Origin of the sequence: Mycolicibacterium insubricum (assembly GCF_010731615.1) — a bacterium.
GTDB classification, from domain to species: Bacteria; Actinomycetota; Actinomycetes; order Mycobacteriales; family Mycobacteriaceae; genus Mycobacterium; species Mycobacterium insubricum.
Map to the genome: position 1 here is coordinate 4118983 of NZ_AP022618.1, position 458063 is coordinate 4577045.

The 458063-nt window shown below is 69.2% G+C and carries 422 protein-coding genes, 9 tRNA genes, 15 pseudogenes and 1 riboswitch (1 of these 447 running past the window's edge); of the genes and pseudogenes, 210 read left to right on the forward strand and 236 right to left on the reverse strand.

The window, feature by feature from the left end; genetic code table 11:
• On the forward strand, positions 1 to 598 hold the 3' portion of the coding sequence (locus G6N16_RS19300) for a patatin-like phospholipase family protein (RefSeq protein WP_083029329.1). 368 nt of this gene lie to the left of the window's left edge; only the last 598 of its 966 coding nucleotides appear in the window; its start codon lies beyond the left edge, outside the window; its stop codon occupies positions 596 to 598.
• Positions 599 to 611: 13 nt separating this feature from the next.
• Here G6N16_RS19300 and G6N16_RS19305 read toward each other — a convergent pair whose 3' ends face one another.
• The 4 genes from G6N16_RS19305 to G6N16_RS19320 form a co-directional block, all read right to left on the reverse strand.
• Positions 612 to 1682 (reverse strand): NAD(P)H-dependent amine dehydrogenase family protein, encoded by a 1071-nt coding sequence (locus G6N16_RS19305; protein ID WP_083029330.1) that lies wholly within the window; start codon positions 1680 to 1682, stop codon positions 612 to 614.
• A 10-nt stretch (positions 1683 to 1692) separates the two neighbouring features.
• Positions 1693 to 2883 (reverse strand): lipid-transfer protein, encoded by a 1191-nt coding sequence (locus G6N16_RS19310; protein ID WP_083029331.1) that lies wholly within the window; start codon positions 2881 to 2883, stop codon positions 1693 to 1695.
• A 75-nt stretch (positions 2884 to 2958) separates the two neighbouring features.
• Positions 2959 to 4578, reverse strand: a complete 1620-nt coding sequence (locus G6N16_RS19315) for a long-chain fatty acid--CoA ligase (protein ID WP_163787928.1) — start codon at positions 4576 to 4578, stop codon at positions 2959 to 2961.
• A 69-nt stretch (positions 4579 to 4647) separates the two neighbouring features.
• A complete protein-coding gene (locus tag G6N16_RS19320; RefSeq protein WP_163787929.1) occupies positions 4648 to 5292 on the reverse strand; it encodes a YncE family protein in 645 nt (214 codons plus the stop codon).
• A 626-nt stretch (positions 5293 to 5918) separates the two neighbouring features.
• Between G6N16_RS19320 and G6N16_RS19325 the strand changes: the two genes are divergently transcribed.
• From G6N16_RS19325 to G6N16_RS19335, 3 genes are read left to right on the forward strand one after another with little or no spacing between them, the layout of a single operon-like run.
• Entirely contained in the window at positions 5919 to 6791 is an 873-nt protein-coding gene (locus tag G6N16_RS19325; protein ID WP_083029334.1) for a hypothetical protein, read from the forward strand.
• A gap of 45 nt (positions 6792 to 6836) precedes the next feature.
• Complete coding sequence (locus tag G6N16_RS19330; protein ID WP_083029335.1) at positions 6837 to 7478, forward strand: response regulator; 642 nt, start codon at positions 6837 to 6839, stop codon at positions 7476 to 7478.
• Positions 7475 to 8659 carry a sensor histidine kinase gene (locus G6N16_RS19335; RefSeq protein ID WP_083029336.1) on the forward strand — a complete coding sequence of 395 codons (1185 nt, stop codon included), beginning with the start codon at positions 7475 to 7477 and terminating at the stop codon, positions 8657 to 8659. Before G6N16_RS19330 ends, G6N16_RS19335 begins: the two co-directional genes overlap by 4 nt.
• 37 nt (positions 8660 to 8696) lie before the next feature.
• On the opposite strand, the gene G6N16_RS19340 is transcribed toward G6N16_RS19335, so the two are convergent.
• A complete protein-coding gene (locus tag G6N16_RS19340; RefSeq protein ID WP_083029337.1) occupies positions 8697 to 8918 on the reverse strand; it encodes a hypothetical protein in 222 nt (73 codons plus the stop codon).
• Between the two features lie 307 nt (positions 8919 to 9225).
• Between G6N16_RS19340 and G6N16_RS19345 the strand changes: the two genes are divergently transcribed.
• From G6N16_RS19345 to G6N16_RS19355, 3 genes are all read left to right on the forward strand, one after another.
• Positions 9226 to 10203 carry an alpha/beta hydrolase gene (locus tag G6N16_RS19345; protein ID WP_163787930.1) on the forward strand — a complete coding sequence of 326 codons (978 nt, stop codon included), beginning with the start codon at positions 9226 to 9228 and terminating at the stop codon, positions 10201 to 10203.
• Between the two features lie 131 nt (positions 10204 to 10334).
• Positions 10335 to 11195 (forward strand): patatin-like phospholipase family protein, encoded by an 861-nt coding sequence (locus G6N16_RS19350; protein WP_083029339.1) that lies wholly within the window; start codon positions 10335 to 10337, stop codon positions 11193 to 11195.
• Positions 11196 to 11272: 77 nt separating this feature from the next.
• Positions 11273 to 11653 (forward strand): VOC family protein, encoded by a 381-nt coding sequence (locus G6N16_RS19355; RefSeq protein WP_083029428.1) that lies wholly within the window; start codon positions 11273 to 11275, stop codon positions 11651 to 11653.
• A 5-nt stretch (positions 11654 to 11658) separates the two neighbouring features.
• On the opposite strand, the gene G6N16_RS19360 is transcribed toward G6N16_RS19355, so the two are convergent.
• Complete coding sequence (locus tag G6N16_RS19360) at positions 11659 to 12312, reverse strand: LysE family translocator (protein ID WP_083029340.1); 654 nt, start codon at positions 12310 to 12312, stop codon at positions 11659 to 11661.
• A gap of 83 nt (positions 12313 to 12395) precedes the next feature.
• Here G6N16_RS19360 and G6N16_RS19365 point away from each other — a divergent pair, with 83 nt between their 5' ends.
• From G6N16_RS19365 to G6N16_RS19375, 3 genes are all read left to right on the forward strand, one after another.
• Positions 12396 to 12851, forward strand: coding sequence for an Lrp/AsnC family transcriptional regulator (locus G6N16_RS19365; protein WP_083029341.1), 456 nt, complete (start codon positions 12396 to 12398; stop codon positions 12849 to 12851).
• A 157-nt stretch (positions 12852 to 13008) separates the two neighbouring features.
• Positions 13009 to 13869 carry a CDP-diacylglycerol diphosphatase gene (locus tag G6N16_RS19370; RefSeq protein WP_083029342.1) on the forward strand — a complete coding sequence of 287 codons (861 nt, stop codon included), beginning with the start codon at positions 13009 to 13011 and terminating at the stop codon, positions 13867 to 13869.
• A 156-nt stretch (positions 13870 to 14025) separates the two neighbouring features.
• Positions 14026 to 14853 carry a glycoside hydrolase family 16 protein gene (locus tag G6N16_RS19375; protein ID WP_083029343.1) on the forward strand — a complete coding sequence of 276 codons (828 nt, stop codon included), beginning with the start codon at positions 14026 to 14028 and terminating at the stop codon, positions 14851 to 14853.
• A gap of 36 nt (positions 14854 to 14889) precedes the next feature.
• On the opposite strand, the gene G6N16_RS19380 is transcribed toward G6N16_RS19375, so the two are convergent.
• Together G6N16_RS19380 and G6N16_RS19385 are read right to left on the reverse strand one after the other, a co-directional pair.
• Positions 14890 to 15492, reverse strand: coding sequence for a hypothetical protein (locus G6N16_RS19380; RefSeq protein ID WP_133052872.1), 603 nt, complete (start codon positions 15490 to 15492; stop codon positions 14890 to 14892).
• 102 nt (positions 15493 to 15594) lie between these two features.
• Positions 15595 to 15668: transfer RNA gene (locus G6N16_RS19385), tRNA-Leu, on the reverse strand.
• A gap of 144 nt (positions 15669 to 15812) precedes the next feature.
• On the opposite strand from G6N16_RS19385, the gene G6N16_RS22005 reads away from it, so the two are divergent.
• The 7 genes from G6N16_RS22005 (at position 15813) to G6N16_RS19420 (ending at position 23928) form a co-directional block, all read left to right on the forward strand.
• Positions 15813 to 15941, forward strand: coding sequence for a hypothetical protein (locus G6N16_RS22005; protein ID WP_264027464.1), 129 nt, complete (start codon positions 15813 to 15815; stop codon positions 15939 to 15941).
• A complete protein-coding gene (gene kdpF, locus G6N16_RS19395) occupies positions 15923 to 16021 on the forward strand; it encodes a K(+)-transporting ATPase subunit F (protein ID WP_110810719.1) in 99 nt (32 codons plus the stop codon). The genes G6N16_RS22005 and kdpF overlap by 19 nt, the downstream gene beginning before the upstream one ends.
• The gene (gene kdpA, locus G6N16_RS19400; protein ID WP_083029345.1) at positions 16022 to 17698 is read left to right on the forward strand and encodes a potassium-transporting ATPase subunit KdpA; all 1677 of its coding nucleotides are present in this window, start codon (positions 16022 to 16024) and stop codon (positions 17696 to 17698) included. It abuts the gene before it with no gap.
• Between the two features lie 62 nt (positions 17699 to 17760).
• The gene (kdpB, locus tag G6N16_RS19405; protein WP_083029429.1) at positions 17761 to 19818 is read left to right on the forward strand and encodes a potassium-transporting ATPase subunit KdpB; all 2058 of its coding nucleotides are present in this window, start codon (positions 17761 to 17763) and stop codon (positions 19816 to 19818) included.
• Between the two features lies 1 nt (position 19819).
• A complete protein-coding gene (locus G6N16_RS19410; RefSeq protein WP_083029346.1) occupies positions 19820 to 20692 on the forward strand; it encodes a potassium-transporting ATPase subunit C in 873 nt (290 codons plus the stop codon).
• Positions 20693 to 20702: 10 nt separating this feature from the next.
• A complete protein-coding gene (locus G6N16_RS19415; protein WP_083029347.1) occupies positions 20703 to 23249 on the forward strand; it encodes an ATP-binding protein in 2547 nt (848 codons plus the stop codon).
• Positions 23242 to 23928, forward strand: a complete 687-nt coding sequence (locus G6N16_RS19420; protein ID WP_083029348.1) for a response regulator — start codon at positions 23242 to 23244, stop codon at positions 23926 to 23928. Before G6N16_RS19415 ends, G6N16_RS19420 begins: the two co-directional genes overlap by 8 nt.
• A 27-nt stretch (positions 23929 to 23955) precedes the next feature.
• On the opposite strand, the gene G6N16_RS19425 is transcribed toward G6N16_RS19420, so the two are convergent.
• The 5 genes from G6N16_RS19425 to G6N16_RS19445 all read right to left on the reverse strand — a co-directional run bounded on the left by G6N16_RS19425 (position 23956) and on the right by G6N16_RS19445 (position 28322).
• On the reverse strand, positions 23956 to 24915 hold the full coding sequence (locus G6N16_RS19425) for a Ppx/GppA phosphatase family protein (RefSeq protein ID WP_083029349.1): 960 nt from the start codon (positions 24913 to 24915) through the stop codon (positions 23956 to 23958).
• Entirely contained in the window at positions 24912 to 25433 is a 522-nt protein-coding gene (locus G6N16_RS19430; RefSeq protein WP_083029350.1) for a DUF501 domain-containing protein, read from the reverse strand. The genes G6N16_RS19425 and G6N16_RS19430 overlap by 4 nt, the downstream gene beginning before the upstream one ends.
• Positions 25426 to 26142 carry an FtsB family cell division protein gene (locus tag G6N16_RS19435; RefSeq protein ID WP_083029351.1) on the reverse strand — a complete coding sequence of 239 codons (717 nt, stop codon included), beginning with the start codon at positions 26140 to 26142 and terminating at the stop codon, positions 25426 to 25428. The genes G6N16_RS19430 and G6N16_RS19435 overlap by 8 nt, the downstream gene beginning before the upstream one ends.
• 16 nt (positions 26143 to 26158) lie before the next feature.
• On the reverse strand, positions 26159 to 27442 hold the full coding sequence (gene eno, locus G6N16_RS19440; protein ID WP_083029352.1) for a phosphopyruvate hydratase: 1284 nt from the start codon (positions 27440 to 27442) through the stop codon (positions 26159 to 26161).
• A gap of 109 nt (positions 27443 to 27551) precedes the next feature.
• A complete protein-coding gene (locus G6N16_RS19445) occupies positions 27552 to 28322 on the reverse strand; it encodes a lytic transglycosylase domain-containing protein (RefSeq protein WP_234805722.1) in 771 nt (256 codons plus the stop codon).
• Between the two features lie 169 nt (positions 28323 to 28491).
• Here G6N16_RS19445 and efeU point away from each other — a divergent pair, with 169 nt between their 5' ends.
• The 3 genes from efeU to G6N16_RS19460 are packed head-to-tail and all read left to right on the forward strand — an operon-like array spanning position 28492 to position 32588.
• On the forward strand, positions 28492 to 30102 hold the full coding sequence (gene efeU, locus G6N16_RS19450) for an iron uptake transporter permease EfeU (RefSeq protein ID WP_083029354.1): 1611 nt from the start codon (positions 28492 to 28494) through the stop codon (positions 30100 to 30102).
• Positions 30062 to 31288, forward strand: coding sequence for an iron uptake system protein EfeO (efeO, locus tag G6N16_RS19455; protein WP_083029355.1), 1227 nt, complete (start codon positions 30062 to 30064; stop codon positions 31286 to 31288). The genes efeU and efeO overlap by 41 nt, the downstream gene beginning before the upstream one ends.
• A 1-nt stretch (position 31289) precedes the next feature.
• A complete protein-coding gene (locus G6N16_RS19460) occupies positions 31290 to 32588 on the forward strand; it encodes a Dyp-type peroxidase (RefSeq protein ID WP_083029356.1) in 1299 nt (432 codons plus the stop codon).
• A gap of 30 nt (positions 32589 to 32618) precedes the next feature.
• Here G6N16_RS19460 and G6N16_RS19465 read toward each other — a convergent pair whose 3' ends face one another.
• Genes G6N16_RS19465 through G6N16_RS19475 form a run of 3 tightly spaced genes read right to left on the reverse strand, consistent with a single transcriptional unit; the run spans position 32619 to position 37919 of the window.
• Positions 32619 to 33599 carry a nucleoside triphosphate pyrophosphohydrolase gene (locus G6N16_RS19465; protein WP_083029357.1) on the reverse strand — a complete coding sequence of 327 codons (981 nt, stop codon included), beginning with the start codon at positions 33597 to 33599 and terminating at the stop codon, positions 32619 to 32621.
• Positions 33596 to 37273: a transcription-repair coupling factor gene (gene mfd, locus G6N16_RS19470; RefSeq protein ID WP_083029358.1), complete on the reverse strand. Its 3678-nt coding sequence runs from the start codon at positions 37271 to 37273 to the stop codon at positions 33596 to 33598. Before mfd ends, G6N16_RS19465 begins: the two co-directional genes overlap by 4 nt.
• A 52-nt stretch (positions 37274 to 37325) precedes the next feature.
• On the reverse strand, positions 37326 to 37919 hold the full coding sequence (locus G6N16_RS19475; protein WP_110810725.1) for a TetR/AcrR family transcriptional regulator: 594 nt from the start codon (positions 37917 to 37919) through the stop codon (positions 37326 to 37328).
• Positions 37920 to 38004: 85 nt separating this feature from the next.
• Between G6N16_RS19475 and G6N16_RS19480 the strand changes: the two genes are divergently transcribed.
• From G6N16_RS19480 to pth, 7 genes are all read left to right on the forward strand, one after another.
• Positions 38005 to 38076: transfer RNA gene (locus G6N16_RS19480), tRNA-Gln, on the forward strand.
• A 55-nt stretch (positions 38077 to 38131) separates the two neighbouring features.
• Positions 38132 to 39574 (forward strand): bifunctional UDP-N-acetylglucosamine diphosphorylase/glucosamine-1-phosphate N-acetyltransferase GlmU, encoded by a 1443-nt coding sequence (glmU, locus tag G6N16_RS19485; RefSeq protein WP_083029360.1) that lies wholly within the window; start codon positions 38132 to 38134, stop codon positions 39572 to 39574.
• 216 nt (positions 39575 to 39790) lie between these two features.
• Positions 39791 to 40771, forward strand: coding sequence for a ribose-phosphate diphosphokinase (locus tag G6N16_RS19490; RefSeq protein WP_083029361.1), 981 nt, complete (start codon positions 39791 to 39793; stop codon positions 40769 to 40771).
• Positions 40771 to 41109, forward strand: coding sequence for an arsenate reductase (glutaredoxin) (gene arsC / locus G6N16_RS19495; protein ID WP_083029362.1), 339 nt, complete (start codon positions 40771 to 40773; stop codon positions 41107 to 41109). Before G6N16_RS19490 ends, arsC begins: the two co-directional genes overlap by 1 nt.
• A complete protein-coding gene (locus G6N16_RS19500; RefSeq protein WP_083029363.1) occupies positions 41109 to 41975 on the forward strand; it encodes an oxidoreductase in 867 nt (288 codons plus the stop codon). Before arsC ends, G6N16_RS19500 begins: the two co-directional genes overlap by 1 nt.
• A gap of 159 nt (positions 41976 to 42134) precedes the next feature.
• Positions 42135 to 42788, forward strand: coding sequence for a 50S ribosomal protein L25/general stress protein Ctc (locus G6N16_RS19505; protein WP_083029364.1), 654 nt, complete (start codon positions 42135 to 42137; stop codon positions 42786 to 42788).
• 26 nt (positions 42789 to 42814) lie between these two features.
• Complete coding sequence (gene pth, locus G6N16_RS19510; RefSeq protein ID WP_083029365.1) at positions 42815 to 43393, forward strand: aminoacyl-tRNA hydrolase; 579 nt, start codon at positions 42815 to 42817, stop codon at positions 43391 to 43393.
• A 21-nt stretch (positions 43394 to 43414) separates the two neighbouring features.
• Here pth and G6N16_RS19515 read toward each other — a convergent pair whose 3' ends face one another.
• The 3 genes from G6N16_RS19515 to G6N16_RS19525 are packed head-to-tail and all read right to left on the reverse strand — an operon-like array spanning position 43415 to position 45136.
• Positions 43415 to 43900, reverse strand: coding sequence for a hemerythrin domain-containing protein (locus tag G6N16_RS19515; protein WP_083029366.1), 486 nt, complete (start codon positions 43898 to 43900; stop codon positions 43415 to 43417).
• Positions 43897 to 44877 (reverse strand): Rieske (2Fe-2S) protein, encoded by a 981-nt coding sequence (locus tag G6N16_RS19520; RefSeq protein ID WP_083029367.1) that lies wholly within the window; start codon positions 44875 to 44877, stop codon positions 43897 to 43899. Before G6N16_RS19520 ends, G6N16_RS19515 begins: the two co-directional genes overlap by 4 nt.
• Before the next feature lie 28 nt (positions 44878 to 44905).
• Entirely contained in the window at positions 44906 to 45136 is a 231-nt protein-coding gene (locus G6N16_RS19525) for a hypothetical protein (protein ID WP_133052873.1), read from the reverse strand.
• A gap of 177 nt (positions 45137 to 45313) precedes the next feature.
• Between G6N16_RS19525 and G6N16_RS19530 the strand changes: the two genes are divergently transcribed.
• Positions 45314 to 46645 carry an aminotransferase class I/II-fold pyridoxal phosphate-dependent enzyme gene (locus tag G6N16_RS19530; protein ID WP_083029369.1) on the forward strand — a complete coding sequence of 444 codons (1332 nt, stop codon included), beginning with the start codon at positions 45314 to 45316 and terminating at the stop codon, positions 46643 to 46645.
• A 5-nt stretch (positions 46646 to 46650) separates the two neighbouring features.
• On the opposite strand, the gene G6N16_RS19535 is transcribed toward G6N16_RS19530, so the two are convergent.
• From G6N16_RS19535 to G6N16_RS19575, 9 genes are all read right to left on the reverse strand, one after another.
• Positions 46651 to 46869, reverse strand: coding sequence for a hypothetical protein (locus G6N16_RS19535; RefSeq protein ID WP_083029370.1), 219 nt, complete (start codon positions 46867 to 46869; stop codon positions 46651 to 46653).
• An 83-nt stretch (positions 46870 to 46952) separates the two neighbouring features.
• A complete protein-coding gene (locus tag G6N16_RS19540; protein ID WP_083029371.1) occupies positions 46953 to 47387 on the reverse strand; it encodes a hypothetical protein in 435 nt (144 codons plus the stop codon).
• Between the two features lie 77 nt (positions 47388 to 47464).
• Entirely contained in the window at positions 47465 to 47701 is a 237-nt protein-coding gene (locus G6N16_RS19545; RefSeq protein ID WP_083029372.1) for a hypothetical protein, read from the reverse strand.
• A gap of 34 nt (positions 47702 to 47735) precedes the next feature.
• Positions 47736 to 48158 (reverse strand): DUF4189 domain-containing protein, encoded by a 423-nt coding sequence (locus G6N16_RS19550; protein WP_083029373.1) that lies wholly within the window; start codon positions 48156 to 48158, stop codon positions 47736 to 47738.
• 160 nt (positions 48159 to 48318) lie between these two features.
• Positions 48319 to 49956 (reverse strand): fatty acyl-AMP ligase, encoded by a 1638-nt coding sequence (locus tag G6N16_RS19555; RefSeq protein WP_083029374.1) that lies wholly within the window; start codon positions 49954 to 49956, stop codon positions 48319 to 48321.
• Positions 49957 to 50288: 332 nt separating this feature from the next.
• Positions 50289 to 51245 (reverse strand): 4-(cytidine 5'-diphospho)-2-C-methyl-D-erythritol kinase, encoded by a 957-nt coding sequence (locus tag G6N16_RS19560; RefSeq protein WP_083029375.1) that lies wholly within the window; start codon positions 51243 to 51245, stop codon positions 50289 to 50291.
• Positions 51246 to 51279: 34 nt separating this feature from the next.
• Positions 51280 to 52197, reverse strand: a complete 918-nt coding sequence (rsmA, locus tag G6N16_RS19565) for a 16S rRNA (adenine(1518)-N(6)/adenine(1519)-N(6))-dimethyltransferase RsmA (protein ID WP_083029430.1) — start codon at positions 52195 to 52197, stop codon at positions 51280 to 51282.
• The gene (locus G6N16_RS19570; protein ID WP_083029376.1) at positions 52161 to 53288 is read right to left on the reverse strand and encodes a resuscitation-promoting factor; all 1128 of its coding nucleotides are present in this window, start codon (positions 53286 to 53288) and stop codon (positions 52161 to 52163) included. The genes rsmA and G6N16_RS19570 overlap by 37 nt, the downstream gene beginning before the upstream one ends.
• Positions 53289 to 53448: 160 nt before the next feature.
• On the reverse strand, positions 53449 to 54291 hold the full coding sequence (locus G6N16_RS19575) for a TatD family hydrolase (RefSeq protein WP_234805723.1): 843 nt from the start codon (positions 54289 to 54291) through the stop codon (positions 53449 to 53451).
• A gap of 15 nt (positions 54292 to 54306) precedes the next feature.
• Between G6N16_RS19575 and metG the strand changes: the two genes are divergently transcribed.
• The 5 genes from metG to G6N16_RS19600 all read left to right on the forward strand — a co-directional run bounded on the left by metG (position 54307) and on the right by G6N16_RS19600 (position 61055).
• A complete protein-coding gene (metG, locus tag G6N16_RS19580; RefSeq protein ID WP_234805724.1) occupies positions 54307 to 55854 on the forward strand; it encodes a methionine--tRNA ligase in 1548 nt (515 codons plus the stop codon).
• A 114-nt stretch (positions 55855 to 55968) separates the two neighbouring features.
• On the forward strand, positions 55969 to 57321 hold the full coding sequence (gdhA, locus tag G6N16_RS19585) for an NADP-specific glutamate dehydrogenase (protein WP_083029379.1): 1353 nt from the start codon (positions 55969 to 55971) through the stop codon (positions 57319 to 57321).
• A 220-nt stretch (positions 57322 to 57541) separates the two neighbouring features.
• Positions 57542 to 58720 carry an NAD(P)/FAD-dependent oxidoreductase gene (locus G6N16_RS19590; protein WP_083029380.1) on the forward strand — a complete coding sequence of 393 codons (1179 nt, stop codon included), beginning with the start codon at positions 57542 to 57544 and terminating at the stop codon, positions 58718 to 58720.
• On the forward strand, positions 58717 to 59649 hold the full coding sequence (locus G6N16_RS19595) for an RNA polymerase sigma-70 factor (RefSeq protein ID WP_083029381.1): 933 nt from the start codon (positions 58717 to 58719) through the stop codon (positions 59647 to 59649). Before G6N16_RS19590 ends, G6N16_RS19595 begins: the two co-directional genes overlap by 4 nt.
• 134 nt (positions 59650 to 59783) lie before the next feature.
• Positions 59784 to 61055, forward strand: a complete 1272-nt coding sequence (locus G6N16_RS19600; RefSeq protein ID WP_083029382.1) for an aminodeoxychorismate synthase component I — start codon at positions 59784 to 59786, stop codon at positions 61053 to 61055.
• Here G6N16_RS19600 and G6N16_RS19605 read toward each other — a convergent pair.
• Together G6N16_RS19605 and rsmI are read right to left on the reverse strand one after the other, a co-directional pair.
• Complete coding sequence (locus G6N16_RS19605; RefSeq protein ID WP_234805725.1) at positions 60997 to 61803, reverse strand: alpha/beta fold hydrolase; 807 nt, start codon at positions 61801 to 61803, stop codon at positions 60997 to 60999. The genes G6N16_RS19600 and G6N16_RS19605 overlap by 59 nt on opposite strands.
• Positions 61751 to 62587: a 16S rRNA (cytidine(1402)-2'-O)-methyltransferase gene (rsmI, locus tag G6N16_RS19610; RefSeq protein WP_083029431.1), complete on the reverse strand. Its 837-nt coding sequence runs from the start codon at positions 62585 to 62587 to the stop codon at positions 61751 to 61753. The genes G6N16_RS19605 and rsmI overlap by 53 nt, the downstream gene beginning before the upstream one ends.
• Before the next feature lie 25 nt (positions 62588 to 62612).
• Between rsmI and G6N16_RS19615 the strand changes: the two genes are divergently transcribed.
• The 3 genes from G6N16_RS19615 (at position 62613) to G6N16_RS19625 (ending at position 64995) form a co-directional block, all read left to right on the forward strand.
• Entirely contained in the window at positions 62613 to 64178 is a 1566-nt protein-coding gene (locus G6N16_RS19615; RefSeq protein ID WP_083029384.1) for a dolichyl-phosphate-mannose--protein mannosyltransferase, read from the forward strand.
• Between the two features lie 146 nt (positions 64179 to 64324).
• Entirely contained in the window at positions 64325 to 64684 is a 360-nt protein-coding gene (locus G6N16_RS19620; RefSeq protein WP_179961281.1) for a heme-binding protein, read from the forward strand.
• A gap of 2 nt (positions 64685 to 64686) precedes the next feature.
• Entirely contained in the window at positions 64687 to 64995 is a 309-nt protein-coding gene (locus tag G6N16_RS19625) for a hypothetical protein (RefSeq protein WP_083029386.1), read from the forward strand.
• A gap of 26 nt (positions 64996 to 65021) precedes the next feature.
• Here the strand turns inward: G6N16_RS19625 and G6N16_RS19630 are convergent, their stop codons facing one another.
• Positions 65022 to 66170, reverse strand: coding sequence for an arginine deiminase (locus G6N16_RS19630; protein ID WP_234805730.1), 1149 nt, complete (start codon positions 66168 to 66170; stop codon positions 65022 to 65024).
• A 149-nt stretch (positions 66171 to 66319) separates the two neighbouring features.
• On the opposite strand from G6N16_RS19630, the gene G6N16_RS19635 reads away from it, so the two are divergent.
• Entirely contained in the window at positions 66320 to 66916 is a 597-nt protein-coding gene (locus G6N16_RS19635) for an alpha-ketoglutarate-dependent dioxygenase AlkB (RefSeq protein WP_083029388.1), read from the forward strand.
• A gap of 3 nt (positions 66917 to 66919) precedes the next feature.
• On the opposite strand, the gene G6N16_RS19640 is transcribed toward G6N16_RS19635, so the two are convergent.
• Together G6N16_RS19640 and G6N16_RS19645 are read right to left on the reverse strand one after the other, a co-directional pair.
• Positions 66920 to 67570: a DUF5642 family protein gene (locus G6N16_RS19640; protein ID WP_083029389.1), complete on the reverse strand. Its 651-nt coding sequence runs from the start codon at positions 67568 to 67570 to the stop codon at positions 66920 to 66922.
• 11 nt (positions 67571 to 67581) lie between these two features.
• On the reverse strand, positions 67582 to 68289 hold the full coding sequence (locus tag G6N16_RS19645; RefSeq protein ID WP_083029390.1) for a DUF5642 family protein: 708 nt from the start codon (positions 68287 to 68289) through the stop codon (positions 67582 to 67584).
• A 73-nt stretch (positions 68290 to 68362) separates the two neighbouring features.
• On the opposite strand from G6N16_RS19645, the gene G6N16_RS19650 reads away from it, so the two are divergent.
• Both G6N16_RS19650 and G6N16_RS19655 read left to right on the forward strand, forming a co-directional pair.
• Positions 68363 to 68593, forward strand: coding sequence for a hypothetical protein (locus tag G6N16_RS19650; RefSeq protein ID WP_083029391.1), 231 nt, complete (start codon positions 68363 to 68365; stop codon positions 68591 to 68593).
• A gap of 10 nt (positions 68594 to 68603) precedes the next feature.
• Entirely contained in the window at positions 68604 to 69296 is a 693-nt protein-coding gene (locus G6N16_RS19655) for an LpqN/LpqT family lipoprotein (RefSeq protein ID WP_110810720.1), read from the forward strand.
• 5 nt (positions 69297 to 69301) lie between these two features.
• Here the strand turns inward: G6N16_RS19655 and G6N16_RS19660 are convergent, their stop codons facing one another.
• The 12 genes and pseudogenes from G6N16_RS19660 to G6N16_RS19715 all read right to left on the reverse strand — a co-directional run bounded on the left by G6N16_RS19660 (position 69302) and on the right by G6N16_RS19715 (position 80176).
• Positions 69302 to 70135, reverse strand: a complete 834-nt coding sequence (locus G6N16_RS19660; protein WP_110810728.1) for a shikimate 5-dehydrogenase — start codon at positions 70133 to 70135, stop codon at positions 69302 to 69304.
• 10 nt (positions 70136 to 70145) lie between these two features.
• Positions 70146 to 71132 (reverse strand): acetyltransferase Pat, encoded by a 987-nt coding sequence (locus G6N16_RS19665; RefSeq protein ID WP_083029394.1) that lies wholly within the window; start codon positions 71130 to 71132, stop codon positions 70146 to 70148.
• Positions 71133 to 71183: 51 nt separating this feature from the next.
• Entirely contained in the window at positions 71184 to 72119 is a 936-nt protein-coding gene (locus G6N16_RS19670) for a hypothetical protein (protein WP_133052874.1), read from the reverse strand.
• Between the two features lie 3 nt (positions 72120 to 72122).
• Positions 72123 to 73124, reverse strand: coding sequence for an Rv2253/PknI dimerization domain-containing protein (locus G6N16_RS19675; RefSeq protein WP_133052875.1), 1002 nt, complete (start codon positions 73122 to 73124; stop codon positions 72123 to 72125).
• 73 nt (positions 73125 to 73197) lie between these two features.
• Complete coding sequence (locus G6N16_RS19680) at positions 73198 to 73848, reverse strand: bile acid:sodium symporter (protein WP_308205357.1); 651 nt, start codon at positions 73846 to 73848, stop codon at positions 73198 to 73200.
• A 90-nt stretch (positions 73849 to 73938) separates the two neighbouring features.
• On the reverse strand, positions 73939 to 75516 hold the full coding sequence (locus G6N16_RS19685) for an alkaline phosphatase family protein (protein ID WP_133052876.1): 1578 nt from the start codon (positions 75514 to 75516) through the stop codon (positions 73939 to 73941).
• Positions 75517 to 75708: 192 nt separating this feature from the next.
• Positions 75709 to 75885 (reverse strand): annotated as a pseudogene (locus G6N16_RS19690) (hypothetical protein); the annotation flags it as partial.
• Between the two features lie 92 nt (positions 75886 to 75977).
• Positions 75978 to 76050: transfer RNA gene (locus G6N16_RS19695), tRNA-Ala, on the reverse strand.
• A gap of 47 nt (positions 76051 to 76097) precedes the next feature.
• Positions 76098 to 77132 carry a divisome protein SepX/GlpR gene (sepX, locus tag G6N16_RS19700; RefSeq protein ID WP_083029398.1) on the reverse strand — a complete coding sequence of 345 codons (1035 nt, stop codon included), beginning with the start codon at positions 77130 to 77132 and terminating at the stop codon, positions 76098 to 76100.
• Positions 77133 to 77283: 151 nt separating this feature from the next.
• The gene (locus G6N16_RS19705) at positions 77284 to 77943 is read right to left on the reverse strand and encodes a GNAT family N-acetyltransferase (protein ID WP_083029399.1); all 660 of its coding nucleotides are present in this window, start codon (positions 77941 to 77943) and stop codon (positions 77284 to 77286) included.
• On the reverse strand, positions 77940 to 79190 hold the full coding sequence (gene glp, locus G6N16_RS19710) for a molybdotransferase-like divisome protein Glp (RefSeq protein ID WP_083029400.1): 1251 nt from the start codon (positions 79188 to 79190) through the stop codon (positions 77940 to 77942). The genes G6N16_RS19705 and glp overlap by 4 nt, the downstream gene beginning before the upstream one ends.
• Positions 79191 to 79273: 83 nt before the next feature.
• Positions 79274 to 80176, reverse strand: a complete 903-nt coding sequence (locus G6N16_RS19715; RefSeq protein ID WP_083029432.1) for a UTP--glucose-1-phosphate uridylyltransferase — start codon at positions 80174 to 80176, stop codon at positions 79274 to 79276.
• 101 nt (positions 80177 to 80277) lie between these two features.
• On the opposite strand from G6N16_RS19715, the gene G6N16_RS19720 reads away from it, so the two are divergent.
• On the forward strand, positions 80278 to 80874 hold the full coding sequence (locus tag G6N16_RS19720; protein ID WP_083029433.1) for a 5-formyltetrahydrofolate cyclo-ligase: 597 nt from the start codon (positions 80278 to 80280) through the stop codon (positions 80872 to 80874).
• 71 nt (positions 80875 to 80945) lie between these two features.
• On the opposite strand, the gene G6N16_RS19725 is transcribed toward G6N16_RS19720, so the two are convergent.
• A complete protein-coding gene (locus tag G6N16_RS19725; protein ID WP_083029401.1) occupies positions 80946 to 81287 on the reverse strand; it encodes a hypothetical protein in 342 nt (113 codons plus the stop codon).
• A gap of 172 nt (positions 81288 to 81459) precedes the next feature.
• Between G6N16_RS19725 and G6N16_RS19730 the strand changes: the two genes are divergently transcribed.
• Complete coding sequence (locus G6N16_RS19730; protein ID WP_083029402.1) at positions 81460 to 81786, forward strand: FmdB family zinc ribbon protein; 327 nt, start codon at positions 81460 to 81462, stop codon at positions 81784 to 81786.
• Between the two features lie 69 nt (positions 81787 to 81855).
• Here G6N16_RS19730 and G6N16_RS19735 read toward each other — a convergent pair whose 3' ends face one another.
• Entirely contained in the window at positions 81856 to 82224 is a 369-nt protein-coding gene (locus tag G6N16_RS19735; RefSeq protein WP_083029403.1) for a hypothetical protein, read from the reverse strand.
• Positions 82225 to 82380: 156 nt separating this feature from the next.
• On the opposite strand from G6N16_RS19735, the gene G6N16_RS19740 reads away from it, so the two are divergent.
• Positions 82381 to 83058, forward strand: coding sequence for an SAF domain-containing protein (locus tag G6N16_RS19740; protein ID WP_083029404.1), 678 nt, complete (start codon positions 82381 to 82383; stop codon positions 83056 to 83058).
• 144 nt (positions 83059 to 83202) lie between these two features.
• Positions 83203 to 83685 (forward strand): large-conductance mechanosensitive channel protein MscL, encoded by a 483-nt coding sequence (mscL, locus tag G6N16_RS19745; protein WP_083029405.1) that lies wholly within the window; start codon positions 83203 to 83205, stop codon positions 83683 to 83685.
• Positions 83686 to 83754: 69 nt separating this feature from the next.
• On the opposite strand, the gene G6N16_RS19750 is transcribed toward mscL, so the two are convergent.
• The 7 genes from G6N16_RS19750 to rpmF form a co-directional block, all read right to left on the reverse strand.
• Positions 83755 to 84408 (reverse strand): porin MspA, encoded by a 654-nt coding sequence (locus G6N16_RS19750; protein WP_163787932.1) that lies wholly within the window; start codon positions 84406 to 84408, stop codon positions 83755 to 83757.
• A gap of 49 nt (positions 84409 to 84457) precedes the next feature.
• Positions 84458 to 85111: a porin MspA gene (locus tag G6N16_RS19755; protein WP_083029406.1), complete on the reverse strand. Its 654-nt coding sequence runs from the start codon at positions 85109 to 85111 to the stop codon at positions 84458 to 84460.
• 672 nt (positions 85112 to 85783) lie between these two features.
• Positions 85784 to 86278, reverse strand: coding sequence for a MogA/MoaB family molybdenum cofactor biosynthesis protein (locus G6N16_RS19760; RefSeq protein ID WP_083029407.1), 495 nt, complete (start codon positions 86276 to 86278; stop codon positions 85784 to 85786).
• A 50-nt stretch (positions 86279 to 86328) separates the two neighbouring features.
• Complete coding sequence (locus G6N16_RS19765) at positions 86329 to 87675, reverse strand: S1C family serine protease (protein ID WP_083029434.1); 1347 nt, start codon at positions 87673 to 87675, stop codon at positions 86329 to 86331.
• Between the two features lie 76 nt (positions 87676 to 87751).
• On the reverse strand, positions 87752 to 89203 hold the full coding sequence (locus G6N16_RS19770; RefSeq protein WP_083029435.1) for a HAMP domain-containing sensor histidine kinase: 1452 nt from the start codon (positions 89201 to 89203) through the stop codon (positions 87752 to 87754).
• Positions 89204 to 89280: 77 nt separating this feature from the next.
• Entirely contained in the window at positions 89281 to 89967 is a 687-nt protein-coding gene (locus G6N16_RS19775) for a response regulator transcription factor (RefSeq protein ID WP_163787983.1), read from the reverse strand.
• Between the two features lie 91 nt (positions 89968 to 90058).
• On the reverse strand, positions 90059 to 90232 hold the full coding sequence (gene rpmF / locus G6N16_RS19780) for a 50S ribosomal protein L32 (protein WP_083029436.1): 174 nt from the start codon (positions 90230 to 90232) through the stop codon (positions 90059 to 90061).
• A 222-nt stretch (positions 90233 to 90454) separates the two neighbouring features.
• On the opposite strand from rpmF, the gene G6N16_RS19785 reads away from it, so the two are divergent.
• From G6N16_RS19785 to G6N16_RS19815, 7 genes are all read left to right on the forward strand, one after another.
• Positions 90455 to 92137, forward strand: coding sequence for an acyclic terpene utilization AtuA family protein (locus tag G6N16_RS19785; RefSeq protein WP_083029437.1), 1683 nt, complete (start codon positions 90455 to 90457; stop codon positions 92135 to 92137).
• Positions 92138 to 92153: 16 nt separating this feature from the next.
• Entirely contained in the window at positions 92154 to 93302 is a 1149-nt protein-coding gene (locus tag G6N16_RS19790; protein WP_083029409.1) for an acyl-CoA dehydrogenase family protein, read from the forward strand.
• A 36-nt stretch (positions 93303 to 93338) separates the two neighbouring features.
• Entirely contained in the window at positions 93339 to 94934 is a 1596-nt protein-coding gene (locus G6N16_RS19795; protein ID WP_083029410.1) for an acyl-CoA carboxylase subunit beta, read from the forward strand.
• Positions 94935 to 94944: 10 nt separating this feature from the next.
• A complete protein-coding gene (locus G6N16_RS19800) occupies positions 94945 to 96924 on the forward strand; it encodes an acetyl/propionyl/methylcrotonyl-CoA carboxylase subunit alpha (protein WP_083029411.1) in 1980 nt (659 codons plus the stop codon).
• Positions 96925 to 96952: 28 nt separating this feature from the next.
• Complete coding sequence (locus G6N16_RS19805) at positions 96953 to 98119, forward strand: acyl-CoA dehydrogenase family protein (protein WP_083029412.1); 1167 nt, start codon at positions 96953 to 96955, stop codon at positions 98117 to 98119.
• Positions 98119 to 98907 (forward strand): enoyl-CoA hydratase family protein, encoded by a 789-nt coding sequence (locus G6N16_RS19810; protein ID WP_083029413.1) that lies wholly within the window; start codon positions 98119 to 98121, stop codon positions 98905 to 98907. Before G6N16_RS19805 ends, G6N16_RS19810 begins: the two co-directional genes overlap by 1 nt.
• A 94-nt stretch (positions 98908 to 99001) precedes the next feature.
• Complete coding sequence (locus tag G6N16_RS19815; protein ID WP_083029414.1) at positions 99002 to 99595, forward strand: DUF1707 SHOCT-like domain-containing protein; 594 nt, start codon at positions 99002 to 99004, stop codon at positions 99593 to 99595.
• Here the strand turns inward: G6N16_RS19815 and G6N16_RS19820 are convergent, their stop codons facing one another.
• Positions 99596 to 101026 (reverse strand): metallophosphoesterase family protein, encoded by a 1431-nt coding sequence (locus G6N16_RS19820; RefSeq protein ID WP_083029415.1) that lies wholly within the window; start codon positions 101024 to 101026, stop codon positions 99596 to 99598. It lies immediately after the preceding gene.
• 205 nt (positions 101027 to 101231) lie between these two features.
• Here G6N16_RS19820 and G6N16_RS19825 point away from each other — a divergent pair, with 205 nt between their 5' ends.
• The gene (locus G6N16_RS19825; protein WP_083029416.1) at positions 101232 to 102086 is read left to right on the forward strand and encodes a 3-hydroxyacyl-CoA dehydrogenase; all 855 of its coding nucleotides are present in this window, start codon (positions 101232 to 101234) and stop codon (positions 102084 to 102086) included.
• A 12-nt stretch (positions 102087 to 102098) separates the two neighbouring features.
• On the opposite strand, the gene G6N16_RS19830 is transcribed toward G6N16_RS19825, so the two are convergent.
• From G6N16_RS19830 to G6N16_RS19870, 9 genes are all read right to left on the reverse strand, one after another.
• Complete coding sequence (locus G6N16_RS19830; protein WP_083029417.1) at positions 102099 to 104069, reverse strand: vWA domain-containing protein; 1971 nt, start codon at positions 104067 to 104069, stop codon at positions 102099 to 102101.
• Between the two features lie 60 nt (positions 104070 to 104129).
• On the reverse strand, positions 104130 to 105521 hold the full coding sequence (locus G6N16_RS19835; RefSeq protein ID WP_083029418.1) for a sigma 54-interacting transcriptional regulator: 1392 nt from the start codon (positions 105519 to 105521) through the stop codon (positions 104130 to 104132).
• A 295-nt stretch (positions 105522 to 105816) separates the two neighbouring features.
• Complete coding sequence (locus tag G6N16_RS19840; protein WP_234806042.1) at positions 105817 to 106719, reverse strand: bestrophin family protein; 903 nt, start codon at positions 106717 to 106719, stop codon at positions 105817 to 105819.
• On the reverse strand, positions 106719 to 108284 hold the full coding sequence (gene purH / locus G6N16_RS19845; RefSeq protein ID WP_083033795.1) for a bifunctional phosphoribosylaminoimidazolecarboxamide formyltransferase/IMP cyclohydrolase: 1566 nt from the start codon (positions 108282 to 108284) through the stop codon (positions 106719 to 106721). The genes G6N16_RS19840 and purH overlap by 1 nt, the downstream gene beginning before the upstream one ends.
• Positions 108285 to 108293: 9 nt before the next feature.
• Positions 108294 to 108965 (reverse strand): phosphoribosylglycinamide formyltransferase, encoded by a 672-nt coding sequence (purN, locus tag G6N16_RS19850; RefSeq protein ID WP_179961221.1) that lies wholly within the window; start codon positions 108963 to 108965, stop codon positions 108294 to 108296.
• Positions 108966 to 109031: 66 nt separating this feature from the next.
• Entirely contained in the window at positions 109032 to 110735 is a 1704-nt protein-coding gene (locus G6N16_RS19855; RefSeq protein ID WP_179961222.1) for a cell division protein PerM, read from the reverse strand.
• A 23-nt stretch (positions 110736 to 110758) separates the two neighbouring features.
• On the reverse strand, positions 110759 to 111565 hold the full coding sequence (locus tag G6N16_RS19860) for a DUF5336 domain-containing protein (protein WP_083033797.1): 807 nt from the start codon (positions 111563 to 111565) through the stop codon (positions 110759 to 110761).
• Between the two features lie 143 nt (positions 111566 to 111708).
• Positions 111709 to 112554: a sensor domain-containing protein gene (locus tag G6N16_RS19865; RefSeq protein ID WP_133053030.1), complete on the reverse strand. Its 846-nt coding sequence runs from the start codon at positions 112552 to 112554 to the stop codon at positions 111709 to 111711.
• A 26-nt stretch (positions 112555 to 112580) separates the two neighbouring features.
• A complete protein-coding gene (locus tag G6N16_RS19870; RefSeq protein ID WP_083033806.1) occupies positions 112581 to 114110 on the reverse strand; it encodes an acetyl-CoA acetyltransferase in 1530 nt (509 codons plus the stop codon).
• A 172-nt stretch (positions 114111 to 114282) separates the two neighbouring features.
• Between G6N16_RS19870 and G6N16_RS19875 the strand changes: the two genes are divergently transcribed.
• Positions 114283 to 114618 carry a hypothetical protein gene (locus tag G6N16_RS19875; protein WP_133053031.1) on the forward strand — a complete coding sequence of 112 codons (336 nt, stop codon included), beginning with the start codon at positions 114283 to 114285 and terminating at the stop codon, positions 114616 to 114618.
• 85 nt (positions 114619 to 114703) lie between these two features.
• Here G6N16_RS19875 and sucD read toward each other — a convergent pair whose 3' ends face one another.
• The gene (sucD, locus tag G6N16_RS19880) at positions 114704 to 115606 is read right to left on the reverse strand and encodes a succinate--CoA ligase subunit alpha (protein ID WP_083031208.1); all 903 of its coding nucleotides are present in this window, start codon (positions 115604 to 115606) and stop codon (positions 114704 to 114706) included.
• Between the two features lie 12 nt (positions 115607 to 115618).
• On the reverse strand, positions 115619 to 116782 hold the full coding sequence (gene sucC, locus G6N16_RS19885; RefSeq protein ID WP_083031210.1) for an ADP-forming succinate--CoA ligase subunit beta: 1164 nt from the start codon (positions 116780 to 116782) through the stop codon (positions 115619 to 115621).
• A 248-nt stretch (positions 116783 to 117030) separates the two neighbouring features.
• On the opposite strand from sucC, the gene G6N16_RS19890 reads away from it, so the two are divergent.
• Positions 117031 to 118029 carry a M23 family metallopeptidase gene (locus G6N16_RS19890; RefSeq protein ID WP_083031211.1) on the forward strand — a complete coding sequence of 333 codons (999 nt, stop codon included), beginning with the start codon at positions 117031 to 117033 and terminating at the stop codon, positions 118027 to 118029.
• A 59-nt stretch (positions 118030 to 118088) separates the two neighbouring features.
• Entirely contained in the window at positions 118089 to 118724 is a 636-nt protein-coding gene (locus G6N16_RS19895) for a hypothetical protein (protein WP_083031213.1), read from the forward strand.
• Positions 118725 to 118751: 27 nt separating this feature from the next.
• On the opposite strand, the gene pcrA is transcribed toward G6N16_RS19895, so the two are convergent.
• Complete coding sequence (pcrA, locus tag G6N16_RS19900; protein ID WP_083031214.1) at positions 118752 to 121064, reverse strand: DNA helicase PcrA; 2313 nt, start codon at positions 121062 to 121064, stop codon at positions 118752 to 118754.
• A 374-nt stretch (positions 121065 to 121438) separates the two neighbouring features.
• Here pcrA and G6N16_RS19905 point away from each other — a divergent pair, with 374 nt between their 5' ends.
• Both G6N16_RS19905 and pgi read left to right on the forward strand, forming a co-directional pair.
• Entirely contained in the window at positions 121439 to 121702 is a 264-nt protein-coding gene (locus G6N16_RS19905; protein ID WP_083031216.1) for a chorismate mutase, read from the forward strand.
• Between the two features lie 162 nt (positions 121703 to 121864).
• Positions 121865 to 123523 (forward strand): glucose-6-phosphate isomerase, encoded by a 1659-nt coding sequence (pgi, locus tag G6N16_RS19910; RefSeq protein WP_083031218.1) that lies wholly within the window; start codon positions 121865 to 121867, stop codon positions 123521 to 123523.
• 6 nt (positions 123524 to 123529) lie between these two features.
• Here the strand turns inward: pgi and G6N16_RS19915 are convergent, their stop codons facing one another.
• Genes G6N16_RS19915 through cobF form a run of 3 tightly spaced genes read right to left on the reverse strand, consistent with a single transcriptional unit; the run spans position 123530 to position 125928 of the window.
• Entirely contained in the window at positions 123530 to 124279 is a 750-nt protein-coding gene (locus G6N16_RS19915; protein WP_083031219.1) for an SDR family oxidoreductase, read from the reverse strand.
• Positions 124280 to 124299: 20 nt separating this feature from the next.
• Complete coding sequence (locus tag G6N16_RS19920; RefSeq protein ID WP_083031221.1) at positions 124300 to 125163, reverse strand: DNA-formamidopyrimidine glycosylase family protein; 864 nt, start codon at positions 125161 to 125163, stop codon at positions 124300 to 124302.
• An 18-nt stretch (positions 125164 to 125181) separates the two neighbouring features.
• The gene (cobF, locus tag G6N16_RS19925) at positions 125182 to 125928 is read right to left on the reverse strand and encodes a precorrin-6A synthase (deacetylating) (protein ID WP_083031223.1); all 747 of its coding nucleotides are present in this window, start codon (positions 125926 to 125928) and stop codon (positions 125182 to 125184) included.
• Positions 125929 to 126082: 154 nt separating this feature from the next.
• Here cobF and G6N16_RS19930 point away from each other — a divergent pair, with 154 nt between their 5' ends.
• The 3 genes from G6N16_RS19930 (at position 126083) to G6N16_RS19940 (ending at position 128616) form a co-directional block, all read left to right on the forward strand.
• A complete protein-coding gene (locus G6N16_RS19930; protein ID WP_083031224.1) occupies positions 126083 to 127006 on the forward strand; it encodes an AurF N-oxygenase family protein in 924 nt (307 codons plus the stop codon).
• Positions 127003 to 127683: a DUF4873 domain-containing protein gene (locus tag G6N16_RS19935; protein ID WP_163787933.1), complete on the forward strand. Its 681-nt coding sequence runs from the start codon at positions 127003 to 127005 to the stop codon at positions 127681 to 127683. Before G6N16_RS19930 ends, G6N16_RS19935 begins: the two co-directional genes overlap by 4 nt.
• Positions 127684 to 127749: 66 nt before the next feature.
• Entirely contained in the window at positions 127750 to 128616 is an 867-nt protein-coding gene (locus tag G6N16_RS19940; RefSeq protein WP_083031227.1) for a TIGR03619 family F420-dependent LLM class oxidoreductase, read from the forward strand.
• 91 nt (positions 128617 to 128707) lie between these two features.
• On the opposite strand, the gene G6N16_RS19945 is transcribed toward G6N16_RS19940, so the two are convergent.
• Positions 128708 to 130996 (reverse strand): ATP-dependent DNA ligase, encoded by a 2289-nt coding sequence (locus G6N16_RS19945; RefSeq protein ID WP_083031229.1) that lies wholly within the window; start codon positions 130994 to 130996, stop codon positions 128708 to 128710.
• Positions 130997 to 131034: 38 nt separating this feature from the next.
• Between G6N16_RS19945 and ku the strand changes: the two are divergent.
• The 7 genes and pseudogenes from ku to G6N16_RS19980 form a co-directional block, all read left to right on the forward strand.
• Positions 131035 to 131832 (forward strand): annotated as a pseudogene (gene ku / locus G6N16_RS19950) (non-homologous end joining protein Ku); the annotation flags it as partial.
• 5 nt (positions 131833 to 131837) lie between these two features.
• Positions 131838 to 132629: an SDR family oxidoreductase gene (locus tag G6N16_RS19955; protein WP_083031231.1), complete on the forward strand. Its 792-nt coding sequence runs from the start codon at positions 131838 to 131840 to the stop codon at positions 132627 to 132629.
• 14 nt (positions 132630 to 132643) lie between these two features.
• Positions 132644 to 133720, forward strand: a complete 1077-nt coding sequence (locus G6N16_RS19960) for an NAD(P)H-dependent amine dehydrogenase family protein (protein WP_083031233.1) — start codon at positions 132644 to 132646, stop codon at positions 133718 to 133720.
• 31 nt (positions 133721 to 133751) lie between these two features.
• Positions 133752 to 134000, forward strand: a complete 249-nt coding sequence (locus tag G6N16_RS19965; RefSeq protein WP_083031235.1) for a hypothetical protein — start codon at positions 133752 to 133754, stop codon at positions 133998 to 134000.
• 61 nt (positions 134001 to 134061) lie between these two features.
• A complete protein-coding gene (locus G6N16_RS19970) occupies positions 134062 to 135306 on the forward strand; it encodes an Nramp family divalent metal transporter (protein WP_234805860.1) in 1245 nt (414 codons plus the stop codon).
• Between the two features lie 21 nt (positions 135307 to 135327).
• Complete coding sequence (locus G6N16_RS19975; RefSeq protein ID WP_083031236.1) at positions 135328 to 136137, forward strand: TIGR03621 family F420-dependent LLM class oxidoreductase; 810 nt, start codon at positions 135328 to 135330, stop codon at positions 136135 to 136137.
• A gap of 124 nt (positions 136138 to 136261) precedes the next feature.
• Positions 136262 to 136384 carry a DUF3349 domain-containing protein gene (locus G6N16_RS19980; protein WP_083031238.1) on the forward strand — a complete coding sequence of 41 codons (123 nt, stop codon included), beginning with the start codon at positions 136262 to 136264 and terminating at the stop codon, positions 136382 to 136384.
• 31 nt (positions 136385 to 136415) lie between these two features.
• Here the strand turns inward: G6N16_RS19980 and G6N16_RS19985 are convergent, their stop codons facing one another.
• Positions 136416 to 137423 (reverse strand): NADPH:quinone oxidoreductase family protein, encoded by a 1008-nt coding sequence (locus G6N16_RS19985; protein WP_110810857.1) that lies wholly within the window; start codon positions 137421 to 137423, stop codon positions 136416 to 136418.
• 250 nt (positions 137424 to 137673) lie between these two features.
• Between G6N16_RS19985 and G6N16_RS19990 the strand changes: the two genes are divergently transcribed.
• Both G6N16_RS19990 and G6N16_RS19995 read left to right on the forward strand, forming a co-directional pair.
• Positions 137674 to 138648: an LLM class flavin-dependent oxidoreductase gene (locus tag G6N16_RS19990; protein ID WP_083031239.1), complete on the forward strand. Its 975-nt coding sequence runs from the start codon at positions 137674 to 137676 to the stop codon at positions 138646 to 138648.
• 189 nt (positions 138649 to 138837) lie between these two features.
• A tRNA-Arg gene (locus G6N16_RS19995) sits at positions 138838 to 138910 on the forward strand.
• Positions 138911 to 138994: 84 nt separating this feature from the next.
• On the opposite strand, the gene G6N16_RS20000 is transcribed toward G6N16_RS19995, so the two are convergent.
• Genes G6N16_RS20000 through G6N16_RS20010 form a run of 3 tightly spaced genes read right to left on the reverse strand, consistent with a single transcriptional unit; the run spans position 138995 to position 143730 of the window.
• Positions 138995 to 140155: an acyl-CoA dehydrogenase family protein gene (locus G6N16_RS20000; protein WP_083031241.1), complete on the reverse strand. Its 1161-nt coding sequence runs from the start codon at positions 140153 to 140155 to the stop codon at positions 138995 to 138997.
• Complete coding sequence (locus tag G6N16_RS20005; protein WP_083031243.1) at positions 140148 to 142172, reverse strand: acetyl/propionyl/methylcrotonyl-CoA carboxylase subunit alpha; 2025 nt, start codon at positions 142170 to 142172, stop codon at positions 140148 to 140150. Before G6N16_RS20005 ends, G6N16_RS20000 begins: the two co-directional genes overlap by 8 nt.
• Positions 142173 to 142179: 7 nt before the next feature.
• Positions 142180 to 143730: a carboxyl transferase domain-containing protein gene (locus tag G6N16_RS20010; protein WP_083031245.1), complete on the reverse strand. Its 1551-nt coding sequence runs from the start codon at positions 143728 to 143730 to the stop codon at positions 142180 to 142182.
• A gap of 93 nt (positions 143731 to 143823) precedes the next feature.
• On the opposite strand from G6N16_RS20010, the gene G6N16_RS20015 reads away from it, so the two are divergent.
• A complete protein-coding gene (locus G6N16_RS20015) occupies positions 143824 to 144444 on the forward strand; it encodes an SACE_7040 family transcriptional regulator (protein ID WP_083031279.1) in 621 nt (206 codons plus the stop codon).
• A gap of 27 nt (positions 144445 to 144471) precedes the next feature.
• Here the strand turns inward: G6N16_RS20015 and G6N16_RS20020 are convergent, their stop codons facing one another.
• Together G6N16_RS20020 and G6N16_RS20025 are read right to left on the reverse strand one after the other, a co-directional pair.
• A complete protein-coding gene (locus G6N16_RS20020) occupies positions 144472 to 144723 on the reverse strand; it encodes a hypothetical protein (RefSeq protein WP_083031246.1) in 252 nt (83 codons plus the stop codon).
• A 97-nt stretch (positions 144724 to 144820) separates the two neighbouring features.
• Positions 144821 to 145777, reverse strand: a complete 957-nt coding sequence (locus G6N16_RS20025; RefSeq protein ID WP_234805861.1) for an ATP-binding protein — start codon at positions 145775 to 145777, stop codon at positions 144821 to 144823.
• 306 nt (positions 145778 to 146083) lie between these two features.
• Here G6N16_RS20025 and G6N16_RS20030 point away from each other — a divergent pair, with 306 nt between their 5' ends.
• Positions 146084 to 146752, forward strand: coding sequence for a response regulator transcription factor (locus tag G6N16_RS20030; RefSeq protein WP_083031248.1), 669 nt, complete (start codon positions 146084 to 146086; stop codon positions 146750 to 146752).
• Here the strand turns inward: G6N16_RS20030 and G6N16_RS20035 are convergent.
• Genes G6N16_RS20035 through G6N16_RS20050 form a run of 4 tightly spaced genes read right to left on the reverse strand, consistent with a single transcriptional unit; the run spans position 146742 to position 149814 of the window.
• Positions 146742 to 147083: a response regulator gene (locus tag G6N16_RS20035; protein ID WP_234805862.1), complete on the reverse strand. Its 342-nt coding sequence runs from the start codon at positions 147081 to 147083 to the stop codon at positions 146742 to 146744. The genes G6N16_RS20030 and G6N16_RS20035 overlap by 11 nt on opposite strands.
• A gap of 55 nt (positions 147084 to 147138) precedes the next feature.
• Positions 147139 to 148188 carry a sulfate/molybdate ABC transporter ATP-binding protein gene (locus tag G6N16_RS20040; RefSeq protein WP_083031251.1) on the reverse strand — a complete coding sequence of 350 codons (1050 nt, stop codon included), beginning with the start codon at positions 148186 to 148188 and terminating at the stop codon, positions 147139 to 147141.
• Positions 148145 to 149035, reverse strand: coding sequence for a sulfate ABC transporter permease subunit (locus tag G6N16_RS20045; RefSeq protein ID WP_083031252.1), 891 nt, complete (start codon positions 149033 to 149035; stop codon positions 148145 to 148147). The genes G6N16_RS20040 and G6N16_RS20045 overlap by 44 nt, the downstream gene beginning before the upstream one ends.
• On the reverse strand, positions 149032 to 149814 hold the full coding sequence (locus G6N16_RS20050; RefSeq protein WP_234805863.1) for an ABC transporter permease: 783 nt from the start codon (positions 149812 to 149814) through the stop codon (positions 149032 to 149034). The genes G6N16_RS20045 and G6N16_RS20050 overlap by 4 nt, the downstream gene beginning before the upstream one ends.
• 192 nt (positions 149815 to 150006) lie before the next feature.
• Here G6N16_RS20050 and G6N16_RS20055 point away from each other — a divergent pair, with 192 nt between their 5' ends.
• Complete coding sequence (locus G6N16_RS20055) at positions 150007 to 150279, forward strand: hypothetical protein (RefSeq protein ID WP_083031254.1); 273 nt, start codon at positions 150007 to 150009, stop codon at positions 150277 to 150279.
• A 23-nt stretch (positions 150280 to 150302) separates the two neighbouring features.
• Positions 150303 to 150650 (forward strand): hypothetical protein, encoded by a 348-nt coding sequence (locus G6N16_RS20060; protein ID WP_083031255.1) that lies wholly within the window; start codon positions 150303 to 150305, stop codon positions 150648 to 150650.
• On the opposite strand, the gene G6N16_RS20065 is transcribed toward G6N16_RS20060, so the two are convergent.
• Together G6N16_RS20065 and G6N16_RS20070 are read right to left on the reverse strand one after the other, a co-directional pair.
• A complete protein-coding gene (locus G6N16_RS20065; RefSeq protein WP_083031257.1) occupies positions 150628 to 152049 on the reverse strand; it encodes an amino acid permease in 1422 nt (473 codons plus the stop codon). The two genes, G6N16_RS20060 and G6N16_RS20065, sit on opposite strands and share 23 nt — an antisense overlap.
• Before the next feature lie 108 nt (positions 152050 to 152157).
• Complete coding sequence (locus G6N16_RS20070) at positions 152158 to 152874, reverse strand: MgtC/SapB family protein (RefSeq protein WP_083031258.1); 717 nt, start codon at positions 152872 to 152874, stop codon at positions 152158 to 152160.
• Positions 152875 to 153221: 347 nt separating this feature from the next.
• Here G6N16_RS20070 and G6N16_RS20075 point away from each other — a divergent pair, with 347 nt between their 5' ends.
• Positions 153222 to 153512 (forward strand): hypothetical protein, encoded by a 291-nt coding sequence (locus G6N16_RS20075; protein WP_083031260.1) that lies wholly within the window; start codon positions 153222 to 153224, stop codon positions 153510 to 153512.
• Positions 153513 to 153538: 26 nt separating this feature from the next.
• Here G6N16_RS20075 and nagA read toward each other — a convergent pair whose 3' ends face one another.
• Both nagA and G6N16_RS20085 read right to left on the reverse strand, forming a co-directional pair.
• Positions 153539 to 154687 carry an N-acetylglucosamine-6-phosphate deacetylase gene (gene nagA / locus G6N16_RS20080; RefSeq protein ID WP_083031261.1) on the reverse strand — a complete coding sequence of 383 codons (1149 nt, stop codon included), beginning with the start codon at positions 154685 to 154687 and terminating at the stop codon, positions 153539 to 153541.
• Positions 154680 to 155138, reverse strand: coding sequence for a PTS sugar transporter subunit IIA (locus G6N16_RS20085; RefSeq protein WP_083031281.1), 459 nt, complete (start codon positions 155136 to 155138; stop codon positions 154680 to 154682). Before G6N16_RS20085 ends, nagA begins: the two co-directional genes overlap by 8 nt.
• A 46-nt stretch (positions 155139 to 155184) precedes the next feature.
• On the opposite strand from G6N16_RS20085, the gene G6N16_RS20090 reads away from it, so the two are divergent.
• The gene (locus tag G6N16_RS20090; RefSeq protein ID WP_083031263.1) at positions 155185 to 156687 is read left to right on the forward strand and encodes a PTS transporter subunit EIIC; all 1503 of its coding nucleotides are present in this window, start codon (positions 155185 to 155187) and stop codon (positions 156685 to 156687) included.
• A 4-nt stretch (positions 156688 to 156691) separates the two neighbouring features.
• On the opposite strand, the gene G6N16_RS20095 is transcribed toward G6N16_RS20090, so the two are convergent.
• Entirely contained in the window at positions 156692 to 157174 is a 483-nt protein-coding gene (locus G6N16_RS20095) for a hypothetical protein (RefSeq protein ID WP_083031265.1), read from the reverse strand.
• A 7-nt stretch (positions 157175 to 157181) separates the two neighbouring features.
• Positions 157182 to 157568, reverse strand: coding sequence for a phage holin family protein (locus G6N16_RS20100; RefSeq protein ID WP_083031267.1), 387 nt, complete (start codon positions 157566 to 157568; stop codon positions 157182 to 157184).
• 554 nt (positions 157569 to 158122) lie between these two features.
• Between G6N16_RS20100 and G6N16_RS20105 the strand changes: the two genes are divergently transcribed.
• The gene (locus tag G6N16_RS20105) at positions 158123 to 158773 is read left to right on the forward strand and encodes a response regulator transcription factor (protein ID WP_083031282.1); all 651 of its coding nucleotides are present in this window, start codon (positions 158123 to 158125) and stop codon (positions 158771 to 158773) included.
• Entirely contained in the window at positions 158766 to 159890 is a 1125-nt protein-coding gene (locus G6N16_RS20110; protein ID WP_083031269.1) for a GAF domain-containing sensor histidine kinase, read from the forward strand. Before G6N16_RS20105 ends, G6N16_RS20110 begins: the two co-directional genes overlap by 8 nt.
• A 124-nt stretch (positions 159891 to 160014) precedes the next feature.
• Here the strand turns inward: G6N16_RS20110 and G6N16_RS20115 are convergent, their stop codons facing one another.
• From G6N16_RS20115 to G6N16_RS20135, 5 genes are read right to left on the reverse strand one after another with little or no spacing between them, the layout of a single operon-like run.
• Positions 160015 to 160452: a type II toxin-antitoxin system Rv0910 family toxin gene (locus G6N16_RS20115; RefSeq protein WP_083031270.1), complete on the reverse strand. Its 438-nt coding sequence runs from the start codon at positions 160450 to 160452 to the stop codon at positions 160015 to 160017.
• 13 nt (positions 160453 to 160465) lie between these two features.
• Entirely contained in the window at positions 160466 to 160657 is a 192-nt protein-coding gene (locus G6N16_RS20120; RefSeq protein ID WP_083031272.1) for an antitoxin, read from the reverse strand.
• Between the two features lie 18 nt (positions 160658 to 160675).
• Positions 160676 to 163210: an HAD-IC family P-type ATPase gene (locus G6N16_RS20125; RefSeq protein WP_083031273.1), complete on the reverse strand. Its 2535-nt coding sequence runs from the start codon at positions 163208 to 163210 to the stop codon at positions 160676 to 160678.
• The gene (locus G6N16_RS20130; protein WP_083031275.1) at positions 163198 to 164304 is read right to left on the reverse strand and encodes an MBL fold metallo-hydrolase; all 1107 of its coding nucleotides are present in this window, start codon (positions 164302 to 164304) and stop codon (positions 163198 to 163200) included. The genes G6N16_RS20125 and G6N16_RS20130 overlap by 13 nt, the downstream gene beginning before the upstream one ends.
• Position 164305: 1 nt before the next feature.
• Entirely contained in the window at positions 164306 to 165040 is a 735-nt protein-coding gene (locus tag G6N16_RS20135) for an enoyl-CoA hydratase (protein ID WP_083031283.1), read from the reverse strand.
• Between the two features lie 291 nt (positions 165041 to 165331).
• On the opposite strand from G6N16_RS20135, the gene G6N16_RS20140 reads away from it, so the two are divergent.
• The 3 genes from G6N16_RS20140 (at position 165332) to G6N16_RS20150 (ending at position 169084) form a co-directional block, all read left to right on the forward strand.
• Positions 165332 to 166798, forward strand: coding sequence for a carboxyl transferase domain-containing protein (locus G6N16_RS20140; RefSeq protein WP_083031276.1), 1467 nt, complete (start codon positions 165332 to 165334; stop codon positions 166796 to 166798).
• A 199-nt stretch (positions 166799 to 166997) separates the two neighbouring features.
• Entirely contained in the window at positions 166998 to 167699 is a 702-nt protein-coding gene (locus G6N16_RS20145) for a response regulator transcription factor (protein ID WP_083034017.1), read from the forward strand.
• 47 nt (positions 167700 to 167746) lie between these two features.
• Complete coding sequence (locus G6N16_RS20150; RefSeq protein WP_163787984.1) at positions 167747 to 169084, forward strand: sensor histidine kinase; 1338 nt, start codon at positions 167747 to 167749, stop codon at positions 169082 to 169084.
• Between the two features lie 3 nt (positions 169085 to 169087).
• Here the strand turns inward: G6N16_RS20150 and G6N16_RS20155 are convergent, their stop codons facing one another.
• On the reverse strand, positions 169088 to 169450 hold the full coding sequence (locus G6N16_RS20155) for an FKBP-type peptidyl-prolyl cis-trans isomerase (RefSeq protein ID WP_083031150.1): 363 nt from the start codon (positions 169448 to 169450) through the stop codon (positions 169088 to 169090).
• Here G6N16_RS20155 and G6N16_RS20160 point away from each other — a divergent pair.
• Positions 169449 to 171041, forward strand: coding sequence for a phytoene desaturase family protein (locus G6N16_RS20160; protein WP_083031151.1), 1593 nt, complete (start codon positions 169449 to 169451; stop codon positions 171039 to 171041). The genes G6N16_RS20155 and G6N16_RS20160 overlap by 2 nt on opposite strands.
• 140 nt (positions 171042 to 171181) lie before the next feature.
• On the opposite strand, the gene G6N16_RS20165 is transcribed toward G6N16_RS20160, so the two are convergent.
• The 4 genes from G6N16_RS20165 to G6N16_RS20180 form a co-directional block, all read right to left on the reverse strand.
• Positions 171182 to 172480: a citrate synthase gene (locus G6N16_RS20165; protein ID WP_083031153.1), complete on the reverse strand. Its 1299-nt coding sequence runs from the start codon at positions 172478 to 172480 to the stop codon at positions 171182 to 171184.
• Between the two features lie 307 nt (positions 172481 to 172787).
• Entirely contained in the window at positions 172788 to 174053 is a 1266-nt protein-coding gene (locus tag G6N16_RS20170) for an MFS transporter (protein ID WP_083031154.1), read from the reverse strand.
• Entirely contained in the window at positions 174050 to 174685 is a 636-nt protein-coding gene (pdxH, locus tag G6N16_RS20175; protein ID WP_083031156.1) for a pyridoxamine 5'-phosphate oxidase, read from the reverse strand. The genes G6N16_RS20170 and pdxH overlap by 4 nt, the downstream gene beginning before the upstream one ends.
• 53 nt (positions 174686 to 174738) lie before the next feature.
• Positions 174739 to 176556, reverse strand: coding sequence for a serine/threonine-protein kinase PknD (locus G6N16_RS20180; protein ID WP_083031157.1), 1818 nt, complete (start codon positions 176554 to 176556; stop codon positions 174739 to 174741).
• Positions 176557 to 176739: 183 nt separating this feature from the next.
• On the opposite strand from G6N16_RS20180, the gene G6N16_RS20185 reads away from it, so the two are divergent.
• On the forward strand, positions 176740 to 177774 hold the full coding sequence (locus G6N16_RS20185) for an NHL repeat-containing protein (protein ID WP_133052935.1): 1035 nt from the start codon (positions 176740 to 176742) through the stop codon (positions 177772 to 177774).
• Between the two features lie 754 nt (positions 177775 to 178528).
• On the opposite strand, the gene G6N16_RS20190 is transcribed toward G6N16_RS20185, so the two are convergent.
• Together G6N16_RS20190 and G6N16_RS20195 are read right to left on the reverse strand one after the other, a co-directional pair.
• On the reverse strand, positions 178529 to 180169 hold the full coding sequence (locus G6N16_RS20190) for a 4Fe-4S binding protein (protein WP_083031160.1): 1641 nt from the start codon (positions 180167 to 180169) through the stop codon (positions 178529 to 178531).
• A 7-nt stretch (positions 180170 to 180176) separates the two neighbouring features.
• Complete coding sequence (locus tag G6N16_RS20195; protein WP_083031161.1) at positions 180177 to 181235, reverse strand: AurF N-oxygenase family protein; 1059 nt, start codon at positions 181233 to 181235, stop codon at positions 180177 to 180179.
• A gap of 222 nt (positions 181236 to 181457) precedes the next feature.
• On the opposite strand from G6N16_RS20195, the gene serC reads away from it, so the two are divergent.
• The 6 genes from serC (at position 181458) to G6N16_RS20225 (ending at position 185597) form a co-directional block, all read left to right on the forward strand.
• Complete coding sequence (gene serC, locus G6N16_RS20200; protein WP_083031162.1) at positions 181458 to 182576, forward strand: phosphoserine transaminase; 1119 nt, start codon at positions 181458 to 181460, stop codon at positions 182574 to 182576.
• Between the two features lie 76 nt (positions 182577 to 182652).
• Positions 182653 to 183516, forward strand: coding sequence for a septation protein SepH (gene sepH, locus G6N16_RS20205; RefSeq protein WP_083031200.1), 864 nt, complete (start codon positions 182653 to 182655; stop codon positions 183514 to 183516).
• Positions 183517 to 183667: 151 nt separating this feature from the next.
• The gene (locus G6N16_RS20210; RefSeq protein WP_110810854.1) at positions 183668 to 184489 is read left to right on the forward strand and encodes a TrmH family RNA methyltransferase; all 822 of its coding nucleotides are present in this window, start codon (positions 183668 to 183670) and stop codon (positions 184487 to 184489) included.
• Entirely contained in the window at positions 184486 to 184779 is a 294-nt protein-coding gene (locus tag G6N16_RS20215; RefSeq protein ID WP_083031164.1) for a DUF2537 domain-containing protein, read from the forward strand. The genes G6N16_RS20210 and G6N16_RS20215 overlap by 4 nt, the downstream gene beginning before the upstream one ends.
• A 62-nt stretch (positions 184780 to 184841) precedes the next feature.
• Positions 184842 to 185099: a DUF2530 domain-containing protein gene (locus tag G6N16_RS20220; RefSeq protein ID WP_083031165.1), complete on the forward strand. Its 258-nt coding sequence runs from the start codon at positions 184842 to 184844 to the stop codon at positions 185097 to 185099.
• A gap of 42 nt (positions 185100 to 185141) precedes the next feature.
• Positions 185142 to 185597, forward strand: coding sequence for an SRPBCC family protein (locus G6N16_RS20225; protein WP_083031166.1), 456 nt, complete (start codon positions 185142 to 185144; stop codon positions 185595 to 185597).
• On the opposite strand, the gene G6N16_RS20230 is transcribed toward G6N16_RS20225, so the two are convergent.
• Positions 185575 to 186375, reverse strand: a complete 801-nt coding sequence (locus G6N16_RS20230) for a DUF3027 domain-containing protein (protein WP_083031201.1) — start codon at positions 186373 to 186375, stop codon at positions 185575 to 185577. The two genes, G6N16_RS20225 and G6N16_RS20230, sit on opposite strands and share 23 nt — an antisense overlap.
• Before the next feature lie 85 nt (positions 186376 to 186460).
• Here G6N16_RS20230 and G6N16_RS20235 point away from each other — a divergent pair, with 85 nt between their 5' ends.
• Positions 186461 to 188197, forward strand: a complete 1737-nt coding sequence (locus G6N16_RS20235; protein WP_083031167.1) for an MFS transporter — start codon at positions 186461 to 186463, stop codon at positions 188195 to 188197.
• Positions 188194 to 188703, forward strand: a complete 510-nt coding sequence (locus tag G6N16_RS20240) for a DUF2771 family protein (RefSeq protein ID WP_083031168.1) — start codon at positions 188194 to 188196, stop codon at positions 188701 to 188703. The genes G6N16_RS20235 and G6N16_RS20240 overlap by 4 nt, the downstream gene beginning before the upstream one ends.
• Positions 188704 to 188901: 198 nt before the next feature.
• Here G6N16_RS20240 and G6N16_RS20245 read toward each other — a convergent pair whose 3' ends face one another.
• Positions 188902 to 189327 (reverse strand): cold-shock protein, encoded by a 426-nt coding sequence (locus G6N16_RS20245; RefSeq protein WP_083031169.1) that lies wholly within the window; start codon positions 189325 to 189327, stop codon positions 188902 to 188904.
• Between the two features lie 436 nt (positions 189328 to 189763).
• Positions 189764 to 189961, forward strand: a riboswitch (cyclic di-AMP (ydaO/yuaA leader).
• A gap of 8 nt (positions 189962 to 189969) precedes the next feature.
• Between G6N16_RS20245 and G6N16_RS20250 the strand changes: the two genes are divergently transcribed.
• Positions 189970 to 191115, forward strand: a complete 1146-nt coding sequence (locus tag G6N16_RS20250) for a transglycosylase family protein (protein WP_083031170.1) — start codon at positions 189970 to 189972, stop codon at positions 191113 to 191115.
• Between the two features lie 141 nt (positions 191116 to 191256).
• On the opposite strand, the gene G6N16_RS20255 is transcribed toward G6N16_RS20250, so the two are convergent.
• Positions 191257 to 191457, reverse strand: coding sequence for a hypothetical protein (locus tag G6N16_RS20255; protein ID WP_083031171.1), 201 nt, complete (start codon positions 191455 to 191457; stop codon positions 191257 to 191259).
• A 72-nt stretch (positions 191458 to 191529) separates the two neighbouring features.
• Between G6N16_RS20255 and G6N16_RS20260 the strand changes: the two genes are divergently transcribed.
• From G6N16_RS20260 to G6N16_RS20280, 5 genes are all read left to right on the forward strand, one after another.
• Entirely contained in the window at positions 191530 to 193782 is a 2253-nt protein-coding gene (locus G6N16_RS20260) for a helicase-associated domain-containing protein (protein WP_083031173.1), read from the forward strand.
• Between the two features lie 7 nt (positions 193783 to 193789).
• Complete coding sequence (locus G6N16_RS20265; RefSeq protein ID WP_083031174.1) at positions 193790 to 195439, forward strand: DNA repair helicase XPB; 1650 nt, start codon at positions 193790 to 193792, stop codon at positions 195437 to 195439.
• Positions 195440 to 195655: 216 nt separating this feature from the next.
• Positions 195656 to 196303 carry an MspA family porin gene (locus G6N16_RS20270; RefSeq protein ID WP_083031175.1) on the forward strand — a complete coding sequence of 216 codons (648 nt, stop codon included), beginning with the start codon at positions 195656 to 195658 and terminating at the stop codon, positions 196301 to 196303.
• 6 nt (positions 196304 to 196309) lie between these two features.
• A complete protein-coding gene (locus G6N16_RS20275; protein ID WP_083031176.1) occupies positions 196310 to 196864 on the forward strand; it encodes a hypothetical protein in 555 nt (184 codons plus the stop codon).
• Positions 196865 to 196874: 10 nt separating this feature from the next.
• Complete coding sequence (locus G6N16_RS20280) at positions 196875 to 197474, forward strand: hypothetical protein (RefSeq protein ID WP_083031177.1); 600 nt, start codon at positions 196875 to 196877, stop codon at positions 197472 to 197474.
• Between the two features lie 11 nt (positions 197475 to 197485).
• Here G6N16_RS20280 and G6N16_RS20285 read toward each other — a convergent pair whose 3' ends face one another.
• Positions 197486 to 198472 (reverse strand): LLM class F420-dependent oxidoreductase, encoded by a 987-nt coding sequence (locus G6N16_RS20285; protein WP_083031178.1) that lies wholly within the window; start codon positions 198470 to 198472, stop codon positions 197486 to 197488.
• A 224-nt stretch (positions 198473 to 198696) separates the two neighbouring features.
• Between G6N16_RS20285 and G6N16_RS20290 the strand changes: the two genes are divergently transcribed.
• Complete coding sequence (locus G6N16_RS20290) at positions 198697 to 200511, forward strand: HNH endonuclease signature motif containing protein (RefSeq protein ID WP_083031179.1); 1815 nt, start codon at positions 198697 to 198699, stop codon at positions 200509 to 200511.
• Between the two features lie 14 nt (positions 200512 to 200525).
• On the opposite strand, the gene G6N16_RS20295 is transcribed toward G6N16_RS20290, so the two are convergent.
• The 3 genes from G6N16_RS20295 to G6N16_RS20305 all read right to left on the reverse strand — a co-directional run bounded on the left by G6N16_RS20295 (position 200526) and on the right by G6N16_RS20305 (position 205085).
• Positions 200526 to 201527: a DUF8017 domain-containing protein gene (locus G6N16_RS20295; protein ID WP_110810852.1), complete on the reverse strand. Its 1002-nt coding sequence runs from the start codon at positions 201525 to 201527 to the stop codon at positions 200526 to 200528.
• A gap of 158 nt (positions 201528 to 201685) precedes the next feature.
• Positions 201686 to 203845, reverse strand: a complete 2160-nt coding sequence (locus G6N16_RS20300; RefSeq protein ID WP_083031180.1) for a 3-hydroxyacyl-CoA dehydrogenase NAD-binding domain-containing protein — start codon at positions 203843 to 203845, stop codon at positions 201686 to 201688.
• Between the two features lie 28 nt (positions 203846 to 203873).
• Positions 203874 to 205085 (reverse strand): acetyl-CoA C-acetyltransferase, encoded by a 1212-nt coding sequence (locus tag G6N16_RS20305; protein ID WP_083031181.1) that lies wholly within the window; start codon positions 205083 to 205085, stop codon positions 203874 to 203876.
• Positions 205086 to 205235: 150 nt separating this feature from the next.
• Here G6N16_RS20305 and G6N16_RS20310 point away from each other — a divergent pair, with 150 nt between their 5' ends.
• Complete coding sequence (locus G6N16_RS20310) at positions 205236 to 206408, forward strand: pyridoxal phosphate-dependent aminotransferase (RefSeq protein ID WP_083031182.1); 1173 nt, start codon at positions 205236 to 205238, stop codon at positions 206406 to 206408.
• Here G6N16_RS20310 and G6N16_RS20315 read toward each other — a convergent pair.
• Entirely contained in the window at positions 206405 to 206845 is a 441-nt protein-coding gene (locus G6N16_RS20315; protein ID WP_083031183.1) for an SRPBCC family protein, read from the reverse strand. The genes G6N16_RS20310 and G6N16_RS20315 overlap by 4 nt on opposite strands.
• Positions 206846 to 206937: 92 nt before the next feature.
• On the opposite strand from G6N16_RS20315, the gene G6N16_RS20320 reads away from it, so the two are divergent.
• A complete protein-coding gene (locus tag G6N16_RS20320; RefSeq protein ID WP_083031203.1) occupies positions 206938 to 207294 on the forward strand; it encodes a carboxymuconolactone decarboxylase family protein in 357 nt (118 codons plus the stop codon).
• 42 nt (positions 207295 to 207336) lie between these two features.
• On the opposite strand, the gene G6N16_RS20325 is transcribed toward G6N16_RS20320, so the two are convergent.
• Both G6N16_RS20325 and G6N16_RS20330 read right to left on the reverse strand, forming a co-directional pair.
• Positions 207337 to 207789 carry a hypothetical protein gene (locus G6N16_RS20325; protein WP_083031184.1) on the reverse strand — a complete coding sequence of 151 codons (453 nt, stop codon included), beginning with the start codon at positions 207787 to 207789 and terminating at the stop codon, positions 207337 to 207339.
• 77 nt (positions 207790 to 207866) lie between these two features.
• Positions 207867 to 208385 carry a hypothetical protein gene (locus G6N16_RS20330; RefSeq protein WP_083031185.1) on the reverse strand — a complete coding sequence of 173 codons (519 nt, stop codon included), beginning with the start codon at positions 208383 to 208385 and terminating at the stop codon, positions 207867 to 207869.
• 164 nt (positions 208386 to 208549) lie between these two features.
• On the opposite strand from G6N16_RS20330, the gene G6N16_RS20335 reads away from it, so the two are divergent.
• Positions 208550 to 209500 (forward strand): alpha/beta hydrolase, encoded by a 951-nt coding sequence (locus G6N16_RS20335; protein WP_083031187.1) that lies wholly within the window; start codon positions 208550 to 208552, stop codon positions 209498 to 209500.
• 25 nt (positions 209501 to 209525) lie between these two features.
• On the opposite strand, the gene G6N16_RS20340 is transcribed toward G6N16_RS20335, so the two are convergent.
• Positions 209526 to 210455, reverse strand: coding sequence for a patatin-like phospholipase family protein (locus tag G6N16_RS20340; RefSeq protein ID WP_083031188.1), 930 nt, complete (start codon positions 210453 to 210455; stop codon positions 209526 to 209528).
• A 179-nt stretch (positions 210456 to 210634) separates the two neighbouring features.
• Between G6N16_RS20340 and G6N16_RS20345 the strand changes: the two genes are divergently transcribed.
• Both G6N16_RS20345 and G6N16_RS20350 read left to right on the forward strand, forming a co-directional pair.
• Entirely contained in the window at positions 210635 to 210883 is a 249-nt protein-coding gene (locus tag G6N16_RS20345; RefSeq protein ID WP_083031205.1) for a hypothetical protein, read from the forward strand.
• Positions 210884 to 210915: 32 nt separating this feature from the next.
• Positions 210916 to 212592, forward strand: a complete 1677-nt coding sequence (locus G6N16_RS20350) for a redoxin domain-containing protein (RefSeq protein WP_083031189.1) — start codon at positions 210916 to 210918, stop codon at positions 212590 to 212592.
• Here G6N16_RS20350 and G6N16_RS20355 read toward each other — a convergent pair.
• Positions 212571 to 213617, reverse strand: a complete 1047-nt coding sequence (locus G6N16_RS20355) for a hypothetical protein (RefSeq protein ID WP_083031191.1) — start codon at positions 213615 to 213617, stop codon at positions 212571 to 212573. The genes G6N16_RS20350 and G6N16_RS20355 overlap by 22 nt on opposite strands.
• 279 nt (positions 213618 to 213896) lie before the next feature.
• Positions 213897 to 214388, reverse strand: a complete 492-nt coding sequence (locus G6N16_RS20360) for an Hsp20/alpha crystallin family protein (RefSeq protein ID WP_083031192.1) — start codon at positions 214386 to 214388, stop codon at positions 213897 to 213899.
• A gap of 205 nt (positions 214389 to 214593) precedes the next feature.
• Here G6N16_RS20360 and G6N16_RS20365 point away from each other — a divergent pair, with 205 nt between their 5' ends.
• From G6N16_RS20365 to G6N16_RS20395, 7 genes are read left to right on the forward strand one after another with little or no spacing between them, the layout of a single operon-like run.
• On the forward strand, positions 214594 to 214851 hold the full coding sequence (locus G6N16_RS20365) for a MerR family transcriptional regulator (protein ID WP_083031193.1): 258 nt from the start codon (positions 214594 to 214596) through the stop codon (positions 214849 to 214851).
• A 60-nt stretch (positions 214852 to 214911) separates the two neighbouring features.
• On the forward strand, positions 214912 to 215904 hold the full coding sequence (locus tag G6N16_RS20370) for an alpha/beta hydrolase fold domain-containing protein (RefSeq protein WP_083031194.1): 993 nt from the start codon (positions 214912 to 214914) through the stop codon (positions 215902 to 215904).
• The gene (locus G6N16_RS20375; protein WP_110810853.1) at positions 215904 to 216761 is read left to right on the forward strand and encodes an SDR family NAD(P)-dependent oxidoreductase; all 858 of its coding nucleotides are present in this window, start codon (positions 215904 to 215906) and stop codon (positions 216759 to 216761) included. Before G6N16_RS20370 ends, G6N16_RS20375 begins: the two co-directional genes overlap by 1 nt.
• Positions 216762 to 216790: 29 nt before the next feature.
• Positions 216791 to 217711 (forward strand): ferritin family protein, encoded by a 921-nt coding sequence (locus tag G6N16_RS20380; protein WP_083031195.1) that lies wholly within the window; start codon positions 216791 to 216793, stop codon positions 217709 to 217711.
• A 14-nt stretch (positions 217712 to 217725) separates the two neighbouring features.
• A complete protein-coding gene (locus tag G6N16_RS20385; protein ID WP_083031196.1) occupies positions 217726 to 219210 on the forward strand; it encodes a flavin-containing monooxygenase in 1485 nt (494 codons plus the stop codon).
• 9 nt (positions 219211 to 219219) lie between these two features.
• Complete coding sequence (locus G6N16_RS20390) at positions 219220 to 219996, forward strand: MerR family transcriptional regulator (RefSeq protein ID WP_083031197.1); 777 nt, start codon at positions 219220 to 219222, stop codon at positions 219994 to 219996.
• Between the two features lie 19 nt (positions 219997 to 220015).
• On the forward strand, positions 220016 to 223033 hold the full coding sequence (locus G6N16_RS20395; protein WP_163787934.1) for an alpha-mannosidase: 3018 nt from the start codon (positions 220016 to 220018) through the stop codon (positions 223031 to 223033).
• Here the strand turns inward: G6N16_RS20395 and G6N16_RS20400 are convergent, their stop codons facing one another.
• Complete coding sequence (locus tag G6N16_RS20400; RefSeq protein ID WP_110810977.1) at positions 223034 to 224068, reverse strand: DUF6670 family protein; 1035 nt, start codon at positions 224066 to 224068, stop codon at positions 223034 to 223036.
• A 41-nt stretch (positions 224069 to 224109) separates the two neighbouring features.
• On the opposite strand from G6N16_RS20400, the gene G6N16_RS20405 reads away from it, so the two are divergent.
• Positions 224110 to 225699, forward strand: coding sequence for an acyl-CoA carboxylase subunit beta (locus G6N16_RS20405; protein ID WP_083033615.1), 1590 nt, complete (start codon positions 224110 to 224112; stop codon positions 225697 to 225699).
• A 319-nt stretch (positions 225700 to 226018) separates the two neighbouring features.
• Complete coding sequence (locus G6N16_RS20410) at positions 226019 to 228067, forward strand: alpha/beta hydrolase family protein (protein WP_083033616.1); 2049 nt, start codon at positions 226019 to 226021, stop codon at positions 228065 to 228067.
• 132 nt (positions 228068 to 228199) lie between these two features.
• Here the strand turns inward: G6N16_RS20410 and G6N16_RS20415 are convergent.
• The 3 genes from G6N16_RS20415 to G6N16_RS20425 all read right to left on the reverse strand — a co-directional run bounded on the left by G6N16_RS20415 (position 228200) and on the right by G6N16_RS20425 (position 228484).
• Positions 228200 to 228273 (reverse strand) — tRNA-Phe (locus tag G6N16_RS20415).
• A 24-nt stretch (positions 228274 to 228297) separates the two neighbouring features.
• Positions 228298 to 228374 (reverse strand) — tRNA-Asp (locus G6N16_RS20420).
• A gap of 37 nt (positions 228375 to 228411) precedes the next feature.
• Positions 228412 to 228484 (reverse strand) — tRNA-Glu (locus G6N16_RS20425).
• 185 nt (positions 228485 to 228669) lie between these two features.
• Between G6N16_RS20425 and G6N16_RS20430 the strand changes: the two genes are divergently transcribed.
• The 3 genes from G6N16_RS20430 (at position 228670) to G6N16_RS20440 (ending at position 229788) form a co-directional block, all read left to right on the forward strand.
• A tRNA-Lys gene (locus G6N16_RS20430) sits at positions 228670 to 228742 on the forward strand.
• Between the two features lie 387 nt (positions 228743 to 229129).
• Positions 229130 to 229279 (forward strand): excalibur calcium-binding domain-containing protein, encoded by a 150-nt coding sequence (locus G6N16_RS20435; protein WP_234806032.1) that lies wholly within the window; start codon positions 229130 to 229132, stop codon positions 229277 to 229279.
• Between the two features lie 23 nt (positions 229280 to 229302).
• Complete coding sequence (locus G6N16_RS20440; RefSeq protein ID WP_083033619.1) at positions 229303 to 229788, forward strand: DUF732 domain-containing protein; 486 nt, start codon at positions 229303 to 229305, stop codon at positions 229786 to 229788.
• Positions 229789 to 229889: 101 nt separating this feature from the next.
• On the opposite strand, the gene G6N16_RS20445 is transcribed toward G6N16_RS20440, so the two are convergent.
• From G6N16_RS20445 to G6N16_RS20455, 3 genes are all read right to left on the reverse strand, one after another.
• Complete coding sequence (locus G6N16_RS20445) at positions 229890 to 230591, reverse strand: hypothetical protein (protein WP_083033621.1); 702 nt, start codon at positions 230589 to 230591, stop codon at positions 229890 to 229892.
• Between the two features lie 65 nt (positions 230592 to 230656).
• Positions 230657 to 231787 (reverse strand): serine/threonine-protein kinase, encoded by a 1131-nt coding sequence (locus tag G6N16_RS22010; RefSeq protein ID WP_083033632.1) that lies wholly within the window; start codon positions 231785 to 231787, stop codon positions 230657 to 230659.
• A 44-nt stretch (positions 231788 to 231831) separates the two neighbouring features.
• Positions 231832 to 232773, reverse strand: a complete 942-nt coding sequence (locus G6N16_RS20455; protein WP_407663671.1) for an oxygenase MpaB family protein — start codon at positions 232771 to 232773, stop codon at positions 231832 to 231834.
• Positions 232774 to 232858: 85 nt separating this feature from the next.
• Between G6N16_RS20455 and G6N16_RS20460 the strand changes: the two genes are divergently transcribed.
• The 5 genes from G6N16_RS20460 to phoU all read left to right on the forward strand — a co-directional run bounded on the left by G6N16_RS20460 (position 232859) and on the right by phoU (position 238624).
• Entirely contained in the window at positions 232859 to 233440 is a 582-nt protein-coding gene (locus tag G6N16_RS20460) for a TetR/AcrR family transcriptional regulator (RefSeq protein WP_083033625.1), read from the forward strand.
• 128 nt (positions 233441 to 233568) lie between these two features.
• A complete protein-coding gene (locus G6N16_RS20465; RefSeq protein WP_083033627.1) occupies positions 233569 to 234567 on the forward strand; it encodes an acyl-ACP desaturase in 999 nt (332 codons plus the stop codon).
• Positions 234568 to 234617: 50 nt separating this feature from the next.
• A complete protein-coding gene (gene dusB / locus G6N16_RS20470) occupies positions 234618 to 235751 on the forward strand; it encodes a tRNA dihydrouridine synthase DusB (protein ID WP_163787985.1) in 1134 nt (377 codons plus the stop codon).
• A 143-nt stretch (positions 235752 to 235894) separates the two neighbouring features.
• Positions 235895 to 237892, forward strand: coding sequence for an LCP family protein (locus G6N16_RS20475; RefSeq protein ID WP_163787935.1), 1998 nt, complete (start codon positions 235895 to 235897; stop codon positions 237890 to 237892).
• 66 nt (positions 237893 to 237958) lie between these two features.
• The gene (gene phoU / locus G6N16_RS20480) at positions 237959 to 238624 is read left to right on the forward strand and encodes a phosphate signaling complex protein PhoU (protein ID WP_083031642.1); all 666 of its coding nucleotides are present in this window, start codon (positions 237959 to 237961) and stop codon (positions 238622 to 238624) included.
• A 27-nt stretch (positions 238625 to 238651) separates the two neighbouring features.
• Here the strand turns inward: phoU and pstB are convergent, their stop codons facing one another.
• From pstB to G6N16_RS20510, 6 genes are all read right to left on the reverse strand, one after another.
• Positions 238652 to 239428, reverse strand: a complete 777-nt coding sequence (gene pstB / locus G6N16_RS20485) for a phosphate ABC transporter ATP-binding protein PstB (RefSeq protein ID WP_083031643.1) — start codon at positions 239426 to 239428, stop codon at positions 238652 to 238654.
• Positions 239429 to 239438: 10 nt separating this feature from the next.
• Positions 239439 to 240353, reverse strand: coding sequence for a phosphate ABC transporter permease PstA (pstA, locus tag G6N16_RS20490; RefSeq protein WP_083031645.1), 915 nt, complete (start codon positions 240351 to 240353; stop codon positions 239439 to 239441).
• Positions 240350 to 241429 carry a phosphate ABC transporter permease subunit PstC gene (gene pstC / locus G6N16_RS20495; protein ID WP_083031646.1) on the reverse strand — a complete coding sequence of 360 codons (1080 nt, stop codon included), beginning with the start codon at positions 241427 to 241429 and terminating at the stop codon, positions 240350 to 240352. Before pstC ends, pstA begins: the two co-directional genes overlap by 4 nt.
• A gap of 37 nt (positions 241430 to 241466) precedes the next feature.
• On the reverse strand, positions 241467 to 242567 hold the full coding sequence (pstS, locus tag G6N16_RS20500) for a phosphate ABC transporter substrate-binding protein PstS (RefSeq protein ID WP_083031648.1): 1101 nt from the start codon (positions 242565 to 242567) through the stop codon (positions 241467 to 241469).
• A 77-nt stretch (positions 242568 to 242644) separates the two neighbouring features.
• Entirely contained in the window at positions 242645 to 243514 is an 870-nt protein-coding gene (gene mshD, locus G6N16_RS20505; RefSeq protein WP_083031649.1) for a mycothiol synthase, read from the reverse strand.
• A complete protein-coding gene (locus G6N16_RS20510) occupies positions 243511 to 244191 on the reverse strand; it encodes a winged helix-turn-helix transcriptional regulator (RefSeq protein WP_083031651.1) in 681 nt (226 codons plus the stop codon). The genes mshD and G6N16_RS20510 overlap by 4 nt, the downstream gene beginning before the upstream one ends.
• Before the next feature lie 111 nt (positions 244192 to 244302).
• Here G6N16_RS20510 and lmeA point away from each other — a divergent pair, with 111 nt between their 5' ends.
• From lmeA to G6N16_RS20535, 6 genes are all read left to right on the forward strand, one after another.
• A complete protein-coding gene (gene lmeA, locus G6N16_RS20515) occupies positions 244303 to 245100 on the forward strand; it encodes a mannan chain length control protein LmeA (RefSeq protein WP_234805891.1) in 798 nt (265 codons plus the stop codon).
• Positions 245101 to 245116: 16 nt separating this feature from the next.
• Positions 245117 to 245539, forward strand: a complete 423-nt coding sequence (locus G6N16_RS20520; protein WP_083031654.1) for a thioredoxin family protein — start codon at positions 245117 to 245119, stop codon at positions 245537 to 245539.
• A 9-nt stretch (positions 245540 to 245548) separates the two neighbouring features.
• Positions 245549 to 245632 carry a putative leader peptide gene (locus G6N16_RS22175; protein ID WP_407663703.1) on the forward strand — a complete coding sequence of 28 codons (84 nt, stop codon included), beginning with the start codon at positions 245549 to 245551 and terminating at the stop codon, positions 245630 to 245632.
• Between the two features lie 87 nt (positions 245633 to 245719).
• Positions 245720 to 246193 carry a DUF4395 domain-containing protein gene (locus G6N16_RS20525; RefSeq protein ID WP_083031655.1) on the forward strand — a complete coding sequence of 158 codons (474 nt, stop codon included), beginning with the start codon at positions 245720 to 245722 and terminating at the stop codon, positions 246191 to 246193.
• Between the two features lie 10 nt (positions 246194 to 246203).
• Complete coding sequence (locus G6N16_RS20530) at positions 246204 to 246494, forward strand: DUF1416 domain-containing protein (RefSeq protein ID WP_083031657.1); 291 nt, start codon at positions 246204 to 246206, stop codon at positions 246492 to 246494.
• A gap of 117 nt (positions 246495 to 246611) precedes the next feature.
• On the forward strand, positions 246612 to 247205 hold the full coding sequence (locus tag G6N16_RS20535; protein ID WP_234805892.1) for a heme-binding beta-barrel domain-containing protein: 594 nt from the start codon (positions 246612 to 246614) through the stop codon (positions 247203 to 247205).
• On the opposite strand, the gene G6N16_RS20540 is transcribed toward G6N16_RS20535, so the two are convergent.
• Positions 247202 to 248035, reverse strand: a complete 834-nt coding sequence (locus G6N16_RS20540) for an ABC transporter substrate-binding protein (protein WP_110810884.1) — start codon at positions 248033 to 248035, stop codon at positions 247202 to 247204. The two genes, G6N16_RS20535 and G6N16_RS20540, sit on opposite strands and share 4 nt — an antisense overlap.
• 45 nt (positions 248036 to 248080) lie before the next feature.
• Positions 248081 to 248935 carry an aminodeoxychorismate lyase gene (locus tag G6N16_RS20545; RefSeq protein ID WP_083031661.1) on the reverse strand — a complete coding sequence of 285 codons (855 nt, stop codon included), beginning with the start codon at positions 248933 to 248935 and terminating at the stop codon, positions 248081 to 248083.
• 36 nt (positions 248936 to 248971) lie between these two features.
• Between G6N16_RS20545 and ygfZ the strand changes: the two genes are divergently transcribed.
• Positions 248972 to 250096, forward strand: coding sequence for a CAF17-like 4Fe-4S cluster assembly/insertion protein YgfZ (gene ygfZ / locus G6N16_RS20550; RefSeq protein ID WP_083031663.1), 1125 nt, complete (start codon positions 248972 to 248974; stop codon positions 250094 to 250096).
• A 64-nt stretch (positions 250097 to 250160) separates the two neighbouring features.
• Positions 250161 to 250337: a DUF3073 domain-containing protein gene (locus G6N16_RS20555; RefSeq protein WP_083031664.1), complete on the forward strand. Its 177-nt coding sequence runs from the start codon at positions 250161 to 250163 to the stop codon at positions 250335 to 250337.
• Positions 250338 to 250381: 44 nt separating this feature from the next.
• On the opposite strand, the gene purM is transcribed toward G6N16_RS20555, so the two are convergent.
• Entirely contained in the window at positions 250382 to 251455 is a 1074-nt protein-coding gene (gene purM, locus G6N16_RS20560; RefSeq protein WP_083031666.1) for a phosphoribosylformylglycinamidine cyclo-ligase, read from the reverse strand.
• Between the two features lie 25 nt (positions 251456 to 251480).
• Positions 251481 to 252998, reverse strand: a complete 1518-nt coding sequence (gene purF / locus G6N16_RS20565) for an amidophosphoribosyltransferase (RefSeq protein WP_407663672.1) — start codon at positions 252996 to 252998, stop codon at positions 251481 to 251483.
• Between the two features lie 191 nt (positions 252999 to 253189).
• Between purF and G6N16_RS20570 the strand changes: the two genes are divergently transcribed.
• A complete protein-coding gene (locus G6N16_RS20570; protein WP_133052952.1) occupies positions 253190 to 253705 on the forward strand; it encodes a hypothetical protein in 516 nt (171 codons plus the stop codon).
• A gap of 13 nt (positions 253706 to 253718) precedes the next feature.
• On the opposite strand, the gene G6N16_RS20575 is transcribed toward G6N16_RS20570, so the two are convergent.
• Positions 253719 to 254102 carry a sterol carrier family protein gene (locus G6N16_RS20575; protein ID WP_083031670.1) on the reverse strand — a complete coding sequence of 128 codons (384 nt, stop codon included), beginning with the start codon at positions 254100 to 254102 and terminating at the stop codon, positions 253719 to 253721.
• A 26-nt stretch (positions 254103 to 254128) separates the two neighbouring features.
• Here G6N16_RS20575 and G6N16_RS20580 point away from each other — a divergent pair, with 26 nt between their 5' ends.
• Positions 254129 to 255592 (forward strand): alpha/beta hydrolase, encoded by a 1464-nt coding sequence (locus G6N16_RS20580; RefSeq protein ID WP_234805893.1) that lies wholly within the window; start codon positions 254129 to 254131, stop codon positions 255590 to 255592.
• Here the strand turns inward: G6N16_RS20580 and G6N16_RS20585 are convergent.
• Complete coding sequence (locus G6N16_RS20585) at positions 255538 to 256131, reverse strand: Rv0804 family intramembrane glutamic endopeptidase (protein ID WP_234805894.1); 594 nt, start codon at positions 256129 to 256131, stop codon at positions 255538 to 255540. The two genes, G6N16_RS20580 and G6N16_RS20585, sit on opposite strands and share 55 nt — an antisense overlap.
• 277 nt (positions 256132 to 256408) lie before the next feature.
• On the opposite strand from G6N16_RS20585, the gene G6N16_RS20590 reads away from it, so the two are divergent.
• Entirely contained in the window at positions 256409 to 257440 is a 1032-nt protein-coding gene (locus G6N16_RS20590) for a BamB-related PQQ repeat family beta-propellar protein (protein ID WP_083031672.1), read from the forward strand.
• Here G6N16_RS20590 and G6N16_RS20595 read toward each other — a convergent pair.
• From G6N16_RS20595 to G6N16_RS20605, 3 genes are all read right to left on the reverse strand, one after another.
• Complete coding sequence (locus G6N16_RS20595) at positions 257437 to 257580, reverse strand: hypothetical protein (protein WP_163787936.1); 144 nt, start codon at positions 257578 to 257580, stop codon at positions 257437 to 257439. The two genes, G6N16_RS20590 and G6N16_RS20595, sit on opposite strands and share 4 nt — an antisense overlap.
• A 111-nt stretch (positions 257581 to 257691) precedes the next feature.
• Positions 257692 to 258003 carry a DUF732 domain-containing protein gene (locus G6N16_RS20600; protein WP_083031673.1) on the reverse strand — a complete coding sequence of 104 codons (312 nt, stop codon included), beginning with the start codon at positions 258001 to 258003 and terminating at the stop codon, positions 257692 to 257694.
• Positions 258004 to 258047: 44 nt separating this feature from the next.
• Positions 258048 to 258884, reverse strand: coding sequence for a hypothetical protein (locus G6N16_RS20605; protein WP_133052953.1), 837 nt, complete (start codon positions 258882 to 258884; stop codon positions 258048 to 258050).
• Between the two features lie 286 nt (positions 258885 to 259170).
• On the opposite strand from G6N16_RS20605, the gene G6N16_RS20610 reads away from it, so the two are divergent.
• Together G6N16_RS20610 and G6N16_RS20615 are read left to right on the forward strand one after the other, a co-directional pair.
• Positions 259171 to 262026, forward strand: coding sequence for a helix-turn-helix transcriptional regulator (locus tag G6N16_RS20610; protein WP_083031676.1), 2856 nt, complete (start codon positions 259171 to 259173; stop codon positions 262024 to 262026).
• A 74-nt stretch (positions 262027 to 262100) separates the two neighbouring features.
• Positions 262101 to 262424: a hypothetical protein gene (locus G6N16_RS20615; RefSeq protein ID WP_133052955.1), complete on the forward strand. Its 324-nt coding sequence runs from the start codon at positions 262101 to 262103 to the stop codon at positions 262422 to 262424.
• A gap of 204 nt (positions 262425 to 262628) precedes the next feature.
• On the opposite strand, the gene purL is transcribed toward G6N16_RS20615, so the two are convergent.
• Positions 262629 to 264956, reverse strand: coding sequence for a phosphoribosylformylglycinamidine synthase subunit PurL (gene purL / locus G6N16_RS20620; RefSeq protein WP_083031679.1), 2328 nt, complete (start codon positions 264954 to 264956; stop codon positions 262629 to 262631).
• Positions 264957 to 265089: 133 nt separating this feature from the next.
• On the opposite strand from purL, the gene G6N16_RS21630 reads away from it, so the two are divergent.
• Positions 265090 to 265674: an LGFP repeat-containing protein gene (locus G6N16_RS21630; protein ID WP_179961223.1), complete on the forward strand. Its 585-nt coding sequence runs from the start codon at positions 265090 to 265092 to the stop codon at positions 265672 to 265674.
• On the opposite strand, the gene G6N16_RS21895 is transcribed toward G6N16_RS21630, so the two are convergent.
• Positions 265671 to 267125 (reverse strand): M18 family aminopeptidase, encoded by a 1455-nt coding sequence (locus G6N16_RS21895; protein ID WP_234805895.1) that lies wholly within the window; start codon positions 267123 to 267125, stop codon positions 265671 to 265673. The two genes, G6N16_RS21630 and G6N16_RS21895, sit on opposite strands and share 4 nt — an antisense overlap.
• A gap of 52 nt (positions 267126 to 267177) precedes the next feature.
• Between G6N16_RS21895 and G6N16_RS20640 the strand changes: the two genes are divergently transcribed.
• Together G6N16_RS20640 and G6N16_RS20645 are read left to right on the forward strand one after the other, a co-directional pair.
• Positions 267178 to 268167 carry a Dyp-type peroxidase gene (locus G6N16_RS20640; protein WP_234805896.1) on the forward strand — a complete coding sequence of 330 codons (990 nt, stop codon included), beginning with the start codon at positions 267178 to 267180 and terminating at the stop codon, positions 268165 to 268167.
• Positions 268164 to 268961 carry a family 1 encapsulin nanocompartment shell protein gene (locus G6N16_RS20645; RefSeq protein ID WP_083031681.1) on the forward strand — a complete coding sequence of 266 codons (798 nt, stop codon included), beginning with the start codon at positions 268164 to 268166 and terminating at the stop codon, positions 268959 to 268961. Before G6N16_RS20640 ends, G6N16_RS20645 begins: the two co-directional genes overlap by 4 nt.
• 8 nt (positions 268962 to 268969) lie before the next feature.
• Here G6N16_RS20645 and purQ read toward each other — a convergent pair whose 3' ends face one another.
• Together purQ and purS are read right to left on the reverse strand one after the other, a co-directional pair.
• Positions 268970 to 269647, reverse strand: a complete 678-nt coding sequence (gene purQ, locus G6N16_RS20650; protein WP_083031682.1) for a phosphoribosylformylglycinamidine synthase subunit PurQ — start codon at positions 269645 to 269647, stop codon at positions 268970 to 268972.
• Positions 269644 to 269883, reverse strand: coding sequence for a phosphoribosylformylglycinamidine synthase subunit PurS (gene purS, locus G6N16_RS20655; RefSeq protein WP_083031684.1), 240 nt, complete (start codon positions 269881 to 269883; stop codon positions 269644 to 269646). Before purS ends, purQ begins: the two co-directional genes overlap by 4 nt.
• A gap of 76 nt (positions 269884 to 269959) precedes the next feature.
• On the opposite strand from purS, the gene G6N16_RS20660 reads away from it, so the two are divergent.
• A complete protein-coding gene (locus tag G6N16_RS20660) occupies positions 269960 to 270610 on the forward strand; it encodes an MBL fold metallo-hydrolase (protein WP_083031685.1) in 651 nt (216 codons plus the stop codon).
• A 14-nt stretch (positions 270611 to 270624) separates the two neighbouring features.
• Here the strand turns inward: G6N16_RS20660 and phaZ are convergent, their stop codons facing one another.
• The 7 genes from phaZ to G6N16_RS20695 form a co-directional block, all read right to left on the reverse strand.
• A complete protein-coding gene (gene phaZ / locus G6N16_RS20665; RefSeq protein ID WP_083031687.1) occupies positions 270625 to 271440 on the reverse strand; it encodes a poly(3-hydroxyalkanoate) depolymerase in 816 nt (271 codons plus the stop codon).
• A complete protein-coding gene (locus G6N16_RS20670; RefSeq protein WP_083031704.1) occupies positions 271424 to 273064 on the reverse strand; it encodes a PHA/PHB synthase family protein in 1641 nt (546 codons plus the stop codon). Before G6N16_RS20670 ends, phaZ begins: the two co-directional genes overlap by 17 nt.
• 94 nt (positions 273065 to 273158) lie before the next feature.
• The gene (locus G6N16_RS20675; RefSeq protein WP_083031689.1) at positions 273159 to 273965 is read right to left on the reverse strand and encodes a 3-oxoacyl-ACP reductase family protein; all 807 of its coding nucleotides are present in this window, start codon (positions 273963 to 273965) and stop codon (positions 273159 to 273161) included.
• Complete coding sequence (locus G6N16_RS20680; protein ID WP_083031690.1) at positions 273962 to 275377, reverse strand: phytoene desaturase family protein; 1416 nt, start codon at positions 275375 to 275377, stop codon at positions 273962 to 273964. Before G6N16_RS20680 ends, G6N16_RS20675 begins: the two co-directional genes overlap by 4 nt.
• Positions 275374 to 277164 (reverse strand): DUF3556 domain-containing protein, encoded by a 1791-nt coding sequence (locus G6N16_RS20685; protein WP_083031692.1) that lies wholly within the window; start codon positions 277162 to 277164, stop codon positions 275374 to 275376. The genes G6N16_RS20680 and G6N16_RS20685 overlap by 4 nt, the downstream gene beginning before the upstream one ends.
• Before the next feature lie 53 nt (positions 277165 to 277217).
• Positions 277218 to 278681, reverse strand: coding sequence for a class I adenylate-forming enzyme family protein (locus tag G6N16_RS20690; protein ID WP_083031693.1), 1464 nt, complete (start codon positions 278679 to 278681; stop codon positions 277218 to 277220).
• A gap of 129 nt (positions 278682 to 278810) precedes the next feature.
• Positions 278811 to 280160 carry a lipase family protein gene (locus tag G6N16_RS20695; RefSeq protein ID WP_083031695.1) on the reverse strand — a complete coding sequence of 450 codons (1350 nt, stop codon included), beginning with the start codon at positions 280158 to 280160 and terminating at the stop codon, positions 278811 to 278813.
• A 168-nt stretch (positions 280161 to 280328) separates the two neighbouring features.
• Here G6N16_RS20695 and G6N16_RS20700 point away from each other — a divergent pair, with 168 nt between their 5' ends.
• Both G6N16_RS20700 and G6N16_RS20705 read left to right on the forward strand, forming a co-directional pair.
• The gene (locus G6N16_RS20700; RefSeq protein WP_083031706.1) at positions 280329 to 281603 is read left to right on the forward strand and encodes a PucR family transcriptional regulator; all 1275 of its coding nucleotides are present in this window, start codon (positions 280329 to 280331) and stop codon (positions 281601 to 281603) included.
• Between the two features lie 130 nt (positions 281604 to 281733).
• Positions 281734 to 282903: an acyl-CoA dehydrogenase gene (locus tag G6N16_RS20705; RefSeq protein WP_163787937.1), complete on the forward strand. Its 1170-nt coding sequence runs from the start codon at positions 281734 to 281736 to the stop codon at positions 282901 to 282903.
• Here G6N16_RS20705 and G6N16_RS20710 read toward each other — a convergent pair.
• From G6N16_RS20710 to G6N16_RS20725, 4 genes are read right to left on the reverse strand one after another with little or no spacing between them, the layout of a single operon-like run.
• Entirely contained in the window at positions 282896 to 284536 is a 1641-nt protein-coding gene (locus G6N16_RS20710; RefSeq protein WP_083030372.1) for an FAD-binding dehydrogenase, read from the reverse strand. The two genes, G6N16_RS20705 and G6N16_RS20710, sit on opposite strands and share 8 nt — an antisense overlap.
• A gap of 36 nt (positions 284537 to 284572) precedes the next feature.
• Positions 284573 to 285271 (reverse strand): DUF2334 domain-containing protein, encoded by a 699-nt coding sequence (locus G6N16_RS20715; protein WP_083030373.1) that lies wholly within the window; start codon positions 285269 to 285271, stop codon positions 284573 to 284575.
• The gene (locus G6N16_RS20720) at positions 285268 to 287421 is read right to left on the reverse strand and encodes a S9 family peptidase (RefSeq protein ID WP_234805804.1); all 2154 of its coding nucleotides are present in this window, start codon (positions 287419 to 287421) and stop codon (positions 285268 to 285270) included. Before G6N16_RS20720 ends, G6N16_RS20715 begins: the two co-directional genes overlap by 4 nt.
• A complete protein-coding gene (locus tag G6N16_RS20725) occupies positions 287418 to 288311 on the reverse strand; it encodes a phosphoribosylaminoimidazolesuccinocarboxamide synthase (RefSeq protein ID WP_083030374.1) in 894 nt (297 codons plus the stop codon). Before G6N16_RS20725 ends, G6N16_RS20720 begins: the two co-directional genes overlap by 4 nt.
• Positions 288312 to 288363: 52 nt before the next feature.
• On the opposite strand from G6N16_RS20725, the gene G6N16_RS20730 reads away from it, so the two are divergent.
• A complete protein-coding gene (locus G6N16_RS20730) occupies positions 288364 to 289011 on the forward strand; it encodes a hypothetical protein (RefSeq protein ID WP_083030375.1) in 648 nt (215 codons plus the stop codon).
• On the opposite strand, the gene purB is transcribed toward G6N16_RS20730, so the two are convergent.
• Positions 288987 to 290405 (reverse strand): adenylosuccinate lyase, encoded by a 1419-nt coding sequence (purB, locus tag G6N16_RS20735; RefSeq protein ID WP_083030441.1) that lies wholly within the window; start codon positions 290403 to 290405, stop codon positions 288987 to 288989. The genes G6N16_RS20730 and purB overlap by 25 nt on opposite strands.
• Positions 290406 to 290416: 11 nt before the next feature.
• On the reverse strand, positions 290417 to 291031 hold the full coding sequence (locus tag G6N16_RS20740; RefSeq protein WP_110810809.1) for a TetR/AcrR family transcriptional regulator: 615 nt from the start codon (positions 291029 to 291031) through the stop codon (positions 290417 to 290419).
• Positions 291032 to 291106: 75 nt separating this feature from the next.
• On the opposite strand from G6N16_RS20740, the gene G6N16_RS20745 reads away from it, so the two are divergent.
• The gene (locus tag G6N16_RS20745) at positions 291107 to 292000 is read left to right on the forward strand and encodes an alpha/beta hydrolase (protein WP_083030377.1); all 894 of its coding nucleotides are present in this window, start codon (positions 291107 to 291109) and stop codon (positions 291998 to 292000) included.
• Here the strand turns inward: G6N16_RS20745 and G6N16_RS20750 are convergent.
• Genes G6N16_RS20750 through G6N16_RS20760 form a run of 3 tightly spaced genes read right to left on the reverse strand, consistent with a single transcriptional unit; the run spans position 291969 to position 295166 of the window.
• Positions 291969 to 293228, reverse strand: a complete 1260-nt coding sequence (locus tag G6N16_RS20750; protein ID WP_083030378.1) for a cytochrome P450 — start codon at positions 293226 to 293228, stop codon at positions 291969 to 291971. The genes G6N16_RS20745 and G6N16_RS20750 overlap by 32 nt on opposite strands.
• Positions 293221 to 294117, reverse strand: a complete 897-nt coding sequence (locus G6N16_RS20755) for an SDR family oxidoreductase (protein WP_083030442.1) — start codon at positions 294115 to 294117, stop codon at positions 293221 to 293223. Before G6N16_RS20755 ends, G6N16_RS20750 begins: the two co-directional genes overlap by 8 nt.
• Before the next feature lie 8 nt (positions 294118 to 294125).
• Positions 294126 to 295166, reverse strand: coding sequence for a TIGR03617 family F420-dependent LLM class oxidoreductase (locus G6N16_RS20760; RefSeq protein WP_083030379.1), 1041 nt, complete (start codon positions 295164 to 295166; stop codon positions 294126 to 294128).
• A gap of 53 nt (positions 295167 to 295219) precedes the next feature.
• Between G6N16_RS20760 and G6N16_RS20765 the strand changes: the two genes are divergently transcribed.
• Together G6N16_RS20765 and G6N16_RS20770 are read left to right on the forward strand one after the other, a co-directional pair.
• Positions 295220 to 296698, forward strand: a complete 1479-nt coding sequence (locus G6N16_RS20765) for an acyl-CoA carboxylase subunit beta (RefSeq protein ID WP_083030380.1) — start codon at positions 295220 to 295222, stop codon at positions 296696 to 296698.
• A 26-nt stretch (positions 296699 to 296724) separates the two neighbouring features.
• Entirely contained in the window at positions 296725 to 297582 is an 858-nt protein-coding gene (locus tag G6N16_RS20770) for a hypothetical protein (RefSeq protein WP_083030381.1), read from the forward strand.
• 8 nt (positions 297583 to 297590) lie between these two features.
• Here the strand turns inward: G6N16_RS20770 and G6N16_RS22015 are convergent, their stop codons facing one another.
• Both G6N16_RS22015 and G6N16_RS20780 read right to left on the reverse strand, forming a co-directional pair.
• Positions 297591 to 298388, reverse strand: a complete 798-nt coding sequence (locus tag G6N16_RS22015) for an HNH endonuclease signature motif containing protein (RefSeq protein ID WP_083030382.1) — start codon at positions 298386 to 298388, stop codon at positions 297591 to 297593.
• A gap of 71 nt (positions 298389 to 298459) precedes the next feature.
• Positions 298460 to 299137: a DUF222 domain-containing protein gene (locus G6N16_RS20780; RefSeq protein WP_083030383.1), complete on the reverse strand. Its 678-nt coding sequence runs from the start codon at positions 299135 to 299137 to the stop codon at positions 298460 to 298462.
• Between the two features lie 201 nt (positions 299138 to 299338).
• Between G6N16_RS20780 and G6N16_RS20785 the strand changes: the two genes are divergently transcribed.
• Positions 299339 to 300061: an HAD family hydrolase gene (locus G6N16_RS20785; protein WP_083030384.1), complete on the forward strand. Its 723-nt coding sequence runs from the start codon at positions 299339 to 299341 to the stop codon at positions 300059 to 300061.
• Here the strand turns inward: G6N16_RS20785 and G6N16_RS20790 are convergent.
• From G6N16_RS20790 to G6N16_RS20825, 8 genes are all read right to left on the reverse strand, one after another.
• Complete coding sequence (locus G6N16_RS20790; protein WP_083030385.1) at positions 300045 to 300575, reverse strand: Rv2253/PknI dimerization domain-containing protein; 531 nt, start codon at positions 300573 to 300575, stop codon at positions 300045 to 300047. The genes G6N16_RS20785 and G6N16_RS20790 overlap by 17 nt on opposite strands.
• Entirely contained in the window at positions 300572 to 302056 is a 1485-nt protein-coding gene (locus tag G6N16_RS20795; RefSeq protein ID WP_083030386.1) for an MCE family protein, read from the reverse strand. The genes G6N16_RS20790 and G6N16_RS20795 overlap by 4 nt, the downstream gene beginning before the upstream one ends.
• The gene (locus G6N16_RS20800) at positions 302057 to 303289 is read right to left on the reverse strand and encodes an MCE family protein (protein WP_234805805.1); all 1233 of its coding nucleotides are present in this window, start codon (positions 303287 to 303289) and stop codon (positions 302057 to 302059) included. It lies immediately after the preceding gene.
• Entirely contained in the window at positions 303286 to 304716 is a 1431-nt protein-coding gene (locus tag G6N16_RS20805; protein WP_083030387.1) for an MCE family protein, read from the reverse strand. Before G6N16_RS20805 ends, G6N16_RS20800 begins: the two co-directional genes overlap by 4 nt.
• Entirely contained in the window at positions 304716 to 305807 is a 1092-nt protein-coding gene (locus G6N16_RS20810) for an MCE family protein (protein WP_083030388.1), read from the reverse strand. The genes G6N16_RS20805 and G6N16_RS20810 overlap by 1 nt, the downstream gene beginning before the upstream one ends.
• Positions 305807 to 306832: an MCE family protein gene (locus tag G6N16_RS20815; RefSeq protein ID WP_083030389.1), complete on the reverse strand. Its 1026-nt coding sequence runs from the start codon at positions 306830 to 306832 to the stop codon at positions 305807 to 305809. The genes G6N16_RS20810 and G6N16_RS20815 overlap by 1 nt, the downstream gene beginning before the upstream one ends.
• Positions 306829 to 308019 (reverse strand): MCE family protein, encoded by a 1191-nt coding sequence (locus G6N16_RS20820; protein ID WP_083030390.1) that lies wholly within the window; start codon positions 308017 to 308019, stop codon positions 306829 to 306831. Before G6N16_RS20820 ends, G6N16_RS20815 begins: the two co-directional genes overlap by 4 nt.
• A 124-nt stretch (positions 308020 to 308143) precedes the next feature.
• Complete coding sequence (locus tag G6N16_RS20825; protein WP_083030444.1) at positions 308144 to 309271, reverse strand: ABC transporter substrate-binding protein; 1128 nt, start codon at positions 309269 to 309271, stop codon at positions 308144 to 308146.
• A 72-nt stretch (positions 309272 to 309343) separates the two neighbouring features.
• Here G6N16_RS20825 and G6N16_RS20830 point away from each other — a divergent pair, with 72 nt between their 5' ends.
• Entirely contained in the window at positions 309344 to 310354 is a 1011-nt protein-coding gene (locus tag G6N16_RS20830; RefSeq protein ID WP_083030391.1) for a hypothetical protein, read from the forward strand.
• Positions 310355 to 310428: 74 nt separating this feature from the next.
• On the opposite strand, the gene G6N16_RS20835 is transcribed toward G6N16_RS20830, so the two are convergent.
• The gene (locus G6N16_RS20835; RefSeq protein WP_083030392.1) at positions 310429 to 310905 is read right to left on the reverse strand and encodes a MarR family winged helix-turn-helix transcriptional regulator; all 477 of its coding nucleotides are present in this window, start codon (positions 310903 to 310905) and stop codon (positions 310429 to 310431) included.
• Between the two features lie 107 nt (positions 310906 to 311012).
• On the opposite strand from G6N16_RS20835, the gene G6N16_RS20840 reads away from it, so the two are divergent.
• Entirely contained in the window at positions 311013 to 312092 is a 1080-nt protein-coding gene (locus G6N16_RS20840; protein ID WP_083030393.1) for a spirocyclase AveC family protein, read from the forward strand.
• Between the two features lie 6 nt (positions 312093 to 312098).
• On the opposite strand, the gene G6N16_RS20845 is transcribed toward G6N16_RS20840, so the two are convergent.
• A complete protein-coding gene (locus tag G6N16_RS20845) occupies positions 312099 to 313733 on the reverse strand; it encodes a GMC family oxidoreductase (protein WP_083030394.1) in 1635 nt (544 codons plus the stop codon).
• 114 nt (positions 313734 to 313847) lie between these two features.
• Between G6N16_RS20845 and G6N16_RS20850 the strand changes: the two genes are divergently transcribed.
• Together G6N16_RS20850 and G6N16_RS20855 are read left to right on the forward strand one after the other, a co-directional pair.
• A complete protein-coding gene (locus G6N16_RS20850) occupies positions 313848 to 314348 on the forward strand; it encodes a MarR family winged helix-turn-helix transcriptional regulator (RefSeq protein WP_083030395.1) in 501 nt (166 codons plus the stop codon).
• Positions 314349 to 314417: 69 nt separating this feature from the next.
• On the forward strand, positions 314418 to 315284 hold the full coding sequence (locus tag G6N16_RS20855; RefSeq protein WP_234805806.1) for a hypothetical protein: 867 nt from the start codon (positions 314418 to 314420) through the stop codon (positions 315282 to 315284).
• A 13-nt stretch (positions 315285 to 315297) separates the two neighbouring features.
• On the opposite strand, the gene G6N16_RS20860 is transcribed toward G6N16_RS20855, so the two are convergent.
• The 6 genes from G6N16_RS20860 to G6N16_RS20885 are packed head-to-tail and all read right to left on the reverse strand — an operon-like array spanning position 315298 to position 320316.
• A complete protein-coding gene (locus tag G6N16_RS20860) occupies positions 315298 to 316275 on the reverse strand; it encodes an NAD-dependent epimerase/dehydratase family protein (protein ID WP_083030445.1) in 978 nt (325 codons plus the stop codon).
• Positions 316276 to 316292: 17 nt separating this feature from the next.
• Positions 316293 to 317336: a TIGR03857 family LLM class F420-dependent oxidoreductase gene (locus G6N16_RS20865; RefSeq protein WP_083030397.1), complete on the reverse strand. Its 1044-nt coding sequence runs from the start codon at positions 317334 to 317336 to the stop codon at positions 316293 to 316295.
• Positions 317333 to 317713 carry a nuclear transport factor 2 family protein gene (locus tag G6N16_RS20870; protein WP_083030398.1) on the reverse strand — a complete coding sequence of 127 codons (381 nt, stop codon included), beginning with the start codon at positions 317711 to 317713 and terminating at the stop codon, positions 317333 to 317335. Before G6N16_RS20870 ends, G6N16_RS20865 begins: the two co-directional genes overlap by 4 nt.
• Complete coding sequence (locus G6N16_RS20875) at positions 317710 to 318762, reverse strand: phosphotransferase (protein WP_179961224.1); 1053 nt, start codon at positions 318760 to 318762, stop codon at positions 317710 to 317712. Before G6N16_RS20875 ends, G6N16_RS20870 begins: the two co-directional genes overlap by 4 nt.
• A gap of 17 nt (positions 318763 to 318779) precedes the next feature.
• Positions 318780 to 319874 carry an alpha/beta hydrolase family protein gene (locus G6N16_RS20880; protein ID WP_083030399.1) on the reverse strand — a complete coding sequence of 365 codons (1095 nt, stop codon included), beginning with the start codon at positions 319872 to 319874 and terminating at the stop codon, positions 318780 to 318782.
• A gap of 4 nt (positions 319875 to 319878) precedes the next feature.
• The gene (locus G6N16_RS20885) at positions 319879 to 320316 is read right to left on the reverse strand and encodes a nuclear transport factor 2 family protein (RefSeq protein WP_083030400.1); all 438 of its coding nucleotides are present in this window, start codon (positions 320314 to 320316) and stop codon (positions 319879 to 319881) included.
• A 92-nt stretch (positions 320317 to 320408) separates the two neighbouring features.
• On the opposite strand from G6N16_RS20885, the gene G6N16_RS20890 reads away from it, so the two are divergent.
• Together G6N16_RS20890 and G6N16_RS20895 are read left to right on the forward strand one after the other, a co-directional pair.
• Entirely contained in the window at positions 320409 to 321419 is a 1011-nt protein-coding gene (locus G6N16_RS20890) for an aromatic ring-hydroxylating oxygenase subunit alpha (protein ID WP_083030447.1), read from the forward strand.
• Positions 321416 to 322057, forward strand: coding sequence for a cysteine hydrolase family protein (locus G6N16_RS20895; RefSeq protein ID WP_083030401.1), 642 nt, complete (start codon positions 321416 to 321418; stop codon positions 322055 to 322057). The genes G6N16_RS20890 and G6N16_RS20895 overlap by 4 nt, the downstream gene beginning before the upstream one ends.
• Positions 322058 to 322074: 17 nt before the next feature.
• On the opposite strand, the gene G6N16_RS20900 is transcribed toward G6N16_RS20895, so the two are convergent.
• The 3 genes from G6N16_RS20900 to G6N16_RS20910 all read right to left on the reverse strand — a co-directional run bounded on the left by G6N16_RS20900 (position 322075) and on the right by G6N16_RS20910 (position 327086).
• A complete protein-coding gene (locus G6N16_RS20900; RefSeq protein ID WP_083030402.1) occupies positions 322075 to 323280 on the reverse strand; it encodes a cytochrome P450 in 1206 nt (401 codons plus the stop codon).
• Positions 323277 to 324743, reverse strand: a complete 1467-nt coding sequence (locus G6N16_RS20905) for an aldehyde dehydrogenase family protein (protein WP_083030448.1) — start codon at positions 324741 to 324743, stop codon at positions 323277 to 323279. The genes G6N16_RS20900 and G6N16_RS20905 overlap by 4 nt, the downstream gene beginning before the upstream one ends.
• Before the next feature lie 153 nt (positions 324744 to 324896).
• Positions 324897 to 327086, reverse strand: a complete 2190-nt coding sequence (locus tag G6N16_RS20910) for a molybdopterin-containing oxidoreductase family protein (RefSeq protein ID WP_083030403.1) — start codon at positions 327084 to 327086, stop codon at positions 324897 to 324899.
• 57 nt (positions 327087 to 327143) lie between these two features.
• Here G6N16_RS20910 and G6N16_RS20915 point away from each other — a divergent pair, with 57 nt between their 5' ends.
• Together G6N16_RS20915 and G6N16_RS20920 are read left to right on the forward strand one after the other, a co-directional pair.
• Positions 327144 to 328289, forward strand: coding sequence for a thiolase family protein (locus G6N16_RS20915; protein ID WP_083030404.1), 1146 nt, complete (start codon positions 327144 to 327146; stop codon positions 328287 to 328289).
• A gap of 60 nt (positions 328290 to 328349) precedes the next feature.
• Positions 328350 to 329021: a nitroreductase gene (locus G6N16_RS20920; protein WP_197913114.1), complete on the forward strand. Its 672-nt coding sequence runs from the start codon at positions 328350 to 328352 to the stop codon at positions 329019 to 329021.
• A 10-nt stretch (positions 329022 to 329031) separates the two neighbouring features.
• Here G6N16_RS20920 and G6N16_RS20925 read toward each other — a convergent pair whose 3' ends face one another.
• Positions 329032 to 329886, reverse strand: a complete 855-nt coding sequence (locus G6N16_RS20925; protein ID WP_083030405.1) for an SDR family oxidoreductase — start codon at positions 329884 to 329886, stop codon at positions 329032 to 329034.
• Positions 329887 to 329946: 60 nt separating this feature from the next.
• Here G6N16_RS20925 and G6N16_RS20930 point away from each other — a divergent pair, with 60 nt between their 5' ends.
• The 3 genes from G6N16_RS20930 to G6N16_RS20940 are packed head-to-tail and all read left to right on the forward strand — an operon-like array spanning position 329947 to position 333941.
• Entirely contained in the window at positions 329947 to 331194 is a 1248-nt protein-coding gene (locus tag G6N16_RS20930; protein ID WP_083030406.1) for an amidohydrolase family protein, read from the forward strand.
• Between the two features lie 6 nt (positions 331195 to 331200).
• A complete protein-coding gene (locus tag G6N16_RS20935) occupies positions 331201 to 332685 on the forward strand; it encodes an aldehyde dehydrogenase family protein (protein ID WP_083030407.1) in 1485 nt (494 codons plus the stop codon).
• A gap of 44 nt (positions 332686 to 332729) precedes the next feature.
• A complete protein-coding gene (locus G6N16_RS20940) occupies positions 332730 to 333941 on the forward strand; it encodes a CaiB/BaiF CoA transferase family protein (RefSeq protein ID WP_083030450.1) in 1212 nt (403 codons plus the stop codon).
• A gap of 68 nt (positions 333942 to 334009) precedes the next feature.
• Here the strand turns inward: G6N16_RS20940 and G6N16_RS20945 are convergent, their stop codons facing one another.
• The 8 genes from G6N16_RS20945 to G6N16_RS20980 form a co-directional block, all read right to left on the reverse strand.
• Positions 334010 to 335491, reverse strand: coding sequence for a PPE family protein (locus G6N16_RS20945; protein ID WP_083030408.1), 1482 nt, complete (start codon positions 335489 to 335491; stop codon positions 334010 to 334012).
• 26 nt (positions 335492 to 335517) lie between these two features.
• Entirely contained in the window at positions 335518 to 336678 is a 1161-nt protein-coding gene (locus tag G6N16_RS20950) for an acyl-CoA dehydrogenase family protein (protein WP_083030409.1), read from the reverse strand.
• Between the two features lie 10 nt (positions 336679 to 336688).
• The gene (locus G6N16_RS20955; RefSeq protein ID WP_083030410.1) at positions 336689 to 337747 is read right to left on the reverse strand and encodes an acyl-CoA dehydrogenase family protein; all 1059 of its coding nucleotides are present in this window, start codon (positions 337745 to 337747) and stop codon (positions 336689 to 336691) included.
• 4 nt (positions 337748 to 337751) lie between these two features.
• Positions 337752 to 338591 carry an amidohydrolase family protein gene (locus G6N16_RS20960; protein ID WP_083030411.1) on the reverse strand — a complete coding sequence of 280 codons (840 nt, stop codon included), beginning with the start codon at positions 338589 to 338591 and terminating at the stop codon, positions 337752 to 337754.
• Positions 338570 to 340198: an AMP-binding protein gene (locus G6N16_RS20965; RefSeq protein ID WP_083030412.1), complete on the reverse strand. Its 1629-nt coding sequence runs from the start codon at positions 340196 to 340198 to the stop codon at positions 338570 to 338572. Before G6N16_RS20965 ends, G6N16_RS20960 begins: the two co-directional genes overlap by 22 nt.
• A gap of 8 nt (positions 340199 to 340206) precedes the next feature.
• The gene (locus tag G6N16_RS20970; protein ID WP_083030413.1) at positions 340207 to 341445 is read right to left on the reverse strand and encodes an amidohydrolase family protein; all 1239 of its coding nucleotides are present in this window, start codon (positions 341443 to 341445) and stop codon (positions 340207 to 340209) included.
• Positions 341446 to 341467: 22 nt separating this feature from the next.
• The gene (locus G6N16_RS20975; protein ID WP_083030414.1) at positions 341468 to 342310 is read right to left on the reverse strand and encodes an enoyl-CoA hydratase; all 843 of its coding nucleotides are present in this window, start codon (positions 342308 to 342310) and stop codon (positions 341468 to 341470) included.
• 138 nt (positions 342311 to 342448) lie between these two features.
• The gene (locus tag G6N16_RS20980; protein WP_083030451.1) at positions 342449 to 343450 is read right to left on the reverse strand and encodes a dihydrodipicolinate synthase family protein; all 1002 of its coding nucleotides are present in this window, start codon (positions 343448 to 343450) and stop codon (positions 342449 to 342451) included.
• A 95-nt stretch (positions 343451 to 343545) separates the two neighbouring features.
• Here G6N16_RS20980 and G6N16_RS20985 point away from each other — a divergent pair, with 95 nt between their 5' ends.
• Positions 343546 to 344238 carry a TetR/AcrR family transcriptional regulator gene (locus tag G6N16_RS20985; protein ID WP_083030415.1) on the forward strand — a complete coding sequence of 231 codons (693 nt, stop codon included), beginning with the start codon at positions 343546 to 343548 and terminating at the stop codon, positions 344236 to 344238.
• An 88-nt stretch (positions 344239 to 344326) separates the two neighbouring features.
• Here the strand turns inward: G6N16_RS20985 and G6N16_RS20990 are convergent, their stop codons facing one another.
• Positions 344327 to 345229 (reverse strand): enoyl-CoA hydratase/isomerase family protein, encoded by a 903-nt coding sequence (locus tag G6N16_RS20990; RefSeq protein ID WP_083030416.1) that lies wholly within the window; start codon positions 345227 to 345229, stop codon positions 344327 to 344329.
• 55 nt (positions 345230 to 345284) lie between these two features.
• On the opposite strand from G6N16_RS20990, the gene G6N16_RS20995 reads away from it, so the two are divergent.
• Genes G6N16_RS20995 through G6N16_RS21015 form a run of 5 tightly spaced genes read left to right on the forward strand, consistent with a single transcriptional unit; the run spans position 345285 to position 350846 of the window.
• Positions 345285 to 346133: an enoyl-CoA hydratase/isomerase family protein gene (locus G6N16_RS20995; RefSeq protein WP_083030417.1), complete on the forward strand. Its 849-nt coding sequence runs from the start codon at positions 345285 to 345287 to the stop codon at positions 346131 to 346133.
• 34 nt (positions 346134 to 346167) lie between these two features.
• Positions 346168 to 346998 (forward strand): enoyl-CoA hydratase/isomerase family protein, encoded by an 831-nt coding sequence (locus tag G6N16_RS21000; RefSeq protein ID WP_083030418.1) that lies wholly within the window; start codon positions 346168 to 346170, stop codon positions 346996 to 346998.
• 10 nt (positions 346999 to 347008) lie between these two features.
• Positions 347009 to 347809 (forward strand): enoyl-CoA hydratase/isomerase family protein, encoded by an 801-nt coding sequence (locus tag G6N16_RS21005; protein WP_083030419.1) that lies wholly within the window; start codon positions 347009 to 347011, stop codon positions 347807 to 347809.
• Between the two features lie 2 nt (positions 347810 to 347811).
• Positions 347812 to 349296 (forward strand): class I adenylate-forming enzyme family protein, encoded by a 1485-nt coding sequence (locus G6N16_RS21010; protein WP_083030420.1) that lies wholly within the window; start codon positions 347812 to 347814, stop codon positions 349294 to 349296.
• Entirely contained in the window at positions 349296 to 350846 is a 1551-nt protein-coding gene (locus G6N16_RS21015) for a class I adenylate-forming enzyme family protein (protein WP_083030421.1), read from the forward strand. The genes G6N16_RS21010 and G6N16_RS21015 overlap by 1 nt, the downstream gene beginning before the upstream one ends.
• A 1-nt stretch (position 350847) precedes the next feature.
• On the opposite strand, the gene G6N16_RS21020 is transcribed toward G6N16_RS21015, so the two are convergent.
• Genes G6N16_RS21020 through G6N16_RS21035 form a run of 4 tightly spaced genes read right to left on the reverse strand, consistent with a single transcriptional unit; the run spans position 350848 to position 355156 of the window.
• Entirely contained in the window at positions 350848 to 352032 is a 1185-nt protein-coding gene (locus G6N16_RS21020; protein ID WP_083030422.1) for a CaiB/BaiF CoA transferase family protein, read from the reverse strand.
• A 7-nt stretch (positions 352033 to 352039) separates the two neighbouring features.
• Positions 352040 to 352717, reverse strand: coding sequence for a GntR family transcriptional regulator (locus G6N16_RS21025; protein ID WP_083030423.1), 678 nt, complete (start codon positions 352715 to 352717; stop codon positions 352040 to 352042).
• Between the two features lies 1 nt (position 352718).
• Entirely contained in the window at positions 352719 to 353912 is a 1194-nt protein-coding gene (locus G6N16_RS21030; protein WP_083030424.1) for an acyl-CoA dehydrogenase family protein, read from the reverse strand.
• Between the two features lie 8 nt (positions 353913 to 353920).
• The gene (locus G6N16_RS21035) at positions 353921 to 355156 is read right to left on the reverse strand and encodes an acetyl-CoA C-acetyltransferase (RefSeq protein ID WP_083030425.1); all 1236 of its coding nucleotides are present in this window, start codon (positions 355154 to 355156) and stop codon (positions 353921 to 353923) included.
• A gap of 59 nt (positions 355157 to 355215) precedes the next feature.
• Between G6N16_RS21035 and G6N16_RS21040 the strand changes: the two genes are divergently transcribed.
• From G6N16_RS21040 to G6N16_RS21050, 3 genes are read left to right on the forward strand one after another with little or no spacing between them, the layout of a single operon-like run.
• Positions 355216 to 356400: an acyl-CoA dehydrogenase family protein gene (locus G6N16_RS21040; protein ID WP_083030426.1), complete on the forward strand. Its 1185-nt coding sequence runs from the start codon at positions 355216 to 355218 to the stop codon at positions 356398 to 356400.
• Positions 356401 to 356446: 46 nt separating this feature from the next.
• Positions 356447 to 357268 carry a mycofactocin-coupled SDR family oxidoreductase gene (locus tag G6N16_RS21045; protein ID WP_083030427.1) on the forward strand — a complete coding sequence of 274 codons (822 nt, stop codon included), beginning with the start codon at positions 356447 to 356449 and terminating at the stop codon, positions 357266 to 357268.
• A 6-nt stretch (positions 357269 to 357274) separates the two neighbouring features.
• Positions 357275 to 358747 (forward strand): ANL family adenylate-forming protein, encoded by a 1473-nt coding sequence (locus G6N16_RS21050; protein ID WP_083030428.1) that lies wholly within the window; start codon positions 357275 to 357277, stop codon positions 358745 to 358747.
• On the opposite strand, the gene G6N16_RS21055 is transcribed toward G6N16_RS21050, so the two are convergent.
• The 4 genes from G6N16_RS21055 to purD all read right to left on the reverse strand — a co-directional run bounded on the left by G6N16_RS21055 (position 358677) and on the right by purD (position 363316).
• Positions 358677 to 359573, reverse strand: coding sequence for an alpha/beta hydrolase (locus tag G6N16_RS21055; protein ID WP_234805809.1), 897 nt, complete (start codon positions 359571 to 359573; stop codon positions 358677 to 358679). The genes G6N16_RS21050 and G6N16_RS21055 overlap by 71 nt on opposite strands.
• Positions 359574 to 359686: 113 nt before the next feature.
• A complete protein-coding gene (locus G6N16_RS21060) occupies positions 359687 to 361006 on the reverse strand; it encodes a flavin-containing monooxygenase (RefSeq protein WP_083030430.1) in 1320 nt (439 codons plus the stop codon).
• Entirely contained in the window at positions 361003 to 361845 is an 843-nt protein-coding gene (locus G6N16_RS21065) for an SDR family NAD(P)-dependent oxidoreductase (protein WP_083030431.1), read from the reverse strand. The genes G6N16_RS21060 and G6N16_RS21065 overlap by 4 nt, the downstream gene beginning before the upstream one ends.
• Before the next feature lie 202 nt (positions 361846 to 362047).
• Positions 362048 to 363316 (reverse strand): phosphoribosylamine--glycine ligase, encoded by a 1269-nt coding sequence (gene purD / locus G6N16_RS21070; RefSeq protein WP_083030432.1) that lies wholly within the window; start codon positions 363314 to 363316, stop codon positions 362048 to 362050.
• A gap of 352 nt (positions 363317 to 363668) precedes the next feature.
• On the opposite strand from purD, the gene G6N16_RS21075 reads away from it, so the two are divergent.
• From G6N16_RS21075 to G6N16_RS21125, 11 genes are read left to right on the forward strand one after another with little or no spacing between them, the layout of a single operon-like run.
• Positions 363669 to 364535: an MlaE family ABC transporter permease gene (locus tag G6N16_RS21075; protein WP_083030433.1), complete on the forward strand. Its 867-nt coding sequence runs from the start codon at positions 363669 to 363671 to the stop codon at positions 364533 to 364535.
• A 2-nt stretch (positions 364536 to 364537) separates the two neighbouring features.
• Positions 364538 to 365398, forward strand: a complete 861-nt coding sequence (locus G6N16_RS21080) for an MlaE family ABC transporter permease (protein ID WP_083030434.1) — start codon at positions 364538 to 364540, stop codon at positions 365396 to 365398.
• Positions 365399 to 366883, forward strand: coding sequence for an MlaD family protein (locus G6N16_RS21085; RefSeq protein ID WP_083030435.1), 1485 nt, complete (start codon positions 365399 to 365401; stop codon positions 366881 to 366883). It abuts the gene before it with no gap.
• Positions 366880 to 367923 (forward strand): MlaD family protein, encoded by a 1044-nt coding sequence (locus G6N16_RS21090; protein ID WP_083030436.1) that lies wholly within the window; start codon positions 366880 to 366882, stop codon positions 367921 to 367923. Before G6N16_RS21085 ends, G6N16_RS21090 begins: the two co-directional genes overlap by 4 nt.
• Before the next feature lie 8 nt (positions 367924 to 367931).
• Positions 367932 to 369014, forward strand: a complete 1083-nt coding sequence (locus G6N16_RS21095) for an MCE family protein (protein ID WP_083030437.1) — start codon at positions 367932 to 367934, stop codon at positions 369012 to 369014.
• Positions 369015 to 369031: 17 nt separating this feature from the next.
• On the forward strand, positions 369032 to 370177 hold the full coding sequence (locus G6N16_RS21100) for an MCE family protein (RefSeq protein ID WP_083030438.1): 1146 nt from the start codon (positions 369032 to 369034) through the stop codon (positions 370175 to 370177).
• Positions 370174 to 371301 carry an MlaD family protein gene (locus tag G6N16_RS21105; protein ID WP_163787939.1) on the forward strand — a complete coding sequence of 376 codons (1128 nt, stop codon included), beginning with the start codon at positions 370174 to 370176 and terminating at the stop codon, positions 371299 to 371301. Before G6N16_RS21100 ends, G6N16_RS21105 begins: the two co-directional genes overlap by 4 nt.
• On the forward strand, positions 371298 to 372689 hold the full coding sequence (locus G6N16_RS21110; RefSeq protein WP_083033733.1) for an MlaD family protein: 1392 nt from the start codon (positions 371298 to 371300) through the stop codon (positions 372687 to 372689). The genes G6N16_RS21105 and G6N16_RS21110 overlap by 4 nt, the downstream gene beginning before the upstream one ends.
• A 13-nt stretch (positions 372690 to 372702) precedes the next feature.
• Positions 372703 to 373368 (forward strand): Rv1363c family protein, encoded by a 666-nt coding sequence (locus tag G6N16_RS21115; RefSeq protein ID WP_083033731.1) that lies wholly within the window; start codon positions 372703 to 372705, stop codon positions 373366 to 373368.
• A gap of 10 nt (positions 373369 to 373378) precedes the next feature.
• The gene (locus G6N16_RS21120) at positions 373379 to 374092 is read left to right on the forward strand and encodes a hypothetical protein (protein WP_083033729.1); all 714 of its coding nucleotides are present in this window, start codon (positions 373379 to 373381) and stop codon (positions 374090 to 374092) included.
• Positions 374093 to 374142: 50 nt separating this feature from the next.
• A complete protein-coding gene (locus G6N16_RS21125) occupies positions 374143 to 374754 on the forward strand; it encodes a TetR/AcrR family transcriptional regulator (protein WP_083033728.1) in 612 nt (203 codons plus the stop codon).
• A gap of 14 nt (positions 374755 to 374768) precedes the next feature.
• Here G6N16_RS21125 and G6N16_RS21130 read toward each other — a convergent pair whose 3' ends face one another.
• From G6N16_RS21130 to G6N16_RS21145, 4 genes are read right to left on the reverse strand one after another with little or no spacing between them, the layout of a single operon-like run.
• Positions 374769 to 375212 (reverse strand): carboxymuconolactone decarboxylase family protein, encoded by a 444-nt coding sequence (locus G6N16_RS21130; RefSeq protein WP_083033726.1) that lies wholly within the window; start codon positions 375210 to 375212, stop codon positions 374769 to 374771.
• 3 nt (positions 375213 to 375215) lie between these two features.
• A complete protein-coding gene (locus tag G6N16_RS21135; RefSeq protein ID WP_083033725.1) occupies positions 375216 to 376070 on the reverse strand; it encodes an NAD(P)-dependent oxidoreductase in 855 nt (284 codons plus the stop codon).
• Complete coding sequence (locus G6N16_RS21140) at positions 376067 to 376819, reverse strand: SDR family oxidoreductase (RefSeq protein ID WP_083033723.1); 753 nt, start codon at positions 376817 to 376819, stop codon at positions 376067 to 376069. The genes G6N16_RS21135 and G6N16_RS21140 overlap by 4 nt, the downstream gene beginning before the upstream one ends.
• A gap of 40 nt (positions 376820 to 376859) precedes the next feature.
• Positions 376860 to 378332: an aldehyde dehydrogenase gene (locus G6N16_RS21145; protein WP_083033735.1), complete on the reverse strand. Its 1473-nt coding sequence runs from the start codon at positions 378330 to 378332 to the stop codon at positions 376860 to 376862.
• A gap of 192 nt (positions 378333 to 378524) precedes the next feature.
• Here G6N16_RS21145 and G6N16_RS21150 point away from each other — a divergent pair, with 192 nt between their 5' ends.
• The 8 genes from G6N16_RS21150 (at position 378525) to G6N16_RS21185 (ending at position 385053) form a co-directional block, all read left to right on the forward strand.
• Entirely contained in the window at positions 378525 to 379124 is a 600-nt protein-coding gene (locus tag G6N16_RS21150; RefSeq protein ID WP_234806037.1) for a TetR/AcrR family transcriptional regulator, read from the forward strand.
• Entirely contained in the window at positions 379121 to 380347 is a 1227-nt protein-coding gene (locus G6N16_RS21155) for a cytochrome P450 (RefSeq protein ID WP_083033720.1), read from the forward strand. Before G6N16_RS21150 ends, G6N16_RS21155 begins: the two co-directional genes overlap by 4 nt.
• A gap of 12 nt (positions 380348 to 380359) precedes the next feature.
• A complete protein-coding gene (locus G6N16_RS21160) occupies positions 380360 to 381169 on the forward strand; it encodes an SDR family oxidoreductase (RefSeq protein WP_163787940.1) in 810 nt (269 codons plus the stop codon).
• 4 nt (positions 381170 to 381173) lie between these two features.
• Complete coding sequence (locus tag G6N16_RS21165; RefSeq protein ID WP_083032108.1) at positions 381174 to 382529, forward strand: lanosterol 14-alpha demethylase; 1356 nt, start codon at positions 381174 to 381176, stop codon at positions 382527 to 382529.
• Between the two features lie 6 nt (positions 382530 to 382535).
• Positions 382536 to 382748, forward strand: a complete 213-nt coding sequence (locus tag G6N16_RS21170) for a ferredoxin (protein ID WP_083032107.1) — start codon at positions 382536 to 382538, stop codon at positions 382746 to 382748.
• Between the two features lie 76 nt (positions 382749 to 382824).
• On the forward strand, positions 382825 to 383364 hold the full coding sequence (locus G6N16_RS21175; protein ID WP_083032105.1) for a nuclear transport factor 2 family protein: 540 nt from the start codon (positions 382825 to 382827) through the stop codon (positions 383362 to 383364).
• Positions 383365 to 383490: 126 nt separating this feature from the next.
• A complete protein-coding gene (locus tag G6N16_RS21180; RefSeq protein ID WP_083032104.1) occupies positions 383491 to 384621 on the forward strand; it encodes an NDMA-dependent alcohol dehydrogenase in 1131 nt (376 codons plus the stop codon).
• Between the two features lie 27 nt (positions 384622 to 384648).
• Positions 384649 to 385053, forward strand: a complete 405-nt coding sequence (locus tag G6N16_RS21185) for an HIT family protein (RefSeq protein WP_083032102.1) — start codon at positions 384649 to 384651, stop codon at positions 385051 to 385053.
• On the opposite strand, the gene G6N16_RS21190 is transcribed toward G6N16_RS21185, so the two are convergent.
• Together G6N16_RS21190 and G6N16_RS21195 are read right to left on the reverse strand one after the other, a co-directional pair.
• Complete coding sequence (locus G6N16_RS21190; RefSeq protein ID WP_234805924.1) at positions 385025 to 386566, reverse strand: sensor histidine kinase; 1542 nt, start codon at positions 386564 to 386566, stop codon at positions 385025 to 385027. The genes G6N16_RS21185 and G6N16_RS21190 overlap by 29 nt on opposite strands.
• Before the next feature lie 11 nt (positions 386567 to 386577).
• Positions 386578 to 387303: a response regulator transcription factor gene (locus G6N16_RS21195; RefSeq protein WP_083032117.1), complete on the reverse strand. Its 726-nt coding sequence runs from the start codon at positions 387301 to 387303 to the stop codon at positions 386578 to 386580.
• A 115-nt stretch (positions 387304 to 387418) separates the two neighbouring features.
• Here G6N16_RS21195 and G6N16_RS21200 point away from each other — a divergent pair, with 115 nt between their 5' ends.
• Together G6N16_RS21200 and G6N16_RS21205 are read left to right on the forward strand one after the other, a co-directional pair.
• Positions 387419 to 388246, forward strand: a complete 828-nt coding sequence (locus G6N16_RS21200; RefSeq protein WP_083032099.1) for a hypothetical protein — start codon at positions 387419 to 387421, stop codon at positions 388244 to 388246.
• A gap of 35 nt (positions 388247 to 388281) precedes the next feature.
• Positions 388282 to 388356: transfer RNA gene (locus G6N16_RS21205), tRNA-Thr, on the forward strand.
• 6 nt (positions 388357 to 388362) lie between these two features.
• On the opposite strand, the gene G6N16_RS21210 is transcribed toward G6N16_RS21205, so the two are convergent.
• From G6N16_RS21210 to G6N16_RS21240, 7 genes are read right to left on the reverse strand one after another with little or no spacing between them, the layout of a single operon-like run.
• A complete protein-coding gene (locus G6N16_RS21210; protein ID WP_083032098.1) occupies positions 388363 to 389535 on the reverse strand; it encodes a Fic family protein in 1173 nt (390 codons plus the stop codon).
• 56 nt (positions 389536 to 389591) lie between these two features.
• On the reverse strand, positions 389592 to 391064 hold the full coding sequence (locus tag G6N16_RS21215) for an NAD-dependent succinate-semialdehyde dehydrogenase (protein ID WP_083032096.1): 1473 nt from the start codon (positions 391062 to 391064) through the stop codon (positions 389592 to 389594).
• The gene (gene gabT / locus G6N16_RS21220) at positions 391061 to 392410 is read right to left on the reverse strand and encodes a 4-aminobutyrate--2-oxoglutarate transaminase (protein ID WP_083032095.1); all 1350 of its coding nucleotides are present in this window, start codon (positions 392408 to 392410) and stop codon (positions 391061 to 391063) included. The genes G6N16_RS21215 and gabT overlap by 4 nt, the downstream gene beginning before the upstream one ends.
• A complete protein-coding gene (locus G6N16_RS21225; protein ID WP_083032093.1) occupies positions 392407 to 393996 on the reverse strand; it encodes an APC family permease in 1590 nt (529 codons plus the stop codon). The genes gabT and G6N16_RS21225 overlap by 4 nt, the downstream gene beginning before the upstream one ends.
• Positions 393996 to 394868, reverse strand: coding sequence for a universal stress protein (locus G6N16_RS21230; protein WP_322790462.1), 873 nt, complete (start codon positions 394866 to 394868; stop codon positions 393996 to 393998). The genes G6N16_RS21225 and G6N16_RS21230 overlap by 1 nt, the downstream gene beginning before the upstream one ends.
• Positions 394865 to 396784: a primary-amine oxidase gene (locus tag G6N16_RS21235; RefSeq protein ID WP_083032090.1), complete on the reverse strand. Its 1920-nt coding sequence runs from the start codon at positions 396782 to 396784 to the stop codon at positions 394865 to 394867. The genes G6N16_RS21230 and G6N16_RS21235 overlap by 4 nt, the downstream gene beginning before the upstream one ends.
• 50 nt (positions 396785 to 396834) lie before the next feature.
• Positions 396835 to 398262 carry a gamma-aminobutyraldehyde dehydrogenase gene (locus tag G6N16_RS21240; protein ID WP_083032089.1) on the reverse strand — a complete coding sequence of 476 codons (1428 nt, stop codon included), beginning with the start codon at positions 398260 to 398262 and terminating at the stop codon, positions 396835 to 396837.
• Between the two features lie 124 nt (positions 398263 to 398386).
• On the opposite strand from G6N16_RS21240, the gene G6N16_RS21245 reads away from it, so the two are divergent.
• The 6 genes from G6N16_RS21245 (at position 398387) to G6N16_RS21270 (ending at position 405408) form a co-directional block, all read left to right on the forward strand.
• Positions 398387 to 399868 (forward strand): PucR family transcriptional regulator, encoded by a 1482-nt coding sequence (locus tag G6N16_RS21245; protein ID WP_234805923.1) that lies wholly within the window; start codon positions 398387 to 398389, stop codon positions 399866 to 399868.
• Positions 399869 to 400022: 154 nt separating this feature from the next.
• Entirely contained in the window at positions 400023 to 400646 is a 624-nt protein-coding gene (locus G6N16_RS21250; protein WP_234805926.1) for an MspA family porin, read from the forward strand.
• A gap of 8 nt (positions 400647 to 400654) precedes the next feature.
• Positions 400655 to 401410: a hypothetical protein gene (locus G6N16_RS21255; protein WP_083032087.1), complete on the forward strand. Its 756-nt coding sequence runs from the start codon at positions 400655 to 400657 to the stop codon at positions 401408 to 401410.
• A gap of 87 nt (positions 401411 to 401497) precedes the next feature.
• Positions 401498 to 402952: an amino acid permease gene (locus G6N16_RS21260; protein ID WP_083032086.1), complete on the forward strand. Its 1455-nt coding sequence runs from the start codon at positions 401498 to 401500 to the stop codon at positions 402950 to 402952.
• A complete protein-coding gene (locus G6N16_RS21265; RefSeq protein WP_083032084.1) occupies positions 402949 to 403839 on the forward strand; it encodes a universal stress protein in 891 nt (296 codons plus the stop codon). Before G6N16_RS21260 ends, G6N16_RS21265 begins: the two co-directional genes overlap by 4 nt.
• A gap of 42 nt (positions 403840 to 403881) precedes the next feature.
• Entirely contained in the window at positions 403882 to 405408 is a 1527-nt protein-coding gene (locus tag G6N16_RS21270) for an LCP family protein (protein WP_083032083.1), read from the forward strand.
• On the opposite strand, the gene G6N16_RS21275 is transcribed toward G6N16_RS21270, so the two are convergent.
• The gene (locus G6N16_RS21275; protein WP_083032081.1) at positions 405405 to 406310 is read right to left on the reverse strand and encodes an enoyl-CoA hydratase; all 906 of its coding nucleotides are present in this window, start codon (positions 406308 to 406310) and stop codon (positions 405405 to 405407) included. The genes G6N16_RS21270 and G6N16_RS21275 overlap by 4 nt on opposite strands.
• Positions 406311 to 406385: 75 nt before the next feature.
• Between G6N16_RS21275 and G6N16_RS21570 the strand changes: the two genes are divergently transcribed.
• Together G6N16_RS21570 and G6N16_RS21280 are read left to right on the forward strand one after the other, a co-directional pair.
• Positions 406386 to 406550 (forward strand): hypothetical protein, encoded by a 165-nt coding sequence (locus G6N16_RS21570; protein ID WP_110810905.1) that lies wholly within the window; start codon positions 406386 to 406388, stop codon positions 406548 to 406550.
• Positions 406547 to 408016 (forward strand): alpha,alpha-trehalose-phosphate synthase (UDP-forming), encoded by a 1470-nt coding sequence (locus tag G6N16_RS21280; protein WP_110810904.1) that lies wholly within the window; start codon positions 406547 to 406549, stop codon positions 408014 to 408016. Before G6N16_RS21570 ends, G6N16_RS21280 begins: the two co-directional genes overlap by 4 nt.
• Here the strand turns inward: G6N16_RS21280 and G6N16_RS21285 are convergent.
• From G6N16_RS21285 to G6N16_RS21340, 12 genes and pseudogenes are all read right to left on the reverse strand, one after another.
• Positions 407998 to 408492 carry a mammalian cell entry protein gene (locus G6N16_RS21285; protein WP_083032077.1) on the reverse strand — a complete coding sequence of 165 codons (495 nt, stop codon included), beginning with the start codon at positions 408490 to 408492 and terminating at the stop codon, positions 407998 to 408000. The two genes, G6N16_RS21280 and G6N16_RS21285, sit on opposite strands and share 19 nt — an antisense overlap.
• Positions 408492 to 409163 carry an Rv1363c family protein gene (locus tag G6N16_RS21290; RefSeq protein ID WP_083032075.1) on the reverse strand — a complete coding sequence of 224 codons (672 nt, stop codon included), beginning with the start codon at positions 409161 to 409163 and terminating at the stop codon, positions 408492 to 408494. Before G6N16_RS21290 ends, G6N16_RS21285 begins: the two co-directional genes overlap by 1 nt.
• The gene (locus G6N16_RS21295; RefSeq protein WP_083032074.1) at positions 409160 to 410785 is read right to left on the reverse strand and encodes an MCE family protein; all 1626 of its coding nucleotides are present in this window, start codon (positions 410783 to 410785) and stop codon (positions 409160 to 409162) included. Before G6N16_RS21295 ends, G6N16_RS21290 begins: the two co-directional genes overlap by 4 nt.
• Positions 410782 to 411954, reverse strand: a complete 1173-nt coding sequence (locus G6N16_RS21300) for an MCE family protein (RefSeq protein WP_110810901.1) — start codon at positions 411952 to 411954, stop codon at positions 410782 to 410784. Before G6N16_RS21300 ends, G6N16_RS21295 begins: the two co-directional genes overlap by 4 nt.
• Positions 411951 to 413351 (reverse strand): MCE family protein, encoded by a 1401-nt coding sequence (locus G6N16_RS21305; protein ID WP_083032072.1) that lies wholly within the window; start codon positions 413349 to 413351, stop codon positions 411951 to 411953. Before G6N16_RS21305 ends, G6N16_RS21300 begins: the two co-directional genes overlap by 4 nt.
• Positions 413348 to 414412, reverse strand: a complete 1065-nt coding sequence (locus tag G6N16_RS21310; RefSeq protein ID WP_234805925.1) for an MCE family protein — start codon at positions 414410 to 414412, stop codon at positions 413348 to 413350. The genes G6N16_RS21305 and G6N16_RS21310 overlap by 4 nt, the downstream gene beginning before the upstream one ends.
• On the reverse strand, positions 414399 to 415430 hold the full coding sequence (locus tag G6N16_RS21315; RefSeq protein ID WP_083032071.1) for an MCE family protein: 1032 nt from the start codon (positions 415428 to 415430) through the stop codon (positions 414399 to 414401). The genes G6N16_RS21310 and G6N16_RS21315 overlap by 14 nt, the downstream gene beginning before the upstream one ends.
• Entirely contained in the window at positions 415430 to 416653 is a 1224-nt protein-coding gene (locus G6N16_RS21320; protein ID WP_083032069.1) for an MCE family protein, read from the reverse strand. Before G6N16_RS21320 ends, G6N16_RS21315 begins: the two co-directional genes overlap by 1 nt.
• Before the next feature lie 4 nt (positions 416654 to 416657).
• Positions 416658 to 417512, reverse strand: a pseudogene (locus tag G6N16_RS21325) (MlaE family ABC transporter permease).
• A complete protein-coding gene (locus G6N16_RS21330) occupies positions 417509 to 418273 on the reverse strand; it encodes an MlaE family ABC transporter permease (protein ID WP_083032110.1) in 765 nt (254 codons plus the stop codon). Before G6N16_RS21330 ends, G6N16_RS21325 begins: the two are co-directional and overlap by 4 nt.
• Before the next feature lie 213 nt (positions 418274 to 418486).
• The gene (locus tag G6N16_RS21335; RefSeq protein ID WP_083032067.1) at positions 418487 to 419389 is read right to left on the reverse strand and encodes a 3-oxoacyl-ACP reductase; all 903 of its coding nucleotides are present in this window, start codon (positions 419387 to 419389) and stop codon (positions 418487 to 418489) included.
• Between the two features lie 27 nt (positions 419390 to 419416).
• The gene (locus G6N16_RS21340; RefSeq protein WP_083032066.1) at positions 419417 to 419608 is read right to left on the reverse strand and encodes a ferredoxin; all 192 of its coding nucleotides are present in this window, start codon (positions 419606 to 419608) and stop codon (positions 419417 to 419419) included.
• A gap of 144 nt (positions 419609 to 419752) precedes the next feature.
• On the opposite strand from G6N16_RS21340, the gene G6N16_RS21345 reads away from it, so the two are divergent.
• The 8 genes from G6N16_RS21345 to G6N16_RS21380 all read left to right on the forward strand — a co-directional run bounded on the left by G6N16_RS21345 (position 419753) and on the right by G6N16_RS21380 (position 429632).
• A complete protein-coding gene (locus tag G6N16_RS21345; RefSeq protein WP_163787941.1) occupies positions 419753 to 420931 on the forward strand; it encodes an acyl-CoA dehydrogenase family protein in 1179 nt (392 codons plus the stop codon).
• Between the two features lie 21 nt (positions 420932 to 420952).
• Complete coding sequence (locus G6N16_RS21350; RefSeq protein ID WP_083033422.1) at positions 420953 to 422032, forward strand: acyl-CoA dehydrogenase family protein; 1080 nt, start codon at positions 420953 to 420955, stop codon at positions 422030 to 422032.
• Between the two features lie 3 nt (positions 422033 to 422035).
• Positions 422036 to 423541: a long-chain-fatty-acid--CoA ligase FadD17 gene (fadD17, locus tag G6N16_RS21355; RefSeq protein WP_083033423.1), complete on the forward strand. Its 1506-nt coding sequence runs from the start codon at positions 422036 to 422038 to the stop codon at positions 423539 to 423541.
• A complete protein-coding gene (locus G6N16_RS21360) occupies positions 423538 to 424569 on the forward strand; it encodes a PucR family transcriptional regulator (protein ID WP_083033425.1) in 1032 nt (343 codons plus the stop codon). The genes fadD17 and G6N16_RS21360 overlap by 4 nt, the downstream gene beginning before the upstream one ends.
• Before the next feature lie 148 nt (positions 424570 to 424717).
• A complete protein-coding gene (locus G6N16_RS21365; RefSeq protein ID WP_083033427.1) occupies positions 424718 to 425287 on the forward strand; it encodes a nuclear transport factor 2 family protein in 570 nt (189 codons plus the stop codon).
• A complete protein-coding gene (locus G6N16_RS21370) occupies positions 425280 to 426959 on the forward strand; it encodes a steroid-22-oyl-CoA synthetase (protein ID WP_163787942.1) in 1680 nt (559 codons plus the stop codon). Before G6N16_RS21365 ends, G6N16_RS21370 begins: the two co-directional genes overlap by 8 nt.
• The gene (locus G6N16_RS21375; protein WP_083033430.1) at positions 426952 to 428511 is read left to right on the forward strand and encodes an FAD-binding protein; all 1560 of its coding nucleotides are present in this window, start codon (positions 426952 to 426954) and stop codon (positions 428509 to 428511) included. The genes G6N16_RS21370 and G6N16_RS21375 overlap by 8 nt, the downstream gene beginning before the upstream one ends.
• Complete coding sequence (locus tag G6N16_RS21380; RefSeq protein WP_083033431.1) at positions 428508 to 429632, forward strand: 3-ketosteroid-9-alpha-monooxygenase, oxygenase component; 1125 nt, start codon at positions 428508 to 428510, stop codon at positions 429630 to 429632. The genes G6N16_RS21375 and G6N16_RS21380 overlap by 4 nt, the downstream gene beginning before the upstream one ends.
• On the opposite strand, the gene G6N16_RS21385 is transcribed toward G6N16_RS21380, so the two are convergent.
• From G6N16_RS21385 to G6N16_RS21395, 3 genes are read right to left on the reverse strand one after another with little or no spacing between them, the layout of a single operon-like run.
• A complete protein-coding gene (locus tag G6N16_RS21385) occupies positions 429621 to 431177 on the reverse strand; it encodes an acetolactate synthase large subunit (protein ID WP_083033444.1) in 1557 nt (518 codons plus the stop codon). The two genes, G6N16_RS21380 and G6N16_RS21385, sit on opposite strands and share 12 nt — an antisense overlap.
• Positions 431178 to 431205: 28 nt before the next feature.
• Complete coding sequence (locus tag G6N16_RS21390) at positions 431206 to 432318, reverse strand: NAD(P)H-dependent flavin oxidoreductase (RefSeq protein WP_083033433.1); 1113 nt, start codon at positions 432316 to 432318, stop codon at positions 431206 to 431208.
• Entirely contained in the window at positions 432318 to 433958 is a 1641-nt protein-coding gene (locus G6N16_RS21395) for a medium/long-chain-fatty-acid--CoA/3-oxocholest-4-en-26-oate--CoA ligase (RefSeq protein WP_083033435.1), read from the reverse strand. Before G6N16_RS21395 ends, G6N16_RS21390 begins: the two co-directional genes overlap by 1 nt.
• A gap of 68 nt (positions 433959 to 434026) precedes the next feature.
• Here G6N16_RS21395 and G6N16_RS21400 point away from each other — a divergent pair, with 68 nt between their 5' ends.
• Entirely contained in the window at positions 434027 to 434824 is a 798-nt protein-coding gene (locus tag G6N16_RS21400; protein WP_083033436.1) for a crotonase/enoyl-CoA hydratase family protein, read from the forward strand.
• Positions 434825 to 434874: 50 nt separating this feature from the next.
• A complete protein-coding gene (locus tag G6N16_RS22020) occupies positions 434875 to 436119 on the forward strand; it encodes a sensor histidine kinase (RefSeq protein ID WP_083033438.1) in 1245 nt (414 codons plus the stop codon).
• Here G6N16_RS22020 and G6N16_RS21410 read toward each other — a convergent pair.
• From G6N16_RS21410 to G6N16_RS21420, 3 genes and pseudogenes are all read right to left on the reverse strand, one after another.
• A complete protein-coding gene (locus G6N16_RS21410) occupies positions 436094 to 437290 on the reverse strand; it encodes a cytochrome P450 (protein WP_083033440.1) in 1197 nt (398 codons plus the stop codon). The genes G6N16_RS22020 and G6N16_RS21410 overlap by 26 nt on opposite strands.
• Before the next feature lie 15 nt (positions 437291 to 437305).
• A pseudogene (locus G6N16_RS21415) lies at positions 437306 to 438045 on the reverse strand (acetoacetate decarboxylase family protein).
• A gap of 43 nt (positions 438046 to 438088) precedes the next feature.
• Positions 438089 to 439116: pseudogene (locus tag G6N16_RS21420) on the reverse strand (LLM class F420-dependent oxidoreductase).
• Between the two features lie 57 nt (positions 439117 to 439173).
• Between G6N16_RS21420 and G6N16_RS21425 the strand changes: the two are divergent.
• The 5 genes and pseudogenes from G6N16_RS21425 (at position 439174) to G6N16_RS21445 (ending at position 444129) form a co-directional block, all read left to right on the forward strand.
• Entirely contained in the window at positions 439174 to 440175 is a 1002-nt protein-coding gene (locus G6N16_RS21425; RefSeq protein WP_083030924.1) for a Zn-ribbon domain-containing OB-fold protein, read from the forward strand.
• A 10-nt stretch (positions 440176 to 440185) separates the two neighbouring features.
• Positions 440186 to 441253, forward strand: coding sequence for a thiolase family protein (locus G6N16_RS21430; protein WP_083030923.1), 1068 nt, complete (start codon positions 440186 to 440188; stop codon positions 441251 to 441253).
• Positions 441253 to 442442 (forward strand): annotated as a pseudogene (locus G6N16_RS21435) (thiolase domain-containing protein). The gene G6N16_RS21430 and the pseudogene G6N16_RS21435 overlap by 1 nt, the downstream one beginning before the upstream one ends.
• Before the next feature lie 94 nt (positions 442443 to 442536).
• Positions 442537 to 443677, forward strand: a pseudogene (locus G6N16_RS21440) (Rieske 2Fe-2S domain-containing protein).
• A 29-nt stretch (positions 443678 to 443706) separates the two neighbouring features.
• On the forward strand, positions 443707 to 444129 hold the full coding sequence (locus G6N16_RS21445) for a hypothetical protein (protein WP_083030932.1): 423 nt from the start codon (positions 443707 to 443709) through the stop codon (positions 444127 to 444129).
• A gap of 23 nt (positions 444130 to 444152) precedes the next feature.
• Here G6N16_RS21445 and G6N16_RS21450 read toward each other — a convergent pair whose 3' ends face one another.
• The 5 genes and pseudogenes from G6N16_RS21450 to G6N16_RS21470 all read right to left on the reverse strand — a co-directional run bounded on the left by G6N16_RS21450 (position 444153) and on the right by G6N16_RS21470 (position 448545).
• Positions 444153 to 444680: an alkylhydroperoxidase, AhpD family gene (locus tag G6N16_RS21450; RefSeq protein WP_083030920.1), complete on the reverse strand. Its 528-nt coding sequence runs from the start codon at positions 444678 to 444680 to the stop codon at positions 444153 to 444155.
• 3 nt (positions 444681 to 444683) lie between these two features.
• On the reverse strand, positions 444684 to 445271 hold the full coding sequence (locus G6N16_RS21455; protein WP_083030919.1) for a peroxiredoxin: 588 nt from the start codon (positions 445269 to 445271) through the stop codon (positions 444684 to 444686).
• A 98-nt stretch (positions 445272 to 445369) separates the two neighbouring features.
• A pseudogene (locus tag G6N16_RS21460) lies at positions 445370 to 446561 on the reverse strand (sulfotransferase family protein).
• A 72-nt stretch (positions 446562 to 446633) separates the two neighbouring features.
• A complete protein-coding gene (locus tag G6N16_RS21465; protein ID WP_083030916.1) occupies positions 446634 to 447416 on the reverse strand; it encodes an SDR family oxidoreductase in 783 nt (260 codons plus the stop codon).
• 4 nt (positions 447417 to 447420) lie between these two features.
• A pseudogene (locus G6N16_RS21470) lies at positions 447421 to 448545 on the reverse strand (hypothetical protein).
• 97 nt (positions 448546 to 448642) lie between these two features.
• Between G6N16_RS21470 and G6N16_RS21475 the strand changes: the two are divergent.
• Positions 448643 to 449563, forward strand: coding sequence for an IclR family transcriptional regulator (locus G6N16_RS21475; RefSeq protein WP_083030913.1), 921 nt, complete (start codon positions 448643 to 448645; stop codon positions 449561 to 449563).
• A 51-nt stretch (positions 449564 to 449614) separates the two neighbouring features.
• On the opposite strand, the gene G6N16_RS21480 is transcribed toward G6N16_RS21475, so the two are convergent.
• From G6N16_RS21480 to G6N16_RS21500, 5 genes and pseudogenes are all read right to left on the reverse strand, one after another.
• On the reverse strand, positions 449615 to 449851 hold the full coding sequence (locus tag G6N16_RS21480; RefSeq protein WP_163787943.1) for a hemophore-related protein: 237 nt from the start codon (positions 449849 to 449851) through the stop codon (positions 449615 to 449617).
• Complete coding sequence (locus tag G6N16_RS21485) at positions 449848 to 450204, reverse strand: hypothetical protein (protein WP_163787944.1); 357 nt, start codon at positions 450202 to 450204, stop codon at positions 449848 to 449850. The genes G6N16_RS21480 and G6N16_RS21485 overlap by 4 nt, the downstream gene beginning before the upstream one ends.
• Positions 450205 to 450345: 141 nt before the next feature.
• Positions 450346 to 451338 (reverse strand): annotated as a pseudogene (locus G6N16_RS21490) (4-hydroxy-2-oxovalerate aldolase).
• Positions 451335 to 452261 (reverse strand): annotated as a pseudogene (locus G6N16_RS21495) (acetaldehyde dehydrogenase (acetylating)). The pseudogenes G6N16_RS21490 and G6N16_RS21495 overlap by 4 nt, the downstream one beginning before the upstream one ends.
• A 15-nt stretch (positions 452262 to 452276) precedes the next feature.
• Positions 452277 to 453062, reverse strand: a complete 786-nt coding sequence (locus tag G6N16_RS21500) for a 2-keto-4-pentenoate hydratase (RefSeq protein ID WP_083030909.1) — start codon at positions 453060 to 453062, stop codon at positions 452277 to 452279.
• 64 nt (positions 453063 to 453126) lie between these two features.
• Between G6N16_RS21500 and kstD the strand changes: the two are divergent.
• The 3 pseudogenes from kstD (at position 453127) to G6N16_RS22065 (ending at position 457325) form a co-directional block, all read left to right on the forward strand.
• Positions 453127 to 454805: pseudogene (gene kstD, locus G6N16_RS21505) on the forward strand (3-oxosteroid 1-dehydrogenase).
• 5 nt (positions 454806 to 454810) lie between these two features.
• Positions 454811 to 455669, forward strand: a pseudogene (locus G6N16_RS21510) (MaoC/PaaZ C-terminal domain-containing protein).
• 199 nt (positions 455670 to 455868) lie between these two features.
• Positions 455869 to 457325, forward strand: a pseudogene (locus G6N16_RS22065) (PPE domain-containing protein).
• Here the strand turns inward: G6N16_RS22065 and G6N16_RS21520 are convergent.
• Positions 457322 to 458063 (reverse strand): annotated as a pseudogene (locus tag G6N16_RS21520) (thiolase C-terminal domain-containing protein); the annotation flags it as partial. The pseudogenes G6N16_RS22065 and G6N16_RS21520 overlap by 4 nt on opposite strands.

Below are 458063 nucleotides of genomic sequence, written 5' to 3' on the forward strand. Positions count from 1 at the left end.
CGGTCCGCTGACAGATGCGATCCGCGCGTCGATCGCCATTCCCGGCGTCATCGAGCCGTATCTGCACGACGGCCGGTTGCTCGCCGACGGTGGCATTCTCGACCCCATCCCCATGGCACCGATCGCCGCGGTCTCCGCCGACGCCACCATCGCAATCAGCCTCGCCGGTGGGGATCCCGACCGCCCGACGGGGTACCGGGAAGCCCGTTCGGGTTCCGACCGGGTCAATCGGATGATGCGCAGCACCATGGGTTTGCTCGACAGCAAAGCGGTCCGGTCGCTGTTGGAGACACAGACCGGGCGCAACATGCTCGGCCGTTTCAATCTCATCGAGGCCCCCGACGCCGACATCGATCCCGACGCGGCGGCACCCGCGGCCACGCCGCGCCTGGGCGGCTTCGAGGTGATGAACCGGACGATCGACATCGCGCAATCGGCGTTGGCCCGGCATGCACTGGCCGCCAACCCCGCAGACCTGGTCATCGAGGTGCCGCGCACCGTGTGCCGCAGCCTGGACTTCCACCGCGCCGCCGAAGTGATCGAGACCGGTCGCGCACTGACGGGCACCGCGCTCGACCGATGGGAAGAACGTAGCTGAGCCTCAGCGGGTTTCAGCGTGACAGGCTCGGCGCGGCCTTTCCGGTCAGTAGCGGCAGGTCCCGGTAGGTGGCGATACCCGGCGCGGCCGCGCACACCGCCGGCACCGAGTTGACACAGTGCGCTGCGGTGCCGGTGATACCGGTCTCCTCGCCGATCTCCCCGTCCGGGCCGATCTCGCCGTGAAACCCCTTGACACAGAAGGTGAAATCCGGTTCACCCCGAACCTCGACCTCGTAGCGCTGGCCCTCCGGGCCGAACGTCCAGGACGGGTCCAGGTGCTGTTCGCCCATCAGCCAGTTGACGCTGACCTGAACCACCGGCTGCCCGTCGACCAGCGCCTCCCAGGTGAATCGGCGGGCGGCTACCTGGCCGGGCTCGATCACCCCGATGGGCGAGTCGATGGGGGCGGTGGCCACCGCAACCTGTTGGCTGCCAAGGATTCTCGGATCGGCGGCGAAGCCCAGCTCGTCGACGACCAGGTTGATGGCCTGGATGAACCCGCCGTCGAGCAGCTTCTGCATCATTCCGCCCAGCGCCTCCTCCGGGGCGCCACCGAAACCCATCACGTGCCGCAGCACGTCGGGGGCCAGGTAGCTGCGCAGATCCGAAAACTCCTCGGCCCGAACAAAACTGATCCCGGTGGACAGCGCGGACAGCTGCAGCAGGAACTTGTCACTGAACCCGCCGGGGGCGATTCCGGTGCCGTGCAGGGTAACGCCGCCCTCCAGCGCGGCCGCCCGCAGCGGGGCGGCCTCGGACTCCCGCGGGTAGAACCAGCCGACCGGGGTGATGACGTTCTTGCCGGACCGCAGTATCGCGGCCACCTGCTGGGAATCCGGCAGCAGCGGCGCGTAGATAACGGCGTCGGCGTCGGCGTCCAGGATCTCCTCGACGCTGGAGGTGGCCGCCACCCCGATCGGGCCGATGCCGGCCAGCTCACCGGCGTCCCGACCGTTCTTGGCGGGGCTGTGCACCCAGCACCCGACGAGCTGCAGGTCCGGGTGTTCCACGACGCCCCGGATTGCGGCGACACCCACCCCGCCGGTGGCCCACTGGATGACCCTGCGCCGATTGCCCGTCATGGCGCCGCGATCACCGCTCGGCGCGCTGGTAGGCGGTCACCACGGCCGCGCCACCCAGCCCGATGTTGTGCTGCAGCGCGGCGGTGACGTTGTCGACCTGCCGCTCGGCGGCGGTGCCGCGCAGCTGCCAGGTCAGCTCACTGCACTGGGCCAGGCCCGTCGCCCCCAGCGGGTGTCCCTTGGAGATCAACCCTCCGGAGGGGTTGACCACCCAGCGCCCGCCGTAGGTGGTGTCTTCGTCGTCGATCAGCCGCGGCGCCTCGCCGGGTTCGCACAGCCCCAGCGCCTCGTACAGCAGCAGCTCGTTGGCCGAGAAGCAGTCGTGCAGTTCGATGACCTGGAAGTCCTGCGGCCCCAGGCCGGATTGTTCGTAGACCTTGCGGGCGGCCTGGACGTTCATGTCGTGGCCGATCAGGCTGGCGGCGCTGCCGTCGAAGGTGGAGGCGAAGTCGGTGGTCATCGCCTGCCCGACGATCTCGACGGCCTGAGGAGCCAGATCGTGCTGGTCGATGAACGCCTCGCTGGCCAGGACCACCGCTCCGGACCCGTCGGAGGTCGGTGAGCACTGCAGCTTGGTCAGCGGGTCGGAGATCATCTTGGCCGCCAGGATGTCCTCGAGGGTGTACGCGTCCTGGAACTGGGCGTACGGGTTGTTCACCGAGTGCTTGTGGTTCTTGTAGCCGATCTTGGCGAAGTGCTCCGGGGTACTGCCGTACGTGCGCATGTGTTCCCGACCGGCCGCACCGAACATCCATGGGGCGACCGGGAATCCGAATTCGTCGATCTCGGCCATCGCCTTGACGTGGCGGGCCATCGGGTTCTCCCGGTCGTCGGCGCCGCCCTGCAGCGAGCCGGGTTGCATCTTCTCGAAGCCCAGCGCCAGGGTGCAGTCGGCGAGCCCGCCGCGGATGGCCTGAGCCGCCAGGAACAGCGCGGTCGAACCGGTGGAGCAGTTGTTGTTGACGTTGACGATCGGCAGACCGGTCATCCCGAGTTCATAGAGCGCCCGCTGGCCGCAGGTCGAATCGCCGTAGACGTATCCGACGTAGCCCTGCTCGATCTGGCTGTAGTCGACGCCGGCGTCGTCGAGGGCCTTGGTACCCGACTCGCGTGCCATGTCGGGGTAGTCCCAGCCCTCCCGTCGTCCCGGCTTCTCGAACTTGGTCATGCCCACGCCGATGACGAAAACCCTGTTGGCCATGTTGATGCGCTCCTTAGCTGCTGTGATGACTCGAGTCCGACGGTGCCCGCCCGGCCGACGTGGCCGGGCCGGGGTTCACAGCGTGACGACGCTGTAGCGGCCGCCGGCGTAGAGGGACCGGATTTCCTTCTTGTCGTACTTGCCGACGCTGGTCCGCGGGATCTCGTCGGTGAACGTCCAGCGTTCCGGCAGCCACCAGCGAACAACCTTGGTGGACAGGAAGGTTCGCAGTTCTTCGGCCGTCGCCTCCGAGCCGCCGGCCAGCACGACGACGGCCAGCGGCCGCTCCTGCCAGCGATCGTCGGGGACACCGATGACGGCGGCCTCCCGGACCGCCTCGTGGCCGATCAGCTCGTTCTCCAGGTCCACCGAGGAGATCCACTCACCGCCGGACTTGATGACGTCCTTGGCCCGGTCGGTGAGGGTGACGAAGCCCTGCGGGTCGATGCGGCCGACGTCACCGGTGCGCAGCCAGCCGGCCTGGAACTTGGATTCGTCGGTGTTGCGGTAGTAGGAGCCGGTGACCCAGGCCCCGCGGACCTCCAGTTCGCCCACGGCGGTGTTGTCGTTGGGCAGCGCGACGCCCTCGTCGTCGACGATGCGCGCCTCCACGCCGCACATCGGCCGGCCCTGACTGCCGCGCACCTCCCAGTACCGTTCGTCGGGGGTGCCGGGTGCCGGCCAGGCCAGCGTCGCCATCGGCGAGGTTTCGGTCATCCCCCACAGCTGGCGGATCTGCACACCGAACTTCGCCTCGAAGGCCTGCATCAGCGAGACCGGGACGGCGGACCCGCCGCACGCCACCATCCGCAGCGACGAGATGTCCTTGCCCGGGTTCGCGTCCAGGTAATGCATGACGTCGTTCCAGATCGTCGGCACCGCGCCGGCCACCGTCGGACGTTCGGTGGTGATCAAGGCGACCATGGAGGCGCCGTCGAGGAACCGGTCGGGCATCACCAGGTCGGCGCCGGCCATCAGCGCTGCGTAAGGCAGGCCCCAGGCGTTGGCGTGGAACATCGGCACGATCGGCAGCGCCTTGTCGCTGTAGCCGAGCCCCAGGCCGTTGGCCGAGCAGACGGCGGTCGAGTGTAGGTAGCTGGAGCGGTGGCTGTACACCACGCCCTTCGGGTGTCCGGTGGTGCCGCTGGTGTAACACATTGCGGCGGCCGAGGTTTCGTCCACCTCCGGCCAGTCGAAGTTCCCGTCCTCGGCGGCCAGCAGGTCCTCGTAGCGCAGCACCGTCTTGCCCGAGGCGGCCAAAGGGGCCAGGTCACCGTCGCCGACGGCAATCACCGTGTGCACGGTTTCCATCTTGGGCAGCACCGGGGCCAGGATGGGGGCCAGCGAAAGGTCGGCGATGACCACGCGGTCCTCGGCCTCGTAGGCGATGAACTCGATCTGCTCGGGGAACAGCCGGATGTTGAGCGTGTGCAGCACCGCACCCATGGCCGGAATGGCCAGGTAGGCCTCCAGGTGCTCCTGGTTGTTCCACATGAAGGTGGCCACCCGCTCGTCACCGGTGATGTCCAGCCGGCGCAGCGCCTGGGCCAGTCGGGCGCCGCGCGCGATGACCTCGCGATAGGTGGCCCGGCGGAAGGTCCCGTCGCCGTTGGCGGTGCTCACCGTGCGGTCGGCGTGTCGCGGGCATCGCAGCCGTCCAAGTGCATCGGCTGGTGGGTCGCGGAACTGGTCCACCCGCTCGCGGGTGGCGGTGTCGTGGCGATCACCTGCCTCGCATCGGCACGTCGATGACGTCGGCGGACATCATCTGGGCCAGCAGCTCGTCGGTGATCTCACCGACCGGCAGGGCGCTGACGCTCGTAGACGACCGCGCCGTGGCTTCCGCTGAAGGTCGTGGTCGGCGGCACCGCCACGCGCACCGCTGATGCATGTCGACGGTCCAGGTCGCTGCCCGCGTGCGTCGCGCGGGCGCCAGGTGGAGCCGTGTGCGCTGGCCAGGTAGATCCGCTCACCCTCCGGGCTCAGTGCGAGGTCCCGGACGGTCTCCTTGACCGGGTAGATGTCGGCCAGGGCCTCCTCGCCGGACTGCAGGGCGGTGTCGACGATGGAGACGGCGTCGGTGTCGAGGGAGACGATGGACACGTAGACGCTGCCGCCGGCCGCGCCCACGGCGTGGGCCTCGGGCAGATCGGTGATGACCTGGGTGACGGCCATGGTGTCGATGTCGAGGACCGCAACGCTGCCGTCGGCCGGGTTGGTCACGTACAGCTGCCCGGCGCTGGCGTCGAGTGCGATGCCGGCGATGGGGCCGCGGCCCACATCGGCGCGCGAGGCGGTCATGTCGGCGGCGACCGGCGACCACCGGGACAGCGGCGCAACGGAGGATTCGGCGAGTGCGCCCGTCGATCCAGCCGTCAGATCGAGAGCTCGCGCCTTGTTTGCCATCACGGTCGACACCTTCCCGGCGGGTAACCCGCATCGGATGTTGTGGTTGCGATCGCGCACATCCCCTCCGCAGCGATCCTGGTCAATTGTACCGGCGGATTTTCACCTCGCGGCGGTCAATTTCTGCGTCCGCCGTGACCGTGTGGCCAATGTTTCCAGATGGGTCTGACAAATTTCCCTCCCGCGCCCTGCCAGGGAAGTTGACGTGCCAGTTTTCCCCCGTTTACCTGCTGTTTTTCTTCCGACACCGGTTTCAGGCAGGTGGCGTCAGCACCGCTCAATGCATTTTTCAAGGCTCCCGGCCAGATAAAACTGAGGGTCATATCACAGCGGCTCGCGAGTGTTGACGGCGGCCACCGATCGGCCCCCGAACCCGCACCAAGTGACTCACCGGTAACTTTGGAGACTCGACACGTGTCGGGTGACCTGCGGTTATTCGCTGGCGCCGCCGATCCGGGGGTCTCGCCCGCCCGAGTCCGGCGCTTTCGCGCCGATCGTGCGGTGTCGAGGGCCCGTCGGGCCGGTTCCGCCGCGCCGAAACGCCGCCTGCCCGGTCCCGAACAGCTCGCCGGTACCCGCCGCGCACGTCGCGACCGGCATTTGCCAGGAATCGGGGCACAATGGGCCCCATGGCGGCACAACCCGGCGATCCCGCGACGGAAGAACCCGGCGAATCCCAGACCACCCCGACTGCGCACGCGCCCGAGGCGACGTCGACCGAGCAGCCGCCGGGCACAGCGTCATCGGCGCCCGGCGGGGCGCAGTCCGCGTCGGGGCCCGGCGGGCAGGCGGCGGGCCCCCGAGCCGACGCCCCGCAACCGGCGTCCCCCGGCGCCGGGGGTACGGGCGCCCCGCCGCACCCGACAAGCTCCCCCGCCGCGAAGCACCCGCGTTTCCGCGCCCCACGGCCCGAATTCGGCAAGGCGCTGGCCCGGGGGGCCTCCGCCGCGTCGTCCAAACTGACCCCGCTGGTGGCCCGGGCCGGCGACACGGTCGCCGCCGCGTCGCCGATGACGGTCGCCCAGTTCGTGCTGGGGTTCCTGTTGATCGTGAGCATCATCGGCGCGGTTTCCTTCGACGACACCCTGGGCATTGCCGCGACGATCCTGTTCGTCCCGGTCCTGGCCGCCGCGATGGGTGCGCTCGGGATGCGCAGCTTCGACGCCCGCCGCCGCGACCGGGCCGAGCGGGAGCAGGCCCAGAACCAGGAACATGCGACGGCCAACCTGGAACGCACGCTGGACTACATCGACGCCAAGCTGACATCCGCACTCGATCGCTTCGGCACCGATCGGCACAACGACGCCATTGTCGCGATGTTCCAGGCGAAGGCCGCCACCGAATTGTGCCTGGGCCCGGTACCGCCGGGGCCGTCGCGCAATCCGCAGCCGGCCGAGCCCGCGGATTCGATCGGCGGACATCAATCGCTGGCGGATTTCCTCACCCCCAACGCCCTGACCCGCTCCGAGCGGTCCGAGGGCGTCAGCCGCCTGCTCATCTGAGCAAATCCGGCCGCACCGATCGGCGATATGCGAGGGTTTCAGATCATGGCGCAGAGTCGGGTTCGCGTGGTCGTCGGCGACGACCACCCGCTGTTTCGCGACGGCGTGGTGCGCGCGCTGGCCTCCAGCGATGGCATCGAGGTGGTCGCCGAGGCCGACGACGGAACCGCCGCGCTGGCGGCAATCCGCGAACACCGCCCGGCCGTCGCGCTGTTGGACTACCGGATGCCCGGACTCGACGGAGCCCAGGTCGCCGCTGCGGTGCTGCGCGACGAGTTGCCGACCCGCGTGCTGCTGCTCTCCGCCCACGACGATGCGGCCATCGTCTATCACGCACTGCAACAGGGCGCCGCGGGCTTTCTTCCGAAGGACTCGACCCGCGGGGAAATCGTTGCGGCGGTTCTCAACTGCGCCCGGGGTCGTGATGTGGTGGCGCCCGGGCTGGCGTCCGGACTGGCCGGTGAGATTCGCCGTCGTGCGGAACCGTCGGGCCCGGTGCTGAGTCCCCGCGAGCGCGAGGTGCTCGACATGATCGCCGCGGGCAAGTCGATCCCGGCCATTGCCGGCGAGCTGTTCCTGGCGCCGTCGACGATCAAGACCCACGTTCAGCGGCTCTACGAGAAACTCGAGGTGAGCGATCGCGCCGCCGCGGTCGCCGAGGCGATGCGCCGCGGGCTGTTGGAATGACCGCGGTTCGCGAACTCACCGATTTCCTGACAGCTCAACCGGTTCGGGCCGCCGCGGTGCTGCGGCCCGCCATGATCGTGCTGATCATCATGATGGTCGATATCGGTCATGTCGACCACTGGCTGCCGGGGGTCTACAACACCGTCGTCGTCAGTTACCTGGTGACCTCACTGGTTTGGCTGGCCGTGACGTTCCGCGATCCGATCGCCTCGTGGGCCGGTTGGGCGTCGACGGTCGTCGATGTGCTGGCCGTGGTGACACTGTGCCTGAGCTCCGGTGGCGCGACGGCGTGGTTGCTTCCGGTGTTCTTCCTGCTGCCCATTTCGGTTGCGTTCCAGGATCGCCCGTGGCTGACCGCGGTGTTGGGCGCGCTGACCGCGTTGGCGTATCTGGGCGTGTGGGTCGTCTACTCCAAGCGCGACGACACCGTCGGGCTGCCCAACATCGTGTACATGCATTTCGCGTTCCTGCTCTGGTTCGCCGCCGCGACCAGCGCGCTGAGCCTGGTGATATCCCGGCGCGACGCTCGGGTTCGCGCACTCGTCGACGTGCAGCGCCGGCTGGTCTCGGAATCGCTGCGCGTCGAGGAACGCAACAACCGGGACGTGGCGGTCGCCCTGCACGACGGTCCGCTGCAGGAACTGCTGGCCGCTCGACTGCGCCTCGATGAACTCGCCGAGCGGATCGATGATCCGGCACTGCAGACGGTGCGCGGCACTCTCGGCGACGCCGCAACGCAGTTGCGGTCCACGCTGCGCACCCTGCACCCGGCGGTGCTGTCCGAACTCGGCCTCACGCCCGCGGTGGCCGAGCTGCTGCGGGCGTACCGGCAGGACGGGCCGCTCACCGTCGAGGGTGAACTCGACGAGGTCGGCAAACCACCCGGCCAGGACCTGCTCTACCGCGCGGCACGAGAACTGCTGGCCAATGCGGTCCAGCACGCCCACGCCCGCACAGCGCGGGTGACACTGCACCGGGTCGGCGATGCCGTCGAGCTCACGGTGTCCGACGACGGGGTCGGGTTCGACCCGGACGTGCTGGCCTCCGGAGTCACGGAGGGGCGGATCGGGTTGGCGTCGTTGATCACGCGCGTCGAGGCGATGGGTGGCGAACTGGAGTTGACGACGGCCCCCGGGCTGGGGACCCGGGTCCGGGTGTCGATTCCCCGGTCGGCGGACTGACTACGGCGCGGTCCGGGGAATCGAGCGCGGCTGCGGCTCAGCGCATCCGGTTGTAGTTGTAGCGGTGTCGGGCGTTCCAGCTCTGCGCCGAGCGCGGATGGGCCTGGCCGGCGGAGGCCGCGGGGGCGGAGATGGTGTTGCTCGGGCCCGGCACCGGAGCCGATTCCGCGTGGGCGCCGGCGGCCAGGCCCAGAGCGATCAGGACGGGGGCGGCGGCGAGGGTGGCGGTGGCGGCAATCCGGCGGGTGAAGGTGTTCATCTCTGCGGTCCTTTTCCGGTGAAGTTTCGGTGGCCGTGGCATCCGGCGATGAATCAAGAATCCGGGTTTACGCGGCCGTTGTATGTCGGGCGGGAGGTGGATGAACCGGATGAATCCGGTATCCCCCGATCGGTGGACGGCGCCATTCACGAGCCCGCCACATAACTGCGGTTATTTGCATGCGCAGCTATATTCCGGGGGCGGCTCACCGGCTCCGAACTGGTCTTTCACCCCAGCTGGTGGGCGGATCTGTGCAATTCTTGGGCACTTCCCGAACATCGCCGCGTCCTCTGGCAATATGTGGTCGGTGACCAGATTTCTCAGCGTTATCTCGGCCGGCCTACTGGCTATTTCGTCCATTGTTCTAAGCCCGGCCCTGCCCACCGCGACGGCTGATCCCGGCGGCGCGCACATCACCAACATCGAGAAGGTCAACGAGCGCTGGGACAAGGTCTCGGTGTACTCCCCGGCCATGGACAAGGTGATCGTCAACGACGTCTACAAGGCGACCGGCTCCGGTGCACCCACGTTCTATCTGCTGCCCGGCATCGACGGCGGCGACAACCTCGACCCCGGCGGCAGCTGGGCGCCGGGCACCAAGAGCTGGTTCGGCATGACCGACATCCAGGGCTTCTTCGCCAACAAGAACGTCAACGTCGTCTCGCCGCTGGGCGGACAGTTCAGCTGGTTCACCAACTGGGTCAACGATTCCAGCAAGCAGTACCAGACCTACATGACCCAGGAACTTCCGCCGCTGATCAACGCGCAGTACAAGACCAACGGGCGCAACGCCGTCGGCGGACTGTCCAGCACCGGCGGCACCGCCGTGGACTACGCCGTGCAGGCACCCGGGGTGTTCAAGGCCGTCGGTTCCTACAGCGGTCTGCTGACGCCGTCGGACGATCCCTCGCAGGTCTCCATGACGCTGATGGGCGGCGGTGTGAGCGCGGACAACATGTGGGGCCCGGCCGGCGGGCCGCTGTGGATCGCCCACGACCCGTCGAAGAACGTGGCCAAACTGCGCGGTGTGGCCGTGTACGCCGCGGCCGCATCCGGCGGTCAGGGCGACGTCGACCGGCTGGCCCCGGGCACCAACAACCTGACCGGCGGCCTGATCGAGGGCATCGTCGCCGACAGCACCCGCAAGTTCGCCGACGCCGCGAAGGCCGCGGGCATTCCGATCACCTACGTCGTGCGCCCGGAGGGATCCCACACCTGGGGCCTGTTCGAGTCGGAGATGCAGGAGTCCTGGAACACCACCATCGGTCCGGCCCTGGGGCGCTAACACCCGACCCGACGAGTCGCTGCCCGGCGTAACTGCGCCGGGCAGCGTCGATCTCGGCCCCGGATTCGGGCAAAAGCTATCGTTGTCGCGACCGGTGCATCCGCTGAAGCCGGCAGACCGGAGGCGAACGGATGACCGAGGGCAGGCGGGCGCTGGTGCTGGCCGGCGGCGGGATCGCCGGGATCGCCTGGGAGACCGGCGTCTTAGCCGGAATCGCCGACGCCGCACCGGCTGCCGCGGCGGCACTGCTCGATTCCGACGTCGTCGTCGGTACCTCGGCCGGATCGACGGTCGCCGCCCAGCTCGGCAGCGGGCTGACGCCCGCGGAACTCTTCGCCCGCCAGACCGACGGCACATCACAGGAACTCGACCCCGGGGTGAATGTCGACGATATCGGTGAACTGTTTCTACAGGCGCTGCGGATGCCCGGCGCCACCAAGGCGCAGATGCTCGCGCGCATCGGACAGATCGCGGCCGCCACTGCCACGGTGTCCGAAGCCCGACGCCGGGCGGTGATCGCGCATCGGCTCCCGAGCCACCACTGGCCCGCCCGCACAACGCGGGTCACCGCGGTCGACATCGACTCCGGCGAATTGGTGGTGTTCGACAGGGATTCCGGCGTCGATCTCGTCGACGCCGTGGCAGCCAGTTGCGCGGTTCCCGGCGCGTGGACGCCGGTGACCATCGGCGGTCGTCGCTACATGGACGGCGGGGTGGCCAGCTCGGTCAACACGAGCGCCGCAAAAGACTGCGCGAGCGCCGTCGTACTGGTTCCCTCCGCCGCCGATTCTCCGTCGCCGTGGCCCGTCGGCACCGCCGCCGAGATCGCAGCCTTCCCCGGGAACACGATCGCGGTGTTCGCAGACCCCGAGGCGCTCAGCGCCTTCGGCCCCAATCCCCTGGATCCAGCCTGCCGCATCCCCTCGGCACACGCCGGACGCGAGCAGGGCCGACGCGAGGCCGCACGCATCGCAGCGTTCCTCGGGATCTGAGATCGGATCCTCCTGCTCAGCCGGCGCCGAGGTGAAACCTCTGCGGGACACCCACCGGCACGGGGAACATGGGTGACATGTCCGCGAATCTTTCCCATTTCGCCCTCAACGCCGACGATCTACCTACTGCACGCGCCTTCTACGAACGCGTCTTCGGCTGGACCTTCACCCCGTGGGGTCCGCCGAACTTCTTCAAGATCCAAACCGGCAGTGAGGACGAGCCCGGGATCGGCGGCGCGCTGCAGCAACGCCGCGAGTTGATCCCGGGCAGGCTGGCATCGGGACCCGAATGCACCTTCGCCGTCGACGATATCGACGCGACGGCGCGGTCCGTGATCGACGCCGGCGGGACGATTCTCATGCCGAAGTCCACCATCAGCGGAGTCGGGCACCTGATCTTCTTCCAGGATCCGGCCGGCAATACCATCGGCGCCATGCAGTACGACTCAACCGCGTAGGCGTCTCACGCCCCGAGGCTTCGCACGATCTGCTCGACGGCCAGGCTTGTGCCCACCACAAGCATCGCAGCCCCGGACAGTCGGGTGACATTGCGAGCGACGGCGGGCCGCTCACCCAGCAGCCAACGTGCCGCGTGCCCCAGCGGCAGGTAGACCAGCGCGCACAGCACGATGAAAACCACTGCCAGAGCGCCCATCTGAACCCAGACCGGCCAGGATGCCGACGTCCGGGTGAACTGCGGAAGGATGGCCAGGAAAACCAGCAGCCCCTTGGGGTTCGACGCGCTGACGCCCGCGCCGCGGACCAGACAGCCCAGCCGCGACCGGTGCGCGACGGCGTCGTCGCCGACCGAATAGCCGCCCGGTGCAATGGCGGGCGTCTCGGGGGCGCGCAGCACCTGAACGCCCAGGTACGTCACGTATGCCGCGCCGGCCATGGTGAGCACCACCATCGCCGTCGGTGCGGCCGCAACCAGCGCACCCACCCCGGCGACGACGACGGCCGTCACCGCCGCGTAGCCGAGCAGGATTCCGCCGACCGCGGGGACGACGACGTGGTCGCGGGCCCCCGAGGTCAGGATGTAGGCCCAATCGGGTCCGGGGACGACGACCAGCGCCAGGGCGACGACCGCGAACGCGGCAACCAGTGATAGCTCCATGACCAGCAACTTTAGGAAATATTCGGCGAAAAGTGCTTGCGTCTTTTGCGCTGAAATACTGCTTTTGTGCAAAAATATCGACGATGGACACCCTTGATCGAAAGATTCTTGCGGAGCTACAGGTGCAGGGCCGACTCAGCACCACCGACCTCGCCTCCCGCGTGGGCCTGACCGTCGCACCCACCCACCGCCGCGTCCGTGACCTGGAGGCGTCCGGCGCGATCGTTGGGTACCGGGCCGTCATCGACCCGAGGGCGCTGGGCCTGAACTTCGAGGCGCTGGTGTTCGTCACCATGAAGCAGGAGGACCGCGCGACTCTGCTCGGCTTCGAGGAGGCCGCCGCGGCGGTGCCGAATATCCTGCAGGCGTACCGACTCTTCGGCGATCCCGACTTCCTGTTGCGGGTGCGCACCACCGACCTGGAGGCCTACACGCGGCTGCAGGACGACGTGCTGGCCACGCTGCCCGGCGTGCAGCGGTTCACCTCCACCCTGGTGATGAAGGACGTCGTCGGCGACCGCCCGTACCCGACGCACTGACCTGCGCCGACGACATTTCCGGCACGCGGGCCGCGATTGTTCCCCCAATCGGTGGACCCGAAAATCCACCCGTCGACCGGTCGTCCGGTGGGCAGACGCCGCGGGTGGGAGGCGGGATGGTGTTTTCAACACACCGACACCCACAGGGGGACACCACATGACCACCACCACCCGCCTCGGCTCCGCCCGCCGGTTCGGCCTCATCGCCACCGCCGCGGCCCTTCCGCTGATGGGACTGGCGATCGCACCGGCTGCCGGCGCCAAAACCACCGAGTTCGGCCCGTGCGGCAAGGTCACCGACCAGCACATCAACCTCTGGGACGACGTCAAGAACGCCACGCCGAAGAAGGCCGGGAGCAACATCGAGGTCGTCTGGCCCAGCAACGACAAGTCCCGCGGGTTCGCCGTGCGCCAGGGACATAAGCCGGCCCAGCTCACCGATCTGCTGGTGATCGCGACGGCGCGCGAAACCGGCATCGAATGCGAGAACCTCACCGACGCCAAGGCCCCCAACTACTTCAAGGACGCCTACGAGCAGGTCAAGCGACTGCCGGTGGGCAACCAGGGGCAGAAGCCGGACTGGGCGCTGGCGATCAACTCCGAGGACAATCGGGGCCAGAACCAGCTGCACATCCACGTCACGCTGCTCGACCCGACTGCGCGCACCGACATCGACCAGGCCGTCAAGGACCACAAGGTCGCAGGCGACCAGCACGGCTGGCAGACCGCCGTCATCGGGGTCCGCGGCCACACCGAGAACAGCCAGGTGGAGAAGAGCCCGCGGGGATACCGGGCGTGGAACGCCAAGAACTTCGACCACAACTTCTTCGCCACCCTGAACGACGAGATCGTGGCGCCGCTGAAGAAGCAGGGCGCCGACGTCGGGATGCGCAACGAGACGATGCTGATCACCCAGAACCACCAGGGCCCGGGCTTCATCGTGCTCGCCAGTGACGAGAAGACCAAGCTGGCGCCGTTCGGGGTCAACAACGTCGAGCGCCTACTCGACAAGGGCTGATTCACCCGCCCGGCGGCCACCCGTTTCACTCGGGTGGCCGTTCGGCGTTTCTGCTGATCAGACCCGGTAATCTCGCGGCCGGGACGGCCGTCAGAGGTGTTCTCCGGGTTCTCGCGGTCCCTGGCGTCCGTACCGAAACGGCTAAGGTACTCAGGCATGGCCAACTTGGACCGTCGAAAGATGATGATGCTGTCGGGTCTCGGCGTGGCGGCGGTCGCCATGCCGATGGCGCAGGGACGTGCCCTTCCGACCACGCCGCAAGCCCCCGCAGTCCCCGCACCGCAAGCCCCGCAGAACTACGTGTTCGTCGACGAGTTCGACGGGCCCGCGGGTTCGGCGCCCAGCGCGAAGTGGACCGTCGCCAAGGCCCGCGAGACCATCAAGGATCCCACCTACTGGGAGCAGCCAGGCCGCATCGGCCAGTACCGCAACGACCGTAAGAACGTCTTCCTGGACGGCAAGTCGAACCTGGTGATCCGTGCCGCCAAGGACGGCGACACCTACTACAGCGGCAAGCTGGCCAGCGTCTGGGAGGGCGGCGCCGGCCACACCTGGGAGGCCCGGATCAAATTCAACTGCCTGACCGCGGGCGCCTGGCCGGCCTTCTGGCTGGGCAGCGTGGGCGAGGGCGAACTCGACGTCATCGAGTGGTACGGAAACGGCAAATGGCCCTCTGCCACCACCGTGCACGCCAAGGCCAACGGCGGCGAGTGGGAAACCCACAACATCGGCGTGGATAACGCCTGGCACACCTGGCGCACCTACTGGGACGGCGACGTCGCCCGCTTCTGGCTGGACTACACCGACGGCGCCAAGCCGTATTTCGAGGTCACCTCCAGCCAGCTGCCCGACTGGCCGTTCAACGATCCGGGCCACACCATGTTCGTGGTGCTCAACCTGGCCGTCGCCGGCTCCGGCGGGGAGGACCCCAGCGGCGGTAGCTACCCGGCGGACATGCTGGTCGACTGGGTGCGGGTCTGGTAAACGGGCGTCAACGCGCCGACCGGACTGATCGCCGGTCTACGACGCATACTGCGACGGGATGATGTTCCCGCGCAGGACCGCTTGCCCCCCGTCGACCTTCTGGAATCCGGCGCCAGAGGTGCTGCAGTCCAGTCCCCACGTGACGAGGGCGGTGCAGGTGATGCCGTTGCCGAAATCGACGGTGTGCCCGGGCTCGAAATAGAGGCTTCGGCCAGGCGGCACGACACGGGTGTCGGAAACGAACGCACTCGCCGGGATGGCGGTGACGCCGTCGGCCGTGAGTGCAAGACCCGCCGCCGGGCCGATGTCACCGCGCCACGTGATGACAGGCAGGTTCTCGTCGTTGAAGTTGGCGCTGCAGGTGAGGGTGACCGGCAGGTCGCCGGTGGCCGGATGGACATTGCAGCTGTTGGTGCCCTCGATCTCGCTGGCGGAGAACTGGAATGCACCCGGCTCACCGTCGATGGCGTACTGGCTGGCCGAGTCCACGATCGGCACGGCCGGGAGCGGCTTGGCCGCAGCGGCCGGCTGCGGCGGTGCCCATCCACGCACCGTATCGGAACGTCCGCCGTCCGCCGCCGGACTTGAATCCGAACCCGAACCCGAACAACCGGCAAGCAGCGTCGCGGCCGCGAGCAAAACGCCGGCCCCCCTTCCACGTGTATTCATGCACCGACCTTAGCCCGGACCTGCGGGTGGGCCCGCTATCAGGAAGGTCGGTGTCGACCAACGAGGAGCCGGTGCCCCCAGTCGGACTCGAACCGACACTGGGCGGATTTTAAGTCCGCTGCCTCTGCCAATTGGGCTATGGGGGCCACCGTCAATGGCTCGACCATCATCCCGTCCGGGCGCGACGGGGACACAGCCACCCCGTCATGAGACCGTCAAGATCGGCCGCCCGGGCGTCAGGAAACCGTAAACGACGCGGCCACACCCACCCTCCCGGACCTAGCTTCGTGATGCGGGCCAACCCGGCCCGCGATAACAGAAGCAACGGAGCGGACATGTCCGTCGTCGTATTCGTCGCACTGACCGTCGCGGCGTTCACCGCGATCGGCCTGGTGCAGAGGTGGGTCGAGCAACTGTGAGCAACATCGTCGGCCTGGTGCTGGCGGTCGGCATCGCGGCATTCATGTTCGCCGCCCTGCTGTTCCCGGAACGGTTCTAGATGAACACCGGGGTCGCATTCCTGGTGCTGCTCATCGGGGCGCTGGCCGCGGTGCACGTGCCGCTCGGTGACTACATGTACCGCGTCTACAGCAGCGCCAAGCACTCGCGCGCCGAACGCCTCATCTACCGAGCCATCGGCGCCGACCCGGCAGCCGAGCAGACCTGGGGCGGCTACACCCGCAGCGTGCTCGCCTTCTCCGCGGTCGGCATCGTGTTCCTGTTCGGCCTGCAACTCGTCCAGGGCCGGCTGCCACTGCACCTGCACGACCCGGCCACCCCGATGACGCCGGCGCTGGCCTGGAACACCGCGGTCAGCTTCGTCACCAACACCAACTGGCAGGCCTACGCCGGGGAAACCACGCAGGGCCACCTGGTGCAGATGGCGGGGCTGGGGGTACAGAACTTCGTGTCCGCCGCCGTCGGGATGGCGGTGGCCATCGCCTTCGTCCGCGGCCTGGCCCGCCGGGACACCAGCGAGCTCGGGAACTTCTGGGTGGACCTGGTCCGCGGCAGCCTGCGGATCCTGCTGCCGCTGGCGGTCCTGTCCGCACTGCTGCTCGTCGCCGGCGGCGTCATCCAGAACTTCCACCTGCACGACCAAGTCGTCACCACGGTCACCGGCGCCACCCAGACGCTGCCCGGCGGACCGGTCGCCTCGCAGGAGGCCGTCAAGCTGCTCGGCACCAACGGTGGCGGGTTCTTCAACGCCAATTCCGCGCACCCGTTCGAGAATCCCACCGGGTGGACGAACTGGGTGGAAACGCTGCTGCTGCTGGTGATCGCCTTCAGCCTGCCCCGCACATTCGGCCGTCTCCTCGGCGACGACGTGCGCGGCCGGCGCCAGGGCCTGGCGATCGCCGCCGTCATGACGGTTCTCGCGCTGGCCTCCGTGGCGCTGACCCTGGCATTCCAGTCCGCCCACCACGGCGCCGTCCCGGCCGCGGTCGGCGCGGCGACCGAAGGCGTCGAACAGCGTTTCGGCGTCGGGGATTCCACAGTGTTCGCCACCGCGACCACGTTGACCTCCACCGGCGCGACCGACGCCGCCCACGATTCGTTCACCAGCCTCGGCGGTCTGATGACGCTGTTCAACATGCAGCTCGGTGAGATCGCGCCCGGCGGCGCCGGTTCCGGTCTCTACGGCATGCTGATCATCGCGATCATCACCGTGTTCATCGCCGGACTGATGGTCGGCCGCACCCCGGAGTACCTCGGCAAGAAGATCACCCCGCGCGAGATCAAGCTCGCCGCAACCTATTTCCTGATCACTCCGCTGATCGCACTGACCGGCACCGCGCTCGCCCTGGCCCTCCCCGGCCCACAGTCCGCGATGCTGAACTCCGGTCCGCACGGTCTGTCCGAGGTGCTCTACGCGTTCACCTCGGCGGCGGCCAACAACGGCTCGGCGTTCGCCGGGCTGTCAGCCAACACCACCTGGTACAACACCGCGCTGGGGCTGGCCATGCTGTTCGGCCGATTCCTGCCCATCGTTTTCGTCCTGGCTCTCGCCGGGTCCCTGGCCGGCCAGGGCCGCACCCCGGAGTCGATCGGCACCCTGCCCACCCACCGGCCGCAGTTCGTCGGCATGGTCACCGGGGTGACGCTGCTGCTCGTCACCCTGACGTTCCTGCCCCTGCTCGCGCTCGGGCCGCTCGCCGAAGGAATCCACCTGTGAACGGCGCCACACTCACCCACCCCACATCGGGCGCCGTCCGCGGCGGTCTGCTGGAACCCCGGATGCTGTGGGCCGCACTGCCGGACGCGCTGCGCAAGCTGGACCCACGCACGCTGTGGCACAACCCGGTGATGTTCGTCGTGGAGATCGGCGCGGCCTGGTCGACGGTGCTGGCGGTGGCGACGCCGTCCTGGTTCGCCTGGCTGATCGTTGTCTGGCTGTGGCTGACCGTGGTCTTCGCCAACCTGGCCGAAGGCGTGGCCGAGGGCCGCGGCAAGGCCCAGGCCGAAACGCTGCGCAAAACCAAGACCGCCACCCCGGCGCGGCGACTGTCCGGCTGGGCGCCCGGGACCGAAGGCAGCGAGGAGGAGGTCGCCGCCGCACTGCTGCGTCGCGGCGACATCGTGGTCGTCGAGGCCGGCGGGGTCATTCCCGGCGACGGTGACGTGGTGGAAGGCATTGCGTCGGTGGATGAATCGGCCATCACCGGTGAGTCGGCCCCGGTGATCCGGGAATCCGGCGGCGACCGGTCGGCCGTCACCGGCGGCACCACCGTGCTGTCGGACCGGATCGTCGTGCGGATCACCCAACGGCCCGGTGAGAGTTTCGTCGACCGGATGATCGCGCTGGTCGAGGGCGCCAACCGGCAGAAGACCCCCAACGAGATCGCGCTGAACATCCTGCTGGCCGCGCTCACCATCATCTTCGTGTTCGCCGTCGCCACCCTGCAGCCCGCGGCCGTCTACGCCAAGGCGAACAACCCCGGCGTCGCCGACAGCGCCGCGCTGACCGGCCAGGGCGTCACCGGCATCGTGCTGGTGGCCCTGCTGATCTGCCTGATCCCCACCACCATCGGCGCCCTGCTCTCGGCGATCGGCATCGCCGGGATGGACCGGTTGGTGCAGCGCAACGTGCTGGCGATGTCCGGGCGCGCGGTGGAGGCGGCCGGTGACGTCAACACCCTGCTGCTGGACAAGACCGGCACCATCACCCTGGGCAACCGCCAGGCCGCAGCCTTCGACCCGCTGCCCGGGGTCACCGCAGACGACCTCGCCGACGCCGCGCAACTGGCCAGCCTGGCCGACGAGACCCCCGAGGGACGTTCGATCGTGGTGTACGCCAAGACCGCCCACGGCCTGCGGGCCCGCACCCCGGGCGAGTTGACCGGCGCGCACTGGCTGCAGTTCAGCGCGACGACTCGGATGTCCGGGGTGGATCTGGACGACGGCACCCGGTTGCGCAAGGGCGCGGCCAGTGCGGTCGCCGACTGGGTGCGCACCGAAGGCGGCACGGTGCCAACCGAACTCGGTGCCATCGTCGACGGGATCGCCGCTGCCGGCGGCACTCCGCTGGTGGTCGGGCGCAGCCGGGCCGGGGCCACCGCGGTGCTCGGTGTCATCCATCTCAAGGATGTCGTCAAGGCGGGCATGCGGGCCCGGTTCGACGAGATGCGCCGGATGGGTATCCGCACGGTGATGATCACCGGCGACAACCCGCTGACCGCCAGGGCGATCGCCGACGAGGCCGGCGTCGACGACTTCCTCGCCGAGGCCACCCCGGAAGACAAGATGACGCTGATCAAACGCGAGCAGGCGGGCGGGCGGCTGGTGGCGATGACCGGCGACGGCACCAACGACGCTCCCGCCCTGGCCCAGGCCGACGTCGGCGTCGCGATGAACTCCGGGACCTCGGCGGCCAAGGAAGCCGGGAACATGGTCGATCTCGACTCCGACCCGACCAAGCTCATCGAGATCGTCGAGATCGGCAAGCAGCTGCTGATCACCCGCGGCGCGCTGACCACGTTCTCCATCGCCAACGACGTGGCCAAGTATTTCGCCATCATCCCGGCGCTGTTCGTCGCGTTGTTCCCCGGCCTGGACGTGCTGAACGTGATGCGGCTGCACAGCCCGCAGTCGGCGATCCTGTCCGCGGTCGTGTTCAACGCGATCGTCATCGTCGCGCTGATCCCGCTGGCCCTGCGCGGGGTGCGCTACACCCCGTCGAGCGCGTCGAAACTGCTGAGCCGCAACCTGTATCGATACGGCGCCGGCGGCATCGCGGCCCCGTTCCTGGGGATCAAGCTCATCGATCTCGTCGTCCAACTGATCCCGGGGATGTGAGATGTCCGTCGTCAACCTGATTCGTCTGCACTGGGCGGCGCTGCGCGCGCTGGTGGTCCTCACCGTCGTGCTGGGTCTGGTCTATCCCCTGCTGATCTGGCTGATCGCGCAGCTGCCGGGTCTGCGAGCCAAGGCCGAGGGATCGATCGTCACCGCCGGTGGAAAACCGGTGGGCAGCAGCCTGATCGGTCAGTCCTTCACCGACGGCCGGGGTGTGCCGTTGGCCCGCTACTTCCAGGGCCGGCCGTCAGCGGCGGGAAGCGGCTACGACGCGATGTCCAGCGGCGCGAGCAACCTCGGCCCGGAAAGCATCGTCGACACCCCGAGCCGCCCGAGCCTGCTCACCGAGGTCTGCGACCGCAGCCGCACCGTCGGCGGCTTCGATTCGATCGACGGCACCCGGCCGTTCTGCACACCGGGTGGCGTCGGCGCGGTGCTGTCGGTGATCGGCCCGCGCGACGCCCGCGGCGAGGTGACCCGTCCGACCCGGGTGATCAGCGTCAACGAGCCCTGCCCCGCCGCCCCGTTTCTGGCCGAATACCGCGGTGTGCGGGTGGAATGCGCATCGGCCGGCGACGAATACCGCTCCGGCCTGCTCGTGACGATCCGCGGCGACGCCCCGCAGAACCCGGCGGTGCCCGCCGATGCCGTGACCGCCTCGGCCAGCGGCCTCGATCCCGACATTTCCCCGGCGTACGCGCAACTGCAGGTCAGCCGGGTCGCGGCCGCCCGCAACGTCGGGACCGAGGACATCGCGGCCCTGGTCCGCCGGCACACCGAAGGACCCGATCTGCGGGTGTTCGGACAACCGCGGGTCAATGTGCTCGAGCTCAACCTCGACCTGGATGCCAACTATCCGGTGCCGGGTGCATGATGGCAGCGTGATGCCCGGCGATTCCCGGGGCCGGGCCGAAAACCGGCGCCGGCGCGGTGAACTGCGGATCTATCTCGGCGCCGCCCCCGGCGTCGGGAAGACCTACGCCATGCTCGCCGAGGCGCACCGCCGACTCGATCGGGGCGCCGACCTGGTGGCCGCTGTCGTCGAAACCCACGGCAGGCCCAGGACCGCCGAACTGCTCGAGGGCATCGAGATTGTTCCCCCGCACTACGTCGAGTACCGCGGATCGCGCTACCCCGAACTCGACGTGCCCGCCGTGCTGGCCCGACGCCCGGAGGTGGTGCTGGTCGACGAACTCGCGCACACCAACACCCCGGGCAGCACCAACCCGAAACGCTGGCAGGACGTGGAGCAACTGCTCGCCGCCGGGATCACCGTCATCACCACGGTCAACGTGCAGCACCTGGAAAGCCTCAACGACGTCGTCTCCCAGATCACCGGCATCGAGCAGCGGGAGAAGGTGCCCGACGAGGTGGTGCGCGCCGCCGACCAGATCGAGTTGGTGGACATCACGCCGGAGGCGTTGCGCCGCAGGCTTTCCCACGGCAACGTCTACGCGCCCGAACGCATCGACGCGGCGCTGGGCAACTACTTTCGGCCCGGCAACCTCACCGCGCTGCGTGAACTCGCCCTGCTGTGGCTGGCCGATCAGGTCGACGCCGCACTCGCCAAATACCGTTCCGAGCACAAGATCAACGACACCTGGGAGGCCCGGGAACGGGTCGTGGTGGCGGTCACCGGCGGCCCGGAATCCGAGACCCTGGTGCGCCGGGCTTCGAGGATCGCGTCGAAGGCCAGCGCGGAGCTGATGGTGGTGCACGTGGTCCGCGGCGACGGCCTGACCGGGATCAGCGCACCGCAGATGGGCCGGGTCCGCGAGTTGGCCACCAGCCTGGGTGCCACCGTGCACACCGTCGTCGGCGACGACGTGCCCACCGCGCTGCTGGATTTCGCCCGCGAACGCAACGCCACCCAGCTGGTGCTGGGCACCTCGCGGCGGTCCCGCTGGGCCCGGATCCTCGACGAGGGCATCGGCGCGGCCGTCGTCCACGACTCCGGCAAGATCGACGTGCACATGGTCACCCACCCCGAGGAGTCACGGCGGCCGGGCTGGGCGAACGTCCGGCCGTGGCAGCGCCACGCACTGTCCTGGCTGGCCGCGGCGGTGGTGCCACCGACGATCTGCCTGATCATCCTGCTGGCCCTGGACCGCACGCTGGGCATCGGCGGCGAGAGCGCGCTGTTCTTCATAGGGGTGCTGACCGTCGCGCTGCTCGGCGGGGTGGCGCCCGCGGCAGTGTCCGCGGTGCTCTCCGGTGTGCTGCTGAACTACTTCCTGGTCGAACCGCGGCACACCTTCACCATCGCCGAGCCGGACACCGCGGTCACCATCGTGGTGCTGCTGGCGGTGGCCGTCGCGGTCGCCGCGTTGGTCGACGACGCCGCCAAGCGCACCCGGGAGGCCCGCCGCGCCGCGCGGGAAGCCGAACTGCTGGCCCTGTTCGCCGGTTCGGTGCTGCGCGGGGCGGATCTACCCGCTCTGCTGGAACGGGTTCGCGAGGTTTACGGGCAACGGGCGGTCAGCCTGCTGCGCGGCGGTCCCGCCGGCGCCACTCCGGTCGCCGTCGTGGGTACCGACCCGTGCACCCGCGCCGATGACGCCGACACCGCCATCGAGGTGGGCGAGGACGAATTCTGGCTGCTGCTGGCCGGGCGCACGACGGCGGCGCGGGACCGCCGGGTGCTGGGCGCGGTGGCCCGCCAGGCCGCCGGGCTGGTGCAGCGCCGGGAACTGGTCGAGGGCGCCGCGCAGGCCCGGGCGATCGCCGAGGCCGACGAGCTGCGCCGATCCCTGCTCTCGGCCGTCGGGCACGACCTGCGCACACCGCTGGCCGCGGCCAAGGCCGCCGTATCGAGCCTGCGCGGCGGCGACGTCGGCTTCTCCCCCGAAGACACCGCCGAACTGCTGGCCACCATCGAGGAATCCGTCGACCAGCTCACCTCGCTCGTCGGGAACCTGTTGGACTCCTCGCGGCTGGCCGCCGGCGCGGTCCGCCCGCAGCTGCACCGGGTCTATCTGGAGGAGACCGTGCAGCGTGCGCTCATCGGAATCAGCCGCGGCGCCACCGGATACCGCCGCGGCGGGCTGGACCGGGTCAGCGTCGACGTCGGTGCGACGGTGGCGCTGGCCGACGGCGGTCTGTTAGAGCGGGTGCTGGCCAACCTGATCGACAACGCCCTGCGGTACGCACCGGATGGGCCGGTGCGGGTGACGGCCGGGCGGGTCGGTGACCGGGTGCTGATCGCGGTGGCCGACGAGGGGCCGGGCATCGCCCGCGCGGACCAGGACCGGATCTTCGCGCCGTTCCAACGGCTCGACGACCGGAACACCGGAACCGGTGTCGGGCTGGGACTTTCGGTGGCCCGCGGGTTCGTGGAAGCGATGGGCGGCACGGTCACCATCGACGACACCCCCGGCGGCGGGCTGACCGTCGGGATCGAACTGGCCGCCCCGGGGCGCACCGATGACTAAGACCCGGGTGCTGGTGATCGACGACGAGCCGCAGATCTTGCGCGCCCTGCGGATCAATCTGTCGGTCCGCGGCTACGACGTGCTGACCGCCGCCACCGGGGCGGATGCCCTGCGGGCGGCCGCCGAGCACCCGCCCGATGTGGTGATCCTGGACCTGGGCCTGCCGGACATGTCCGGGATCGCGGTGCTCGAGGGGCTGCGCGGCTGGCTCAGCGTTCCGGTGATCGTGCTGTCGGCGCGCACCGACTCGGCTGACAAGGTGGAGGCGCTCGACGCCGGAGCCGACGACTATGTGACGAAACCTTTTGGTATTGACGAGTTCCTGGCCCGGCTGCGGGCCGCGGTACGACGGGCCGCGGTGCCGGCGAGTCTCGACGAGCCGGTGGTGACGACCGCATCGTTCACCGTCGACCTGGCCGCCAAGAAGGTCACCCGCGCCGGCGTCGAGGTGCACCTGACACCCACCGAGTGGGGCATGCTGGAGATGCTGGTGCGCAACCGCGGCAAACTCGTCGGCCGCGAGGAACTGCTGCGCGAGGTGTGGGGCCCGGGCTATGCGAAGGAAACCCACTACCTGCGGGTCTATCTGGCCCAGTTGCGGCGAAAGCTCGAAGACGATCCCGCACACCCGCGGCACCTGCTGACCGAGACCGGCATGGGCTACCGGTTCGAGGCATAGCGCGCGGTGTGAACCGTTGCCGCGCGGTTACTCCGCGATGGACTGGGCGATGCCGTCGAGGATGTCGTGCTCGCTGACCACCAGGGTGTCGATGCCCATCCGGGTCCCGAGCTCACGGGCGAGTTCCTGCACGACGATCGCACCGCCGCCGATGACGTCGACGCGGCCCTCGTGCATCGGCCCCAGCGCGGCGCGCTGCTCGCGGGTCATCCCGATCAGCCGGTCGCAGACGGCCAGCAGCTCACCGAATCCGATGCGGAACAGGTGAATCGCCTCCGAGTCGTAGGCCGGCAGCCCCATCGCCAGCGCGGCCAGCGTGGTGAAGGTGCCGGCCACCCCGACCCAGGTACGGGCACCGACGACCGGCACCACCGCGAGTGCGGCGGCGATGCGCTCGGCGGCCACGGCGCGGGCGGCGGCGATCTCCTCGGCCGTCGGCGGATCGGAGTGCAGGCAGCGCTCGGTGAGCCGGACGCAGCCGATATCCACCGATTTCGACGCCGCCACATCGCCGTCGGCGTCGCCGCGGACCACCTCGGTGGAACCGCCACCCAGATCGACGACGACGAATGGCCCGTCACCGGCGGCCAGTTCGGCGAACGCGCCGTGAAACGACAGGGCGGCCTCCTCGTCGCCGCTGATCACCTCGGCCACCGCCCCGGGTGCCACGGACCCGAGCACCTCGGCCGTCATGGCGAAGAACTCGTCGCGGTTGGCGGCATCCCGGGTGGCCGAGGTGGCGACCATCCGGATCCGCGAAACATCGTGCGCGGACAGGGTTTCCGCGTAGCAAACCAGTGCGTCCCGGGTCCGCTGCAGTGCGGCGTCGCAGAACCGTCCGGTGGCGTCCACCCCTTCGCCGAGGCGCACGATGCGCATCTCGCGGACCACATCGACCGCTTCCCACCGGCTGTCGACCCAGTCCAGGTCGGCGATCAGCAGCCGGATCGAGTTGGTGCCGCAGTCGATGGCGCCGACCCGGCTCACCGGTCCTCCCCCGCCGAACCGGCCACGGCCGACCAGACGGCGGGATCGAGGATTCCGGCCATCGCGGGCTCGACGGCCAGCGCCGCCAGCGCCTCGTCCCCGAACGGGTTCACCCCGGGCCCCTTCGCCAGCGAGTGGGCGATCAGCACGTGCAGGCATTTCACCCGATCCGGCATCCCGCCGCCGGAGAAGGTGGTACCCAGGGACTCGAGGGCGTCACGCTCGGCCAGAAACGACTCGTGCGCACGCCGGTAGGCGGCAGCCAGCTCCGCGTCGTCGGCCAGCCGCGCCGTCATCTCGCGCATCATGCCGGTGGTTTCCAGCCGACTCGCCGCCGCCGTCAGGGCCGGGTGGGTCAGGTAGTACAGCGTCGGGAACGGCGTCCCGTCGGGCAGTTTCGGTGCGGTCTTGACCACCGCCGGTTCCCCGTTGGGGCAGCGGTAGGCGATCTCGATCACCCCGCGGGGTTCGCGGCCCAGTTGGGCGGCAACCGCGTCGAGGTCGGCCGGGTCAACCACCGGAGCCTGCCGGTGGCGCGGCCGGGGCGTCGGGCACCGCGCCCGGATGGTCGGGGGTGACGGTGGGCGGCGGCGACGCGGGCGGGTGCGGGTCGTCGGCGATGGTCTTCCACAGCGAGGTGTACCAGGGGTCGTTGCTGGGTGCCGGCAGCGCCGGCCCGGCCGGTGCCCCGGGGACCACCGCCGAGGGCGGCAACTGCACCTGATACGGCACGTCGCCGGGCATCACGAAACCCAGCCGGGCCCGGGCCTGCGCGGCGATGTAGGCCGGGTCGGTCTGCTTGTCCTTCTGCTGCTGCAGGTCGGCGATCTGGCTGCGCAACGCCTTCTCGGTCGCCGCGAGCTGCGCCTGTTCGGCGCGCTGGGCGAAGAACGTGCGCACCGGCCCGGCGATGGTCAGCGTCAGCACGCACACCACCGCGGCGAGGATCGCCGCGCGCCGCGCGGTGAAGCCGAGGCGCTGTTCGTTGGCGCGGGTGGTCGCGGCGGCGTGGGCGGCCCGGATTGGGGCGATCGCCTCGGGCATCGCCCGCGACTCGGGCCCGGTCCACTGGGAAACCGGCGGTTCCTCGTCGGAGGGGTTCGGCGTCGCCCCCTCGGGTCCGGTGGCGGGTTTGCGGCCGCGCCCGGGCGCCGGGCGCCGCCCACCGCTACCGGGCTTGGAACCCGGTGACCGCCGTTTGGGGGCGGGCCGCTTGCCGTCGGACACCGATCGAGGCTACCGGCTATCCGACGCTGAACCGCGGAAACGCGAGGTCGCCGGCGTAGCGGGCGGCGTCACCGAGGGTCTCCTCGATGCGCAGCAGCTGGTTGTACTTGGCGACCCGCTCCGACCGCGCCGGTGCACCGGTCTTGATCTGGCCGCAGCTGCACGCCACCGCCAGGTCGGCGATGGTGGTGTCCTCGGTCTCCCCGGAGCGGTGGCTCATCATGGTCTTGTAGCCGGCGTTGTGGGCGAGCGCGACGGCATCCAACGTCTCGGTCAGGGTGCCGATCTGGTTGACCTTCACCAGCAGCGCGTTGGCGGCACCGCGCTCGATGCCGTCCTCCAGTCGCTCCGGGTTGGTGACGAACAGGTCGTCGCCGACGATCTGCACCTTGTCGCCGATCGCGGCGGTCAGCGCCACCCAGCCGTCCCAGTCATCCTCGGACAGCGGGTCCTCGATGGACACCAGCGGGTAGGCGCCGATCAGTTCGTCGTAGAACGCGGTCATCTGCGCGGCGGTCCGGTTCTCCCGCTCGAACGCGTAACCGGTTCCCTCGGTGTAGAACTCGGTCGCCGCAACGTCCAGGGCCAGCGCCACGTCGACACCCGGCTTCAGGCCGGTGGCGTCCACGGCCGACAGGATGAGGTCCAGCGCGGCCTTGGTTCCGGCCACGTCGGGGGCGAAGCCGCCCTCGTCGCCGAGTCCGGTGGACAGCCCCTGCTTCTTGAGCACCGACTTGAGCGAGTGGTAGACCTCCGCCCCCCAGCGCAGCGCCTCACGGAAGCTGGGGGCGCCGATCGGGGCGATCATGAACTCCTGGACATCCACGCCGGTGTCGGCGTGCGCGCCGCCGTTGAGGATGTTCATCATCGGCACCGGCAGGATGTGCGCGTTCGGCCCGCCCAGGTAGCGGAACAGCGGCAGGGCCGCGGAATCGGCGGCCGCCTTGGCGACGGCCAGCGACACCCCGAGGATGGCGTTGGCGCCGAGGCGGGACTTGTCCGGGGTGCCGTCGAGATCCAGCAGCGCCTGGTCGACGAGCCGCTGGTCGTCGGCGGACAGTCCGATGACGGCGGGGGCGATCTCGTCGAGCACCGCGGCGACAGCCTTCTCGACGCCCTTGCCGCCGTAGCGGGCACCACCGTCGCGCAGCTCCACGGCCTCGTGCTCCCCGGTGGACGCACCCGAGGGTACGGCGGCCCGCGCGAAGGTGCCGTCGATCAGCGCGACCTCGACCTCGACGGTCGGATTGCCACGGGAGTCCAAAATCTCGCGGGCTCCGACCTGTTCGATGATGGGCACTGACGTCTCCTTCGCTCGACCGTTGAGTCCTACCCGGCCAGCGTAGTGGTTGCCCGCCCATCGCACCCGCCAGCCGTCCCGAACCGGTCCGGAACCGACGCGTCCGGGTCTACAGGGAATGCCCCGCCGCATACGCGGTCGCCCAGTCGCGCACGGAACGGGCGTACTGGTCGGAGTAGTTGTAGGAGTGCAACGCGGCGATCCAGCCGGCGGCGGTGGCCAGGTCCTTGCGGCCCGAACACAGGTAGCCGGCCGCCGACAGCGCCGCGTCGTCGACGTTGTCCGGGCTGACGATGCCGTCGTTGTTGCCGTCGACGCCGTAGTGCCGCCAGGTCTCGGGGATGAACTGCATGGGTCCCATGGCGCGGTCCATGGTGGGGTCGCCGTCGAGCGCGCCCTTGTCGGTGTCCGGGATGCGCATGTTGCCGTGGGTGCCGTCGAGCACCACCCCGCGAATCGGCGGCCGGACGTCGCCGTTGGCGGCGATGGTGGCGCCACCGTAGGTGCCGTGATGGCTTTCCACCATGCCGATGCCGGCCAGCGTCGTCCAGGCGAGGTGGCAGTTCGGGTTGAGCTCGGCGGCGACCCGGGCGGCGTAGCCGTAGGCCTCCAGGGCGGTGACCGGGATGCCCAGCGCCGGGGCGCGCTCGGCCGCCCACGCGTGCAGCTGGTCGGCGGGCCGGCCCTGGCCCTTCTTCAAGTTGATGTTGACCTGCGGAACCGGGTCGCCTGGCGGCGGCGGGATGCCGGCCGGAATCGGCGTGCCGAGGATCCACGAGCAGCTGGAGGCCAACAGCAGCGCCGTCGCCGTGATCACCGAGGTGGCACGGAGGATTCGGGTGGCGGCACGCGGCGTCGAACGGCCGACCGCACCACTCACGCCGCTACCTCCCGCAGACACGCCCCCCCACTTTACGGACCGACGGCCCGGTTGCTGTTCGGGGCGTCCCCGGGACGTCCGCCTGGGTGTACTGTTTGCCTGCCAGTAGGGAAGGCAAACCTCGGTAATGATTGCCTGCCCAAACTGCATAACGTGATCGGGGCAGCCAATGCAGGGCGTCTTCGTCAGCACCTTCCTGATAGGCCTGCGGGAAGGCCTCGAAGCGGTGCTCATCGTCAGCATCGTGGCCACCTTCCTCAAGCGCAGCGGCCGGTCCCTGCGCCCGATGGCGGTCGGTGTCGGCGCCGCCGTCGCGCTGAGCATCGCCGTCGGCGTCGGCCTGAACCTGCTCTCGGAGAACCTGCCGCAGCGCCAGCAGGAGATGCTCGAGACGGTCATCGGCGCGATCGCGATCGTCTTCGTCACCACCATGATCGTCTGGATGAACCGCCACGCCTTCCAGATGAAGGGCCAGCTGGAGAGCGAGGCGCGGCAGGCGATCAACAACGGCGGTGCGCTCGCGCTGGCGACGATGGCCTTCCTGGCGGTCCTCAAGGAGGGATTCGAAACCTCCGTCTTCCTGCTGGCCGCCGCCCAGGCCTCCGGCGGGGACCGGCTGTGGGCCGTGCTGGGCGCGGTCACCGGCATCGGCGCCGCCGTCGGGCTCGGGATCGCGATGTACCACGGTGCGCTCCGGCTCAACCTGGCCCGGTTTTTCCGCGCCACCGGCGTGTTCCTGATCCTGATCGCCGCCGGGCTGGTGATCGGCACCCTGCGCACCGCCCACGAGGCCGGCTGGGTGAACATCGGCCAGCAAAAGGTCCTGGACTTCTCCGGCTGGATGCCCGGCCACTCCGCCCTGGGCGCGCTGATCACCGGAATGTTCGGCATCCCGCCCGACCCCCGGCTGATCGAGGTTCTGGGCTGGCTGCTCTACACCGCCCCGGTCATGATCGTCTTCCTCTGGCCGACCACCCTGGCCGCCGAACCCGCCCAACGCCGACGCCTGCTGCTGGGCGCCGGTGCGGTGCTGGGGATCGCGGCCGCCGCCCTGGCCGTGTTCGTGCCCGCCGACGGCGAACTCCCCGGTCCCGCCAGAACCAGTGCCGACGGCCGGACCTCGGTGACCCTGCGGACCGACGGCGGCGCGGCGGCACTGTCGGTCGACACCGGTACCGAGACCCGGGACATCCAGCTCGACACCGCGGGCCGGCGCACCCTCGACGGCGTGAACCTCGACGTCCGCCAGGCGAAGATCGGGGTCGCGCCGGACCAGACCGGCACCACCGTCACCCTGGCCGAGCTCACCGCGCTGCAGGGAGGCCGGCTGCCGGTCGGCCTCAACGCGGTTCGCACCCCGGGCCCGTTCACCGTCACGTGGAACGCCAGCAGGTCCTACGAGGTGCTCTCCCGCGGCGATTCCCTGGTGCACGCGGAGGCGACCGGTTCCCGGATCGCCACCCTGCGCGGCGGCGGACTGTCAGGCACCAAGACCGTCAGCGTCGGAACGCTGCCTGGGGACTGGGCCACCGCAGCCGCCGACGACGACGCGGTGCTCACCGAGATCCGCCAGGCCCGCCAGACCCGGGACGAGCGGATGCTCTGGAAGGCCTGGCTGCCCGCGGTGCTCGGCATCGGCGCCGCGTGGCTCATCGTGTCCGGCCTGCGCCTGCGAACAACCAAACCCATCGACACCGACGTCGACGCCCAGAACGAACCTGAAAGGACTCAGCACAGCGATGACCAAGAAACCGAACGGGACCGGTCCCGCGCGCCCTAGCCGCTGGCTGGCGGCCCCCGTCCTGCTCGCCTCCGTCACTGTCGTCGCCGCCGGCTGTTCCCACGGCGACAACACGTCCGACGACGCGAAGCCCTCGGGCGGCGTCAACACGGTGAACCTGTCCCTGGAGGGCGACGCCTGCAAGGTCGATACCGCCAGCGTGCCGGCCGGCCCGGTCACCTTCAACGTGATCAACAAGAGCGCCCCGAGCATCAGCGAAGTCGAACTGATCAAGGACCAGCGCATCCTCGGCGAGAAGGAGAACCTCGCCCCCGGACTCCCGCAGGTGTCGTTCACCGTCACCCTCGACGGCGGTAAGTACCAGCTGTACTGCCCCGGCGCGGCAACAGAATTCGTCGACTTCGAGGTCACCGGTCAGGCTGCCGCCGCGCCCACCGGCTCCACCCAGGACATCCTCAAGGAAGGCGCCAAGGGCTACGCGGCCTACATCAACGAACAGATCACCCTGCTGGTCGCCGCCGTCAAGGTCCTCGACACCGCGGTGCAGGCCGGCGACGTCGAAGCCGCCAAGACCGCCTACGTCAAGGCCCGGCCGTACTACGAGCACGCGGAATCCAGCGTCGAAGGATTCCTGTTGCCTGGCACCGCCGTCGACGACAACAACGGCAACCTCGACTACCTGATCGACATGCGCCAGTCCAATCTCGACGAGAAGGTCGGCTGGTCCGGCTTCCACGCAATCGAGCGCGACCTGTGGGGCACCGGCATCACCGGCGAGACCAAGAAGCTGAGCACCGCACTGGTGACCAACGTCGGCAAGCTCGCCGAGGTGGTCAAGACCCTGGAGTACAAGCCCGAGGACCTGGCCAACGGTGCGGCCGACCTGCTCGAAGAGGTGCAGAACACCAAGATCACCGGCGAGGAGGAGGCGTTCAGCCACACCGACCTGGTGGACTTCGCCGCCAATGTGGAAGGTGCGCAACAGGCCTACGCGGCGCTGCGTCCGGGGCTGCTGAAGATCGACGCGAACCTGGTCGAGCAGATCGACGCGCAGTTCGTCAACGTCCAGCAGGCCGTCGACAAGTACCGCGACCCGTCGGCGCCGGGCGGTTTCAAGCCGTGGACGCCGGAGGTCCGCAAGGCCGATGCGGCATCGCTGACCGCGGTGATCCAGCCGCTGCATGACAGCCTGTCGACCATCGCGCAGAAAGTCGCCACCGCCTGATATGACGGCACCGGAAGACACCGAGGCCACCCCTGAGGACGCCGAGCCGTCCTCGGGGGTGTCCCGGCGAGGCATCCTCGGCAGCGCCCTGTGGGCGGGCGTCGGCGGCCTGGCACTCGGCGCGGCCGGCGGCGGTGCCGCAGGCTGGGCCGCCGCGTCGCACCGGGACACCGATCCCGACACCGTCGATCTGCACCGCAGCTACCCCTACTACGGGCAAGGGCACCAGGGCGGAGTGGATACCCTGCCGCAACGGCATTGCGTGTTCATGACATTCACCATGTCACCGGGGTCGACCCGCAAGGACCTGCAGGTGCTGCTGGCCCGCTGGTCGGCCGCCTCGGCGCTGCTGCAACAGGGACAACCCGTCGGGGCCGTGCAGCCCCCCAGTGAGCTATCCCCACCGGGAGACACCGGCGAGGCGTTCGGGCTGAGTCCGGCCGCCCTCACCGTCACCATCGGTCTCGGCCCGGGACTGTTCGATGATCGCTTCGGCCTCGCGTCGCGCAAGCCCACCCTGCTCAACACGCTGCCCGCCCTCAACGGGGACTACCTGGAACCGGGCGCGGTCGGCGGTGACCTGTCGGTGCAGGCCTGCGCCGACGACCCGCAGGTCTGCTATCACGCCGTGCGCAACCTGGCCCGGATCGGCCGGCGGATCGTCACTCCGGGCTGGGCGGTGCTGGGGTTCGGCCGCGCGTCCGCCGGTCAGGGCCAGCAGACTCCGCGAAACCTGTTCGGATTCAAGGACGGAACCCGCAACGTCAGCACCGACGAGGAGTACCGGCGGTGGGTGTGGGTGTCCGACAGCGACCAGCCGTGGATGAACGGCGGCAGCTACCAGGTGGTCCGCAAGATCCGCACGCTGATGGAGACCTGGGACACCGACCGGCTCGGTGACCAGCAGCGGATCTTCGGCCGGCACAAGGAGTCGGGCTCGCCGCTCACCGGGACAGAAGAGACCGACACCCCGGACTTCGCCGCCGTCGACGCGCAGGGTGAACCCGTCATCAATCCGCGCTCACATATCGCGCTGGCCGCGCACGAGAACAATGACGGCATCCTGATCCGCCGCCGTTCCTACAACTACACCGACGGTCTGGACGGCAACGGGGTGCTCAACGCCGGGCTGCTGTTCATCGCCTACATGAACGATCCCGGACACTTCATCACGCTGCAGAACCGGCTGGGGTCGCGCGATCTGCTCAACGAGTACATCCGGCACATCGGCTCGGCGATCTTCGCCGTGCCGCCGGGGCCCTCCGAGGGGCACTACGTCGGGCAGGAACTGTTCAGCTGAGCGGGTCGCCCTGGGCGGCCCGGGAATTCGTCAGTCCCGGAGTTCCTCGGGACGCACTGCGTCGGCGACCTCACTCGGCCACGCGGCTCGCCACTCTTCGGGTGTGGCCGAGATGATCGCCGCGCCGTCGAAGTCGCCGCGGCCGGCGCCGATGGCCCGCTCGGCGGACCGGACGTCGTCCATGAAGGCCAGAACGGCGCTGCGCAGACCGATTTCGGCGTCCACCCCGGAGGTGACGGTGATCTCGCGGACCTCCGACGGGATCAGCTCGACGGGCATCCCGGCCTGCTCGGCGCGGGCGATCACCTTCTGCGCCAACAGCAGCGCCGGCGTCGCGGTGGGCAGCCCGTCCATCATGGAGGCCGGGTCACCGACCATCTGCACGCCGCGCGCGGCGACCTTCTCGGCGGCCTTGCGTTCTTCCCACTGCGCGAGTTGATCCTCCAGCGAGATCTCCTCGCCGGCCAGCACCGCGGGCACCCGGTTGACCAGCTTGCGGATCAGCGCCGCCGCCACGTCGTCGATGTCGAAGGGATGCGCCACGGAGTCCTCGGCGATCCGCGCGTGAAACAACACCTGCAACAGCACATCCCCGAGTTCACCGCGCACCTCCTCGGCGTCGCCGCCGCGCACCGCGTCGAACAGCTCGTAGGTCTCCTCCAGCAGGTAGCGACCTAGCGAATCGTGGGTCTGCGTCGATTCCCACGGGCCGTTGCTGCGCAACCGGTCCATGATCTCGACGGCCTCCAGCAGCCGCTCGCCGCGAACCGGCTCGGGCACCGCGATCAGCGGTTCACCGGCGGCCAGCCGGGCCCGCACCTCGGGGTGGTCCCGGTTGGACGACAGCAGCACCGGGGCCGGGTCGCCGGTGCCCACCGGCCGCGCCGACGGCAGCGCCCACACCACCTTGGGCGGCAACTCCTCGGTGTAGTGCACCGGGCCGGTCAGCAACCCGATCGCTTCGACGGGCACCAGCCCGGGCCGGCGGGCGTCCACCAGAATCACCGTCATGCCGTCCCCCCGTCATTCGTGGTCCGCGTCGGCATCGCGGTGGCCAGGTCGGTGATGTCGAATTCTCCCTGGGGTTGCCCGTCGAGCACCAGTAGCAGATCGGCGACGGCCTGGGCCAGGGCGACGTCGCGGATGCGCGGCGCCCCGATACCACTGCCGGCGCGCGGTATCGGCACCTGCACCGTCGCGGTGGTGGGCCGGTAGTTGGCCCCCGGGTAGACCCGTGCCAGCCGCATCTGCTGGGAGTCCACCAGCGGCAACGGCGCCAACCGCAGGGTGGAGGGTTGGCCGGCGGATCCGGTGGCCGACACCTCGGTCACCCCGTAACGCCGGCACAGCAGCCGCAGCCGGGCCACCGCGACCAACCGTCGCGCGGGTTCGGGCAGCGGGCCGTAGCGGTCGGTGAGCTCGTCGACCACCCGGGCCACCGCGTCGTCGTCGGCCGCCGAGGCGAGCCGGCGGTAGCCCTCCAGCCGCAGCCGGTCGCTGCCGATGTAGTCCGGCGGCAGTTGCGCATCGATGGGCAGGTCGATGCGCACCTCTTTGGTCTCGGTGGCGGTGATCGGCTGCCCGTCGGCCGCCGCGCGGTAGGCCTCGACGGCCTCGCCGACCAGCCGCACGTAGAGGTCGAAACCCACGCCGGCCACGTGGCCGGACTGCTCGACGCCCAGAACGTTTCCGGCGCCGCGGATCTCCAGGTCCTTCAGCGCCACCGACATGCCGGCACCAAGGTCGTTGTTCTGCGCGATGGTGGCCAGGCGGTCATGCGCGGTCTCGGTCAGCGGCTGCTCCGGCGGATACAGGAAGTAGGCGTAGCCGCGTTCCCGGGACCGGCCGACCCGGCCGCGCAGCTGGTGCAGCTGCGACAGGCCGAAGGTGTCGGCCCGCTCGACGATCAGCGTGTTGGCGTTGGAGATGTCCAGGCCGGTCTCCACGATGGTGGTGCACACCAGGATGTCGAATTCGCGGTTCCAGAAGCCTTCGACGGTGCGCTCCAGCTGTTCCTCGGGCATCTGGCCGTGCGCGACAACGACTCTGGCCTCCGGCACCAGCGCGCGGATGCGGGCGGCGGCCTCGTCGATGGAGCGGACCCGGTTGTGGATGTAGAACGCCTGGCCGTCGCGCAGCAACTCACGGCGCAGCGCGGCGGCGACCTGTTTGTCGTCGTGCGGGCCGACGTAGGTGAGCACCGGGTAGCGCTCCTCGGGCGGGGTGAGGATGGTCGACATCTCCCGGATCCCGGCCAGGCTCATCTCCAGTGTGCGCGGGATCGGGGTGGCGCTCATGGTGAGCACGTCGACGTTGCTGCGCAGGCTCTTGATGTGTTCCTTGTGCTCAACGCCGAAGCGCTGCTCCTCGTCGACGATCACCAGCCCGAGGTCCTTCCAGCGCACTCCGGTCTGCAGCAGCCGGTGCGTGCCGATCACGATGTCGACGCTGCCGTCGGCCAAACCCGCAACGACGGCCTTGGATTCGCTCCCGTCGGTGAACCGGGACAGCCCCTTGACGGTGACCGGGAAGCCGGTCATCCGCGCGGTGAACGTCTGCAGGTGCTGGTCGGCGAGCAGGGTGGTGGGCACCAGCACGGCGACCTGCTTGCCGTCCTGCACCGCCTTGAACGCCGCCCGCACCGCGATCTCGGTCTTGCCGTAGCCGACGTCGCCGCAGATCACCCGGTCCATCGGGACCGACTTCTCCATGTCCGACTTGACCTCGGTGATGGCGGTCAGCTGGTCGACGGTCTCGGTGAATCCGAAGGCGTCCTCCATCTCGGCCTGCCACGGGGTGTCCGGGCCGAACGCGTGTCCGGGTGCGGCCTGGCGTTTGGCGTAGAGCGCCACGAGTTCGGTAGCGATCTCCCGAACGGCCTTGCGGGCCTTGGTTTTCGTGTTCGCCCAGTCGCTGCCGCCGAGCCGGCTGAGCGTCGGCGTGGCGCCGCCTACGTAGCGGGACAGCTGGTCGAGGGAGTCCATCGGTACGTAGAGCTTGTCGGTGCCGCCGCCGCGCTTGGCGCTGGCGTACTCGAGCACCAGGTACTCCCGACGCGCGCCGCCGACTGCGCGCTCGGTCATCTCGATGAACTTGCCGATGCCGTGTTGATCGTGCACGACGAGGTCGCCCGCGGTCAGGGCCAGCGGGTCAACGGTGTTGCGGCGCTTGGCCGCCAGCCGCTTGCCGGCGACCTCGGTGACCCGGTTGCCGGTCAAATCCGTCTCGGTGATCACCACTAGATCGGCGCCGGGCAAGATCAGCCCGGAATGCAGCGGACCCTTGAGCACGCCGACCACGCCGGGCTGGGGCCGGGCGCCGGGCTCCAACAGTGTGGCCGCGACGTCGGCCTCGCCGAGCTGCTCGACAACCCTTGCCGCGGTGCCGGATCCGGGTGCGACGATCGCCGCCACCCCGCCGGTGGCGATGTGGGCGCGCAGCATGGCGAACACCTCGTCGATGCTCTGCTGGGCACCCCGGGTGTTCGGCGCTGGGCGGGCGTCGATCTGCACGGCGGTCTCGTTGGACAGCTGGCTCAGCGTCCACCACGGGTGCTCCCCGGCGCCCGCGCGCACCTCGTCGAGGGTGCGGAAGCCCGAACCGCCGAGTGCCTCGATGTCGACGGGCGCGGCGCCGCCGAGGGCGGCCACCGACCAGGAGGCCTCCAGGAATTCCTGGCCTGTCTTGATCAGGTCGGCCGCGCGCGAGCGCACCTTCTCCGGATCGCAGATCAGCACCGGCGCCCCGGCGGGCAGGTGATCGGTCAGCAGCCGCGGCTGTCCGGTCCACAGCACCGGCGCCAGGGATTCCATGCCGTCGACCGGGATACCCTCGGCCACCTTGGCCAGCATCTCCCCGACCGTGCCGACCACGGTGTTGTCGGTGGCCGGGGTGGCACCGGCCAACTGGGCGGCCTGCTCGCGGACGGCGTCGGTGACCAGCAGTTCCCGGCACGGCATCGCGACCAGGTGCTCGACGGCGATCTCCGGGATGGACCGCTGATCGGCGACGGCGAACATCCGCATCTCGGAAACCTCGTCGCCCCAGAACTCCAGCCGGACCGGGTGCTCGGCGGTGGGCGCGAAGATGTCGAGAATGCCGCCGCGGACCGCGAATTCGCCGCGCTTGCCGACCATGTCGACGCGGGTGTAGGCGAGCTCGACGAGCCGGGTGATCACGTCGTCGAAGTCGGCCTCGGCGCCGACGGCCAGGGTGACCGGTTCGGCGTCGACGGCCGCACCGTCGCCACCGGCCATCGGTTGCAGCAGCGAGCGCGCGGTGGTGACCACCACCTGCAGCGGCGGGCCGAGCCGGTCGTCGTCGGGGTGGGCCAGCCGGCGCAGCAGGTGCAGCCGGGTGCCGACGGTGTCCACAGCCGGGGACAGCCGTTCGTGCGGCAGGGTCTCCCAGGACGGGAACAGGGCGGCGGCATCGCCGAACACCCCGCGCAGCTCGGCGGTCAGGTCCTCGGCCTCCCGGCCGGTGGCGGTGACCACCAGCAGCGGGCCGCCGCGGGCCAGCGCGGCGGTCACGAACACCCGCGCGGCGGGCGGGCCGACCAGGTCCAGGGTGGCCGGGCCGTCGGCGGCGCGTTCGGTCAGATCGCGCAGCGTCGGCGCGGCCAGCGCCAGGTCGACGAGCCCCGCAATCGGGGTTTGGGCATGGACGGTCCCCGGTGCGGTCATGATCAGCCGATCTTATGCCCGGGGTCGGGCCCGGGCGCGCTCGGTGCGGGGCCTACTCCTCGTGCAGGACCGGGTGCGACTCCAGGTGGGTCAGGCCGTTCCAGCACAGGTTGACCAGGTGGGCGGCGACCACCTCCTTGGGCGGTTCGCGGACGTCGAGCCACCACTGCGCGGTCATCGACACCGAACCGACCAGCGCCTGCGCGTACAGCGGCGCCAGCTCCGGGTCGAGGCCGCGGCGGGCGAAGTCGCCGGCCAGAATCGAGGAGACCTGACCGACGGCGTCGTTGAGCAGGCTGGAGTAGGTGCCGGAGCTGATCGAGGCCGGGGAGTCCCGGATCAGGATGCGGAACCCGTCGGTGCGTTCCTCGACGTAGGTCAGCAGCGCCAGGGCCACCCGTTCCACCCGCACCCTGGACCGGTTGTTGGTCAGCGACGAGGTGATGCCGTTCAGCAGCGCCGACATCTCGCGGTCCACCACGACGGCGTAGAGCCCTTCCTTGCCGCCGAAGTGCTCGTAGACGACCGGTTTGGACACCCCGGCGCGCTGGGCGATCTCCTCGATGGACGTGCCGTCGTAGCCGCGTTCGGCGAACAGCGAACGGGCGATGTCGATGAGCTGATGCCGACGCTCGGTGCCGGTCATCCGGGCCCGCGGCGCGCGGACCTCCTTCTCCGGGGCTGCCACGCCTGCCAGCCTTGCACACCGATAGGATCCGTGGCGCAGGCGATCCGTCGTGGTGTAATCGGCAGCACCTCTGATTTTGGTTCAGATAGTTCAGGTTCGAGTCCTGGCGACGGAGCATCCGCCCAGCGACTCGCCCGAGCCGGCCGGGCCGGGTTCGAGAATGAGGATTCATGTCAACACACCGCGACGCCGTAGTCGTGCTGGCCGCCGGTGCCGGCACCCGGATGCGGTCCGACACCCCGAAGGTGCTGCACACCCTGGGCGGACGCAGCATGCTGGCGCACGCCGTGCACACCGCGGCCGGAACCGACCCGGAGCACCTGGTCGTGATCCTGGGCCACGACCGGGAACGCATCGCCCCGGTGGTCGCCGAGCTGGCCGCCCAACTCGGCCGCGACATCGCGATCGCCGTGCAGGAAGAACAGCTTGGCACCGGGCACGCGGTGGCCTGCGGGCTCGGTGCACTGCCGGCGGATTTCGACGGCACCGTGGTGGTCACCTCCGGTGACGTCCCGCTGCTGGACGCCGACACCCTGCGGGCCCTGACCGAGCAGCACCGCAGCGCAGGCGCCGCGGCGACCGTGCTGACCACCACCGTCGCAGACTCGACCGGTTACGGCCGGATCCTGCGCACCCAGGACGGCGAGGTCATCGCCATCGTGGAAGAGGCCGACGCCACCCCGCAGCAGCGTGCCATCGCCGAGATCAACTCCGGGGTGTACGCGTTTGACATCGACGCGCTGCGCTCGGCGCTGGAGCGGCTGTCGTCGAACAACGCCCAGCACGAGCTGTACCTGACCGACGTCATCGCGATCGCCCGGGCTGGGGGCGGCTCGGTGCGGGCGCTGCACATCGAGGACGCGGCGCTGGTCGCCGGCGTCAACGACCGGGTGCAGCTGTCGGCGCTGACGGCCGAGCTGAACCGCCGGCTGGTGGCGGCACTGCAGCGGTCCGGGGTCACCGTCGTCGACCCGGCCACTACCTGGATCGACGTCGAGGTCAGCGTCGGCCGCGACACGACCATCCACCCGGGCACCCAGTTGCAGGGCACGACGGCCATCGGCACCCACTGCACCATCGGCCCGGACAGCACCCTGCGCGACGTGGCCGTCGGCGACGGCGCGACGGTGGTGCGCACCCACGGCAGCGATTCCTGGATCGGGGCGGGTGCCGAAGTCGGCCCGTTCGCCTATCTGCGGCCCGGCACCGTGCTCGGCGACAGCGGCAAGATCGGCACGTTCGTCGAGGTCAAGAACGCGACGATCGGCACCGGGACGAAGGTGCCGCACCTGACCTATGTGGGTGACGCGGACATCGGCGAGCAGTCCAACATCGGCGCGTCGAGTGTGTTCGTCAACTATGACGGCGAGACCAAGAGCCGCTCGCGCATCGGCTCGCATGTGAAGACCGGTTCGGACACCATGTTCATCGCCCCGGTGCAGGTCGGCGACGGCGCCTACACCGGCGCCGGCACCGTGCTGCGCAACGACGTGCCCCCGGGCGCGCTGGCGTTCTCAGAGAATACCCAGCGCACCATCGAAGGCTGGGTGGAGGAAAAACGCCCGGGCAGCAAGTCCGCCGAAGCCGCGAAGAAGGCCCGCGAGGCGCGCTGAGGGCCGCCGGCAGTACCAAGTGGTGACGAGGGGCGGGCTTCGATTGGATAATCCAATCGAAGCCCGCCACCGGTCAACAGTTGGTACTCACCGCCGGGTGCCGCGGGGTGAATCCGGTCACCGGACGTTCGGGTTCCGGCAACCCGGCTACGCGCAGGTAACCGGTGTTCGTAAGATTGCCCCGGTATCGATCCCCGATCGCGAGGACGGCGCATAGTGGGCCAGGACTGGACCGACAATCGTAAGAACCTGATGCTGTTCTCCGGCAGGGCTCACCCCGAGTTGGCAGAGCAGGTGGCCAAGGAACTCGGCGTCGAGGTCACCCCGCAGACCGCCCGGGACTTCGCCAACGGCGAGATCTTCGTCCGGTTCCACGAATCCGTGCGCGGCTGCGACGCCTTCGTGCTGCAGAGCCATCCCGCGCCGCTCAACGAATGGCTGATGGAACAGCTGATCATGATCGACGCGCTCAAGCGCGGCAGCGCCAAGCGGATCACCGCGATCATGCCGTTCTACCCGTACGCCCGCCAGGACAAGAAGCACCGCGGCCGCGAGCCGATCTCGGCCCGACTGGTCGCCGACCTGCTCAAGACCGCCGGCGCGGACCGGATCATCACGGTCGACCTGCACACCGACCAGATCCAGGGCTTCTTCGACGGCCCGGTGGACCACATGCGCGGGCAGTCGCTGCTGTGCGGCCACATCGCGGAGAACTACGCCGACCAGGACCTGGTCGTGGTCTCCCCCGATTCCGGCCGGGTGCGGGTCGCCGAGAAGTGGGCCGACGCCCTGGGCGGTGTCCCGCTGGCCTTCATCCACAAGACCCGCGATCCGCTGGTGCCCAACCAGGTGAAGTCCAACCGCGTGGTCGGCGACGTCAAGGACAAGACCTGCATCCTGACCGACGACATGATCGACACCGGTGGCACCATCGCCGGGGCGGTGAAGCTGCTGCACGAGGACGGCGCCAAGGACGTCATCATCGCCGCCACCCACGGTGTGCTGAGCGATCCCGCCGCGCAGCGCCTCGCCGATTGCGGCGCGCGTGAGGTAATCGTCACCAACACCCTGCCGATCACCGAGGAGAAGCGGTTCCCGACGCTGACCGTGCTGTCGATCGCCCCGCTGCTGGCCAGCACCATCCGCGAGGTGTTCGACAACGGCTCGGTGACCGGCCTGTTCGACGGGTCCGCGTAATGGCCCGGATCTACCACAACCCGCGCTGCTCGACGTCGCGCAAGACCCTGGAACTGTTGCGGGACAATGGGATCGAGCCGGAGATCGTGCTGTACCTCAACGCCCCGCCGTCTCGCGCCGAGTTGGCCGCACTGATCGCCGATGCCGGGATCGACGTGCGCACCGCCGTCCGCAGGAAGGAAGCTCTGTACCGCGAGCTGCGTCTCGACGACCTCGACGACGACGCACTGCTCGACGCCATGGTCGCCAATCCGATCCTCATCGAGCGGCCGTTCGTGGTGACCGCCAAGGGCACCCGGCTGGCGCGGCCCATCGACGCTGTCGACGAGATTCTGTAATGGGCTGGACCGCGGGCAGGCTGCCGTCATTCGCCGGCCGGACCGTCGTGGTGACCGGCGCGAACAGCGGCCTGGGCGAGGTCACCGCCCGGGAGCTGGCCCGGGTGGGTGCGCGGACGATACTGGCGGTGCGCAACACCGCCAAGGGCGAGGCGGCTGCCGACACCATGTTCGGCAACGTCGAGGTCCGCGAGCTGGATCTGGCGAACCTGAAGTCGGTGCGGGCGTTCGCCGACGGCCTGGACGGCGAGATCGACATCCTGATCAACAACGCCGGCATCATGGCGGTGCCTTACGGGCTGACCGCCGACGCATTCGAGAGCCAGTTCGGCACCAACCACCTCGGCCATTTCGCGCTGACCGGGCTGTTGCTGCCCAGGATCACCGACCGGGTGGTCACGGTGTCCTCGATGGCGCACTGGACCGGCCGGATCAACCTGGACGACCCGAACTGGAAGGCCAGGCCGTATTCGGCGTGGGGCGCCTACGGGCAGTCCAAACTGGCGAACCTGCTGTTCACCCGGGAGCTGCAGCGGCGGCTGGACCGCGGCGGTTTGGCGCTGCGGGCCCTGGCCGCGCATCCGGGATACTCGGCCACCGAGCTGCAGAGCCACACCGGGCCGAACCTGAGCGGCAAACTGATGATCATCGGGAACAAGCTGGCGACCAGCCCGGACTTCGGCGCCCGTCAAACCCTGTTCGCGGCCTCTCAGGACCTGGCCGGGGACAGTTTCGTCGGGCCCCGGTTCGGCTACGCCGGGCCCACGACCACCGTCGGCCGCTCCCCCGCCGCCCGCAACGACCGCACCGCCGCGGCGCTGTGGGAGCTCTCCGAGCAGCTGACCGGCGTCGACTTCGGGATCTGAGTCCGGATTTCCGTACGCACCCACCGGTGGGATAGCCTGAGCGGGCGTCACGGCGAGGGTGGTTGATCCACCGTTATCGACGGGGACCTTCGCACCACGCGAATTCTCTGCTCTGGCCGTGCCCGGATCCCCAGGTATCGAGTATCAGGAGCAACCCAGATGGCCAAGAACGCCAGCACCGGCAACAAACTCACCGCGACCGTGCGCACCGAGACCGGCAAGGGCGCCTCGCGTCGCGCCCGCCGCAACGGCCGGGTGCCCGCCGTGCTCTACGGCCACGGCAGCGATCCCCAGCACCTCGAGCTCAACGCCCACGACTTCGCCGCCGTGCTGCGGAACGCCGGCACCAACGCCGTGCTTGCCCTCGACATCGACGGCAAGGAGCAGCTGGCGCTGACCAAGGCGCTGGAGATCCACCCGATCCGGCGCAACATCCAGCACGCCGACCTGCTGGTCGTCCGCCGCGGCGAGAAGGTGACCGTCGAGGTCAACATCATCATCGAGGGTGACGCCGCGTCGGGCACCCTGGTCACCCAGGACGCCAACTCCATCGAGATCGAGGCCGAGGCGCTGTCCATTCCGGAAAGCCTCACCGTCTCGGTGGAGGGCGTGGAGGCCGGCACCCAGATCACCGCCGGCCAGATCGAGCTGCCCGCCGGTGTCTCGCTGGTCGCCGATCCCGAACTGCTGGTGGTCAACATCGTCGCCGCGCCGACCGCCGAAGAGCTCGACGCCGAGGGCGCCGGCGAGTCCGAGGGCGCCGAGGCGGGCGAAGCTGCCGCCGAGCCGGCCGCCGAGGCCGGCGCCGAGTAATCCCGAACCACCCGAACGGAGTTGCCGTGGCCGACACCCTGCTTATCGTCGGCCTCGGCAACCCCGGGCCCAATTACGCGAAAACTCGGCACAACGTCGGGTTCATGGTGGCCGACGTGCTGGCCGGGCGGATCGGCGACGGGTTCAAGGTGCACAAGAAATCCGGTGCCGAGGTGGCTACCGGGCGCATCGCCGGCCGGCCGGTGGTCCTGGCCAAGCCGCGGGTGTACATGAACGAATCCGGCCGCCAGGTCGGGCCGCTGGCCAAGTTCTATTCGGTGCCACCGGAGCAGGTGATCGTGGTGCACGACGAGCTCGACATCGACTTCGGCCGGATCCGGCTGAAGCTCGGTGGCGGTGAGGGCGGGCACAACGGCCTGCGGTCGGTGGTATCGGCGCTGGGCGGCAAGAACTTCCACCGGGTTCGGCTCGGCATCGGACGTCCGCCCGGTCGCAAGGATCCCGCGGCCTATGTCCTGGAACCGTTCACCGCAGCCGAGCGGGTCGAGCTGCCCACCATCTGCGAGCAGGCCGCCGACGCCACCGAACTGCTGATCGCCCAGGGCCTGGAGCCGGCACAGAACATCGTGCACGGCTGGAGCTGACCGACACTGGGCGCCGCGTCCTCAGAACGCCTTCAGCAGCATCGCCCTCGCCCGCACCCGAACCGTTTCCAGGGTGGAACCGCGCAGCGCTTCCATCCGGTCCGCCATCTGCCGGCCGAGCTCGTCGAGCTCGTCGGCGGTGAGCCGAACCGACGGCGGCGGGGGCACCAGGTCGCGCTCCTCCTCCTCGGCGTGGGCCAACAGCACATTGATGAAGCTCTCCCACTCCGCCTGGTAGTCAACCGAACTCGGCGACGTGCGCAGGGCCACGGCCAGCTGGTCGTAGACCTGCCGGTGCTCGGCGTGCGCGATGGCGATCAGCGTGCTGGCAGAGGCCAGCGCCGGGTAGTACAGATCGTCTTCGATCCGCATGTGGATGTCGAGCTCGACGAGCAGGCCGTCGATGTAACGCTGCCGCTCGGCGGTTCCCGGCGGTGCGGCCAGCATTCGCTCGCCGAGCTGGTGCAGCAGCTTGTGGTGGTCGGTCAGGACGTCGTAGGCGTTCATCCCGCCACCTCCACGATCTCGACGGGGCTGATATCTCCCGCGATGGCCGGCTGGCCCGCGCCGCGGACCTCGACCATGCCGTTGCGGGTGCGAGCCTGATAGCAGGGCAGCGGAGCCGAGGCCGGACCGCGCACGACCTCGCCGGTGCAGGCGTCGAATTGCGAACCGTGCCAGGGGCAGACGATGTTCCCGCGGTCGACCCAACCGTCGACCATCGGGGCGGCCAGGTGCGGGCAGAACTCGCCCACCGCGGCGACGTTGCGGTCGGCGCGGGCCAGCACCACGCCGACGCCGTCGACTACGACCCGGTGCAGCTTGCCGTCGGCCAACGCTGCGTCCTCGATGACCGGCGTCCATTCGCGCGTATCCAGCCGGCGGCCGGACTGGTCGGTGCCGATGCCGGAGGCGAACACCAGGTGCCCGCCCAGATACCCGCTGAACATCGAAATCCCGTATCCGACAAAGGTAGCCAGCTGTGCACGGCCGTGCCGGTGACGCCGGCGCTGGACCCACGACCAGCTGTAGAGCCCGGTAGCGCCGAGGTTGAGCAAGCCGTGGATCAGGCCGATCCTGCGGTCCCGCTCATGGGTGTGCTGCCAGTCGGTGACGCCGGTCGCGGCCGAGCCCAGGTTCGCCAGAATACCGACACCCAGGGTGTGCCCGGCCAGCCGGCCCGCGTGGTGGGCCTCGGGCCGCTCACCCAGTGCCACCTGGATGCCGTCGAGCACCAGGGTGGCGCCGAGCACCCCGCTGGCCAGCGAGGCCAGCGGAGGGTGCACCGGGTGGCCGAGCCAGACGCCGTTGAGGAAGTTCGTCACCCGATTACGCGCCGTGCCAAAGGAATTGAAGGCGAAGCTGAGCACGTTCTCGAAGCGGTAACTGGGGCGGTCGAGCCACTCCTGACGGCCCAGTGCCTCGATCACCTCGGCGCGCCGCCGGTTCAGCGCAGAGATCCTGCGGCGTTTTCGGTCAGCCATAGTGTGCATTCCTTTCTCGTGGGTCTGGTCAGAAGGCCAGGCCATAGCCGGTGCCGGCTAACCCGGGTCCCGATGACTGGGAGTTGACTCCCCACGGCACCAACGGATTTGGGCCATACGGCACCCAGGGGTTGGTGCCACCCACGACGCAGTAGATGGCCTGTCCGCAGTCCTCGGTGTCGCCCGGTGCACTGACGAAAGTGGCTCCGGCGGATTCGCCGACCTCCACCCCGACGGTGGCGGTCGATGCCATGGCCACCAGGCCCACGATCCTTGCGATTCGGTACCCGGCAGACATCTCTACATCCCCTTGCGTTCTCGGACTGTGTACCCGGAATTTACCAAGTTTTTGTCATAGGACAAAATTCATCTGTTCGTCGCGGTCAGGGCACCCGCAGCCCACAAAACTGAGAAGTCGCTGGATAAGCTGTCAATCGTGACGTTGATTACCGGCTCGACCGCCAATCAGATCGCCGAGAGCGTTCGCGGCCTGGTGCTGCGCGGCGACTTCACACCCGGCACGGTGCTGCCGCCGATCCGGACCCTGGCCATCGATCTGCGGGTGAATCGCAACACCGTCGCGGCGGCCTACCGTCAGCTGATTGCCGCCGGGCTGGCCGAGGCGCAGGGTCGGCGCGGCACCGCTATCACCGCGCTCCCCGAGGTGCACACCGAATATCTGCCCGAGGACAGCCTCGTCGACCTCGCCAGCGGGAACCCGGACCCGGCGCTGCTCCCCGACCTCCGTCAGACGTTGATCGAAATGCCTTATGATGCACCGCTTTACGGAGCATCGGCGATCACCGAACGGTTGTTGAACGTCAGCCGGGCGATGTTCGAGGGACACCTCGACGAGTCCGGCACGGTGGTGGTCACCCACGGGGCGGTCGACGCAGTGGAGCGCGTCCTTGACAGTTTCGTCACCCGCGGCGACACCGTCGCCGTTGAGGATCCGTGCTTTCTGGCCAGCATCGGCACCATCCGGCTCAACGGCTATCAGCGCGCCGCGGTGCCGATCGACGAGGCGGGCATGACCGCACCCGGACTTCGACACGCGATCGCCAATATCGGTGCCCGCGCGGTCATCATCACACCCCGCGCCCACAACCCGACCGGAGCGTGCATCACCGCCGAACGCGCCGCCGAGCTCCGGGCCGTACTGGCCGACTATCCGGAAGTACTGGTGATCGAGGACGACTATCTCTTTGGGGTCTCGTCGGCGCCCTATCACCGGGTGACCCCGCCGACCACCAAACGCTGGGCACTGATCCGCTCGGTGGCGAAGTTCCTCGGCCCTGATCTACGACTGGCGCTGGTGGCCACCGACACCCGCACCGCCGGGGTACTGGGCAACCGGCTGCGGGAGGGCAAGAACTGGGTCAGTCATCTCCTGCAGTCGGCGACGGCCCATCTGCTGACCGACCCGGATACCGTGACCCGCCTGCGCGACGCGCGCGCCGGTTACCGCGAGCGCGGCCGGCTAATGATTGATTCCCTTGCCGAGCAAGGGATTTCGGTGTTCGGCGATCCGGACGGGCTGAACGTGTGGATCGACCTGCCCGACGCCGAGTCCGTCGACGAGACCGAGAGCCGGCTCGCCGAGGCGCACTGGGCGGTGAAGTCCAGTCGGCTGTTCGCCGTCGACCCGTTTCAGCCGCGGCACGGGATCCGGGTGACCACGGCGACCATCGACGCCCAGCAGGCCGCCCGGTTCGCCGCCGCCCTGGCGGAGACCTTCGACGCCCTGGACATCACCCGCGGAAACTGAGTGGGCTAGCCGCGGCTGCGGCGACGCCCCGGCGGACCGGCGTTCAGCGAGCCGGCGGTGGTCTGCGGTACCGCCTTGATCGAGGTGCTACCCCGGGTGTCGCAGCGCTGTAGCGAACCGTTGTCCTGGCAGGTCGGCCGGGCGACGGCAACCGGGGCCGACATGATCGAGGTGACCATCAGACCGGCCAACAGCACCGCCGTCGTCTTTCCGCTCTTGGTCATGCCGCCCCTCTCGCCGCGCCGGGAGCCCCTCGACCCCGATGAAAATCCTTGTGCTGCCCCGTATCTGTGCATTTCGACCACCTCTACGGACAGGCCGACATCAGCACGACCGTTTCCGGCCCCAGGGGAGTATTCGCCGCCGCCGCACGCGCGACCGCGTCGGCGTAGGCGTCGTCCTCGGTCCGCCCGGCGCCGCCGGCAACCCCACCGGTGGTGGAGTCTCCGATCGACATGATGCACAGGCGATCGTTAGAGACCTCGTCGCTGGTGCACTGCTGGGCGCCGGCGGCCTCACAAACCGCGACGACCGCCGCGGCGGCCGCGTCGTCATCGGGCCCGAAGGCGGTGTAGCCGACCAATTGGCCGTTGATCAATCCCGATCCCACCGCCTGCGCGATATCACCGGTCTCCTCGATCACCCCGCCGGGCCCCCCGGCCCAGGCCGGACCGGTGCATGCCAACGCAACGAAGCCTGCGGCGAAGCACCCCACCAGATACGTCCGCGCACGGATGCTCATCGATGCCGACCCTTCTCCTTGAGGCAATTTCGCCGACAGTAGCACCCCGAGGGCGCTGCCGCTGTAATCGAAAGCGGCTACCAGCCCCAGATCATTCCGCGACGCATGCCGCCGATGCCGCCGATCATCCCCATTCCCGCATTGGGCGCCCGGGTCTGCGGGACCGCCTTGATCGACACGCTGCCGTTCGTCTCGCAGCGGGTGACGCCGCCGGCCTCGGTACAGGTCGGGCGGGCAACGGCCGACGGTGCCGACATCAGCGTCGTGACCATCAGCCCGGCCATCAACAGGGCACCTTTTCCGCGTAGCTTCATGCACACTTCCCCTTACCGAGCCTATGGCTCGTCATCACGGGCAGGCCGAGATCAGCATCCGAGCGCTCGCCGGGAACGGATACCCGCTGTCCACGGCATGCTGGTAGGCGTCGTCACGGGCTGCTTCCACGGTCGGCCCGGCGCCTCCGCCCACCTCGCCGGTGTCATCGTCGCCGATGCTGACGATGCACAGATTGTCGTTCGTCACCTCGTCCGCGCTGCATTCCGTCCCGCCGGCCGCCTGACACGCCGCGATCACCGCCTGCTTGGCCTCGTCGTTGGTGGTTCCGCCGGCCCGGAAGCCCGCCAGCGAGTCACCGACGTAACCGGACCCGACGGCCTCCGACATCTCCTCAACGGCGCCCGGCGGGCCTCCGGCCCACGCCACACCCACCGAGATCGCTGCCACGGCGGCGCCCGCCACGCAGAATCCGGCGACCTTACCCGTCACTGCCATTCCGTCCCCTGTCTCGGAGATACCCGTCGTGCGGACCGGTCGGCCGCAGACCCTTTCGCACCAGACTATCGGCCGGCGGGGTCGCACGCTGGTATCCCAGGTCACCGACCCGCGGGATTGGGTCACCGGACCGGCAGACAGCAGAGGGAGAAGACGTGGACTAGGTCACCAGGGCGACGGAGTTCGCCCGGCGCAGCTTGCCCGACGGCGTCTTCGGGATGGTGCCGGGACCCAGCACCACGACGTTGCGCGGGCGTACGTCGACCTCGGCGACCACCTCGTGGGCGACCTGACGCTCGATCCGGTTCACCTCGGCCGGATCCTGGTAGGCGTTGGACTCCACGGCGACAGCGAACGTCTCCCGCGAATGCCCCGCGTCCAGCCGCACCGCGACCGCACACCCGGGGCGCACGCCTTCCACCCGGCCGGCGGCGCGCTCGATGTCGGTCGGATAGATGTTGCGGCCGGCCATGATGATGACGTCCTTGACCCGGCCGCACACCACGATGTGGCCGCGCTCGGTGATGTAGCCGAGGTCGCCGGTGTCGTACCAGCCGTGCTCGTCCTGGGCCGGCAGGAAGCCGCCCATCGTCAGATAGCCCGGGGTCACGCATTCACCGCGCAGTTCGATCACGCCGACGCCGCGGGCGGCCATCACGTTGCCCTGGTCGTCGACCACGCGGGCCTCCAGACCGGGCAGCACGGGCCCCAGCGTCGCGAGGCGACGGGTATTGCCCTTGGTGGCCGGCACGGCCTGGCGCAGGGCGGCCAGCAGGTCGGCGTCGACCTCGTCGACCACGAGCCCGTCACCCAGGTCGGAGAACGACACGGCCAGCGTCGTCTCGGCCATGCCGTAGGCCGGCATGAGGGCCTCGGGCCGCAGGCCGAACGGCTTGCCGGCATCGATGAGGTCCTCGACGTCGGCCGGGTCGACCGGCTCGGCGCCCGACAGTGCGAAGCGCAGCGACGACAGGTCGAACTGACCCGGCTCGGCCTGCTTGCGCAGCCGCTTGGCGAACAGCGCGTAGGCGAAGTTCGGCGCCGCGGTCATGGTGCCCTTGTACTTGTCGATCAGCTTGGCCCACAGCAGGGTGTCGCGCAGGAAGTCCATCGGCGTCACCTTGACCAGTTCCACGCCGAAGAACATCGGGATGGTCAGGAAGCCGACCATGCCCATGTCGTGGAAGCACGGCAGCCAGCTGAGCATCACGTCGTTGCCGTCGGGATCCATCTTGGCGCCGATGAACATCGCCTCGGCGTTGGAGTAGATGTTGCGGTGGGTGATCTGCACGGCCTTGGGCGACCCCGTCGACCCCGAGGTCAACTGCATCAGCGCCAGGTCGTCCTCGCCGGTCTCGACCGGGTCGATCGGCTCGCAGTCCCACAGGTCGGCGACGGTGAGCACCTGCACGCCCTTTTCCGCCAACACCGGCGCGGCGGCGGTGAACGGCTCGGCGACGATGACGGCCTTGGCGTCGATCATGCCGATGACGTTCATGGTGTCCTCGGCCCACACGGCCAGGTCGGTGCGCGGCGTGGGCTGGTGCAGCATGGTCAGACTGGCACCGCGCATCCACAGCGCCTGCGCCGCGGGTGCGATCTCCGACGGCGCTCCGACCAGCATGCCGACCACGTCGCCGTGGTTGATGCCGGCGGCGGCCAGCCCACCGGCGATGCGCCGGGCACGCTCGTGCACCTCGAGCCAGGTCTGGCGAACCGGCTCGTGCGGTTCCCCGGTGACCATCCCCCGGTTACTGGTCCGGGCGTTGTGGAACATTTTCTCGGTGAACCTGCTCACGCGGACCTCCTGGGCTTCCCGAGCAACGATGACATCCGGGGATCAATGCTGCGCCCGACGGCGATTGCGCGGCGACAGCCACGCGCGCACGAAAGGGACGCGGTTTGATCTCGTTTCGGCGATACCCGCGCACAGGACGGACCGGCTCCGGAGTTCCGGGCGATCGTTGTCGACGGCAGAAAGCGAGTAGTCACCGGGAGTCATCTTAAACTCCTCTTAAGTAACTGCCAAACTATCCGCGCCGATGAGTCCGGCGTCACAGTGCCGGGCCGTCCCGGTCGACGGTCGGTCCGGACCCGCCGGTCAGAACCACGTTCGTCCGGACGGTCCGGTCAGGACGCGTCGGTGGCGGGGATGACCCGGGCGCCGGGCACCGGACCGCTGGCCACCCGAACCGTGCGGCACACCCCGGCGCCGGCGAGCCGGCTGCTCACGTCCAGCGCCGCCTCCTCCGAGGAGCACAGGAACGCGCACGTCGGACCCGACCCCGACACCAGACCCGCCAGGGCACCGGCCTCGACACCCGCGCGCAGCGTGCGGCGCAGCCCCGGGTCGAGGCTGACGGCCGCCGGCTGCAGCTCATTGCCCAGCAGTGGTGCCAGCTCGGCCGGATCTCCACCGGCCAGCGCCGAGAGCACCGGCTCGGGCTCGGCCAGCCGCGGCGGGTCGCCGCAGGCGCGCAGCCGGTCGATCTCGGCGAACACCGCCGGGGTGGACAGCCCACCGGTCGGCAGCGCCAGCACCCAGTGGAAGCTGCTGCGGGCCAGCACGGTGGTCAGTTCCTCACCGCGCCCGGTGCCCAGCGCGGTGCCGCCGTGCAGCGCGAACGGCACGTCGCTGCCCAGGCGGGCGGCGAGCATGTGCAGGTCGGCGCGCGGCAACCCGAGTTCCCACAGGGAGTTCATCGCCACCAGCACGCCGGCGGCGTCCGCACTGCCGCCGGCCATCCCGCCGGCCACCGGAATGGACTTCTCGATGGTGATCGCGACGTCCGGCACCCGGCCGACGTGGGAGGCCAGCAGTTCGGCGGCCTGCCAGGCCAGGTTGCGGCGGTCCGTCGGCACCTTGTCCGCGCCGATACCGACCACCTCGACCGACATCAGATCGGCATTGCGGACGGTGACCTGATCGAACAGCGACACCGCATGGAACACCGTGGTCAGATCGTGGTACCCGTCGTCGCGCAGTTCGCCCACGGTGAGATACAGGTTCACCTTGCCGGGCACGCGCACGGTCACCGACCCGGTCGGGACCCACTCGGTGGCGGTGCTCCCGCCGGTGAAAGACACGCTGCGAGACTAGCCGACGCGGCGGATACCGCCGTCAGGCTCGATCCCCGACCGCGTCGTCGGGCAGCAGCGTGGCCAGCCGGGCGAAGTCGGCGACGGACAGCGTCTCGGCGCGCGCCGACGGGTCGATGCCGGCCTCGCGCAGCAGCGTCGCGGCGGCCTCCCCGGAACCGGCAAGACCCGACAGCGCGTTGCGGACGGTCTTGCGACGCTGCGCGAATGCGACGTCGATCAGCCGGAACAGCCGGTCCCGGAACACCGGGTCGGTGGGCCAGGGCGGGTCGTCATAACGGTCGATGCGGACCAGTCCCGAGTCGACCCGGGGCACCGGCCAGAACACCGACGGCGACACGGTGCCGGCCCGTCGCACGTCGCCGTAGAACCGGGCCTTGACGCTGGGCACCCCGTAGTCCCTGCCGCCGGGCTCGGCCGCCAGGCGGTCGGCGACCTCCAGCTGCACCATGATCAGCACCGTGGCAACCGTCGGGAACTCCGCCAGCACGGTCATGAGTGCCGGGACGGCGATGTTGTAGGGCAGGTTGGCGACCAGCGCCGTCGGCTCCGGCGAGGCCGGTAGGTCACCGCGGCGCAGGGTCAGAACGTCGGTGTTGACGACGGTCAGCGGCGCAGGTAATGGGGAGCGCTCGGCAAGGGTCTGCGGCAGCCGCCCGGCGAGCACCGGGTCGACCTCCACAGCCAGCACGTTCGCGCCGGCGTCGAGCAGCGCCAGGGTCAGCGAGCCCAGACCCGGTCCGACCTCGATGACGGTGTCGCAGGGTCCGACGCCGGCCGCGGCGACGATGCGGCGCACGGTGTTGGCGTCATGGACGAAGTTCTGTCCCCAGGATTTGCGCGGGCGCAGGCCCAGTTCGGCCGCAAGCGCCCTGATCTCGGCGGGGCCCAGAAGCCGAATGGTCAGCGCGCGCCGATCCGCGAGCTGCACACCGGCCAGGCGCCCCAGCCCTGCACGGCCTGGGTCTTCGAAGCGATGGCGATCTGCTCTTCGCGGGTGGCCAGGTCGGCGCGCGGTGCGTACTTGCCGCCACCGTGGGCCAGCCAGGTGCCGGCGTCGAACTGCACGCCGCCGTAGAAGCCGTTGCCGGTGTTGATGGCCCAGTTGCCGCCGGACTCGCAGCTGGCCAGCGCGTCCCAGGCGGCGCCGTTGGTCACCGGCGGCACCTCGGTACCGGGCTTGGCGCCGACGCGCAGCACAGAATCGCGGGCCGGGGTGATGACGGCGTTGGCGACGGGCAGCCGCCCGGTCTCCACGCCGTTGACGGTGGACACCGCGTAGGTGACGTCCTGGACGCCCGGGGTGCCGGGATCCTGGACCACGCTGCGGCTCATGTTCATCGTCGGGTCCTCGATGCGCTGCGCGTTGGGCACCAGCGGCGCCCGCTCGACGCGCTTTTCCATCCGGATCCGGGTGACCTGGATCTGCATGCCCTCGGTGACCGGGGCGGACACGGCCGGGGTCACCCGGTCGTTCTGCTCCAGCGGCACGCCGGCGGCGACCAGCAGGCCGGCCACGTTCGGGGCGGCCAGGTGCACGGTGCGGCTCACGCCGCCGTCGTTGAGGACGACGTCCTTGGCGCTCACCACGGGCAGCGCCATGCCGCCCAGCGGCACGCGCGCGGCGCGGTTGGCGGCGACCGGCGCGGTGTCGGTCATCTTCAGCTGGGCGAGGGCACCGTCGACGGTGGCCGCGGTGGTCCACTGCTGGCCGCCGTCGTGGCCGTCCAGGGAGATCTGCACCGGCCGGCTGCGGCGCAGCTCGATGGTGCCGTGGTCGCCGACGGTGGCGTCGGCGGCGGGGTACACGTCGTCGCGCTCACCGACGGTGAAGCCGTTCTCGCTGATGATGTCGGCCACCGTGGAGCGCATGGTGGTGACGGTGGTCGACGTGCCGTCGACGGTCAGGGTGACCGTCTTGTGGGCGGCCACGGCGTAGCCGCCGGCCAGGCCCAGGGTGAGCAGTGCTGCACCGGTGATACCCCGCAGAGCGGGCGATTTCGAATGATGAAGTTTCGTGACGATATTCAACGCGCGTATCCCCAATGGTCTGTGGCGTCGGAGTTCACCGGACACCGTAGATAACAGGACGGTAACGAACAGTCATGCGTCGGGGCAACCCGACGGCCCCTGCCGATTACCGGAACCTGCGGTCGAGCGGCACATTCCTGCGTGCATCGCGCCCGACCGGTCAGGCAATACGATACACCCGCCTGGCATTTGCTGACGATTCCGCGGCGAGCTCGGACGCCGGACGATTCAGCAGATGGGCGAGGGCGCGCACGGTGTACGGCAGGCAGTACGGCTCGTTGCCGGACCCCCGGTACGGATGCGGCGTGAGAAACGGCGCATCGGTCTCTACCAGCAATAACTCCGGTGGAATCAGCGGCACCGCTGCGTGCAGATCACGGGCGTTCCGGAAGCTGACACTGCCCGACAAACTGATGTACCAGCCCGCCTCGACGCACCTGCGGGCCATCTCCGGGCCCGAGGAAAAACAGTGGAAGATCACATTGTCCGGGGGCCCCTCGGCCGCCAGAACCTCCAGAACCGCGTCGTCGGCGTCGCGATTGTGGATCATCAGCGGCTTGCCGATGCGTTTGGCCAGCTCGATATGCCAGGCGAACGCCTCGCGCTGCACATCCGGGTCGGCGCAGCCGTCGAGCTTGCCGGGCCAGTACAGATCCATGCCGGTCTCGCCGACGGCCACCACCCGCTCGTCGTCGGCCAGGCGCTGAAGCTCCGTGCGCGCGGAGTCGTCGAGCGCATCGGCGCGGGTCGGATGCAACGCGACGGCGGCGTACACCCGCTCGTCCCAGCCGGCGGCGGTCACCGCCCAGCGCGCCGAGTCCAGGTCGTCGGCGATGGTCACGACGGCCTGCACGCCGACCGCGGCGGCCCGGTCGCAGATGGCGCGGACGTCGTCGGCGTTCTCCGCGCCGCAGGCGTCGAGGTGGGTGTGCGCGTCGATCAGTGGTGCCAGCGGTTCCGGCAGCGGCGGTGGTGGACGTTTGGAGCTCACAGCCGACACCATAAGGTGATCCCTGACATGACCGAGCCTTTCTACGTGACGACGGCGATCACCTACCCCAACGGTGCGCCGCATATCGGGCACGCCTATGAGTACATCGCCACCGACGCGATCGCCCGGTTCCGCCGGCTCGACGGCTTCGACGTGCGGTATCTCACCGGCACCGATGAGCACGGGCTGAAGATGGCGCAGACCGCCGAGGCCGAGGGCATCCCGACCGCCGAGCTGGCCCGGCGCAACTCGGATGTGTTCGAGGCGCTGCAGCGCAAGCTGAACATCTCCTTCGACCGGTTCATCCGCACCACGGACTCCGATCACCGCGCCGCCTCCCAGGCACTGTGGCGCAAGATGGCCGACGCCGGGGACATCTACCTGGGCTCCTACGCCGGCTGGTACTCGGTGCGCGACGAGGCCTACTTCGCCGAATCCGAGACCCGGCTGGCCGACGACGGCACCCGGGTGGCGATCAGCTCCGGGGCCGCGGTGACCTGGACCGAGGAGCAGACCTACTTCTTCCGGCTATCGGCCTACACCGACCGGCTGCTGGCGCACTACCGAGAGCACCCGGAGTTCATCGGCCCGGACGCCCGGCGCAACGAGATCGTCAGCTTCGTCTCCGGCGGCCTCAACGACTTCTCCATCTCGCGCAGTTCGTTCGACTGGGGTGTGCCAGTGCCCGACGACCCGTCGCACGTGATGTACGTGTGGGTGGACGCGCTGACCAACTACCTGACCGGTGTCGGCTACCCGGACACCTCCTCGGAGCTGTTCCGCCGGTACTGGCCGGCTGCGCTGCACATGATCGGCAAGGACATCATCCGCTTCCACGCGGTGTACTGGCCGGCGTTTTTGATGTCGGCCGGCGTCGAGCTGCCCAAAAGGGTGTTCGCGCACGGATTCCTGCTCAATTCCGGCGAGAAGATGAGCAAGTCGATCGGCAATGTGGTCAGCCCGGACGCCCTGGTGGACACCTTCGGTGTCGATCCGGTGCGTTACTTTCTGCTCCGCGAGGTGCCGTTCGGCCAGGACGGGTCCTACTCCGAAGATGCGATCATCGGCCGGATCAACTCGGATCTGGCCAACGAGTTCGGCAACCTGGCGCAGCGGTGCCTGTCGATGGTGGCCAAGAATCTCGACGGAATCGTGCCCGAGCCGGGGGAATTCGACGCCGACGATCTCGCGCTGTTGGCCGAGGCTGACGGTCTGCTTGATCGGGTGCGACGCCACTTCGACGCCCCGGCAATGCATTTGGCGCTGGAAGCCATCTGGCTGATGCTGGGTTCGGCGAACCGGTACTTCAGCGCGCAGGAGCCCTGGGTACTACGTCGATCCGACGACCCGGCCGACCAACAGCGTTTCAACACCGTGCTCTACACCACCATGGAGGTGGTGCGCATCGCCGCGCTGCTGGTGCAGCCGGTGATGCCGACGGCCGCCGACCGGCTGCTCGATCTGCTCAGCCAGCCCGCGGATCGGCGCGACTTCGGCGCGCTGGCAGTGCGTTTGGCTCCCGGGACGGCGCTGCCGCCGCCGGCCGCCGTGTTCCCGAGATACCAGGTGGACTGAGGCCATGCACCCGACAGCCGCTGAGAAAGTTTCCCCATACCAGGCCGACTCAGGCAACGGCGCCGACGCCGGCCCAGCAGCGGGACGGTCCCGCGTCATCAAGTGGAGTTGAGAATGAGCAACGTATTACACGAAAAACTGGCGAACCTCTACGAGGAGGTGATCCGGCGTAACGCGGGCGAGCGCGAGTTCCACCAGGCCGTGCACGAGGTGCTCGACAGCCTCGGTCCCGTCGTCGCCAAGCATCCCGAGTATGCCGACACCGCGGTCATCCGCCGGCTCTGCGAGCCCGAGCGTCAGATCATCTTCCGGGTGCCGTGGGTCGACGATGCCGGTGTCGTGCAGATCAACCGCGGGTTCCGGGTCGAGTTCAACTCGGCGCTGGGCCCGTTCAAGGGCGGTCTGCGTTTTCACCCGTCGGTGTATCTGGGCATCGTCAAATTCCTCGGCTTCGAACAGATCTTCAAGAACTCGCTGACCGGTCTACCGATCGGCGGCGGCAAGGGCGGTTCGGACTTCGATCCCAAGGGCCGCTCCGACGGCGAGATCATGCGGTTCTGTCAGAGCTTCATGACCGAGCTGTACCGCCACCTCGGCGAGTACACCGACGTGCCCGCCGGCGACATCGGCGTGGGCACCCGCGAAATCGGTTTCCTGTTCGGCCAGTACAAGCGGATCACCAACCGCTACGAGTCCGGCGTGCTGACCGGCAAGGGCCTGACCTGGGGCGGTTCCCAGGTACGCACCGAGGCCACCGGTTACGGCACGGTGTTCTTCATCGACGAGATGCTGCGCGCCAAGGGTGAATCCTTCGAGGGCAAGCGGGTTCTGGTGTCGGGGTCGGGCAACGTCGCGATCTACGCCATCGAGAAGATCCACCAGCTCGGCGGTACCGTCGTCGGGTGCTCGGACTCCAGCGGCCACGTGCTCGACGAGAAGGGCATCGACGTCGACGTGCTGCGCGAGGTCAAGGAGGTCCGCCGCGGCCGGATCAGCGACTACGTCGAACTGCGTGCCGGTGGCGCGTCGTTCATCGCCGACAACAGCATCTGGGATCTCGGCTGCGACATCGCGGTGCCGTGCGCGACGCAGAACGAGCTGACCGGGGCGCACGCCGCCGCGCTGATCCGCTCCGGCTGCAAGGTCGTCGCCGAGGGCGCGAACATGCCGTGCACCCCCGAGGCGGTGAAGCTGTTCAACGAGGCCGGCGTCCTGTTCGCACCGGGCAAGGCCGCCAACGCCGGCGGTGTGGCCACCAGTGCGCTGGAGATGCAGCAGAACGCGTCGCGGGACTCCTGGACGTTCGAGGAGACCGAGGAGCGCCTCGCCGAGATCATGCGCCGGATCCACGATCGCTGCCTGTCCACCGCCGAGGAGTACGGCCAGCCGGGCAACTACGCGTTCGGCGCGAACATCGCCGGGTTCATCCGGGTCGCCGACGCCATGTCGGCCCTCGGCCTGGTGTAAACGACCGCTGCACAGAGCCCGCCCCGTTCCTGGGGCGGGCTCTTTGTGTGCTGGCTACCGGCCCGCGCCGTCGAACGTGGGCCGCAGCCAACCCCGGCGGCGAGTAGGCGTCACGGTCGACGAATTTTGGGTGAGGCGGGCCACAATTCCCGACGGGCTGTCACATCCCGGGGCTCCGCGGTGTCTTGAGGGCATGACCAATTCCGACCGAGGAGCAGATATGACCGCCCACACGTCCATCGTCGTCATCGGCGGCGGGTACGCCGGCGTCCTGGCCGCCAACCGGCTGCAGGCGCATCCCGACGTCACTGTCACGCTGATCAATCCCCGACCCGAGTTCGTCGAACGGATCCGGCTGCATCAGCTCGCCGCCGGCAGCGACGACGCGGTGGCAGGCTTCGAGCAGGTGCTGCACCCGGATATCCGGCTGGTGGTCGACACCGCCGTACGTATCGACGCCGAGACGGCCCGGGTGTCACTCGCCTCCGGAGGCGAGCTGGACTACGACTACCTGGTGTACGCCGTCGGCAGTTCCTTCACCGCACCGCAATCGGTGCCCGGCGTCGACGAATTCGCCTGTTCGGTAGCCGAATTCGAGCAGGCCCGCAGGCTGCGTGCCCGGCTGCAGGCGCTGCCCGCGGGTGCGCCGATCGTGGTGGTCGGAGCCGGGCTCACCGGCATCGAGACCGCCGCCGAACTCGCCGAGCTCGGCCGGCCGGTGACCCTGATCGGTGACACGCTCGCGCCCTCGCTGGGCGAGGGGGCAAGAGCCGCGGTCGGCAGACGGCTGGGCAAACTCGGGGTCGCTCTGCGCCTGGGGCCCGAGGTCCGTCGCGTCGACGGGCACGGGGTGTCACTGTCCGACGGATCCCGGATTCCGGCCGCGATCACGGTGTGGACGGCCGGGTTCGCGGTACCCCAGCTGGCCGCGGAGTCCGGGCTGGCCACCGACCGGATCGGCCGGCTGCTCACCGACGAAACGCTGACCAGCATCGACGACGAGCGCATCGTCGCCTGCGGTGACGCGGTCAACCCGTCGGGGGTGCCGTTGCGGATGAGTTGTCAGGCGGCCATTCCGCTGGGCGCCCAGGCCGCCAACACCATCCTGGCCCGGCTGGCCGGAACGGCCCCGGCACCCGTCGACCAGGCCTTCACCGGCCAGTGCATCAGCCTGGGCCGGCGCTTCGGGACCGTGTCGATCCACCACCGCGACGACTCCCCCCGTCGCGCCTACATCGGCGGGCGCACCGCGGCGGTGATCAAGGAGCTGGTCTGCCGCACCACAATCACCGCGCTGCGCCGCGAGGCACGCAAGCCCGGCAGCGCGTTCTATTTCCGCGGAGGCGAGCCGATCCGGGCGCAGCGGGCCGCGACCGCGGCACAATTGGTGACACCATGACCGGGCCGGATCACCCACGGCGGATCGACGCCGAGGACCAGCACGCCGAGCGGTTCACCCTGCTGCGGCCGCTGCTGTTCACCATCGCCTACGAGATCCTCGGGTCGGCCACCGATGCCGACGACGTGCTGCAGGACAGCTACCTGCGATGGGCCGAGGTCGATCTGGCGCAGGTCCGCGACACCAAGTCCTATCTGGCGCAGCTGGTCACCCGTCAGGCGCTCAATGCGCTGCGGGCGGCCGGCCGGCGCCGCGAGGACTACGTCGGGCCGTGGCTGCCGGAGCCGCTGCTGGTGGACCGGCAGCAGACCGCCGCCGACGCGGCCGAGGACGTCCTGCTCGCCGAATCCGTCTCGATGGCGATGCTGGTGGTGTTGGAGACCCTCTCGCCCGACGAGCGGGCGGTGTTCGTGCTGCACGACGTGTTCGGCTTCGAGCACGCCGAAATCGCCTCGGCGATAGGGAAATCCGCGGCCGCGGTCCGGCAGCTGGCGCATCGGGCCCGATCCCACGTCCAGTCCCGTCGGCGGCGGTTCGAACCCGTCGACGCCGCGATGTCGGCCGAGCTGGTCACCAGCTTCTTCGCCGCCGCGGCGACCGGCGATGTGCAGACCCTGATGGCGATGCTGGCTCCCGATGTGGTGTGGACCGCCGACAGCGACGGCAAGGCCAGCGCCGCGCGGCGGCCGGTGCGCGGTGCCGAGCAGGTGGCCCGGCTCGTCGTCGGTCTGGTGCGACTCGGTGGGCCGGGCGCGCGGGTGGAACCGGCCATGTACAACGGCGCGCCCGCGTTCGTGCTGTACCTCGATGACCGGCTGGAGGGCGTCGTCACCGTCGAACTGACCGACGGCCTGATCACCAACTTCTACGTGATGCGCAATCCGGAGAAGCTGGGCGGCGTCCTGGTGCCCCGGCCCATCGGGCGCTGACGCCCCGGCGACTGCCCTCGCGCCGAGCGTGGGGCTGAACCAACCCCGACGGCAAGAGCCGCCACGGTCGAGGAGATGGGGGTGAAACGGGGTCCCGGTTTTGCGCGGTGGGCCGGTGAAAGCAAAGCTAAGGCATGCACATCGAGCGGCTCGCCGACCTGGGCCCGGCCCCGGCGGTGCTGCGTCGGCTCTCCGTGGCGACGGCTCGGCGCGGGCTACCCGGGCCCGCGGCGCTGACCGGCGACTGGTTCGGCTCCCGCGCGCTGATCGCCCCCAGCCTGGCGACCGCCGAATGCGCGCCGGCGGCGGTCTTCGAAGCGGGCCCGACGATCGACGGCCCGCCGGGTGCCGTCGGCGGCGGCTGGCTGGGCTACCTGTCCTATCCGGACCCCGGCGCCGACGCCCGCGGGCCCCGCATCCCGGTGGCGGCCGGCGGCTGGACCGATTCGCTGCTGCGCCGCGACGCCGACGGCACGTGGTGGTACGAGTGCCTGTCCGGCGCACTCATGCCCGGCTGGCTGTCCGGCGCCCTGGCCGCGGACGAACCGGACGGCGACTGGCACATCGACTGGCACGCCCCCGATCCTCGCGCGCACCGCGCCGGGGTGCTGGCCTGTCTGGAGGCCATCGCCGCCGGGGAGGTCTATCAGGCCTGCGTCTGCACGCAGTTCACCGGCCGGCTGACCGGGTCGGCGTGGGCGTTCTTCGCCGACGCGGTCGCCGCGACCGACCCGGCCCGCGGGGCGTTCCTGGCCGGACCGTGGGGCGCGGTGGCCTCGCTGTCGCCGGAGCTGTTCCTGAGCCGCCGCGGTGAACTGTTGACGTCGAGCCCGATCAAGGGCACCGTCGCCGCAGCCGCCGACCCGGCGGCGCTGCGCGCCTCGGTCAAGGACGTCGCCGAGAACGTGATGATCGTCGATCTGGTCCGCAACGACCTGAGCCGTGTGGCACGCACCGGCTCGGTGACCGTCACCGAGCTGCTGGCGATCAAGCCGGCACCGGGTGTATGGCATCTGGTCTCGACGGTGACCGCTCAGGTGGCGGCGGCGGTGCCGATGCGCGACGTGCTGGAAGCCACCTTCCCGCCGGCCTCGGTGACCGGGACCCCGAAGCGCCGGGCCCGCGAACTGCTCACCGGCTGGGAGCCGCACCGACGCGGAATCTATTGTGGCACAGTCGGTATTGCCTCACCACTGGCGGGCACCGAGCTCAATGTGGCGATCCGGACCGTCGAATTCGACGCCGTCGGCCGGGCCGTCCTCGGCGTCGGCGGCGGCATCACCGCGGACTCCGACCCGGACGCCGAATGGGACGAATGCCTACACAAGGCCGCACCCACGCTTGAGCTCACGTGTAGCGACGGCAGCTGTCGAGCAGAATCTGCGCCAGCCGGTCGGGCGCGCTGATCATCAACATGTGACCGGTATCGATCGGGATCACCGCGTCGACGCCACCGAGCGCGGCGATCCCCCGCTGCTGCGCCCGAACCGAGAGCGCCCGATCCCGCCGCGTCAAAATCCAGGTGCTAATCGTGCCGTCCGGCGCGCCCGGATTCACCGCTTTCTCGATCAGTACGCTGGGCGGCTCGGTGCACATGCGTTCCAGGGTGAAACTTCGCTGCGCTGCGGTCATTCCGTTGGTGAAGCCGAAACGGGCCAGCGCAACCGGGACGTCGCGGCTGCGGCCCGTCCTGGCGTAGCGACGGGCGATGAACCGGAACGGACCGGTCAAGGTGTCGGCCAGGGTGCAGCCGGCCGGCGGGACGAAGGCGCCGGCCAGGATCGTCTCCGGTACTCGCGACCCGCCGAGTCGCGAAACCACCCGGGGCACGGTCAGACCCGCCATCGAATGGCCGACGACCACCACGCGGTCAAGCCCCGCCGTGTCGATGTCGATGCACACCGCGTCGACCCAGCCGTCGATCACCGACCCCGGCGGTGGCGCAGGGCGGCCGGCCCGCCCGGGCAGATTCACCGCGAGAACGCCGAGTTCGGGCGCCGCCTGACGGATTGCGTCGATCGTGGGATCCCAGCAGTCCGCGGAAAACCCCCCGCCGTGCACCAGCACCAGCCCCGGCATCGACATCGACAGGCCCCCTGACCTACTCCCGCGACTGTAGTACCGCCTGGTAGAGCGCGCGGCGCGACGGCGCACCGGGGTGGGCCGCGACCACCTGCGCGCAGGCGTCCTTGACCCGCATGCCGTCGTCGACCAGCGCGTTCACCTCGGCCACCAGCGCGTCGGGGTCGGCGGCCGGGGTAGCACCGGCGAGCACGACGGTGATCTCGCCGAGCACCCCGTCGGCGGCCCAGTCGACCAGCTCGGCCAGGGTGCCGCGGACCACCTCCTCGTGGGTCTTGGTCAGCTCCCGGCACACCACCGCCCGGCGATCCGGCCCGAGCACCTCGGCCGCGACGGCCAGCAGCTCGGGCAGCCGGCGCGGGGACTCGAAGAACACCACCGTGCGCGGCTCGGCGGCCAGCTGTGCCAACCAGCTGCGCCGGGCCCCGTCGCGCCGCGGGGCGAACCCCTCGAAGCAGAACCGGTCGGCGGGCAGACCGGAGACGGCCAGCGCCGTCGTCACCGCGGACGGGCCGGGCAGGCAGGTGACCGGCATCCCGGCCTCGACGGCCGCCGCCACCAGCCGGTATCCCGGGTCGCTGATCAGCGGCATCCCGGCGTCGCTGACCGTCAGCACCGTCGCCCCGGCGGAGATCTCGGCCAGCAGCGCGGGCACCCGGGCGGCCTCGTTGGCGTCGAACAGGCTGATCACCCGGCCGGTGACGGTCACACCCAGGGCGGCCGCCAGCGTCCGCAGCCGGCGGGTGTCCTCGGCGGCGACGACGTCGGCGCTGCCCAGCAGCTCACACAGCCGCGCGGAGGCGTCTTCGGGCCGACCCAACGGGGTGGCGCCCAGGATCAGTCGGCCGCCGGTCATGGCCGACAGCTTACGATCGTTGGCGATGACCGCCGCCAGCCCGCAGCTTTCGGAGCGCACCGAGCCGACGGAGCGCAACGTACCCATGATCAGCCCGGCGCCCCTGGTCCCCCTTGCCGACTTCGGCCCGGTGGATCGGATGCAGGGCGCGCTGATGGCGCTGGTGATCGGCGCGCTGGCGGCCATCTCGCGGTTCCTGATGCTGCGCTCCCCGACCGATGCCGGCACGCCGGTCTTCGACGAGAAGCACTACGCTCCGCAGGCCTGGCAGCTGCTGCACAACTCCGGCGTCGAGGACAACCCCGGGTTCGGGCTGGTGGTGCACCCGCCGCTGGGCAAGCAGCTCATCGCCATCGGCGAGGCACTGTTCGGCTACAACTCGCTGGGCTGGCGGTTCACCGGCGCCGTGCTCGGTGTGGTGCTGGTGGTGCTGGTGGCCCGGATCGCGCGACGGCTGAGCCGTTCGACGATGGTCGGTGCGATCGCCGGCATCCTGCTGATCTGCGACGGCGTCAGCTTCGTCACCGCGCGCACCGCCCTGCTCGACGGGTACCTGACGGTCTTCGTCGTCGCTGCGTTCGGTGCGCTGCTGGTGGACCGGGACCAGGTCCGGGAGCGGCTGCACATCGCGCTGCTGGAGGGCCGCATCGCCGACACCCCGTGGGGCCCGCGACTGGGCGTGCGGTGGTGGCGCTTCGGCGCCGGGGTGCTGCTCGGGTGTGCGTTCGCGACGAAGTGGTCGGGGCTGTATTTCATCGCGTTCTTCTCGGTGATGACGCTGGCTTTCGACGTCGCCGCCCGTCGCCAGTACCGGGTGCCGCGCCCGTGGCTGGGCACCCTGGTGCGTGACCTCGGCCCGCTGTCCTGGGTGATGCTGGTGATCCCGTTCGCGGTCTACCTGGCGTCCTACGCCCCGTGGTTCGCCTCCGAGACCGCGATCAACCGCTACCAGGTGGGCCAGACCATCGGCGAACGGCAGTGGTGGCAGCCACCGGACGCGATCCGCTCGCTCTGGTACTACACGTACAAGGCCTACAGCTTCCACGCCGGGCTGACCAACTCCGCGGGCAACCACCACCCGTGGGAGTCCAAGCCGTGGACCTGGCCGATGTCGTTGCGCCCGGTGCTCTACGCCATCGACCGCCAGGACGTGGCCGGCTGCGGCTCGGCGTCGTGCGTGCGGGTGGAGATGCTGGCGGGCACCCCGGCCCTGTGGTTCCTGGCGGTCCCGGTGCTGGCCTATACGGCCTGGCGGACGTTCGTGCGCCGGGACTGGCGCTACGCCGCGGTGCTGACCGGCTACTGCGCGGGCTGGCTGCCCTGGTTCGCCGACATCGACCGGCAGATGTACTTCTTCTACGCCGCCCCGATGGCGCCGTTCCTGGTGCTCGGGATCGCGTTGATCTGCGGCGACATCCTCTACCGACCACCCGGGATGACCCGCGAGCGCCGGACCCTGGGTCTGATCGTGGTCTGCGTGTACGTCGCGGCGGTGTTCACCAACTTCGTCTGGTTGTTCCCGGTACTGACCGGGGTGCCCATCTCTCAGCACACCTGGGACATGGAGATCTGGCTGCCGTCCTGGCAGTAACCCCGCTGGTCACCGAAAGCCCAGCACACCACGGGACATGGAGATCTGGCTGCCGTCCTGGCAGTGACGCCGCTACCATCGTCGACATCACGCCAACCGTCGCCGCGGCCCGGACCCGAGGAGTCAGCCTCATGAAGAAAACCCCCATCCGCCCGGCGATCGTCGGCGCCCTGGTACTGGGCGCGGCCGGGCTGTTCGGCACCGCGGCGGCGGGCGCAGATCCCGCCGGCGAACCAGAACGCCCACCGAACTGCACGGCCGCCGATTTCGCCGGCATCGCCTCCGGCGTCGCCGCGTCCACCTCGGCGTATCTGTTCACCCACCCCGAGGTCAATGATTTCTACACCGGGCTGCACGGTCGCTCCAGCGAGGAGATGCCCACCGCCGTCCGCGAATTCTTCGATGCCCACCCGCAGGAGCACGCCGAGTTGCGGGGGATCCGCCAGCCCCTGACCGACTTCCGCGCCCGCTGCGGATACACCGGCATCGAGCAGAGTGGGGAATGACGATGTCGAACTCGTCGACCCGCCGGGCCCGGGTGGCTGCGCTGCTCGCCATGGTGTCCTTCGCCGCGCTGCCCGGGGTGGTGCTGATGCCGGCGGGTACGGCCAACGCCGACGTGTGTGCCAGCGCGGGGCGCCGAATCACGGTCGGTGGCTGCGCCAACATCGCCGACGCGGTCGCCCCCTACGCGCCGGCACCGTCGGCCTACGCCCCGCTGCCCGAGGATCAGCCGCCGCCGCCCCCGCCCGCGCCGAACGTCCGCGGGTGCGTCGGTTACAACGGGCGGTTCGTGAGCGCCAACGGCTGCAACTGATCCGTCGGCGCACCGGCCCGCGGTGATCAGACCGGGTCGCGGGAGATCGGGCAGGACATGCAGCGCGGGCCGCCGCGGCCGGTGCCCAGCTCCGAGGCCTCGATGGGCAGTACCTCGATCCCGGCGTCGGCCAGCCGCGCGTTGGTCTGGCTGTTGCGCTCGTAGCCGACGACGACGCCCGGTGCCAGTGCGAGGGTGTTGTTGCCGTCATCCCACTGCTCCCGCTCGGCGGTGACCGCGTCCAGCCCGGTGTCGATCACCCGCAGCTTCTCGATGCCCATCGCCTCGGCGGCGGCCTCGACGAACGGGCGGGCCTGCCCGATGCGCAGGCCGTCCCCGGTCCGCACGATGGTGTAGGCCGCCAGCGTGTCGACGATGTTCGGGTACATCACCACGGCGTCGACATCGACCATGGTGCACACGGTGTCCAGGTGCATCTGGGCTCGTTCCTGGGCGATCGGCACGGCCAGCACGGTGTGCGCCAGGTTGTCGTCGAACAGGCTGCGCGCCAAGGCTTCCGCGCCCGCGGGCGTGGTCCGTTCACCGACACCGACGGCGACCACGCCCGGGCCGAGCAGCAGCACGTCGCCGCCCTCGACCGGCGCCGAGCGGGACTCGTAGGCCCGGCGGACGCCGAGGAACCGCGGGTGGTGCGCGTAGATCAGGTCGGTCAGCGAGGTTTCGCGCATCCGGGCGGGCATCGCCAGCGAGGTGATCGCCACCCGCGCGCCGATCCAGAACGACGAGTCCCGGGTGAACAGCAGATTCGGCAGCGGGTCGATGACGAAGTCCCCGCCGTGGTGCATGCGGACCACCAGCGACTGACTGTGGTCGATCGGCAGTTCGGTGAACGTCATCCCGGCCATCAGTACGTCGGCCAGTTCAGTGGCGTCCAGGGTCCGCAGGTACGCCGAAAGTTCCTGCGCCAACGGCAATCCCAGCCGTCGGGCGTCGACGGCCGCGGAGATGCCGTGCATCCGGGCGGCACCGCTGGACATCGCCTCGGTCAACAGGTCTCCGAGCAGCAACACCTCCACACCGCGACTGCGCAGCAGGTCGGCGAACGCATCGTGTTCCTCCTGCGCGCGCGACACCCACGGCAGCCCGTCGAACAGCAGCCGGTCGTTGTTGCGCGGGGTCAACCGCAGCAGTTCGGCGCCCGGCCGGTGCAGCATGACCGCCCGCAGCCGACCCACCTCGGAATCGGCGCCCGGGACACCGTTTTCTGCCGTCACAGCTGCCACCGTATCGCCGCACCGGCCGTGTGCGCGCCGCGTCCCCTCCGTTGACAGACATTCGAACTATTGTGCGATACATTGGCGGGGTGTCCGTTGCCGTGCAGGGAGCATTGTTCGACTCCGAACACCGCCGCCCGCTGGCCGGCGGCGCGTGGATCGACGTGCGCCCCGGCTGGTTCGACGCCCCGGCCGCGCTGTTCGACGAGTTGCTGGCCGCCGTCGACTGGCGGGCCGAGCGCCGCCGGATGTACGAGCGGACCCTCGACGTGCCCCGGCTGTGCAGCTTCGTCGATCTGACCACCTCCGAGGCGCCGCACCCGGTGCTCAAGGGGCTGCGCCGTCGTCTCAACGACGCCTACGCCGGCGAACTCGGCGAGCCGTTCACCACCGCCGGCCTGTGCCTGTACCGTGACGGTGACGACAGCGTGGCCTGGCACGGCGACACCATCGGCCGTGGCCGCACCGCCGACACCATGGTCGCCATCGTCGGCCTGGGCGCCGGCCGGACCTTCGCGTTGCGGCCGCGCGGCGGCGGCTCATCGCTGCGGATCCGGCACGGCCACGGGGACCTGCTGGTGATGGGCGGCAGCTGCCAGCGGACCTGGGAGCACGCGATCCCCAAGACCAGCCGGGCGGTCGGGCCGCGGATCAGCATCCAGTTCCGCCCCCGCGGCGTGCGGTGAGGCTCAGCCGGTGATCGCGGCGACCCCGGCGGTCAGCAATCCCTTGGCCCGCTCGGTGTCCACCGGAACCGTCGGCTTGTCCGGCACCACCGTCGGATTGGCCGTCACCAGCACCCGGTAGTCACCGAAATCGGCGGTGTAGGTGTAGGTTTCGCCGGTCTGTGGCTTCCCGTTGTTGGTGATCTGCATGACCACGTGCTTGCCGAGGGTGGTGGCGTTGTCGATCTGCGGGGCGTCGACGACCTGGACGGTCCCCCGCACGCCGTTGCCGGCGAAGTTGACCTTCTGGCAGTCCGGCCCGGGATCGTTGGACGGCAGCGGTTGCGACGTCTCGGTGGCGATGACGATGTAGCGCACCCCGCCGCCCTCGGCGATCACCGAGGACATGTTCCCGTTCAGGTCCGCCGGGGCCGACGGGTTCTCGCTGAGTTTGGCGCAGGCCGGCGGGTCGAACACCATCCCGTCGGGCAGTTTCTGCCCGGAGCCGATCCGGGCGGGGTCGATGCCGGTGACCGGCACCACGTTGACCTTGTATTCCGGCCCGAACGAGGCCTTGACGCCGGCGATCTTGGAAATGTCGGCGTGGGTGTCCGACGACGTGGTGCAGCCGGCCAACAGCCCCGCACCCAGCAGCACAACCGCGTAAGTTCGCATCGCGGGCCAATCTACCGGTGCAACACCGCCACGGCCTTGACCAACAGGCCCGCGGCGTAGTCGTCGGTCAGCGGACCCTCCTCGTTTCCCGGCGTGGTGATGACCGTGACCGCGACCAGTTGGTCATCGTGCTCGGCGGTGAGCCAGCGGATGGTGGATTCGGTGCGGGCGGCGGATTCCACCGCGGTCACGCTGTCGGCCCGCAGACCCGCCGTCGTCGCGCCGTCGATCTGCGGTGCCTCTGCGGGCTGCACCCGGGCGGTGGAGTGCTGGTAGCTCATGGTCCAGGCGCTGCAGTCACCGGCGGGTTCCGCGAGCGGTGCAGTTCCGCGAGCAGGAGGCCCGCCGTCGGTGGGTTCAGCTTCCACGGGGTCGCCGGAAACGGGCATGACGGTGACGTACACCGTGCCCCCGGTGCCCGAGGCCGACAGTCCCCGGGTCTCGGCCGTTTCCCGGGGACCGAGCAGCCCAGCGCATGCGGGCGGGTCGGCCACCCAATCGCGCCCGTAGCCGGCCAGCCCGGCCAGATTGGCGTCGGGCGCCACGTCGGCGACCTCGAAGCCCTCGGGCAGCTCGGCGCGGATCCGTTTGATGCGCACCGGGTCGATCCCGGTCGGTGCGACGGTGGCGGTCGACGACGTGGGAGCATCCGGGGCCGGGCCCGGTGAACCACACCCCACCAGCGCCATCATCAGCACACCGATCACGACGATCCGCATGCACTCTTGCTACCACGCGCTACGGTCATCGGCGGGTTGCCTCGCGTATTGTCCTCACAGTGGAGGACGACCGATGGCGACGTTCAAGAAGTACCTGATATTCCAGGCGATGACGCTGACCTTCGGGATCGTCGGGCCGATCTTCCTGATCGTCTACTTCGCCGCGCAGCCGGAGCCGGAGTTGCGCTGGATGTACTTCGCCGGACTCACCATTACCACGATCGACGTACTGGTGGCCCTGGTACTGGCCGGAGCCGAGAAGGACGATGCGCCGGTCACGCACTTGGACGTCATCGAGCTCTGAAAGGGAACCCATGCTTACCTTGAGCAGAATCGCCGCTACCGGATTCACCGCGGTCGCGGTGCTGGCGGCATCGGTGGCATGCGACAAGCATCCCGACACCGAGTCCCCCTCCTCGTCGACGACCTCGCCGGCCTCGACCGCCCCGGTACAGACCTCGACGCCGGTGACGACGAGTCCCGCCGTCACCGCTCCGAGCGCGGGGTCGCTGGCGGCGTACGCCAAGGCCAACAACCTGACGCTGACCGAGTTGCGGCACGGCGATCCCGGGCCGAAGGTCGACCTGCCGGTGCCCCAGGGCTGGAAGCTGGTCTACGACGAGCCGGACGCACCGTTCGGCGCGCTGGTCCTGCAGAAGCCGACCGACCCGAAGATCCCGGGCCGGATCGTCATGCTGATGACCAAGCTCGGCGGAAAGATCGACCGGGACGCGATCTTCGCGGCCAGCAACGCCGAGATCATCGCGCTGCCAGACTTCCACGGGCCGCAGAGCCCGCAGACCGACACCCTGGCCGGCTTCGTCACCAGCCAGATCGGTGGCCTCTACCAGCCGGATCAGCAACTGATCGCACAGAAGACCGTCGTCATCCCGACCGACGGTGGCGCCTATGTGCTGCGGCTGCGGGCCAGCGGCAACCAGGAGGACGCCGCCGCGATGATGCTGGCCACCAGTGAGATCGACAAGAAGGCCACCATCACCGCCTGAGCGGTTCAGGTCTGGCGTGAGTACGCCGAGGCCTCGGCGATCAGCTCCGGGCTCGGCCGCACGCCGGTGTAGCGCTCGAACTGCTCGGCGGCCTGTCGGGCGATCACCTCGGTTCCGGTGATCACCTGTTTGCCGGCCGCCCGTGCGGCGGCGATCAGCGGCGTCTCCCCCGCCGGGCCGGCCGCCAGTGCCACGACGTCGAACACCGTGTCGGCCGCAGCAATCGTCCCCGGGCCGAACGCCGACTCGGATTCCTCGGGGCCACCGGCCATCCCGATGGGGGTGACGTTGACGATGATCGACCCCGACGCGCCGCCGGGGTGGTGGCGCCAGTGGTAGCCGAGGCGCTCAGCCAGCTCCGGGCCGGCGACGGTGTTGCGGGCCACCAGCACGCCGTGGTGAAAACCGCTGTCCCGGAACGCCGTCGCAACCGCCGCCGCCATCCCCCCGCTGCCGCGGATCAGCACCGACCGGTCCGGGTCCAGGCCGTACTCGGCGATCAGCGCCTCGATCGCCAGGTAATCGGTGTTGGCCGCGGTGAGTTCGCCGCCGTCGTTGACGATGGTGTTGACGGCGCCGATCGCCGCCGCCGACGGTTCGATCCGGTCGACCAGTGACAGCGCATCCTGCTTGAACGGCATCGACACCGAGCAACCGCGGATGTTCAACGCGCGGACGCCACCGATCGCGGCGGGCAGATCCGTGGTGGTGCACGCCTTGTACAGGAAGTCCAGGCCGAGCCGGTCGTAGAGGTAGTTGTGGAACCGGGTGCCGATGTTGCTGGGCCGGGCGGCCAGCGAGATGCACAGCACGGTGTCCTTGTTCAGCGTCGGTCGCATCGACATCTCCTCACAGCTCGCGCAGGACCCGCACGGCCATCGCCTCGATGCCCCGGGCCGTGTCGTCGTCGATCGGCACCTCTTGCGGCACAGCGATTTCAGTGGTCACCATGTGCAGATCGTCACGCTTCCACTGGGCGCCGGCGCGATCCAGAATGGCCCGCATGGGCAGATTGTCGGTCAGCACCCGGGCGTGGAACCGGGTCACCCCGGCCACCCGGGCGGCGATCGCCAGCGCGCCCATCAGGAAGGTCCCGATGCCCTGGCCCTGGTAGTCGTCGCCGACCAGGAAAGCGATCTCGGCGCGCGTACGGTCGTCCTCGTCCCGCACGAACCGGGCATCGGCAACCAGGTCGCCGTCGGGGGTGACCACCACCCAGACGAAATGGTCGACGTAGTCGACGACGAACAGGTAGCGCATCAACTTCTGACCGGGCTGACGCACAGTCTGGAAGCGGCGGTAGAACGTGTCGCTGGAGAAGGTGATATGGCTGTGCTCGGTGCGGGCCCGGTCACCCGGCAGCACCGGTCGCAGCAGCAACTCCCGGCCGTCGCTCAGCCGCACCGGCACCGGGGTGATGAACGCGGCCAGGCGTTGCCGGGCGGTGCGCTCCAACCGCTCCAGCACCCCGGGCAGCTCGATCAGCAGGTCGAACGCGGCGTCGTCGCCGCTCCAGCCGGCCAGCGCGGTGATCGCGGTGACCGTCGCCGACCGCGGCGAATGCCGAAGCAGGGCCAGCTCTCCCAGGATGCGCCCGGCGTCGGCGATCAGCGGCGGATCGGACTCGTCGCGCGGTTCCCGGGTGATCGCGACGCTGCCCTCGGCGATGATCAGGAACTCGTCGGCGGGTTCCCCCTGCACCATCAGCACCTCGCCGGCCGCGGCGCGCAGCGGGCGCAACAACCGAGCCAGGGGCACCAAATCGCTTGCCGTGCAGTCGGCGAAGACGTCGAGCCGGGCTAGGGCCTCGGCGCGACCGTTCTCCGATTCGCTCACCGGCGGGTTCCTTCCGACGCGCGCAAGGCTACCGGGACCCCGGCCCGGCCATCAGTCTCCGATGCGTTCGGCCGTCACATCGAAATCGGTGGTGGCCGGGCACGGTTCGGCGGTTGCGTACGACCCGGAACCGGTCAGCGTCGCGATCGGGTTTGCCGCCGGGTTCGGCAGCGGGAATGTCGCGGTGTCCTTCCGCTCGGCCTTGCGGCCGTCTGCACACGTACTCTGGGTCGTCGTGGTGAAGCTCCAGACGCCGTTGGTCAACGTCCAGACCAGCTCCCGATCATCCCCGGTGATCAGGGACATGCATCGCTCGGCGGTGCGCACGCAGTAGGTCTGCACCTTCCGTTCCATCGCGGAATCGTTGGGGGCGCCCTTCTTGTCTTTCAGCTGGAAGCGGTAGTTGCCGCGCAGGCCCGCCGCCCGGTTGACCACCCGATCCGGCAGGATCGACGGATCGGGCACCAGCACCGCGGGGTCGGCGTTGCCGATCCGTTTGACCGTTACCGGTCGTTCAAAGTTGCAACCGTTGTTCGACGCCGTCAGCGAGCGGAACAGCCCGGTGTAGCCGCCGTCGTGACTCGGTGTCAGGGTGAGGATCTTGAATTCCTCGGTGGCCTGGTCACCGCAGGTCGCCGGCCGTCGCTCCACGCCCTGCCAGGCGCCGTCGACGAAGTCGAGCAGGAAGCTCTGCGGCACCAGGTTCGGCACCGGATTGACCACCGCCGCCCCCGCGATACAACCGTCCGGGCACGACGAGCGGACGACCATGGTCACCGAAACGGCGGTGCTACCGGGTACTTCCTTGCCAGACTCCGCTGACCGCATCTTGTCGAGTTCCATCACGAAGGTGCCGTCCATCTTGCCCACCCGCGACACCGCCGAGCCGGGATCGGAACCGCCCGTGTTGTTCGATCCGCAGCCGGAGAGCGCCGACGCGGTCAGCAGCAGCGCCGAAATCGCGGCGCCGACCCGTGTCATCCTCATCGCCTAACCTTCCGACCGCTGCAGAGCCAGGTTGAAGTCGCGCAGCACACCGGTGCAGGCGCCGGTGACCACGGCGACCTCCGACCCGGTCGTGTTCTGGATCGGGTTGGAGGCGTCGGTGGGCAGGGCGTACTGCTCGTGGGAGATCACCTGCGCCTGTTGCTTGGACTCCGGGCACTCGGTGTCCATCGCGTCGAACTGCACGGTCCAGCGGCCGTTGTCGAATTCCAGCGGAACCAGGCGCGGGCCGTCGGGCTCGGTGAACGACTTCAGCGCCACGCAGTTGTTGGTGTTACGGACGCAGAAGCTGGTGAACTCCACTGCGGTGCGGTCGATTTCACTTCCGGCCTGGACCTGGACAGCGGTCCTCGTGTACTTGCCGGAGAGCCGCGCCGGGGGCGATGCCCGCCAGGGCGGCACCGACGCAGGATCGCCGAGCGAGATCGCCGGGTCGATGTCGCCGGTCCGGGTGATGGTGATCGGCAGCTGCTGCACGCTCACGCACTGCGGGCTGGCGACCCGGATGTCGGTGCGGGTGCCGGTCAGGCTGCCGTCGGATTGCGGGGTCAGCGACCAGTAGACGGTCTGGCGCCCGACGCTTCCGTCACCGCAGGTCCATTCGGCCTGTTCGGCCTGAAACCAGCGGCCGTCGCGATAGTCGGCGACCATCGGCTCGTCGGGCTTTCCGTCCCCGTCTTCGAAAGGTTTACTCGCATCCTTGTCATCCAGGCGCATGCCGATGGTGACGCAGGTATCCCCGTCGCAGTGGCTGCGCAGGGCGAACTGCCGCTGCATCGACGGCCCCGGGTCGGGCTCTCCCCCGAGGGTCTGTTTGGCGCCGTCGCCGACGAGCCGGTAGACGCCGTTGAGGGCGTACGACGGTGTCGCCTGCGGTTCGGTGTCCGTGCCGCAGCCGGCCAGCGACGCGGCCAACGTTGCGACGGTCACCGACGCGGCCAGCGCCGACCATGCTGATCGTCCGGCGATCCTGCGAGAATTGCGCATCGATCCTCTCCCTGCCCGGGCGACCGGCCCGCACGCCCCATCGGGACAAATGTATGACACCTGGCAAGTTCCGTCAGGTTTTGTGGCCCGGCGGCAGGTTCAGGACGGCGCGGGCAGCAGCCGCGGGATGAGCCGGACGTAGACGAACTGGCCGGCGACCACGACGAACAGCGTCGCCGTCATCAACGGCACCATGGCGGCGCTCATCGCCGCGGACGCCGACCGCCGGGTTCGACGAGCGGCGTAGTTCCGCGAGGAAGAGGCCCGGCGCCGACCGAGCCGCCCGCTGCGGTGCCGAGCCGCGAGCGTCTGGGTGCCCCAGGCCAGCAGCAGCGGCACCACGATGAGGACCCCGAATGCCTCCAGGAACGGGCCGAGGTCGACGATGTCGGCGAGTTCGGGCCCGACGAACAGCCACAGCAGTAGGGGCAGCGCGACCATCTGGGTCAGCATCAGCACGGGCGCGGCGGCCAGCAGGCGGGCGGCGATGATCGCCGCCTGCCAGACCGCAGAACACGATGGCGTAGTCGATGCACGGGGTGAGCAGGGTGAGCAGCACACCCAGCAACACCGCCCGGGACAGCGTCAGCGGCAGGGTCAGCGCCGCAACGACGACCGGCACCACGACGAAGTTGATCGCCAGCACCGCAGTGAGAAACCGGACGTCGCGGAACGCGGCGATCAGCCTGGTGAACGGGACCTGCAGGAAGGTGGCGTAGAGCAAGGTGCCCAGGACCGGATAGATCGCGGCCTCCCACAGCCGTCCACCCGTCGGCCAGGCGGTCCCGACGACATAGCCGGCGGCCCGAGCTACCTAGGATTCGGTGGGTGGGCGAAGTCGCGGGAACAGGTGCCACGCCGCCATGCGGAAGACGCCGAGCAGGTCGGCGGACGTGGGTTCCGCGGCCGAGTCCGCCAACTGCGGGGGCAGAGGCAGACCGTGGTCGCGGGCGTACGCGATGAACCCCAGCCCCAGACTCCGGCCCAGCCCGCTCAGCCCTTGGGCCAGGACTGCGTCATCGAGCTGATACGCGGGTTCGGGCCTTGCTTCGATGGGGGCCCAGGTCGCCGGGTCGCGGGGGGTGTCCATGGTGAAGCAGTCATCAAAGGCGCGCGCGTGGCGATCGCGTTGGGTGAAGGCGGCGCCGAGACCCCAGACTTTCCGCAACGTCGCGATGAGCGAGGTGTGGCGATATTCGTCGTTGAACACCGAGCCTTGGGCGACCCAGGGCGAGACCAGGATGGCCGGAACGCGGTAGCCGGAACGGTCGAACGCGAAGCCCATTTCCCCCACCGGGGCATCCGGGTCGGGCGGCGGAACAGGTCCCGGCGGCACATGGTCGTAGGTGCCGCCCGGCTCGTCCCAGCCGATCAGCAGCGCGGTGTTCCAGACGTTGGTACCCGTCGGCGAGGTACTGGTGCGATAGGCCTTGAATATCCGCTCCAGAAAGGCCTCGCCGGCGAGCAGCGCCGACGGCGGGTCGAGGCAGGTCACGTCGACGCCGGCGCCGAGCGCTCGGCCGAAGGCCGGGTGGTAGTCCCCGTGACCGGAGATCATGTTCGGCTCGATCAGCGCGAGGTTGGGCAACGTTCCGGCCGCGGCATCCCGCTCGAATTCCGAGAACGGCACCACCTGCGTGGCGAGTTTGTCCTTCAGGCGCGGGTAGTGGATGACACCGTGGAATGACACGCGCATCGGCTCCGCCACGTAGATCTTCCACGTCTTGCCGTGTTGCTCAAGCCGCTCGAAGATCGTCTCCGCGTCGTTGTCGGTGAACCACTTGCGCACCGGGCTGTTGACGACGAGCCCCGAGGATGTGCCCGCCGTCCAGAAGGAGCGGTTCATGAAGGTCTGCGACGGCACCTCGGAGAACCAGTGGTCGAAAACGCCGAAGTCGCGTGCGATCCCGTTGAGGACGGGCAGTTGCTCGGGCGTGTACCCGGTCATGATCTGCGCGTATTCGTCGTAGGTCGGCTGACGGCCCATCTCGGCGGTGAAAAAGCTGATGTAGTCGGTGACGAACCCGTCCATCGTCGGGGTGGCTCCCGGCGGGGGGTTGTTCCACGGTTCGGTGATGTCTTCGGCGTTCTGGAACCGATTGACTTCGTCGAGCACATTGAACAGCTGGGTGTTGGTGTGGAAGTACTCCTCGCCGGAGTCCGGGTTGGGGGCGTCCATGTCGGTGGCAACCGTGTAGGGCACCTGCTTGCGGTTCGCGCCGTGCTCGGCCCATTCCGGGATGGGGTTGCTCAGGTTCTTGCCGATCACCCCGTCGAACTGTTTGCCGTCGTCAGGGCCGTACAGATGCCCGAGCATATTGTCCAGCGATCGGTTCTCGAACAGCACCACCACGACGTTGTCCATCGCCTGGGCCCTGTCTCGCTCTGTCACCGTCGATGCCCTTTCACTGGTCGGCCTTTCGCTGGCCGGAGCGCTCACTGGTCACGGTAACGGGTGGCTTGCGCCAGCCGAGTCGAGAGCTCTTCCCGACCGGCGGGCGTGCCCGGGCCGGAGTCGACCTGTCCGTACGTGGTCGGAGTATGCCCGCGGCTGACGCATCGCGCATTCACTTCAGAGGACAACCTATTGACCGTAGGGGACATCGTCGGGGTGTTCCCGGCAACCCGGGTCGGCGCGCCACCGTGCCCGCAGCACCGCCGGTGTCGCGCCGAACCAGCGCCGACAGGACCGGTTCAGCACGCTCTGTTCGGCGTAGCCGAGTTCGCGGGCCCGATGCGACAGGGCCATATCGGAGTCCCGCTAGATACCTCAGAGCCAACACCGGACCCCGCTGCAATCCGAAGAGCCAAAAAACCCTCTCCGATCCCAGATCGGGGAAGGTTTTCTTACTGTGGAGCTAAGGGGAATCGAACCCCTGACCTACTCGATGCGAACGAGTCGCGCTACCAACTGCGCCATAGCCCCTCGGACGGTAGCAGGCTACCAGTCGGATGGGTTCCGACTGAAACCGGCTACTGACCCGCTGCCTGCGGGAGGTCGTAGAAGGTGCGGGCGAAGGCGATCTCCTCGAGATCCTCGAAGATCGGGTCTTCCTCATCGATCTCTAGGACGACGGCGCCGGGCTGGCGCAGCCGGGTGGGCACCACATCCATCTCCCGGTCGCGGGTGTTCTCCACGCCGAGCCGCGATCGCGCCATCCGGGCCATCCGGCGACGGCGCAACCGCTCCTCGATCCGGGTCTGACGGCGTAGGTAGGCCAGGTAGAGCAGGGTGACCGCGGCCATCGCCGCGGTGGCCCACCAGAAGCCCGACGCCAGCAGCAGGCCCGCGGCGGCGAAGATCGCCAGCAGCGCGCACATGGTCATCAGCACCCGACTGCGGAAACGGTACTTGCGGGCACTGACAATCGCGGCTGTCTTGGTGGCGTAGTGGCTGTGCGGCCCAACGGGTTGCTGGTAGCGCGGTTCGGCTGCCTCGGGCTCCAGTCCGCCGGAGTCCTCCATGTACTCGTACTCGTCGTCGGCCTCGTCGGTGTCCTCGGCCTCGGCGACCGGCTCCTCGACGGCTTCCTCGGCGATCTCTTCCGCGACCGGCATCTCGGACTCGGCGGCCGGTTCGGTCAGATCGATGCGCGGCATCGAGTCGGTGGCGTCGTCGGCCAGGGAGCCGACGGGCAGCGCCCCGGAGTCCTCGTCGACGATGTCGACGTCGAGGTAGTCGAGTTCCTCGACGGTCACCGCGGCGCCGACGACGGCGACCGAACGCACCCGGGAGGTGACGACGACCGGGCCGGTGGCCTCGTCATCGAACTCGTCGTAGTCGTCGGCCTCGGGTTCGGGCTGCCAGTGCGGATCGCTGCGATGGCCCGCGGCCGGTCGGCGGCGGCGCAGCAGGCGGGAGGCCTTGACGTTGAGGACGCGGGTGGCCAGCGCGATGTCACTGGTGCGGCGCACGTGCTCACGCTTGTTGATGAGCATGGGCACCAGCACGAACAGCCAGAGCACCACGAGCGAGATCCAGAGCAATGACTGGGGGATGCTTGGCATGGTGGCCTGCTCCTTTCGGCTCCCAGGCTAGGTCGGCGACCTGCCCGGGTGGGCGACGACGCGCCGTGCACAATTACATACCTGTAATTCGGCAATTACAAGCACCATACGAACCACGTGTCACAGCAGTAACAGGGGCCTCGTGGGTGGCTCAGCCCCAGGAAGCGCGGCCGGCCCGCACCAGCGCCGCGGTCACCGAACCCTCGATCTCCTCGACGGTGAGTGCCACCAGCAGGTGGTCGCGCCAGGCCCCGTCGACGTGCAGGTAGCGCACCAGCACGCCCTCCTCCCGGAACCCCGCCTTGGCCAGCACCCGCCGGCTCGCCACGTTCTCCGCGCGCACGGTCGCCTCCACCCGATGCAGCCCGACCGGTCCGAAGCAGTGGTCCAGGCCGAGCGCCAGCGCGCCGGTGGCCACCCCGCCGCCGGTGACCATGCTGTGCACCCAGTACCCGATCCAGGCAGATCGCAACGCCCCCTGGGTCACGTTTCCGATGGTCAGCTGACCGCACAGCGCTCCGTCGAGCTCGATCACGTAGGGCAGCATCCGGCCCAACCGGGCCTCCGAGCGCATTCCGCGCAGCAACGACGGCCAGGCGCCGCGGGAATGCCGCTCCTGCCAGCCGATGTCGACGCTGGGCTCCCACGGCTCGAGTGCGGGCTGGTCGTCGATGCGGATCCGGCTCCACTCGACGCCGTCGCGCAGCCGCGGCGGACGCAATCGGATGAGACCGGCCGGCACCCGCAGCGGCCCGACCGGCAGCGGCCAGCCCGGGTGCAGTGACCCCGGACGGGCCCGCCAGCGATTCACCCGCGCTGCGCCAGGAACGCGACGTCGACGAGCTCGCCGGTCCGGATCTCCTCGGTCTCGGCCGGCACCACCACCAGACAATTCGCCTCGGCCAGCGTCGCGAGCAAGTGCGACGACGACCCGGGCGCCCCACCGAGGGCCTGCACCAGATACTCGCCGGTGTCGGAATCCCGCATCAGCTGGCCGCGCAGGTACCCGGTGCGGCCCGGCATCGAGGTGATCGGCGCCAGCGCGCGGGCCGGCACGATGCGCCGCATCGGCGACCGCTTGCCCAGCGACATCCGGATCAGCGGCCGGACCATCACCTCGAAGACGACCAGCGCGCTGACCGGGTTGGCCGGCAGCAGGAAGGTCGGCACGCCGTCGCGGCCGAGCTGGCCGAAGCCCTGCACCGAGCCCGGATGCATGGCGATCCGGGCGACCTCCATCTCACCGAGCTCCGAGAGCACCGCGCGCACCGCCTCGGCGGCTGCGCCGCCGACCGCGCCGGCGATTACCACGATCTCGGCGCGGGAGAGCTGCCCCTCGACCACCTCGCGCAGCTTCTCCGGATCCGAATCGACGATGCCGACCCGGTTGACCTCGGCACCGGCATCCCGCGCCGCGGCGGCCAGGGCATACGAATTGACGTCGTAGACCTGGCCGTTGCCCGGCGTCCGGTTGACGTCGACGAGCTCGCCGCCGACCGAGAGCACCGTCAGCCGGGGCCGAGGATGCACCAGCACGCGATCGCGCCCGACAGCCGCCAGCAGCCCGACCTGCGCCGCGCCGATGATGGTGCCGGACCGCACCGCGACGTCACCGGGCTGCACATCGTCGCCGGTGCGGCGCACGTAGGCACCCGATCGCACACCGCGCAGCACCCGGACCCGGGACTGGCCGCCGTCGGTCCAGCGCAGCGGCAGCACAGCGTCGGCCAGGGTGGGCATCGGCGCGCCGGTCTGCACCCGGGCGGCCTGGCGGGGCTGCAACCGGCTCGGGGTGCGTTCCCCCGCCAGGATGGTGCTGACCACCGGCAGGCTGATCGCACCGGCAGCATCTTCGGCGTCCTCGCCGGCGGCCAGCACGTCGACGCTGCGCACCGCGTACCCGTCGATGGCCGCCTGGTCGAAGCCCGGCAGCGGCCGCTCGGTGATCACCTCTTCGGCGCACATGAGGCCCTGCGCCTCGGCGATCGCCACCCGGATCGGCCGGGGCGCCACCGCGGCAGCCTGGACCCGCGCCTGCTGCTCCTGCACCGAACGCACTGAGGGCCTTTCCTTCCACATCTCTGGCGGCATGCTGCCCGCCGCACCGGGGACTCGCCCGCGCCGGGGCCCGCCGGTGTCTGTTACTCGGTGCGGCCCAGCCGCTCAACCAGCCAACGCCGCAGTTCCGGGCCGTAGTCGTCACGCTCCAGGGCAAAGTCAACCGCAGCCTTGAGGTAGCCGCCGGGATTTCCCAGGTCGTGTCGGGCGCCGCGATGCACCACGACGTGCACCGGGTGGCCCTCCTCGATGAGCAGTTCGACGGCGTCGGTCAGCTGGATCTCCCCGCCCGCACCGTGGGAAACCCGGCGCAGCGCGTCGAAAATGGCCCGGTCCAAGATGTAGCGCCCGGCCGCGGCGTACAGCGACGGCGCATCCCCGGCGCCGGGCTTTTCCACCATGCCCTTGACCCGCATCACGTCCGGGTTGACCGCATCGGGCACCGGTTCGACGTCGAACACGCCGTAGGCGCTGATCTCCTCGGGGGTGACCTCGATGGCGCACAGCACCGACCCGCCACGGCGGGCCCGCACCTTGGACATGGTCTCCAGCACGCCGGTGGGCAGCACCAGGTCGTCGGGCAGCAGCACTGCGACGGCGTCCTCGTCGGGCAGCAGCACCGGTTCCACGCACAGCACGGCGTGACCGAGCCCGAGCGGTTCGGCCTGGACCACGGATTCGACCTTGATCAGCGCCGGCGCGCGGCGGACCTTCTCCAGGATCAGGTGTTTGCCGCGGGCCTCCAGGGTGCCTTCCAGCACCAGGTCCTCGACGAAGTGGGCGACGACGCCGTCCTTGCCTTCGGAGGTGACGATCACCAGGCGCTCGGCACCGGCCTCGGCGGCTTCGGCGGCCACCAGCTCGATACCGGGGGTGTCGACCACCGGCAGCAGTTCCTTGGGCACCGTCTTGGTGACCGGTAGAAAACGGGTGCCCAGCCCGGCGGCCGGCACAATCGCCGTGCGCGGGATCGACACCTGCGGCATATTCACCCGTCCCAGCGTAGTGCCACCGCTGCCCATGGCCAGCATCCACACGAACTGCGCCGTCGCCGGACGGGCATCATGAAGCGGTGGCCGACCAACCGATTCCCGACGACGCGAAGCAGCTGTTGCGCCGACGGTTGCTCGCCCGGCGCCGCCGGGTGGAGTCGGGGGTGCGCGCGGCGGAGGCCGATGCGCTGGCCGCCGCGCTGATCCCGGTGATCCTGGAGTCGACGACGCCCGGCGACACCGTGTGCGGCTATCTGCCGGTGGGTTCGGAGCCGGGGTCGGTGCGCCTGCTCGACGCGCTCGTCGATCAGGGCCGGCGGGTGCTGCTTCCGGTCACCGACACCGATCCCGACGGGCAGCCCCGGGCGCTGCGCTGGGGCGTCTACCGCGCTGGGGAACTGACCGGCGCACGCTACGGACTGTTGGAACCGGCCGGTCCGTCGCTGGACCCGTCGGTGATCGCGGAGTCGCGGGTCATCGTCGTACCCGCGCTGGCCGTACAGAGCGACGGCGCCCGGCTGGGCCGCGGTGCCGGGTTCTACGACCGGTCCCTGCCGCTGGCCGACCCGTCGGCGCTGCTCATCGCGGTGGTCCGCGACGATGAAGTGCTCGACGACGTTCCCACCGGGGCGCACGACGTGACCATGACGCACATAGCCACGCCCGCCGGCGGCGTCCGACCCTGTCGCTGACCCGCAGAGCGGGCCCGCGCAGAAAAAACAGCCCCGACCGGTGGTCGGGGCTGTCCTTGAAGCTCAGTGGATCAGAAGTCGCCCATCGGGGCGCCGATCGGCCACGGGCCCTGGAACGGGGCGGCCGGGCGGGCGACGACGGCCTTCGGGGTGTCGCGGACGGTGCCCTGCGCCTGCACGATGCCCGCGCCGGCGAGCCGGGTGTCGGCCTGGCCGCGAGCGACGTTCGGGGCGTTGTTACGAGTGCCCTGATAGGAGGAAACCGAGGCCTGCCGACTGCTCACCTGGGGGCTGGGCGCCTCCTCGGTGACGTCCGCCGAGGCGATGCCCGAGGCGGCCAGGGCCATGCCGGCGGCGGCGATACCGGCGATTCCCCAGACAGCGGCCTTGCCTGCGATGCGGCGTGCACTCATGATGGCCTTCTTCTGTCGAAGTTGACGGGCATCGGCCGACAGAGTCGACCGGTGATTCCCCGAAGATTACCAGCACAGGCGCCGCGGCGTGGGAATGAGAAACGCCACATAGCGGTTCTAGCACTTGAGGCGCTAGAGTGCCAGATATCCAGTTTCTCTCCCGGAGGTTCCCGTGCCCACCTACAGCTACGCATGCACCGAATGCGGCGATCGTTTCGACGCGGTGCAGGCCTTCAGCGACGACGCGCTGACCGAGTGCACCAAGTGCAACGGCCGGCTGCGCAAGCTGTTCGGCTCGGTCGGTGTGGTCTTCAAGGGCAGCGGCTTCTACCGCAACGACAGCCGCGACGCCGGCAAGAAGATCGCCGGCTCGACCACCGCCGCGAAGTCCGAGGGCGGCTCGGGTGAATCGTCGTCCAAGTCCGATTCCGGCACGTCGAGCTCCAGCACCGCGGCCTCCAGCAGTTCCAGCCCGGCGCCGGCCGGCGCCGCCAGCTGACCGCCGCTTTTCCTCAGATAGCAGAACAGCCCGCCGGTGACGGCGGGCTGTTCTGCTATCTGAGGACGTTTACGGGCACTTGGCCTCGGCGCAGATCGACCCCACGCCCGTCTTGCCCTCCGCGTGCGGCAGAGCGAGATCGCCCGGATGCGACATGATCGAGCCGCGCACGATGCCCTGGGTGGACCGGGCGTCGATCTTGTCGCCCGAATCCGATTCGGTACCGGAATTGGCGGCCTTGGCCACCGGCGCGCCGGAGGGCGCACCGCCCTGGCCCTTGCCCTCGTTGTTGGACTGGTTGTCGATATAGGTGCCACCCGATGCGTGCGCGGACGCGGCGACGATCGGTGACAGCACGATGACGGAGCCGATCGATGCGGCGCCGATCGCAAGCAGCAGTGTCTTCCCGGCACTGAGGCGGGTGAGTGTGGTGATCATCGGAGCTCCTATCGCGCTACCCCCGCGATCAAGGTTAGGTGTGCCCGCCACCTCCGGCATCACGCCCGAAGCGACCTTTGCGGATCCTTTCAGGTTATCCACAGCCCCAGTGTCAGCTGCATCACAAAACCTGCCCTGACCTCGTAAAGTTCGGTGATGATCGGGGTTCGCGCGGGTGCCGGTGAGCCGGATCTCAACCCGACGGCGTGGGACCGGCTGCGGCACCGTCTGCAGCCGGACTGGGTGCACCTGGCCCGCACCCGACGGCTGGCCGCCGGGGCTCTGGTCCTGTTGTCGGCGACCGCGGCGCTGCGACCGGATCCGGCCGGCGAGACGGTCCCGGCTCTAGTCGCCGTCAGAGACCTATCCCCCGGTGTCGCGGTGACGCAGGACGACATCCGGGTGGAGGCGCGGCGCGCGGATTCGGTGCCCGCCGGCGTCTTGACCGAGCCCGACCGGGTGCTCGGCGCCACGCCGGGTACCGCGATCCGCCGCGGCGAGATCCTCACCGACGTCCGGCTGGTCGGATCCCGGCTGGCCGCGGCCGGCGCGGGGCCGGGCGCCCGGATGGTGCCGATCCGGCTGGCCGACGCCGCGGTGGCCGACCTGATCCGCGCCGGCGACGTCGTCGACGTACTGGCCGGAGCCGCCGACACCGCACCCGGGGCGCCCCGGGTAATCGCCACCGACGCGGTGGTGGTGCTGGTTCCGCCGGCCGGGGCCCGCGCGATGGGCGCCGACGGCCGGATCCTGCTGGTCGCCCTGCCTGCACCGGCCGCGCAGCGGGTCGCGGCGACCTCGCTGACCGATGCGCTGACGGTAACGCTGCACTGACGGGGCGAATACCGACGCCGGGCAACGATTCGACAGCACATGCGATGACGATTCGGCGACTCGCTGCCCAGAACCCCGCGCCGGGCCCCGCCGGAGACTAGCGTCTGGCTGAACTATTCGCCCGCCGACGAAAGGCAACTCCGCATGTTGAAGGGCTTCAAGGAGTTCATCTCCAGAGGCAACGTGATCGACCTGGCCGTGGCGGTCGTCATCGGCACCGCGTTCACCGCCATGGTGACGGCATTCACCACGAGCGTCATCGAGCCGCTGATCAGCCGTATCGGCGTCGGGGGAGACACCAGCTACGGGTGGCTGAAGATCCCGCTGGACTCCGGACCCGACCATAAGGTCTTCATCGACCTCAATACCGTGCTGTCGGCGGGCATCAACTTCATCCTGGTGGCCCTGGTCGTGTACTTCCTGATCGTGGTCCCGTTCAAGAAGCTGAAGAAGGACGATCCGGCAGTCGAGGACGAGTCGACAGAACTGACCCTGCTGACCGAAATCCGGGATCTGCTGCAGGCCGGCGCCCGACCCGCCCGGCCGATGGCGCCGCCGCCGGGCCCCGGTGGTCCGGGTGGGCCCCGCCCCGCGGGGCCGCCGCAAGGCCCCCGGCACGGTCAGTAGGCGAGCCAGTCAGCAAAGAAGATGTGGCCCCGAGGGGCCACATCTTTTTTTGCCGTTACGGCCGAGAGCTCAGTTCATGTTCCAGGGTTCGCCGTAGGTGGTGACCGAGTCACCGGTGTTGGCGATCAACCGGGCGAACGGTCGCAACAGCACACCACCGGCCGCACCGGTCACCGTCCCGTGCGCATTCGACACCGCCACCGCACCGTGCGAACCCTTGATATCCACCGAGAAGGTCGCCACCTCCTGGATACCCGGGCCGTTGCCCAGATCCGCCGAGATCGACACACCCGGCAGCAGCGGCGGGCTGGTCACACCACCGATGACGCCCGCGCCGTCAGCAGCCAGCCCTAGGCCGCCGAACGAATAGCCGTCCAGCGCGATATTGGGGGTGGTGTAGCTGAAGTTGATACCCACACCCAGCGACCACGGGAAGCCCACCTGATACCCGAGCTCCAGCACACCCTCGAAATCATCGGCACCCGGACCACTCACGTTGTACTTCGCCCGACCCGAATGGAACCACTCGCGGGTCAACCGGTTGCGGTCCAGCGGAAACACCCCGTTGAGAAACGTGTCCCACTGCTCGATCACCAACGTCCGATCATGACCGTCGACGAGAGTATTGGAATTGTCCATACCGGCCGAAGCGGTCCCCGAGCCGATGAACAGCGCGGCAACGGCCAGTATCGCCGTCATCACCAGTCGCCCGAGCGCCTTCATCCAGTGTCCTTCTGTCAGATTCAAGTCACGCCAGCGGGAACGACCGGGCTCAGTTCATGTTCCAGGGTTCGCCGTAGGTGGTGACCGAGTCACCGGTGTTGGCGATCAACCGGGCGAACGGTCGCAACAGCACACCACCGGCCGCACCGGTCACCGTCCCGTGCGCATTCGACACCGCCACCGCACCGTGCGAACCCTTGATATCCACCGAGAAGGTCGCCACCTCCTGGATACCCGGGCCGTTGCCCAGATCCGCCGAGATCGACACACCCGGCAGCAGCGGCGGGCTGGTCACACCACCGATGATGCCCGCGCCGTCTACAGCGCCAGTCAATCCACCGAAGGAGTAGCCGTCCAGCGCGATATTGGGGGTGGTGTAGCTGAAGTTGATACCCACACCCAGCGACCACGGGAAGCCCACCTGATACCCGAGCTCCAGCACACCCTCGAAATCATCGGCACCCGGACCACTCACGTTGTACTTCGCCCGACCCGAATGGAACCACTCGCGGGTCAACCGGTTGCGGTCCAGCGGAAACACCCCGTTGAGAAACGTGTCCCACTGCTCGATCACCAACGTCCGATCATGACCGTCGACGAGAGTATTGGAATTGTCCATACCGGCCGAGGCGGTCGGCATACCGGTCAGCAGGCCCACGGTGGCGCAGAGCAGCACCACCAGTAGCCGGTGCAGTGTCCTCATCTAGGTCCTCTCGCGCACCCGGGCCAACCGATCAGTCATGCCCGGCGACCCCGCCCGTGCGACGGATTGTCGCACCAACGTGTTAACAAAAACCACCGGTGGGAAAACCCACCGGCAGGGTTGTCGTTACTTCATCGCCATTGACATGTGGAACATAACGGCGGCCCACACAAGCGGCAACGCAGACGTGGTCGAGGACCGGGATTCCACGCGCCCCAGCAAAGTTTGCTGAACCTAACTCGGGAACCGATCCCGCGCCGGTTCACCTGGACGCCATCCGGCGTTTACCCGTGGGGGACTAGCCGGTCCGATACCAGTCACCTGTCAGCGAAAAACACTGGTTATCAGCGATCTTTCGTGCTCAGTGGCCGCCGTGGTGCGGCGGGCGGTTCTCCTGAATCCAGCGATCCCGGTCGCTTTCCTCCCGAGACGCGTCCGGATCACGCTCGTCCGCAGACTTCTCGGGGAGTTCGGACCCGAAAATCTTGTTAACTGCATTCCGGTCCCGACCAGCGAGTTCACTCACATTTCCTCCAGATATGTGACGAACATCACACTATATAGGGGTAGATTTTCGGCGCCGGAAAGCACCCTCTCAGCTAACCCACAGCGACGGCGGCGGCGCGGACGGGAGCAAACCCGAACCGCACCGCCGTCGTCACCTGCGAAAACTTAGAGCTCCAGGCTGGAGAGCTGCCCGATGACCTGCGCCGCGAGCGGCGTCAGAGTAGCCATCCCGTCACGCACGGCCGGCCGCGAACCCGCCAGGTTCACCACCAGGGTGCTGCCCGAGACGCCCGCCAGGCCCCGGGACAGGCCGGCGTCGGCCACGCCCGCCGACAGCCCGGAAGCGCGCAGCGCCTCGGAGATACCCAGCAGTTCGCGGTCCAGCACGTCCCGGGTCGCCTCCGGGGTGACGTCACGCGGGGTGACACCGGTACCACCGACCGAGACCACCAGGTCCACGCCGCCGATCACCGCGGTGTTGAGCGCGTTGCGGATCTCCACCTCGTCGGCGGCGACCACGATCACCGCGTCGACCAGAAGCCCGGCTTCGAGCAGCAATTCGGCCACCAAGGGGCCGCTGTGATCCTCTTCCCCATGCGCCGAACGGTCGTCGACGACGACCACCAACGCCCTACCGACCGAAGCTGCGGGCTGTTCCATGCGTGCAACGGTATATCCGGGCCCCGACAACGGCGCGACGAGGCCCACCCTCACTTGTCGGCCTTGTCCAGGGTGACCTTCACGGTCTGCGGCTTACCCTGCGCATTGACGTAGGTCAGCGTGACCTCGTCACCGGGTGCGCGCGAACGCACCGCAGCGACCAGCGCGTTCGACGTAGCGATCGGACGATCGTCGAGCTTGGTGATCACCACGCCCGACGGCAGCCCGGCCTTGTCGGCGGCGCTGCCGTGCACCACCTCGACGACCTTGGCGCCGCTGACGCTGCGGTCATTGCTGACCTGAACCCCAAGCGAGGCGTGCGAGGCGCTGCCGGTCGCGATGAGTTCGTCGGCGATCCGCTTGGCCTGATCCACCGGGATCGCGAAGCCCAGGCCGATCGACCCGCTCTGGCCGCCGTCCTGCCCGCCGGATCCCAGCGTCGCGATGGCCGAGTTCACCCCGACCAGCTCCCCGTTCATATTCACCAGCGCGCCACCGGAGTTGCCGGGGTTGATCGCCGCGTCGGTCTGGATGGCGTCGAGCACAGTGCTCTGGTTTCCGCTGTCGCCGGCGGTCGACACCGGACGGTTCAGCGAGCTGACGATACCGGTGGTGACGGTGCCCTCCAGACCGAGCGGGGAGCCGACGGCCACCACATTCTGGCCGACCCGCAGATCGGCCGACCGGCCGACCGCGATCGGCGTCAGGCCCGACACCCCCTGAGCGCGGATCACGGCGATGTCGCTGGCCGGATCGGCGCCGACGACGGTGAACGGCGCGGTACGGCCGTCGGAGAAGGTCACCGTGGTGGTCGGCTTGGCGCCGTCGGTGTCGATGTTGCCGGGGATGGAGACGACGTGGTTGTTGGTCAGAATCAGCCCGTCGGAGGTCAGGATGATCCCCGAACCCTCCTCGTTCGCCCGGCCAAGATCGGTCTCCAGCTTCACCACGCTGGGCACCACCTTCGCCGCGACCTGCTCGGTGGACCCCACCGGCGCGTTGGCGGCCGGCTGGGTGGGAGCCGCCGCACCGATCGTGTTGGCGACGGTGGTGGATTCGGCCATGCCGCCCGACGGCGCCGAGATCCGCGCGACGGTGCCGCCGATACCGGCGGAGAGCATCGAGAGTGCGACGGCGCCGACGACCAGCGCGCCGGTGCGTCCCCGTCGGCCACCGCCCTGGCGCTGGGTACCCGGGCGGACCGGCGGTGCGGGCGGCAGCTGCACGCCCGGGCGTGCGGCGCGGTTCGGGTCGTAGCCGGGCTCCTGGGTGGCGTAGCGCCAGTCGTAACCCGGCCGGGGATAGGCACCGGTATGCGGCGCACCGGCATAGGGCTGGGCAGAGCCCGGGCGGGGCGCGGCGGGCTGCTGCCCGGTGTACCGCGGATCGTTGGTCATGGACATCTGTACCGGTCCTTTACGTGGGAGGCGGCCGGAATCCAACCGGCCGCCTCTGACATGAACTTAGTTGGCCTCAATATGCCGCGGTGGACTGAGAGTCCACTGAGATAACACTCGGTTCTGTCGATGACTTCCGCGCGAACTTCCAGCGTTGCTCATTATCCCCGGACCGGTCCACCGAGCCGGGCATCTCCGGCCCCGGCGTGCCCGGCAGGACCAGGTGAAACGCCGCTCCCGGCGGAGTGCCGCCGGGCACCGTGTCCTCGATCCACAACGCGCCGCCGTGTTTGAGCACCACCTGCTGCACGATCGCCAGACCCAGCCCCGAGCCGGGCATCGCGCGCGCAGCATCCGAACGGTAGAACCGTTCGAAGACCAGCCTGCGCTCCTGCTCCGGAATACCCGGACCGTGGTCGGCGACCACCAACTCGGCCATCGAGGTGTCGGTGCGCCGCAGCACCACCTCCACCGGGCCGCCGGGCGGGCTCCACTTCGCGGCGTTGTCGAGCAGGTTGAGCACGGCCCGCGACAACCCGGCGGCGTCGCCGAACACGTGCCACGGGACGACCGAGACGACGAACTCGACGTCGCTGCGCCGGCGCCGGACACGCTCCAGGCACCGATCGATGACCTCGTTGAGGTCGACGACGTCGTGCACGACGGCTCCGGCGTCGTCGCGGGTCAGGTCGACCAGGTCGCCGACCAGGGTGGACAGTTCCTCGATCTGGCCCACCACATCTGCGCGCAGGCCGGCCATCTCCTGCTCCGGGATCGGCGGCGCGCCCGGTTGCTGGGCCGCGATCAGCAACTCCACGTTGGTGCGCAGCGAGGTCAGCGGGGTGCGCAGTTCGTGCCCGGCGTCGCTGACCAGCCGAGCTTGTCGTTCCCGTGATTCGGCCAGCGCCCGCAGCATCATGTTGAACGCCTCGGTCAGCCGGGCCAGCTCGTCACTGCCGAACACCGGGATGGGCCGCAGGTCGTCGGTGCGGGCCACCCGCTCGGCGGCCTCGGTGAGCCGACCCACCGGCCGCAGGCCGGTGCGGGTCACCGCGCCGCCGGCAATGGCGGCGATCACCACCCCGATGCCGCCGACCGCCAGCAGCACCCCGCGCAGCCGGTTCATCACCGCCTGCGTGGGTGCCAGGCTCTTCGACAGCAGCAGGCTGCTGCCATTGCTCAAGTGCACCGCGAGCACCCGCTGCTGACCGGCGGTGCGCCGGGACATGAACAGCTCGCCGCTGATCACCGATTTCTCCGGGGCGCCGATCGGCAGGGTCTGGCCCTCCTGATTGGCGGTGTAGATGGACCGGCCCGGGTTGATCAGCATGGCGTTGACGTCGGAGTAGGCGGTGCCCTCGATGGCCTTGCCCGGGTCGGCAGCCAGTGACCCGCTGGCGATCAGCAGCTGGGCGCGGCTCTGCAGCTGGGTGTCGATGTCGTCGTAGAGCGCCGCGGAGACCACCGCGTAGACGGCGAAGCTGATGAGGACGACGACCATCGCCACCATCGACATGGCCAGCAGCATGACCCGCGACCGCAGCGACAATGACGCGGTCGACGGCCTAGGCCGACCGATGAAACGACCCCCGGAGCCCCACCTGGTCACGGCGGCGTTTCACGCAGCACGTACCCCACCCCGCGGACGGTGTGGATGAGCCGCGGTTCGCCTTCCGCCTCGGTCTTGCGGCGCAGGTAGCCGACGTAGACCTCCAGGGCGTTGCCCGAGGTCGGGAAGTCGAAACCCCACACCTCTTCCAGGATCCGGCTGCGGGTGAGTACCCGGCGAGGATTGGCGATCAGCATCTCCAGCAGTGCGAACTCGGTGCGGGTCAGGCTGATGTGGCGATCCCCGCGGGTGACGTCACGGGTCACCGGGTCCAGGGTCAGGTCGGCGAAGGTCATCGCCGCGGAGTCGCCGCCGTCGTCGGGGGTGGTGCGGCGCAGCAGCGCCCGCATCCGTGCCAGCAGTTCCTCCAGCGCAAACGGTTTGGGCAGGTAGTCGTCGGCGCCGGCGTCGAGTCCGGCGACCCGCTCGGACACCGAATCGCGGGCGGTCAACACCAGGACGGGCAGGTCGTCACCGGTGCTGCGCAGCCGCCGGCATACCTCCAGGCCGTCCAGTCGCGGCATCATCACGTCGAGGATCACCGCGTCCGGGCGATCGTTGGTGATCACGTCGAGCGCCTCTACGCCGTCCTCGGCCAGCAGGACGTTGTAACCGTTGAAGGACAGGGATCGGCGCAGCGACTCACGCACCGCACGGTCGTCGTCGACGACAAGAATTCGCACGGGCATCAGTGTTATCGCACCACCTGAGAGCGCGCTGAGAGGCGCGCCGCATCGCGATAAGAGCGATTACGGTGCGCCGCGGGTTCTCGGGTCAGCGCTTGTCGAGGTCGACCAGGCCCAGGCGCGCGGCCTTGAGCAGCCGGCGCGGCACCTTGTGGGCGCGACCGGCGACGGTCACGCTGACCAGCGGCGTGGCCTCGGCCTTCCACTGCGCGCGACGCGAACGGGTGTTGGAACGCGACATCCGGCGTTTCGGCACAGCCATGACGTACATCTCCCTTGCTTCGAGGATCCGTCGGGCGGGATGAACGCACGCCAACGGCGACAGTTGTCCCCCACGATAGCCGGTGGAGTCGGCCCGCTCCAAAATCCCAGGCGTCGGGCGACCCGGCCGATGGCAATGCAACCCGCGGTACTGGATAACCGACCACCCGGTTGGTAGGTTCGGCGGAACGTACAACGATGGGCGGGAGAGTCTGTGACGGCGGTGCGGATCGGCAACTGCTCGGGTTTCTACGGCGACCGGCTCGCCGCCATGCGGGAAATGCTCACCGGCGGTGAGCTGGACTACCTCACCGGCGACTACCTGGCCGAACTCACCATGCTGATCCTCGGCCGGGACCGGATGAAGAACCCCGACCGCGGCTACGCCCGCACCTTCCTGCGCCAGCTGGAGGACTGCCTGGGCGAGGCGCAGGACCGAGGCGTGCGCATCGTCGCCAACGCCGGCGGCCTCAATCCCGCCGGTCTGGCCACCGCCATCGGCGACCTGTCCGACCGCCTGGGCCTGCGGGTCAACGTCGCCCACGTCGAGGGCGACGACCTGGTGGGCCGCGCGGACGACCTCGGGCTGGGCACTCCGCTGACCGCAAACGCCTATCTGGGTGCCTGGGGCATCGTCGACTGCCTCGACGCCGGCGCCGACGTCGTGGTGACCGGCCGGGTCACCGACGCCTCGGTGATCGTCGGGCCGGCCGCCGCGCATTTCGGTTGGGCGCGCGCCGACTACGACCGGCTGGCGGGAGCGGTGCTGGCCGGGCACGTCATCGAATGCGGCACCCAGGCCACCGGCGGCAACTTCGCGTTCTTCCGGGAGATCCCGGACCTCATCCACCCCGGTTTCCCACTGGCCGAGATCTTTGACGACGGCTCCTCGGTGATCACCAAGCATCCCGGTACCGGCGGCGCGGTCACCGTGGACACCGTCACCGCACAGCTGCTGTATGAGATCACCGGTGCCCGCTACGCCAACCCCGACGTCACCGCCCGGGTGGACAGCATCTGTGTCGACGCCGACGGCCCGGACCGGGTGCGCATCAGCGGGGCCGTCGGGGAACCGCCGCCCCCGACGCTGAAGGTCTCGCTCAACTCGATCGGCGGTTTCCGCAATTCGGTCACCTTCGTGCTCACCGGTCTCGATATCGAGGCCAAGGCCGATCTGCTGCAGCGCCAGCTCGCCGCGGCGATGACGGTGACTCCCGCCGAGCTGGACTGGACGCTGGCCCGCACCGATCACCCCGACGCCGATACCGAGGAGACTGCCAGCGCGCTGCTGCACTGCACGGTCCGCGACCCGGATCCGGCGAAGGTCGGGCGCGCCTTCACCGGCGCCGGCATCGAGCTCGCGCTGGCCAGCTATCCGGGTTTCCACGTCACCGCCCCGCCCGGCGAGGGACAGGTGTACGGCGCCTATGCGGCCGGGTACGTCGACGCGGCCGAGGTGCCGCACATCGCCGTGCACGCCGACGGCACCCGCATCGACATTGCACCGGCCGCTGAAACGCTGGTGCTGGCGGCGGCCGAGGAGCCGGAGCTGCCCGAGCCGCTGCCGGGCGGCCCCACCCGCCGGGTTCCGCTGGGCACCATCGCCGGCGGCCGCAGCGGCGACAAGGGCGGATCGGCCAACATCGGACTGTGGGTGCGCACCGAGGAGCAGTGGCGCTGGCTTGCGCACACCCTGACCGTGGAGAAGCTGCGCGAACTGCTGCCCGAAACCGCCGAACTGCCGGTCACCCGGCACGTGCTGCCGAATCTGCGGGCGGTCAACTTCGTCGTCGAAGACATCCTGGGCACCGGAGTGGCCGACAACGCCCGCTTCGACCCGCAGGCCAAAGGTCTCGCCGAATGGCTACGCGGCCGCTCCCTGGACGTCCCCGAGGAACTCCTATGAGGAAGAAGAGACTTCTGTGAGCATCTGGAACACCCCCGAGCGCGAGCAACTGCGTGCCACCGTGCGCGACTTCGCCGCGCGGGAGATCCTGCCGTACGCCGACGAGTGGGAGCGCGCAGGTGAGATCCCGCGGGATCTGCACCGCAAGGCCGGCGAGCTCGGCCTGCTGGGCGTGCAGTTCCCGGAGTCCGCCGGCGGTTCCGGCGGCGACGGCGCCGACGCCGTGATCGTGTGCGAGGAACTGCACCAATCCGGTGTTCCCGGTGGAACTTTCGCCTCGCTGTTCACCTGCGGCATCGCCGTTCCGCACATCATCGCCTCCGGCAACCGGGATCTCATCGAGCGGTTCGCGATCCCGGCGCTGCGCGGCGAGATGATCGGGTCGCTGGCCATCACCGAACCCCGCGGCGGCTCCGACGTCGGGCACCTAACCACTCGCGCCGAGCGCGACGGCGACCACTACGTGATCAACGGCGCCAAGACCTACATCACCTCGGGCGTGCGCGCGGACTTCGTCGTCACCGCCGCGCGCACCGGCGGCCCGGGGGCCGGCGGCGTCTCGCTGATCGTGGTGGAGAAGGGCACACCCGGCTTCGAGGTGACCCGCCGGCTCGACAAGATGGGCTGGCGCTCCAGCGATACCGCCGAACTGTCCTACTCCGACGTGCGCGTTCCGGTGGCCAACCTGGTCGGCGCGGAGAACAGCGGTTTCTTCCAGATCGCGGCGGCGTTCGTCTCCGAACGGATCGGCCTTGCCGCCCAGGCGTATTCAAGCGCCCAGCGCTGCCTGGACCTGACCGTGGCGTGGTGCCGGGACCGAGAGACCTTCGGCCGCCCGCTGATCACCCGCCAGGCCGTGCAGAACACCCTCTCGGAGATGGCCCGCCGTATCGACGTAGCCCGGGTCTACTCCCACGCTCTGGTGGAGCGCCAGCTCGCCGGCGAGACCGACCTGATCGCCGAGGTGTGCTTCGCCAAGAACACCGCCGTGGAGTCCGGCGAGTGGGTGGCCAACCAGGCGGTCCAGCTGTTCGGCGGCATGGGCTACATGACCGAATGCGAAGTGGAGCGCCAGTACCGCGATATGCGCATCATCGGGATCGGCGGCGGCACCAACGAGATCCTGACCAGCCTGGCCGCCAAACTGCTGGGCTTCCAGGGCTGATCCGGCCGAACTTCCTGATCCGGGAAAGGACATCATGTGACCACGCTGACCTCCGCCCTTGATACCGGCTCGGCCGGCTATCGCGAGGCCGCCGAGTCGACCACCGCCAAACTCGCCGAACTCGATACCGAGCTGGCCAAGGCGCTGGCCGGCGGTGGCGAGAAGTACGTGAGCCGGCACCGCTCACGCGGCAAGATGACCGCCCGGGAACGCATCGAGGCCCTCGTCGACGCGGACTCGCCGTTCCTGGAACTGTGCGCGCTGGCCGCCTACGGCAGCGATTTCCAGGTCGGGGCCTCGGTGATCGTCGGCATCGGCGCCGTCGAGGGCGTCGACTGCCTGATCGTCGCCAACGATCCCACCGTCAAGGGCGGCACCAGCAACCCGTGGACGCTGCGCAAGACGTTGCGCGCCAACCAGATCGCATGCGAGAACCGGCTGCCGGTGGTCTCCCTGGTGGAATCCGGTGGCGCCGATCTGCCCACCCAGAAGGAGATCTTCATCCCCGGCGGGCAGATGTTCCGGGATCTGACCCGGCTGTCGGCCGCCGGAATCCCCACCGTCTCACTGGTGTTCGGTAACTCCACGGCCGGCGGCGCCTACATCCCCGGGATGAGCGATCACGTCGTGATGATCAAGGAACGGTCCAAGGTGTTCCTGGCCGGGCCGCCGCTGGTCAAGATGGCCACCGGCGAGGAGTCCGACGACGAAGCCCTGGGCGGCGCCGAAATGCACGCGCGCACCTCGGGTCTGGCCGACTACCTGGCCGTCGACGAACTCGATGCCATCCGCATCGGCCGGCGCGTGGTGGCCCGCCTCAACTGGACCAAGCAGGGACCCGCGCCCCGCCCGTACGCCGAACCGCGCTTCGACGCCGAGGAATTGATCGGCATCGTCGGTGCCGATCTGCGCATCCCCTTCGACCCGCGCGAGGTCATCGCCCGGATCGCCGACGACTCCGATTTCGACGAGTTCAAGCCGCTCTACGGCAGCTCGCTGGTCACCGGTTGGGCGTCGGTGCACGGCTATCCGGTCGGGATCCTTGCCAACGCCCGCGGCGTGCTGTTCTCCGAGGAGTCCCAAAAGGCCACCCAGTTCATCCAATTGGCCAATCGGTCGGACACTCCCCTGTTGTTCCTGCACAACACCACCGGCTACATGGTGGGCCGGGAATACGAGGAGGGCGGGATGATCAAGCACGGATCGATGATGATCAACGCCGTCTCCAACTCGACCGTGCCGCACATCTCGCTGCTGATCGGCGCCTCCTACGGCGCCGGGCACTACGGGATGTGCGGACGTGCCTACGACCCGCGGTTCCTGTTCGCCTGGCCGTCGGCAAAGTCCGCGGTGATGGGCGGCGCGCAGCTGGCCGGTGTGCTGTCGATCGTCAGCCGCGCCGCCGCCGAGGCCCGCGGCCAGGCGTTCAACGAGGAGGCCGACGCGGCGTTGCGCGCGGCCGTCGAGGCCCAGATCGAGGCCGAGTCACTTCCGATGTTCCTGTCCGGGCGGCTCTACGACGACGGGGTGATCGACCCCCGCGACACCCGAACGGTACTGGGAATGTGCCTGTCCGCCATCGCCAGTGGCCCGATCGAGGGGACGTCGAACTTCGGCGTCTTCCGGATGTAGGGGAACGCGCATGAGCATCACCAAGGTTCTGGTCGCCAACCGCGGGGAGATCGCCCGCCGGGTGTTCCACACCTGTCGCCGCCTCGGTCTGGGCACCGTCGCGGTCTACACCGATCCCGACGCCGAGGCGCCGCACGTCGCCGAGGCCGACGCCCGGGTGCGCCTCGACGACATCCGCGGCTACCTCGACATCGACGTCATCATCGACGCCGCCCGGGTGTCCGGTGCCGACGCCATCCACCCCGGCTACGGATTCCTTTCCGAGAACGCCGAATTCGCCGCGGCGGTGATCGCCGCCGGGCTGACCTGGATCGGCCCGCCGGTGGCGGCGGTCACCGCGATGGGTTCCAAGATCGAGTCCAAGAAGTTGATGGACGCCGCCGGCGTTCCGGTGCTGGCCGAGCTCGACCCGTCCACCGTCACCGCTGACGCGCTGCCGGTGCTGGTCAAGGCATCGGCCGGTGGTGGCGGTCGCGGGATGCGTGTGGTGACCGAACTGTCGGCGCTGGCCGACGAGGTCGCCGCTGCCGGACGTGAAGCCGCGACGGCGTTCGGCGATCCGACGGTGTTCTGCGAGCGCTATCTGCCCACCGGCCACCACATCGAGGTACAGGTGCTCGCCGACGCGCACGGCACCGTGTGGGCCGTCGGTGAGCGGGAATGCTCCATCCAGCGCCGGCACCAGAAGATCATCGAGGAGGCGCCCGCACCGCTGGTCGAACGCGTCGCGGGCATGCGCGAGCGGCTGTTCGACGCCGCGCGGCTGGCGGCCACCGCGATCGGCTACACCGGTGCAGGCACCGTGGAGTTCCTCGCCGACGACAACGGGGACTTCTTCTTCCTGGAGATGAACACCCGGCTGCAGGTCGAGCACCCGGTCACCGAGGCGACCACCGGCCTGGACCTGGTGGAGTTGCAGATCGCCGTCGCCGACGGGGACCGGCTGCCCGCTCAGCCGCCCGCCTCGACCGGCCATGCCATCGAGGTCCGGCTCTACGCCGAGGATCCGGCCCGCAACTGGCTGCCGCAGACCGGCACCGTGGAACACTTCGACGTGCCCAACACCGAGACCGAATTCGACAACCCGCGCCGTGCGGGCATTCGGCTGGACAGCGGGATCGTCACCGGTTCGACGGTCTCGGTCCACTACGACCCGATGTTGGCGAAGGTCATCGCGGTGGCACCGACCCGGCGGGCGGCCGCCGCGATGCTGTCCGCCGCACTGGCGCGCACCCGGCTGCACGGGGTGCGCACCAACCGGGACCTGCTGGTCAACGTCCTGCGACATCCGGCCTTCCTCGCCGGCGACACCGACACCGCGTTCTTCGACACCCACGGCCTGGCCGCTCTGGCCGCACCGCTGCTGGACGAGGCGAGCGTCCGGCTCTGCGCCGTCGCCGCCACCCTGGCCGCCGTCGAACACAACCGCGTCACCGCCACCGCGTTTCCCGGCATCCGCGCCGGCTGGCGCAACGTGGTCTCCGGCGACCAGCACAAGGTGTTCCGGGCCGAGCCGGAGGAGACCGAATACCGGGTCGCCTACCGGTACACCCGCGACGGTGTGCTGCTGCCCGAGGACGAGGGAGTGCGCGTCGTCGCCGCCGGCCCGGACCGCGTGGTCCTGGCCGTCGAGAACGGTGGTTCGGCAGCCGAGGCGGTCTACACCGTCGCCCGCCACGGTGACCGCGTGTTCGTCGACACCGCCCCCGGCGGTGTGGAATTCGTCGCCGTCCCCCGCTTCGTCGAACCGGGCTCGACGGTGGCACCCGGCTCCTTGGTCGCCCCGATGCCCGGCATGGTGATCCGCGTCGCCGCCGCGCTCGGGGACACCGTGACGGCGGGCCAGCCGCTGCTGGTGCTGGAGGCCATGAAGATGGAACACACCCTGGCCGCCCCCAACGACGGGGTGCTCGCCGAGCTGAACGTGACCGCGGGCCAGCAGGTCGACGTCGGCACGGTCCTCGCCCTGGTCACTGAACCCGAGAACTGAAAACCCCGAAACCCACAGGAGAAACCCCATGACCGACACCGGATTCATCGAGAACGAGGAGCGCCGCGCGCTGCGCCAGGCCGTCGCCGACTTCGCCGGCGGCTACGGCCCGGAGTACTACCTGGAGAAGGCCCGCGCCGGGCAGCACACCTCCGAATTGTGGAACGAGGCCGGCAAGCTCGGCTTCCTCGGGGTGAACCTGCCCGAGGAGTACGGCGGCGGCGGGGCCGGCATGTACGAACTGTCACTGGTGATGGAGGAGATGTCGGCGGCCGGGTGCGGCCTGCTGATGATGGTGGTCTCCCCCGCCATCAACGGCACCATCATCTCCAAGTTCGGCACCGAGGAGCAGAAGCGGCGCTGGATCCCGGGCATCGCCGACGGGTCGATCACCATGGCGTTCGCCATCACCGAACCCGACGCCGGGTCCAACTCGCACCGGATCACCACCACCGCGCGCCGCGACGGCAGCGACTGGATCCTCTCGGGCCAGAAGGTGTTCATCTCCGGCGTCGACCAGGCGCAGGCGATCCTGGTGGTCGGCCGCACAGAGGAGGCCAAGACCGGCAACCTCAAACCGGCGCTGTTCGTCGTCCCGATCGACACCCCGGGAATGAGCTGGACCAAGATCGACATGGAACTGGTCAGCCCGGAGTCGCAGTTCCAGCTGTTCTTCGACGAGGTGCGCCTGCCCGCCGACGCGCTGGTCGGCGCCGAAGACGCCGCCATCGCCCAGCTGTTCGCCGGGCTGAACCCGGAGCGGATCATGGGTTCGGCCAGTGCCGTCGGCCTGGGCCGGCTGGCCGTGAACAAGGCGTCGGACTACATGAAGACCCGCCAGGTGTGGAAGCAGCCGATCGGTACCCATCAGGGCCTGGCGCACCCGCTGGCCGCCATCCACATCGAGCTTGAGATGGCCAAGCTCATGATGCAGAAGGCCGCGGCCCTGTACGACTCCGGTGACGACTGGGGCGCCGCCGAGGCCGCCAACATGGCCAAGTACGCCGCCGGCGAGGCATCGGTGCGCGCAGTCGACCAGTCCGTGCAGTGTCACGGCGGCAACGGCCTGACCGTCGAATACGGCGTCGCCTCGATGGTGACGGTGTCGCGGCTGGCCCGGATCGCGCCGATCAGCCGCGAGATGATCCTGAACTTCGTCGCGCAGACCTCGCTGGGTCTGCCCCGGTCGTACTGATGGATCAGCTCGTCGAGTACAGCGTCACCGACCGGGTGGCGCGGCTGACGCTGAACTCGCCGCACAACCGCAACGCGCTGTCCACCACGCTGGTCACCCAGCTGCGCGGGCGCCTCGACGATGCCGCGGCCGACCCCTCGGTGCGCATGGTGGTGCTGACCCACGCCGGACGGACGTTCTGCGCCGGAGCCGACCTGTCGGAGGTGTCGGGCGCGTCCCCAGAGGAGATGGCGGCCGGCCGGGCCGCCGAGATGACGGCGGTGCTGCGAGCCATCCTGGAGTGCCCGCGGCCGGTGATCGGAGTGGTCGACGGGCACGTGCGGGCCGGTGGGATGGGCCTGATCGGCGCGTGCGACCTGGTGCTGGCCGGCCCGAACTCCACCTTCGGCCTGACCGAAGCGAGGATCGGGGTGGCGCCGGCGATGATCTCGCTGACCCTGCTGCCGAAGCTCTCCCCGCGGGCGGCCGGCCGCTACTTCCTGACCGGGGAGACGTTCGACGCGGCCACCGCCGTCGAGATCGGTCTGGTCACGGTGGCCGCCGGCACCGCCGAGGACCTCAACGCCGCGCTGTCGGGCTTCGTCGAGGATCTCCGCAAGGGCTCCCCGCAGGGGCTGGCGGCCTCGAAGGCGCTGACGACGGCACCGATCCTGGCCGTCTTCGACCGGGATGCGCATCGGCTGGCCACCGAGTCGGCGCGGCTGTTCACCACCGCCGAGGCGCACGAGGGGATGCTGGCCTTCCTGCAGAAACGCCCGCCGGAATGGGCGCTGCCGGCGGGTGACTAGGCCGACGCCGGCTCGCGGAGCTTTTGGGATGACATCGATTCGCCACCCGCGTCGTCTATGCGGTGGCGGCCATTCGTCGTAGGCTCTGAGGGCGATGAGTGAGTCAGCCCGGAAGAACGCGCCGCCGCGCGCGGATGATACCGATCGGATTCAGCTCGCCCAGTTGCTGACCGATGCGGCTGCGACGGGCCGGCTGGATCTCGGTGAGTACGAGGACCGACTGGCGCGTGCGTACTCGGCCACCACCTACGCCGAGCTGGACCGGCTGACCGCCGACCTGCCCGAGATCGCCAATACCCGCCGCGGCGCCTGCAAGCCGGCGCCGTCGACGACACTGCTGGGGATCATGAGCGGTTTCGAGCGGCGCGGTCGTTGGAACGTGCCGCGGAAACTGACCATGTTCTCGCTGTGGGGTGGCGGGGTGGTGGACCTGCGGTATGCCGACTTCACCTCGCCCGACGTGGAGATCAAGGCCTACTCGATCATGGGCGGCCAGACCATCCTGCTGCCACCGGAGGTCAACGTCACCGTCGACGGCGCCAGCGTGATGGGCGCATTCGAGGATCACACCGCCGGCGAGGGGACACCGGGCGCGCCGGTGGTGACGGTCCGCGGCTTCTCGCTGTGGGGCGGTGTCACCGTCCGCCGCAAGAAACGACGTCGTCAGACGCCGAACGAGATCAGCTGACTACTCGCCCTTCGATTCTTGCTTCTTGGCCTTCTTGCCATAGGACTTACCGGCGCCGTCGTTCTTGGGCTTGGCGTCCTGCTGCCCGCCGTCGTCCTTCTTGACAGTCTGCTTCTGGGACCCGCCGCTGAGTGCATTGGAGATCCGCTCGCCGGCCTTCTGCAGACCACCCGTGATGCGGTTCGTGGTGTCTTGCATCCGCTGACCGAGGTTGGCACCCGAGGCCTTCTTCTGACCGGGGGCCTTCTTGGCGGTTGACGGGCCCGAACCGACGCCGTCGTTCACGGTGAGGTTCTGCTCGCTCAGTTGGTCCTTGGCCGCGGTGGCGCCGACCGGGTGCTCGGCATCTTCTCCGGCAACGGCGACAGTGGGCGCGGCCGCGCCGACGACCGGCGTGATGAGATTGCCCTTCGTAGCAACGTCGGGCGTTACCGAGGGCTCCGTGGCGGCCGCCGGCGGGGTGACCTCAGCCGCAGGCTGGGCCGCCGGGAGAGCTGCCAACGCAAGCTTCTTGTCGACAACCTTGCCCGGGACGAGGGTTTGAGCCTCTGTACTGGCCACCGCGAACGATTGCGTCAGCTTGGCGTCTTTCTGGTCGGCGGCTCCGAGGTCTTCGTTGCCGCCGATTTCACCATTCGACGGGTTGACACCGCGAGTGGTGTCGCCGACGAGCGATGCGACCTCGGTCTTCGGGGCGCCGACCTTCGCCAGCTGGTCCACCAATGATCCGACGGGCGTGCCCAGGACGTCGATGCCCAGGGTGTTCGACACCTGCTGCAGGACCTTCTTGATCACCACCGCCGTGGCGGCAAACGTCCCGTGGTTGCCCTGTTCATCTTCAAAGAACAGAGTGTTGAGGACGTCGCCCAAGTCCGTGCTCACCAGATCGGCTGCGGACACTGCCAAAAGCATAGGAATCACGCCCGGCTGCAGTAATAGATCACCGATGCCGTCCCCGAGGGAATTTCCAGCCAGGTAAACCGCATCCAGAGGGTTCAGCAGGTAATGCGCGACGGCGGCCTGCGGCGTGTCCGGGCCGCCGGTCAGTTCGCTGAACCCGACCTCCAGTCCAGCCTGAGGTCCAGCCCAGAAGTACCAGTCATCGGCTTCCACACCTGAGCCGAGCGCTTTGTCCACCAAGTAGTAGGCCGCCGCAAATGGACTGCCGATTTCAACATTCGCCGGGTAATCCGGATCAGGTTCAAACACGGTGCCCGTATAACCGTTGGACAACGCGTCCAGGAATCCCTGCAGCGTGATGTCCGACAACGACGTCATCCGGTAGCCGACGTGCACGTTTTCCAGCGGCTTGGAACCCGGGGCCGCCTCGACCTGGCCGCTGCCCGGCGCGAACAGCGACGGCCCGGCGGCCACGATGGCCGCTGCGGACACCAGCGCGACACCCGCCGACAAGATGGGCTTGCGTGGCATGCGAGTTCCCCCGGTCCGTGTCTCAGCCGTCTGCCATCGGTTTCAATCGAGAAGGCGAGGCCTTTTTCAGGTTCATCTTAGGTGGTCGGACCGACAATGTGCCACCTCGCCCCTATCGCCCGGCGGTAGGCTCGGTGTAGCCGCAAAACCGTCCCGATCGGCCATTCCGTCCCACCGAGCCGCCCCTACCGACGACCGGAGTCACATGTCCCCCACCATCAGCAGCGTCTCGGTGCTCGGCGCCGGGGTGCTGGGTTCCCAGATCGCCTTCCAGACCGCGATCAAGGGCTTCCCCGTCACCGTCTACGACATCAACGACGACGCGCTGACGACCGCCCGGAGCCGCTTCGACAAGCTCGCCGCAACCTACGTGAAGTCGGTGGCCGGGGTCGACGCCGACGCGGCCAAGGCGGCGCTGGACCGGCTCACCCTGACCACCGACCTGGCCGCGGCCGCCCAGTCTGACCTGGTCGTCGAGGCGGTGCCGGAGATCCTGGACCTCAAGCGGGAAACCTACGAGAAGCTCGACAAGCTGGCACCGGCGAAAACCATCTTTGCCAGCAACTCCTCGACGCTGCTGCCCAGTGACCTCAAAGACTTCACCGGCCGCCCGGACAGGTTCCTGAACCTGCACTTCGCCAACATGATCTGGCTGCACAACACCGCCGAGGTGATGGGTTCCCCGGACACCGACCCGAAGGTCTACGCCGAGGTCGTCGCATTCGCCAAGGCCATCGGCATGGTCCCGATCGAGCTGCACAAGGAGAAGGCCGGCTACGTGCTGAACTCACTGCTGGTGCCGTTCCTGCGGGCCGGCATGGAACTGGTCGCCGGCGGCTACGCCGACCCGGGCGATGTCGACGAGACCTGGCGGGTCGGCACCGGCGCACCGGCCGGGCCCTGTCAGATCTGGGACGTCGTCGGCATGCGCACCGGCTACAACATCATGGCCGCCGGCACCGACGAGGAGAAGCAGCTCGCCGCCTGGCTGAAGAAGAACTACATCGACCAGGGCAAGCTCGGCCTGGAGTCCGGCGAGGGCTTCTACAAGTACACCTGAGCTGCAAACAGTTCAGCGGCGGCGGCGCGAGGTCAGGTAGTCGCCGACGACGGCGGCACCCAGGCCGTCGAGGTCGGGATCGATGACCCGGCCGCCCACCCGTCGGGCGATCTGGTCGATGAACCGCGCCAGCCCGGGATCGTCGCCGAGGCGGAAGATGGTGATCTGCGCGCCGAGGCGGGCGACCTCGTCGAACGCCCGGACGGTCAGCCCGATGGTCCGCGGGTGCGGCGGATACCCGAAGAACGCCTCGGCGCCGTCACCGAAATCCTCCAGGTGCGCGGTCGGCTCACCGTCGGTGACGATCAGCACCACCGGCGCGGCGTTGGGGTGCCGGCGCAGGTGCCGGGCGGCCAGCAGCAGCGCGTGATGCAGGTTGGTGCCCTGCTCGTAGGCGGCCTCCAGCCCGGTCAGTTCGGCGGTGGTCAGCGTGCGGGCCTGCCGGCCGAACGCGATCACCTGGAGCTCGTCGGAGCGGAACCGGGTGCTGATCAGGTGGTTGAGCGCCAGCGCGGTGCGCTTCATCGGCACCCAGCGGTCCTCCATCACCATGGAGAACGAGGTGTCCACAAGCAGCGCGACGGCGGCCTGGGTGCGGGTCTCGGTCTCGGACACCTCGACGTCGTCGACGGTCAGGCGCAACGGGCCGTCCTCACCGGTACCGGCGCGGCGCAGCACCGCGTTGGTCAGACTGCGGGTGACGTTCCAGGGCTCGGTGTCGCCGAACTCCCACGCCCGGGTCGCGCCGGTCAGCTCACCGGCGGCACCGGCGCGACGGGTGTTGCGTTCCCCGTGTCGCGCGGACAGCCGCTCGGCGACGTCGCGCAGCGCGGCCTTGCCCAACTGCCGCATGGCCTTCGGCGACAGCCGCCAGTTGCCGTCGGAACCGCGGTCCAGAAAGCCCTGGTCCATCAGAGAGCGCTCCAGTTCGGCCAGCGCGCGGGCGTCGACGGCGGCCTCGTCGCCGAGCTGGCGGGCCAGCATGTCCAGGTCCACGTCCTCCATCGAGGCCCCGGCGTAGCCCTGGGACAGTTGCTCGGCGAGCTCTTCCAGTTCGCCGATGTCGGCCATCACCTGGGTGGCCTCCGACATGCCGAGCGGGTCGTTGCCGGAGAACTGCTGCTCGCCGGTCCAGTCCTCACCGGGCCGGGCGGCCTGCAGGTGCGAGTCGAGCCGGTTCAGGGCGTCCATCAGCTCCGGGGAACCGAAGGCCTGCTGTGCCAGGGCGTCGAGTTCGGCGCGCTGCTCGGCCGAGAGGCTGTTGCGGAAACGCTGGGCGGCCGCGGCGCGTTTGGCCAGCGAGTCCAGCAGTTCGTCGATGTTCTGCGGGTTTTCCGGGAAGTGCTGGCCGTGCTTGGCCATGAAGTCGTCGAAGTCGTCGTCGGTGTCCTCGCCGCGGGCGTGCTTGTCGAGCAGTTCATTGAGGTCGTCGAGCATCTGTTTGACGGCGGCACGGTCCTCGTCGGTGGCGTTTTCGAGTGCTTCCTTCATGCCCTCGAACCGCTGGCCGAGCATCTCCGCGCCGAGCAGATCCTTGATCTGCTGGTACTTTTCACGGGCCTCGGCGCTGCGCCAGTCGTAGCCGGACAGTTCCTGCACAGCCTTGGCCGGGGACGACGGCAACGCCTCCAGCTGCAGCTCGGAGAACCGGGCGTCGTCGTCGAGCGCCCGGGCGAGTTCCTTGCGTTCGGCCAGCACCGCCTCGTCGAGCAGGCGCTTGACGTCGGCGAGGGTGCCGTCGAGGTTGTGATCGCGTAGCAGTTCCCGGCGTTTGCGGTTGGCCTCGGCGGCCAGCCGGTCGGTGCCTTTGAGGTCTTTCATGCCGCGGCGCAGCAGTTCGGACAGGGCGCGCCGGGGTGAGGCGCCGGCCATCACGTCCTCGCCGATGTGCTCCAGTGCCTCGCGCAGGTCGATCGGCGGGGCGAGCGGGTCCGGCCCGCCGCTGTAGCGGGAGTACCGGGTCAGCCGGCGGCTTGTGCTCATGGGCCGCACTCCTCATCCCTCATGCGCCGTACTCCTCACCGCTTCATCGTCGTCCGGCCATCACCCATAGACCGTTTCGCCCTCGCCGGTGGTCTTGTCGATCCGCTTGGCCAGATACAGTGCCTCCAAAGCCAATTCGGCGGCCGAGGCCCGTCGCGCCGGGCTGTCGGCGCCGAGGCGTTCGGCAACGTCATCGAGCACCGCGAGCTCCGGCAGCGAGGCCAGGACGTCGACGACGGACACCCGCTCGCCGGTGGTCACCGGGGAACCCGCCTCGATCGCGACCACCAGCGGCCCGACGTCCAGGCCGCCGAGCGCGCGGGCGGCGGTGTCGGCGGTGGCCCGTCGCAGCAGGTGTTCGAGCACCGCCTGCTCTCGGCCCTCCTCGCCGGATTCGAATTCCAGCTTGCCGCGCAGCACGTCGATGATGGTGGACAGATCCACCACCCGGGCCACCGGTTCGTCCTCACCGAGAAGGGCCGCGCGGTGGCGCGCGGACGCGGCGACGGTCTCGGCGGCGGCGATGGCGAATCGGGCCGACACCCCGGAGCGCTGGTCGATGGAGGTGGATTCCCGCAGCAGCCGGGCGAATCGGGCGATGATCGCCAACAGGTATTCGGGCACCTCGGCGCTCAGGTGCGCCTCCTGTGCGATGACGCCGACCTCGGCGTCGAGTTCGGCCGGGTAATGGGTGCGGATCTCGGCGCCGAAGCGGTCCTTGAGCGGGGTGATGATCCGGCCGCGGTTGGTGTAGTCCTCCGGGTTGGCCGAGGCCACCACCAGCACGTCCAGCGGCAGCCGCAGGGTGTAGCCGCGGATCTGGATGTCGCGCTCCTCCATCACGTTGAGCATCGACACCTGGATGCGTTCGGCCAGGTCGGGCAGCTCGTTGACGGCGACGATGCCGCGGTGCGCGCGCGGGATCAGCCCGTAGGCGATGGTCTCCGGGTCGCCCAGGCTGCGGCCCTCGGCGACCTTGATCGGGTCGATGTCGCCGACGAGGTCGGCCACGGAGGTGTCGGGGGTGGCCAGCTTCTCGGTGTAGCGCTGGCTGCGGTGGCGCCATTCGATCGGCAGGTCGTCGCCGGATTCGGCGGCCCGGCGTTTCGACTCGGGGGTGATCGGGTCATAGGGGTGCTCGCCGAGTTCGGAGCCGGCGATCACCGGGGTCCACTCGTCGAGCAGGTTGATCAGCGAGCGCAGCAGCCGGGTCTTGCCCTGGCCGCGTTCGCCGAGCAGCACCACGTCGTGCCCGGCGATCAGGGCGCGCTCCAGCTGCGGCAGGACGGTGTCGTCGAAGCCGAGGATCCCCGGCCAGATGGTCTCGGCGGTGTCGCCGGCGGCCAGCGCGGCCAGCAGGTTGTCCCGGATCTCCTCCTTGACGCTTTTCTCGCGGTGTCCGGATGCGCGCAGTTCGCCCACGGTGCGGGCCAAGCCGTTCGGTGCAGTCACCTCTCCAAGTTACGACGTACCCGCCGCGGGGTCCTGCGCTCCCCCGAGTTGGGGGGTCATATGGCACGTAACTGGTCCGTCAACCGACCCGACGGGGTTGAAAGACCACTTAGGAACGCGGGTGCCCGCCATGCATTCCGTCGACCTGCGGTTTTGCCGGGCGCCGCCGGCACGCGGTGTACGTAAGTGGTCGGTCAACCCGCGCGGCGGGGTTGAAAGACCAGTTGCGTGCACCCGAAGCGGGCCGACGCCACCACCGGCTGGTGCAGACTGCGGCCGGCCGGCGCACACCCGGTCAGGTCACGTAGTCGTTGTGCACGACGGGCCAGGGCTCGGGCAGGTCGGTGCGGCCCAGCATCTCCAGCAGGTTGATCTCGATGGTCCGGCTGATCTGGTCCAGCGGGGTGCCGAACATGGTGGGGGCGAACGGGTTCAGCAGCGTCATCCCGATGCCCTGGGTCACCAGGAACACGTAACCCACCACGAACGCCAGCAAGATACCGACCACACCGACGGAGGTGGACAGCACGACGGTGAGGCAGGCGATGAACACCCACACGAACACCCGGGTGTAGTAGTTGTACGTCGGCGGGAAGACGGTGTTTCGGATCCGCTCGGACTTGCCCATCTCGTCGCAGAGCCTGACGATCCGCTCGTCGAGCGCGAGGAACTTGAACCCGTCGATCCTCCCGCCCACCCGCAGCATCTCCAGATCTCGGCTCTGCCAATCCAAAAGCGCGTTGTGCATATTGCGCTTGGCACGCAGCGCGGCGAACTCGTCGTCGGATAGATAGCCGGCGGCCTCGTACTCGAACCGTGCTTCGGGGTATCCGCGCAGACTGGCCTTCAGCGCGTAGACGAAAGCGATGTGGCGGAGCACCATCCGTTCAGCGTGTCCGTCATCGCCGCCGATGTGATACACGCAGTCCCTGGCCCAGGACCGCGATTCGTTGGTCAGTGCACCCCACACCGTGCGCGCCTCCCACCACCGGTCGTAGGCCTGACTATTGGTGAAACCGATGAAGAACGCCAGCGCGGTGCCGAGCAGCGTCGGGATCACCGGCGGAAAGGTCAAGTCGCTGCTGGCCAGGTACTTGTCGGCAAAGAACGTCCCGACGGTGATACCGGCGGCCAGCAGCAGTTCGTGCCACGTGCCGCCGACCACCATCCGTACCGGGATGCGCTTGCGGATCAGCATCAGTGGGCGAAGTGCCGGGCCCCGGTGAGATACAGGGCGATGCCCGCCGCCGCGGCGGCCGCGGTGACCTCGTCGTCGCGGACAGATCCGCCCGGATGCACGATCGCCCGCACACCCGCCGAGGTGAGGGTTTCCAGCCCGTCGGGGAACGGGAAGAACGCGTCGGAGGCCGCGACCGCACCCGACACCCGGTCCCCGGCCCGCTCCACCGCCAACCGGGCCGCGTCGACCCGGTTGACCTGGCCCATACCCACACCGACGGTGGCGCCGTCAGCCGCGATCACGATGGCGTTGGACTTCACCGCCCGGCAGGCCCGCCAGGCGAACACCAGATCGGCCAGCGTCTTCGGGTCGGCCGGGTCACCGGTGGCCAGGGTCCAGTTTGCCGGGTCGTCGCCGTCGGCGTCGAGCACGTCGCGGGTCTGCACCAGCAATCCACCGCTGATCTGGCGGAACTCCGCTCCCCCCTCCATCGGCTCGGCGGCGACCAGGATGCGGATGTTCTTCTTGCCGGACAGGATCTCGACGGCACCGGGCTCGTAGGCCGGCGCGACGATCACCTCGGTGAAGATGCCGGCGACGGTTTCGGCCATCTCGACGCTGACCGTGGTGTTGGTGGCGATCACCCCGCCGAACGCACTGAGCGGATCGCACTCGTGGGCCTTGCGGTGCGCGTCGGCGACCGAAACGTCGGAAACGGCGATGCCGCACGGGTTGGCGTGCTTGATGATCGCCACGCAGATGTCTTCATGGTCAAACGCCGCGCGCCAGGCGGCGTCGGCGTCGGTGAAGTTGTTGTAGGACATCTCTTTTCCGTGCAGCTGCTCGGCCTGGGCCAGGCCCGGCCAGCCGGCGTTGTCGGCGTACAGCGCCGCGCGCTGGTGCGGGTTCTCGCCGTAGCGCAGCTGCGCGGTGCGCCGCCAGGCGCCGGCGAACCACTGCGGCAGCGCTTCGTCGGCACCAGTTTCGGGTGCCAGCACGGTGCCCATCCAGGACGCCACCGCGACGTCGTACTCGGCGGTGTGCCGGAATGCCAGGGCGGCAAGGCGTTTGCGTTCCTCCAGGCTGAATCCGCCGGTGCGCACCGCGGCCAGCACCCCGTCGTAGCCGAGCGGGTCCACCACGACGGCGACGGTCGGGTGGTTCTTCGCCGCCGCGCGCACCATCGACGGGCCGCCGATGTCGATCTGCTCGACGCATTCGTCGGGCGCGGCACCGGATTCCACGGTCTGGGAGAACGGGTACAGGTTGACGACCACCAGGTCGAAGGTCTGCACACCCAGTTCCTCGAGGGCGGCCACGTGTTCGGCCCTGCGGGTGTCGGCCAGCAGTCCGGCGTGGATCTTGGGGTGCAGGGTCTTCACCCGGCCGTCGAGCACCTCCGGGAAGCCGGTCACCTCCTCTACCGGAGTGACCGGGATGCCGTGATCGGCAATGGTTTTCGCGGTCGAACCGGTGGAGACCAGGCTGACGCCGGCGTCGTGCAGACCGCGAGCCAGGTCCACCAGCCCGGTCTTGTCGTAGACGCTGATCAACGCCCGGCGGATCGCTCGTTTGGCAGTCATCGGTACTCCTTATCGGTTTTCCTGGCCGGGCCCGCCCGATGCCGCGTGCGCGGCGCCGATCCGGGCGTGCCGTCCGTTGCAACTCATGCCGCCACGACCGATCGCGGCGATCACATCCACCAGCAGTCGCCGCTCGACGGTCTTGATCCGTTCGTGCAGCGACGCCTCGTCGTCGTCATCGCCGACGGCGACCCCCTCCTGCGCCAGGATCGGGCCGGTGTCCACTCCGGCGTCGACCAGGTGCACGGTCGCGCCGGTGAGCTTGACCCCGTAGGCCAGGGCATCGGCGACGGCGTGCGCTCCGGGGAACGACGGCAGCAGCGCGGGGTGGGTGTTGATGGCTCGGCCGCCGAAGCACTCCAGGAACGCCGGGCCGAGGATCTTCATGAAACCCGCCGACACCACCAGATCCGGCGCGTGCGCGGTGGTCGCGGCGGTCAGCGCAGCGTCCCAGTCCGCGCGCTCGGCATAGTCGCCCAGCGCGACGGTGAACACCGGCAGCCCCGCCGCAGCGGCGATCGCGCCGGCCGGGCAATCCCGGTCGACGCCGACGGCCACCACCTGAGCCGGGTAGTCGTCGGTCGCGGCGGCCAGCAGCGACCGCAGCAGCGAACCCGTGCCGGAGGCCAGCACCACCAGCCGCAGCCGCGGGGGCTCGGGGTCAGCGGTGGGTTTCGGCACGCGAGCAGCTTAATCGGATAGAGCGCACTGTCCCGTGGGAGGGGATGCGGCGTCGCCCGCCGGTGGTCACCGTCCGTCGTCGGCGTCGAAGAGATCCTCGGGATCGGGCAGGTCGTCGAAGCCACCGGACCGAGGCGGCGGGGGCGGCGGAGCTGCCCGGGGTGGTGACATCGGCGGCGCGGGCGGCGGTGCGTCGGGGCCGATGTCGAGCAGGTCCTCGGCATCGGGGAGGTCGTCGTAGCGAGCCGGACTCTCGAAAGGTTCGGCGGGCCATTCGGCCCCGGGGTCGGTATCGGCGTCGATGCCCGATACCGGCGGTTCGGCCGGATGTGCCCGACGGCGGGTCCAGCGTGGCCGGCGGATCCGGCGGGCCGGTTTCTCCGCCGGCTCGGGCCCGAGCCGCAGCACCGGGGGCTGCTCGCGGGGGTCGACGTCGGTGGCCGGCTCACCGGGCAGCTCGCCGATCGGGCCGGTGGCCGGGCTGGCGAACGCCGCGGTGTCGGCGTCGGGATCGTCGAAGCCCTCGTCGAAGTCGTCGTCGTAGTACTCGCCGTAGGCCTCGTCGTCCTCGACGGGCCCGCCGTCGTCGAACTCCTCGGTCTCCTCGACGTCGGCCGCGCCGACGCGTACCGGCTTGGGCGCCCGGGTCAGGCCGCCGGCCATCGCGACGGTGACCGCGCCGACGGCGGTGAACCACAGGAAGACCGCCGGGCCGAAGGTCGCCTGGTCCACCCCGATCTCCCCGAAGTTGCCGAGTTGACCGCCGGCCAACTGGGCCACCGAGGCGGCCAGCAGCGCGGCCAGCAGCGCGGCGCAGCCCAACTGGGTGGCGGCCGGGCCCAGCGGCAGCGGCCGTCGCGCGCACTGCTGACCGACGGCGACACCGGCTGCGGCGGCGATGATCAGCCAGGCGACCCACACCGGTCCCAGCGGCGGGGTGGGCGCGGCGGCCAGGATCGGCAACGCGGGGACGTCACCGCCGATCACGGTGAACGCCGAGAACACGGTGAATCCGATGTGCACGCTGGAGCCCACCGCGATGGCGCACATGCCGACGATCACGTTGGGGATGTAGAGGATCGCCAGCAGTGTCAGGCTGAACTGACCGAAGATCGAGTCGGTGACGCCGTAGGCGGTGTGCATGGAGCCCCAGTGCACCACCAGCGACAGCGCGGTCACCACGCCGCACAGCGCGAACAGTGCGAGCAGCCCGGCGATGGCGGCGCGCACCGAGGTGAAGACCCACGCGGGCAGGCCCGCCGCCGTCAGTGCCCGGACACCCACCCGCGAGCCCACGCCGATGACGGCACCGGCCGCGTGCACCGTCAGCACCAGACCGAAGGCCGGCAGCGCGGCCGGGGTCTGCAGCGCGGTGATCACCGAGGACGCGTCGTGGATGACGGCCAGCGCCACCGCGGCGATCAGCAGCGGACCGCCCAGCGCGCAGGCGATCACCCAGCGGATGACGAACCACGAGGCGTTGACCGGCGTGGCCGCCGCGGTGGTCCGCGCGGTGCCCCACACCATCAACGCCGCGGGCAAAAGCGGCATGACGCCGAGCATCCGCCCGTCGATGGTGATCGGGACCTGGTGAACACCGAGCCAGATGCTGGCAATCGAGCCGAAGGCGCCGGTCATGTCGCTGTTGGCGATGAGCAGTTGCAGCAGCACCAACGCCGCGATGATGACCAGCGCAACGAGTGCGGGGGCGAAGGCGACCCGGACCAAATCCCGGGCCTGCCCCGCCCCCGCTACGCGGTTATCCGCCATTCACACCCGGTCGAAAGACCGGATCACAGCGACGGGGTGGGCCCGGACGCCGGCGGAATCGGCGGCTGTCCGGTCTGGATCTGCTGGGTCGGCCCGGCCGGCGCCGCGGGATCCGGTGCGGAACCGACGGCCGGCGGCGGGCTGAAGCTCGGGTAGCCGGTCGGCGGCGTCGGCGGGCCCTGCGGGGCCGGAGGCGGCGGGTAGCCACCGGAACCCGGCTGCGGGGGCGGCGGGTAGGCACCGTACTGCGACGGGTAGCCGGGGCCGCCCGGGGCGCCGGGAGCACCGTAGGGCGCGCTCGGGGCGCCGTAGGCACCGTAGGCGCCGAAGTCCTGCTTGGGCGCCGGGGCCGGCGGGGTCACGACGCCCGAGTCGAACAGCAGCCCCATGACGGCGGCGCCGGCCTGCAGCAGCACCAGCAGCAGCACCAGCCAGATGGCGAAGCCGTAATCCGTAGCTTCGCCCACCGAGACGACGGACTGGATGACGTAGAGCAGGCCGAGGACGCTCAGCACCGCGGCGGGCGCGGCGGTGTGCTTGACCGACGGCACCAGGCCGACGGCGGCGACCAGCGCGCCCAGCAGCGACCACAGCACCAGCTGAGGGCTGCTGGCGCTGATGGTCACGCTGCCGATGCTGCTCACGAAGGTCGGACCGAAGTTCGCCAGGTAGGCCAGCACGCCGAGGGCCGCCACGCCGATGTTGACGAAGAACGGCAGCTGGCTCGGGCCCGGCTCGACCGCCGCGGCGCTCGGCGCCGGGGCGCCGACCGGCGGGGCGGGAGGCTGCGGCGGCTGGTAGCCGCCGGGGCTGCCGGGTGGGTAGGTCATGGTCTCTCCTTGCGGGTTGATTCCAGGGTCAACCGCGACGCACCCCTCGTTCGGTACGCGCCGCGTCGGTCTTCCACGCTAGCGCACCGGGGTTGCGGCGGTGCGCGCCAACTGACGGTGTGCCCGGGCGCGCCGCGGGCCGCTCAGTTGGGAATGCGGTCGAGGATCCGCTTGGCGACGACCGACGCCTTGGACAGCAGCGGGGTGGCGATGGTCTGGCAGTCCACCATCAGGCTGCCCTTGATGGCGATGACCCGGTCGATGCCCTGGGCGTTGTCGTCGGGGTCGACGACGGTCATGCCGAGCATCCCGTTTCCGGCGTCGACGGGCGGGGTGACCGTCAGCTGCGTCGTCGTGCCGTAGGACGTCCGGGAGAAGCCGGCGCCGCAGCGCTGCCACAGCGCCCGGTAGGCGTCGAACGCGCGCTGTGCGGTGGCCTGATCCGGATAGAGCACCAGTCCCTGGTCGATGAGCACCTGCCTGGCGCCGGTCGCCGAGTTGGTCACCCGGGTCTGGTAGATGCTCGTGTAACCGGTGTTGTCGTAGGCCTGCGACATTCCGCTGTACGTCGCCGAGATGCACTCCGCGGGGGCGTAGGTGACGCCCGCGGACGGGACGTCCGGTGCGTCGTAGACCTGGCCGAGTGTCAGGTCGGAGACCCCGGTGAGCTGCGAGACCTCCGCCGGGCTGGACAGCAGCGACGGCAGGTTGTCGGCGTCCATGGCCGCGCTCGTCGTGGTGGTCGTCGTCGCGGGACCCGGTTTCTCACCGGCGATCGGTGTCCCGACGACGGTTTCGGTGGAGAAGGCGTAGAACGCCACCGCGAAGATCGCGACGACGGCCACCGTCGCCACGGCCAGCGCCACGATCTGCGGGCGACGCGACGGGGCGCCCGGCTGCGCCGATGTCGCCGCCTGGGGCGGCAGAGGTGGCGGGGGCGGCGGGGGTGTCCCGCCGGGCGCCTGCTGCCAATACCCGCCTGCGGTCACGACGCCTCCCGGTCAGTGCAGCCTCTTCAGTACAGCGAGGCCCGATTGACCCCGTCAGCAAACTCTACGGCGATCCGGGCACCCAGCGGATCACCATTTGACATCAGGTCCACCAGCGCCGGGTCGGTGCAAACGGCCAGGAACCGGCGGTCGTCGGTGCCGGTGCGCCCGACAATGATGCCGGTGCGCACCGGCCAGTCGTAGCGCACCGAGTACGTCTCGATGACGCCGTCGCCGTCGACGCTGCGGACCGAGGCGACGGTGGGGGCGGTGTCGATACCGGCCTGGATGGCGGCGTCGTCGTTGTCGCGCCACGGGGCCGGAGCGGCGGAATAGATTCCGACCGAGTATTTGCTCATGATGCCGCCGTTGGCGCCGATCAGGCCGAAGCTCCCGGGCTGTGCCCGCATCCGGTGGACCGTTTCGGCGATGGCGTGCAGCGAGTAGCTGTTGCCGGGGCCGCCGAAGTACGGCAGGCCGCCGGTGAGGGTGAGCCCGCGGGGGTCGTCGGTGGCCAGGCCGGTGCCGTCGCACACCGCGAACACCGGGAACGGGAAGCAGCTGTAGAGGTCGAAGGTGGCGATGTCGGCCAGCCCGATGCCGGCCACCCGCAGCGCCTCGGTCACCGCGCCGGTCGCGGCGTGGCTGACGTCGAGGTGACGGCGGTCCAGCAGCTGTTGCTCGACCAGGTCGGCGTGGCCGTGCAGGTACACCCAATTGGCTTCCGGGACGCCGAGGCGGCGGGCGGCGGCCACCGACATCAGCACCAGCGCCGCGCCCTGGTTGACCTGGTCGCGCGCCACCAGCAGCCGTGGGTAGGGGTCGGCGATCATCCGGTTGCACTCGTCGACGGTGGCGATCTCGGCGGGGGTTCGGGCCACCGGCGAGGAGGAGTACGGGTTGGCGGCGGCCACCGTCGACATCGGCGCGAACAGTTCGGCCATCTGCCGGCGGTACTGGTCGACGGTCGCGCCGAGGCGGGCGCGCCGGGCGTTGTCGAGCAGCCCGTACTGCACCGGCGCGCCGGTCAGCCCGTGCGCCACGGTGTACTCGGTCATGTAGTACTCGTAGCCGTAGCCGCGGTTCTCCAGCTGGCCGCCGACCTGTTCGGCGTGCTCCGGCTTGTCCTCGCGCTTGGCGAAATACCTTAGCGTTGAGCCGTTTTCGGACCCCATGATGACGACGACGTCGGCGTTGCCGGCCGCGATCTCACCGGCGAACTCGGTGACCAGCTTCTGCGGGCCGTTGCCGCCAATCGGTTCCAGCACCGCCCGCGCGGGGTCGAAGCCGATGCGGCGGGCCACCGATCGCGGATAGTTGTCCGAGGCGCCCAGCGGCGGCGGGGCCGGGGTGCAGATCTCGAACTGGCGCAGCCCCGCGACGGTGTCGACGGCTTCGGCGACGACAGCCGGGTCGGCGCCGGTGTCGGCCAGCGCGGCGCGCACGGCCTCGGTGGCGAGCTCGACCGACGAGCGGCCGCGGTAGCCGTCGTCGTCGATGCGTTCGGTGAACTGCCCCACCCCGACCAGCACCGGTGTCCGCGCATCGACCGTCATCGGCAGCTCCTTTTCGCCCACGACTGAACGTGCGGTATTACACCACGGTGCGTATTTGTCACGCCGACGGGAGTGGGCGCCGTGTCACTCGAACGGCCGATAGCGCGATGCCGCGCGGTCGACTACGCCTATACAGAGACGGACTAAGTATCGCTTTCGAGGGGAATCATCGATGCCGAAGACTCAGATGTTCCAGCGGGTGTTGCTGCTGGGCGCGGCGGCGCTCACCGTGGCGTCGTTCACCGCGGGCTGCCCGGGGTCGGAGCAGTCCAACGCGACGTGCGACGACTACGCGCGGGCCGATTTCAAGCAGCAGGGCGAAATCCAGCGGGCCCTGCTCAAGGCCCACGACCTGGACACCACGTCGGTGAGCAACACCATCGGCCTCACCAGCGCGATCGAGGACAAGTGCGGCTGGGAGCATACGAACAGCAAGAACGGCAAGGCCACCCGCAACGGCTCGAAGAAGATCGACGACCTGATCAACTGGAACTCGAAGCAGTGGTAGCGGGCCGACCCGCCGGTGAGGGTGGCCCGCAAAAACGGCGAGCGTGCGTGTCCCCGGCGGGGACACGCACGCTCGCCGGTAAGGGTTAGAGCGCTTCGTACAGAGCGCGGGCCAGCTTCGCGGTCTCCGACGGGGTCTTGCCGACCTTGACGCCGGCGGCCTCCAGGGCCTCCTTCTTGGCCGCCGCGGTGCCCGAGGAACCGGACACGATGGCCCCGGCGTGACCCATGGTCTTGCCCTCCGGCGCGGTGAACCCCGCGACGTAGCCGACGACCGGCTTGGTGACGTTGGCCTTGATGTAGTCGGCCGCACGCTCCTCGGCATCGCCGCCGATCTCGCCGATCATCACGATGACCTTGGTCTCCGGGTCCTTCTCGAACGCCTCGATGGCGTCGATGTGGGTGGTGCCGATGACCGGGTCGCCGCCGATGCCGATGGCGGTGGAGAAGCCGAGATCGCGCAGCTCGTACATCATCTGGTAGGTCAGCGTGCCGGACTTGGACACCAGGCCGATCGGGCCCTTGCCGGTGATGTTGTTCGGCGTGATGCCGACCAGCGCCTCACCGGGGGTGATGATGCCCGGGCAGTTCGGGCCGATGATCCGGGTCTTGGCGCCCTTGTCGACGTTGTACGCCCACGCATAGGCGCTGTCCTGCACCGGGATTCCCTCGGTGATGACCACCAGCAGCGGGATCTCGGCGTCGATGGCCTCGATGATGGCGTCCTTCGAGAACGCCGGCGGCACGAAGGCGATCGACACGTCGGCGCCGGTCTTCTCCATCGCCTCTGCGACACTGGCGAACACCGGGAGTTCGACGTCGTTGCCGTCAGAATCCTTATGTGACACCGTGGTTCCGGCCTTGCGCGCGTTCACGCCGCCGACCACCTGAGTGCCGGCCTTGAGCATCAGCGCGGTGTGCTTGGTGCCCTCGCCGCCGGTGATGCCCTGGACGATGACCTTGCTGTCCTTGTTCAAAAAGATCGACATATCCAGTGTCCCTTACTTGTTGGCCAGCTCGGCGGCTTTGTCGGCACCGGCGTCCATGGTCTCGGCCTGGATCACCAGCGGGTGGTTGGCCGCGGCCAGGATGCGGCGGCCCTCTTCGACGTTGTTGCCGTCGAGGCGCACCACCAGCGGCTTGTTCGCCTCGTCGCCGAGGGTGTTGAGCGCGCCGACGATCCCGTTGGCCACCGCGTCGCAGGCGGTGATGCCACCGAAGACGTTGACGAAGACGCTCTTGACCTGCGAGTCGCCCAGGATGACGTCCAGACCGGCGGCCATCACCTCTGCCGAGGCGCCACCGCCGATGTCGAGGAAGTTGGCCGGCTTGACCCCGCCGTGGTTCTCTCCGGCGTAGGCGACAACGTCCAGCGTCGACATGACCAGGCCGGCGCCGTTGCCGATGACGCCGACCGAACCGTCGAGCTTGACGTAGTTCAGGTCGTGCTCCTTGGCCTTGAGTTCCAGCGGATCGGTGGCGTCGCGGTCCTCGAACTCGACGTGGCCGGGCTGACGGAAGTCGGCGTTGGCGTCCAGGGTGACCTTGCCGTCCAGCGCCAGGATCTGGTCGTCGGGCGTGCGGACCAGCGGGTTGACCTCGACCAGGGTGGCGTCCTCGCCGACGAAGACCTCCCACAGCTTCTGGATGGTCACCGCGGCGGCGTCGAGCACCTCGGCGGGCAGGTGGCCCTGCTCGGCAATGGAGCGGGCGGTGGCCAGGTCGACGCCCTTGACTGCGTCGACGGGCACCTTGGCCAGCCGGTCCGGCTTGGTCGCGGCGACCTCTTCGATCTCCATGCCGCCCTCGACCGAGCACATGGCCAGGTAGGTCCGGTTGGCACGGTCGAGCAGGAAGGAGATGTAGTACTCCTCGGCGATGTCACTGGCCTCGGCGACCAGCAGCTTCTTGACGATGTGGCCCTTGATGTCCAGGCCCAGGATGTTCTTGGCGTGCGTGTAGGCGTCGTCGGCGGTGGCGGCGTACTTCACACCACCGGCCTTACCGCGGCCACCGACCTTGACCTGCGCCTTGACCATGACCGGCTTGCCGATCTCCTCGGCGATCGCCTTGGCACCCTCGGCCGAGTCGGTGACCCGGCCGGCTGAGGTCGGTACGTTGTGCTTGGCGAACAATTCCTTCGCCTGGTACTCGAAAAGATCCATGTGAGCTCACTGTTCTATTCGTCTATTCGTATGAGGGGACCGACTTAAGCCGTCCGAAGGCACCATATCGACTCGGCGAAATCGCTATCACAGCACCCACCCCATGTGGTAAAGGTCACCGCGCCGGTACGGTGATACGAATCACAAAGTACGGCGGATCACCCCGTTGGCTTGCGACCATCGACGGGGTTTAGATACCGTTTCCGGGATTAGATAACGCTTTGGTTACGACACGTGGAGTTCACAGGTTGACGCAGCAAAGTTCTTCAGGGGCCCGGCGCCCCGGAGCGCCGAGGGCAGCGCGCCGATCCAGCATCCCCGTCGGCGCCACCGAGGTTACCGATATCACCACCGGCAATATCCTTGCTGACGTGGACTTCAACCATCGCTCGCTGGCCGGCCGCACCGAAGTTCTGCACGCCCCCGAGCTCGACGACCTGGCCGACACCGACAATCTGGTCGCCATCCAGCTGGAGAAGCCCAGCAAATCGACCATTGATCCGGACGACGTGATCACCGAGGTGCTGCCCCGCATCGGCACGCACCGCAAGGACCAGACCAGCGCGACCCGCGGCCGCGTGCTGATCGCCGCGATGGCCGCCGGCGCAGCCGCCGCGGCCGCCTACACCGTGCTGACGCCGCGGTCGGTGGAGCCCACCGAGACCGTGCTGGCCGCCGACGAGACCACCACCACCGACAGCGGCGCCGTCATCACCGGCGTCGGCGGCGGTATGCAGCTGGTCAGCATGGCCCCGGCGCTCAACACCGCGAGCCACAACGAAGAACTGGCCAACGGCGCAGCATTCGCCCAGGAGCGCGCCGAGCGCGAGGCCCGGCTGACCCGCCCGCTGTTCGTCAAGCCCACCACCGGCGTCTTCACCTCCGGCTTCGGCTACCGCTGGGGTGCGCTGCACGCCGGCGTCGACCTGGCCGCCCCGATCGGCACCCCGATCTACGCGGTGTCCGACGGAACCGTCATCGAGGCCGGCCCGACCGCCGGCTACGGCGCCTACGTCAAGATCCGGCACAGCGACGGCACCGTCACGCTGTACGGCCACGTCAACACCTGGACCGTCACCGCCGGCCAGCAGGTGATGGCCGGCGACCAGATCGCCACCGTCGGTAACCGGGGTAACTCCACCGGCCCGCACTGCCACTTCGAGGTCATGCCCGACGGCAAGTCGCGCATCGACCCGGTGCCATGGCTCGCCGCCCGCGGGATCTCCGTGGGCAGCTACGTCGGCTGATCGGATGATCGCGCCAGGCCGGGCACGCTGTTTCGGCCGGCCACCGCTAGGCTGACCTCATGAATCCATTCGGCGGTTCGCCCTACGGTTCTTCGGGCTACGGTTCCGGCGGATACGGCTCGGGCGGCTACGGTTCCGGTTCGCCGTACGGCCAACCACAGCAGTCCGCTCCGTGGGAGCAGCAACAGGGCATGGGCTACTCGCCGTACGGCATGCCGCCCGCTGGCCCGTCCGGAGCCACCGCCATCACCGCCGGAGTGCTGGCTGTCCTGGGTGGCGTGGCGGCGCTCGTCGCGATCTTCGGCGCCGGCGTCGGTATGGTGTCGGTGAGCATCCTGTTCAACTCGGCCCACGTTTACGGCGGCCTGCCTGGCTGGTATGTGGCGACGACGGTGATCGGCCTGATCTGCAACGTGGCGGTCGCCGCCCTGCTGATCACCGGTGGAATCATGATGTTCCTGCGCAAGCGGATGTCACCGATGCTGGTCACCATCGGTTGCGGTGTCAGCATCGCGGGCAGCATCATCGGCGTGATCGCTGCCTACGCGTACTACAGCGAGATCGTGGACAGCTACGGCTACTACTACGGGTATCACACGCCGACCTATGCAGTCTCACTCGTGGGCCTGATCTTCCCGATCGCCACCATCGTGCTATCCCAGCTGCGCTCCACCAAGCTCTACTGCACCCGGTAGCGGCCCACCCGGGCCGGTAGCCAAGGCCTACAGCTTGGACACCGGGGCGTGGTTGTGCATGAGCTTGACCCGGCCGGCCGATCCGAAGTCGATCAGCGACATCGCCGATTCGCCGACGCCGGAGACCTCCTCGACCCGGCCCAGCCCGTACTTGTCGTGGGTGACCCGGTCGCCGGGCTCCAGCGTGATGATCGGCTTGTTGCGCCGGGCGGCCGGCGCCGGGCGCGACGACGGGGCGAACCGGCTGGTCACCGGGGCGCTGCGCGACGGCGCGGATTCGACTCTGCGCCAATCGATCAGCGTCTCGGGGATCTCCCGCAGAAATCGTGATTCCGGGTTCAGCATGGGTTGGCCCCACGACGAGCGGACGATCGCCCGGCTCAGGTACAGCCGCTGCCGCGCGCGGGTGATGCCGACGTAGGCCAGCCGGCGTTCCTCGGACAGCTCGCCCGGATCACCCAGCGCCCGCATGTGCGGGAACATGCCGTCCTCCCAGCCGGTGACGAAAACCACCGGGAACTCCAGCCCCTTGGCGGTGTGCAGCGTCATCATGGTGACCACACCGTCGCCGTCCTCGGGGATCTCATCGGAGTCGGCGACCAGCGACACCCGCTCCAGGAACTCGGCGAGCACCCCCAGCTCAGGGTCCTCGGTGTCGGACTCGATCCCTTCCTCCTCGCGCAGGGCATTCGCGTTCGCCCGGTCGATGCTGAATTCGTGTGCGACGGAGACCAACTCGTTGAGGTTGTCGAGCCGGGCCAGGTCTTGCGGATCGCTGCTGGACTCCAGCTCTCGCCGGTAGCCGGTACCGTCGAGCACCGCCTCGACCAGGTCGCCGAGTTCGTCGCCCAGGTGTGCGCGCAGGCCGTCGAGCATCTCGATGAATGCCTTGATGGCCTTCTCGGAGCGGGTGTTGAGCATCGGGACCCGGCCGGCGGCGGCTTCGGCCAGCGCCGCGTTGAACCCGATGCCGGTGTTCTCCGCGTGCACGGCCACGCACGCCTCGGCGCGGTCACCGATGCCGCGGCGCGGGGTGTTGAGGATGCGCCGCATGCTGACCGCGTCGCCGGGGTTGTCCAGCACCCGCAGGTAGGCGACCAGGTCGCGGATCTCCTTGCGTTCGTAGAAGCGCACCCCGCCGACCACCTTGTAGGGGATGCCGGAACGGATGAACACCTCCTCCAGCGCGCGCGAGGAGTTGTTGGTGCGGTAGAACACCGCGACGTCGGCGTAGGTGTGATCGCTGCCCGAGACGAGTTCCTCGATCTCGGCCGCGACGAACCGGGCCTCGTCGTGCTCGTTCTCCGCGACGAAGCCGACGAGCAGCTCGCCCTCCCCGGCATCGGTCCACAGCCGCTTCTCCCGGCGCCCGGTGTTGTAGGCGATGACCGCGTTGGCGGCGGTCAGGATGTTCTGGGTGGACCGGTAGTTCTGCTCCAGCAGGATGGTGGTGGCGTCGGGGTAGTCGCGCTCGAAGTCCTCAATGTTGCGGATCGTCGCGCCGCGGAACGCGTAGATGGACTGGTCGGCGTCGCCCACCACGCACAGCTCGGCGGGCCCGACCGAGGCGTCGGCGGGCAGGTTGTGCCCGACCAGCTCACGCACCAGCATGTACTGGGCGTGGTTGGTGTCCTGGTACTCATCGACCAGGATGTGGCGGAATCGGCGGCGGTAGTACTCGGCGATGTTGGGAAACGCCTGCAGGATGCCGACCGTCTCGGAGATGAGGTCGTCGAAGTCCATGGCGTTGGCCGACCGCAGCCGCCGCTGGTACTCGGCGTACACCTGCGCGACTACGCCGGCCAGGTCTTCGGTGGCCTCTGCGGCCGCGCGCTCCGGGTCGATGAGCTCGTTCTTCAGGTTGGAGATGGCGTTGGACAGCAGCCGCGGCGAGTGCCGTTTGATGTCCAGGCCCATATCGCGGGCGATCATCCCCAACAGTCGCCGCGAGTCGTCGGCGTCGTAGATCGAGAAGTTGGAGTTCAGGCCGGGTAGCAGCGACGCCTGATTGCGCAGGATCCGCACGCAGGTGGAGTGGAAGGTGGACACCCACATCGAGCGGGCCCGCGGGCCGATCAGGTCGACCACCCGCTCGCGCATCTCGGCGGCGGCCTTGTTGGTGAAGGTGATGGCCAGGATCTGGCCCACGCCGACGTCGCGGGCACCCAGTAGGTAGGCGATGCGCCGGGTCAGCACCGCCGTCTTGCCCGACCCCGCACCGGCCACGATCAGCAGCGGTGAACCCTCGTGCAGCACGGCCTGGCGCTGCTGCGGGTTGAGCCCGTCGAGCAGTTCGTCGGGCGGGGTGGTCTGGGAGAAAAGCGACAGTTCACCGGTCATATCGCTTCTCAACCTACCGCCGGGCGCCGACACCGAAATCCGGGCCTCGGCGGCGGCCCGCTCTGGCGGTGTCGCGCCACAGATCGGACGCCTCGCCGCCCGGCGAGTACCAAATGGTGACCGCTCAGGGCATTCGCCTGGATAATCCAGTTGACGGCGCTGTTCGGTGAACATTCGGTACGGCTTTGCACGGCCGAGGCCCCCGGTGGCAGACTCGACGGGTGAGTTGTCGGCAGCATCGATTTTTTTACGGGTACCGGTCCGCGGTGCCCGTGGTCTAGCTGCCTCGCAGCCCCGCGGTCCGCAATCGCAGATCCGGGGCTTGCTTCTTGTGGAAGTCCGGCTCCGGAACCGACACAGGAAAGAGTCCCATCATGAAGACAGAAACCGAGGTCATGCCCGATATCGACGACCTGCGCCTGGAAATCGACCGCCTGGACGCTGAAATCCTGGCGGCGGTCAAGCGCCGCCGCGAGGTGTCGCAGGAGATCGGGCAGATCCGGATGGCCTCCGGCGGCACGCGTTTGGTGCACAGTCGCGAGATGAAGGTCATCGAGCGCTACAGCGAACTCGGCCCGGACGGCAAGGATCTGGCCATGCTCCTGCTGCGCATGGGTCGCGGTCGGCTCGGCCACTGAGCGCGAAGCGCGAGGTGGCGAGCCGCCTGACAACCTGGGTCGGCTCGGCCACTGAGCGCGAAGCGCGAGGTGGCGAGCCGCCTGACAACCTGGGTCGGCTCGGCCACTGAGCGCGACGCCTTCGCTCGGCAGCTGGAGTGCCAACCACGTTAGGGTCAGTCCATGACCGCCGCGACGCCCGATATCACCGCCGGCCCCGCATGGGCCGCACTGTCATCCCACTACCGGCAGGTCGGTGATCGAACACTCCGGGAGCTGTTCGCGGACGACCCCGATCGCGGGCGGGAACTGGCGCTGACCGTCGGTGATCTGTACATCGACTACAGCAAGCACCGGGTCACCCGCGAGACCCTGAAGCTGCTGTGCGACCTGGCCGAGGCCGCCGATCTAGTCGGCCACCGCGACGCCATGTTCCGCGGCGACCACATCAACACCTCCGAGGACCGGGCGGTGCTGCACACCGCGCTGCGGCTGCCGAAAACCGCCCGGCTCAGCGTCGACGGCCAGCAAGTGGTCACCGACGTACACGCCGTGCTCGACGCCATGGGCGCCTTTACCGACCGGCTGCGCGACGGCAGCTGGACCGGCGCGACCGGGCAACGGATCACCACCGTGGTCAACATCGGCATCGGCGGCTCGGACCTGGGCCCGGCGATGCTGTACCAGGCGCTGCGCCACTACGCCGACGCCGGCATCTCGGCGCGCTTCGTATCAAACGTGGATCCGGCCGACCTGGTCGCCGCGCTGGCCGACCTCGACCCGGCGAGCACCCTGTTCATCATCGCCTCCAAGACCTTCACCACGCTGGAGACGCTGACCAATGCCACCGCGGCCCGGAGCTGGCTGACCGACGCCCTCGGTGACGACGCCGTCAGCAAGCACTTCGTGGCGGTGTCCACCAACGCCGAGCTGGTGTCCGGCTTCGGCATCGACACGGCCAACATGTTCGGCTTCTGGGACTGGGTCGGTGGCCGGTACTCGGTGGATTCGGCGATCGGGCTGTCGGTGATGGCGGTGATCGGCCGGGAGCGGTTCGCCGAATTGCTGGCGGGCTTCCACCTGGTCGACGAACATTTCCGCACCGCCCCGCTCGCCGAGAACGCACCGGTGCTGCTGGCGCTGATCGGGCTGTGGTACTCGAACTTCTTCGGCGCCCAGTCCCGCGCGGTGCTGCCATACTCCAACGACCTGGCCCGGTTCGCCGCCTACCTGCAGCAACTGACGATGGAGTCCAACGGCAAGTCGGTGCGGGCCGACGGGTCGGCGGTCGGCGCGGACACCGGCGAGATCTTCTGGGGTGAGCCGGGGACCAACGGCCAGCACGCCTTCTACCAACTGCTGCACCAGGGCACCCGGCTGGTGCCGGCCGATTTCATCGGGTTCGCCGAGCCCACGGACGACCTGCCCACCGCCGACGGCTCCGGCAGCATGCACGACCTGCTGATGAGCAACTTCTTCGCCCAAACCCAGGTGCTGGCGTTCGGCAAGACCGCCGAGGAAATCGCCGCCGAGGGCAGCCCGGAACACCTGGTGCCGCACAAGGTCATGCCGGGCAACCGGCCGAGCACCTCGATCCTGGCCACCCGGTTGACCCCGTCGGTGATGGGCCAGTTGATCGCGCTGTATGAGCATCAGGTGTTCGCCGCGGGGATGATCTGGGGTATCGACTCGTTCGACCAGTGGGGTGTGGAACTGGGCAAGGCCCAGGCCAAAGCACTTCTTCCGGTGATCACCGACGCCACCCCGCCCGCGCCCCAGTCCGACAGCTCCACCGACGCGCTGGTGCGCCACTACCGCAGCGCCCGCGGCCGGGCCGACTGAGCGGGCTCAGGCGAAGAATTTCACCAGCCGGGTGGGCGCCACCTTCATCGCGGCCACCACCGGCGTCCACGGCCAGGCCGGGACGATCGCCCGGCCGCGTTCGCGCTCGACGGCGGCCACCATTGCCGCGACGCCGGTTGCGTTGTCCACCATCATCTTCGAGCCACCCGAGCGCGCGGTCATCTCGGATTCGATGTAGCCGGGTTCGAGCACGGTGATGGCGATCGGCCCGCCGGCGTGCTCGGCGCGCAGCGATTCCCCCAGCGACGAGACGCCCGCCTTGCTCGCCGCATACGCCGCGCGCACCCCGGGTACGCCGCGGTTGCCGAGCACCGAGGACACCAGCACCAGATGTCCGCCGCCGGCGGCCCGGAACATCTCCAGCGCGGTCTCGATCTGTACCAGTGCAGCAACGAGATTGGTCTCGATGGTGGCCAGGTTGGCGGCGAGCTTGCCGGTGCCCAGTACCCCGCCCTTGCCCAGTCCGGCGTTGACGATCACCCGGTCGATGCCGCCGAGTTCGGCCGCCAGCGCTGCGAACACCTGCGGGACGGCGTCGTGGTCGTTGACATCGAGTTCGGCGATGGCAACCGTGATGCCCGGGTGCGCGGCGGTCAGTTCGTCGCGCAGCTCCTGCAGCCGTTCGACGCGGCGGGCACACAGAGCGAGGTTGCGGCCCTTGGCGGCGAAGGCGCGGGCCATGCCGGCGCCGAGTCCGGAGCTGGCGCCGGTGATGAGGATGTTCTGCCTAACCATTCCCGCAGCGTAGCCAAGGACTATTTGAGCAGTTTGCTCATCCGCCGGTCGGCGAGGATCTTGCCGCCGGTCTGGCACGTCGGGCAGTACTGGAACGACTTGTCGGCGAAGGACACCTCGCGGACGGTGTCCCCGCACACCGGGCAGGGCAGGCCGGCACGGGCGTGCACCTGCAGCCCGGATCGCTTCTCCCCCTTCAGGGTGGCGGCGCGCTGTCCGACCAGGCGGGTGACGGCGTCGGTGAGCACCGTGGTCATCGCCGAGTGCAGCGCGGCGACCTGGCCGTCGTCGAGCTTGCCGGCGGTCGCGAACGGCGACAGCCGGGCCGCGTGCAGGATCTCGTCGCTGTAGGCGTTGCCGATTCCCGCGATGACCTTCTGGTCGGTGAGCACGGTCTTGATCCGGCCGGTGTTGCCGGCCAGCGCGGCGGCCAGCTCCGCCTCCGAGAGCGCCAAGGCGTCGGGGCCGAGGGCGGCGATGCCGGGAATTGAACCCGGGTCCTCGACCAGCCAGACGGCCAGCCGCTTCTGGGTGCCCGCCTCGGTGAGGTCGAATCCGGGCGCCTCGCCGGGGGTGCCCAAGTGCACCCGCAGGGCGATGGGCCCGCGGCCCGGTTTGGGTGGGGCGGCCGGCAGCTGGTCGGACCACCGCAGCCAGCCGGCCCGCGACAGGTGGGTGATCAGATAGTGATCGCCGGCCACCAGTCCGAGGTATTTGCCCCACCGGCGGGCGTCGGTGACCTCGGCGCCGTACAGCGCAGTGACCGGTGGGTCGAAGGTCTTGAGCACCGACAGCGCGGCGACGTCGATCCGGCCGATGGGGCGCCCGACGGCGTGGCTGCGCAGGTGGGCGGCCAGCGCCTCGATCTCGGGGAGTTCTGGCATGAAGTAATTCTGCGCCCGTCAGGCACGCAACAGGTAGGTGTCCATGATCCAGCCGTGCCGGGCGCGGGCGGCCGCGCGCATCTCCGCGATGTGCGCCCCCACCTCGCCCACGGTGCCGGCGGCCAGCAACTCGTCGGGGGTGCCCAGGTAGGCGCCCCACCAGATGCGGGTCTCTGGCGCGCAGCGCAGGAAACTGCAGTCGGCGTCGAGCATCACCACCGCCGACCCGGTCAGGCCACCGTCGCGCAGCTGCCGGCCGGTGGTGATCAGCACGGGTTCGCCGACGTCGTTGAGCGGGATGCGGTGCCGGGCGGTCAGTGCCTGGACGGCGGTGATGCCGGGGATGACGTCGTAGTCGAACTCGACGTGGCCGCGGACCCGGTCCAGGATCCGCAGGGTGCTGTCGTAGAGCGACGGGTCGCCCCAGGCCAGGAACGCGCCGACGTCGTCGGGCCCGAGTTCGGTTTCGACGGCGTCAGCCCAGACTCGGGCGCGGGCGTCGTGCCAGTCGGCGACCGCGTCGGTGTAGCCCGGTTCGTCGGCGGCGACCCGGCGCCGCGGCGGGTCGGCGAGTTCGACGAAGCGGTAGCCGGGCTTGGTGATGAACCGCTCGCACACCGCTCGGCGCAGCGCCACCAGGTCGGTTTTGGCGTCTCCTTTGTCCATCGCGAAGAACACGGCGGTGTCGTTGAGCGCGGTGACGGCCTGCGCGGTGACATAGTCGAGATCACCGGCCCCGATGCCGATGACATGGATTTTCCGCATCCCGGCACGCTATCTCGGCAGGCCCCGGAAAGGTCCGGCGCGGGTGAGTGTCACGATCGGAAATATCCGGTACCGCCGGTATTGACAACTTCAATAACCGGTTTTACTTTTGGTCTAGAACGTGTAATTCGCTGACTGAGAAGGGCGTTCGGAGATGACTCGCGCCATCGCCACCACAGCCACAGGTCCGGCCGCGTCGACCAGGTCCCGGGAAGAGGTTGCCCAGCGACTGCTGAAGGGCTCGGTCCGCAAGTCGTATGCGCCCGTCGTCGACATCGACTGGGACGCCCCGATCGAACCGGACATGTTCTTCCTGCCGCCGGAGCTGATCAGCATCTACGGCACCGATCTGTGGCACTCGCTGAGCCGCGAGCAGCAGATCGAGCTGTCCCGTCAGGAACTGGTCAACGTGCTCTCGGCCGGCATCTGGTTCGAGAACATCCTGAACCAGGCGCTGCTGCGCGACCTGATGCACCGCAACCCGACGGCGGCCAGCTCGCACTACAAACTCACCGAGCTCGGCGACGAGACTCGGCACATGGTGATGTTCGGCAAGACCATCGACCGCATCGGTGGCGTGCCGGTGCGGCCGCGGCTGTACCAGCGGATGATCATCAACCTGCTGCCGCTGACCTTCCGCGGCCCGATCCTGTGGGGCGCGGCGCTGGTCGGCGAGGAGATCTTCGACGCCCTGCAGCGCCAGATCCTGGAGGGCGCCGATGTGCAGCCGATCGTGTTGCGGCTCATGCGCATCCACGTCACCGAGGAAGCCCGCCACATCCAGTTCGCCCGCGACGATCTGCGCAAGACCGCCCCGGCGATGCCGTGGTATCGGCGGATCCTGGTGGCCAACCTGCACGGCGTCGGCGGCCCGTTCTACCGCTTCCTGTTCACCCACCCGGCCATCTATGTCCGGGCCGGGTTGGAACCCCGGGAAGCCCGCCGCATCGCCCGCGCCAACCCCCGATTCCGGCAGTCCTGCCGCAGGGCCGCAGAACCGCTGACCGATTTCTTCACCGAGATCGGCCTGATGGGCCGGCTGAGCCGGCGGATGTGGCGACGGGCCGGCTTTCTGTGAGTTATCTGCTGATCGGCGCGGCGCCGCTGGCCGGGCTGCCCGGTGAGCCGGTGGCGATCCTCGACGGCACCGACCGACCGCGGTTCGACAACACCACCAACACCTGGTCGGCCACGCTGCCCGACGGACGGGTGGTCACCGCCGCCCTGGTGGTGGACGCCAGAGCCGGTGACGATCCGGCGATCGCCGTGCACGCGCTGCCCAACTGGTTCCGCATCCAGGGGCCGGACACCGAGGCGCAGACCCGGGTGGTGGCGCGCTGCCTGAACCTCGTCGAGCGCAGCGGTATCGGCCGGATCGAAGCCCGCTCGCGGGTCCGGGCCCGGCGCTGGTACCCGGGCGGGCTGGCCCGGCGTTTCTACCTGACCGGCACCGAAACCGTCGAGGACGAGGTGTACGACGGGCCCGCGACCCTCACCCTGACCGACCGAGAGATCTCCACCCGGATCCGGCTGACCGGCCACCTGCACCCCGTCGACGGCCGGTTCCATTGGCAGGGCAGCGTTTTCGATACGACGGCCATCGACCGCGCCGGACCCGTGCGGCTGACCATCGGCGAGACCACCGTCGATGCCAAGCTGACCGAACGCACCGCCCAGGGCATGTTCATGATCGTCGGCTCGGGCCCCCCGCCGTATCCGCTGGTCCGGGGAGGGTCCTCGGCGATACCGGTTTAACTCCACTGCGCAACGTCGTTTGCTCATGACGCAGACACAAACTAGAACGTGTTCTAATATCGACCCATGCGTTTTACTTTCGCCGAGTCCATGACCGATCCGGCCCACTACATCCCGTTGGCACAGGCGGCCGAGGCGGCCGGTTACCACGGCATGACCATCGCCGACAGCGTCGCCTACCCCTTCGAATCCGACGCCACCTACCCCTACACGCCCGACGGGAACCGCGAATTTCTCGACGGCAAGGAGATGCCCGAGGCGTTCGTGCTGGCCTCGGCACTCTCGGCGGTGACCAGCACGCTGCGGCTGAACTTCTTCGTCCTCAAGCTGCCGATCCGCCCGCCGGCCCTGGTCGCCAAGCAGGCCGGATCGGTGGCCGCGATGTTCGGCAACCGGCTGGGCCTGGGTGTGGGCACCAGCCCGTGGCCCGAGGACTACGACCTGATGGGCGTGCCGTTCGCCCGCCGCGGCAAGCGGATGGACGAGTGCATCGACATCATCCGCGGCCTGACCACCGGGGAGTACTTCGAATACCACGGCGAGTTCTACGACATCGCCAAGACCAAGATGAGCCCGGCTCCCAGCCGGCCGATCCCGATTCTGATCGGCGGGCACGCCGACGCCGCGCTGCGCCGCGCGGCACGCAACGACGGCTGGATGCACGGCGGCGGCGGAGCCGAGGAACTCGACACCCTGCTGGCCACGCTGGCCCGCTACCGCGCCGAGTCCGGCCGCACCGGCGACTTCGAGGTGCACGTGATCTCGATGGATGCCTACACGCCCGACGGCATCAAGCGGCTGGAGGACAAGGGCGTCACCGACGTCATCGTGGGGTTCCGGCTGCCCTACATCATCGGCCCGGACACCGAACCGCTGCAGACCAAGATCGACAACCTCAACAAGTTCGCCGACCGGGTGATCGCGAAGGTCTGAACCTCAGGGTGGGATGGTTCGGCTCCGGCTTCCCCTCGGCTCCGCCGCCACTCGCTGCGCTCGCATCGGCTCCGCCGAGCCTCGCCGAACCTCACGCCTCGAGCACGACGTCGACGGGACTCAGGTCCGGGCGCAGGCCGCGCCAGCTGGGATGGCGCAGCAGGCCGTCGGCGGTGCGATGGGCGTAGCGGACCTCACCGACGACCGCCGGTGCCGTGAACACCGCCGCGGCCTCGGGTACCGGCCCGGAGAACGGGGACTCCCCGCTGCGATGCTCGGCGAGAAGTGTTGTCAGCCTGCGCAGTTCGGCATCGTCGAAACCGGTGCCGACCTTCCCCAGGTAGGTCAGCCCGCCGGTGCTGGGCACGCCGGTCAGCAATGCTCCGAAGGTGTTCGACCGCGCGCCGCGCCCGGGCACCCAGCCGCCGATCACCACCGCCTGGGTCAGCCAGTTCTTGTCCTTGACCCACAGTGGTGAGCGCCGGCCGGGTTGGTACACCGAGGTGCGGTCCTTGGCGACGACGCCCTCGAAGCCCTGCTGTCGGGAGAACTCCAGCGCCGCGGCGCCGGTGGCGGCGTCGATCAGCGGTGGCACCGTCAGGCCGGTGGCCTGCCCCAGCGCCTCCAGTACCCGGCGGCGATCGGCGTAGGGCACCCGCAGCAGTGAGCGCCCGTCGAGCACCAGGACGTCGAACGCCCAGAACTCGACGCGGGCGCCGGGGTTGCGCAGTGCCGAAAAGTCGCTGCGCCCGGCCTGATCGGTGGCCACCACCTCGCCGTCGAGGATGACCCGGTGCCCGGCCAAAAGCGGCGCCAGGGATTGCAGCGCCGGGAACTCGGCGGTGACCTCGCGGCCGCTGCGCGAACGCAGCCGGACCTCGTCGCCGTCGACACCGACCAGCAGCCGGTGCCCATCCCATTTGCCCTCGAACGCCCAGCGGCCACCGTCGAACTCCGAGACTTCCCCGACGGTGGCCAGCATCGGTTTGAGCTCGGCTAGATCCGGTGTCGCACCGGGCTGATCCTTCATCCGGTGCGCCAGCCACTGGTTGCCGCCGGTGCGGATCAGCGCGTAGCGCCCCGATATCCGCTGCCCGTGCAGCACCACGATGACCTCACCACGCTCGGGGGTGTCGATGAACTTCTCGGTGTCGTAGGTGCCGGAGTCCCAGATGCTGACCGTGCCCGCACCGTATTCGCCCTTGGGGATGACCCCGGCGAAACTGCCGTATTCCAGGGGATGGTCCTCGGTGCGCACCGCCAGGTGGTTGACCGACGGGGTGTCGGGCAGATTCTTGGGCACCGCCCAGGACACCAGCACGCCGTCACGCTCCAGCCGGAAGTCGTAGTGCAGCCGACGGGCGTGGTGTTCTTGGATGACGAAGGTGTTCCCATCGGCCGGATTCGGGGCGTCGCTGGGCACCGGCTCGGGGGTGCGGGCCGGGTCGCGCATGCTGCGGTAGGTGGTCAGCCGGTCGGCGGCGCGGACCTCGTCGTCCATACCGGCGAGCAGATCACCCTCTGCGCCAACGCGATCCAGTATCTCGTCGAACCGGAGCTGGCGCAGCGACGACGGGTCGTCGAGTTCGGCCCAGGTCCGGGGCGCGGCGACGGTGGGCTGGTCCACGCCGCGCAGGGCGTACGGTGCGACGGTGGTCTTGGCGGCGCTGTTCTGGCTCCAGTCGACCAGCACCCGCCCGGTCCGGGCGGTCTTGGCCATGGACGCGGTGACCGTCGCGGGCATGTCCTTCTCCAGTTGCAGCGCAATGCGTTTGGCCAGGGTGCTGGCACCGCGGGAGCTGACGGGCTTGTCCAGCGGCGCGTACAGGTGCACGCCGGCGCTGCCGCTGGTCAGCGGATAGGCCGTCAGCCCAATCGATTCCAGCAACACTCGGATCGCCCGGGCCACCGCGCAGAGCTGCGCCATGCCGACGCCCGGTCCGGGGTCGAGGTCGAAGATCAGCCGGGTCGCGGGACCGGGCAGCACCCGGCCGGCGTCGGCGATAAACCGCCACTGCGGGACGTGCACCTCCAGCGCCGCCTGCTGGCCGATCCAGGCCAGCGCCGCCGTCGAATCCAGGATCGGGTAGGTGGTGAACCGGGAGTGATGCGGAACCCGGGCGCGGGCCAGCCAGTCGGGTGCGGAGTCGGCCAGTTGCTTTTCGAAGAACGCGGGTTCGGCGACGCCGTTGGGCCAGCGCTTGCGGGTGGCCGGCCGGCCCGCCACGTGCGGCAGCATCACCTCGGCGATCCGCACGTAGTAGTCGAAGACCTCGGCCTTGGTGGTCCCGGTGGCCGGATAGAGCACCTTGTCCGGGTTGGTCAGGGTGACCAGCGGGTGATCCGGCGGCCAGCATCGCAGCTGCCCGGGCGCGTCCATTCCGCCAACGTATACCCGAATTCGCGCATACTGGCAGAATGCGGTCCATCTGGAAGGGCGCCATCTCGTTCGGTCTGGTCAACGTGCCGGTGAAGCTGTATGCCGCCACCGAGGACCACGACCTGAAGTTCCACCAGGTACACGCCGAGGACCACGGGCGCATCCGGTACAAGCGGGTGTGCGAGCTGTGCGGCGCGGTGGTGGACTTCCGCGACATCGCCCGCGCGTACACCGACGACGAGGGCCGCTCGGTGGTCATCACCGACGAGGACCTCGCCACGCTGCCGGTGGAACACAACCGGGAGATCGAGGTGCTCCAGTTCGTCCCAGCCGCCGAGATCGACCCGATGCTCTATGACCGCTCCTACTATCTGGAACCCGACAGCAAGTCGACCAAATCCTATGTGCTGCTTGCCCGTACCCTCGACGAGACGGACCGGGTGGCGATCGCGGCGTTCGCGTTGCGCAACAAGACCCGGCTGGCAGTGCTGCGGGTGCGGGATCTGGGCAAGCGCCCGGTCATGGTGGTGCAGACGCTGCTGTGGCCCGACGAGATCCGCGACCCGGACTTCCCCACCCTGGACACCCCCGCCGAGATCAAGCCGGCCGAGCTGACCATGGCCGCCCAGCTGGTCGAGTCGATGGTCGACGATTTCGAACCGCATCGCTTCCGCGACGACTACCAGGATCAGCTCCACGACCTGGTCGAGGCCAAACTGCAAGGAGAACAAGCCTTTTCCGCCGAATCGCCGGACACCGCACCGGAAGCCCCCGATGATGTATCCGACCTGCTGGCCAAACTCGAGGCCAGCATCCAAGCGCGTAAGGCCGGTGGCAACTGATGATCCTGGACCGTTTCCGCCTCGATGACCGGGTGGCCGTGGTGACCGGAGCGGGGCGCGGCCTCGGCGCGGGCATCGCGCTGGCCTTCGCCGAGGCCGGCGCCGACGTGCTGATCGCCGCGCGCACCCGCGATCAGCTGGAGGAGGTCGCCGCGCTGATCGCGGCCACCGGCCGTCACGCGCACATCGTGGTGGCCGATCTCGCGCACGCCGACGCGACCGCGGCGCTGGCCGCCGAGGCCGTCGCCGCGTTCGGCCGACTCGACATTGTGGTCAACAACGTCGGCGGCACCATGCCCGGGCCGCTACTGAACACCGACGTCAAGGCCATGCGGGATGCGTTCGCCTTCAACGTCGGAACCGCGCATGCGCTGACCACCGCGGCGGTTCCGCTGATGCTGGAGTACGCCGGCGGCGGATCGATCATCAACATCACCTCGACGATGGGCCGGCTGTCCGGACGGGGGTTCGCCGCCTACGGCACCGCCAAGGCCGCGCTCGCCCATTACACCCGGCTGGCCGCGGCCGACCTGTGCCCGCGGATCCGGGTCAACGCCATCGCCCCGGGCTCCATGCTCACCTCGGCGCTGGAGATCGTGTCCGGCAACGAGGCCCTGCGCACCCCGATGGAACAGGCCACCCCGCTGCGCCGGCTGGGCACCGCCGAGGACGTCGCGGCCGCCGCGGTGTACCTGGCGTCCGACGCCGGGTCGTACCTGACCGGCAAGGTCCTCGAGGTCGACGGCGGCCTCACCTCGCCCAACCTGGACCTGCCGCTACCCGATCTGTAGCAAGATCGATCGGTATGACACTGCGGGTAGCCCAAATCGGAACCGGGAACGTCGGCCGGCACGCCCTGGCGGCGTTGATCACCCACCCCGACTACGAGCTGACCGGGGTGTGGGTGTCCTCGGACGCCAAGGCGGGCCGCGACGCCGGGGACCTGGCCGGCCTCGATGTGCACACCGGGGTGCAGGCGGTGACCGACCTCGACGAGATCCTGGCCGCCAAGCCCGACTGCGTGGTCTACACCGCGCTGGCCGATCACCGGCTGCCCGAGGCGCTGGAGGACTACCGGCGCATCCTGGCCGCCGGGGTCAACGCCGTCGGCACCGGGCCGGTGTTCCTGCAGTACCCGTGGGACGTCATTCCCGACGAGCTGATCACCCCGCTGACCGACGCCATGGCGGCGGGAGGCTCCAGCCTGTTCGTCGGCGGCATCGACCCCGGTTTCGCCAACGACGTGCTGCCGCTGGCGCTGGCCGGAAATTGCCAGAGCATCGAGCAGGTCCGGTGCATGGAGATCGTTGACTACGCCACCTATGACTCCGCGACGGTGATGTTCGACGTGATGGGATTCGGCCGCCCGCTCGACGAGATCCCGCTGCTGCTGATGCCCGGCGTGCTGAGCATGGCGTGGGGGTCGGTGGTCCGGCAGCTGGCCGCCGGGCTGGGGCTCACGCTCGACGGGCTCGAGGAGATGTACCTGCGCGAACCGGCGCCGGAGGATTTCGACATCGCCGCCGGGCACATCCCGGCCGGCAGCGCCGCCGCGCTGCGGTTCGAGGTGATCGGCTTGGTCGACGGCGCCCCGGCCGTCGTCCTCGAGCACGTCACCCGGCTGCGGGAGGATCTGTGCCCGCACTGGCCGCAGCCCGCGCAGCCGGGCGGGTCGTACCGGATCGAGATCACCGGGGAGCCGTCGTACGCGCTGGATCTGTGCCTGGGCAGCACCCGCGGGGACCACAACCACGCCGGGCTGGTCGCCACCGCGATGCGGGTGGTCAATGCGATTCCCGCGGTGGTCGCCGCGGAGCCCGGCCTGAGGACGACATTGGACCTACCATTGATAGCAGGGGTCGGGCGCTACGCTGCGCCGTAGGCGTCCACCCGACCAAGTGAAAGGCACGGCCATGAAACTGCAGTTGAAAGCCTGTTCGGGGGTGTTGCTGGCGGCCGCCGCCGCGACGGCGATCGCACTGGCACCGAGCGCCTCGGCGGGCCCGTGTGAGGTGACCGGCGCCGGTGGCGGCATGGAGGGCGGACAGACCACGGTCTGTGAGTCACCCGGCAACGTCCAGATCGACTCCCGTCCCTCGGTGTACCCGACCGAACAGTTCGGCGGCATGTTCCCCTGGGATGACGGCATGTTTGTGATGTAGCTGCGTCCCGTTTCCGCCCCCCACGGCCCCGGTGCCGCGGGGGGCGGTAACTTTTCTCCCGGTGACCCCCAATCCGACATCGCCGCGCGCGCGCCGCGGGCCCCGGCTGCCTGCCCTCTATCTGCTGGGGCCGGCGTTCGTGGCGGCGATCGCCTACGTCGATCCGGGCAATGTCGCGGCCAACGTCAGCGCGGGGTCCCAGTTCGGTTTCCTGCTGCTGTGGGTGATCGTGGTGGCCAACGTGATGGCCGGCCTGGTGCAGTACCTGTCGGCCAAACTCGGCCTGGTGACCGGCACCACCCTGCCGGAGGCGATCGCTGCGCGCAGCGGCACCGCGGCCCGGATCGGGTTCTGGGCGCAGGCCGAGCTGGTGGCGGTGGCCACCGATCTGGCAGAGGTGGTCGGCGGCGCGCTGGCGTTGTACCTGCTGTTCGGGCTGCCCCTGCTGGCCGGCGGCGTCGTCACCGGAGCGGTGTCGCTGCTGTTGCTGGTGGTGCAGGACCGTCGCGGTCAGCGGACCTTCGAGCGGGTGATCAGCGGGTTGCTGCTGGTGATCGCGATCGGCTTCCTGTCCAGCCTGTTCGTCGACCCGCCCGCGCCGGCGGACATGGCATCCGGCCTGGTTCCCCGGTTCGACGGCCTCGAGTCCATCCTGCTGGCCGCCGCGATCCTGGGCGCGACGGTGATGCCGCACGCGGTGTACCTGCACTCCGGGCTGGTGATCGACCGGCACGGCCGGTTCGAGCCCGGGCCGAAGCGGACCCGGCTGCTGGCCGCCACCCGCTGGGACGTGGTGCTGGCGATGCTGATCGCCGGCGCGGTGAACATCGCCATGCTGCTGGTGGCCGCGACCCATCTGCAGGGGCGTCCGGACACCGACTCCATCGAGGGCGCCTACGCCGCGGTTCGTGACTCACTCGGCCCGACGGTGGCGCTGCTGTTCGCCGTCGGCCTGCTGGCCTCGGGCCTGGCGTCGAGTTCGATCGGCGCCTACGCCGGCGCGATGATCATGGACGGCATGCTGAAAGTGTCTGTGCCGCTTCTGGTCAGACGGTTCGTGACGCTACTGCCGGCGATCGTTGTGCTGGCCCTGCACGTCGATCCCAGCCGCGCGCTGGTGCTCTCGCAAGTGGCGCTGTCGTTCGGCATCCCGTTCGCGGTGCTGCCGTTGATCCGTTTGACCAGCGACCGCGCCCTGATGGGCGACGACGTCAACCACCGGATCAGCACCGTTCTCGGCTGGCTGGTGGCGATCGTCATCTCGGTGCTGAACCTGGTGCTCGTCTACCAAACCTTCGCCGGTTGAGCCACGCGTAACATCGGCGCCGTGAGCAAGGACTTCCGTTTCGGTGTCGGCTTGCGCGCAGTGCGCTCGTTACGGGAGTGGACCGAATCGGTCCGCCGCTGCGAGGACCTCGGGTACGACGTGCTCAACGTGCCCGACCACCTCGGGGCGATCGCGCCGTTCCCCGCACTGGCCGCGGCGGCGGCGGTCACCAACCGCATCCGGTTGGGCACCTTCGTGCTCAACGCCTGCTTCTACAAGCCGGCGCTGCTCGCCCGCGACGCCGCCGACCTGGCCATCCTCAGCGACGGCCGGTTGGACCTCGGCCTGGGCGCCGGCTACGTCGCCGAGGAGTTCACAGCCGCGGAGCTGCCGTTCCCCCCGGCGGGGGCCCGGGTCGACTACCTCGAGCACGTCGCCGATCACCTGCGCCGAGAGCTGCCCGAACTGCCGCTGCTGATCGCCGGCAACGGTCCTCGGGTACTGACCGTTGCGGCCCGGCACGCCCAGTTGATCGGCCTGACCGGCTCCGATGAGGCTCCCGGCCTGGCCGGCCGCATCGGCTGGGTCCGCGAGGCGGCCGGCGAACGGTTTGACGATCTGGTGCTGAATCTGGCGATTACCGCCGTACCGACCGATTCGTCAGGGTTGGCAAACCTATCTTTGACTCGGCGGTTCTCACCGGGACGCACCGACGAGCAGCTGCTGGCGATGCCCAGCGTACTGTCCGGGTCACCCGCGGAAATGGCCGATAACCTGCGCGGATACCGTGACCGATACGGCCTGACCTACTTCACCGTGCAGGGTGAGCACGCCGCGGCATTCGCCCCGGTGATCGAAATTCTCCGCTAACTTTTTCGGTGGGTTTTGTGCGCCGAATCGTGATTTCGGCACGGTGTGATTGCGCGCACGTATTCGACAATTAACCTGAAGTTGTGGCACCGTTTGATTACACGGATCGATCGGAGGCCCTTCGATGAGCGATTTTGTCAACAAGGCCGTGACCTGGGTACGGACCGGCTACCCCGCCGAGGCACCACGCCACGGCTACCTGCCCCTGCTGGCACTGGCGCCCCGGCGCCCAACGCCGAACTTCTAGAATCTGCGGCCGTACCCGGCCCCCGGATCACTCACCGCTCAACCCGAACGACGGTTTTCCCGACGCCGCCGCCGCTATACATCTGCGCGCAGGCGTCGGGGATCTCGTCGAACGCAATGATCGACGACGGGGCGACCGGCAGCCGGCCCTGCCGGTACCAACCGAACAGCGTCGCGAAATTCGCGTGGTTCATCTGCGGGTCCCGGACCGCCGACATCCCGAACGCCACCCCGATCATCGAGATGGATTTGATCAGCGCGTAGTTGGCCGGCATCACCGGGATCCCGCCCGCCGCGAAGCCGATGACCAGGTATCGGCCGTTCCAGGCCAGGCACCGGCGCGCCTGCTCGAACAGCGCCCCGCCGACGGGATCGAACAGCACGTCGACACCGTCGCCGCCGGTCACCGTCATCACCTGCTCGCGCAGATCGTGCTTGCCGTAGTTGACGGCCTCGGTGGCGCCGAAGCCCTGGGCGAACGCGCACTTCTGCGCGCTGGACGCCGCGGCAATCACCCGGGCGCCCATCATGGACGCCACGGCGACCGCCGCGCTGCCGCAACCGCCGGCCGCGCCGAGTACCAGCACGGTCTCCCCCGGCTGGATCTGGCCGCGCTGCCGCAGCGCGTGCATCGCCGTCCCGTAGACCATGCCGAAGCCGGCGGCCTCCTCGAAGCTCATCTCGTCGGGGATCACGTGGACCTGCTGGGCGGCCGGATCCACCACGATCTGGTCGGCGAAGGCGCCCAGACCGCCGATGGTCAGCACCCGGTCCCCCACCGTCAGCCCGGTAACACCGGGACCGACCTCCACGATCACCCCGGCGGCCTCGCTGCCCGGAACGAACGGCGGCTCCACCTGCAGCTGGTACTTGCCGCGGGTGATCAACGTGTCCGGGTAGTTCAACGACACCGCGTGAATCGCGATGCGAACCCGGCCGGGACCGCATTCGGGTTCCGGGAGTTCGCGCAGTTCCAGACCGGCTTCACCGGTGAGGCTGGTTGCCACCCAGGCCTTCATCTTCTCGCTCCGTCCGTTCACGGGTACGTCCCGCCGCGCCGCCGATGGACGCGACCCCGAGCCAGTGGGCTGCGACTCGGGCACTACCGGACACCAACCATGCGGCACCGGCACGCCTCCCGTCGCCGAAACCGGTGGAATCTAAGAGGGTTTCTATAAAAACGCCCGCACCGATCGGATACTGCGCGACGGCGCAGACGTTTGCTTGACCGGGCACCCACGCCGCGTTACGTTCCCGGAAATAATTGTCACGTTCAGCGATTGGCGGGTCATGTTCACGCTTCGATTCGACATGCGGGCCCCACAGATCGGCGCCCCGGCGACCGACCTCTACGCGGCGGCGCTGGGCATGTGCGCGTGGGCCGAGACCCGGGGCTGTATTGCGGCCGTCATCTGCGAGCACCACGTCTCCGAGGACGGCTATCTGCCCACGCCGACCGTCCTGGCGTCGGCGATCGCCGCCCGCACGCAGCGGCTGGCGCTGAACCTGGTGGTCATCCTGCCGTTCTACGACCCGGTCCGGCTCGCCGAGGAGATGGTGGTCCTCGACATCATCAGCAAGGGCCGGGCGTCGTATGTGTTCGGCCTCGGGTACCGGCCCGAGGAGTACGAGCTGTTCGGGCTGGACATCACCGCGCGCGGGCGCATCGCGGACCGCAACCTCGGTGTGCTCCGGCCCCTGGTGGCCGGCCGAGAAGCCGAGATCGACGGCCGGCGGGTGCAGATCACGCCGGCGCCGCACACGCCCGGCGGCCCCATGATGATGTGGGGCGGTGGGTCGATGGCGGCTGCCCGGCGCGCCGGGCGTTATGGGCTGCCCCTGCTCGCGCAGACCAACCTGCCCGGCATGCGGGAGGCTTACGAGGCCGCCTGCCGCGAGCACGGCAACCCCGTCGGCTTCGCCTTGCTGCCGGCCCGTGACACCCCGTCGGTGATGTTCGTGGCCGATGACGTGGACGCCGCCTGGCAGGAACTGGGTCCGCATCTGCTGCACGACGCCAGCACCTACGCGGGGTGGAATCCGGGCAACCAGACCTCGGCCGGGTTCACCCACGTCGAGACGATCGAAGAACTCCGCGCAACGTCCCGGTCACACCGGATCCTCAGCGTCGACGAGACCGTCGCGCATCTGCGGGCCGGCGGCATGCTGAACCTGTCACCGCTGTGCGGCGGGACGCCTCCGGAGATCGCCTGGCCGTATCTGCAGCGGGTGGTCGACGAGGTGCTGCCCGCGGTTTCCGGGTAGCCAAGACGGCCGTGCGAAGGTTCCCGGGTCTGGCATGGTTGAGAGCGTGGCGACGATGTCCGCGATCACCAAACGCTATGCGGGACAGCTTCGCCGAAGCCCGGCCGCGCCCCAATTCCGCGGTTTCGCCGCTCGCCGACTACCATGAGGCATCCCTATGGGTGTTCCACCTGTTGCGATCCGTCGCACGCCCCCGTAGCTCAGGGGATAGAGCACGGCTCTCCTAAAGCCGGTGTCGCATGTTCGAATCATGCCGGGGGCACGAAATCTGCACGACCTCGGCTGATGCTTGACGTTTTCCCTTCGGCCGACGCCCGCCGGTGTTTCGGCCACCCGCGCCCGCCGGTTACAGACCCATCTGGCGGGCGATGATCATCAGCTGGACTTCCGTTGTGCCCTCGCCGATCTCCAGGATCTTGCTGTCGCGGTAGTGGCGCGCGACGGCGTATTCGTTCATGAACCCGTAGCCGCCGTGGATCTGGGTGGCGTCGCGGGCATTGTCCATGGCGGCCTCGCTGGCCACCAGCTTGGCCACCGCGGCCTCGGTCTTGAACGGCTTGCCGGCCAGCATCAGGGCCGCGGCGTCGTAGTAGGCGGTGCGGGCGGCCTGGGCGCGAACCTGCATGCGGGCCAGCTTGAACTCGATGGCCTGGTATTTGCCGATCGGCCGGCCGAACGCCGAGCGTTCCTTGGCGTAGCGCACGCTCTCGTCGACGCAGCCCTGCGCGACCCCCACCGACAGCGCCGCGATCGCGATCCGGCCCTCGTCGAGAATGCGCAGGAAGTTCGCGTAGCCGCGGCCGCGTTCGCCGAGCAGGTTCTCCTCGGGTACCCGGACGTCGTCGAAACTCAGCGGGTGGGTGTCCGACGCGTTCCAGCCGACCTTGTCGTAGGCGGGTCCGGCGGTGAATCCCTTGGTCGGCACCGGAACCAGGATCGAGGAGATCTCCGGCCGGTCCGGGGTTCCGCCGGTCACCGCGGTGACGGTCACCAGGCGGGTGATGTCGGTGCCGGAGTTGGTGATGAACTGCTTGGAGCCGTTGATCACCCAGTGCCCGTCGTCGAGGCGGGCGGTGGTCTTGGTGGCCCCGGCGTCGCTGCCGCCGCCGGCCTCCGTCAGCCCGAACGCACCCAGCGCGGTACCGCTGGTCAGCAGCGGCAGCCACTGCTGCTTCTGGTCCTCGTTGCCGAACCGGTAGATCGGCATCGCGCCGAGGGATACCCCGGCTTCCAGGGTGATGGCGACACTCTGGTCGACCTTGCCGAGTTCCTCCAGCGCCAAACACAGCGCGAAGTAGTCACCACCCATGCCGCCGTAGGACTCGGGGAACGGCAGGCCGAACAGTCCCATCTCGGCCATCCCGGCGACCACCTCGTACGGGAAGCTGTGCTCGGCATCGTGTTTGGCCGCGACCGGGGCGACGACGGATTGAGCGAAGTCGCGGACGGTGCGGGCGAGCTGCGCGTACTCGTCGGGCAGGTTTCCGGTGGACAGATAGTCAGGCATTGGTCGCTTCCTCGCTGGTGGTGTCTGTGCTGGTGGTGTCTGTTGCGCTGATGCGGGCCAGCGGTTGGCCCACCTTGACCTGGTCCCCCACCGCGACGAGCACCTCGGCCACCCCGTCGACCGGTGCGGTCAGCGAGTGCTCCATCTTCATCGCCTCGACGACGACGACGACCGCACCGGCGCTCAGCCGGTCGCCGGTCGCCGCGTTGACGGCCACCACGCTGCCGGGCATCGGGCTGACCAGTTCGGCGTCGCCGCTGTGCTCGTCGTCAGGGCGCACGGGTGCTTCCCGAACCTCCTCCAGGCGCACGACGCCCCGCGGCCCGGCCAGCCAGATCCGGTGATCGTCGACCGCGACTCGGTACCCGACGCGCAGTCCACCGATCGTCACGGTCAACCGGTCTCCGTCGAGTTCGGCTGCCAGCGTGCGCTTTTCGCCGTCCTCCACGTTTGCCGTCGCCGATTCCGGGGTTCCGGTGATGCGGACGTGTTCGGTGCGGTCGTGTGCCTGCAGCCGGGTCACGGTCGGCGCGTGCGCTCCGACGCGCCAGCCGTTGGGCCGGGTCCATAGGTCATCGGCGCTGCCGGCCCAGTACTGCAGCCAACGATGTGCCGCGGCCGCCACGAATTCGTCGTCGGAGGTCTGCGGCGGCGCGTAGTCCGCCAGCCGCCGGTCCAGCAGCCCGGTGTCCAGGCGGCCCGCGGCCACGTCGTCGTCGTGCAGCAGGAACCGCAGGAAGTCGACGTTGGTGACCACCCCGAGCACCTCGGTGTCGGCGAGCGCGGTGTCGAGCCCGGCGAGCGCCGCCGCCCGATCGGGGCCGTGCGCGATGATCTTGGCGAGCATCGGGTCGTAGTCGCTGCCCACCACGGTGCCGGCGCGAATCCCGGAGTCCACCCGGACGTCCTTGCCTGCGGGCTCGGCCAGGTCCAAAACCGTCCCGCCGGTGGGCAGGAACCCGTTGCCGGGATCCTCCGCGTACACGCGCGCCTCGATGGCGTGCCCGTCGAGCACGATGTCGTCCTGGGTGGCGGTGAGCTGCTCGCCGGCGGCGATCCGGACCTGCCATTCCACCAGGTCCCATCCGGTGACCATCTCGGTCACCGGGTGTTCCACCTGCAGCCGGGTGTTCATCTCCATGAAGAAGAATTCATCGGGCGCGTCGGCGGAGACGATGAACTCGACGGTGCCCGCGCCGACATAGTCGACGCTGCGCGCGGTGTCGCAGGCCGCCTTGCCGATCCGCGCCCGGGTTTCGGGGTCCAGCAGCGCCGACGGCGCCTCCTCGATGACCTTCTGGTGGCGGCGCTGCAGGCTGCATTCCCGCTCGCCCAGATGCAACACGTTGCCGTGACGATCGGCCAGCACCTGAACCTCGATGTGACGCGGGCGCAGCACGAACCGTTCCAGGAACAGGGTGTCGTCGCCGAACGCCGCCGCGGATTCACGACGGGCACCGAGGAGTGCGGCGGGCAACTCGCTGGGCTCGGTGACCAGTCGCATGCCCTTGCCGCCACCGCCGGCGGACGGTTTGACCAGGACCGGGTAGCCGATCTCGGTGGCCGCGGCGATCAGCTCGGCATCGGTCAGGCCGGGGCGCGCAATGCCCGGCACCACCGGCACATTGAAGCCCGACACCACGTCCTTGGCGGTGATCTTGTCACCCATGGTGGCGATCGCCGCGGCCGGCGGACCGATGAAGGTGATGCCCGCCTCGGCCAGTGCCGCCGCGAATTCGGCGTTCTCCGAAAGGAATCCGTACCCGGGATGGACGGCCCGCGCGCCGGTGCGCCGTGCCGCGTCGACGACGGCGGGGATATTCAGGTAGCTCTGCCGGGCCGGGGCCGGGCCGAGCAGCACCGCGGTGTCGGCCTCGGCGACGTGCCGGGCACCGGCGTCGGCCTCGCTGTAGACCGCCACCGACCGGATGCCCAGCCGGCGTAGGGTGCGGATCACCCGGACGGCGATCTCGCCGCGGTTGGCGATCAGGACGGTATCGAAAAGTGCGTTGCTCACCGGTTCCTCACATCCTGAACACGCCGTAGGACACCGGTTCCACCGGTGCGTTTCCGGCGGCCGAAAGGGCCAGGCCCAAAACGGTTCTGGTGTCGGCCGGGTCGATGACGCCGTCGTCCCACAACCGGGCGGTCGAGTAGTACGGGTTGCCCTGGCCCTCGTACTGGGCACGAATCTGCGCCTTGAAGGCCTCTTCCTGCTCGGCGGTCATGTCGCCGCGAACGGTGGCCAGTACCGAGGCGGCCTGCTCGCCGCCCATCACCGAGATCCGGGCGTTGGGCCACATCCACAGGAATCTCGGCGAGTACGCCCGCCCGCACATCGAGTAGTTGCCCGCGCCGTAGGAACCGCCGATCACCACGGTGAACTTGGGCACCCGCGCGCAGGCGACCGCGGTCACCATCTTGGCGCCGTGCTTGGCGATGCCGCCGGCCTCGTAGTCCCGGCCCACCATGAAGCCGGTGATGTTCTGCAGGAAGACCAGCGGCACCAGGCGTTTGTCGCACAGTTCGATGAAATGCGCGCCCTTCTGCGCGGATTCGCCGAACAGCACACCGTTGTTGGCGATGATCCCGACGGGATGCCCGTGGATCCGGGCGAACCCGGTAACCAGAGTGGTGCCGTATTCGGCCTTGAACTCGCTGAATTCGCCGCCGTCGACGATCCGGGTGATGACCTCGTGCACGTCGTAGGGCACCCGGGCGTCCACCGGAACCACGTCGTAGAGCTCGCTCTGGTCGGCGACCGAGTCGATCGTCTCGGCCACCTCCCACGGGCACGGGTTGCGCGGTCCCAGGGTCGCCACGATGCGCCGCACGATCCGCAGTGCGTCGCGGTCGTCGTGGGCCAGATGGTCGGCGACGCCGGAGACCTTCGAGTGCAGGTCACCGCCGCCGAGGTCCTCGGCGGTCACGATCTCGCCGGTGGCCGCCTTCACCAATGGTGGCCCGCCCAGGAAGATGGTGCCCTGGTTGCGCACGATGATCGCCTCGTCGCTCATCGCCGGGACGTAGGCACCACCGGCGGTACACGATCCGAGGACCGCCGCGATCTGGGCAATACCGGCCGCGCTCATCCTGGCCTGGTTGTAGAAGATCCGGCCGAAGTGCTCGCGGTCCGGGAACACCTCGTCCTGACGGGGCAGGAACGCCCCACCGGAATCCACCAGGTAGATGCACGGCAGACTGTTCTGCCAGGCGATTTCCTGAGCGCGCAGGTGCTTCTTGACGGTGACCGGGTAGTAGGTCCCGCCCTTCACCGTCGCGTCGTTGGCGACGATCATGCACTCCCGCCCGGACACCCGGCCGATCCCGGCGATCATGCCCGCGCCGGGGCACTCGTCGTCGTACATGCCGCCGGCGGCCAGCGGGGCGATCTCCAGCAGCGGGCTGCCCGGGTCCAGCAGACCGTCCACCCGGTCGCGCGGCAGCAGTTTCCCGCGCCCGACGTGGCGTTCCCGGGAGCGCTCGGACCCACCGCGCGCGGCGGTGGCCAGCTTCGCCCGCAATTGCTCCACCAGCTGCAGATGCTGCTCGCGGTTCGACGTACCGGATGCCATTGCCGCCCGCCCTCAAGTCAGTTAATGATCACTAACTCGTGGTAGGTTAATATCGATTAACCGAAATGTCCAGGTGTGATTTCGGAGGTCGCGATGCCCGGCGCAGCACCCATGCCGACGACGCGCAGCCGACTCAAGTCGGATCGCCGCGCGCAGCTGCTGGCCGCCGCCGAACGGCAGTTCGCCGAACGCGGATTCCTGGCCGTGCGGCTGGAGGACATCGGTGCGGCCGCCGAGGTCAGCGGCCCGGCCATCTACCGCCACTTCCCCAACAAGGAAGCCCTCCTCGTCGAGCTGCTGCAGGAGATCAGCGCCCGACTGCTGGCCGGCGGCAATGCCGTGGTCGCCGAGACCGCCCGGGACCCGGCCGCCGCGCTCGACGGCCTGATCGACTTCCACCTCGACTTCACCCTCGGCGAACCCGACCTGATCCGCATCCAGGACCGCGACCTGGCCAACCTGCCCCCGGCGGCGCTGCGCCAGGTGCGCAAGAGCCAACGGCAGTACGTGGAGATCTGGGTCGGCGTCCTGCGCGACCTCAACCGCGGCCTGGCCGAGGACAAGGCCCGGCTGATGGCACACGCCGCCTTCGGCCTGATGAACTCCACGCCCTACAGCGCGACACCGGCCGGCGGCAGGCCGTCCGCGGCGGAATCCCGGGCGGTGCTGCGGGCCATGACTGTCGCCGCGCTGCACGCGAACACCCGAGCCTGACCCCGACGCCGCGGCCGGCCCGCCGGGTCAGAACGCCAGGGAGTATCCGGGCGGGAGGATCACGATCGGGTTGCCGCCCTCGGGGACCAGCGGGTCCTCCCCGCTCTCATACGGCACCGATGCCGGGGCGGTATCGGTGTGGGACTTCGACGCACCCGTGCAGTTCGCGCTGTGCGCGCACCGCCCGGTGTCCGCGTGCGAGACGGCGACGCCGGGGGCCACGACGGTCAGGCCGCCGACCGCCAGTGCCGTCGCCAGCCAGAAGGTGATTCGCTTCATACTCGTCCTCGGTGACTTCGGGGATTCTCCGGACCCCTCCACCTTCGCGATCACCGGCCGCCCGGTCATCGCCGCTGGCCGCACACCGGCGGTACGGCTAGCCGCTATTCGCCCATTGGGTAAGCGGCAGCTCGGCGGCCACCGTGGTGCCGTCCCCGCGGGGACTGGTCACCCGCAGTCGCCCGCCGAGCGCCGCGACCCGGTCGGCCAGACCGACCAGGCCCGAGCCGCCGCGGGCATCGGCGCCCCCGGCGCCGTCATCGGTCACCCGCAGCCGCAGCCACCCGTCGCGCGTCTCCGCGCGCACCGCCACCGCCTCGGCCCGGGCATGCTTGGCGGCGTTGGTCAGCGACTCGGCCACCACGTAGTAGGCGGCCAGCTCGACCGGCGCGGGCAGGGTTCCGGCGATGTCGGAGGTCAGGTCCACCGGAACCGCCGAACGACGGGCCAGCGTCCGCAGCGCCGGCGCCAAACCCCCGGCCAGCACCGCGGGATGGATGCCCCGGGAAAACTCCCGCAGGTCCTCGGACACCTCGGACAGCCCGGCGACAATCCGAGCCAGTTGATCGGCCAGCCCGTCGTCGTCGACGGCGGCCATCTCGGCCGCCAGCCGGGCATCGAGCTTCACCGATTCCAGGCGCTGCTGGGCACCGTCGTGCAGATCGCGCTCCAGCCTCCGCCGGGCAGCGTCGGCCGCCGTGACGATCCGAGTCCGCGACGCCTGCAGTTCGTCGTAGCTGGCCTGCAGCGCCCCGGCCCGCGCCCGGGCCAGCCGCGCCAGCAGGTAGGCCGTCACCGCCACCAGAACCAGGCCCAGGTGGCTGACCAGATGGGCCGCTTCGATGTGGAAGAGCTGCCCGCTGCTGTCGAATCCCCGCACCCAGTCGAAGGCCACCGCGGACAGCACCGCGGCCCCCAGCGCCATCGGCAACGACCAGAAGGTGGCCACGACCAGCACCCCCGGCACGTAGACCGCGCCGAGGCGCTCGGCTGGATCCAGCTGGGTGAGCACCGCCACGGCCGCGGTCTCGGCGACCAGGAATGCCGCCAGCACCACCAATCCCCATGTGGCCGAAGGCGTTCCGTGCGTCAGCCACCGGACACGGGTGAATTCATCGGTTATCCAACCGGTTTCATTCATCTCGCGCCGCCGGCCGGATTTCTGCGTCGGGTGGATTTTCACCGCATCCTCGACAGTCACCTTCACCTCCACCGCAATTGCGGCAATTCCGCTGCATCGAGAGTAGTCACACGGACCTGAGAGAATCGTCAATCCTTGTCGGACAACAACCTTGAGATCCGCTGTGAGGTCTTTGGAGCGATGCTGTGACGGTCCGCGAGTGGCTACCGTGGAAGACCTATGAGTGCCGAGAAGCCGACGGCGGCCGTCGCCGACGATGACGCGCTGTACCGCGCGGGAGTGGTCAGCGTGCTCGAGCGGTCCGGCTACGACGTCGTCGGTCAGGCCGCCGATCCCCAGGAGTTACTGCGCATCGTCGCCGACACCGGGCCACAGGTCGCCGTCGTCGACATCCGGATGCCACCCACCCACACCACCGAGGGTCTACAGGCCGCGTTGACGATCCGCGAGCGGTGGCCGTCCACGGCGGTGCTGGTGCTCTCGGCGCACCTGGACACCGAGTTCGCCCTGCAGCTGGTGTCCGGCGCCGGAGGCCTCGGGTACCTGCTCAAGAGCCGGGTCGCCGCGGTCGAGGACTTCTGCGAGGCGCTGGCGCGGCTGGCCCGCGGGTCGACGGTGCTGGACCCTGCCGTGGTGGCCGAGCTGGTCAACACCCGCCGCCGGGTCGACCCGCTGGCCGAGTTGACCCAGCGGGAGCGGGAGGTGCTAGCGCTGATCGCCGAGGGCCGCTCCAACGCCGGCATCGGCCGCGCGCTGTGGATCACCGAGAGCACGGTGGAAAAGCACGTACGACGGGTGATGACGAAGTTGGACCTGCCCGACGGCGAGGACGACCATCGCCGGGTGCTCGCGGCGATCGCGTTCCTGTCGGATGCGGTCAGGCCCTGAGCAGCTCCTGGATCGCACCGACCGACAACGCCGACTTGGCCACGAAACCCCGAGCCGGGCTGGCGGCGATCCGTTCGGCGAGGTCGGTCTCCGGGGCCGTCGAGGTGAGGATCACCGCGGTGCCGGAGGCCAGTTCACGCGCCAGGTCGAAACCACTCTCGGCGCCCAGGTGCACGTCCACCAGGGTGACCTCGGGGTGCAGCTCGTCTACCGAGGCCCGCGCGTCGGCGCTGTTGGATGCCATACCAACGATGTCGGCGCCACCGAACTCCAGCAGCCGGCGGGCGGACTCGCGGAAGGCCCGGCTGTCGTCGACGATCACGCAGCGCACCAGGCTCCTCCTCAAGTCGGTGCCCCGATTCTGGCCGCCGGTGGGCGAAATTGCACTAGATCTCATGGTTAACTCTGGCCAAACTCTGCACACCACCGCCGGACCCCCAGCCGGGTCGCTCCGGGCTGCGCGTCGCCCGCACGTAGACCACATCCCCGCCGCGCAGCAGCAAGGACTCGGCGTCGCCGCGGGTGATCTGGGCGGAGAACGGCGCTCCATCGGCCGCGTTCGTCATCTCGACGCGAACCTCGAAGCCCAGGTACACCACCCGGTCGACCACCGCCTTGACCACGCCCGAGCAGTCCGCGGTCTCGTCGGCGGCCATCACCATCGCCGGGTAGCGGCCGACCCGAATGTCGTGCGGGCGCACCAGAACCCCGTCCAGCGAGGCGACCGGGCCCAGGAACGACATCACGAAACCGTTGACCGGCCGGTCGTAGACCTCTTCGGGACTGCCGGTCTGCTCGATGCGCCCGGAGTTGAACACCGCGATCTCATCGGCGACGTCGAACGCCTCGGCCTCGTCGTGGGTGACCAGTACCGTCGTCACCCGCGCGGTGTCGTGCAGGCGGCGCAGCCAGCTGCGCAGGTCCTGGCGCATCCCGTTGTCCAGGGCGCCGAACGGTTCGTCGAGCAGCAGCACCTCGGGGTCAACCGCCAGCGCGCGGGCCAGCACCATCCGCTGGCGCTGCCCGCCGGAGAGCTGCTGCGGGTTGCGGTCGCCCATCGCGGTCAGACCGACGGTGTCCAGCAGCGCGTCGACCTTCGCCGCGATCTCCCGCCTGGCGACCTTGCGGACCCGCAGGCCGTACCCCACGTTCTGCCGGACCGTCATGTGTTTGAAGGCCGCGTAGTGCTGGAACACGAAGCCGATGCCCCGGTCCTGCGGGGGTAGTCCGGTGACATCGCGACCGCCGATGACGACCTGTCCGCGGTCGGGGGTCTCCAGGCCTGCGATGGTGCGCAGCAGGGTGGACTTGCCCGACCCGCTGGGGCCCAGCAGCGCGGTCAGTGAGCCGGCGCAGACGTCGAAGTCGACGTGGTCGAGCGCGACGTGGTCGTCATAGCGTTTGCAGATGCCGCGCAGGGTGATCGCCCGTGTCATCGAAACTCCCTTTCTCACCGATTGATTCGACTGCGGTGTCGCGTTTGACGGCGGCCCGCCTGCCGTGGGAGGTGATCCCCGCCTGGACCAGCAGCACCAGCACGGCGATGGCCATCATCAGCGTGGAGATGGCGTAGCTGCCGTATTCGTCGCCGCGCTGATCGCGCGCGGACACCAGCAGCGTCAGGGTCGGGGACACACCCGGGTTGTTCGCGGAGACCTGCATGACGGCGCCGTACTCCCCGAGGGTGCGGGCGATGGTCAGCACGACCCCGTAGGTCAGGCCCCAGCGGATGCCGGGCAGGGTCACCATCCGGAACGTCTGCCAGGGCCGGGCGCCGAGCATCGCCGACGCCTGTTCGGGCTCCGGCCCGATCTCGCGCAGCACCGGTTCCACCTCGCGGACGACGAAGGGTGCGGTGACGAATATCGACGCCGCCACCATCCCCGGGAGTCCGAAGACGTTGACCCCCAGTTCCTTCGCGAGCCGGGCCAACACTCCACCGGTGCCCCAGAGCAGCACCACGGCCAGCCCGACGATCACCGGGGACACCGCGAACGGCAGATCCAGCAGCGATTCCAGCAGGCGCTTGCCGCGGAATCGACACCGGGCCAGCAGTATTGCCGTCGCCACACCGAAGACCACGTTGACCGGAACGACGATCGCCACCAGCAGCAGGGACAGCCGCAACGCCGACAACGCCGCCGGGGTGGTGATCGAGGCCCACAGGGTTGCCACACCCGGGGCCAGCGACCGGGCGACGATCAGCGCAACCGGCAGCCCGATGAGCACGAGCACGTAGCCCACCGCGATACAGCGGGCCGGCCGGCGCCAGCGGGGGCTCACCGGGCCCGCCCCCGGCTCCGGGCGGCCAGCGCCTTCAGCGCGGTCAGCAGCGCGAACGACACCACCAGCAGCACGACGGCGACGGCCGCGGCGCCGGACCGGTCCCCGCGGCCGATCAGGTCTGCGATCTGGCCGGAGGAGACCTCGGTGCGGCCCGGGATCATCCCGCCGATCAGCAGCACCGATCCGTACTCGCTGACCGCCCGGCAGAACGCCAGCCCCGCGCCGGTGAGCAGTGACGGGACCAGCGCCGGCAGGATGAGGGTGCCGAAAATGGTTATGCCACCGGCCCCCAGCGATGCGGCGGCCCGCTCGGCATCGGCGTCGGACTCCAGCAGCACGGGCTGCACCGCGCGGACCACGAACGGCAGGGTGACGAACAGCAGGGCGATCGTCACCCCGGCGGCGCTGTACTGCAGGTCCAGCGGGCCGTGGCGGCCGTAGAGGGCCACCAGCACCATGCTGGCCACGATCGTCGGCAGCGCGAAAGGCAGGTCGATCAGCAGGTCGATGACCCGCTTGCCGGGAAAGTCGTCGCGCACCAGCACCCAGGCGACCAGCAGCCCGAATCCCATGTTGATGACGGTGACCAGCAGCGACAGCAGCACCGTGGTGCGCAGCGCCGCGACGGCGTCGCCGGTGGTCACCGCGGACCAGAAGCCACCCGGACCCGACTGCACCGATTCCCAGGCCACCACCAGCAGCGGAAGGGCGACCACCGCCCCCAGCCAGGTACCGGTGGCCCCGGCCGCGACGGTGGTTCCGGCTGACGATCGCACGAGGTTCTCCTGATCTTCGAGGGCTCCATCAAGGGTTCCCGGGCGCCCGGATCGGCGCGTCGCGGTCAGCATCCGTTCGGTATGGCGGGCAGCCGCAATCAGGGTGTGCTGGCAACACCGACGACATCGGCGGCGGCCGGGCAAATGCTGGAGGAGACAGGTTTCCCGAGTCCGAATCAGTCGAGGAGCACCATGAAACTCACCGTCGCCTCAGCCGGAATCGCCGCCGCCGCAATCACCTTCGGCCTGCTGGCCGGCGCCGGGACGGCCTCCGCCGACAACGACACCAACGGCGACAGCCAGAACGCCCGGACCGCCCAGGCGCCGCAGCAGAGTTACTCCGAGCCGGAGCGGGGGTGGCAATTCAGCCCGCGCAGCAACCGCACCGAGTACCACTCGAACCTGGAGACCCCGACCGGGCCGTACCCGGATGTCAACTCCACGATGGGCAAGGTGCACTCCTGAGCCCACCTGGTACAAACAGAGCCGTGGAACGCATCGTGATCGAGTTCAGTGACCCCGCCCCGGTACGCCGTGGGTTCGCCCTGCTCGTCGAGCAGGCCGACGGCGGGCAGCTGCAGGTCCGGGACCTGGAATTCCTGCACAGCATCTACGGGGTGGCCAGCACGGTGGCCGCCGACCGGGTCGACCCGGTGCTGACTGGCCTCGACGGCGCCGCGTCCGGGTTGTTCGACCGCGCCGAACTCGACGCGATCGCCGCCGACCTGGCTCACGGGCGCACCGCCGCGGTGCTGGCCTACGACGGCGTCATCGACCCGGCGCTGGCCTCCTGGGAGTCCGGCGGCGCCGAGATCAGACGGCTGTCGTCGTCCTGACCGACGGCCCGCCGGGCCGCAACGCCCGGCGGATGAAGTAGGCGATGGTGATCAGCACGAACCAGGCCACGCCGACCACGATGGCGCTGCGGCCGTCGTCGGTGAAGAACAGCAGCACCACGACCAGCACCAGGAACCCCAGAGCGGTGACCGTCGTGTACGGCGCACCGGGCAGCCGGTAGTCCGACGCCGGCAGCGCCCCGGCGGCCACCCGCCGTCGGTACACCATGTGCGACACCAGAACTGCGCCCCACACGAAGATGATGCCGATAGTGGCGACCGAGGTGATGTAGATGAACGCCTCGTCCGGGGATACGTAGTTGACGTAGACGCCGATGGCCATCACGGCCGCCGACAGCGCGATCGCCGTCCACGGCACATGACGGGAGCTCAGCGACTGCATCGCCTTGGGCGCATCACCGCGCTGGGACAGGCTGCGCACCATCCGGCCCGTCGAGTAGATGCCCGAGTTGCACGACGACAGCGCAGCGGTCAGCAGGATGAAGTTCACGATGCCGGCGGCCGCGGGCATGTTGATGTACTCGAACACCGCGACGAACGGGCTCTGGCCCGCGTGGTAGTTGCGCCAACTCTGCACCGACAGGATCATCAGCAACGCGCCGACGTAGAACATCCCGATGCGGAACGGCAAGGTGTTGATGGCCTTGCGCAGCGTCACCTTCGGGTTCTGCGCCTCACCGGCGGTGACGCCCACCAGTTCCACGCCCACATAGGCGAAGACCACGATCTGCAGGCTGAGCAGCGCCCGGTCGAATCCGGTGGCGAAGAACCCGCCGTCGTTCCACAGGTTGGTCAGGCTGGGTCCCGCGACCGGGCCGAACCCGGCGATCGGCAGCAGCACGCCGATGCCGATCAGGATCATCGCGATGATCGCGGTCACCTTGATCATGGAGAACCAGAACTCCGCCTCACCGAACACCTTGACCGAGATGAGGTTGGCGACGAAGAGCACGACCAGCACCACCAGGGCGGTCACCCAGATCGGGATGTTGTGCCCCCAGTCCCAGAACTGCACGTAGTGCCCGGCAACGGTGATCTCGGCCATGCAGGTGGTGACCCACACCGCCCAGTACGTCCAGCCGGTGGCGAAGCCCGCGAACACGCCGAGGAACTCCTCGGAGTACTCCGAGAGGCTGCCCGAGACCGGCCGGTAGACCAGCAACTCACCCAGGGCGCGCATGATGACGAAGATCGCCAGGCCGGCCACCAGATAGGCCAGGATCAGGGCCGGCCCGGCCTTTTCGATCGCGCCGCCGGCGCCCCAGAACAACCCGGTGCCGATCGCTCCGCCGATGGCGATCATCTGGACCGTGCGGGCCGACAATCCGCGCTCGTATCCGGCGTCGGTGCCCTGGGTGCCCGTTTCCGCGTTAGTCACCGGAACTTTCTCTCACAGATTTGTGCGCTCGGCACGCCAACGGCCCCGATTCGTCGCCGCCGTGTCCGCTCGGTACCCCGGCAGCGACGGCCCAGGTCCCCGACCGGGTCAGTCCCGCAGGTCCATGTCATCGGCACTCCAGCGCACCGCGGTGACCTCGGGCGCCTTGATCACGTCGGCCAGCGCGGCCTCGACCCAGTGGTCGTCGCGCTCGTCGGCGATCACCGTGGCGGCGATGCGCACGCCCTGCTCACCGGGCAGATCCACAGCGGCGATGGACTGCACGGTGAAGTTGGGCCGGGAGATCGCGTCGAAGACCAGGCTGCGGATCCGGGTTTCGGCCTGGGTGCCGCAGACCACCTCGAACCGGTACTGGGCACCTTCGGTCTCGGTGCCCGACCCGTGGGTGCGGTCCAGTGCACGCCCGACCGGGCGCAACACGATGTTGGCCAGCATCACCGCGGCGGTGCCGATCGCCGCGGGGGCGAACATGCCGGCCCCGGCCAGGGAACCTACCGCCGCGGCGGCCCACAGCGTGGCGGCGGTGTTGAGCCCGGAGATGTTCGCGCCCTCTTTCATGATCACCCGGGCGCCCAGGAAGCCGATGCCCGAGGCGACCTGAGCGGCCACTCGGGTCGGGTCGGCGTCGTGCACGCCGGCGAAGGAGAACCCACCCATGATCACGAACAGGGCCGCCCCCAGGCTGACCAGAGCGGCGGTGCGCAGGCCCGCGTTGCGGGAACGCCACTGGCGTTCCAGGCCGATGGCGGCGCCGAGGCCCAGCCCGGCGCCGATGCGCGCGCCGATATCGATGAGGTCTAGCACTGGGTTCTCCCGAAGTCGGCGGGGTAAAGGAGCCGGTTCATTAGAAGCCCGGCACCCGGCTTGGTCAACCGCAGCCAGATTGCTGGTAGCACGCTGACCGTCCGCTACGCGACGCCGTCAGTGATCGCGATCACCGAAACAGTTTTGTCATAGCTTCGTCATAGGTTATTGTCATAGTGTTGTCATAGTAGGAAATGAATAGCGCTATCCGGCTGTTCTCATTAACGTAGCGACCGGCGTCCCGCGGATTTACACTCGCGCGCCGCCGGTGCACTGCGATTGGACTGCATTCCGATCCCCTCGCGGGTTCGGAGTCGGCCAGGAACACAAATCGAAAAGAGTTCGGAATGTTGAAAAGAATCGTTCCCGCCACCGCCGCCATCGCCACTGCCGCAACCGTCCTGAGCCTTGCGTTGACCGGCATCGTCCCGGCAAACGCCGATGACTCCGGTGGCTTCGACCACACCGTCACCCAGCCGACCCCCGCGGCGAGCCTGCCGACTATGACGTTTACGCCACCGAAGGCGGGCAATCAGCTCTCCCCGCGCAGCGTCCGCAAGGGCTACAAGCAGAACATGCCTTCGCCTGGCAACCCGTACCCGGACTACGCCTCCGGGCCCGGGGCAGCACACTCCTGACAGTAGGAGCCCGCCGAGGCCGCGCGTCAGTCGACGGGCAACCAGCGCCCGTCCCGCATCACCGCACTGACCACGAGATCCGTATCGAGCACCACCAGATCGGCGCCGGCGCCGGCAACCAGCCCGCGGGGCGAAAGCCCTAGCGCGCGAGCCGGATTGACACAGGCGGCACGCACGGCGGCCAGCAGTTCGGCGTCGCCGCCGGGCCCGCCGTCGGCGACCGCGTTGGCGAACACCCGGTCCATGGTGGCGGTGCTGCCGGCGATGGTCTCGGTGCCGGCCACCCGCGCCACCCCGGCGTCCACCCGCACCGGAAGCGATCCCAGCCGGTAGTCGCCGTCGGGCATGCCGGCGGCCGCCATGGCGTCGGTGACCAGCGATACCCGGTTGATTCCGACCAGGCCTGCCACCTGCCGATACAGCGAGGGGTGCAGGTGCACCCGGTCGGCGATCAGCTCCACGGTGACCCGCGGGTCCTCCAGCAGCGCGATCACCGGCCCGGGTTCGCGGTGGTGCACCGGCGCCATGGCGTTGAACAGGTGAGTGCCGACGGTGGCCCCGACGTCGATTGCCGCGCGGGTCTGCTCGTAGGTCGCCTCGGTGTGCCCGACGGCCGCGACCGCGCCCTCGGCGACGATGCGCGCGACCGCCGACAGCGCTCCGGGCCGCTCGGGGGCCAGCGTCACCATCCGGATGGCACCGGCCCCGGCGGCCAGCAGCCGGTCCAGCTCGCCGGATTCGGGGTCGCGCAGGGCCGCAGGATCGTGGGCGCCGCAACGGTGTGTGGACAGCCACGGGCCTTCCAGGTGGATGCCCGCGATCACGCCGTCGGCCACCAGCTCGGCCAGCGCCGCCGTCTGGCGCAGCAGTTCGTCGGGTGGCGCGCTGACCAGCGACGCGAGCAGGGTGGTGGTGCCGTGCCGAGCGTGGAAATCGGCGACCGGCCCGACCTCGGCGGCCGAGGTGAAGCTACCGCCGCCCCCGCCGTGCACGTGCGTGTCGACGAACCCGGGTGTCACGACGACATTCCCGAGCTCCCGGACACGCCCGTGCGATGGCGGGGCGCCGGCTCCCACGCCGAGGATCTCCGGCCCACGCACCTCGATCCAGCCCGGGCGCAGCAGCTCCGAGCCGGTGGCGACGGTGTCGGCCGTCAGCAGTACCGAGTCAGTCATCGACGGTGAACAGTGCTGCGCCGAGGGTGATTTCGGTGACGTCGCGGATCTTGAGCCGGGTGGCGTCGCGTTCGTCGAGCAGCACCACCGGGGTGATAGGGCTGGCGCCAGCCGCCTCGACGGCGACGACGTCGAAACCGATGATTCCGGCGCCCGCGGACACCTCGTCACCCTCGGCGGCCAGCGCCTCGAACCCCTGCCCGCCCAGCGCCACGGTGTCCAGACCCAGGTGCACCAGCACTCCCACGCCGCCGGCGGTCAGCACGATGAAGGCGTGCGGCATCAGCTTGAGCAGTTTGCCGGAGACCGGGGCCACCGCGGTGGTCGCGGCGCGCACCGGGTCGACGGCCACCCCGACACCGACCATCCCGCCTGCGAAAACCGGGTCCGGGACGTCGGCGAGCGCGACGACGCGGCCCGACAGCGGGGACAGGACTTCGGTGGCGGCCACGGCGCTCTCCATTCGACGACGACGCTCTCGCCTTAGAGTTTGCGCCATGACCGATTCGGTGACCCCGGCCGCGTCCACCCGCGGCCGCCCGACCCTCCCCGGCTTCGCGGGTCTCGTCCGCCTGGGCAAGGCACTGATGCTGCCGATCGCCGTGCTGCCGGCGGCCGGCCTGCTGGCCCGGCTCGGGCAGCCGGATCTGCTGGGCCGCATCCATACCCCGGTGATCGGCCCCTTCTTCTCCGCCATGAGCGCCGCCGGCGGGGCGCTGTTCACGCAGCTGCCGTTGCTGTTCGCCGTCGGTGTGGCGATCGGGTTCGCCCGCAAGGCCGACGGGTCGACCGCGCTGGCGGCCGTCGTCGGCTACCTGGTCACCCAGTCGGTGTTCAGCTCCATGTCCCCGGTGGTGCTGGCCGGGGTGCTCGACCACGACGGCCACCAGGCGCAGATCGACTACCACGTGCTGACCGGGATCGTCGTCGGGTTGCTGACGGCCTGGCTGTTCGACCGGTATCACACTATCGAACTGCCGTCCTACCTCGGCTTTTTCAGCGGACGGCGGTTCGTGCCGATCGTCGTCAGCGTGGCCGCGCTGGTGCTGGCGTTCGCCATGAGCTACCTCTACCCGTTGTTCGACGCCGGTCTGACCGGGGTCGCGCACTTCATCGCCGGGGCGGGCGCGCTGGGTGCGTTCGTCTACGGGTTCGTCAACCGGCTGCTGATCCCGCTCGGCCTGCACCACATCGTCAACTCCTATGTCTTCACCATCTACGGCGAATACCAGGGACCGCAGGGCACGGTGACCGGTGAGATTCCGCGATTCGCCGCCGGTGACCCCACCGCCGGGACGCTGACCGCCGGCTTCTACCCGGTCCTGATGTTCGCCCTGCCCGCGGCCGCGCTGGCGATGATCCACGTGGCCAATGCCCGTCAGCGACGGGTGGCCTTCGGCATCCTGTCCGCCGCGGCGCTGACCGCGTTCGTCACCGGCATCACCGAGCCGCTGGAGTTCGCCTTCATGTTCGTGGCGTTCCCGCTGTATCTGGTGCACGCGGTGCTGACCGGCCTGTCGCTGTCGATCGCCTATCTGCTGGACATCCACCTGGGCTTTTCGTTCTCGGCTGGCCTGATCGACCTGCTGCTGTGGGGCACCGCGCCCGCCGCGCACAACGTGTGGCTGCTGATCGTGATGGGCCTGGTCTACGCCGTCGTCTACTACGTGCTGTTCCGGTTCGCCATCACCCGGTGGAACATGCGGACCCCGGGCCGAGACCCGGAGCCGGACGCCACGACGGCGGACGGGGAGCCGCCGGCGGGCTCGGACGGGGAGGCCGAGGAGTTCATCGCCGCGTTCGGCGGCCGGGACAACCTGATCGACGTCGACGCCTGCATCACCCGCCTGCGGGTCCGGGTGACCGACGGCGGGAAGGTCGACAAGGCGCGGCTGACCGCGCTGGGCGCGGCCGGGGTGCTCGACGTCGGTGACAGCATTCAGGCGGTCTTCGGCACCCGCTCGGAGGAACTGAAGAACGAGATCAACCGGGTGCGGTAGTCGGTCAGTACCGGGGCAGCCGGGTGGTCGGGCCGGCCGGCGGCGGCGGAAGCGGCGGTGCCGGGCCGCGCCGGGCGGCCAGCGCATCGACGATCGACCAGATCGCCAGCGCGACGGCCGCCACGGTGAACCCCGCACCCAGGTAGAAGCCGTATCCCAGGTGCACCGGCGCGACGACGTACTGGCGGTAGAACCAGACGATCAGCCCGGCCAGCCCCAGCCCGAGGACCAGGCCGGCGATCGCCGAATACGGCACCAGCAGGCCGCGAGCCGTCATCGCCGCCGCCACCAGCAGCACCGACGCGCCCAGCACGATCAGCTGGCCGGTGCCGAATCCGGGCGGCAGGTGCAGTGCGCCGACGGTGCCGCCGATCGCGTTCCCGTGCCCGCCGCCGTCGGCGCCGGTGACCAGCCACGGCAGCCAGCAGCTCACCGACAGCCCGGCCGCGCACGCGGCGACCAGCCATCCGGGCTGAGGCCGAATCACAAGCCCACTACCGGTTGGCCGCCTTCTTCTTCACGAACAGCAGCGGCAGCAGAACGGTGGCCAGTGCGGTCACCAGCCAGACCACCACCGTCGCCACCGACCAGGCCCCCACCCCGTGGATCTCCAGTCCGCCACTGGGTACCAACGTCGCGATGAACAGCGCGACCAGCGTCGAGATCAGGCCGACGCCGCCGAGGAACGCCGGCGCGTACCGGTTGGCCATCTTGGCGAAGAACGGGGAAAGCACGGCCTGGGCGACCGCGTACGCCAGCACCGCGATGACGAAGCCGACCGGGTGCAGCGACAGGTGCACATCGTCGATGAACTGCGAGGCCAGGAAGAGCCCGAGGGCCGCCGAGGCCACGAAAACCAGGAAGCTGATCACCATCCGCATGCGCTGATGATAGGCCAGGCGGGCGGTTCGGCGAGGCTCTGCGGAGGTGATGCGAGCGAAGCGAGTGTCGGCGGAGCAGAGGGGAAGCCGGGGCCACCCCATCAGACCGCGCGGTTCGGCGAGGCTCTGCGGAGGTGATGCGAGCGAAGCGAGTGTCGGCGGAGCAGAGGGGAAGCCGGGGCCACCCCATCAGACCGCGCGGTTCGGCGAGGCTCTGCGGAGGTGATGCGAGCGAAGCGAGTGTCGGCGGAGCAGAGGGGAAGCCGGGGCCACCCCATCAGACCGCGGGGTTCGGCGGGTTGGCGCGTCACCCACACCCCGCCGACCGTGAGCGCCCCTCAAACCCGAAGGTTGGCCAATCCCCACCTTCGACGAGATAGTGGCAGGCGGTCCTTGATCCGCGCCCGACTTCCCCCGTGGTAGCCGTGCCCGGCAGACCGGACCACCTGCCGCTCTCAGAATGTGCGGCTACCGCCGGCTTCCGATAGCGGCAAACGTCCCCACCGACCCGACCAAGGTCCTCAGTTGGGGGGCGGTTGGCTAATCTGATGGACGTGATCACCGTTTTCCTGGTCGATGACCACGAGGTGGTCCGTCGCGGGCTGGTCGACCTGCTCGACGGCGACCCCGACCTCACCGTCGTCGGCGAGGCCGGTTCCGTCGCCGAGGCCAAGTCCCGGATTCCGGCCGCCCGCCCCGACGTCGCCGTGCTCGACGTCCGGCTGCCCGACGGCAACGGCATCGACCTGTGTCGCGAACTGCTCGCCGAGCACGACGACCTGCGCTGTCTGATCCTGACGTCCTACACCGACGAGGAATCCATGCTGCAGGCCATCCTGGCCGGCGCCAGCGGGTACGTCGTCAAGGACATCCGCGGGATGGAACTGGCCGAGGCGATCAAGGCCGTCGGCAGCGGCAAGTCCCTGCTGGATAACCGGGCCGCGGCCGCCCTGATGTCCAAACTGCGCCGCGACGACGAGGCCGAGGCCGGCGACGAGCGGCTGCGCTCGCTGACCAGCACCGAGCGCACCCTGCTGGAACTGCTCGGCGAGGGGCTGACCAACCGGGAGATCGGCGAACGGATGTTCCTCGCCGAGAAGACCGTCAAGAACTACGTGTCCCGGCTGCTGGCCAAACTCGGACTGCAGCGACGCACCCAGGCCGCGCTGCTGGCGGCCGAGCTGCTGCCGCGCCGCAATGGCTGAACCCGCCGGGGCCGAACACGGCGTGCACGAGATCCGCGACGGCCTGATCGACGCCATGCTGGCCGTCACCACCGGCCTGGATCTGGAACAGACGCTGACCACCATCGTCGACACCGCGATGCGCCTCGTCGACGCCCGCTACGGCGCCCTCGGCGTGCTGGATCGCAGCGAGACGGCGCTGGAACGGTTCATCCACCAGGGCATCGACGAGCAGGCGGCCGCCCTCATCGGGCCGCTGCCCCAGGGCCGGGGAGTGCTGGGGGTACTGCTGGCCGAACCCGAACCGGTCCGGATCCCCGATGTGTCCCAGCATCCGGCCTCGGTCGGCTTCCCGCCGAACCATCCGCCGATGCGCACCTTCCTCGGCGTCCCCATCCGCATCCGCGACCGGGTCTACGGCAACCTCTACCTCACCGAGAAGGCCGACGGGCAACTGTTCAGCGCCGACGACGAGCTGGTGATCCTGGCACTGGCCGCCGCCGCCGGCATCGCCATCGACAACGCCCGGCTGTCGCAGCGGATGCGGGAGTTCGACATCCTGTCCGACCGCGACCGCATCGCCCGGGATCTGCACGACCACGTCATCCAGCGGCTGTTCGCCGTCGGGCTGTCGCTGCAAGGGGCGTTGCCGTCGGTCCGCAGCGACGAGGTCGGCCGCCGCGTCTCCAGCGCCTTGGACGACCTGCAGGAGGTGGTGCAGGAGATCCGCACCGCCATCTTCGATCTGCACGGCGGCAGCGTCACCCGGCTGCGTCAGCGCCTGGAACAGACCGTCGCGCAGATGACCGCGCACGCGCCGCTGCGCAGTTCGCTGCACGTGTCCGGCCCGCTGTCGGTGGTCGACGCGGCGCTCGCCGACCACGCCGAGGCCGTCGTGCGCGAGGCGGTGTCCAACGTGGTGCGCCACGCCGACGCCGATACGGTCAGCGTCAACGTCACCGTCGACGACGACCTCACCATCACCGTGGTCGACGACGGGGTCGGAATGCCCGAAGCGATCAGCGCCAGCGGGCTGGCGAACCTGGCCAGCCGGGCCCGGGAGTGCGGCGGCACCCTGGATGTGCGGCCCGGGCCGGGCGGTGGCACCCGGCTGGAGTGGACCGCCCCGCTGCCCTGAGCAGCGAATGCAGTGCTTGATGCAGCTGGGCCCGCTGCGCACAGCCTCCGTACCTCCGGCTAGCTGGGTCCAAAACAGCTAGCCCGCTGCGCAAAGCCTCCGTACCTCCGGCTTCGCTTGCGACCTAGCTGGCGAAAACCGCCTTGAACTGCTCCAGCGAGGCACGGATATCGCCCTTGAGCGCGCCGGCGACCACCATGCCGATCGGCCCGAACAGCGCCGCGCCGCCCAGGTGCACGTCGAACTTGACGTTGGAGCCGCCGTCGTCGGTGGGGGTGACCTTGCCGATCAGCTTGATCTTCACCCCGCCCTTGCCGTCACCGTTGAGGGTCATCGACATCGGCGGCTTGTAGCTCACGATGGTCCAGTTCACCCGGTTGGGCATGCCCTTGACCTCGACGATCGAGGAGAGCTGCACACCCTTTTCCAGGGTCTCGGGCAGCGCGGAACGCCACACCCGGTGAATCGTCAGCCACTCGGAGTAGCGGGACAGATCCGAGGCGCTGGTCCAGGCCTGCTCGGGGGTCAGCGGCACATCGATGGAGACGGAAAGCTTTGCCATGCCCGCGATTATCTCAGGCCGAGGGGGCGTCCGAATCGCCGGCGTTGTGCGCGAAGTTCTTGGCGGCCTCCTGGGCCTTGTCGACGACGCCGGAGAACTTGCCCTCGGTCTTCTCGTCGATGACGTCGCCGGCCTTGTCGATCGCGGCCTCGACCTTGTCGACGTTCTGCCCGATCAGATCCTTGGCCTTATCCAGAAACGACATGATCCACCTCTCGTTCGACTACGCGCCGTGCTCCGGCGCGCTGTGCCCTGACATTGTGCGGCCCCGATCCTGACGCCACAACCGGCGGGTCTCCCCGAGCATCCGGCCCTGCCACCACCACAGCGCCTCCAGCGCCGCCGCGCCGCACAGCCCGATCCCGACCCCGGCCAGCGTCAGCCACAGATTCGACGGGTCGAGCAGGAACAACTCCCGGGCGAACGGCAGCGAAAAAATCACCACGTAGGCCAATCCGCAGGCCGCGACCAACGCGACCCGCCACCACTGATAGGGCCGGGCGACCGTGGCCAGCACCCACCACGCGCAGATCAGCAGGGTGATCAGCGCCGCCGTCGAGGCCTGCTCCTGCGCGACGTCGTCGGCGTGCGCACCGGGGTAGGCCACCAGGTAGCTGCCGAACGTCGCCAGGCCCACCACCAGTCCCGACGGCAGCGCCGCCACCAGCACCCGACGGACGAAACCGGTATGGGCCCGTTCGTTATTGGGCGCCAGCGACAGGATGAACGCCGGGACGCCGATGGTGAACCAGTTCGCGATGGTGATGTGGATCGGCTGGAACGGGAACAGCAGGGGTGCCGTCGAGGACAGCTTGGCCACCACGCCCACCAGCCCGACCAGCAACGCCAGCAGCACCGAGTACACGGTCTTGGTCAGGAACAGGGTGGATACCCGCTCGATGTTGCCGATCACCCGTCGGCCCTCCCCCACCACATACGGGAGGGTGGCGAACCTGTTGTCCAGCAACACGATCTGCGCGACGGACCGGGCGGCCGGGCTGCCCGAGCCCATGGCGACGCCGATGTCGGCGTCCTTGAGGGCCAGCACGTCGTTCACCCCGTCGCCGGTCATCGCGACGGTGTGCCCGCGGGATTGCAGCGCACCGACCATGGCGCGTTTCTGGTCGGGGCGGACCCGGCCGAAGGTGGTGTACTCCTCCAGTACCTCGGCCAGCGCAGCGGAATCCTCGGGGAGTTTGCGGGCATCGAGGGTTTCGCCGTGCAGGCCCAGGGATCCCGCGACCGCACCGACTGATACCGCGTTGTCGCCGGAGATGACCTTGACGGTGACGTCCTGCTCGGCGAAGTACTCCAGGGTCTCCCGGGCGTCGGGGCGCACCTTCTGGTCCAGCACCACCAGCGCGACGGGGGTGACGACGCCGGGCGCGTCGGGCGCGTCGACGCTGCGGTCGGACTCGCCCAGCAGCAGCACCCGGTAGCCCTGGGCCCCGACCTCCTCGGCCCGGGCGGCCACCGGGGAGCCGGGGTCGGCCAGCACGTCGGGGGCGCCGATCACCCAGTTGCCGTCCGAGCCGAACGACGTGCCGCTCCACTTGGTGGCGGATTTGAAAGGGGCCGAGGCGGTTTCGGTCCAACCCGGCGCCGCAGGCACGGCCTCGGCGATGGCCTGCATGCTGGCGTTGGGGTAGGCGTCGGCCGCAGCCATCGCCGACAGCACCGTTTCCGGGCGGCTGTGCCCGTCGTCGAGCACGACGGTCTCGTGCAGCCGCATGGCGTTCTCGGTCAGCGTCCCGGTCTTGTCGGCACACACCACGTCGACGCGGGCCAGACCCTCGATGGCGGGCAGTTCGTTGACCAGGCACTGTCGGCGGCCCAACCGGATGACGCCGACCGCGAACGCGATCGAGGTCATCAGCACCAGGCCCTCGGGCACCATCGGCACCAGCGCGCCGACCATCCGCAGCAGCGATTCCCGGAATTCCTCGCCGGTCAGCAACTGCCGCAACGTGTTCAGCGCGTCCGGCCACTGTGGGGCCAAGGTGATCAGTTCATACAACGCGTGCCGCAGCGACGGGCCGAACGTCGGGTTGTTGACGAACAGCTGGGTGTAGATGGTCAGGATACCGACCGGCCACAGCAGGTAGGTGACCAGCCGCAGGATCTGGTTGATGCCGTTGCGCAGTTCGGATTTCACCAGGGTGAACTTGCTGGCCTCGTCGGCCAGCTTGGCCGCGTAGGCGTCGCCGCCGACCTTGGTGGCCCGGTAGGCACCGGTCCCGGCGACCGCGAAACTGCCGGAAAGCACTGCGGCACCGATGGTCTTGTCGATCGGATCGGCCTCACCGGTCAACAGCGACTCATCGATCTCCAGGTTGTTGGCCTCGATGATCTCGCCGTCGACGACGATCTGGTCGCCGGGCCCGATCTCGATGATGTCGTCGAGCACCACCTGGTCGGGGGCCAGGGCCGCGGTGCCCTCGGCGCGGCGCACCGTGGGGCGCGCCTGCCCGACGATGGCCAGTCGGTCCAGGGTGCGCTTGGCGCGCAGCTCCTGGACGATGCCGATGCCGCTGTTGACGACGATCAGCAGCCCGAACAGCCCGTTGATCAGCGAGCCCGTGTACAGCACGATCGCCAGCAGCACCGCGAGGATGGCGTTGATCCGGGTGAAGACGTTAGCCTTCACGATCTCGGCGACGCCGCGGGCGGCGCGGGTGGGCACGTTGTTGGTGCGGCCGTCGGCGACCCGCTCGGCGACCTCGGCGGCACTCAGGCCCGTCGCGGTCACGAACGCCACCAGGTGTCGGTGCGGGGTGCGACGATCGGGTCGACGGCCGACACCCGCTGGCCCGGCCGCGGCACGGCCGTCGTCACCCGGGCGTCGGCGGCGCTGAGCATCCGTTCGATCGGTTCCGCCCAGGGGTGCGGCGCCAGCCGGAACGTCGCCCAGTGGATCGGGGTCAACAGCCCGTCGTCGCTGAGGTCGCGGTGTGCGCGCACCGCCTCCTCCGGGTTCATGTGGATGTCCGGCCAGTTCGGGTGATAAGCCCCGACGGGCATCAGGGTCAGATCGAACGGCCCGTACTCGGCGCCGATGGCGGCGAATCCCTCGGTGTAGCCGGTGTCTCCGCCGAAGAACACCCGGTGGCGCGGGCCGATCACCGCCCACGACGACCACAGGGTGGTGTTGCGGGTGACGAACCGCCCGGAGAAGTGCCGCGCCGGGGTGCACACGATGTTGAGCTCGGCCAACCGCGATCCCTGGTCCCAGTCCAGTTCGACGATCCGGTCGCCGGGAATGCCCCAGCCGCGCAGATGCGCGCCGATGCCCAGCGGCACGAAGAACTGCGCGTTCTGGCTGCGGGCCAGGGCCCGGATGGTCTCGACGTCGAGGTGGTCGTAGTGGTCGTGGCTGATGATCACCGCGTCGATGGCCGGCAGCGAGTCCAGCGAGGCGGGCACCGGGTGCAGCCGGCGCGGGCCGACCGACTGCGACGGCGAGCACCGCTCGCTCCACACCGGGTCGGCCAGGATCCGGTAGCCGTCGATCTCGATCAAGACCGAGGAGTGGCCGTACCAGGTCAGCGCCAGGTCAGCGGCCGGTTGCGCCGGGTCGGGCACCACGATGGGGATCTCCGGGTGCGCGCTGTCGCCGCCGAACATGTCGTGGACGAGCTTCCACGCCTCGGCGCGGCTGATGCTCAGCGGTGTGGACGGCTCCCGGTTGTGGAAGACGCCGTCGCGGTAGTTCGCCGAGCCGCGGGCGACGGCGTCGATCTCGGCCGGGGGCGCTCCCAGGGCGTTGGGCACGCCGTGCAGCGCCCGCAATGCCCAACCGCCGGTCACAACGGCCGCGGTGCCGCCGACGACCCGGATCGCCTGGCCCAGCATGTCAGGCGCCGTGGAACTTCGGCGGGCGCTTCTCGAACCGGGCGATCTGGGCCTCCAGCACGTCCGGGCTGGACCAGGCCTTGTTGAACATCCGGGTGTGCTCGCCGCGGACGGTGTCGAAGGCGCCGTCGTCGTTGAGGACGCGCTTGGAGTGCGCCATGGACAGCGGGGCGTGGGCGGCGATCTCGGCGGCCCAGGCCTGCGCGTCGGCCAGGGTGCCGGTGCGGTTGACCATGCCGGTCAGCAGCGCGGTGTCCAGGGCGAGGCGTTCGGCGGCGATCAGCATGCCCCGGGCCCGACCGTGCCCGACCAGTGAGACGAGCCTCCGGATGCTCCAGTTATCCAGCGCCAGACCGTATTTGGCGATCGGGAACTGGAAGTAGACGCTGTCGACGGCGACCCGCAGATCGCAGATCATGGCAATGATGACGCCGGCGCCGATGGCCGGGCCGTTGAGCGCGGCGATCACCGGGATCGGGCAGGCATCGATGGCCAGGTTCAGGGCGATCGCCTTGTCGGGGAGTTCCTTGGCCACGCCCTCGGCGTCGGACAGGTCGGCGCCGGCGCTGAACACGGTGCCGGCGCCGGTCAGCACGATCGCCCGGGTGTCGGCCAGAGAGGCGCCTTCGATCGCCTCGCGCACACCGTCGACAAGCGCGCCGTTGAGGGCGTTGCGCCGCTCCGGGCGTTGCATTTCGATGGTCAGGACATTGCCGTCGCGGCTCAAACCGATCATGGGCATAGATTAGCCGCCGCGTTGACCGCCGCGTTCGCCCGAGCTGTTCAGCGGGGCTGCGGCTGCACGCAAGTGGTACTTCAACCCCGCCGCACGCGTTCGCGAACCAGTTACGTGCACGACGCGCCGAGCGCCGACGGTAAAACCCCTGGTCATCACTGGCCGAGGCAGATGCCCGCGTTTCTAACTGGTACGTCAACTCCGTCGCACACGTTGATGAACCAGTTAGGTGCAGCGTCGGCGCCGCAGAGCCGGCCCACTACGCCAACGGCGGCTCGATAGTCTCGGGCGATGAGCCGGATCAGCGCGGAGGAACTGCTCGACGCGGTCTTGGACCCGGGATCGTTCGTCAGCTGGGACGAGCCGCCGGTCCAGGTGCCCGTCGACGAGCAGTACGCCGCGGAGCTGGCCGCCGCGCGGGAGGCCACCGGTCTCGACGAATCGGTGCGCACGGGTGCGGGCACGGTGTTCGGGCGGCCAGTGGCGGCGATCGCCTGCGAATTCGATTTCCTGGCCGGCTCGATCGGGGTGGCCGCCGCCGAACGCGTCACCACGGCCGTCCAGCGCGCCACCGCCGAGCGCCTGCCGCTGCTGGCCTCCCCCGCCTCCGGCGGCACCCGCATGCAGGAGGGCACCGTCGCCTTCCTGCAGATGGTCAAGATCACCGCGGCGGTCACCCGGCACAAGGCCGCCCACCTGCCGTATCTGGTGTACCTGCGCCATCCCACCACCGGCGGGGTGTTCGCCTCCTGGGGATCGCTGGGGCACATCACCGTCGCCGAGCCGGGCGCGTTGATCGGCTTCCTCGGGCCGCGGGTGTACGAGCAGCTCTACGGTCACCCGTTCCCGCCCGGGGTGCAGACGGCGGAGAACCTGCAGCGCCACGGCGTCGTCGACGCGGTGTTGCCGCCGGCGGCGCTGCGCGGGGCACTGGACCGTGCGCTGGCGGTGATCGAGGACGCGCCGGGCACACCGCCGGTCGCCGAACCGGCCGAGGCCCAGCCCGCCCCACCGGCCTGGGATTCGGTGCTGGCGTCACGACGTGCCGACCGCCCCGGCGTCGACCAGCTGCTGCGCACCGCCGACGGCTTCGTGCTGCTGTCGGGGACCGGCCGGGGCGAGTCGGGCACCACGGTGCTGGCGTTGGCCCGGTTCGCCGGCCAGCCGGTGGTGCTGCTGGGCCAGCGCCGGGTGGCCGGCGGCCTGACCGGCCCGGCCGCGCTGCGCGAAGCCCGTCGGGGCATGGCGCTGGCCGAGGGGCTGGCCCTGCCGCTGGTGCTGGTGATCGACACCGCCGGGCCCGCGCTGTCGAAGGAGGCCGAGGAGGGCGGACTGGCCGGGGAGATCGCCCGCTGCCTGGCCGACCTGGTGACCCTCGACGTGCCGACGGTCAGCGTGCTGATGGGCCAGGGCAGCGGCGGTCCCGCGCTGGCGATGGTGCCCGCCGACCGGGTGCTGGCCGCCCGGCACGGCTGGCTGGCGCCGCTGCCGCCAGAGGGAGCCAGCGCCATCGTCTTCCGAGGCACCGCGCACGCCCCCGAGCTGGCCGCGGCCCAGGGCATCCGGTCGGCCGATCTGTTGCGCAACGGGATCGTCGACGTCGTCGTCGGTGAATACCCCGACGCCGCCGACGAACCGGAGGAGTTCCTGCGGCGACTCGGTGATGCCATCGCCACGGAGCTGGCGGGGCTGCGCACCGTCGACCCCGCCGACCGGATGGCCGCCCGGTTCCAGCGGTACCGCCGCATCGGGCTGTAACACCCAGCCCCGTGCCCAGCCGGTGAATTGGTGAATCACCCCTGGCCGCCCGCCGGCTGCGGGTACCCGTCGGGAAGCTGCGGCGGGGCGTGCGGCCGGCATGATCCGCCCGACGAGACGTGACACTCCAGCCGGCGTGACGCGGCCCGGCGGCGGGCGAAACCGCGTCGCGGCGCACCACTCAGGCAAAATGGCACGCATGGACAATGGTGGTGCCTCTCCCCGCTTGCTGGTGGTCGACGACGATCCCGACGTGCTCGCCTCGCTGGAGCGTGGCCTGCGGCTGTCCGGCTTCGAGGTGACCACCGCCGTCGACGGCGCCGAGGCGCTGCGCAGCGCCACCGAGACCCGCCCCGACGCCATCGTGCTGGACATCAACATGCCGGTGCTCGACGGCGTGTCCGTGGTGACGGCGCTGCGGGCGATGGACAACGACGTGCCGGTGTGCGTGCTGAGCGCCCGCAGCTCGGTCGACGACCGGGTGGCCGGACTGGAGGCCGGCGCCGACGACTACCTGGTCAAACCGTTCGTGCTGGCCGAGCTGGTGGCCCGGGTCAAGGCGCTGCTGCGCCGCCGCGGCGCCACCGCCACGTTCTCCTCCGAGACCATCGCCGTCGGCCCGCTGGAGGTCGACATCCCGGGCCGCCGGGCCCGGGTCAACGGCGTCGACGTCGAGCTGACCAAGCGCGAGTTCGACCTACTGGCCGTGCTGGCCGAGCACAAGACCGCGGTGCTGTCCCGCTCGCAGCTGCTGGAGCTGGTCTGGGGTTACGACTTCGCCGCCGACACCAACGTCGTCGACGTGTTCATCGGCTACCTGCGCCGCAAACTGGAGGCCAACGGCGCACCGCGGCTGCTGCACACGGTGCGCGGCGTCGGCTTCGTGCTGCGGACCCAATAGTGACCACCGCCGAGCATTCGATCGTCCAGCGTTCGATCCGGCTGCGGATGCCGCTGCTGTCGCTGCGCACCATCGTGATCGTCGCGGCACTGGCCGTGATCGTGACAGTGCTGACCATAGGCACCTGGGTGTGGATCGGCATCACCAACGAGCAGCACAACCAACTGGACCGACGGCTCGACTCGGTCAGCAGCCTCGGCGACGTCAACGCCCTACTGCGCGCCGCGATGGACTCCAACGCCGACGAGGTCGCCCCCAAGGGAAACATGGTCCGCACCATGCGCATCGGGGCATTGCCTCCGGTGTCGGTGCCGGCCGGGGTGGACCTGCCGGCGCTGCCCAGCGGCTACGCCGACACCACCATCCACGGCGTGCCGTACCGGGTGCGGACCTTCACCACCGGGCAGGCGTCCATCGCCCTCGGTGAGCCACTGGAGTACACCCAGCAGCGCATCGATGAGCAGCACACCCGGGTCATCCTCATCTGCGGCAGCGTCATCTTGGGCACGTTCCTGGTCGGCGGCGTGATGTGGCTGGTGATGGTCAACCCGTTCCGGCTGCTGGCCCAGCAGGCGCGCGCCATCAACGCCCAGTCGAAACCCGAGGACGTGCAGGTCCGCGGCGTGTGGGAGGCCGTCGAGATCTCCGAGGCCGTGGAGGGCATGCTGGCGCGGATCGGCGACGAACAGGCCCGCACCAAGGCCGCGCTGGAGTCCGCGCGCGACTTCGCGGCGGTGTCGGCGCACGAACTGCGCACCCCGCTGACGGCGATGCGCACCAACCTGGAGGTGCTGTCCACGCTGGACCTGCCCGAGGAGCAGCGCCACGAGGTGCTCGACGACGTCATCCGGACCCAGACGCGGATCGAGACGACACTGTGGGCACTCGAGCGCCTCGCCCAGGGCGAGCTGTCCACCGCCGAGGACCAGGTGCCGGTCGACATCACCGACCTGCTGGACCGGGCCGCCCACGACGCCATGCGCATCTACCCGAACCTGACGGTGTCCCTGGTGCCGGCGCCGACGGTGCTGATGATCGGCCTGCCGGCCGGGTTGCGGCTGGCCATCGACAACGCCATCACCAATGCGGTCAAGCACGGCAACGCCACCGAGGTGCAGCTGTCGGCGGTGCCGTCACGCGAGGGTGTGGAGATCGCCGTCGACGACAACGGATCCGGTATACCGGAGGCCGAGCGCACCGTGGTGTTCGAGCGGTTCTCCCGCGGATCCAACGCCTCGGTGTCCGGCTCCGGGCTGGGCCTGGCGCTGGTGGCCCAGCAGGCTGAGCTGCACGGCGGCACCGCGTCGCTGGGCCAGAGCCCGCTCGGCGGTGCCCGCCTGCTGCTGAAACTGCCCGGGCACCCGCAGGCCCGGACCGATGCTTAGCGCTTAGCGCACGCCGAGCAGGTCGATGACGAAGATCAGCGTCTTGCCGCCGAGCCGGTGCCCGGATCCGGCCGGCCCGTAGGCCAGTGCCGGCGGGATGGTGAGCTTGCGGCGGCCGCCGACGCGCATCCCCGGAATGCCCTCCTGCCAGCCCTGGATCAGGCCGCGCAGCGGGAACTGGATCGACTCGCCCCGGTTCCAGGAGCTGTCGAACTCGTCGCCGGTGTCGAACTCGACGCCGACGTAGTGCACCTCGACCTGCCCGCCCGGGACCGCTTCGGGCCCGTCGCCGATCACCAGGTCCTCGATCACCAGCTCGGTCGGTGCCGGGCCGTCGGGGAACTCAATCTCAGGTTTTGTCGCCATGGCAGTGACCCTAACCGGTAGGACTGACCGGGTGAGGCCGACCCGCACCGACGTCGACGTGGTGATCGTCGGGGGCGGGCACAACGGCCTGGTCGCGGCCGGCTACCTGGCCCGGGCCGGACGACGGGTGCGACTGCTGGAACGCCTCGACGTGCTCGGCGGCGCCGCGGTGTCGGCCCGGGTGTTCCCCGGGGTCGACGCGAACCTGTCGCGCTACTCGTACTTGGTGAGCCTGCTGCCGCAGCAGATCATCGACGATCTGGGGGCCGACGTCCGGCTGGCGCACCGCCGCTACTCGTCGTACACGCCCGATCCGGCTACCGGCGGCCGCACCGGCCTGCTGATCGGCCCGTCGTCGAACTTCGCGGCGATCGGAGCCGCCGGCGATGAGGCCGGGTTCGCCGACTTCTACCGGCGCATCGCGGTGCTGGCGCGCCGGATCTGGCCCACCATGACCGAGCCGCTGCGCCGTCGCGCCGACCTGCGGGAGCTGGTGTGCACCGACGCCGAAAGCGCCCGGACCTGGGCCGAGCTGATCGAATCCCCGATCGCGGCGGCCATCACGCACGCCGTCGGCAACGACCTGGTCCGCGGGGTGATGGCCACCGACGCGCTGATCGGCACGTTCGCCGCGCTCGACGACCCGGGCCTGGCCCAAAACGTCTGCTTCCTGTACCACCTGATCGGCGGCGGCACCGGTGACTGGAACGTGCCGATCGGCGGGATGGGCGCGGTGACGACGGCGCTGGCCCGCGCCGCGGCCGGCGTCGGCGCCGAACTGGTCACCGGCGCCGAGGTGACCGGGATCGATCCCGACGGCGCGGTCTACTACCGACTCGGCGACGACGAGCAGCGGGTCCGCGGCGACCGGGTGCTGGTCGGCTGCGCACCGGCCGAGTTGGCCCGGCTGCTGGGCGAGCCCGCGGCGCCCACCGCACCCGGTGCGCAGGTCAAGGTGAACCTGCTGCTGCGCCGGTTGCCGCGGCTGCGCGATGCCACCGTCACCGGTGAGCAGGCGTTCGGCGGCACCTTCCACATCAACGAGACGCTGACCCAGCTGACCGCTGCGCACGAGCGGGCGACCGCCGGTGCGATCCCCGACCCGCTGCCGTGCGAGATCTACTGCCATTCGCTGACCGACCCGTCGATCCTGGGGCCGGCGCTGCGGGCATCGGGTGCGGCGACGCTGACGGTGTTCGGGCTGCACACCCCGCACGGGCTGCTGACCGGCCGCGATCCGGACGCGCGCCGCGACGAGCTCACCGCCGCGGTGCTGGCATCACTGAATTCGGTTCTGGCCGAACCGATTCAGGATCTGGCCTACCGCGACGCCAACGGCCGGGCGTGCATCGAGACCAAGACCACCGCCGACCTCGACGATGCGCTGCGGATGACCGCGGGCAACATCTTCCACGACGCGCTGTCCTGGCCGTTCCTCGATGACGACGCGCCCCGCGACACCCCGGCGCACCGCTGGGGGGTGGCCACCGCACACGAGCGCATCCTGCTGTGCGGGTCGGGGGCCCGCCGGGGTGGGGCGGTGTCGGGCCTCGGCGGCCACAATGCCGCCATGGCGGCGCTGGACCGGTAAGGATCCGTCAACGGGACTAGCGGGATTGAATGCGCCAGACTCCTCATCGCGGCTCGTTCCTCGCCGCTAGATCGTCGTCTAGCGGGATTGAATGCGCCAGACTCCTCATCGCGGCTCGTTCCTCGCCGCTAGATCGTCGTCTAGCGGGATTCCAGGCCCTGGTAGTCGCGCTCGGTGTAGCCGGTGTAGATCTGGCGTGGACGGCCGATCTTGGTGGACTCGCCGTTCATCTCCCGCCAGTGCGCGATCCAGCCGGGCAGCCGGCCGAGGGCGAACAGTACGGTGAACATCCGGGTCGGGAAGCCCATGGCCCGGTAGATGACGCCGGTGTAGTAGTCGACATTCGGGTACAGCTTGCGCTCGATGAAGAAGTCGTCGGTCAGCGCGATCTCTTCCAGCGCCTTGGCGATGTCGAGCAGTTCGTCGTCGCCGCCGAGCTTCTCCAGCAGCCGGTCGGCCTGCTGCTTGACGATCCGGGCCCGCGGGTCGTAGTTCTTGTACACGCGGTGCCCGAAGCCCATCAGCTTCACACCGTCCTCGCGGTTCTTGACCTTGCGGACGAATTCCTTGACGTCGCCACCGTCGCGGCGGATGCGCTCCAGCATTTCCAGCACGGCCTGGTTGGCGCCGCCGTGCAGTGGACCCCACAGCGCGTTGATGCCGCCGGAGATCGAGGTGAACAGGTTGGCCTGCGAGGAGCCGACCAGCCGCACCGTCGACGTCGAACAGTTCTGCTCGTGGTCGGCGTGCAGGATGAACAGCATGTCCAGAGCGCGGACGATGTCGGGGTCGACGACGTAGGGCTCGGCGGGGAACCCGAACGTCATCCGCAGAAAGTTCTCCACCAGCGACAGCGAGTTGTCCGGGTACAGGAACGGCTGCCCCTCGGACTTCTTGTAGGCGTAGGCGGCGATGGTCGGCATCTTGGCCAGCAGCCGGATGGTGGACAGCTCCACCTGGCGGGTGTCCATCGGGTCCAGGGAGTCCTGGTAGTAGGCACTCAGCGCGTTGACTGCGCTGGACAGCACCGGCATCGGGTGCGCGTTGCGCGGGAAGCCGTCGAAGAACCGCTTGAGGTCCTCGTGCAGCATGGTGTGCCGCTGGATCTGGTTGGTGAACTCGGCCAGCTGCTCGGCGGTCGGCAGCTCCCCGTAGATCAGCAGGTAGCTGACCTCGATGAAGGTCGAGCGCTCGGCGAGCTGCTCGATCGGGTACCCGCGGTAGCGCAGGATGCCGGCGTCACCGTCGATGTAGGTGATCGCGCTCTTGGTCGGCGCGGTGTTCATGAAACCGGGATCGAAGGTCGTGTAGCCGGTCTTGGCCAGCAGCGAACCCAGCGCTATCCCGTCGCTGCCCTCGGTCGCGCGGACGATCTGCAGGTCGATATCACCGTCCGGGTAACGGAGGTTGGCGGTGTCGGCGGTTGATTCGTCGGCCACAAGAACCCCTTCATAGCATCCGGCAGCACCACGCTGCGTTATAGAAGTTAGTCGGTATCGCTGCGGCCCGCTGCGTGGGGTTACTTGTCGGGAACTTGCACCGCCGCGGCGGTCCGCCGCTACCCCGTCACCGAACCACCCGGTCCGATCGCGGATGGTCCCGGTTTCCCCTCGGCTCCGCCGGCACTCGCTCCGCTCGCGCCACCTCCACCGAGCCTCACCGAACCACCCGGTCCGATCGCGGATGGTCCCGGTTTCCCCTCGGCTCCGCCGGCACTCGCTCCGCTCGCGCCACCTCCACCGAGCCTCACCGAACCACCCGGTAACGCACGAAGGCCGGGACGATCAGCGCGGCGACGAGCACGCCGAGGACCACCAACGCGCCGCCGCCGGCCGCGGCGACGGTGGTGCCGACCAGCGCCGCGGCGCCACCGTGCACGACGTCGGCGATCCGCGGCCCACCGGCCACCACCACCAGGAACACCCCCTGCAACCGACCGCGCAGATCGTCGGAGGCCGCCTGCTGCAGGATCGTCGAGCGCAGCGCCGCCGAGATCATGTCGGCGGCCCCACCGACGGCCAGCATCGCCAGCGCCACCCACAGCGCCGGGCCGACCGAGCCGCCGGCCAGCCCGCCGGCCAGCCCGAACCCGCACATGGCCAGGCCCCACACCACGATGGAGATCACCACCACCAGACCCTGGCGCCGGATGTGCGGCAGCCAGCCGGAGAACACCCCGCCGAGCACCGCACCGACCGACATCGCCGCGGCCAGCAGCGCCATGGTCATGCCGCCCTCTATCGGGCCGCCGAAACTCTCGTGGGCCATCTGCGGGAACAGTGCCCGCGGCATGCCGAAGATCATCGCGATCAGGTCGACGACGAAGGACATCAGCACCACGGTGTTGCCCACCAGGTAGCGGAAGCCGTCGAGCACCGCGGTCAGCCCCCAGCGGGCCGCGCCGGCGACCGCGGCGATCACCGGCATCGGCGCCAGCCGCCAGGTGGCCCAGATGGGCGCCACGCAGGTCAGGGCGTCCACCAGGTAGAGGGTGGCCAGATCCAGCCAGCCCAGCAGGATCCCGGCCAGCAGCGGCCCGACGATGGCGCCGAACTGGGTGACCGTCATATTCAGCGCGTTGGCGCTGGCCAGCTGCTCCTCGGGCAGCATCCGCGGGATGGCCGCGGCGCGGGTCGGCGCGTTGATGGCGTAGAACGCCTGCTGCACCGACAGCATGCCCAGCACCGCCCAGACGTTGTTCAGGCCCAGTGCGGCCTGGGCCCACAACCCCAGCGAGGCCAGCGCCAGGCCGACCGAGGCGATGATCAGCAGCAGCCGGCGGTCCATGGCGTCGGCCAGGGCGCCGCCCCACAGCCCGAACACCACCAGCGGCACCAGCGCGAACACCCCGGACAGCCCGACGTAGGCGGAGCTGCCGGTCAGCGCATAGACCTGCACCGGCACCGCGAAGATGGTGAGGTTCGCGCCGATCACCGTCGGCACGCCCGCCCACCACAGCCGCCGGAAATCCGGTACCCGCAGCGGGGTGGTGTCGGCGAACAGCCGGCTCACGGCTGCAGGCGCTCGACGCGCACGACCGGCCCGAGGCGCACCCGGATCCTGTTGTGCACCCGGTTTTCCCGGCCCTGCCAGAACTCGACGACCTCGGGCGCGATCCGGTAGCCGCCCCAATGCGGCGGTGCGGGAATCTGTTCGGTGTCGGCGAACCGCTCGGCGGCCTCGGTGAGCCGGCCTACCAGGGCCGCCCGGGAATCGATGGGTTGGGACTGCGCCGACGCCCAGGCACCCAGCTGCGCGCCGCGCGGGCGCTGCGCCCAGTACTGCTCGGTCTCGGCGCGGCTGACCTTCGCCACCGGCCCCCGGATGTGTACCTGGCGGCCCAGGGCGTACCACGGGAAGGTGACCGAGGCGTACGGCGTCACGGCGAGCTGACCGCCCTTGGCCGAGTCGTAGTTGGTGTAGAAGGTCACGCCGTTCTCATCGATGCTCTTGCACAGCACCGAGCGGGTGACCGGGCGCCCGTCCTCGACGGTGCCCAGCACCATCGCGTTCGGTTCGGCGATGCCGGCCTCCTGTGCGTCGGCGACCCAGCGGTGCAGCAGCGCGAGCCAGCCGTCGGCGAGCCAGGTGACGTCCAGGTCGGCGCTGGCATCCTTTTCCGCCGAGCCGTACTCCACCCGCATTGCGGCGAGCCTGTCGTCGTCCGTTCCGGTCACGGGCGATGAGGTTACCGTTGCTACCGCAAGCGGAGCACCCGGTTATTTCCGGCGTCGGCGACGTAGACATCACCGGCGGTGTCGACCGCGATGCCGGTGGGACCGGCCAGCCCGGTGGCGCTCAGTGTGGTGGGAGCGGTCGCACCGGCGGGGAGTTTCAGCACCCGGTTGTTGCCGGTGTCGGCGACGTACACGGTGCCGGCACCGTCCACGGCCACGCAGGTGGGCCCGGCCAGAGCGCCGAACGCCAGGGGCGTCTCGGTGCCGGAATGGGCGGCCACCTCCAGCACCCGGTTGTTGCCGGTGTCGGCCACGAAGACGTCACCCGCGGCGTCGACGGCGATACCGGACGGGTTCTTCAGCCCGCCCCGGCCGACGGTGGTGGTCTCGGTCGAGCCTGCCGCCAGCTTCTGGATGTGATCGGAATCGTCCAGAAGGTAGATATCGTCGGCGGTGTCGGCCGCGACGGCCCGGGGTTGCTGCAGGGTCGTGACCGGCAGCTGCACGGTGCTGGTCGCGCCCGGGTCGAATTTCAGCAGCAGGTTGTTCCCGATATTGCTTACGTAGACGGCACCGTCGGCGCCGAGAGCGACGCCGGCCGGACCGGACAGTCCGGACACCGGCAATTGGGTTGCGCCCGAATCGGATCGCCGAAGTTGCAGCACCCGGTTGTTGCCGCGGTCGGCCACATAGAGGGTGCCCGCGCGGTCCACCGCAAGACCGTCGGGCTGCGCGAGTCCGGTGATCGGCAGCACCGTGGCATCGGTCTGCCGCGCGGTCGCGGGTGGCTGCGGCCCGGTAGGCGCCTGGGCGGCTCCGGTTTGGCCGGAAACCGCCGGTGCCCGGGGTTGTGGTTGCGCTCGGATGAGCAAACCGGCGCCTGCGGCGGCGGCCAGCAGCGCGGCGGTCCCGGCCAGCACCGGCCACCGGCGGCGCCGTCGCGCGGCCGCGACGGTGTCGGGCTGCGGCGCCGGCACCGTCGAGCCGGCCGGCGTCGGGGTGCCGGGGCGTCGGGGTACCGCGTCGTGCGTCGCATTCCTCGCCGCGGTGACGAGTTCGCGCGCACTGCGATAGCGGCGCGCCGGATCCTTTGCCATCCCCCGGGCGATCACCGAGCTGAATCCCTGGGGCACAGTCGGATTGAGCGGACTAGGTTCGGGCGGGGCAAGCGCGTAGTGCCCGTTGAACTGTTGTTCCAAGCTGTCGCCCGGATACGGCTGGGACCCGGTGAGGCATTCGTAAAGCACACAGGTCAGCGCATACACGTCGATGCCGGGGCCGGCGGCACCGCCGGTGAACCGCTCCGGCGCCATATACGCCCAGGTGCCCACCACGAAGCCGGTGCGGGTGAGCTTTCCGGTGGCGCCGGTATCGTGGGCGATGCCGAAGTCGATGAGGTAGGCGAAGTCATTGCCGGTCACCAGGATGTTGGACGGCTTGACGTCCCGGTGCACCAGGCCCGCGGCGTGCGCGGTGTCCAGTGCCGACGCGAGCTGGTCGACGATGTGCACGGCACGTTCGGGGCTCATCGGCCCGCGCCGGTCGAGCAGTTCGGCCACGTCGGTTCCGTCGACGACGGGCATCGTCAGGTAGAGCTGCCCGTCGATTTCGCCGGTGTCGTAGATCGGGATGATGTGCGGTTCGGCCAGCCGCGCGGCGACACGGGCCTCGCGGCGGAACCGGTCGGCATACCCGGGTTCGCCGGCCAGTTCCGCCGAAAGCACCTTGATCGCGATGTCCCGGTCGATGACTGTGTCGTGAGCCCGGTAGACCGTCCCCATGCCGCCCTGGCCGATCACCGACAGCAACCGGTAGCGCCCGAAGGCGACTTCTTTCACGGGCCAGGCCTTTCTCGACCGACGACGGCCGTCATGCTACCGATTCGCCTGCCCGGTCGCGCCGGTTTACCACAGCGTCGACCGTATCCCGCTGGCAGCGATATGACAGCAATCCGGCAGGCGATTCCCATTGCGTCGGCGTATTTTCAAGCTCTTCACTGCGCAGAGGGCGGGAGTGCGTACATGCCGAAACATGCACCGCGAGCATTGGCTTTGGCGATTACCGCACTCACCGTCGCCGTGGCACCCGCAGTCGCCGGCTGCCAGCACGACGACACGTCGTCGCCGTCGGCCACCTCCGCCGCAACCTCGGCGGCCGGCCCGACCGGAGGGCCCGCCACGACGGCTGCCGGCACGGAATCTGCCACGGCCACAACGACAACCACCGCCACCGGCGCTTCCACGGCAGCCGGCTCCGCCACGGTGCTGCCCTTCGCCGGGTTGGACCACCCACTCGGCGTCGCCGTCGGTAGCGGCGTGATCGTCGTCGACAGCGCCAACAACCGCGTCGTCAAACTCGCCGAGCAGTCACCCACCCAGACGCTTTTGTCCTTCACCGGACTCAATGCGCCGCAGAGCGTTTCGAACGACAACGGCAACCTGTTCGTGAGCGACGGCGGCGGCACCCGGGTGCTCTGGTCTTCCGACCGGTCCTCGGCGCCGACGCCGCCGTGGACAGCGTCAGGTTCCAGCCGCGAGTGGTCCGGCCCATTCACCGGCCTACAGAATCCGCACGGCGTCTACGCCGGCGGCGGCGCCTACTACGTCGTCGACACCGGCAACAACCGGGTGCTGCGGTGGTCGTCCGGCCGGAATACGCCGGAGGCGGTGCCGTTCACCGGATTGAACAACCCCGACGGCATCTCCGCGCTGCCCGACGGCCCGGTGGTCGTCGACAGCGGCAACAACCGGGTGCTGCTGGTCTCACACACCGACGCCAACACCGAGGTGCAGACGGTGCTGGGATTCACCGGCCTGAACAATCCGCACGGCGTCGCGGTGGACTGGCAGGGCTCGGTGTACGTCACCGACAGCGGAAACAACCGCGTCGTCAAACTCACCATGAACCCGACCACCCACACCGGAACCCAGAGCATCCTGCCGTTCGCCGGGCTCAACGACCCCACCGGGGTGGCCGCCGACGACCAGGGGAACCTTTACGTGGCCGACACCGGCAACAACCGGGTCCTCAAGCTGGACAAAGGATTCAACCACTAGCAGCGATCCCCGGAATGATCCGGTCATTACCGTTCCGCCACACCTGCCACCCCCGCCGCAACACCCGCCATCGCAGCAGCCACCCCCGGCCGCCACGGCCGGATCCGGGTGGCTCAAGACCTGGTCGATCGCCGTCGGCGTGGCCGTCGCGGTCGTCACCGCGGCGCTGGTGGCCGCGCAGGTGAAACTGGACCACACCTGGCCCGGACTCGTCGCGCTCGGCCTGATCGCCATCGCCGCAGCGGTATCGGTGACCCGATCAAAGCGGACGGGGCGCCAGAAGACCTTGGTCGTCGGCGCGGTTGCAATCGTGGTGGCCGCCTCGGTGCCACTGAGCATGCAGGTGGCCAATACCGACACCGGAAGCTATTCGCAGGTAACGAGATTCAAGACCGCCCAGGGGACCGACACGGTGCTCGTCCCAGACCTCGCGGCATCCCCCGATCTGTCCAAACTCGCCGTCACCCAGTCCGGATCCGCGGGCTGGATCGACGCCAATGGAACGTTCACCGGGGTCACCGACGACCGCAACCATTCCGAACCGTCGACCTATGCCATCGGCTTCGACCGCACCGGAAACTTCTACTACGCGGTGGACGTCGACCACAGCTCCCCGATCATCGGCAACCATCTCGAGGACATCTACCGGGACCGAGGCCGGCGCGACCCCGAAGAACCTGAACGCGTCGAATCTGCCCGACGAGTTCACCTTCCTGCGCTGGGACTGACCCACCGCACCTGGTGCCCGCAGCGCTCAGACCCGCAGCGCCTCGCGGACCCGGTCGCGCAGGGTGGGCCGGGGAGCCTGGGCGGCGACGGCCAGCATGGAGTTCACCCGGGTGAACTTGTCGCGCGGTCGCACACCTCCGCCGCGGGCGATCTCGGCGGCGTTGATGGCATGCCAGCCGACGAGATCCACATGCTCGGGCTGACGCTGGGCGACCAGGCGTTCCAGCGCGCCGTGGCGCCCGACGGGATCCGACAGCAGCCCGGCGTTGAAGTCGGCGACCAGTTGGTGCACAGTGTGCTGCGCGCAGGTCTTGTTGGTGCCGATGAAGCCGGTCGGTCCGCGCTTGATCCAACCCGCCACATAGCTCCCCGGTGCACCGAGGACCCGTCCGTCGTCGTTGGGCACCACACCGGCCGCCTCGTCGAACGGCAGGTCGGCGATGGCCTTGCCGTGATAGCCGATCGAGGTCGCCAGTAGCCCGGCCTCGATGTGCACCGTCTCCTCGGTGCCGGTGCGGACGAACTCCACGCCGTCGTCGGTGACCCGCGACGGGGTGAGCCGGTAGGCCAGCCGGATGCGTTTCCCGACGCCGGAAGCACCGAGCGTGCTCAGGATGTCCAGTTTGTTGCGGGTCAGCGCATCGTGCTCGCCGGCCAGCGCCTCGGTCACCAGCGCCTGGTCGCCGTCGTCGAGGACGACGGTGCGGTGCGCGGTCAGGCCGATCAGCTCGGGCAGAGTGAACGCGGACTCCGCCGGCCCGCGACGGGCGGCGATGACGACCTCGCGGACCCGGGAGTCCCGCAGCGCGGCCAGTGCGTGATCGGCGATGTCGGTGCGGGCCAGTTCGTCGGGGTCGGCGGTCAGGATCCGGGCGACGTCCAGCGCCACGTTGCCGTTGCCGACGATCACCATCCGATCACCGGACAGGTCGACGGGCACGTCGGTGAAATCCGGGTGCCCGTTGTACCAGGCGACCAGCTCGGTCGCGGTGTGCACGCCGGGGCGGTCCATGCCGTCGATGTCCAGGCGCCGGTCGTTGGGCGCGCCGACGGCGTAGAGCACCGCGTGGTGGTGGGCCAGCAGGTCGTCGTGGCTCAGGTGCGTGCCGATCGTCACGTTCAGGAAGAAGCGGAAGCCGCGCTGCTCGGCGATCCGGTCGAACAGCCGGGTGATCTGCTTGGTGTGCTGGTGGTCGGGCGCGACGCCGGCGCGCACCAGCCCGTACGGGGTGGGCAGCTTCTCGAACATGTTGACGTGCACGCCGTGCTGGGTCAGCAGCTCGTCGGCGGCGTACATGGCGGCCGGTCCGGACCCGACGATGGCGACGGTCAGCGGCCCGCCGCCGCGCTGGATCTCCGGCGCCGGGGGCACCGGGGCCAGCTTCGACGTCGGCGGCAGCTTCTTGCCGTGCCGGTCCGGGTAGAACGCGGCGTTGAGCTCGACGAACGGCAGCTGCTCGGTGACCAGCCTGCTGTCGGGCACGATCGCCCCGACCGGGCAGGCACTGACGCAGGCGCCGCAGTCGACGCAGGCATCCGGGTCGACGTAGAGCATTTCCGCCGTGGCGAACCCCGCCTCGTCGGGAGTGGGGTGGATGCAGTTCACCGGGCACGCGTAGACACACGACCCGTCGCTGCAGCACGACTGGGTGATGACGTGGGGCATCGGGTTCCTAGGCGGGGACCGATTCGACGGCGCGTTCGGCCGCCAGCGGACGCTCGGCGATGGTCAGATGGGTCCGATTCGGTTCGCTGCGGTACCGCGACGCGCTGCCGCTGATCCGGCACATCTTCCACACCAACCGGGCCAACGGGTTCATCAGGCCGGTGTCGTGGCACAGCATCCGGACGTCGCCGAACACGTCGGAGAGCATCTGCCGGGCCTCCGGAGACTTGAAGAAGATGTCCTTCTTCACCTCGCGGGGAATGTCGAATTCACGCCAGAAGGCTTTCGGCGGCTTGACGATCGCCGAGCACAGGATCCGCATGGTCAGCGGTACCGCCAGCGACAACAGGAAGCGCGGCCGGCGGCGCAGCGCCGGCACCCGCTTGCGCAGGTACTCGTGGGCGAAGGAGATATGGCGGGCTTCCTCTGCGACGTGGATCGCCATCACCCGCTCCATGATCGGGTGCAGTTCCTTGCCCTCGCGCAGGATGGCCTTCTGCAGGTGATCGATCGGCTCCTCGCCGGCGAGCACACCGAAGAAGAACAGCAGCGGCGTCGGCACGGCGAACAGCGGAATGAGCGGCGAGACCCACTTGAGCATGCGCGGCATGCCCGGCACATCCGCCCCGATGTGGTTCACCATCTCCTGGAACATCAGGGTGTGGTTGCACTCCTCGACGGATTCGTGCAGACAGTAGCGGTATTCCGGGGAACCGTTCGGCAACCAGAACGCGTACCCCATGAGGCCGCGGATCAGGATCGACTCGAAGTGCAGGCCGACCTTGGCGACGTTGGCCTGGCGCCACATGCCGATGGCGATCTGCTTCTCCAGCGGCTGCGCCCGATACCAGGGGTGGCGGCCGATGGGGTCGCTGTTGGTCAGCACCCAACGTGGATCGTTGGGAAAGACCTCGAACTGCGGGTCGTCCCACTCGATGTCCTGGTACGGATTGAAGTGCCGGTTGACCGAACCCTCGGACAGGGTTTGCAGCCGTTCGACGTACGGACGGTCGTCACGTACTTCCATGTTCCGGCGCCAGCGGCGGACCATCTTCGTGCGTGCCATCTTCTGTGACCTCCTGTGAGGCAGCCAATGGGGCGTTGGCCAATGGGGCGTTGGATTGTGTGACGGTACCGCAGGTACCGCATTTCTCCCAGCCCGAAATGGCCTTCAGCCACCATGACGTACGGCCCCATTCTACGCTGTGGTGATGCGCGTCACATCGGGTATGGTTACCGCCCCCGGGCGCCGCAAACCGGCCGTCGACCTGCCACTACGCTGTGGGGCATGGCTGACGCACTGACCATCCCCACTGACCTCAAGCCGGCCGACGGCAGATTCGGCTGCGGCCCCTCGAAGGTCCGCCCCGAGCAGCTGAGCGCCCTGGTGGACAAGGGCGCGGCACTGTTCGGCACCTCACACCGCCAGGCCCCGGTGAAGAACCTGGTCGGCCGGGTGCGCGACGGGGTCCGCGAGTTGTTCTCGGTGCCCGAGGGCTACCAGGTGATCCTGGGCAACGGTGGCGCCACCGCGTTCTGGGACGCCGCCGCCTTCGGCCTGGTCCGGGACCGCTCGCTGCACCTCACCTACGGCGAGTTCAGCGCGAAATTCGCCTCGGCGGTAGCCGGCAACCCGTTCGTCGGCGACCCGATCGTCGTCTCCGCCGAGGTCGGCAGCGCGCCCGCGCCGCAATCGGACCCTGCCGTCGACGTCATCGCCTGGGCGCACAACGAAACCTCGACCGGCGTCGCGGTACCGGTCAGTCGCCCGTCGGGCTCCGACGGAAAGCTGGTGCTGATCGACGCCACCTCCGGCGCGGGCGGCCTGCCGGTGGACATCACCGCCGTCGACGCCTATTACTTCGCGCCGCAGAAGAACTTCGCCAGCGACGGCGGCCTGTGGCTGGCGGTGATGAGCCCGGCGGCGCTGGACCGGGTGGCCGAGATCAAGGACTCCGGGCGCTGGGTGCCGGAGTTCCTGTCGCTGCCGGTCGCCGTCGACAACAGCCTGAAGAACCAGACCTACAACACCCCGGCCATCGCGACCCTGCTGCTGATGGCCGAGCAGCTGGACTGGCTCAACGGCAACGGCGGCCTGGACTGGGCGACCGCCCGGACCGCCGATTCGGCCTCGCGGCTCTACGGATGGGCCGAGGCCTCGTCGTTCGCGACCCCGTTCGTCACGGACCCGGCGCTGCGCTCCCAGGTGGTCGGCACCATCGACTTGGACGACGCGGTCGACGCCGCGGCCGTCGCGAAGATCCTGCGCGCCAACGGGATCGTCGACACCGAGCCGTACCGCAAGCTGGGCCGCAACCAGCTGCGGGTGGCGATGTTCCCGGCGATCGACCCCGACGACGTCAGCGCCCTCACGGCGTGCGTGGACTGGGTCGTCGAACGGCTCTGACCCGGTCCCGCGTGTCCTCCCGGTTATCGATCCGTTACTCAACTAGGCTGCGCTCAACGTGGGCAGGGAGGCCGGGATGCGGGATCTGAAGGTTGTCGGACTCGACGTCACCGGCCGGAACGTGATCTGCGAGATCGACCAGCACAGTGCCGACGCCCCGGACAAGTTCAGGCTGCCGCTCAACGAGCAGCTGCGCGCGGCGGTGCGTGGCGAGCAGGCCAAGGCCGGTCAGACCGAGATCGAGATCGAACCCAACCTGCTGCGCCCGCGCGACATCCAGGCCCGGATCCGGGCGGGAGCGTCGGTGGAGCAGCTGGTCGCCCTGTGCGGCGGCGACATCCACCGGATCCAGCGGTTCGCCGACCCGGTGTTGCTGGAGCGGGCCCGGGCGGCCGAGCTGGCCACCGCCGCCCATCCGATGCTCGACGACGGGCCGTCGGTGCTGACCCTGCTGGAGACGGTGTCGGGCACCCTGATCGGCCGCGGGCTCAACCCGGAGAACCTGGTCTGGGACGCGTGGCGCAACGAGGACGGCCGGTGGACCGTACAGCTGGCCTGGCAGGCCGGCCGCTCGGAGAACGTCGCGCACTTCCGGTATTCGCCCGGCTCGCACGGCGGCACCGTGACCGCGATCGACGACACCGCCGCCGAGCTGATCGACCCGTCGTCCACCCGCCCGCTGCGCCCGCTGGCCGCCGTCGCGCAATTGGACTTCAGGGCCACACCGGCTCCGAAGGCCCCGGCCGTGCCGAAGCCCACCGCCCAGAAGCCGGCTGCTGTGGCCCAGGCCCCGGCAGCCCCTCCCGCGACGGCTGCGACGCCGGTTGCGCCCGAACCCGAACCCGAGGCCCCCAAGCACCGCAGTCGCGGCCGCGCCCACCCGACGGTTCCCGGCTGGGAGGACGTCCTGCTGGGCGTGCGTTCCGGCAGCGAGCGCTGACCGCCGGCAACCAGATCGCCCGCTTCGGCGTACGCAACTGGTCATTCGACCCCGTCGTGCCGAGTGACCGACCACTTACGTACCGGCCCGACGGCTGATGGGCACGAGAACCCCCGTCGGTAGGTTGTCTCAAGTGCCCTGCCCGCCCGAAATCCTCGTCGTCGACATCGATGATCCGGCCGATCCGCGGCTGGACGACTTCCGCGACCTCAACAGCGTCGACCGTCGTCCCGACCTGCCGGGCGGCAAGGGCCTGGTGATCGCCGAGGGCGTGCTGGTCGCCGAGCGCATGCTGGCCTCCCGCTTCGCCCCGCACGCCCTGTTGGGAACCGACCGTCGCCTCACCGAACTGACGCCGGCGCTGACCGCCGCCGGCCGGGTGGACCTGCCCTATTTCCGGACCAGCGCCGAGGTGATGGCCGAGGTGGTCGGCTTCCACCTCAACCGCGGGGTGCTGGCCGCCGCCCGTCGTACCCGGGAGCTGGATCCGGCCGATCTGCTGGCCGCCGCGAGGACGGTGGCCGTGCTCGAGGGGGTAAACGACCACGAGAACCTTGGCTCGATCTTCCGCAACGCCGCCGGTCTGGGTGTCGACGCGGTGTTGTTCGGCCCCGGCTGCGCCGATCCGCTGTATCGCCGCGCCGTGCGGGTCTCCATGGGGCATGCGCTGCTGGTGCCGTTCGCCCGGACCCCGGCCTGGCCGATAGGTCTGCGGATGCTGGCCGAGCACGGGTTCACCGTGCTGGCCATGACCCCGGGACCCCGGTCCGTGTCGCTGGCCGAGGCGATGACCCGGGCCGCCGATGCCCGGGTGGCGATCCTCGTCGGCGCCGAGGGGCCGGGGCTGACCGAGACCGCACTGCGGGCCGCCGACCTGCGGGTGCGCATCCCGATGTCGCGCGGCACCGATTCGCTGAACGTGGCGACCGCCGCCGCCCTGGCCTTCTACGAGCGCGTTAGGGTGGCGCCGTGACCGATCGACACCCCGGCGACGGGCCCACCCCGTGGGGAACCGGACTGACGGTGGCGGCATTCGTCGCGACGGCCACCGGCATCGCGGTGGTGGTGCTCGGCATCGGACTGATCCGGGTGCATCCGTTGCTCGCGGTGGGCCTGAACCTGGTGGCCGTCGGCGGTCTGGCGCCGACGGTATGGGGCTGGCGTCACACCCCGGTGCTGCGCTGGCTGGTGCCCGGGCTGACCGTCGGCGTCGCCGTAGGCTGGCTGATCCTGCTAGCCGGCGGCGCCACCGGAAGTCTCTAGCCGACCCCACACCGGCACCTAAACCGCGTGCCGCAACTTACCGATGGGTAGAGTTGCCGACGATGTCCGCTGCAGCCCGAGAAGCCGTCCAGCCACCGCCGCTACCGGCGGCGCTGCTGGACCCGGTGCCGATGGTCGCCGTCGGCGCCATGCTCTGGCTGCTGGCGACCATCGCCGCCTTCACCATCGACGCGTGCGCGACCTGGCGGCCGGTCACGCTGGCCGGCCTCGGCGTCGGCGTGCTGGGCACCGGCATCTTCCTGTGGCAGCGCAGCGCCGCCCGCCGGGGTGCTCGCGGCGCCCAGACCGGCCTGAGCTAAACCCCCTGATCGTCCCGAAAACCCACCAGAACGGAGACACCCATGGCTGCCGAACTCCTGCAGGCCCAGATCGACATCGCCGCCCCGCCGTCGAAGGTGTGGGCGCTGATCTCGGACTTCAAGCGGATGCCCGAGTGGAGCCCTCAGTGCCGGCTGATGAAGCCGCTCGGCGCGGTCAAGCCCGGTACCCGCACCTTCAACATGAACCGCCGCGGGATGCTGTTCTGGCCGACGACCTGCACGGTCACCGAGGTGGAGCCGGACCGCAAGCTGGCTTTCAAGGTCGACGCCAACGGCACCACCTGGAGCTACGAGCTGGAGGCCACAAAGACCGGCACCCGGCTGGTCGAGTCCCGGCGTGCGCCCAACGGCATGGTGAGCACGGTGTCGCGGGTGCTGACCGACAACGTGCTGGGCGGCACCGACGATTTCGAGGTGGAGCTGGTCGAGGGGATGAACACCTCGCTGGCCCGGATCAAGGCCGCGGCGGAGCGATGACCTCGACGACCCCGTCGTCGTAGGGGTCATACGCCGGCGACCCGATCAGCGGCGCCGGCGGGGTGTCCGAGTGCGCGCCGCAGCCGTAGCCGAAGTCGACCACCCGGCCGTCGGCGGCCAGTTCGTTGGCGCAGACGCCGAACAGCCGGCCCAGCGAGCCGGACAGGTTCACCAGATAACCGCAGTCGCGGCAGTGCCGCTTGGTGGCCCGCGCCATCGCCGACTCGGGCCCGAACTCACCGTCGTGCCAGCGTTCGGCGGCCTCCACGCGGCCCCACAGGCTGAGCACCCGGCGCCGGCCCAGGCCGATCTCCGGTGCGGACTCGTCGACACCCGGGTCCCCCGAGAGGGTGTAGCCGGGCACCAGACGCGGGTCGTCCGGCGGGGAGGCCAGCAGGTCGCCCGGGCTCAGGTCACCGGGAACCACTCGCTCCTCCCACGGCAGCCAGGGCGGGGCGAGCAGCGCGTCGGGTCCCGGGACCAGCACGACCTCGCTGACGGTGACGTGCCCGGCGCCGGGATAGCCGGCCACCACGACGGCCCATTCCCAGCCGCTGTAGCCGGCAACCGTGGCCGTGAAGCGGTGCGTGGCCGAGCTGGCGTCCTCGAAGTCGGCACCGAGGTAGTCGCCGACGGTGCCGCCGCACTCCTGCACCGCGGTGCGGGCGGATTCGACGGCACCCAGCAGCATCGCCCGCAGTTCCTCGACAAGGACCGGGTCGGGCTCGGGCGTATCGACCGGGACCAGCGGCTCCACCGCTTCGCTGACGCTGTTCATATCGCCGTCCATCTTGCCCGATCCGGACGCCGGTTATCCACACCGGTGGCCGTCCGGCCTGCCGCTGCCGTCACCACCACCGCGCATGAGGGACAATCCTGGGGTGTCCCAACAACGTCGTGATCGTCCGTCACGCGGCGAACACCCGGGCATGGCCAACTACCCGACGGAACCGAGGGATCCGGCCCAGCCGAGGCCCGGCTCGTCGGCGGGCAACCGTTATCTGCCCCCGCTCGACGACGACTGGACCTCCCATCACCGCGGCCAGGACGACGAACGCCCGCCCGAGCCGCGCGACGGCGACCGGGTCGGCGGCACCGCCCGGTCGGCCGCCATGCGCAGCCGCGAGATGGGTTACCGGATGTACGGCATGGTGCAGCGCGCGGCCACCGCCGACGGGGCCGACAAGTCCGGGCTGACCGCGCTGACCTGGCCGGTGGTGGCGAACTTCGCCGTTGACGCCGCGATGGCCGTCGCATTGGCTAACACGTTGTTCTTCGCCGCGGCGACCGGCGAGTCCAAGAGCCGGGTGGCGCTGTACCTGCTGATCACCATCGCCCCCTTCGCGGTGATCGCCCCGGTGATCGGCCCGGCGCTGGACCGGCTGCAGCACGGCCGCAGGGTCGCGCTGGCGGTGTCGTTCGGGCTGCGCACGCTGCTGGCACTGCTGCTGATCGCCAACTACGACGGCGCCACCGGCAGCTTCCCGTCGTGGGTGCTCTATCCGGCGGCGCTGGGCATGATGGTGCTGTCGAAATCGTTCTCGGTGCTGCGCAGCGCGGTCACGCCACGGGTGATGCCACCGAACATCGACCTGGTCCGGGTCAATTCCCGATTGACCATGTTCGGCCTGATCGGCGGCACCATCGTCGGCGGCGGGATCGCCGCGGCCATCGAGTACGTCTGCACCACCCTGTTCGAGCTGCCCGGCGCCCTGCTGGTGGTGCTGATCGTGACGCTGGCCGGCGCCGCGCTGTCCATGCGCATACCCAGCTGGGTGGAGGTCACCGCCGGCGAGGTGCCCACCACCCTGAGCTACCACGACGATTCCAATCCGCTGCGTCGTCATCCGCATCCGCTCACCGAAGCCGAGGACGAGCGGCAGCCGATGGGCCGCAACATCATCACGTCGCTGTGGGGCAACTGCACCATCAAGGCGATGGTGGGCTTTCTGTTCCTGTACCCGGCGTTCGTCGCCAGGCAGCAGGGCGACGGCGGCTGGGAGCAGCTGGCCATCCTGGGTGTCATCGGCGCCGCAGCGGGCATCGGGAACTTCATCGGCAACTTCACCGCCGCGCGGCTCAAACTGGGCCGCCCGGCGATGCTGGTGGTCCGGGCGACGATGGCCGTCACCGCGATGGCGCTGGCCGCCGCGGTGGCCGGCAGCCTGCCCGTCGTCGCCGCCGCCACGATGATCACCTCCGGCGCCAGCGCCATCGCCAAGGCCTCGCTGGACGCGTCGCTGCAGCACGACCTGCCGGAGCGGTCCCGGGCCTCGGCGTTCGGCCGCAGTGAGTCGGTGCTGCAGTTGGCCTGGGTGCTCGGCGGGGCGCTCGGCGTGCTCGTCTACACCGAGTGGACGGTGGGTTTCACCGCGATCAGCGCCCTGCTGATCCTCGGGCTGGCGCAGACCATCGTCAGCTTCGAGGGCGGATCGCTGATCCCCGGATTCGGCGGCAACCGGCCAGTCATGGTGGGATCTGAGGACGGTTCGGCGAGGGTAGGCGGAGTTGGCGCGAGCGAAGCGAGTGCCGGCGGAGCCGGACCGAAGCCGGGACCGTCCGCAAACAAACCGGACCCGACTGCTGGGAGTTACCGATGAAACGCTGGGTGGCCGTGCTGGCCGGATGCGCGCTGGTGCTGGCCTCCATCGGGGAGGGCCTGCTGGTCTGGCGGTTCGCCAGGCACCAGGGTCCGCAGTACCCGGAGATCAGCGCGTACTCGCGCGGTGAAACCGTCCGGGTCGGGCCGTACCTGTACTGCACGCCGCGGGTCGAGGGCAAGACCATCCTCATCGCCGACGACGACTGCGTCGAGCCCGGGAACAGCGGCACGCTGGTCGTCGACGCGGACAATGCGGTGCAGCTGTCGGTGCCCGAAGAGCTGGCGAGAGGGCCGTGGCGGGTGAATCTGAGCTACGAGATCAGCGATGTCGAAGGCCCACACCCGGACGACCAGTCACGCGCACTGACGATCCCGACCGTCGACCCGCTGCGCGGCAGACTGCAGTATTTCGTCGTCGGGTTGCCCGATCCCGCCGGCCGCTACTACGCCGAATGGACCGTCAACGCCGTCTGGCCCGACGAGAAGGCCACCGCCGCCAACTGAGCCGGGAAGGAAGCTAAGCGTGGTTTACGGCGTCGAGAGTGCGCTCAGCCGCGGTTTCCGGATCGGCAGTGCGGTGAGCTCGCTGGAAAGCCCCGATTCGGGCGAAAACGCCACGCTCAGTGCACTCCCGACGCGAAAACCACGCTCAGTGCACTACCGACGGCCGTCGACTCGCCCAGCCGCGGATCGCCGAACGGATTAGGCGTCGAGCTCGCGGGCGACGGCCTTGACCACCTCGGAGACCCGGCGGGCGATCTTGCGGTCCGGGTAGCGGCCCTTGCGCAGCTCGGGCTGCACGGTGCCCTCCAGCAGCGTGATCATGTCCTCGACCATGCCGTGCAGCTCGTCGGGGGTGTGCTTGTGCTCGGCCGGGCCGCCCTCGCGGCGGGGAGCCTCCCGACGGGTTTTGGCCAGGCTCGGCGGATCCCCCAGCAGGGTCACCTGCAGCGCCTGCGGGCCGCGACGGCCCGAGGCGATGCCGAACTCCACGCGCTGGCCGGCCTTGAGGTCCGTCACGCCCGCGGGCAGCGCCGAAGACGGGACGTAGACGTCCTCGCCCTCTTCCTGCGCCACGAAGCCGAAGCCCTTCTCCGCGCTGTACCACTTCACCTTGCCGGTCGGCACTGTCGTTCACCCGCTCAAACTCGCGGCCACCGGCGGTGGCCTGTACATGAGAAAACGCCTCGCCTGCGCGAGACGCCACTGCCGCCGATCCTACTCGGCCCGGTGGCAAAGCGGCATCCACTTGTCCAGCGGGCCCACGGATACCCACAAATCCACCGGTCTATCCGCCAACCGGCCGATCTCGACGTGATTTACCTCACATAACGATCCGGTCACAAAATGTCCAACACTCGAAACCTGTGAGGAAAGTCCTGCGGGAACGCGGGTCCGAAGTGGCGTTTTAATACCCTCTTAAAGTTTGCTGGAGGCCGAAACGCCGATCACACGACGACGTGACGGGATAACTGGGACCCGTTACCGTCTCCTTTCGTGCCCGTTGGTCGTCGTTGACCGGCAGGCTCGCCCCAACCCGGCCGCGCCGAGCTCCATCCGCCGAGTGGGGGCCACACCAACCTGTGGATGGAGACGGGGGACCCAACCGGTCCACCGATACGGACCTGAGGCCCAGTGGGCCTCTTGGGGTGAAGCCGACGTAGTACCCGCGGGGATACCCTGCGGCCATGATGCCGGCCGGGCAGCCTCTCCAGCCCGAACCCGACAGCTGACCTCGTGGGCGCGCATGACGAGAGGAACTGCACGACCATGAGCGGACGGCATCGCAAGCCCACATCCTCGGCCAAGAGCGTCGCCAAGATCGCCGTCACCGGCGTGGCGCTGGCCGGCGGCGGTCTCACCTTGGCCTCGGTGGCCAATGCAGCCCCGGACAGCGAGTGGGATCAGGTAGCCCGCTGCGAGTCCGGCGGCAACTGGGCCATCAACACCGGCAACGGCTACCAGGGCGGACTGCAGTTCTCCTCCAGCACCTGGCGTGGACATGGCGGCGGCGAGTTCGCCCCGGCCGCCAACCTGGCCACCAAGGATCAGCAGATCGCCATCGCCGAGCGCGTGCTGGCCTCTCAGGGCCGCGGCGCCTGGCCGGTGTGCGGACGCGGTCTGTCCGGCGCCACCCCCCGCAACGTGGTCCGCGAGGCCCCCAAGCCCGCTGACGCCCCGATCGACGGTGGCGACGTGAACGCCACCGCGGTGTCCTTCGACACCCCGGCTCCGGAGGCTCCGGCCCCCGATGCCCCGGCGGACTTCGTCGCACACGACGCGGCCCCCGAAGCGCCGGCGCTCGACGCCCCCGCCCCGGACGCTCCTGCCCCGGACGCACCGGAGGCCCCGGCCGACTTCATCGCCCCCGAGGCCGCTCCGGCTCCCGAAGCCCCGGCGCTCGACGCCCCGGAGGCCCCGGCCCTGGATGCCCCGGCTCCCGACGCTCCGGCACCGGACGCCCCGGCGCCCGAGTCGGCCGTCGTCGACGCCTCCAACGAGGCCCCGATCGCCGACGCGCAGCCCGCTTCCGAGTGGACCTTCGCGGACCCGGCCGCCGACGCCCCGCAGTCCTGGGCGCTGCACGCCGACGCTCCGCTGGCCCCGGCCGCGGACACCGCCGACACCCCCGCGGCGGCCCCGGCCACCGAGGGCGTCCCGCACCTGTCCAGCCCGCAGAACCTGCCCCCCGGCACCACCACCGAGCCGGGCACGGATTCCGCGCACCCGAACCTGACCTACGTCCGGGAGCTGTGGCACGCCGTGCAGACCCAGGAGATCAGCGGCAACGACATGCTGCTCGCGCTGAGCCAGCGGTCCCTCGCCGGCCCCGCGCCGGTCGGCAACGGCCCGGTCGACCCGAACGCCCCGGTGTCGGGTGCGGCCATCGCCCCGGAGACCGTCACGGCCTCCTGAACCCGATCGAGAAAGTCCGGCCCCGCAGATCTGCGGGGCCGGACTTTTTCGTCTCCTGGATCCGGGCCCGAAAGCAGCCGGAAACACCGCAGGCCCGCTGCCCCACCAAAGTGGGGCAGCGGGCCCGTGGAGAACGTCGGGTTATCGGTTGACGACGGTGACCGGGTGCAGGTACGGCAGCTCCTGGTACGGCAGCGGGAAGGTCACTTCACCGAACGGCGACAGCGAGCCGGTGCGGTCGCAGACCAGTTCGCTGACGGCGTGCTCACCGGGAGCGGTCGCCGGCCAGCCCGGGTCGACGTACTGGTTCTTATCGTTGGTGTTGTCAGCCACGTCTGACATTGTGACAGTTAGGGCCCGGCGATGTGTAGCCGAGGCTGCTTTACGCTGGCCAGCGATGACAAGGCGCACCCGATGACCAAGCACGCCCAGGGCATCCCGCTGGGAGCCTGGCTGTCGGACCTGCCCGACGAGCAGCTGGTCCGGCTGCTCACGCTGCGTCCCGACCTGGCCCAGCCCGCCCCCGCCAGCCTCGCCGCACTCGCCGCGCGCGCCCAGGCCCGCCAGTCCGTGCAGGCCGCCACCGACGAGCTGGATCTGCGGCACCTGGCGGTGCTGGACGCACTGCTGGTGCTGCACGCCAACCGCACGCCGGCACCCGTCGCCGACATCGCCGCCCTGCTGGAGCACCGCATCGACGCCGACGACCTGGACGCGGTGCTGGCCGACCTGGCCGACCGGGCGCTGGTGTGGGGCACTGACCGGATCCGGGTGGCCGGCGAGGCCGGGGCCGGACTGCCCTGGTATCCCGGCCAGCTCGCGCTGGACTCACCGCGCCGCTCGGTAGACCAGCTGTCGGCGGCCATCGACGCCCTGCCCGATGAACAGGCCGAACTGCTGTCCCGGCTGTCCGAGGGGTCTCCGGTGGGCCGCACCCGCGACGCCGCACCCACTGCACCCGCCGATCACCCGGTGCCCCGTCTGCTGGCCACCGGCCTGCTGCTGCGCCTCGACGACGAGACGGTGCTGCTGCCCCGGCGCGTCGGGCAGCTGCTGCGCGGTCACACCCCCGACCCGGTGCTGCTGGCGCCGCCGGACCCCGCGGTGCGCCGGGGCGCGGTCGCCGACGTCGACGGCGCCGCCGCGGTCGCCATCCTGGACCTGCTGCGCGAGACGGAGTCGGTGCTGGCGCTGCTGGGTGCCACCCCGGTGCCGCAGTTGCGCAGCGGCGGCCTGGGTGTGCGGGATGTACGAAGGCTGGCCAAGACCGCCGAGGTCACCGAGGCCCGGCTGGCGCTGATCCTGGAGATCGCGGCCGCCGCCGGGCTGATCGCCGACGGCATGCCCGATCCGGAGCCGGAATCCGGCTCACCGCCGTTCTGGGCGCCGACGGCCGCCGCCGACCGGTTCCTGGACGCCCCGGCCGCCGCGCAGTGGGCCCAGCTCGCCGGAGCCTGGCTGACGCTGGCGTCCCGGCCGAGCCTGATCGGCCGGCGCGGTCCCGACGGGAAACCGCTCGGCGCGCTGTCCTATCCGCTGCATTCGGCCGCCGCGCCGTTGGACCGCCGGTTGCTGCTCAAAACGCTGGCCGGGTTGCCGCCGGGCACCGGCACCGACGCGGCGACGGTGTCGGCGGCGCTGATCTGGGCGCGGCCGCGCTGGGCGGCGCGGCTGCAGCCCGAGCCGGTCGGCGATCTGCTGGACGAGGCACACGCCCTCGGCGTCGTCGCGCACGGCGCGCTGAGCAGCCCGGGACGCGCCCTGCTGGACTCCGGTGAGGACGCGGCCGTCGCCGCGATGACCGAGGCGCTGCCGACCCCCGTCGACCATTTCCTACTGCAGGCCGACCTGACGGTCGTCGTACCCGGGCCGCCGGCCCGCGACCTGGCCGTCGAACTGGCCGCCGTCGCCGACCGGGAGTCCGCGGGTGCGGCGTCGGTGTTCCGGGTCACCGAGGCGACAGTGCGCCGGGCGCTGGACTCCGGGCGCAGCGCCGGCGAGCTGCACGCCTTCTTCGCCGGGCACACCAAAACCCCCGTCCCCCAGGGCCTGACCTACCTGATCGACGACGTGGCCCGCCGGCACGGGCGGCTGCGGGTCGGGCTGGGGTCGTCGTTCGTCCGGTGCGAGGACCCCGCGCTGCTGGCTCAGGCCGTCGCCAGTCCGGCGCTGCGCAGCCTCGAGCCCCGGCTGCTGGCACCGACGGTGGCGATCTCGCTGGCCCCGATCGGCGAGCTGCTGGCGGCGCTGCGCGACGCCGGATTCGCCCCGGCCGCCGAGGACGCCTCGGGGGCGGTGGTGGATCTGGCGGCCCGCGGCGCCCGGGTCGCCGCGCAGACCCGGCGGTGGTCGCAGCGCTCGCCACTGACGCCGCCGGACCCCGACGGGCTGGCGGCCCTGGTGTCGGTGCTGCGCCGGATGGACGCCACCCCCGAGGGGGAGAACCTCGACGCCACCCAGGCCACCATGGCGCTGCTGCGCGCGGCGATCGAACGCTCCGAGGTGCTGATCGGCTACCTGGACGCCGCGGGGATGGCGACCCGGCGGGTGGTGGAGCCGATCAGCGTGCGCGGCGGGCTGCTCAACGCCTTTGACCAGGCGTCGGGGCGGGTCCGGGAGTTCGCCGTGCACCGCATCACGTCGGTGTTGTCGGACCCCAACGGATAATGGGGTCATGACCGACGGACCGCTCATCGTGCAATCCGACAAGACTGTGTTGTTGGAGGTCGACCACGAGCTCGCCGGTGCGGCACGGGCGGCGATCGCGCCGTTCGCCGAACTGGAACGCGCTCCCGAGCACGTGCACACCTACCGGATCACCCCGCTGGCGCTGTGGAACGCCCGCGCCGCCGGCCACGACGCCGAGCAGGTGGTGGACGCGCTGGTGAGTTTCTCCCGCTACGCGGTGCCGCAGCCGCTGCTGGTCGACATCGTCGACACCATGGCCCGATACGGCCGGCTGCAGCTGGTCAAGCACCCGGCGCACGGGCTGTGCCTGGTCAGCCTGGATCGCGCGGTCCTCGAGGAGGTGCTGCGCAACAAGAAGATCGCCCCGATGCTCGGTGCCCGCATCGACGACGACACGGTGATCGTGCACCCGTCCGAACGCGGCCGAGTCAAGCAGATGCTGCTCAAGATCGGTTGGCCCGCCGAGGATCTGGCCGGCTACGTCGACGGCGAGAAGCACCCCATCGAACTAGACCAGGACGGCTGGGAGCTGCGCGACTACCAGCAGATGGCCGCCGACTCGTTCTGGGCGGGCGGTTCCGGGGTGGTGGTGCTGCCGTGCGGGGCGGGCAAGACCATCGTCGGCGCGGCGGCGATGGCCACCGCCGGGGCGACGACGCTGATCCTGGTCACCAACACCGTGGCGGGCCGGCAGTGGAAGCGGGAACTGATCGCGCGGACGTCACTGACCGAAGCCGAAATCGGCGAGTACTCCGGCGAGCGCAAGGAGATCCGGCCGGTCACCATCGCGACGTACCAGGTGATCACCCGTCGCACCAAGGGCGAATACAAGCATCTGGAGCTCTTCGACTCCCGCGACTGGGGCCTGATCATCTACGACGAGGTGCATCTGCTGCCCGCTCCGGTGTTCCGGATGACCGCCGATCTGCAGTCCCGGCGGCGCCTGGGCCTGACGGCGACGCTGATCCGCGAGGACGGCCGCGAGGGCGACGTGTTCTCGCTGATCGGGCCCAAGCGTTACGACGCGCCGTGGAAGGACATCGAGGCCCAGGGCTGGATCGCGCCGGCCGAGTGCGTCGAGGTGCGGGTCACCATGACCGAGAACGAGCGGATGACCTATGCGACCGCCGAGCCCGAGGAGCGCTACAAACTGTGCGCGACGGCGCACACCAAGATCGCGGTGGTGCGCTCCATCCTGGAGCGGCATCCGGACGAACCGACGCTGGTGATCGGCGCCTACCTGGACCAGCTCGACGAGCTCGGCGCCGAGCTGGATGCGCCGGTGATCCAGGGATCGACCCGAAATGCCGAGCGGGAGAAGCTGTTCGACGCGTTCCGGGCCGGTGAGATCAAGACGCTGGTGGTGTCCAAGGTGGCCAACTTCTCCATCGACCTGCCGGAGGCCTCGGTGGCGGTGCAGGTGTCGGGCACGTTCGGTTCGCGGCAGGAGGAGGCCCAGCGGCTGGGCCGGTTGCTGCGGCCCAAGCACGACGGCGGCGGGGCGATCTTCTACAGCGTGGTCGCCCGGGACTCGCTGGACGCCGAGTACGCCGCGCACCGGCAGCGGTTCCTCGCCGAGCAGGGCTACGGGTACATCATCCGCGACGCCGACGATCTACTGGGGCCGGCCATCTGACGGGACCACCCTCCCGAATCCATCGCACCTTCTGCGCCGCGGAAGTGCGTCCCGGTCCGGGTCTGTCTATGGCGGACAGCCGCCATCGGCGATGGCGGACAGCCTCAATCCTGTGCCGCGTTCAACTTCCGTTCATCCGGATTCGGGATCGCGTTCAGCCCCTCCGAGCTCAATGGGCCGCGCCGATAACGATTTGATTGCAACCCGGAGGTCCCGATGGCCGCACGACTCCCCCGACCCCTGGTGGCGGCCTGCGCCGCGGCCGCCCTGTGCGCCGTGACGCTGGCCCCGGCGCCGGACGCTCGAGCGCAGGATGTGCAGATGGCGCCCACGGCGCTCGACGAGGTGACGCCCGACGGGCTGAACATCCACATCGGGATCAACAACGAGGTGGTCAACGCGGTCCCCAATCTCGCCGAAGCGCAGAACTCCCGGGAGGCGTTCGTGACGCTGGTCGCCTCCACCTCGGTGTCGGACCCGGGCCCAATCCTGGACAGCCTGTTCATCACCGGCTACCAGCTGGGCTGCCAGTCCGACGTGTCCGCCGGCTTGCAGTTCGGCGGCGCGGTCTCCGGCGGTGTCGCCGCCAGCGACACCCTGGGGGCGCTGCCCGGCGGAGCGGTGGGCGGCGGTGCCACCGGCTACGCGCAGACGGTTCTGGAGCCGGGCGTGATCGTCGACCTGCCGATGTCCAACATGACCCTGTCGCCGTCCGGACACGCCACCCTGGCGATCACGAACCTGCACGTCAAGGCCGACGCTTGCGGCGGTGACGTGACTATCCGCTCGTACGCCTACCTGCGGGTGTCGACGGCGAACGCACATTCGTCGTACGCCACCTACGGCGACCCGATCAAGATCTGAGCGGCGATGACACCGCCACCCCGCGGGGCCGTGATCGCCCTGCTGGCCGCCGGACTACTCGTCGTCCCCGCGCCGGCCGCAGCCGCCGACCCGTCGCCCGGGCCGCCCCCGGGTTACGACGGGCTGCCGTATCACAACATGCCAGGCCGGATCGGCCACCAGCCGGGCGCCTACACCTGGGTGCTCGGGTTCTACCTGAGGCCGCGCCGGGTGCTGGACGCCGCCGGCACCTCGGCGATGTCCAACGCGGACCTGGATTCGGCCAGATACGGGCTGCCCAACTCCCGGCTCGGCGTCGAGCCCACCCGGCGGGCCTGGACCGGGAACGCACCCGGGGTCCGCCCCGACAACCCGATGGACGCGGTCGGCTCGCCCGATCCCGCCGGTGGCGTCAAACCGGCGACGACGATGCCCGGCGGCGCACCGGGCGGTCTGGAGGATCCGGCGGGCGCCCCGAAGCAGCCGGCCGTCCGCAGTGAATCGTCGGACCCGACGCCCGGAGGCGGTATTCAGCCCGGTTCCCAGAACACCGGGCCCGAACCCGCCGGTTCGAGGCGATAGGCGCATGGGTATGAGGAAACCGCTGGCGGCCCTGGCCGCGCTGGCCGGGATCGGGATGCTGGCCGCCCCGACAGCCGGCGCCGACCCCACCCCGTCGGTCCCGGGTGACCCGACCGGACCGATCTACAACCCGCCCGGCTACATCGGCTACTACCCGGGCGCCTACGGATTCCAGTCGATCTGGTCGCTGACGCCGCCGTCCCGGTTCGTCGACGGCGGCAACACCGGGGCCCGCTCCAACGCCGATCCCGAGGCCTCAGGCACCGGCATGCCGGGTGATCGGCTCGGTGTGCAGGACAACCGCGCCGTGGTCAAGGGCATCGGGCCGTCGAGCCAGGTGCGCGGGGTGCGCACCGGCAAGGCGGTGCCGTCGTCGGCGCAGGAGGACAACGCCGGCGGCGTGCTGCCCGGCGCCACCGCGGCGACCGGTCAGGCCGACCCGGTGACCGGGCAGCCGCTGGCACTGGAAAACCCCGACCCGGCCGCGCAGGCGGCACCGGGAGCCGCACCGCAGGCTCCGCCGCCGGGCCCGGAGTCGCAGCAGCCGGGTGCCGGGCCGCTGGCCGCACCGGGTGTTTCGGACTGGTGGACCATCCGCGCGCGGCGCTGACCCCCTCCTTCTCAGCTCAGCGCGGGGATGACCGCCCGTTCGAACAGCTCGAGGCCGCGGTGATCGTGCGCGGCGTCGGGGAAGTAGCAGATCAGGTATTCGCAGCCGAGGTCCTTGAGCCGGGCCAGCTGCCCGATGACCTGTTCGGGGGTACCGGTGCCGGGTCCGCGCATGGCGGTGACCATGGACTCGGTCGCCGCGTCACCGACCAACGGGCTGTACACGCCCCGCAGGTGCGCCAACCGGGCGTCAACCTCGGCCTCGGTGTCCGCGATCACCACGTTGATGTTGGCCGACCGCACGACCGCGTCGTAATCGGTGCCGACGTCGTCGCAGTGCCCGGCCAGCACCCGGGACTTGTGCGCGAACTGTTCGGGGTCGCCGGAGAAGTTGGTGTACTGCGCGTATTTGGCGGCGATCTTCAGCGTCACCTTCTCCCCTCCCCCGGCGATCCACAGAGGAATCCCGTTCTCCTGCAGGGGTTTCGGTGCGACAATCGCGCCGTCGACCTGGTAGTGGCGGCCGTCGAAACTGACCCGACCGTCGCGCCAGGCGTCGCGCATGATCTGCACGCCCTCGTCGAGGCGGGCCAGCCGCTCCCGGGCCGGCGGGAACCCGTAACCGTAGGCGCGCCACTCGTGTTCGTACCAGCCGGCGCCGATGCCCATCTGGATGCGTCCGCCGGAGATGATGTCGGCGGTGGCGGCCACTTTGGCCAGGTACACCGGGTTGCGGTAGCTCATCGCCGTGCACATCTGGCCCAGCTTGATCCGGCTGGTGCCGGCCGCGAACGCCGACATCAGCGACCACGCTTCGTGGGTGGCCTCGTCGGTGGGCAGCGGCACGGTGTGGAAGTGGTCGTAGACCCACAGCGAATCCCACGCATCACCGTCGTCGGCGCGCCGGGCCAGCCCGTTCATCACCGCCCACTGCTCGCTCGAGTCGATGCCGACGAGGTCCAGTCGCCAGCCCTGCGGGATGAACATTCCGAAGCGCATGGGCCGACTGTAGCCGCGGCAGCGCGGCTGGAGGCGGGGCCCGGGGACCGGAGATGCTGCCGGGTCGGACTGGGGTGGAGCGGAGCGCGAGTCGCGCGCCGGGTCCTGGCCCGGGGCACCCCTCGAGGCTTGCAGATTTTCTCATAGAATTCTTATTTATCGGGCCCCCGATTTGGGCCCTTCCGATCGATTTCCTGTCGGTGGCCCGAACTAATGTTCTAAGTATGAACAGGAACGCGTACGCCGATCGGGAGGCGATCTTCGCCGCCCTGGCGGACGCCGAAGCCGCCTACCAGAAGCTCGCCAACTGCTCCCTCGACGCGCTGACCTCGGAGGAAGTGCTGGACGTCCTGGAGCGCAGGGAGACGTTGGCCTGGAAGCAGCCGGCCGTGGACCACCGGTTGTTGGCCCGCTTGGCCGCCGACGGCAACCCGGGCAAGCTCGGGGCCGCCACGCTGTCACGGGTCCTGGAGGAGCGGCTGCGGATCTCCCGCGCGGCGGCCAAGCGGCGGTTGGACGACGCCGCCGATCTCGGACCCCGAATGACCCTCGACGGCGCGGCGTTGGAGCCGCTGCTGCCGGCGGTGGCCGCCGCCCAGGCTGAGGGACGGATCAGCCCCGAGCATGTGGCCATCGCCCGCGAGGTCTACGCGCAGATACCGTCCGCGGTGACGGCCAAGTGGCGCGGGTACGCCCAGGTCGAGCTCGCCGAACTGGCCGCCGAACACGGCCCGGCGATGTTCCGGCGGCTGGCGAATCTGCTGCTCACCGTCTTGGACCCCGACGGTGACTTCTCCGACCGACAGCGCCAGAACAAGCGGGGTCTGGTGCTCGGCCCGCAGTGCCGGGACGGCTCCAGCAAGCTGTCCGGAGTCCTCACTCCCGAAGCCCGCGCCACCCTGGAGCCCTTGCTGGCGAAGCTGGCCGCCCCGGGAATGTGCAACCCGGCCGACGAACATCCCTGCGTGTCCGGCACGCCGGGCGAGGACCAGATCCGCAACGACGCCCGGACCTGGAAACAGCGCAACCATGACGCCCTGCTCGCGGTATTGCGCGCGATGCTGGCCTCCGGAGACCTCGGCCAGCACAACGGCCTTCCGGTCACCGTGATCGTCACGACGACGCTCGCCGAAATGGAAGCCGCCGCGCACGCCGGCGCCCAGATCGACGCCGCGGCGGGGCCCGCCCATCGGGATCTACCGACCGGCGGGGACCGGCCGGCGACCGGCCGCCAGGCGCCGCCGGACCCGAGCTCCGGGGCGCTGACCGGTTGGGCGACCACCGCGGGCGGGTCCCGGCTGCCGATGAGCGACGTGATCCGGCTTGGCTCACACGCGGTCCACTACCTGGTGATCTTCGACGGCCGGGGCCGCGCGTTGTGGCTGGGCCGCTCCAAACGAATAGCGTCGGCCGACCAGCGGATCGTGCTGGTGGCCCGGGACCGCGGCTGCACGCGGCCCGGATGCACGGCAAGCGCCTACGACTGCCAGGCCCACCATCTGGGCCGGGGCTGGCGCAATGGCACCGACACCAACATCGATGACCTCGGGCAGGCCTGCGGACCGGACAATGTGATGGCCGACCAGTTCGACTGGACGACCGTGCTCAACGACAACGGCCGCGTGGAATGGCACCCGCCGCCCGCGCTGGACCGCGGCCAGAGCCGGGTCAACGCGTTCAACTTCCCCGAAGACCTGCTGGTGGACCTGCGGCGCCGTCGCGCACGACTGCGCGGCCAGCCCGATCCCGGCCCGGCGCCGCCTCCGTATCCGCCCACGCCGCCCGGCGCCGATCCGCCGGGAACCGCACCGGGTTGGTTGGAGGACGCGGTCGCGTGCGCGGGCTGGATGTCCTACTTCGATGAGACCGATGCCGAACTTGACGAGATCGCTGCGGCCACCGGGTACGACTGCGCCGGGTACCCCTGGGACCCTGACTGCAATCCCGACTGCCACGACGACGGGCGCACCGAAATAACCGACGAGGAGCTGGCCCGCCTCATCGCCCGCGACCCCGAACGCCACCTTGCCGAGCGCTGAGCTGCGGCCCGGGCTCAGGTGGTCCGCAGCGAGGCCACCATTCGGTCGATGACGCCGGCGTCCGGCGCGCCGTCGATGCCCTGCTCCAGGCTGATCACGAACAACACCGTGCCGTCCTGGCCGGGAACGGTGGTGGCGACCATGCTGTGCAGCGCGGACGGGCCGGTGCACGCGTCGGCCTTGATTCCGGTGACCGTCGCAATCACCTGAACCGCGGGGCGGCCCGAGACGGTCAGGCTCTTGGGGGAACTCAGCGACACCGCGGGCACCTGACCGTCCTCGGAGGTGTAGATGTCGGCCACCTTCGTCGCCTCGGCGTTGACGGACTGGTTGATGTCGGAGATGTCGGAGGATCCGGGCACCCCGGAGACGGCCAGCGAGGACTTTGCGCACTTAGGGTTGTCCAGCGAGGCGGCGCCGCTCATCGTTCTGATCGGGCAGTAGCCGAACGGCCCGTCGGGGCACTTCTTCTCCCAGCCGATCAGCGTCCCGCAGCTGCTCACCTCCCAGTTCCCCGGCACGTCGTAGGACAGCCCTCGCTTGGCCTCGACGGTCTGCCAGCCGGTCGGGGTGTTCGGGGCCGCCTTGCCGAGGCAGGCGTTGGAACCGCGTGGCGGGACCGACACCGAGGTCGACGGGAATAGCGGCTCGCTGGTCGTCGCCTGCGGGGTGGAGCTCACCCCGGCCCCGGTGGTGGACGCCACGGCCCCGGTGGTTTCGGAGTTCGTGCCACCGAGCCCCCACAGCAGGGCCCCGGTGGCGACCAGTACCACCACCACCGCCAGCGCGGTCAGCGCGATGACCCGCCATTTGCGCGACGGCGGCTCCGGGGCGCCGGCGCCGCCCAGCGACGGCGCCTCGCCGTACCACTGCTGATAGGACTGCAGCCCCGGCTGCGCCCAGGGCTGAGCATCGGGCTGGGCCCAGGACTGCTGCGGATCGGGCTGGGCCCAGGACGGGCCGTCGGGCCGTTGCCAGGGTGACCCACCGCCCTGCGGCATGCCGGGATAGCTCATACCGGCCAACCTAACAGCGCCGACGACGGCCTTCGCGCACCAAATCCGCGAACCAGATCGGTGCACCAGATCGGTGCACAGCCACGCCCGGCGAAACTCCCCGGAACGCGAAATTCCCCCGAACGCCTCGGGCGTTCGGGGGAATTCGTGTCAGTGCGTCAGAGCAGCGAGGCCGGCGGGTTGAACCGGTCGCCATAGCGGGCGGCCAGCTCCTTGGCCCGGGCGACGAACGCCTCCCGGCCCACACCGAGGGGTCCCTCGTAGCCCACGATGAACTGCGCCGAACCACCCGTGTAGGGCGGGTAGCCGATGCCCATGATGGACCCGATGTTGGCGTCGGCGGTGGACGTCAGCACCCCCTCGTCGAGGCACTTCTGGGTCTCGATCGCCTCGGCGAACAGCATCCGGTCGATCATGTCCTGCAGCGGGATCTGGGTCGACCCGGACTTGAAGGTCTCCGCCAGGCCCGGCCACAGGCCAACCCGCTTCCCGTCGGCGTAGTCGTAGAAGCCAGCACCCTTCAACCGGCCGCCCCGGCCGAGCTCCAGCATCTTCTCGACAACGATCTCGCCCGGGTGCGGCGTGTAGCTGCCGCCCTCGGCCTCGACGCCCTCCTTGGTGGCCACCGCGATCTTGTGCATGAGCTCCAGGTTCAGCTCATCGGACAGCTGCAGCGGCGCCGCCGGGTAACCGGCCTGCAGACCCGCCTGCTCGACCGACGAGGCGGCGATGCCCTCGCCCAGCATGGCGATGGCCTCCTGCACGAAGGTGCCGATGACCCGGCTGGTGAAGAAGCCGCGGCTGTCGTTGACGACGATCGGGGTCTTCTTGATGGCCAGCACGTAGTCGAACACCCGGGCCAGGGTCTCGTCGGAGGTCTTCTCCCCCTTGATGATCTCCACCAGCGGCATCTTGTCGACCGGCGAGAAGAAGTGGATGCCGATGAAGTCGTCCTGGCGCTTCACCCCGGTGGCCAGACCGGTGATCGGCAGGGTCGAGGTGTTGGAGCCCAGCACCGCGTTCGGCTCGACGATGTCCTCGATCTCCTGGAACACCTTCTGCTTGAGCTCCACGCTCTCGAAGACGGCCTCGATGACGAAGTCGACACCCTTGAGGTCGGCGGCGTCCGCGGTCGGGGTGATCCGGCCCAACAGCTCCGCGGACTTCTCCTCGGTGGTCCGCCCGCGCCCCAACGCCTTGGCCTCGAGCTTCTCCGAGTAGCCCTTGCCGCGCTCGGCGGCCTCGAGCGAGACGTCCTTGAGGACAACGTCGTAGCCGGCCTTGGCCGAGACGTAGGCGATGCCCGCGCCCATCATGCCGGCGCCGAGCACACCGATCTTGGTGATCGGGGTCTTCTCGATGCCCTTGGGGCGGCTGCCGCCACCGTTGATGGTCGCCATGTCCACAAAGAACGCCTGGATCATGTTTTTGGCGGTCTGGCCGGTGACCAGCGAGGTGAAGTAGCGGCTCTCGATCCGGCTGGCGGTGTCGAAGTCCACCTGCGCACCCTCGACCGCGGCGGCCAGGATGGCCCGCGGCGCGGGCATCGGGGCGCCCTTGAGCTGCTTGCGCAGCAGCGCCGGGAACGACGGCAGGATGGCCGCCAGCGCCGGGGTGGACGGGGTGCCGCCGGGCATCTTGTAGCCCTGCTTGTCCCACGGCTGCACTGCGGCACCCTCCGGGTTGGCCTTGAGCTCCTCCTTGATCCAGGCCTTCGCCCTCGGGACCAGCTCGTCGACGCTGCCGACGACCTCGTCGACCAGACCGGTGTCCTTGGCCTTGGCCGGCTTGAAGCGAGTGCCCTGCGCGAGCACCTCCATGAAGGCCTTCTGGATGCCGAACATCCGGACAGAGCGGGTCACGCCGCCGCCGCCGGGCAGCAGGCCCAGGGTGACCTCGGGCAGGCCGATGACCGAACCCGGGACGTCCGCGGCGATGCGGTGGTGGCACGCCAGCGCGATCTCCAGGCCGCCGCCCAGCGCCGCGCCGTTGATGGCCGCGACGACCGGCTTGCCGAGGGTCTCCAGGGCGCGCAGGTCGGCCTTGATGAACTCGACCTCGTCGAACGCCTCCTGGGCGTTCTCCGGGCCCACCGCGAGCATGCCCTTGAGGTCACCGCCGGCGAAGAAGGTCTTCTTCGCGCTGGTGATCACCACGCCGGTGATGGAGTCCTTCTCGGACACCAATCGCGCGACGGTGTTGTGCATCGACTCCTTGTAGTGCTCGTTCATCACGTTGGCCGAGCCGGTCGGATCGTCGAGCGTGAGCGTGACGATGCCGTCGGCATCCTGGTCCCACTTGATGGTGTTCTCTGCCATGACTTCTTATCCTTTGCTTCGCCGCGGCTCAGACGCGCTCGATGATGGTGGCCACGCCCATGCCGCCGCCGATACACAGCGTGATCAGGGCACGCCGGGCGCCGCGACGCTCCAGCTCGTCGACCATGGTTCCGGTGATCATGGCGCCGGTGGCGCCCAGCGGGTGGCCCATCGCGATGGCGCCACCATTGACGTTGAGCTTCTCGTCGGGGATGCCCAGGTCCTTCTGGAACTTCAGCACCACCGAGGCGAACGCCTCGTTCAGCTCGAACAGGTCGATGTCATCGACGGTCAAGCCGGCGCGGGCGAGCACCTTCTCGGTGGCCGGGGTGGGCCCGGTCAGCATGATGGTGGCGTCGGCGCCGCTGGTGGCGGTGGCGACGATGCGGGCCCGCGGGGTGAGGCCCTGGCTGGTGCCGGCCTTCTCGCTACCGATCAGCAGCAGCGCGGCGCCGTCGACGATGCCGGAACTGTTACCACCGGTGTGCACGTGGTTGATCTTCTCGACCCAGTGGTACTTCTGCAGCGCCACATCGTCGAAGCCGCCCATGGCGGCCAGCGCCTCGAACGCCGGGCGCAGCTTGCCCAGGTCCTCGACGGTGGTGCCGGGACGCATGTGCTCGTCGTGGTCCAGGACGACCAGGCCGTTCTGGTCGCGAACCGGGATGACGGACTTGGCGAAGTAGCCGCCCGACCAGGCGGCAGCGGCGCGCTCCTGCGAGCGTGCGGCGTAGGCGTCGACGTCGTCGCGGGTGAAGCCCTCCATGGTGGCGATCAGATCGGCACCGATTCCCTGCGGCGCGATGTAGTTGTCGAAGGTGAACGGGATGTCGGAGAACATCGCGCCGCCGTCAGCGCCCATGGGAACGCGGCTCATCGACTCCACACCACCGGCGTAGATCAGGTCGTCCCAGCCGGAGCGGATCTTCTGCGCGGCGGTGTTGACGGCCTCCAGGCCGGAGGCGCAGAACCGGTTGAGCTGGTAGCCACCGGTGGTGTCGGGCAGACCGGCGGCCAGCACCGCGGTGCGGGCGATATCGGCACCCTGGTCACCGACCGGCGACACGCAGCCCAGCAGCACGTCGCTGATCAGGGTCTCGTCCAGGTCGGGATGGCGGCGGCGCATCTCCTCGATCAGGCCGACGACCAGGTCGAGCGGCTTGACCTCGTTGAGTGCGCCCTTGCGCTGCTTGCCACGCGGCGTGCGAATGGCCTCGTAGATGAAGGCTTCTTCGGACATGTAGTTGCTCCAGGTCCTGTTCAGGTTGGTGGCGCGGGTTTCCGGCCGGGCCGGGCCCGCTGGAGGGTCGTCCTCGTGGGCGCAGCATATCAGCCTCACCCAACCACTTGGTTGGGAGAGGTCGGCCGGGGGCTGGGGCAAGATGCGGGTATGACGGTCGCCCGGCTGCGCCCCTTCCAGACCACCATCTTCGCCGAGATGTCGGCGCTGGCCGCCCGCCTCGGCGCGGTCAACCTCGGCCAGGGGTTCCCCGACGAGGACGGGCCGGCGGCCATGCTGGAAGCGGCGCGTCGGGCCATCGCCGAGGGCGCCAACCAGTACCCGCCCGGCCCCGGCATCCCCGCGCTGCGCGCGGCCGTCGCCGATCAGCGGCGCCGCCGGTTCGGTGTCGACTACGACCCCGACACCGAGGTGCTGGTCACCGTCGGCGCCACCGAGGGCATCGCCGCGGCGGTCCTGGGCCTGGTCGAGCCGGGCTCGGAGGTGGTGCTCATCGAGCCGTTCTACGACTCCTACTCCCCGGTGGTGGCGATGGCCGGTGCGCACCGGGTCGGGGTGTCGATGGTGCCGGCCGGCGCCGGTTTCGCCCTGGACCTCGACGCGGTGCGCGCGGCGATCACACCCCGTACCCGGGCGCTGATCCTCAACACCCCGCACAATCCGACCGGCTGGGTGGCCTCCGACGACGAGTTGCGCGGGCTGGCCGAGATTGCGGTCGCGGCCGATCTGCTGGTCATCTCCGACGAGGTCTACGAGCACCTGGTGTTCGACGGTCGGGTGCACCGGCCGCTGGCCGCCTATCCGGGCATGTTCGAGCGGACCGTCACCGTCTCCAGCGCCGCGAAGATGTTCAACGTCACCGGCTGGAAGATCGGCTGGGCGCTGGGCCCCGCGGAGTTGATCACCGGGGTGCGCGCGGCCAAGCAGTACCTCACCTATGTCGGCGGGTCGCCGCTGCAGCCGGCCGTCGCCGAGGCGCTGGACACCGGCGACGGGTGGGTGGACGAACTGTGCGCCACGCTGGCCGCGCGCCGGGACCGGCTCGCCGTGGCGCTGACCGACATCGGGTTCGCGGTGCACGACAGCGGCGGCACCTATTTCCTGTGCGCCGATCCCCGGCCGCTGGGCTATCCGGATTCGACGGCGTTCTGCGCCGAGCTGCCCGAGCGGATCGGGGTGGCCGCCATCCCGCTGTCGGCGTTCTGCGACCCGGACGGGCCGTCGTTTCACCGGTGGAATCACCTGGTGCGGTTCGCGTTCTGCAAGCGCGACGACACCCTGGAGCTGGCGATCGAGCGGCTGCAGCGGCTACCGGTTGGCTAGCCCTTCTTGAGCTTGAGGACCTGCTTGCGCAGCCCGTCGGTGGCGGTCTCCATGCCGCCCTTGAGGGTGCGCTTGAGGATGAAGCCGGGCAGCGGGACGGTCGGGTCCACCGACAGATCGAACCGCACCTTCGTCTTGTCGCCGGCCGGGGTCAGCGTGTAGGTCGCGTCCTGGGACCTCATCTGCCCGGCCGAGACCAGCGTCCAGCTGACCGAGGAGTCGGTCCAGGTGTAGTCGACCACCAGGGTGTCGGTGAGCCCCGCCGCCTTGATGACGAGTTTGACCTGGTGCGGCCGCCCGTCGTCGTAGCTGGTCAGCACCTCGGCCTTCTGGTACTGCGGCGACCACTGCGGGGTGTTCTCGATGTCGGCGATGACGTCGAGGATCTCCGCCGGCGTGGCTTCGATGAGGACTTCGCGGGAATCACTGACTGCCATGGCAGGCAGACTAACCCGCCGCCGACGGGCCCCACGGGCGTTCCGCCGGACCCACCCGCGACAGATACCCCTGTGGGTATATGGTGGACGTCATGAGCGACGCAACCCACAACCACGATCTGCTGACCACCCTCAACGCCCAGGCGCGCGAGCTGCGGAAACACATCCCGGACGTGTACCAGGGCTTCGCCGCGACACACAAGGCCGCGATGGCCGAGGGCGCACTGTCGACCAAGGTCAAGGAACTCATCGCGCTGGCCATCGGCGTCACCAACCGCTGCGACGGCTGCATCGCCTCGCACGCCCGCGGCGCCGCCCGAGCCGGTGCGACCAAAGAGGAGGCCGCCGAGGCGATGGGTGTAGCGATCCTGCTCAACGGCGGTCACTCCACCGTCTACGGTCCGCGCGCGTACGCCGCGTTCTGCGAGTTCGCCGACGGCCAGAACTGAGACCACGTTTGCGGCGGCCCCAGCTTCCCCTCGCTGAACCGCCTAGCCCTCCAGCCGGGTCGCCTTCGCCACGCAGCGCTTGACGGTGTCGACGGCCTCCTGGTTGAGCCGGGGCAGCGCACGGCCGTCGGGCAGCGTGCTGGTGGCGCGGGCCTTGTCGGTCAGGCTGTACATCTTCTGGTCGGCGTAGACCCACACGTCGGGGCCGGTGGCGTCGTCGCCCATCCCGGACAGGATGTTGCCGCCGACGTAGAGGTAGCCGCCGGCGCGCACCGAGGCGACCTGGCTGATCCGCTGACCGGAGGTGAAGTTGGAGTTGATCTTCGAGACCCGCTCGCCGCCGACACCTTCGCAGCCCGACACCGTGTTGTCGACGACGGTGGTCGTCGTGCTCGGCGCGCTGGCCGGCACCACCGGCGCCGGCTTGAGGTGGCAGCCGGCCGTCAGCAGCATCACCGGAGCCAGGAACGTGACGAAAATGGCGCGACGTGTCATGCTGCCTCCTGCTCGAACGGACCCCCTCCAGTACACAGGTACCGGAATGCGGCCCGTTCACCGGGGCAACGGGAGGATCATTCCTTCTCGTAGACCTGAGGACCGATCCAGCTGCCCGAGGTGGACACCATGAACTGGTTGCCGCTGTAGGCGTAGTTGCCGCTGCCGGTGCAGTAGACCGCACCCTCGGGCGTCACGCCGCACTTGGCGTTCTTGTATTCCACGTAATTGTCGGCCGGCAGTACCGTCTGCGGGACACCGGCGACGAACCGCAGCTGGTCGGTGTTGTCGAAGTGCGCGTCGGACTCACCGCTGAACCAGCCGACCTGGTTGGCCCCGCCGGGGGCGCCCGGGATGGTGCCGGTGCAGCCGGTGCTGCCGTCGTCCCAGATGCCGCAGTTCAGGCCGCTCGGGGTGGAGAACCAGATGCCCGGCTTGTCGGCGAGCTGGAACCTTTCGAAGTCCAGCTTGGCGTAGCGGGAGATGTCCGGGTAGGGCTTGGTGGGCTTCTGCGGTGCCGCGGACGCGGGAACCGCGGTCAGCACCCCGACCGCCAGCGCCGCACCCGCGCCGATCGCAACGACGAACTTCTTCATGGCACATCTCCTCCGGTTCGACGACGCGCGGGCGCCGATGGGTTCACCTGTTGAGCCTATTGCCGATCGTTGCGGGGTCGTTACACAATTTTCGTGATCAAGGCGATACCACCGGTACCGGATAGATCTTGCGCCTACGGCGGCCGTGGTCCAGTGTCGAGTTCGTGAACTATGCAGACCAACCGCAGTGGCGCGCCATCGCCGCGTACCTGCCGGAGAAGTACCGCCTGGAGCCGGGCACCGAACCGGCCGAGGAGTGGTGGGAGCACCGGGGCCATCGCATCCACCTGGACACCTACCGGAATCCGGCGGCGCCGGTGAAGGTGATCCTGTTCCACGGGGTGGGTACCAACGGGCGCCAGATGACCACGATCCTCGGGCACCCGCTGTCTGAGCGCGGCTACGAGACCATCGCCGTCGACATGCCCACCTTCGGGCTCACCGAGGTCGCCCCCGGCGCGATCGTCACCTACGACGACTGGGTGCGCATCGGCGCGGATCTCGTCGAGCTCGAGCGGGCGCGCGACGACCGGCCGATCGTGCTGTACGGCCTGTCCGCCGGCGGCATGCTGACCTATCACGTGGCGGCGGCGAACCGGCACGTCGCCGGCATCGTCGGCATGACGTTCCTGGACCAGCGGGTGCAGCGGGTGCGGGTGGAGACGGCGTTCGACCCGGTGGCGACCGGGCTGCTCGGTTCACCGACGCTGGCGGCACTGTCGCGGACCCCGGCGCGGCGGGTCAAGCTGCCGATGCGGCTGGTCTCCAAGATGCGCACGCTGGTCAACAACCCGGCGGCCAAGCGGGCCTGCTACGCGGACAAGACCTCGGCCGGCAACAGCGCGACCGTGGCGTTCCTGCACTCCTATATGACCTACCAGCCGGCCGTCGAACCCGCGGACTTCGACGTGTGCCCGGTGCTGCTGACCCAGCCGGCCGCCGACCGGTGGACGCCGCTGCAGCTCTCGGATCCGGTCATCCCGGCGATCCACCGGGTACCGGTCGACACCGTGCTGCTGGACAACGCCGGCCACTACCCGCTGGAGCAGCCCGGCCTGGACCAACTGGTCGACGCGGTAGACGGGTTCTGCGCCGCCCGCGCGAGCCGGGACTAGCGGACCCGCGGTTCGCCGGCCGCGCTCACCGGTTCGCCTGCTCGGCAAGGGCGGCGCGCACGGCGGCGGGGGCGGTCAGCATCGCGGCCTCGAACGCGGCCCGGCGGTTCCGCCGGTTCATGAAGTTGGCGCCCAATCCGGCCAGGTCGCGAGAGTCCGGGGTGATGGCGACGACGGTGGTCCCCCGCGCCCGGACGGCGGCCACCTCGTGGCGCAGGGTACGCGACATCGGTTGCCGCAGAAGCACATTCTCGACTGCCCCACCGATGCCCGGGGCGCGGTTCCCCCCGGTCGAGGCCATCGGCGCGATGACGTAGACGATGTCGGCCTCGTCGACGCCGATCAGGTCGACCGATGCGGTGGACCGCGCGCCACCGTCGACGTACCGGCGTCCGTCGATGCTCACCGGGGGCATCCAGCCGGGAATGCCCCAGGACGCCCGCAGCGCCTCGCCGACACTCGCCGCCGGCGCGCCGGGTGCACCGAAGGCCACCCGCTGCCCACGGTCGATGTCGAACGCCACCATCCGCGCACCCGGATGCGGCAACCAGTTCCCGTCGGCGAAGCCGTCGGCCAGCCGCTGCAACCATCCGGTGTCGCCGCGGCCGTGCGGGGCGATGCCGGTCACCGCGGCCAGCCCGGACTGCGAGCGCAGCAGCCCCGGGTTGAGCGGCGGCCACGGCACCGGCAGCGGCGGCAGGCTGGACGGGGTGTCGGCCAGATGCGCACGCAGCCGCGGGTCGGCGGCCTCGCCGCGCTGCATGGCCACCAGCTCGTCGGCGCCTATGCCGCCGCCGATCATGGTGACCATTTCCGCACCCGCCGAGGTGCCCTGCAGGATGTCGAAATCGCCTGCTTCAACGCCGATTTCATCGCACAGCGCGGACAGCGCGGCGACGATCCAGGCGCCGCCGATGGTGCCGCCGCAGCCGATGACCAGAGCCCGCCGCGTCATCGGGCGCCGTCCTGCACCGACGCGTGGATACCGGAATTCCTCCACAGCACGGCACAGCCCCTTCACTACAGCCCGGATGGCTAAGACGGTACCGACGGTACTGGAAGGCGGCGACTATCCCGGCGACCGACCCCGGCGTAGTCTCAGAGCTGGTTGGGGTTGCACTGGAGGTGTCGACCATGACTCGACTGACCCGTATATTCATCCTGGTTTCCGGTGCCGCGCTGGCCCTGTCGCTCGGCGGCGCGGTCGCCGGCGCCGATCCGCCCGCGCCGGGCACCTCGTGCGGCCCGAACCAGGTGATCACCACCATCAATACGTGCGCGGAGATCAACTCGTCCTGCACCGGGTACGACGGGATGATCGTCGGCCGGGTGGATCACGACGGCCGCTGCGTGATCCCGGGGCTAAACGGCACCAGCTGGTGACGGTCCACGGCATGCCCCGGTGAGGTGACGCGGTGGCACTGCTGCTGGTCGGTTTCGTCGGCGGATTCCTGGCGGCCATCTCCCCGTGTGTGTTGCCGGTGTTACCGGTAGTGCTGCTCGGCGGCGCCACCTCCACCGGGGCCCACCGCGCGTCATGGCTGCGGCCGCTGTGCATCGTCGCCGGTCTGATACTCAGCTTCACCCTGTTCACCCTGTTCGGCGCGGTGCTGCTGCACCTGCTGGGCCTGCCGGCCGGGACGCTGCGGGCATTGGGGATCGCCACCCTCGCGCTGCTCGGGCTCGCCCTGCTCGTCCCCCGCGTCGAGCGCCTGCTGGAACGCCCGTTCGCACTGATCCCGCAGGTGCGGGTGGGCAACACCGGCGCCGGCTCGGGCTTCGCCCTGGGGCTGGCACTCGGGGCCGTCTATGTGCCGTGCGCGGGCCCGGTGCTGGCGGCCATCGCCATCGCCGGGGCCGGTCAGGCGTTCGGCTGGCCGACGGTCGCGCTGACCGTGGGTTTCGCCGCGGGCACCGCGGTGCCGCTGCTGGTGATCGCGCTGGCCGGCGGCCGGGCGCGGACCCGGGCGCGGTTCCTGGCCGGCCACGCACGGGCGGTGCGGACGGTGGCCGGGGTCGCGATGATCGCGCTGGCGGTGGCGCTGGCCGCCAACCTGACCGATGTGATCGCGCGGCGGGTGCCCGACTACACCAAAGCGATCGGCGCCGCGCTGCCCGACGCCCTGGTCGCCGCGCCGCGGGTCGGTGGCACCGGGTCGCTGCACCGGTGCCAGGACGACGCGTATCGGGGCACCGTCACGCTGGCCGACTGCGGGCCCGCACCGGAGTTCACCGGCATCACGGGTTGGCTGAACTCGGCGCCGCTGAGTATGGCGGGGCTGCGCGGTGAGGTGGTGCTGGTCGACTTCTGGGCGTACTCGTGCATCAACTGCCAGCGCGAGCTGCCGCATGTGCAGGCCTGGTACCAGCGCTACCGGGAGTCGGGGTTCCGGGTCGTCGGGGTGCACACCCCCGAGTACGCGTTCGAGCGGGAAACGGCCAATATCGCCGCCGGCGCGGCACGACTCGGGCTGACGTTCCCGATCGCCGTGGACAACGACTTCGGCACCTGGACGGCGTATGAGAACATCGCCTGGCCGGCCGGCTATCTGGTGGACGCCGACGGGGTGATCCGGCGAATCACCTTCGGGGAGGGCGATTACCGCGCGACCGAGGGCGACATCCGCGCCTTGCTGGCCACCGCCCGGCCGGGCGCGGCGCTGCCGCCGCCGACGGATCTGCCGGACACCACGCCGCGGGACCGGCAACGGACCCCCGAGCTCTACCTCGGCGCCGCGCGGGCCCGTGCCTACGCCGGCGGCGAACTGACCACGGGCACCCGGAATTTCGACGCTCCCGCCGACCCGCGGGCGGGCACCTTTACCCTGTCCGGCAGCTGGACCGTCGGCGACGAATCGCTGACCGCCGGGGACCACGCAGTGATCACCCTGGCCTATCACGCCGCGAAGGTCTATCTGAACGTGTCGGGCACCGGCACGCTGACGGTCACCCGCGGCGATCACACGTCCGCGATTCCGGTGTCGGGCGTGCCGAACATCTATCCCGTCGTCGACGGTGCGGCGGCCGGGACTTCGACGGTGCGCATCGCGGTGACCCCGGGTTTGAGCGTCTATTCCTTCACGTTCGGCTGAGCCCCGTCGTCGGCGCCGGGCCGGCCGGCCACGGCGGCGCGATAGCGCTCCGAGGAGTAGAAGGGGGTCAGCCGGCGGCGCAGCACCGCGTCGAGATAGCCGCGCTGGTCGAGCATGCCCAGCACCGGCGGCCCGAACCGCAGCCCCTCCTCGATCAGATCCTCGCGGCCCACGCCGAGTTCGGCCAGCAGGTCGTAGAGGCTGGTGTCGCCGTACTTGTCGAAGAAGTACCCGATGCCCTCGTCCAGCAGGGAGCGGAAGTAGTCGGTGTTCCGGAAGGGCCGCCAGAACTCGAAGACCAGCACGATGATGTCCTCGATATCGCTGCCGGAGACCACGGATCGCACGGTCGACAGCGAGGTGTCGGCGTTGCGGCGCCAGACGTCGTTGACCGTCTCGACGAGCAGGTCCTCGTCGGCGCGCAGGTGGGTGAGCACGAAGTGCGCGCCGCGCCGGGCCAGCGCCTCGGCACGGGGTTCGAATCGGTCACCGGCGCGAGCCAATCGGGCCTGCAGGCCGGCGAACAGCCGGCCGACGCGGCTGCGGGCCACCGCCTCGCCACCCTCGCTGATCCCCTCCACGATGGAATACCGGATCAGGGAGGCGACCAGGTCGGCGAACTCCTCGCTGGCCAGCACCCGTTCCAGCACCCGGCGGGTGACGGCCATGTCGGCCACCGCTGTGCTCAACTCGGCGAAGCCACGGCCGTCGAGCAAGTCTCCTACCCGGGTGTCGGTCGTGGTGGTGAGCGTGTAGAGCCGCGAGGCGATCTCGCCGACGAGTTCCGGGATGGCTCCCTCGACCGGCATCTGGACGGCGTACTTGGCGGCGGTGTCCTTGATCATCGCCGGCGTCACGGCCTCGGCCAGGGTGATCTCGGAGATTTCGGCCAGGAAGTGGTCGACCTCGTCGAAGACCAGGGCGTGGTAGTTCTCGCCGCGCAGCTGGTCGAGGGCGAATTCCACCTGCGCGTCGAGCAGACGCGCGGCCAGCGGGTCGAGCGCGGGCTCGGTCGCGTCGGTCATGGGGTCCGCTCCAACATCAGCGTGAGCCTACCCACCCGCGCGGTCGCCAGCGGGGCGGCCAGCCGGCGATCTCCTCGGCAGCGACGCCCGCCATGGTGTCCGACAGTGCCGCCGGACCGGCGCCAGCATCCGGTTGGTCACTCCGGCCCGGAGCTGGTCCGGCGGTGCGGTGACCTAATCCCTCATGCGGTTACCCGCTTCGGCGGATCTCGGCCGGCTGGCCGTCGTCGTGGCCGGTGTGTGGGTACTCGTCATCGGGCAGCGGGACGTACAGCCGGGTCATACCTCTGCCGGTTCCTTCGTCGCCGTACCGTTGGACACCGTGGCGCCTTCCTGGTCGATCACCCGGCTTTCCGGAGTGATCGCCCTGTCGGTCCCGGAGCGGCCCACGGAGATCTTGCGCGGCTTAGCCTTCTCCGCCACCGGGATCACCAGGCGCAGCACTCCGTCGTGATAGTCGGCGGTGATCCGGGCGGTGTCCAGATTGTTGCCGAGGACCAGCTGACGGGAGAACACCCCGCGCGGCCGTTCGGCGGCGAGCATCTCCCGGGACGGGTCGACGGCGGCGCGTTCTGCGCGCACGGTCACCACGTTGTTCTCGATATCCAGGTCGAGGGTGTCTGGATCGACGCCCGGCAGGTCGAATTCGACGTGGAATTCGTCGCCGTCTCGCCAGGCATCCATCGGCATCACCGCGGGCCGGGCCGCGGTGCCCAGCACCTGTTGAGTGAACCGGTCCAGCTCGCGGAACGGATCGGTACGCATCAGCATGGTTACCACCTCCAGTGCTTCCTTTCTCATCGCCACTCTGTGCGCATACCATTGGTTTATCTATTCCATCTGGTATAGATTTCTTATAGCACTGAGAAATATCAGATGCAAGCACCAGAATGGGAAAGCTGTGGACCTTGCCAACACGGGCGCCCGAACGTCGACCCCGGCGCCGGCGAATCGGCTGCCCGCCTCCGACCGGGGGGTGTACGGAATCACCGTGGCAGCCGAATTGTCCGGCGCCCCACTGCAATCACTACGCCTGTGGGAACGTCACGGCCTGCTGAGCCCGGCCCGCACCGACGGCGGCACCCGCCGCTACAGCGCCGACGACCTGGTCCGCATCGAACGGATCCTCACCCTGGTGGCTACCGGCGTGAACATCGTCGGCATCGGCCGCATCCTGGAGCTCGAAGACGACAACGCGGCACTGCGCGCGGCCGCCGGACGCGTACGAGGCTAGACCGCATCATCATCAACTGTACCATTGACAAATGGCACAGTTGATGATGAGCTACCACTCGTGACGGACACCGATCACCCGCGCCTGCCCGCAGTGCCCACCCGCGCAACACCACGGGCCGTCGCATCGGCCACCGCCACGCGCTGGACGCTCGGGGCCCTCACCGAGTTCGTACCGGCGAATCGCCCCGGCGTCGTGTTCGGCCGCGGACTCATCGCCGCCATCATGGGAACGCTGGGATCGATGCCGTCCGCCACCACGGTCATCCCGGTCCGGACGCCGCAGCTGCGCGGCGAGTGGGTGTTGGCGCCCGGCGTCGAGTTCCGCGGCCGCGCCGGCTACTACGTGCACGGCAGCGCCTACACCATCTGCTCGGCCCGCACGCACCGCAAGCTCGTCGCACGACTGTCCGAAGCCACCGGCCTGCCGATTTTCGTCGTGGACTACCGTCTCGCGCCTGAATGCCGGTTCCCGACGGCCGCCGACGACGTCGAAGCCGGCTACCGGTGGCTGCTGGAGCAGGGCTATGGCGCCTCCGACATCGTGATCGGCGCCGATTCCGCCGGTGGCCACCTGACCCTGGACCTGCTGCTGACCCACGCCCACGAGGCGGATTTCCAGCCCGCGGGCGTCGTGCTGTTCTCCCCGCTGGTCGACCTGAGCCTCGGGCTGGCATCGCAGCAGGAGCAGGTCCGCCGCGATCCGGCGATGTCGGCTACCGCGGCCCGCCGGCTGGTGGGGCTCTATACCGACGGGCACGACCACGGTCACCCGCGGCTGAAACTCGACTTCACCCATGCCGCCAAGCTGCCGCCGATCCTGACCCAGGTCGGTGGATTCGAGATGCTGCGCGCCGATGCGCGCTACCTGCACGGCGAGCTCTCCGACGCGGGCGCTACCAGCGTCTTGGAGGTCTGGCCCGGCATGGTGCACGTCTTCCAGGCGCTGCCCCGCCTGGCCCCCGAAGCCCGGCCGGCCCTGCGGCGCGCCGCGGCCTTCATCGCACATGTCCACGGCAACAGCCGGCCCGACGGTCTCGAAGAGGTGTCCTGATGTTCATCATCGATGATCTGCTCAACATCCTGCGCACCGATCGACGGTCCGCCAACGCCAAGGCGGTGATCACCGGTGCCGGTAGCGGCATCGGGCGGTCGTTCGCCCTCGAACTCGCCCGCCGCGGCGGCGAAGTCATCTGCGCGGACATCGATCTGGAACGCGCGGTGGAAACCGTCGAGCTGATCGATGCGCTGCCCACCGGCCGGGCGTACGCGGTGCACTGCGACGTCTCCGACCGCACCGCCGTCGAACAACTGGCGGACACCGCCGAGGAGATCTTTTCCGGCGCACCCACCCTGGTGATCAACAACGCCGGGGTCGGCATCGGCGGAAAGCCCGTCGGCGACATCGGATTCGAGGACTGGAACTGGGCCCTCGGCATCAACCTGTGGGGTGTCGTCTACGGCTGCGAGGTCTTCACCCCGCGCCTGCGGGCGGCCGGCCGCGGCGGCATCATCAACGTCGCCTCGGCTGCCGGATTCGCCGCCGCGCCGTCGATGGCTGCCTACAACGTGTCCAAGGCCGGTGTGATGTCCCTGTCGGAAACCCTGGCCGCGGAGCTCGACGACACCGACATCGCGGTGACGGTGCTGTGCCCCACCTTCGTCAAGACGAACGTCTTCGACGACGGCCGAATCACCCCCGGCTCGATGAACCTCAGTAAGCAGCTGGCCCGGTGGACCGGATTGTCCGCCGACTCGGTGGCGGCCCGGACCCTCAACGCGCACGACGCCGGTCAGCTGTACGTGGTTCCGCAGGTTGACGCGACCGTCATCTGGCACCTGAAGCGGCACTTCCCGGCCCTCTACGTCCGCGGCGCCGGCCTGCTCGGCCGCCTGCTGCCTCAGAACTGACCACCCCGTCCCGCCGAAAGGAGCCGAACATGGCGATGGATATGGACAACATGCTGCAGATGATCAAGGACCGGCAGTGGGCCCTGGCCGACATCGACTGGGACGCACCGGGTGCCGACCTCATCGAGCCGGAGCTCTGGGCCAAGCTCAAGCCGTTCATGTCGGATCTGATGTGGATCGAGAACGTCGGCGCCCGCGGCTTCGCCGCGCTGGCCAGGAAGGCTCCGACCCCGACCCTCAAGAGCATCTACGAGCATTTCCACGCCGAGGAACAAAAGCATGCCAACGCCGAGCTGGCACTGATGCGCCGGTGGGGCATGCTCGACAACGACGAGATCCCCGCACCGAACGTCAACGTCCAGCTGGTGATCAACTGGCTGGACCGGTATTCCGACGACATGGAGCTGAGTTTCCTGGGCACCGTCATCCCGATGCTCGAGGTGGCACTGGACGGGGCACTGATCAAGTTCATCACCGACGAGGTCAAGGATCCGGTCGCCCAGGAGGTCTTCCGGCGGATCAATTCCGACGAATCACGGCACCTGGCTGTCGATTTCGAGGTGATGGACATCCTCGGCCAGGCCGACATGCGCACGCTGCTCATCGAGCTGGTCGGCGGCTGGATCAAGCCCACCTTCCTGATCGGTGTACTCAGTTACTTCCCGCTGCTCAACAAGATGCGCGACAACATCGTCGCCATGGGCGTCGATGAGGAGCGGCTCTACCAGGCCATGCGCCGCTACCGAAGCGTCGGTGAACGGAGTGCGTTCACCCGCCGGCTGCCGATGTACCGGATCGTGTCCTGGCAGGCCCGCAAGGTGATCGACCGGACGTCGAAATATCACTGGCTGGCGGACTCCCTGGTGGTGGCCACCAACCTGATCCCGATGCCGCTGGTCCACCGAACGCCGACGTGGTCACAGGAGCTGACCTACGAGCCGGTCGCCTGAAAGAGGTTCAGGATATGACGATTTCCGTAGCCATCATCGGTGCCGGCTTCGCCGGTATCGGCGCCGCCATCCGCCTCAAGGACCGGGGCATCACCGACTTCGTGATCTACGAGCGGGACACCCGAGTCGGCGGAACCTGGCGCGACAACACCTATCCCGGTGCGGCGTGTGACATCCCGTCGCACCTGTACTCCTACAGTTTTGCGCCGAAGCCGGACTGGTCGCACACCTACTCGGGCAGCGCCGAGATCCTGGAGTACATCGACCACATGGTGGAGTCCTCCGGCGTGGCCGAGCATATCCGTTTCGGGCACACCGTCGACGGCGTCGCCTACGACGCCGAGGCCGGCGAGTGGATCATCGACTTCGCCGAGCACCAGCCGCTCCGGGCCCGCTGCGTCATCGTCGCATCGGGACCGCTGTCCAACGCAAGTTTCCCGAACATCCCCGGGATCGACGACTATGAGGGCCACAAGATCCACAGCGCCCGGTGGGACCACGACTACGCCTTCACCGGCAAGCGCGTCGCCGTCGTCGGCACCGGCGCGAGCGGCGTACAGATCATTCCCGAGCTGGTGAAGGTCGCCGACTCGGTGAAGGTGTTCCAGCGCACCCCCGGCTGGGTGCTGCCGCGCCTCAATGCGCGCACCAGCAGCCTGTTCAAGCGGATCCTCACGGATGTGCCGCTGGCACAGAAGGCGGTGCGCGCGGCCTGGTACTGGGGCCACGAGTCGGTAGCCCTCGGCGTCGTGTGGGACACCCCGCTGACCCGCCTGGTGGAGACCCTCAGCACGGCCAACCTCCGCCTGCAGGTGAAGGATCCGTGGCTGCGCCGGCAGTTGACCCCGGATTTCTCCGCCGGGTGCAAACGCCTGCTGATGACCAGCGAGTACTACCCGGCGCTACAGGCCGACAACTGCAAGCTGGTGACCTGGCCCATTGCCCGGTTGTCGGCCAAGGGAATCCGCACCGTCGAGGGCATCGAGCATCAATTCGACGCCATCGTGTTCGCCACCGGGTTCGACGTGTCCAAGGCGGGCACGCCCTTCCGGATCACCGGCGCCGACGGCAGGGACCTGGCGTCGGAGTGGAGCCGCGGTGCGTTCGCCTACCGCAGCGTCGCGGTCTCCGGCTACCCGAACCTCTACTTCACCTTCGGGCCGAATTCCGGCCCCGGGCACAACTCGGCACTGGTGTACATGGAGGCCCAGATCGACTACATCGTCGAGGCGATCTCCAAGCTGTTCCAGTTCGGCTGGAAGGCACTCGATGTGCGGCCCGAGGCTCAGGACCGCTACAACGAGAACATCCAGCAGCGGTTGCAGTCCACCACCTGGAATTCCGGATGCCAGAGTTGGTACCTGACCGAGGACGGCTTCAACGCGACGATGTTCCCCGGCTTTGCGACGCAGTACGTCAACCAGCTGAAGACGGTGGATCTCGACGACTTCAAGATCACCGCCGCGCAGTCGCAGTCCGGCCTGGTCCCGGCTGGATAGGATGCCACCGTGGCCGAGTACCGGATCGACGACCTGGCGCGAGAGGCGGGAACCACCACCCGCAACGTGCGCGTCTATCAGGAGAACGGACTGCTGACCCGGCCCCAGCGGCGCGGCCGGGTGGCGATCTACACCGATCGCCACCTGCGTCAACTGCAGGCCGTGACCCGGTTGCTCGGCGAAGGCTTCACCGTCAAACACATCCTCAAGTTCCTCACCGGCCTGCAGCGCGGACAGGAGCTGGTGGAGGTGCTGAATCTGGCCGACCTGGAGGAACTGGTCACCTCCCCGTGGTCGCATCCGGACAGCCGGACGATGTCGCTGGCGGAACTGCAGGATCGGCTCGGCGAACTGGACGCCGCGGCCCTGCGCCGACTGTGCGCCAACGGGGTGATCGAACCGGCCGGCGACGCGGACAGCTATCTGGTGCCCGATCGGCGAGTCATCGAGGACTACGCGGCGCTGATCGCCTGCGGCATGCCGCTGACGGAGGTGCTTAAGGCCTCCACGGCGGTCGACAAGAAGCTGGACGCCGCGGCCCGCACCATCGCACACCACGGCTACGCCGAGATCGTCCGGCAACGCGGGGTGGGCTGGTATCCCTCCGATGACACCGAATTGGCCTGGGCCGCCGAGATCATCGCGGTCATGCGCCGGGTCGCGGCCCGGTCTGCGCACGCCAGCCTGGACCGGGCGCTGGAGACCGCGGTACGCAACGAACTCCGCCGGTACAACGAGGCCGCCACGGCCGACTCCGTCCCCGATCTGAAGGCCGCCGCGGACTGATCCGTCGTAGGGTCAGCACATGCATGACGATCGGCGACTGACCGAAGAGCGTCTCGACCGATTCGTGAACGGGTTCCTGAACGGAGCGGTGTACGGCGACAGCGCCCCCGTCGAGGTGACGGCGTGGCCGGTACCCGGCGAGCCCGTCCCGTTCGCCGAAGCGGTGCAGAACACGTTCACCCCGATCGCCGAGGGCACACCGTGGGGCGCCCCGTGGTCGACGATGTGGCTGCACGTGACCGGCACTCCGCCGGCCGACTGGGCCACCCGTCACGGGCACGCCACCGAACTTCGGGTCGAGCTCGGCTTCACCGGCGGCCCCGGATTCAACGCCGAAGGGCTCGTTTACCGCGCCGACGGCACGCTGGTGAAGGGAATCTCGCCGTTCAATGCCTTCGTGCCGCTGGAACCCGGTGAACCCGTCAACCTCTATATCGAGGCGGCGGCCAACCCCGATCTCGGCGGCGATTTCGTCTCCCCCACCCCGCTCGGGGATACGACCACCGCCGGCCAGGATCCGCTGTACCGGCTAGGCCGCATCGACCTCGCGCAGCGTGATCTGACGGTCTGGGAACTGCAGCAGGACATCTGGACACTGTCCGGGCTCATGCATGAGCTGGGGTTCGACCTGCCGCGCCGGCTCGACATCCTGCGCTCCCTGGAGCGCATGCTCGACGCCGTCGACCCCGACGACATCCCCGGCACCGCCGCCGCGGGGCGCGCCGCACTGACCGAATGCCTTGCCCGGCCGGCCTATTCGAGTGCGCATCGGATCACCGCGGTGGGTCACGCCCATATCGACTCGGCCTGGCTGTGGCCGGTGCGGGAGACCGCCCGCAAGTGCGCCCGCACCTTCGCCAACGTGGTCGACCTGATGGACCGCGATCCGGGGTTCCGGTTCGCCTGCTCGTCGGCGCAGCAGTTCGCCTGGGTCAAACAGCGCCACCCCGACCTGTACGCACGGATCGCCGAGAAGGTGGCCGCCGGCCGGTTCATCCCGGTGGGCGGCATGTGGGTGGAGGCCGACACCAATATGCCCGGCGGCGAGGCGATGGCCCGCCAATTCGTCCTCGGCAAGCAGTTCTTCCTCGACGAGTTCGGCATCGACACCACCGAGGTCTGGCTGCCCGACTCCTTCGGCTACTCCGCGGCGATGCCGCAGATCGTCGCGGCGGCCGGGGCGCAGTACTTCTTGACCCAGAAGCTGTCCTGGAATCAGACCAACCGGATGCCGCATTCCACCTTCGTCTGGGAGGGCATCGACGGCACCGGGGTGTTCACCCACTTCCCTCCGGTGGACACCTACAACTCGAATCTCTCCGGCGCCGACCTGGCTCGGGCGCAACGCAACTACCGGGAATCCGGGGTTGCCAACAGCTCGCTGGTGCCGTTCGGCTGGGGCGACGGCGGCGGCGGTCCGACCCGGGAGATGCTCGCCGCGGCGGCGCGCACCGCGTCGCTGGAGGGGTCCCCGACGGTGACCGTCGGCACACCGGAGCAGTTCTTCACCGCCGCGCGCGCCGAATACCCGAACCCGCCGCGCTGGTCGGGCGAGCTGTATCTGGAGTTCCACCGCGGCACCTACACCTCCCAGGCCAACACCAAGCAGGGCAACCGACGCAGCGAGCACCTGCTCCGCGAAGCCGAGCTGTGGTCGGCCACCGCAGCCGTGCGTACCGGATTCGACTATCCGGCAGCCGAACTGGAGGAGATCTGGCAGCTGGTCCTGCTGCAGCAGTTCCACGACATCCTGCCGGGCAGCTCGATCGCCTGGGTGCACCGCGACGCCGAACGCAACTACGCGGCGCTCGCCACCCGGCTGCAGGTGATCATCGACGACGCCACCCGGGCGCTGGCCGGCGCCGGAAACCGGCGGCTGGTGTTCAATGCGGCGCCGCACGCCCGCGACGGCGTCCCCGCGCTCGGGGCCGTCGCCGTCGAGCCCGCGGCGACGGTGACACCCGTTGCCGACGGGGACGGCTTTGTCCTCGACAACGGCGTCATCGCCGCCCGGCTCGACGCCCGGGGCCTGCTGGTGTCGCTGGTCGATGCGGCGTCGGGCCGGGAGGCGATGGCCGGCCCGGGCAACCTGCTGCAGCTGCACCGCGACATCCCGAATCACTGGGAGGCGTGGGATATCGACGAGTTCTACCGGCACAACGTCACCGATCTGACCGGCGCGTCGCCGGTGGCGATCGCCGGTGACGCGGTCGAGATCCGGCGCTCATTCAGCAAATCGACTCTCATCCAACGCATTTCCCTGCGAATCGGCTCACCCGCGCTGGATATCGAACTGGACGTCGATTGGCATGAGCGGCAGAAGCTGCTCAAACTGGCCTTCCCGTTCGACGTGCACGCCGACCGCAGCGCCTCGGAAATCCAGTTCGGCCACGTGTTCCGTCCCACCCACGCCAACACCTCCTGGGACGCCGCCAAATTCGAGATCTGCGCACATCGCTGGGTGCACGTCGGCGAGCCGGGTTACGGGGTGGCGGTGGCCAACGACTCCACCTACGGACACGACATCGTCCGCCGCGGCAACGACGCCACGGTGGTGCGGCTGTCGCTGCTGCGCGCCCCGCGCTATCCCGATCCGCAGGCCGACCAGGGCCGGCATCGCCTGAACATCTCGGTGCGGCCCGGGGCGGCCATCGGCGACGCCGTCGAGGAGGGTTACCGGCGCAACCTGACTCCGCGCATCGTGTCCGGCTCGGCCGAATCGGTGCAACCACTGATCACCGTGGACAACCCGGCGGTGATCGTCGAAGCGGTCAAGCTGGCCCAGGACGGCGGTGGCGACGTCGTCGTACGGCTCTACGAGTCCCGCGGCGGTCGCGCGGACGCAACGGTGCGGGCGAACTTCGGCTACCACGACGTCGTCGTCACCGACCTGCTGGAACGGGCGATCGAGGAGCCCCGCGCCGCCGGTGACGTCCGGCTGACGCTGCGCCCCTTCAAGATCGTGACGCTGCGCTTTTGTCGGGGCCCGCGCTCCTCCTCGCCGGCGGTACCGCACGGTGATCGACCGTCGCCCTGACTAACGCCGATCGATCCATTCGATATACCCGCGCCCGGAAATCGGGCGACCCTCGAACCGGCCGGTGTACTCGTAGCTGCCCGCGAATCCGGCGGCCATGCCGTAGGCGAAATCGTCGTTGCTGGTGCCGTCAATGTCGATGAGTTCGCGTCCGTCGTCGTCCAGGACGCGCCAATGGAATTGGCCGGGCAACGTCATCCATGCCCCATCGGGGGTTTGCGCAGCCCGAAGCTCGTCGGTGACGACGTGGGTGAATCCACGCGTGTAGACCCGCGTGCCGCTGTCTGCCCGGCGCACGTAGACGCTCTGCTGCACCGGCAGCCCGAGCGGGCCGAGTACCTCGACCATCAGCACCTGGGTCGTCGCGTCGATGTTGAGGATCTGGTAGGTGAAGAAGTACATCGGCAGCGGTATGTCGGTCCGGCCGCGGGCGTACTCATAGGTGCACAGACCGGAGCTTTCCAACACCTCCCCGGTTGCGGTCGAGGTGAAGCGGGCGTCGTATTCACACAACAGACTCCAGTGGTCGTAGACCCCGCGCATGTGCACAAAGTGTGAGATCACGTCGGTGGGCCTCGCGGCGATCTCGGCCCGCAGTCCGTCGGTGACGGCGCTCACCTGCACCCGATCCCGCGTTCGCTGCATCCGGAGGGCATTGCCGAAGGACAGATCCACCTGTGGCGCGTCGGTTCCGGTCTCTGCGACGAATTCGCATTCGTCGGCGATGCTGTACGGCCGGAAATTGTCCCTCGACACCCCGGAACCGATGAGCAGCCACGCCGAGTCTTGCGGTGTGGTGCGGACCAGCGAGGGTGCGGCAAAGATCGGAACGTTTGCCGCGGTACCCAACACGGCGATGATGTCGAAGAACCCGAACGGCTCCGCGAGGCCGGGAATCATCAGGCCGTAGTGCGCGATCTTCCAGCCGCCGCGTGGCAGATGTTCTGGAACCCGCGGATCATAGCGGCGGGAATTGAGCTTGCCGGTCCGGTTCACCAAGCCGATGATCGGATCGGGTATGCGAGCGCGTATCACGGATGCCACGTTACCGAGCGGCCCCGAGCCGATCGGTGGAGATGATCAGCGGGGTTTTCGGCGGCCGTTATCGTGAGCTGGTGCCCGACGAGCTTTCCGAACTGCTGCGCCGCCGCGCGCTGACCGAAGACGCCGCCCGTCCCGACGCCGTGCAACGCCGGCACGCAGCCGGTGGTCGCACCGCCCGGGAGAACATCGCCGACCTGGTCGACCCCGGATCATTCGTCGAATACGGCCGGTATACCGTTGCTGCGCAACGGGATCGGCGTGAACTGACCGACCTGATCGCCAACACCCCGGCCGACGGTCTGATCGCGGGTACCGCGCGGATCAACGGTGAACTTTTCAGCCCGGAACGCAGCGCCGCCGCGGTGCTGTCCTACGACTACACCGTGCTGGCCGGCACCCAGGGGGTGTTCGGGCACTTCAAGAAGGACCGGTTGTTCGAGCTGATCGAGCGGATGCGGCTGCCCACGGTGTTCTTCGCCGAAGGCGGCGGCGGACGGCCCGGCGACACCGACTATCCGACCGTTTCGTCGCTGGAAGTGCGGGCGTTCAAACTGTGGGCCGCGCTGTCGGGGGTGGTGCCGCGCATCGCGGTGGTCAACGGTCGGTGCTTCGCGGGCAATGCGGTCATCGCGGGCGCCTCGGATCTGATCGTGGCCACCCGGGGCTCCTCGCTGGGGATGGGCGGCCCGGCGATGATCGCCGGCGGCGGGCTCGGTCACGTCGCGCCCGATGACGTCGGGCCGATGTCCGTGCAGGAGCCCAACGGCACGGTGGACGTGGTGGTCGATGACGAGGCCGAGGCCGTCGCGGTGACCAAGAAGCTGCTGGGCTATTTCCAGGGCACGGTCCCGGCCGGGCCGGTCGCCGACCAGACGTCGTTGCGCACGATCCTGCCCGAGCGCGCTCGTCGCGCCTACTTGGTCGGCCCGATCATCGAGACCATCGCCGACGGGGATTCGGTGACGTTCCTGCGGCGCAGGTTCGCACCCGAACTGGTCACCGCCCTGGCCCGGGTCGACGGCCGCGCGGTGGGCGTCGTCGCCAACAACACCATGGCACTGGCCGGGGCACTGACGGCGGCGGCCTCGGACAAGGCGGCCCGGTTCCTGCAGCTGTGCGAGGCGTTCGGGCTTCCGGTGATCTCGCTGATCGACTGCCCGGGTTTCATGGTCGGCCCCGATGCCGAGTCACACGCGCTGGTGCGCCGGGCATCGCGGATGCTGGTCGCCGGGGCCGCGCTGACGGTACCGCTGATCGCGGTGATCCTGCGCCGCGGCTACGGGCTGGGCGCCCAGGCGATGGCCGGCGGCAGCCTGCACGAGCCCCTGCTGACCGTCGCCTGGCCCGGCGCGCACCTGGGACCGATGGGGTTGGAGGGCGCGGTGCGGCTTGGGCTGCGCAAGGAACTCGACGCGATCGAGGATCCCGAGGCGCGTGAGGACGTGGTCCGCCACGCCACCGCCGCCGCGCAGGAGCACGCCAAGGCACTCAATGCCGCCCGGCATTTCGAGATCGACGACGTGATCGACCCGGCCGACACCCGGGGGCTGATCAGCGCGACGCTGGCCGCCGCCGCGGGTGGGCACCGCGCCCCGCGACCCCGGTTCGTCGACACCTGGTAGCGCCGGTCAGGGTTGCAGCGCGAGGTCCTCAGGGTCGGCGTAAACGTCGGTCCGCTTCATCGCCAGGTACCAACGGGTGTACCTATGGGCGACGGCATTCGCAGGAGCTTTTCTACATATCTGAGCGGCCTCGAGATTCTGTTCACTCAGCCGACCCTCACCGCCGCGGTTCCGGCGCCGGCACTGCGATGACGTGGGGTTGACGACGGTGGGCGGGGTTGCTCTACTCACAGTAGGCGCGGCGATTCGTGCAGTTCGCGCAGAGTGGCGCCTCGACCCGGTCGGCGTAAGCGCCAACCGTGAATTAGGAGTAGCGCCGATGATTCTGTCGCAACCCACCGGCAAGCCGGCCGCCACCATCGGTCTGGCGGTGTTGACCGGTGGACTGTGGTTGGGCCTGGTCACCGCAATCGCCCCGGCGGCCCATGCGGACCGGGGAGCGGGCACCGCGTCGTCAGACCATGCCCGCCCGGACAGGACGTCGGCCGGGCGGCAATCGGGCTCGGGTGCAGCGGGGGGCGCCGGTGCCACCCCCTCGTCGCACGACCACAACGGTGCAACAGGTGGCGATCCCGGCGCCGACGGCCAGGGCACCCGGGTGAGCAAACCCGGCGGTGACGTTGCTCGCCCGACCGGGGTGCGCAGTTCCGACGGTTTGGCGAAATTCAGCGGCATCGATGACGCCGCCGGGGCTGCACGGAGTGGTGCGCCGGGACAATTCCGGCAGAGCCGACGGCTCGACCGCGGGATTGGAACGAGTCGGCCCGCTGCCCCGGCGCGGTCGCTGGAGCGATTGACCGGCGACGGAGTGCAGCGGGGTCAGGCGCTCCGGGCGGCCGTCGGTACCGATGACCCCCAGCAGGGACCGAGGCCTTCGGCGCCCGATCCTGCACCGGTGTCAGCCGTGGAAACGACGCCGGTGCAGACGCTCACATCAGTTGATGCGATTGCCGAGATCCCCGCGGTGCTGGCGAGCAACACAGCCACCGCGTTGTCGACCGCATCGGGATCGTTCGCCGAGAAGGCGCAGGCCCGCGGCCGCGAGTTCATGGCTGCGCTGACCGCTCGGGTTCCGGGTGCACAGACCCAGCGGATGCAGAACGCGGCGACGCCGATCAACTCGGTGGCAGAAGTTGTCGACGTGGTTCGCGACGGTGTTGATTCCGTGGTCAATCCGGCGCGGTCGGGGGACCTGGCGCGGGTCGAGGCCACGCCCAGCACCGCGGCCCTGACGAAACTCACCGCACAGTTGCGCACGTTGGCCGGCGACACCGCCCAGGAACTGCACTTCATGGCCGTCGGCACCCAGGCCACCGTCGTCGGGGTGGGGAGCTCACTGCGGCAGGGCGTCGACACGTTGGCCGACGCGCAGAAGGTGGGACCGGTCGACGTGATCGGTTCCCTGGCCTTCGCGGTGCTCGGTGCCTTCATGCAGATACTGTCCGGGCCGGCGGTGGTGCCGCTGGGCAGCAACGTGACCGCTCGGACGTCGACGCTGGTGCTGCCGGACTCCGGCACCGAGGTCCGGGCGGATTGGTACTTCCCGGAGAACGCCAACGAAAGCACCCGGCTGATCTATCTGCAGCACGGGTTCTTCGCCACCGGCCCGCTCTACAGCTACACCGCGGCGTATCTGGCGGAGAGCACGGACAGCATCGTCGTCGCGCCGACGATGTCGTGGAACTCGTTCGATCCCAACGGCGAATCGCTCGGCGGTGCTGCGCTGCAACAGGAGGTGGCGGACCTGTTCGCGGGCGACCGGCCCGAGCTGACGGCCAGTGCAAGAGAAGCCGGATACACCGGGACGCTGCCCGAGCAGTTCGTGCTCGTCGGACATTCTCTGGGCGGCGCGCTGGTGATGGGCGCCGCGGACAGGATGGATCCGGCGACTCTGGCGAATCTGAAGGGCGTCGTGCTGCTGGATGCCGTCGACTCCAACAACGCCGTTGCCGACGGGCTGGTTCGACTCAGCGGCGACGATTATCGCCCGGTGCTCAATATCTCGTCGGAGCCCTACATATGGAACCTGGACGGGACGGTCGCCACCGAGTTGCAGGCCGCGCGTCCAACCGATTTCAACGGGGTGATGCTGGTCGGCGGGCGTCATATCGATGCGGCACAGGGCGGCAACCCGGTTTTCCAGGTCATCGAATACGCCCTGGCGGGTTTGTCGAAGCCGGCCAACGTTGCGGCGGTCCAGACGCTCTCCAGCAGTTGGATCGACGACATGTTCGACGGGATCGCACCCAGCTACGACCCGAACGGCCCCGCCACCGCGAAGCCGCTGGCGGAGGCGGCCGGAAAAACGGTGTCGCCTTTGACGTCCGTCAAGATGATCGTGGACTCCTGGCTCACGTTTGCCGGATAGCCGGTACCAGCTGGCACTCGGTCCGCTAGCTGCGCAGTGTTCCGGGGCCTGCGCCGAAAGAGGGCGCCGTGCGTGGGTCAGCGGCGACTCTCGCCGGAAAGCAGAAACTTCCTGCTCCCAGGGGGTTTATTGTGGCCAGGGCCGGGATCGAACCGGCGACCTTCCGCTTTTCAGGCGGACGCTCGTACCAACTGAGCTACCTGGCCGGAAGGCAAGTTTCCTCGCCGTTCTGGCGACCCTGACGGGACTCGAACCCGCGACCTCCGCCGTGACAGGGCGGCGCGCTAACCAACTGCGCCACAGGGCCTTGCTTTCCTGCGTGCTCCGGCAATGCTGCCGTTGCGTACCCCCAACGGGATTCGAACCCGTGCTACCGCCGTGAAAGGGCGGCGTCCTAGGCCACTAAACGATGGGGGCCAATCCGAATCACTCCGGGGTACTCACAACGCTGCACGTTGGGAGCGTCGATAGCTTAGGGCACCGGACGCCCAATTCCCAAACCGATTGACAGCAACCCGTCTACCAGCGCCGATCCCGACGACGCCGCACCACGCGCCCTCGGTGTCGACACCCACCGCGGAGTCGGTATGGTGTTGGCTCACGCCCCTATAGCTCAGTCGGTAGAGCTACGGACTTTTAATCCGCAGGTCCCAGGTTCGAGCCCTGGTGGGGGCACAAAACTGCACACGCCGTCGACGGGAAGATCATCGGTCGCTCACCGAGAAACGACCGGCCGCGCGGCCGTGACAGCGCCTTCACCGCGAAATCTGGCAGCGAGACGACCTGCACCGAAGACTCCGTATTCCCGGTATCCAGGCGCCTCAGGCCCTCACCAGCGATCCTGGCGACCTTCAGCTTCCGCGCAGCACTCCGGTAGGTCGTCATCGTGGCGGGCGACCGGTTCGAGTCCTCGGGCACGGGCTGCTCGCCGTCATCCTCGCCGCCGTGCTGGTGACGATCGCCTCGCTATGCCAGACGCCGACCGATAGTCGCCCGGTCGGCCCGACGTCGGGGTCGTCGTCGCGGGCGCCGATCACCTCCGGACACCGATCCACATCGTCGGTGCCGCGGACGACGGTCACCCGGCCCAGCGGCAAGCCGACCTGCCGAGACCTCGGCCGCACCGACATCCCGCGCGGTGACCCGGACTATGCGCCATGGCTCGATGGTGATGGGGATGGGATTGCGTGCGAATCCCGGAAGCCCCGCTGACCCGACGGTTACGCTCCACGCTCATGTGGGGAAAATTCGCCGCGGCCATCGCCGCCCTGTCGATCGTCGCTGCCGCGCCGGCCGGCGCCGAACCCGCCGACGACACGTTCATCGGTGCACTCGACGCGCAGGTCATCCCGTACACCAGCCGTGATGCGGCGATCGCTGCGGGCAAGTCCGTCTGCGACGGCTTCGGCCAGGGCGACAGCTTCGACGCGGTCACCGTGGGTGTGCGAGAGGCTGGGTCGCAGCTGACGTCGCTGGACCAGGCAGTCGCGTTCGTGAAGGCTGCGGCGGAGGCGTATTGCCCGCAGGATGCGAATCCGAATGCTGCGCAGGCGGTTACGCCGGAATCGTGGGGTATGGATGACGGTATCGGTGTTGGTCCGCGGGCGGCCGGTACGGCGTGTCTGGCGGCGGAGTCTCACCAGTGGGCGGATTCGACGGATGGTAGTGGTAAGGCGTTGTGGTGTCCGCCGCCGGCGTTCGTCTGGGTGCACGTGAGCTGAACACCGAAAGCCGCTTCGGCCTCCAGGTGCACACCGGAACATGGCCGGCAAAAGGACTCCTCGCCACGGTCATGGCGCAAGAGGGCAGCCGCGAGGGGCGGTCAGGCCGCGACGGCGCTGATCTCCCGGCATTTGCGGCAGCGCATCCGGCGGGCATCGATCGGAACGGCGTTCTTGGTCTTGCACTTCGGGCAGGCGATCGTGCGCAGCTCGCGTTTGGCCTCGGCGGCCGGCTTGGCGGCCGGCTTCGGCGAGGCAGCGGGCTTGTCCTCAACGGCGTTCGGCTCGGACTCGACGGCGGCCTTCGGCTCGGGCTCGACGGCGGCCTCCGGCTCCGCGGCCTCGGGCTGGACGACGACGGGCTCCGGCTCGACAGCCGCAACCTCGACAGCCGCAACCTCAACCTCGGCGACCGGCTCCGCAGCGGCCTCGGCAACCTCGACGGCCTCAACAACCTCGACGACGGGCTCCTCCACCGCCGCGGCCGACTGGACACCGTCGGCCGGCGCGTCCGATCCGGCCGTCTCGGGCTCCGCGGACTCGGCTGCCTCAGCCGCCGCCCGGGCGGCCTTGCGCTTGGCCACGCCGGCCAGCGTCGCGCGCGCCGAAATCAGTCGAGCGCGCTCGACCGCGCCGTGCGGGGCCAGGATCGCCAGCCCGACGCCCAGCGGGCCGAGGAAGAAGAACGTGATGGCGGCAAATGCCCATGGATTGCGTTCCCGGTCGTTGGCGATCAGGCCGGCTACCGCGGCACTGATACCCCAGAGGACGAACACCGAGGCCCCCGTGACCACATACTCCATAAACCGATCTCCATATCGCGGACAGCAACGTGCCCCGGGGCGGAGCGCGCTGGTTACAGCAAAAACTACCCGAACGAGCCGGGCCGCCCGGGGTGGATGGGCCGCGTCGTCGTCACCGTGGTGACCGCGGGGCCACCCGTGGGTGCGGTCGAGGCGCCCAGGATGAACGCCACCGCGCCGACGACCAGCGCCACCACGACCGCGACCAGCAGCACCAGGTGCCAGATCGGCCGACGCATCAGCACCGGCTGCGGCACCATGATCACCGGCGGCGACGGCGCCATCACGGGCGCATGAGCCTGGGCCGGAACAGGCTGAGGAACGGGCGCAGGGGCGGCAACCGGAGCGGCGGGCTGCAGCATCGGCAGCGGCCCGGTCACCGGATCACCACCGACGTCGATCAGTTCGGCCATCATCGCCTCGGCGCTGGGGAATCGCGCGGCCTCCTCCGGGGTCATCGCCCGGTCGACGATGGCCGCGAGCTGTGGATCGATGTCGGGGCGCAGCACGGCCACCGGCGGCGGCGGGTTCTCGGTGATGGCCCGCGCCAGGGCCACCAGGTTTTCCTGCGGGAAGGCCCGCCGGCCGGTCAGCGCCTCGTAGCCGACCACGCCGACGGCGTACAGGTCGTCGGAGACCGTCGCCGGGCGCCCGGTGAGCCGCTCCGGGCTCATATAGGCCATCGTGCCCATGATCTGCCCGGTCTGGGTGTGGAAGGTCTCGGGCCCCTTGGCCAGCCCGAAGTCGGCGACCTTGGCCGATCCTGTCGCGGTGAACAGGATGTTGGCCGGTTTGATGTCGCGGTGCAAGATGCCGGCGGCATGGGCGGCCGACAGCGCCGCCAGCACCTCGACCAGCATCCGCCGGACATACGGCGGAGGCACCGGCCCCATGGCGATCACCTCGGCGAGGCTGCGCCCGGGCAGCCGCTCCATCACCAGGTACGGCGCACCGCGGTGCTGGCCGCTGTCGTAGACGTTGACGATGTTGGGGTGGTGCAGCGCCGATGCCGCCTGCGCCTCCAGCCAGAACCGGTGCAGGTACTCGGGATTGGTGTCATAGCCGGCATAGAGCAGCTTGATGGCGACGGAATACCCGGTCCGGGTGTCGATGGCCTCGCGCACCTCGGCCATACCGCCACGGCCCAGGACGCCACGAACCTCGTAGCGGCCGCCGAGCAGTTCGGGGGCCATCATGTGCACCACCTTATTCTGCCCGCGCCCCCGCGCGGCCGCAGACACTATCGGTACGGGCAGTAGTGCATCGGGTTGTCCCGCTCGGACAGCGGGGGCAGATTGCGGACCGGGGTCTCCGGCGGCGGGCTGTCGGCCGGGATCCGCCCGGCGGCACGGTCGAGCGCCGCCCGGGCGCGCGGGTGTTTGCGGTACCGCGGCGGCACCAAGGAAAACGAGATGCGCACGACGTCGCAGAACCGGCGGTGCCACCATTCGTCGCGCCGTGACCAGCTGAACCCCAGCAAATCCCGGACCGGCTGGTCGTAGAGCCCGACGGTGAACCAGAGCAGCAGCGGCGCCACCAGCCGTCGTTGCACCGGGGCGAACACCGCGTCCGGCACGAACGCGGCGAACGGCGGCTTCGGGTAGTCGGCCAGCGCCAGCACCTGACGGGTCGCCGGGTTGTCCTCCAGCACCTCCCGGCACATCCGCTCCCAGTACGCCTGGAACTCCTCCCAGCTGGCCGGCACCGGCCGCATGCTCATCCCGTACATGGCGTACCACCCGACGTGCTCGTCGAACAGCCGGCGCTTCTCGTCCTCGGTGAGCCCGCCGCTGAGATTGTCGGCGTCGATGAGAGTGCCGACGAAGAATGTGGAGTGCGCCCAGTAGAAGACCTCCGGGTTGAGCGCGTGGTAGCGCCGGCCCTGGTCATCCACACCTTTGATGTCGACGTGATAGTCGCGCACCTCGGCCCCGGTGCCCGGGGCGCGTTCGCCGTCGAAGACCACCCCGGCGATCGGGTACAGCGAACGCAGCACCCGCTGCCACGGCTCCTCGGCGAACGACGAGTAGTCCGTCACCGCCGCCCCGAGCTGCGGGTGCATGTTCTGCATGGTTCCGGCAAACGGGCCCTGCAGCATGCCGCGCCAGTCCCCGAAGTACTTCCACGTCAATGACCCCGGACCCAGGGGTGTCACTGCCGTGGTGGGCCTATGTTGAGTCACCGGCGATCACGTCCGATCGTTGAAGAAACGACAACACTGGACAAAAATGACTACATACGTTGTCATCGATGAGTTTAGGAGCCCCGTGAATTCCGGTCAACGCCGCGGTCGATGGTCCGGCGTCCCCCTCTCCGACCGTCCCTCGCGCCGCCGCGACGCGCTGCTGGCCGCGGGCATCGCCGCGCTCGGCGCCCCCGACGGCCCGGCGCTGACGGTACGGGCGATCTGCCGCGAAGCTCGCCTGACCGAACGTTATTTCTACGAAAGCTTCACCGACCGTGAGCAATTCGCCCGCGCGGTGTACGACGAGGTCGGCAACTCGGCGATGGCCGCCCTGGCCTCGGCGAGCGGCCCGCGCCAGGCCGTCGAACGCTTCGTCGCCCTGATGGTCGACGACCCCGCCCGCGGCCGGGTGCTGCTGCTGGCGCCGGCGGCCGAACCCGCGCTGATGCGCAGCGGCCCGGACTGGATGACCGACTTCATCACCCTGCTGCAGCAACGACTGCCCGGCACCGTCGACCCGATCGCCGCCCAGCTGACCGCCATCAGCATGATCGGCGGCCTCACCGCCCTGTTCACCGCCTATCTCGACGGCCGACTGCAACTCGACCGGGAACGCTTCATCGACTATTGCGTGGCCCTGCTCACGACACGGATAGTCGACTAAGGGGCAAATAAGGCGCAAATAAGGACAAACGTCACAATTGCGCCACACCGCCCCCCGGAAAACTTGATGCAACCGATGGACACAGATATATTGACTGCAACCATCAGGTACAGATAACTGGAGGGCCCGTGCCTAAAGACCTGACCGACCTGCAACTGCTGACCGAGCTTCAGCCGGTCGTGGAAGAGAACATCAACCGCCACATGAAGATGGCGCGCGAGTGGAACCCGCACGACTACATCCCGTGGTCGGACGGCAAGAACTACTACGCCCTCGGCGGCCAGGACTGGGATCCGGAGTCCTCCAAGCTCTCCGAGGTCGCGCAAACCGCGATGGTGCAGAACCTGCTGACCGAGGACAACCTGCCGTCCTATCACCGCGAGATCGCGATGAACTTCTCCATGGACGGCCCGTGGGGCTTCTGGGTCAACCGCTGGACCGCCGAGGAGAACCGGCACGGCATCGCCCTGCGCGACTACCTGGTCGTGACCCGCGCCGTCGACCCCGTCGAGCTGGAGATCACCCGGATGGAGCAGGTCACCCGCGGCTTCTCCCCGGGCCAGAACCACCAGGGTGACCTGTTCGCCGAGAGCCTGTTCGACGCCGTCATGTACGTCTCGTTCCAGGAGCTCGCCACCCGCGTGTCGCACCGCAACACCGGCAAGGCGTGCAACGACCCGGTCGCCGACGCGCTGCTGGGCAAGATCTCCAACGACGAGAACCTGCACATGATCTTCTACCGGGACACCAGCGCCGCCGGCCTGGACATCTGCCCCAACCAGGCGATGCACTCGCTGCACCGGGTGCTGCGTAACTTCCGGATGCCCGGGTTCACCGTGCCGGAGTTCCGCCGCAAGGCCGTCATCATCGCCGTCGGCGGTGTCTACGACCCGCGCATCCACCTCAACGACGTGGTGATGCCGGTGCTCAAGAAGTGGCGGATCTTCGAGCGCGAGGACTTCACCGGCGAGGCCGCGCGGATGCGCGACGACCTGGGTCTGCTCATGGAGGAGCTCGAAGAGACCTGCGTGAAGTTCGAGGTTGCCAAGGAACGACGGCTGGAGCGTGAGCGCAAGGTCGCCGAGAAGAAGGCGATGAAGAACCTGCTGGTGTCGTCATCGGCGTAACCGAAGCGCCGGCGACGGCGAACCCCTCGGCTTCATCGGCCCGATCCGCCCTGCGGATCGGGCCGATCGAGTTGGCCAGCCCGGTGGTGCTGGCCCCGATGGCCGGCGTGACCAACGTCGCCTTCCGCACCTTGTGCCGGGAGCTGGAGATCGAACGGGCCGGCACGGTCAGTGGCCTCTACGTCTGCGAAATGGTGACCGCGCGGGCGCTGGTCGAACGCCACCCGGTGACCCTGCACATGACGACGTTCGGCCCGGACGAGTCCCCGCGGTCGCTGCAGCTCTACACCGTCGACCCGGACACCACCTACGACGCGGCCCGGATGATCGCCACCGAGGGCCTGGCCGACCACATCGACCTGAACTTCGGCTGCCCGGTGCCCAAGGTCACCCGCCGCGGCGGCGGCGCCGCGCTGCCCTACAAGCGCCGACTGTTCGGCCGGATCGTCGCGGCCGCCGTGCGGGCCTGCGCCGGCACCGACATCCCGGTCACCGTGAAGTTCCGGATCGGGATCGACGACGACCACCACACCCACTTCGACGCCGGCCGGATCGCCGAGGCCGAGGGTGCCGCCGCGGTCGCCCTGCACGCCCGCACCGCCGCCCAGCGCTACTCCGGCACCGCCGACTGGTCGGCCATCGCCGCCCTCAAAGAGCAGGTGACGACCATCCCGGTGCTCGGCAACGGCGACATCTTCGATGCCGACGACGCCCTGGCCATGATGGCTGAGACCGGGTGCGACGGGGTGGTGATCGGGCGCGGCTGCCTGGGCCGGCCGTGGCTGTTCGCCGAGCTGTCGGCGGCCTTCAACGGCGTACCGGCCGCGACCCCGCCCACCCTCGGCGAGGTCGCGACCATCATCGGCCGCCACGGTGAACTGCTGGCCGAACACTTCGGCGAGGACAAGGGCATGCGGGACATCCGCAAACACGTCGCCTGGTATCTGCACGGCTTCCCGGCCGGCGCGGACCTGCGCCGCGCACTGGCCCTGGTCAAGACCCGCGGCGAACTCGAAACCCTGCTCGGCGAGCTCGACGGCGACGTACCGTTCCCGCCGCACGCCGCCGGTCCGCGGGGCCGCCAGGGTTCCCCGTCGGCGGTGTCGCTGCCCGACGGTTGGCTGGCCGATCCCGACGATCTGACCGTCCCGACGGCCGCCGACGTGATGAATTCCGGCGGCTGAGCAGCGCTACCGCTAGCAAACTGCAACATTTCCGGAATCGGAGCTACGGGCCGTTTTCGATACCATAGGAACTCGTTCCATTTCGCCCAAACGGCGCGATGGGCACCCGAACGTGCCAACTATCCGCCCCGGGAGGATCCGCGATGAGTGACGGCCACGACCCCGCGGCGCCGCCGCGGTCGGGGGCCGCGCCGTGGGAACGACAGCCCGTCGTGCCCGCCGGATTCGACCAGAGCGGCGAACCCGACCCGACCGCCGGGTTCCATCCGACATCCGGCCCGCCGCCCGCGCCGCCCGCCCCGGAGCCGGAACCGGCCGCCCGCTCGAGCGGACACCATACCGACGGCATCCCGGCGGCCGAGCTGATCGCCCGCCTCGGCGGCCTGCCCCCGCGTCCCGCCCCCGAGCCCGACCCGGCCTTCCCACCGGTCCCGGTGCCGCCGTCCGCACCCGCGGACCCACGGCCCGTCCTGCCGCCCGCCCCGCAACGCGCCCGGCAGCACGATCCCGAGGCCCCCGAACCTGAGGCCAAAGCCCACACCCACCGTCCCCGGCACCCGCTGCTGCTGGCCGGGCGCAGCCTGATCGCGCTGATCGCGATCACCGCGCTGGTGCTGACCGGCGGTGCCTGGCAGTGGATGGCCAGCAAGAACCACGCGCTGAGGCAGGTGGCCGCGCTCGATCCCAACTCCCGCGACATCCGCGACGCCAACGCCCAGTACGGCGACGAGAACTTCCTGATCGTCGGCGTCGACAGCCGCTACGGCGAGAACTCCGGCATGGGCGCCGGAGACACCGAAGACGCCGGCGGCGCCCGCTCCGACAGCATCATCCTGGTGAACATTCCGGCGAACCGGAAACGCGTCGTCGCGGTGTCCTTCCCGCGCGATCTCGCCATCACCCCGATGCGCTGCGAGGCGTGGAACGCCGCCACCGGCGACTACGGCCCGGTGTACGACGAGGAGACCGGCGAATACGGCCCGGACTACCTCTACACCGAGACCAAACTCAATTCCGCCTATTCCTTCGGTGGGCCGAAGTGCCTGGTCAAGGTGATCCAGAAGATCTCCGGACTGTCGGTCAGCAGGTTCATGGCCGTCGACTTCGCCGGGTTCTCCAAGATGGTCGACGCCCTCGGCGGCGTCGACGTCTGCAGCACCACCCCGCTGGAGGACTACGAGTTGGGCACCGTCCTGGAGCACGCCGGCCACCAGCGCATCGACGGCCACACGGCACTCAACTATGTTCGCGCCCGTCAGGTCACCACCGAGGTCAACGGCGACTACGGCCGCATCAAACGCCAGCAGTTGTTCCTGTCCTCGCTGCTGCGCTCGATGATCTCCAAGGACACCTTCTTCTCGCTGTCCAAGCTCAACAACGTGGTCAACACGTTCATCGCCGACAGCTACGTCGCCAACATCACCACCAAGGACCTGGTCGACCTGGGCCAATCCGTGCAGGGCATCGCGGCCGGCCGGATCACCTTCGTGACGCTGCCCACCACCGGCATCACCGACGCCGACGGCAACGAGGAGCCCTACACCGGCGCGATCGAGGCGCTGTTCGACGCGATCATCGACGACGATCCGTTGCCCGGTGAGAACGACAAGAACGAGACCACCACCGCGGTGAGCACCACCGGCTCCAGCGCGAGCGGCTCGCACACGACGACCAGCACGACCACGACGACGACCACCGCGGCCGCCGAACCGAGCACCGAGACCGTCGACGTCGCGGCGGTGGCGCCGCACGGTGTCAACGTGCACGTGTCCAACTCCACCCCGCACGCCGGGCTCGGTTCGTCGACGAGCACCGCCCTGGCCGCGCACGGGTTCTCCGTCGACACCCCCGACGATTATTCGACCGAGCTGACGCACACCGTGGTGCGCTACTCCCCCGGTAACGAGGAGGCGGCAGCGACCGTCGCGGCCAGCCTGGGCAATCCGCCGATCGAACGGATCAGCGGCCTCGGCGAGGGCGTGCAGGTGATCCTCGGGGCCGACTTCACCACGGTCGGCGCGCCGCCGGCGGCCGGCTCGACGATCCAGGTGCGGAAGCTCCAAGGCTCGTCGGAGACCGCGACGGCCGACCTGCCCGCCGGCATCAGCCTGACCAACGCCGCGGACGTCACCTGCGAGTAGCGTCGTTCACCGGGCGTTCGCCGGAGCCACATGCCACGATCCAGCACCGCGACGTACCCTAGGTAGATGCGCACCGCCTACCACGATCAGCTCGCCGCACTGTCCACCCGGTTGGGCGACATGTGTGGGCTGTCCGGCCGGGCGATGGAGCGCGCCACCCAGTCCCTGCTGCAGGCCGACCTGCTGCTGGCCGAGCAGGTGATCTCCGATCACGACCAGATCACCAGGATGAGCGCCCAGGCCGAAGAGGAAGCCTTCATGATCCTGGCGCTGCAGGCACCGGTCGCCGGTGACCTGCGATCCATCATCGCCGCCATCCAGATCGTCGCCGACATCGACCGGATGGGGGCCCTGGCCCTGCACGTCGCGAAGATCACCCGTCGCCGTCACCCCCAGCACGCCCTGCCCGAGGAGGTCAACGGCTACTTCGCCGAAATGGGCCGGCTAGCGGTGGAACTGGGCAACAGTGCCCGCGAGGTGCTGCTGTCCCGCGACCCGGAGCAGGCCGCCCGCATCCACGAAGACGACGACGCGATGGACGACCTGCACCGGCACCTGTTCACCGTGCTGATGGACCGGGAGTGGCGCCACGGTGTTGCCGCCGCCGTCGACGTGACCCTGCTGGGGCGCTTCTACGAGCGCTTCGCCGACCACGCCGTTGAGGTCGCCCGCCGGGTCATCTTCCAGGTCACCGGCACGTTCCCCGAGGAACGCGCCTGCGACACCCCGTAATTCGGGTCAGCCGAACCGCCCGGAGATTCAGCCGAACCGCCCGGAGATATAGTCCTCCGTCGCCTTCTCGGTCGGGTTCGAGAAGATCTTCTCGGTGTCGTCGATCTCCACCAGCCGGCCCGGTTTCCCGGTCGCCTCCAGGTTGAAGAACGCGGTCTGGTCGCTGACCCGAGCGGCCTGCTGCATATTGTGCGTGACGATCACAATCGTGAAGTCCTGCTTCAGTTCTGCGATCAGGTCCTCGATCGCCAGCGTGGAGATCGGGTCCAGCGCCGAACACGGCTCGTCCATCAACAGCACCTCGGGTTGCACCGCGATGGCGCGCGCGATGCACAGCCGCTGCTGCTGACCGCCGGACAGTCCGCCGCCGGGTTCGTCGAGCCGGTCCTTGACCTCGTTCCACAGGTTGGCGCCCTTGAGCGACTGCTCCACCGTCTCCTGGAGAACCTTACGGTTGCGGACGCCCTGCAGCTTCAGACCGGCGACGACGTTGTCGCGAATCGACATGGTGGGGAACGGGTTCGGACGCTGGAACACCATGCCCACCGTCTTACGGACGCCAACCGGGTCGACACCGGATCCGTAGATGTCGTCGCCGTCGAGCAGTACCGAACCCTCGACGCGGGCACCCGGGATCACCTCGTGCATCCGGTTGAGGGTGCGCAGCACCGTCGACTTGCCGCAGCCCGACGGTCCGATGAATGCCATCACGCTGCGCGGCGACACCGACAGCGACACCTCGGCCACCGCGTGGAACGAGCCGTAGTAGATGTTGACGTCTTTGAGATCCAGACGTTTCGCCATGCCGTTTCCCCTAAACCTTTTTCGGGGCGAAGAATTTCGCGACGAATCGCGCGCCCACATTGAGTACCGCAACCAGAATGACCAGCGTCAGTGCCGCGCCCCAGAGCCGGTCGGAGGTGACCGGGTTGCCCGCGCCGCCCGCCGACACCTGGTCGAACATCATGCCGGGCAGGGAGCCCTGGAACCCGTTGAACATGTCGAAATTGATGGCCTGGGAGTAGCCGACCAGGATCAGCAGCGGCGCCGTCTCGCCCATCACGCGGGCCAGCGCCAGCATGATGCCGGTGACGATGCCCGACAGCGCCGTCGGGATCACGATGCGCGCGATGGTCTTCCACTTCGGGACACCCAGCGCATAACTGGCTTCCCGCAGGTCCATCGGGACGATGCGCAGCATCTCCTCGGTGGACCGCACGATGACCGGGATCATCAGCAACACCAACGCCAGTGCCACCGCGAAACCGGAACGCTGGAAGCCCAGTGTCGCCACCCACAGCGCGTAGATGAACAGCGCGGCGACGATCGACGGCACGCCGGTGAGGATGTCCACCATGAACGTGGTCAGCTTGCCCAGCCGGGTGCCGCCGCCGTACTCCACCAGGTAGATGCCCACGAAGACGCCGATCGGAATCGAGATCGCCGAGCACACCAGGCCCTGCAGCAGGGTGCCGACGATGGCGTGATAGGCGCCGCCGCCGGGGGCGAAGGCCGTCATGCCGGCCTGGGAGTTCTGCCACCAGGTCGCCGAGGTCACCACCCCGATGCCCTTGCTGATCGTCGAGTACAGCACCCACACCAGCGGGACGATCGCCACGACCACCGACAGCGAGACCAGCACCGTGGCCGCGTCGTTGGCCAGCCGGCGACGCAGGCTCAGTTTGCCGAACGTCGATCCCTTGACCGGCTTGTCCAGCATCGACGTCATCCTCGTCCCTTCCCGGAAACCGCCGCCCGCGCAAGCGCGTTCACCACGAAGGTCAGCACGAACAGCACCAGGCCGGCGGCGATGTAGGCGCCGGCCTTGAAGTGGTCGTTGAACTCCGAGGCCGCCGAGGCGATCTTGGTGGCGAAGGTGTAGCCGCCGTCGAACAGGCTCCAGCTGAACGCTGTCTGGGTGCCGCGCAGGATGATCAGCAGGGCGATCGTCTCGCCGAGCGCCCGGCCCAGGCCGAGCATCGCGCCGCTGATGTAGCCCGACAGCCCGAACGGCAGGACGGTGGTGCGGACCACCTCCCAGCGGGTGGCGCCCAGCGCCAGCGCAGCCTCAATCTGCCCGCGCGGCGTCTGCACGAAGACCTCCCGGGCCACCGCGGTAATGATCGGCAGGATCATCACCGCCAGCACAATCCCGGCGGTGAAGATGGTGCCGCCGCCGGCCACCGACGCATTGCCGTCGGAGAACAGGAAGATCCAGGCCAGCTTCTCGTTCAGCCACGTCGCGAACGGCCGCAGCACCGGCGCCAGCACGTAGATGCCCCACACTCCGAAGATGATCGACGGGACCGCGGCCAGCAGGTCGACGACGTAGCCCAGCGGACCCGCCACCCGTCGCGGCGCGTACTGGGTGAGAAAGATCGCGATGCCCAGGGCCACCGGCATCGCCAGGGCCAGGGCGAACAGCGAGACGAACACCGTGACCTGGAAAAGGTCGAGGACACCGAAGTGCATCGCCGACGTGTCGGTGGTGTTCCAGTTCCCGGCGTAGAGGAAGAAGTTCTCCTGGTTGCGGGCCAGCGCCGGGATGGCGCGCCACAACAGGAACAGCGCGATGGCGCCGATCAGGACGATGATGAACAGGCCCGAGCCCTGCGCGAGGCCGCGGAACACCCGGTCGCCCCAGCGGACCTTCGCGTTCTTGGAAGGGTCGATGGAAATGGCGTCAGGCTCGGGGATCGGGACCGCAATCACCGGCCCGGACCCCGCATCGGCAGGGTTCGGCGTTGACAATGACGCCCTCCGACCGACCTCGTCACTTACCTCGTTACTGGTTGAACTCGTCATTCATCCTCACCGCAATCCTCTCGCCGCGCCAGTCCGGTTAGGCAATCGCACCGATCGCGGTGCTCAGCCGGCTCTTGAACTTCTCCGGCAGCGGCACGTAGCCCGCGCTTTCCAGGTTCGCCTGGCCCTGGTCGATGGCGACGCCCAGGAACGACTTGACGGCGTCGGCGGTGTCGGCGGCGTAGCCCTTGGAGCAGACGATGTTGTAGGTCGCCAGGATCAGCGGGTACGCCCCGGCCTCCTTGGTCGCGTACAGCGAGTTCAAGTCGAGGACCAGGTCGTTGCCCTCGCCGGCGAACGTCGCCCCGTCGATCGCCTTCTTCGCGGTGTCGTTGTTGAGTTCCACCGCGCCGCTGCCGTTGTCGATCTGGGCGACCGCCAGCTTGGATTGATCGGCGAAGCCCTTCTCGACGTAGCCGATGGCACCCGGGGTGGCCTGCACGGCCTGTACGACACCGGCGGTCTTCTGGGCGCCTTCACCCGCGCCGCCCTGGAACTCCTTGCCGGCACCCTTGGTCCAGACCTCCGGGGCCGCGGCCGACAGGTACTTCTGGAAGTTGTCGGTGGTGCCGGAGGAATCCGAACGGTAGATCGGGACGATCTTGGTGCCCGGTAGGCTCACGCCGCTGTTGAGCGCCTCGATCGCCGGGTCGTTCCAGATGGTGATCGCGCCGGTGAAGATCTTGGCCAGCACCTCGGCGTTGAGCACCAGCTTCTCGGCGCCGGGCACGTTGTAGGCCAGCGCCACCGGGCCGAACACCAGCGGGAGGTTCCATGCCGGGTTACCGCCGCAGCGGGCGGCCGCCGGTCCCACCTGGTCGGTGGACAGCGGCGAGTCCGAGCCGGCAAAGTCGACGTTGTTCGCGATGAACTGCGTCACACCGGCGCCCGAACCGGTCGGGTTGTAGGACAGGTTTTTGCCGGAGCAAGCCTGGCCCCAGGCCTGGTTGAACAGCGCGATGGCGTTCTGCTGGGCGGTGGAGCCCTCGGCCGTCAGCGCGTTCTTGCCTGCGCAGTCGGCGCTGCCGCCACCGGCCGCGGATCCGCTGTTGTTGTCACTGCCGCATCCGCCGAGGGTGATCGCCGCCACTGCAGCGATGCCGGCCGCGAGCGTCGCTCGCCCGTATTTGAGGTTCACCCGGGCAACATAAGCAACGGTTATGGCCGGTTTCCCGACCCCGGGTTAACGCGTGGTGAACGAGATCGGGCGCCGGCCTACGGCTGCGCGGAGGGCGCGTAGGCGGTGTCCACGCGGTACTCGGTGAAGCCCAGCCCCAGGTAGGTGCGCACGGCGGCGGTGTTGTCGGCCTCGACGTAGAGCAGCACCTGCGCGTCCGGGCCCAACCGATCCGCCAGATACGCCATCCCGACGGCGGTCAGCAGCCGGCCCAGCCCGCGGCCCTGGGCTCCGGGGTCCACGCCCACCACGTACACCTCGCCCAGCAGAGGACCGTGCACCTTGGTCCAGTGGAAACCCAGCAGCCGCGCCGCGTCGGCCGCGTCGAAGGCCAGAAACAGCCCGGCCGGGTCGAACCAGGGTGCCGACATCGTCTCGGCCAGATCCTCGGCGCTCTGCCCGCCCTGCTCGGGATGCCAGTCAAACGCCGCGTTGTTGACCCGCAGCAGCTCCGCGTCGTCGGCAGCGCCGGTGTAGGTGCGAATCACCAGGCCCTCACCGACCGGCACCGACGGGACGTCGCGCAGCGGGCGGCGCAGCTGCAGCAGCCGTCGCACCGGAACCAGCCCGATCGCCGCCGCGACGGCCTCCGCCGCCGGCAGCGTGCCGTGCGCCCACATCGAACCGCCCGGCCCGGCCCCAGCGACCAGCGCCCGCCCCACGCCGTGCCCGCGCGCGGGCGGGTCGACCACCAGCTCGGCCATCTCCGGGGTCCGGTTCAGGTAGCCGACGATCACGCCGTCGTCGTCGGTCGCCAGCAGGTGTCGGGTGCGGCTGCGGCCGAGTTCGGCCAGCACCGACTCCCCGACCGGCGCAACACCGTCGGCCTCGGCGGCCGCGGCGATGATCTCCCGGACCCGGCGCTGCTGCTGCAGCGACAACCCGTCGTACCAGGTCAGTCGGGTCACGACGAGGCCCGGCCCGGGCGCACGGCCTTGTAGCCGACGTTGCGGACCGTGCCGATCAGCGCCTCGTGTTCGGGGCCGAGCTTGGCGCGCAGCCGTCGGACGTGCACGTCGACGGTGCGGGTGCCGCCGAAGAAGTCATAGCCCCAGACCTCCTGGAGCAGCTGGGCCCTAGTGAACACCCGCCCGGCGTGCTGCGCGAGGTACTTCAGGAGTTCGAATTCCTTGTAGGTCAGATCCAGCGGGCGACCGCGCAACCGGGCGGTGTAGGTGCCCTCGTCGATCACCAGCTCCCCGAGACTGATCTTGTCGGCCGCCTCGGCCGCACCGCTGCTGTCGCGGCGCCCGGCCAGCAGCCGCAGCCGGGCGTCGAGTTCGGCCGGCCCGATGCCGGGCAGCAGGATCTCGTCGATACCCCAGTCGGCGTTGACGGCGACCAGGCCGCCCTCATTGAGCACCGCCACCACCGGCACGGTCCCGCTGGTGTTGCGCAGCAGCCGGCACAGGCCGCGGGCGGCGGCCAGGTCGGTACGCGCGTCGACGATCGCGACGTCGGCGTTGCCCGCCTCCAGCAGCGAGGACACCTCAGCGACGGCGATTCGCACGTGATGAGACAGCAAAGCCAGCGACCCCAGCACCCTGTCCGGGTCCGGATCGACGGTCAACAGCAACAGCTCCACGCAAAGCCTCCCGAGTCCGGGCCTGTATCAGCGGCAGAGGTTCATCGCCGACACAACGCCGTATCCGGCACCGTCAACGATAACGCCCGGGCCGTGCGCCAGAATGAACGCGTGCGCAAACTGCTGATCTCGACGGTCACGGTGGTCGTCGCGCTGGCTCTGGCCGCGCTGGCCGTCGACTTCGGCACCAGCATCTACGCCGAGTACCGACTGTCACGCACGGTACGTACCGCGGCCCACCTGGATTGGGACCCGTCGGTGGCCATCCTGGGCTTCCCGTTCATCAACCAGGCCGTCAACCGCCACTTCGACGAGGTGGAGATCAAGGCCTACGACGTCGCGCACGTGCAGGTGGAACGTGCGACGCTGGAGGCCACCATGCACAACCTGGACCTGGCGCAGGCATCCTGGCTGGTCCGCCCCGACGCACCCATCCCGGTCGGCAAGCTGGAGAGCCGCATCATCATCGATTCCCGGCGCCTCGGGGGGTTCCTGGGAGTGCGCGACCTGATGGTGGAGGCCCCGCGGGCGGAAACCAACGACGCCACCGGCGGCACCACCGAATCCGGCATCTCCGGCAGCGTCGGCCTGGTGTTCACCGGGACGCCGACCGCCGCCGGGTTCGACAAACGGGTCTCGGTGTCGGTGGACCTGTCGATGGACGGCCCTCAGGACACCACGCTGGTGATCACCCCGACCGGGATCCTGACCGAGGCCGGCACCGCCGACCAGAGCGTGCCCGACGACCGGTTGGCCGAGGTGCTGGCCGCCTTCGCCGGCCGGGTGCCCGACCAGCGGCTGCCGTTCGGCGTCGCCCCGACCACCCAGGGCGCCCGTGGCTCGGACGTGATCATCGAGGGCATCGTCGACGACGTCACCGTCAAGCTGACGGAATTCAACCCGAACTGAGGGAGTTCAACCCGCTATGAGTCCCTCCATCGGCATCGTCGTCGTCATCATCGTCGCGGTTCTGGGCATCGGCTATCTGGTCGGCCGGATGCTGACCCTGCGCGCGGGCATGTTGCGCTCCGCGGCCGCGGCCGCCGACATCGACACCTCGGGCCTGGGCCTGTCCGACTCCGGTCCGACGGTGCTGCACTTCAGCGCGCCATGGTGCGGGCCGTGCACCCAGGTCCGCAAGGTCGTCGACGCAGTGTGCGCCGAACTGCCCGCGGTGGCGCACGTCGAGATCGACATGGACGCCGATCCGGAGGCCGCGCGACGGCTCTCGGTACTGTCCCTGCCGACGACGATCATCTTCGACGCCGGTGGGCATCCGCGGTACCGCACCACCGGTGTGCCGACCGCCGCCGATCTCCGCTCGGCTTTGACCCCGTTGCTGGGGTAGACTGTCCCCGTGTTGTCCAACCTGCTGACAAAGCGCCGCGCAGTGGATTTCTGCCGGACCGCGGGTTGTTGCTGTCGCTGTTGTTGTCGCTGAGTCGCACGCGCCGCTGCGCGCCGTGACCCTTCGGTGCGGTCTGTTCGTCCGCCCGTCCCCGGCCAACAACAGTTTTCAGGAGTTTTCTTGTCCAACAACATTTCCGACCAGGTCGACGTGCGTGGTCCCCGGTTCGCCGCCTGGGTCACCACCGCGGTGTTGATCGCCACCCTGCTGCTGTCGGCGGTGAGCACCACCACCGCGGCCGCCCTGCTCGCCGCACAGACCGCGGTGTTCGCCATCGGCGCCGCCGCCGGTCCGCGCCGCCATCCCTACGGACGGATCTTCGCGACGTTCGTGGCACCGCGGCTGGGCCCGGTCGCCGAGCGGGAACCGGTGGCCCCGCTGCGCTTCGCTCAGTTGGTCGGCTTCGCGTTCGGAGCCGTCGGCACCCTCGGCTTCGCGTTCGGCGCGCCGGCGGTCGGGCTACTCGCCACCGGATTCGCACTGTTCGCGGCGTTCCTCAACGCGGCCTTCGACATCTGCCTGGGCTGCCGCATCTATCCGCTGGTGGCCCGGCTGCGCCCGGCACCGCGTCGCACCCTCGTGACCGAATCGTAGGAAGACGATCATGACCAACACCGACACCCTGCCCGCCGGCGTGGACATCACCAAGGAGACCGTCATCACCGGCCACGTGGTCGACGGCACCGGCGCCCCGGTGGGCGGCGCCGCCGTGCGCCTGCTGGACGCCGGCGACGAGTTCACCGCCGAGGTGATCGCGACGGCGACCGGCGGCTTCCGGTTCTTCGCCGCGCCCGGTTCCTGGCGGCTGTGGGTGCGCTCCCCCGCCGGCAGTGGTGACGCGCTGGTGGCCCCGGCCGGCGCCGGTGTGCACGAGGTCGATGTGTTGGTCGCCTGAGCGGCGGCTAGACTCTGTGTCCGTGGTCCTCTTCTTCGAATTCCTGCTGGTGGCCGCCGTCGTGGTGATCACCTGGTTCGCGTTCTACGCGCTGTACCGCCTGGTCACCGACGAGTCGTGACCGACGGCCCCGCGCCGGCCGAGCGCAATCTGCCGGCTTTCGACGATCTCCCGCTGGCCGACACCGCCAACCTGCGCGAGGGTGCCGACCTGCACGACGCGATGCTGGCGCTGCTGCCGCTGGTCGGCATCTGGCGCGGTGAGGGCGAAGGCCGGGCCAGCCACGGCGACTACCGGTTCGGTCAGCAGATCGTGGTATCGCACGACGGTTCGGACTACCTGAACTGGGAATCGCGGACCTGGCGGCTCACCGATGAGGGCGCCTACGACGGGCACGGCCTGCGCGAGACCGGCTACTGGCGGTTCGTCAACGATCCCGACGACCCCGACGAGGCCCAGGCCATCGAGCTGATGCTGGCGCATTCGGCCGGCTACGTCGAGCTGCTCTACGGCCGGCCGCTGACCAATGCGTCCTGGGAACTGGCCACCGATGCGCTGGCCCGTAGCCGCTCCGGGCTGCTGGTCGGCGGCGCCAAGCGGCTCTACGGCATCGTCGACGACGGCGACCTGGCCTACGTGGAGGAGCGGGTGGACGCCGACGGCGAACTGGTCCCGCACCTGTCGGCCCGGCTGTCGCGTTACGCCGGCTAATTCAGCACCGGCACCGAGATCGGCGGGATCCACTGCCGCTGCAGCCGTTCCAGGCTGCCGTCTGACCTCAGCCCGTCGATGGCGTCGGACACGCAGCCGGTCAGCGGGCTGTCCTTGTCCAGCATGACAGCGAGCTGTTCGACGCTGCCCGGTGAGTGGGGCAACTGGCCGAGGATCCGGACGTCGGGCATCTCGACGGTGAGGTTGCGCGCGGTCGGCAGGTCCATCACCAGCGCGTCGACCTGCCGGTTGCTCAGCGCCACCGCGGACTCCGCAGTGGAGTTGAACACCGTGATCGGGTTGGTCGACAACGCCCGGGCCGCCATCGCGCTGGTGGTGCCGACGTAGGCGCCGAGCCGCAGCGGCCGCAGCCCCATGGCCGTGGTGACAGTCGCGGCCGGGGAGGTGCCGACCGTCACCACGGCCTGGACGACGTCGTAGTAGGGGGACGAGAAGTCGACCACCTGGCGGCGCTGGTCGGTAATCGAGAACTGGCTCAGCGCGGCATCGAAGGCCTTGTCTCCGGGTGCCATCGCAGTGGTGAACGGCACCCGCACCCAAGCCACCCGATCCGCCGGGTAACCGAGCCGCTCGGCGACGGCGAACGCGAGTGCCGACTCGAATCCGCGCCCGTCGGCGGGATCGTCGTCGATGTACCACGGCGGGTCGGCCGGTTGATCGGTGGCGAAGACCATTTTCCCGGCCTGCAGGGTGGGCAGTGCGCCACCCACACAGTCGGGCCCCTTGCCGGCGGGCCCGTCGTGGCCGCAGCCGGCGGCGCCCAGCAGCAACGCGGCAACCGCCGCGGCGACCAGGGGCTGAAACCGCATGGCAGAAATCATCGCCTACCGCGTCAACCCCGCAGTATCAGCCCCTCACACCCACACGGCCGTGTCGACGAGGGCCTCGACCGCGCCGGCCAGCGGCGCCGGAGACAGCGCCCGCCCGTCGAGGGTGTGCACCCGGGCCGCGAGGGTGACGCTGGACACCAGCCACACGCCGCGTGCGTCGAACAGGTCGGTGGCGGTCAGGGCCCGGTAGTCGCAGTCGTATCCAGCGTTGCGGGCGGCCTCGAACAGCGCCCGCTGGGTGGTGCCGCGCAGGATCGGATACCACGGCGGCGGGGTGAGCAGGCAGGGCCGGCCGCCGTCGCCGTCGACGGCGATGACCACGGTCGAACGCGGCCCCTCCAGCACCTGTCCCTCGGTGCTGACGAAGATCACGTCGTCGGCGCCGCGGCCGGCGGCGTACCGCAGGGCTGCCATGTTCACCGCATAGGACAGCGTCTTGGCGCCGGCCAGCAGCCACGGCCGCTCGTCGGCACCGCGCGCCGAAATGCCCAGGTCCAGGACCAGCGCCGACAACCCGTCCGTGCGAGCCGCGGCGATGTGCGGCGACAGTGCGGCGACGGTGACGTACGCCGTCGGTCCCGCGCCGTCGCGGCCCCGGCTGTAGGTCAGCCGCAACGCGCCCTCCTCCGCGGCGCCCCACTGCCCCGCGGCGACGGCGATGGCCGCCCGCCAGGCGTCCAGATCCGGGACCGGCAGATCCAGCGCCTCCGCCGATCCGACGAACCGGCGCAGATGCGCGTCGACCAGCCGCGTCCGCCCGTCGCGCACCAGCAGCGTCTCGAACACCCCGTCGCCGCGGACGGCGGCGGCGTCGTCGGCGCACAGCAACGGCGCATCCGGGTCGTGCACGACGCCGTCGAGGGTGACCAGTACTGCCATGGGTAGTCAGCGTAGAGGTCGTCGTACAGTGAGATCGTGGCTGCCGTTCCCGCTCCGGATCCCGGCCCCGACGCGGGCACCGCCTGGCACTTCGGCGATCCGCTGGGTGAGCAACGGGCCGCCGACACCGACGCCGTCGTCGTCGACCGCTCCACCCGCGGCACCCTCACGCTGACCGGCGACGACCGGCAGACCTGGCTGCACAGCATCTCCACCCAGTACGTGGCGGATCTGCCGGACGGCGCGAGCACCGAGAACCTGAGCCTGGACGGCCAGGGCCGGGTCGAGGACCACTGGATCCAGACCGAGCTCGACGGGGTGACCTATCTGGACACCGAGGGGTGGCGGGCCGAACCGCTGCTGGGCTACCTCACCAAGATGGTGTTCTGGTCGAAGGTTGCCACCGGCGCCGCCGACCTGGCGGTGTTCTCGCTGCGCGGGCCCCGGCTGGCCGAGCCCGCCGTGCTGGCCGCCCTCGGCGTCGACGCGCTACCCGCGCCGATGACCGCGGTGGCGTTGCCCGGCGGCGGGTTCCTGCGCCGGATGCTGAGCACCGCTGACGGGCCACCCGAGCTGGATCTGGTGGTCCCGCGCGAATCCGTCGAGGGCCGGTTGGCCCGGCTGCGGGCGGCCGGGGTCCGGCCGGCCGGCAGCTGGGCGTATGAGGCGCACCGGGTGGCGGCGCTGCGGCCGCGCCTGGGTGTGGACACCGACGAGCGCACCATCCCGCACGAGGTCGGCTGGATCGGCGGGCCCGGCGTCGGCGCGGTGCACCTGGACAAGGGCTGCTACCGAGGCCAGGAGACCGTCGCCCGGGTGCACAACCTGGGCAAACCGCCGCGGATGCTGGTGCTGCTGCACCTCGACGGTTCCACCGACCGCCCGGCCACGGGTGATCCGATCACCGCCGGTGGGCGCGCCGTCGGCCGGCTCGGCACCGTCGTCGACCATGTCGACCTGGGCCCGATCGCGCTGGGACTGGTCAAGCGGACGATTCCCGTCGACACCGATCTGAGCACCGGCGACGGCGGCTCGGTCGCGGCGCGCATCGACCCGGACTCCGTTCCGGCCGACGACGGGCCCGGCGCCGGACGGCTGGCCGTGGATAGGCTGCGCGACACCACCGCGGCCCGCACGGTAGACTCGGCGCCAGGACAATAAACACACTCAGATCGGAGCCGCCTGGTGATCGGGCCGCTCCGTTATTGCGCGAGGGGGTTCCCCCATGGGCCGCGGCCGGGCGAAGGCAAAGCAGACCAAGGTTGCTCGAGAGTTGAAATACAGCTCCCCGCAAACCGACTTCGAGCGACTCCGGCAGGAGCTGTCGGGATCCCCGAACAGCGAACGCCAATTCGACGACGGTCCCGACGACTCGTGGAGCGACGACGACTGGCGGCCCTAGCCCCCTGACGTCGCGGCACCTGCGGCCTGGACGCTGACAGCGCGTCAGAACCGCGGGTGCTGCCCCACCAGGGTGGCCCGCGGGCCGCCCTTGCCACCCTTGTTCACGGTTCCGAGCACCCAACAGTCCAGGTGCCGGGCGGTCAGGATGGCCAGCGCGCGATCGGTGTCCTCCGGTGCGACGACGGCCACCATCCCGACACCCATGTTGAACGTCTTCTCCATCTCGGCGCGTTCGATGCGGCCGCGCTGGGCGATCATGGCGAACATCGGCGCCGGGCTCCAGGTGCCCCGGTCGAGTTCGGCGACCAGGCCCGCGGGGATGACCCGTTCCAGGTTGCCGGCCAGCCCACCGCCGGTCACGTGGCAGAACGTGCGCACCTGCGTGTCGGCGGCCAGCGCCAGGCAGTCCTTGGCGTAGATGCGGGTCGGCTCCAGCAGCTCCTCGCCGAGGGTCCGGCCGAATTCCTCGACGTGTCCGTGCAGGTCGAGCCGCTCGATCTCCAGCAGCACCTTGCGGGCCAGCGAGTAGCCGTTGGAGTGCAGTCCGGAGGACGCCATGCCGATCACCACGTCGCCGGGGCGTACCCGGTCCGGGCCGAGCACCTCGTCGGCCTCCACCACGCCGACGCCGGTGGCCGACAGGTCGTAGTGGTCGGGCGCCATCAGGCCCGGATGTTCGGCGGTCTCGCCGCCCAGCAGAGCGCATCCGGCCTGCACGCAGCCCTCGGCGATGCCGGCGACGATGGCCTGCACCCGCTCGGGGACCACCCGGCCGATGGCGATGTAGTCCTGCAGGAACAGCGGCTCGGCGCCGCACACCACCAGGTCGTCGACGACCATGGCGACCAGGTCGATGCCGACCGTGTCGTGCTTGTCGATCGCCTGGGCGACGGCCAGTTTGGTGCCGACGCCGTCGGTCGAGGAGGCCAGCAGCGGCTCGCGGTAGTCACCGCGCAGGGCGAACAACCCGGCGAAGCCGCCCAGGCCGCCCCGGACCTCGGGCCGGGTGGCGGCTGCCGCCAGCGGTTTGAATAGTTCGACGGCCCGGTCGCCGGCTTCGATGTCGACTCCGGCCGAGGCATAAGAGATCCCGGGTTTGGCTGCACGCTTGGTCATCGCCGCTCAATCTACCGGGCGGGGTCTACGGCCTGCGCAGCGCCGAGGCGTTGTCGTTGTCCGCCAGGGCACCGCCGTCGCGCGCCGCGTTGGCCAGCATCTGCTCGACGACGTTCTTGCCCAGCGCGGTCTCGCTCGGCAGCTCGATCGGATAGACGCCGTCGAAGCACGCGCAGCACAGCCGCGACGCGGGCTGCTCGGTGGCCGAGATCATCCCCTCGATGGAGATGTAGCCGAGGCTGTCGGCGCCAATGGCGTGCCGGACGGCATCCAGCATCTCGCCCTGGGACCCGTCGGCGTTGGCGGCGTTGGCGATCAGCTCGGCCGGCGAGGCGAAGTCGATGCCGTAGAAGCACGGCCATTTCACCGGCGGTGAGGCGATCCGGACGTGCACCTCCAGGGCGCCGGCTTCGCGCAGCATCCGGATCAGGGCACGCTGGGTGTTGCCGCGGACGATGGAGTCGTCGACGACGACGAGCCGCTTGCCGCGGATGACCTCGCGCAGCGGGTTGAGTTTGAGCCGGATGCCGAGCTGGCGGATGGTCTGCGACGGCTGGATGAACGTGCGCCCGACATAGGCGTTCTTCATCAGGCCCTGGCCGAACGGGATACCGGACTCCTGCGCGTAGCCGACCGCGGCCGGCGTGCCGGATTCGGGCACCCCGATGACCAGGTCGGCGTCCACCGGCATCTCCCGGGCCAGCCGGCGGCCGATATCCACGCGAGCGGCGTGCACCGAGCGACCGGCCAGGGTGCTGTCCGGGCGGGCCAGGTAGACGTACTCGAACACGCAGGTCTTCGGGGTGGGGTTGGCGAACCGGGTCGACCGCACCCCGTCGGCGTCGATGGCCAGCAGTTCGCCGGGCTCGATATCGCGGACGAACGAGGCGCCGACGATGTCCAGCGCGGCGGTCTCCGAGGCCACCACCCAGCCACGGTCCAGCCGGCCCAGCGACAGCGGGCGCACACCGTGGGGGTCGCGGGCCGCATACAGGGTGTTCTCGTCCATGAAGGTCAGGCAGAAGGCGCCGCGCACGTTCGGCAGCAGCTCCAGCGCGGCGGCCTCCAGGCTGGTGTCGGCTGCGCCGTGGGCCAGCAGCGCGCCCAGGATCTCCGAGTCGGTGGTGGCCGCCATCGACCCGTTGTTGAGCAGCCCGGCGTCGCGGGCCTGCCCCGCCAGCGCGGCGGTGTTGACCAGGTTGCCGTTGTGGCCCAGGGCCACGCCGGTGCCGGCGGCGGTGTGCCGGAACACCGGCTGGGCGTTCTCCCAGGTCGTCGACCCGGTGGTGGAGTACCGGCAGTGCCCGACGGCGACGTGCCCGATCATGCCGGCCAGCGTCGCCTCGTCGAACACCTGGGACACCAGGCCGAGGTCCTTGAACACGATGACCTGGGAACCGTCGGCGACGGCGATGCCCGCGGCCTCCTGGCCACGGTGTTGCAGCGCATAAAGTCCGTAGTAGGTGAGCTTGGCCACATCTTCGCCGGGGGCCCAGACTCCGAATACGCCACACTCCTCACGGGGGGCATTCTCGTCGGGCACTATCGGCTGCTCTGTCACGTTGGGGCTGCTCCCGGACGTCGCGGTGGCTGACGGGGCCAGTCTACGGGCCGGTAAACGGATTCACCTAGGCCAGGGATCTACCGTGCTGGCACGGTACCGCTCGGACGCCGACCGAAATACGCTCTCAGCCCAGGATCACCTGTGACTGCGCACCACCGGGGGAGGTAACCGTGAGCACTCGGAATGTCTGTCAGACCGCCGCTCGTATCGGCGGAAAGGCAGCACTCGCGGTGCTGGTCGCCGGGGCGCTCGGCGCCGGCACGCCCGCGGCCACCGCCGAGGTGGTGCCCGGCAGCGAGGACGGCTGGGGTCAACCGCCGGGCGGGGTCATGCTCACCGTCGACGGGGACGACGGGTCGGGACACCACACCCTGAACCTCACCTGGGGAAACATCGACCCGCTGCCCAAGGAGAACGGTATCTGGCAGTGCACGGTCACCGAGCGTTCCACGACCACCCAGAGAGGGATGGTGGGCAGCGCTCCGGGGGATATTCCGGTGGTGAACCTGAGCTACACCGTGGACCTGCTCCCGGCGACCGGGGGTGGCAACCGGCGCCAGGTCAGTGCGCCGGCCGGGGAACTGATCAACATGCGGCTGGAGTGCCGCACCTACATCCCCGGGGCGTTCGCCACCACACCACCCAGTGCCCCATTCGGCTGGCATTTCCAGTACCAACTGCGCTGAGGCCCGCCCCGGGTCAGCAACCCAGGCGGAGAACCGGTAGCCACTCGGCGATCTCGGGCGCCCGCGCCCCGGAGACCTCCACCTCGGGCCCCGCGGCGTCGAGTTCGAGCAGCCCGGTGGCCAGCAGCAGCCAGGTCCGCGGATCGGTCTCCACCACGTTCGGCGGGGTGCCGCGGGTGTGCCGGGGTCCGGCGATGCACTGCACGGCCACGAACGGCGGGACGCGGACCTCGACGCTGGCGCCTGGTGCGACCGCGGCCAGTGTCCGTGCGGTCAGCCGCACCGCCTCGGCCAGCGCGGAACGCTGCGGGGTTGCCGCGGTGTCGTCGCGCAGCCACTCGGCCAGCGCCAGCACCGCGGCGCGGGTGCGGGCCGGATCGGGAGTCACATCGGGCACACAGCAAACGTAACGACAATGGCCGCGTGCCACCGTCACCGACCCCGTTTCCGCTGGATGCCACCCCGACACCGCGCCCCACGCCGACGCCGATCCCGCTGCCGACCGCCGGCACCACCGAGACCCCGAGCTACGGCCACGGCCTGTCGCTGCTGACCGGCCCGGTGCCGACGACGGTCGAGATCGTCACGATCGCCGCCGTTGTGGTGACCGCCGTCGTGTTCACCGTGGTCGCCTGGCGCACCGGACGCAGGCGGCTGCTGTGGCTGCCGGCGAGCGTGCTGATCGGCGTGGCGGTGGCCTTGGCGGTGCGGACCTGGGTCGACGCCGAGGGCCTGGCATCGGACCCGTCGCCGTGGCAGATGTGGGCCTGGACGACGATTTTCGTCGCAATGATTCCCATCGCAGTGTTGTCCTGGCGGCGGTCGCGCTGGTGGCGGCGCGCGGTGGCGCTGCTCGCCGTGCCGCTGGCACTGCTCACCACGGTGCTGACGCTGAACCAGTGGGTCGGCTACTACCCCACCGTCACCGCGGCGTGGGGTGCGCTGACCGCCGGCCCACTGCCGCACCAGGTCGACGCCAACGCGCTGGCCGGCATGCGCAACACCAACCCGACCACCGGCGCGATCGTCGAAGTCACCATCGACGACGCCGTCAGCGGCTTCACCCACCGCAACGAGTACGTCTACCTGCCGCCGGCATGGTTCGCCGGGGACCACCCGCCGGCCCTGCCCGCGGTGCTGATGATCGGCGGCGAATTCAACACCCCGGCCGACTGGATCCGCAGCGGGAACATCATGCCGATCATCGACGACTTCACCGCCGCCCACGGAGGCAAGGCGCCCATTCTGGTGTTCGTCGACTCCGGCGGCAGCTTCAACAACGACACCGAATGCGTCAACGGGCCGCGCGGCAACGCCGCCGATCACCTGACCAAAGACGTTCGGCCGTACGTGATCTCACAGTTCGGAGCGTCGCCCGACCCGGCCAACTGGGGCGTGGTGGGCTGGTCGATGGGAGGCACCTGCGCGATCGACCTGACCGTCATGCACCCGGAGCTGTTCACCGCGTTCGTCGACATCGCCGGCGACCACGGCCCGACGGCCGGCACCAAGGACCAGACCATCGACCGGCTCTACGGCGGCGACGCCGACGCCTGGGCGGCGTTCGACCCGAGCACGGTGATGACCAAGCACGGGCGCTACACCGGGGTGTCGGGGTTGTTCGAGGACACCGTCACCCCGGATTCGGCGAAGAACAAGGCGCACGGCTCCCGGCCGCAACCCGACGGCCCGTCGGGCTTCGGCGGCCGCGACGACGTCCGCGACAGCGACGAGACCGGGGCCGCCGAGGATCTGTGCGCGACGGCGCAGACCGTCGGGATCCCGTGCGAGATCCACACCCAGGTCAGCTTCCACACCTGGCAGTTCGCCGGTCAGGCGTTCGACGACGCGCTGCCCTGGATCGCCGCCCGGGTCGGCGCGGTGTAGGCGCGCCGCACCGCCAGGGTGGCCAGCGCCCCGGATTCGTTGATGGCCAGGTGCGCCAGCATCGGTGCCAGCAGCGACCCGGAACGGTCCGCCAGCCAGCCGAACACCCAGCCGGCCGCCCCGGTGACGGCGACGGTGCCGGCCACCGATTCCCCGGCGCGGCGGGCATTGGGCACGTGCGCCAGCCCGAACAACGCCGCCTGCAGCAGCCGGCCGCGCTCGGCGCCCAGCGCGCGCCGCGCCACGGTGGCGACGGCGCCGCGGAATATCATCTCCTCGGTCCACACGGTGCCCACCGGGATCTGCCAGGCCAGCCAACCCCAGCCCTGTCCGGGCGGGGTGCGGTCGATCATCCCGGCGCGCACCGGCGGTGCGGTGGTGCCCGCGGCCACCCCGGCGGCGATTACCGCAGTGACCGCCGCGCCCAGCTTCAACCCGTCGCGGGCCGGGACACCGCGCAGGCCCAACCGGGCGCCGGCCGCCGTCGCCAGCGCGGTCGCAATCGCGGCGCGCAGCAGCGGGCGGACAAAGTCGGGCACAGCGAAAAGGTAGCCAAAGCGGTGTTCCGGGGCCAACCGAGGCGGATCTTGCCGCCGATAGGGCCTGTCAGACGCCGATATGCTCGGCCGATGACCGTCCGCCGCACCTGCGTCGGCGTCGGCTTCGGTGTTGCAGTCGCGGCGGGGATCGCGACCGTCGCGCTACCGCTGGCCACGCGGGCTATGCAGTCCCCGAACGAATACCCGGCGAACCCCGGCTCGGTAGTCGTACCCGTCACCCTGGTATCCCGACCGCACGGTGCGTCCGGCCGTCGCAGTGACCGCCCCCGATGTCCCGACGCCGAACGGCGTCATCCGCTACCAGGTTGCGGTTTCGGACTCCCGAACATCCTCGCAGCAGGTGGGCACCGGCATCCTGATCTCCCGTCCGGGGTCCACCGCGATGTTCGACGCCGTCTCCGGAACGCTGCGCTGGCAGTCCGACAACCGCTGGATCCCCGCTTACCTTGATCCCGACGAAGTCGTGGCGTCCTACCGCGACGGCGACGACAACGCCGGGATCGTGGTGTTGCCGTCGAAGTACGGGCTGATCGGGGTCGACGGTGAAACCGGGGCAGTGCTCTGGCGCAGGCAATTCCACGACGGAGAACGGCTGAAATCCATGACCGGGTCCATCGATGCCCTCGCGGTGGCGATCGACACCGGGCTCGGGAGGCGGCTGGACTCCCTGGATCCGGCGACCGGGCAGGTGCGCTGGAGCCGGCCCAGCGACTGCGCAGTGCCCCCGGGTACGCCCGGCCAATTCGGCCTCGCCTGCCGCCCGGCGCCGGCGCTGGTGGACGCCCGCACCGGGGAGACCGTCGAACTGAACACCCCGGAACTACCCGTTGCAGGCACCGACGCCTACGTGTACGTCACGGGGACCGAACGCGATGCCACCCCCACCACGACGGTGCTAGATCCGGCCGGAAAGGTACTCGACGAGATCCCCGGCGTCACCGCTGCGACGGTGCCCTATGACGGCCAGTTGCTGGTCTACGACCTGGTCAACCGCTGGTGGCTGCGGGACTACCGACGCCACCAGTCCGTTCCGCTGGCATTCCGGCACCACGCCGACCACGCCTCGGACCTGAAACCGACCTGGTTGTGGGACGGGTTGCTGCTCACCGTCGAGAAACAGGGACTGCTGTTCATCCACCGCAAGTACCCCTCCGAGGCACCCACCCCGGTGCCGAACTCGTCCTGCTCAAGCGACCAGCCCACCCGGGTCTACGCGATCGGGAAGACCGCCCTGGTCTACTGCCTGCACACCGGCGAAATGATCGCCGTCAAACCCGGCCGCGGTTAGCCGAACAGCTCCCGCAGCGTCGCTTCCCACACCCGGCGCAGCTCGGCCGGCGGCACGCTGAACTGCCCCTGCCCCTGCACCGCCACGCCCGCAGTGCCCGCTGACCCGTGGACCTTGTCGCACTCCTCAGCGAAAATCAATGCACCACAACACAATCCGAATCCCGACAAGACCGGACATCACCCCGACGAGAGATCGAGTGCTAGCGATCCTTGGTCGCTGGTCGGCGATGCTTCTACCGACGCCATCTGCTACCCGGCGGCGAAGTCGGGACAGAGATGAGTTGTCGCGGCACTGACGAACAAAGTGCCCTGATCGAAGTGATACCTCTGTTCCACGGCGGTCGTCTCGTCGAGCACCGATGTGCCGCTTTTCAGTTCTGAGCAGGTTTGATAACCCGCGGCGATCACCTCGGCTGACGTCTTCTGCGGCAACCAGACGTTATTGGTGTGGAGCTCGTCGAGATAACTGCCGGTACTGGCGGCCGCGATGGCGGCGCACGTCAGCGTTGCCGCGCCCACCGCTCCGGCGATGAGCGCAGCGTTGCGAAGAATCGAATTCATGGTCGTTCCTTTTCGTGTTCTTGCGAGGTAATCACCAGCGACGGTCACAGCGACACGTCCTGTTCTTCGTGGCCGAACTCGACGTCCTTGCCGTCGAACGTGCCGTGGCAGGACACCACGACGTGGTAAGTGGACAGGGCCGGAGGAGCGAGGACAGAGAAACTCGTCGTCCCCTTGGGGGCGATGTTGAAGGACTTGTTGGCTCCCGGCAGCAGCGGGTTAGTGGCCTTGTACGTGCAATTGCCGGCCAGATCCGCTGAGTTCGTCACATTGGCCGTCCACGTCAGCGGGCTCCGGTCGAAGGTCAGATGAACCGCGTCCGTCGGCGCCACCTTCACCGGTGCGGGAGACCCAGTGGCCGGTTGGGGAAATGCTTCGGCGCAGGTCTTGCCGGGCGGAGCGATGCCGTGGCCAGTGCACTTTGTGGGCTTGCTCGCCGGAGAAGCGGGTGTGGGCGCCGCAGCGGGAGTTTCATTAGGTTTGAAAAAGTAGTCCGACCACGGGCCGCAGTCGTCGTGCTCGAAAGGCCCGGTGTTCTTGCGGCAGCCCTGCACCGACACTTTGTATACCGTGTTGTTCTTTACGTCCTTGAGGTCGAATCCCGTCCTGGCCGTGGTGCCGGCATTGATGCACTTGAACGCCGGTTCCTCCTGCTCGCCGCCATTGACCCTGATGTGCAGAGCGTCGATGACGTGGTCACCGTTCACCCGGGCACAGCCGCTGATGACGCACGTCGCGTGAACTTCGCCCTCTTGTGTGCAGTCGATGCTCAGCCCGTTGCTCATTTGGTCCGCAGACGCGACCGGCAGCAGAGATGACCCGGCGACGGCGATCACAGTCGACACCATGGCCAGTGGTGGAAATACTCGGGTCCGCTTCATGACAGGCCTCCTTGCGTGATTGGGGGTTGCGGCTTCGAGGGCGCGCCTACGCCCCGACACGGCTCGAACACGTTGCCCTCAACCAATGACGTTACGAAGATTGCCTGCTCCGCGAATCAGGGAAAACCCTCGCTTTTGGCTGGGGGGCAGCTGAATATCCGGTCGGCGCGAGCTGGACAAACAGAGTTCATGCAGGGGCAAGAACCTGCCGGCGTCAACCAACGACCCCTACCTGTCTCAATGGCCTCGCAGTTCTCCTCCAGACAGTTACCAGCGGATATATATTTTGCTATATGCACGCGAGAACCGGCAGCGATCTCAGCGGCCTCCCGCATCGCCGGTCGGCAAAAAGGTTCTGTCCACGGTTCTGGTCGGACCGGTACCACCTCCGCTGAATCGAGAGGCCGAATCGGAGGCGATCTCAGATTTCCTGGAAGTCAGCTGTACCCAATCAGCGGGATTGTTGCTGGCGGGTGAACCAGGGATCGGCAAGACCACGATGTGGCTGGCCGCTATCGAACAAGCGCGCAACCGCGGGATGCACGTGCTCAGCGCCCGGGCGGCTGCCGCCGAGTCGGTGATGGCCTACGTGTCGGTGGCCGACCTGCTGGCCGGCATCGGCCCTGAACTCCTCGCCACCTTGCCCGCGCCCCAGCGGTTGGCTGTTGACCGAGTGCTGCTGCACGTCGACGACGGTGGTGAAGCAACCGATCCGCGCGCGGTTGCCGCGGCGTTCCTCTCCCTGATCACGGCCCTGTCCGCATCCGCCCCCACCATCCTGGCCATTGATGACCTGCAGTGGCTCGATCCTTCCAGCGCGCGAGTTCTCGCGTTTACCGCTCGCCGCCTCACCGGACCGGCCGGTCTGTTGGCCACCGTCCGCAGCAGCACTACCGACGACAGCGGCGTGCCCTGGCTACAATTGCACCGACCCGACGCCATCCGGCAGATTCGATTGGGCCCGTTCACCATCAGCGGACTGCGGCAGATCATGTCGACTGAATACGGCATATCGCTGCCTCGCCGGGCAATGGTACGAATTCACGAGGTTTCCGGTGGAAACCCGTTCTACGCCATCGAATTGGCCCGCGCGGCAACGGAACACAACTTCGACGAGCTAGCGCTACCGACAACATTGAGCGGCCTGGTGAAAGACAAGATCGCCGATTTGGGCCCCGATGTCCGCGAGGTGCTGCTAGCCATGTCGTGCCTGGCCGCGCCCACCGTGGCCCTGGTGGCACAGGCCGTCGGCGTGGACCCTGACAGTTGCGGCGAACTGCTGTCCGCCGCTGAGAAACGCGGCATCGTCATCCGCGAGGGCGCCCGGGTGAGGTTCGCACACCCGCTGCTGAGCACCGGCGTCTACAGCGACGCATCCCTGATCGACCGGCGGGCCATGCATCGCCGACTGGCCGCGGTGGTGGGCAACGCCGAATTACGCGCCCGGCATCTGGCGCTCGCCGCCAGCAAGTCCGACGCGGTCACCATCGACGCACTCGACGCCGCAGCAGAGTTAGCTGTTGTTCGCGGCGCACCCGCGGCGGCCGCCGAGTTCATGGAACTGGCCATCAATTTGGGCGAGGACACTCCTGGTCGTTATATCCGTTGCGCTACTTATCATTTCAATGCCGGCGACGCCGAGTCAGCTCGGATATGGCTGGGCCATGTCCTCGACGCTGCGGGCTCGGCGGATGCGCGCGCCGAAGCGCTGCGCCTGCTGGGGCTGTGGAGTGTGCTCGACGGTAGTTCACGCCTGGCCGTTGAATTGTTGGAGCAGGCGCGCGCCAGTGGCTCCGACAACGACGCGCTTTTGGTGCAGATCCTGGTCCCACTGGCGTTTGCGCGGGTCAATGTGCACGACCTCGCCGGGGCCGGCGCCGCGGCAGACCAGGCCGTCGTGACCGCCAGCCTGCTCAACCGCCCTGATCTGCTCAGTCAGGCCCTCGGCATGCAGGCAACGGTCCGGTTTCTGCTCGGCGACGGTCCGGATGAGGCCGCCATGCGGCGTGCCGTTGAACTGGAAGACTTGAACGCACCCGGATCAGCCCTGCTGTCGCCGACTATGTTGCAGGCTGCTTTACTATGTGGGACAGGACAATTCGACGAGGCCAAACGTACCCTGAGCGGTATCGAACGGCGATACGCAGATCGCGGCCACGACAGTGAACTCATGGTCGTCTCCTTCCACAACGCGCTGACTGCGATATGGCGTGGCGACTACGTCGAAGCAGCCGCAATCGGCGACGACACGATCATTCGTGCGCAGCAACTGGAGAGCGACCTGCCACTGTCCATTGGCTGGATGATCCGGTCCGCGGTCGCGGCCCACACCGGAGACGAAGCGCTGGCCCGCCAAGACGCTGAGCGAGCACTGACCGCGTGCAAACGCTGCGACTCGCCATGGTTGATCGCAGTGTGGCCGCTCACAACTCTGGGCTTTCTCGAAGTTTCACTGGGCAACTATCAAGGTGCACTGGTTATTCTGCAGCCACTGCTCGATATCGGTGCCACGGCGCCCAGAGCCACCGAGATATACCTGACGCCATACGCACCCGATGCCGCGGAGGCATTGATTCGGGTCAACCGGCTTGATGAGGCGGACATGCTGATCAGCCGACTCGAAGATAACGGCCGTCGATTGGACCGACCGTGGATGCTGGCGGTAGGCGGGCGGTGCCGAGCCATGCTCCAGGCGAGCCGTCACGACCTGGATGGCGCGCTCATCACCGTGCAGCACGCTATCGCCGAACATGACAGGCTGTCAATGCCTTTCGAGAGGGCACGGACTCAACTGCTGATGGGCGAGCTGCAGCGACGGCAACGAGCCCGCGTCGCCGCGACAGCGACCCTTCGTGCCGCAGCCGCGTCCTTTGCTGACCTCAACACGCCGCTGTGGGCACGGCGCGCCCAAAGCACGTTGGACCGCATCGCTTTTGGCAGTCGGGACAGCGGGGCGCTGACTCCCACGGAGTTCCGCATCGCCGAACTGGTTGCAGCAGGCCAGTCCAATCAGGACGTGGCATCCACGCTTTTCATCAGCGCCAAGACCGTCGAGGTCCACCTGACGCGGGTCTATCGCAAGCTCGGTATTCGGTCCCGCGCCGAATTGGGCCGTCGGCTCGACCATCTCGCGGAATCCTGATCACGGCGCCAGCGCCACCTTTTGTGGGGAAAACCCCTATAGCACTGTAAATCCCGAGCTCGTAAATTTCAAAGATGGGTGTGCCGACTCTGCGGGTGCCGTGTTTTCTCGTGGAGTGGTACCGCCCCGACCTCATTGCCGACCGATTCGAGGTCGGCCGCGTCACCCTTGATGAGGTGATGGCGTCGTGGTCTGCCGATCGCACACCGGTGCAGTTGTTGTTGACCCTCACCGTGCCCGACGACCAAGTCGTCTTCGGTGTTGTCACCGCTGACTCTGCCGACATCGTCGCCCAGGTCTGTCAACGCGCCGGAGTCCCCGCCGAACGTATCACCGCAGCCGTCGACACACGTCCTGACGGTCGCCTTGGCCGGCGCGGCCCGGACCGTGGGCCATAGGTCGGTGCCGCCGATACAAGGGAATTCCCTTATTTGCCGGGACATGCCTGGTCGCCAGGGTCGAAATCCTACCGTTCCCGCGGGCGACCTATCTGCCCAGGAGGCATAAGCATCTGGAGGCCCCCAGCCAGGCACCGCCGAGTCGCTCCCCGGGCTACGAGTGTTCTGCATGGTTTTCGGCGAGATGATCGCCGTCAAACCCGGTTAGCCGAACAACCTCGGCAGCGTCGATTCCCACACCGCGCGCAGCTGCGCCAGCGGCACGCTGAACTGCCCCTGCACCTCCAGCTCGTCGGAGCCCTGGTCGACCACGCCGACCCGGGCGCACGGTAGCGCGCGCGCGGAGCACATGGCGACGAACCGGCTCTCCTCGGTGCGCGGCACCGCCACCAGTACCCGACCGGCCGATTCGGAGAACAGCCACACAAACGGGTCCGCCCCTTCGGGCAGCACCAGGCGCACCCCGGTCTCCCCGGCCAGCGCGGCCTCGACGACGGTCTGCGCCAGCCCGCCCTCGCTGACGTCATGGGCGGCGGACACCAGCCCGTCGCGCGACGCCGCGGTCAGCACCTCGGCCAGCAGTTTCTCCCGGTCCAGGTCCACCTGCGGCGGCACCCCGCCGAGGTGCCCGGCGGACACCTGCGCCCAGATCGACCCGTCGAGCTCGTCGCGGGTGTCACCGAGCAGCAGCAGCGTCTCGCCGGGTTCGGTGCCCAGCCCGGTCGGGATGCGCCGGGCCACGTCGTCGAGCACACCGAGCACACCGACCACCGGGGTCGGCAGGATCGGCGTCGCACCGGTCTGGTTGTAAAAGCTGACATTGCCGCCGGTGACCGGGATGCCCAGGGCCGCACAACCATCCGCGAGTCCGCGCACGGCCTGGGAGAACTGCCACATGACGCCCGGGTCCTCCGGCGAACCGAAGTTGAGGCAGTTGGTGACGGCGACCGGGGTGGCGCCGGTGACGGCGACGTTACGGTAGGCCTCGGCAAGCGCCAGCTGCGCACCGGCGTACGGGTCGAGCTGGGTGTAGCGACCGGACGCGTCGGTGGAGATCGCGACGCCGCGGCCGGTCTCCTCGTCGACCCGCAGCACCCCGCCGTCGGCGTGTTCGGCGAGCACCGTATTGCCGCGCACATAGCGGTCGTACTGCTCGGTGATGAACGCCCGGCTGCACAGCGCGGGGCTGGCCAGCATCGCCAGCAGGGTGTCACGCAGTTCGGCGCCGCTCTTCGGGCGCGGCAGCCTCGCCGTGGTGTCGGCGATCAGCGCGTCCTGGCTGTCGGGGCGGACGACCGGCCGCTGGTACACCGGGCCCTCGTGGGCGACGGTGCGCGGCGGCACGTCCACCACGGTCTCGCCGCCGAAGGTGATGACCAGCCGGTCGCCGTCGGTGACTTCGCCGATGACGGTGGCCAGTACGTCCCATTTGCGGCACACGGCCATGAACTTCTCGACGTTCTCCGGCGTGACCACCGCGCACATGCGCTCCTGCGATTCGCTGGAGAGCACCTCGGCCGGCGTCATGTCCTTGGCGCGCAGCGGCACCTTGTCCAGTTCGATGTGCATGCCGCCGTCGCCGGCCGAGGCGAGTTCGGAGGTGGCACACGACAGCCCGGCGCCGCCGAGGTCCTGAATGCCGACCACCAGGTGCGCGGCGTAGAGGTCCAGGCAGCACTCGATGAGCACCTTCTCGGTGAACGGGTCACCGACCTGCACGCTGGGGAGTTTCTTGCGCTGTTTCGATGGTCCAGCTCCGCCTTCGGCCTCGTGTCCGGAGCCGGCCTCGTCACCGGAGAAGGTGTCCGACGCCAGCACCGACACCCCGCCGATGCCGTCCAAACCGGTGCGGGCGCCGAACAGGATGATCTTGTTGCCGGTGCCCGAGGCGAACGCCAGGTGCAGGTCCTCGGTGCGCAGCACACCCACGCACAGCGCGTTGACCAGCGGGTTGCCGGCGTAGGACGCGTCGAACACGGTCTCCCCGCCGATATTGGGCAGCCCCAGGGAGTTGCCGTAGCCGCCGATGCCGCGGACCACGCCGTCGACCACCCGGCGGGTGTCGGGCGCGTCGGCGGCGCCGAAGCGCAGCTGGTCCATCACCGCGACCGGCCGGGCGCCCATCGCCATGATGTCGCGGACGATGCCGCCAACGCCGGTGGCCGCGCCCTGGTACGGCTCGACGTACGACGGGTGGTTGTGCGATTCCACCTTGAAGGTGACCGCCCAGCCGTCGCCGATGTCGACGACGCCCGCGTTCTCGCCGATCCCGGCCAGCATGCCGGCCTTCATCTCCTCGGTGGTGGTCTCGCCGAAGTAGCGCAGGTGAACCTTGGAGGACTTGTAGGAGCAGTGCTCGCTCCACATCACCGAATACATGGCCAGCTCGGCGTCGGTGGGCCGGCGGCCCAGGATCTCCCGGATGCGCTGGTATTCGTCGTCCTTGAGGCCCAGTTCGCGGTAGGGCTGCGGGTGGTCGGGGGTGGCGGCGGCGCGCTCGACGGTATCGAACGGGGCGGCTTCAGACGTCACGAGAGACAGTCTAGGAGCATTCGAATCGGCCAATCCGGGCCGGTGGCGCTTGGTTATTTCTACAGTTTTTGGGGAACACACCCATAGTCGGCCCTTCGCCCCCGGAGGGTCCGGATGGAAAGGGAACCAATCCATGCAGAAAACAGCAAAGCGAACCGCCGCGTGCGCGGCGACCGCGGCAATCGGTATCGCGGCGTTTGCGGCGGGCTGCGACAACAGCAGCAAGGACAGCGCCCACGAGGCCCTGAGCTCGGCCAGCTCGATCGCGTCCTCGGCCGGATCCGTGGCGTCCTCGGCCGCCGAATCGGCCACCTCGGCGGTGTCCTCGGCCCTGGCCGCTCCGGAGCCGACCAAGATCGCCGGCAAGGACGGGGTCGAGTACACCGTCGAGGGCGTACTTCTGGAGAAGTACAACTCGCTGGACGCGAAGTCCAAGACGGCCCTCGGCGCTCCGCTGGGCGAGCAGAAGAAGAACGACGACGGCGGCGTCTACCAGCAGTTCGACGGCGGCGTGATCATCAACAGCTCGGCTGGCTCCTTCGTGGTGTGGGGCAAGATCCGGGACAAGTGGAACGAGCTGGGCGGCTCGCAGGGTCAACTGGGCTACCCGACCAGCGATGAGACCACCAACGCCGAGGGCCAGAAGCAGACCACCTTCCAGCACGGCACGGTCACCTGGACCGAGGGTGCGGATCAGGCGGTCGTCGCCGGCGGTTAATCGGGCGACAGAAACGCGCCCAGCGCCGCCGCATAGGCGGCAACGTCGTGGGCGCCCATCAGTTCCCGTGCCGAGTGCATGGCCAGCTGCGGGGCGCCCACGTCGACCGTCGGGATGCCGGTGCGGGCGGCGGTCATCGGGCCGATCGTCGACCCGCACGGCAGGTCGGCGCGGTGCTCGTAGCGCTGTAGCGGCACCCCGGCGCGCCGGCAGGCCAGCTCGAAAGCCGCAGCGGTGCGCCCGTCGGTGGCGTACCGCAGGTTCGGCTGCACCTTGAGCACCGGGCCGCCGTTGACGGCAATCGGGTGGCCCGGTTCGTGCCGGTCCGGGTAGTTGGGGTGGGTGGCGTGCGCCATGTCGGCGGAGGCGATCATCGACACGGTCAGCCGGCGCAGGAAGTCCGCACGGTCGCCGCCCTCGGTGGCCACGATGCGCTCCAGGGTGGTGATCAGCAGGTCGGAGCCGGCGCCGTGGTCGGACGTCGAGCCGACCTCCTCGTGGTCGAACAACGCCAACACCGGCAGGTAGGCCCCCGGCTCCCCAGCCAGCAGCGCCGCCAGCCCCGCGTAGCAGCTGGCCTGGTTGTCCAGCCGCGGCGCGGACAGGAACTCGCCGTCGCCCCACACCCGCGACGGTGTCAGGTCGTGGGTCATCAGCTCGAAGCCCAGCACGTCCGCGGGGTCGATGCCCGCGGCGGCGGCGACGTGGTCCACGAACGGTGCCGAACCGCCGGGTCCATACGGCGGTCCCGGCTTCCCCTCGGCTCCGCCGCCACTCGCTCCGCTCACGCCACCTCCGCCGAGCCTCGCCGAACCACCGGATCCAAACGGCAGTCCCGGCTTCCCCTCGGCTCCGCCGGTACTCGCTCCGCTCGCGCCACCTCCGCCGAGCCTCGCCGAACTGCCGGCCCACACCGCATTCACGTGGCGTTGCGGGTCGAGTTTCACCGCGGAGCGGTCCTCGGCCAGGTGGATCGCCAGCTGCGGCACCCGCAGCAACGGTTCGTCGATGCGGACCAGCCGGTACCCGACGCCACCGGGTGCGCCCGCGTCGATGACGGCGATCATTCCGGAGACGCCGAGGTCGCGGTCCAGCCAGGAGTTCAGCCACGCGCCGCCGTAGGGCTCCAGCGCCACCTGGTGCCAGCCGGCGACCACCCGGTCGGGGTGTTGTTTGACCCGCAGGTTGGGGCTGTCGGTGTGCGCGCCGACCATCCGGAAGCCACGGCCGGATGTTCCGGTGGCGTTCCAGGCGATCAGCGATCCGGCCCGCCGGAGGAAGCAGCGCTGCACATCGGACGGCCAGGCATCCGCCTCGGCCAGCTCGGTGTAGCCCGCCGCCCGCAGCCGTTGCGCCACGGTCTCGCACGCGTGATACGGCGACGGGGATGCGTCGATGAATTCGGCCAGGCCGGCGGCGTTCGCAATGACGGTCTCGGCGGTGTCGGTCATAGCCAATCCTTATCGCAACCCGGGTCGCCGACTGCGACTAGGGTCGTTGATTGTGACGTCCGCAACCACGCAGCCCATCTTGACGCCGCTGACCCCGGCCGCGATCTTCCTCGTCCTGACCATCAACGACGGCGGCGAGGCGACTGTCCACGAAGCACTGACCGACTTCGACCACCAGGTTGCGGCGCTGTCCTTCCGTGTCCCGCAGGCGAACCTGAGTCTGGTCGCCGGGATCGGTTCGCGCGCCTGGGACCGGCTGTTCTCCGGGCCGAAGCCGGCCAAGCTGCATCCGTTCATCGCACTGACCGGCGACCGGCACACCGCCCCGTCGACCCCGGGTGATCTGTTGCTGCACATCAGGGGAGCCACCGCCGACGTCTGCTTCGAGCTGGGTTCTCGGCTGCTGGGATCGATGGCCGGCGCGGTCAGCATCGCCGACGAGGTACACGGCTTCAAATACTTCGACATGCGGGACCTGCTCGGCTTCGTCGATGGCACCGAGAACCCGACCGGGCAGCTGGCCGCCCAAACCGTGCGAATCGGCGACGACGATCCAGCGTTCGCCGACGGCTCCTATGTCCATGTGCAGCGCTACACCCACAATCTGGATGCCTGGAACGCGCTGAGCGTAACCGAGCAGGAACAGGCGATCGGCCGGACCAAGCTGGAGGACATCGAGTTCCCCGACGCCGACAAACCGGCCAACGCGCACATCGCGGTCAACGTCATCGAGGACGAGGACGGCAACGAGCTGAAGATCGTGCGGGCCAACATGCCGTTCGGGACGTTGGCCGACGGCGATTCGGGCACCTATTACATCGCGTATTCCGGCAACCCGGATATCACCGAGCGGATGCTGCGCCGGATGTTCATCGGCGAACCGGTGGGCAACACCGACCGGATCCTGGACTTCTCCACCGCGCACACCGGAGGCATGTTCTTCGTCCCCACCGTCGATTTCCTCGCTTCTCCCCCACCGCTGCCCGGCGCGGCAACCGGCGACTCCCTCTCCATCGGCAGTTTGAAAGGACAACCGCAATGAACAATCTCTATCGCGAACTGGCCCCGATCACCGATGCGGCGTGGGCACAGATCGAACAGGAAGCCGCGCGCACGTTCAAGCGCCACATCGCCGGGCGGCGCGTCGTCGACGTGAGTTCTCCCAGCGGCGCCACCACCGCGGCGATCGGTACCGGACATCTGCGTGATGTCGCGGCACCGCAGGACGGGGTTATCGCGCACCTGCGCGAGGCGCAGCCACTGGTGCGGCTGCGGGTGCCGTTCACGTTGAACCGCACCGACATCGACGACGTCGAACGCGGCGCCGCCGATTCCGACTGGGATCCGGTCAAGGAGGCGGCCCGCACCCTGGCGGTGGTCGAGGATCGGGCCGTCTTCGAGGGCTACCCGGCGGCCTCCATCGAGGGCATCCGCAAGTCCAGTTCCAACCCGGCGCTGGCCCTGCCGAAGGACACCGCCGAGTTCCCCGACGTCATCGCCCGGGCGCTGAGCGAGCTGCGGCTGGCCGGCGTCGACGGCCCGTATTCGGTGCTGCTATCGGCCGACGCGTACACCCGGGTCAGTGAGGAGACCGCGCACGGCTATCCCATCCGCGAGCACCTGCGCCGACTGGTCGACGGTGAGATCATCTGGGCGCCGGCCATCGACGGTGCGTTCGTGGTGTCCACCCGCGGCGGCGATTTCGACCTGCGGCTGGGCACCGACGTGTCCATCGGCTACTTGAGCCACGATGCCGAGACCGTCGCGCTGTATCTGCAGGAGACGATGACGTTCCTGTGCTACACGGCGGAGGCGTCGGTCGCGCTGACCGTGTAGCTGCCCGGCTACACCCCGGCGAGCAGGGTGTCGAGCAGCGAGTAATACATTCCGAGTCCGTCGTCGCTGGGCCCGGTCAGGGCCTCGGTGGCGTGCTCGGGGTGCGGCATCAGGCCGACGACCCGGCCGTTGGCCGAGGCGATCCCGGCGATGTCGCCCAGCGAGCCGTTGACGTTGTCGACGTAGCGGAACACCACCCGGCCGTCGCCCTCCAGCTCGGCGAGCACCTCCGGGGCGGCCTGGTAGCGGCCCTCCCCGGATTTCAGCGGGATCAGGATCTCGGCGCCGGCGTCGTAGCGGGAGGTCCACGCGGTGGTGTTGTTCTCCACCCGCAGCCAGATGTCGCGGCAGACGAAGTGCAGTCCGGCGTTGCGGGTCAGCGCGCCGGGCAGCAGCCCGGCCTCGCACAGCACCTGGAAGCCGTTGCAGATGCCCAGCACCGGCATGCCGCGCCCGGCGGCGGCGATGACCTCGCCCATCACCGGCGCGAACTTCGCGATCGCCCCGGCCCGCAGATAGTCGCCGTAGGAGAATCCGCCGGGCACGATCACCGCGTCGACGCCCCGCAGGTCGGCGTCGCCGTGCCACAGCGGCACCGCCTCGGCGCCGGCCAACCGAGCGGCGCGGGCGGCGTCGACGTCGTCGAGGGTGCCGGGGAAGGTGATGACGCCGATCTTGATGCTCATTGCTCGTCCCGCAGCACGACCCAGTCCTCGATCACCGTGTTGGCCAGCAGTGATTCGGCGATCTCGGCGAGTTCGGCGTCGCCGATGCTGTCATCGACCTCGAGCTCGAAGCGCTTGCCCTGGCGGACGTCGGTGATCCCGGCGTGGCCGAGGCGACCGAGCGCGCCGACGATTGCCTGACCCTGCGGGTCGAGGATCTCGGTCTTGGGCATCACGTGTACAACGACCCGGGCCACGCGCGGCTCCTTGAATTCGACGGGGTTTACGCACAGGGGTGTGCGCGGATCACTCTACCGGCGCACAATCGCGGGCATGGAACTGACGCATTTCGGGCACTCCTGTCTGCTGGCGCGATTTCCCGGCGATGCGGGCTCCACGACGATCTTGTTCGACCCCGGCAACTTCTCGCACGGCTTCGAGGGCATCACCGGACTCGACGCCATCCTGATCACCCATCAACACCCCGACCACGCCGACCCGGCCCGGCTGCCGGCGCTGGTGGAGGCCAACCCGGGTGCGGCGCTGTACGCCGACCCGATGACTGCGGCGATGCTGGGGGACCCGTGGCGCGCGGTGCACGTCGGCGACGAGCTGGCGATCGGTGGGCTGTCGGTGCGCGGCGTCGGCGGCCGGCACGCCGTCATCCACCCGGAGCTGCCGGTGATCGACAACATCTCGTATCTGGTCGGCGACGACCAGCACCCGGCCACCCTGATGCACCCGGGCGACGCGCTGTTCGTGCCCGACGAGCCGGTGCGGGTGCTGGCCACCCCGGCCGCAGCGCCGTGGCTGAAGATCTCCGAGGCGGTCGACTACCTGCGGGCCGTCGCGCCCGAGCACGCCGTGCCGATCCACCAGGGCATCATCGCCCCGGATGCCCGGGGCATCTTCTACGGCCGTCTGACCGAGATGTGCGACACCGATTTCCGCGTGCTGGCACCGGAGACCGCGGTCGGGCTCTGAGCCGCCGCGGCCGGCTACCGGGTGAAATCGGCGATCACCGGCGCGAGCTCGGCGGCGTTGGCGACGATGTCGATGTGCCCGCCGGAGTGCAGGTACAGCTTGGAACGCGGCAGCAGCCGGTTCATCACCCGGGCGTTGATCACCGGGATGATCGGGTCGTCGAGGCCCGCCACGATCAGCGTCGGCTGCCGGATCGCCCACAGCGCGTGGAGGCTGGTCCACACCGCCCCGGCGGCGAGCTGGTGGGCGTAGCCCAGCCGCGAACCCATCGACGACGGCCGGCGGAACAGGCTGGCCACCAGGTCCGGGTCCTTGCGCACCGCCCCGCCGTAGATCTCGGCGGCGATGTCGGCGGCGTATTCGGGATCCTGGAAACGCCGCGGGCTGACCATCTTCATCAACACGTGCGGCCGGGCAGGCACCATCAGGACGCCGGTGGCCGTCGATACCAGCACCAGCCGCCGGCAGCGCCGCGGATTCTGGAACGCGAACTGCTGGGCCAGCGCGCCGCCCCAGGACAGGCCGAGGATGTCGACCCGGTCGATGCCCAGTTCGTTGAGCACCCTGCCCAGCACCAGCGCCAAATACGGTATTCCGTAGGGCAACAACGACGTCGGCGATCCGCCGACCCCCGGAACGTCGAACCGCAGCACCGGCTTGTCGGCCGGCAGCGCGTCGACGAACGGGTCGAGCACCTCCAGCGCGGTACCGATCCCGTTGCAAAGCACCAGCGGTGTCCCTTGTCCGCGTTGGTATTCCACCCGAATCCTCTGCCCGTAGGCGGGGATCATCTGGGTGTGCACCGATTCGCGCTCAGTGCTCATGGACATATTCCCCCGGCGCCGGCGAGCGGACCGGAAAGGCCTTGGAGCCCAACGAATCCGGAGCATCCTTGTCCTCACCGCGCTGCTTGAGCCAGGCCGCGTAGTCCGGCCACCAGGAATCGGCGGCCTTCTCCGCCGACTCGGCCCACTCCTCGTGACTCTCGGAGTCCGGGGGCCCGAAGCGGAAGGACGCCCGGGGATTTCCCGGCGGGTTGACGATCGCGGCGATGTGGCCGCTGGAGGACAGCACGTAGCGCACGTCGTCGCTGCCGAACAGCCGGGAGCTGCGGTAGGTGGCCGGCCAGGGGCAGATGTGGTCGGTGACGCCGCCGACGACGTAGATGTCGGCGGTCACCTTGGACAGGTCGACTTCGGTGCCCAGCATGGTCGCCGCACCTGGATGGGCCAGCGCGTTGGTCATGCCGGTGGTGACCATGTCCCGGTGCAGCGCGGCCGTCATCCGGGTGGTGTCTGCATTCCAGTAGAGGACGTCGAACGCCGCCGGGTCCCGGCCCTGGATGTAGTTGTTGACCCAGTATCGCCAGACCAGGTCGGTGGGCCGCAGCCAGGCGAACACCTCGGCCAGGGCGGCCCCGTCGAGGTAGCCCTTGCGCGCGGACTTGCGGATCGCCGCCTGCCCCGACTTCTCATCGAGCGCGGCCGCGGCGAACCCGGCCTTGGACTGGTCGAGCACCGTGACTGCCAGCGCCAGGCTGGCCAGCCGCTCACCCTGGCCGATGGCGGTCAGGTGCGCGGCCACCATCGAGGCGAGCATGCCGCCCGAGCAGGTGCCCAGCAGGTGCACACGGTCGGAACCGGTGATGTCACCGATCGCGTCCATCGCCTCGATCATCGAACCGCCGTAGGTGTCGAAGCCCCAGTCCCGGTGCCGTTTGTGCGGATTGCGCCAGGACAGGACGAACGGCTGGATCCCCTGCGACACCAGGTATTCCATCAGGCTGCGGTGCGGAGCCAAGTCCAGCACGTAGTACTTGTTGATCACCGGCGGGATCACCAGCAGCGGGACCGTGGTGACGGTCGGGGTCGCCGGTGCGTACTGGATCAACTCGAACACCCGGGTTTTGAGCACGACGGACCCCGGGGTGACCGCCAGGCTGTCACCCACGGCGAACGCGTTGGCGTCGACCATGGCGGGCACCCTGGGCGCGGATCGCATGTCACGCACAAAGTTCCGCGCTCCCCGCACCGCGCTGAGGCCACCGGTGTCGATCATGGCCTTCCAGCCCAGCGGGCTCAGCAGGATGTTGTTGGACGGCGATCCACCCTCGACGACGTTGTCGATGACGAACTGCATCTGTTCGCGATCGCGCCAGTCCAGTTCCGCGTCGTCGAGCAGGTGCTGTGCGGTCTCGGAGGTCGCCAGATAGGTTTGCATGACCCGCTGCAGCACCGGGTTCTGGCTCCAGGCCGGGTCGGCGAACCGTTTGTCCGCTCGCCCCGGCGCCCGGTCGGAGGCGCCCAGTGCGATATCGGTCAACTCGCCGACCAGCGCACCGACCCGGCTGGCCACCGTGCCGGGGCGTTTGATCAGGTTGCCCGCGGTGCGCACCCAGGCGCCGTTGGGGACCATCCGCCGGCCGAAGCCGGTGGCGGACCGGATCAGCAGCATGTCCAGTGGTGCAGCCACCTCTTCGGCGGCCGTGTTCTCCCCAGTCACAATCAATCCAATTCTCGCGGAGGGATTTTCGGTCAGATGTCGGCAATCACATGTCGTAGCCTCCGTTGACGCTCCACACCTGGCCGGTGATGTAGGAGGAGGCGTCGGCGGCGAGGAAGTGCACCACCCGAGCGATCTCGTCCGGGTGGCCGAGGCGGCCGGCGGGAATCTGCGCCTTGAGCCGCTCCAGCGCCTTCGGCGGGATGGCCGCCGCCATGTCGGTCGCGACCAGTCCCGGCGTCACGGTGTTCACCGTGATGCCGATCGAATCCTCATGCTGTTTACCGGATTTGGCCAGCTGGAAGGAGGATTCCCGGGCCAGGGTCTTGGTGAGGCCGAACAGCCCGGACTTCGACGATGCATAGTTGGCCTGGCCGATGTTGCCGGTCTCGCCGACCACCGAGGACACGTTGATGATCCGTCCGGTGCCGCGCTCCAGCATGTGCTTGAGCGCAGCCTGCGAGATGAAGAACGCCCCGGACAGGTTCACCGCGAGGACGTTGTGCCAGTCCTCGTCCGTCATCGAGACGACCGGCTTGTCGCTGGTGATGCCGGCGTTGTTGACCAGGATGTCCAGCCGGGTGTGGGTGTCGATCACCTCGTCCACCGTGCGGCGGCAGTCATCGGGGGAACCGACGTTGCCCAGGTGCATCGAGGCCTTGGCCCCGTGGGTCGCGCAGATCCTGTTGAGCTCGTCGAGGAACCGGTCGGCGTCGACGCTCTGCCGGCTGTGCCCGACGGCGACGCTGGCGCCCTGGGAGGCCAGGCTGGTCGCGATGGCGGCGCCGATGCCGCGGGTTCCGCCGGTGACGAATGCCACGCGGCCGGCCAGTTTGTCCGTCTTCATCGTCATCTCCGCAGTTTCTTGAGGGCGATTTTCGCCGCGTTGGCGCCACACATGCCGTGCGCGCCGGGTCCCGGCGGGGTGGCCGCCGAACAGATGTACATGCCGTTGCCGCCCAAGCTGTAGGGCGATAGCGTGGTGCGCGGCCCGAACACCAGCTGGCGGATGTCCTTGGCTCCGGTGTTGATGTCGCCACCCACGTAATTGGAGTTGTAGCGCGACATTTCGGTGGTCGACCGAACCGCCTGGCCGACGATCCGGTCCCGGAACCCGGGCGCGAACCGCTCGATCTGGGCGGTGATGGCTTCGGTCGCGTCCCCGGCGTACCCGTTGGGCACGTGCGCGTAGGCCGACACCGGGTGGATGTCACCGACGCTGCGCTGCGGGTCCGCCAGGTACTGCTGGAAGGCCAGCACGAACGGACGCTCCGGCATCCGGCCGGCGTGGATATCGCGCTCGGTGGCGGCCAGCTCGGCGTATTCGCCGGCCAGGTGCAGGGTGCCCGCACGGCGGGCCGCCTCATTCGTCCACGGCACCCCTCCCTGGACGGCGAAGTCCACCTTGAACGCTCCCGGCCCGTAGCGGAATCGGCCGAACGCCCGGGACACCCGCCCGGGCAGCCGGTCGCCGAGGATTTCGGCGACCGCGGTCGGCGAGAGGTCGAACATGGTGATGTCGGCGGGCGGCAACTGCTCGGCCGAGGTGACCCGAACCCCGGTCTCGATCTTGACGCCCAGGTTGTCCAGCAGCCCGGCCATCGCATCGGTGATCGCCTGGGATCCGCCGGCGGCGACCGGCCAGCCGTTGTGATGGCCGGCGGTGAGGATGCCGACACCGATGGCAGAGGTCAACGGGTAGTGCAGCGGCCGGAAGGTATGGGCAGCAACACCTCCGAAGACGGCACGGGCCTCCGGCGTGCGGAACACCCGGGCCAGGGTCGAGGCGGGAAGCACCGTGGGGGCGCCGAACCGGGCCAACACCAGCGGGTGGTGCGGCGCCCGCAGCAGCGGGCCCATGATGTCGTCGGCAAGCAAGTCGAACCGGCGCGACGGATAGCCGAACATCCGCAACCACCGGGGGCCGTCGGAGCCCATGCCGTCGGCGGTCTCCTCGACCGACCGGTGCAGCACGCCGGCGCTACCGTTGTCCAGCGGGTGGACCATGTCGATCTCGGGCAGCGCCCACTGCAGTCCGTAGCGGTCCAGCCCGAGACCGGCGAGGAACTTCGAGCCGGCCGGCATCACGTGGATGGCGGCGCAGTTGTCGAACACCAGGCCCGGCATGATCGGCTCGCTGGAACGAACGCCACCGCCGATCACCTCCGCCGCCTCCAGAACCGTGACCTCGACGCCCTCGGCGGCCAGCGCGATGGCGGCGGCGAGCCCGTTGGGCCCGGCGCCGACCACCACCGCGGTACTCATGCGTTGGCTCCGTGCCCCAACTTCGCGCCGCGGGTCCAGGTGACGTTCAGCGGGATCGGGCCGTTGGGCAGCCAGGGCTGCTCCTTGACCGCATCGGCAACGTTCCACGTGCCCTCTTCGATCACACCGAGGGCCGCGTCGATGAGCTTGTAACGCTGGATACCGCTGCCGAAGGCCTCGGACTCGACCCAGGCGATCACGCACTCACCCGGGGCGAACTGCGCCTCGTCCTGCACCGCCTTGATCATGTTCACGTCGTGCAGGTGACCCTCGCCGAAGTTGAAGCCCATGATCGAGTTGCAGAGGAACTCACCTTCGCGGACCGTCCGGGTATCGATATCGGGCAGCCGACTGGTCAGCAGGGAGAACAGGCCGCGCGCCTGGCTGTGCATGCTGCGCCAGCCGATGGTGCGTTGCAGGCTGACCTCCGCCCAGCCGGGATCGAAACCGGCGGCGATGAACTGGTCGATCTGGTTGGGCGCCGACCGGGTCAGCTTGTTGAGCTTTGCCTCGGCACCCGGGGTGAAGGTCCACACCGCGCTGGCCCAGTTGCCGGCGTACTGGCGCAGCGATACCAGGAAGGAGATCTTGTCCGGGCGCAGGTTACCCAGCACCGGGAAGAACAGCATCGCCGCGGCCACCACCAGCACCAACCACCAGGGAGTCATGTCCCACGGGGCGAAGCCTTTGTCGTTGGGGAAGCCCAGGAACAGGAACACCGTGGTGTAGGCGAACATAACGTTCCACTCCAGCGGCACGGCGAGCGGGAAGGTGGAGATGATGAACAGGTGGAAGCAGAGCATGAAGATGGCCGCGATAACCGTCACCGTCCAGTTCGGCGAGAAGAACAGCAGCAGCGGCGCCGCGATCTCCACGAACGTTCCGTTGACGTGCGCCATGAAGTCGGCCACCCGGGACGGCCGCAGATCACGCGGGAAGTCCTTGTAGTGCATGCGCTTGACGAACTTCGGCAGGTACGGGGTGTTGGACACCATCGGCGGGATGACGTTGGAGAAGTGCTTGCCGAACTTGGAGAAGCCGGCGCCCACCCACACCACGACGATCAGCATCTTCAGCGCGATGATCATGTTCACGAACGGGAAGATGGAGAAGATGATCAGCGCAGGCAGGTACTGCTCACCGCGGGCACCCAGGAAGATCGTCTTGTCCCGCAATCCGTTGAGGATGAGCAGCGCGATGGGTGCGATCAGCAGCGACGGGTTCACCAGGCCGGCGTTCAACGAGATTCCCAGTTGGGCCATCGACTGGTCCATGTCGGCGTGGTGGATGCCCGAGAAGGCCAGCGCCACCACCAGTGAGACCAGCAGCGCCAGGTACAGCGTGACGTCCAGCACGTTGCGCCGATCCCCGGCGGTACCCGGCACCCAGGTCCAGGGCCGTAGCCGGATGGTGCCCGGCTTGGCCCAGAACAGGATCCCGCCGGTCATCGGCTTGATCTTGCCGGCCAGCGGGCCCCACGACCCGGCGATGCCGATCGATTCGAGCAGCACCGTCCAGAGGACCAGCTTCTGGTAGATGATCGGCTGGTTCCACCACTCCATCGGGTGCCAGAAGGCGGGCAGCTGTGACGTCGTCGTGGCAATCACCAGGCCGCCGATCGCATACAGCACCACGATCTTCACGATGTAGATCGTGTGGAACAGCTTCGGTGATCCGAAGCCGTTCTCCGCCCAGTCGGTGGACAGGATCTGGAGCCGCTCCAGCAACGGTTTCCGGAGAAAACTCTCGGGTTCGACGTCGGGCAACGTCGGTGTTTTGAATCCCATGATCGGTTCCTCCTACTGAATGGGACGGTGTTTAAACTGAATATCTTTGACGGTCAGCGGTTTTCGGCGACACGCTCGCGAAGACGCGGCTTGTGGATCTTGCCGACGGGGTTCTTGGGCAGGTCGTCGAGAATGGTGATCTGGGCGGGGTGTTTGAATTTCGACAGCACCGCGCGCAGATGTTCGGCGATGGCGTCAGGGCTCAGCTCGGCCCCGGAGTTCAGTGACACGAACAGGACGGGCTCCTCGCCGAGGACCTGGTGCGGGCGACCCACCACGGCGGCCTCGGCGATCTCGGGTAGCTGGTAGACGACGGCCTCGATCTCCTTGGGGTAGATGTTCTCGCCACCCCGGATGATCATGTCCTTGGCCCGGTCCACCAGGTACAGGTAGCCGTCGTCGTCGAGGCGGCCCACGTCACCGGTGTGCAGCCAGCCGTCGACGACGGTGCGTTCGGTCTCCTCGGGCCGGTTGAGGTAGCCGCGCATCACGTTGGCGCCCTTGATCAGAACCTCGCCGGACTCGCCGGCCGGCACCTCGGCGCCGCCGGCGTCGACGATGCGGACCGATTGCCCGGCCAGCGGCAGCCCCACCGAACCCTGCTTGCGGATTCCGTGCAACGGGTTGGCGAAGCTGACACAGGTGCCCTCGGACAGCCCGTAGCCCTCGATGAGCGGAATGCCGTACCGGCCCTGGAACTTCTCCAGCAGTTCGACGCTCGCCGGAGCAGCACCGCAGATGCCGAATCGCACCGACGAGGTGTCCGGCGCCACGTCCGTCGGCAGATCGGCGAGCATGGTGTAGATCGCGGGAACGGCCGAGAAGTACGTCGGGCGGGCGTCTTCGAGCCGGTCGAAGAACGACTTCGGGCTGAACCGGCCGGCGATGACGGCACTGCCCCCGGCGAGCAGCGGCGAGAGTGTGCCGATGACGATCCCGTTGACGTGGAACAGCGGCAGGATCAGCAGGCTGCGATCGCGCTCGGTCAGTTCGAAGTTGTCCACCAGCACGGAGCACATGGCGGCCAGGTTCGCGTGGTCGAGCATCACGCCCTTGGGCCTGCCCGTGGTCCCGCTGGTGTAGATCAGCAGCGCCAGCGCGTCGTCGGGCACCTCGGTGGCCCCACCCACGGTGACCGCCCCGGCCGCCAGGTCGGCGGGCGTCAAAACCACCGGCGAGGACACCTCGTAGTCGGGCACCGCCTCGCTGATCAGCACACCCGCACCGGCGTCGGCGATCTGGTAGCCGACCTCCGCGCCGGTCATCGTCGGGTTGATCGGGGTCACCGCGGCACCGAGCCGCCATGCGGCGAACATCGCGACCACGAAACTCGCCGTGTTCGGCAACATCACCGCCACCACGTCCCCGGCGGACACCCCCGCCTCCTGCAGCCGAGAGGCGGCCAGCGCCACGGCGTCGCGCAGACCGGCCCGGGAGTACTCCACGGCGTCGCCTGAAATGGCCGACGCCGTCGGATTCTGCTCGGCCAGCCGATCTGTCAGAAGTGCCAGGTTCACGATTCGCTCCCGAAGCTGCATTGGTGAGGCGGACGTCATAACGCTATGTCGCTGTGAGCGCGCACACATCGTTGTGAAACGAGAAGTTGGGGGGCGGTGTTGTCGCCGGGCGACAACACCGTCCCCCTGTCAATCGCGTAGTTCAGCGCAGTTTGGGGTGGTCGGCAGCCCGTTGAACCGGTCGGCCACCCAGCCCATGTTGCGTTCGCCGTCGACGTAGAGCGGCAGCAGGTTGTTGATGTCGAGCTTGTTGAACAGCGGTGGCTGCTCATTGGTCCAGAACTGCACGTCGGCACCCATGCCGCACCAGTCCTTGGCGGTCTCGCGCGCCGCGTGATAGGGCACCAGCGGGTCGTACCTGTTGTGCGAGATGTACACCGGACCAGTCGGTTTGATGTTGCCGACGCGCTGGGCCGCCAGCAGGCTCTTGAACGGATCGTTGGACACCAGGGCGTTCAGGTCGGTGTTGAACCAGAACTCCAGATGCCGGAACGCGTAGTCGACGCCGCCCTGCAGCAGGCAGGTGTGCCCGGACCAGTCGAGCATCTGCAGCCCGCGCGGGGTCAGCACATCGCGGATGGGCTGCTCGGTGTCCGGGTAGGCTGCGATGATGCCGCGCAGCAGGTAGCCGGCGAGCACGGCGAAGAAGTTCCCGTCGATACCGGGGATGGCCTCGGCGACGTCGGTGACCGGTGCGTCGGCCATGGTTCCGACGATGTTGAGCTCAGGTGCATAGGAACCGGCCATCTCCGCGGCCGACAGCGCGGCCTGGCCGCCGGAGGCATAGCCCCAGAACGCCACCGGACCGTCCGGGGTCAGCGAGGTGCCGGGCAGCTTCTTGGCGGCCCGCGCGGCATCCAGCAGCGCAGACCCCGCGGCGACGCGATTGAGGAACTGCGGCGACTGCGGGCCGTGCACACCCATGCCGACACCGTCGGTGATCACCAGAGCGAACCCGCGGGCCAGCATCGTCGCCCAGAATCCTTCCTCCATGTTGAACATCAGGTCGAAGCCCTGGGAGAAGTGGATTCCCTGGTTCATCAGTCGCGACGGGGCGCACTGCTCACCGGCACCGTACGGGCCGGTGGCATAGGCCAGCAGCGGACGGGGCCCATTGCCCGGCCAGGGCACGTCGGGCTCGATGTAGGTGCCCGTCACCGCCACCGGGTGCCCCTGGGCGTCGGTGCTGCGGTACATGATTCGCGTCCCCGTGCCGACATACGCGCCGAGCTGCCCGGAGGGCTCCAACCGTAGGGGCGAGTCCTCGGTCCGGATCAGGTCACCGTTGTGGCCGGCGGGCAGCGGCTCCGGCGGCGTGTAGAACTCCTCGTAGTAGCGGTCGTCGGCACGGGAGGTGGGGGCCCCGATCACCCCGCACGCCAGTGTCAGGGCGGCCACGGTCAGCACAACGACCAGCGCCGGCCACGCCCGGTGTGGGCTGCGGGCTCGGCGCTCGGCTGCCAATGCAGTCGGATTCATATCGGGACTCCCGGGGGATTAGGTGGAGACGGACGTCACGACGCTATGTATTTGTGATGGTGGGCACATCGTCGCGAAACGAGAAGTTCACCGGCGGTCGTTGTCTCCCGGAGACAGAGGCGCCAAATTCCGGCCATGCGAGAAGACCGGTGGATCTACGGTTGGCAGATGCCCCGCACCGACCACGACACCGCCGTCAGTGACGCCGGCGCCGTGGTCGTCCGGCAGCTGGCCGATCGCCTCGACGAGGTGACCGCAGAGATCCAGCAGTACCTGATCGCCGAGATCGACGAACTGCGCGGCGACGCCACCCTGCTCGACCTGCTGCGCGACAGCGTCGAGGGCAACGTCGCCACCATATTCGCCGCCGCCCAGCACACCATCCCCATCGAGCCCGACGAGCCGCCGCTCGCCGCCCTGGAATACGCGCGCCGGCTGGCCCAGCGCGGAGTCGCCCCCAACGCGCTGGTGCGCGCCTACCGGCTGGGCCAGCAGCGACTGCTGGCGCTGGTCGCACAGGAGATTCGCCGTCGCGAGCTGGACCCGACCCTGGAACTCGACGTCTTCGACGAGATCGCCACCGTCACCTTCATCTACATCGACTGGATCTCACAGCGCGTGGTGGAGACCTACCAGGACGAGCGCGACCGGTGGCTGGAGAACCGAAACAACATGCGCGCGGTCCGGATTCGGGAGATTCTGCGCGAATCACCGCTGGATGTCGATGCGGTGGAGCAGGAGATGCAGTACCCGTTCGGTCGCTACCACCTCGCACTGATGCTCTGGTTCGATTCCGAGGAGGCCGGGAACAAACTGGGCCGACTGGAGCAGCACGCCCGCGAGCTAGCCGGCTGGTTGGGGGCCGGCGAACCACCACTGTTCGTCGCGACCGACCGCATCACCGGCTGGGCGTGGATCCCGCTGAGCGCCCAGAACGCCCGCAGCGCCCCGGTGCGCATCCGCCAGTTCCGGTCGGATCATCCTGATCAGCCCGAGGTGGCCGCCGGTGCGGCGTTGCCCGGCATCACCGGGTTCCGCTATTCGCATCAGCTCGCAACATACGCCCGCTCCGTCGCGCAGGCCTCCGGCACACCGCCCGCCCGCATCACCTCGGCGGCCGAACCCGGACTGGTCGCCGCCGCCCTGCTGGGTTCCGACCTGGCGCAGGCGCGCACCTGGGTGCAGATGGTCCTGGGTCCGCTGGTCACCGACACCGAACCCGACGCTCGCCTGCGCAACACCCTGCGACTGTTCCTGCAGGCCGGTTCCAGTTTCAAGGGCGCCTCCGAGGTGATGAACCTGCACGCCAATTCGGTGAAGTACCGGGTTCAGCGGGCCATCGAGCGACGCGGCATGGCGATCGACGACGACCGCCTGGACGTAGAGATCGCGCTGTTGATGTGCGCCTGGTACGGCACGGCCATGCTGAAACCGGCCGGTTGAGCGAGTGCAGTATCGACCTTTGTCTCGCGGCGACAACCCGGCAGCGATTCTTCATCGTGCACAACGGTGCGCACCGCCCGCGTTCTTTCTAACCTTCAGTGACGCCCGTTGACGATCGAGGAGGATTGTGGTGGCTGCATGGGGTGGAGACCCTTCGTTCGATTTGTTCCAGTTGCCCGAGGAGCATCAGGAGTTGCGGGCGGCGATCCGTGCGCTGGCGGAAAAGGAGATCGCTCCGTACGCCGCCGACGTCGACGCCAATGCCCGGTTCCCGCAGGAGGCCCTCGATGCGTTGGTGGCCAACGGGTTCAACGCGGTACACGTGCCTGAGGAGTACGGCGGCCAGGGCGCGGACTCGGTGGCGGCGTGCATCGTCATCGAAGAGGTCGCTCGGGTGGACTGTTCGGCGTCGCTGATCCCGGCGGTCAACAAGCTGGGCACCATGGGCCTGATCCTGCGGGGTTCGGACGAGCTCAAGAGCCAGGTGCTGCCCGGCATCGCCGCCGGGGACACCATGGCCTCCTACGCGCTTTCCGAGCGCGAGGCCGGTTCGGATGCCGCCGCGATGCGCACCCGCGCCAAGGCCGACGGGGACGGCTGGATCATCAACGGTTCCAAGTGCTGGATCACCAACGGCGGCAAGTCCGACTGGTACACGGTGATGGCGGTGACCGACCCGGACAAGGGCGCCAACGGCATCTCGGCGTTCATGGTGCACAAGGACGACGAGGGCTTCTCGGTCACCGGGTACGAGCACAAACTCGGCATCAAGGGCTCCCCGACCGCGGAGTTGGCGTTCGAGAACTGCAAGGTTCCCGGGGACCGGATGATCGGTGATCCGGGCACCGGGTTCAAGACCGCGCTGGCCACCCTGGATCACACGCGTCCGACCATCGGGGCGCAGGCCGTCGGGATCGCCCAGGGTGCCCTCGATGCGGCGATCGCCTACACCAAGGACCGCAAGCAGTTCGGCACTTCGGTGTCGACGTTTCAGGGTGTGCAGTTCATGCTCGCCGACATGGCGATGAAGCTCGAAGCCGCCCGGCTGATGGTCTACCACGCCGCCGCCCGCGCCGAGCGTGGCGAAACCAATCTGGGATTCATCTCCGCCGCGTCGAAATGCTTTGCCTCCGACGTGGCCATGGAGGTCACCGTCGACGCCGTGCAGCTCTTCGGTGGGGCCGGCTACACCGTCGACTTCCCCGTCGAACGGATGATGCGCGACGCCAAGATCACCCAGATCTACGAAGGCACCAACCAGATCCAGCGCGTCGTCATGAGCCGCGCACTGCTCAAATAACCTGGCGCGCCGCCGCCCGGCCGGCGGCGCGGCCGCTGAAGATACAGCCGCCGACGAAGGTGCCCTCCAGCGAGCGGTAGCCGTGCACGCCTCCGCCGCCGAAACCCGCGGCCTCCCCCGCCGCGTACAGGCCGGGGATCGGGTCACCGTCGGCGCCGAGCACCCGCGAATCCAGGTCGGTGTGCAGCCCGCCGAGGGTCTTGCGGGTCAGCACGTGCAGTTTGACCGCGATCAGCGGCCCCGCCTTGGGGTCGGTGATGCGGTGCGGGGCGACCACCCGCGACAACCGGTCGGGCAGATAGGCCCGCGCCCCGCGGATGGCGGTGATCTGGCCGTCCTTGCTGAACCTGTTGGCGACCTCCCGGTCGCGGGCGGTGACCTCGGCGGCCACCGTGGAGTAGTCCAGGGGTTCGACGTCGGGCAGTTCGTTCATCTTCTGCACCAGCTCGGTCAGGTTCGACGCGGAGACGAAGTCGACACCGCGGTCCACGAACGCCTGCACCGGGCCGGGAGCGCCGGGGCGCACCCGGGCCAGCACCTGAGGGATGCTGCGGGAGGTCAGGTCGGGGTTCTGCTCCTGGCCGGACAGGCCGAACTCCTTCTCGATGATCCGGGCGTTGAGCACGAACCAGGTGTAATCGTGGCCGGACTTGGTGATGTGGGCCAGCGTGCCGAGGGTGTCGAAGCCGGGGTACAGCGGCCCGGGCAGCCGGCGTCCGGTGGCGTCCAGCCACAGTGACGACGGTCCGGGCAGGATCCGGATGCCGTGGCCCGGCCAGACCGGGTCGTAGTTGGTGATGCCCTCGGTGTAGTGCCACATCCGGTCGCGGTTGATGACGGTGCCGCCGGCCTCCTCGGTGATGCCGATCATTCGGCCGTCGACGTGGGCGGGCACCCCGGTCAGCAGCTGGCGGGGTACCTTGCCGAGCCGGCGCGGCCAGTTCTTGCGTACCAGATCGGTGTTTCCGCCGATGCCGCCGCTGGCGACGACGACGGCCTGCGCCCGGAACTCGAAAGCGCTCAACACGTTTCGGCTCGATGCCACGCCACGGGCGGCGTCCGAAGGCTCCAGGATCGCCCCGCGCACCCCGGTCACGACGCCGTCCTCCACGATCAGGTGGTCGACGCGGTGGCGGTGGGCGAACCGGACGCGCGGGTTGCCCAGCAGCCGGCGGGCGAAGATGTCGACCAGCGCCGGGCCGGTGCCCCAGGTGATGTGGAATCGGGGCACCGAGTTGCCGTGGCCGCGGGCGTCGTAACCGCCGCGTTCGGCCCAGCCGACGATCGGGAAGATCTTCAGTCCGCGCTCGGCGAGCCAGGCGTGCTTCTCCCCCGCCGCGAACTCGACGTAGGCCTGGGCCCATTGGCGCGGCCAGTAGTCCTCGTCCCGGTCGAATGCGGCGGTGCCCATCCAGTCCTGCAGGGCCAGCTCGTAGCTGTCGCGGATGCCCATCCGGCGCTGCTGGGGACTGTCGACGAAGAACAGCCCGCCGAACGACCAGTACGCCTGTCCGCCCAGGTTGCCGGCGTTCTCCTGGTCGAGGATCAGCACCTGCCTGCCGCGCTCGACGAGTTCGCAGGCGGCGACCAGCCCCGCCAGCCCGGCTCCGACGATGATGACGTCTGCGTCCATGGGGCCAACGCTAGTCTGCGCGGGCCCACCCGGGGCTCAGGCGGCGCGAGCGACCCGGTCTGCGTCCCAGCGGTAGACCGTCGGCTGGTGCCCGTGCGCCAGGGTGAGGTCGACGGCCTGCAGCAGCGCCTGGCGCGGCGCGGGTGCGCGGAGCTGTCGCGCCGTGACGTTGAGCCGGACCACGCCGCCGCGCCGGGCGACCCGGTCGGCCGAGCGCAGCAGGGTGCGGCACCACCACGGCTCGGACTGCAGTCCCCCGCCGGCGCCGAGGACCCGGGCCCGTTCGGCGCGGTCGCGCACCAGGTCGACGATCTCCGCCGAGGACGCCAGCAGCCGGAAACCGCACTGGGGCAAGGCGGCGACGGCACCCGGTGAGGCGTGCCAGTGGGGTGCGGCGAAGAGCCGGGTTCGCAGACCAAGTTGTTCGAACGCCCGGTCGGCGGCCAACAGCCGCAGTTTGGCCTCGTGCGCCGACAGTTCGGCAAACTCGCCGCGGCGGCCCTTACCGGCCTGGTCGTAGCCGTGCAGCAGCACCGCATCCCCGGCGTCGCGCCGGGTGTGCAGCCAGTCCACCGTGGCCGGATCCTCGGCCAGCCGATATCCGCCGGGCAGCCGCGGGGCCACCAGCAGTGACGCCGGCACGCCGCGCTGCGACAGCGCCGCACAGAATGCCGACACCGGGGTGAGTGTGTGCCGGGAGATCCCAGACACCGAGACGATCAGTCGTCCTGTCACTCCCGCAGTGTCGCGCCCCCGGGTGACGAATCGGTGTCCGCGACAAGGACGGCGGCCGAACTGTCCGCGCATCCTGAGGTGCACAACAGCCAGGCGTACTGGAAGGCCACTTCCCGCCACCGCTCGTAACGGCCGCTGACTCCGCCGTGACCGGCGCTCATCTGCGTCTTCAGCAGCACTGGGTGCGCGTCGGTCTTGGCGTGCCGCAGCGCGGCAACCCATTTCGCCGGTTCGACGTAGAGCACCCTGGTGTCGTTGAGTGAGGTCATCGCCAGGATCGCCGGGTAGTCCCGCGGCCCCACGTTCTCGTACGGCGAGTAGGACGCCATGTAGTCGTAGACGTCTTTGTCCACCAACGGGTTTCCCCATTCGTCCCATTCGGTGACGGTCAGCGGCAGCGACGGGTCGAGCATCGAGGTCAGCGGGTCGACAAACGGGACCTGCGCGAGGATGCCGGCGAACAGTTCGGGCGCCATGTTGGCGACCGCCCCCATCAGCAGACCGCCGGCGCTGCCGCCGAGCGCCACCTGCCGGTCCCCGGTGGTCACCCCGGTGTCCACGAGATGGCGTGCGACCGCGATGAAGTCCGTGAAGGTGTGCACCTTGTGCAGCAGTTTGCCGTCCTCGTACCAGCGGCGGCCGAGTTCGCCTCCGCCGCGCACGTGGGCGATGGCGAACACCATGCCGCGGTCGAGCAGGGACAGCCGGGCGATGGAGAACCGGGGATCCTCGCAGGCCTCGTACGCTCCGTAGCCGTACACCAGCGCCGGCGCCGGGAAGGTCACGTCACGGCGGCGGATCAGCGAGATCGGCACCCGGGTGCCGTCTTCGGCGATCGCCCAATCTCGGTGTTCCACATAGTCATCGGCGTGGTAGTCGCCGAGCACCGGTTGCTCCTTGAGCAAGATCCGATCACCGGTGGCCAGGTCGAGGTCGTAGATGCGCAGCGGCACCACGAACGAGGTGGCGGCGAACCGCAGCCGCGCCGGATCCCAGTTCGGATTGGCGCCCAGCCCCACCGACATCAGTTCCGAATCGAAGCCGATCTCCTGCGGCGACCCGAATTCACCGTTGGTTCCGATGGGCCACAGCTGGATTCGGGGCAGGCCGTCGCCGCGGTAGCTGACCACCAGGTGGCGGGCGAACGCGTCGACGCCGTCGATGCGGACGTCGTCGCTGCCGGCGATCAGCGTGCGCTGGTCGCCCGGGTCGGCGACCGGCGCCACCGTCATCGCGAAATTGACCGCACCGTCGTTGTGCACGATCAGGAAGTGGTCCGTGCCGCCGAGTACCGCGTGCTCGGCCGAGTACTCGATGCCGTCGCGGCGGCCGAGGATCGAGACGAACTCCGCCGTCGGATCGGCGGCGTCGGCGTAGAACACCTCGGAGGTGACACCGGAGCCGGAGGCGATCATCACGTACCGGTTGCTGCGGGTGCGCCCGACGCCGAGCCAGAACCGTTCGTCGGGTTCGTGATACACGCGTTCACCGGGCTGCCCGGATCCGATCCGGTGGCGCCACACGGTGTCGGTGCGCCACGCGTCGTCGACGGTCAGGTAGTACACCGTCCGGTTGTCGGCCGCCCAGGTGACTCCGGCGGCGATCCCGGTGATGGTGTCCGGGTAGTGCGATCCGGTGCGAAGGTCCTTGAACCGCAGGGTGTACCGCTCGTCGCCGACGGTGTCGACGGCGTACGCGAGCACGTTGCCGTCGAGGCTGACCGCGACCGCCCCGAGGGCGAAGAACTCGTGGCCGTCGGCGAGTTCGTTCTCGTCGAGCAGGATCTCCTCACCGGGGATCTCGGTGTGCTCGTCGAATTGCGGTGGCACCCAGGAATCGTCGAGCGCGGGGCAGCGGCACTGCAGTCCGTACTGACGGCCCTCGTAGCTGCGGGCGTAGTACCAGTGGTCGCCGCGCCGGGTCGGCACCGACAGGTCGGTCTCCTTGGTGCGGGCCTTGATCTCGTCGAAGATGGCGCCGCGCAGGTCCTCCTGGTCCGCGGTCACCGCGTCGGCGTAGGTGTTCTCGGCTTCCAGGTAGGCCGTCACGGCGGCGTCGTCCTTGTCGCGCAACCACTCGTACGGGTCGACGAAGACGCGGCCGTGGTGTTCGCGGCGGACGTCGAGGCGCTTGGCGACGGGCGGGGTCACCGGGTGGGTCCCAGCCAGTCGGCGAACGACAACCCGGAGATCCGTTCGTAGGCCTCGATATAGCGCTCGCGGGTCGCGTCGACGATGTCCGGCGGCAGCGGTGGGGGCCCTGCGTCGCCGCTGCGGTCCCAGCCGGTCTCCGGCGCCGTCAGCCAGTTGCGGACGAACTGCTTGTCGAAGCTGGGTTGCACCACACCGGGCCGGTAGTTCGCGGCGTCCCAGTAGCGCGAGGAGTCCGGGGTGAAGACCTCGTCGGCCAGCCGCAGTTGGCCGTCCGCGTCGACGCCGAACTCGAACTTGGTGTCGGCGATGATGACGCCGCGGGTCAGCGCGTGGTCGGCGGCCTGCAGGTAGGTGGCCAGCGTCAGCCGGCGGAGCTGGTCCGCGCGCACGGCGCCGACCAGTTCGATGACGTCGCCGTAGCTGATGTTCTCGTCGTGGTCGCCGATCTCGGCCTTGGTGGCCGGGGTGAACAGCGGCTGGTCGAACCGACTGGCCTCCTCCAGGCCCGGGGGCAGGTCGATGCCGCAGACCCGGCCGGTGCGCTGGTAGTCGGCCAGGCCGGAGCCGGTGAGGTAGCCGCGGGCCACGCACTCCACCGGCATCATGTCCAGTTTGCGCACCACCAGGGCGCGGCCGAGCACCTCGTCGGGAATGCGCGGGTCGTCCGGCGGTCCGGCCAGGTGGTTGGGCGCGTCGACCAGATCGAAGAAGAACACGCTCATCGCCGTCAGGATCCGGCCCTTGTCGGGGATCTCGGTGTCCAGGATGAAGTCGTAGGCGGAGATCCGGTCGGTGGCGACGAACAGCAGCGTGTCGGCATCGATGTCGTAGAGCTCGCGGACCTTTCCGCTGGCCAGGTGCCGGTAATCGGTCAGGGCGGGACGCATCGGATCAGCCTAACGACTCCGCGCGGGGCCCCGGCATGCTGGGATCGGCGCTATGAGTTCGCGTTATCTGCCCTATTCCAGCCGGCCGCACCGGTTCCTCGCCCAGTTCACCTCCGATGTGCTGGTCATCGGCTGGATCACGGTCTGGGTGATGGTCGGTGCGCTGGTGCACAGCGCCATCGCATCGATCGCCGCGGTCGGCACCCAGGTGCAGAGTGGGGCGTCGGGGATCTCGCAGAACCTGGCCGACGCCGGCAGCAGCATCGGCCATGTGCCGCTGGTCGGCAACCACCTGTCCAGCCCGTTGGACGCGGCCAGCCGCGGGGCCACGGAGCTGGCCGACGCCGGTGCGAACCTGCACGACACCGCGACCTGGCTGGCCTGGCTGCTGGCCATCGCGGTCGCCGCGGCGCCGATCCTGGCGGTGGCCGGCCCGTGGCTGTGGCTGCGGGTGCGGTTCTTCCGCCGCAAGTGGCTGGTGTTGTCGCTGGTGGGCAGCCCGGCCGGGGACGAACTGCTGGCCCTGCGGGCGCTGACCAACCGCCCGGTGCGCAAGCTGGTGGCCGTCAGCGGCGATCCGGTGGGCGCCTGGCGACACCGCGATCCGGAGGTGATCGGCGCCCTGGCCGGCCTGGAGTTGCGGGCGGCGGGCCTGCGCCCGCCGCGCCGGCCGGGTCAGAGGATGGCGCCCGGGGTGTAGCCGGCGGCGTCGGGGTAGCGGGTGACCAACTCGGCGACGGCGAGGGCGACCCGGTCGACCTGATCACCGGCCGCACCGGTGAACGCCGCCTTGTCGGCCAGCGCGGCGTCGAGTGCCGCTCGGTCCAGCGGCAGCCGGTCGTCGGCGGCCAGCCGGTCCAGCAGGTCGGGGTCGCGCCCCTCCTCGCGCATGGCCAGGGCGACGGCGACGGCGTGCTCCTTGATCACCTCGTGGGCAGTCTCCCGGCCGACACCGGCCCGCACCGCGGCCATCAGGATCCGGGTGGTCGCCAGGAACGGCAGGTAGCGGTCCAGTTCGCGGGCGATGACGGCCGGGTAGGCGCCGAACTCGTCGAGCACGGTCAGCAGCGTCTCGGTCTGTCCGTCGATGGCGAAGAAGGCGTCCGGCAGCGCGACCCGGCGCACCACCGAGCAGAACACGTCGCCCTCGTTCCACTGCGCGCCGGCCAGTTCGGCGGCCATCGACGCGTAGCCGCGCAGCACCACCTGCAGTCCGTTGACCCGCTCGCAGCTGCGAGTGTTCATCTTGTGCGGCATGGCCGAGGAGCCGACCTGGCCGGGGGCGAACCCCTCGGTGACCAGTTCGTGGCCGGCCATCAGCCGGATGGTGTGCGCCAGCGACGATCCGGCCGCGCCCAGCTGCACCAGCCCGGAGAGCACGTCGTGGTCCAGCGACCGCGGGTACACCTGGCCGACGCTGTCCAGCACCGCGGCGAAGCCCAGGAACTCGGCGACGCGGTGCTCCAGCTCGGCCAGTTTGGCGGTGTCGCCGTCGAACAGGTCGAGCATGTCCTGGGCGGTGCCCATCGGTCCCTTGATCCCGCGCAGCGGGTAACGGTCGATGAGCTCGCGCAGCCGGTCCAGGCCGAGCAGGGTCTCGCCGGCGGCGGAGGCGAACCGCTTGCCCAGCGTGGTGGCCTGGGCGGCGACGTTGTGGCTGCGCCCGGCCATCACCAGATCCCGGTAGCCGACGGCCCGATCGGCCAGCCGGGCGGCGACGGCCACCCCGCGGGCGTACACCAGCTCCAGGGACTGGCGGATCTGCAGCTGCTCGACGTTCTCGGTGAGATCCCGGCTGGTCATACCCTTGTGCACGTGCTCGTGGCCGGCGAGGGCGTTGAATTCCTCGATGCGGGCCTTGACGTCGTGCCGGGTGACGCGCTCGCGGTCCGCGATGGACGCCAGGTCGACGTCGGTGAGCACCCGCTGGTAGTCGGCGATCACCTCGGCGGGCACCGCGACGCCGAGTTCGGCCTGGGCGGACAGCACCGCCAGCCACAGCCGCCGTTCGGCGATGATCTTGTTCTCCGGGGACCAGATCGCCACCATCTCGGCGCTGGCGTAACGGGTGGCCAGGACATTGGGAATGCTCACGGCCACACAGCCTACGGGCCGGGTACCGCGTGCAGATCGTATGGCGCCAGCACATCGATGACGTCGATGAGGGTGGCGCGGGCGGTGGCCCGGGGGGTGGCGGCCTCGTCGACGAGTGCCGACACCACCGCGCCGTCGACCGCGCAGACGAGCGCGGCAAGCAGTTCGGTGCGGGCGAACCGGCCGGACCGGGTCACCACTTCGCCGACGGCGTCGGTGCGCTGCTGGCGGATCCGGCGTTCCACCTCACGCAGCCCGGGTTGGCGGGCGCAGGCGATGTAGCGCTCGTAGCGGGAGACGAGTTCCTCGCTGCCGTCGGTGTCGTCGACGAGAAGTTCGACGAGAAGTTCGGCGATGGATTCCGCGCCGCGGCGCCGCCGGGACAGGCCGTCGATTCGCGCCCGCAGCAGGTTCGCCTCGTGCAGCGCGGTGTGCTCGACGGCCGCCGCGATCAGCTCCTCCAGCGAAGCGAAATAGTAGGTGGTCGACGCCAGCGGCAAACCCGCGCGATGAGCGACCGCGCGGTGCCGGACGGCGTCGAATCCCCCCTCGCGCAGCAATTCGGCGGCCGCGCATACCAGCGCGTCACGTCGACGTTCCCCCTTCGGGGTGACCGCTGCAGTCACAGTTGAACATGCTGCCAGCAACGTGGGGAACGCTGAGCGTTTTCTGGCAATCCGGTGCGATGGCATGATGACCGGATGCCGGAAATTCATCGCCGCGCGGTACTGCGGCTCGGGCTGGGGCTGACCGCCGGGGCGGCGGGTGCCGCCGCGCTGAGCGAGTTGCTGCCCGCGTCGTCGGCGACGCCCGGCCCGAACCCCGCACCACCGGCCCCACTGGCCCCTGGCGCACCGATGGTTCCGGCCGCGCCGGCCACCCCGGCGCCCACCATGGTCACCGGGTCCTTCGTCTCCGCGGCACGCGGCGGCATCACCACCAACTGGGCCATCGCCCGTCCGCCGGGGCAGACCGCACCGCTGCGCCCGATCATCGCCCTGCACGGCAAGGGCGGCGACGCCGCCAGCGTGATGGCCGGCGGCGTCGAGCAGGGCGTGGCCCAGGCCGTCGCCAACGGGCTGGCGCCGTTCGCCGTGGTGTCCGTCGACGGCGGCGGCAGCTACTGGCACGCCCGGTCCTCTGGTGAGGACGCCGGTGCGATGGTGCTCAACGAGCTGATCCCGATGCTGTCCGACCAGGGTCTGGACACCTCCCGGGTGGCGTTCCTGGGCTGGTCGATGGGCGGCTACGGCGCGTTGCTGCTGGGCGGCCGCCTGGGTGCGGGGCGCACCGCGGCGATCACCGCCGTCAGCCCGGCACTGTGGCTGTCCTCTGGCGCGACCGCACCCGGAGCCTTCGACGGGCCCGCCGATTTCGCGGCCAACTCTGTGTTCGGGATGCCCGGATTGGCGGGTATCCCGATCCGGATCGACATCGGTGACGCCGATCCGTTCTATTCGGCCACCCAGTCATTCATCGCGCAGCTGCCCAGCCCACCGGCCGGCGGCACCTCACCGGGCGGCCACGACGGCGCGTTCTGGAGTTCGCAGCTGCCCGGCGAGATCAATTGGATGGTGCCGTACCTGACGGCCTGAGCCGGTACCGGATGGGCAGGTGCTTGAGGCCGCCGACGAAGGTGGTCGCCATCGGCTCGGCGGGCCCCGTCTGTTCGATGATCTCCAGCCGCGGCAGCAGTTCCCCGAAGAAGCTGCTGACCTCCAGTCGCGCCAGCGCGGCCCCCAGACAGAAGTGCACGCCGTAGCCGAACGAGATGTGCTTGTTCGGGTCGCGGGCGATGTCGAACCGGAACGGGTCGGAGAAGATCTCCTCGTCGCGGTTCCCGGACACGTACGACAGCAGCACCGCCTCGCCGGCCGGGATGGTGACGCCGCGAATCGTGTAGTCGCGCTGGGCGGTTCGCATGAATTCCTTGACCGGGGTGGTCCAGCGGATCATCTCCTCGACGGCCAGCGGCATCAGCGACATGTCCGCCTGCAGCCGGGCCAGCTGGTCGGGGTACTCCAGTAGCGCGGCCAATCCGCCGGCGATGGCGGCGCTGGTGGTGTCGTGCCCGGCACCGGCGATGATCGCGTAGTAGGAGACGGTGTCGATATCGCTGAGCGGTTCGCCGTTGATGGTGGCGTTGGCCACCGCCGAGCCCAGGTCCTCGGTCGGGTTGGCGCGGCGTTCGGCGGTCATCGCCGAGAAGTAGGCGAACATGTCCAGCAGCGCCTGGACCTGTTCCTCCTTGGTCGACCCGCGCTGGTATTCGGCGTCGTCGTTGCCGAACATCTCCTGGGTCCACAGCAGCATCCGGGGGAAGTCCTCCTCCGGCACGCCGAGCAGCGACATGATCATGTACAGCGGGTAGTTGACGGCGACCTGCTGGACGAAGTCGCAATCGGGTGCGACGGCGGCCATCTCGTCGACGAAGCGGACGGCGAGTTCCTCGGCGCGGTCCTTCAGGGCCCGCATGGCCTTGGGCCGGAACCAGTTCGCCCCGATGGCCCGGAAGTCGCGGTGTTCGGGGTCGTCCATGTGGATCAGGGTGCGGATGCCGACGGCCGCCTGCTGCTCGTCGGCCTCCCTGGTCATCAGCACCGGCCGCGGATAGTTGGTGAAGATGTCGTTGGCGCGCTCGATCTCCATGATGTCGGCGTGCTTGGTGATCACCCAGAACGGGGCGTAGCCGTCGACCTCGACCCGGCTGATCGGTTCGGTGGCCCGCAGCTGGGCCAGCGCGGCGTGCAGCCGGGGCTCGTCGGTGTAGGCCTTCGGGTCGGCCAGCATCGCACCCAGGGATTCGACGGCGGGTTCAGCCATGGTGGTTCTCCACTTCTTCAACGGGATCGGCCTGGACCAGGCCGGTGGCGGTCTCGACTCGCTGTTGGTAGCTGCGGCGTGCCGCGACGTCGAAATCCAGGAACATCCGGTCCGAACCCATGCGGGCGTGCACCCAGCGGCGGGTGCGCGCCCCCAGTAGGCCCAGTATCGGTGCCATCACCCGCATTCCGGCGGGCACCATCACCTGTGTGCGCGGCCGGTCCAGCACCCCGACGACGGCGGCTGCGATGCGCTGCGGCGCAACGGGTTTGCTGCCTCCGACGGATTGGGTCCCGGCGATCAGCTCGGTGGCGGTGAACGGCGGCAGTATCGCCGACACCTCGACACCGTAGGGCGCGAACTCGTCGGCCATCGAGCAGGTCAACCCGATGACGGCGAATTTCGTTGCCGCATAGACCACCTGGCCCGGCACCGGGACCGCACCGGCCAGCGAGGCGATGTTGACGATGTGCCCGCTGCGCCGGGCCACCATCTCCGGGAGCACCAGCCGGCAGCCGGTCAGCACGCCGAGAAGGTTGACGTCGACGGCGGTGCGGGTGAGCTGTTCGCTCTGGTCCAGGTACGCCCCGACGGGCATCACGCCGGCGTTGTTGACCAGGATGTCGATGCGTCCGCCGCCGTCGGCGCGGGCGGCGTCGAAGAAGGCGGCCATCGATTCCGGGTCGGTGACGTCGACCGGATGGCCGGTGATGACCGCGCCCGGGCCGAACCCGGCCAGCGCGCTGCGCAGCGCGGGGGCGTCCCGGTCGCCGATGACCACCGTCGCACCGCGCTCCAGCAGCGCCGTCGCGGTGGCCAGCCCGATACCGCGGGCCGCGCCGGTGATCACCGCGGTTCGTCCGCGGATCCTGTCTGTGCCAGCTGCCACGGGCGCAATCACCTTTCCTGAGTGCGGATCTGGTTCCGCAGGTCGTCGAGGATCTCACCGGCCAGGCCCTCGTCGGTGCCGGCGGCGAATCCCGGCAGCACCCGGTCGATGCGGCCCGCGCAGCGCTGCCACAGCGTGGCGGCGACCTCCTCCGGTGGTGCGACGACGGCGAATGTCGAGAGCACCTCGTCGTCGATCCGCTGCCCCATCCCGGCCCAGTCGCCGTCGCGCGAGCACCGGCGCAGTTCCGGCTGCAGTTCGCCCCAGCCGTGCACGTCGAGCACCGGTCGGTACGCGGGGGTGGAGGCGTAGAAAGCGATCTGGGTGCGCAATCGGTCTGCGGCGGAGGCTATTTCGGCGTCGTCACGGCCGGTGGCGATGAAAACCGGTGCCGCCACCGTCAGTTCGTCACGGCTGCGCCCGGCGTCGTCCAGCCCGGCCCGCAGCGCCGGTGCGCTGACCTCGTCGAAGTACCGGGCGGTGGAGAACGCGTGCACCAGCATCCCGTCGGCGGCCCGGCCGCACAGGGCGGTCATCGCGGGCCCGACGGCGGCGAGCAGGATCGGCGGGTCGGTGACCTCGGTGGGTTCCGGGGTGAACATCGGGGTCATCAGCGAATGGGTGTAGAACTCCCCGGTGAACGACAGCCGGTCCCCGGTGCGCCAGCAGCGCCAGATCTCCCGCAGCGCGGCGATGTACTCGGCCATCCGGGCCACCGGCCGGCTCCACGGCATACAGAAGCGCTTCTCGATGTGCGGGCGGATCTGGGTGCCCAGACCGAGCAGGAACCGGCCACCGGAGTAGTCCGCCAGATCCCAGGCGGACTGGGCCAGCGTCATCGGGTTGCGGGCGAAGGCCACGGTGATGGACGTGCCGATGCTGACGGTCCGGGAATGCTCGGCGGCCAGCAGCGCGCCCAGGAACGGGTCGTGGTTGATCTCGCCGGTCCAGCAGCCGTCGAATCCGTCGTCCTCCACGCGGGCGACGGTCGCTGCGACGTCGGCCGGGCGGCCGGGAAACCCCCGGTCGATTTTGAGTGCCCCGACCATGCTGGTGACGCTACAGTAATCAATTCGGTACGGTCAACGATGGAGGGAGTGCCATGTCCTGGGACGCCACGCTGGCCGAGCTGGCCGCCCACCGTGACCGTGCGCGCGCCATGGGCGGACCCGACCGGCTGGCCGCCCACCGCGGCTCCGGGAAGCTCGATGCCCGGGGCCGTATCGACGCACTGCTGGACCCCGGCAGCTTCCGGGAGATCGGCACGCTGGTGGGCGCCGAGGTGGCCGCCGACGGCATCGTCACCGGCTCGGGACGTATCGACGGCGCCCCGGTGCTGGTGGGCGCCGAGGACTTCACCAGCGCCGCGGGCACCATCGGGTCCGGCAGCAACGCCAAGCGCTACCGGATCGCCGAGCTGGCGGTCCGCGACAAGATCCCGCTGGTGATGCTGTTGGAGGGAGCCGGTTTTCGGCCCGGCAAGCAGGGCGGGCGCTCGCCGGTCGACCTGATCGCCCAGGCCCGCTGCTCCGGGCTGGTGCCGACGGTGGCCGCGGTGCTGGGCCCGTCGGCCGGGCACGGCGCCCTGGTCGCCCCGGTGTGCGATTTCCGGATCATGAGCAACGCCGGGGCGATCTTCACCGCCGGGCCGCCGGTGGTGGCCGAATCCACCGGCGAGCACATCGACAAGGCCGATCTGGGCGGGCCGAAGGTGGCGGTGGCCAGCGGGGTGATCCACAACGTCGCCCCCGACGACGCGTCGGTGCTGGCCGACATCCGCCGGTATCTGAGCTATTTCCCGTCCAGTGCGTACAGCTATCCGCCGGATGCCGCCGGCGGCGACACCGGACCCCGGGCCACCGGCGAGCTGCTCGACATCGTGCCGCGCGATTCCCGCCGCAGCTACGACATGCGCGCGGTGCTGGACGTGATCTTCGATTCCCCGCGGAGGTTCGAGGTGGCCCCGGGCTACGGCCCGGCGATCATCTGCGCGCTGGCCCACCTGGGCGGTCACCCGGTAGCGGTGGTGGCCAACCAGCCGCGGGCGGGCGCGGGCGCCATCGACACCGCGGCGGCGGACAAGGCCGCGCATTTCATCACCGTCGCCGACTCGTTCCACCTGCCGCTGATCTTCCTGGCCGACAATCCCGGCATGCTGCCGGGCAGCCGGTCCGAGCGCGACGGGGTACTGCGGGCCGGGGCCCGGATGTTCGCCGCGCAGACCATGGCCGAGACGGTCAAACTGCACCTGACCGTGCGCAAGGCCTACGGCTTCGGGTCGATGGTGATGTCGCTGCTCGGATTCGACGGGCAGAGCGCCACCTTCGGCTATCCCGGCGCCGGGCTGGGCGCGATGAGCGCGGCGGCGTTGAGCCGGGCCGCCAAGGCCGACGCCGATCTGGCCCAGTCGCTGCGCGACGACGAGTTGCGGGCCTCGCTGAGCTCGGCGGAGAACTTCGGCTTCGACGAGCTGATCGACCCCCGGGAAACCCGCGACGCGCTGCTCGATGCGCTGCGCCGCGGGCTGGCCTCCCGCGCGCAGGCGGCCCAACCGGTGCGCCGCACCGCCATCTGGCCCTGACCCGACACCGCACACAGGAGCCGCACATGCCGCGCGATATCCGCGAACTGACCGACGACCCCGACGCCTACGCGGCCGAACTCCGGGAACGCTGGGGCGGTCTGCTGTCCTACCGCTACCTGGGCCGGCACTACGACGTAATGGACACCGGCGAGACCGACAACACGGTGACGCTGCGCCGCGACATGCGCGACGCCGACGGCGGGGTGCTGCTGGCCGTGTTGGGCATCTGCTCCCCGGAGGGCGGCGGCATGTCGGATCTGGAGGCGGTGCCCAACCCGGTGGTCTGGTCGGCGCAGGTGCTCGACCCGGGCCGCGACGTCCACCGCATCGAGGTGGTGTCCGAGACCCTCAAGCGCGGCCGCCAGTTCGGTTACAGCCGGTCGCGCATCGTCGACGCCGACAACCCGGACCGGCTGCTGGCGCTGACCCAGGGCCAGGGCGTCAGCCTCGGCACCCCGCCGGCCGGCCTGGCGAAGATGGAGCCCCGGCCGCTGCACATCGTCGACTCCCCCGACCTGCCGCCGCTGTGGCGGGTGTTCGGCGCCGCCCGGCGGCCCGACGGCCGCTGGGCACTGCCGGAACTCAGGGTCGAGCTGGCTTCCCCGGACGCCGCGCTGCACATCGGGCCGCAGTTCGTCGCGGCGGAGACGGTGGCGCGGGAGGCGGCCGGCGCCGCGGCGGGCTCCGACCGGCTCACCGGGCTGTCCGCGCAGGTGATGTTCCTGGCCCGCGGCAAGGTGGGACCCTTCCGCCTGGAAGCCGATTCGGCGGCTGCCACCGGATCGCTGGCCACCGCCCGGGTGCTGATCTACGACGAGGGCAACGGCGACCGACCGGTCACCACCGCGGCTTACCAGTTCGCCCTGGCCGGCGATCGGTAGCGCGCCCGTCAGAAGGGTGGTGGGTCGAAAGTGCCTGCGGGTTCGGGTTTTCCGGCTTCGCGGGCGGCGGCCTTGGCCGCGGCGTCCGCGGCCAGGATCTGCGCGTGGTTGCGGGCGCGTTCGCGTTCGATGCGCTGGGCGCGGGTCTTGGCTCGGGACTGTGTGCGCGCCGGCATCTTCAACGTTCGCCCCGGCCCGCAGGTGCGCCGCGGCTTACCCGGCGGCGGGGCCGGCCCGGTAGTCGTATCCCACTCCGGGAACAGCACCGCACTGAGCGGGATGGTGGTGTAGCTGTGACCGGTGGGGGTGGTGATGGTCAACCGCCCGTCGGGGTACTGCACTTCGGTCCAACCGTCCCAAAACGTTTTGAGCAGATGATGCAGACGGCAGTAGCCATGGAGCTTCGACGGGTGCATGTGGCCCCCGGACCCCCAAGGTTCGCTGTGGTCGATATCGCATTTGACCGCCGGTTTGTCGCACCCGGGGAACCGGCACGTCAGATCCCGGGCCCGGATGAACTCATCCAACGCGGTCGACGGCCGGTACCGCGACTCGGGGCCCGCATCCTGCGCCGGGGTGGCCACGGTGCGGACTTTCGCCCCGTGGGCCAGCAGATCGGCGACCGCCTCGGCCGAGAGGAACCCGCGGCCCGAGATGATCGCGGCCGGGCGGGCCGGCGGCCGCTCGCCGGGCACACTGTTGGCCGCCTTACGGATCCCCGCCGTGCCCGTCGCGGGGATCGCGGCGTTGGTCACCACATGAATCACCACCCCCGCCGCGGGATGGGCCCCGTCTTCGCCGAACACCCGGGATTGTCACAGGCGCACACCAGGTGATCACTGCGGGCGGCCAGCGCGGCCATCGCATCGGCGCGCCGCTACGCCAGAGTCCGCGGGTCATCGTCGCAGACCGCCTTGGCCATCGCGGTCAACGTGTCGTCCAGCAGGGCGGCATCCGCCTTGGCCAGCCGCCCCCAGACCGTGGACAAATCATTGCCGTCGCTACGGGGGTCACCGATGGTGATGTGGCGATCGGCCACCGTCTGGCGGGACCGGCGCACCGCATCCGGATCGACCCCGTCGATGATCACATCGATCGCGGTTTCCAGCTTCGCCTGCGACAACGGCTCCCACGTCGTCACCGCAGCCGCGATCGCCGCATCCACCGGCGCGCGCGCCTCGGGATCGAGGACCTGGGAGGTGCGGCTGATGATGCTCATCGCCGTCAACACCGAAAACTCCCCCGCCAAAAACAAGGCACCCACCTTCGGCAAGGCCTCGGCCAGCGCGATCGCCCGTTCCATCACCCCCATCGCCCGACCGTGCTTGACGTTCAACACGCAGCTGATCTCCGCCGCCGCGGCATCCCAGTCATCACAGCCCCACCCCGGATGCTGCTCGACGCCCAGACGCCGGCGCGTCAGCTCCGCCACCGCCGCCCAATGATGCGCCTCGGCCGCCGCCGCAGCACGGGCCGACGCCGCAATCGCATCCACCAGCGCCGCGTCCCCCAGGGACCGCAACTCGACCGGCATACACAACTTCTGCTCGAACATACGTACTATTCTATGCCGCCCGGCCGACAGAAAGGACCGGTCAGACACAGCCTGTGGATAGAAATGGAAGTGTGTACAACCCCTTCCCCGAGGCTCGGACGGCGGCGGATCCACGCGGCGTTGAACCGGCACCAAGACCGAAATCCACCCGAGTCCACGGTGCACGGGTGTCTAGACTTGACACCGCGATAGGAGGCGCCGATGCACGATCCGATCGCCGCGATCGCCACCGCCCCGCCCGGTGCGCACATCGGGGCATTCTTCGACATGGACGGCACCCTGGTCGACGGGTTCACCCCGGCCGCCCACGCCCGGCACCGCATCCGCAACCGGCAGGCCCGCTTCGGGGAGTTCGTCGGCATCGCCGAGGCCGCGCTGCGCTACCGCTTCGGCCGGATGCAGTTCGACAGCCTGCTCACCCGGGCCGCCGGCTTCCTGCGGGGCACCGAGCTGCGCGAACTCGAGTCCGTCTGCGAGGAGTTGTTCCACAGCGACATCCGGCACAAGGTGTTCGACGACATGGTGACCGCCATCCGCGCGCATCAGCAGGCCGGACACACCGTGGTGCTCAGTTCTTCGGCACTGACCATTCACGCCGCGCCCGTCGCCCGGGCGTTCGGCATCGAGCACCTGATCTGCAACAGCTTCGAGCTCGACGGGAGGGGCCGGCTGACCGGGGCGATCCAGGCGCCGATCATCTGGGGGGACGTCAAGGCCGCCGCGGCGGTCGCCTTCTCCCACAGGCACGGCATCGATCTGAGCCGCAGCTACTTCTACGGCGACGGTGAGGAGGAGCTGACCCTGATGCACAAGGTCGGCAACCCCCGTCCGGTCAACCCGCGTCGTGCCCTGGCCACGGCGGCGGCCCAGCACGGCTGGCCCACCCTGCGGCCGTCCCGAACCACCGTCAGTCGATCGCTTTGAGCGTGAACGGCAGTTCGATGACGACCGGCAGGTTCACCCCGCATCCTCCGCTTTCACCGACCGTGCGGTCCCAGCCGGTGTAGCTGCGTATCGCGTCGTACGACGGAGCACCGACCAGGTCCGGTGCGAAGTAGTACAACTGGTTGGCCGCAGCCGTGGACCCGTCGGGGCAGGGCACCCAGGTCGGGTGCTGCCGGCGCACACTCCACTGTCCGGCCGCCGCGCACGTGAGTTCCGCCGACCAGCCGTCACTGCTGACCACGCTGCCCGCGCAGTTGTGGGACTCATCGCACCAACTGCTCAGCGTCCAGGTCGAGGTGACGGTCTGCTCATCGCGGAACACTTCGTTGGTCTTCGCCCACACCCCGTCGGAAACCGCGGTGAACCGTCCGTTGGGCAGCGGGGCGCACAATGCGGCCACCGCCTCCGGCGCCGCGGCCACCGCCGCCACCGCGGCGGTGGCGAGCAGCAGGACCGCGGCCAGACGGCCGGTCCGGTTGCCGTCGCCGGTCATGCTCCGGCCGTCATGACGAGTTCCTGCCAGGACTTCGGCGATCCGGCCTCCCCGGCGTTCGCCTGCTGATACGTCTGGCCGTTGGGGGCCACGAAGCGTCCGGAGCCCGGATCGTAGGGAGTCGCCACGACGTCCGGTCCACCGCCGTCGAACGCGCTCGGTGCCGCCTCGGCAGGTGCCGGCGTACCCTCGGTGGGCCCGTAGATTCGGTCGTCTCCGGTGACCCGCGAATCCGGCGGTACGCCCTGCGCCATCAGGTTCGGATCCAGCGGATAGGGACCCAACAGGTGTTGACGCATCACCAACGGCTGATACTCATCGTCACTGTTGCAGATCGCCGCGGTCGGAGCCCGCTTGCCCGGCTTCCCGGCACACGGATAGTTACGGGCGCCCCGCACCGCCAACGGTGAATCCTGGGGAAGTTTGCAGTACATGCCGGTGGGGGTGTCCACTTCGCTGGTGTCCTCCGGTGAGCGCCATTGGCTCGGCGGCAGGAAACCGACCGTGCACGACGGCGGATCCCCCTCACTGATCGTGAAGTCCCCCTGCCCCATCCCGGTCGGGTTGTGGTCCGGACCGGCCGACAGCAGGTTCGCCACGAAGGGCGGCATCAGCACCAGAATCTGTTCCAGACCGGCACGATAGGTCACCAAGATCTGCCCGACCGTCCTCAGGTTCGCCAGCAGCAGTGGCAACGTCGGCTTGAGTTGGTTGAACAGCCGGGAAGCCTCGTTGGCCGCGCCGGGGCCGTCGCGCAGGATGGTGCGCCACTGCCCGTCGCTGGCCACCATGGTCCCGGTGATGTCGGCCAGGCTCTGAGACCAGACCCGCAGACTCTCCCGACTCTCCTCCTGCGCGTTCAGCAACGGGACGCTGTCTTGCAGCAGGTCCACCGTCTGCTCTCGGGTGTCGCTCATCGCGCCCGATATCGTGGCCGCCGAGTCGACCAGCAACGCCAGATCGTCACCGGCTCCGCCCAGCGCCAGATACGATTCATTCAGCAGTGCCGAAAGTCGTTCTTTTGGAATGCTTTTGATCAGCGCGCTGGTCTGGTCCAACAGGGGTCCGACCTCCTGCGGAACAGTGGTGTCGGCCATGGCGATCCGCGACCCGTCCACCAGGTAGGGCGGACCGTCGTCCTCGGGAACCAGATCCAGGTACTGTTCGCCGATCGCCGAAGCACTGCGCACATGCGCGGCCAGCTTGGCCGGAATCTTCGGTGAGGTTTTCAGCGACAAGGTCGCCGAGGCACCGTGCGGGATCAAGTCGACGTCGGTGACCTTCCCGACCTGCACACCACGATAGGTGACGTTGGAAAACCGGTAGAGCCCACCGGTTCCGGGCAGCTCGACGGTGACGGTGATCCGGCCCCAACCGAGCAATGTGGGCACCTGCATGTAGACCGACGCCATCACCGCCATGCCCACCAGCGATCCGATCGCGAAGATCACCAGCTGGATTCTGATGAACCGGGTCAGCATCTAGCCCCCTCCCAGCGGTACGGTCTGCGGCGATTGCCCGGGCCGCATCGCCCCGCCCGGCAGCACCACCGGCGGACCGATCGGCGGCGGCGGAGCGGGTACTTCGCTGCCTTCCGGCGGAATCCCGGTCAGCACACCGAGCGGGTTCTTCGTGTAATACCATTCGTATCCGGGGTCGCCCGGTGCCGGCACCAACTCGGCTCCGGTCAGCCCCCACCGGGTTCCGGAGAACAGGGTCCGCTTGAGTCGCGGCACGGTGAGGTCGGCCACGGCGAACAGATTCAGGTAGTCACCCTTGAGCCCGCGGTCGACGATGTTCTGCCCGTACGGGAACACCGTGGCGTACATCAGGCCGTCGACCAGTCCGTCTCCCACGTCGGCCAGCGCGGCAACGGTGGGTTGCAGGTTGGTGAGGTCACGCACCAGGTCGTCCCGGGTGTCGTTGACGACCCCGGTCGCGGTGTTCGCGAACACCCGCAGCCTGTCCAGCGCGGTGACGAACCGGGGTTTCTCGGCCAGCAGCACGTCCAGCGCAGCCGGCAGGGTACGCAAGGTGTCTTCGATGACCGACTGCTGACCGCGTAGAGTTGCCGCCAGCCTGTTGAGCGCCGTCATCGACGCGATCATGTCGCCGCGTTGCCGGTCCAGCAGGCCGACGAAGGTGTCCAGCCGGCCGATCAGGCTCCGTACCGATTCCTGATGCCCGCTCAGCGCGGCGTTCAGGTTGTGCACGATATCCGAGACTTGGCCCAGACCACCGGTATTCACCACCGCCGACAGCGACGACAGCGTCTTCTCCGTGGTCGGATAGGTCGACGATCGGTTCAGCCCGATGGTGGCACCGGGTTCGATCCGCCCGGCCGGTTCCTGCCCTTCCGGCGGATCCAGGGACAGATGCATCGATCCCAGCAGGCTGGTCTGGCCGATGGTCGCCACCACATTTGCCGGCACCACGGTGCCGGCAGCCAGGGACACCTCGACGTCGGCGTGCTGACCGTCCAACCGCGTCCGCCCCACACTCCCGACCACGACGTCACCGATCAGCACCGGCGAATTCGATTCCAGGGTAGCGACATTGGCCATCTGCACGTGGTAGATCACGGCCCCGTCGCCGTGTCCCACGGTGCCGGGCAGCGGCAGCGAATTCACCCCGCCGAAGGCGCATCCGGCCAATACGGACGCGGTCGCGGCCAGCGCGCCCAGTCGCAGCGGCAGCCGGGATGGATTACTCACGGTTGCGCTTCCCCCTGTTCCGGGGCCGGTTCCGTGGGCGCGACGGCACCCGGCGGAAGCAGCAGATTCTCTACACCGGGCATGGTCGGCGCCGGCGCACCCGGATACTGGGCTGGGCTGGGGTAGGCCGGCAGCGGCGCGGCCGATCCCGGCGGCCCCGTCGGGTTGTTCCATCCGGGCGGTGGCGGTTGATCACCCCGGTCGCCGGTGTAGGCCGAGATCGACGGCGGGCTTTCCACCGGGGTGGCCCTACCGCCACCACCGGGGGCCAACGCCGGGTCGGTGTAGATGAGGTTGGTGGTCGCCGGCCCGAGCACGGGGTTCAACGGGAACGGCAGGTTGTTGAACGTCATCTGGTTCAGTGCCGGGCCGAGATACTGCGCGCACAGCTTCGCCGTCTCCTCCGAGGTTACGTTCTTGACCGCCCCGATGGCCGCACAGATGAAGGTCAGCGGGTTGGAGAAGTTGTTGAACGACACCGATCCGAGAATCGTTCCGGTGTCGGCGTTGTAGTCGTTGTAGCCGTTGGCGATGGCGTTGGGGGTGACGTGCAGGAGTTGCTCGACGTCGGCCCGATGTTCGACGAGATTGGCGGTCACGTCGGCCAGGCGGACGACCTGTTCGCTGGTCTTGTCCCGGGTGTCGGCGATGAAACCCTGGACATCGCCGAGTGCCTGGGCCAGGGTCTTCAGCACGGCGTCGAGGTCGGCGCGGTTCTCGGCGATGACGCCGGTCAGCGTCGCCAACCGGCCCTGGAACACCACGATCTGCGGGTTGGTGTCCTGCAGCGCGCTGACGAACGTTTGCAGGTTCTTGATGGTGACGGCGATGTTGCCGCTGCCGGCTGCCAGTATCCGCCCCATACCCGCCAGTTGGCTCAGCGTTTCGCGCAGTTTCTTCCCGTTGCCGTCCAGCGCGGTGGCCGCGCTGTCGATGAACCGGGCGATCGCCGGCGAGGACACCTGGGCGTTCGGTCCCAATTCGGTTGCCAGCCGCATCAATTGCTCTTTCACCTGGTCCCACTCGACGGGAACCGCAGTGCGGTCGATGTCGATGACGGCGTCGTCGGCCATCTTCGGCCGTCCGGCCGCCTCGTCGGCGGGCAGGTAGGACGGCGTCAGTTCCACGTACCGGGCCGAGATCAGGTTCGCCGCGACGATCACCGCCTTGGCATCCGCCGGGATCGGCACCGACCGGTCGACACTCAGCGTCATCCGGACCCGGTCACCGTCGGCGTCGATGGCCGCGATGTGCCCGATCTTGATCCCGGCCACCCGGACCTCGTCGTCCGGATAGATCGATGTCGCGGAAGGAAAGTAGGCGGTGATCCGGCGTGGCCCGAAGTAGGCATCGTGCACCAGCACCGCCGCCGCGACGACGGCCAGCACCACCAGCGCGGCGGCCAGTGGTTTGGTCAGCCGGCGCATCACGGTGTTCCCGCCGGTTGCTGCGGAATCCCGTTGCGCGGGATCGGGAATTCGGCACGGGGTCCGGCCTGGTCGGGTGGCTGACCGGCGGCGGTGCCACGCCGGAAACCGAAGGCGTAGTCCAGGAAGGGCTGCAGCAGCTGCGGAATCGCGAGGTTGGCGATCATCGCCTGGTAGTAGGGGCCGCTGGCCACCAGTTCGCCGCTGGTCAGCTCATACTGGGCCAGCCCGGGCAGCGTCTTGGCGATGTTGTCGCGGTTGCGCTGCAGCACCGCGGTGACCGCGTTGAGCTTCTCCAGCGTGGGTGCCAGCTTGTCCTTGTTGTCGTGGACCAGCCCGGACAGCTGGGTGGCCACCGCGGAGGTATTGGCCAGTAGGTTGACGATCGCCCGGCGTTGGGCGACCAGCACATCGAGGAGTTCGTTGCCGTCGAGAATCAGCGTGTTCACCTGTTGGCTGCGATCCGACAGGATCGCGCTGACGTCGCGGACGTTCTTGAACAGTTCGCCCAGGGTGTCGTTGCGGGCATTGAGCGCCTTGGACAGCCGGGTCAGTCCGTCGAAGGTGGTGCCCAGTTCCGGTGCCACGGCGTCGATGGCGGTCGACAGCGCGTCCAGGGAGTCGTTGAGCGTGCCGGTGTCGGTTCCGCTGATGTCGGTGGTGAGGTCACCGACGGCTTCGGTCAGCGAGTACGGCGAGAAGGTGCGCTCGGCGGGAATCAGCGCGGCCGGTGCCAGGGTGCCCGGCCCACGTGAGTCGAGGGTCAACACGCGTTGTCCCAGAAGCGATCCGGTGCGGATATGGGCGGTGGTCTTTGCGCCGAGCGGGATGCGGGCCGCGACGGAGAAGGTCACCATCGCCTGCCCGTCGCGCAACGCGACCCGGGACACGGTGCCGACCTTGATGCCGGCGATGGTGACGTCGTTGCCTTCCGCGATACCGCCGGCCTGGGCGAATTGGGCGTTGTAGCGGATGTCGGTGGCCCAGGAGGCCAGCTGCGGCACGCGCAACCCGACCCCGATCGTCAGCAGCACCAGCACCACGCCGACGAAGCCGGTGCGGATCAGACGGGGGCCACGGTATTTGAGCATCAGTTGTCCGAGCACCTGCCGGTCTGCTGCCGGATCCAGGGGAACATCGCGGTCCGGCCCTCGAGGTCGGTGACCCGCACGGCCACCCCACAGAGGTAGTAGTTGAAGAAGCTGCCGTAGGAGCCCAGGCGTACCAGCTTTCGAACATTGTTGGGAGCCTTCTGCAGACCGGCGTCGAGGCGGTCGTTTGCCCCCTCCAGGTTGGACGCCAACCGGTTCAATTCGGCGATGGTTCCGGTCAACGGCGGGCCGGCGCGGGTGAGCAGGTCGGCCAACGACGCCGTCCCGCTTTCCAAGGCGGTGATGGCCTCACCCACGGTGTTCCGGTCGGTGGAGATGTCGCTGACCAGTCGCTGCACTCGGTCGATGGTCCCGGAGAACTGTTCGCCGTTGCGGTTGAGGACGCCGATGGTGGCATTGAGGTTGTCGATCAGCGACTGCACCAGGTCGTTGTTGTCGGCGAGATTCGTGGTGAACGACGAGGTATGTGACAGCAGCGATTTCAGCGCACCACTTTGGCCCTGGAGCACCTGCAGCAGCGATTGGGTCAGAGCGTTGACGTCCTCGGGCCGCAACCCCTGGGTGACCGGCCGCAACCCGCCCAGCAGCTGATCGATGTCCAGCGCGGGCGCGGTGCGGTCGGCCGGGATTTGCGCACCGGCGGGCAGCAGTGCGGTATCGCCGGGTGCCGTGACCAGCTCCAGGTAGCGGTCTCCGGTGAGGTTGAGGTAGCGGACCACCGCCTTGGTCCCGGAGGTCAGCACCGCGGCCCGATCGGCGTCGAAGGATACCAGCGCGGTCTTCTCCGGGGTCAGCGTCACGTCGTCGACGGTGCCGACGCGGATCCCGGCCACGCGCACCGAGTCACCCGCTTTGAGCCGGGACGCATCTGTGAAGACCGCCGTATAGCCGACGGTCGGTCCCGACTGGTACCGACCGAAAACGGCGAACAACGCGACGGTGAGCATCAGCATCACCACCGCGAAGACGCCGAACTTGATGCGCGCCGCCACCGGCCCGCTCATCCGGGCTGCCCCACCTGAGCGGTGTTGCGCGGCGGTCCGTCCAGCGGCCCGAACAACATGTTCTTCAGCGCATCGGAATTGACCAGCAGCCCCTGGTTGCCGTACCTGCCCGGGTTCCAGCCCACGTCGGCGACCACGAAGGGCGGGCGGGCCTCATACGGCACGTTGGGCAGCCCGGCCACACATTGCGGCCCGCCGGTGGCGGCCACCCTGGGGAGGTCACCGGGATAGCGAAAACGTTCCTTGCCCCAGGTGAAGCCGGCATTCACCAGCGCACCGGGCACCTGGGGCGGCGGCAGGTAGGCCGACTTCACCAAGCCCGCGCCCAGGCAGTACAGCGCTTCGTGGTACCGGTTGGTCAGATCGGTGGTGGGCACCAGCAGGTGTGCGACGTCGGTCAGTGCGGCCCGGTTCGCGGTCAGCAGATCGTTTCCGGTTTCGGCCAACCCGATGGCGGAGATCAGGGCGGCATCGAGTTGGCCGCGTTGGTCCACCACCGTCCGGCTGATTCGGGCCGCGTTGTCGGCCGTGGTGATCAGGTCCGGGGCGGCGTCGGCGTAGCCAGTCAGCACGCCGGGCGCGGTGGCCAGGATGTCCGACAGCGCCGGCAACTGCGGATCCAGGGCAGCGAGGTAGCCGTCGAGGTCCGCCAGCATCTGCCCCATCCGGTGTCCGCGCCCGTTGAGTGCGTTCGCCATCGCGCTCAGGGTGGCGTTCAGCTCGGCGGGGTCGATCTCGTCGAGTACCGCGGTGAGCCGCTGAAAGACGGTGTCGATCTCCACCGTGACATGCCCCGCGTCGAGGACCTGGCCGGCATACATCGTTCGGGTGGATGGTTCGGCGGGGTCCACCAGCTGGATGAACTTCGCGCCGAACACGGTGGTCGACGCAATGTGGACCTCCACGTTGGCGGGAATCTCGGAGATCCGATCCGGGTCCATCGCCAGGTGCAGGGCGGCGCGCCCGTCGGGCAGATTCTCCAGCGAGGCAACCGATCCCACCTGCACGCCACGCAGTTTCACCCGCGCATCCGGGTTCAGCACCAGTCCGGCACGCTTGGCCAGCACCGTGACGCCGACCGACGGCGTCATCCCGCCCCGGAACAGCACGCCGACGGTGACGAACAACAGCGCGATGACCAGGACGGTAGCCGCTCCCACCAGAGGAGCGAGTGACCGTCGTTTCATCGCACCGTGCTTCCAGATCTGCCTGCGCGCAGGCTGTTCGGCACCGTCGGACCGAACAGGTCGGCACAGCCTCGGGGAAATCCTCTAGATATATACCGGAGGACCGAGCCGATTGTCCAGAACCTTAACGATCCGGGCCCGTCACGGGCCCCTCGATCAGGCCTTCGATGGTGGCGTAGAGGACCGAACCGTCGGCACCGGGCAGCACCTTGCGCGCCACCAGGAACTCGCTGCCCAACCAGCCGTGCCGGATGTGGCGACCGAAGCGCAGGCGGGTACCCGGCGCCCCACTGGCGGCCGGCATCATCTTGATCTTTTCCAGGGCGTCCTTGACGCCCTCGCCGGTGAGCGGAAGGGCGGTCGCCAGCGCGGTCATCATCAGCCGGCCGACATCGCAGGCATAGAGCGGAAAGAAGTACGCGGGACGGTGGCCGTGCACCTGCTCGAAGCGGTCCAGAAATTCTTGCCCGGTGCGGTTGCGTTCGTCGTACTGATCCAGGCCGATCCAGCCGGTCAACTGTTCGTTCCACCAGGGACTGGTTGCCGCGAACTCGAACGCGGTGGTGGTGTATCGCAGTGGCTCCCAGCCTATTTCCGCCAGTGCCGCGTTCATGCCGATCAGCCCCAGACCGAAGCCGACATGCAGGAGTCCGTCGGGGCGGTGGGCCTCCAACACTCTCATGGCAGCCGATTGATCCGCGGCCACCTGCGGGATCGCGACTTCGGCGGTGATCGCCAGGCCGGCGTCGTGACATGCCTTGCGGGTGGTGCGCAGGTATTCCCGGCCGATCAGACTGTTCTCGAATGCCACGCCCACCGTGCGGCAGCCATCGAGCGCGGCCACGGTGGCCATGACGATCGGCTCTTCTTCCAGGGATCCGGCGGGCAGGCCGAAGACCCATTCCCCCAGCATGGTTTCCGAGCCGGCCATGGTGATGATGGGCACCTGCGCGCTGCGCTCCACGTGGTCGCGCAATGCCACCCCGTTCTCCGAAACCTGCGGACCGAAGATCACCAGCACGTTTTCGGCGAGCAGTTCGTAGAAGGCGTCGCGCACGCGATGGAACGAGCCGGTGGGTAGTCCCTGGACAGCGCGGACGACGAACTCCACCGGACGGTCCAGGACGCCGGCGGCCCGATAGTCGTCGGCGATCAATTGCAGTGCCGGCAGCAGGTTTCGGTCATACCCGCCGTCCTCATCGAGGTAGTCGATCAACACACCGATCCGGGCCGGTTCCACGTCCGCGACCATCTGCACCTCGGCAACCTTCACAAGCCGACCCTCTGCTTTACAAGGCATCCCTCTAGAGGATTAGATCCTTACATGGAACGCCGGATCGCGGTCGAATTGGTTGCCCGGAAGCCCACCCCGGCGCGTTACCTGCGCAGCTGGACTCCGGACGCGACGGTGGCACCGGCGGGAATGTGGATCTCCGGCGTGGTCGCCGACGAATCCGGGAACAACTATTGGGGTTTGCGCGGCGCCGACGATTTCCTGACCGGGATGACGCATGTGGTGGCTCCGATCACCGGGTTCAAGCGACTGCCGGTCTCGCTGGATCCGCAACCGCCGCACCTGTTTCCGGAATACGCCACCATCGACTGGTTCGAACCGCTGCAGTACACCGAGACCACCGACAGTACAACGACCGCCGCCACCACCACACTGCGCTTCGACAGCGGCCGCATCGAACACGACTCCGAGGGCTGTCACTGGTACGACGCCGGCGGCCGCTGGGAGTTGCACGGCCACAGCATCGGCGACATCGTGACCATCGGAATCCCCCCGCAGGACGGCATCGCAGCCCCCGCGTACTACCGGCACGAGCTGATGAGCGCCACCGGCAGCATCGAAGGCACGCCGGTATCCGGTTACCTGCACCAAGATTTCGCGTACGGGCCGCCCGGAAAGGTCTACGCGGAGCTGCCCATCATTCGCGATCTGCAGGGCATGTGGGTGTCCTGGATGCAGCAGTACGACGACGGGAGCTGGGGTGGGGGCTGTTGCTGGCAGGGTCGCGACGGCATCGCCTTCGGCCCCGGCTATCAGGTGCTCGACGGCGTCACCGTCACCGTCGATGACGTCCGGGCCACCCCGGTCGTCGACGACCAGGGCCGGCTGCGGCGTCTGGACGCGGCCCTCGGATCGGTGTCCTACACCTTCGAGTTCGATACCGCCGGTAGTCCCGTGCATTATTTCGGCCGGCTGACCGACTGTTCGCGGCGGCCGCTTCCGGTCCGCAGTTGGTGCTGGGTGGAGTACGCCCCGGGGATGCTCAACGGGGCGATCATGGACCTGGTGATGGCCCGATACCGGCTGGCCCGCGGGCGTTAGCACATCCGGTGGCGCTGGCCTCGAAGACATCGGCCGCGACACCTCGAACCGCTCCATACGATACAGCCCACCGATCACGACGTGTCACGAAGCGGATTGGGCACCGGCGATTGCGGCACCCCGCTGAGCTTGCGGAGGGTCTCGATACAGGCGTGCAACTCCGCCAGCGCCACCCCGGCCACCGTGGCGCGGAAGAATTCGGCCAACCGGCGCAACGACTCCCGCTGCACTGCGGCACCGCGCCGGGTGACCTCGATCCGGGTGACCCGCCGGTCGGTGGGCGACGGCACCCGCCGCAACATGTCCGCGGCCACCAGCTTGTCGACGTCGGAGGTGATGGTGCTCGGCAGCACATTGAGATAGTCGCTCAGGGCGCCGGGCCGGTCCAGCCCCGCGTGCACCAGGAAGAGGATGCCGAGCGCACGTTCGGAGATCGCATACTCGGCCGCCACCGGCAGCGCGTGCGTGGAGATCATCCGCTGCACATCGGCCACGGCGCCGAGGAAGTCGACGATGTCGCCGTCGTCGGCTTCGCCCAGGGTGTCGGCCACGAGCCCTGACCCTACTCCGCATCGACGGGGCGGAGCCGGACGGTAACCCATATCGTTCAGTATCTGAACAATATGGGTTACCCTTCACCCGAACAGCAAGGAGCACCATGAACACTGCAACGCGTATCAAGGTCCTCGCGGGTTGGGCGATCGCGGCCGCCGCTACGGTCGCCGTTCTGCTGACCGCCGAGAAGCACGGACCGGTCGCGCCGGACAATGCCAACCCCGCCGGTGTCGGCAAACCACCCCCGGCGCAGCCGTTGTGGCCGGCGATCGACTTCGTTTTCTGGGGCCAGGTGCTGGGCGCGGTGCTGCTGGCCGTCGTCATCGTCGCCTCGGTGCTGGTCTGGAGTCGCCGGCCCGGGCATCCGGTGATCCTGATGATCCTGGCCTCCTCCACCCTGTTCTGGTGGGACCCGATCAACAACTGGGCGATCGGGCTGGTCTACAACCCCAGAATGTGGCACTTCCCGCGAGATTGGCCGTGGCTCAACATCTCCCCGATCATCGAACCGTTGACCTCGGTGATCTACGCGCCCTATGTGTTGCTGCCCTACTTCCTGGCCATGCCGGCACTGCGGGCAGTCCAACGACGCACTGAACACGACGCTTTCGTCTGGCGGCACCCGCTGATCTCGATTTCGGTGCTGACCTTCGTCATCGGTGCCATCTGGGACGCCGCCCAGGAAATCCTGCTGACCCGCACCCAATTCCTGACCTACACCCACGTGATCGACTTCGGTTCACTGGATGCCGGCCGGTTCAGCCAGTTCCCACTGTTGATGGCCAGCGTGCTGATCACCATCATAATGATCCCCGCGTCGATCCTGCTCTACCGCGACGACACCGGGAAGAGCCAGGCCGAAAAGCTCGCGCAACGATTCACCCTGTTCTCCGGCCGGCCGAAGCTGGCGACCTTCCTGGTGATGGCGGTCATCCTGAACGTCGCCATGATGAGCTTCAGTTCGGCGTTCTGGCTGGTGCGTACCACCGGGGCGGCATCCACGGTGGCCTGCCCCTGGCCGTATCCGTCGGCGAAGACCTGGGATCCGCAGGGCCACTATGAATCTCAGGGCGCTCCGGGTCCGTTCACCGCGGGCGCGGCGAGCACCTGGCAGATCGGCCAGCCCGACGGGCGGCCGACGGATGTCACCGTGGTTTCCGACCGCTGTAACCCGAACCGCTGAACGGCGTCAGCCACCGAGGATCAACTCGGCGGCCCGCTCACCGATCATCATGGCAGCGGCATTGGTGTTGCCGCCGACGATGCTGGGCATGACCGCGGCGTCGGCGACCCGCAGCCCCGACACGCCGCGGACCCGCAGCGCGGGGTCGACCACGGCCCGCTCGTCGCTGCCCATCCGGCAGGTCCCCACTGGGTGATACACCCCGGATGCGTTGCGCCGCGCGAACTCCGCGAGATCTTCGCCGTGCAGATCCGCACCGGGCAGTACCTCTCGTCCGACCTCGCCCGAAATGGCGGGATGGGCCAACGATTCCCGGACCAATTCCATCCCGGCCACCAGGGTCGCCAGGTCTTGCGGTTCGGCCAGGTAGTTGGGATCGATCAGCGGCGCGGTGAACGGATCGGTGGATGCCAGACGGACCGTCCCCCGGCTCTGCGGGTAGATCATCGTGGGCAGCATGGTGAGCGACCGCGCCGAATCGGCGGCCAGGTGCAGCCCCGGCTCGTCCTGGTTCTCCGGGTAGCTCATCGGCAGGATGAACATCTGCAGATCGGGAACCTCGGTGCGGCCACGGCCGCCAGCGTCGAGGAATGCAACCCCTTCGAACAGAGTGTGCGCCAGATAGGTCGATCGGGGGCGCAGGATTTCTCGGCCGGCGGCGCGGCCGAAACTCAGCGGTGACGCGCTGCGCCCGTTGGGTGCGTGGTACGACAATGGCACGAACAGGTGGTCATGCAGGTTGTCCCCGACCGGCAGATCGGCCACCACGTCGATCCCGTGCTCGCGCAGGTGCTCCGCGGGCCCGATACCGGAGAGCATCAGCAGCCGGGGGCTACCCAAGGACCCGGAGCTGACGATCACCTCGCGGCTCGCCCGGACCGTGCCGATCGGTCGCCGGTCGCGGCCCGCCACCAACTCCACCCCGACGGCCCGGCCCCCGGAGATCACCACCCGGGTCGCGGTCGCCCCGGTGATGACCCGCAGATTGGCCGGCGCGTCGTCGAGATAACCGCGGTCGGTACCGGCCCGCCGCCCTCGGCCGACGCTCTGCTGGATCGGCGCCACGCCGGCCTGATCGGCACCGTTGTAGTCGGGATTCCGACCGATGCCGGCCGTCGCCGCGAGGGCGTCCATGTATCGCTCGGTGACCTCGGCCAGGCCGGTCGCGCGTTCCACGGCGATCGGACCGTGCCCGCCGCGCAGTTCGCTAGCACCATCCTCGAAGCTCTCCAACCGCCGGAAGGACGCCAACACATCGCCGTACGCCCAGCCCGTCGCGCCATCGGCGGCCCAGCCGTCGAAGTTGTGCCGGTTTCCCCGCACGAACGCCATGCCGTTGATGACACTGCCACCGCCGAGCACCCGGCCGTGCGACTGCGGAAGCATACGACCGTTCATCTGCCGCTGCGGGACGGTATGGGCCGGCCAGGTGACCAGCCGCTGCAGGGCCGAGACGGCGTGGATCGCGCCGCACATGCCGGGGACCGTCATCAGTGGACCCCGACGGCGACGACCGGATTCGATCAGGGCGACCGCGGCTCCGGAGTCGGCGAGCCGGCGGGCGACGATGGCGCCGGCGCTGCCCGCCCCGACCACCACGTAGTCCGCCGATTGCGCCTCGGCCGACAGCGCCTTCGTCATCGCGGCACCTCCATCACGCCATCCTACAGTTCATTTTATGAACTATTTTTTTGACGCTAACACACCTACCCGGTCGACCGCACCGATCCGGGGCGGACGTGAGACGCTTTCGAGATGCCCGACGACGGCGATGCGCAGATCATCGAGAAGATCACCATCTCGCTGATGCGGGTCATCAACAAGATCGAGCAGGGCCGGCGCGTTGCCCGGTCCTACGGCCCCGGGCTGTCTCTGACCCGGGTGGAAATCGAGGTGTGCGCACTGATCTTCCGCAATGACGGCATCACCGGCAGCGAATTGTCGGGACTGCTCGGCGTCACCCGCTCGGCCACCTCACAGATCGTCAGCAAACTCAAGGCCAAGGAACTCGTCTCCGAGAACTACGCCCCCGGAGACGCGAAACGCAAGCACCTCCACCTGTCCGACCGTGGCCGCGACGCGGCCCGCATCGCCGGGCAGTACCAGTCGGCAATGGCCGCGGCGTTGTTCGGTTCGGCCGACACCGCCGAACTGCACGGCTACCTGGACTTCATCAATCGACTGGACCGCTGCCACACCGAAGCGATTGCGGCGTGGGAAACCTCAGGCGGGCCCGATTTCGGTGCGCCGCGCTGAGTCTCGTCGTCCCGCCTGCTAGCATTGAGCATATAGTTTAGCTTCTAAACCATTCACGCGGGAGGCACCTTGCACCGACCGGCCCCCACCGCGTTCCACCTGCTGGCCGACAACGCCGGCAAACGGCGGACCGAGATCATCTATCTGCTCTGGTTCGTGGCGTCGCTGCCGCTGCAGTGGTACGCGATCACCCACCTGCGTTACGACCGCCCCAACGACGCGCTGCTGCTGACCCAGTCGCTAGTGATGGCGACCGGAACCTTAGTGTTGCCGCTGGTCTTCCGCGCGCCCGAAGACCGCGGGCAACCGCTGGTCCGGCTCTACGGGTTCCGGATGGGCGTGTTCCTGTGCATCTGGGCGGTGCTCGGCGGATTCATCGGAACCGACCCCTGGTACGAGGTGCTGCACGGGCATTTCGCCTTCAACACCGCCATCAACCCCAACGGGGTCCCGTTGTTCATGCTGCCGATGACGATCTCGGTCTTCGGTTGCTACAGCGTCATCCTGGGCAGCATGTACCGCGTCCTCACCTGGGGCTGCAACCGGATCGGCGGGCCCATCGGCCGCGACACGAAGATCCGGCACGCCGTGATCTGCCTGATGCTGGCCGGCGTCATGCCGCTGGCGGAGACCTTCGCCTACTCGGGCGCCAACTACTGTTTCGACAACGGCGTCGGAATGTGGGGCCTGAACATATTGATCTACGGCTCCTGGCATTTCGCGGCGCTGCTGTTCTACACCCGCTGGGACACCCGGCCCGGGCAGCGCGCCGATCTCGACACGACGGTGCTGTCGGGCTTTGCCGCGCTGGGCATCCTGATGACCCTGATGGCAATCACCAAGACCTTCATCGCGCCGCATTTCGTGGATGTCTCCCACGGGCTGCGCCAAATCAACGACTGGAGCCCGGGAAACTGCCTGGGGCCCAAACCGTAACCGCCCACGGGCGTCAGTTCTCGTTCTCGGTACGTTCCACGTAGAACCGGGCGGCCGCCCGGATGGCATCCTCGGTGGCCGCGGGTTGCCAACCGAGTTCGGCGGTGGCCTTACCGTGGTCGGCCGGCGAGGTCAGCTCCATCAGCCGCGTGCTGTGGTACCCGATGGGCATTTCTCGGCGCAGCAGTGTGCCGAGTAGATCCGATACGCGACCGATTCCACGGACGAGCCACATGGGGATACCGATTCGCGGTGGATTTGCACCCACGGATTCCGCTGCCGTGCAAACCAATTCGCGCTGTGAGAGGTACTTCTCGGAGATGATGTAGCGCTCGCCCACTCGCCCTCGGTCGGCGGCCAGCAGCATGGCGTCGGCCACGTCGTCGATGCCGACCACCTCGGATCCGATGCCGCGGACGTAGAACGGCATCTTTCCCAGCGCCGCAAGTTGCACGAACATGCCCTGGCGCGGCTGCCAGTCGGGCGGGCCGTAAGGGTTCGACACATTCATCACGACGGCCGGCACCCCGCGGTCCGCGGCGTAGGTCAACACCAGTTCCTCGGCCTTCCGGCGGGATTCGATGTATCCCCCGCCCTCATCGGCCCAGTTGAACGGGGTGTCCTCGTCGACCGTTTCGCCGCGTTCGCCGATCGCGATGGTGCCGATCGTGCTGACGAAGACGAACTTCCGCAGCCCCGCCTCGGCCGCGATGTCGAGCACCCGTCGCAGTCCGTCGACATTGGTCCGGAACAGTGGCGCGGGATCACGCAGCTCGGCTCGGGTGTCGACCACGCAGTAGTAGACGTCGTCGCGGTCGGCCATCGCCGCGGCGACCGCCTCGTCGTCGAAGATGTCACCGTAGCGGCGATCGAGTGCGAGTCCGTCAATTCCCCTGGTGGAACTGGAGGTCCGCAACAAGACCCGTACGTCGTCACCGCGTGCCACCAGGTGACGCGTGACGGCCGCTCCGACGTTGCCGCTGGCTCCCATGACCAGGGCGCGCCGCGTCACCGGATCTCCCGGTAGGCGGCTACCACGGGTTCCAGCTCGTCGGGGGTGGCGCCGTGCATGATGACGGCGTCGGCGCCGTAACCGATCTCGTCGCGCACCCGGCGGGCGCACTGCGCGGGGCTGCCGGTCGCCGCGGCCGCCAGCCACTCGTCGGGGATCAGTCCCGCGATGTGTTCGATCTGCTCGGCGGTGGCCTTGTGGTCGATGCCGCCGGGCACCGACTGCACCACCGGGTCGGCGCGGAACCGTTGCAGCACGGCCGGATCCCAGCCATTGGTGGCGATCAGCAGATCGCCGTAGCCCTGCAGGTAGGTGGCCAGCCGGGCGACGGTCTTCTTCAGCCGCAGCTCCTCTGGCAGGTGATCACCGACCGTGGCCAGGCAGGACCACACCCGCACGTTCTCGGGGTTGCGGCCCGCCTTCTCGGCGGCTTGCTTGACGGTGCGGACGCAGCGGTCCAGGGTCTCCGGGGTGAAGTAGGTGTGCAGGATGACGTCGTCGAATTCGCGGCCGCCCAGTGCCAGGGTCTGCGGCCCGAATGCGACCAGGGCCAGCCGGATGTCCTCGCGAAAGTCCGGGTCCAGGAAAAGGATCGGATAGTCGCCGATCGGCCCGTCGTGGTTGAAGATCAGCTCGCCGTGCCACAGCCGGCGCATCACCTTGGCGAAGTCCTCCATCTGGGCGGTAGTCACCGCGGGGATGCCGAACGAGTTGTAGATCGCGCCGATGCCGCGGCCGATGCCCAGGGTGAACCGGCCGCCGGAGAGCCGATGCATGGTGGTGGCCCATGATCCGGTGATCAGCGGGTGTCGGGTGTTGTGATTGGTTGCCGCGGTGGCGATCTGCATCCGCTCGGTGACCGCGCACGCCGCACCGGACAGCGACGAGGCCTCCTTGACGTTCCACCGTTCGGAGATGAACGCGGTGCCGAAGCCCAGTTCCTCGCCGCGGCGGGCCTCGGCCACCAGGGTGGCCGGCCCTTCGCCGCCCGCGCCGGCCAGCAGGTAGTAGCCCAGTTCGTCGAGAACGCGTTCGGTCATTGCCACTCTCCTTGTTTGTAGCCGCAATTCCATACCTCGGTGATCCGGCCGTCGACCACCCGGAAGATCTCCATGCTGGAGATGGTCAGTTCGGTGCCGTCGTGGGTCCGCATCGGTGACTGGTAGACGATGGTGACGTGTTCGCCGTCGTCGCCGGCGATCACCAGGTTCAGGTCGAAGCGGATCTCGTCGAACAGGGCGCAGTGATCGACAACCCGGGCCACCGCCTGTTCGTGGGTGAGCACCACCGATTCTCCGACGTCGTGCCGGATCACGCTGTCGCCCAGCAGTTCTTCAGCGAGGGCGAAGTCTCGGGTGTTCCACACCACCAGGTTGTAGAGCTCCACCACCTCGCGCGCGGTGCGGGCCGGGCTCATGAGAAGGCCGCCACGGCGTCGATCTCGTCGATGGCCGCCACGGCCCGATCGGTCAGGGTGATGCAGAGTTGGCGGGATCGTTCCGGCATCGCCTCCGCACCCAGCAGGCTGATCACCGGCAGCATCATCAGGTAGCCGGCGGCCAGCCGATAGTCGCGCCAGGCTTCGTCGAACGGGTAGTCGCTCTCGCCTTGCGCGGCTAGATCGTCGAGGTACTCGGTCAGCAGTGCCTGGTCTCGGCCGCGGCGCTCGGTGACCGGCAGTCCCTGGGTGACCAGGTAGGCCACGTCGGCGGCACCGGCGCCGTGGCAGGCGAATTGGAAGTCGACGACCTTCATCGCACCGTCGCGGAAGAACAGGTTGTCGGCGCGGATGTCGCCGTGCAGCAGCGTGGGACGGCGGCTCAGCGTCTCCAGGGCGACGGGTGCGAGCTCGGCGAATCGCGCGGCGAAATCGGTGACGCCCGGCGGCACCGTGATCCGGGTGCGTTCCAGGTATGCGGCCCAGGCGGTTGCGAAGACCGGCAGGAACACCTGCCGCACGGCCGGGAAGTCCAGGCCGGGGAACACGCCCGCGGGCACCGGGTTGGTCGCCGACCAGGCGTGCAGCCCGGCCAGCCCGGACAGCGCGCTGCGGGCCTGGTCCATGGTCAGCCCGGCCAGGTGATCGGCGTTGTCCCAGCCGCGCAGATCCTCCATCACCAGAACGAATTCGGAGGCACTGGATCCACTTTCGGCGACGAATACTCCCGCGGTGCCCATCGGGGCCCGGCCCGCGATACGGCGGTAGAACTCCAGTTCACGCCGGTAGCCACCGAGCAGTTCCATCGCCCCGCGGGCCTCTTGGCTGCCGGGCAGTTTCACCACCACCGTCTCGGGCAGTCCGGTGCCCCCGGTCAGCCAGACCCGGTACAGCAGCGACGCGAAGCCACTGTCCTGCGCGATGCGCTCGGCCCGGGCGCCGGTGACGGTGTGGCCCAGGACGGCCGACAGCCAGCCCGGAGTCACCTCTTCGATGGACGACGGGATGCCCGTCTCGACCTCGGTCACCGCTTACCTCCGATTTGTCATTGCAGTCCGGTCAGAAATTCCTCGGTGACGGCCTGCACCCGCGGGGACATCAGGTGACCGACGTGGCTGCCGTCGTGCCAGTGAAGCCGGCCGCCCCAGCGCTCCTGCAGTGCCAATGCCGGTGCGCGGAAAGCCATCCGGTCGCTCCAGGCACCGACGATCAGCCGACGGTCCGGAGGCACCCGCGGGGTCATCGCGCACGGGTCGATCACCGCGGTCAGCGCGGCGACCTCCGCCGAGTTCAGCAGCGCACCGACGTCGTCGGCCGCCCCGCCCCAGCGGTGCAGGTGCGCGGCGATCATCTGGTTCAGCCCGCGGATGGGGGTGTACACCGCCACCCCGTCGATCCCGTCCTCCAACCCGGCCGCCAGCGCGGCGACCCCGCTGCCCAGCGACAACCCGGACAGCGCGACGGTGCGGGCTTGCGGTGCCACCCAGCGCAGCACGGCCCGGGTCTCCGAGACCGCCCGCATCATCCCGGCGACGTTGGCCACCGGGTCGGTGTCCGGATAGGTCGGCGCCCACCTGCGGCGCACCCCGTGCCCGGGCTGGATCGGCATGGCGATGTTGTAGCCGAGGTCGCGGTGCAACCGGCGTATCCGGGCCACCACGAAGTCGCTCAAGTTGCCCTGCCCGGCGCCGTGCACCCAGACCAGCCAGGGCCGCGGTCCCCCGGGGTGGCGCAGCACGTTGACCACCGCGATGGCCGGGGCGCCGAACGCCGCCAGTGCTTGCGGCAGCCGGGGATCGTGGACGTAGCGAATCTGCTCGAAAGTCAGCCTGCCCGCCTGGCGAAGACGGGTTCCGGTGCTGCGCAGGGGCTCCGGGTCCCGGTAGCAGCCCGCGGTGCCGAGCGCGCCGAGTTCGGCGGCGATGCCGGGGTAGGCGCCCAGATCGCTGTGCACGTGCGGCGGCCGCGCGGTCAGTGTCATGCCGGTGAGCACGAGTTCGTCGAGCGCCACCTCGCCGAGGCGGCGCAGCCCGGACCCGGAGGTCGGTGACCAGTTCTCTCCGGCGAGCGCCCGCGCCGAGCGGGGCAGCACGCCGCCGAGTTCGCGGGCGATCAGTGCGCCGCGGCGCCGCAGGTCCATCGGCTCATTCCGGGGCGGTGAAATGCTGCAGGGTGCGGGTCAGGTGGAGGCTGGTGATGACCCAGGAGCCGTCGCGCTTCTCATAGGTCTCGTGGTAGTGCCCGGCGCCGTGCAGCGAGCCACCGCCGGGAAAGAACAGCCAGTCCTCCATCGCCCAGATCGCCCTCGCCCGGTCCGGTGCGGTGATCTCGATTTCCGGGGTGTGGCAGTGGTGCACGGTGGCGGCGTGCTCGACCCCGCCCCACACCACCGGGAAGAACTCGTCGAAACCGTTCAGTGCCGGGCCGGTCTGCGGGTCCGCGCCGCCGGTGGACACCGCCAGGTCCAGGTGAACCACCACCTCGGGGGCGAACAGGGCCCGCCAGGAGTCGATGTCCTTGGTGTCCAGGAAGCGGCAGTAGCGCGCCTTGAGCACCTTGATCGCCTCGATCTCTTCGAGCACCGGCAAACCTCCGTGTAGCGATTCCAGAAACTACTACTGTAATGTCTTCCGTATCTCCCCGGCAGGCAATCGAGCAGATGGACAGCGCACGGATGAAAGTACCCTTCACCTGGAAAGTCACCGGCTGGTTCATGATCGGCTGGTCGGCCGAGTACGAGCTCGGCGACGTCAAGGCGCTGAAGTATTTCGGCGAGGAGTTGGCCGCCTACCGCGACGCCCGCGGTGACCTGCACGTCCTGGAGGCGCACTGCAAGCACCTGGGTGCGCACATCGGACACGGCGGCACCGTGGTCGACGACTGCATCGAGTGCCCGTTCCACGGCTGGCGCTGGGGGCCGGGCGGGGACAACACCTACATCCCGTACCAGCCCGATCGGCCCAACCGTGCCCTGAAGCTGCGCTCCTACCCCGTGCGCGAGCAGTACGGTGCGATCTTCCTGTGGTACCACCCGTCGGGCGAGCCGCCGCAGTGGGAGTTGCCCGACATCTTCGGAAAGTTCCCGCAGTTCGACACCGACCCGGACGCCTACTACCGCCCCTACCCGGAGTTCTCCCGGCGGGCCGACGGCATCCACGTGCACCCGCAGATCGTCGCCGAGAACGCCCCGGACAGTTCGCATTTCCGGTACGTGCACAAGGCGACGGTGACCCCGGTCTGCCTGGAGTGGGAGGGGGTCGGCGAAGAATGGCGGTTCCTGACCGGTTGGCCCGACGCCCGTAGCGACGACCCGGACAAGATGGCGCTGCGCATCCACAGCCACTACTCCGGACTGGGATTCGCCATGAGCGTGTTCGAGGGCTCCTCGAACCACCGGCTGATCTTCGCCTGCACCCCGGTCGACGACGAGACCTCGGACATGTTCTATTCCATCTGGTGGCCCAAGGAACCCGGCGAGACCTCCGACGTTCCCCCGCCGCACGTTCGGGAAGAGGTGGAGCGCAAGTTCCTCAAGACGGTGTGGGAGGACGTCGACATCTGGGAGCACCAGATCTACATCGAGCATCCCCCGCTGGCCAGGGTCGACGCCAGGCACTACATGGCGCTGCGCCAGTGGGCCACCCAGTTCTACGACGTCACACCCGAGGGCGCACCCCTCGGATGAGCCTGCAGCTGGATCCGGCCACCACCGCGATCGTCACCCAGGAACTCCAGGGGGCGGTCGTCGGCCCGAACGCCGGGCTGGCCGCACTGGCCGCCGAGGCGCGCCGCGAGGCACTGCCCAGTATCGCCCGGCTGCTGCCGGTCGCCCGCGAAGCCGGCATACCGGTCGTGCACTGCCTGGTGCAGCGCCGCGCCGACGGGCTCGGGTCCAACAGCAACGCCCGGCTGTTCACGCTCGGGCAACGCACGGTGGACATCACCCCGGGCTCCGAGGGCGCCACCCTGCTGCCCGAGTTCGGACCCGATCCCCGCGATCTGGTGCTGCACCGGTGGCACGGGCTGGGCCCGATGGGCGGCACCGACCTGGACGCGGTGCTGCGCAACATGGGAGTGCAAACGATTGTCGCCGTGGGTGTTTCGCTCAACGTGGCGATACCCAACCTGGTGATGGACGCGGTCAACGCGGGTTACCGGGTGGTGCTTCCTCGCGACGGGGTGGCTGGGATCCCTGCGGACTACGGCCGGGCCGTCATCGACAACACCCTGGCGCTGTTGTGCACCGTCACCACCACCGACGAGTTGCTCGCCGGGTTCGGCGAGCGGTGTAGTTCCGCGAGCACGAGGCCCGGCGACGACTGAACCACGACGCTCACGGGCTAACGCAGTACCCGCACCGGCACGTTGCTCCAGCCGGCGACGTTCTGCATGTTCACCCGCCGGCAGCCGTCCCAGTCGACCTCGTAGCGCGGCATGAATTCCAGCATCTTCTGTAGCGCCACAACGCTTTCCATCCGGGCCAGCGCCGCTCCCAGACAGCTGTGGATGCCGTAGCCGAAGCCGAGGTTCTGCGCCTGCGCGCGGTCGCGGTCGATGTCGAAGGCGTCCGGGTCGGTCCAGTCCCGCGGGTCCCGGTTGGCCGAGCCGCCGACCAGGAACACCGGCTTGCCGGCCGGGATCGTCACGCCGTGCAGGGTGACCTCGCGCATCGAGCGGCGCACGTTGTACTGCGCCGGGGCTTCGTAGCGCAACAGTTCCTCGACGGCCAGCGGCACCTTGCCGGGATCGTCGAGCAGCTTTTGCCACTGGTCGGGATTGCGCCAGAACACCACCGCGGCGTTTCCGAGCAGCTTGGTCACCGTCTCCGCGCCGGCACCGCCGAGCAGCAACGCGAACTCGGTGATCTCCAGGTTGTTCAACGGCGTCATCTCGCCGTCTTCGCGTTCGATCTCGGAGGTGATCAGCTTGCTCAGCAGATCGTCACCCAGGTCGTCCCGGCGCGCTTTGATCAGCTGGTAGTAGTACACCGACATGTCAATGGCGGATTTCAGCCCGCCCTCACCCATCTCCACCTGACCCGGGTCACGGTGCAGGAGATCGTCGATCCACAGCCGGATCTGCTGGCGTTCCGGTTCCGGCACGCCCTGCATGATGGTCATCACCTCGACCGGGAACAGCGCCGAGAAGTCCTGCACGAAGTCGAATCCGTCGGCATCGACCTGGGACAGCACCCGGTCGATGGTCGAGGTGACCAGGTCGCGGCGGGCCTCGATAGCGCGCGGGGTGAAGACCTTGTTGAGCAGGCTGCGCATCCGCCGGTGCGCCGGCGGGTCCATGGCGATGATCCCGCCGTGCTTGGTCACCTCGCCCTTGCGGACCTGCGCCAGGTCCACCCCGTAGGCCGACGAATACGTCTCGTGGTCCTTGAACGCGGCGGCCACATCCTGGTGGCGGGTCAACGCGTAGAAGTCGTATTCCGGGCTGTAGTAGACCGGCGCCTCGTCACGCATCCGGCCGTAGGTCTCGTAGGGATCGGTGAAGAAGTCCTGCGAGAACGGGTCGAACACCACTGCCGTCGTGGTCATCGCTGCGTACCTGCCCCTCGGTTGTCCCCGGATCGTTTGAGCCGGCGCCGCGTCTTACGGCGCGCCAGCGCCAGCGCGGTATCGGCATACAGCCGCATCGGCAGCCGGAACGGCGGTGCCGCGCTGCCGGTGATGGAGAACGGCAGGTCGCTGCCGACCACCGTCCGGTAGTGGCTGAACGCATCGAACCCGGCCTTGCCGTGATAGGCGCCGGTACCGCTGCGGCCGACCCCGCCGAACGGGGCCCCGGCCGGAATCATCTGCGCGGCAAAGTCGTTGCGGGCGACACCGCCGGACCGGGTGTTGCGTACGAACCGGCGGAACGCGCCGTCATCGGGGCCGTACCAGTAGGACACCAGCGGCGCGGGCCGGGCGTTGACGTAGTCGATTGCCTGCTGCAGGTCGGTGTAGCCCAGCACCGCGAGCACCGGACCGAACACCTCCTCCTCGGCGATCCGCATGCCGTCGGCCACGTCGAGGATGATGGTGGGAGCGATCTTGCGGGTGGCCCGGTCGGGCAGCGTCTCGCCCGGCGGGGTCACCGATTCCACCCGGGCGCCCCGTTCCCGGGCGTCCTCGATCAGTCCGGCGACCCGGTCGAAGTTCGCCTCGTTGACCGACGAGCAGTAGTCCGGGTTGTCGACGATGCTGAGGAACATGGCGCGCAGCCGGGCCAGCGCCGCCGCGACGAACTGGTCGACCTGTTGGTCGGGCACCAGCACGTAATCCGGGCAGACGCACACCTGGCCCCCGTTGACCATGCGGGCCGTCGCGATCCGGGCGGCCGCGCGTTCGATGTCGGCGTGGCCTTGGCCGGGTGCCACCACCACCGGGTTCTTACCGCCGAGTTCCAGGGTGACCGGCACCAGGTTGGCCGCCGCGGCGGCCTGCACCCGCTTGCCGACCTCCGGGGATCCGGTGAAGAACAGGTGGTCGAAGGGGAGCCCGGCGAATTCCGCGGCGACCTCGGGTCCCCCGGTGACGACGGCCAGTTCGGTTTCGTCGAAGTACCTCGGGGCCAGCTCGGCCATGAGTTCACCGGTGCGCGCGGTGATCTCGGACATCTTGATCATCACCCGGTTCCCGGCGGCGAACGCGGCGGCGGCCGGCAGCACCACCAGGTGCACCGGGAAGTTCCAGGGACCGATGATGCCGGCCACCCCGAGCGGGCTGGGCTGAACCTCGGCGCGCAGCCCGAACAGCCGGTCCCCGCGCATCGGCCGGCCGGGTTTCATCCACGTGGCGGTGTGGGAGCGGGTGTATTCCAGCAGCGGCAGGATGCCGATGATCTCGGTGAACAACGAGGCCGAGCGGGACCGGGTGCCGAAGTCCGCGCCCATGGCCTCGGCGAACGCCTCGGTGTTCTCCAGCAGCAGCGCCGACAGCCGGTCGATCCGGTTGTGCCGGACGGCCGGCGGCGGCGGCCCGTCGGCGACGAATGCGCCCCGCTGGGCAGCCAGGATCGCCCCCAGCCCGACGCGGTCATTCCCCGGTTCGGCCACCGGCCCCTCTTTCTCGCAGGTCCCTTCGGGACGATCAACTGTAATGATTACAGTAGCGTAGTCCAGCAACTCGACGCCAGCGTTCGGCACACCCCCGAATCGCCGGTCACACGGCTACGCGGGCTCGACCCGCACGGGCACGCCGCTGAGCCGCGACATCCCGGCCAACGGTTCAATATCGGCGATGTCGGTGGAATTCAGCCGGTTCACGTTCACCCCGCCGACCCGGTTGGCCAGCCGCCACCCGCCGGTGCCGCCGTGGCCGAAGCCGTGCGGCACCGCCACCACCCCACCGACGATGTCCTCGGTGATCGACACCGGGATCTCGATCGCTCCGGCGGCCGAGGTGATCCGGATCAGGTCACCATCGGCGATCCCCGCCCGCTCGGCATCCCCGGCGTGCATCACCGCGACCTGCGGTGTGCCGCCGCGGCGCAGTGCCGGCCCCATCAGTACCTGGGAGTTGTGCATCCACGAGTTCTCCGAGCGGGGTTGGCGCATACCGATCAGGCGCATCGGGAAATCCGGATCGTCCCGGTGGGCCGCCGCGGCTGCGATCTGCGCACCGATCCCGACGTGCGCCAACCGGATCCGCGCGCCTCGGTAGGCCACCAGCGACCCCAGCATCGGCGTGCGCACGTACTCGTCGACCACCACGCCGTGCGGGAACTCCCGGGTGAGCCGGTTGAAGGTAAGCCCACCGCGGCGCAGACCGAACCGGTCACCGCCGGTTCCGGTGCGGATCATCGCGTCCACCAGCGGGCGGGGATTCCAGCGCCGGCCCAGCAGCCCTCGCAACCCGGCCAGCACCGCCAGCATCGGCGTGCGCCGCCACAGCCGCCCGGTCAGCCCCGCGATGATGTCCCACTCGCTGCGGCACTGCCCGTAAGGCGCCACCACCGCCTCGGTGGCCTGCCGGAACGGGGTGGTTTGAAAGTTCTGGAACACCAGCGCGAAGTCGTCACGCTCGTACATGGTGGTCACCGGCAACACGTAGTCGCAGTGCGCGGTGGTCTCGTTGACGTAGAGGTCCAGCCCCACCATCAGCTCCAGCCCCTCCAGCGCCGACTCCAACTCGTCGCCGTTGGGTACCGACAGCACCGGATTGCCGGCGCTGACGAACAGCGCGCGGATCTGGTCACGGCCGCCGGTGGCGATCTCCTTGGCCATGATCGCGGCCGGCTCCGCCCCCACCACCTGCGGGAATCCCCCGACCCGGGACCGGCGGCGCCGGTACGAGCGCCGCAGTAGCGCGCCCATCAACGCCATCGAGGCGCGCTGGCCCGGTGCCCCCATGGTGGCGAAGACGCTGCCGCCGGGGACGTCGAGATGCCCGGTGACCAGGTTGACCACGTCGATCAGGTAGGCCGTCAGGGTGGGATGGCGGCCCACGCAGGTGCCGAACCGCCCGTAGACGGCGGCGCGCTCGGTGCCCGCCAGTTCCCGGGCCAGCGCCCGGACGGTGTCCGGTGGGATGCCGGTGCGCGCCGCGGTGGCCTCCGGGGTGAACCCGGCGCACTGCTCGCGCAGCCAGTCCAGTCCCCGGGCCTGGGTGCCGACCTTCTGCTCGTCGACCAGGTTCTCGGCGAAGAGCACCTGCAGCAGCGACAGCAGCAGGTAGGCGTCGCCATCCGGGGCGATCGGCTGCCATTCGAACGCCGCGGCAGTCTCGGTGCGCCGCGGGTCGAGGATGACCACCCGACCGCCGCGTTTGACGATATCGGACATCCGGTCCTTGATACGCGGGGTGGTCAGGAAACTGCCGTGTGAGACAACGGGATTGGATCCCATCATGATCAGCAGGTCGGTGCGCGGCAGGTCCGGGATGGGCACCGACAGCGGTGCGCCGTAGAGCAGCTGGCTGGCCAGCAGCCGATTGCTGGTGTCCTGGGAGGAAGAGGTGAACAGGTGGGTGCGGCGACCCAGTCCCTTGACGAACGGGAACACCGCCAGCAGGTGCGAGTAGCTGAAGGCGGCGGGGTTGCCGAAGTACCAGCCGATCGCGCCGGAGCCGTCCCGGCGGTGGATCGCGGCCAGCCGCGCGGCGATGTCGTCGAGCGCGGTGTCCCAGTCCACCGGCTCGAACCCGTCGGGTCCACGGCGCAACGGTGTGGTAACCCGGTCCTCGTCGTTGATGACGTCGGAGAACGCGATGCCCTTGGGGCAGGCGAAACCGGCCGAGAGCGGATGCTCCCTGTCCGGGCGCAGCGCGACGAGCCGACCGTCCTCGACGGTGGCGATCATCCCGCACAGCGGTTCGCAGATGCGGCAGAACGTGGCCTTGTGCTCAACGACGGGCACCACGCGGGATAGGCTACTGTAACTATTACGGTTGGACAGCCAATTCAAGGGAGAACCTGCGTGCACGACGTGGCGATCATCGGCGTGGGCCTGCACCCGTTCGGCCGGTTCGGCGAGAAGACGGCCATGCAGATGGGTGTGGACGCGATGCTCGCGGCGGTCGCCGACGCCGGCCTACAGTGGAGCGACATCCAGGCCGCGGCGGGCGGCAGCTGGACGGTCGCCAACCCGGACGCCATCGTCGGGATGATCGGCCTGACCGGGATCCCGTTCACCAACGTTTTCAACGCCTGCGCGACGGCCGCCAGCGCCGCCAAGGCCTGCGCCGACGGGATCCGCCTCGGCGACTACGACATCGGCATCGCCGTCGGCTTGGACAAACATCCCAAGGGTGCGTTCACCGAGGACCCCGCGCTGGTGGGCATGCCGCGCTGGTACGCCGAGAACGGCCAGTACCTGACCACCCAGTTCTTCGGCATGAAGGCCAACCGGTATCTGCACACCCACGGGATTTCCCAGCGGACCCTGGCCAAGGTGGCCAACAAGAACTTCCGCAACGGCGTGCTGAACCCGAATGCTTTCCGCCGCAAGGAGATCTCCGAACAGGACATCCTGGATTCGGCGATGCTGAACTACCCGCTGACCCAGTACATGTTCTGCGCGCCGGACGAGGGCGCGGCCGCGGTGGTGATGTGCCGTGCCGACATCGCGCACCGCTACACCGACACCCCGGTCTACCTGCGCTCGGTGGAGATCCGTACCCGCACCTACGGGGCCTACGAAGTGAACACCACCTTCGGTCCGGTCGAGGAGGTCCCGGCGCCGACGGTGTTTGCCGCCCGCGCGGCGTTCGAGCGGGCGGGCATCGGCCCGGAGGACGTCGACGTGATCCAGTTGCAGGACACCGATGCCGGCGCGGAGATCATCCACATGGCCGAGTGCGGATTCTGCGCCGACGGCGACCAGGAGAAGCTGGTGGCCGACGGCGTGACCGAGATCGGCGGAACCATGCCGATCAACACCGACGGCGGGCTGATCGCCAACGGCGAGCCGATCGGTGCGTCGGGCCTGCGGCAGATCCACGAGATCGTGCGGCAGTTGCGCGGCCAGGCCGGTGACCGTCAGGTGCCGGGCAATCCGCGGGTCGGTTTCACCCAGCTGTACGGGGCGCCGGGTACCGCGGGTGCGGCCGTTCTGACGCGCTGAGCCCGGTCAGGACGGCGGCGTAGTCTGACGGTTCCCGCCGCCCACACACCGAGGAGTCCGATGACGGCCATGTCGGTCACCGACGCGGTCGCCGGCCGTCGTGCGATTCGCGCGTTCGTGCCCAAGACCGTCGAGCTCGAAGTTCTCACCCGCGTGCTGGACAAGGCCCGCTACTGCCCGTCGGGATCGAACCTGCAGCCCTGGCAGGCCACCGTTCTCACCGGTGAGCCGTTGCGCGCTTTGCAGGAGAAGCTGGCTGTCGCCACCCCGCAGGAACCGGCGGAGTATCCGATCGTGCCGCCCGATGTCGGGGCGCAGTACACCGCCCGCACGGTGGCCCTGGGTGCCGCGCAGTACGCCGCGCTGGGTATCGACCGCGATGACGAGGCCGCGCGGACGGCGTTTCGCCGGCAGAACCTGGTCGGGTTCGGGGCTCCGGTCCTGCTGCTGTGCCATCTGCCGCGGATCATGGACCGCCCGCAGTGGTCAGACGTCGGGATGTGGCTGCAGACCGTCATGCTGCTGCTTCGGGAGGAGGGCCTGGACAGTTGCCCGCAGGAATCGTTGTCCAGTCACGCCCGGCTGATCAAGGAACACATCGGCGTCGACGACGCCACGCAGATCTTCTTCTGCGGCATGGCGATCGGGTACCGGGACGAGTCCCGGCCGATTAACAACTTCGAGCGGCCCCGCATCCCGCTGGACCAGCAGGTCAGCTTCCGCGGATTCTGAGCGGACCGTCTCAGGACTGCCGGTAGCCCGGCGGGTTGGCCGAATCGACCCACATGTCCACCCGCAGTTCGGTTCCCGGGCAGTAGTCGTAGACCGACAGGTCGGTGATGCCGGCCTCCAACAGCACGTCTTCGCACAGGAAGCTGTTGCCGGTGCACTCTGTGGCGGCCCTGGTGAAAATCGCATACGCCGCATCCGAGCAGACCTCGGGCTTGCGCGACTGGCGCATCGGGCCTTCCCCGCGCAGGTTCGCGATGGCCGCGGTGGCCACCGAGGTACGCGGCCACAGCGTGTTCGACGCGATGCCCCACTCCCGCAGTTCCTCGGCCAGACCGAGCGCGCATAGGCTCATACCGAACTTGGCCATGGTGTAGGCGGTCGGGGTCAGCCATTTCGGTTCAGTCCGGATCGGCGGTGACATGGTCAGGATGTGCGGGTTGGACCGCCCCCGCATGTGCGGGATGCAGGCCCGGGACACCGCATAGGTGCCACGGACCTGGATGCCGTTCATCAGGTCGAACTTCTTCATCGACACGCCGAGCACCGGATCGGTGTTCAGCGCCGAAGCGTTGTTCACGCAGAAGTCGATGCCGCCGAACTGCTCGGCCGCGCGCGCGACCGCGGCCTCGACCGCATCGCTGTCGCGGATGTCCCCGACGATCGGCAGCGCGTGCCCGCCGGCCTCCTCGATTTCCGCGGCGGCGGTGTAGATCGTGCCGGGCAGTTTGGGGTGCGGTTCGGCGGTCTTGGCCATCAGCGCGACGTTGGCGCCGTCGGCGGCCACCCGCTTGGCGATCGCCAGGCCGATCCCGCGACTGGCGCCGGAGATGAACATCGTCGTGCCCGATAGCGACGGTGTGGCCATACCCGAATACCTTACGGTAGTGTTTTCAGTGCGGTTCGGGTGGGCCACAGGGAGGCAGCTATGACACAGCCAGTTGAGCAGTTCCGGGATGCGCCGATCTTCGACGCCGACCAGCACATGTACGAGACGTCCGACGCGCTGACGAAGTACCTGCCGGAGCAGTACGCGCGGGCCGTGCAGTACGCGCAGATCGGCCGGCAGACCCGGGTGGTGATCAACAATCGGGTCACCGACTTCATCCCCAACCCGACCTTCGAGCGGGTCGCCGCGCCCGGCGCGCACGAGAAGTTCTTCGCCGGGGAAAACGTGGAGGGCCTGACCCTGCGCGAGATGCAGGGCAAGGCGATCGACGCGCCTCCGGCCACCCGCAACCCCGCCGACCGCATCGTCGAACTGGACCGCCAGGGTGTGCGCGAGGCGCTGAACTACCCCACGCTGGGCAGCCTGGTCGAACACTCCAGCGCCGACGACCCACAGCTGACGCTGGCCATCATCCATGCGCTCAACGCCTGGATCCTGGAGCACTGGGGCTTCAACTACGCCGGCCGGGTGTTCACCACCCCGATCATCAACCTCTCCGAGGTCGACGCGGCGCAGCGGGAGTTGGCCTGGGCGCTGGAGAACGGCGCCAAGGCGGCGTTGATCAAGCCCGGCCCGGTCAACGGGCTGCACGGCTGGCGCTCCCCCGCCCTGCCGGAGTTCGACCCGTTCTGGCGTGACGTGGAGGCCGCCGGACTGCCGATCGTGCTGCACGCGAGCTTCCCGCCGCTGGACGACTACGTCGGGAAGTGGGAGCCGCCCTACACCCAGAACTTCATGACCCAGAGCGCGTTCCGGTGGATGGTGCTGGGCCACCGGGAGATCGCCGACATGATCACCGCGCTGATCTGCCACGGCACCCTGACCCGGTTCCCGAAGCTGCGCATCGCCAGTGTGGAGAACGGCAGCGGCTGGATCATCCCGTTGTTCAACGACTTCGAGGATCTCTACAAGAAGATGCCGCAGAACTTCCCCGAGCATCCGCACGAGGTGTTCCGCCGCAACATCTGGGTCAGCCCGTTCTGGGAGGGCTGCGTCTCCGACGTCGTCAACACCGTCGGCTGGGACAAGGTGCTGTTCGGCTCGGACTATCCGCACCCGGAGGGCCTGGCCGAGCCCAAGGGCTTCTGGCGCTACGCCGAGGGGATGGACCGCCGGCGCACCTACGACTTCATGGGCGACAACGCCCGGCGGTTCATGGGCCTACCGATCACCAACCCCGACCCCGACGCGGTGCGACCGCCCCAGTTGACCGCAACCGGAAGCTGACCGTCGATGACCCAAACCACCAGTGACACCGGGATTCTCGCGGGCGACCCGCGGATGTTCGTCGGCGGGGAGCTGACCGGCGCCACCGGTGGCGCGCAGTTCGACGTGATCCACCCGGGCAACGAACAGGTCGTCGGCACCGCCGCCGACGGCACTGTGGCCGATATGGACCGCGCGATCGCCGCCGCCCGGCGCGCCTTCGACGAGACCGACTGGTCTCGCGACATCGCGTTCCGGCACCACTGCCTGATGCAGCTGCACATGGCGTTGGAACGCAACTCCGAGCGGCTGCGCCGTATCGTGGTCACCGAGGTCGGCTGCCCGATCAGCATCACCGGCAGCCAGATCGAGGACCCGATCGCCGAGGTCAAACACTGGGCCGACTACGGCCGCGACTTCGACTACCTGGTGGACACCGGCGTGCACCAGGCGGTGATGGGTACCGCGCGGCGCACCCTGGCGTTCGACCCGGTCGGTGTGGTCGGCGCGATCACCCCGTGGAACGTGCCGTTCTACCTCAACATCGCCGAGACGATCCCACCGTTGATGGCGGGCAACACCGTCGTACTCAAACCGGCCCAGCTGACCCCGTGGTCCGGATCGGAGTTGGGCCGCATCGTGGCCGAGGAGACCGACATCCCTGCCGGGGTGTTCAACGTGGTGACCTCCAACGCCAACGCGGTCGGTGCGGCACTGAGCGCCGACCCGCGGGTCGACATGATCACCTTCACCGGGTCGACGGCCACCGGCCGCGCCATCCTGGCCGCGGCCGCCCCGACGGTCAAGAAAACCATCATGGAGCTCGGCGGCAAGTCCGCCCACGTTGTGCTCGAGGACGCCAAGCTCGAGCGGGTGCTGCCGATGGCCGCCATGGTCGCCTGCGTGATGTCCGGGCAGGCGTGCATCATGGCCAGCCGGATCCTGCTGCCGCGCAGTCGCTATGACGAGGGCATCGAGATTCTCAAGGCCGCCATGGAGGCCACTCCGGTCGGCGATCCGTGGAACCCGGCGATCCTGCAGGGCCCGCAGATCAGCGAAGCGCAACGACAGAAGGTCCTCGGGCTCATCCGCGGCGGCATTGACGACGGCGCCCGGCTGGTCACCGGCGGCGGGACCCCGGAGGAGCTGCCGGTGGGTTACTACACCCAGCCCACGCTGCTGGCCGATGTGGACCCGAACAGCCAGGTCGCCCAGGAGGAGATCTTCGGGCCGGTGCTCACGGTGATCCCCTACGACAGCGACGACGAGGCCGTCGCGATCGCCAACAACTCCATCTACGGGTTGTCCGGCGAGGTGTCCAGCGCGGACAACGATCGGGCATTTGCCCTCGCCCGGCGACTGCGCACCGGTAACGTCACCGTGAACGGCCGCAGCCACTTCGGGCTCACCAGCCCATTCGGCGGTACCCGCCAGAGCGGGTTGGGTCGGCGCAATGGCGACGAGGGTTTCCGGGAATACCTGGAGATCAAGACGATCGGTCATCCGGCCTGAGCCGGGAGATCACGACGGAAGGCGGGTTGGGCGTGTACAAGCCGATGCAGGGTGTTCGGGTGCTGGAGGTCGCGCAGTTCACCTTCGTACCGGCCGCCGGGGCGATCCTGGCCGACTGGGGTGCCGATGTGATCAAGGTCGAGCACCCGGTGCGCGGTGACACCCAGCGCGGGTTCCTCTACATGGGCGGTTTCGAGATGCAAGCCGACCGGCACCCGCTGATGGAGCACCCCAACCGCGGCAAGCGCAGCATCGGCATCGACATCTCGACCCCCGAGGGCCAGGAGGTCATCTACGAGATCGCCAAGACCGCAGATGTGTTCCTGACCAACTACCTGCCCTCGCAGCGGCAGCGCAACAAGTTCGACGTCGAGCACATCCGCGCGGTGAACCCGAACATCATCTATGCCCGCGGTAGCGCCTACGGGGACAAGGGACCCGAGCGCGACACCGGCGGTTTCGACGGCACCGCGTTCTGGACCCGCAGCGGAATCGGGCACGCATTCACTCCCGAAGCCATCAAGGGCGCACTGTCCCAGGGTATTCCGGCTTTCGGCGACTCGATCGGCGGGATGAACATCGCCGGCGGTATCGCCGCGGCGCTGTTCCACCGGGACCGCACCGGGGAAACCGTCGAGATCGACGTGTCACTGCTTTCCACCGCGTGGTGGGCCGCCGGCGCAAGTGTCACCCACGGTATGGAGTCCGGGGAGACCATGCGCTCGCTCATGCCGGATGCCACCGCCTCGGTGAACCCGTTCATGTTCAACTACATGACCTCCGACGACGGCGTGATCAACCTGTGCATCGTGAGCCCGACCGGCTATATCGCCGACACCTGGGAGCATCTGGGCCTGCCCGAGCTGGCCGACGACCCGCGGTTCAACGACGTGATGCCGCTGATCCAGAACGCCGAGGAAGGGGTGCAGATCGTCGCCGAGGCGATCCGTGCCAAGCCGTTCGAATACTGGCGTCAGCATCTGAAGACCATGAAAGGCCAGTGGGCGCCGTTCCAGAGCCTGGTCGATCTGGGCACCGACGAGCAGGCGCTGGCCAACGACATGGTGGTCGAGGTGGAGGCCGCCGACGGCGGCAAGCCGTTCAAGGTGGTCCGCGGCCCGGTGCAGTTCAACCACGAACCGCTGGAGACCACCCGCGCACCGCAGGCCTCCGAGCACACCGAGCTGGTGCTGATGGACATCGGCATGGACTGGGACCGGATCGCCGAGCTCAAGGAGTCCGGCGCCATCGCCTGAGCCGGGATCGCCGGCGAACTGTGCATAGAGCTCCGCCGATGACGTCGTCGATGGCGGGCCCGCCTGATCTATCTTTGCGACCAGTCGGTGGGCAACATGGGTGCGGCCGGGGCCGCGTGCTCCTCGGCACCGAGGGTGGTGAATCCGGCTGGTGCACTTGTGGTTCCGCTCGCACCGAACCGCCCGGCCGATTGCGTCGTCACGCCCGTACCGACGAGTGCGGGCTCCGGCGCCCGCGGTTCGGAATCCTCGGCATCCATGAACTCATAGCGGTACCCGCGTTCGGTCGCATTGCCGCTCTGGCGCCGCTTGGCCCGCGCCTTGCGTCGCGCCGCCGATGCCGCAGCGGCGGCCGCGGCCGCGGCAGGCGCGCTCGCCGACGCCGACGCCTCGGCGTCGAGCCGGTTGCGCTGACCCGAACCGAAACTCGTCCACGGGCCGCCGCCGCCGACCGCGTAGGCCAAGGCTTCGACGCCGGTGGCCGCCGGCGGTGCCGGCACCGCCGGGACGGGTGCCGGCGCCGACGGAGCGGCCGGGGCCTGCGGGGCCGACGGCAGGCCCGCGACGGGCGCGGGAGTCGCCGTCAGCCCAGCCAGCGGCCAGTGCTGGCCCTGCCCGACGGCGACCTCCTCGGGCAGCACGTCCACAGGCGGGGTATCCACCACCGGCGCTATTGACGCCAGGCCCAGGGCGATCGGGATGGCGGCAAGCCCGGGCGTCGCCGCCAGGGCGTACAGCGGCGTGCCCATCAGGGCGAAGGTCGCGGTGTAGGCGAAGACGAAGAACATCGGGATCCACTCGGGGCTGAACAGCGCGCCGATACCACCGTCCTGAATCGCCTGGATCACCCCGCCGAAGGTGTTGATGGGGTCGAGGATCATCCGCTTGAGCATGGTCCACATGCTGGAGAAGTGCTCCGAGCCCGACAACAGCTGGGCGATGAGATCGTTCCCGTTGACCAGCGGGGCAACCAGGTCCGACCACCACTGCAGCGGATTGGACACTCCGTCGGCGGCCAGGATGGCCGGAGCCGAGGTGGTCTGCGGGTTGGCTGCGACGGCGGAGGTGGTCACCGTGTCGTAGACGGACATGGTGGTGGCGGCCTGGACCCACATCCGGACGTAGTCGGCCTCGTTGACCGCGATCGGAACGGTGTTGATGCCCAGGAAATTGGTGGCCAGCAAAACCCCGTGAATGACGTGGTTGGCCGCGATCTCGGCCACGGTCGGCATGGCCGCCAGCGCCGCCGTGTAGTCGCCGGCCACCGTCTCGTGCGCCGCCGCCGACGCCGCGGCGTTTGCCCCGGCCTGCTCCAGCCAGGCCAGATACGGCAGGTGCGCCGCGGTGTAGTCCGCCGCGCTGGGACCGTCCCAGGATCCGGCGGCCACCGCGTCGAGTACCGCGACGAGGTCGGCGGCCGTGCTGGCGTACGCGGCACTCAGGCTCGACCAGGCGGTCGCCGCGGCAAGCAGCGATCCGGGGCCCGGGCCGGTCGACAGGAGCGTCGCGTGAATCTCCGGTGGGAGCGCCATCCATACGGGTGCCGTCATGGCGGAGATTATTGCATAGCCTAACCTTACTTCGGTGGGACCGATCCGTAGCTCGGCTTCCCCAAACCCAGCACGTGCTGGGCGATCATGTTGCGGAAAACCTCCAGGGAACCGCCGTAGATGCCAGCCAGCGGGGCGAACCGGTACAGGTACTCCGAGGTGCCTCCGTCGGCGGCTCCCGGGGTCTCGATCGGCAGCACCGACGCGGCACCGGAGATGTCCATCAGGTCGGGCCCGATATCGCGCATGGCCTGTGCCTGGGCGACCCGGCCGAAGATGCTCGGGGTGGACAGCGCGGCCTCCAGCTTCGCCGCGCTGCGGCCCAACCGGTAGGCCACGGAGTCGTCGTCGACGTCGGCGACCGCGGCGACCGCGTCCAGCGCGGCGGACATGAAGCCGGCCTGGTGCGCCATGATCGCCGGGTCCGCCAAGCCGTCGGCGTCGGAGGCCACCGCCCCGTGTTCGGCGTCCAGCGGTCCGCGCAGCACGGTCCAGCCGCCTCCTGCCTCACCGAGTAGGTACTTCGGGTCCACCCGAACATCGCTGTAGTAGACGATGTTGGTGCGGTCACCGTCGATGGTGCGCAGGCCCTGAATCTCGATGCCGGGCAGGTCGAGCGGCACCAGGAACATCGACAGGCTCTTGTGCTTGGGCGCATCCGGATCGGTGTTGGTGATCAGGAAGACGTACTGGCAGTTGTGCGCGCCGGTGGTGAACATCTTCGACCCGTTGATCACCCACGCGTCGCCATCGCGCACCGCCCGCGTCTTGCAGGTGGCGATGTCCGAGCCGCCCTCGGGTTCGGTGTAGCCCAGGCACATCCGGACCTCTCCGGAGAACACCTTCGGCAGCACCTCGGCGACCACTTCGGGCTTGCCGAACATCTCCACCGCGTGGGCCACCAGCTGAGTGGTCCCCCAGGTCACCCACGGGGTGTGCACCCGGCGCTTCTCCAGTTCCCAGATGCGGCGGCGGATCCGGGAGAAACCGGCGCCGGCTTTGGTGCGGTACTCCTGTTCCAGGTAGCCGGCCTTGCCCAGGGCCAGGTGCACGTCCTCGTCGAAGTTGTCGCCGGTCTCGCGGTCCCGGCGGCGCACCTCCTCGGTGACGTGCTCGGAGAGGAATTCCCGGCTGTTGACCAGGAATTCGGTGTCTTCGGCGTCCAGTACGACGCTACTGAAGTCCATGCTCTTGCTCCTAGGCTGCCGGGGCCGGGTCGCCGGCCGATTCCCGTTGCGCGATGATCCGGCCGACGGCCTGGGCGGTCTGGCCGGGATCCCCGGCGACCAGCGGCCAGCCGCGCGCCCGCACCAGGTAGGCGGTCGCCGCGGCCTCGGTGGACACCCCGAGCCCGCCCTGGATGTGCACGGCCATGGTGGCGGCCTGGGCGGCCTCGGCGGCCATGAAGACGAAGGCGCAGCCGGGCAGTTCGGGTCGCTCGTCGGGCTCGTTGTCGAGGAACCAGGCTGCTCGCCGGGACAGGTTGCGCCCGCCCTGCACGACGATCGCCATATTCGCCAGCGGGTGCGAGATGGCCTGCAGGGTCCCGATCGGCACCCCGAGGGTGTAGCGGGTCTTCGCGAATTCGGCGGCGACCGTCATGGTCTGCTCCACCAGGCCGGCCAGCGCGGCGGCGGTCAGAATCCGCCATTCGTCCAGCGCCCGGGCGTATTCGGCCAGCGCCTCCTCGCCCGCGGCGAGCACGCTGCGGTGATCGGCGGTCGCCGGGTCGATCCAGGCCATCGGCAGCCGGCCGAGGTTGTCCACCCGGGGTGCCCGGGTGTCGTAGCCCAGCAGCACCACCTCGTCGCCGTCGGCGACGATGATCTCCTCGGCCACCGCGCCCGAACCGATCAACCGTGGTCCCCCGGGCCGCTCGGCGCGCACGTCGAGTCCCAGAATCCGTGCTCCGGAAACGATTTCGGGATCGGCGACGCCGAGTCGGGCGGCCAGTCGGGCCGCGCAGACGTGCTCGATCCAGGGCACCGGGGCCACGGCGCGGCCAATCTCCTCGGCGACCAGGGTCAGGTCGACCAGGGTGGCGCCGTCACCACCGGCGGACTCCGGCAGCGCCATCGAGCTGGCGCCCATCGCGCACAGTCGCTCCCACAAGCTCTTGTCGAATCCGGATTCCTCTGCAGCCCAGACCGTCTCGATCGAGCAGTGGGTGTCGAAGAATTGCCGGTAGGCGGCGATGAGGTCCTTGTGGTCCTCGGTCAGGCTGTAGTCGAGCCTGCGCAATTCGAAGCGATCCATCCGGTCACTGCTCCTGGGTCTCGAAGAAGAACTGCTGGGCATTGTTGTAGAGGTAGTTGTCCAGGACCTCCGGCGGGAGGTCGAGCGCATTGGCCTCGGGCACGACGCGGTTCTGTCGTAGCACCGGCCAGTCGGAGGCAAAGATGATCTTCTCGGTGCCCCGGGTGCGCATGTAGTGCAGCAGCTCGGCAGGCAGTCGTTTCGGCGACCACGCCGAGGTCATCAGACGCAGGTTGCGGTACTTGATCAGCATCCGGATCGCGATGTCCCACCAGGGATCCGCGCCGTGGATCAAGCACAGTTTGAGCTCCGGGAACCGCACGCACACCCGGTCGAGGTGGATGGGGTTCTGCACCTCACCCGGGATCGGCGGTCCGGGCAGCCCGGTGTTGACGCACAGCGGCAGCCCGATCTCGGCGCACTTGGCGTACAGCGGGTAGTACACGGCGTCGCTGGGCGGATACTGGCCGTCACCCCAGAAGCTGGGTCCCACCACCGCGTAGGTGATGGGCAAGTCGGCGGCCAGGGCGGTGAGTTCGCGCAACTGGGCGACCGGGCGCAGCAGGTTGACCCCGCCCATGGCCAGTGAGAACCGGTCCGGTCGCTGATCGACGAAGGAGCGGGCGGTGACCGACGGCTTGGCCAGGCTGTCCATCAGCACGGCCTTCTCGACGCCGTTGGCATCCATCTCGTCGAGCAGTTCGTTCAGTTCCACCGGGTCGAACATCGACGCCGGGCCCTTGAAGTAGTCATCGCGGACCTTGGTCATGAACTGCGGCTGTACGGCGGTCTCGCCGAAGTGCACGTTGACCAGGCAGTCGATCACGCGTCGTGGTGCTGACATGTATTCCCTTGCATCGCTTGTTGTTTTGCCCACCGGTAGTCGGCCTTGCCATTGCCCAGTCGCCGGATTGCGTCGACGACGATGAATTCCTTGGGGACCTTGAACCGGGCCAGCGTCTGTGCGCAGTGCTCGCGCAGCCCCTCGGTGTCGAGTTCGGTTCCCGGTTCCAGGGCCATCAGCGCCACCACCTCCTGGCCCCAGCGGTCGCTGTCGCGGCCGACCACCAGTGCGTCGGCGATGCCGGGGCGCGCGCGGAGCACCTCCTCGACTTCTTCGACGAACACCTTCTCGCCGCCGGTGTTGACCACCAGCGAATCGCGGCCGTAGAGCCGCAGGGTGCCGTCGGCCTCCAGTGCGGCGCGGTCCCCGGCGATCACCAGCCGGATGCCGTCGACGCTCGGGAAGGTTCTCTCGGTGGCGCCGGGGTCGTCGAAGTAGCCCAGCGGGATTCGGCCGGTGCGCGCGACCCAGCCGATCTCCGGGTCGCCGGGTTCCAGGAAGCGCGAGTAGTCCTCGGACAGCACCCGGCCGCCGTCTCGGAAGGTGAAGGTGTCGGTGCGCGCGCCCACCTGGCTGCGGCCGAACCCGACGTTGCCGGTCTCCGACGATCCGTACCCGTTGATCAACGTGATGGCGGGCAGTTGCGCCAGCAACGCCTCCTGGTTACGGATATTGGTGCCGGCGCCGCCGGTGCCGATCGCATAGAGCGCCGACAGGTCGTAGTCACCGCGCACCAGCTCCTCGGCGATGGGCCCTGCGTAGGCGTCGCCGACCATCGTCATCAGTCCGACACCCTCGCGCGCCGCGGTGTCCAGCACGTCGCGAGCATCGAAATGCTTTGCCGTGTCATGCAGTACCACGGTCAGCCCGTTGAGCACCCCGGCGAATGCGGTCCACAGTCCGGCCGCGTGCAGCAGCGGGGATACCGCGAACCAGGGCGGCCCTTGATACGCCATCTTCTGGTGGATCTCGGCGGGGCTGTCATGGTCGGCGCCGTTCATCGAGTTGACGTAGGCGTCGCCCTGCCGCCACATCACCGCCTTGGGCCGGCCCGTCGTCCCGCCGGTACACACCATGATCAGGTCGTCGGGGGACGGCTCGATCCCGGCGTCGCGCTCGCCGGCGGCCAGCGCGTCCTGCAGTGCGACGGCACCGGGCAGTTGCGGTGCGCCACTGCCGTCCTCGACGCTGATCAGCAGTTCACCGACGCCGGGCAGCACGTCGGCGAACTTGGCGCCCAGCCCGCGGTGGTAGATCACCCCGCGCGGTTTCAGGTAGGCCAGCAGCTCGGCCACCTCACCCGGGGTGTAGTGGTGGTTGACGTTGACCGGCACCACTCGCGCCTTGGTCGCGCCGATGACCATGTCCAGGTACTGATCGTTATACATGATCAGCGCGATCCGGTCCTGCCCGCACTCCCAGTTCGCCAGGTCGGCCCGCTCGGTGTGCGCGCCGAATCCCGTCTCCGCCAGGAAGTTCGCCAGCCTACGCGTGCGCTCGGCGGTTTCGCCGTAGGTGCTGCGACGGTCGCCGGAGACCGTCATCACCCGATCCGGCGCCACCGACGCAATCTCGTCGAGTACCGCCCCGACCGTCCATTCCGGCATGTCGCCCCTCAGTCGGAGAGCACGAAGTTCGGGCCCAGCAGGGTCAACGCGTTGTCGCGCATCACCATCCGCGTGTCCTCGTGGCTGAACTCCGGGAACTGCGGGATGTCGGCGGTGAAGGACGTCGGGTCGGCCAGTCCTTCACCGTGCGGCCAGTCCGAGCCGAACAGGATCTTGTCCACGCCGATGGTCGCGGCGAGCAGCTTCACGTCGTCCTCGTAGTACGGCGCGATCCACACGTTGTTGCGCAACTGCTCAACCGGGTCTTCCTTGTAGTGGTACGGCGCGTTGTTGGCCGACTTCTTCAGCCGCTTGATCAGCCGGTAGACGAAGTAGGAGCCGTTCTCGATGCTGACCACCTTGAGCTTGGGGTGGCGGGTGAAGACCTGGTGCACGATCATCGAGGCGATGGTGTCGTGGATGGCGCGGTCGTCCATGATCACCATGTCCAGCGGGTCGCGCTTGCCGAAGCCCTTGAACACGCCGCTGCCGCCCCACAGCGCCGGGATGGCCATGTATCCGGAGTCCGACAGGTGGAAGACCACCGGGACGCCGGCTTCGGCGAGCCGCGCCCACACCGGGTCGTGGATCGGGTCGCCGAGCGAGCGGGGCCGGACCAGCCCGGGCACCGGGGCGGGACGCACACAGACCAGCTTGGCGCCCCGGCTCAGCACGAAATCGACCTCCTCGACGGCCTTTTCGGGATCGGCGAGCGAGATGATGGGGGCGCTGACGACGCGATGGTCGGGGCGGTCGAAGCCCCAGTCCTCGTCGAGCCACAGGTTGAAGGCGTGCAGCGAGACCATGGTGGCCTCGATGTCGCGCTTGAGGCCCTCCTCCACCCCGCAGGCGAAGGTCGGCAGCATGAACACGGTCTGCAGATTCTGCTTGTCGAGCACCTTCACCCGGGCGTCGCGGTTCTGGTACTCGGGGTGATCGGCGAGCCGGTCCACCTTCATCAGCGAGGCCGGGTCCACCCCCTCGGGGATCTCGCCGCGGAACAATAGGTCCAGGCAGCCGGGCTCGATGATCGGGTCGAAAACCGGGTTCGGGATGAAGTGGTTGACCACGCCGCCGAACACCGCCAGGGTGCGCTTGCCGTCGGCCACCATCTGCACGCCGCGGCTGCGGAACTCTTTGGGCAGGTGCCGGGTGAACGCGTCGATGGGTTCGTAGTAGTGGTTGTCGACGTCGATGGCCAGGTAGTCCAGTTTCGCCGGGGCCGGCCGCGATTCCAAGGTGGTCATTTCTGCGTCCTTTCGGTGCTGTTCAGTCCTGGGCCGCGATCAGCGGCGGGAAGTTCGGCGGCCGCTTCTGGAAGAACGCGGTGATGCCCTCGATGAAGTCGGTGCGCTGCATCGAATCGTGCATGAGCTTCTCTGCCTTGTTGCTGGTTTCCACCATGCCGACCGCGGCGTCGGCGTAGAGCTGCTGCTTCATCACCGCCAGCGAGGTGGGCGAGCAGTTGCGCGCCATGTCGTCGGCGTATTGCAGTACGTGGTCCATCAATTCGGCGGCGGGCAGCACCTTGGTGACCAGGCCGAGTTCGGCGGCTTCCTCGGCGTAGAACGTCCGCCCGCTCAACAGCAGTTCGGTGGCCGCCCCCCAACCGATCAGCCGCGGCAGGATCCAGGAGATGCCGTACTCGGCGATCAGCCCGCGCCGGGCGAACGAGGTGGTGAATTTGGCGCCGGCGGCGGCGAACCGGATGTCGGCGAACAGCGCCTGGGACAGCCCCATCCCGGCGATCGACCCGTTGATGGCGACGACGACCGGCTTGCGCAACTGGGTCAGGAAGTACGGGTGCTTGGCGGCGACGAGGGCACTGACGTCGGTCTTGCCGGCGGATTCAACGGTGGTCGCCGAGATGGAGTCCAGGTTGCCCATGTCGGCGCCCGCGCAGAACGCCCGTCCCTTCCCGGTGACGACGATGACGCGCACCGCGGGGTCCGCCTCGGCGTCCTCGATGCAGCGGTAGAAGCCGGTGGACAGGGCGTTGCCCCAGGCGTTCATCCGTTCGGGACGGTTGAACGTCAGCACCGCCACGCCGGACTCGCGCACCTCGTAGAGCACCGCTTCGGTGCCGGCGGCCTGTTCGTCGGCGATGCCCATCTGGTCGGTCTCCTGCGCTGATCGACGGTCGCACACACGGCGCGTGTAATACATACTGTATACCTATCGGTACAGCATTCCGCAACCGTCCGGAGGCGGCCCGGGGCCGGTGGCGAACCACCAGCTCAGGACCATGTTTCAGACCAATCCCAGGTTCCGGTAGGCCCGCTCGATCTGCGCCTTCGCCGCAGCGGGCAGCGGCGCCTGCGGCGGCCGGGAATCCGGATGGTCACCGACCGGCAGCCCCAGCACCGCGGCGGCGTACTTGAACGCCCCGCCCCAGTGGGTGAAGTAGTCGGGCCGGCCGGGGTAGCAGGTGAACCAGGACCCGATCTCCATCTCGAAACGGTCCATGCCGGTCACCCGGGCGTGCTCGACGGCCTCTCCGAGACGGTCGGCGTACACCAGCTCCCAGTACTGCGACAAGATCGGCCGCTGCGGGGTCTCGTGCAAATAGCCGACGGTGCCCAGCTGAGCCGGCCCGACGATGCCCTCGCGCAGCCAGCCGGCCCGGTAGACCAGCAGGTCGCACTCCCAGATCACCAGATCGGGCGCCAGCGCGTGCAGCGCACGCGAGTTGCGCGGCCGGAACGCCCCCTCCTTGGTGGCGCACACCGCCGGGATCTCGTCGTAGATCCGGGCGCTCTCGGCAGCGCTCAGGACATAGCCCGAGGAGGGTGAATTGAACATGCCCAGCGCGATGTCGGTGCGGTCGGCGATGTAGCGGAAGAACCGCAGCGTGCCCTCGCCGCCGTGGGTCTCCATCATCGGGGTCTGGATGTAGACGATGTCGGCGCCCACCTCCTGGGCGTGCCGGGTCAGCTCCAGACAGTCCTGGACCGAGGTCGCCGCCGTGCAGGCCTGGACCACGAGGTCGGAATCGGCGGCCCGGCCCACCTCGACGGCCACCTCCAGCAGGCGTTTGCGCTCGGCGATGCTCAGCGACCAGAACTCGGCCACCCCGCTGGTGCACCACAGCATCGGATGCCGCAGATCGGCGACGCAGTAACGGACGAGTTCGCGGTAGGCGTCCCAGTCGATATCCTCACCGTCGACGCCGGCAAACGGCGTGTAGAGGGAATTGCCGATACCCCGCAGTCCCGTCCGGGCCCAGTCCCGGGCGTCTGCCGCACGCGCCATCGCGGCCTCCTGGATCCGATCGGCAGACACCAATACCGCCGTCGTCGTTACGATACGCTTTACCGTAGACCATTTTCGGACTGGGAGGTGCCCGCGTGGCAAAGCAGGCGACCGTCAAGCGGCAACGGCGCGAACGCGGGTCCATCAACCCCGACGACATCATCGAGGGCGCGTTCCGGCTGGCCGAGGAGATCGGCACCGACAACCTCAGCATGCCGCTGCTCGGCAAACACCTGGGCGTCGGGGTGACCAGCATCTACTGGTACTTCCGCAAGAAGGACGATCTGCTCAACGCGATGACCGACCGCGCGCTGGCGCAGTTCGCCGTGGAGAGCCCGTACGTGGAGGCCAGTGACTGGCGCGAGACGCTGCGCAATCACGCGCGCGCGATCCGCCAGGCGTTTCTGGCCAGCCCGATCCTGACCGATCTCATCCTGATCCGCTCGGCGCTGTCGCCGCGCGCGGCCGCACTCGGCATGCAGGAGGTGGAGCGTGCCATCGAGGGCTTGGTCGAGGCCGGCCTGACCCCTGAGCAGGCGTTCGACACCTACTCCGCGGTGTCTCTGCACGTCCGCGGATCGGTGGTGTTGCACCGGCTCTACGAGAAGAACCGCGAGATCGACGGCGGGCCCGGTGATTTCGAGGAGGCCTGGACCATCGAACCGTCCCGGGCACCGGTGCTCGCCCGGTTCGGCGAGGCCGGCCGGCGCATCGGCGCCGCCGACGACGCTAACTTCGAGTACGGGCTGGAGTGCATCCTCGACCACGCCGAGGCGCTGATCGGGTGATTCGGCGAGCGAAGGCGGAGTTGGCGCGAGCGCAGCGAGTGCCGGCGGAGCCGGAGAGAAGCCGGGATCACCCGCGACAAACCGGAGACTAAACCTCGGGCTCGGACACGTGGAAGTGCTCGTCGCGCAACCGGAACGCCTCGCGGGTGCCGTGCTCGGCGCGGGTCTTGACGAAGTTGAACTCGCCGGGGGCGAACTGCAGGTTGGTGCCGTAGGCGTGGAACAGGTAGCTGCAGACCTCTTCGGTCTGATACGCCTGACTCTGCTCGACCAGCCGGAAGGCCTCCTTGGCGATCACCACGCCGTCGGCGGGCATCTTGGCGGTCTTCTCCGCCCAGTAGCGGGCGCGTGCGGAAACCGCCTCCGGAGCGCAGGTTTCGGTGAAAATACCCAGATGCTCGATTTCACCGGCCGTCATGATGTCGCCGGTGAGCAGCATGCGCCGGGCCAGCACCGGACCGAGCCGGTGGAAGAACATGTGCAGGCTGCCCAGCGCCGGGCCCAGGAATCGGGTAGCCGGCATGCCGAGCCGGGTATCCCGGCCGACCACGGCGATGTCCATCATCAGCGCCATCTCGAAGCCGCCGCCCAGGGCGTAGCCGCTGATCTCCCCCACGGTGACCTTCGGGAACCCCATCAGGTTGTGGTAGAAGCCAAAGGTCTTGCGGTCCACGGTGAGTCGCCGGCGCTGACTCGGCCGGGACTTGCGGACGGCCGCGGCGTCCGCCGGCTTCTCGGCCTTGTCCCCGTACCAGCCGTAGGCGTTGTTCATATCGGCGCCGGTGGAGAACACGCCGTCGGCGCCGCGCAGCAGCACCACCGTCAGATCGTCGTCTTCGGCCACCGCGTCCAGACAGCGCTCCAGCGCGTCACGCATGGCGGCGTCGTAGGAGTTGCGCCGCTCGGGGCTGTTGAGCGTGATGGTGGCGATGCGCTGTTCATAGTCGACATCGAAAAGCACGCGCGGATCGGTGGTGTCACTGGCGGGCATGCGGTGGCCCTTCCTTGCTAAGGTGTGTTCAGTCGGCAATCGTAGCTCATACTGTATGGGTCTCGGTAATGGTTCTGGAAGGCGGGCGGCAACCTTGACAGCGGACTCCGGCGACGACGGCGCGGTACACGTCGAGCGCGACGGCGCAATCCTGCGCATCACCCTGAACCGCCCGCAGCGCCGCAACGCGCTGTCGCATTCGATGATCGATACCCTGGTGGCGACGCTGTCGGTCGCCGCCTACGACGACTCGCTGCGCGCCATCGGCATCACCGGCACCGGTGAGCACTTCTGCACCGGCGCGGACTGGGTCGCCACCAACGCCGCCGGGAACCGACCGCGCACCGGCGATCTGGTGCGCCGCATCCCGCACACCGCCCACCGGCTCATCGAGCTGATCACCGGCATCCAGCTGCCGGTGGTGGCCAGCGTGCGGGGCTGGGCCGTCGGGCTCGGCGCCAACCTGGCCTTGGCCGCCGACTTCACCATTGCCGCCGATACCGCGACCATCTGGGAACCGTTCCTGGACCGGGGATTCAGCCCGGATTCCGGGGCCACCTGGCTGCTGCCCCGGCTGGCCGGCATCGCCCGGGCCCGGCGGATGCTGCTGCTGGGCGAGAAGGTCGACGGCATCCGGGCGGTCGACTGGGGCCTGATCCACGACCACGCGCCGGAGGAGGAACTCGACGCTCGCGCCGAGGAGCTGCTGGCCCGGCTGGCCGCCATGCCGACCGTCGCGCTCGGCCTGACCAAGCAGGCGCTGGCGTTCGGCCAGCAGGCCGGCCTGTCCCAGAGTCTGGACCGTGAGCTGTCCAACCTGGAACTGTCCTGCCGCACCACGGATTTCAAGGAAGGCCTGGCGGCCTTCCGGGAACGCCGCGATCCCGATTTCACCGGCCGCTGAGGCCCACCGACCACCACCACCGAAGGGACTGCCCATGTCGGCACCACCGGCACGCTCCACCACCGACCACGACACCATCGGCTATCAGGTCGACGGCCACACCGCCACCATCACCCTGAACCGCCCCGAGGCACTCAATGCGCTGAGCCCGCACATGATCGAGGAACTGCGCGCGGCCTACGACGAGGCCGAGAACGACGACAACGTGTGGCTGCTGATCGTCACCGGCACCGGCCGGGCGTTCTGCACCGGGGCCGACGTCAAGGAGATCCCCGACGACGGCAAGGTCATCTATTCCCGCCCCTACCTGTCCACCTACGATCAGTGGGAGGCCCCCCAGGAGGGGACGCCACCGTTTCGCCGGATGGCCAAGCCGGTGCTGGCCGCGATCAACGGGATCTGCTGTGGCGCAGGCCTGGACTGGGTCACCACCGGCGATATCGTCATCGCCTCGGACCGGGCCACGTTCTTCGACCCGCACGTCTCCATCGGCCTGGTCGCCGCCCGGGAGATGGTGCGGCTGGCCCGGGCGCTGCCGCGCACTGTAGCGCTGCGGATGGCCCTGATGGGCAAGCACGAGCGGATGAGCGCCGAGCGCGCCTACGAACTCGGCATGGTGACCGAGGTCGTCGAACACGACCGGCTGCTGGAACGCGCCCACGAGATCGCCGCCGCGGTCAACTCCAACGCCCCGCTCGCCGTGCGCGGCACCCGGTTGGCCATCCAGAAGACCCTCGACCTGCCGCTGCACGAGGCCGAGATCCTCGCCGAGACCTTCCGCGAGCGGGTGGTGCGCACCGAGGACGCCAACGAGGGACCGCTGGCCTTCGTCGAGAAGCGCGCCCCGAACTGGCAGTGCCGGTAGGAGATCGAACATGAGCACCCAACCCTTCGAGACGATCCTGCTGGAGTTCGACCGCGCCGCCAAGGTCGCCACCATCACGCTGAACCGCCCCGAGCGGCTGAACGCGTTCAACCGCACGCTGTGCGAGGAGATGGCCGCGGCGTGGCGGATCGTCAAGCTCGACGAGGCGACCCACGCCGTGGTGCTGCGCGCCGCTGGGCAACGCGCCTTCAGCGCCGGGCTGGACATCAAATCCTCCTACGGCCAGCCCGACAACGTCTGGAACCACGAGGATCCGGGCGAGCTGCTCAGCCCCAAGTGGCAGAAGATGTTCAAACCCGTCGTCTGCGCCGTGCAGGGCATGTGCACCGCGGGGGCGTTCTACTTCCTCAACGAGGCGGACGTGGTGATCTGCTCGCAGGACGCCACCTTCTTCGACTCCCACGTCAGCACCGGCCTGGTGTGCGCACTGGAGCCCATCGGGTTGATGCGCAAGGTCGGGCTGGCCCAGACCCTGCGAATCGCGTTGATGGGCAACGACGAACGGGTCAGCGCCGAGACCGCGCACCAGATCGGGCTGGTCACCGAGGTGGTCACCGCCGACGAGCTGTGGACCCGGGCGCACGAGATCGCCGCCACCATCGCCGCCAAACCGCCGTCGGCGACCCAGGGCACGGTGAAGGCCATCTGGGAGTCCCTGGACCGGCCGTACCGGGCCGCGATGGAACAGGGCCTGATCTACACCCGGCTGGGCAACCCGCTGGGCCAGGCCGAACTGGCCGCCTCCCGCGCCGACGGCGCCCCGGTCAAGACCGAACCCCGGATCCGCTGACCGTGCACCCGCTGAGCAGACGCATCGCCGAGGTCCTCGCGCTCGACCCCGCGGCTTCGGCGATCCAGTACCAGGGCGGCTGGTCGAGCTGGGCAGAACTCGCCGCGGCGGCCGACGCCGTCACCGAGGTAGTCCGCCGGCACGCCGCCGGCGGCCGCATCGGGATCATGCTGCGCAATCAGCCCGCCCACCTGGCGGCGTTGCTCGGCGTGCTGATGGCCGGTGCCACCGTGGTGGTGATCAACCCGTCCCGCGGCGACGACCGCACCCGCGCCGACGTGGCGGCCCTGGAGCTTCCGATGCTCATCGGGCTGGCCGACGATCTGGCCAACCTGGGCTCCGGATCGCCGGCCACCACCACGGTGACGATCACCGACCTGGCCTCGGCCCCGGTTATCGAGCCCGCCACCGACGCCGAACCCGATCCCGGCCGGCCCGGGGTGGCGGTGTGGATGCTGACCAGCGGGACCACCGGGCCGCCGAAACGGGTAGATCTGACCTACGACATGCTGGCCCGCAGCGTCATCGGTCGCGACCCGGACAACGCTCCCGCGCCGACCGAGCTACGTCGCGGGGTGGCGATCGTCAACTCCCCGCTGGTGCACGTCGGCGGGGTGTTCCGGGTGCTGCTGTGCCTGGCCGAGGCCCGGCCGTTCGTGCTGCTGCCCCGCTTCGAACTCGGGCCGTGGATCGCCGCGGTCCGCGAGCACCGGCCCAAGGCGGTGTCACTGGTGCCCGCCGCACTGCGGATGGTGTTGCATTCGGAGCTGACCCGCGACGATCTGGCCGGGGTGGTGGTAGCCACGTCCGGCACCGCACCGCTGTCGGCCGACGACGCCGACGCGTTCACCGAGAAGTTCGGCATACCGGTGCTGACCTCCTATGCGGCAACCGAATTCGGCGGCGGCGTGGCCGGCTGGACCCTGGAGGACCACCGATGCTACTGGGCGACCAAGCGCGGCAGCGTCGGGCGGGCCAATCCCGGTGCGGGGCTGCGGGTGGTCGACGGCACCGGAACGGTGCTGGGCCCCGACGAACCCGGGCTACTCGAGGTCAAACCCGCCCAACTGGGCTCGGGCACCGACTGGATCCGCACCACCGACCTGGCTCGCATCGACGCCGACGGCTTCCTGTACATCCTCGGCCGCGCCGACCAGGCCATCATCCGCGGCGGGTTCAAGGTGATGCCCGACGACGTGCGCGCCGCACTCGAGAGCCATCCGGGCGTCCGGGGGGCCGCGGTGGTGGCCCGCCCCGACCCCCGGCTGGGTGAAACACCGGTCGCCATGGTGGAATTGCGCGACGACGCCGACCCCGCGCCCGATGACGCGGCGCTGGCCGAGTATCTGCGGCCGCGCCTGGCCGGCTATGAGATCCCGACCGAGATCGCCGTCGTCGCCGACATTCCCCGCACACCGTCGGGCAAGGCGGACCTTTCTGCGGTGCGGGCGCATTTCGCCGCCCCGGTGACCGCCGACGGTCGGTGATGCAGCTCCCTGTCACCACGGTGGGTGAGGCGCTGGCCCGCCGGCGCTCGACCGCCCACCCCCTGCTGGTGTGCGACGGCGAACGTCTGGGCTACGCCGAGGCCGATGAGCGTTCGGCGCGGCTGGCGCGGAGCCTGGTGGCACTCGGTGCCGGGAAGGGCACGCACGTCGGCGTGCTGTTCCCCAACGGCGCGGCGTTCGTGGTGGCGGCGCTGGCGGCGGCCCGGATCGGCGCGGTGGTGGTGCCGTTCTCCACCTTCAGCACCCCAGCCGAACTGCGCCGGCAGCTGCGCGCCGCCGACGTGGCGATCCTGCTGGCCACCGGGGGCCACCGCGGCAACGACTTCCGCGGGCACCTCGGGGAGATTCTCGGCCGCGAGCTGTCCGATCTCGCCGGGCCGCTGCTGAATCCGGAACTCCCGCAGCTGCGCTGGCTGTCGTTCGACCTCGCCGTGCCGGAACCCGACGCGGTTTCCGCCGAACTGATCGCCGCGATGGCCGACGACGTCACCGGCGCCGATCCGCTGGCGATCATCTACACCTCCGGCTCCACCAGCGAACCCAAGGGCGTCGTGCACACCCACGCGGGCCTGCTCGGTCACCAGGACAACCTCAACGCCATCCGCGGCCTTTCCGCCGACGACCGGCTGTTCTGCAACTCACCGTTCTTCTGGATCGGCGGGTTCGCGTTCGGCCTGCTGGCCACCCTGGTCGCCGGCGCGGAGCTGGTGTGCTCCAACGCGACCGACCCAGGAGCCATCCTGGACCTGATCGAGGCCGAGCGGCCCACCGTCACCAACGGGTTCATCGCCGGGATCGCGACGCTGACCCGTCATCCCGGGTTCGCCGGGCGCGACCTGTCGAGTCTGCGGCGCGGCAACCTCTACCCGATCATGGCCCCCGAGTGCCGGCCGGCCGATCCCGAGCTGCGCCACAACATGCTCGGGCTCACCGAGGGCGGCAGCGTCGTCCTGCTCGACGGCGACGAATCCGACCAGCCCGAGCACCGCCGGGGATCCTACGGCCGGCCCGCACCCGGATTTTCCGCCAAGGTGATCGACGCCGCCACCGGCGCCGAACTCCGGGCCGGTCAGGTCGGTGAATTGTGCCTGCGCGGGCCGTATCTCATGGCGGGCTACTATGGCCGCCGTCGCGAGGAGTGCTTCGACGACGACGGCTGGTTCCACACCGGCGATCTGGTCCGCACCGACGACGACGGCTACTTCTACTACCTGGGTCGCGCCGGCGCGATGATCAAGACCGCCGGCGCCAACGTCGCACCGCCCGAGGTCGAACGGGCCATCAGCGCCGTCACCGGCGCCCCGGCGTACGTGCTGGGCCTGCCCGAAAAGACCCGGGGCGAGATCGTCGCGGCCGTCGTCGTAGCGGACGACCCGGCGGCGTGCGACGTCGAGGCGCTGCGCAGCGAGCTGCGAAACACCCTGTCGGCCTACAAGGTTCCCCGCCGGATCCTGGTGCTGCGGGCCGGCGAGGTTCCGCTGCGCTCCAGCGGTAAGCCCGACCTGCCCGCCCTGCGGGCGCTGTTCTGACTCACACGATGCCGTCGGCGCGCAGCCGGTCGATCTGCGCCGCGTCGTAGCCGAGGTCGGTGAGCACCTCGTCGGTGTGCTCGCCGAGCAGCGGCGCCCGGTGCCGGATGGTGCCCGGGGTCTCCGAGAGCCGGAACGGCGTTTCGATGATCGGCACGTCTTTCGCGGCGCCCGGGAACGGGACGCGGTTCAGGTAGCCCATGGCGGCGACGTGCGGGTCTTCGAGCACTTCCTGTGTTGAGAGCATCGGCGCGGCAGGTAGTTTGGCGTTCTGCAGGGCGGTGAGCACCTCGGCCTTGGTCTTGTCCGCGCACCAGTCGGCCATGATGTCGTTGAGCACGTCACCGTGGCGCCAGCGCAGGTCGTCGTCGGCGAATCGCGGGTCGTCGAAGAGTTCCCCGCGGCCCACCAGGGCGCACCAGCGTTTGAACATCGGCTGCCCGGCGATCTGCAGCAACACCCACTGGTCGTCGGCGGTGCGGTACAGATCACACGGTGCCACCGATGCGCCGCGGTTGCCCATCCGCGGTTTGTCGACGCCGAGCAGGTCGCGTTCGATCAGGAACGCGTTGGACAGCATCAGTGCCGTGGGCAGCAGCGCGCCCTCGACGTGCTGACCCTGCCCGGTCCGGTCCCGGTGGTACAGCGCCATCATCACCCCGATCGCCAGGGTCAGCGCGGTACCGAAATCGGCGTAGGGCACCACGGTTCGGATCGGCTGCTCCGGCAGTCCCTGGCGGTACACCGCGCCGGACATCACCTGGCCGGCGCCGTCGAACCCGATCCGGTCGCTGTAGGGGCCGCCCTCGCCGTAGGCGGTGGCACTGGCCAGGATGATGTCGGGTTTGATCGCCCGCAGCGTCTCGTAGTCCAGGCCGCTGGCCCGCATCCCGGCGGCCGGCATGTTGGCGATGACGATGTCGGCGCGGGCCACCAGCTCGCGGGTGATCCGGGTGCCCTCGGCCGTGGTGGAATCCAGGGTCAGCGACCGCTTGTTGCGGTTGCACTGCAGGAAGGTGCCGCCCTCCCCGCCATCGGTGACCGATTGCACCCAGCGGTCCTCGCCGCCGGTGCGCTTCTCCACCCGCAGCACGTCGGCGCCCATGTCGGCCAGGATCGCGCTGCACCACGGCGCGGCGATGAACCGGCCGTAGTCCAGCACCCGGATTCCGTCGAGCACACCCATGGTTCTCCTATTCCTCGTCGTCGAGCACCCGGATGCGCCGCAAGTGCTCGATCAACGGTTCGGCGGCCGCGCACAGGTGCTCGCGCATGGCGACCCGGGCGGCCTCGGGATCCCGGGCCCGCAGCGCGGCCAGCACCCGCCGGTGGTCGTGGTTGGACTGCTCGGGCCAGCCGCCCACCGTCGGGTATACCGATTCCAGGGCGTAGCGGGTGGTCTGGGACATCAGCTGGGCGAGTTTCGGGGATTTCGCAGCCCGGTTGATGTCCCGGTGGAACTCGTGGTTGAGCGCCACCGCGCGGTCGGGATCGTCGGCCAGGTAGGACTGCTCCAGACGGTCCTGCACCTTTGACAGCCGGTCGATCTCGTCGTCGGTCATCAGTTCTGCTGCCCGGCTGGCCAATTCGCCACCGATATAGGCCTGCACATCGGCGACGTCGGCGATGTCGCGGCCGGTCACCGGCAGCACCTGGAAGCCGCGGTGCGGTCGCTGGGTCAGCAGCCCCTCGGCGGCCAGCCGAAACAGCGCCTCGCGCACCGGGGTGACACTGATGCCGAGCTCGGCGGCGAGCTGGTCGAGCCGGATGTAGCTGCCGGCCGGGTAGCCGCCGGTGAAGATCCGGCGCCGGATCAGCCGCGCGACATCGGCCGCCATCTGCGGCCGAGGCCCGAATTCGGCGGTGGACACCTCAGATCCGGTATTCGTCGAGCAGTCGCCGGCTGATGATCTGCTTCTGGATCTCGCTGGTGCCCTCGCCGATGAGCAGGAACGGGGCGTCGCGCATCAGCCGCTCGATCTCGTATTCCTTGGAGTAGCCGTAGCCGCCGTGGATGCGGAAGCTCTGCTGGGTCACCTCGGCGCACAGTTCCGACGCCAGGTACTTCGCCATGCCGGCGGCGACGTCGTTGCGTTCCCCGGAGTCCTTGAGCCGAGCGGCGTTGACCATCATCAGGTGGGCGGCCTCGACCTTGGTGGCCATTTCGGCGAGCTGGAAGGCGATGGCCTGGTGCTCGGCGATCGGCTTGCCGAAGGTGGACCGCTGCTGAGCGTAGCGCGCGGCGAGCTCGAAGGCCCGCTGCCCGACACCGCAGGCCCGCGCCGAGACGTTCACCCGGCCGACCTCGACGCCGTCCATCATCTGGAAGAAGCCCTGCCCGGGTTTTTCGCCGAGCACCTGATCGGCGCCGGCCCGGTAGCCGTCGAAGACCAGCTCGGTGGTGTCGATGCCCTTGTAGCCGAGCTTGTCGAGTTTGCCCGGGATGGTCAGGCCCGGGACGACTTCACCGAAGCCGGAAGGCTTTTCGATCATGAAGGCGGTGAGGTTGCGGTGCGGCTTGTCCGCGCCCTCGTCGGTGCGGACCAGCGCGGCGACCAGGGTGGAACTGCCACCGTTGGTCAGCCACATCTTCTGGCCGTTGATCACGTAGTTCCCGTCGGCGGTGCGAGTGGCCTTGGTCCGGATCGCCGCCACGTCGGAGCCCAGCTCGGGTTCGGACATGGAGAACGCGCCGCGGCACTCGCCGACGGCCATCCGGGGCAGGTAGTGGTTCTTCTGCGCGTCGGTGCCGTGCTGGCGGATCATGTACGCGACGATGAAGTGGGTGTTGATCACCCCGGAGACGCTCATCCAGCCGCGGGCCAGTTCCTCCACGCACAGCGCATAGGTCAGCAGCGACTCCCCCAGGCCGCCGTATTCCTCGGGGATCATCAGGCCGAACAGGCCCATCTCCTTCATGGCGTCGACGATGGCCTGCGGGTAGGTGTCGGAGTGTTCCAGGTCCTGGGCGACCGGGATGATTTCTTTGTCGACGAATTGTCTTACGGTGGCGACGATTTCGGTCTGGAAATCGGTCAGTCCCAGGGTCTGGGCGAGGCGGGTCATCGGGGTTCCTACACTCTCTCGAAGACGGCGGCCAGGCCCTGCCCGCCGCCGATGCACATGGTTTCCAGGCCGTATCGGACGTCGCGGCGGTGCAGTTCGCGGGCCAGGGTGGCCAGCATCCGCCCACCCGTCGCACCGACCGGGTGCCCCAGGGAAATACCGGATCCGCGTACGTTGGTGCGCTCGAAGTCCGCGGGCGTGAAGTTCCATTCCCGGGTGACCGCCAGGGCCTGGGCGGCGAACGCCTCGTTGAGTTCGACGACGTCCATATCGGCCATCGTTAGCCCGGCCTGGGCCAGTGCCGCGGCGGTCGCCGGGACCGGGCCGATTCCCATCACCTTGGGTTCGACGCCGGCTACCGCCCAGGACACCAACCGGACCAGCGGCCGCAGCCCGAGCTCGTCGGCGCCTTCGGCGGTGGTAACTAGACACATCGAGGCGGCGTCGTTCTGGCCGCTGGAATTGCCGGCGGTGACGGTGGCCTCCGGATCCGATTTGCCGAGAACGGGTTTCAGTTTGGCCAGGGATTCGACGGTGGTGTCGGCGCGGGGGTGTTCGTCGGTGTCGATGAGCACCGGGTCGCCCTTACGGACCGGGACGGTGACCGGCACGATCTCCTCGGCGAACAGGCCGGCGCGCTGGGCTTCGACAGCCTTGTGATGCGAGGCGACGGCCAGCTCGTCCTGCTCGGCGCGGGAGATGCCGTATTGGCGGCGCAGGTTCTCGGCGGTCTCCAGCATGCCGCCGGGCACCGGATAGTGCTTGCCGCCGGCGGTGGTGCGGCCGCGGGCCAGCGCGTCGTGCACGGCGATGCCGGTCCGCGCCCCGCCCCAGCGCATATCGGTGGAGTGGAAGACCACGTTGCTCATGCTCTCGGCTCCGCCGGCGACGACGAGTCGCTGGGCGCCGGAGCCGACCTGCAGGCAGGCGTTGATGACGGCCTGCAGACCGGACCCGCAGCGCCGGTCGACCTGCATGCCGCCCACGGTGACCGGCAGTCCGGCGTCGAGTGCGACGACCCGGCCGATGGCCGGTGCCTCCATGCTCGGGTAGCAGTGGCCGAGGATGACGTCGTCGACGGCCTCGGCCGGCACCCCGGTGCGTTCCAGCAGGCCGGTGAGCGCGGCCACGCCCAGTTCGACGGCGGTCAGGCCCGCGAACATGCCGCCGTAGCGGCCGATCGGGGTGCGTACCGGCTCGCAGATGACGACGTCGTGCCCACTGCTCGCGTCGCGCTCACGCATTGTCCACGTCCACTCGATCCCATTCTCGGAAAGTCATATCTCATATATGATATCTGACTATGTCCGTCACTATAACGCCCGCCGAGGTCGACGACGAGGATTTCGCCGCCATTCTGGAACAGACCCGCCAGTTCGTCCGTACCGTCGTCGTCCCCCGGGAGAACGAGATATCGGCCACCGACGCGGTGCCCGACGACATCCGCCGCACCGCCGCCGAGATGGGCCTGTTCGGCTACGCCATTCCGCAGCAGTGGGGCGGCCTGGGCCTCAACCTCGCCCAGGACGTCGAACTGGCGATGGAACTCGGGTACACCAGCCTGGCGCTGCGCTCGATGTTCGGCACCAACAACGGCATCGCCGGGCAGGTGCTGGTGAACTTCGGCACTGATGAGCAGAAGTCCCGCTGGCTGGAGTCGATTGCGTCGGGCGAGACCATCGCGTCGTTCGCACTGACCGAACCCGGTGCCGGCTCCAACCCGGCGGGCCTGCGCACCCGTGCGGTCCGCGACGGCGACGACTGGGTGATCGACGGGCAGAAATGCTTCATCACCAACGCACCCCTGGCCGGGCTGTTCGTCACCTTCGCCCGCACCCGCCCCGCCGACGCCGACGGACCCGGCATCGCGGTGTTCCTGGTCCCCGCCGACACCCCCGGTGTCGAGGTCGGCGCCAAGGACAGGAAGATGGGCCAGGAGGGCGCCTGGACCGCCGACGTCACCTTCACCGGCGTCAGGTTGCCGGCATCGGCGCTGGTCGGCGGCAGCGAGGATGTCGGCTACCGGGCCGCCATGACATCACTGGCCAGGGGCCGGGTACACATCGCCGCCCTCGCCGTCGGCACCGCCCAACGCGCACTCGACGAATCCGTCGCGCACGCAGCCAGCGCCACCCAGGGCGGCACCCCCATCGGAGAGTTCCAACTGGTCCAGGCCATGCTCGCCGACCAGCAGACCGGAGTGCTGGCCGGCCGGGCGCTGGTCCGCGACGCCGCAGCCAAGTGGGTCTCCGGCGAGGACCGCCGCATCGCCCCGTCGGCGGCCAAGCTGTTCTGCACCGAGATGGTCGGCAAGGTCGCCGATCTCGCGGTCCAGGTGCACGGCGGCAGCGGCTACATGCGGGAGATGGCGGTCGAGCGGATCTACCGAGAGGTCCGCCTGCTGCGCCTCTACGAGGGCACCAGCGAGATCCAACGACTGATCATCGGCGGCGGACTGGTGAAGGCCGCCCAGCGCGCGGCCCGCTAGTATCGAAGCCATTACCGTTGGCACAACGATACAAATCGGGAGCGAAATGACACCACGACTTGCCGGCCGGGTCGCCTTCATCACCGGAGCCGCCCGAGGCCAGGGCCGGGCGCACGCGGTGCGGATGGCCGACGAGGGCGCCGACATCATCGCGGTCGACATCGCCGGTGAACTGCCGCCCTGCGTGCCGTATGAGCCCGCCACCCGCGAGGACCTGGATGAGACCGTACGGCTGGTGGAGAAGAGCGGCCGCCGCATCCTCGCCTCGGTCGCCGACACCCGCGATCTGGAGGCGCTGCGCGCCGTGGTCGATGCCGGGGTCGCCGAACTCGGGCGGCTCGACATCATCGTCGCCAACGCCGGGGTGGCCGCCCCGCAGCCGTGGAACGAGATCACCGCCGCCGACTTCCGCGACGTGCTCGACATCAACACGACGGGGACGTGGAACACCGTGATGGCCGGTGCGCAGCACATCGTCGACGGCGGCCGCGGTGGTTCGATCGTGCTGATCAGCTCGGCGGCCGGGGTGAAGATGCAGCCGTTCATGATCCACTACACGGCCAGCAAGCACGCCGTCACCGGCATGGCGCGGGCGTTCGCCGCCGAACTCGGCCGTCACGGCATCCGGGTCAACAGCGTGCATCCCGGACCGGTGAACACCGATATGGGTACCGGCGAGATGGTGAACGCGGTCATGCGGACCATGGAGACCAACCCGCAGCTGGCCCACATGCTGACCCCGTTCCTCAACACCTGGATCGCCGAGCCGGAGGACATCGCGGACACGGTGTGCTGGCTGGCCTCCGACGAGTCGAAGCTCATCACCGCCGAGGCGATCGCCGTCGACCAGGGTTCGACCAAATACTGACCCGGCATGGGTTTCGCGGAGGCGCTGGCCGTCGGGCTGCACAGCTACGGATCCGGTGACTGCATCGAGTTCGACGGCGTCTGGCATTCCGGCGACGACGTTCTGCGGCTCGGCACCGACTGCGACGACGCGCTGCGCGCCGCCGGGGTGGACGACGGGGAGCCGATCGGGCTGGTGGTCCGCAATCAGGTGCCGCACGCCGCGGTGATCCTGGGTGCTCTGGCCCGCGGCCGCGGGATATCGATGATCTACTCGTATCAGTCCGATGCCGCGATCGCCGACGACATCCGGCGCCTCAACCTGGCGGGGATCGTTGCCGCCGAACAGGATTGGGGCCCGGATGCCCGCCAGGCCGCCGCCGACGCCGGATCCGCGGCGATTGCCATCGGCGCCGGCGCCACGGTGCTCGCACAGCGGTCGCCGGAATCGGCGCCCAGCCAACCGGATCCGGGGCTGCGGCTGCTCACCAGCGGCACCACCGGGCCGCCCAAGCGGGTTGCGCTGCCCGAACGGGTGCTGGACCACAACGTGGCGGGCATGACGCTCGGGCAACGGATCGATCCCGGCGATCCACCGGCGCTGGTGTTCTGGCCCTTCGGCAGCGTCGGGGTGTGCCAACTGCTGGCGGCCGCGCATGCCGGGCAGCGCATCGTGCTGCTGGAGAAGTTCGCCGTCCCCGACTGGGTCGAGGCAGTGCGCCGGTACCGAATCCGGTGGAGCGGCGTGGCGCCGGCGGTGATCCGGATGCTGCTGGACGCCGACGTCGACCCGGCCGATCTGGCATCGCTGGAGTACCTGCCCGGCGGATCGGGCCGGCTGGAACCCGAACTGCAGCGGGCCTTCGAGCAGCGCTACCGGATACCCCTGCTGTGGGCCTACGGTGCAACGGAATTCGCCGGCACCGCGTGCGCCTGGACGGCCGCGCTGCGCGCCGAGTTCGGTGACGCCAAACCCGGAACCGTGGGCCGGCCACTGCCCGGTGTCACCGTCCGGATCGTCGATGACGACGGTGCCGAGCTACCGGCGGGGTCGCCGGGGCGGCTGTCGGCGCGCGTCGATGCGATCGGCCCGGACTGGATCGCCACCACCGATATCGCCGCGGTGGACGACGACGGCTTCGTCACCGTGCACGGGCGCGCCGACGGCGCGATCAACCGCGGCGGCTTCAAGGTGCTGCCCGAGCGGGTGCGCTCGGCGCTGCTGTCCCACCCCGCGGTCGCCGACGCCGCGGTCGTCGGTGTGGCCGACGCACGGCTGGGTGAGGTGCCGTTCGCCTGTGTCGAGTGCCGGCCCGGGGTTGGGCCCCCGACCGCCGAGGAGCTCAAGGACCTGGTCCGGGAATCGCTTCCGGCCCCCAATGTTCCGGCGCGCGTCGACGTGGTCGGCGAGCTGCCGCGCAACGCCGCGCTCAAGGTCCGCCTTGATGCCGTTCGGGAGCTGTACCGAGAACCCGGCGCAGAAAGCGGAGCTGGTCGCTGACGGCGTGCTCGAACCAGCCGCGCCCGGGCCACACGTCGAAGTGATCACAGGGGTAGTGGTGCACGATGCCCCGGCCGTGCCGCGCGGTCTTCATCGCGGCCTCGGCACTGACGTAGCTGTCGAAGTCGGCGATCTGCACCAGCAGCGGCGCCGTCATCCGCTTGGCGTAGCGGGCCGTCGAGATCCGGCCCAGCTCCAGCCCGACGGCGGCGTCGATCTCGTTGCGCCAGCTGGGCCCGGCGATCGACAGGTAGCCGTCGTAGGCACCGCCCGGTCCCAGCAGCGCACGGTGACCGTCCGGGGTGACCACCGGCATCAGCACCGGCTCTGCGCCGGCGGCCGCCCCGATCCGGCTGCGCACCCCGTCGGCAGTGTTGCGCAGCACGGTGACCGCACCGTATCCGGACAGCACGTGCCGGCCGGTGGACAGCACGTCGGTCAGCGGTGTCAGTGCGATCACCGCGGCCGCCCTCGTCTCATCGGCCAGCCGGATGACGTGGCCACCGGACAGCGACACTCCCCACAGCACCACCCGGTCCGGGTCGACACCGGGCTGTCGCACCGCGGTGTCGACGGCCGCGCGGTAGTCGTCGAGTTGGCGTGCGATGGAGATCTGTTGACGCAGGCGTCCTTCCGATGTCCCGAAGCCGCGGTAGTCGAAGGCCAGCACGGCCAGTCCGGCGGCCTGGAGGCGTTCGGCGAATCCGGCCAGGCCGGAGTCCTTGGTGCCGGCGAACCCGTGTGCCATCACCACCACCGGCGCGGGTGCGTCTCCCGGCTCGGGGGGAAAGAACCAGGCGCTGCACGCCTCACCGCCTGTGTTTATCGCGGGCGGTCCCGGTTTCGGTCCGGCTCCGCCGGCACTCGCTCCGCTCGCGCCAACTCCGCCTACCCTCGCCGAACCGCCCGATTCAAACCTCAGCTCGTGGTAGCCCATGGTCATCCGGCCCGCCGCAGCCCGGCGGGCAGTTCCCGGGTGCGCAGGTCGTGTTCGTAGTAGAAGTAGTCGACCTGCTGGGTGTGGCGGGGTCGGTCGACGCAGTGCCCGGCGTGCAGCTGCTGATCCGCGTCGATGGTGCGTTGCATCTCGGCGACCGGCGGTAGCGCGTAGCGGCCGACGGCGTAGGCCGCCAGCAACCGGGACTGGCATTCGACGAACGGGAACAGGGTGGGGATGGCCTGGGCGAAGCCGATGAACACCAGGTTGTCGATGCCCGGGGCGAACATCCGCTTGTAGAGCCGGATCTGGTTGTCCGGGGCGCTGATGAAGTCCGGGTCGAAGAAGGGGAAGGTGATGTTGTAGCCGGTGGCGTACACGATGGCGTCGAACTCGCCGCTGGTGCCGTCCTCGAAGTGCACCCGGTCGCCGTCGAGGCGCGTCACGTTCGGCTTGGGGATGACGTCGCCGGATCCCAGCCGCAGCGGCAGTTCCACCGACTGGGTGGGGTGCGCCTCGAACAGCTTATGGTTGGCCGGGGGTAGACCGTATCGAGTGGGGTCGGCGCCGACCAGCGGCGCGAACCACTGTGCGGCCTTACGCTGCCAGGACAGGGGCAGGTACGGCGTGGTGCGGAAGAACTTGTCGCCGGGTTGGCCGCCCAGGTATTTCGGCACGATCCAGGCGCTGGAGCGGGTGGACAGGGTGACGGTGTTCTGCAGTGCCCGCGAGGACAGTTCGACGGTGATGTCGGCGGCGCTGTTGCCGATGCCGACCACCAGGATCCGTTTGCCGGTCAGCTCCAGCGGTTCGTGCGGGTCGACGTAGTGGTGCGAATGCATGCTGGCCCCGGTGAATTCACCGGGGAAGTCCGGCATCCGGGCGTCCCAGTGGTGTCCGTTGCCCACCACCAGCAGATCGAAATGCCTTTGTGCGCCGCGCCCGTCGGTGATCATCCAGCCGTCGCCGTCGGGGCGGGCGTGGCGGACCGGGTTGTTGAACTCGATGTTTTCGGCCAGGCCGAAGGTGTCGACGTAGTCGTCCAGATAGGCCTTGATGTCGCTGTGGTGCGGGAAGTCGGGGAAGTGCTCGGGGACGGGAAAGTCCTTGAACGACAGGCGGTGTTTGGAGGTGTCGATGTGCAGCGAGCGGTAGGCACTGCTGAGCCCGTTGGGGTTGCCGAAGGCCCAGTTGCCGCCGATGCGATCGGAGACCTCGAAGGCGGTGTGCTCGACGCCGTAGTCGGCGAGCATTTTTGCCGACGTCAGCCCGCTGATACCCGCGCCGATGATCGCGGTTTTCGGGTTGGCTACTGCCCTCATGCGGGACCCCCGTCGCGCGCCGCCGACTGCGCCGCCCGGGCGCGGGCGACGAACCCGATCGCCATCCGGTTCATCAGGTTCGGTGCGAACCGGGCCAGCAGCCAGCCCGCGCGGGCGCGCCGCGGCACGATCAGCAGCGCCCGGTTGCGTTCGATGGCCACCATGGTCTCGGCGGCCAGCCGGTCCGGATCGTAGAAGTCCCTGCTGCGCTGCCCCATTCGATAGAACTCACGGCCGTCGATGCCGGTGATCAGCCCCTTGTCCAGGATCGGGGTCTCCACCGCCGCCGGGCAGATCGCCAGCACCCCGATGTTGTGCGCGGCGGCCTCGGAGCGCAACGCCAGGGACAGCCCGACCACGGCGTGCTTGGTCATCACGTAGCTGGTGATCTGGCCGGCGGCGGCCAGCCCGGCCATCGAGGCGGTGTTGACGATGTGACCGAAGCCCTGGCGGACCATCTGCGGGTAGGCAGCCGCCACCCCGTGCACCACGCCGCGGATGTTGACGTCGATGATCGAGTTCCAGTGCTCCAGGGTGAGCAGTTCGGTGTCGGCCGCCCAGGTGATGCCGGCATTGTTGAACATCAGGTCCAGCCTGCCGGTGCGCGCCACCACGTCCTCGACCGCTGCCTGCACCTCGGACGCGTCGGTGACGTCGACACGGGCGGCGCGGGCGGCCGGGCCCAGCGAGTCGGCGGTGCGTGTGGCGGCGTCGCCGTCGATGTCGGTGCACAGTACCTGCGCGCCCCGGGCCACCAGGGCGCGGCAGAGCGCCGCGCCGATCCCCGAACCCGCGCCGGTGACGACGGCCTGCTTGCCGGCGAATGTCCCTCGACTCACACCTGCTCCGCTCGCAACGGATGATCCAACTGTAAGTCTTACCGCACAGGCTCGGCGCGCGTGGCGCTTTGCCTTCCCATCGGCGCGCTCAGCGTCCTCTCAGCGGCCCGACCGGACGGCGATGGCCGGATCCGACCATCGACAACGGCCGGACCGACACCGGTGCCGCTTGTCGTCGGATTCTCCGGGGTCGGCGGATGGCTCAGACGCTGATCTGACCCCGCTCGGCGGCCAGCGCGATATCGCTGCGATGGTGGCTGCCGGCCAGCTTGATCCCGGCCACCCGCCGGTAGGCGTCGGTGCGGGCAGCAGCCAGATCCGCGCCGGTGCCGACGACGGCGAGTACCCGGCCGCCGGCCGACACGATGGCCCCGTCGTCGCGGCGTGCGGTGCCGGCATGCAGCACGCCGTCGGCGCCCGCACCGGTGATGGCGTCGCCGAGCCGGGGCCGTCCGGGGTAGTTCTCGGCAGCGATGACCACGGCAACCGCGGAGCCGGGATGCCACCGCAGCGCGCCGAAGTCGGCCAGGGTCCCGGTGGCAGCGGCGTTCAGCAGCTGCCCGAGCGGGGATTCCAGCAGCGCCAGCACAGCTTGGGTCTCCGGGTCGCCGAATCGGCAGTTGAATTCGACCACCGCGGGTCCGGCGGAGGTGATGGCCAGCCCGGCGTAGAGCAGCCCGGTGAATCCGCAACCGCGCCGGACCATTTCGGCGGCAACGGGTTTGACGACGCCCTCGACGATCGCGGTGACGGTTTCGGCGGGCAGCCAGGGCAGCGGTGTGTAGGCACCCATGCCACCGGTGTTGGGTCCGGCATCGCCGTCGCCGACCCGCTTGAAATCCTGGGCCGGCAGCAGCGGCACGACGGTCTCACCGTCCACCACGCAGAACAGCGACACCTCCGGGCCGTCCAGGAACGACTCGAGCAGCACCGGGTGGCCCTCTTCGAGCAGCTCGGCGGCGTGCGAGCGGGCGGCGTCGCGGTCGGCGGTGACCACCACACCCTTACCGGCGGCCAGCCCGTCGTCCTTGACCACCCAGGCGCGCTGGCCGGCGGGCGGACCGAAGCGGTTGAGCGCGGCGTCCAGATGGGCGGGATTGTCAACGACCTCGCTGGTCGCGGTGCGCACCCCGGCGGCGGTCATCACATCCTTGGCGAAGGCCTTGGAGCCCTCGATGCGGGCAGCGTCCCGGCTCGGCCCGAAACAGGCGATCCCGGCGGCCCGGACCGCGTCGGCCACCCCGAGCACCAGCGGCACCTCCGGCCCGATGACGACCAGGTCGGATTCCAGGCGGCGGGCCAGCGCCACCACGGCGGCGCCGTCGGTGATGTCGACGTCGTGCTGTTCGGCGACGGTCGCTGTTCCGGCATTGCCGGGCGCCACCGCCAGGGCACTCACCTGCGGATCGCGGGCCAGGGCCAGCAGCAGGGCATGTTCACGGGCACCGGATCCGATTACGAGGACGCGCACAAGTGGTGAGCCTATCGGGCGGTTCGGCGAATGTAGGCGGAGGTGGCACGAGCGCAGCGAGTGCCGGCGTAGCCGGAGTGAAGCCGGGACCGCCCGCGACCAACCCGGGCGGTTCGCTTCGGCTCATCACCACCGTGGCGCGGTCTGCGCCTGCCACGAGTTTGCCGAAATCGTTGACCCCCGCGGACGCGGATGCCTACAGTCTCAGCGAAACAAATTTTGTTTCACTGTTCAGGGAGGTCCTTTTGGGTCGGCACCGGCGACGGACGAGGCTCGGGCCGCTCGGTGCCGCCTCCCCACGCCCCGGAGCCGACCGCGCTGGCGCGGCTCCCGGCGGCGAGAGAGCCGCCCGTTGACCTCATCTACCCAGCTTAATGCCCTGGTCGACGAGCGCTCGGCATTGGCGGAGATACGCGTGTGGGGCTGGCGCTACCTGCGCACGCACCCCCTGCAGTCGCTGGAGACCGTCGGCGGTCAGGTGGCACTCGGGGTACGCACCGTTGAACATTTCTTCCGCGATCTGTTCACCCGGCGCTTCCCGTTCGACGAGTTCATCAGGCAGTTGGCCTTTATGGCGGGCACCGCGGTCCTGCCGACCCTGCTGGTCACCATTCCGGTCGGGGTGACCCTGGCCATCCAGTTCGGTGTGCTCGCCGGACAGGTCGGCGCGGAGTCACTGGCCGGCGCCGCCAACGGGCTGGTCGTCATCCGCCAGGGCGCGCCGCTGGTCGCGGCGATCCTGCTGGCGGCGGCCGTGGGGTCGGCGATCAGTTCCGATCTCGGCTCGCGCACCATGCGCGAGGAGATCGACGCGATGGAGGTCATGGGGGTATCGGTCGTCCGGCGGTTGGTGGTCCCCCGGTTCGCCGCGGTCATCGTGGTCAGCCTGGCGCTGACCGGTCTGGCCACCTGCGCGGGCTTCTTCGTGGGCTACCTGTTCAACGTGTACATGCAAAGCGGCACCCCGGGATCGTTCATCGCCACCTTCGCGTCCTTCGCGACCGTCGGCGACCTGGCGCTCGCGCTGTGCAAGGCCGTGGTGTTCGGCGCGATCGTCGGCGTCATCAGCTGCCACAAGGGTCTGGCCACCAGCGGCGGCCCCGCCGGGGTGGCGAACTCGGTCAACGCCGCGGTGGTGGAGACCATCCTGCTGCTGATGATCGTCAACGTGTCGATGAGCCAGCTATACCTGCTGCTGTTCCCGAAAACGAGCCTGTAGCGATGGCCTCCCCGACTCCGTTCCGGCCGCCGCTGGTCACTCCGTTGCTCAGCGCGGTCGACGCTGCCGGACGACCGATCTCCCGGTCCGGGCACATGCTGTACTTCTTCGGCCGGATCATCCTCGCGATTCCACTGGCCCTGCGGCGATACCGGCGCGAATTCCTCCGCAATCTGTCCGACATCGCGTTCGGCAACGGCTCGATCGTCGTCGGCGGCGGCACTATCGGCGTCGCGATCGTCCTCGGTATCACCGCCGGGGCGCTGCTGGCGGTGGAGGGCTACAACGCGCTGAACCTGCTCGGACTGGGCTCGGCCACCGGGCTGCTGTCGTCCTGGGGATCCACCCGCGAGCTGGTGCCGATCATGATCGCGCTGGCGTTCACCACCCAGGCGGGCTGCCGGTTCACCGCGCAGCTCGGCGCGATGCGGATCTCCGAGGAGATCGACGCGATGGACGCGCTGGCCATCAAACCCATCTCCTACCTGGTCACCACCCGCGTGCTGGCCGCCGCCGTCGCCAGCATCCCCCTGTTCCTGGTGTGCCTGGCCACCGCCTATCTGTCCGCTCGGGTGGTGGTCGCCATGATCGCCGGTACGCCACCGGGCACCTACCAGCACTATTTCGAGCTGTTCGCCAGCGGCCACGACGTCATCCTGGCCATGGTCAAGAGCGTCATCTTCATCTCGATCGCCGCCGGAATCCAGTGCTACTACGGGTACTTCGCCGCCGGCGGACCCGAGGGCGTCGGTGTCGCGGCCGGACACGCCATGCGGGCGACCATCACCGTGGTGGTCATCCTGAACGCACTGCTGACGATGGCCATGTGGGGCGTCGACGCGGGCGCGAGGTTCGGGGGTTAGGTGCCGAACTCCTACGATGGCGAAGCTCGCGGCCCGTCGAACCGGCGGATCTTTGTCGCGGGCCTGGTCCTGTGGCTCGCGGTCAGCTTCGCCGTCGTCCTGATGATCGCGAAATCCCGTGGGGCACTGGATCCCTTCGTCCGGGTCACCGCCGAGCTGACCAACGTGGGCGACGGGCTCCCGGCCAAATCCGACGTCAAGTTCCGCGGTGTGCTCGTCGGATTCGTCGACGCGGTCGTCCCCGCCCGCGACGATCGCCCCAACATCGTCTCGCTGAACCTGAAACCGGAGTTGGCCGGCGGCATTCCGGGTACCGTCACCGCCCGCGTCGTGCCGTCCAATGTCTTCGCGGTGTCATCGGTGCAGCTGGTCGACAACGGGGCCGACGGCGCACCGCTGCAATCGGGCGAGGTGGTCCACGAGGACCGGTCGCTGCCGACCGTGCTGTTCCAGACCACGCTCAACAAGCTCCGCTCGCTGCTGAAGGCGGTCGGCCGCGATCCGGATCCCAACGGGGTCGGCTGGTTGACGGCGCTCGGGGAAGCGGCCGACGGCAGAGGTGAGCAGCTCACCCAGTCCGGTCACGACCTCAACGAGATCATCGGGCAATTGAACACCGTCGTCGACGGAAAGCCCGGCCCGTCGACGATAGCGGCGCTGTCGGATGCCATGTCGGGGCTGCGCAGATCGGCACCGGAACTGCTCGACGCGCTCGAGGCCGGCATTCGCCCCATGCGCACGCTCGCCGAGCAGGATTCGGCGCTCAAGAGCTTCCTCTTCGCGGCCGGCCGAACCGTCGGGACCGCCGGTGACGCCTTCGACAACCACGCCGACCAGATGATCCAGATCGGCTCTCAGCTGACGCCGGTGGTCGGAGTCCTCGCCGACCACCACTCCAACATCAGCCTGATCCTGGCTAACATCCAGTACCTGATCCAGCGGGTCGTCGACAAGGTTTTCAACTGGGACACCAACAATATTCAGGCCAGGGTGGCCGTCTCGCTGACGCCCACCCGCACCTACGTGCGGGCGGACTGCCCCCGCTACGGTGACATGCTCGGGCCGAGTTGCTTCACCGCACCGGAGGTGCCGACGGCTCCGGCACTGTCGGCGTCGCTGGGATCGGTCAATCTGCCCATGCCGCCCGGCATTCCGGAGAACCGGCCCAACGTGGCTCCCCCGCGCAATTCGGTACTACCGCCCAGCCAGGGCAACCAGGACGGGAACAACGGACCGTTGCCGACCGCCGACCCTGCGCAACCGGTGGCCCCGGCAGCCGCCGAGGACCCGGATCCCGGGACCGCGGCCGTTCCCAACTCCTACGTGGTCGGCGGCAATGTCGGACCCGTGGGCAGCCAGCTGGAGAAGGACCAGCTGGGCGCGGTGCTCGGTGGGCAGCCCACCGCGGCGACGGAAATGCTGTTGGCGCCGCTGGTGCGCGGCACCGCGATGACGGTGACGTCGAGAAGTGAGGCATCCCGGTGAAGAGGCCCAAGTTGATCGTCGGTGTCGGTGTCTTCCTGGCGGTTTCGATCGCGCTGACCTGGTTGGTGTTCATCACGCTGCGCCGCGAGGTCCAGGGCCCGACCAACACTTACACCGCGATGTTCACCGACGTGTCGGGGCTGAAGCCGGGTGACGACGTCCGGATGGCGGGCGTGCGCATCGGCCGGGTGGACGGCATCGACCTCGACGGCCGTCTGGCCCGGGTCACCTTCCGGATCCAGCGGGACCAGACCCTCTACGACGACACGGTCGCCACCATCACCTACCAGAGCATCATCGGGCAACGCTACGTCGGACTCGCGCCGGGCAAATCCGAGCAACACACGGCAGTGGCATCCGGCTACCGGATACCGCTGGAGCACACCCGGCCGTCATTCGATATCTCCAACCTGCTCAACGGCTTCGAGCCACTGTTCACCTTTCTGAGTCCGCAGCAGGTGGACAACCTGACCGGCGGCCTGATCAAGGCCTTCCAGGGCGACGACGGGTCGGTGCTCAACCTGATCACCCAGACCTCGGCGTTGGCGCAGACCCTCGCCGGGCCCGACGCGGTGCTGGGCGACCTGATCACCCACCTCAACGAGGTGACCGCGATCGTGGCGGCGCAGAGCACCAACACCCAGGACCTGATCCGGCACTCCCGCAACGTCATGGTCGCCCTGTCCGAGCGCCGCGGTGAACTGGTCGATTCGGTCGGGTCCATCGGTTCGGCGACCACGCAACTCGCCCGCGTCCTGGACGGCATGTACGCGGACCTGGACGCGATCATCACCCGCGAACCGGGATTCGTCGCGCACATGGCCGGCCCGGGTCGCGACCGGCTGTCCATGTTCGGCAGCAATCTCCCCTCGGTGTGGCGGAGCCTGTCGCGGATGACCCAGTCCGGCGCATACGTCGACGCGTATCTGTGCGATATCAACGTCACCGTTTTCGCCTCACTGGGCCGCGTCGTGCCCGGCATGGTGAAACTCGCCTCGCCGGGCAATATCGTGCAGCACTCACCGATCTGTTCGAAGTGAGGGCCGCTATGTTCGATCGCTGGAGGCGGCCCATCGAGTCGGTGAACAAGACCTGGCTGGGCGCCGTATCCATCGGGGTGGTCGCCGTCGTCATCGCCGCGGTGGTGGGGCTGGCCAACCTGCCGGTCTCCGAAACCGGTTACACCGGCGAGTTCGCCCAGGCGGCTCAGATCGCTCCCGGAGACCGGGTGACCATCGCCGGCATCGACGTCGGAAAAGTCGACAAGGTCAAGCTCTCCGGTGACTTCGTGACCGTCGCGTTCACCGTGCGCAACGGGGTCCCGGTCGGGAACGAGGCCCGGGCGGCGATCAAACTCAGCACGCTGCTGGGACGGCGCTACCTGGAGCTGTCGCCGGACGGCGACGGTGAACCGGCGCAGCGAACGATCAAACTGACCCACACCAGCGTCCCCTACAACCTGCAGCAGACGCTGGCCGATGCGACCACCACCTTCGGGGACGTGGACGCCGACCGCATCGCCACCTCCCTCTCGGTGCTCAGCGGAGGCCTCGACGGCGTCCCGGAGGCCCTGCCGCAGGCGTTGGTCAACATCAACGCGCTCGCCGACATCGTCGTCAAACGCCGCGATCAGCTCGGCTCACTACTGGCCAACGTCGACACCGTCACCTCGATGGTCCGCGACCAGAAGGCGAATCTCGGTGCGCTGATGATCCAGGGCCAGACCCTGCTGTCGGAGATCACCACCCGCAGCGCCGCCGTGCACCGGCTGCTCGACAGCGCCACCGCGACGATCAAGACCGTCAAGACGCTGCTGAACGACAGTCCCGCAATCGATTCCATGCTCGACGGCTTGACGCGGATGACCAACATGGTCTCCACCAACGACGCGATGCTCCGGGACCTGTTCCAGCTCATGCCGGTGGCCTTCCGGAACCTGGCCAACGCCAGCGGAAGCGGCACCGCGCTGGACGTCAACCTCCCCGCAGGCGTGATGGTGGATTCCTGGATGTGCGCGATCAGCGCCCGGGGCAAGCAGTTCAACCTGGCCCAGTACTTCACCAACTGCAAACCCGCGGCCGACCCGTTCCCCGGCTGGCCGCCGCCGGATCCGGCAAGGCTACCGGGTTGATCGGGAGGAGGGACGAGATGGCGAAGAGGAACATACCCACACCGAGCCGGCGCGCGGCCGTCGTCGGAATCCTGTTGGTGCTCTGCGTGATTGCGCTCATCGTCGTCGACATGCCCGGCCACGGACGCAAGCCGATGACCATCACCGCCCAGTTCCCGGATGCGGTCGGCCTGTACGCCGGCAACCAGGTCGCGGTGCTCGGCATGCCGGTGGGCAAGGTCGTCAGCGTCACACCCAAGGATCAGTTCGTCGAGGTGGTGCTCGAGGTCGACCCCGATATCGACATTCCGGCCAATGTGCAGGCGGTGACGGTCTCCACCTCCCTGCTGACCGACCGGCACGTCGAACTCACTCCCCCGTATCGCACCGGCGCCAAGCTGGCCGACGGCGACGTACTCGGGCTGAGCCGCACCCGCACCCCGGTCGAGTTCGACCGCACCCTGGCCATGGCCGACAAACTGTCTCGGTCCCTGGGCGGCGACGGCAAAGGACAGGGACCGCTGGCCGATCTCATCGCCATCGGGGACAAGGTGGCCACCGGCAGCGGGCAGGATCTCAAGGCGACATTGTCCCGGCTGTCCGACGCGCTGCGGCTGAGCAACGACGGCGGAGCCGCTACGAGGCGCAATATCCAGGCGATCGCCGGCAACCTGGCAGAACTGACCACCGCCGCGGCCGACAACGATACGACCATCCGCCAGTTCGGTTCTCAGATCCGTCAACTCACCGATATCGCCGCCGACCAGAATCTCGGCGCTGGAAAGGCCGGAGCACAGCTCAACCAGGCGCTGGCCGAGGTGACCACTCTGCTGGTCGACAACCGCGACAAGATCAAATCGACCATCAAGGATTCCGGCGCCCTGCTGGGGACGCTGGCGGACAAACAGCGTGAGCTCTCCGAGGTCCTCGACGTGCTGCCCATGCTGGGGGACAACATCTACGCCACCATCGACCGCAATGTGGGTGCCTTCCGGGTGCACCCGCTGCTGGACAAGCTGATGCTCAACGGCCAGATGGTGAAAGAGGTCTGCAACCTCGCCGGTATGAAGGACCTGGGCTGCAACACCGGAACGATCAACGACTATTCGCCCGATTTCGGGGCGAACTTCTTCGCCGAAAGCATGACCGGGCTGCTGGCGAACATGGCGGGACCGCCGCGATGACCGCCACCCCCGTTCGCCGGACCCGCTGGGCGCGCAGCACCATGGCCGCCGCACTGGCCACGATGCTGGCCGGCTGCGGCGGCGGGCTGGAAGCGCTGCCGCTGCCCGCACCCGGCCACGTCAACGCACCCATCACCATCGTCGCCGCCTTCGCCAACGCGATGAACCTGCCGGCCAAGGCGAAGGTCAAGCTCAACGGTGCCGACATCGGCGAGGTCGAGTCGATCCGGGCCAAGGACTTCACCGCCTACGTCACCATGCGGATCGAGTCCAGCGTTCCGCTCTACACCGACGCCACCGCCGAACTGCGCTCGGCGACCCCGCTCGGGGACATCTTCGTGGCCATCCGGCAGAAGCCGGTACCGGGCCAGGGGGAACGGCGCCTGCACAACGACGATTCCATTGCCTTGTCGGCGACCACGTCGGCCTCGACGGTGGAGGACGTACTGACCTCGGCGGCACTGCTGGTCAACGGTGGAGCGATCCGCCGACTGGTGACCGTGGTCAACGGCGCGGGCCACGCGCTCGGTGGTCGCGGTGCGAAACTGGCCGACCTGCTACACGAATCGAACACCCTGGTGTCTCGGCTGAACACCCGGTCGGCCCAGATCGACGACGCCCTGCGCAGCACCTCCGACCTGGCGGCCACCCTGGCGTCCCGCCAAACGACACTGGAGGACGGCATCTCGGCGTCCGTGCCGGCGCTGGCGGTGATCGACGACAGCATCACCACGCTCACCGACCTGGCTTCGGGCCTCGGCCGGATCACCAAACAGCTCACCCGGTTCCCGTCCATGCAGGGCACCGATACCCGCAGCATGATCGCCGACCTGAACGCACTCGCCGCCGAATTCAACGGCATCGTCACCGATCCCAAGGTGAACCTCAACCTGTGGAACCGGGTGATCTCCATGCTGAACAAGATCACCAGCGCTCCCAATATCCACGCCGTCGCCGACGTCCGACAATTGGCACTCGGGTCCCTGCCCGACAAGAACTACCCGGGTGACCCGATGTTCCACGGACCCGATGGCACCGACTGGCACGCCATGGTCGGCAGTCTGCGCTATTCCTGGAACGTTCTGTTGAGTCGCGTCTACGGCCCCCAGCACGAGCCCCGATGACGCGCGCGAACCCACACCTCGCCGAACGGCTGGCCAGGATCACCGTCGACTCGGTGCGGGCGCTGGCGCGCCAACGCGTGCCGCTGTCGGTGTTCGGGCTGGTGGTGACCACGGTGCTGGCGACGGGCTACATCGCCATCGGGGCATTGGACACGAACCCGCTGCGCTCGACGATCTCGGTGCAGGTGCTGCTGCCGGAGTCCGGTGGACTGATGCCGAATCAGAACGTCACCTTCCGGGGTGTCCCGGTCGGGCACGTCACTTCGGTGGCGTTCACCCGGCACGGCGTCCTGGCCACCGCGGAGATCAACACCAGCGCGCAGGTGCCGGCGGACAGCCTCGCCCATGTCTCCGCGCTCTCCCCGGCCGGCGAGCAGTATCTCGATTTCCGCCCGCCGTCGCAGGACGGGGACTCCGGCCCGACCCGTCGGGACGTACCCCGGCTGGCCGACGGTGCGGTGCTCACCGAGGACATCGACGCCATTCCGGTGACCCTGGCGCGGCTGCTGGCGAACTCCGATGGTGTACTCGGGCAACTGGACCCGGACAAGTTGAGTGCGATCACCTCGGAGCTGCGAGTCAGCAACCAGGGCCCGGCAAAGTTGGCCGACCTGTTCGACGGCGGGTCGTTCCTTATCTCCACCGTCGCGTCGGTGCTCCCGCAGACCATGAGCGTATTGCGCAACAGCCGACAGGTGTTGACCCTGCTCGGCGATGTCACGCCGGGGCTGGATCACAGCGCCCGCAATCTGAAGAGCATCCTGACCGGGATCAACGCGATGGACGGCGGTTTCCGCACGCTGATGGCCCGCGGTGAGCCCACCCTGAATGCCATCGACGGCCTGATCGATGACAACTCCGACACCATGGTCTCGCTGCTGGGCAGTCTGACCACCATCGCCCAGCTGACCACGGTGCGCGTCCCGGCGCTGCGCCAGATGATCGCGGCCCCACGCGGTTCGGCGTTGGCGGCCATCGGCGACACCCTGCACGACGGGTACGTCATGGCCATCGCCGATGTCTATCCCCGGTACGGCTGCGACTACCAGCTGCCCCGGCTGTCGCCGTTCGTGGCCAGCTACCCGGAGCCGTACCTCTACACCTACTGCACCAATCCCGACCCGGCGGTGCTGGTCCGCGGCGCCCGGAACGCACCGCGGCCACCCGGTGACGACACCGCCGGGCCGCCGCCCGGCTACGATCCCCTGGCCCAGGCCGTACCCGCGCCCAAGGTCAAGAGCCTGATGCCGACTCCCTATGGCGGCAGCCTGTTCCCGTACCCGCTGCCCGCCGATCCGCCGGACTATCCGTTGCCGCCGAATTGGCCCGGGAAACCGCCGGCGGACTACGTCGAGCCGTCGCCCTCCCCCCGCCCCACGGACAACTGAAAGGACGGTGCCCGTGACCGTGAAGCTTCTCAAACCTGCCGATTCCGCCGATGTTTTCGACCTGGTGGAAACCGCCGACGCCGACGACGTGGCCGACGGCGCCGCCCCGGAGGGCGAGGACGACGAGCTGGCCGAGCTCGACCAGCTCGACGATCTGGACGCCTTGGAGTCCACGGCGCCCGGGAAGGTGCGCGGCCGGCGCTGGCTGCGGTATACCGCCGTGATCGCCCTGGCTGTGATGTTCTTCGCCGCTGTAGCGGCCGCTGGGTTCTTCGGCTGGCAGTACAAGCAGCACAACGAGATCGATAACGCCGGGCGGGCCGCCCTGGCATCGGCCCAGGACTTCGTCGTCGCGCTGACCACCATCGAAACCGGTGCGGTCGACCAGGACGTCGAGCGGGTGATCGCCTCCTCCACGGGCGAATTCCGAGACACCTACAGCCAATCGGCCAGCCAACTCCGGCAGGTGCTCATCGACAACAAGGCCACCAGCAAGGGCACGGTTATCGACTCCGCGATCAAGTCCGTGTCCAAGGACCGAGTCGATGTGGTGTTGTTCGTCGACCAGTGGATCTCCAATGTCACCAGCCCCAAGCCGAGGATGGACCGAAGCCGGGTCTCGGTGACGATGACGCTGGTGGACGGCAAATGGCTGGCCAGCAACGTCGAACTCAAGTAGGGGGACGCCGATGAAAACCCTCCGAGGCTTCACGGTGACGGCACTGCTGGCGGTGGTGGCCGCCGCGGCGGCGCTGCTTTCGGAGCCGCCGGCGGCGCACGCGGCGGACTTCTTCGCCGTACCCGGGGTGATCGAGGGACAGAGCCCGGACACGCTGGGCGCGTGGAGTGTTCACTACGAGCGCGTCGGTGGCGGTGATCCCGGCATCGCCGAGACCATCAACGGTCACATCGACGACAAGGCCAATGAACTCGTCCAGAAGGCGACCTGGGACGGCTCCACCCGGCGGCCGTGGACATTCGATGCGAACGGCACTGTACGGTTCACCACGGCGGTGTCGGAAATCTTTGTGACCCAATATGACACCGCCGAACCGCACATGCCCATGCAATCGGTGGCCGGCCTGGTGCTCGACCCCCGGACCGGAAATCGGATCACCTGGGACAATCTGTTCGTCGACAAGACCGCCGGGCTCCTGGCGCTGGGCAATGCAACCGAGACCGCGGTGGCGTCGGTGGCGGCGCCGGAGGCCGTGCGAGACTTCAAACGGCGGAGCGAATTCGCACCCATCGACATCAACTTTCCGGCCTGGGTTCCCACCCCGGCCGGAATCGAACTGCACTTCCCGGAATTTCAGTTCGGCCGTGGCTTGAAAGTCATCACCGTCCCCTGGGCCCGGGTCGCCGATCAGGTTCGACCAGAGTTCGCCACACTCATGCGTTGAAATCACCAGCAGCCCAGGTTGAAAACCCCAGCAGTCACAGAAGGAGCACGATGCCGACATCCCCGGCGGTGTCCACGGCCACCGACACCGAGGAGACCGATCGCGGCAACCAGATACTGGCGGCCGCGAACGAGTGCTTCATCCAACTCGGCATCGCCCGCACCAGCGTGCAGGACGTCGCGCGGATGGCCAACGTGTCACGGGGCACGGTCTACCGCTATTTCGGCGATCGCACCGTACTCATCGAGGCGGCCATCGAGTACGGCGCCCAGAAGCACTACCGGCTGATGGAAGCGGCGATGTCGCAGAAGCGCACGCTGGCCGAACAGATGGGCGCGATGGCCGAAGCCCACGCCTTGGTTCTGCTGGAGCATCGCACCCGCAACCGGCTGATGTCCGACGACAGTGAGCTGATGCGTCACCTGATCGCCGACGGCGACAGTGCAGTCCGCCGGTCCACCCAGTTCCTCATCCCGTATGTGCGCGACGCCCAGCAGCGTGGCGAGGTCGGCGCGGCCGTCGACGTCGAGGCGGCCAGTGAGTGGCTGGCCCGCATCGTCTACTCGTTCTCCACCGTCAACGAGGCCCTGACCTTCGACATGTCCAATCCCGAGACCGTCCGGCGCTACGTCGAGAAGTTCGCGGTGAACGGCTTGCGCTGACCGGATCCCGTCGCTCAGCGCTCGTCGAGCGTCTGCCCCGAGCTCATCTTGACGGCGGCGTTGACATTGGCCTTCTTGTCCTCGCCCTCGCCGCGGTCGGCCGCCTTGCGGCGCCGAGCGACCACCTTGTCAACGGTGCCGTTGAGCCCGGAGCCCAACGGGAAACCGAGGTACTGGGTCAGAAAGACCGCCATCTGCTTGAGTTCCTCGCCGGTGAGCTCTTCGTTGAGCAGCGCGGCGTTGACCTGGATCTCGGCCAGGTCCTGGCGGCCCACGGCGGTGACCGCGGCCAGCGTCATGATGCGTTTCTCCCGCATGGACAGTCCGGGCCGGTTCCAGATGTCGCCGAACAGGTGATCAACGGTGAGATCGAAGTACGGGTCGCCCTCGATGTTGGGCATCTCCCAGCCGTAGACCTCGTTCATCTTCGCCAGGCCCTTGGCCCGCTGTTCGTCCATCCCTCACTCCTTCTCGTGCGGCACGCCGAGTCCGGCGGCCAAATTGTCCAGGGCCACCCGGGCCAGCGGCAGGTCCACACCCACCGAATTCCCCAGGCCCAGCGCCAGACTCAGGTCCTTTTCGGCCAGGCCCCGGGTGTGGACGAACATGTCGTAGAGCCAGTGATCGGGTGCCAGTGGCGCGGTGTCGTCGCGCAGGATGATCGCGCCCGGCCCGCCGCTCTGGGCGTCGGAGTGGCGTACCACCCGGCCGAGCTTCTGCAGGTCGATGCCGGCGGCCTCGGCCAGGGCCATCGCCTCACACGAGGCTGCGAAGCCGATGAACGTCAACATGTTGCGGGCCAGCTTCATCCGGGTTCCCGCTCCCGGTTCACCGGCACGCACCACCAGCGACGCCCACTTCTTGAACACCGGCTTGACCGCGGCGAACGCCTCGTCGTCGGCGCCGACCATCACGGCCAGCTCGCCCTTGCCGGCCGCACCGGCGCCGCCACTGACCGGGGCATCGACGATGTGAATCCCCCTGGGCCGCAGCGCATCGGCAAGTTCGGCCGCGGTGTCCGGCTCGATCGTGGAGTGGATCGCGATGACGGTGCCGGGCGCTGCGTGTTCGGCGAGTTCGCCGACCACCGTGCGCACCTGGGCGTCGTTGAGCACCGTCACGCTGATCACGTCGGCGGCGGCCACCTCGGCCACCGAGCCCGCGCATACGGCGCCCAGTTCTCCCAGCGGCTCCATGGTCTCGGCCCGCACGTCGAACACCACCAGACCGCCGGGCCAGTCCGCCAGCCGCTGGGCCATCGGTGCGCCCTGATTGCCCAGCCCGATGTAGCCGAGTTTGATCTCACCGTCGGTCATGAGCGGATGATCTGTCCGCCGTCGACGTTGAAGATCTGGCCGGTGATCCACGACGCCTCGTCCGACAGCAGGAACAGGCACATGCCGACCAGGTCCTCCGGGGTGCCCATCCGGGCCAGCGGCAGGGTCTGCACGATCTGCTTGACGATGGCCTGCGGGGTGGTGGTGCGGTTGGCCTCGGTGTCGATCGGCCCGGGCGCGATCGCATTGATCCGGATGTTGCGCCAGCCCAGTTCCCGGGACAGCTGCTGGGTCAGGCCGTTGATGCCGACCTTGGCCAGCCCGTAGAAGTTCGAGTACACCCAGGCCGCGGTGGAGGACTGGTTGACGATGACACCGCCGCCGCGGGCCTCCATGTGGGACACCACCGCCCGGCTGCACAGCAACGCACCGTCGAGGTTGACGCTCATGAACTTCTGGTAGTAGTCCCACGGGACGGTGAGCAGCCCGTCGAGCTTCATGCCGCCGAAGATCGCGGCGTTGTTGACCAGGAAGTCGATGCCACCGAGTTCGGCGACCGTCGCCTCGGCCATCGCGATGCACGAATCCGGGTCGGAGACGTCGACCTGCACGGCGATGGCGCGCCCGCCGGCAGCGTTGATGGCCTCGGCGACGCTGCGGGCTCCCTCGATGTTGATGTCGGCGACCGCGACGGCCGCGCCTTCGCGGGCCAGCGCCTCGGCGTAGGCCTGTCCGATGCCACCGCCGGATCCGGTGACGATCGCTACCTTGTTCTCGAATCGCTTCATTCTTCTCCTCGAATGTGCTTGTGCTGCATTGCTGGTCGGTCTACTGCGGCGCCAGGGTGGCGATCACCTTGGTCTCCAGGTACTCCTCGAATCCAGCGACGCCCATCTCCCGGCCGTTGCCGGACTGCTTGTAGCCGCCGAACGGCGCATCGGCTGCGTACCAGACGCCGCCGTTGACGTTGACGGTGCCGACGCGCAGCTTCGCGGCCACCGCGGAGGTCCGCGCCGGGTCGGTGCCGAAGACGGTGCCGGACAGGCCGTAGGGCGAGTCGTTGGCGATGGCCACCGCGTCGTCGTCGCCGTCGTGGGCGATGACGGTCAGTACCGGGCCGAAGATCTCCTCGCGGGCCACCCGAGCGGAATTGTTCAGTCCGGCAATGACGGTCGGCGAGATGAAGAATCCCTTGGGCTGGTCGGCGGGGCGGCCGCCACCGCAGGCGAAGCTGCCGCCCTCGGCGAGCGCGAGATCCAGGTAGCCCTGCACCCGGTCGCGCTGGCGGGCGGAGATCAGCGGCCCGCAGATGGTGCGCTTGCTGTTCGGGTCGCCCGCGGCCAGACCGGCCATGGTGGCCGCGGCCGCGGCGACCGCGTCGTCGTAGGACGCCCGCGGCACCACCAGGCGGGTGGTGATGGCGCAGCCCTGCCCGGCGTGCATGGAGGTGGTGAACGCGGCCATCGAGCACGCCGCGGCCAGGTCGGCGTCGTCGAGCACGATGAACGCCGACTTGCCGCCCAGTTCCAGGAACACCTTCTTGATGGTGACCGCGGCATCGGTCATCACCGCGCGGCCGGTGGCGGTGGAGCCGGTGAACGACACCATGTCCACCCGCGGGTCCTGACTCAGCACCGCGCCGACGGTGTGGTCGCTGGAGGTGACGATGTTGAGCACCCCGGGCGGGAAGTCGGTGTGCTCGGTGACCAGCTCACCCAGCACCGCCGCCGCCCACGGGGTGTCCGGTGCGGGCTTGAGCACCAGGGTGTTTCCGGCCGCCAGCGCCGGCCCGATCTTGGCGAGGTTGATCTGGTGCGGGAAGTTCCACGGCGTGATGGCTCCCACCACGCCGACGGCCTCCCGGGCGATGGTGCGGTTGCTTGGCATGCCCTGCGGCGTCGCGAAGCCCAGATCGGTTTTCCAGGAATAGTTTTCGGCGGTATCGGCGCAGAATGACAGGTCGTCGACCGGGCCTTCCAACTGGCCGCCGGAGGTCAGCATGCGGGGTGCCCCGACCTCGGCGATGGTGAGCTCGCGCAGTTCCTCGATGTGCTCGCGCATGGCTTCGCGGAGTTGTCGGATGCAGCGGACCCGAAGCTCGGTGTTGGTCGACCAGTCGGTGTCGTCGAAGGCGCGCCGGGCGGCCTCGATCGCGGTCCCCATGTCCGCCGTCGTCGCATCGGCGGCCACCCCCAGGGTGTCCTCGGTGGCCGGGTTGATGGTTGGGAACACGCCAGCGGATCCCGCCACCAGCTTCCCGTCGATCAAGAGCTTGGATTCCCGGTCGGCCAGTAACGCCATCTGCGGCTCCACACTTTCGTCACTATCTGGACATGTGTCCGATGTCTACCGGGTGCAAGATATCCAGAATTCGACCCGGACCGCAAGACCTGACCCATCAGGATGACGATCTTCCCGATAAATATGCAGGTAGTCGGCCAATATCGGGGTTTGGCTTGCCTGTCGCACAGGCAATCGGATAAATTTGGACATGTGTCCAGCGATGGGGCGGCGGTGACCGCGACAGACGTACGCGAGACGCCGCGCAACCGGCGCCAGGAGGAGACCTTCCGCAAGGTGCTGGCCGCCGGGATCGAGATGCTGCGGGAGTCCTCGTACGCCGATCTGACCGTCCGCGCGGTCGCCAAACGCGCGCAGGTGGCCCCGGCGACGGCCTACACCTACTTCTCCTCGAAGAACCATCTGATCGCCGAGGTCTACCTGGACCTGATCCGCGCGGTGCCGTACTTCACCGACGTCAACGAACCGACGGTGAGCCGGGTCGACCGCGCGCTGCGCAGCCTGGCGCTGGTGGTCGCCGACGAGCCCGAGGTCGCCGCCGCGTGCACCACCGCCCTGATGGCCGGCGACGACGCCACGGTGCGCGCCGCCCGCGACCGGATCGGTGCGGAGATCCACCGCCGGATCACCTCCGCGCTGGGACCCGACGCCGACCCGCGCACCGTCGCGGCCCTGGAGATGACGTTTTTCGGCGCCCTGGTCCAGGCCGGCAGCGGGGTCATCACCTACCACCAGATCGCCGACCGGCTGACCTTCGTCGTCACCCTGATGCTGCACCAAGGAGATTCATGACCGCGACCGTCGACCACGCCGCCGGGGCGCCGCTGCTCGACCCGTACAGCTACGACTTCCATGAGGACCCGTACCCGTACTACCGCCGGCTGCGCGACGAGGCTCCGCTGTACCACAACTCCGATCTCGGATTCTGGGCGTTGTCCCGGCACGCCGACGTGTGGGCGGGCTTTCGCAATTCCACCGCGCTGTCCAACAAGTTCGGCGTATCGCTGGACCCGGCCTCCCGGGGCCCGCACGCCGCACTGACCATGTCGTTTTTGGCCATGGACGATCCGGCCCACCTGCGGCTGCGCACCCTGGTCTCCAAGGGCTTCACTCCGCGGCGCATCCGGGAGCTCGAACCCCGGGTCACCGAGATCGCCAACCAGCATCTGGACACAATGCTGGAACTGGCCGCCTCGGGTGAAACCGTCGACTACGTCACCGAATTCGCCGGCAAACTGCCGATGGACGTCATCTCCGAGCTGATGGGGGTGCCCGAGCCCGACCGCCAGGAGATCCGGGCCTGGGCCGACGCGGTGATGCACCGCGACGATGGTGTCACCGACGTGCCGAAGGAGGCCATCAAGGCCTCGATCAACCTGTTCGGCTACTACCACAACATGATCGCGGAGCGGCGCAAGCAGCCGTCGGACGACCTGACCTCGGCGCTGCTGGAAGCCGAGATCGACGGCGACAAGCTCACCGACGAGGAAGTCCTGGGCTTTCTGTTCCTGATGGTGATCGCGGGCAACGAGACGATTACCAAACTGCTTGCCAACGCCGCGTTCTGGGGTCACCGCAACCCCGATCAGCTGGCCCCGGTGTACGCAGACCTGGACCGGGTGCCACTGTGGGTCGAGGAGACCCTGCGTTACGACACCTCCAGCCAGATCCTGGCCCGCACCGTCGAGGGCGAATTCCGGATCTACGACACCGTCATTCCCGACGGCGACATCGTCCTGCTGCTGCCGGGATCGGCGCACCGCGACGAGCGGGTGTTCGAGGATGCCGACGATTTCGTCATCGGCCGCGACATCGGCGCCCGGTTGCTGAGCTTCGGCAGCGGCGCGCACTTCTGCCTCGGCGCGCACCTGGCCCGGATGGAGGGCCGGGTGGCGCTGACCGAGATGTTCAAACGCATCCGCGGCTTCGCCGTCGACGAGGACAACTCCGTCCGCGTCCACTCCAGCAATGTGCGCGGCTTTGCCCACCTGCCCATCACCGTCGAACTCCGCTGAAAGGCCCACGCAATGCCACGCTTTGACCCGCTGCCCGACCGCCGCCCGGCCTTCGTCGCCGGCGCATCCTCCGGCATCGGCGCCGCCACCGCCACCGAGCTCGCCCGCCGCGGCTTCCCGGTCGCCCTGGGGGCGCGGCGGGTGGAAAAGTGCCAGGAGCTCGTCGACGCCATCCGCGCCGACGGCGGAGAGGCCGTCGCGGTCTCCCTCGACGTCACCGACCCGGGCTCGGTGACCGAAGCGGTCAAGGCCGCCACCGCGGCACTCGGCGACATCGAAGTGCTGGTCGCCGGGGCCGGCGACACCTCCTTCGGCAAGCTCGCCGAGGTCAGCACCGACGACTTCGAATCGCAGTTGCAGATCCATCTGATCGGCGCCAATCGGCTGATGCGCGCGGTGGTCGGCGGCATGGTCGAGCGCAGGCGCGGCGACCTGATCTTCGTCGGATCCGATGTGGCACTTCGGCAACGCCCGCACATGGGCGCCTACGGCGCGGCCAAGGCCGCGCTGGTGGCCATGGTCACCAACCTGCAGATGGAGTTCGAAGGCACCGGAGTCCGGGCATCGCTGGTGCACCCCGGCCCGACGATGACCTCGATGGGGTGGAACCAGCCGATGGAACTGGTCGGTGCGGCGCTGGAGGACTGGGCCAAGTGGGGTCAGGCCCGGCACAGCTACTTCCTGCGCCCGGAGGATCTGGCCCGGGCCATCACATTCGTCGCGGAAACCCCGCGCGGTGGATTCATCGCCAATATGGAGCTCCAGCCCGAAGCTCCGCCGGCCGAGGCCACCGACCGTCAGAAACTCAAAGTGGAGGACTGAGCACATGACCACCGCAGTGGTGCCCCGGGTATCCGGCGGCGACGAGGAGCACGGCCATCTCGAAGAATTCCGCACCGACCCGATCGGGTTGATGCAGCGTCTGCGCGATGAGTGCGGCGACGTCGGCTGGTTCCAGCTGGCCGACAAGCAGGTGGTGCTGCTGTCCGGTGCCGAGGCCAACGAGTTCTTCTTCCGTTCCAGCGACAGCGAGCTCAACCAGGCCGAGGCCTACCCGTTCATGACGCCGATCTTCGGCGAGGGCGTGGTATTCGACGCCGACCCCGAGCGCCGCGCCGAGATGCTGCACAACACCGCGCTGCGCGGCGAGCAGATGAAGGGACACGCCGCCACCATCGAACGCGAGGTGCGGCGGATGATCGAAAACTGGGGCGACGAAGGCGAAATCGACCTGCTGGAGTTCTTCTCCGAGCTGACCATCTATACCTCGACCGCGTGCCTGATCGGGGGCAAGTTCCGCAACCAGCTGGATTCCCGGTTCGCCAACTACTACCACCTGCTGGAACGCGGCACCGATCCGCTGTGTTACGTCGACCCGTACCTGCCGATCGAGAGCTTCCGAATCCGCGACGAGGCCCGGGCCAACCTCGTCGAGCTGGTCCAGGAGGTGATGAACGGGCGCATCGCCAGTCCCCCGACGGACAAGAGCGACCGCGATCTGCTCGACGTGCTGGTGTCGATCAAGGACGAGGACGGCAACCCCCGGTTCTCCGCCAACGAGGTCACCGGGATGTTCATCTCACTGATGTTCGCCGGGCACCACACCAGCTCGGGCACCTCGTCGTGGACGATGATCGAGCTGCTGCGCAACCCGGACTACTACGCCAAGGTTCAGCAGGAGCTTGACGATCTGTACTCCGACGGCCAGGAGGTGAGTTTCCATGCGCTGCGCCAGATTCCGCATCTGGACAACGCACTCAAGGAGACCCTGCGGCTACATCCACCGCTGATCATCCTGATGCGGGTGGCCCAGGACGAGTTCGAGGTGCAGGGGTTCCCGATCCACAAGGGGCAGATGGTGGCCGCGTCCCCGGCGATCAGCAACCGCATCCCCGAGGACTTCCCGGACCCGGACGCCTTCGACCCGGACCGGTATGTGAAGCCGCGCCAGGAGGATCTGATCAACCGGTGGACCTGGATCCCGTTCGGGGCCGGCCGGCACCGCTGCGTGGGTGCGGCGTTCGCCCAGATGCAGATCAAGGCGATCTTCTCGGTGTTGTTGCGCGAGTACACCTTCGAGATGGCCCAGCCTCCGGAGACCTACCGCAACGATCACTCCAAGATGGTGGTCCAGCTGGCACGCCCGGCCAAGGTCCGCTACCGCCGACGTGTCCGGAACTGACGCGTCATGGGGTGCTACCGCGTCGTCGTCGATGAGGACCTGTGCCAGGGCCACGCGATGTGTGAGCTCGAAGCTCCCGATGTGTTCTCCGTACCCAAGCGGGGCCCGGTGAACATCCTGATCCCGGAACCGCCCGACGAGATGCGCGAGGACGTCGAGCGCGCCATCGAGATGTGTCCCACCCGGGCACTGGAATTGATCGAGATCGACGAAACCTGAGCGAGGAACGAGCGAAGGCGAGGAGATCGACCATTCAATCCCGAATCGACCCTTCTGACCAGAAAGAGGCTTGAGCATGGCAACACGTGAACAACTGCAGGACTGGGTGGACCGCTGGCTGAAGGCCAACCGGGACGCCGAGATCGCCGGTGACTGGAAGCCGCTGGCCGACTTCTACACCCCCGACGCCACCTATGGCTGGAACATCGGCCCCAAGGAAGACGTCATGTGCGTCGGCCGCGACCAGATCCGCGACGTCGCGCTGGGACTGGAGATGGAGGGCCTGGAGAACTGGGTCTACGAGTACCAGAAGGTGCTCATCGACGACGCGCAGAACGAGATCGTCGGGTTCTGGAAGCAGATCGCCAACAAGTCCGACGGCAGCACCGACGAGATTTACGGCATCGGCGGCAGCTGGTTCCGTCTCGACGACAACCTGCTGATCGAGTGGCAGCGGGACTTCTTCGACTTCGGCCATGTGCAGAAGGCGTTCATGAACCTGATCTCCTCCGGGGACCTGACCCCGACCATGCAGAAGCGCATCGAGCGCAGCCTCGCCGGCGAGAAGCTGCCCGGTTACTACCCGCTGGGCGAGGCTCCCGTCTCGCTCTGGTGACACCACCGCGGACCCTCCCAAGCAAGCGCTTGGGGGGGCTGTGACGCGGGTAACTAGAGGCTCTAGTCTGGAGACAGACGGACCGCTGATCGGCCGTGGCGAAAAGCTCGTGGAGAGAGGTTGCAGATGAAAACCAAAGGCGCCCTGATCTGGGAATTCAACCAGCCGTGGTCGATCGAGGAGATCGAGATCGGTGACCCCGTCAAAGACGAGGTGAAGATCCAAATGGAAGCCTCCGGGATGTGCCACTCCGACCATCACCTGGTCACCGGCGACATTCCGATGGCCGGTTTTCCGGTACTGGGCGGCCACGAGGGCGCGGGCATCGTCACCGAGGTCGGCCCCGGCGTCGAGCACCTGGCACCCGGCGACCACGTCGTGCTGTCCTTCATCCCATCCTGCGGCGAGTGCCCGTCGTGTCAGGCGGGCATGCGCAACCTGTGCGACCTGGGCATGTACCTGCTGACCGGTACCGCGGTCTCGGACGGCACGAACCGCGTGCACGCCGCCGACGGCACCCCGGTGATTCCGATGACGCTGCTGGGCACCTTCAGCCCCTACATGGTGGTGCACAAGAGCTCGGTGGTGAAGATCGACCCGTCCATCCCGTTCGAGGTCGCCTGCCTGATCGGCTGTGGCGTCACCACCGGCTACGGCTCGGCGGTACGCAGCGGCGACGTGCGCCCGGGTGACGACGTGGTGATCGTCGGTGTCGGCGGTGTCGGCACCGGCGCGCTGCAGGGCGCGCTGAACGCCGGCGCGCGCAACGTCTTCGTCGTCGACCCGGTGGATTTCAAGCGCGATTCCGCACTGAAGTTCGGCGCCACCCACGCCTATCCGGACATCTACAGCGCGATGGCCGGCGTCGCCGAGGTCACCGAGGGCCGGATGGCGAACAAGACCATCATCACCGTCGGCGAGCTGCACGGCGAGGACATCGACAACTACCTGAACATCACCAGCAAAGGTGGCACCTGCGTGGTGACCGCGGTGGCGAACATGTCCAGCCTGGACGTGAAGCTGAACCTGTCGATGCTGACCCTGCTGCAGAAGCGGTTGCAGGGCACCATCTTCGGCGGCGGCAACCCGCACCACGACATCCCCGCGCTGCTGAGCATGTACAAGGCCGGTCGGCTGAACCTCGACGATATGGTCACCCGGCAGTACAGCCTGGAGCAGATCAACGAGGGCTACGCCGACATGCTGGAGGGCCGCAACATCCGCGGCGTCATCCGCTACACCGACGCCGACCGGTAGTCCGCGCCCATCAAATAGGCTGGGCCGATGGCAACCATCTTCACCAGGATCATCAACGGCGAGCTACCGGGCCGGTTCGTCTACGAAGACGACGAGTTCGTCGCGTTCCTGACCATCGAGCCGATGACCCAGGGCCACACCCTGGTGGTGCCGCGGGCCGAGATCGACCAGTGGCAGGACATCGATCCGGGCGTCAACGCCCGGTTGATGGCGGTGGCGCAGAAGATCGGTCGCGCGGTGGTGACCGCCTTCGGTGCACCGCGGGCCGGTCTGCTGATCGCCGGCTTGGAGGTTCCGCACCTGCACGTGCACGTCTTCCCGGCGTATGCGCTCACCGACTTCGGGTTCGCCGGGGTGGACCGCAACCCCAGCCCGGCGTCACTGGACGACGCTCAGGCGCGGATCAAGGCCGCGCTGGCAGCACAGGACTGACCTCGGCGGCGGGCGCGTTCTCGTCGGGCATCTCCCCGTCGGGAACTTCCGCGTCGGGCGGCTCCGCGTCCGCGGCGTCCTCGTCGACGGCCTCCGCGCCGCCGAGCCGCGGGATGGCCACCCGGAACCGGCACCCGCGGCCCAGCTCGGCATCCACGGTCACCGTGCCGCCGTGTCCGCGCACCAGGGAGTCAACAATCGACAGGCCCAGTCCGGAGCCGCCGCTGGCCCGGGTCCGGGACGCGTCGGTGCGGTAGAACCGCTCGAAGATGCGGTGGGCGTCCTCGGGCGCCAGACCCGGCCCCTGATCGACGACCTCCAGCACGGCGTCGTCGCCGTCGGTACCGACCCGCACGGTGATCGCGGCGTCGGCCGGGGTGTGCTGCAGCGCGTTACTGACCAGGTTCGACAGCACCTGGCGCAGCCGGGCGTCGTCGCCCTGCACCAGCGGGATCCCGGGGCCGTCGAACACCTCCAATGCGATGCTGCGGTTCGGGGCGACCGAGCGGGCGTCGTGCACGGCGTCGCTGGCCAGTACCAGCAGGTCCACCGGCCGCTGTTCCAGCGGACGCTGGGAGTCCAGCCGGGCCAGCAGCAGCAGGTCCTCCACCAGCAGGCCCATCCGGCCGGCCTCGCTCTCGATCCGCGACATCAGCATCTCCACGTCGCGGGCGGCGCCCTGGCGGTACAGCTCGGCGAAGCCGCGAATGGTGGTCAGCGGGGTGCGCAGTTCGTGGCTGGCGTCGGTGATGAACCGGCGCATCCGGTCCTCGGAACGACGGGCGTGTTCGGCGGAGGCCTCCGAATCGGCCACCGCGCGCTGGATCTGGGCCAGCATGCCGTTGAGCGCCAGCGACAACCGGCCCACCTCGGTGCGCGGGTCGCGCTGCGGGATGCGCCGGTCCAGCTCGCCGCGGGCGATCGCCGCCGCGGTCTTCTCCACCTCACCGAGCGGACGCAGGCTGCGCTGTACCAGGCCGTAACCGGCCAGGCCGAGTACCAGCAGCACCGCCACCCCGATCCCGGCCTGCGCCAGCACCAGCGAGTCGACGGTGGAGTCCACCTCGGACAGGTCCATGGCGACGGTGGTCAGCTCCCCGTCGGGACCGTGCAATGACACCGCGCGCCACCGCACATCCGAGTCGCCGATCGAGCCGACCGTCGTCGGCACGTCGCCGACATCGTGGCCCGGCGGCAGGTCCGGTTCGGCGCCGCCGTCGTTGACCGCGGTCCACTGGTCACCGGCCGAATCCACCCCGCTGACATAGAACTTCGACGGCGGCCGAGCCGGGTTGGGCCCGTCGTGCGGCCGGGACGAATGCGGCCGCGGTGCCTGCACCCAGGAGTTGGTGGCGTCGATCAGGGTCTGGTCGACCCGGCCGATCAAGCTGTGCTTCATCAGGGAGGTCACCGCGATGCCCGAAGCCAGCAACCCGAAGGTGACAAGCACCAGCGCCGCCGCGACCAGACCGAGCCGCAGCGGCACTCCCCGGCGAATCCGGGCCCCCGTCACCAGATCGAAGCTCAGCGCGGCTCCCTCAGGACGTAGCCGACGCCGCGCAGCGTGTGCAGCAGGCGCTTCTCGCCGGTGTCGATCTTGCGGCGCAGGTAGGACACGTAGGACTCGACGACATTGACGTCGCCGCCGAAGTCGTAGCGCCACACGTGGTCGAGGATCTTCGGCTTGCTCAGCACGGTGCCGGCGTTGATGACGAAGTAGCGCAGCAGGGTGAACTCGGTCGGCGACAGGGAAACCGGTTCACCGGCCTTCCACACTTCGTGGGTGTCCTCGTCGAGTTCGATGTCGGCGAACGACAGCCGGGAGGTGCGGGCGGCCTCGGCGCCCTTGCCGGAGCGGCGCAGGATGACCCGCAACCGGGCCACCACCTCCTCCAGGGAGAACGGCTTGGTGACGTAGTCGTCGCCGCCGAGGGTCAGCCCGGCGACCTTGTCGGCCACCGTGTCGCGCGCGGTCAGAAACAGCGCGGGGGCGTCGATGCCGTCGGCGCGCAACCGGCGCAGCACCCCGAAGCCGTCCATCCCGGGCATCATCACGTCCAGGATGACGGCGTCGGGTTTGACCTCGCGGGCGCGGTCCAGTGCGGCCGGTCCGTTGGCCGCGGTGAACACCTCGAAACCCTGGAATTTCAAGCTGACCGACAGCAGTTCGACGATGTTGGTCTCGTCGTCGACCACCAGGACCCGGGCCTCCGGCGTTACCTCGGTGCCCACGGGTGAGTTCGTTGTCATGGTCATGTTGTCCATTTGCTCATAATCAGGTGACGATCACCTACTCACTCGCTGTGAGGTTTCTGTGAATCGACGTTCGCGCCGGTCCGGCGTCTGGGCGACCTAGACTGGCCTGATGAACTTCGGCGACGCCCTGGTCAACCTGGCGACCGCACCGCTGCGGATCGGCCTGGCGGCGACCCAGGTCAGCCTGGAGGTGGCCAACGAGGTCATCGAGGTGGCCAAACGCGCCACCGGCGAGGTCCCCGGCGTCATCGGCGGGTCCACCGCCATGGTGCACATGCTCGGCCTCGACGAGACCGTGGCCCGCGCCCAGCGCATCGCCAAGCTGGCCGACGGGCTGCTGGCCGAGGACGCCCCGCTCACCCAGGCCATGTCGCCGGGCGGACCCGTCGACCGGTTGCTGCGCCCGGGCGGCCTGCTGGACCGGATGACGGCCCCGGGCGGGGTGCTCGACCGGCTGACCGCCGACGGCGGCGGTTTGGATCGCGCACTGGCCGACGGGGGCCTGGTCGATCAGCTGCTCGACGAGAACGGGCTGGTGGAGCGGCTGCTCGCCGAGGACGGGCTGGCCGAGCGGCTGCTGGCCAACGACGGGCTGCTCACCCAGTTGCTGGCCGAGGACGGCCTGGCCGACCGGTTGCTCGGCGCCGACGGCGTCGTCGACCGGCTGTTGGCCACCGACGGGGTGGTGGACAAGCTCACCGCCCCCAACGGGCCGCTGGAACAGCTGACCACCCTGGTCGACACCCTCAACCACCTGGCCCCGGCGTTCGACGCGCTGGTGCCCACCGTCAACACCCTCAACGACGCGGTCAACGGGCTGTCCACGGTGGTCAACCCGCTGAGCAATATCGCCGACCGGATCCCGCTGAGCCGTCGGCCCGGCCGTCGCAGCCCCAACCGCTCGGCGGGCTCCCATCGCATCATCGACGCCGACTGACTCCGGTAGTCTGACCCGGGCGTTGCCGCCCGTCCGCCTCCGTAGCTCAGTGGTAGAGCACCCGCCTTGTAAGCGGAAGGTCGTCAGTTCAATCCTGACCGGGGGCTCCACCTTGCTCAGCCCCGTCGCCCGGCCCGTTCGGCGAATGCATCGAGCGCGGCGAGGATCTCCGGCGAGCGCCAGACCCGGTTGCGGGGACCGCTGGTCGTCTCGACGAGGATTCCCGCGTCGGCGAGCGGGTTCAGGTAGCGATGGGCATTGGTGGACTCAATACCCAGCTCCTGCGCAAGCAACGCAGCGTTGACGACCGGACGGCGGGTCAGCAGGTCGGCAACCTTCCACACCGCCGAGTCGGACCGCGCGGTGATCAGGTCATTCCAGTTCTTCCGGATACCGCGAAGGTCGGCGACCAATTGGCGGCCGTTCCCGACAGCCAGGATGCCGGCACGCGAGAAACACTCGACAATCGGCGCGGCATCGCCGTCGCGGTACGCGGTCAGCGCGGCGAAATAGGCATCCGTGTCGGCGAGTAAGCCGGCCGAGACGGGCACCATCACCTGCCGGGTCAACCCTTTGTTGCGCAGCATGGCCTGGACCAATGCGCGGCCGGTGCGCCCGTTGCCGTCGGTGAACGGGTGGATCGTCTCGAATTGCGCGTGGGCGACAGATGCCTGTGACAGGGCGGGAACATCGGCGCGCTGCGCGAAGGCAACCAGGTCGTCGACCGCGGCGGGGATCAGCTCGTGGCGCGGACCGATGAATGTCGCACCGACGGGGGTGGTTCCGCCACCGATCCATACCGGCTCGGTGCGGAACTCACCGGGCGTGTGGCGCGGCTCGCCGGCCATCAGGGCGCGGTGCATCGCCAGGATGGCGTCGGCGTCGATGCTGCCGGAAAGGGCGATCGCTGCCCGCATTGCCGCGGTGTTGGCGACGATTATCTCGGCGTTGCGCTTGGCGTGGCCGCCGGGCAGCTCCGCCTCGGCGATCGCCCGGGCCGATGCGGTCAGGTTCTCGATCTGTGAGCTGGCGGCGGACTCCGATCGCAGCAGCACCGCGGCAAACGGCGCTATTTCGCCCCCGAGCTCGGCGTCGAAGCGGGTGATCTCGCGGCTGGCGTCCTCGGCCTCGGCGAGTACCGACGGCGGCAGGTCCAGAACCAGCTCGGCGATATCGGCCGGAATCACCGGGTGGTAGATGCCGTACTTCGCCGGTGCGGCACTCGAGGACCGCACCCCCTGCGGCTCCCACCGCACATCCTCGTAGCCGACGGAGCGAAGTGAGGTCACCGAACCAGCTTAACTTCACTTAGATGATTAAGTGAAGTTAAAGGGAGAGGTTGACTTCACTTAGCCGGGTAAGCGGGCGGTAAAGCGATGTACTTGATGTTCAGGTACTCCTCGATGCCCTCGCTGCCGCCCTCGGTGCCCAGGCCGGACTGCTTGATGCCGCCGAAGGGGGCGGCGGGGTCGGAGATCACCCCGCGGTTCACCCCGACCATGCCGGCCTGCAGCGCCCGCGACACCCGCTGCACCCGGGCCAGGTTCTGGCTGTAGAAGTACGCCGCCAGCCCGTACTCGGTGTCGTTGGCCGCGGCGATCGCCTCCTCCTCGGTGTCGAACCCGACGATGGCCGCGACCGGGCCGAAGATCTCCTCGGTCAGGATCGCGCAGCCGTCGGGGATCTCGTCGATGACGGTCGGCTGGTAGAAGAAGCCCGGCCCGTCGACCACCGCACCGCCGGTGCGCACCCGGGCGCCGGCGGCGGCCGCGGCGTCGACCAGCTCGGCGATCGAGGATCGCTGCCCGGCGTTGATGATCGGGCCGACGTTGCTGTAGTCGTGCCAGCCGGGCCCGGTGCGCAGCGCCGCGATCCGCTCGGTCAGCGCGGCGCTGAACTGCTCCCGGACCGGGTTGTGCACCAGGATCCGGTTGGCTGCCGTGCAGGCCTCCCCACCGTTGCGCATCTTGGCGGCCATCGCACCCTCGACGGCGGCGTCGATGTCGGCGTCGTCGAAGACGATGAACGGCGCGTTGCCGCCGAGCTCCATCGAAGTCCGCAGCACGTTCCCGGCGGCCTGGGCCAGCAGGATCTTGCCGACGCCGGTGGAACCGGTGAAGGACACCTTGCGCAGCCGGGTGTCGTTCATCAGCTCGGCCACCACGGTGGCGGCGTCGGTGGTCGGCAGCACCGACAGCACTCCGGCCGGCAGCCCGACCTCGGTGAACACCTGCCCCAGCGCCAGCATTGTCAGCGGAGTGTCCTCGGCGGGTTTGACGATCATGGTGGCCCCGGCCGCCAGCGCCGGCCCGATCTTGCGGGTACCCATGGCCAGCGGAAAGTTCCACGGGGTGATCGCCAGGCACGGCCCGACGGGCTCGCGGGTCACCAGGATCTCCCCGGTGCCCGCCGGCGCGGTCGCGGTTCGCCCGCCGATGCGCACCGCCTCCTCGGAGAACCAGCGCAGGAACTCCGCACCGTAGGCGACCTCACCGCGGGCCTCGGGCAGCACCTTACCCATCTCCAGGGTCATCAGCAGCGCGAAGTCGTCGGCGCGGGCGGTGACCGTCTCGAATGCCGCCCGCAGTATCTCGGCCCGTTTGCGCGGCGGGGTGGCGGCCCAGTCGTCGGCTGCGGCGACGGCGGCGTCCAGGGCGGCGCGGGCGTCGGCGGGGGTGGCGTCGGCGACCTCGGCCAGCACCGTCCCGGTGGCCGGGTTGAGCACCTCGAAGGTGCGTCCGGATTCACTGGGCGCGCTCGCCCCACGGTGCCACAGCCCGGTGGGCACCGACGCGATCAGTTCCTCGGCGGTCTTCACGGCTGCTCCCCCACGGCTTCGCGGATGGCGGTCTCCAGCACCGACAGCCCGTCGTCGAGCAGGTCGTCGCCGATGACCAGCGGGGGCAGCAGCCGGATCACGTTGCCGTAGGTGCCGCAGGTCAGGATCAGCACGCCGGCGGCCAGGGCCTTGGCGGCCACCGCCCTGGTCAGCGCGGGGTCCGGTTCGTAGCCGTCGGCGCCGACGAGTTCGACGGCGATCATCGCGCCGCGGCCGCGGACCTCACCGATGCACCCGACGTCGGCGGCCAGCGCGCGCAGCCGGGTCACCACGGTGGATTCGATGGCCCGGGCCCGGCTCACCAGGTCGAGCTCGACCATGGTGTCCAGGGTGGCCAGGGCGGCCGCGCACGCCACCGGGTTGCCGCCGTAGGTGCCGCCCAGGCCACCGGGATGGACCTTGTCGAGCAGGTCGGCGCGGCCGGTGATCGCCGACAGCGGCATGCCCCCGGCGATGCCCTTGGCCATGGTGATGATGTCGGGCACCAGGTTCTCATGCGAGCTGGCGAACCAGTCACCGGTGCGGGCGAACCCGGTCTGCACCTCGTCGGCGATGAACACCACCCCGTTGGCCTTCGCCCACTCCGCCAGGGCGGGCAGGAAGCCGGGTGCGGGCACGATGAACCCGCCCTCGCCCTGGATCGGTTCGATGATCAACGCGGCCACCGAGTCCGCGCCGATCTGCTTCTCGATGGCGGTGATGGCCCGCCGCGCCGCGGCCGGTCCGTCGACACCGGGGTCGCGGAACGGGTACGACATCGGCATCCGGTACACCTCCGGCGCGAACGGGCCGAAATGCGCCTTGTACGGCATCGCTTTCGCGGTCAGTGCCATGGTCAGGTTGGTGCGTCCGTGATAGGCGTGGTCGAAGGCGACGACGGCGTCGCGGCCGGTGGCCAACCGGGCGGCCTTGACGGCGTTCTCCACCGCCTCGGCGCCGGAGTTGAACAGCACGGTGCGTTTGTCGCGGTCGCCGGGGGTCAACGCGTTGAGCCGTTCGGCCACCGCGATGTAACCCTCGTAGGGGGTGACCATGAAGCAGGTGTGGGTGAAGTGACCGACCTGTTCGCGCACGGCCTCGGCCACCCGCGGATCGGACGCCCCGACGGTGGTCACCGCGATGCCGGAGCCCAGGTCGATCAGCGAGTTGCCGTCGACGTCGACGATGACGCCACCGTCGGCGTCGGCGGCGTAGACCGGCACGGTGGAGCCGACACCGGCGGCCACCGCGACGGCGCGCCGCGCCGCCAGGTCGGTCGATCGGGGCCCGGGCAGCGCGGTGCGCAGCTCGCGGACCTGCGGTAGGCGGTAACGCAATTCGGTCATGGCACCTGTTCCAGGTCGTCGGTCAACGGCGGGGTCTCGCGGCTCAACGTCTCGCCGCGGAAGAAACTCGGGTGTCGGGAACGCTGCACATACATCAGCACCGCACCGGCCAGCAACAGCCCGACGCTGATGTAGAACACCACGCCCGGGGCATGCAGGTTGATCGGGTGGCCCGCCACGTCGACTTCGGTGAGCACCGGGCCGGCGGCCCACGCCTCACCCACCGAGATGACGAACACCAGCACCAGGATGACGCCGCCGATCAGCGGGCAAATGAACTTGTAGACAATGTTTTTCGCATTGTCGAACAGTTCCCGGCGGAAGAACCAGATGCAGGCGAATGCGGTGATGCCGTAGTACCAGCAGATCATGATGCCCAGTGCGGCAACGGTATCCATCAGCGCCTTCTCCGACACCACCTTCATCACCGCGTAGAACACCGCGGTGATGACCCCGGCCACCACCGTCGCGTACGTCGGGCCGAGGTAGCGCGGGTGTACCGAGGCCAACCGCTTCGGGAACGCGCCGTAGGCCCCCATGGCAAGCATGGCGCGCGCGGCGGGCAGGAACGTGGTCTGCAGGCTGGCCGCCGACGAGGCGAAGATCGCCAGGAACAGCAACAGCCCCAACCACTTGCCCAGCACCGGGTCGGCCAGCGGCTTGAAGACGTTCTCGCCGTTGTCCTCGTTGCCCAGGCCGATGCCCTTGTCCCCGACACCGGCGTACATCATCACCGCGACGGACACCAGCAGGTAGGTGCCCAGGATGGTGATGACGGCCAGCAGGCCGGCCCGCCCGGGGGTCTTCTGCGGGTCCTTGGACTCCTCCCCCAGCGTCAGGCAGGTGTCCCAGCCCCAGAACGCGAAGATCGAACCGGTCAGCCCGACGACGAACGCGGTGATGGCGATGCCGTGCAGCGGGTTGAACCAGTCGAAGCTGAAGGATTCGCTGAGCGTCTGGCCGTCGAAGGTGGCCGGGTGGGTGACGGATTTGTAGATTGCCATGCCGGCGAACAGCACCAGCACCACCATCTGGAAACCGACCAGGCCGTACTGCAGTTTCTCCGAGGTGGAGATACCGCGGCTGGAGATGTAGGTGGCCAGCGCGATGAACACCAGGGTGGTGGCGATGTTGACCGCCTTGTTGTCGGCCAGGTCGTCGATGCCGGGTATCCCGAGCAGTTGCGACAGGAACAGGTAGAAGTATTCGACGGCGATGGCGGCCAGGTTGGACAGCACGATGATGGTGGCCAGCACCATGCCCCAGCCGCACATCCAACCGACGTAGGGGCCGAATGCCTTGGTGGACCAGGTGAAGGACGCCCCACAGTCCGGCGCCCGGGAGTTCAGTTCCCGATAGGCGTAGGCCGTGAGGAACATCGGGATGAAACCGGCGATGAAGATCGCCGGCATCTTCAGCCCGACCGCCGCCACGATCAGGCCGATGCTGGCGGTCAGCGTGTAACCGGGCGCCACGCACGAAACACCCAGTACCGCACCGGCAAACGTACCGACCTTGCCGCCGGCCAGGCCCTTGTCGACGAGGTCGGATCCGCGCGGGGTGAGCTGGGGTTCGCCGGTGGTCATCACATCTCCCGCGGTACGACGATCATCGGGACGGCCAGCACCCGCATCATCTTGGCCGCGGTGGAACCCAGGAACAGCCGCCGGGGGGCGGCCAGCCGGCTGGATCCGGCGACGATGACATCGCCGGGCTGCCAGTCGAGTCCGGAGACGGCCTCTTCGACGCTGGGCCCGGTGGCCACCACGGATTCGACGGCGACGGTTTCGGGCAGCCGGGCTCGGGCGTTGTCCAGCAGTTCCTGCGCGTGCGCGGCAGCCTCGGCCAGCGCGTCCGGGTCGGCCCGGCGCCGGCTGGGCATCAGGTCCAGGGCGACCAGTGAGACCAGCCGCAGCGGCACGTGCGCCCGCTGGCAGCCGGCCACGGCGACGTCGAGCAATTCGTCGGCGCCGGGGCCGGTGCCCAGCGCGGCGGTGATCGAACGCACCGACGTGACGCTCGATTCCCGGGTTCCCCGGGGGGCCAACGCCAATGGCAGTGGCGCCGAGTGGATCAGCCCGTTGACCACCGATCCCAGGGTGAAGTTGGCCAGCAGCCCGCCGCCGGACCCGCCGGCCACGATCAGTGCCGCGCCGACGCGCTCCGCCTCGGCGATGATGCCCTCGGTGGTCGAGTCGTAGATGCCGATGTGGGTGCTGACCGCGACGTCGTCGGGGATCAGATGCCGGGCGTCGGCCAACCAGTCGTCGGCCGCGTCGGTGATGACCTCCTCGAAGTCACCGGCGGTCAGCGCCGCTCCGGTGTCCGGCGGCACCACCATGCCGACGGCCAGTTCGGCGCCCAGGCTGCGGGCCAGCATGACCCCCAGCGTCAGTGCATCCCGGCCGCCGTCGGTGGCCAGGTAGGCGACGTAGATCTTCATTGGCGCGGCGCTCATCGACAGCACTTCGCGGGGGTGGGTGCGACGTCCAGGGCCGGGGTGCGGTCGAAGAAGCCGAACGGTTTGAGCCAGAAGCTGACGACGTCGACGGGCATGATCGGCCAGTCCTCGGGCCGGGTGACGTGGTGGATGCCGAAGGTGTACCAGAGCACCACGTCGGTGTTCTCGATGTTGCGGTTGGCCTTGGTCCATTCCGGCAGGCCCATGCCCGGGCCGCCCTGGTTGACGAATTCACCTGCGGGCCAGCGTTCGTCGTCGGCGTTGGGGGTCACCCACAGGGTGTGCTTGATGACCTCGCAGCGGCCCAGGATCGGGGAGTCGTCGGCGAACATGGGCGGGAAGGCGCCGCTGGGCGACAGCTTGTAGGCGGGGTGGGCGCCGATGGGAGTGCGGACGTTGTCGTTGACGACCTTCCAGGACCGCTGGGTGGCGTAGTCGGGGTTCTGCTTGCCCTCGGCCTCGGTGCGCAGCGGGGTGTTGACCTGGCGCAGTGACAGTCCGTACGGGTTGTCCGGCCCGACGGGTTCGATCTCGGTGTCCGACCGGTACACCGTGTTGGCGGTGCCGTCGATGTCGAGATCCATTCTGGCGGTGAGGAAATGCTGATGCAGCGGTGCGTAGGTGCGGTTGTCGACGATGGTGCCGTGCGGGTTGGATTCACCGGGGTTGAGGTGGCTGACCACCATGATGCCGGTGGCCCGGACCTCGCATTCGATGTTGCCGTCGGTGTAGAAGCGCCAGTAGGTCAGGTACTCGTAGTTGGCGACGGTGACGTGGAAGGAGACCGTGAGGCGGCGCATCCGGCGCACCTGCGCGCCGTCGTGGTGGTCGACGTGCTTCCACAGAACGGCGTTGTCCTCTTCGTGGATGCAGATCGCGTTCTCGATGGTCTTGGGCCGCCCGGCGCTGTCGTGGATGACGGCATCGAGGTAGCGGATCTCGCCGAGGCAGTCACAGCCCAGGGTCAGCGACGTCGTCATGAATCCCAGCCCCCACTCGCCGATGTCGAACGCGGTGCGCCGGAAGTGGTCGTCGCAGTGGTCCCGGTAGGGCACCACCATTTCGGCGAACGACAGCCGGTGCGCGATGGAGCGCTGCCGGCCGTTGTCGTTGTAGGAGACGGTGTGCAGGGTCATGCCCTCGCGCGGGTTGAACCCGACCCGCAGGCTCCAGTTCTGCCAGGTCAGTTTGTTGCCGTCGAGGGTGAACGACGGGCCGCCCGCCTGGGTGATGTCCAGCGGCTGCAGCGGCGGCCGGGTGCTGGCGGCCCGGATGGATTCGGGCACCATCCGGGGAACGTATTCGCCCATGATCTCCGGGCGCTGCACGGTGAAGGTGTCCTCGATGCGCAACAGTTCCATGGTGTTGAGGTCGATGACGAAGTGCAGGCCGTTGACCGGGCCGGCGTACGGGTTGGCACCGGCGGCCGCGCGCACCCAGGTGTCGGTCCAGCCGATGCGCCGGCCGGCGTACTCCGGCGGCACCAGGACACCGGCGTAGGTCCAGGTGTCCATGAACACCAGGTCCAGGTCGGTGATGCCGCGCCCGGCCAGCGCGGCGATCACCTCGGGGTTGCGCCGCAGTGCCGCGTCGGCCTCCTCCCACTCGTCGACGGTGACGTTGGTCTGCACGTCCGGGACGTGCTCGAAGGACACCACCGACCCGGCCGACACCGACACCCGGGCCTTGTAGGTGCGGTTGGTCGCCCGCTCGAAGACCAGGACGTCGGCGAGGCGCTCGCACGGTGTGCCGTCGGCGTCGAAGGCGGAGATGTCGGCTTTCGACGGCTCGCGCAGGGCGATGCCGGCGTAGCGCCAGCCGGCGCCGACGCCGTGGGCGTCGGCGAGCAGGCGGGTGACGGTGTCGATCTCGTCGGCGGTGAGCGGGTCGAGCGGGTGGAAGGTGTGCGGCATCGGTGCGGCGGCCTTTCTGTGCCGAGGTCTGGGCGAAGACGATTCGGGGCTCAGTCGTTGCTGCTCATCACGTGCTTGATGCGGGTGTAGTCCTCCAGCCCGTAGGCCGACAGGTCCTTGCCGTACCCGGAGTGCTTGAACCCGCCGTGCGGCATCTCGGCGACCAGCGGGATGTGGCAGTTGATCCACACCGCGCCGGCGTCGACGCGGATGCTCATCCGGTTGGCGGTGGCGTGGTCGGTGGTCCAGACGCTGGCGGCCAGCCCGTAGTTCACGCCGTTCGCCAGTGCGACGGCCTGCTCCTCGGTGTCGAACGACTGCACGGTCAGGATCGGGCCGAAGGTCTCCTCCTGGACGATCGGATCGTCCTGGCGCACCCCGGTGATGACGGTCGGCTCGAAGTAATACCCGCGATCGCCGACCCGGTTGCCGCCGGTGACGACGGTCGCATGCGCCGGCAGCGCGGCGATCTTGTCGCGGACCCGGCCGAAGTGCGCGGCGTTGTTCAGCGAGCCGTAGAAGGCGTCGGGATCGTCGGGGGCGCCGGGTCGTAGTTTTCCGGCCTGTTCGACCAGTGCCGCGACGAACTCGTCGTGCACGGATTCGGCGACGATGGCGCGGGTGGCGGCGGTGCAGTCCTGGCCGGCGTTGAAGAACGCGGCCTGCGCGATGCCCTCGGCGGCCCGGGCGATGTCGGCGTCGGCGAACACCACGGCCGGGGCCTTGCCGCCGAGTTCGAGGTGGGCGCGTTTGACGTCGACGGCCGCGGAGGTGGCCACCGCGATGCCGGCGCGGACCGAGCCGGTGATGGCGACCAGGCCCAGCCTCGGGTCGCCGATCAGCGCCGAGCCGGTGGCCGCGTTGCCGAGCACCACGTTGAACACGCCGTCGGGCAGGATGCCGGCGGTGATGCGCGCCAGTTCCAGGGTGGATTCGGGGGTGGTGTCCGACGGTTTGAGCACGACGGTGTTGCCGGCGGCCAGTGCCGGGGCGATCTTCCAGATCGCCATCATGAACGGGTAGTTCCACGGGGTGACCTGGCCGACGATGCCGATCGGCTCCCGTCGCACATAGGAGGTGAAGCCCTCCAGGTATTCGCCGGCCGCGCGGCCCTCCAGCATCCGGGCGGCGCCGGCGAAGAACCGCACCTGGTCGGCGCAGACCAGCACCTCCTCGGATTTGACCATCGCGGTGAGCTGGCCGGTGTTGCGGACCTGGGCCGCGACGATGGCATCGGCGTTGGCCTCGATGGCGTCGGCCAGCCGCAGCAGCGCCGCCTGGCGTTTGCTCGGGGTGGTGGCGGCCCAGGCCCCGAAGGCGCGTTCGGCGGCGTCGACGGCGGCGGTGATCTCCGCGGCGGTGGACACCGGGGACACCGCGACCACCTTCTCGTCGGCGGGGTTGACGATCTGGATGTCCTCGGTGGCTGCCGAGTCGACGAACGCGCCGTCGATGAAGTTCTGCAATCTGCTGGTCATCTGCGGTATCGGCCTCTCGATCGGTTGCGCTCCGAGTTCGTTCTAATGTGCGCCACCTCACAGCGCACCGCATCTGCCAAAATGTCCCGTCAGGTGCGTTCTGATACGCCGGATTGGAGTGGCTATGACGGTCCCGGTGCGCTGGCTGCTCGGTCGGCGCGCGCTGGGCCTGGACCTGCGGGCCGGGCACGCCGGAGTATCGGCGCCGATCGGCGTGGTCACCACCACCGAGCTGACCGACCCGACACCGTGGCTCTCCGGCGGCGAACTGGTGCTGACCACCGGCATCGGTCTGCCCGAGGACGACGACGGCCGCCGCGCCTACCTGTACCGGCTGGCCGACGCGGGGGTCGCCGCCCTCGGCTTCGGGGTGGGGGTACGGATGCCGGCGACGCCGCGGGCGCTGATCGACGCTGCCGACGAGCGGGGACTGGCACTGTTCGACGTCCCCCTGCCCACCCCGTTCGTGGCCCTGGTCCAGGCCGTCGTCAACGAATCGGCCCGCCAGCAGTCCCAGTCGTCCACCCATGCCCGCAACGTGCAGCAACGGATGACCCGCGCCGCGGTGTCCGGTGGCCCCGACGCGACGCTGCGGGCGCTGGCGTCCGGCTGCGCGGGGATCGCCGTGCTGGCCGACCGGCACGGGCGGATCAACCCACCCATCCTCGACCCGGCGGTGCAGGCGCTCGTCTTCGACCAGATCCGGCGCAACCCCGGTTCCTCGGCCGTCGAGTCCGTCGGGCCGGGGGCGATCGTCACCCAGCCGATCCGGGTCGGCCACACCGGTCACGGCTGGCTGGCCGTGGTGTTCGAGCACCCGCCGCAGCCCACCGACCACATCCTGATCGGGCACGCCAACTCGCTGCTGGCGCTGGACTTCGAGAAACCACTGCGGCTGCGCACCGCCCAACACCGGCTTAACGCCGCGGCGCTGGGCGTGCTGCTGGCCGCCGACGCCGACCTGGGCCCGGCGCAGCAGCTGGTGGCCGAGGCAGCCGACAACACCGGCATCCGGGCGTTGGTGCTGTGCGCCGACACCTCGGCCGCGCTGGCCGAACCCCTGCACCAGGCGCTGCAGGCCGCGGGTCGTCCGGTCTTCGTGCACACCGAGGCCACGCAGGCCACGGTGGTGCTGCGCGGCGGCGACGGCACCGGGTTCGCCGCCCGGCTGCTCGACGGGCTGCCCTCCGGGCTGCGCCGGCACACCCGCGCCGGGCTCAGCACTCCCGCGCCGGTGGCACAGCTGGCCGGCGCGGTGGCCGAGGCCCGCCGCAGTGCCGCTGCGGCGCCGCCCGGCGGCGAGGTGCTCGACGCGGCGCGGATGGCGGGGCGCACCCTGCTGGAGGACCCGGCGACCCGGGCGGCGCTGGGGCAGCTGGCCGGCACCCTGATCGCTCCGCTGCACGACGCCGACCCCGCACTGGTGACCTCCCTGCGCGCCTTCCTGGAGCACCACGGCCACTGGGAGGCCGCCGCCACCGCCGCCGGGGTGCATCGCCACACGCTGCGCGCCCGGCTGGCCCGGATCGAGGAACTGCTCGGGGTAGACCTGGGGTCGGCGCGGGTGCGCGCCGAGCTGCTGCTGGCACTGCTGGCCGACGGCTGAGCAGCCTTTTCACAAGTGATTGCCAGCCAGGCGTCATCAACTCCCAGGTAACCGGCACGTGGCGATAACAATTCGGTAACACCGAGCCCGGATAAATATCCGCATGACCCCACTGCTCACCCGCGCCACGGCCGGCCCGGCCATCGCGCTCGCCATGACCGCCGGCATCGCGGCCGTCCCCGCCGCACCCCCGCCACCCGCGAATGCCGATCCGGTGCCGATGGCCGCCCAGATCTACGACAAGGTGAGCCGCGACGGCTGGCACATGCAGATCCGGATCGACAACGAGACGATCAACTCAGTGCCGAACCTGGCTGAAGCCTCCAACTCGCGGGAGGGCTTTGTGACCGCCTCGGGCACCGCGACGGTCAGCGGCGGCGCCAGTCCGATCACCGACAGCATCTTCATCCTCGGCTACCAGTTGGGTTGCCAGTCCGACGTGTCCACCGGCCTGCAGTTCGGTGGCACCGCCGGCATAGCGCCGCTGGGATCGGTCGGTGTCGGCGGTGGGGTGCCGGTGGGTGCCAGTGTCGGACTCGGCGCCGGGGCTGCCGGCTTCGTGCAGACCGTCGTGCAGCCGGGGGTGATCGTCGACCTGCCGCTGGCCAATATGGCGCTCAGTGACGGGGGCGAGGCGATGCTCGACATCGACAACATCCACATCAAGGCCGACGCCTGCGGCGGTGACGTCACCATCCGGTCGTACGCCTACCTGCGGATCTCTACCGCCGTCGCCCACACCGAATACGCCATCTACGGCGACCCGGCCAAGATCTGAGGACCCTCATGCGCAATATCTCCGCCGCCGTGCACGCCGGGATCGCCGTGCTGGCCGGCCTAGCCGGGGCCTGCGGCCAGGCCACCGCGTCCCCGGGTCTACCGACGCCACCGCTGATCCCCGTCGCACCGGGACTCGCACCGGGCAGCTATATGTACAACTACAACGTCATCCCGGTCGGCCCGCCGGCACTGTTCGACGCCCGCGGCATCCGGGCGGGCGCCACCGGCGACCCGGCCTCGCAGGCGACCGGCATGCCCGGCAGCGCGCTGGGCCCAGGGCCGTGGAAGTCGAACTTCCTGGGCACCTCGGCGAACACCCGCCTGCATATCAATGCCGGAGAGGCGCCGGCGCAGCAGAGCAATACCCCCGGGCCGGTGATCGGCGCCGACCACAAGGCGGTCGTAGCGCCGGAGGATCCCGGCGGCGCGCCGCCGAAGAAGGTCACCGACCTGGAGTCCAGCCAGCCCACTACGCCCTCCCCCGGTCCCGGGCTGCCGGGAACGGCGATCGAGGACCCCAGCGGCAAACCCGCCGTCGCCGCGCCGGGCGCCAGCGCCCCCGCCGCGCCCAACACCGCCGCCACCACGATCTGGCCCGGCACCCCGGGGTCGGCCCTCGGCGCGTTCCCCCGCGGCGAGAATCCCGGCATCTCGGCCGGCCCAGGCGGCGGGGCGCCCGACGGCGGTCCCGGAGCCACCGACGCCGGCCCGGGCATCTCCGCCGGCCTGGGTGGGCCCGGACCGGTCGACGACGGGCAGTAACCGCGTTCCGCCGGATCGGGCCGCACTTTCCGTTTAGATTCGGCGCACGCGCCCGCAACCCGGGCGACATCCTGGAGAGGAGGTCCGGTGGCATCGATCGTGCAACACGCGCTGCGCCGCAAGCCGGTCTCGGTGATCGCCGCCGAGACCGGCTCCGACGGCGGCGACGGCCAGCTCAAGCGATCGATCGGACTGTTCGGGCTGGTCGCCATCGGTGTCGGCAGCACCATCGGTACCGGCATCTTCTTCATCCTGCGCGAGGCGGTGCCGCCGGCCGGGCCGGCGGTGATCGTGTCGTTCCTGCTGGCCGCCGTGGTCGCCGGGCTGACCGCCATGTGTTACGCGGAACTGGCCGGCGCGGTGCCGGTGGCCGGCTCGTCGTACTCCTACGCCTACACCACCCTCGGTGAGGCGGCCGCCGTCGTCGTCGGCGCCTGTCTGCTGTTGGAGTGGGGGGTGGCCGGGGCGGCGACGGCGGTCGGCTGGTCGGAATACATCAACCAGTTCCTGGGCAACGTGTTCGGCCACCAACTGCCCGTGGCGCTGTCTGGCGCTCCGTCGGAGGGCGGTGTCTGCAACGTGCCGGCGATCCTGCTGGTGTTCATGTGCGCGGCGCTGCTGATCCGCGGCGTCAGTGAATCGGCCAAGGTCAACACCATCATGGTGGCGATCAAGCTGCTGGTGCTGACGGCCTTCGTGATCATCGGCGCCCAGGGCTTCCAGTCCGGCAACCTGCACCCGTTCATGCCCGACGGCGTGGGCGGCGTCACCGTGGCCGCCGGCCTGATCTTCTTTTCCTTCGTCGGCCTCGACGGGGTGGCCGCCGCCGGTGAGGAGGCCAAGAACCCGCACCGGAACCTGCCGCTGGCCCTGATGATCTCGCTGCTGGTGGTCACCGGCATGTACGTGGCGGTGGCGCTGGTGGCCGTCGGCGCGCAGCCGGCGAGCCAGTTCGAGGGCCAGAAGGCCGGGCTGGCGAAGATCCTGGAGGACGTCGTGCACGCGCCGTGGCCGGGCACCGCCCTGGCCGTCGGTGCCATCATCTCCATCTTCAGCGTCACCCTGGTGACCATCTACGGCCAGACCCGCATCCTGTTCGCCATGTCCCGCGACGGGATGATCTCGCCGGTGTTCCACAAGGTGAACCCGCGCACCCTGGCGCCGGTGCACAACACCGTCATCGTCGCCGTCGTCATCGCGGTGCTGGCCGGCTTCATCCCGCTGGACAAGCTGTCGGAGATGACCAGCATCGGCACGCTGACCGCGTTCATCGTCGTCAGCATCGGCGTCATCCTGCTGCGCCGCCGCGCCCCCGAGCTGCCCCGCACCTTCAAGGTGCCGCTGTACCCGATCACCCCGATTCTCTCGATCGCCGGGGCGGGGGTGATCATCTACAAGCTGCAGACGACGACCCTGCTGGTATTCGCGGCGTGGATGGCGCTGGCGCTGCTCTGGTACGTCGTCTACGCCCGCGGGCACTCGAAGCTCAACCGGCACGCCCCCGATATGGAGGATCTGCTCGAGCAGGGCGGCCCGTCATGACGCTGCTGGTCGGCTATCCGGTCAAGCTGCGGGCCGACGACGTCATGCATCTCGCGGTCACCCTCGCCCGCAGCACCGGCGAGGATCTCGTCGTCGCCGTCATCACCCCGGCGCCCTGGATGCCCGGCATGTCCCGAGCCGACCAGGGTTACCGCGCCTACATCGACGAGTTGGTCTCCGATGCCCACGCCGCGGCCCGCGCGCACGTCCCCGCCGATATCAGCGCCCGCTACGTCTCGGCGGCGGCCCGCTCGGTCCCGGCCGGGCTGATGGACGCGGCCGCCGCCGTGGGTGCCGACGCCATCGTGGTCGGTTCCTCCGACGACGGGCGGCCCGGCGAGGTGGCGCTGTCCAGTGTGGCCGACCGTCTGCTGCACAGCGCGCAAGTCCCGGTGGCCGTCGCCACCCGCGGCTATCCGGCGGATATCGCCGGCATCACCCGGGTGACGTGCGCGTTCACCGGGGGCGCGCAGAACCTGGTGCTGCTGGCCTTCGCCCGCGCCCTGGCCTCCCGCTACGGGTGTCCGCTGCGCCTGGTGTCGTTCGCGGTGCACCTGTCCCCGCCGGAGGTCGCCCGGTTCAACACCGAGAGCGGCCAGGTGCTCGCCGAATGGACCGAGAACATCTACGTCGCCGCCCACCGGGCGCTCGGTGATCACCCGGACGAGCCCCCGCAGATCGTCATCGCCCGCGGCGAACAGTGGGCCGAGGCGTTCGGCACCGTCGACTGGGAGGCCGGTGAGCTGCTCGTCGTCGGGTCCAGCGAGGCCGGCCCGATCGAACGGGTGTTCCTCGGTTCGCGGGCCACCAAGATCGTGCGGCACTCCCCGGTCCCGGTGCTGGTGGTGCCCCGCGCGGCCGCCGACAACCCCGCCGACCTGCACTAGGGCTCATAAGATTTACTCAGGTAGACCCCGGATACTGGCGCGATGTCGTCCAGCCGTCACCGCATGCCGCGCGAGTCCGCGCGTGTCTCGCGGATGCTCGGACGCTGCGTCGCCGCGCTGGTCTCCATCCTGGCTTTGGCGTCGACGGCATTCGGCTGGGCGTCGGTGCACAAGGCCATCGGCGGCATCACCTTCTCGCATGCGCTGGAACCCGGCGCGCCGCGCTCGACCGACGGGGCGCAGAACATCCTGCTGATCGGCCTGGACTCCCGCAAGGACCAGCATGGCAACGAGCTGCCGCAGGAGATCCTGGACAAACTGCACGCCGGGGACTCCGACGACGGCGGCTACAACACCAACACGCTGATCCTGATGCACGTCGAACCCAAGCCCGACGGCAAGGAGAAGATCGTCGCCTTCTCCATCCCGCGCGACGACTACGTCAAGTTCACCGGGGTGCCCGGCTACAGCCACATCAAGATCAAGGAGGCCTACGGGCTGACCAAGGCCGACGTGGCCCAGAAGCTGGTCGACGCCGGGGTCACCGATCAGCAGGAACTGGAGACCCGTGGCCGCGAGGCCGGCCGGCGGGCCACCATCAAGGCGGTCCGGGATCTGACCGGAGTGCCGATCGACTCGTTCGCCGAGGTCAACCTGGCCGGCTTCTACGATCTGGCGCAGAGCCTCGGCGGCGTCCAGGTGTGCCTCAACCACGCGGTGTACGACGAGTACTCCGGCGCCGACTTCCCGGCCGGGCGCCAGACGCTGGACGCCGCGCAGTCCCTGGCCTTCGTCCGGCAGCGGCACGGCCTGGACAACGGCGACCTGGACCGCACCCGGCGCCAACAGGCGTTCCTGATCTCGGTGATGCACCAGCTCGACGCCACCGGCACGTTCACCGACCTGTCCAAGCTCAACGCGCTGATCGAGGTCGCGCACAAGGACGTGGTCCTGTCGGCGGGCTGGGATGAAAAGCAGTTCCGCCGGATGCAGGCGCTGGCCGGCGGCGACGTCGAATTCCGCACCCTGCCGGTGGTGCGGTACGACAACATCAACGGCCAGGACGTCAACATCATCGACCCGGCCGCCATCCGCGCCGAGGTGGCCAAGGCCTTCGGTACCAAGGACGCCACCACCACGACGACCACCGCCAAGCCGTCGGCCGACACCGTCGTCGACGTGGTGAACGCCGCCGGGATCTCCGGGCTGGCCGCCTCCGCCTCGGCCAAGCTGGCCGCGCGCGGCTTCCACACCGACCAGGCGCGCGACCCGCAGCCCGGGGATCCGACGGTGACGTCGGTGCGCTACGGCAGCGGTGCGGAGTCCGATGCCCGCAGCGCCGCCGCTCTGCTGGGAATCACCGCCGAACCCATGCTGGAGTCCTCGCTGGCAACTGGGCACATCGAGATCATCCTGGGTCCGGACTACAGCCCGAGCGGGGCCGCCGACACCGACACCGCGACCGAAAGGGTGGAGGTCACCCCGCTGAGCACCAGCACCAGCAGCGACGAGGCCCCGCCGCCGACCGGTATGCCGATCAACGGCGACGGGATCCCCTGCGTCAACTAGGGCGTATCGCGGCGGGCCACCTCGGTCGGCCGGGCCGTCCGCCAGTCCTCGACCTCCGGCGGCAGCGCCACCGGGAAGCCGTTCTCGTTGAGGGCGGCCCAGTGCGCGTGGCCGAGTTCGTGGATGTGGAAGGAGTGCCGCATCGCCTCGGAGAAGCCCATCGCGTCGGTGGCGGCGTTGACCGAATCCTTGACCAGCAGCGCGGCCACCGTCGGGCGGTCGGCGATGCGCTGGGCGAACTCCAGGGTCTTCTCGGTCAGCTCGTCGGCGGGGAACACCTTGGAGACCATGCCCAGCCGGTAGGCCTCATCGGCGTCCAGGGCGTCGCCGGTGAGCAGCAGTTCCTTGGCCTTGCGCGGCCCGAACTCCCACGGGTGGGCGAAATACTCCACACCCGGCATGCCCAGGCGCACCGCGACCACGTCGGAGAACCGGGCGTCGTCGGCGGCCACGATCAGGTCGCAGGCCCAGATCAGCATCAGCGCGGCGGCGATGGCGTTGCCCTGCACCTGCGCGATGGTGATCTTGCGCAGGTTGCGCCAGCGCATGGTGTTGTCGTAGTAGTAGTGCCACTCCTGGATCATCAGCTTCTCGGCCATGCCGTCGCGGGTGGCGCCGTTGCCGGTGAAGCTGGGGTGCAGGCCGGGGCCCGGGGTCCGCTCGGCCAGCGCGGCCTCCGAACCGAGGTCGTGCCCGGCGGAGAAGTTCTTGCCGCGGGCGGCCAGGATGATCACCCGGACGGTGTCGTCGAACTCGGCGCGTTTGAACGCCTCGTCCAGCTGCACCAGCAGGGTGCGGTTCTGGGCGTTGTGCGCCTCGGGGCGGTTGAGCCAGATGCGGGCGATGCGCCCGGAATCCAGCGTTTCGTATTCGACGAACTCGGCTGCCATGCCCGCAAACATTACGTCTTACCGGCAATGTGTCAATGCCGGGGTCGTGAAGCCGTGCCGGTCGCGGTGATCGCCTATCCTGGACAAATGGCCGCCAATACTTCGCCCGCCGACCTCGACCACGTCGAGCCGGTCGCCGACAACACCGCCAGCCAGGCCCGACGGGTCGTCGCCGCGTACGCGACCGACGCCGACGAGTGCCGGGTCTTCCTGTCCATGCTCGGAATCGGCCCGGCCAAAACCGAGGTCTGACCGTGTCGGGAGCGACCGCTGAGTTCGTGGTGGTCGCCAACCGGCTGCCGGTCGACCAGGTCGTCGCCGACGACGGGTCCACCGGCTGGACCCGCAGCCCGGGTGGGCTGGTCACCGCGCTGGAACCGCTGCTGCGCAAACGCAGCGGCGCCTGGATCGGCTGGCCCGGTGTCGCCGCGACCGACACCGCGAAAATTGACGAATCGGTCAACCTCGACGGCATCGAGATGGTGCCGGTGCGTCTGGACGACGGCGACGTCGCCGACTATTACGAGGGTTTCTCCAACGCCACCCTGTGGCCGCTGTATCACGACGTCGTCGTCAAACCCGAGTACCACCGGCACTGGTGGGATCGCTACGTCCGGGTGAATCACCGCTTCGCCGAGGCCGCCGCGCGGATCGCCGGCTACGGCGCCACCGTCTGGGTGCAGGACTACCAGTTGCAGCTGGTGCCGCGGCTGCTGCGGGAGTTGCGGCCCGATCTGCGGATCGGCTTCTTCATGCACATCCCGTTCCCGCCGGTCGAGCTGTTCATGCAACTGCCGTGGCGCACCGAGATCATCGAGGGCCTGCTCGGCGCGGACCTGGTCGGCTTCCACCTGCCCGGCGGGGCGCAGAACTTCATGCAGTTGGCCCGACGACTGCTCGGTGTGCCGACCTCGCGCGGGGCGGTCGGCGTGCGCGGGCGGTACGGGGAGATCGACTACTGGACGCGGACCGTGCGGGTCGGCGCCTTCCCGATTTCCATCGACGCCGCCGAACTCGACGCGGCGGCCCGGCGCCGCGACATCCGGACCCGGGCCCGGGCGCTGCGCGCCGAACTGGGCAATCCGTCCAAGATCCTGCTCGGAGTGGATCGGCTGGACTACACCAAGGGCATCGATGTGCGGCTGCAGGCGTTCACCGAGCTTTTGGCCGATCACCGGGTCGACCCGGACGACACCGTGCTGATCCAGCTGGCCACCCCCAGCCGGGAGCGGGTCGACTCCTATCGGCTGCTGCGCGAGGAGATCGAACGTCAGGTCGGCGCCACCAACGGCGAGTTCGGCCGGGTGGCCCACCCGGTCATCTCCTATCTGCACCGTCCGGTGCCCCGCGACGAGCTGATCACCTTCTTCGTCGCCGCCGACGTGATGTTGGTGACCGCGTTGCGCGACGGGATGAACTTGGTGGCCAAGGAGTACGTGGCCTGCCGCAGCGATCTCGGCGGCGCCCTGGTGCTGTCCGAATTCACCGGTGCGGCAGCCGAATTGCATCAGGCCTATCTCGTGAACCCGCACGATCTGGTGGGGGTGAAGGACGCGATCTGCGCCGCCCTGAACCAGTCGCCGGCCGAGGGCCGGCTACGGATGCGGGCGCTGCGCCGCCAGGTGCTCACCCACGACGTCGACCTGTGGGCGCGGTCCTTCCTGGACTGCCTGGCCAGCACCCGGACCGGTACGCCGGATCAGACCGGCACGATGTAGTTGATCAGCCAGTGGCCGTCGACGCGGGTGAAGTCGACGCGCAACCGGCTGCCGTCGTACTGGGACTTCTTCGACTTGTCGGTGACGGTGCGGTTCATGAACACCAGCACCGAACCGGTGTCCCGGTGTGCGTCAAGGACTCCCGCGCCGGTGACGGTCACCTGGGTGACCAGCCGTCGTTCCCGGGCCGCCGGGATGATGTCGGTCTTGGCGCGCTCGGCGAACTCGGTGCGGTACGCCGGGGTGAGCAGCCCCTCGGCCTCGGTCATCGACGCCTCGACGGTCTGGTAGTCGAACCCGAACACCTTGGGCACGGCGTCAAAGGCCAACTGCCGCAACTGCGTCCTGCTCAGCTGCGCCGCCTCGGCGGTGCTCAGGTTGTAGTAGCCGGCGCCGGCGAAGCCGGCCAGCACCACCAGTGCGACGGCCACCACCAACACACCGGCGGTGGCGGCCACCGACCTCGCGCGGCCCATCAGTTGCCCCCGTCGGGATATTTGAGGTCGTAGCCGGTCATCACGCCGTCGGCGTCCTCGTGCACGATCACCCGCAGCCGGTAGGCCTGCGACGGTTTGTTGACCCCGTCGATGTCGGTCACCGTGACCCGGGCGGCCACCAGCACCGAGGCGTTGTCGGTCGCCTCGTCGATGTCTTCGAGCGCCGCGCCCTTGATCACCACCTCCGAGGTGGCATTGGTGTCGCGGAACAGCGCCTTGAGGTTGTCCACGTTGTTGGCCTGGTCCAGCTGGGCGCGCAGCGGCCCGCTGGTCGAGGTGACGAACCGGTTGACGCTGGCGTCGATGCTGTCGGGGGTGTAGCTGAACATGTTGACCACCACCTGAGTGGCGCCGTCGACGAACCGCTGCTGGCGGGCTGCGACCCGGTCGACGTCGCGCTGGTTGGCCGTCAGCAATGCCACCGCCGCGGTCAGCGCACCGGCCAGCGCGACGGCGAGCACCGCGGCCAGGGCCAGCACCCGCGCCCGGTTGGCCGGGCGTCGGCCCGTGCCGGAAGAGACGGTGACGGCCGAGGTCGCGGGTTCGTCGGCGACCGCGATCGGCTCGATCACCGTGGTCGCGGTACCGGCCGGGCCGGCCGCCCTCGATGCCCGGCGCCGCCTGCCGCCGGGTGGCTGGGTTTCGCTCATGCCGCGGTGGGCCCCAGCATCAGATCGACCCAGTTCTCCGCCGGGGCGGCTCCCTCGACACCGGCCGCGAAGATCCCGGTGCGGCCGTCGGCGTCGGTGAACCGGCCCTGGTTGTCGTAGCTGCGGTACTGCGGCCCGGCGGCCTGCGGCTGCTGCGCGTACGGCGGCACGTACTGGTCGGCCGGCGGCATGAACGGCCCGTTGGGCGCCGGCGGGTTGTCGTTGGGCGGAACCGGCAGCGGGAACGGCGCATTCGGCGCCGGGCCCGGACCGGATTGCACGCCGGGCGGCAGCTGGGTGACCGGCGGCCCCGGGTCGTAGTCCGCGCCGGGCGGGATCAGCGGGAACTTGTTGGGCGGCAGGATATTGCGGTCGTCGGTGACCGGCGTCGAGCCGTACGGGATCGGCGGACCGCGCCACGGGTTGGCGCCGATCGGGATGAAGCCCTTGGGATCCCGGCACAGTTGCACGGTCGGGGCGCGCTTGCCGGGGAACTCCATGCACGGGTAGTTGCGCGCTCCGCGCACCACGGTCGGGTCGTTCTGCGCGGCCTTGCAGTACATGTCGGTCGGCAGATCGCGCAGCGTCTCGTCGGCGGGGCTACGGATCGCCGTCGGCGGCAGGAACCCGACATTGCAGGTCGGCGGGTCGCCGAGGTCGATCTTGAAGTCCAGCTTGCCGCCCTCGTCGGCCGGCACGCCACCGGCGACGGTGTTCAGCGCCGCGATGAGCGCCGGGAAGATCACGAAGGCCTGCTCGATGGACTTGTGGTAGATCACCCCGATCCGGCCCAGGTTCGCCAGGTTGGCCGCGAGCATCGGGAAGTTCGGCCGGATACCGGTGAACGCGGTGTTGGCGGCGTCGGCCACCGACGGGGCGTTGGACAACAGGGTGCGCACCTGCGGGTCGGCGCCGCGCAGCTCGGTGGTGAACCGCGCCAGCCCGTCGGCGATCGCGCGGATGCTGTCGCCGCTGCGGATCTGGGCGTCCATCTGCGGGCCGGCCTGGTCGATCAGCGCGATCGTGGTGTCGGCGTCGGCATTGGCCGCGTCGACGAGTTGCCGCGACGACCGCAGCAGCCGGGCCAGTTCCGGGCCGGTGCCGTTGAACGCGGTGAAGGCCTCGGCCAGCAGCTCGTGCAGCCGGGAGTTGTTGATGGTGGACACCAGGGTGTCGGCCTCGCGCAGCATGCCGGCGATGTCCTGGCCGACCGCGGTGCGGTCGGTGCCGATCACCGCGCCGTCGGCCAGCCGCAGGTCCGACGGCGGCGTCCCCTCCGGCGGTACCAGGTCGATGTACTGCTCGCCGACCGCCGACACGCTCTTGACCGTGGCGGTGACGTTGCCGGGGACCGCGGTGTTGGTGTTCAGCCGCATCTGGGCGACCACGCCGGTGTCGGTCAGGCCGACCGATTCCACCCGGCCGACGGTGACGCCGCGGTAGGTGACGTTGGCGTTGCGGTAGATGCCGCCGCCGGTGACGAACTCGGCGCTGACCCGGTAGCTGCCCAGGCCGAGCTTGGCCGGGACGTGCAGGTAGGCCACCGCGATGGCCGTCACGGTGATCACCGTGACGGCGGCGAAGATCGCCAGCTGGATACGGGAGAACCGGTCGAGTTTCATCGGCCCGCCTCCTGGCCGGTCGCCGTGCCGGGCGGGATCTTGAACGGGTCGGCGGCCTGCCCGGACAGGTTGGCCGACGCCCCGATGACGAAGTCGGGGGCATTGAGGACCTCGGACAGGTGCGGCATGTTCGGGTCCAGGCCCGAGGTGGTGAACACGGTCTCACCGAGGCGGCGCAGCGTCAGGTCGAAGGTGACGAACACGTTGAGGTAGTCGCCGCGCACCGCCTGGCGCAGGTACTTGTAGTGGAACGGGAAGGTGGGCAGGAACGTCAGGTCCTTGATGAATTCCTCGGAGTTGTCGTTGAGTGCCTTCACCACCGGGTACAGGTCCTTCAGGTTCGCCCCGAAGTCGTCCTTGGTCTTGTCCAGCACGTCGGCGGCGACCACGCCGAGGGCGCCCAGCGCGGTGAACGCGTCGATGATCTCGCCGCGGTTGGTGTTGAGCACCTTCAGTGCGGCGGGCATCGACTCGATGGCCCGACCGAGGTTCTCGGAGTTGCGGGCCAGCGTGGCGGAGAACCGATCCAGGCCCCGGGTCGCGGCGATGATGTCGTCGGTGTGCCGGGCCAACGAGGCGGTCAGCTCCCTCAGCCGCGGGATCAGTTCGGCGAACCCGCCGGCCCGGCCGGCCACCGCGGCGTACGCCTCATCGGTGATGTCGGCCAGCCCGCCGAGGTTGCCCTTGCTGACCACCATGCCCAGCGAGGACAGCACCTCCTCGGTGGTCGGGTAGCGCCCGGTCCGGCTGACCGGGATGACGTCGCCCTGCTGCAGCCGGCGGTCCTCGGCGCCGGTGGCCGGTGCCGACAGCGCGACGTGCTGGGAGCCCAGCAGCGAGGTCTGGGCGACCTGCGCGGTGGCGTTGGCCGGCAAATTGACGTTGCTGTCCAGGGACAGCCGGACGGCGGCGTAGAAGCTGCCGTCGGGCCGCTGCCGGGCGGTCAGGCCCGAGACGCTGCCCACGGTGACGTCGTCGACGAGCACCGGCGAGTTCTGCGGCAGGGTCGCCACGTCGGGCAGTTCGACGGTGATGGTGAACGAGCCCGGCCCGTGGCCCTTGGTGCCGGGCATGTCCAGCGAGTTCAGGCCGCCGAACGAGCAGCCGCCGGCCACCAGCGCGACCGCGCCCAGCGCCGTCGCGCGCTTCACCAGCTTCGCGGTTCTCATCCGCCACCCCCCTGCGCGGGGGCGGCCGGGTCCGCGGCCGCCGGTGCCGCCGGTGCCGGTCCGGGCGCCGGGCCGGAGCCGACGACATAGGGCGGTCCGGGTGAGATCTGGCCGGGATTCTCCGCCGGCGGCAGCACCAGGTCGCCGAGGGTGGTTCCGGGCGGGATCACCGGCGGGGTGACGCCGGGAGAGGGCTGCCACTGCAGGTAGGGCACCGGCGTCTGGGCCTTCGCCTCGGTCTCCGGGGTGTCGTAGATGATCTGGCCCTTGTAGGCGGTGATGGTGTTGATCGGGTGGAAGGTCAACGGCGGGAAGTTCATGGTGATCCGGCGCAGCACCGGGGCCATCCGCTCCTGGCAGATCTCGGCGCGCCGGTAGTTGTCCGGGGTGGCGCCGACGTCGTAGGTGCCACCGCACATGAACTGCACCGGGTTGGCGAAGTTCGGCAGCGACAGCAACCCCGCCACCGTGCCCTGCGCGGGGTTGTAGATGTTGTAGAAGTTGGCCAGGCCGTTGGGCGTGACGTGCAGCACCTGCTCGATGTCGTCGGACTGGTTGGACAGCACGGTGGTGAAGTCGGTGAGCTTGTTGACGGTGCCGATCAGAGCGTCGTTGTTGTTCTTGAGGAAACCCCGCACATCGGTGAGCGCGGTATTCAGCGTGGCCAGCGTGGAGTCCAGGCCGGTCGAGCTGTCGGCGAGCACCTGGGACACCGAGGCGACGTGACCGGTGAACTGCACCAACTGCTCGTTGCTGGACGACAGTGCGTTGACCAGCACCTGCAGGTTGCGGATGGTGCCGAACAGGTCGGTGCGGGAGTCACCGAGGCGGCCGGCGGTGCGGGACAATTCGGTCAGCGCGTTGCGGAACGAGTCCCCGTTGCCGTCGAAGGTGTCGGCGGCCTGGTTGATGAAGCCGGTCAGCGGGCCGGCGACGCCGCCGGCGCCCGGGCCGAGTTCGGCGGACAGCTTCGTCAGCTCGCGCTTGACCTCGTCCCATTCCACCGGGACCCCGGTGCGGCCCAGGTCCAGGGTGCTGCCGGCGGCCAGCTCCGGGCCGCCGTCATAGGCCGGGCCGAGCTGGATGAACCGGGCCGCCACCAGGTTCGGCGACACGATCAGCGCGTTGGCGTCGGCGGGCAGTTTCACCGCGTCGTCGATCGACATGGTGACCTTGACGTCGGTGGCGCGCGGTTCGATTGAGTCGATTCTGCCGACCGGGACGCCCACCACCCGGACCTCGTCGCCCGGGTAGAGCCCGACGGCGGAGGTGAACAGGCCGGTGATCTTGTACCTGCCGCGGCCGGGCCACAGCAGCACCAGCCCGGCCACCAGCACCACCACGAGTGCGGCGATCAGGCCCAGGCGCATCCCCCGGGTGCGTAGCAGTGCGGTCATGGCGACTTCGGCCTCACGATCAGCCGTTCCCCGATCAGGCCCTTGAGGTAGTCCGACAGGCTGGCCGGCAGTTTGCCGGGCTGGAAGTACGCGTCGAGCAGCATTTCGCTCATGGTGGCCGGCGGCAGGCCGTAGAGGTTGATCTGGAAGCCCGGTCCGGAACCGACCACCTCGCCCAGCGCCGTCGCGTACGGCGGCAGCCGCTTGAGGGCCTCGCTGATGTAGTCGCGCCGCTCGTTGAGGTTGTCCAGCACCTTGTTCAGGTTGGTCAGGGCGGGCCCGAACTCGCGTTGGTTGTCCGCGACGAACCCGGACAGCTGCACCGACACGTCGTCGATGCCGGCGATGAGCTGGCTCAGCGCCGCGCGGCGCGCGTCCAGCGCGGCGAACAGCTGGTTGCCGTCGAGCACCAGCTGGTTGACCTGACCGGCCCGGTTGGCCAGCGTCTTGGTGACCGACTGGGCGTGCCGGAGCAGCTCACCGAGCGCCTCGTCGCGGGCGTTGAGGGTGCGCGAGAGTCCGGCGACGCCGTCCAGCGCGCCGCGCAGCGACGGGGTGGCGTCGCGCATGGTGTCGGTCAGCGTCGCCAGCGCCTCGGTGAACTTCGCCTTGTCCAGCGCCCCGACGTTGCCGCCGAGGTCCTGCAGCGCGGTGTTGAGGGTGTAGGGCGTGGTGGTCCGCTCCAGCGGGATGACGTCGGCGCTGCCGGATCCCATCGGGGTGATGTCCAGGGACTTCTCGCCCAGGACGGTGTTGGTCTTGATCGACGCCAGGGACTGGTCGCCGACCCGGATCTTGCGGTCGACGGTGAAGCTCACCCGGGCCGCGGTGCCGGCCAGCGCGATGGATCCGACGGAGCCGACCTTGATTCCGGACACGTTCACGTCGTTGCCGGACGCGATGCCGGCGGCGTCGGCGAAGTACGCCTGATACACCTTGCCCTGCGGCCAGAACGGCAGCCCGGTGTACCCGAAGGCGACCAGGATCAGGCACACCACCAGGGTGATGCCGAAAATTCCGGTACGCAGCGGGTTGGGTTCGCGGCGATCATTCGGGGGCAGGAGCGCACCTCCCCTTGGACGGGTCGGCCGGACCACCGAACGGGATCAGAATGTCGCTGCCGGCCGGGCCGTTGATCTTGATCCGGATGGAGCAGTAGTAGATGTTGAAGAACGAGCCGTAGGCACCGAGCCCGTTGAGCCGCAGGTAGTTCTCCGGCAACCGCTCGACGACGCCGTTGACGTCCTCCTTGCGCGCGTCGAGTTTGCCGGCCAGCGGGCGCAGGTTCTCCAGCACGCCCTGCAGCGGCCGACGGCCATTTTGCAGCATGGTGGTCAGGCCGGCTTCGGCGGTGGCCAGCGGGGCGATCGCCCCGGCGATCGGGTCACGGCTCGTGGCCAGTCCGCTGATCAGCTGCTGCAGTTGGTCGACGGTGGCGTCGAACTGGGCGCTGCGGGCGTCGACGGTGCCGAGCACGGTGTTGAGGTTGGTGATCACGTCACCGATCAGCTGGTCCTGGCGGGCCAGTTCCCCGGTGAACGAGCCGGTGTTGGCCAGCATCTCCGAGAGCGCCCCGCCCTGGCCCTGCAGCAGTTCCAGCATGGCGCCGGAGATGGCGTTGATCTTGTCGCCGTCGAGACCCTTGAGTACCGGGCGCAGGCCGCCGAGCAGGGCGTCGAGATCCAGTGCGGGTTCGGTGTTGTTGATCCAGCCGCCGGGCGGCAACTTCACCAGATCGCCTGCGCCGGAACTGATCTGCAGGAAACGGTCGCCGACCAGGTTCTGGTAGCGGATGGCGGCCTTGGTGGAGGTGTAGAGCTGGTAGCGCTTGTCGACGTCGAAGGTGACGTCGACGCTGTTGTCGTCGGCGAGCTTCACACTCTTGACGGTGCCTACCGGCACGCCGGCGATCCGGACGTCCTGACCGGACTTGAGCCGGGAGGCGCTGGCGAACTTGGCGTGGTAGGTGGTGCCGGTGGAGAACTTGAATTCGCCGAACACCACCACCAGGCCGGCGGCCACCAGCAGCATGGCGACGGTAAAGACAGACACCTTGATCAGGGTTGCGCGCTGGTTCATCAGTACCGGTCCCGTTCCGCGAACGCACCGTTGAACAGGAACTGCAGCGTCGACGGCGCGTCGACCTGCACTTCGGTGTTCGGTTGGAACGGCACGTAGGCATTGTCGGTGACCAGGAACGGCGCCCGCCACCAGGAACCGCCGAACTGTTTGCTGGGAATGTTGGGCAGGCCGCGGCAGTTGGGGCCGCCGGAGGCGTTGACCAGGGGCAGGCTCTCCGGGTACGTGTACGCGGGCACACCCGGGATGAAGCTCGACGACACGAACAGGCCCGGCCGGATACCACCGATGATCGGCGCGAACCGGTCGACGGCCATCGCGGTGCCCTTGAGAATGCAGCCGACCTCCGGCGAGTAGTCGCCGAGCACCTTGGTCAGCGCCCGCGAGCGCTGCATGGCCGCGATGTAGTCGGCTGCCGCCGGGGCGAGGGTGTCGTGGGCGTTGTTGGCCAGCCCGGTGGCCGCCAGCAGCGTCCGGTTGAGGTTGCGCTGCTGGCTGACGATGGTGGCGCTGATGGTCGGCACGTTGTCGAACACCGTCGACAGGTCCGGTGCGGCGTCGCCGTAGATGTTGGTCAGCGTCGCGGCCTTGACCACGTCGTCTTCCAGCGTCGGCAGCTTCGGGTTGAGCTTGCCCAGGTAGGAGTTCAGGCCGGCCAGGGTGGCGCCCAGGTTGTCCCCGTTGCCGCGCAGCCCCTCGGCCAGGGCCGTCACCGTGCCGTTGAGCTGCACCGGGTCGAGCTTGAGTAGCAGGTCGTTCAGCGTCTGGAACAGGGTGTTGACCTCGAGTTGCACCGCCGACGCGCGCACCGTGGTGCCGGGGGCCATGGCGCCGCCGACGGCGACGTCCGGCGCGATGAACTCCACCGACTTGGCGCCGAAGATGGTGTTGCCGGCGATCTGCACCCCGGCGTTGGCCGGCACGTGGGCCAGCTGCGCGGAGTCGATGGCCAGCCGCAGCCGGGCCTGCTCGCCGTCGTACTCAATGTCCTTGACCTTGCCGATCTGGATGCCGCGGTACTTGACCTTGGCGTCGGTCTCCATCACCAGGCCGGCGCGCGGGGAGAGCACGGTGACGGCGTCGGTCCGGCTGAACGCCTCGGTGTAGGACAGGTAGGTGATGCCGATCGCAGCGACCAGGATGGCGGCCAGCACCGCACCGGCCAGCCGGACGGCCACGATGTGCGGCATTGCGCCGCGCTTGCGGTGTGCGTGCCCGGCCATCGGATCAGCCGGCCAGGTTGAAGTTGCCGGACCCGCCGTAGACGGCGAGTGAGATGAGCAGGGTGATGACCACGACCACCACCAGCGAGGTGCGCACCGCCTTGCCGACGGCGATGCCGACGCCGACCGGGCCGCCGGAGGCGTTGTACCCGTAGTAGGTGTGCACCAGCATCACCGCCAGCGACATGACGATCGCCTGCAGGAACGACCACAGCAGGTCGGTGGAGATCAGGAAGGTGTTGAAGTAGTGGTCGTACAGGCCCGAGGACTAGTTGTTGATGAATACCGTGGTGAACCGGGCGGCGAAGAACGAGGCCAGCACCGACAGTGAGTACAGCGGGATGATGGCGATCAGGCCGGCCATCAGCCGGGTCGACACCAGGTAGGACACCGCGTGCACGGCCATCGCCTCGACGGCGTCGATCTCCTCGGCCACCCGCATGGCGCCCAGCTGCGCGGTGGTACCCGCCCCGATGGTGGCGGCCAGCGCGATGCCGGCGACCACCGGGGCGACGATGCGCACGTTGAGGAAGGCCGACAGGAAGCCGGTCAGCGCCTCGATGCCGATATTGCCCAGGGAGGCGAAGCCCTGCACGGCGATCACGCCGCCGGAGGCCAGGGTCAGGAACGCGGCCACCCCGACGGTGCCGCCGATGATGGCCAGCGCCCCGGTGCCCATGGTCATCTCGGCGATCAGCCGGATGGTTTCGCGGCGGTATCGGGTCAGCGCGTTGGGGACGTACCGGAAGGTCTCGCCGTAGAACAGGGCCTGCTCGCCGAAGCTGTCGTACCCGCGCGGCAGCCAGGCCAGCGCGCGCCGCAGCTTCAGCGTCGCGTCGAAGTCGCCGAAGGTACTCATCGCGCCAGCACCCGCACACCGATGGCGGTCATGATGACGTTGATGACGAACAGGCAGATGAAGGCGTAGACCACGGTCTCGTTGACGGCATTGCCCACGCCCTTGGGCCCGCCCTGCACGGTCAGGCCCCGGTAGCAGCCGACCAGCCCGGCCACCATGCCGAACAGCAGCGCCTTGACCTCCGCGAGCACCAGCTCGCCGAGGCCGGTCAGGATGGTCAGGCCGTTGATGAACGATCCCGGATTGACGCCCTGCAGGAACACCGAGAAGACGTAGCCGCCGGCCAGGCCGATCGCGCAGACCAGCCCGTTGAGCAACAGCGCGACGAAGGTCGACGCCAGCACGCGGGGCACCACCAGCCGGTGGATCGGGTTGATGCCCAGCACCCGCATGGCGTCGATTTCCTCGCGGATGGTGCGCGCACCCAGGTCCGCGCAGATGGCCGTGGCGCCGGCGCCGGCGACCACCAGCACGGTGACCACCGGGCCCAGCTGGGTGATGGTGCCGAATGCTGTGCCCGCGCCGGACAGGTCCGCCGCGCCGATCTCCCGCAGCAGGATGTTGAGGGTGAAGGCGACCAGCACGGTGAACGGGATCGCCACCAGCAGCGTCGGGACCAGGGAAACCCGGGCGATCATCCAGGTCTGGTCGAGGAACTCCCGGAAATGGAAGGGCCGGCGAAAGGTCTCACGCAGCGTCTCCAGGGACATCTCCATGAAGCCGCCCACGGCCCGCGCCGGGACGGTCAGCTGTTCGAGCAACCTCGCCATCCCTTCTCGGACCCGGCAGCTACCTTCGCCCCCGTCGAGCGGAGCCTCCGTGAGCGGATCATACTAACCAGCCGTACTTTCCGAAGTCAAAGCACTCAAAATTAGTGGCCTACCGACATATTTGTCCAGTTCACGACGTGAAATAGCTCCTGATTAGAACACGTTCCATGGCGCTGCGCCAGCGGCCCGAAACGCGCTGCCGACTCACTCCTCCAGCAGCCCCATTACCGAGAAGCAATCCGCCGGATCGTGTTCAGCAAAGTAGTCGGCGAATGCCCCGGCGAGTTCCCCGGGAGCCCAGCCGCTACCGGCGGCGGCGAACCGCCCGGCCACCGTCGGGGCGGCGATCATCGCGACCTGCGGCCCGTAGACCACGAACAGCTGCGCGTTAACGGCATCGGAGGCCGGCGAGGCTAGATAGCGGACGAGTTCCACGACGTGTTCGGGGGACAGCGGGTCGAGCTCACCGGCGGGCAGGTCCGGTTCCTCGCCGAACACGTCGGCGGTCATCGCGGTGCGCGCCCGCGGCGCGATGGCGTTGGCCCGCACCCCGTAGCGACTCAGGCCGCGGGCCGCCGACAGGGTCAGCGCGGTGATGCCCGCCTTGGCGGCGGCGTAGTTGGCCTGGCCGGGCGGGCCGGCCATCGCCGCCTCCGAGGAGGTGTTGATCAGCCGGCCGTACACGCCACCGTCGGTCTTGGCCTTGTCCCGCCAGTAGGTCGCGGCATTGCGGGTCAGCAGGAAATGCCCGCGCAGGTGCACCGCGATCACCGCGTCGAAGTCCTCGTCGGACATGTTGAACAGCATCCGGTCCCGGGTGATACCGGCGTTGTTGACCACGATGTTCAGCCCACCGAGCCGGTCGGCGGTGGCCACCAGCTCGTCGGCGGTGGCGCGCTGGGAGATGTCCCCGGCCACGGCCACCCCGGTGGCACCGGCGGCGGCGATCTCGGCCAGCACGTCGGAGGCGTCCAGCGCTCCGGCCATGTCGTTGACGACGACGGTCGCGCCGGAGGCGGCCAACCCGATCGCCTCGGCACGGCCCAAGCCGGCTGCGGCGCCGGTGACGACGGCGACCCGGCCCGACAGATCAGCGGTAGAACTCATTTACGAATACCTCTAGTCTTCTCGGCTCTAGTCTTGGCGGCTCAGGGCGGCGCGGGGGCAGTCGGCGATGGCCCGCTCGGCGCGTTCCTCCGCGTCGGCCGGCACCGGGTCGATCAGCACCACCGCGTAGTCGTCGTCGTCGAGTTCGAACAGGTCCGGTGCGATACCCACGCAGATCGCATTACCCTCGCAGCGATCACGGTCGACGTGCACACGCATGACAGAACTCCTTCCACTGGACCGGCGGCAACCCGCGGTGTGTCTAGACGCCTCAGACTAGAACGTGTTACAACCTGGGGGAAGTTCGGGCGCCCGATTCGACGTGGGCGGACCCGAGACAGCGACGAGGCAAGGACGCAACGGATGCGGATCGGCTACACCCCCGAGCAGGAAGAATTGCGGCGCGAGCTGCGCGCATACTTCACCAGACTGATGACCCCCGAGCGGGCCGAGGCGCTGGCGTCGGGCGACGGGGAGATGGGCCGCGGAAACGTCTATCGCGAGACGGTCGCCCAGATGGGGCGCGACGGCTACCTGACGCTGAACTGGCCGACCCAGTACGGCGGCGCCGGCCGTGACCCGATGGACGCGCTGATCTTCACCGACGAGGCGGCCATCGCAGCAGTCCCGGTGCCGTTTCTGACCATCAACTCCGTCGCGCCGACCATCATGGCGTTCGGCACCGAAGACCAGAAGAAGTTCTTCCTGCCCCGCATCGCCGCCGGCGATCTGCACTTCTCCATCGGCTACTCCGAACCCGAGGCCGGGACCGACCTGGCGTCGCTGCGCACCGCCGCGGTCCGCGACGGCGACGACTACGTGATCAACGGGCAGAAGATGTGGACCTCGCTGATCGCCTACGCCGACTACGTGTGGCTGGCGGTGCGCACCAACCCCGAAGCCAAGAAACACCGCGGGATCTCCATGCTGATCGTGCCGACGACCGCCGAGGGCTTCTCCTGGACCCCGGTGCACACCATGAGCGGGGTGGACACCTCGGCCACCTACTACTCCGACGTGCGGGTGCCGACCTCGGCGCTGGTCGGCGAGGAGAACGGCGGCTGGAAGCTGGTCACCAACCAGCTCAATCACGAACGGGTGGCGCTGGTTTCGGCGCAGCCGATCTACGTGGCACTCGACGGGGTGCGCGAATGGGCGCAAAACACCCGCGACGCCCGGGGCAACCGGGTGATCGACTCCGAATGGGTGCAGCTGAACCTGGCGCGGGTGCACGCCAAGGCCGAGGTGCTCAAGCTGATCAACTGGGAACTGGCCTCGGCGGCGGGCTCCCCGTCGCCCGCCGACGCGTCGGCGGCCAAGGTGTTCGGCACCGAACTGGCCACCGAGGCCTACCGGCTGCTGATGGAAGTGCTCGGCAGTTCGGCCACCCTGCGCACCGGCACCCCCGGCGCCCTGCTGCGCGGCCGCATCGAGCGTATGCACCGCTCCGCGCTGATCCTGACCTTCGGCGGCGGCACCAACGAAATTCAGCGCGACATCATCGGCATGGTCGCACTCGGTCTCCCCCGAGCCAACCGGTAACCCGAAAGGCCAACGATACCCATGGATTTCACCACCTCCGAAGCGGCCACCGATCTGGGCGGGCTGGTCGCCACCATCACCGAATCGGTGTGCACCAACGAACACCAGCGTGAGCTCGACCGGGCCGGCCAGCGTTTCGACCGCGCCCTGTGGGACAAGCTGATCACCGCCGACGTGCTCTCGGCCGCCGCGCCGGAGAGCATCGGCGGCGGCGGTTACGGCATCGAGGAAGCCGCCGCGATCGCCACCGCGCTGGGCCGCCAGCTGGCCGCGGTCCCCTACCTGGAATCGGTACTGCTGGCCGCCGGCGCCATCGCCGAATTCGGTTCGCCCGCACTGGCCGCCGAGTGGGCGGCCCCGGCCGTCGCCGGGACGAAGATCCTCACCGTCGCGCTCACGCCCGAGATGGGCGCCGGCCCGGTACGGGCCGCCACCGGCGACGACGGTGTGCTGCTGACCGGAACCCGCACCCAGGTCAACTACGCCCGGGTCGCCGACGCGATCCTGGTGCCCGCCGAAACCGATTCCGGGACAGCCGTTTATCTCGTCGACGCCGATGCGCCCGGACTGACGGTCACCCCGCTGGACACCACCGGCAAGGGCAACGTTGCGCACCTGAAGCTCGACGGCGTGTCCGTCGGCGCCGACCGGCGCCTCGGCGACGGCGCCCTCGACTGGCTGCGCGCCCGGACCCTGTTGGGCTACAGCGCCTATCAGCTCGGGGTGCTGGAGCGGGCGCTGGAGCTCACCGCGTCCTATGCCGCCGAGCGCGAGCAGTTCGACCGGCCCATCGGCAGCTTCCAGGCCGTCGCCCAGCGCCTCGCCGACGGCTACATCGACGTCAAGGGTCTGCGCCTGACGCTGACCCAGGCCGTCTACAGCACCGCCGATGTCGACATCGCCTCGGCGGCCTTCTGGGCCGCCGAGGCCGGGCACCGGGTCGCCCACACCGCGGTGCACGTGCACGGCGGCGTCGGGATCGACGAGGACCATCCGATCCACCGGTACTTCCTGTTCGCCAAGCAAACCGAGTTCGGTCTGGGCGGTGCGACCGGGCAGCTGCTGGCCATCGGCCGCGAACTGGCGGACACCCCGGTGTAACCGGTGACCGTCACCCGACTGCTGGAACCACTGGCCGACGTCGACGACGCCGGAATCTACTGGGCCGTCGATTCGGGTGCGGTGTCCTTCGTCAGTTGGCGCAACCACATTCGCGACGGGGCCGCGCTGGCCGCGGCGCTGCGGTCCCGGCTGGACCCCGCCCGACCCCCGCACGTCGGGATCCTGGCCGGCAACACCGAGTTCTTCTCCCGGGTGCTGGTGGCCGCCGCACTGTCGGGGATCGTGCCCGTCGGGCTGAACCCGACCCGCCGCGGCGCGGCCCTGCAGCGCGACGTCGACCACGCCGACTGCCAGTTCGTCCTGGCCGATCACAGTGACCCAGAGTCCGGCATCGGGTCCATCGATGTGGAATCAGCCGAATTCGCCGCGGAACTGGACACCCACCGCGGCGCGCCGGTGGTGTTCGGCGACCCCGATCCCGACGACCTGTTCATCCTGATTTTCACCTCCGGCACCAGCGGTGACCCCAAGGCAGTGCGCTGCACCCACGAGAAGGTGGCGGTGCCCGGGGTGATGCTGGCACAGCGGTTCGACCTGGGCCGCGCCGACGTCTGCTATCTGTCCATGCCGCTGTTCCACTCCAACGCCATCATGGCCGGCTGGGCCCCCGCGGTCGCCGCCGGCGCATCCGTCGCGTTGCGCCGGAAGTTCTCCGCGTCGGGCTTCCTGCCCGATGTCCGCCGGTTCGGCGCGACCTACGCCAACTACGTCGGCAAGCCGCTGTCCTACATCCTGGCCACCTCCGAGGCCCCCGACGACGCCGACAACCCGCTGCGGATCGTGTACGGAAACGAGGGTGCGGCAAGGGATCTGGACCGTTTCGCGGCCCGGTTCGCGGTCACCGTCGTCGACGGTTTCGGGTCCAGCGAGGGCGGGGTGTCCATCGCCCGCACACCGGACACCCCGGTCGGCGCGCTCGGGCCACTGCCCGAGGGCATCGACATCGTCGAGCCGGACACCGGCGCGTCGTGCCCGCCCGGCGTGGTCGGCGAGCTGGTCAACACCGCCGGCGCGGGCCAGTTCCGCGGCTACTACAACGATCCCGGCGCCGACGCCGCCCGGATGGCCGGCGGCGTGTACCACACCGGCGACCTGGCGTACCGGGACGACGACGGGTACGCGTACTTCGCCGGGCGGCTCGGCGACTGGTTGCGGGTCGACGGCGAGAACCTGGGGACCGCCCCCATCGAGGCCGTCCTGCTGCGCTATCCGGGGCTCACCGAGGTCGCCGTCTACCCGATACCCGATCCGCTGGTCGGCGATCAGGTGATGGCCGCGCTGGTGCCGGCCGAACCCACCGCCTTCGACCTCGCGGACTTCACCGAATTCCTCTCCACACAACCCGATCTCGGCCCGAAGCAGTGGCCGCGCTACGTCCGGATCTCGGCAGGACTGCCGCGAACCGAGACCTTCAAGATCCTCAAGCGCGAACTGTCCGCCGAAGCCACCGATTGCGCAGACCCGGTCCACCGGATACCGCGCCCATGACCGGACGGCCGCGGCTCGCGGAACTCGGTTCGGACCCGGGATCGGTACTGACCGTCCTCCGGTACTTCGATGCCCTGGCCGACGGCGGCCGTGGCACCGAGGACATCCTCGCCGCCGTCGCCGAACTCGCGGGCTGTCCGGTGGTGGTGGATGCCGGAATCGCGCGGTTGGAACGCCGCAGTCCCGCCCACCCACTCGACGAACTCGTCGCCGACCGGCTGAGCCGCCTGCTGGCGCGCCGCGCCGCGGTACCGCATCTCGGCGACCCGGCACTGGTCGAGGTCGTCATCTCCGGCAAGGAGGACCGGGTGGACCGGGGTCGAGCCATCCGGCTGCTCGGCTTCGACGAATCCCGGGACGTTCGGGTGCTGGCAGTCTCGGCCGATGTGCGGGCGACCCTCCGTCTGGTCCTCGGTGCGCTGTCCGGCGGACGCGTCGCCACCGCGACGCTCGGCCGCACGGTCGCGGTGTTATACCAAGGCGGTCCGGCGGCCCGGCCGCTCGGCGACGCCATCGAGGCGGCGATTGCCACCGCCTATCCGGCCCCGCGGACGCGTCCCGGTGATCGTGGTTCGTGGGTGGGGATCGGTTCGGAGACAGGGATTTTTGCTGCGCCGAAGTCCTGGAGCGAGGCGCTGGGAGCGCTGCGGTTCGCCTCCTCGACCGGCTATGGCCGCCACGTCATCGCCTACGAACGGCTCGGCGTGCTGGAGCTGTTGGCGCGGTTGCCGGCCGAGCGGATCGCCGCCAACCGCGACATCGCCCGGATAAACGAGATCGCCGCCACCGGCGCCGGGGCGCTGGACGTCAGCACCGTCGAGGCGTTCTGCGTGTTCGGGACGCTGCGCCGCACCGCCGAGGAAATGCACGTGCACCACAGCACCGTGGCGGCCCGGCTGGCGCACCTGAGCGAGCGGATGGGCTGGGACTTCGACGATCCGATGGACCGGTTCACCGCCACCCTGACGCTGATGGTCCGTCGCATCTCGCTGTCCGCGGCTGCGCTGGCCGCCGACGATTTGCCGTGACCACCCGACATCCGTCGGTCCCCGACCGTCATTCCGGCGACTCCCGTCGGCTGCGGCGGGCACCCGGCCCCGCCGATGATGGTCGGGAGGTTCGCCCAGCCCCCGCGAACCGCCGACACCAACCACACGAGATCAAGGGAGTCCGCACGTGGCGATCATCGACCCCACCCAGACCTGGGTGCCCGTGGAGGAACGACTGGCCCGGACCACCGATGCGCGGCACCGCCAGATGCTCGGCATCGTCATCGAGCATATGAAGGCCGAGGCCGAGCCGGAGATGGAGCGGCTCATGGCGACGCTGAGCCCGAACCCCGAGTACCACTTCTGGTTCGCCGGCACCGATCTGGGGCCCAAAACCACCGAGGGCGTCCGTGCGTACTACACGGCGTTCGTGGACAGCGGCGCCAATGTGCTGGTGTTCGAGATCGATCGGATCGCGGTCGACGACGATGTGGTGATGACCGAGGGCTGGATGAAGATGATCTACCCGGGTGCGGCCGCGCAGGGCATCGGCATCGACGTCGACGACCCCGACGCCGCATACCTGGTGTTGTTCCGGCAACTGATCGTCTGGCCGATCGACGCCGACGGGCTGATCGTCGGCGAGGACGCCTACCAGACCGGGCCGGTCAGCGTCACCAAGCTCAGCCACGACGAGTTGCCGCAGAAGTACCTCGACCAGATCGCCAGCAAAGCCGCCGCAACCGCCGATGCCTGAGCAACGCCGTGATATCGCGACCATGCTGCTGGACCGCCTGGGCGATCAGCGGCTCGGGCTGCGAACCCGGGAGCGGGCCTGGACCTGGGACGAGGTGGTCCGCGAGTCGGCGGCCCGCGGTGCACTGGCGCAGAGCCTGCGCCGCGAGGGACCGTTCCACATCGGGGTGCTGCTGCCCAATGTGGCCGACTACCCGCTGTGGCTCGGCGCGGCGGCGCTGGCCGGGGCCACCGTCGTCGGTATCAATCCGACCCGCGGCAACGCCGAGATGGCCGCCGAGATCGCCCACACCGACTGCCAGCTGATCGTCACCGACGCCGCCGGCCGGGCCCGGCTGGCCGGGCTGGACCTGGACCTGGACCTGGGTGCCGACCGGTTCCTGGTGGTCGACGAGGAGCCCTACCGCGACGCGGTGGCCGCCCACCGCGTCGCGCCCGCCGTCGCGCCCGGGGTGGGGCCGGGCACGCTGATGCTGCTGCTGTTCACCTCGGGCACCACCGGGGCGTCCAAGGCGGTGCGGTGCAGCCAGGGGCGGCTCGCCGCCATCGCCTACGCCGCCACCGAGAAGTTCGGGCACGTCCGCGACGATGTCGACTACTGCTGCATGCCGCTGTTCCACGGCAACGCCATCATGGCGCTGTGGGCCCCGGCGCTGGCCAACGGTGCCGCGGTGTGCCTGACGCCGTCGTTCTCGGCATCCGGATTTCTGTCCGACGTAAGGTTTTTCGGCGCCACGTATTTCACCTACGTCGGCAAGGCGCTGGGCTATCTGCTGGCCACCCCCGAGCGTCCCGACGACGCGGACAATCCGCTCAACCGCGGCTTCGGCACCGAGGCGTCCCCGGAGGACCAGGCCGAGTTCGCCCGTCGGTTCGGCGCGAGACTGTTTGAGGGCTACGGGTCCAGCGAGGGCGGTGCGGTGGCGACCCCCGACCCGCAGGCGCCGCCGGGGGCGCTGGGCCGCCCCGCACACGACGACGTGGCGATCGTCGATCCCGCCACCTGCCGGGACTGCCCGCGCGCGGTGACCGATGCCCACGGCCGGGTGAGAAACCCCGACGAGGCGATCGGCGAGATCGTCGACAAGCGCGGTTCCTCGGGCTTCGAGGGCTACTACCGCAACGACGAGGCCGACGCCGACCGGGTGCGCAACGGCTGGTACTGGAGCGGCGACCTCGGCTATGTCGATGAGGCCGGGTTCCTGTACTTCGCCGGCCGCCGCGGCGACTGGATCCGGGTGGACGGGGAGAACATCTCGGCGCTGGTCATCGAGCGGGTGCTGCGGCGCCATCGCGAGGTGGTGGCCGCCGGGGTGTACGGGGTGCCCGACCCGCGCTCGGGGGACCAGGTGATGGCAGCCCTGGAGGTGACCGACCCCGACGCCTTCGACATCGGTGCCTTCGCGGACTACCTGGTGACCCAGGACGACCTGGGCGCCAAGGGAATTCCGCGGTTCATCAGGCTGTCCCGGCGGCTTCCGGTCACCGGTTCGAACAAGGTGCTCAAGCGCGACCTGCAGGCGCAGCGCTGGCACACACAGGATCCGGTGTATCGGTGGGTGGGCCGCGGACATCCGACCTACCATCGGATGAGCGGGACCGACTGCACCGACCTCGACGCCGAATTCACCCGCCACGGCCGGGTTCACCACGGAAAGAACAGCGATGCCTGATTGGGATGAAGAGACCGATGTGCTGGTGGCCGGTTCCGGCGCGGGCGGGGTCACCGGTGCCTACACCGCCGCCCGGGAGGGCCTGTCGGTCATCCTGGTCGAGGCCACCGACCGGTTCGGCGGCACCACGGCGTACTCCGCCGGTGGCGGCATGTGGTTCCCGGTCAACCCGGTACTGGTGCGCGCCGGCACCGACGACACCGTCGAGGATGCGCTGGAGTACTACCGCGCCGTCGTCGGTGACCGCACCCCGGCCGACCTGCAGGAGACCTACGTGCGCGCCGGCGCGCCGCTGATCGCCTATCTGGAGGACGACGAGCAACTCAAGTTCCAATTGCTGCCCTGGCCGGACTATTTCGGCGCCGCGCCCAAGGCCCGCGGCGACGGCATGCGCCACATCTCGGCCAAACCGCTGCGGGTCTCGGCGGCCCCGGACCTGCGGGAGCTGGTACGCGGGCCGCTGGACGTCGACCGGCTCGGCGCCGCAGTGCCCGAGAACTACTTCGTCGGCGGCCGAGCGCTGATCGCCCGATTCCTGCTGGCTGCCCGGGCGTACCCGGGGTTCTCGGCGCGCCTGGACACCGCGCTGGTGGAGCTGGTGGTCGAGGATCACCGGGTGATCGGCGCCGTCGTCGAGCACGCGGGGATGCGCCGCGCGATCCGGACGCGCCGCGGTGTGCTGCTGGCCGCCGGTGGCTTCGAGCGCAACGACGAGCTGCGGGAGCGGTTCGGGGTGCCAGGCTCCTCCCGGGACACCATGGGGCCGTGGGGGAATCAGGGTCTTGCACATCTGGCCGGGATGGCAGCCGGGGCCGACACCGACCTGATGGACCAGGCCTGGTGGTCGCCGGGGCTGACCCATCCCGACGGCCGGTCGGCGTTCGCGCTGTGGTTTGTCGGCGGCATCTTCGTCGACGACGACGGGCGCCGGTTCGCCAACGAGTCCGCGGCCTACGACCGGTTGGGCCGCGCGGTGCTCGCGGCGATCGACGACGGTTCGGTGACGCTGCCGTACTGGATGGTCTACGACTCCTCCGGGGACAACGCGGCCGGTGTTCCGCCGGTCAAAGCCACCAACGTGTCGATGGTCGATCCGCAGCGCTACATCGACGCGGGCTTGTGGGTCACCGCGGACACGCTGGCGGAGCTTGCCGGGAAAATCGGTGTGCCACCGGCGAATCTGGTGGAGACCGTGGCCCGGTTCAACGAGTTCGCCGCCCGCGGTGTCGACGAGGATTTCGGCCGCGGCGACGAACCGTATGACCGGGCGTTCTCCGGCGGCGCGGCGCCGCTGTACCCGATTGAGCAGCCGCCGTTTCACGCCGCGGCGTTCGGGGTGTCCGACCTGGGCACCAAGGGCGGTCTGCGCACCGACACCGCAGGCCGGGTACTCGACACCGACGGTGCCGTCATCGCCGGTCTGTACGCCGCCGGCAACACCATGGCCGCGCCGAGTGGCACCGTCTATCCCGGTGGCGGCAATCCGATCGGCACCTCCATGGTCTTCTCCCACCTGGCGGCAATGGATATGGCGAACGGAACGAGGCGATGACCGGCATCCGCGAGATCGACACCGGAACACCGCCGACCCGCTACGCCCGGGGCTGGCACTGCCTCGGGTTGGCCGACGACTTCCGCGACGGCACACCGCATCCCATCAACGCGTTCGGCACCAAGCTGGTCGTGTTCGCCGACAGCAACGGCCAGGTGCACGTGCTGGACGGCTATTGCCGGCACATGGGCGGCGACCTATCCCAGGGCACTATCAAGGGCGACGAGGTGGCCTGCCCGTTCCACGACTGGCGCTGGGGCGGCGACGGCAAGTGCAAACTCGTCCCCTACGCCAAGCGCACCCCGCGACTGGCCCGCACCCGCAGCTGGGGAACCACCGAGGTCAACGGGCAGCTGCTGGTGTGGCACGACCCCGAGGGGTCCACCCCGGAACCGGAACTCACCCCGCCGACCATCGACGGCTACGCCGAGGGCCGCTGGACGCCGTGGCAATGGAATTCGGTGCTCATCGAGGGGTCGAACTGCCGCGAGATCGTCGACAACAACGTCGACATGGCGCACTTCTTCTACATCCACCACGCCTACCCGACGTACTTCAAGAACGTCATCGAGGGCCACACCGCCAGCCAGTTCATGGAATCCAAGCCGCGCCCGGACTTCGCCACCCGCGACCTCTGGGAGGGAACCTATCTGCGTTCGGAGGCAACGTATTTCGGCCCCGCCTACATGATCAACTGGCTGCACAACGATCTCGGACCCGGGTTCACCGTCGAGATCGCGCTGATCAACTGCCACTATCCGGTCACCCAGGATTCCTTCGTGCTGCAATGGGGCGTGGCGGTGCAGGAGATGCCGGGGTTGCCGGCGGACAAGGCCGGCAGGCTGGCGGCCACGCTGGCCCGCAGCTTCGGTGACGGGTTCCTGGAGGACGTGGCGATCTGGCGGAACAAGACCCGCATCGAGAACCCGTTGCTGACCGAGGAGGACGGGCCGCTGTATCAGCACCGCCGCTGGTATCAGCAGTTCTACGTCGATGCCGCCGCGGTCACCCCGGATATGACGGAGCGGTTCGAGCAGGAGGTCGACACGAACCACGCCAACGAGCTGTGGCAGCAGGAGGTCGCCGCCAACCTCGCCGCCCGCGTCGGATCAGCCGAGTAGAGACGGCACCACGGCCTCGATCAGGTGCGGGCCCGGCTCGGCGAACGCCTCGGTGAGCGCGACGGCCAGCTCGTCGGCGGTAATCGCGCGGCGCGCGGGAACACCCATGCCGCGGGCGATCTCGACGAAATCGAGTGTCGGGCGGCCGAGGTCGAGCAGATCCAGGGCTCTCGGTCCGGGCGCGTGCGTGCTGGTGGCGCCGACACGTTGCAGTTCCAGCCGCAGGATGTCGTAGGCACCGTTGTTGAGGATGACGGTGGTGATGTTCAGGTTCTCCCGGGCGTGGGTCCACAGCGCGGAGATGGTGTACATCGCCGAGCCGTCGGCCTGCAGCGCCAGCACCGGCCGGTCGGGGGCGGCGATCGCCGCGCCGGTGGCCGCGGGCAGCCCGTAGCCGATGGCGCCGCCGGTCAGCGTCAGTACGTCGTGCGGCGGGGCGCCGGCGGTGGCGGCCGGCAGCCCAAGCCCGGCGGTGTTGGCCTCGTCGACGATGATCGCCTCGTCCGGCAGCAGCGCGCCGATGACGTTGGCCGCCGACAACGCGGTCAGCGGGCCGGTCGGCAGCTCGGGCCGGGCCGCCTCGGCCACCGGTGCGGCGACACCGGGGGCGATGTCGTCGGCCAGCACCGTCAGGGCGGCGGCCGCGCCGCGGTGGCCGGCCAGGGTGGTGACCGAGCAGCCGTCGGGCACCAGGTCGCTGGGCCGGCCCGGGTAGGCGAAGAAGGAGACCGGGGAGACGGCGCCGGCCAGGATCAACCGGATGGTGCCGGCGAGCTGCGCTTCGGCGCCCTCGGCCAGATACGCCAGCCGGTCCAGGGCGGGCAGCCCGGCGCCGCGGCGCAACCGGGCGGGGAAGGTCTCGCACAGCAGCCGGGCGCCGGTGGCCGCCGCGATCCGCGCGGCGGCGGTCAGCCCCTCCTCCGAGGTGGCGTCGCCACCGATCAGGATGACGGTCGCTTCGCCGGAGCGCAGCGCGGCGGCAGCCACGGCGACGGCCTCCCGGTCCACGCCGGGATCCGGTGCCGGGGCGGCCGGTACCGCCGGTTGCGCGCCGTCGGTCCAGGAGACGTCGGCGGGCAGGATCAGCGTGGCGACGGTCCCGGCGCGGGCCGCGGTGATCGCCGCGGCCGCATCGGCGGCCACCGCGTCGGGGCTTGCACTGCGAATCACGGTGGACGACACCGTATGTGCGACGGCGTCGATGTCGGATTCCAGCGGCGCGTCGAAGCGCTTGTGATAGGTCGCGTGGTCGCCGACGATCACCAGCACCGGGGTGTGTGCGCGGCGGGCGTTGTGCAGATTGGCCAGGCCGTTGCCCAGTCCGGGACCCAGGTGCAGCAGCACCCCGGCGGGCCGCCCGGTCATCCGCGCGTACCCGTCCGCGGCTCCGGTGGCCACGCCCTCGAACAGCGCGAGCACCCCGCGCATGGCCGGCACCCGGTCCAGCGCGGCGACGAAATGCATCTCCGACGTGCCGGGGTTGGCGAAGCAGACGTCCACGCCGTTGTCGACCAGGGTCTCGATCAGGGATTGGGCACCGTTCATGGTGTCCATCCTGCCCCGCCGGGTGCGGCTACCGGTCGCGGATGGTGTCCAACCGGCCGGTGGCGGCCTCGAATCCACTCACCAGCTCGGCGACGATGTCGGCGACCGGGCGGATCTCGTTCATCCGTCCGACGATCTGGCCGACCGGCATGGCGACCGCGCTGGGATCCGATCCCAGGCTCATCCGCTGGTGGGCCTCGCTGACCAGGATGTTCTGCAGCGGCATGGGCAGCGGCTCGGGCGCGCCGTCGGCGTCCCACGCGTCGGTCCAGCGGCTGCGCAGCAGCCGGGCGGGCTTGCCGGTGTAGACGCGCCGGCGCACGGTGTCGGCGGAGGTGGCGGCCAGCATGGCCTCCTGCACCACGGTGGTGCCGGACTCGGTGCGCACCCCGAGGTCGTATTCGGCGGCGGTGAGGAACGCCGAGCCCATCCAGACACCCTGGGTGCCCAGCGCCAGTGCGGCGGCCACCTGCCGGCCGGTGCCGATGCCGCCGGCGGCCAGCACCGGGGTGTCACCGACGGCGTCGACGATCTCCGGCCACAGCACCATGGAACCGATCTCCCCGGTGTGCCCGCCGGCCTCGTGCCCCTGCGCGACGATGATGTCGACGCCGTTCTCCACATGCCGCAGTGCGTGTTTGGCGCTGCCGGCCAGTGCGGCGACCGGAACCCCGGCGGCGTGCACCTGCTCGATGACGTCGACCGGCGGGGAGCCGAGCGCGTTGGCGATCAGCTTGATCGGGTGCCGCAGCGCCACCTCGACGTGGCTGCGGGCCACCGAGTGCAGCCAGCCGAGCACGCCGTCACCGGCATCTCCGGGCAGCGGAGGTACGCCGAGGTCCGCGAGGGTTTTGGCGACGAAGTCCTTGTGCCCCTGCGGGATCAGCTTGTCGATGTCGACGGCGCTGCCCTCGGTGGGCACCTTCGCCGGCATCACGACGTCGACGCCGTAGGGCCGGCCGTCGGTGTTGGCGTCCATCCAGTCCAGTACGGCGTCGAGGTCCTCGGCGTCGTTGAACCGTACACAGCCGAGCACCCCGAGGCCACCGGCGCGGCTGACCGCGGCGGCCACCTTCTCCGACGGGGTGAAGACGAAGATCGGGTACTCGATGCCGAACCTGTCACACAGGGCGGTGCGCATCAGCGGGCGGCCTTGGTCTCGTCGGCGGAACGGACCTCGGTCTGTTCCTTGGCCCACCGGTAGTCGGGTTTGCCCGCCGGGGAACGCTTCACCTCGTCGACCAGCCACAGGCTGCGCGGAACCTTGTAGCCGGCGATCTCGGAACGGACGAAGCCGTCCAGGTCGGCCAGCGTCACGGCGGCCCCGTCGCGGGGTTGCACGACGGCCGCGACGTGCTGTCCGTAGCGCTCGTCGGGCACGCCCACCACCAGTGCGTCGAACACATCGGGGTGGCCCTTGAGCGCGGCCTCGACCTCTTCCGGGTAAACCTTCTCACCGCCGGAGTTGATCGACACCGAGCCGCGGCCCAGCATGGTGACCGAGCCGTCGGCCTCGACGGTGGCATAGTCCCCCGGGATCGCGTAGCGCACCCCGTTGATCGTGCGGAAGGTCTCGGCGGTCTTCTTCTCGTCCTTGTAGTACCCGACGGGGATGTGGCCGCGCTTGGCGATGATGCCCCGCACCCCGGAACCGGGCACCACCTCGTTGCCGTCGTCGTCGAGCACGGTGGTGCTCTTGTCGATGGTGACCCGCGGGCCGCCGGTGTGGGACTGACCCTTGGCGACGATGCTGGTGCCGCCGAAGCCGGTCTCCGAGGAGCCGATCGAGTCGGTGATCACCCGGTTGGGCAGCAGCTCCAGGAACTTCTCCTTGATGCTCGTGGAGAACAGTGCGGCGGTGCTGGCCAACAGGAACAGCGACGACAGGTCGTAGTCCTGACCGTCTGCGCCCTGGGCCTCGATCAGGGCGTCCAATAGCGGGCGGCCCATGGCGTCGCCGGTGAAGAACAGCAGGTTGACCTTGCGGTCGTGGATGGTGCGCCACACCGCGGCGGCGTCGAATTCCGGTGTGAGGACAGTGGTCTGGCCGGCGAATAGTGCCATCCAGGTGGCCGACTGGGTGGCGCCGTGAATCATCGGCGGTATCGGGTAGCGCACCATCGGCGGGTTGGCCGCGGCTTGGCGGGACAGGTCGTACTCGTCGGCCAGGGGTTGGCCGGTGGCGAAGTCGGTGCCGCCGAACAGCACCCGGTAGATGTCCTCGTGGCGCCACATGACGCCCTTGGGGAAGCCGGTGGTGCCGCCGGTGTAGAGCAGGTAGATGTCGTCGGCGCTGCGCGGGGGAAAGTCGCGCTCCGGCGATCCCTCGGCCAGCGCCTCGGTGAACTCGACACCGCCGTAACGCCGGTAGTCCAGATCGGAGCCGTCCTCGACGACGATCACCGTTTTCAGCTTGGGCAGCTCGGGCAGGACGGCGGCGACCCGGTCGGCGTACTGGCGTTCGTGCACCAGGGCGACCATGTCGGAGTTGTCGAACAGGTAGCGCAGCTCGGCCTCGACGTAGCGGAAGTTGACGTTGACCGCGATGGCGCCGGCCTTGACGACGCCGAGCATCGCGATGACGATCTCGGTGCGGTTTCGGCAGTACAGGCCGACCTTGTCGTCCTTCTTGACGCCGCGGTCGATGAGGTAGTGCGCGAACCGGTTGGCCCGCTCCTCCAACTCGGCGAAGGTCAGTTCTTCGTCCCCGCAGATGACGGCAACACGATCCGGAACGGCATCGATGGCGTGCTCGGCAAGGTCCGCGATGTTCAAGGCCATAGAGACAAATTAGAACGTGTTACATTTTCAGACAAGTTTTCGTCAATTCGGCAGGAAGGACCCTCCCGGTGACCGCTTCGGATTCTCAGCCGCACGCCCTGGTCGAACAGCGTGGACACACCCTGATCGTGACCATGAACCGGCCCGAGCGGCGCAACGCGCTCACCGGCGAGATGCTGGCGATCATGGTGGACGCCTGGGACCGGGTGGACGCCGATCCGGAGATCCGCACCTGTGTCCTCACCGGGGCCGGCGGCGCGTTCTGCGCGGGGATGGATCTGAAGAACGCGGACAAGTCCGCGCCCGGTGACACCTTCAAGGCCGGCTACGACCCGACCCGGATCGACGGCCTGCTCAAGGGCCGGCGGCTGACCAAGCCGCTGATCGCCGCTGTCGAGGGCGCGGCGATCGCCGGCGGCACCGAGATCCTGCAGGGCACCGACATCCGGGTGGCCGGTGAAAGCGCGAAATTCGGGATCTCCGAGGCCAAGTGGAGCCTCTACCCGATGGGCGGCTCGGCGGTGCGACTGGTCCGCCAGATTCCGTACACCATCGCCTGCGACCTGCTGCTGACCGGACGCCACATCACCGCGGCCGAGGCGCGCGAGTTCGGCCTGATCGGCCACGTGGTGCCCGACGGCACGGCCCTGGACAAGGCGTTGGAGATCGCCGAGGTGATCAACGGCAACGGCCCGCTGGCCGTGCAGGCGATCCTCAAGACCATCCGGGAGACCGAGGGCATGCACGAGAACGAGGCCTTCGTCCCGGACACCAAAAACGGCATCCCGGTGTTCCTGTCGGAGGACTCCAAGGAGGGGCCGCGCGCGTTCCTGGAGAAGCGCAAGCCGCTGTTCAAGATGAGGTAACGCTCAGATGAAGTAGGCTCGGCCCATCTCTGGCGGGATGGGAGTCGGGCATGTCGGCACACGAAGACCCGTCCGCACCGGCCGGTGACCCCTCCCTGTTCCGCGGCCTGCTGCTGCAGTTGGCGCTGCGGCTGCTGTTGGCGGCGTTCATCGGTACCGCGCTGGCCTCCCAGCCCCCGGATGCCAACGGGCCCGTGCACTGGGGCATCTTCGGCGGCTACCTGGCCTTGATCGCGGTGTGGAGCCTGTGGGCGCTGCACGCCGCGGACCAGTCCCGGCGCACCCGCCGCCCGGTGGCGCTGGTCATGCTGTGCGCGGATCTGGCTGTGGCAGCGATCATCTCGATGGACACCGGGATCAACTCGGCGGGCACCTGGACCTCCGACGTGGTTCAGCACGGATTGTTCCTGGTCCCGCTGATCGCCGCCGCCCAGTTGGACCCGGTGGTCAGCGCCGCCGTCGCGGTCCCCACCGTCGCCACCTTCTTCGCCGTCAGCTGGGTCGACAAGGCCGCCAACGGGAACGAGCCGTGGTCCTCGATCCTCGCCCGCACCGCCATCGTGTTCGGGCTGGCCGCGGGGTCGGTCGCACTGTCGTGGATCCAGCAGTCCCGGACGCGGACCATCGCCGAGTTGGCCGCCGAGCGCGCCCGGTTGCTGCGCGAGGTGATCAACCTGGAGAAGCGGGAACGCCAGACGCTCTCGGAACGCCTGCACGACGGTGCGCTCCAGTACGTGCTGGTGGCGCGCCAGGACATGGACGACGTGCGGGACGGATCCCCCGAGGGTTGCGACCGCGTCGAATCCGCGCTGACCGAGTGCTCCCGGCTGCTGCGCGACGTCGTGCGTGAACTACACCCGGAGGTACTGGCCCGGTCCGGGCTGCGGGCCGCGATCACCGCGCTGGCCGACGGCATCGCCGCACGCAGCGACCTGCGCGTCGGGCTGGACGCCGACGGCTGGCCCGAGGACCTGCGTACCCCCGCCGATCATCTTCTCTACAGTGCGGCCAGGGAGTTCTCCACCAATGCGATCAAGCACGCCCGGGCCCGGCGGCTGGATTTCACGCTGCGGCACAACGGTGTTCGCGCCGAGCTGCAGATCTCCGACGACGGGGTCGGCATCGCGCCCGAGCGGCTGGCGCGCAGCGTCACCGACGGCCACATCGGGTTCGACTCCGTCCGCACCAAGGTGCTGGCCTCCGGCGGCGAGTTCACCGTGGCGGGCCCGCCGGGCACGACGGTGTCGATCTCGGTCCCGGCGGCCGCCGTCAGTCCAGCCGGGTGCCCGGGGTGAACACCACCGGCATCGCCTCCAGACCGGAGACGAAGTTGGCCGGGCGCAGCGGCAGGACGGCATCCGGGGCCAGCCGCAGATCCGGCATCCGGGCGATGACCCGCGACAACATCAGCCGCAGTTCCAGCCGGGCCAGCTGGTTGCCCATGCAGAAGTGGGTGCCGAACCCGAATGCCATGTGACTGTTGGGGTTCCGGTCGATGCGGAAATCGTCCGGGTCCTCGAACACGGTCTCATCGAAGTTCGCCGACTCGAACATCAGCATGATCTTCTCCCCCGCGCGCAGCGAGGTGCCGTGGAATTCGATGTCCTGGGTCAGGGTGCGGCACATGTTCTTCACCGGTGAGGTCCAGCGCAGCATCTCCTCGATGGCGCCGGGCAGCAACTCCGGATCGGCCAGCACCGCCTCCCACTGATCGCGGTGGGCCAGCAGCGCGGCGGTGCCGCCGGACAGCGTGTGCCGGGTGGTTTCGTCGCCGCCGATCAGGATCAGCAGGGTTTCCATGACGATCTCGTCGTCACTCATCCGCTGGCCGTCGACCTCGGCGTTGACCAGTACCGAGAACAGGTCGTCGGTCGGGTTGGCGCGCCGGTCGGTGATGACGCCCATGGTGAACTCGGTATAGGCGGCGAACGTTGCCATCAGGTTGTTGATGGCGGATTCGTCGAGGTGCGAGCTGAGCCCGCAGACCAGCTCGTCGGACCAGGTCAGCAGCATCTCACGCTCGGCGGGCAGCACACCGAGCATGTCGCCGATGACGGCCATCGGCAGCGGCGCGGCGATCTGGCGGACGTAGTCGCATTCGCCGGCCTCGATGACCGCGTCGATCAGCGTGTCGCACAGCGCCTCGATGGATCCCACCTTGTCCATCACCCGCTTGCGGGTGAAGCCGGAGTTGACGAGTTTACGGCGCAGCAGGTGCGCCGGGTCGTCCATGTCGATCATGTAGGGCATGCCGGGCTGGTCGGGGCGGATGCCGCCGGCCGAGGAGAACACCTCGGGGTTGCGTTCGGCGTCGAGCACGGCCTGGTAGGTGGTGGCGGCGGCCAGCCCGTTGCGGTCCCGGAAGACCGGCTGGTTGGCCCGCATCCACTTGTAGGCTTCGCGGGCGCCGCCGTCGGCGTAGAACGTGCCGTCGGTCAGGTCGATGTCGAGCGTGGTCGCGGTCATGTGATTGATCTCCCCCTACTGCGGAATCTCTTGTGCGTCGCCGAAACTCATCTCGACGTTATCGGCGGTCTGGCTGAGGAAGGCGCGTTTGGGCAGGCCGAGTGCGCGCAGTTCGTCGGCGTACGGGTGATCGCCGAGTCGCAACCGCACCCCGCCCGGGCGCATCCGCACCCCGGTGGCCCGCGAATCGCCGAGGGTCTCCCGGGTCACCCCGTCGGTATGCGAATAGGTGCGGTAGACGGTCGGCTTGCCGGCAACCGCATTCGGCACCGGGACGCCGGGCCGGAACTCCAGATCGGCGATCAGCCGGCCGTCGTGGCTGACGTTGAAGGCCATCTCGTCGGCGCCGCGGACGGCGAACGCGGCACGGACCTTGGGGTAACCCCAGATGGTGCGCCCGGCCTCCAGGGTGAAGTCCTGGTCGACGGGCAGGTGGTGGATGAACGCCCCGGCCTCGGCCAGCCTCCGCGGCCCGCTCAGGGTCTGCCCCGGCGGGTTGACCATGACGTTGGTGCCGTACTCGAAGTACTGGCCCAGATCCGAGTCGGTGTAGTGCATCAGCATCAGCACGACGACGGCCTTGCCGGGACGCAGCCGGAACACCCGCAGCCCGCTGTAGTCGATCATCGCCTGCGCCGCGCCGGGCGTCGACGGCGAACATCGCCGTGCGCTGGCGGGCCCGGCGCACCCGCACCGGCATGGTCAGTTCGGTGCCGGGCGATGACGTGGCGGGATACGGGCGCTGTGTCGGCCATCACGCCAATCTAGAACGTGTTCTAATCCCGGCGCAAGGACGGGTTACATCAGCGCGGCGAGGTCGTTGATCTGCTCGACGGTCTTGGCGCCGACCACCATCATGGTCACGCCGGACGCCTGCCACGCCGCGATCTGCTCACGCACGTAGTCGATGTTGCCGACGATCGCGGCGTCGTCGACCAGTTCGTCGGGGATGACGGTGGCGGCTTCGTCCTTGCGGCCGGAGCGGAACAGCCGGGTGACGTCGTCGACCACCTCGGCGTAACCCATCCGGCGGTACACGTCGGCGTGGAAATTGGTGTCCTCGGCACCCATGCCACCCATGTAGAGCGCCAAGAAGGGTTTGATGGCGGCCAGCACCGCGGGCCGGTCGTCGGTGACCACCACCTGCGCGGTCGCGCAGATCTCGAAGTCGGCGCGGCTGCGCCGGGCGCCCGGGCGAAGCCCTCGTCGAGCCATTCGTTGTACATCGGTGCCAGCCGCGGGGAGTAGAAGATCGGCAGCCAGCCGTCGGCGATCTCGGCGGTCATCGCGATGTTCTTCGGCCCCTCCGCACCCAGCATGACCGGGATGTCGGCGCGGAGTGGGTGGGTGATCGACTTGAGTGGTTTGCCCAGGCCGGTGGCGCCCTCGCCGGTCAGCGGCAGCGGATAGTGCGGGCCGTCGCTGGTCACCGCGGCCTGCCGCGCCCACACCTGGCGCAGAATGGAAATGTATTCGCGGGTCCGGGCCAGCGGTTGGCCGAATTTCGCGCCGTACCAGCCCTCCACCACCTGCGGCCCGGACACGCCCAGGCCCAGGATGTGCCGGCCACCGCTGAGGTGATCCAGGGTCAGGGCGGCCATTGCGCAGGCGGTCGGGGTGCGCGCGGACAGCTGCACCACCGAGGTGCCCAGCCGCAGCCGGGTGGTCTCCCGACCCCACCAGGCCAGCGGGGTGTAGGCGTCCGAACCCCACGCCTCGGCGGTGAAGACGGCATCGAAACCGGCGGCCTCGGCCGCGGCCACCAGTTCACCGTGATTGGTCGGCGGCTGCGCGCCCCAATAACCCAGCTGCAGTCCAAGCTTCATTCCTGCGCCCTTCTCCGGTCCTTGCGACACTTGTTAGAACCTGTTCTACTCGATGCCGTGAATGCCAGTGCTGCCAACCCTGCGCAGATCGACGGCCATCAGCCGCCGCTGACCGCGCCGCTGAAACTGTCCTTCGACTACACCCGTTCGGTCGGTCCGGTGCTCGGTGCGTTCTTCACCGCGCTGCGCTCACGACGCATCGTGGGCACCCGCGGTTCCGACGGCCGAGTGTTCGTCCCGCCTGCCGAGTATGACCCGGTGACCTACCAGCCGTTGACCGAGGTGGTCGAGGTGTCCCCGGTCGGCACCGTGGTGTCCTGGTCCTGGCAGTCCGAGCCGCTGGACGGCCAACCGCTGGACCGGCCGTTCGCCTGGGCGCTGATCCGTCTCGACGGAGCCGACACCGCGATGCTGCACGCCGTCGACGTCGCGGAGGGTGCACTGCGGACCGGCGACCGGGTGCACGCGCACTGGGTGGACGCGCCGGTCGGCGCCATCACCGACATCGCCTACTTCTCACCCGGCGAGGACGCCGAGCCGGCCGCCGAGGCCGACGACCGCGACCCGGTGCGGATGCTGGTGGTGCCCTCGCACATCGAGATCGAGCACAGCGCCTCGCATCCGGAAGGGGTGTTCCTGCGTGCCTTGCAGCAGGGCAAGCTGCTCGGCGGCCGCACCAAGGTCGGCCGGGACGGCAAACCCGGGCCGGTGTACTTCCCGCCCAAGGAGGCCGACCCGGCCACCGGAATGGAACTCGACGAGTTTGTCGAGCTGCCCGACCGCGGCACCGTCACCACGTTCGCGATCATCAACATCCCGTTCCCCGGGCAGCGGATCAAGCCGCCGTATGTGGCGGCCTATGTGCTGCTCGACGGCGCCGATATTCCGTTCCTGCACCTGGTGACCGAGATCGACGCGGCCGAGGTCCGGATGGGCATGCGGGTGCAGGCGGTGTGGAAACCCCGCGAGGAGTGGGGCCTGGGCATCGACAACATCTCGCATTTCAAGCCCAGCGGCGAACCGGACGCCGACTACGACACATACAAGCACCACCTGTAAGGGATCGAGAATGACAACCAGTGCCCGCGACGTGGCCGTCGTCGGTTTCGCCCACGCTCCGCACGAACGCCGCACCGACGGCACCACCAACGGTGTCGAGATGCTCATGCCGTGTTTCGCCAGCCTGTTCGCCGAGTTGGGCCTGCAGCAGACCGATATCGGTTTCTGGTGTTCGGGTTCCTCGGATTACCTTGCCGGACGGGCATTCTCGTTCATCTCGGCGATCGACTCGATCGGCGCGGTGCCGCCGATCAACGAGTCGCACGTGGAGATGGACGCCGCCTGGGCGCTGTATGAGGCTTACATCAAGATCCTGACCGGTGAGGTCGACACGGCGCTGGTATACGGCTTCGGCAAGGGCAGCGCCGGCAACCTGCGCCGGGTGCTGGCCCTGCAGACCGACCCGTATACCGTTGCGCCGCTGTGGCCGGACTCGATCTCGATGGCCGCGCTGCAGGCCCGGGCCGGGCTGGATTCGGGTTCTTGGACCGCCGAGCAGATGGCCCAGGTGGCACTGGATTCGTTCGCGGCCTGCCCGCGGGTCGATCGGGTCGAGCCGGCCGCGACGGTCGCCGAACTGCTGGACCGCCCGCTCTACGCCGATCCGCTGCGTCGGCACGACATCGCGCCGATCACCGACGGCGCCTCGGCGATCGTGCTGGCCTCGGCCTCCCGCGCCCGCGAATTGCGGGAGAACCCGGCCTGGATCACCGGTTTCGAGCACCGCATCGAGACACCCGTCCTGGGCGCGCGGGATCTGACCACCTCGCCGTCCACGACGGCCTCGGCGCGGGCGGCCACCGGTGGGGACACCGGCTTCGACGTGGCCGAGCTGCACGCGCCGTTCAGCCATCAGCAGCTGATCCTGGCCGAGGCCATCGGCCTGGGCGCCGGCACCCGGATCAATCCGTCCGGCGGTGCGCTGGCCGCCAACCCGATGTTCTCCGCGGGCCTGGAGCGCATCGGTTTCGCCGCCCGGCACATCTTCGACGGCACCGCCGGCCGCGTCCTGGCCCATGCCACCAGCGGCCCTGCGCTGCAACAGAATCTGATTGCCGTCCTGGAAGGTGCCAACTGATGGCCAACAAAGCTGCGGTCCTCGGTACCGGGCAGACCCGCTACGTCGCCAAGCGCACCGACGTATCGATGAACGGCCTGGTGCGTGAGGCCATCGATCGTGCGTTGGCCGATTCCGGCGCCACCATGGCCGATATCGACGCCGTGGTGGTCGGCAAGGCGCCGGACTTCTTCGAGGGCGTGATGATGCCCGAGCTGTTCATGTCCGACGCGACCGGTTCGACCGGCAAGCCGCTGATCCGGGTGCACACCGCCGGTTCGGTGGGCGGCTCGACCGCGATCGTCGCGGCCAGCCTGGTCAAGTCCGGCAAGTACCGCCGAGTGCTGACCATGGCCTGGGAGAAGCAGTCGGAGTCCAATGCCATGTGGGCGCTGAGCATTCCGGTGCCGTTCACCAAGCCGGTGGGCGCCGGTGCCGGCGGCTACTTCGCGCCGCACGTGCGCGCCTACATCCGTCGCTCCGGTGCGCCGAACCACATCGGCGCGATGGTGGCCGTCAAAGACCGGCTCAACGGGGCCCGCAACCCGCTGGCGCATCTGCACCAGCCGGACATCACCGTGGAGAAGGTGATGGCCTCGCCGATGCTGTGGGACCCGATCCGCTACGACGAGACCTGCCCGTCTTCCGACGGTGCGGCGGCCATGGTGATCGGCGACGAGGCCGCCGCGGACGCCCGGGTGGCCGACGGTCACCCGGTGGCCTGGATCAACGCAACCGCGCTGCGCACCGAGCCGCTGGCCTACGCCGGACGCGATCAGGTGAACCCGCAGGCCAGCCGGGACGCGGCGGCGGCGCTGTGGCGCGCGGCCGGGATCGACAGCCCGATCGACGAGATCGACGTGGCCGAGGTGTACGTGCCGTTCTCCTGGTACGAGCCGATGTGGCTGGAGAGCCTGGGGTTCGCCGCGGAGGGTGACGGCTGGAAGCTGACCGAGGCGGGCGAGACGGCGATCGGCGGGCGGATTCCGTTCAACCCGTCCGGCGGGTGCTGTCATCGAACCCGATCGGCGCCTCGGGCATGATCCGGTTCGCCGAGTCGGCGATCCAGGTGATGGGCAAGGCCGGCGATCACCAGGTGCCCGGAGCCCGCAAGGCGCTCGGTCACGCCTACGGCGGCGGTGCCCAATACTTCTCCATGTGGGTGGTGTCGGCGGACAAACCCGCGGGGGACCTGGGAACGGGACCTTAGTCACCCGTTTAACCAGGTGAAGCCTGCGTTATTGCGTCCCGACGGGTACAAACTGTAACGTGTTCTAGTTAGAGGGCAAGGACTGGGAGGCGTCATGGCTACGGAGACCGCTGCGGGTATTCGCGATATCGACACCGGTGATCTGCCGGACCGCTACGCACGCGGCTGGCACTGCCTGGGCCCGGTGGCGTCCTTCCGGGACGGGCAGCCGCACAGCGTGCACGCGTTCGGCACCAAGCTGGTGGTGTTCGCCGACTCGAACGGCGACCTGCAGGTGCTCGACGGCTACTGTTTACATGGGCGGCGACCTGTCCCAGGGCACCATCAAGGGCGACGAGGTGGCCTGCCCGTTCCACGACTGGCGCTGGGGCGGCGACGGCAAGTGCAAGCTCGTCCCCTACGCCAAGCGCACCCCGCGGCTGGCCCGCACCCGCAGCTGGCACACCGACGTGCGCGGCGGGCTGCTGTTCGTCTGGCACGACCACGAGGGGAACCCGCCGCAGCCGGAGGTCCGCATCCCCGAGATGCCGGAGTACGACAGCGGCGAGTGGACCGACTGGAAGTGGAACTCGATGCTGATCGAGGGCTCCAACTGCCGCGAAATCATCGACAACGTCACCGACATGGCGCATTTCTTCTACATCCACTTCGGGCTGCCTACGTACTTCAAGAACGTCTTCGAGGGCCACATCGCCAGCCAGTACCTGCACAACGTCGGCCGCCCCGACGTCAACGACATGGGCACTGCCTACGGTGAGGCCAGCCTGGATTCTGAGGCGTCCTACTTCGGCCCATCGTTCATGATCAACTGGCTGCACAACACCTACGGCACCTTCAAGGCCGAGTCGATCCTGATCAACTGCCACTATCCGGTGGATCAGAACAACTTCATGCTGCAGTGGGGCGTCATCGTGGAGAAGCCCAAGGGGCTCGACGACGCCACCACCGACAAACTGGCCACCGCGTTCACCGAGGGCGTCAGCAAGGGCTTCCTGCAGGACGTCGAGATCTGGAAGCACAAGACCCGCATCGACAATCCGCTGCTGGTCGAGGAGGACGGTGCGGTCTACCAGATGCGGCGCTGGTACCAGCAGTTCTACGTCGACGTCGCGGACGTGACGCCGGAGATGACCGACCGGTTCGAGCTCGAGGTCGACACCACCGCGGCGGTGGCCAAGTGGAACATCGAGGTCGAGGAAAACCTGGCGCAGCGCGCGGCCGAGCAGGCACAGTGACCCCCGACGTCGACCGGATCGCCCGGTCGATGGTGGCGCTGCACGGCGGTCATGACGATCACGATCACCCGCCGGCTCCCGGCGACGCCGTGCACGACGCCCGATCATGGAGCAAGGCACCGGATTTCGCCGGCGACCCGGATCGGGCCGCGGCCGTGCACGCGGCCACCGCGGCCGACCGGCAACGCTATCTGACCGCGGGCCTGACCCCGGTGGACTGCCGGTTCTGCCACGCGACGGTGGCGGTGCGCAAACTCGGTCCGGAATATACGGCCGTGCAGTGGAATTCGGGCTCGACGTCGCAGTGCGCGCATTTCGCGGCCATTCGCGAACAGGGCGGCAATCCCAGCCGGGAGCGGTCCTGCCCGCGGCTGTCCGACAGCATCAAACACGCCGTCGCCGAGGGATGCCTGGAAGCGTTCTCCAGTGCGCCATCCCCCGGCGACGGGTGATTGTTCTTTTGTGACAGGCGGTTTTACGCCAGGGCGTCGGCGACGGCCAGCGCCTGGCCGACACCACCGATGATCGACGCCACCCGGATCGCCTCGAAGATGGCGGTCTTGGACAGCCCACCCTCGCGGACGACCGCCTCGTGGGAGGCGACGCAGTGCTCACAGCCGTTGATCGACGACACCGCCATCGACCACAGCTCGAAATCGACCTTGTCCACGCCGGGGTTGCCGATGATGTTCATCCGCAGGCCCACCCGCTGGTCATCGTAACGACCGTCCAGGTAGCCCCGGGCGCGGTAGAACACGTTGTTCATCCCCATGATGGCGGCCGCGCCGAGAGCGGCGTTGTAGGCCTCCTCGGAGAGGATGTCCAGGGCGTCCTCGGTGATCTCCTTGATCAGCCGCGGGTTGCGCGTGGCGGCCGCAGTGGCCACCAGCGCTCCCCACAGCTGCTGCTCGTTCAGCTCGGTCGAGCGGACGATCGAGCCGAGGTTGAGCTTGAGATCCTTGGCGTACTCGGGAAGTGCTTCCTTGAGTGCGTCGACGCTCAAGGTTTACACCGCCTCGTTGAGCAGCTCGCCGACGTTCAGCGTCGGGTCGCCCTTCTTCCAGTTGCAGGCACACAGCTCGTCGGACTGCAGCGCGTCGAGCACACGGAGCACCTCGTCGACGTTGCGGCCGACCGAGCCGGCGGTCACCGACACGAACTGGATGACGTTGTTGGGGTCGATGATGAAGGTCGCGCGGTCGGCAACACCGTCGGCGTTGAGCACACCCGTGGCCGCGACGAGCTCACGCTTGAGGTCGCTGGCCATCGGGAACGGCAGCGTCTTGAGGTCCTCGTGCTGGGCACGCCACTGGAAGTGCACGAACTCGTTGTCGATGGAGACACCGATGACCTTGGTGTCGCGGTCCTCGAAGTCGTCGTTGGCCTTACCGAAGGCGGCGATCTCGGTCGGGCAGATGAAGGTGAAGTCCTTCGGCCAGAAGAACACCACGCGCCACTTGCCGGGGTTGTCGTCGCTGGTCACGGTGGTGAAGTAGTCATCGGGCGACTGGGCGTTGACGGCGGACAGGTCGCCACCGACCACCGCGGTCATGTTGTAGGCCGGGAACTCGTCGCCGATCGTCAGCAAAGGCATGTCACACTCTCTCACATTGGATTGAATCAAGTTTACGACTCCATTGTGCCCACAAAGCCCTGGCCGCGAAAGGGCCTTTCGGCCCTCTGTAAGTAAGCTCACAATTGGGCGAAGCGCTCCCGCACCTGCTCCACCGTCAAACCGTAGTCGGCCAGTGAATACTCATGTTTCGGTGCCCGCGGGCCGCGCCGGCTCTCGTCATGCATGTCGACCATCGCCGTTCGCGCGTCCTCGGTGAGCTCCAGCCCGAAATGCCCGTAGATACCGGCCACCGTCGCGATCGGATCCGCGACGAACTCCCGGTAGTCGACATCGCAGAACTGCGCCGGATCGTGCCGGGCGCGCTCGGCGTTGAACAGCTCAAGGCCCCGCGACCAGGTGTCGAGGGCATCGGCGCCGATCTGCGCTCCGACGAAGCTGTTGGACCAGCCCGCGGTGGTGTGCGCCGACAGGGAACACATCGAGGCCATGATCGTCTCGGCGGGCCGGTGGCACTGGACGACGAGCGCGTCGGGGTAGGTGGCCATCAGCGCGTCGAGGGCGAACAGGTGGCTGGGATTCTTCAGCACCCAGCGCTTGCCGACGTCGTTGAGCCCGATCAGCTGCAGGTTACGGCGGTAACGGGCATAGGATTTCGTCCAGTCCCGGTCGGCCAGCCAGTGCGCATAGCTGGGCAGGTGCGCCAGCGTCTCATAGGACACCGAGTGGAACGACTGGCGCAGCAGCTGCCAGCACTCCTCCACCTCGGCCGCGGACATGAAATGCAGGCCCAGGTATTCCGGATCGTCGTTGTGCGCCTTGGCGAATTGCTCCTCGAGACGCGAAAACCGGGTCTTCCGACCAAGTTTCCCGCGGCGGGCGCGGCTGCGGGAACTCAGCCAGCCACAGCTGAAGCCCCTGATGGGCGGGGTCCGCGGTCAACAGCCGGTGCAGCGCCGTGGTGCCGGTGCGCGGCAGCCCGGTGACGAAGATCGGCCGCTCGATCGGCACCTGCGCGTACGACGGGTTGGCCTTCCAGGAGGCCTCCGACATCAGCCGGGCCACCAGCGCATTGCGCAGGAAGAACCGGCTCATCTTGGAGCCGAGCTCGGTCAGGTCGGCGTCGCGGCGGTAGGACTCCAGCAGGACCGCCAGCGCCTCGCGGTAGTCGTCGTCATCGGACCCGAAATCATCCAGGCCGACAGCCTTGGACGCCGAGGCGTGCAGATCCTCGACGGTCCCGACATCGGTACGGGGGGAGCTCAGGCTCATTCGCTCACTCCTCCTCGCTGCTCGTTCCTCGCAGCGCATCGTCGATTCGCTGGGCTCATTCGCTCACTCCTCCTCGCTGCTCGTTCCTCGCAGCGCATCGTCGATTCGCTGTCATGCCTTGTACTCCCCGCAGTTCACGTCGAGGGTTTGCCCGGTGATCCCGCTGGACAGATCGCTGGCGAAGAACAGGATGGCCGAGGCCACCTCGTCCTCGGTGGGCAGCCGCTTGAGGTCGGAGGAGGCGGCCGTGGCGTCGTAGATCGCCTCGACCGTGGTGCCGTACTTGCCGGCCTGGTGGGCAAAGTAGCCCTGCAGCGTCTCGCCCCAGATATAGCCCGGCACAACCGAGTTCACCCGGATCCCCTGCTCGCCGAGCTCGGAGGCCAGCGACTGGGACATGGCCAGCAACGCCGATTTGGCCATCTTGTAGGCGCCGTACTTGGGCTGCGAATGCCGGATCACCATCGAGTTCACGTTGACCACCGAGCCTTTCGTGCCGGCCAGCGCTTCGGTGAAGCCCTGGGTCAGCCGCAGCGCACCCAGCACGGTCAGCTCGATGGCGTCGCGGATGTGGTCGAAGCTGGTGACGGCCAACGGTTTCATCGAAGGCACCCGGAAGGCGTTGTTGATCAGGACGTCGACCCGGCCGTAGGCGGCCAGCGACTGCGCCACCAAGTTGTCCACCTGATCGGCGTCGGTGATGTCGGTGCCGACGCAGACCGCCCGGCGCCCCAGCTCGGCCACCTCGGCGGCGACGGCTTCCAGCCGCTGCACGGTGCGCGCGGCCAGCACCACATCGGCCCCTGCCGCGGCGGCCCGACGTGCCAGCGTCGACCCCAGTGCGGGGCCGACCCCGCTGATCACGACGACCTTGTCGTCCAACAGTCCGCTCATCGGTTTACCCCAGCATCCTTTCGGCGATCTGACGCTGCCGCAACGCGATTCGCGCACGCCAGCCCTCCGGTGAAATCCGGTTCGATTGGTGGTACGGCAGCACCCGGTCCAGCTGGTCGACGTCGACCACCTCGACGGTCGGTCCGTCGTCGGCGGTGAGCTCCCGCGACAGCCGCTGCCAGCGGAACTGCAGATAGCCACGGCGATGGCCCAGCGTCTCGCACCAGTTGGTCAGGCCCGGGTCGGTGTCGGAGACGACGATGCGGACCTTGCCGTCCGGATCGGCCTGCGCCTGGGTGCCGTTGAGCGAGGTCTGGTGGTTGATGTAGTCCAGCGAGATGTACCAGAGGCTGCCGAGCTGAAAACCCAGATAAGGCGCGTCGGTGACGGGCAGGGTGATGACCATGGCCTGATCCGGCCGCAGGTCGTAGTGCCCGACCGAGGAGTACTGGGTGGCCAGTCCGCCCGGGGTGAGCCGCGGTGCCACCATGGTGTTGACCGGCAGGTTGAGATAGAACCACTGCGGGAACATCAGCCAGGTTTTGACCCGCTGTACCAGCTGTTTTCCGGCCACCGCGTAGCGCTTCGATCATTGCGCGGTCCAGCGGCGCCGGGGCGGTGCCCGCGGTGTCGGTGCGCTCGACGGTGATGTACCCGCGCCGCGCCGACCAGTCGTTGTAGACCTCGCGGATCAGCAACTGCGACGGCGTTTCCGGGGTGATCCGCCACTCGAAGCTGCCGTCCTCGGCGATATCGAGCTCCCGGTCATCGAACGCGGCCTGGCTGGCCGGCACCTGCGCATCGGTGTACTCGCCGCCCAGCAGCTGGAAGCTCAGATCGGTGGTCTCCCCGCGTCTGCCCCGCACGACGTACTCGTGCCCGGCGGCCACCCGGGTGCCGAAGTACAGGGTGTCCGGGTTGTCCAAGCCCATCTTGGTGAACGGCCCGGTGCCCGACTGCAGGAAGGGTAGTCGCGGTCATAGTCGAAGGCCAGGTGAATGCAGCCGGAGATGCAGCCGGCCAGATACTGCAGGCCCTCCAGCAGGTCGGCCTCGGTTTCGATGTGCGGCGCTTCGGCGACCAGGGATTCGGCCTCGGCGATGGCGTCGATCAGGGGTTGGGAAAACATCGGACTCCCATGTTGTTCCAATATCCTACCGATGCGGTAGATTCTTGTACTGACAGTAGAACCTGTTCCAGTCGTCGTCAATCGCGGAGGTCCCTCGATGTCGGTTGCCCAGGAGGCCGGCGGCACGCGCCGCAGCTCGCCGCCCACCGAGCGGGTCGTCGCCGTGCTGGAATTCCTCGCCGCCCACCCGAACGACCGGTTCGGTCTGTCGGAGCTGGCACGCCGGGCCGGCATCACCAAGCCCACCTGCCTCGGCATCCTGATCACACTCACCGAGGCGGGCTACCTGGTCCGCGACGACGGCGACAACGGCCGGGACAAGACCTACCGGCTGGGGCCGGCGCTGATCGCGCTGGGGCATCGGGCCCAGGAGGCGATGCGGGTCAGTCCCGCCGCCCGTGCCGAACTGCGCTGCCTTGCCGCCGAATTCGGCACCGGCGCGGCGGTGTCCGCGGTGATCGACGACCGGATCACTGTGCTGGATCTGGTCGGGCCGCCCGGCGTCGACGTCGGCGTGTCCGTCGGCCAGTCCTACCCGTTCGCGCCGCCGGTCGGGCTGATGTTCGTGCTGTGGGACCCGGCCGCACTGCGGGCCTGGCTGGCCAAGGCACCCACCGTGCCGTTGCGCACCGACTCGGCCCGGCTGGATCTCGTCGTCGACTCCTGCCGGTCGGCCGGCTACCTGGTGGAACGGCTGACCCCGGCGGGCCGGCGACTCTATTCCCTGATGGCCGGGGTGTCCGGCACGCTGCCCGACGAGTTGGTGGCCCTGCTGGGTGAACTGGTCGCCGATATCGGCGAGCGGGTCTACCTGCCCGGCGAGGCGCCGGCTACCCGTCACGACGTCAGCGTCATCTCCGCCCCGGTCTACGACCACCACCAGCGCCAGGTGATGGTGGTGTCACTGCACATCGGGCATGCGCTGACCGACGCCGAGATCACCGCGCGGGCCCGGGCGCTGGTGGCCACCGCGGATCGAGTGACAGCGCAGCTGGCGGGCAACAAGCCGAGCCCGTGAAACGGCGAACGCCGGCCCCCGGGAACGGGGACCGGCGTCGACGGTGCCGGATCAGAGCGACGCGAGCGCAGCCAGGGCGTCGGTCGGCGAGACCTGCAGACCGCAGCGGTCCTTGAACGCGTTCAGCGGCGCCTGGATGCCGCGGATCGCATTGGCCTCGGTCGGGTGCTCGTTGAAGTAGCTGTCCATCTGGCCCACGGCGACGAACGCCGGCTGACGGGTGATCTCGATCAGCGCGGAGTTGGTGTCGGGGTGCTTGGTCAGGTAGTCGGCCAGCGCGGTGTTCACCGAGGCCGAGGTCTTGGCCAGCGCGGCCGCGTTGCAGTCGCCGTCGGCGGCGGCCGCCGGGTCTCGTTGGCGGAGCTCGCCGGGGACTGGTTGGCCGAGCTCGCCGGGGTCTCATTGGCCGAGGTGGCCGGGGCCTCGTTGGCCGAGCTGGCGGGAGACTGGTTGGCCGAGCTGGCCGGGGACTGGTTGGCCGAGCTGGCCGGCGCCTCGTTGGTGGACGGCGTCGGGTTGGACGGCGAGTTGGGATCGGCGAAGGCCGACGGGCCCATAACGGCGGATCCGGTGGCGACGCCGATGGCGGCGACGGCGGCGAACACGCCCATGCGGGCACGGGTCACGGTAGGACGGGTCACATTCACTCCTGATTTCTTCGGCGGTTCCCAGCGGGAAACTCACAGCCGTTTTGCGGCGTTCTCACCAGGTCTCTCGTTGCGCCGGCGCCCGGTGTTACATCCGGCGCCCGGATCAGGCCGCCGCGACCGGCCGTCACCCACCTACCTGGTGGGGGTGACGACCTTGCCCTCGGCCATCTCCCGCTTGATCTCCAGGGCGATGTCGATCAGCTGGTCCTCCTGGCCGCCGATCAGCTTGCGTTGCCCGGCCCGGTGCAGCAGCAGGTGCGGTGGCACCCCGTAGCGCTCACCCTGGCGGATGGCGTGCTTGAGGAAGCTGGAGTACACCCCGGAATACCCCATGATCAGGGCATTGCGGTCCAGCAGGCACTCGGTCGGCATGGCCGGGGCGACCACCTCCTCCGCGGCGTCGGCGATGTCGAAGAAGTCGATCCCGGTCTTGACACCGATCTTGTCGAACACCCCGATCAGCGCCTCCACCGGCGCATTGCCCGCACCAGCCCCGAAGCGGCGGCACGACGATCTGGCGGGCCCCGGCGCGCACCGCGAGTTGGCCGACCGAGGTTCTCGTGCCCGTCCCGACCTGGGCGTCCCAGCCGCTCGGCGAGACCCGGTCCGACACATAGCACGCACGAGCAGCGCGGCATCGGCCATGATCCGGGCCTGAGCGGCCAACTTCTCCGGGCTGATGGTGTGGCTCATCATCAGGAACCCGACGGTCTCCAGCCCCAGCTCGCGCGCCAGCCCGAAGTGCTGGATCGACACGTCGGCCTCGGTGCAGTGGGTGGCGATCCGGCAGATCGAGCCACCGTTGTTCTGCGCCTCCTTGATGTCCTCCTTGGTGCCGACACCCGGCAGCATCAGGAAGGCGATCTTGGCGTCCTTGGCGGTCTCGGCCGCCAGCTTGATCAGCTCCTGCTCCGGGGTCTTGGAGAACCCGTAGTTGAAGCTGGATCCGCCCAGGCCGTCACCGTGGGTGACCTCGATGACCGGCACCCCCGCGGCATCCAGCGCCCCGACGATGGAGCGCACCTCGTCGGCGGTGAACTGATGGCGCTTGTGGTGCGATCCGTCACGCAACGAGGTGTCGGTGATCCGCACGTCCCACAAATCGCTCATGAAAATCTCGCTCATCGGACAACCCCCGTGCTCTGCTCGGCCATCTGCTTGGCCATTTCCTCGCCGACCTTGGTGGCCGCCGCCGTCATGATGTCCAGGTTCCCGGCGTAGGGCGGCAGATAGTCACCCGCGCCCTCCACCTCGACGAACGTGGTGACCATATGGTTGCCGCCGTTGACCACCGAGGGCTCGTCGAACTGCGGTTCGTTGAGCAGCCGGTAGCCCGGCACGTAGGTCTGCACCTGGGCCACCACGTCCTTGATCGACGCGGTGATCGCATCCTGGTCGGCGTCCTCGGGGATCGCGCAGAAAATGGTGTCGCGCATGATCATCGGCGGATCGGCCGGATTCAGGATGATGATCGCTTTACCGCGCGCCGCACCACCGATGGTCTCCACACCCGCAGCCGTGGTCTTGGTGAACTCGTCGATGTTGGCGCGGGTGCCCGGCCCGGCCGACGCCGAGGACACCGACGCCACGATCTCGGCGTAGGGCACCGTCCCACCGCCGGCGGTCACCGCACGGTTGACCGCGTACACGATCGGGATGGTCGCCTGCCCACCGCAGGTGATCATGTTGACGTTCGGCGCATCCAGGTGCGCATGCAGATTCGCGCGGGATCACCGCCGGGCCGACCGCGGCCGGGGTCAGATCGATGGCCCGGATGCCTCCGCATAACGCGGCGCTGCGGCCCGGTGCACGTACGCGCTGGTCGCCTCGAACAGGATGTCGGGCTTCTCATCGAGTTCCAGCAGCCAGTCCGCTCCCAGGTGGCTGGTCTCCAGCCCCAGTTTGCGGGCCCGCGCCAGGCCCTCACTGTCCGGGTCGATACCGACCATCCAGCGCGGCTCCAGCCACTCCGACCGCAACAGCTTGTACAGCAGGTCGGTGCTGATATTGCCCGACCCGACGATGGCGACCGACGCCTTTTTTGCCATGTCCCTACCCGCTCCCTACTCGAACGACAGCCGAACCGACCCCAGGCCGGTGAAATCAGCGACAAACTCATCCCCCGGACGCGCATCGATGGCTCGCATGCACGCCCCCGGCAACACCACGTCCCCGGCACGCAGCCGCACCCCGAAGCTGTCGACCTTGCGCGCCAACCAGGCCACCGCGGTCACCGGGTTGCCCAGCACCGCGTCGCTGCGACCCTCGGCGATGACCTCACCGTTGCAGCGCAACACCGCGTCGATGGCGGTGATATCGATGTCCTTGGGCGACACCCGCCCGGTGCCCAGCACCCAGCCCGCGGAGCTGGCGTTGTCGGCGATGGTGTCGCACAACTTGATCTGCCAGTTCTTGATCCGGGTATCGATCAGCTCGATGGACGGGGCGAACGCCGCGGTGGCGGCCAGCACGTCGTCCTCGGTGCAGTTGGCGCCGGGCAGGTCGTCGGCGAGGATGAAGCCGACCTCCACCTCCACCCGCGGATACAGGTAGTTGGCGACGGGCACCGGGATGTTCTCGAACACCGCCATGTCGTCGAGCAGGTGCCCGTAGTCCGGTTCGTCGACGCCCATCATCTGCTGCATCGCGGCACTGGACAGGCCCACCTTGTGGCCGATCACCCGGGCGCCCTCGGCGACCCGCTGACGGATGTTGATCAGCTGGATCTCATAGGCGTCGACCACGTCGATGCCCGGGTGCCCGGCGGTCAGGGGGTCGATCGCGACCCGGCTCCGCTCGGCCTCGGCAAGGTCGGCGGCGAGCTCCGCACGGGTCTGGGCAGCCAGCATTTTGCTAATTCCCCTCGTATTGGTCGACCGGGACAGTTGTCCCTGCACCGCGTCATTCTATAACGTGTTCTACATGAGTCAGGAGTTCGATGTCGTAGTGGTCGGCAGTGGTGGTGCCGGCATGGTCGCCGCCCTCACCGCCGCCCATCACGGTCTTTCCACAGTAGTTGTTGAGAAGGCCCCGCACTACGGCGGTTCCACCGCCCGCTCCGGTGGCGGAGTATGGATCCCGAACAACGAAGTGCTGCGCCGCGACGGAGTCTCCGACACGCCTGAGGCGGCCCGCACCTACCTGCACGGGATCGTCGGCGACGTGGTGTAAGCCGAGAAGATCGACACCTACCTGCAGCGCGGCCCGGAGATGCTGTCATTCGTGTGCAAGAACTCCCCGCTCAAGCTGTGCTGGGTGCCCAACTACTCCGACTACTACCCGGAGGCCCCGGGTGGGCGGCCCGGCGGCCGCTCGGTGGAGCCGAAGCCGTTCGACGCCCGCCGCCTCGGTGAGGACATGGACGGCCTGGAGCCCCCCTACGGCAAGGTGCCGCTGAACGTGGTGGTCATGCAGCAGGACTACGTCCGGCTCAACCAGCTCAAGCGGCATCCGCGCGGGGTGCTGCGCAGCCTGAAGGTCGCCGCGCGCACCATGTGGGCCCAGGCCCGGCACAAGAACCTGGTGGGCATGGGCCGTGCACTGATCGCGCCGCTGCGGGTGGCGTTGCGCCAGGCCGGGGTCCCGGTGCTGCTCAACACCGAGCTGACCGACCTGTACGTCGAGGATTCCGTGGTGCGCGGCATCTACGTCCGCGACACCAACGCGCCCGAGGATGCCGAACCGCGGTTGATCCAGGCCCGGCGCGGAGTCATCCTGTGCAGCGGCGGTTTCGAACACAACGAGGCGATGCGGCACAAGTACCAGCGCGCCCCGATCACCACCGACTGGACCGTCGGCGCCGTCGCCAACACCGGCGACGGCATCGTGGCCGCCGAAAAGCTCGGCGCTGCACTCGAACTCATGGAAGACGCCTGGTGGGGCCCGACGGTCCCGCTGGCGGGAGCGCCGTGGTTCGCACTGTCGGAACGCAATTCGCCCGGGTCGATCATCGTCAATGCGTCGGCCAAACGGTTCATGAACGAGTCGATGCCCTACGTCGAGGCCGTCCACCACATGTACGGCGGCAAGTACGGCCAGGGCGACGGACCGGGTGAGAACATCCCGGCGTGGCTGATCTTCGACCAGCAGTACCGCGATCGCTACATCTTCGCCGGACTGCAGCCCGGGCAGCGGATCCCGAAGAAGTGGACGGAGTCCGGGGTGATCGTCACCGCCGCCGGACCCTCGACGAACTCGCCACCGCGACCGGCCTGCTAAGCCGTGCGCCACAACGGTTCAACGGGTTCGCCGAGACCGGTGTCGACGAGGACTTCCACCGCGGCGAAAGCGCGTACGACCGCTACTACGGCGACCCGACGGTCAAGCCCAACCCGAATCTCGGCAAGATCGGGCATCCGCCGTACTACGCCGCCAAGATGGTGCCGGGCGATCTGGGCACCAAGGGCGGGGTGCGCACCGACGTGTACGGCCGCGCGCTGCGCGACGACGACACGGTGATCGACGGTCTGTACGCCGCCGGTAATGTCAGCTCACCGGTGATGGGCCACACCTATCCCGGACCGGGCGGCACCATCGGGCCCGCCATGACCTTCGGATACCTGGCGGCCCTGCATGTCGCTGGAAAGGCCTGAACCCCATGCCCATCGATCTCGACGTCGCCATCGGCGCCCAGCTGGAGCCGGTTGAATTCTCCTGGACCAGCAGTGATGTCCAGCTGTATCACCTGGGTCTGGGTGCCGGCTCAGATCCGCTGGACCCGCGCGAACTGCGTTACCTCATCGACGACACCCCGCAGGTGCTGCCGACGTTCGGCAACGTCGCGCAGACGTTCCACCAGACCACCCCGCCGGAGGTGAAGTTCCCCGGCATCGACATCGAGCTGTCCCGGGTGCTGCACGCCAGCGAGGGCATCAGCGCACCCGGACCGATCCGCCGACGGGCACCGGTATCGCGGTCACCACGTTCACCGAGATCTGGGACAAGGGCAAGGCCGCGGTCATCTGGTCGGAGACCGCGGTGACCGATCCGTCCGGCACCCTGCTGTGGACGCAGCGCCGTTCGATCTTCGCCCGCGGCGAGGCGGCTTCGGTGGCGATCGGGGCCCGTCGACCAGCGCCGAAACCCCCGACCGCGCACCGGATCTGGAGATCGACATCCCGACCCTGCCGCAGCAGGCGCTGCTGTACCGGTTGTGCGGTGACCGCAACCCGCTGCATTCAGATCCCGCTTTCGCCTCCGCGGCTGGCTTCCCCCGACCGATCCTGCACGGTCTGTGCACCTACGGGATGACGGCCAAGGCGCTGACCGACGCGCTGGTCGACGGCGACGCCGCGGCCGTCGGTTCCTACAGTGCGCGGATGGCCGGTGTGGTCTTTCCCGGCGAGACCTTGCACCTGTCCGCCTGGAAGACCGACGCCGGATACCTGGGCACGCTCACCGTGCCGTCGCGGGACAACGCGGTGGCGCTGTCCGGGGTGGAGTTCAGTCCGCGCTAGCACCCGGGGCCCACCGAACGACGTTCACGCCCCCCGTTCCGCAACCGCGGAACGGGGTCTCGTATGCGCGGACGCTTAATTGAAAATGATTTTCATGTTAGATAAGGTCGGCGGCGCACAGGAAAGCCAATCAGCCGGAGAAGCGAGGACCGCGTCGTGCACCGACCATCGAGGGCCGGACGGTGATCGCCCGGTGTGGATGGCCTCGCCCCGGAGGTGCACTCGGCGGCGCTGAGCAGCGGACCGGGCCCGGCCCGCTGCTGTCGGTCGCGGCCACCTGGTCATCGTTGGGCCTGGAGTACGCCGCCGTCGCAGAGGAGTTGCGCGCGGTGCTGGCAAGCACCCATACGACGGCCTGGCACGGCCCCAGTGCCGAGAGGTACGTCTTTGCCCACGAGCCCTACCTGGCCTGGCTGACGACGGCGGCCACCCACAGCGCGGGCATGCCGCCCGGCACGAGACAGTGGCCTCGGCCTACACCGGCGCCCTGGCCGCCATGCCCACGCTGGCCGAACTGGCCGCCAACCACGCCGCCCACGGTGTCCTGGTGGCGACCAATTTCCTTGGCATCAACACGATCCCGATCGCGCTGAACGAGGCCGACTACGTGCGTATGTGGATCCAGGCGGCGACCGCGATGGCCACCTACGATGCCGTCTCCCAAGCTTCGCTGGCGTCTGCCCCGCAGAGCAGCGCCGCGCCGCCGATCCTGCACCACGACGAGCACGACCACGACGGTGACCACGACCACGACGGTGACCATGGCGATCATGACCACGACCATGACCACGGCGGAATCCACGACGGCGATCTGGATCCGACCGACCCGCAGTGGTGGCTCGACTTCGGTGGCGAACTGGGCGAATTCGCCGAGATCATCCTGACCGACCTGCTGACCAACCCGGCCGCGCTGCTGACCGACCTGCCGATCATCATGGCCGACCTGACATTTCACGCCAGCCAGCTGGCCGCCGCTGAGCCAGTTCGCGTAGGCCTGATCCAGTAGGCCCTCGGCCTGGCCATCACCAACCTGGGGTGGGCAATCGGCCTGGTAAGCGGTAACGTCCAGCCCGGCCTACCGACTCGCCACCGATGCGCTGCCTCCCGACCCGGTGGCCGCAACGAGCACGGGAAGCACGCCCACCAGCGCCACCGGCGGCGCCGCGACGACGCCCACCGGTCCCCCGCCCGCGTCGGCCTCCGCAACCTCTGCCGCACCCACCTCGGCCGCCCCGGCGGCTCCGGCCGCCGGGCCGGTCCCGGGTTCGTCCCGCCCTATGTGATCGGGCCGCTTTCCGCCTTCGGCCGGGCCGGGTCGCCACCGCGGCCCGCGGTCCGCACGGCACCGAAATCCGATGACGCCGCCGAGGAATCCGTCGCGGCAGCCCGGGACCGGGATCGGGCACGGGCCCGACGGCGCCGGGGCGCTCGCACCCCCGGCAACGAATTCACCGATCTGACAGCGGGTATCGGCGTTCTGCCGGAAACCTCGGCCCAGGAATCCGACAGCGGTGTAAGCGCCTGGGGTTCTCCGGGGTGCAGACCGACCCGGTCGGTGTGCCGGCGAGCGGTCTGACCACCCTGGCCGCCGACGACCTGGGCCGCGGACCGACCGTTCCGCTGCTACCTGAGGGCTGGCGCGACGAGACCGGCTAGCCCAGGATCAGGCCGAGGTGGGCACGCCGGTGTAAGCGGTCACCAGCACGTGCTCGACGCCCGAGACCTGGTTGACCGAGGTACCGCGCAGCTGGCGCACGGCCTCGGCGATGCCGTTCATGCCGTGCAGGTAGCCCTCGCCGAGCTGGCCGCCATGGGTGTTGATCGGCAGCCGTCCACCCAGTTCGATGGCGCCATTGGCGATGAAGTCCTTGGCCTCCCCGGCGCCGCAGAAGCCGAGCTCCTCCAGCTGCAGCAGCGTGTAGGGGGTGAAGTGGTCATAGAGGATCGCGGTCTGGATGTCGGCCGGGGACAGTCCGGACTGCGCCCACAGCTGGCGGCCGACCACGCCCATCTCGGGCAGGCCGAGTTCGTCGCGGTAGTAGGAGTACATGGTGAACTGGTCCGCACCGGCGCCCTGGGCGGCGGCCTCGATGACCGCGGGCCGATGCCGCAGATCGCGGGCCCGCTCGGCGGTGGTGACCACGATGGCCACCCCACCGTCGGTCTCCTGGCAGCAGTCCAGCAGGCGCAGCGGGTCGGCGATCATCCGCGAGTTCTGGTGGTCGGAGATGGTGATCGGCTTGCCGTAGAAATGCGCCTTGGGTTGGTGGCGGCGTGTTTACGGTCGGCGACCGACACCGCACCGAAATCGGCGCTGGTGGCGCCGTATTCGTGCATGTAGCGCCGGGCGATCATGGCGACCGAGGCGGCCGGGTGCTCAGCCCGTGCGGGTAG

Coding starts and splice junctions, on each gene's coding strand:
- G6N16_RS21410 (WP_083033440.1), bottom strand. CDS start 437,290: ATGACCGCGACCACGCTCGACATCGACCTGACCGACGGCACGTTCTAC.
- G6N16_RS20790 (WP_083030385.1), bottom strand. CDS start 300,575: ATGACCGGCGACGGCAACCGGACCGGCCGTCTGGCCGCGGTCCTGCTG.
- G6N16_RS20150 (WP_163787984.1), top strand. CDS start 167,747: ATGCCGCTGCTGTCGCTGCGCACCATCGTGATCGTCGCGGCACTGGCC.
- G6N16_RS20330 (WP_083031185.1), bottom strand. CDS start 208,385: ATGAAGAAGTTCGTCGTTGCGATCGGCGCGGGTGCGGCGCTGGCGGTC.
- G6N16_RS21465 (WP_083030916.1), bottom strand. CDS start 447,416: ATGAGCGGACTGTTGGACGACAAGGTCGTCGTGATCAGCGGGGTCGGC.
- pdxH (WP_083031156.1), bottom strand. CDS start 174,685: ATGCGGGTGGAGTACGGCTCGGCGGAAAAGGATGCCAGCGCCGACCTG.
- G6N16_RS19520 (WP_083029367.1), bottom strand. CDS start 44,877: ATGGCTGACCGAAAACGCCGCAGGATCTCTGCGCTGAACCGGCGGCGC.
- G6N16_RS20410 (WP_083033616.1), top strand. CDS start 226,019: ATGATTCTGTCGCAACCCACCGGCAAGCCGGCCGCCACCATCGGTCTG.
- G6N16_RS21240 (WP_083032089.1), bottom strand. CDS start 398,262: ATGACCAGCAGATTGCAGAACTTCATCGACGGCGCGTTCGTCGACTCG.
- pcrA (WP_083031214.1), bottom strand. CDS start 121,064: ATGACCGGTGAACTGTCGCTTTTCTCCCAGACCACCCCGCCCGACGAA.
- G6N16_RS19505 (WP_083029364.1), top strand. CDS start 42,135: ATGGCCAAGAACGCCAGCACCGGCAACAAACTCACCGCGACCGTGCGC.
- G6N16_RS22010 (WP_083033632.1), bottom strand. CDS start 231,787: ATGATGGCCCCCGAACTGCTCGGCGGCCGCTACGAGGTTCGTGGCGTC.
- G6N16_RS20955 (WP_083030410.1), bottom strand. CDS start 337,747: ATGGATCGCTTCGAATTGCGCAGGCTCGACTACAGCCTGACCGAGGAC.
- sucD (WP_083031208.1), bottom strand. CDS start 115,606: ATGTCGATCTTTTTGAACAAGGACAGCAAGGTCATCGTCCAGGGCATC.
- G6N16_RS20615 (WP_133052955.1), top strand. CDS start 262,101: ATGGGTGTGCCGACTCTGCGGGTGCCGTGTTTTCTCGTGGAGTGGTAC.
- G6N16_RS20830 (WP_083030391.1), top strand. CDS start 309,344: ATGGAACGCCGGATCGCGGTCGAATTGGTTGCCCGGAAGCCCACCCCG.
- G6N16_RS20815 (WP_083030389.1), bottom strand. CDS start 306,832: ATGAGCGGGCCGGTGGCGGCGCGCATCAAGTTCGGCGTCTTCGCGGTG.
- metG (WP_234805724.1), top strand. CDS start 54,307: ATGACCGAGCCTTTCTACGTGACGACGGCGATCACCTACCCCAACGGT.
- G6N16_RS20990 (WP_083030416.1), bottom strand. CDS start 345,229: ATGCCCGCCAGTGACACCACCGATCCGCGCGTGCTTTTCGATGTCGAC.
- G6N16_RS20670 (WP_083031704.1), bottom strand. CDS start 273,064: ATGCTGCTGATCCGGTCCGCCACCGGCTTCGGCCGGCGGATGGTCCCC.
- G6N16_RS21245 (WP_234805923.1), top strand. CDS start 398,387: ATGACGGTCCCGGTGCGCTGGCTGCTCGGTCGGCGCGCGCTGGGCCTG.
- G6N16_RS19980 (WP_083031238.1), top strand. CDS start 136,262: ATGAGCGATTTTGTCAACAAGGCCGTGACCTGGGTACGGACCGGCTAC.
- G6N16_RS20235 (WP_083031167.1), top strand. CDS start 186,461: ATGAGGGACAATCCTGGGGTGTCCCAACAACGTCGTGATCGTCCGTCA.
- G6N16_RS20015 (WP_083031279.1), top strand. CDS start 143,824: ATGCCCGGCGCAGCACCCATGCCGACGACGCGCAGCCGACTCAAGTCG.
- G6N16_RS20030 (WP_083031248.1), top strand. CDS start 146,084: ATGAGTGCCGAGAAGCCGACGGCGGCCGTCGCCGACGATGACGCGCTG.
- G6N16_RS20675 (WP_083031689.1), bottom strand. CDS start 273,965: ATGACGATGAAGACGGACAAACTGGCCGGCCGCGTGGCATTCGTCACC.
- G6N16_RS19875 (WP_133053031.1), top strand. CDS start 114,283: ATGCCGAAGACTCAGATGTTCCAGCGGGTGTTGCTGCTGGGCGCGGCG.
- G6N16_RS19940 (WP_083031227.1), top strand. CDS start 127,750: ATGCGTTTTACTTTCGCCGAGTCCATGACCGATCCGGCCCACTACATC.
- rsmI (WP_083029431.1), bottom strand. CDS start 62,587: ATGACCGGCGGCCGACTGATCCTGGGCGCCACCCCGTTGGGTCGGCCC.
- G6N16_RS21130 (WP_083033726.1), bottom strand. CDS start 375,212: ATGGACGAACAGCGGGCCAAGGGCCTGGCGAAGATGAACGAGGTCTAC.
- G6N16_RS21020 (WP_083030422.1), bottom strand. CDS start 352,032: ATGGGTGTGCTCGACGGAATCCGGGTGCTGGACTACGGCCGGTTCATC.
- G6N16_RS19855 (WP_179961222.1), bottom strand. CDS start 110,735: ATGGCGGATAACCGCGTAGCGGGGGCGGGGCAGGCCCGGGATTTGGTC.
- G6N16_RS19415 (WP_083029347.1), top strand. CDS start 20,703: ATGCCCGGCGATTCCCGGGGCCGGGCCGAAAACCGGCGCCGGCGCGGT.
- G6N16_RS21255 (WP_083032087.1), top strand. CDS start 400,655: ATGCGCAATATCTCCGCCGCCGTGCACGCCGGGATCGCCGTGCTGGCC.
- G6N16_RS21005 (WP_083030419.1), top strand. CDS start 347,009: ATGAGCACCCAACCCTTCGAGACGATCCTGCTGGAGTTCGACCGCGCC.
- G6N16_RS21035 (WP_083030425.1), bottom strand. CDS start 355,156: ATGCGTGAGCGCGACGCGAGCAGTGGGCACGACGTCGTCATCTGCGAG.
- G6N16_RS21315 (WP_083032071.1), bottom strand. CDS start 415,430: ATGAACCAGCGCGCAACCCTGATCAAGGTGTCTGTCTTTACCGTCGCC.
- G6N16_RS21895 (WP_234805895.1), bottom strand. CDS start 267,125: ATGACCGACACCGCCGAGACCGTCATTGCGAACGCCGCCGGCCTGGCC.
- G6N16_RS20285 (WP_083031178.1), bottom strand. CDS start 198,472: ATGCGCTTCGGAATGTTCATCCCGCAGGGCTGGCGACTGGACCTCGTC.
- G6N16_RS20745 (WP_083030377.1), top strand. CDS start 291,107: ATGCCGGAAATTCATCGCCGCGCGGTACTGCGGCTCGGGCTGGGGCTG.
- G6N16_RS21385 (WP_083033444.1), bottom strand. CDS start 431,177: ATGAACGGTGCCCAATCCCTGATCGAGACCCTGGTCGACAACGGCGTG.
- cobF (WP_083031223.1), bottom strand. CDS start 125,928: ATGCGGAAAATCCATGTCATCGGCATCGGGGCCGGTGATCTCGACTAT.
- sepH (WP_083031200.1), top strand. CDS start 182,653: ATGCGGGATCTGAAGGTTGTCGGACTCGACGTCACCGGCCGGAACGTG.
- G6N16_RS19800 (WP_083029411.1), top strand. CDS start 94,945: ATGAGCATCACCAAGGTTCTGGTCGCCAACCGCGGGGAGATCGCCCGC.
- G6N16_RS20765 (WP_083030380.1), top strand. CDS start 295,220: ATGTCCTGGGACGCCACGCTGGCCGAGCTGGCCGCCCACCGTGACCGT.
- G6N16_RS20545 (WP_083031661.1), bottom strand. CDS start 248,935: ATGGCAGTACTGGTCACCCTCGACGGCGTCGTGCACGACCCGGATGCG.
- G6N16_RS20135 (WP_083031283.1), bottom strand. CDS start 165,040: ATGATCGGTTTGAGCCGCGACGGCAATGTCCTGACCATCGAAATGCAA.
- G6N16_RS19365 (WP_083029341.1), top strand. CDS start 12,396: ATGGACACCCTTGATCGAAAGATTCTTGCGGAGCTACAGGTGCAGGGC.
- G6N16_RS19330 (WP_083029335.1), top strand. CDS start 6,837: ATGGCGCAGAGTCGGGTTCGCGTGGTCGTCGGCGACGACCACCCGCTG.
- G6N16_RS20360 (WP_083031192.1), bottom strand. CDS start 214,388: ATGCTGATGCGTACCGATCCGTTCCGCGAGCTGGACCGGTTCACTCAA.
- G6N16_RS19600 (WP_083029382.1), top strand. CDS start 59,784: ATGCACATCGAGCGGCTCGCCGACCTGGGCCCGGCCCCGGCGGTGCTG.
- G6N16_RS19515 (WP_083029366.1), bottom strand. CDS start 43,900: ATGAACGCCTACGACGTCCTGACCGACCACCACAAGCTGCTGCACCAG.
- G6N16_RS20040 (WP_083031251.1), bottom strand. CDS start 148,188: ATGACACGGGCGATCACCCTGCGCGGCATCTGCAAACGCTATGACGAC.
- G6N16_RS20950 (WP_083030409.1), bottom strand. CDS start 336,678: ATGGACTTCAGTAGCGTCGTACTGGACGCCGAAGACACCGAATTCCTG.
- pstA (WP_083031645.1), bottom strand. CDS start 240,353: ATGACGTCGATGCTGGACAAGCCGGTCAAGGGATCGACGTTCGGCAAA.
- G6N16_RS19915 (WP_083031219.1), bottom strand. CDS start 124,279: ATGGTTAGGCAGAACATCCTCATCACCGGCGCCAGCTCCGGACTCGGC.
- G6N16_RS21630 (WP_179961223.1), top strand. CDS start 265,090: ATGCAGAAAACAGCAAAGCGAACCGCCGCGTGCGCGGCGACCGCGGCA.
- G6N16_RS19715 (WP_083029432.1), bottom strand. CDS start 80,176: ATGCCGCAGGTGTCGATCCCGCGCACGGCGATTGTGCCGGCCGCCGGG.
- purM (WP_083031666.1), bottom strand. CDS start 251,455: ATGACCAAGCGTGCAGCCAAACCCGGGATCTCTTATGCCTCGGCCGGA.
- G6N16_RS19660 (WP_110810728.1), bottom strand. CDS start 70,135: ATGCGACCGACGCTGAACAAGGACACCGTGCTGTGCATCTCGCTGGCC.
- G6N16_RS21050 (WP_083030428.1), top strand. CDS start 357,275: ATGGGTTTCGCGGAGGCGCTGGCCGTCGGGCTGCACAGCTACGGATCC.
- G6N16_RS20160 (WP_083031151.1), top strand. CDS start 169,449: ATGGCAGTGACCCTAACCGGTAGGACTGACCGGGTGAGGCCGACCCGC.
- glmU (WP_083029360.1), top strand. CDS start 38,132: ATGTCAACACACCGCGACGCCGTAGTCGTGCTGGCCGCCGGTGCCGGC.
- G6N16_RS20110 (WP_083031269.1), top strand. CDS start 158,766: ATGGCTGAACCCGCCGGGGCCGAACACGGCGTGCACGAGATCCGCGAC.
- G6N16_RS21300 (WP_110810901.1), bottom strand. CDS start 411,954: ATGAGAACCGCGAAGCTGGTGAAGCGCGCGACGGCGCTGGGCGCGGTC.
- G6N16_RS19650 (WP_083029391.1), top strand. CDS start 68,363: ATGGCGACGTTCAAGAAGTACCTGATATTCCAGGCGATGACGCTGACC.
- G6N16_RS21430 (WP_083030923.1), top strand. CDS start 440,186: ATGACAACCAGTGCCCGCGACGTGGCCGTCGTCGGTTTCGCCCACGCT.
- G6N16_RS19500 (WP_083029363.1), top strand. CDS start 41,109: ATGGGCTGGACCGCGGGCAGGCTGCCGTCATTCGCCGGCCGGACCGTC.
- G6N16_RS21370 (WP_163787942.1), top strand. CDS start 425,280: ATGCCTGAGCAACGCCGTGATATCGCGACCATGCTGCTGGACCGCCTG.
- G6N16_RS20935 (WP_083030407.1), top strand. CDS start 331,201: ATGACCCAAACCACCAGTGACACCGGGATTCTCGCGGGCGACCCGCGG.
- G6N16_RS19370 (WP_083029342.1), top strand. CDS start 13,009: ATGACCACCACCACCCGCCTCGGCTCCGCCCGCCGGTTCGGCCTCATC.
- G6N16_RS19335 (WP_083029336.1), top strand. CDS start 7,475: ATGACCGCGGTTCGCGAACTCACCGATTTCCTGACAGCTCAACCGGTT.
- G6N16_RS19540 (WP_083029371.1), bottom strand. CDS start 47,387: ATGAGCATCCGTGCGCGGACGTATCTGGTGGGGTGCTTCGCCGCAGGC.
- G6N16_RS19930 (WP_083031224.1), top strand. CDS start 126,083: ATGACTCGCGCCATCGCCACCACAGCCACAGGTCCGGCCGCGTCGACC.
- G6N16_RS19905 (WP_083031216.1), top strand. CDS start 121,439: ATGAAGACAGAAACCGAGGTCATGCCCGATATCGACGACCTGCGCCTG.
- phaZ (WP_083031687.1), bottom strand. CDS start 271,440: ATGTCCATGAGCACTGAGCGCGAATCGGTGCACACCCAGATGATCCCC.
- G6N16_RS20395 (WP_163787934.1), top strand. CDS start 220,016: ATGCATGACGATCGGCGACTGACCGAAGAGCGTCTCGACCGATTCGTG.
- G6N16_RS20645 (WP_083031681.1), top strand. CDS start 268,164: ATGAACAATCTCTATCGCGAACTGGCCCCGATCACCGATGCGGCGTGG.
- efeU (WP_083029354.1), top strand. CDS start 28,492: ATGCAGGGCGTCTTCGTCAGCACCTTCCTGATAGGCCTGCGGGAAGGC.
- G6N16_RS19615 (WP_083029384.1), top strand. CDS start 62,613: ATGACCGCCGCCAGCCCGCAGCTTTCGGAGCGCACCGAGCCGACGGAG.
- kdpA (WP_083029345.1), top strand. CDS start 16,022: ATGAACACCGGGGTCGCATTCCTGGTGCTGCTCATCGGGGCGCTGGCC.
- G6N16_RS21265 (WP_083032084.1), top strand. CDS start 402,949: ATGACGCTGCTGGTCGGCTATCCGGTCAAGCTGCGGGCCGACGACGTC.
- G6N16_RS21040 (WP_083030426.1), top strand. CDS start 355,216: ATGTCCGTCACTATAACGCCCGCCGAGGTCGACGACGAGGATTTCGCC.
- G6N16_RS20475 (WP_163787935.1), top strand. CDS start 235,895: ATGAGTGACGGCCACGACCCCGCGGCGCCGCCGCGGTCGGGGGCCGCG.
- G6N16_RS19895 (WP_083031213.1), top strand. CDS start 118,089: ATGAATCCATTCGGCGGTTCGCCCTACGGTTCTTCGGGCTACGGTTCC.
- G6N16_RS21345 (WP_163787941.1), top strand. CDS start 419,753: ATGCGGATCGGCTACACCCCCGAGCAGGAAGAATTGCGGCGCGAGCTG.
- G6N16_RS19965 (WP_083031235.1), top strand. CDS start 133,752: ATGAAACTGCAGTTGAAAGCCTGTTCGGGGGTGTTGCTGGCGGCCGCC.
- G6N16_RS20000 (WP_083031241.1), bottom strand. CDS start 140,155: ATGCCTGACTATCTGTCCACCGGAAACCTGCCCGACGAGTACGCGCAG.
- G6N16_RS20605 (WP_133052953.1), bottom strand. CDS start 258,884: ATGAAGCGGACCCGAGTATTTCCACCACTGGCCATGGTGTCGACTGTG.
- G6N16_RS21475 (WP_083030913.1), top strand. CDS start 448,643: ATGTCGGTTGCCCAGGAGGCCGGCGGCACGCGCCGCAGCTCGCCGCCC.
- G6N16_RS19840 (WP_234806042.1), bottom strand. CDS start 106,719: ATGCTGATCCGCAAGCGCATCCCGGTACGGATGGTGGTCGGCGGCACG.
- G6N16_RS20440 (WP_083033619.1), top strand. CDS start 229,303: ATGTGGGGAAAATTCGCCGCGGCCATCGCCGCCCTGTCGATCGTCGCT.
- pstC (WP_083031646.1), bottom strand. CDS start 241,429: ATGACGAGTTCAACCAGTAACGAGGTAAGTGACGAGGTCGGTCGGAGG.
- G6N16_RS21100 (WP_083030438.1), top strand. CDS start 369,032: ATGGCGAAGAGGAACATACCCACACCGAGCCGGCGCGCGGCCGTCGTC.
- G6N16_RS20255 (WP_083031171.1), bottom strand. CDS start 191,457: ATGTCAGACGTGGCTGACAACACCAACGATAAGAACCAGTACGTCGAC.
- G6N16_RS19575 (WP_234805723.1), bottom strand. CDS start 54,291: ATGGTGTCGGCTGTGAGCTCCAAACGTCCACCACCGCCGCTGCCGGAA.
- phoU (WP_083031642.1), top strand. CDS start 237,959: ATGCGCACCGCCTACCACGATCAGCTCGCCGCACTGTCCACCCGGTTG.
- G6N16_RS21060 (WP_083030430.1), bottom strand. CDS start 361,006: ATGAGGGCAGTAGCCAACCCGAAAACCGCGATCATCGGCGCGGGTATC.
- G6N16_RS20075 (WP_083031260.1), top strand. CDS start 153,222: ATGTTGAAAAGAATCGTTCCCGCCACCGCCGCCATCGCCACTGCCGCA.
- G6N16_RS21160 (WP_163787940.1), top strand. CDS start 380,360: ATGCCACGCTTTGACCCGCTGCCCGACCGCCGCCCGGCCTTCGTCGCC.
- pgi (WP_083031218.1), top strand. CDS start 121,865: ATGACCGCCGCGACGCCCGATATCACCGCCGGCCCCGCATGGGCCGCA.
- G6N16_RS20795 (WP_083030386.1), bottom strand. CDS start 302,056: ATGCTGACCCGGTTCATCAGAATCCAGCTGGTGATCTTCGCGATCGGA.
- G6N16_RS19595 (WP_083029381.1), top strand. CDS start 58,717: ATGACCGGGCCGGATCACCCACGGCGGATCGACGCCGAGGACCAGCAC.
- G6N16_RS20940 (WP_083030450.1), top strand. CDS start 332,730: ATGCAGGGTGTTCGGGTGCTGGAGGTCGCGCAGTTCACCTTCGTACCG.
- G6N16_RS19825 (WP_083029416.1), top strand. CDS start 101,232: ATGTCCCCCACCATCAGCAGCGTCTCGGTGCTCGGCGCCGGGGTGCTG.
- G6N16_RS21335 (WP_083032067.1), bottom strand. CDS start 419,389: ATGAGTTCTACCGCTGATCTGTCGGGCCGGGTCGCCGTCGTCACCGGC.
- G6N16_RS21375 (WP_083033430.1), top strand. CDS start 426,952: ATGCCTGATTGGGATGAAGAGACCGATGTGCTGGTGGCCGGTTCCGGC.
- rpmF (WP_083029436.1), bottom strand. CDS start 90,232: ATGGCTGTGCCGAAACGCCGGATGTCGCGTTCCAACACCCGTTCGCGT.
- G6N16_RS20185 (WP_133052935.1), top strand. CDS start 176,740: ATGCCGAAACATGCACCGCGAGCATTGGCTTTGGCGATTACCGCACTC.
- G6N16_RS19860 (WP_083033797.1), bottom strand. CDS start 111,565: ATGACCTACCCACCCGGCAGCCCCGGCGGCTACCAGCCGCCGCAGCCT.
- G6N16_RS21045 (WP_083030427.1), top strand. CDS start 356,447: ATGACACCACGACTTGCCGGCCGGGTCGCCTTCATCACCGGAGCCGCC.
- G6N16_RS20825 (WP_083030444.1), bottom strand. CDS start 309,271: ATGGTCGCGGACGTGGAACCGGCCCGGATCGGTGTGTTGATCGACTAC.
- G6N16_RS20900 (WP_083030402.1), bottom strand. CDS start 323,280: ATGACCACGACGGCAGTGGTGTTCGACCCGTTCTCGCAGGACTTCTTC.
- G6N16_RS19630 (WP_234805730.1), bottom strand. CDS start 66,170: ATGCTGCACCGGCCGGGCGCCGAACTGCTGCGGTTGACCCCGCGCAAC.
- G6N16_RS19810 (WP_083029413.1), top strand. CDS start 98,119: ATGGATCAGCTCGTCGAGTACAGCGTCACCGACCGGGTGGCGCGGCTG.
- G6N16_RS20055 (WP_083031254.1), top strand. CDS start 150,007: ATGAAACTCACCGTCGCCTCAGCCGGAATCGCCGCCGCCGCAATCACC.
- G6N16_RS21135 (WP_083033725.1), bottom strand. CDS start 376,070: ATGACCGACGGTGAGATCAAACTCGGCTACATCGGGCTGGGCAATCAG.
- G6N16_RS20695 (WP_083031695.1), bottom strand. CDS start 280,160: ATGAATCCGACTGCATTGGCAGCCGAGCGCCGAGCCCGCAGCCCACAC.
- G6N16_RS19740 (WP_083029404.1), top strand. CDS start 82,381: ATGATCGGGGTTCGCGCGGGTGCCGGTGAGCCGGATCTCAACCCGACG.
- G6N16_RS20770 (WP_083030381.1), top strand. CDS start 296,725: ATGCCGCGCGATATCCGCGAACTGACCGACGACCCCGACGCCTACGCG.
- G6N16_RS21120 (WP_083033729.1), top strand. CDS start 373,379: ATGAAAACCCTCCGAGGCTTCACGGTGACGGCACTGCTGGCGGTGGTG.
- G6N16_RS21235 (WP_083032090.1), bottom strand. CDS start 396,784: ATGCCGCACACCTTCCACCCGCTCGACCCGCTCACCGCCGACGAGATC.
- pstB (WP_083031643.1), bottom strand. CDS start 239,428: ATGGCGAAACGTCTGGATCTCAAAGACGTCAACATCTACTACGGCTCG.
- G6N16_RS19625 (WP_083029386.1), top strand. CDS start 64,687: ATGTCGAACTCGTCGACCCGCCGGGCCCGGGTGGCTGCGCTGCTCGCC.
- sucC (WP_083031210.1), bottom strand. CDS start 116,782: ATGGATCTTTTCGAGTACCAGGCGAAGGAATTGTTCGCCAAGCACAAC.
- G6N16_RS19460 (WP_083029356.1), top strand. CDS start 31,290: ATGACGGCACCGGAAGACACCGAGGCCACCCCTGAGGACGCCGAGCCG.
- G6N16_RS21110 (WP_083033733.1), top strand. CDS start 371,298: ATGACGCGCGCGAACCCACACCTCGCCGAACGGCTGGCCAGGATCACC.
- G6N16_RS20385 (WP_083031196.1), top strand. CDS start 217,726: ATGACGATTTCCGTAGCCATCATCGGTGCCGGCTTCGCCGGTATCGGC.
- G6N16_RS19675 (WP_133052875.1), bottom strand. CDS start 73,124: ATGCGCAATTCTCGCAGGATCGCCGGACGATCAGCATGGTCGGCGCTG.
- G6N16_RS20020 (WP_083031246.1), bottom strand. CDS start 144,723: ATGAAGCGAATCACCTTCTGGCTGGCGACGGCACTGGCGGTCGGCGGC.
- G6N16_RS21290 (WP_083032075.1), bottom strand. CDS start 409,163: ATGAGCGAAACCCAGCCACCCGGCGGCAGGCGGCGCCGGGCATCGAGG.
- G6N16_RS20820 (WP_083030390.1), bottom strand. CDS start 308,019: ATGAAACGACGGTCACTCGCTCCTCTGGTGGGAGCGGCTACCGTCCTG.
- G6N16_RS21340 (WP_083032066.1), bottom strand. CDS start 419,608: ATGCGTGTGCACGTCGACCGTGATCGCTGCGAGGGTAATGCGATCTGC.
- G6N16_RS21080 (WP_083030434.1), top strand. CDS start 364,538: ATGGCCTCCCCGACTCCGTTCCGGCCGCCGCTGGTCACTCCGTTGCTC.
- efeO (WP_083029355.1), top strand. CDS start 30,062: ATGACCAAGAAACCGAACGGGACCGGTCCCGCGCGCCCTAGCCGCTGG.
- G6N16_RS21230 (WP_322790462.1), bottom strand. CDS start 394,868: ATGAGCGCCGCGCCAATGAAGATCTACGTCGCCTACCTGGCCACCGAC.
- G6N16_RS19475 (WP_110810725.1), bottom strand. CDS start 37,919: ATGACCGGCACCGAGCGTCGGCATCAGCTCATCGACATCGCCCGTTCG.
- G6N16_RS20850 (WP_083030395.1), top strand. CDS start 313,848: ATGCCCGACGACGGCGATGCGCAGATCATCGAGAAGATCACCATCTCG.
- G6N16_RS20130 (WP_083031275.1), bottom strand. CDS start 164,304: ATGCTGGGCCAGGCGATCCGGGTCGTCGGCGGCACCGCGGCCGTTGTG.
- G6N16_RS20930 (WP_083030406.1), top strand. CDS start 329,947: ATGACACAGCCAGTTGAGCAGTTCCGGGATGCGCCGATCTTCGACGCC.
- G6N16_RS20405 (WP_083033615.1), top strand. CDS start 224,110: ATGATCAGCGGGGTTTTCGGCGGCCGTTATCGTGAGCTGGTGCCCGAC.
- G6N16_RS20340 (WP_083031188.1), bottom strand. CDS start 210,455: ATGACGCGGCGGGCTCTGGTCATCGGCTGCGGCGGCACCATCGGCGGC.
- G6N16_RS20315 (WP_083031183.1), bottom strand. CDS start 206,845: ATGGCAGTCAGTGATTCCCGCGAAGTCCTCATCGAAGCCACGCCGGCG.
- G6N16_RS20980 (WP_083030451.1), bottom strand. CDS start 343,450: ATGGCGCGTGCGGCAGACGCCCGGGACTGGGCCCGGACGGGACTGCGG.
- G6N16_RS20220 (WP_083031165.1), top strand. CDS start 184,842: ATGTCCGCTGCAGCCCGAGAAGCCGTCCAGCCACCGCCGCTACCGGCG.
- G6N16_RS20760 (WP_083030379.1), bottom strand. CDS start 295,166: ATGGTCGGGGCACTCAAAATCGACCGGGGGTTTCCCGGCCGCCCGGCC.
- G6N16_RS20530 (WP_083031657.1), top strand. CDS start 246,204: ATGACCAACACCGACACCCTGCCCGCCGGCGTGGACATCACCAAGGAG.
- G6N16_RS20260 (WP_083031173.1), top strand. CDS start 191,530: ATGACCAAGCACGCCCAGGGCATCCCGCTGGGAGCCTGGCTGTCGGAC.
- G6N16_RS21285 (WP_083032077.1), bottom strand. CDS start 408,492: ATGGGCCGCGCGAGGTCGGTGGCCGCCACCGCCGGTGTGTTGGTGGTG.
- G6N16_RS20780 (WP_083030383.1), bottom strand. CDS start 299,137: ATGTTCGAGCAGAAGTTGTGTATGCCGGTCGAGTTGCGGTCCCTGGGG.
- G6N16_RS21270 (WP_083032083.1), top strand. CDS start 403,882: ATGTCGTCCAGCCGTCACCGCATGCCGCGCGAGTCCGCGCGTGTCTCG.
- G6N16_RS21185 (WP_083032102.1), top strand. CDS start 384,649: ATGGCAACCATCTTCACCAGGATCATCAACGGCGAGCTACCGGGCCGG.
- G6N16_RS20145 (WP_083034017.1), top strand. CDS start 166,998: ATGGACAATGGTGGTGCCTCTCCCCGCTTGCTGGTGGTCGACGACGAT.
- G6N16_RS20445 (WP_083033621.1), bottom strand. CDS start 230,591: ATGGAGTATGTGGTCACGGGGGCCTCGGTGTTCGTCCTCTGGGGTATC.
- G6N16_RS20225 (WP_083031166.1), top strand. CDS start 185,142: ATGGCTGCCGAACTCCTGCAGGCCCAGATCGACATCGCCGCCCCGCCG.
- G6N16_RS21445 (WP_083030932.1), top strand. CDS start 443,707: ATGGTGGCGCTGCACGGCGGTCATGACGATCACGATCACCCGCCGGCT.
- G6N16_RS21200 (WP_083032099.1), top strand. CDS start 387,419: ATGAACTTCGGCGACGCCCTGGTCAACCTGGCGACCGCACCGCTGCGG.
- G6N16_RS20965 (WP_083030412.1), bottom strand. CDS start 340,198: ATGCCGGAATGGACGGTCGGGGCGGTACTCGACGAGATTGCGTCGGTG.
- G6N16_RS19640 (WP_083029389.1), bottom strand. CDS start 67,570: ATGCGAACTTACGCGGTTGTGCTGCTGGGTGCGGGGCTGTTGGCCGGC.
- G6N16_RS20230 (WP_083031201.1), bottom strand. CDS start 186,375: ATGAACAGCGTCAGCGAAGCGGTGGAGCCGCTGGTCCCGGTCGATACG.
- G6N16_RS19765 (WP_083029434.1), bottom strand. CDS start 87,675: ATGACCAACGATCCGCGGTACACCGGGCAGCAGCCCGCCGCGCCCCGC.
- G6N16_RS20195 (WP_083031161.1), bottom strand. CDS start 181,235: ATGGCACGCACGAAGATGGTCCGCCGCTGGCGCCGGAACATGGAAGTA.
- serC (WP_083031162.1), top strand. CDS start 181,458: ATGGCTGACGCACTGACCATCCCCACTGACCTCAAGCCGGCCGACGGC.
- G6N16_RS19990 (WP_083031239.1), top strand. CDS start 137,674: ATGTTCACGCTTCGATTCGACATGCGGGCCCCACAGATCGGCGCCCCG.
- kdpB (WP_083029429.1), top strand. CDS start 17,761: ATGCTGTGGGCCGCACTGCCGGACGCGCTGCGCAAGCTGGACCCACGC.
- G6N16_RS19350 (WP_083029339.1), top strand. CDS start 10,335: ATGACCGAGGGCAGGCGGGCGCTGGTGCTGGCCGGCGGCGGGATCGCC.
- G6N16_RS19770 (WP_083029435.1), bottom strand. CDS start 89,203: ATGCTGCTGGCCATGTCGATGGTGGCGATGGTCGTCGTCCTCATCAGC.
- G6N16_RS20325 (WP_083031184.1), bottom strand. CDS start 207,789: ATGACACGTCGCGCCATTTTCGTCACGTTCCTGGCTCCGGTGATGCTG.
- G6N16_RS20600 (WP_083031673.1), bottom strand. CDS start 258,003: ATGAATTCGATTCTTCGCAACGCTGCGCTCATCGCCGGAGCGGTGGGC.
- G6N16_RS20890 (WP_083030447.1), top strand. CDS start 320,409: ATGAAAGTACCCTTCACCTGGAAAGTCACCGGCTGGTTCATGATCGGC.
- G6N16_RS21295 (WP_083032074.1), bottom strand. CDS start 410,785: ATGAAACTCGACCGGTTCTCCCGTATCCAGCTGGCGATCTTCGCCGCC.
- G6N16_RS21155 (WP_083033720.1), top strand. CDS start 379,121: ATGACCGCGACCGTCGACCACGCCGCCGGGGCGCCGCTGCTCGACCCG.
- G6N16_RS19305 (WP_083029330.1), bottom strand. CDS start 1,682: ATGACGGGCAATCGGCGCAGGGTCATCCAGTGGGCCACCGGCGGGGTG.
- G6N16_RS19420 (WP_083029348.1), top strand. CDS start 23,242: ATGACTAAGACCCGGGTGCTGGTGATCGACGACGAGCCGCAGATCTTG.
- gdhA (WP_083029379.1), top strand. CDS start 55,969: ATGAGCAACGTATTACACGAAAAACTGGCGAACCTCTACGAGGAGGTG.
- gabT (WP_083032095.1), bottom strand. CDS start 392,410: ATGACCGAATTGCGTTACCGCCTACCGCAGGTCCGCGAGCTGCGCACC.
- G6N16_RS21145 (WP_083033735.1), bottom strand. CDS start 378,332: ATGGCGTTACTGGCCGACCGGGAATCCAAGCTCTTGATCGACGGGAAG.
- G6N16_RS19755 (WP_083029406.1), bottom strand. CDS start 85,111: ATGAGGACACTGCACCGGCTACTGGTGGTGCTGCTCTGCGCCACCGTG.
- G6N16_RS20685 (WP_083031692.1), bottom strand. CDS start 277,164: ATGGGATTCAAAACACCGACGTTGCCCGACGTCGAACCCGAGAGTTTT.
- G6N16_RS20925 (WP_083030405.1), bottom strand. CDS start 329,886: ATGGCCACACCGTCGCTATCGGGCACGACGATGTTCATCTCCGGCGCC.
- G6N16_RS19535 (WP_083029370.1), bottom strand. CDS start 46,869: ATGACCAAGAGCGGAAAGACGACGGCGGTGCTGTTGGCCGGTCTGATG.
- G6N16_RS20115 (WP_083031270.1), bottom strand. CDS start 160,452: ATGGCAAAGCTTTCCGTCTCCATCGATGTGCCGCTGACCCCCGAGCAG.
- sepX (WP_083029398.1), bottom strand. CDS start 77,132: ATGCCAAGCATCCCCCAGTCATTGCTCTGGATCTCGCTCGTGGTGCTC.
- G6N16_RS19310 (WP_083029331.1), bottom strand. CDS start 2,883: ATGGCCAACAGGGTTTTCGTCATCGGCGTGGGCATGACCAAGTTCGAG.
- G6N16_RS20680 (WP_083031690.1), bottom strand. CDS start 275,377: ATGAGTACCGCGGTGGTGGTCGGCGCCGGGCCCAACGGGCTCGCCGCC.
- G6N16_RS21390 (WP_083033433.1), bottom strand. CDS start 432,318: ATGCGCACCGCCCTGTGTGACAGGTTCGGCATCGAGTACCCGATCTTC.
- G6N16_RS19760 (WP_083029407.1), bottom strand. CDS start 86,278: ATGGAACAGCCCGCAGCTTCGGTCGGTAGGGCGTTGGTGGTCGTCGTC.
- G6N16_RS19870 (WP_083033806.1), bottom strand. CDS start 114,110: ATGACGGTCGATGCGCGGACACCGGTGCTGGTCGGGGTGGGGCAGTTC.
- G6N16_RS19590 (WP_083029380.1), top strand. CDS start 57,542: ATGACCGCCCACACGTCCATCGTCGTCATCGGCGGCGGGTACGCCGGC.
- G6N16_RS20310 (WP_083031182.1), top strand. CDS start 205,236: ATGACGGTCGCCCGGCTGCGCCCCTTCCAGACCACCATCTTCGCCGAG.
- G6N16_RS19945 (WP_083031229.1), bottom strand. CDS start 130,996: ATGGACGCGCCCGGGCAGCTGCGATGCTGGCCGCCGGATCACCCGCTG.
- G6N16_RS19805 (WP_083029412.1), top strand. CDS start 96,953: ATGACCGACACCGGATTCATCGAGAACGAGGAGCGCCGCGCGCTGCGC.
- G6N16_RS20725 (WP_083030374.1), bottom strand. CDS start 288,311: ATGCGTCCCGCCCTGACCGATTACCGGCACCTGGCCAGCGGAAAGGTC.
- G6N16_RS20120 (WP_083031272.1), bottom strand. CDS start 160,657: ATGTCGTTTCTGGATAAGGCCAAGGATCTGATCGGGCAGAACGTCGAC.
- G6N16_RS20520 (WP_083031654.1), top strand. CDS start 245,117: ATGAGTCCCTCCATCGGCATCGTCGTCGTCATCATCGTCGCGGTTCTG.
- G6N16_RS20090 (WP_083031263.1), top strand. CDS start 155,185: ATGACCGATTCGGTGACCCCGGCCGCGTCCACCCGCGGCCGCCCGACC.
- G6N16_RS21140 (WP_083033723.1), bottom strand. CDS start 376,819: ATGAAGCGATTCGAGAACAAGGTAGCGATCGTCACCGGATCCGGCGGT.
- G6N16_RS21395 (WP_083033435.1), bottom strand. CDS start 433,958: ATGGCCTTGAACATCGCGGACCTTGCCGAGCACGCCATCGATGCCGTT.
- G6N16_RS20345 (WP_083031205.1), top strand. CDS start 210,635: ATGACTCGACTGACCCGTATATTCATCCTGGTTTCCGGTGCCGCGCTG.
- G6N16_RS19920 (WP_083031221.1), bottom strand. CDS start 125,163: ATGCCAGAACTCCCCGAGATCGAGGCGCTGGCCGCCCACCTGCGCAGC.
- G6N16_RS21170 (WP_083032107.1), top strand. CDS start 382,536: ATGGGGTGCTACCGCGTCGTCGTCGATGAGGACCTGTGCCAGGGCCAC.
- G6N16_RS20845 (WP_083030394.1), bottom strand. CDS start 313,733: ATGACGAAGGCGCTGTCGGCCGAGGCGCAATCGGCGGACTACGTGGTG.
- G6N16_RS20320 (WP_083031203.1), top strand. CDS start 206,938: ATGAGCGACGCAACCCACAACCACGATCTGCTGACCACCCTCAACGCC.
- G6N16_RS19340 (WP_083029337.1), bottom strand. CDS start 8,918: ATGAACACCTTCACCCGCCGGATTGCCGCCACCGCCACCCTCGCCGCC.
- G6N16_RS21320 (WP_083032069.1), bottom strand. CDS start 416,653: ATGGCCGGGCACGCACACCGCAAGCGCGGCGCAATGCCGCACATCGTG.
- G6N16_RS20785 (WP_083030384.1), top strand. CDS start 299,339: ATGCACGATCCGATCGCCGCGATCGCCACCGCCCCGCCCGGTGCGCAC.
- G6N16_RS20270 (WP_083031175.1), top strand. CDS start 195,656: ATGGCCGCACGACTCCCCCGACCCCTGGTGGCGGCCTGCGCCGCGGCC.
- G6N16_RS20240 (WP_083031168.1), top strand. CDS start 188,194: ATGAAACGCTGGGTGGCCGTGCTGGCCGGATGCGCGCTGGTGCTGGCC.
- G6N16_RS19725 (WP_083029401.1), bottom strand. CDS start 81,287: ATGAGTGCACGCCGCATCGCAGGCAAGGCCGCTGTCTGGGGAATCGCC.
- G6N16_RS20380 (WP_083031195.1), top strand. CDS start 216,791: ATGGCGATGGATATGGACAACATGCTGCAGATGATCAAGGACCGGCAG.
- G6N16_RS19545 (WP_083029372.1), bottom strand. CDS start 47,701: ATGAAGCTACGCGGAAAAGGTGCCCTGTTGATGGCCGGGCTGATGGTC.
- G6N16_RS20190 (WP_083031160.1), bottom strand. CDS start 180,169: ATGCCCCACGTCATCACCCAGTCGTGCTGCAGCGACGGGTCGTGTGTC.
- G6N16_RS19750 (WP_163787932.1), bottom strand. CDS start 84,408: ATGAAGGCGCTCGGGCGACTGGTGATGACGGCGATACTGGCCGTTGCC.
- arsC (WP_083029362.1), top strand. CDS start 40,771: ATGGCCCGGATCTACCACAACCCGCGCTGCTCGACGTCGCGCAAGACC.
- G6N16_RS20290 (WP_083031179.1), top strand. CDS start 198,697: ATGAACAGGAACGCGTACGCCGATCGGGAGGCGATCTTCGCCGCCCTG.
- G6N16_RS21125 (WP_083033728.1), top strand. CDS start 374,143: ATGCCGACATCCCCGGCGGTGTCCACGGCCACCGACACCGAGGAGACC.
- G6N16_RS20300 (WP_083031180.1), bottom strand. CDS start 203,845: ATGGCAGAGAACACCATCAAGTGGGACCAGGATGCCGACGGCATCGTC.
- G6N16_RS20870 (WP_083030398.1), bottom strand. CDS start 317,713: ATGAGCCCGGCCCGCACCGCGCGCGAGGTGGTGGAGCTCTACAACCTG.
- G6N16_RS20865 (WP_083030397.1), bottom strand. CDS start 317,336: ATGACCGAACGCGTTCTCGACGAACTGGGCTACTACCTGCTGGCCGGC.
- G6N16_RS19670 (WP_133052874.1), bottom strand. CDS start 72,119: ATGAGGATGACACGGGTCGGCGCCGCGATTTCGGCGCTGCTGCTGACC.
- G6N16_RS20540 (WP_110810884.1), bottom strand. CDS start 248,035: ATGCGGTTTCAGCCCCTGGTCGCCGCGGCGGTTGCCGCGTTGCTGCTG.
- G6N16_RS19375 (WP_083029343.1), top strand. CDS start 14,026: ATGGCCAACTTGGACCGTCGAAAGATGATGATGCTGTCGGGTCTCGGC.
- G6N16_RS20840 (WP_083030393.1), top strand. CDS start 311,013: ATGAACACTGCAACGCGTATCAAGGTCCTCGCGGGTTGGGCGATCGCG.
- G6N16_RS21500 (WP_083030909.1), bottom strand. CDS start 453,062: ATGCTGGCTGCCCAGACCCGTGCGGAGCTCGCCGCCGACCTTGCCGAG.
- G6N16_RS19550 (WP_083029373.1), bottom strand. CDS start 48,158: ATGGCAGTGACGGGTAAGGTCGCCGGATTCTGCGTGGCGGGCGCCGCC.
- G6N16_RS21225 (WP_083032093.1), bottom strand. CDS start 393,996: ATGACCACCGGCGAACCCCAGCTCACCCCGCGCGGATCCGACCTCGTC.
- G6N16_RS19735 (WP_083029403.1), bottom strand. CDS start 82,224: ATGATCACCACACTCACCCGCCTCAGTGCCGGGAAGACACTGCTGCTT.
- G6N16_RS19655 (WP_110810720.1), top strand. CDS start 68,604: ATGCTTACCTTGAGCAGAATCGCCGCTACCGGATTCACCGCGGTCGCG.
- mscL (WP_083029405.1), top strand. CDS start 83,203: ATGTTGAAGGGCTTCAAGGAGTTCATCTCCAGAGGCAACGTGATCGAC.
- G6N16_RS21350 (WP_083033422.1), top strand. CDS start 420,953: ATGGATTTCACCACCTCCGAAGCGGCCACCGATCTGGGCGGGCTGGTC.
- G6N16_RS21180 (WP_083032104.1), top strand. CDS start 383,491: ATGAAAACCAAAGGCGCCCTGATCTGGGAATTCAACCAGCCGTGGTCG.
- G6N16_RS21165 (WP_083032108.1), top strand. CDS start 381,174: ATGACCACCGCAGTGGTGCCCCGGGTATCCGGCGGCGACGAGGAGCAC.
- G6N16_RS20730 (WP_083030375.1), top strand. CDS start 288,364: ATGAGTTCGCGTTATCTGCCCTATTCCAGCCGGCCGCACCGGTTCCTC.
- G6N16_RS20960 (WP_083030411.1), bottom strand. CDS start 338,591: ATGTCAGCACCACGACGCGTGATCGACTGCCTGGTCAACGTGCACTTC.
- G6N16_RS19955 (WP_083031231.1), top strand. CDS start 131,838: ATGATCCTGGACCGTTTCCGCCTCGATGACCGGGTGGCCGTGGTGACC.
- G6N16_RS20100 (WP_083031267.1), bottom strand. CDS start 157,568: ATGCGGATGGTGATCAGCTTCCTGGTTTTCGTGGCCTCGGCGGCCCTC.
- G6N16_RS21275 (WP_083032081.1), bottom strand. CDS start 406,310: ATGTTTGCGGGCATGGCAGCCGAGTTCGTCGAATACGAAACGCTGGAT.
- G6N16_RS19960 (WP_083031233.1), top strand. CDS start 132,644: ATGACACTGCGGGTAGCCCAAATCGGAACCGGGAACGTCGGCCGGCAC.
- G6N16_RS19830 (WP_083029417.1), bottom strand. CDS start 104,069: ATGAGCACAAGCCGCCGGCTGACCCGGTACTCCCGCTACAGCGGCGGG.
- G6N16_RS19410 (WP_083029346.1), top strand. CDS start 19,820: ATGTCCGTCGTCAACCTGATTCGTCTGCACTGGGCGGCGCTGCGCGCG.
- G6N16_RS20305 (WP_083031181.1), bottom strand. CDS start 205,085: ATGTCCGAAGAAGCCTTCATCTACGAGGCCATTCGCACGCCGCGTGGC.
- G6N16_RS20295 (WP_110810852.1), bottom strand. CDS start 201,527: ATGAGCTATCCCGGCATGCCGCAGGGCGGTGGGTCACCCTGGCAACGG.
- G6N16_RS20275 (WP_083031176.1), top strand. CDS start 196,310: ATGACACCGCCACCCCGCGGGGCCGTGATCGCCCTGCTGGCCGCCGGA.
- G6N16_RS21305 (WP_083032072.1), bottom strand. CDS start 413,351: ATGACCGCACTGCTACGCACCCGGGGGATGCGCCTGGGCCTGATCGCC.
- G6N16_RS20710 (WP_083030372.1), bottom strand. CDS start 284,536: ATGGACGCAGACGTCATCATCGTCGGAGCCGGGCTGGCGGGGCTGGTC.
- G6N16_RS20895 (WP_083030401.1), top strand. CDS start 321,416: ATGAGCCTGCAGCTGGATCCGGCCACCACCGCGATCGTCACCCAGGAA.
- G6N16_RS20375 (WP_110810853.1), top strand. CDS start 215,904: ATGTTCATCATCGATGATCTGCTCAACATCCTGCGCACCGATCGACGG.
- nagA (WP_083031261.1), bottom strand. CDS start 154,687: ATGACTGACTCGGTACTGCTGACGGCCGACACCGTCGCCACCGGCTCG.
- G6N16_RS20975 (WP_083030414.1), bottom strand. CDS start 342,310: ATGGGCATCGCCGACGAACAGGCCGCCGGCACCGAAGCGGTGCTCTAC.
- G6N16_RS20555 (WP_083031664.1), top strand. CDS start 250,161: ATGGGCCGCGGCCGGGCGAAGGCAAAGCAGACCAAGGTTGCTCGAGAG.
- G6N16_RS21380 (WP_083033431.1), top strand. CDS start 428,508: ATGACCGGCATCCGCGAGATCGACACCGGAACACCGCCGACCCGCTAC.
- G6N16_RS20860 (WP_083030445.1), bottom strand. CDS start 316,275: ATGGGAGCCAGCGGCAACGTCGGAGCGGCCGTCACGCGTCACCTGGTG.
- G6N16_RS21360 (WP_083033425.1), top strand. CDS start 423,538: ATGACCGGACGGCCGCGGCTCGCGGAACTCGGTTCGGACCCGGGATCG.
- G6N16_RS19360 (WP_083029340.1), bottom strand. CDS start 12,312: ATGGAGCTATCACTGGTTGCCGCGTTCGCGGTCGTCGCCCTGGCGCTG.
- G6N16_RS20995 (WP_083030417.1), top strand. CDS start 345,285: ATGGGTCTCGGTAATGGTTCTGGAAGGCGGGCGGCAACCTTGACAGCG.
- G6N16_RS20805 (WP_083030387.1), bottom strand. CDS start 304,716: ATGCGCCGGCTGACCAAACCACTGGCCGCCGCGCTGGTGGTGCTGGCC.
- purH (WP_083033795.1), bottom strand. CDS start 108,284: ATGACTGCCAAACGAGCGATCCGCCGGGCGTTGATCAGCGTCTACGAC.
- G6N16_RS21570 (WP_110810905.1), top strand. CDS start 406,386: ATGGCCGCCAATACTTCGCCCGCCGACCTCGACCACGTCGAGCCGGTC.
- G6N16_RS20945 (WP_083030408.1), bottom strand. CDS start 335,491: ATGACGGCACCCGTATGGATGGCGCTCCCACCGGAGATTCACGCGACG.
- purQ (WP_083031682.1), bottom strand. CDS start 269,647: ATGAGCATCAAGATCGGCGTCATCACCTTCCCCGGCACCCTCGACGAC.
- G6N16_RS21250 (WP_234805926.1), top strand. CDS start 400,023: ATGACCGCCGGCATCGCGGCCGTCCCCGCCGCACCCCCGCCACCCGCG.
- mfd (WP_083029358.1), bottom strand. CDS start 37,273: ATGACCGCACCGGGGACCGTCCATGCCCAAACCCCGATTGCGGGGCTC.
- G6N16_RS20265 (WP_083031174.1), top strand. CDS start 193,790: ATGACCGACGGACCGCTCATCGTGCAATCCGACAAGACTGTGTTGTTG.
- G6N16_RS19355 (WP_083029428.1), top strand. CDS start 11,273: ATGTCCGCGAATCTTTCCCATTTCGCCCTCAACGCCGACGATCTACCT.
- G6N16_RS22020 (WP_083033438.1), top strand. CDS start 434,875: ATGTCGGCACACGAAGACCCGTCCGCACCGGCCGGTGACCCCTCCCTG.
- G6N16_RS20660 (WP_083031685.1), top strand. CDS start 269,960: ATGGAACTGACGCATTTCGGGCACTCCTGTCTGCTGGCGCGATTTCCC.
- G6N16_RS21195 (WP_083032117.1), bottom strand. CDS start 387,303: ATGACAACGAACTCACCCGTGGGCACCGAGGTAACGCCGGAGGCCCGG.
- G6N16_RS20880 (WP_083030399.1), bottom strand. CDS start 319,874: ATGGACCTGCGGCGCCGCGGCGCACTGATCGCCCGCGAACTCGGCGGC.
- G6N16_RS20810 (WP_083030388.1), bottom strand. CDS start 305,807: ATGCTCAAATACCGTGGCCCCCGTCTGATCCGCACCGGCTTCGTCGGC.
- G6N16_RS20920 (WP_197913114.1), top strand. CDS start 328,350: ATGACGGCCATGTCGGTCACCGACGCGGTCGCCGGCCGTCGTGCGATT.
- G6N16_RS20750 (WP_083030378.1), bottom strand. CDS start 293,228: ATGGCTGAACCCGCCGTCGAATCCCTGGGTGCGATGCTGGCCGACCCG.
- G6N16_RS20970 (WP_083030413.1), bottom strand. CDS start 341,445: ATGACCACCTTGGAATCGCGGCCGGCCCCGGCGAAACTGGACTACCTG.
- G6N16_RS21455 (WP_083030919.1), bottom strand. CDS start 445,271: ATGCCTTTGCTGACGATCGGCGACGAGTTCCCGGCCTACAACATGACC.
- G6N16_RS20250 (WP_083031170.1), top strand. CDS start 189,970: ATGAGCGGACGGCATCGCAAGCCCACATCCTCGGCCAAGAGCGTCGCC.
- G6N16_RS21095 (WP_083030437.1), top strand. CDS start 367,932: ATGTTCGATCGCTGGAGGCGGCCCATCGAGTCGGTGAACAAGACCTGG.
- G6N16_RS20280 (WP_083031177.1), top strand. CDS start 196,875: ATGAGGAAACCGCTGGCGGCCCTGGCCGCGCTGGCCGGGATCGGGATG.
- G6N16_RS20700 (WP_083031706.1), top strand. CDS start 280,329: ATGCCCCGCACCGACCACGACACCGCCGTCAGTGACGCCGGCGCCGTG.
- G6N16_RS22005 (WP_264027464.1), top strand. CDS start 15,813: ATGCGGGCCAACCCGGCCCGCGATAACAGAAGCAACGGAGCGGACATG.
- G6N16_RS21015 (WP_083030421.1), top strand. CDS start 349,296: ATGCAGCTCCCTGTCACCACGGTGGGTGAGGCGCTGGCCCGCCGGCGC.
- G6N16_RS19325 (WP_083029334.1), top strand. CDS start 5,919: ATGGCGGCACAACCCGGCGATCCCGCGACGGAAGAACCCGGCGAATCC.
- G6N16_RS21030 (WP_083030424.1), bottom strand. CDS start 353,912: ATGACCCGCCTCGCCCAGACCCTGGGACTGACCGATTTCCAGACCGAA.
- G6N16_RS19820 (WP_083029415.1), bottom strand. CDS start 101,026: ATGCCACGCAAGCCCATCTTGTCGGCGGGTGTCGCGCTGGTGTCCGCA.
- G6N16_RS19645 (WP_083029390.1), bottom strand. CDS start 68,289: ATGCGGATCGTCGTGATCGGTGTGCTGATGATGGCGCTGGTGGGGTGT.
- G6N16_RS20155 (WP_083031150.1), bottom strand. CDS start 169,450: ATGGCGACAAAACCTGAGATTGAGTTCCCCGACGGCCCGGCACCGACC.
- G6N16_RS20010 (WP_083031245.1), bottom strand. CDS start 143,730: ATGGCATCCGGTACGTCGAACCGCGAGCAGCATCTGCAGCTGGTGGAG.
- G6N16_RS21175 (WP_083032105.1), top strand. CDS start 382,825: ATGGCAACACGTGAACAACTGCAGGACTGGGTGGACCGCTGGCTGAAG.
- G6N16_RS21000 (WP_083030418.1), top strand. CDS start 346,168: ATGTCGGCACCACCGGCACGCTCCACCACCGACCACGACACCATCGGC.
- G6N16_RS19815 (WP_083029414.1), top strand. CDS start 99,002: ATGAGTGAGTCAGCCCGGAAGAACGCGCCGCCGCGCGCGGATGATACC.
- G6N16_RS20140 (WP_083031276.1), top strand. CDS start 165,332: ATGAGCCGGATCAGCGCGGAGGAACTGCTCGACGCGGTCTTGGACCCG.
- G6N16_RS21105 (WP_163787939.1), top strand. CDS start 370,174: ATGACCGCCACCCCCGTTCGCCGGACCCGCTGGGCGCGCAGCACCATG.
- G6N16_RS20355 (WP_083031191.1), bottom strand. CDS start 213,617: ATGACCGACGCGACCGAGCCCGCGCTCGACCCGCTGGCCGCGCGTCTG.
- G6N16_RS19465 (WP_083029357.1), bottom strand. CDS start 33,599: ATGACGGTGATTCTGGTGGACGCCCGCCGGCCCGGGCTGGTGCCCGTC.